This is a genomic window from Herbiconiux sp. FW305-C-125 (assembly GCF_058783455.1).
On the sequence record NZ_JBYSYO010000002.1, the window covers coordinates 112,019 to 567,251 of the forward strand.

The window sequence follows — 455,233 nt, forward strand, 5'->3', positions numbered from 1 at the left end:
GGCCGACGTGAACCGCCCGCCGGCTTCCTGCACGATCGGCACCAGTGCGGCCATGTCGTAGGGCTGGAGGTCGAACTCCGCGGCGACCTCGAGCTGCCCCTCCGCCACCATCATGTACGACCACATCTCCCCGTACGCGCGCGTACGCCAGACCGCTCGGCTGAGCGAGAGGAGATCGGGGAGTCGGCCGGCTTCGTCCCAGCCCTTGAGGCTGTTGTAGCTGAGCGAGGCATCCGCCAGCGCGCCGATGCCGGACACGCGGATGGCGCGCGGGCCGCCGGTGCGCTCGTCCAGGGCATCCGTCGTGAACGCGCCGAGACCGGTGGCCGCCCACCAGCGACGGCCGAGGGCGGGAGCGCTGACCACTCCGACGGTCGGCACGCCGTCGACGGCCAGGGCGATGAGCGTGGCCCAGACCGGGACCCCGCGCATGAAGTTGGCGGTGCCGTCGATCGGGTCGAGGATCCACTGCCGGCTGGAGGCACCGGCCGTCCCGAACTCCTCGCCGAGGATGGCGTCGCCCGGGCGGGCCGCGGCGAGCTCGGCGCGCATGGCCTGCTCGACGGCGCGGTCGGCATCCGTCACCGGCGTGCGGTCGGGTTTCGCCGTGACGGTGAGGTCGGTGGCGCGGAAGCGCTCGCGCGAGATGGCATCGGCGAGGTCGGCCAGGCGCAGCGCCAGCGCGAGGTCATCGGCGGGAGCGGGCGCCGCGTCACGAGGCGCGGTGGCGGGGGAGGCGGAGTCGTTCGAAGTCACCCGTCCAGGCTAGCGGGGCGCCGCTCAGGCCGTGCCGTCGAGCAGCTTGCGGAGGGACTCGATGCGCGCCTTGCCGCTCTCACCGAGCTCACCCGCCTCGACGCGGTCGATGATCTCCCAGTCGTGCGCCTCGGTGAGCGGAATGCCGTCCGGCGGGTCTCCGGCCGGCACGCGAGCGGTGGCCGCGAACGACTTGAGGATGTTCGCCGGATCGACGTGCCCGAGGCCGAACGAACGCACGCCCGGTGTGTCGATGATCCAGCCGGTGCGGCCGTCGGCGGCACGCAGGCGCAGGCAGATGGTCGACGATGAGGTGTGCCGGCCGCGTCCGGTGACCGTGTTCACCACACCGGTCGCCCGGTCGGCGCCCGGCACCAAGGTGTTGACGAGAGTCGACTTGCCGACACCGGAGTGCCCCACCGTGACGGTGGTGTGCCCCACGAGCAGGTCGGTGAGTTCCTCGATCGGCACCCGCTCGCGCGACAGCGTGACGATCTCGATGTCGAGCGCCTCGAACTCCGCCAGGAGCGGCGCCGGGTCGGCGAGGTCGGTCTTGGTGACGCAGAGGATCGGCGTGATGCCGGCGTCGAAGGCCGCGACCAGGTAACGATCGATCAGGCGGGCCCGCGGTTCGGGGTTGGCTGCCGCCACCACGATGAGCATCTGGTCGGCGTTCGCCACGATGACGCGTTCCACCGCATCCGAGTCGTCGGCGCTGCGCCGCAGCAGAGTGCTGCGGTCGTGCACCCGCACGACCCGGGCCAGGGTGCCGGGTTCGCCGGAGGTGTCGCCCACCAGGTCGACCCAGTCGCCGGTCACGATCGGGGTGCGGCCGAGTTCGCGGGCCCGCGATGCCGTGATCTCGTGCTCCTCGGGGGTGTCCTGCTGAACGAGCACGCCGAACCGGCCGCGGTCGACGGTCATGACGCGTCCGGGCAGGGCGTTCTCGTGGGCCGGCCGCGTCTTGGTGCGGGGGCGGTTGCCTTTGGGATTCGGGCGGATGCGCACCGACGATTCATCGAACTCGTCGTCGTCATCGTCCGCGTCGTCGTCGGCCCACCAGCTCATGCGCCACCCGTGAGCATGTGGCGCCAGAGCTCGGGGAACTCCGGCATGGTCTTCGAGGTCGACGCGATGTCGTGCACCAGCACGCCGTCGACGGCGAGGCCGATCACGGCGCCCGCGGTGGCCATGCGGTGGTCGGCGTAGCTCGACCAGACACCGCCGTGCAGGGGCCGAGGGTTCACCGCGAGGCCGTCGGGCAGCTCCGTGACGTCGCCGCCGAGCTGGTTGATCTCGGTGGCGAGCGCGGCGAGCCGATCGGTCTCGTGGTGGCGGATGTGGCCGATCCCGGTGATCTCGCTCGGCTCCGTGGCGAGCGCCGCCAGCGCGACGACGGTGGGGGCGAGTTCGCCGCCGGTGCTGAGGTCGATCTGGATGCCCCGGATGCGCTCACCCCCGGTGACGGTGAGCGCGCCCGCCGACCGTTCCACCGTGGCACCGAACAGGGGCAGGATGTCGGCGAGATCGGCGCCGACCTGAGTCGTCGCATCCGGCCAGCCGGTGATCGTCACCCGGCCGCCCGTGACCAGCGCGGCGGCGAGGAATGGCGCCGCGTTCGAGAGGTCGGGCTCGATCGCGACCTCGGCCCCGCTGATCGGGCCGGACGGCACCGTCCAGCTGTCGTGTGCGGCACCGACGGCGACCTCGACACCGCGCCCGCGCAACGCGGCCACGGTCATCTCGATGTGCGGCTGGCTGGGGAGACGGGCGCCGGAGTGGCGCAGCTCGAGGCCGTCGTCGAACCGCGCCGCTGCCAGCAGCAGGCCGCTCACGAACTGGCTCGACGCGGAGGCGTCGATGGTGAGCGCGCCACCCGTGACGCGGCCGCTGCCGTGCACGGTGAAAGGCAGGGCGGCGCGACCGTCGTCGCCGATGTCGACGCCGAGCGAGCGCAGAGACGAGATGGTGGTGGCCATCGGCCGGCGCCGGGCGCCCTCGTCGCCGTCGAAGGTCGTCGGCCCGAGCGCCAGGGCGGCGACCGGAGGAAGGAAGCGCATGACGGTGCCGGCGAGGCCGCAGTCGATCGTGGTGCTGCCGAGCAGCTCGTCGGCCGGCGTGATCGCGAGGTCGGGGCCGAACCGGCCGGAGCCGCCGACCCGGGTGACGGTGGTGCCGAGCGAACGGAGCGCTTCGACCATGAGGTCGCTGTCGCGCGAGTGCAGGGGGGAGCGGAGGAGCGAGGGGGAGTCGGCGAGTGCCGAGAGCACGAGCTCGCGGTTGGTGAGCGACTTCGATCCTGGCACCTCGACCACCGCGGTGACGGGCGTCGTGGCGCGTGGCGCGGGCCAGTGCTCCTCGGTCGGCTGGGGCGCGTCGTCGCCGTAGGGGTTGAACTCCGGCTTGGAATATCTCGAAACAGGCATCGGTTATCAGAGTAGTCGGCTGCGCACAGCAGCTGAGAGAACGTGTGGAGGAAGACGGCGTGACGGCTACCGCAGTGCTGACCGAGCCCAGGACGACCATCGAGGTCGATCCGGCGGGCCCGGTCGTAGACTTGGGCGTGATGAGCACAGCCACCCCAGACCCGCGCGCCCTCTTCGAAGAGCAGGCCATCCCGTTCCTCGATCAGCTCTACGGCGCGGCCCTGCGCATGACCCGCAACCCGAGCGATGCCCAAGACCTGGTGCAGGAGACCTTCGTCAAGGCCTACGCCGCGTTCGGTCAGTTCGAGCAGGGCACCAACCTCAAGGCGTGGCTGTACCGCATCCTCACGAACACGTTCATCAACACCTACCGCAAGAAGCAGCGCGACCCGTACCAGGGGTCGACCAGCGACATGGAGGACTGGCAGCTGGGCACGGCCGAGTCGGCCACCGCGACCCTGTCGAGCCGCTCGGCCGAGGCGGAGGCCATCGATCATCTGCCTGACAGCGACGTCAAAGAGGCGCTGCAGTCGATTCCCGAAGACTTCCGTCTGGCCGTGTACCTGGCCGACGTCGAAGGGTTCTCCTACCAGGAGATCGCCGACATCATGAAGACCCCCGTGGGTACGGTCATGAGTCGCCTGCATCGTGGCCGGCGACTTCTCCGGGGGCTGTTGACCGATTATGCGAAGGAGCGGGGCCTCGCCACCGCATCCGCCAAAGGGAGCAAGAAATGACTGACTGCGGTTGCGACAAGGCACGGGCAGAGCTCGAAGAGTATCTGCGGAACGAGATCTGCCGAACGGACGCGGCCGAGATCAAGGCGCACCTCGAGACCTGCGAGGGGTGTCAGTCCGAGCTCCACATCGGCATCGTGCTCACCCAGACGGTGCAGCGCGCGTGCAAGGAGACCGCTCCCGAGGAACTGAAGGACCAGCTCCTCGCTCGCATCCGCACCCTTCAGGCCCACTGACCCCGTCAGCGGCCGGCCCCGCGCAGGGAGCCGGTCGTCTGACCGTCCGGATCGAAGATCACGCAGCTGATCGTCTTGCCGCCGTCTTCGTACCAGGAGGCCAGGAGCGGCGTGTAGCTCGCGTACCGATACTCGGACTCACCGTAGGGCACACCCACGAAGTCCTCGAAGGCAGTGCTGCAGCCTTCGTCGGCCTGCGCCGCCATGTCGTCGTCGCTCGGGAACATGTCGCCGGTCGCATCGAACTCGTAGTAGACCTCTGAGTCGTGCGCCTCGGCGCAGTCGACCACGGGCACGTGATCGACCTCGCCGTCCGTGCCCGCGTCGTTCAGGCAATCGCCGACGTCGACCGCGAAGACGCTCGTCGTCGCTCCGTCGCCACCCGTCGAGCAACTCGTCAGTGCACTCAGCGCCAACGCGGCGACGGTGACGCCGAATGCGCGGTGCAACAGTGAGGACGCCCCAGGCATCGACATCTCCAACCCCCATACTGATGATTGCTCGGGAATGAGCAATCATCACTATAGGGGTCGGAGTCGGGCTCGGGCTAGTGCTGCAGGGCGCGGGCGATCAGCTCGGTCTGCTCCACCGCGTGGCGCTTCGCGGAGCCGGCGGCGGGGGAGGCCGCCGCAGGGCGCGAGACCACCGAGATGGTGCGGCCCTCGAGCCGGCGGGCGAGCTCGGTGCAGATGAAGGGCCAGGCGCCCTGGTTCTGCGGCTCGTCCTGCACCCAGGTCAGCTGCGCGTTCGGGTACTGGGCGATGACCGCGTTGATCTCCTCGAGCGGCAGCGGGTAGAACTGCTCCACCCGCACCAGCGCGATGGTGTCGTCGGGGTTCTTCTGCAGCTCGCTGGCCAGGTCGTAATAGACCTTGCCCGAGTGCAGCAGCACCTTCGTCACGGCGTTCTTGTCGGTGATGCGCGCGTCGTCGATCACCGGCTCGAAGCGGCCCGAGGTGAGCTCGTCGACCGAGCTCGTCGCTCCGCGCAGGCGCAGCATGGCCTTCGGCGTGAAGACGATCAGGGGCTTCCGCGGCCGGGCGTAGGCCTGGCGCCGCAGCAGATGGAAGTACGACGCCGGGGTCGACGGCCGCGCCACGGTCATGTTGTCCTCCGCGCACAGCTGCAGGTAGCGCTCGATGCGCGCCGAGGAGTGGTCGGGCCCCTGGCCCTCGTAGCCGTGCGGCAGCAGCAGCACGAGCGACGAGCGCTGGCCCCACTTCTGCTCGGCCGACGAGATGAACTCGTCGATGATGGTCTGCGCACCGTTCGCGAAGTCGCCGAACTGCGCCTCCCAGAGCACCAGTGCGTCGGCCCGCTCCACCGAGTAGCCGTACTCGAAGCCCATCGCGGCGTACTCCGAGAGCAGCGAGTCGTAGATCCAGAACCGGGCCTGGTTGTCGGTGAGGTTCGCCAGTGGCAGCCACTCCTGACCGTTCTCCCGGTCGTGCAGCACGGCGTGGCGCTGCACGAAGGTGCCGCGACGGGCATCCTGACCCGCCAGGCGGACCGGGGTGCCTTCGACGAGCAGCGAACCGAGCGCGAGCAACTCGCCGAATGCCCAGTCGATGCTGCCCGAACGGCTCATCTCGAGCCGCTTCGCGAGCAGCTGCTGCAGCTTGGGGTGCACCGAGAAGCCCGAGGGCGGGTTGTCGAAGGCGTCGCCGATGAGGTGGATGGTCGACTCGGCCACCGAGGTGTCGAACGGCGTCTTCGCGCTGTCGTCGCGCTGCGACTCCGGGCGCTCGAGATCGGCGACGGCGTTCGTGTCGGCGGTGATCACCGGGATCGACGAGGTCTGCGCCGCGTGCGTCTCGGCGAAGGCGCGCTCCAGGCGGTCCTGGAAGTCGCGGTGGACGCCCTCGTACTCCTCCTCGGTGATGTCGCCGCGACCGAGCAGTGCCTCGGTGTAGAGCTTGCGCACCGAGCGCTTCGCCTCGATGAGGTTGTACATCAGCGGCTGGGTCATCGAGGGGTCATCGCCCTCGTTGTGCCCGCGCCGGCGGTAGCAGATGAGGTCGATGAAGACGTCACGGTGGAACTGCTGGCGGTACTCGAAGGCGAGCTGCGCGACGCGCACCACCGACTCCGGGTCGTCGCCGTTCACGTGGAAGATGGGCGCCTGGATGGTCTTCGCCACGTCGGTCGAGTAGACCGAGGAGCGCGACTCCGATGGGGGAGTGGTGAAGCCGACCTGGTTGTTGATGTTGATGTGGATGGTTCCGCCGGTGCGGTAGCCGCGCAACTGCGACATCTGCAGCGTCTCGACCACCACACCCTGGCCCGCGAGGGCCGCGTCGCCGTGGATGAGGATGGGCAGCGTCGAGAAGGTGCCGATGGGCTTCCGATCCTGCTTGGCACGCACGATGCCCTCGAGCACGCCGTCGGCGGCCTCGAGGTGCGAGGGGTTCGCCGCGAGGTACACCGGGATCTCGGTGCCGTCGGAGGAGGTGAAGGTGCCCTCGGTGCCGAGGTGGTACTTCACGTCGCCCGAACCCTGGACGGTGCGCGGATCCTGGGTGCCCTCGAACTCGCGGAAGATCTGCCCGTAGGTCTTGCCGGCGATGTTGGTGAGCACGTTCAGGCGCCCGCGGTGCGCCATGCCGATGGCGACCTCGTCGAGGCCCTCCTCGGCCGCGCCCTGGATGATGCGGTCGAGCAACGCGATGGTCGACTCCCCGCCCTCGAGCGAGAAGCGCTTCTGGCCCACGTACTTGGTCTGCAGGAACGTCTCGAAGGCCTCGGCCTCGTTGAGCTTCTCGAGGATGCGCATCTGCTCGTCGTGGCCGGGCTTCGCGTAGGGGCGCTCGACCTTCTCCTGGATCCAGCGTCGCTGCGCCGGGTCCTGGATGTGCATGTACTCGATGCCGATCTTGCGGCAGTAGGAGTCGCGCAGCACGCCCAGGATGTCGCGCAGCGGGGCCTGGCGGGTGAGGCCGAACTCACCGGTCACGAAGTCGCGGTCGAGATCCCAGAACGTCAGCCCGTGCGTGGCGATGTCGAGGTCGGGGTGGGAGCGCTGGCGGTACTCCAGCGGGTCGATGTCGGCCATCAGGTGGCCGCGCACGCGGAAGGCGTTGATCAGCTCCTGCACGCGCGCCGTCTTGTCGATGGCGCTCGCCTCGTCGACCGAGATGTCGGCGGCCCAGTGGATCGGCTCGTAGGGGATGCGGAGCTCGGCGAAGATGTTCTCGTAGAACTTGCGCTCACCGAGCAGCAGCTCGTGCACCTTCTTCAGGAACTCGCCGGAGCCGGCGCCTTGGATGACGCGGTGGTCGTAGGTGGAGGTGAGGGTGATGACCTTGCCGATGCCGAGATCGGAGAGCACCTTGGGCGATGCGCCCTGGAACTCGGCCGGGTACTCGAGGGCGCCGGCGCCGATGATGGCGCCTTGCCCCTTCATGAGCCGCGGCACCGAGTGCACCGTGCCGATGCCCCCCGGGTTGGTGAGCGAGATCGTGGTGCCCTGGAAGTCGGTGGCGGTCAGCTTGTTGGCGCGGGCGCGCTGCACCAGGTCTTCGTAGGCCGAGAGGAACTCGTTGAAGCCCATGGTGTCGGCGCGCTTGATGCCGGGCACGAGGAGGGCGCGCGAGCCGTCGGGCTTCGGGATGTCGATGGCGATGCCGAGACCCACGTGCGCCGGTGCGACCACCGCGGGCTTGCCGTCGACCTCGTCGTAGTAGACGTTCTGGCTCGGGAACTCCTTGAGCGCCTGCACCAGGGCCCAGCCGATGAGGTGGGTGAAGGAGACCTTGCCGCCGCGAGCGCGACGGAGGTGGTTGTTGATGACGATGCGGTTGTCGATGAGGAGCTTCGCCGGGATCGAGCGCACGCTCGTGGCCGTCGGGACGGTGAGGCTCGCATCCATGTTCGTCGCGAGCGACTTCGCCATGCCGCGCAGGGGGGTGACGGTGTCTTTCTCGGCGTCCTCCGCTGCATCCTTCGCCGCCTCCTCGGGCGTCGCGGGGCGCGTGCTCGGGGCCTCGGCGGGAATCGGCTGGGGCTTCGCCTCGATGCTCGTGGTGCGGGCGATGGGCTGCGTCAGCGGGCGCGCCTCCGCACCCGACGCCTCGGCGATCTGCTGCGACTCGGTCTTCGCCGTGCGCGGTGCGGCGGCGGGCTGCGCAGCGGTGGGCTGCTCGGCCTGAGCGGGAGCTGCAGGCTGGGCCGGCGGAGCGCCGGCCGCAGCATCCGTGGCCGCGCCGCCGGCGACGTGGGAACGGTAGCTCTCGAGCACCGGCCACCACGACTTGTCGACCGAGTTCTTGTCGGCGACGTACTGCTCGTAGAGCTCATCGACGAGCCACTCGTTCGCCCCGAATTCTGCCGACGTGCCGTCGTCGGTGCTCGTACCCGTCAATTGGCTAGCCAAAGCCGATCGCCCACTTCCCGTTTGCCTCGTACTGGGCACGTGCCGGTGTCTGCTGCGCTGCTTCGTTCACGCGTGGACACGTGCACGGTCAAGCCTAAACCTTTCCCGGGTGTGCTCCGCTCATCAGCTGTCGCGATACCGTTGAGGCATGGAATTCCACGCCGAGGCGGGGCGCACCGACCTGACCTATTCCGACGTCTTTCTCATCCCGTCGCGTTCGGCGGTGACGAGCCGGCTCGACGTCTCACTCGCGCCGGGCGACGGCACCGGCGCGACCATCCCGATCGTCTCGGCGAACATGAACTCGGTGACCGGGCCACGCCTGGCCGCAACCCTCGCCCGGCGCGGCGGCCTGGGCGTGCTGCCGCAGGACATGCACCTGCAAGATCTGGCCGCCGCCATCCGCTGGGTGAAGGATCAACCGGTCGAGTACGACACGCCCTTCGACTTCCGGCCCGAGGACACGGTCGAGCAGGCGCGCACGACCGTGCCGGCGGTGGCAGGCCACGGCATCGTGCTGCACGACGCCGAGGGTGAGTACGTCGGCTGCATCCCCGCGTCGCGCCTGGCGACGGCGCTGCCGGATGCGCGGCTCGGCGACCTCGTGCACGGCGCCCTCACCGCGATCTCGGCCGACGACGTGTCCGGACCGCGTGAGGCGTTCGACGCCATGGTGGCCGCCGAGCTCGACTTCGCGCCGGTGCTGCGGCACGGCGCCGTCGTCGGTACCCTCAGCCGCACCAGCGCGTTGCGGTCGACGATCTACCAGCCGGCGGTCGAAGGCGACGGGCGATTGCGGGTGGCCGCCGCCGTGGGCATCAACGGCGACGTGGTCGAGAAGGCGCGTGCCCTGGTGGCAGCGGGCGTCGACGTGCTCGTGGTCGACACCGCGCACGGGCACCAGGAGGGCATGCTCCGCGCGCTCCAGGCGCTGAAGGGCGCGGGCATCCGGGTGCCGATCGCGGCCGGCAACGTGGTGACGGCCCGGGCGGTGGCCGACCTCGTCGACGCGGGTGCCGACATCCTCAAGGTGGGCGTCGGGCCGGGCGCGATGTGCACGACCCGGATGATGACAGCGGTCGGCCGGCCGCAGTTCTCGGCGGTGCTGGAGACGGCCGCCGCTGCGCGGGAGCTCGGTGCCCACGTGTGGGCCGACGGGGGAGTGCGCTACCCGCGTGACGTCGCCCTGGCACTGGCCGCGGGCGCCTCTTCGGTGATGATCGGGTCGTGGTTCGCCGGCACGCTCGAGGCGCCGGGCACCCTGAACCAGGATGCCGACGGCCGGCTGTACAAGGAGAGCTGGGGGATGGCCTCCACCAAGGCGGTGCAGGAGCGGTTCGGCCGCCTCGACGCCTTCGAGCTGGCGCGCAAGACGCTGTTCGCCGAGGGCATCTCGTCCAGCCGCATCTACCTCGACCCGCTGCGGCCATCGCTGGAGGACCTGCTCGACATGATCACCTCGGGTGTGCGCAGCTCCTTCACCTACGCGGGTGCGGCCACCCTGCCCGAGTTCCACGAGCGGGCCGTCGTGGGCATCCAGTCGGCGGCGGGATATGAAGAAGGGAAGGCGCTGCCGGTCAGCTGGTGACCCGGCCGTTCTGAAGGCTCGGCACGGTATACTCGGGACGACAATGGACGACCCTCCCTCTGCCCATCATCATCCGTCGCCGAACATGATCGAATGCGATCGACTCGACCTGCACGGCCTGCGCCTCGCGCGTGGCCGGTTCGGGGGAGGCCCCGGTGGCCTTTGAGTTGATCATGCTGGGGGTCGGCGTGCTGCTCACCATCGGCACCGGTTTCTTCGTCGCCTCCGAGTTCTCGCTGGTCAACCTCGATCGCTCCGATCTCGAAGCGCGCTCCGCCCGCGGCGAGAAGGGGTTGCAGCCGGCCATCGCCGCGCTGAAGCACACCTCCACGCATCTCTCGAGCGCACAGCTCGGCATCACACTCACCACGCTGCTCACCGGGTACACCATGGAACCGGCGATCTCCAGCCTGCTGCGCGCACCGCTGACGGGGCTCGGCATCCCCGAGTCGGTGGTGCCCCCCATCAGTGCCACCATCGGCATCGTCATCGCCACGCTGCTGTCGATGATCATCGGCGAGCTCGTGCCGAAGAACTTCGCGCTCGCCCTGCCGCTCAAGACGGCGCGCATCGTGGTGCCGTTCCAGCTGGCCTTCACCATGGTCTTCCGCCCCGCGGTGGCGTTGCTCAACAACACGGCCAACGCGCTGCTGCGCCTCGTGGGCATCGAGCCCAAGGAGGAGCTCTCGGGCGCTCGCACGGCTGAGGAGCTGTCGTCGCTGGTGCGCCGCTCGGCCCTCCAGGGCAGTCTCGACGAAGACACCGCGACACTGCTGAACCGCACCCTGCTGTTCTCGTCGCACACGGCGTCGGATGCGATGACCCCGCGCCCGCGGATCGCGAGCGTGAAGCGCACCGACCCGGCGCAGGCCGTGCTCGACCTCGCCCGCTCCACCGGGCACTCCCGCTTCCCGGTGATCGACGACGACATCGACGACGTGGTGGGCCTCGTGCACGTCAAGCAGGCGGTCGCGATCCCCCGCGACCGTCGCGGCGAGGTGCCGGTCGCCGCCATCGTGACCGACACCGTGCGGGTGCCGGAGACCATGATGCTCGACGTGCTGCTCGGCGAGCTGCGCGGCCGTGGCTACCAGATGGCCGTCGTGGTGGACGAGTACGGCGGAACAGCCGGCGTCGTCACACTCGAAGACCTCGTCGAAGAACTGGTGGGCGACCTCGCCGACGAGCACGATCGCACCCGCGCCGGAGTGGTGCGCACCCGCGGGGCGACGACGTTCCCGGGCATCCTCCGGCCCGACGAGCTGGCCGACCAGGCGGGCATCCGGGTGCCCGACGACGGGCCCTACGAGACGGTGGCCGGGTTCGTGATGAGCGAACTCGGCCGGTTGCCGGTGGTGGGCGACACCGTGACCCTGCCCGAGGGCGCGCTCCGCGTGGAGCGGCTGGACGGGCGGCGGATCGACCGGCTGCGCTTCATCCCGTCGCCCGAGGAGGCGGCCGAGGAGGCCGAGGATGCGGCGCCGGGACGTTTGGCGACGCGGGCCGACGCCGGCGAGCGGAAGGGGGTGACCCGTGGCTGACTGGCTCGGAATCGTCTGGCTCGTCGTGCTGCTGGCCGGCAACGCCTTCTTCGTCGCGGCCGAGTTCGCCGTCATCTCCGCGCGCCGTTCGCAGATCGAGCCGCTCGCCGAGCAGGGCCGGTCGAGCGCCAAGACCGCGCTCTGGGCGATGGAGCACGCCACGCTCATGCTGGCGACCAGCCAGCTCGGCATCACCGTGTGCTCACTGCTCATCCTGAACGTGTCGGAGCCGGCGATCCACCATCTGCTCGAGGTGCCCCTGCATCTCACGGGGCTCCCCGAGGAGGTGATCGGCACGATCGCGTTCATCATCACGCTGGTGCTGGTGTCGTACCTGCACGTGGTGCTCGGCGAGATGGTGCCGAAGAACCTCTCGTTCTCGATGCCGGATCGCGCGGTGCTGCTGCTCGCGCCGCCCCTCGTGGGCATCGCGCGCATCTTCAAGTTCATCATCGTGGCGCTCAACTCCACCGCCAACGGGGTGCTGCGGCTGTTCCGGGTGGAACCGAAGAGCGAGGCGGCGAGCGCCTTCACGCTCGACGAGGTGTCGACCATCGTCGCCCAGTCGACAAAGGAGGGCGTGCTCTCCGATCGCACCGGCACGCTGTCGGCCGCGTTCGAGTTCACCGCGAAGACCGTGGCGGAGGTCACGGTGCCGTTGGAGTCGCTGATCAGCCTGCCGCCCTCGGCCACGCCGGCCGACGTGGAACGCGCGGTTGCCAAGTACGGATTCTCGCGCTACGTCGTGCTCGACGGCGCGGGTTTGCCCGCGGGCTACGTGCACCTGAAGGACGTGATCGATCTCGACGACGACGAGTTCGACGAGCCGATCCCGGCCAAGCGCATCCGTCAGTTGCCGTCGATGTTCGAAGGCACCGACCTCGAGGACGCCTTGGCGTCGATGCGGCGCACCGGCGCCCACCTGGCCCGCACCTTCACGGGCACGGGGGTCACCACCGGCGTGCTGTTCCTGGAGGACATCATCGAGGAACTGGTCGGCGAGGTGCAGGACGCCACCCGGCGTGCGTGAGACGGGCCGGGTCGGGGCTCGGCGGCCTATCGTGGACACCATGACCGATGAGGCGGAGTGGCACGACTGGACCGAACTCGATGCGGCCGAGTGCATCGCGGTTCCCGGGCCGGATGACGACAAGTACTCCCGCGGCGTGCTCGGCGTGGTCACGGGGTCGGATCTGTTCCCGGGTGCCGCAGTGCTCGGGGTGGAGGCCGCCGTGCGCACCGGGCTCGGGATGGTGAGATACCTCGGCCCTGACCGGGCGAGCGGCTTCGTGCTGCATGCCCGGCCCGAAGCCGTGACGGCCGAGGGGCGCGTCCAGGCGTGGCTCGTGGGGAGCGGTATGGACGCCGCACATCGTGACGACGAGACCCGGCGGCGGCTCGATCATGCCGTCGCCGACGGCGTACCGCTCGTGGTGGATGCCGGCGCGCTCGACCTCAGCGAGCGCATCAGCGGTCCCGCCGTGCTCACGCCGCACGCCGGCGAGCTGGTGACGCTGCTCGCCGCGTACGGCGTCGAGGCCGATCGGCCGGATGTCGCGGCTCGGCCGGAACACTGGGCCGCCGTGGCGGCCGACCGCACGGGGCACGTCGTGCTGCTGAAAGGGCGCCACACCCACGTCTGCGCGCCCGCGGCCGACGGTGCAAGGCGGGTGCGTGCCCGGGTGGAGGCGCCCTCGAGCTGGGCTGCCACCGCGGGCTCGGGTGACGTGCTGGGGGGAGTGGTCGGTGCGCTGGTGGCGACGAACGCATCCGCTCTCGCCGGTCTGGATGCCGGAGCCGCGGCTGCGCGCCTGGTGGCCCTTGCCGCGACCGGAGCCTATGTGCACGCGTGGGCAGCCGAGCGGGCGGCCGACTCCGGGCCGATCGCCGCGCTCGACATCGCGCACGCCGTGCCGCGGGTGGTCGCCCGGCTGGCCAGCGGCACACGCGCCTGAGCCCGGCCCGCCGTCAGCCCGCGGGCGTCGCGACCAGGTCGACGTCGATGTAGGCCGTGTCGTCGAGATCGAGCACGCCGAGGTCGGGCACCGCGATGCCGTAGGCCTCGAGGTCGACCGGGATGCTCCCCGTCATCCTCCCGGTCTCGCCGTCGAAGCGCAGCGCCACCTCGGCGCGGACCGGGTTGGTGATGCCGCGCACCGTCAGGGCGCCCACGATGGTGACCGGTCGGGCAGCCGTCTCGTCGCCCTCGTCGGCCGCGTCGAGGGCGTCGCTCAGGTCGACGGGCTCGGTGAGCACGAACGACGCCGTGGAGCCGCCGCCGGTGAGCACGAACGAGCGCAACAGGGTGTCGAGGGCCGTGTCGTCGCTCTCGAGCGTGGCGAGGTCGACCATGAACTCGGCGTCGGTCAGCCGGTCTCCGCTCAGCATGATCACGCCGGAGAGATCGGTGGTCTCCCCGCTCACCACTTCGTCTCCGCCCGCGGACACCCGGTAGCCGACCGTCGAAGCCGGGTCGAGGTGCCAGGAGACCGTCGCGTCGGCGGCCACGGCTCCGTCGCCCTGCGGCGCGTCGAACACCGTCGGGACGACCTGCTGCACCGAGGCGCTGGGGTCGAGTGAGACGCCGCGGCTCACGATGGGCACGGCCACCACCGCCACCGCACCGACGGCGGCGGCACCCGCCACGAGGGCGAGGGCGTACTTGGCTGTGCTGTTCACGGGGGGCTTCCGGCTCGATGACGCTCGATGTCGACGCTCCAGTCAAGCAAGCGAAGGTGGTCGGCGGCTGGGAACGGGCGGAACGACTCCTGAATCATCGGTCACCGTCCTCCCAGACACTGCGCAATATGATCTGAACGTGCTGACTAGCGTTCGAGGGTTCGCGGGCCGCCCCGTGGTGTTGTGGGTGGCGTTCTTCGCGACTCAGCTGTGGCTCGGCTATCTCGGCCTCACCCATCCGGGTTCGCCCTTCGGCGACGTCACGAATGTGTACCTGCCGTGGGTGCAGCAGTCCCTCGACGGGTTCCGGCTCGGCATCGACGGGCCGTGGGTGTACCCGATCCTCGCCTTCCTGCCGATGCTGGCGGCGATGATCCTCGGCCCGGGCCTCTACGGCATCGGCTGGATGGTCATGGTCACCATCGCGAACGCAGCCGTGTTCGCGTTCCTGCTCACCGGGGCGCGCGCCACCCCCGAGGGCGGCCGGCGCATCGTCGCGGCCTGGTGGTGGCTGGCCTTCCTCGTTCTGCTCGGCCCGGTCTCGCTCGGGCGGATCGACATCTTCACCGTCGACCTCGTGATCGCAGGCCTCCTCCTGCTCAGCACCCGGCCGGCGGTGGCGGGCGTGCTGCTCGCCCTCGCCACCTGGGTGAAGGTCTGGCCCGCCGCGCTCATCGCCGCCGCCGTGGTGGCGCTGCGCCGGCGCGTGCGCGTCGCGGTCGCCGCAGTGATCACCCTGGTGGGCGTCGCCGCCGGTGCCATGGCCTTCGGCTCGGGCCTCAACGTCTTCAGCTTCATCAGCGAGCAGAACGGCCGGGGCATGCAGGTGGAGTCACCCGCATCCACGCTCTGGATGTGGCTGGCGTTCGCCGGTGACCGTTCGCAGGTGTTCTTCGACCACGAGATCATCACGTTCGAGGTCACCGGCCCCGGCAGTGTTCTGGCCGCGAAGCTCATGACGCCGCTGCTCGTGGTGGCCGTTGCAGGCATCCTGGTGCTGGCCTACTTCGTGGTGCGCTCGGGCACGTCGGAGACCGTGGTGCTCGCGCCACTGGCCCTGGCGCTGGTGACCGCGCTGATCGTGTTCAACAAAGTCGGCTCGCCGCAGTTCATGGTGTGGCTGTCGGCGCCGATCATCCTCGGCATCGTCACCCAGGGGCGACGGTTCTTCGTGCCCGCCCTCACCGTGTTCGTGATGGGTGCGCTGACGCAGATCATCTACCCCATCGCCTACGACTGGGTGATCGGGCTCGACCCGCTGATGCTGACCGTGCTGACCGTGCGCAACCTGCTGACGGTCTCGCTGTTCGTGTTCTCGGTGATCATGCTGTGGCAGAGTAGGACGACGACCAGAAAGGTGGACGAGCATGCTGGTGGCCTTCTCCGTGGCGCCTTCCGGGGGACAGTCGCAGGCTGAGAGCGACAGCGTGCACGACGCCGTCGCGGCGGCCGTGGCGGTGGTGCGCGCATCCGGCCTGCCGAACTCGACCGACTCGATGTTCACCACCATCGAGGGGGAGTGGGACGAGGTGTTCGACGTGATCAAGCGCGCCACCGAAGCCGTTCAGGCGTTCGGTCCCCGCGTCTCCCTGGTGCTGAAGGCCGACATCCGGCCCGGCCACACCGGCGAGCTCACCGGCAAGGTCACCCGCCTCGAGCAGGCGCTGGCCGAGCACGCGCAGAGGGACTAGCTGGGCAGCACGTCGTCTTCGAAGTCGTCGGCGGAGTGGTTGCCGTAGTACTCGTCGCGGGGGAGCAGGCCGTCCTGGATGGCGCGCTTCCGGAGCGCCACCTTCGTTCCGACGTCGATGCCCACCAGGCGGTACTTCTCGCGGATGCGCTTGAGGTACGACTTCGCGGTCTCCTCCGAGATGTCGAGCGCCTTCGCCACCTGCTTCACCGGCTCGCCACCGCCGTACAGCGCCATCACGCGGCGCTCCTGGGCCGAGAGTCGCGGTGCCGACTCGAGGTCGTCGGCGGCGAGTGCCAGGTCGAGCTCGGTCGAGATGAAGCTGTCGCCCGCCGACGCGGCGCGGATGGCCTCGACGATCATGTCGGCCTCTTCGCTCTTCACCAGGTAGCCGAGGGCACCCGCGGCGATCGCTTCGCGCACGACGACGGGCTCGGAGTAGGTGCTCATCAGCACCGTCTTCACTCCGGCCGACTTCAACGCGCGCAGCTTCACCGAGACCGGCAGGTTGTCTTTCAGGTCGAGGTCGAGCAGCACCACGTCGACCGGGAACTCCGGATGCGTCAGGAGGTCCGGCCAGGTGGTGACCGCGGCGACCATGCTGATGTCGTCGGCGGCGCCACGGATCCATTCGGTCAGGGCACCGAGGAGCATCCGGTGGTCGTCCACGATGGCCAGACGGATCGGGTCTCGCGAGATGGTCACCAATTCTCCTTCCGTCCGGGCGCCCTCGAGGCATCCGGAACGACAACGTGGGCGTCGACACTGACTCGCAGACGGCCGGCACGGGCGTCTACGGAGTACTGGCCGACTCGGGACAGAGCCGACCAGACAGCCGGGTCGATGCGGCGGCGGGGTATTCCGTCGAGCGACATGACTATCGGAAGCACCATCCTATCGTCAGCGGTCGTTCGGCCCCGGACGCCGTGCCCGTCGACCGTGAGATCGATCGTGGGGTTCGAGCGACCCGATTCGTCGACGATCAGCCAGATGGCCGAGAGCAGTCCGTCACGCTGCGCCGGCTCGAGGTAGCCGGCCAGGCCTCCCGGGTCGCTCACCTTCACCGCGGGGGAGAGGTACTCCGATTCGGTGATCGCGTGGTGCAGCCAGGTCTCGCGCCGGCCGGCCACCAGGGTGCGCCGCAGGTCGGTGGCGAGAGCGGATGCGGTGGCCGCCAGGTCACGGTCGAGCGGCAGATCGACGCGGCCGGTCGCGACATCCTGCAGCAGCTCCTCGGCGGCGAGGTCGAGCCGCGCGAGTTCGGCGGAGGCGAGCAGACCGAGGCCGAACCGCGGCGCGTCGATGGTGCTCTCGACCACGGTGCGGTCGAGTTCGCGCTCGACCAGTTGGCCGAAGGCGCGCACGACCACGATGCCGGCGAAGGCGGGCATGACCGTGAGCACGACCTGGCCGAAGCCCGACCCGGCGCCGGCCGGCGAGACGAGGGACTGCCAGACGAGCGCCCCGAGCGACACCACGGTGAGGGCGACGGTGGCGACGACGATGGCGGTGAGCGGCCGGAAGGTCACGCAGGCGAGCACGGTGGCGCCCACGCCGATGCCCGTGGTCATGACGACGCCGGGCTCGGCGGCGAGTGCGACGGCGGTGTAGTCGAGAGCCAGGGCCACCGCGTCGGCCGCGAGCAGGCCGCCGAAGGCCCAGGCCGGCAGGACGCCCCGCCCGCGCCGGGCCAGGAGGACGACGGTGACGAAGGCGGCGATGACGAGCAGCCAGCCGAGCCCGGGCAGCACCCGCCAGTCGTTCGCGGCCCAGGTCCAGGAGAACGAGACGAGGCCGCGCACGATCATCATGGCGCCCACGATGACCGCTCCGATGCCGAGGTAGCCGATGCCGAGGCGCGAGTCGCGCTCGATGTCCTGGCGCACCGCGTCGACGGCCCCGGGGCCGATGCGGCGGGCGCGCACGAGCCGGGTCAGCGATCCGCTGTCGGCGTTGCGTGCGCGGTTGCGGCCGGCGGCCGCGCCGCTCACTTCGGCACCTCCAGCACGACGGTCGTGCCCGAACCCGGCGCCGAGAACAGCCGCACCTTGCCGCCGACGTCGCGGATGCGCGCGATCACCGATTCGGCGAGCCCGAGCCGGCACACGTCGACGTTCTCGAGGTCGAAGCCGACGCCCGAGTCGGTCACCATCGCCCGCACCGTGGTGTCGTCCTGGGTGATGGTGACGTCGGCCGACCCCACCTCCGCGTGCCGGCGCACGTTCTCGAGGCACTCGGAGAGCGAGAGCAGGAAGGCGTCGAGCACGTGGCTCGGCAGCAGGATCTGACCGGCGCCGTGCCATGCCACCTGCAACCCCATCCGGCCGAAGCGCTGCTTCACCGACTCGAGGGTGTGGCCGAGATCGCCGGTCTCGACCGGCTCCAGCGTGTAGCCGCCCGAGGAGCGCGGCATCGGCGTGCCGCCGAGGCGCAACTGGCGCAGCAGCCGCGCATCCTCGCCGGCCTGGTTGCGCAGGGCATCCGGATTCACCCCGATGCCGGAGTGCGCGAGGAGCGTCAGCGTGGCCAGCACCGTGTCGTGCAGCAGGCGCGCGCCCTGCCGGCGCTGCGCCTCGAGTTCGCTGGCCTGCCGTTCCACCGCGTGCGCCCGGCCGAGGCGGGCCATGCCGCCGAAGGCGCGACGAAGACTGGCCGAGATCCAGGCGGCGGCGATGAAGAGCGAGATCCAGCCGACCGCGAGCGCGACGATCACCCCGACCACCCGCCCGGACGGCCAGGTGGCGAGCGTCACGAGCACGAGCACCGGCAGGTACGCGGCCAGCACGAGCGGGAACAGGCGGGCGGATGCGGCGATGGTGGCGATCAGCGAGGGCACGGCCGTTGCGGCGAAGAACGTGAGGCCGCTGGCGGTGGGGGCGTCGACCGGTGGGGTGCCGGGGATGAGGAACGCGGCGAGTGCGGCGAGCGCGAGCAGGTACGTGAACAGCGGCCAGAGCAGGGAACGCGAATCGCCGACCAGGTAGAAGCCGGCGCCGGTGAGCGCCATCAGCACGAGGCTCGGCGCGAACCCGGCGAGCTGCCCGAGGTTCGGCACGGCCACGGAGAGCACGGCCGCGGCGGTGAAGAGGATGCCGAGATTGCGCGCGGAGCGGGTGAGCAGCTTCCGCCGCTCGCGGTCGGTTCTGGGCACAGACTGCATGATACCGCGGGCTTGTTTCACCGGGCGCACGTCCTGTCCCCTGAATTGGGGAGCGTGGACGTCGACAGCTGTCGGTAAGGTCGGATGCAGTCCTGGGGGGAATTGGCCGGGAGATCGTTGGCAAGGCGATCTCCCGGCCGCATTTTTTTATGCGCCTCAGTCGGCCAGGAGACGGGTGATCTCGCGACCCACGAGATCGAACTCGATCAGGAAGCCGTCGTGACCGAATTTCGACTCGATCACGACCGGAACATCGCCGTCGATGTTCCCCGGGACGTGCCGGGCGATCAGTTCCTGATCGGGCACCGGGAAGAGTCGGTCGCTGTCGATCCCGATGACGAGGGTGCGCGCGGTCACCGATTCCAGCGCCGGCACGACACCGGCGCGACCGCGCCCGATGTCGTGCGAGTTCATCGCCTCGACCAGGGTGATGTAACTGTTCGCGTCGAAACGGCGGGTGAACTTGTTGCCGTGGAAATCGAGGTACGACTCCACGGCGAAGCGCCCGCCGCCGCCGAGCGGGGACAGGCCGCTCTGCCAGCTGCGCTGGAAGCGGTCGTTCAACTCCGTCGGGCTTCGGTAGTTCAGGAGCGCCATCCGGCGCGCCAGGGCCAGCCCCTGGTGCGGCCCCTCGCCGTCGGGCGCGTCGTAGTAGTCGCCGCCGCGGAACTGCGGGTCGGCGCGGATGGCTTGGATCTGCACGGAGTTGAGGGCGATCTGGTCGGCGGAGCTGGTGGCGGGGGCGGCGATCACGGCCATCCGCGCCACCTCGTCGGGGTAGCGGACACCCCATTCGAGCACCTGCATGCCGCCCATCGACCCGCCGACCACGGCGAACCAGCGGTCGATGCCCAGCTCCTCGGCGAGGGCGTGCTGCGCCCGCACCTGGTCGGCGATGGTGGTGTAGGGGAATCTGGCACCCCATTCCGCGCCGTCGGGCGCGATGGAGGAGGGGCCGGTCGATCCCTGGCAGCTGCCGAGCATGTTGGGCGCGACCACGAACCACCGATCGGTGTCGATCGGCAGGCCCGGGCCCACGAGGCCCGGCCACCAGCCGTCGGTGGGCTGCCCCGGTTCGGCCTTGTGGTTGAGGTTGCTGTCGCCGGTCAGCGCGTGCAGCACCAGGATGGCGTTGTCACGGGCCGGCGACAGGGTGCCGTAGGTCTCGTAGGCGATGTGCACGGTGGGCAGGGTGCCGCCGTTCTCGAACGCGAACTCGCCGATCCCGGCGAACCGCCGACGGGCCACCGGGTCGCCTTCGCGCCACGCCCCGGAGGCGGGGGGCTTGCCCATCACCGACCGGATCTGCGCCTCGGTGATGAATCCACTCGGGACCGTGTCTTCGTTCGTCTGCCAATCCATCGTGCTTCGATTCTGGACGAACGAGGGGCCCGAGGCGCAATTGTTACGTCTCGGGCCCCTCGGGCGGATCCGTCGCGGCTAGACCGCGTTGGCCCGAACGGTCTCGCGCGCGGCGGCGAGACCGGCCTCGAGGTCGGCCTTGAGGTCGGCGATGTTCTCGAGACCGACCGACAGCCGAACCAGACCGGGGGTGACGCCGGCGGTCAGCTGCTGCTCGGGGGTGAGCTGCGAGTGCGTGGTCGACGCCGGGTGGATGACGAGCGAGCGCACGTCGCCGATGTTGGCCAGGTGGCTGAACAGCTGCAGGCTGTCGACGAAGGTGCGCCCCGCATCCACACCGCCCTTCAGCTCGAACGAGAGCACGGCGCCCACGCCCTTCGGTGCGTACTTGTTGGCGGCGGCGTACCACGGGCTCGACGGCAGGCCCGCGTAGTACACGGTGGCGATGTCGTCGTGCGCGTCGAGCCACTCGGCGATCTCCTGGGCGTTCTGCACGTGACGCTCGACCCGCAGCGAGAGCGTCTCTATGCCCTGGATGAGCTGCCAGGCGCTGGCGGGAGCGATCGCCGAGCCCAGGTCGCGGAGCAGCTGCACCCGCGCCTTGATGATGTAGGCGATCGGGTCGCCGAGCGCACCGGTGTAGCTCACGCCGTGGTACGAGGGGTCGGGCTCGGTGAGGCCGGGGAACTTCTCGACGTTCTTCGACCACTCGAACTTCCCGCCGTCGACGATGATGCCGCCGATGACGGTGCCGTGGCCGCCCAGGAACTTGGTGGCCGAGTGCACCACGATGTCGGCGCCGTGCTCGATCGGGCGGATGAGGTAGGGCGTGGCGATGGTGTTGTCGACGATGAGCGGCACGCCGTTCTCGTGCGCGACATCCGCCACCAACGAGATGTCGAGGATGTTGATCTTCGGGTTGCCGATGGTCTCGGCGAAGAAGAGCTTCGTGTTGGGCCGCACCGCCCGGCGCCACTCGTCCGGGTCGTCCTGGTTCTCGACGAAGGTGGTCTCGATGCCGAGCTTCGCGAGGGTGTACTTGAAGAGGTTGTACGTGCCGCCGTAGATCGACGACGACGACACGATGTGGTCGCCGGCCTCGGCGATGTTCAGCACGGCGAAGGTCTCGGCGGCCTGGCCCGAGGCGACCAGCAGCGCTGCCGTTCCGCCTTCGAGGGCTGCCACGCGCTGCTCGACGACGTCCTGCGTGGGGTTGTGGATGCGGGTGTAGATGTTGCCGAACTCGGCCAGCGCGAACAGGTTCTGCGCGTGCTGCGAGTCGTTGAACACGTACGACGTGGTCTGGTAGATCGGCGTCGCCCGCGCGTTGGTGACGGGGTCGGGCTGGGCGCCGGTGTGGATCTGCTTGGTTTCGAACTGCCAGTTCGCGGTGTTGTCGGTCATGACCTACATCCTCGGAGTCGGTGGGTAGCTGCTGGCAGCCTAGGGAGCGGGCACACGCCCGGTCAACGCCGCCGACACGCGGCGTAACTCAAGCCCGGTCGATGCGCCGTTCCGCGAACAGCCAGCGCGCCCTGGGTTCGACGAGGGGCCGGAAGATCCGCCGCACGAGCGGCTGCGCCAGCGCCACGGCCACGACGATGCTGAACACGATCATCCCCACCAGCAGTAGATCGGACTGCGGCCCGTCGAGCATGCCCGACTCGCGGATCGGGTAGAGCACGAAGGAGTGCAGCAGGTAGACGTACATGGTGGCCTGGCCGAGACCGGAGAACCAGGTCGTGCTGCGAGGCACCAGCACGAGGAAGGCGAGGATCAGCAGCACCGCGAGCGCGATGGCACCGAGGCGAAGCGCCCCCGCCCACCACTGGTCGTAACCGAACTCGGGGTAGGCCTGTTCGTAGAGGAAGAACCGGCGCACCTTGAGGTCCCGCCAGAGCGGCACGTTCAGGGCGATGACCAGGGCGAGCGCGCCGAACACCGCGATCGCGCCGGCGCGGGCGAGCCACACGGTTCGAACGGATGCGCGCAACCAGATCGTCGTGAACGGCAGTTGCCGCAGTTTCCAGCCCAGCACGAAGAAAGGCAGCAGCGCCAGGGTGCGGTTGAGGGCGAAATCGTCGCCCACCCCCGGCAGGTACCCGCACGCGACCGAGATGATGACCGAGATGAGGAACGGGTACCGCAGCAGCGCGAGATACGGCAGCGCGACGCGCCACACGATCAGCGCGAGCAGGAACCAGAGCGTCCACGACGGCCGCACGAAATCGACCGACAGCCAGCCCGCCCGGCTGCTGTGGATTGCCGACCAGATCGCCTCGAAGATGAGGTAGGGCAGCACGAGGTCGGTGACGATGCGCCGGAGCTGCTTGACGCCGGGCGGATCGGCCTTGGCGAAGTAGCCGGCCACTGCCACGAACACGGGGACGTGGAAGGCGTAGATGAACAGGTAGACGCCGTACGCCGTGTCGGACTCGGCGATGAGCTTGAGGATGGCGTGACCGATCACCACCAGGGTGATGGCGATGAACCGGGCGTTGTCCCAGATCGGCACACGCTTGGTCGACGGTGCCCGCGGGGCGGGGGCGTCGGCCGGGCGGGACATGATTCCACACTACCTTTGTAAGGGTTGACGGCACCGGCTGAGCCGGCGGGCGAGAGGATGCGGATGAAGCGTGCAGTGGTGACCGGGGCGAGTTCGGGGATCGGCGAGGCGACGGTGCGCCTTCTGCGCAGCCACGGCTGGGAGGTCGTCGGCGTGGCCCGGCGCGTCGACCGGCTCGAGCGGCTCGCGTCGGAGACCGGTGCCGAGGTGTTCGTCGCCGACCTCACGAAGCAGTCCGACGTCGACGCGCTGCGCGACCACCTGCAGGCCACCGGTGGTGTGAGCACGCTGGTGAACAACGCCGGCGGGGCGATGGGGCTCGACAGCGTCGAAGGCGGCGATCCCGCCGACTGGCAGGGCATGTTCGACGTGAACGTGCTGGCCGTGCAACGCGTGACGGCGGCGCTGCTGCCGTTGCTGCGGGCATCCGTCGAACCCGGCGGCTCGGCCGACATCATGACCGTTTCGTCGATCGCGGGTCACGTGGCCTACGAGGGCGGCGGCGGGTACAACGCCGCGAAGTTCGCGGTGCACGCGATGGTGGAGGTGCTGCGCCTCGAGCTCTCCGGTGAGCCGATCCGGGTGCTCGAGATCGCCCCCGGCATGGTGAAGACCGAGGAGTTCTCGCTCAACCGGTTCAAAGGAGACCAGGCCAAGGCCGACAAGGTCTACGAGAACGTGCCGGAGCCGCTCAGCGCCGACGACGTGGCGCGCACGATCGTGTCGACCCTCGAGCTGCCGCCGCACGTGAGTCTCGACCTCGTGGTCATCAAACCGGTGGCCCAGTCGGCGGCCTACAAGGTCGCGCGCGGCCCGCTGCGGGTGAAGCCGCCCGTCTCGGAGTAGTACTCACGAGGCCGTGGTCGGCAGCTCCTCCGGGGTCAGGGGCACCGCGGCGTCGGCGAACGCCAGCTTCGGCACGAAGAACAGCAGCACGCCCGCCACGAGTGCACCGCCCGCGCAGATCGACCAGACCGTGAGGTAGCCGGAGAGGCTGGACGCCGTGGCGGTGACCGCGGTCGACGCGCCCTGGAACAGCACGACCCCGAACACGGCCGAGGCGAACGACCCGCCGATGGTCTTCGTGGTGTTGGTGAGGCCGGCCGCGATCCCGGTCTGGCCGAGCGGCGCCGCGGCAGCAGCGGCCGCCGGGAGGGCGCCGACGAGGGCGCCCGACCCGACCCCGGCGATGAACATGTTGACGAACACCTGCCAGGTCTCGGCGTGGAACGGCAGGAACAGGGCGTAGCCGAGCGCCACCAGGAAGGTGGCGCCGATGAGGGCGACGCGCGGGCTGAAGCGGCGTGAGAAGAACGGGAAGAGCAGCGCACCCGCGATCATCGAGAGCAGGTACACGCCGATCAGGATGGACCGGCTCGACGAGCTGAGGCCGAGACCGTACCCGTTCACCGGGTCGGTTCCGGCGAAGGTGCTGAGCGGGGCCTGCGCGCCGAGCAGGCTGATGCCGATGAGCGCGGCGGTCAGCTGCACCGGCCACATCGCCGGCTGCCGGAGCACCCGCAGGTCGATGGCGGGGTCGGGCTGGCGCACCTCGTAGAACCCGAACGGCACGAACACCAGCGCGCCGACGACGACGAGCAGCCAGACCCACCAGGTCTCCGGCCCGTTGATGCGCAGGAAGGTGAGACCGCTCGTGATCAGCAGGAGCCCGAGGGTGAGGATGCTGAAACCGACGACATCGAGCGTGCGGCCGGGGATCGGGGTCGACTCGGGCACGCCGAACAGGATGGCGAAGAACACGAGCGTCACCGCCACGGCCGGCACCGCCAGCGTGAGCGGGACGTTCTCGCCGAAGGCGCCGAAGAGGATGCCGCTCGAGAGCGCTCCGATGATGGCGCCCGCCTCGAGGGCGACCACGAGGAGGCCGGCGGCGCGGCGCGTCTGCGACGCCGCCCGGCCGGTGCGCCGACCCCGATCGAAGATGAGCGCGACCTCGAGCGGCAGCCACACCACGTAGAAGCCCTGCAGCGCCCAGGCGATCAGGAAGCTCGTGAAGTCGCCCGCGGCGACCAGCCACCAGCTCGCCGCGGCGGTCAGAACGGTCGAGATGAGGAGCATCCGTTTGTGGCCCACCATGTCGCCGAGCTTCGCCAGCACCGGCACCACGATGGCCGAGAGCAGCAGCTGTGCGGCCTCGAACCAGTTGAAGTCGGCGTCGTGGATGCCGAGGTGCTGCACCAGGTCGGGGATGAGCGGCACGTAGTAGCCCTGCAGGATGCCGCTCGTGATCTCGACCAGGAAGAGGAACCCGATGAGTGAGGCGGTCACCCCGATCGCCCCCGAGCGGAACCCGGGCAGGCGCGTCGACGAAGTCATGAACGGATGCTAGTGGTAGCCCTGGTTAGAATTCCACACACGGCCGCGGGTCGCCGACGGGAGCTGGGCCAGGGGGTGGGATGAGGCGGATCGTGGGCTGGCTCGCCGGCCGTGCCATCCCGCCGTTCGCCTGGGTCACGGCGGCAGCGGGTGCCGTGATCGCGGCCAGCGGGCTGCTGGATGCCGTGACCTCCACCCCCAACCCGCTCGGGAGCCAGTGGACCTGGATCTGGGTGGGCGTGACCATCGTGCTCGCCGGCACCCCGATCGCGCTCGGCCTGCGGTTCGTGCACTGGTTGGGGCTCGCCGGCGTCAGTGTGTTCTTCGTCGTCACCTCGCTGCAGATGGCGGTCTCGACCGCGCCGGTCGCCTCGATCAACAACTTCGTGCTGTACCCGATGCTCTCCTGCTACCTGGGCTGGTTCTACCGGCGCTGGGTGGCGCGGCTCGTCGCGGGCTGCGGCTTCGCGCTCTCGATCATCGGCCTCACCGTGAATCCGATCGACACGGTGCTGCTCACCTGGGTGAACATCGTGCTGGCCTCGATCTTCTGCCTCGAGGCCGCCGGGTACCTGCGCAAACGGCTCGACCGGGAGATCACCACCGATCCGCTGACCGGGCTGCTCAACCGGTCGGGCTTGGACGAGCGCATCGACCAGGAGCTCAGCCGGGCCGCCCGCACGGGGCAGCCGGTGACGGTGGTCATCGTCGACCTGGACGACTTCAAGCGCATCAACGACGAACGCGGCCACGCCGCCGGCGACCGGCTGCTCGTGGAGTTCGCGTCCGCACTGCGCGCACAGACGCGACCGTATGACGCGGTCGTGCGGATCGGGGGCGATGAGTTTCTGTTGGTGCTCCCCGCCACCAGCGAACCGGAGGCGCTCGAACGGATCGAGCGGCTGCGTGGCTCGACCCGGGAGCGCTGGTCGTTCGGGCTCGCCGTCGCCGGGCCGGACGACACCGGCCACTCGATCCGGGAACGGGCCGACCAGCGCCTCTACGCCCACAAGGCCGCCCGCAAGAACACCGCTTTCGACCAGCCGTGAGCGCCGGATCCGGTAGCGTGGCTGCATGAATTCCGGCGCGAACGACGTTGACACTGTGGAAAAGGCGCCGGCGGCGCCGGAGCGGGAAGTGCTCGGGTGGCTCGAGTTCGGCGACGCGTCGCGCTCACTCGCCCGCGACATCGTGGAGTCGGGCTTCGAGCCCGACTTCGTGATCGCCATCGCCCGCGGCGGTCTCATCCCCGGCGGCGCTCTCGCCTATGCGCTCGGGGTGAAGAGCTGCGGCAGCCTCAACGTCGAGTTCTACTCCGACATCGAGGAGACGCTGCCCGAACCGATCATCCTCCCCCCATTGCTCGACAACGAGCCGCTGATCGGCAAGAACGTGCTGCTCGTCGACGACGTCGCCGACTCCGGGCGAACGCTCGCGCTGGTGGTAGAACTGCTCGAGAAGCTCGACATCACGGTCAAGTCCGCGACGCTCTACCTCAAGCCACGCTCGGTCATCGCCCCCGACTTCCACTGGAAGCAGACCGACCGGTGGATCGTGTTCCCGTGGTCGGCGCATCCGCCGGTCAGTGCCGAGGGGCAGAGCGAGGCGTGAGCATCCACCTGGTCGGCGGCGGCTGGCCGCTGGCCGACGACGGCGCCGTGTACCGCCCGTTCTTCCGCGAGGTCGAGGCGCACGCGGAGGCCGCGGGCGCGCTCGAGGGTGCACGGCTCGTGATCGTGCTGGTGCGGGACGGCGACGGCGCCGAGAAGTACGCCGAACTCGTCGCCGCGTTCGAGCAACTCGCCAAGATCGCTCCGGTGCCCGTGCTCGCCGTCGAGGGCGTGCCGATCGAGCCCGCGGCGTTCGCCGATGCCGACGGCATCGTGGTGTGGGGCGGCCTGACGCCGGCCTACCGGCGGTCGCTCGAGCCGTCCTTCGGCGAGGTGCGGCGGCTGGTGGCCTCCGGCGTGCCCTACCTCGGGTTCTCGGCGGGTGCCGCGATCGCCGCTGAGACCGCGATCGTCGGCGGCTGGAAGATCGACACCGTCGAGATCGGCACCGAGGAGGCTGCCGAAGACCTCGAGCAGCTCACCGTCGAACCGGGCATCGGGCTGATCGACCTCGCGGTCGACGTGCACGCCGTGCAGTGGGGCTCCGTGTCGCGCCTGATCGCCGCGGTGGAGTCCGGCGCGGTCGACGGTGGCGTCGCCATCGACGAGCACACCGCCCTCATCGTCGGCGAGGGCCCCCTCCGGGTGGCCGGCCGCGGCAGCGTGTGGAAGGTCACCCCCGACACGGGCAGCGTGCGGGTGTCGACCGTCGGCGCCGACGCGAGCTGAGATGACCGCGCTCTCGCTGCCCGAACTGGCCGAAACGGGCCTCATGGATGCCGGCTGGGCCGCCGCGCTCGCTCCGGTGGCCGGCACCATCGCGGGGCTCGGCGACTTCCTGCGTGCCGAGAACGCCGCCGGTCGTGGCTACCTGCCGGCCGGCCAGAACGTCCTGCGGGCCTTCCGGGCACCGCTCGCCCAGGTGCGGGTGCTGATCGTCGGTCAAGACCCGTACCCCACTCCCGGGCATCCGATCGGCCTCTCCTTCGCGGTGGAGCGCGACGTGCGGCCGTTGCCGCGGAGCCTCTCGAACATCTACCGCGAACTGAGCGACGATCTCGGCATCCCGCCCGCTCCCCACGGCGACCTCTCGTCGTGGGGCGACCACGGCGTGATGCTGCTCAACCGGGTGCTCACGGTTCGGCCGGGTGCGCCCGGCTCGCACCGCGGCAAGGGCTGGGAGCAGGTGACGGAGCACGCCATCCGCGTGCTGGTGGAGCGTGACGCGCCGCTCGTCGCCATCCTCTGGGGCCGGGATGCGGCCGGTCTCGTGCCCATGCTCGGAGCCGTGCCCTCGATCACCTCGCCGCACCCGAGCCCGCTCTCGGCCAGCCGCGGCTTCTTCGGGTCGAAACCGTTCAGCCGCGCCAACGCCTTGCTCGAGCAGCAGGGCGCGCCACCGGTCGACTGGACCGTAGGCTGAAGTCATGTTGGAAGAGGAGTACCAGCCCCGCCGGGTGCTGCCGCGCGAGCTGCGGCCGGCCAGCACCGAGCAGCCGCCGCTGGAGGTGCCGTTCGAGTACGAGATCCGGGATGCGACGGCGGCCGACCTGCCCTACATCCGTGAGATCTACAACCACTACGTCGCGAACACGGTGGTGACGTTCGACGAAGACGCGATGAGCCTCAAGGAGTGGCGGCACAAGTTCGCCTGGACGCAGAAGCAGAACTACCCCTTCCTCGTGGCGCTCTCGCCGAGTGGCACCCTGCTCGGCTTCGCCTACGTCTCGGCCTGGAAGCAGAAGGCGGCCTACCGCCGCACGGTCGAGAACTCCATCTACCTCGGGCCGGCCGCGACCGGCAAGGGGCTCGGAAAGGTGCTGCTCGGCGAGCTGATCGAGCGGTCGCGGGCCGCGGGCATCAAGGAGATCCTCGCGGTGATCGCCGATCAGGGCGCGGAAGCGTCGATCAAGTTGCACGAGGGCTTCGGCTTCAAAGAGGTGGGGCGCCTCGGCCGGGTCGGCTTCAAGTTCGGGCACTGGCTCGGCACCGTGCTGCTGCAGAAGTCGCTCAAGTAGGGGCGGCGCCAGGGCGCACTCAGCCGGCCTTGCCGATGACGGGCTGCCCGTGGTCGGCGCCCAGTTCGAGCAGCAGCACGCCGCCCACCACCAGGGCGATGCCGAGCAGCTGCTGCCAGGTAAGCAGCTCACCGAACACCAGCCAGCTCACCACCGCCACGAGCACGACGCCGGCGCCCGCCCAGACCGCGTAGGCGATGCCGAGCGGCACCCCCGCCCCGAGGGTGAGGCTCAGCATCGTGAAGGCCAGCAGGTAGCCGGCGGCCACGATGAGGTACGCCCACCACTTCGAGCCCTCACCGGAGGCGAGCTTCAAGAAGGTGGTGGCCACGACTTCGGCGACGATCGCCACGGACAGGTAGAGATAACCCACGATGCTCCCTCCGGGAACGCGTGCGCGCGACGCCCCCGTGGAGACGTTACCGGTATCGTCGGGCCATGACCGAGATCCACGACCTCACCGCGCTCGAGCAGTACCGCTTCCTGCAGCGGGGCGAGCTCGGGGTGCTCGAGGTGGTCGATCACTACCTCGAGCGCATCGAGCGCCTGAACCCGTCGCTCGGCGCCTTCCACACGGTGACCGCCGAGCGGGCGCGCGAGCGGGCGAGGGAGATCGAGGCATCCGTTCCCCGTTCCGCGCCGCTCTGGGGGCTGGCCTTCGCCGACAAAGACCTCGTGCGACGGGCAGGCGTGCGCACCACCTTCGGTTCGCGGCTGTTCGCCGATTTCGTGCCCGAGGAGTCGGATGCGCTCGCCCGGCAGCTCGATGAGGCCGGGGCCGTGAGCCTCGGCAAGACGGCGACACCGGAGTTCGGCATGCCGAGCTACACCGAGAACCTCGTCGCGCCGCCGGCGCGCGACCCGTACGACCTGGAGCTCGGCCCGGGCGGGTCGAGCGGGGGAGCGGCGGTCGCCGTGGCGGCCGGGCTGGTGCCGTTCGCGCCCGGCTCCGACGGCGGCGGGTCGGTGCGCATCCCGGCGGCCGCCTGCGGCCTGGTGGGGCTGAAGCCCTCGCGCGGGTTGGTGCCCGCCGGCTCGGGACAGGACTCGCTCGCCGGGCTGCCCGTCGCCGGTCCGCTCGCGCGCACCGTGACCGACGCCGCGCTGCTCCTGGACGGCATGATCGCGCGCCGCGGCGGCCGCATCCGGCACGAACACACCCTGCGGGCACCCGACGACGGCGAGCCGTTCCTCGGCGCGGCGGTGCGGGGCGAAGGCCGCTTCCAGATCGGGCTGACCACCGGTTCGCCGTGGGAGACGGCCTACGACATCCGGCTCGCTCCGGAGGCGACGGATGCGCTCGGCATCGCCCGGGACACGCTCGTCGCGCTGGGGCACGGGATGGAGGAGTTCACCCTGGAGCCCGCGCCGGAGTACGCCGAGGCCTTCCGGGTGATCTGGCAGGTCGGCGCGTCGCAGATCCCGGTCGACGACGGCGGCCTCGAACTCGTCGAGCCCCTGACGCGCTGGCTCGTGCAGCGCGGCCGGTCGATTCCGGCGTCGGAGCTGGCACGAGCGCTGACGACGTTGTCGGCCTACGAGAAGTCGATCATCCGCCAGTTCGACGGCTACGACGCGGTGCTCATGCCGACCCTGGCACTCACGCCGCGGCCGGTCGGTTGGTACGACCGGGAGGACGGAGAGCGCAACTTCGAGCAGCAGGTGCTCTACACGCCGTTCACGTCGTTCGTGAACGTGGCCGGATTGCCGGCCATCACACTCCCGGTGCACCGCACGGTTGAGGGCCTGCCGATGGGCGCGCAGCTCATCGGCCGACCCGGCGGAGAGGCGACCCTCCTCGCGCTGGGGCGCCAGCTCGAGCGCCGCCTGCACTGGGAGCGCGTGCACCCACCGCAGTGGTGAGCGCCCGCGACCAGCGCCGCCAGGGCAGCTCGGCCGGCCAGTGCACCGCCACGGTGTGGAGGCCGCGCCGGAACCGGCGCACGAACGAGCGGGCATCGGTGAGTGGGCGATGCGAGATCTGCACCGCGATGTCGCGGGTGTAGCGCACGCGGAGCGGCCCACCGAGATGGAAGGCGAGATCGAGGTCGTCGTGGATGTCAGGATCGGCCCGATGCACTCGCCAGCGCACCGCCGCCCAGGCGTCGCGACGGAGGGCGAGGTTCGATCCGAACAGGGGGACGTGGCCGAGAGCGGGGGCCAGGCTGACGTAGTACGCACCCAGATAGACGGCGGCACCCGCGCGGCGCAGGCCGCGTGGCCCACCCGAGAACCGGGCGCCACCGGTGATCGCACTCACGTCCGGCCGGCGCGCGAATGCCAGCGACACGCGCTCGACCCAGTGCTCCGGCGGGATGCTGTCGGCGTCGAGGCGGGCGATGATCTGCCCGGTGGCGGCGTCGTAGCCGGCTGCGGCCGCGGCGGGGATGCCGGGGCGGCGCTCCGTCACCACGCGCGCGCCCGCCGCCCGCGCGAGTGCGGCAGAGGCGTCGGTGGAGCCGTTGTCCACGACGATCAGTTCGAGCGGAGGCATGCTCTGGCCCCGCAGGGCGTCGAGGCACCGCGCGAGTCGCTCGGCATCGTCCTTGACCGGGATGACGACGGAGATCGAGGGCAGGCGCCGGTCGGCGGCAGGGGAGCGGGAGCTCGGCATGCCCTGACGCTAAACGTGCCGGGTGTCTTCGCCGAGGGGCTTGACAGACCAGTCCGGCTCACAGAAAAAAGAGAGGCGAGCCTAACTAAGGCATGCCTATACTTATCTCACCATGTACATCCTCGCTCCCGACGCCACCGCCGTCGCCCGTGCCGCCGGCCGCGTGCTCATCGCCGGTACCGAAGCGAACCTCGACGAGATCCGCGCCATCGTCGCGACGCTCACCGAGAAGGCTCGCGGCCAGGTGTTCATCGAGGTGCCCTCGGCGGCGGCCATCGACCCCATCGCCACTCCCGAGTGCGTGACGGTCACCTGGCTGGCTCGCGACGTGCGCTCCGGCGAGATGGGCTCGGGGTTCGCCTGCGCCACGGGTCAGGCGGTCGGTCGTGCGGTGCGCGCCTGGCTCGGCGAGATGTCGACCGGTGACGCGGAGATCGACGGCGACGCGGTGTGCGTGTGGGTCGGCGGCGACGTGCCCACCGACTTCGCCGCCGTCTGAGGCGCCCGACCGGCCGGGTTCGGCTGGACTCCGCTCAGCGGGTGCGACGACGCGGCAGGTAGTTGCCGTCCTCGAGGCCGGCCTCGATCTCGAAGTGGTTCTCCAGCGGGTCCGATCCGGCCAGCCAGTAGAGCAGCGGGAACATCATCCCGAATTCCTGCCACTGCTGCCGGTGCACCGCTTCGTGCCGCAGCACGGCGGGGGCGTCGTTCGTGTCGGTGAGGTAGACCCCGCCCACGCAGGTGCCGCCGCGCCGGAACGCCCAGCGGGGCATCCCGGCACAGACGAACAAGCCGTCGACCCGGCGGATGCGGCCGGTGCTGAACAGCGCACCGAGCGTCAGCCCGACCGCGGTCGCGTAGAGGTAGCCGGCCCGCGCGACCGGGGGAGCGTAGAGGATGCGCCGCAGCCGCTCCATCAGGCGCTGTCGTCCCGCCCGTAGGTCTCGAGCAGCCGCAGCCACACCTCGCTGATGGTGGGGTAGGCCGGCACCACGTGCCAGAGCCGGTCGAGCGGGATCTCGCCGACCACCGCCATGGTGGCGCTGGTCAGCAGCTCCTGCACGTCGGGGCCGACGAAGGTGACGCCGAGCACCACCTTGCGGTCTTCGTCGACCACCATGCGGGCCTTCCCGGTGTAGCCGTCGGTGTGCACGCTCGCCCCCGCGACGTTGCCGATCTCGTAGTCGACGACCTTCGTGCGATAGCCGGCCTTCTCGGCGGCCGCGGCGGTGAGACCGACGGATGCGACGGGCGGGTCGGTGAAGGTCACCTGCGGCACCGCCTCGTGGTCGGCCGTCGCGACGTGCCGGCCCCAGGGCGCATCCGATACCGGCTGCCCGGTCGCGCGGGCCGCGATGACGTCGCCGCAGGCCCGCGCCTGGTACTTGCCCTGGTGAGTCAGCAGTACGCGATGGTTCACGTCACCGGTGGCGTACAGCCACTCGCCGTCGAGCGGCTTTCCGTCGTCGCCGAGCACGAGCAGGGTGTCATCGGTGTCCAGCCACTGGTTCGGGGTGAGTCCGATCGCCTCCAAGCCCAGGTCACCCGTGCGCGGCAGTCGCCCGGCCGCCACCAGCAGTTCCTCCGACTCGAGCACCGTGCCGTCGGGCAGGGTGGTGTGCACGATGCCGTCGTCGTCGCGGCGCACCTCGGTGGCCGACTCGCCGACGCGCACGTCGACCCCGAGCGCGCGGAGCGATTCGGTCACCACGAGTCCCGCGAACTCCTCCTCCTTGGCCAGCAGTTTGCCGCGGGAGAGCATGGTCACGGCCGAGCCGAGTGAGGCGTAGGCGGTCGCCATCTCCGCCGCCACGACGCCGCCGCCGATGATGACGAGCCGCGCCGGAACCGATTTCGCGCTGGTGGCCTCGCGGCTGGTCCACGGCTGTGCGTCGGCGAGGCCCGGGATGTCGGGCAGCAAGGAGACCGAACCGGTGGAGACGGTCACGGCGTGGCGGGCGTGCAGCCGGGTGACGCTCCCGTCGGCCGCCTTCACCTCGATCTCCTTCACGCCCGTGAAGGTGGCGTGCCCGCGCACCAGGTCGATGCCGGCGCCCTTCACCCATTCGACCTGGCCCGAGTCGTCCCAGTCGCTGGCGAACGAGTCGCGTCGCTTCAGCACGGCCTGCGCGTCGAGTTCGCCCGTCACGGCCTCTTTCGACCCCTCGATGTGCTGTGCCGAGCGCAGCGCCTCGCCCGGCCGCAACAGGGCCTTGGAGGGCATGCACGCCCAGTAGGAGCACTCGCCCCCGACGAGCTCGGCCTCGACGAGCACCGCCGAGAGCCCGCCCTGCACGGCGCGGTCGGCGACGTTCTCGCCGATCGCCCCGGCACCGATCACGATGAGGTCGTATTCCGTGGTCATGGTCTCACTCCTCTGCGCGCCCAACGGTGGGCGGCGCTGTGGTCATCAGCTGTGTTCATCGTACGAGGGCGGAGACGATCCGCAGGATGGCCGGCAGGTCGTCGACCGCCGCCTCCGGGGTCGCCGGCGCGAACTCGGTGATGCCCGCGCCGACCACCGTGAACTCCTCGCGCACCGCGCGGATTGCTGCGGTCAACTGGGCGGTCGTCACGCCGAACGGCTCCGGGAACTGCACGCCGGCGATCTCGCTCGGGTCGAGCACGTCGAGGTCGACGTGCAGGTAGACCTCCGTGGCGCCGGTGTCGCGCAGGGCCGCGATGAGCGCATCCGGCGTCTCGAAGCGGTCGGGGGAGAGCATGGCGATGCCGGCCGCCTCCGCGTAGTCGGCCTCGGCGTCGTCGAGCGCGCGGGTGCCGGCCAGCACCACGTGACCCGGATCGATCAGTGCCGCCGGCGCGAGTTCGGCCGGGCCCCCGCCGAGGAGCGTCCGCAGCACCATGCCGTGGAACGCCCCGGAGGGCGAGGAGGCCGGAGTGTTGAGGTCGGCGTGCGCGTCGAACCACACCACGGCCACGGGGCCGGTCGAGCGCCGCACGGCACGGCGGATGCCCGCGAACTCCACCCCGCAATCGCCGCCGATCACGACCGGCACGTCGCTCACGTCGTCGAGCGCGAGCTCAGCGGCCTCGGCGATCGCGCTCACCGACGAAAACCGGTGCACCCCCGTCTCCAGGGATTCACCCGCCCCCGTCGGCACCTCGACCACCCGGGTCACGCTCGCGGGCAGGTCGCCGCGGATCGCCTCGGCGCCGTCGATCAGCCGCATGGCCCGGCTCGAGCCGGAGCCCTGCCATTGCGGGATGACGACGAAGGTCGCGGTCACCGGACGCCGTGCCTACTCGCCGCTCGTGAGCGGCTTGGCCGAGCCGGCCTTGAGGGCGGCGAGACGGGCATCCACCTCGGTGAGCTCACCGAGGTCTTCGAGGCTCTCGAACTGGGAGTCGAGGCTCGAGGCGTTCAGCTCCTCCTGGCCGCGCACCCGGGCCTCCTCACGACGGATCTTGTCCTCGAACCGCCCGAGGTCGCTCGTGGGGTCGAGCACGTTGATGTTCTTCAGCGCATCCTGCACCTGGCTCTGCGCCTGGGCGGTCTTCGCGCGGGCCACCAGGTTGTCGCGCTTGGCCTTCAGCTGGTTGAGCTTCTCCTTCATCGCGGCCAGCCCCGACTTCAGCTTCTCGACCGACTCGGTCTGCGACGCGATCGAGGGCTCGGCCTGCTTCGCCTCGTTCTCCGACTGCAATTGCCGGGTCAGCGCCACCTTCGCGAGCGCGTCGAACTTGTCGGCGTCGGCCACGTTGCCGGCCGCGCGGAACTCGTCCGCCTTGGTGCTCGCGGCCAGCGCCTTGCGGCCCCAGTCCTCGGCGGCCGCCACGTCTTCGCGGTGGTCGTCCTCGAGCAGACGCAGGTTGCCGATGGTCTGCGCGATGGCGCTCTCGGCGTCGGCGATGTTGTCGGTGTAGTCGCGCACCAGCTGGTCGAGCATGAGCTGCGGGTCTTCGGCCTGATCGATCAGGGCGTTGATGTTGGCCTTCGCGAGCTGGGCGATGCGGCCGAAGATGGACTGCTTACTGGACATCGTGATCTCCTTCTGTACTGACTGATGGTCTGGTCGGATCGGCGGACGAGGGACGGCGGTTCGGGGTCAGAAGCGACCTCCGCCACCGCGACGTCCGCCGGAACTGCTGCTCGAACGTCGACCGCCGCCGGAGGAGCTCCGGCGGCTGCTACTGCTGCTCCTGCTGCTGCTTCGGCTGCTCCCGCCCCGGTAGCCGCCGCCCCAGCCGCCGGAACCACCGCCCCACGAGCCGCCCCAGGAGCTCCCGGAGCGGCTCCCACCGCCGTCGCCGAGGAAGCCGCCCAGGATGCCACCGAGGAGGCCGCCGGAGAACCCGTCGTCGTTCCCGCCCGAGTAGCCGCCGCCCGAGCTCTGCGCCCAGGTCACGTCCTGCTGAGCCGACGCGGTGGCGCGCGACGCGAGGTCGGCGGCGGCCGAGGCCTCCCGGAGGGACGCCTCGGGGTCGGTGCCGGCCAGGGCGAGCGCCTGGTCGAGGTGCCGCTGGGCCTCGGAGAGGCGCGTGCGGGCATCCGCCCCCACCGCGCCGCGGCGGGTCTGCAAGAAGTTCTGGGCGGCGGCGACCTCGCTCTGCGCGGTGGCGATCGCCCGGTCGCGCTGCGCGAGCAGGCGTGCGACCCGCTCCTGCTCGCCACGCGCGGTGGCGAGCGCCTGATCCAGTGGCGTGTTCGCCGCCTGCAGCGCGGTGCGGGCGTTCAGCGGATCGCGGGCGCCCTGGGTCTGCGCCCGGTGCACCTCGACGCCGAGCGCGGCCGCGAGGCCGGGCAGGTTCGGATCGGGCGAGGTGCCCGTGGCCTGGATGCGTGCGGCCTCCGTGATGTCCTGCTGGGCATCGGCGATCGCGGCCGCGAGGCCAGCCTCGGCGTTCTGCAGGTCGGTCTCGAGGGTCGCGATGCCCGTGACGAGCGTGCCGGCCTGGGCGACCGCCTGCCGGGCCGCGCTGATGCGGAGGGCGGCCTGTGCCGTGTCGCCGGCGGTGATGGCCGTCTGCGCCTGCGCGAGCTGAGCGTCGGCGAAGCTCTTCAGCTGGTCGATCTGTTCGACGCTGCCGTTCGCAGTGGCGAGAGCGGGCGGGTCGTAGCGCTCGGCGAGGCGGGCCAGGCGCTCCCGCGCATCCGTGCCGATGCCGGCCAGCGCTGCGAGCTCGCTCGTCGCCGTGCTGAGGGCGGCGGCGGGGTCGCGCTCGAGATCGCGCAGGGCGGTGAAGGCGTCGGTCTGCGCGTCGAGCTGGTCGGAGGCCTCGTCGCAGATGGCGATGATCTGCTGCGACCAGGCCCGCCGCTCCTCGTCGGTGTCGGGCACGGCGTCGTCGAGCTTCTGCTTCAGGGCGAACGCCTCGGAGAGTTTCGCCTTCACCGCCGCGAGCACCTCGGTGAAGGTCTTCGTGGCGTCGGCACCGAACTGCGCCACCGCGAAGCCGAGTTCCTGCTCGCTCGAGGTCACGGCGTTGTCGAGGTCGATGAGCACCGCGCCGACCTGACGATCGAGTTCCTTCTGGGAGGGGCCTGCTGCCTCGGCGGTGGCGGTCACCTGCGCGTCGATCTTCCGGCGGCGGCGCACGAGCACGACGACGAGGACGACCGCGATCACGACGATCACGGCGATGGCGATCACCCAGGCCAGCACGGCGCTTCCGCCACCCCCGCCGCCGTCGAGCTGGTCGGCGATGCCCTTCGCCGCGCCGATACCGGCACCCGCCCAGTCGTTGTCGCGGAGCGCCGGGACGATGTCCTCGTTCTCGATGGTGGCCAGCTGCTGGTCGCTCAGGGCGAAGTCCTGGTCGACCGAGAACTGGTAGACACGGTCGTCCGTGGCCACCGCCAGCAGCACGTCATTGGTGCCGAACTGGTTGATGCTGGCGACGTCGTTCGCCCATTGCTGCCGGTCGGCGGGGTTCGTGAAGCTGTCGGTGTACACCACGAAGAGGTTGACGCCGTGCTCGGTCGCGAGGGTGTCGAGGGCGTTCTGCAGCACCGTCTGGTCCGAGCCGAGCACACCCGACTCGTCGACGATGTACGCGCCGTTCAGATCCACCGGATCGCCGGCGTTGGCGGCGAGCGCGGGCCCCAGGACGACCAGGCCGATCGCGGCGGTGACGACGGCGAGCAGGGAGCGGAACCTCGCCGCTCGGCGATTCCGGTGCGGGTGTCTCATTGACCCAGATTCTAGGAGGCCGAGCTGTCGGGCGTCTATGAATACTGGATGTTCACCCGACGATTCCCGGGAGTCGTGGAGGAAGCGGGGCAGCGGATGCCGCCGGCGGCATGTGTCGCTGCGTTACACGCTCGGATGCACGGCGTGGGTGGCCCCGGCAGGATGAAGGGGTGAGTTCCGCACCCCGCCTCAGCGTCGTCGTCGTGACGCGTGAGCGGCCGCACGCGCCGGAGTACCACGCGTACGCGAGCACGCTGCTTGCACGTACCGTGGCGGCGGGGGAGCGCGCCGGGTGGACGGTTGACGTGGTGGCGGCTCAGGAAGAGGGGCGGGCAGCGACATTGCGGCGCACCGCCGGCGCCGCCGCGCAGGTCATCCTGGGCGGAGAGGACATCGCGCCGGAGTTCTACGGCGGCACCCGCGGGTACCGCGGCGAAGGGCAGCACGCCGAGCGCGCCGACGAGGCGCAGCTGGCGCTCGTGCACCGGGCGGTTGCCGAGGGCACGCCGCTGCTCGGCATCTGCCGCGGCCACCAGATCATCGACGTCGCCCTCGGCGGCACCCTGCTGCAAGACCTGGGCGAGGGTTCGGCACACCGGTTCGACGACGTGCCGATCGACCTCGTGATGGCGACGCACGACGTGCGGACCGTCCCCGGGAGCCGGCTCGCGGCGAGCCTCGGCGAGGTCGCCTCGACCCGCAGTGCGCACCACCAGGCCGTCGATCGGCTGGGTGACGGGCTCGTGGTGGCGGCACGCGCATCCGACGGCCTGATCGAGGCCGTGGAGCATGCCACCGCGCGGGTGCTCGGCGTGCAGTGGCACCCCGAGGACCCGGGTGCGCCCCGTGGTCAGCTCGCTGCGCTGCTCGGTCTGCTGCGCGCCCCGCTCGCTCTCGCGGCCTGAGCCGCGAACCGCGCCCCGACGCCCGCGCTGGCACCCGCGCCGGCACCCGCTCCCGCCCCACCGGAGGGCGAACTATAACCCCGCGTCCGCGCATCCGGCTGTTGGAAACGCCGGTGAGTTGCTATTGTGATGCACGTTGTTGCTGTTGCGCGTGTGACTGGAGTGATTCGGTACCGCGAACCGAACGGTCAGGGGAATCATGCGGGTCAGCGCTTCGAGCACGTTCCGGGGCAAGCGGGCCGCCGGGGCGATCGCCCTCGCGTCGGCCATCGCCCTCGGCGCGACCCTCCTCGTCACCTCGCCCGCCGCCGCCACCGACTACCCGTCGTGGGACGACGTGGTCGCCGCGCAAGCGAACGAGACCACCAAGCAGAGCCAGATCGCCGAGATCCAGGGGCTGATCAGCGGCCTGCAGTCGCAGGTCGAGGAGGCGCAGGCGGTCGCGCAGAAGGCATGGGAGGCCGATCAGGTCGCCCAGCAGGCGCTCACCGACGGCACCGCCAAGGCCGACACGCTGCAGTCGCAGGCCGCAGCCGCGAAGGCCGCGTCCGAACAGTCGAGCAAGCGCGCAGCAGCCCTGGCAGCCCAGTTCGCCCGCAGCGCCGGCAACGACCTCACGTCGCACCTCATCGTCTCGGGCGGTGACAGCGAAGACCTCCTCTACCAGCTCGGCGCCATGTCGAAGCTCAGCGAGACCAGTCAGGGCGTGTTCGAGAAGGCGGAGCAGGATGCGAACACCGCAGACTCGCTGAGCCGCCAGGCCGAGATCGCCAAGAGCGAGCTGGCCGGCCTGGCCGCCGCAGCCGACGCCGCGCTGCAGCAGGCGCGCGACGCCCAGAAGACGGTGCAGAACGCCCTGCTCGACCAGGAGGCGCACCAGGCCGAGCTCACGGTGCAGCTGGCGGCCTTGCAGCAGAACACGGCGTCGACCCTCGCCGATTACACCGCCGGTGTCGAGGCCGAGAAGAAGCGGCAGCAGGACGAGCAGGATGCCCGGGCCCGCGCGGCGGCGGAGGCGGCGGCGAATGACGACGGCGACGCGTCGACCGGCGGCGGATCGGGCGGCGGCGACTCCGGTTCGGGCGGCGCCGGTGGGGGCGGGGGCGGCGACATCGCCATCACCCCACCCGCGCAGTCGATCAGCGGTGACGCGGTGGTGGCGTTCGCCGAGCAGTTCGTGGGTGTCGTGCCCTACGGCTACGGCGCCGACCCCAACGACAGCTTCGGCTGCGACGGCCTGACGCAGTACGTGTACGGGCAGTTCGGCATCCGCCTGCCGCGCCTCGTGAGCCGTCAGGCAGCGATGGGCGTCCCGGTCTCGCCGCAGGATGCGCAGGCGGGCGACCTGGTGGTCTGGCCCGGCGCGCACATCGGCATCTACGACGGTCAGGGCGGCGTCATCCACTCGCCCGACTGGGGTCGCTACGTCACGCACAACCCCGGCCTGTGGGGCAGCTACTACTTCGTGCGCATCCTCTGACCCCGTGAAACGGTGGGCGCACGCGGCGAATCGGCGTAGCGTTCAGGGCATGACCGACGACACGACCTCCAACGAGTCCGACTCCACGCCCGACACCGACGAGCTCGCCGACGGCTCCGGCACCACGGCAGAGCCCTCGCAGCAGAAGCACCACGACGCCGAGACCGACGAAGACACCGCTTCGGGCGGACCGGCCGACTGACCGGGAGCACCAGCGTGAGCAGCATCCCGCTCGCGGTGACCGGCTCGACCGGCGCGGTCGGGGGTCTCGTGGCGCGCGACCTCGCCGGCCGCGGCGTGGCCCAGCGCCTCCTGGTGCGCACGCCCGCCCGAGCACCCGAACTCGCCGGCAGCACGGTGCACGCGGTCGCCTACTCCGACGGTGCCGCAGCCACTGCTGCGCTGGCGGGGGTCGAGACCCTCTTCATGGTGTCGGCGGCCGAGAACGCCGATCGTCTCGCCGAGCATCGCGCTTTCATCGATGCGGCGGCCGCGGCCGGTGTCGGGCACATCGTGTACACCTCCTTCGCCGCCGCGGCTCCGGATGCGGTGTTCACGCTGGCACGCGACCACTACGCCACCGAGGAGCACATCAAGGCATCGGGGCTGCGCTACACGTTCTTACGCGACACCCTGTACCTCGACTTCCTCGAGCTGATGACGGGCGAGGACGGCGTCATCCGGGGGCCGGCGGGCGACGGGCGTGCCGCCTTCGTGGCCCGCGCCGACGTGGCGCGCACGGCCGCCGCGATCCTGCTCGACCCCGCCCCGCATGCGGGCGCCACCTACGACCTCACCGGCCCCGAGGCGCTGAGCCTCGCCGAGGTGGCCGCCATCCTCACCCGCGTGACGGGCCGCGACGTGACCTTCCACGACGAGACCGTCGAGGAGGCCTACGCCTCCCGCGCCGGGTACGGTGCACCGCCTTGGCAGCTGGACGCCTGGGTCAGCACCTACACCGCCATCAAGAGCAACGTGATGGCCCCCCTGAGCCCGGCAGTCGAATCCATCACGGGCATCCCGCCCGAGACCTTCGAGACCTACCTCACGACCCGCCCCGCGCCGCAGTAGCGGCGGCGCGGAATAGGCGCGGGTGCCCCCAGTAGGATTTGAACCTACGGCCTTCTGCTCCGGAGGCAGACGCTCTATCCCCTGAGCTATGGGGGCCCGGGGTGCCTGTCTAGGTTAGCAGGATGTTACGGCTCGGCCGATCACGCCCGCGTCGTGCGAGGATCGGGAGCATGCAGCGATCCGTCTCAGCGCACATCGACGCCACCGTCGATCTCGGCACCACCGTCGTGTTCTCGATCGCCGCCGCTCCCGGCCCTGCGATCGCGAGCGAGGTGATCGATTTCCGCGTCAACGGGGAACCCGTCGAGCCGCAGGAGATCACGGATGCGCACGGCACGCGCCTCCACCAGTTCGACGTTCCCGCGGGCCGCTTCACCGCGGTCTACGAGGCCGTGGTCGACGGCCGGGCGCCGGCGGCACCGGTGGAGCCGGTCGATCTCATCCGGTACCTGCGCCCGAGCCGGTACTGCGAATCCGACACCCTGATGCCCACGGCGCTGGGGGAGTTCCGCGGGCTGTTCGGGCGTGACCTGCTCGAGGCGGTGAGTTCGTGGGTGGGTGCCGAGCTCAGCTACGTGCCGGGGTCGAGCCAGCCGACCGATGGTGCGGTGCAGACCCTGCTGCTGCGCAAGGGCGTGTGCCGCGATTACGCGCATCTCGTCATCGCGCTGCTCCGCGCACTGGACGTGCCTGCCCGCCTGGTCTCGGTCTACGCGCCGGGCCTGTACCCGATGGATTTCCATGCGGTCGCGGAGGCCTTCGTCGAGGGCGCCTGGCACGTGGTCGACGCCACCACGCTCGCGCCACGGCAGTCGCTCCTGCGCATCGCGACCGGGCGCGACGCGGCCGACACCGCGTTCCTCACCAACCACGGCGGCAACCTGGTGCTCGACCGCCTCGAGGTCTCCGCGGTCGTCGACACCCTCCCCACCGACGACCTCACGCAGCTGGTACAGCTGGGCTGAGCCGCCGCACCGATCCTGCCGCCCAGCCGCGCGCGATAGGATCGTTCGCCGTGACTCCCGAAGCCCTCGCCGCCGCTCTGTACACCATCGTGTCCGCCCGTCTCGACTCGGTCGAGGGCGTCTCGATCACCGAGGCCGACGTCGCTCTCGAGCGTCCCCGCAACCGCGAGCACGGCGACTGGGCGTCGAACATCGCCATGAAGCTCGCCAAGCAGCTCGGCACCAACCCGCGCGCCTTCGCCGAGGAGCTGGTGCCGCTCATCCAGCAGATCGACGGCGTCGCGACGGTCGACGTGGCCGGCCCCGGATTCATCAACATCACCCTCGACGCCGCTGCCGCCGGCGAGATCGCACGCACAATCGTCGAGGCCGGCGACGGCTTCGGCCACAACCAGGTGCTCGCCGGGCACACCATCAACATGGAGTTCGTCTCGGCGAACCCGACCGGTCCGCTGCACATCGGCCACACCCGGTGGGCTGCGCTCGGCGACTCGATCGCGCGGGTGCTCAAGGCATCCGGCGCGGCCGTCACCACCGAGTACTACATCAACGACGCCGGCAGCCAGATGGATGTCTTCGGCCTCTCGGTGCTGCACGCCGCCAAGGGGCTGCCCACACCCGAGAAGGGCTACCCGGGCCCGTACATCCAGACCCTCGCCGAACGCGTGCTCGCCGCGGTGCCCGACCTCCTCGACCGCCCCGACGACGAGGCCGTCGCCATCGCCCGGGATCTGGCGTACGAGTACCAGCTCGCCGAGATCCAGCAATCGCTCACGAACTTCCGCGTGCACTTCGACGTGTTCTTCTCCGAGCGCACCCTGCACGCTCCGGATGCGGTGACCGGCAAGACGGCGATCGACGACGCCGAGGAGCGCCTGCGCGCCCAGGGTCACGTCTACGAGGCCGATGACGCCGTCTGGGTGCGCACCACCGATTTCGGCGACGACAAAGACCGCGTGCTCACCCGCGGCAACGGTGTCGTCACCTACTTCGCGGCCGACGCCGCCTACTACCTCAGCAAGAAGGATCGCGGCTTCCCCGAGAAGATCTACCTGCTGGGTGCCGACCACCACGGCTACGTCGGCCGCCTCAAGGCGCTGGCCGCCGCGGCGGGCGACGACCCCGACACGGGTCTCTCCGTGCTGATCGGCCAGCTCGTGAACCTCAACGGCGCGAAGCTGTCCAAGCGCGCCGGCAACATCATCGAGCTCGACGACCTGCTCGACTGGCTCGGCGCCGACGCGCTGCGCTACTGGCTGGCCCGCTATCCCGCCGACTCGCCGCTCGCCCTCGACGGCGAGAAGCTCCGCTCGCGCACCAACGACAACCCGATCTTCTACGTGCAGTACGCGCACGCCCGCACCCGCTCGGTGGCCCGCAACGCCGCCGAGGCCGGGGTGACGCGCGCCGACTTCGAGCCGGCCCTCCTCGAGCACCCGACCGAGACGGCGCTGATCGGGGTGCTGCAGGAGTTCCCGCGCGTGGTCGCGCACGCCGCCGAGTTGCGCGAGCCGCACCGCGTCGCCCGTTACCTGGAGGACCTCGCCGGGCACTACCACCGCTGGTACGACGCCACCCGCGTGCTGCCGCTCGGCGACGAGCCGATCACGCCCATCCACGGCACGCGGCTCTGGCTGAACGACGCAACCGGGCAGGTCATCCGCAACGGGCTCGACCTGATCGGCGTCGAAGCCCCCGACCGGATGTGACGGATGCGCGACGCCGGCCGGTCGCACGCGGCAGGATAGGAGCATGAGCTCCGAGCACCACGTCGCGCCGCCGGCGCCGCCCGCGCCGCGTCGGCACTCCCTGCGCTGGCTCTGGTGGCTGATCGGTGTGCTCGTCGTGCTGGCGGTGCTCGTCGTGGTGGCCGACGTCGGCATCCGCGCCTACGCCGAAGGCCAGGCCGAGACGCAGATCGAGTCGCAGCTGCCCGATGCGGTCGAGGGCGACGTCACGGTGCAGATCGGCGGCTTCTCCTTTCTCACCCAGCTGATCGCGGGGCACTTCGACGAGGTGCAGCTCGATGCCCCCCAGCTCACCGTGAACGGCGTGCCGGTGTCGGCGCACGTGCTCGCCCGCGACGTGCCCACCGACCTCAGCCGGCCCGTCGGTGACATCGAAGCCTCGCTGTCGATGGATCAGGCGGCCGTCAACGACATCGTGGAACTGCCCGGCGACGCCGAGCTCGCGCTCGACGGCGACGGCTCGGTCTCCTACGAGGGCACGCTCAGCATCCTGGGCGTCGAGCTCGGCTACCGCGTCACCGGTCAGGTCACGGCCTCAGGCACCGACGTCGTCATCCAGCCGCAGAAGGCGAGTCTCACCCAGGGGTCGAATCTCGTCGACCTCGACCTCGGCCCGCTCCTCGGCGGGCTCACCGAAGACCCGATCACCGTGTGCGTGGCCTCGTACCTGCCGCAGGGCGCCGAGGTCGACTCGCTCGAGATCACCGACGGCCGAGCAACGGCCCACCTCACCGCACGAGACTTCGTGCTGAGCGACGACAGCCTGAGGAACCTCGGCAGCTGCGGTTAGACCAGCACCCCCTGCCGTAACACCGGCCGGGCACCCGGTAGATTTGATTCCCATGACCTCCAGCCCGCTCGCTCCCGCGTGGCTCCAGCACCCTGCCGACGCGAACGACCTGCCGGAGCCGGTGTGGTCACGCACCGCAGCGCGCACGCCCGAGGGGCAGATCGCGATCGGCGGCGTGCCCGCCTCCACTCTCGCCGCGGAGTTCGGCACCCCGCTCTACGTCGTCGACGAGACGGATGCCCGTTCCCGCGCCCGCGAGATCCGCGACGCCTTCGCCACCGAAGCTGCCCGCGTGGGCACGACCGCGAAGATCTACTACGCCGGCAAGGCCTTCCTCAGCATCGAGGTGGCGCGCTGGATGGCGGAGGAGGGCCTCTCGATCGACGTCTGCAGCGGGGGCGAACTCGCCGTCGCTCTTGCCGCCGGGGTCGATCCGGCGCGCATCGGCCTCCACGGCAACAACAAGTCCCTCGCCGAGATCGACCGGGCGGTCGCCGTCGGCGTCGGCGTGATCGTGATCGACAGCGCCATCGAGGTGGAGCGCGTCGCCGAGGCGGCCGCCCGGCACGGCAGGGTGCAGGCGGTTCGGGTGCGAGTGAACAGCGGCGTGCACGCCCACACCCACGACTTCCTGGCCACCGCGCACGAAGACCAGAAGTTCGGGGTGCGGCTCGACCAGGCGGAGGCGTTCGCGGCCGCCGTGCGCTCGCATCCGGAGCTCCGCTTCCTCGGCCTGCACTGCCACATCGGCTCGCAGATCTTCGGCGCCGACGGTTTCGCCGAGTCGGCCGCGCGCCTGCTCGAGGCTCAGGCGCTGCTGCTGGCGGGCGGCGAGGTGCCCGAGCTCAACCTCGGCGGCGGCTTCGGCATCGCCTACACGACCGCCGACGACCCCACGCCCATCGCCGAGCTCGCCGCCGCCATCGTCGACGCGGTCGCCGCCGAGTGCGCGCGCCTCGGCATCGCCGTGCCCGCCCTCGCCTTCGAGCCCGGCCGCTCCATCATCGGCACCGCCGGTGCCACCCTCTACGAGGTGGGCACCATCAAGGACGTGCTGGTGAGCGTGCCCGGCGAGACCGGCGAGCCACTCGAACTGGTGCGCAAGTACGTCAGCGTCGACGGCGGGATGAGCGACAACGCCCGCCCCGCGCTCTACGGTGCCGATTACTCGGTGCGCATCGCCAACCGGGTCAGCGCCGCCGACCCCGCCCTGGTGCGGGTGGCCGGCAAGCACTGCGAGAGCGGCGACATCGTGGTGCAGGCCGACTACCTGCCGGGCGACGTCGAACCCGGCGATCTGCTGTTCGTGCCCGCCACGGGCGCGTACTGCTGGTCGCTGGCCAGCAACTACAACTATCTCGGCCGCCCCGCGGTCGTCGCCGTGAGCGACGGACGGGCGCGCCTGATCGTGCGCCGCGAGACCGAGCACGACCTGCTGGCGCGCGACGCCGCCTATTCCGCCGACCCAGCCCGCGCCGCAGCGGGAGAACCACTCGGAGCCGCACGATGATCGAATACCGCAACCTGCGCATCGCCCTGCTCGGCGCGGGCTCCGTCGGCTCGCAGGTCGCGCGCCTGCTGCTCGAGCAGGGCGACGAGCTCGCCCTGCGCGTGGGTGCCGGCCTCGAGCTCGTCGGCATCGCCGTGCGCGATGTCGACGCTCCACGCGACGCCGATCTGCCGCGGGAGCTCTTCACCACCGACGCCCACACCCTGATCCAGTCGGCCGACGTCGTGATCGAGCTGATGGGCGGCATCGAGCCGGCCCGCGAGTACATCCTGCTCGCCATCAACTCGGGTGCCGACGTCGTCACCGGCAACAAGGCGTTGCTCGCCACCCACGGCCCGGAGCTCTTCGACGCCGCCGAGCAGGTCGGCGCGCAGCTCTACTACGAGGCCGCCGCCGGGGGAGCGATCCCCATCATCCGGCCGCTCCGCGACAGCCTCGCCGGCGACCGGGTGCGCCGCGTGATGGGCATCGTGAACGGCACCACGAACTTCATCCTCGACCGCATGGACACCGAGGGCGACAGCTTCGAGGGCGCCCTCGCCACCGCCACGGCGCTCGGCTACGCCGAGGCCGACCCCACCGCCGACGTCGAGGGCTTCGACGCCGCGCAGAAGGCCGCCATCCTGGCCAGCCTCGCCTTCCACACGGCGGTTCCGGTGGAGGCCGTGCACCGGGAGGGCATCACCGCCGTCACGGCGGCCGAGGTCGAGGCGGCCAAGCGCGCCGGGTACGTCGTCAAACTGCTGGCGATCTGCGAACGACTGACGGATGCCCGAACCGGCGTCGAGGGCGTCTCGGTGCGGGTGCATCCGGCGCTGATCAGCCGCCTGCATCCGCTCGCCGCCGTGCACGGCGCGAAGAACGCGGTCTTCGTGCAGGCGGAAGCCGCCGGCGACCTGATGTTCTACGGCGCCGGCGCGGGCGGCGTGGAGACCGCCTCCGCGGTGCTCGGCGACCTCGTCTCGGCCGCACGGCGGCACGTCGCGGGCGGCCCGGGGGTGGGGGAGTCGACCCACGCCAACCTGCCGATCCTCGACATCGGCGCGGTCCTGACGCGCTACCAGATCACCCTGCAGGTCACCGACAAGCCCGGCGTGCTCGCCCAGGTCGCGAGCCTGTTCAGCGACCACGGGGTCTCGGTCGAAGCGGTGCAGCAGACCGTGCCGAGCGCCGACACCGCGCGGTCGGCGGACGAGCCGGTCACCGCTACCCTTGTCATTGTCACGCACGAAGCCCCCGAAGCCGCCCTGGCGGCCACGGTGGCCGCTGTTTCCGCGAACGACGCCGTCGTGCGGGTGGAATCAGTGCTACGAGTTGAAGGAGACACCCCCTAGTGGCCGACGAAACACCCCGCATCCCTTCCCGCCAATGGCGCGGAGTGCTGCGCGAATACGCCGACCGTCTCGACATCACCGACGCGACCCCCGTGGTGACGCTCGGCGAGGGGGGCACGCCGCTCATCCCGGCGCCGGCTCTGTCGGCCCGCACCGGCGCGAAGGTCTACGTGAAGTTCGAGGGCATGAACCCCACGGGCTCCTTCAAAGACCGCGGCATGACGATGGCCATCTCCAAGGCGGTCGAGCACGGCGCGAAGGCCGTCATCTGCGCCTCGACGGGCAACACCTCGGCGTCCGCCGCCGCCTACGCCACCCACGCCGGCATCACCGCCGCCGTGCTGGTGCCGGAGGGCAAGATCGCGCTGGGCAAGCTCAGCCAGGCCATCGCGCACAATGCGCAGCTCATCCAGGTGCAGGGCAACTTCGACGACTGCCTCGACCTCGCGCGTGAGCTCGCCGCGAACTACCCGGTGCACCTCGTGAACTCGGTCAACCCCGACCGCATCGCCGGACAGAAGACGGCCGCCTACGAGGTGGTCGAGGTGCTTCAGGATGCGCCCGACTTCCACCTGCTGCCTGTCGGCAACGCGGGCAATTACACCGCGTACACCCGCGGCTACACCGAGGAGCTCGAGCGCGGGGTCACCACGAAGCTGCCGCGGATGTTCGGCTTCCAGGCCGAGGGCTCCGCACCGATCGTGCTCGGGCACCCGGTGGCGAACCCCGAGACCGTCGCGAGCGCCATCCGCATCGGCAACCCCGCCTCGTGGGAGCTCGCCCTCGCGGCACGCGAGGCGACCGACGGCTACTTCGGGGCGCTGAGCGACGCGCAGATCCTCGCCGCCCACCGCATCCTCTCGGCCGAGGTCGGCATCTTCGTCGAGCCCGCGTCGGCCATCAGCGTTGCGGGCCTGCTCGAGCGCGCCGACGCCGGAGTCATCCCGGCCGGCGCGACCGTGGTGCTCACGGTCACCGGGCACGGGCTGAAAGACCCGCAGTGGGCCCTGCGCTCGGCGGACGGCTCCGAGGTCACCCCGACCATCGTGCCCGTCGACGCCGCGGAGATCGCCGGCGTGCTCGGCCTCTCGACCGCCGCCGCCCCGGCCGCGGCTGCAGGCGAGGGCGTCTCGTGACGCTGGCCGGCGCCGCGCCGGTCTCGCTCGCCGGCCGCACGGTCACCGTGCGCGTGCCCGCGACCACGGCGAACCTCGGGCCCGGTTTCGACACGCTCGGGCTCGCGCTCGCGCTGTACGACGAGCTCACGGTGAGCGTGCGCGACGAACCGGGCGCCTTCGTCGACGTGCACGGTGTGGGCGAGGGCGAGGTGCCGACCGATGAGACGAACCTCGTGGTTCGCTCGATCGCGCACACCTTCGCCGCCTACGGCCAGCCGCTGCCGGGCCTGCATCTCGTGGCCCGCAACGTCATCCCGCACGGTCGCGGGCTCGGCTCGTCGGGCGCAGCGATCGTCTCCGGCATCATGGCGGCCAAGGGACTGCTCGAGGGCGTGGTCGAGATCGACTCGCTCGGGCTCCTCGCCCGAGCCACCGAGCTCGAGGGTCACCCCGACAACGTGGCCCCGGCGCTGTTCGGCGGACTCACCATCGCCTGGACCACGCCCGAAGGCCCCCAGTTCAAGAAGCTGATCGTGCACCGCGGCGTGTCACCGCTCGTGCTCGTGCCGCAGGAGACGATGTCGACGGCGCTCGCCCGGAGCCTCCAGCCCGAATCGGTGCCGCACGCCGACGCCATCTTCAACGTGTCGCGCTCGACGCTCCTGATCGCCGCCCTCATCCAGAGCCCGGAACTGCTCCTGGCCGCCACCGAGGACAAACTGCACCAGAGCTATCGGGCGAGTGCCATGCCCGAGACCGATCGGCTCATCCAGGAGCTGCGCGCCGCCGGGTTCCCCGCGGTCGTCTCGGGCGCGGGCCCGAGCATCCTCGTGCTCTGCAGCGACCCCGGGCAGCGGCTCGCGGCGGCCGAGCTGGTGGCGGCGCAGGCCGCGACACCCTGGCAGGCGCTGGTTCTGGCGGTGGACTTCAAAGGTGCTACAGTGGTGCTGCACCCGGACGAAGTCAAGTAGCCCTCAGCTCTGAATCCCGTCCCGGTCGTATTCCTCAACTCATTTCCTGCCGCGTGCAGAGACGTATCCGGCTCCGGTCCTCCCTCGTGAGAGGCCTACCCTGGTGCGTACCCGTCGTGGACAGTTCTCTGCCTGGCTTTTCGTAGCCGACAGGGGAAGGACCCCATCTCCGTGACTGACGTCAACACCCCAACCGATCTCTCGACCCTGAAGGTCTCCGAGCTGCAGGCGGTCGCCGCCCAGCTGGGCCTCGCCGGAGCATCCAAGCTCCGCAAGGGCGAACTGGTCGAAGCCATCCGCGCCGCCCAGGCCGCCGCAGGCGACCCGAGCGCCGCGCCCACCCTCGACATCGACGACGCCCCGGCTGCCGCTCCCGCGGAGGCGCCGGCCGCCGTCGAGGCGCCGGTCGCCGCTGAGGCGACCGCACCGGCCGAGCCCGTGGCTCCGGCCGCGGTCGGCCCGATCGTGCCCGACGAGCTGCTGCTCGCCGCCCCGGTCACCACCAACCAGCGCAAGGAGCCGATCGTCATCGATCTGCCCGAGGGCCCCATCGCGCCCAAGCGTCGCGGCTCGCGCCGTGTCACCTCGGTCGACGGCGGGATCGCCATCGAGCGCAGCACCGGCCGCTCCACCGGCAGCCGCGTGTCGGCCGCCTCGCACGTGAACACCGACGGTGCCGTCGAGGCCCCCCTCCTGCCTGCCGGTGACGTCACCGGTTCGGCCGACCGGGGTTCGGCCGGCGAGCAGAGCGTCACGACCGAGGCGGGCGCCGAGACTCCGCGCGAGTCCACCGAGACCCAGGGCGAGCAGGGCGAGCGCCCCGAGGGCCGCCAGGGCGGCCGCAACCGCAACCGCCGCAACCGCAACCAGAACGCCGAGCCTGCCCAGGGTGCCGAGAACGGCGCTCAGAACGCCAACGGCGGCCAGAGCAACGGCGCGCAGAACAACGGCGGCCAGAACAACGGCAGCCAGAACCAGCGCGGCAACCAGAACGACCGCGGGCAGAACGACCGCGACCAGGCGAAGGCGGATGCGCAGCAGAACGACCGCGCGCAGGGCCAGAACCAGCAGGGCCAGAACCAGCGCGGCGGTGTCGACCGCGGCGAACAGGGCGACGACCGCAACGAGCGCGGTGCCCGCAACCGGTACCGCGACCGCAAGCGTCGCGGCCAGGGCGGCACCGACGAGATCGAGCCCGAGATCAGCGACGACGACGTGCTCATCCCCGTCGCCGGCATCCTCGACATCCTCGACAACTACGCCTTCGTGCGCACGAGCGGCTACCTGCCGGGCAACAGCGACGTCTACGTCTCGCTCGGCCAGGTGAAGAAGTACAACCTGCGCAAAGGCGACGCCGTCGTCGGTTCCATTCGCCAGCCGCGCGAGGGCGACCAGAACGGCCGCCAGAAGTACAACGCGATCGTGCGCATCGAGTCGATCAACGGCCTGCCGGTCGAGGAGGCGCTGAACCGCGTCGAGTTCGGCAAGCTCACGCCGCTCTACCCGCAGGAGCGCCTGCGCCTGGAGACCGAGCCGGGCAAGCTCACGCAGCGCATCATCGACCTGGTGGCGCCCATCGGCAAGGGCCAGCGCGGCCTCATCGTCGCGCCCCCGAAGGCGGGCAAGACCATCGTGCTGCAGCAGATCGCCAACGCGATCTCGACCAACAACCCCGAGGTCCACCTCATGGTCGTGCTGGTCGACGAGCGGCCCGAAGAGGTCACCGACATGCAGCGCACGGTGAAGGGCGAGGTCATCGCCTCGACCTTCGACCGCCCGGCCGAAGACCACACCACCGTCGCCGAGCTCGCCATCGAGCGCGCCAAGCGCCTGGTCGAGCTCGGTCACGACGTGGTCGTGCTGCTCGACTCCATCACCCGCCTCGGCCGCGCCTACAACCTGGCGTCGCCGGCCTCCGGGCGCATCCTCTCCGGCGGTGTCGACGCATCCGCTCTCTACCCGCCGAAGCGGTTCTTCGGTGCGGCGCGCAACATCGAGAACGGCGGCTCGCTCACCATTCTCGCCACCGCGCTGGTGGAGACCGGCTCGAAGATGGACGAGGTGATCTTCGAGGAGTTCAAGGGCACCGGCAACTCGGAGCTCCGCCTCTCGCGTCAGCTCGCCGACAAGCGCATCTTCCCGGCGGTCGACGTGAACGCGTCCTCCACCCGCCGCGAAGAGCTCTTGATGGGCGCCGACGAGACCAAGATCACCTGGAAGCTGCGCCGCGCCCTCGCGGGTGTCGACACGCAGCAGGCGCTCGAGATCGTGCTGGGGCGCCTCAAGGAGACCCAGTCGAACGTCGAGTTCCTCATGCAGGTGCAGAAGTCGATGCCGACCCCGGCGCAGAACGGCAACGGCCACAACGGTTCGGGCCACAACGGGGCTGCACACAACTGATGTTCGAGTCCGTCAGCGCGCTGCTGGCCGAACACGACGACCTGCAGCAGCAACTCTCCGATCCCGAGCTCCACAGCGATCCGGCGCGCTCGAAGCGGGTCAACCGGCGGTACGCCGAGTTGAGCCGCATCGTCGCCGCGCACGCCACCTGGAAGCAGGCGGTCGACGACCTCGAGGCCGCGCGGGAGCTGGCGAAGGACGACGAGTCGTTCGCCGAGGAGATCCCGGCCCTCGAGGCGGGCCTCGCGGAGTCCGAGGAGAAGCTGCGGCGGCTCCTCATCCCGCGGGATCCGGATGACGCGCGCGACGTGATCATGGAGATCAAGGCCGGCGAGGGCGGCGCGGAGAGCATGCTCTTCGCCGCCGACTTGCTGCGCATGTACCTGCACTACGCCGAGTCCAAGGGCTGGAAGACGGAGCTGCTCGAACGCACCGAGAGCGACCTGGGCGGCTACAAAGACGTGCAGATCGCGGTGAAGGGCAACTCCTCCGACCCGGCGCAAGGCGTCTGGGCGCACCTGAAGTACGAGGGCGGGGTACACCGGGTGCAGCGGGTGCCGGCCACCGAGTCGCAGGGGCGCATCCACACCTCCGCCGCGGGCGTGCTCGTCTTCCCCGAGGTCGACGAGCCCGAAGAGGTCGAGATCAACCCGAACGACCTCAAGATCGACGTCTTCCGCTCCTCCGGCCCCGGCGGCCAGTCGGTCAACACCACCGACTCCGCGGTGCGCATCACCCACCTGCCCACGGGCATCGTGGTGTCGATGCAGAACGAGAAGAGCCAGCTGCAGAACCGCGAGGCGGGCATGCGGGTGCTGCGCGCGCGCATCCTGGCCAAGCAGCAGGAGGAGCTCGACGCCGAGGCCAGCGCCGCGCGCAAGAGCCAGATCCGCACGGTCGACCGCTCGGAGCGCATCCGCACCTACAACTTCCCCGAGAACCGCATTGCCGATCACCGCACCGGGTACAAGGCCTACAACCTCGACCAGGTGATGGACGGCGCGCTCGAACCGATCATCCAGTCGGCCATCACCGCCGACGAGGAGAGCCGGCTCGCCGCGGTGGGCACGGACTCCTGAGCCATGCCGGGCATCGACACGGCTGAGCGTCCCGTCACCGTCCGTTCGCTCTACGAGCGCTCGGTCGCCATCCTCGCGGCGAGCGGAATCGTCGACCCGCAGGTCGACGCCGAACTGCTCATCGGGCACGTGCTCGGTGCGTCGCGCGGCCGGGTGCAGTCGCTGACGGTGACGGATGCCCCGCTCGGCCCCGAGGAGACACTCGCGATCGTCGAGGCGGTCGAGCGGCGTGCGGCGCGGGAGCCGCTGCAGCACATCACGGGCGTCGCCTGGTTCCGCGCGCTCGAACTCGCGGTCGGCCCCGGCGTGTTCGTGCCGCGGCCCGAGACCGAGTTCGTCGCCGGCCTCGCCATCGACTCCCTGCAGGCCGTGGTGGTGGCGCCGGATGCCCGTCCGCTCGCCGTCGATCTCGGCACGGGCAGCGGTGCCATCGCGCTCGCGCTGGCCACCGAGGTTCCGCACGCGGACGTGGTGGCGGTGGAGAACTCGACCGCCGCGTTCATCTGGGCCAAGCAGAACTTCCGCAGCGTGGGTGCCGAGAACGCGCGGCTGGTCTTCATCGACCTCGCCGCCGCGCTGCCGGAGCTCGACGGCACGGTCGATGTCGTGGTGTCGAATCCGCCGTACATCCCCACCGGAGCGGTGCCCCGCGACCCGGAGGTGCGGCTGCACGACCCCGAGCACGCGCTCTACGGCGGAGCCGACGGGTTCGACGTGGTGCGCCAGGTGTCGGCCACCGCGCGCCGGTTGCTCCGGGCGGGCGGCACGCTCGTGATCGAGCACGGCGACCTCCAGGGCGACGAGCTGCGGGCCCTGCTCGCCGCCGACGGCTGGCGCGGCCCGGCCACCCACCGCGACCTCACCGGGCGCGACCGCGCGACCACCGCGATCCGTTAGGCCAACGCCCGGGCCTGCCCGCTAGGCTCGGCGACGACACCCAGGAGGAGACCATGGAACCGGTCAGTTTCGGCATCGGCGTGATCGCGCTGATCATCTTCATCATCACCGTGGTGTCGATCGTGCGGAACCCCAACCACGGCTTCTTCGGCAAGCTGGTCTGGCTCCTCGTCGCGTTCTTCCTGTCGATCCTCGGCTCCATCCTCTGGTTCGTCTTCGGCCGCGGCCGCGTGAACCGCTGATCCGGCCCCGGCTAACATGGGTTCCGAGATGGCTGCCATTTACGACTGCTCCGCACCGGCCGAGCTTCTCACCGGGATGCGCCTCGCACGAGCCGCGCTCGGCAAGGGCGAACTCGTGGTGCTGCCCACCGACACCGTGTACGGCGTCGCCGCCGACGCGTTCGATGCCGCGGCCGTGCAGCGCCTGCTCGACGCGAAGGGCCGCACCCGCCAGTCGCCGCCGCCCGTGCTGATCCCCGGCCTGCCGACGCTGGATGCGCTGGCCACCGACATCCCCGACTCCGCCCGCGCGCTCGTGGCCGAGTTCTGGCCGGGCGGGCTCACCGTGATCCTGCGGGCGACTCCGTCGCTCGTCTGGGACCTCGGCGAGACGGGTGGCACGGTGGCGCTCCGTATGCCGAACGACCCGCTCGCCCTCGAACTCCTGGCCGAGACCGGCCCCCTCGCCGTCTCCAGCGCCAACCTCACCGGGCAGCCCGCCGCGATCACCGCCGCCGGCGCCCAGGAGATGCTCGGCGACAGCGTGGCCGTGTACCTCGACGGGGGAGAGCGGCACGATGCCGTCGCCTCGACGATCGTCGACGCCACCGACCCGGCCGGCCGCATCAGCATCGTGCGACTCGGCGCGGTCTCGGCCGAGCGCATCCGCGACGTCGTGGGCGACCTGCTCGTGCCGCAGGCCGGCACCTGACGCATGCGGTTCTACCTCCTCGTCGCACTCGTCTCGGCCGTCGTCACCTTCGGCCTGACCTGGGTGATCTACAAGCTCAGCCATCGCTACCGGCTGTACCCCAAGATCCGCGAGCGCGACGTGCACACCCGGCCCACCCCGCGGCTCGGCGGCATCGCGATGTTCATCGGCGTCGTCGTGGCGTTCGTGGTGGCGTCGCAGATCAGCTGGTTCCGGCTCGTCTTCGCCGAGCCCGGCAAGGTCTGGGCCATCCTCGGCGCCGCACTCATCATCGTGCTGATCGGGGTGGCCGACGACATCTGGGACCTCGACTGGCTCACGAAGCTCGCCGGCCAGATCATCGCGGCCGGCCTCCTCGCCTGGCAGGGCGTGCAGATCGTGTCGCTGCCGATCGGCGGGCTCACCATCGGGTCGAGCGGGATGTCGCTGGTCATCACGATCCTCGCAGTGGTGCTGGTGATGAACGCCATCAACTTCATCGACGGGCTCGATGGTCTGGTCGCCGGGGTGGCGCTCATCGCGAACGGCGTGTTCTTCATCTACAGCTACCTGCTGGCGCAGGACACCTCGCCCACCGACTACTTCAACCTCGCCTCGCTCATCACCGCGGTGCTGATCGGTGCCTGCGCCGGCTTCCTGCCGCTGAACTTCCACCCCGCGAAGCTCTTCATGGGTGACGCCGGGGCACTGCTCGTGGGGCTCCTGATGGCCACGAGCGCCGTCGCCGTCACCGGTCAGGTCGACCCTGCACAGCTCGGGCGGTCGCAGTTGTTCCCCGCGTTCATCCCGATCCTGCTGCCGTTCGCCATCCTCGTCATCCCGCTGCTCGACTTCGGGCTCGCGGTGTTCCGCCGGCTGCGGGCGGGCAAGAGCCCGTTCAGCGCCGACCGCCAGCACCTGCACCACCGGCTGCTCGACATGGGTCACTCGCATCTGCAGGCCGTGCTGATCTTCTACGCCTGGACGGCGGTCATCTCGATCGGCTGCCTGCTGTTCTTCGTGCTGCAGCCCTATTGGCTCGCCTTCGTCTTCCTCGGGGTCGGTCTCGTCGTCTGCACGGCGGTGACGCTCAGCCCGTTGAGCAGGCTGAAGCGACGCGAGATCGAGGCGCAATCAGCCGATGCGGGTACCCTCGAAGCCGACATGAAAGCCGGCGACGATCCGCTCGACGCGGCCGCCGACGAGATCAAGGAGTCCTAGAACCGTGACCGAGCCTGTGATCCGAGGGAACTACCCGACGCCATCCTCCAGCAAGGTCTTCGCGGCCATCCTGCGCTGGGACATCATCCTCGCCGTCGTCATCGCTGTCATCGGGGGAGTGATTGGCTACCTCGTCGACGGTTGGGCCGGTGCCGTGAGCGCCCTCATCGGCACGGCCTTGGTGCTCGTGTTCGCCGGTATCACCGTGGTGAGCATCATCGTGGCCAACCGCTTCACGGCGTCACCCATCTACCCGACCCTGTTCTTCGCGATCGTGCTGGGCGCCTGGATGCTCAAGTTCGTGCTCTTCATAGTGATCGTGCTGCTCCTGCGGGGCCAGCCCTGGACCAACGGCACCGTGCTCTTCCTCAGCATCGTCGCGGCGGTGATCGGGAGCCTCGTGGTCGACGTGGTCGTCGTGGCGCGCACCCGCATGGCGTACGCCTCCGACGTCAAGCTCCCGAGCGGGGAATGAGCGCTCCAGGATTAGTCAGGACGCCCTGAGTCTTGATAGGGTTAGTGAGTTCGTTCCGCTGTCGCGCAATGCCGTCGTGGCTTGTATACAGCACCACCCCCACCCGTTCGTCGTCGCGAGAACTGTGAAAAGTTCCACGCCCCGAAACAGGAGATAGCGCTGATAGCTAACGCTGTGAACCTGCTAGCCCCCATGGCAACCTCCGACGATGGTGGTTTCCACGGTCCGTCGATCGAGGAGTTCTTCCCCGAGGCCATTTTCTTCGCTGGCACGCCGTTCGAAATCAACCGGATCATCCTCATCCGCTTCCTGGCGATGCTGGCCATCATCCTGATCTTCTGGATCGGGACCAGGCGCATGAAGGTCGTTCCCGGCCGCTTCCAGAGCGTCGTCGAGATGGGCCTCGACTTCGCTCGCGTGAACATCGCCGAAGACCTTCTTGGCAAGAAGGACGGCCGGCGCTTCCTCCCGCTCATCACCACCATCTTCTTCGTGGTGCTGTTCGCGAACCTCACCGGCATCATCCCGTTCCTCAACATCTCGTCGAACGCCATCATCGGCATGCCGCTGGTGCTCGCCGTCGTGGCCTGGCTCGCGTTCATGTACGCCGGGCTGAAGAAGCACCCGGGCGCATTCTTCAAGAACGCGCTCTTCCCGCCCGGCGTGCCCTGGTTCCTCTACATCATCGTGACGCCGATCGAGTTCGTCTCGACCTTCATCCTCCGGCCGATCACGCTGACGCTCCGACTCCTGATGAACATGCTCGTCGGCCACCTGCTGCTCGTGCTGTTCTTCTCGGCCACGCAGTTCTTCCTCTTCACCGCCACCCAGACCAGCATCTTCTACGGTCTGTTCGGCGTGGGAACGCTGGCCTTCGGCTTCGTCTTCACGCTCTTCGAGGTCTTGGTGGCCGTGCTGCAGGCCTACGTCTTCGCACTCCTCACCACGGTCTACATCCAGCTCGCGCTGGCTGACGAACACTAAAACGGCGCCAGGCACCCGCCTGCTCCACCATCACGAAAGGGAACAACAATGGCAGACACCGCCATCCTCGCCGAGGTCTCCGGCAGCATCGCCACGGTCGGCTACGGCCTCGCCGCCATCGGCCCGGCCATCGGCGTGGGCATCGTCGTCGGCAAGACGATCGAGGGCGTCGCCCGTCAGCCCGAGCTGGCCGGCCGCCTCCAGGTGCTGATGTACATCGGTATCGCGTTCACCGAGGCGCTCGCCTTCATCGGTATCGCGACCGGCTTCATCTTCGGCTTCTAAACCCTCTTTCACCTTAGGAAGGAGGCGCCATGCTTCAGACCATTCTCGTAGCAGCCGCCGAAGAAGCACCGCCGAACCCGTTGCTTCCCCAGCCGTACGACATCATCTGGTCGCTGGTCTGCTTCGTCGTCATCCTCATCTTCTTCTGGCGGCTCGTGCTGCCTCGTATGAAGAAGCTGCTCGACGAGCGTTCCGCCGCGATCGAGGGCAACATCGAGAAGGCCGACGTCGCGCAGCGCGAAGCCGAGGCAGCGCTCGAGCAGTACACCGCTCAGCTCGCCGAGGCCCGTGCCGAGGCGGGCAAGATCCGTGAGCAGGCCCGTGTCGACGCCCAGCGCATCGGTGCCGAGATCCAGGCCCAGGCGCAGAGCGACGCCGAGCGCGTGAAGGCCAACGCCCAGGTCGCCATCGAGGCCGACCGTCAGGCTGCCCTCGTGTCCCTCCGCTCGGAGGTCGGCAGCCTCGCCATCGACCTGGCGTCGGGTGTCATCGGGGAGTCGCTCTCCGACGACAAGAAGGCAACCGCCCTGGTCGACCGGTTCCTGGCCGACCTCGAAGCATCCGACACCGTAGGGAAGAAGTAATCACGAATGGGTAGCGCGACCAGAGTAGCCCTCGAGGAGGCCAAGGCTCGCCTGTCGAGCCTGGGCTCCCAGGTCGATCTGGCCACGGGAGAAGAGCTCTTCGCCGCCGGCCGGATCATCGGAGATTCGTCACACCTGCTCGGGGCTCTCTCCGACCCGGGGGTCGAGGCCCCCGCCAAGGTGGCGCTCGTCAAGCAGTTGTTCGCACCGGGCTACGGCCGCACCACGGTGGAACTGCTCGCGGGCATCGCCTCGAGCCGGTGGTCGAGTCACACCGACCTGCTGGCCGGCATCGAGGAGGTCGGCATCCGCGCGGTGGCCGGCTCCGCGCCCGCGTCGGCCGCGATTGACTCCGAGTTGTTCGAGTTCGGCCGCGCCGTCACGAGCGACGCGAAGCTCGAGCTCGCGCTGGGTTCGAAGCTCGGCTCGACCGATCAGAAGCGCGCCCTCGTGGAGCGCCTGCTGGGTGGTCGCGCCTCGGCGCAGACCCTGGCCATCGCCCGTCAGCTGGTCACCCAGCCGCGCGGCCGGCGCATCGGCGAGTTGATCAGGTACGCCTCGGCCATCGTCGCCGACCAGTCGGGTTCGGTGGTCGCCACGGTGACCACGGCCGCTCCGCTCGGCGCCGCTCAGGTGCAGCGGCTCGAGACCACGCTGGCCGCGCAGTACGGCCGCCGGGTGCAGCTGAACCAGGTGATCGACGCGTCGGTGATCGGTGGCATCCGCATCCAGATCGGCGACGACGTCATCGACGGCAGCGTCGCCACCCGCATCAACGATTTGAGACTTCAGCTCGCTGGCTAATCGGCGGGCACCGGAACACACTGGGGGCATACCCCATCAGAAAAGGGAAAACGATGGCTGAACTCACAATCCGCCCCGATGAGATCCGCGACGCTCTCAAGGACTTCGTCGCGGCCTACGAGCCCGGCAAGGCCGCAACCACCGAGGTGGGCTACGTCATCGACGCCGCCGACGGCATCGCCCACGTCGAAGGGCTCCCGGGTGTCATGGCCAACGAGCTGATCCGCTTCGCGGACGGCACGCTCGGCCTCGCCCAGAACCTCGACGAAGACGAGATCGGCGTCGTCGTGCTCGGCGAGTTCACCGGCATCGAAGAGGGCCAGGAAGTCACCCGCACCGGCGAGGTGCTCTCAGTGCCCGTCGGCGACGGCTACCTCGGCCGCGTGGTCGACCCGCTCGGCAACCCGATCGACGGCCTGGGCGACATCGCCACCGAGGGCCGCCGCGAGCTCGAGCTCCAGGCCCCGGGCGTCATGCAGCGCAAGTCGGTGCACGAGCCGCTGCAGACCGGCATCAAGGCCATCGACGCCATGATCCCGGTGGGCCGCGGCCAGCGACAGCTGATCATCGGCGACCGCCAGACCGGCAAGACCGCCATCGCCATCGACACCATCATCAACCAGAAGGCGAACTGGGAGTCGGGCGACGTCAACAAGCAGGTGCGCTGCATCTACGTCGCGATCGGCCAGAAGGGCTCCACCATCGCCTCGGTGAAGGGTGCGCTCGAAGACGCCGGCGCGATGGAGTACACCACCATCGTCGCCTCCCCGGCCTCCGACCCCGCCGGCTTCAAGTACCTCGCCCCCTACACCGGTTCGGCCATCGGCCAGCACTGGATGTACGGCGGCAAGCACGTGCTCATCATCTTCGACGACCTGTCCAAGCAGGCCGAGGCCTACCGCGCCGTGTCGCTGCTCCTCCGCCGCCCGCCGGGACGCGAGGCGTACCCCGGCGACGTGTTCTACCTGCACTCGCGTCTGCTCGAGCGTTGCGCCAAGCTCTCCGACGAGCTCGGTGCCGGTTCGATGACCGGCCTGCCGATCATCGAGACCAAGGCCAACGACGTCTCGGCGTACATCCCCACCAACGTGATCTCCATCACCGACGGCCAGATCTTCCTGCAGTCCGACCTGTTCAACGCCAACCAGCGTCCCGCGGTCGACGTCGGCATCTCGGTCTCCCGCGTCGGTGGCGACGCGCAGGTGAAGTCGATCAAGAAGGTCTCCGGCACGCTGAAGCTCGAGCTCGCGCAGTACCGCTCGCTCGAGGCGTTCGCGATGTTCGCATCCGACCTGGATGCGGCATCCCGTCGTCAGCTGGCCCGTGGTGCCCGGCTCACCGAGCTGCTCAAGCAGCCGCAGTACTCGCCGTTCCCCGTCGAGCAGCAGGTCGTCTCGATCTGGGCCGGCACGAACGGCAAGCTCGACGAGGTGCCGGTGGAGGACATCCTGCGTTTCGAGGCCGAGTTCCTCGACTTCCTGGGCCGCAACACCGAGGTCCTGACGACGCTTCGAGACACGAACGTGCTCGACGACGACACCGTCGCGGCCCTCGAGAAGGCGGTCGACGACTTCAAGCTCGAGTTCCAGACCGGCGAGGGCAAGCCGCTCGCGTCGGTGGGCCGTGAGGAGTTCGAGGCGACCGCTCCGGAGGACGTCAACCAGGAGAAGATCGTGAAGGGTCGCCGCTAAGAATGGGTGCTCAGCTTCGGGTCTACCGGCAGAAGATTCGTTCTGCCCAGACGACCAAGAAGATCACGAGGGCGATGGAGCTGATCTCGGCTTCGCGCATCCAGAAGGCGCAGCAGCGCGTTCTGGCGTCGACGCCGTACTCGCGGGCGATCACGCGCGCGGTGTCGGCGGTGGCGACCTATTCCAACGTCGATCACCCGCTCACCACCGAGCGCGAGAAGCTCGACACCGCGGCCGTCGTGATCTTCACCTCCGACCGTGGGCTTGCCGGCGCGTTCTCGTCGTCGATCCTCAAGGAGGCGGAGAGCCTCGCCGAACTGCTCCGGAGCGAAGGCAAGAAGGTCGTGTTCTACCTCGTCGGCCGCAAGGCCGTGGGGTATTTCAGCTTCCGTCGGCGCGAGAGCGTGCAGTCGTGGACCGGCAGCACCGACCAGCCCGTCTTCGAGACGGCCAAGGAGATCGCGGACGCGGTCGTCACGGCCTACAACCTCGATGACGAGGAGGGTGGCGTCGACGAGATCCACCTCGTGTACAACCGCTTCGTCAGCATGGTCAGCCAGGTTCCCGAGGTGGTGCGCCTGCTGCCGCTCGAGATCGTGGAGAGCGACCTGCCGGCCGAGCCGAGCAACGAGGTGTACCCCTTGTACGAGTTCGAGCCCGATGCGGAGACGGTGCTCGACGCACTGCTGCCGATCTACGTCGAGAGCCGCATCTTCAACGCGATGCTGCAGTCGGCCGCGGCTGAGCACGCCGCTCGCCAGAAGGCCATGAAGTCGGCCAGCGACAACGCCGACAACCTGATCCGTGACTACACGCGACTGGCGAACAACGCCCGTCAGAGCGAGATCACGCAGCAGATTTCCGAGATCGTGGGTGGGGCCGACGCACTGGCCTCCGCCAAGTAGACAGCGCCTAACCGGCACGCGAAGAAAAGAGAAAGCACTATGACTGACACCGCTGTTGCGCCAGTCCAGGCTGAGGAGACGCCGGGCGGCGTCGGACGCATCGCCCGAGTCACGGGCCCGGTCGTCGACATCGAGTTCCCGCACGACTCGATCCCCGAGGTGTACAACGCCTTGAAGACCACGATCTCGATCGGCGACGAGTCGCACGAGATCACGCTCGAGGTCGCTCAGCACCTCGGCGACGACCTGGTTCGCGCTATCGCGCTGAAGCCGACCGACGGTCTCGTCCGCGGCCAGGAGGTGCGCGACACGGGCGCCGCCATCTCGGTGCCGGTGGGCGACGTCACCAAGGGCAAGGTGTTCAACGTCATCGGTGAGGTGCTGAACGCCGAGCCTGGCGAGACCATCGAGATCACCGAGCGCTGGCCGATCCACCGGAAGCCCCCGGCGTTCGACCAGCTCGAGTCGAAGACTCAGCTGTTCGAGACCGGCATCAAGGTCATCGACCTGCTCACCCCGTACGTGCTGGGTGGCAAGATCGGCCTCTTCGGTGGCGCGGGTGTCGGCAAGACGGTCCTCATCCAGGAGATGATCCAGCGCGTGGCGCAGGACCACGGTGGTGTGTCGGTGTTCGCCGGTGTCGGTGAGCGCACCCGTGAGGGCAACGACCTCATCCACGAGATGGAGGAGGCGGGCGTGTTCGACAAGACCGCTCTCGTCTTCGGCCAGATGGACGAGCCGCCGGGAACCCGTCTGCGCGTCGCCCTCTCGGCTCTGACGATGGCGGAGTACTTCCGTGACGTGCAGAACCAGGACGTGCTGCTGTTCATCGACAACATCTTCCGGTTCACGCAGGCCGGTTCCGAGGTGTCGACGCTGCTCGGCCGCATGCCCTCCGCGGTGGGTTACCAGCCCAACCTGGCGGATGAGATGGGTGTGCTGCAGGAGCGCATCACCTCGACCCGCGGTCACTCCATCACGTCGCTCCAGGCCATCTACGTGCCCGCCGACGACTACACCGACCCGGCGCCGGCGACCACCTTCGCGCACCTCGACGCCACCACGGAGCTCTCGCGTGAGATCGCGTCGAAGGGTCTGTACCCGGCGGTCGACCCGCTGACCTCGACGTCGCGCATCCTCGACCCCCGCTACTTGGGCGCCGACCACTACCGCGTGGCGACGAACGTGAAGCAGATCCTGCAGAAGAACAAGGAACTGCAGGAGATCATCGCGATCCTCGGTGTCGACGAGCTCTCCGAGGAAGACAAGATCACCGTGTCGCGGGCGCGCCGCATCCAGCAGTTCCTCTCGCAGAACACCTACATGGCGAAGAAGTTCACCGGTGTGGAGGGTTCGACGGTGCCGCTGAAGGACACGATCGAGTCGTTCGACGCGATCACCCGCGGTGACTTCGACCACGTGGCCGAGCAGGCCTTCTTCAACGTCGGTTCGATCTCCGACGTCGAGGAGAAGTGGGCGCAGATCCAGAAGGAGAACGGCTAGTCATGGCGGCTCCGCTGAACGTGAGCGTGGTCTCCGCCGACCAGGAGATCTGGTCGGGCGAGGCCTCGATGGTCGTGGCGAAGACCGTGGAGGGCGAGATCGGTATCCTCGCCGGCCACGAGCCGATGCTTGCGATTCTCGCGGCCGGTGAGGTGCGCGTGAACACCACGAGCGGTGAGCGTCTCGTTGCGCGCGCCGACGACGGCTTCCTCTCGGTGGAGAACGACACCGTGACGGTGGTCGCGCGCGCCGCCGAACTGGTGAAGTAGCGACATTCTCTGAACCGCCGCACCCGCTCTCCGGAGCCGGGTGCGGCGGTCTTTTCGTCGTGAAAGGCGAACATCGTGCTCATTCTGCTGCCACCCTCCGAGACGAAGCGTGACGGGGGAGCGGGCGCTGCGCTCGACTACGCGGCGCTCTCGCACCCCGGTCTCTCGCGCGTGCGTCGCCAGCTCGTGCGCCGGGTGAGCGCCCTCGCCCGCACGCCGGAGGAGATGATGTCGCGCCTGAAGCTCGGGCCGAAGCTCGCCTTCGAGGTGGAACGCAATCGCACGCTGGCGAAGTCGCCCACGATGGCGGCGATGGACCGGTACACCGGGGTGCTCTACGAAGCGCTCGACGCCCCCGCGCTGGACGCCGCCGCCCGGGCGTTCCTCGCCGGCCACGTGCGCATCCACTCCGCGCTCTTCGGCCTGCTCGGCGCCGCCGATCCCATCCCCGCTTACCGGCTGTCCCACGACTCCCGACTCGAACCGCCGACGCTGACCGCGACCTGGGCCGCCGCCGTGTCGAAGGAGTTGCTGGCCCACCGCGACGAACTGGTGCTCGACCTCCGCTCGGAGGCCTACGTGCATCTCGGGCCGGTGCCGGCAGCGGTGGCGCAGAGCTACTTCGTGCGCGTGGTGACCGCGGGTGCCGATGGCACGAAGCGCGCGCTCAATCACTTCAACAAGAAGGGCAAGGGCGAGCTCGTGCGGGCGCTCGCACAGCACGGGGAGGACTTCGCCGACGTCGACGCACTGCTGGCGTGGGGCCGCGCATCCGCACACCGGCTCTCGATCGCGCCGAACGGTGAGTTGCTGCTCGAGGTGTGAACGCGGTGCGCCGCACGCGCCGGCGCTCAGGCATGCCCGATGCTCTCGTGGTCGAGCAGCCACGCCTTCGTGCGCACCCCCTCGCCCCAGCTGTAGCCCGTGATGCGCCCCGAGGCGGACAGCACACGATGGCAGCCCACGAACAGCGGTGTCGGATTCGACGCGATGGCGTTGCCGACCGCACGCCCTGAGCCCGCCTTGCCCACGGCTGCGGCGATCGCACCATAGGTCGTGACCTCGCCCCAGCCCAGGCGTGCGAGCTGGTGCCACACCGACCGCTGGAAGGGCGTGCCGCGCTGGGCGATCGGCACGGTGAAGGTGCGGCGATAGCCGTCGAAGTACTCGAGCAATTGCGCGGCGCCCTCATCGGCGATGGTGTTCGAGTCGTAGGCGAGACCGTCGTGGGGCAGCACGCCCTGGTGTTCGATGGCGACCGCCGTCACGGCCAGCCCGTCGCTCGCCACCTCGATGCGGCCGATGGGGGTGTCGCAGCGTTGCAGGTACGGCGACGCCGACCGCAGTTGAATCAAAGTGTCCATGCCCAGGACGCTAGGCAGTGCGGCACTGCCTCGGGGAGCCGAGCGCGCATCTGTGGAGACCGGTGACCACTCCCGGGATCCGGGTGGAGAAGACAGCCGGGGCAGGCTGGCTAAACTCGATCTGTGCCTACTCGCTTGACGAACTACTTCCTCCGGACCCTCCGTGACGTGCCCTCCGACGCGGAGGTGACGAGTCACATCCTTCTGGTGCGGGCGGGGTACATCCGCCGCCAGGCGCCGGGCATCTTCGCCTGGTTGCCGCTCGGCCTGCGGGTCAAGGCGAAGATCGAGTCGATCATCCGCGAGGAGATGGCGGCGGCGGGAGCCTTCGAGGTGCATTTCCCGGCGCTGCTGCCCAAGGAGCCCTACGAGGCGACCGGGCGGTACGACGAGTACGGGCCCGCCATGTTCCGCCTGGCCGACCGCCGCGAGGCCGGCATGGTGCTCGCGCCCACGCACGAGGAGGTCTTCACCCTGCTCGTCAAAGACCTCTACTCGAGCTACAAAGACCTGCCGCTCACGATCTACCAGATCCAGGACAAGTACCGCGACGAGGCACGCCCCCGCGCCGGGCTCCTGCGCGGCCGCGAGTTCACCATGAAGGACGCGTACTCCTTCGACGCGAGCGACGCCGGTCTCGAGGCGTCGTACCAGGCGCAGCGCGACGCCTACGAGCGCATCTTCCAGCGGCTCGGCCTCGAGTACGTGATCGTGAAGGCGGATGCGGGGGCCATGGGCGGCTCGAAGAGCGAGGAGTTCCTGCACCCGACCCCGGTGGGCGAGGACACCTTCGTGCGGTCGGCGGGCGGATACGCGGCGAACGTCGAGGCGTTCACCACCCTCGCGCCGCCCGCGCGCAGCTACGAGAAGCTCACCCCCGCGGAGGTGCTCGACACCCCGGAGACCCCCACCATCCAGACGCTCGTCGACCGGGCGAACACCGCCCACCCGCGCCCCGACGGACGCGCCTGGACGGCGGCCGACACCTTGAAGAACGTAGTGCTCGCGCTCACGCATCTCGATGGCCGGCGTGAACTCGTCGTCGTGGGGCTGCCGGGCGACCGCGAGGTCGACCTCAAGCGCGCCGAAGTGGCCTTCGCACCGGCTGAGGTCGAGCCCGCCACCGAGGCCGACTTCGCCGCGCACCCCGGCTTGGTCAAGGGGTACATCGGCCCCTGGTCGCCCGATGGTGCTGTGCTCGGCGAGGAGTCGAGCACGGGCATCCGCTACCTCGTCGACCCGCGGGTCTCCGACGGCAGCGGGTGGATCACCGGAGCCAACGTGCACGGCAAGCACGTGTTCGGGCTGGTCGCCGGCCGCGACTTCCAGGCCGACGGAACGGTGGAGGCGGCCGAGGTGCTCGCAGGCGACCCCGCGCCCGACGGCTCGGGGCCGGTGGAGCTGGCGCGCGGCATGGAGATCGGTCACGTCTTCCAGCTCGGCCGCAAGTACGCCGAGGCGCTCGGGCTCAAGGTGCTCGACGAGAACGGCAAGCTGGTGACGGTCACCATGGGGTCCTACGGCATCGGGGTGACGCGCATCCTCGCGATCATCGCCGAGCTGAACAACGACGACAAGGGCCTCATCTGGCCGCCCGCCGTCGCGCCCTTCGACGTGCACGTCATCGCCACCGGCCGCGAGCCCGGCATCTTCGAAGCGGCTGAGCAGGTCGTCGCCGACCTGGAGGCGGCGGGGCTCGACGTGCTCTTCGACGACCGGCCGAAGGTCTCGCCCGGTGTGAAGTTCGGCGACGCGGAGCTGATCGGCGTGCCGAAGATCGTGATCGTCGGCCGCGGCGTCGCCGAGGGCCAGGTGGAGCTCTGGGATCGCGCAAGCGGAGAGCGAACGCAGGTCGCCCTGGATGCCGTGGCGGCCAGCTTCGGGTAGTCTGTCCGTTTGACTGCCGGAGTCATCGGCACTGAGATCTGAACAGAGGAGGCCGGAGATGGACATCGACCTCAGCGTCTTGCGTCTCTTGGAACGCGAGCGAGAGATTCCCTTCGAGGAACTCGTGGGAATCATCGAGCAGGCCATTCTGACGGCATTCCTCAAGCACACCGACCGCCCCGCCACGGTCGAGGGCACGCCCGCCGCGCGAGTGCATCTCGACCGCAAGACCGGCCACATCAGCATCTACGTGCCCGAGTACGACGAGGACGGCGTGGTGATCGGCGAGGCCGAGGAGAACCCGAGCGACTTCGGCCGCATCGCGGCGTTCGCCGCCAAGCAGGTCATCAACCAGCGTCTGCGCGACATCGCCGACGACCACGTGCTGGGGGAGTTCAAGGGCCGCGAAGGCGACATCATCGCCGGCGTCATCCAGCAGGGGCCGAACCCGCGGATGGTGCACGTCGACCTCGGCACGATCGAAGCCATCCTGCCGCCCGAGGAGCAGGTGCCGGGGGAGAACTACGCCCACGGTTCGCGCATCCGCGTCTACGTGACCAGCGTCGCGAAGGGGCCGAAGGGCCCTTCCATCACGGTCTCGCGAACGCACCCCTCGCTCGTGCGCAAGCTCTTCGCCCTCGAGGTGCCCGAGATCGCGTCGGGCGTGGTCGAGATCGTCTCGCTCGCCCGCGAGGCCGGCCACCGCACCAAGATCGCCGTGCGCGCCACCGAGCCCGGCATCAACGCCAAAGGCGCCTGCATCGGCGAGCTCGGGCAGCGGGTGCGCGCGGTGACTGCAGAGCTCGGCAACGAGAAGATCGACATCGTCGACTACTCCGACGACTTGCCGACCTTCGTCGCCAACGCTCTCTCACCCGCCAAGGTGTCCAGCGCCTTCGTCATCGACGAGTCGCTCAAAGCCGTGCGGGCACTCGTGCCCGATTACCAGCTCTCGCTGGCCATCGGCAAAGAAGGCCAGAACGCACGGCTCGCCGCCAAGCTCACCGGTGCGAAGATCGACATCCAGCCCGACAGCATCCTCGACGGCGACTGATCGGGTCCGCTCCCGGGCGTGGTTCGATCGGACGCCCGGGAATATGGAGTACCATGGAATCTGTTAGAACGTGCGTCGGATGTCGTGCGCGCGCCACGCGGTCCTCTCTTCTGAGGGTCGTTGCCAGGGAAGCCGGTTCTGACCGGCACGCATTGGTCGTCGACGAGTCGGCCACTCTTCCTGGGCGAGGCGCATGGTTGCATCCCTCAAGCGAGTGCTTTCACACCGCGGTCACGCGTCGCGCTTTCGGGCGTGCGCTCCGCGTTGCGGGTGAACTCGACACGACAACATTAGAGAACAGGCTGAACGGCACCGTGAACCCATGAGTGACAACTGATGAGCGGCTCGAAATGAGACCCGTCCGCTACTAACGGTCTGCCCTGTCTGGGTAGACCCCAGACAGGAGAATTGTGGCTGCAAAACCACGTGTACATGAAGTCGCCGCCGAACTCGGCGTCGACAGCAAGGTCGCCCTTGCAACCCTCAAAGAGATGGGCCAGTTCGTCAAGGGCCCGTCGTCGAGCATCGAGCCCCCCGTGGCCCGGCGCTTGAAGGAACGACTCATCGCCGACGGCGCTGCGGCCTCGGGTGCGCCCGCGGGCGGCGCGGCCGCCCCGGCACCGCGGTCGGGTTCGACCGGCCCGCGTCCGGGCGCCCGCCCGGGCGCGCCGACACCCGGCGCCGGCAAGCCCGCTCCGGCCGCGCCCGCAGCTCCCGCTGCGCCCGCCGAGCAGGCTCCCAGCGCGCCGTCGGCACCAGCGCCGTCGACCCCCGCCGCCGCGAAGGCCGATTCCGTCGCCGACGCTCCCGCGGCCTCCGCGACGCCGTCGACGCCCGCTCCCGCGTCCCCGTCCGCTCCTGCTCCCGCAGCAGCTGCGTCCGATTCCGGCGCCCCTCGCCCGGGTGCTCCGCGCCCCGGCATCCCCCGGCCCGGCAACAACCCGTTCTCGAGCCAGCAGGGGATGCCTCGACCCGGCGCACCCCGCCCGGGCAACAACCCCTTCGCCAGCCAGCAGGGCATGGGTCGTGGCGGCACCGGCGGTGGCGCCAACGGCGCCATCCCGCGGCCCGGCGCTCCTCGTCCGGGTGCTCCCCGGCCCGGTGCTCCCCGTCCGGGTGCTCCGCGCCCCGGTGGGCCCGGCAGCTTCCGACCCGGCGGCCAGGGCGGCGGATTCCGCCCCGGTGCCGCGCAGGGCGGCGGCGCTCGCCCGGCGCCCGGCTCGCCCGGCTTCCGCCCCGGCGGCGGCGCTCCCGGCGCCGGTGGTGGGTTCGCCCGCCCGGGTGCCGGCGGTCGTGGCCGCGGACCCGGTGGTGGTACCGCCGGCGCGTTCGGTCGCGGTGGCGGCAAGAGCAAGGCGCGCAAGTCGAAGCGCACGAAGAGGGCAGAATTCGAGCTGCGCGAAGCTCCGTCGCTCGGCGGCGTCAGTGTTCCCCGCGGTGACGGCAACACCGTCATTCGCCTGCGTCGCGGCGCCTCGATCACCGACTTCGCCGACAAGATCGACGCGAGCCCGGGCAACCTGGTGACCGTGCTGTTCCACCTCGGTGAGATGGCGACGGCGACCGAGTCGCTCGACGAGGCCACCTTCCAGGTGCTCGGCGAGGAGCTCGGCTACAAGATCCAGATGGTCTCCCCGGAGGACGAGGATCGCGAGCTGCTCGAAGGCTTCGACATCGACCTCGACCAGGAGCTGGAAGACGAGACCGACGAAGACCTGGAGATCCGTCCCCCGGTCGTCACCGTCATGGGTCACGTCGACCACGGTAAGACGCGCCTGCTCGACGCGATCCGTAACGCGAACGTCGTCGCCGGTGAGGCGGGTGGCATCACCCAGCACATCGGTGCCTACCAGGTCGTCACCGAGCACGAGGGCATCGAGCGCCCGATCACCTTCATCGACACCCCGGGTCACGAGGCGTTCACCGCCATGCGTGCCCGTGGTGCGCAGGTGACCGACATCGCCATCCTCGTGGTCGCCGCCGACGACGGCATCATGCCGCAGACGATCGAGGCCTTGAACCACGCCCAGGCGGCCAACGTGCCGATCGTGGTCGCGGTCAACAAGATCGACAAAGAGGATGCGAACCCGGCGAAGGTGCGTCAGCAGCTCACCGAGTACAACCTCGTGGCCGAGGAGTACGGCGGCGACGTCATGTTCGTCGACGTGTCGGCGCGCAACAACATCGGCATCCAGGACCTGCTCGACGCGGTGCTCCTCACCGCCGACGCCGGTCTCGACCTCCGCGCCAACCCGAACAAGGATGCGCGCGGTGTCGCCATCGAGGCGAAGCTCGACAAGGGGCGTGGTGCGGTCGCGACCGTGCTCATCCAGTCGGGAACGCTGCACGTCGGCGACGCCATCGTGGCGGGTACGGCATACGGCCGCGTTCGCGCGATGGTCGACGAGAACGGCGAGACCGTGACCGCGGCGACCCCGTCGCGCCCGGTGCAGGTGCAGGGTCTGTCGACCGTGCCCCGCGCCGGCGACACCTTCCTCGTCACCGAGGAAGACCGCACCGCGCGTCAGATCGCCGAGAAGCGTGAAGCCGCCGAGCGCAACGCGTCGCTGGCCAAGGCCCGCAAGCGCATCTCGCTCGAAGACTTCACCCGTGCCCTCGAAGAAGGCAAGGTCGAAGCCCTCAACCTCATCATCAAGGGTGACGTCTCCGGTGCCGTCGAGGCGCTCGAGGAGTCGCTGCTCAAGATCGAGGTCGACGACTCGGTTCAGCTCCGCATCATCCACCGCGGTGTGGGTGCGGTCACCGAATCCGACGTCAACCTGGCGACCGTCGACAACGCGATCATCATCGGGTTCAACGTGCGCCCCGACACGAAGGCGCGCGAGCGCGCCGCTCGCGAGGGTGTGGACATCCGCTTCTACTCGGTCATCTACAACGCGCTCGACGACATCGAGTCCTCGCTCAAGGGCATGCTCAAGCCCGAGTTCGAAGAGGTGCAGTCGGGCGTGGCGGAGATCCGCGAGATCTTCCGCTCCTCGAAGTTCGGCAACATCGCCGGTGTCATCGTGCGGTCGGGAACGATCACACGCAACGCCAAAGCCCGCGTCATCCGCGAGGGCGTCGTCGTGGGGGACAACCTCGCGATCGAATCGCTGCGACGGTTCAAGGACGACGTCACCGAGGTTCGCACGGACTTCGAAGCGGGTATCGGTCTCGGCAAGTTCAACGACATCCAGGTCGGGGACGAGATCGAGACGATCGAGATGAAGGAGAAGCCGCGCGTCTGACGCGTGGTCGGAATCCGAGGGGGATATTCACTCCCCGCCTAAGGGTTGAGCTGAGCTCAAAGGCGGCGGGGAGCGAGTATCCCCCTCGGATTCCTTCGCTCCACATCCGGTAACGGCCGGAAAGAGAAGGGATGAGATGGCTGATCCACAGCGGGCCGCCAAGATGGCGGATCGGATCAAAGAGATCGTGGCTCGACGGCTGGAGCGGGGGATTCGGGACCCGCGGCTGGGGTTCGTGACGATCACGGATGTTCGGGTCACGGGGGATCTTCAGCACGCGTCGATCTTCTACACCGTTTACGGGGACGAGCAGGAGCGCGCCGATTCGGCTGCCGCCCTGAAGTCGGCCACGGGCATGCTACGGAGCGAGGTGGGGAAGAACATCACCGCTCGGCTCACGCCGTCGCTCGAGTTCATCGCCGACGCGCTGCCCGAGAACGCTCAGGTGCTCGAAGGTCTGCTCGCCGAGGCTCGCGCGCGCGACGCCGAGGTGGAGGGGCTGGCGAAGACCGCCCAGTACGCGGGGGATGAAGATCCCTACGTCAAGCCCCGGGTCGTTCCGGAGGACGACGAGGACTGAACGACGAGGACTGAGCGGCGAGCAACGCTGCTGCCTCGGTCAGGGGAGGGCGAAGAGGTCGTGTGCCGTCGTCACGACCAGGCCGTCCTGGATCAGGCCCGTCAGTGCCCGGTCGAACTGGGCGGGGTCGGCGACGAGCGCTGCGAGCTCCGCGCGGGGCACCGGATGCGCATCCGTGCGCAGGCGCTTCAGGATGGCACCGCGCGCCTGACGGTCGGAGCCCTCGTACTTCTTCTGCCGGGGTTTGCGCACGATCTCGATCTCCGGGTAGCCGGCTGACCGCCAGGCGCAGACGTCGGCGAGCGGGCAGAGATCGCATTTCGGGGAGCGGGCCGTGCAGATGAGCGCGCCGAGCTCCATCATGCCCGCGTTGAAGCGGGCCGCCGCGTCGTCGTCCGCGGGGAGCAGGGCCGTCATGGCCGGGAGGTCGCGTTTCGCGTTCGGCGTGGAGGCATCCGGATGCCCGTCGACGGCCCGCGCGATCACGCGACGCACATTCGTGTCGACCACCGGTGCGCGCACCCCGAAGGCGAACACGGCGACCGCCCGGGCGGTGTAGTCGCCGACGCCCGGGAGCGTGAGCAGGGCATCCACATCGCTCGGCACCGCGCCGTCGAAACGCTCCGTGATGGCGACGGCGCAGGCATGCAGGTTGAGGGCGCGGCGGGGATAGCCGAGCGATTCCCAGGCACGGACGGCATCACCGGGCGCGGCGGCGGCGAGATCGGCCGGAGCCGGCCACCGGGTGAGCCATTCGTCCAGGCGCGGGACGACCCGCACGACCGGTGTCTGCTGCAGCATGAACTCGCTGACCAGGGTGCCCCACGGTGGGAAGCCCGGACGACGCCACGGCAGGTCGCGGGCGTGCCGTGCGAACCAGCCGATCACGAGAGCCGCGAACTGCTCGCGATTCACTCGGGTCGGGGGCACCTGACCACCCTACGCCGCCGCTCGGCGGCGCCCGGGCCGCCACAGAACCTGGGCGACGTAGAATCGGGACATGGTGCAGAGTGCGACGCCGGCGAGCGACTTCGCCGATGCCCTGATGGGCGAGATCCGGCACAACTACCGGCTCGGCCGTGTGCTCGTGGCCATCGACGGCGTTGAAGGCACGCAGGCGTTCGCCGACGAACTGGCCGAGGCCTATCGCCGCGCCGACCACCCCGTCTTCCGCGCGTCGCTCGACGACTTCCAGCGCCCGCGTGCCGCCCGGGAACTGCGCGGAGCGAACTCACCCGAGGGCTACTACTTCGACCGCTACGACCTCGCCACATTGCAACGCGTGCTGATCGAGCCCTTCCGCCTGGCCGGCAGCACCGGGTTCCAGACGGCAGCATTCGACGCCGCGCGTGACGTCGAGCGCGAATCGAAGTGGCTCACCGGCCCGGCCGACGCCACCCTCATCCTGGATGGTCCGTTCCTCCAGCGGCCGGGGCTCCGCGGCCAGTTCAATTTCACGGCCTACCTCGAGGGGCGGCAGTTCGGCCTCGACCCGGTCGTGATCGGTGCCGACGAGCTCTACCAGGCCGAAGCCGGCCCGCGTTTCGGGGCCGCAGCGATCATCGACGTGGCCGACCCCGCGCATCCGCGTCGCAGCTTCGCCGACTCCTGCTGAGCGACCCGCGCGCGACCGTCCGGTCGCGATGCACCTGTTAGCGTGTCAGGCGTGCCGCATCAGCCTCCCGTCCCCGCCGCGCGTCGACCCGAGTCGGCTCGGAGCGGCATCCTGCTCGTCGACAAGAGCGGCGGGCTGACGAGCCACGACGTCGTCGCCCGCACCCGGCGCCTCGCCGGCACCCGCAAGGTGGGGCACGCGGGAACGCTCGATCCGCTCGCCACGGGCCTGCTCGTGCTCGGCGTCAACAGCTCGACACGGCTGCTCACCTACGTGGTCGGGCTCGACAAGGAGTACCTGGCCACGGTGCGCCTGGGGGCCGCCACCGCCACCGACGACTCCGAGGGCGAGCCCCTGGGCGTCGCCGATGCGGCCCTGGTGGCCGGTCTCGACGACGCGGCGCTCCGCCGGGCGTTCGCGACGCAGGTCGGCAGCATCGTGCAGGTGCCGAGCTCGGTCAGCGCCATCAAGGTCGACGGTCAGCGGGCGTACGCCCGGGTGCGCGCGGGGGAGGACGTCGTGCTCGCCGGGCGACCGGTCGAGATCGCCGAGATCGAGTTGCTCGGCGATGCGCGCCGCGAGCAGACCGCGGACGGGCATCCGGTCGTCGACATCGACGTGCGGGTGGTCTGCTCCTCGGGCACGTACATCCGCGCCATCGCCCGCGACGTCGGAGCGGCGCTCGGCGTGGGCGGTCATCTCACGAGCCTTCGGCGCACCCGCATCGGACCGTTCCCGGTGACCGCGGCCCACACCCTCGACGAGCTGCGCGCCCTTACCGACGAGGGATCGGCGCTGCCGTTGATCGACCCCGCCGACATCGCACGGCAGCTCTTCCCGGTGCTCGAGGTGACGGGTGCGGAGGCCACGGCGCTCGGGCACGGCAAGCGCATCCCGCTTCCGGATGCACAGGGCCACGGCCCGCTCGCCGCCATCACGCCCGAGGGCCGACTGCTGGGCCTCGTCGAGATCGTCGCGGGCCAGGGCAAGAGCATTGTCAACTTCCCGCCCGACGAGTACGCAGGAGAGAACGCATGATCGAGTGGTTCACCATCGTGCAGGTGGCCGTGGCCGTCGCCGGCGGGCTGCTCTGCGTCATCCTGGGGCTCGCCGGCCGTAAACCCAACGACCTCACCATGGGCGCTGCGGCGCTCGTGGAGCTGCTGCTCATCGTGCAGCTGATCATCGCCATCGTCTCGCCCCTGTTCGGCAACGAACCGAGCGGCAGCCTGCTGGAGTTCTACATCTACCTCGTCTCTGCGGTGCTGCTGCCGGTGGCGGGCGGCTTCTGGGCGCTGATCGAGCGCAGTCGCTGGAGCACGGTGATCCTCGGCGCAGTCTGCCTCGCCGTCGCGGTGATGGTGTACCGCATGAACGCCATCTGGTTCGTGCAGGGGGCGTGACGGCCGGACGGGCGACCGGGGGCGGATGCGCGGTGCCATAAACTCGTACTGCCATGGCTCAAGAGACACTCGCTGAACGCCCCCGAACCCGTGCCCGTGGAATCGGGCGGGTGCTCATCATCGTCTACGGCATCCTCGCCCTCGCCGCGACCGGCCGCTCGGTGTACGAGATCATCGCCAAGTTCGACCAGGCCCCGTTCGCCTACACGCTCTCGGCCGTGGCCGCCGTGGTCTACATCGTGGCCACCATCGCGCTCATCGCGCCCGGGCCGGTCTGGTACCGCGTCGCCTGGGTCACCATCACCTTCGAGCTCGTCGGCGTGCTCACCGTCGGCACCCTCAGCCTGTTCCTGCCCGAGTTGTTCGCCAAGGCGTCGGTGTGGTCGTGGTACGGCATGGGCTACCTCTTCATTCCGCTCGTGCTGCCGGTGCTCGGCATGCTGTGGCTGCGGCGGACGCGATGAAGATTTATCGCGGCCTCGACGGAGCTCCCGCAGGTCTCGGGCCTTCCGCTGTCACGATCGGCAAGTTCGACGGGGTGCACGCCGGGCATCGCGCGGTGATCGCCGAGTTGATCAGCGTGGCCACCGCGCGTCAGCTGACCTCGATCGCCATCACCTTCGACCGGCATCCGCTCGCTCAGCTCGACCCGCTCGCGCGCCCCGACGCGCTCCTCGGCATCGAGCAGAAGCTCGAACTGCTCGAGTCGACCGGCGTCGACGTGGCCCTGGTGCTGAACTTCGACGCCGCGCTGGCGGCGATGCCTCCGCGCGAGTTCGTGTCGCGCGTGCTGCACGAGATCTGCGGCACCCGGGTGGTGATGGTCGGCTCCGACTTCCGATTCGGTGCCCGCGGCGAGGGGAACATCGACACCCTGCGCACCCTCGGCACCGAGTTCGGCTTCGACGTCGACCTCATCCCCGAGGTGAAACCCGGCGAGGCACGGAAGGTCTCGTCGACCTGGATCCGCGAGCTCCTGGCCGCCGGCGAGGTCGAACGCGCCGGCGAACTGCTCGGCCGCACCCCGTCGGTGCGCGGCATGGTGGTGCACGGGGCGGCCCGCGGACGCGAGCTCGGCTTCCCCACGGCGAACCTCTCCCCGGAGTCGCAGGGGCTCATCCCGGCCGACGGCGTGTACGCGGGGTGGCTCACCGACCTGAGCCACGGCGGGCAGCGGTACCCGGCCGCCATCTCGGTGGGCAGCAACCCGACCTTCGCGGGCGTGCCGCCCAAGCAGGTCGAGGCGTATGTGCTCGATCGGGAGCTCGACCTCTACGACCACGTGGTCGACGTCTCCTTCGTCGCGCGCATCCGCGGCCAGGTGCGCTTCACCGGCATCGAGCCGCTGATCGCGCAGATGAACCAGGATGTCGAGGGCGTGCGTGCCCTGCTGAATGACGCCTCCTGAGGCGGCGGGCGCCACCGCCGTGCGCCCGCTCTGGCGTGGCCGCGTGCTCGCGCTCGTCGCCATCGTGCTCGTCGCGCTGAACCTCCGCACGGCGGTGGCGGCGCTCTCACCGATCTTCGACGAGATCGGCGGCGACATCGCCCTCGGCAGCGTCGGCATCGGTCTGCTCGGCATGCTGCCGCCGATCTGCTTCGCCGTGGTGGGCCTGTTCGCGCCGACGCTGCATCGACGGTTCGGGCTCGAGCCGGTGATGATCGGTGCCCTCGCGGCGATCCTGATCGGTGAGCTCGCCCGCGGCGCGGCCGCCGACTACCTGATGCTCGCCCTGGCGAGCACTCTCACCTTCGCCGGGATGGGCGTCGCGAACGTGCTGCTGCCGCCGCTCGTGAAGCGTTACTTCCCGGACCGGATCGGCCTCATCACGTCGCTCTACGCCACGGTGATGGCGATCGGGGCATCCGTTCCCGCACTCGTGGCCGTGCAGGTAAGCGACAGCGCGGGCTGGCGCATCGCGGTGGGCATGTGGGCGGTGCTCGCGGTGCTCGCGTTGCTGCCACTCGTGCTCCTGCACCTCGGCGAGCTGCGCGCGAGGCGGGACGCGACCGCGCCGGCGCCGGAACGGGCGCACCCGGAGGTGGCTGCGCAGGACGAGGACGAGGACGCGGAGGTGGCCGCGCCCCGGCCGGCGAGCTTCGGCCGGCTCTGGCGCTCGCCCATCGCCTGGTCGCTGATGCTCGTCTTCGCGGTCACCGGCCTCAACTCCTACGCCCTGTTCGCCTGGCTCCCCGAGGTCTTGGTCGACGTCTCGGGAGTCACGCAGGCGCAATCCGGCGCGCTCCTGTCGCTGTTCGCCCTGATGGGCCTGCCGGCCGCGCTGCTCGTGCCCGTTCTGGCCACGCGGATGCGCACGGTCTACCCCCTCGTGGCGCTGGCGGTCGGGTTCTACCTCATCGGCTACGGCGGTCTGCTGCTCGCGCCGGCCGCCGCGCCGTGGCTCTGGGTCGGCGCCATCGGACTCGGGCCGATGCTGTTCCCGCTGTGCCTCGTGTTGATCAACCTCCGCACGCGCACCCATCTCGGCGCAGTGGCCCTCAGCTCCTTCGTGCAGAGCCTCGGGTACGGCCTGAGCGCACTCGGCCCGCTCGTGGTGGGGGTGCTGCACCAGGCATCCGGTGGTTGGACGATTCCTCTGCTCGTCCTGCTCGCCACGGCTCTCACCTTGGCGATCTGCGGCATTGTGGTCTCGAAGCCCCGCATGCTCGAGGACGAGTGGCAGAATTGACCGATGCGCCCGGCACGGACCGTGCGGCGCGACAACGACGAGAGAAGTACGGAGACGTCGTGACGATAGAACGAGCGGTCAGTCCCGCGCAGCGCGCCATTCAGGTGCTGGGCGACGACCTCACCGAATCCACCCTGAAGCGGTACCTCGAGGGCATCCCCGGCATCGACGCCGTGGGCCTCGAGCAACGCGCGGCCGGCCTCGGCACGCGGTCGATCAAGACCACGTCGAAGGCCTGGGCGCTCGACAAGATCATCGAGCTGATCGACCTCACCACCCTCGAAGGCGCGGACACGCCCGGCAAGGTGCGGTCGCTGGTGGCCAAGGCGCTGCTGCCGGATCCGTCCGACCTGAGTGCTCCGCGGGTGGCAGCGGTGTGCGTGTACGGCGACATGGTGCCCTACGCCGTCGACGCCCTGGGCGCGGCGCACGCGGCGGGCGGCACCGAGGGCATCGCCGTCGCCGCCGTCGCGACGGCGTTCCCCAGCGGCCGGGCGTCGCTCGCGGTGAAGCTCGCCGACACCGCGGATGCGGTGGCCGCCGGGGCCGACGAGATCGACATGGTGATCGACCGGGGGGCGTTCCTGTCCGGTCGCTACGGTGCCGTCTTCGACGAGATCGTGGCAGTGAAGGAGGCCTGCCGGCGCGCGGACGGGTCGTTCGCGCACCTCAAGGTGATCCTCGAGACCGGTGAACTCACCACCTACGACAACGTGCGCCGGGCATCCTGGCTCGCGATCCTCGCCGGCGGCGATTTCATCAAGACCTCCACCGGCAAGGTGGCACCCGCGGCCACCCTGCCGGTCACGCTCTCGATGCTCGAGGTCGTGCGCGACTGGCACCGCCTCACGGGCGAGCGCATCGGCGTGAAGCCGGCCGGTGGCATCCGCTCGTCGAAGGATGCGATCAAGTACCTCGTGACGGTCGCCGAGACGGTGGGCGAGGAGTGGCTGCAGCCGCACCTGTTCCGCTTCGGGGCGTCGAGCCTCCTGAACGACGTGCTGCTGCAGCGTCAGAAGATCACGTCGGGTCACTACTCCGGCGCCGACTACGTGACCATCGACTAGGAGTCCTGATGTCATTCCTCGAATACGCCCCGGCCCCGGAGTCGACGGCCATCCTCGACCTCAAGCCCGAATACGGGCTGTTCATCGGCAACGAGTTCGTTCCCGCGGAGGGCGAGTCGTTCAGCACGATCTCGCCCGCCACCGAGAGGGAGATCGCCCGCATCGCGAACGCGAGCGAGGCCGACGTCGACCGCGCCGTCGCGGCCGCCCGGCGCGCCTACGACAAGACCTGGTCGAAGCTCTCGGGCCGGGACCGCGGCAAGTACCTGTTCCGCATCGCGCGGCTGGTGCAGGAGCGCGCCCGTGAACTCGCGGTCGCCGAGTCGCTCGACAACGGAAAGCCGATCAAGGAGAGCCGCGACGTCGACGTGCCTCTCGTGGCCGCGTGGTTCTTCTACTACGCCGGGTGGGCCGACAAGCTCGACTACGCCGGACTCGGCGGCAACCCGCGCGCCCTGGGAGTGGCGGCACAGGTCATCCCGTGGAACTTCCCGCTGCTCATGCTGGCGTGGAAGATCGCGCCCGCGCTGGCGGCCGGCAACACCGTCGTGCTGAAGCCCGCCGAGACGACGCCGCTCACCGCGCTGCTCTTCGCCGAGATCGTGCAGCAGGCCGACCTGCCGCCGGGTGTCGTGAACATCGTCACCGGTGCGGGGGAGACCGGCCGGGCGCTCGTCAACCACCCGGATGTCGACAAGGTCGCGTTCACCGGCTCGACCGAGGTCGGCCGGCAGATCGCCCGCTCCACCGCCGGTTCGGGCAAGAAGCTCACGCTCGAACTCGGCGGCAAGGCGGCGAACATCGTGTTCGACGACGCACCGATCGACCAGGCGGTCGAAGGCATCGTCAACGGCATCTTCTTCAACCAGGGGCACGTCTGCTGTGCCGGGTCGCGGCTGCTCGTGCAGGAGTCGATCCACGAGGACGTCGTCGAGCGGCTGAAGGCGCGGCTGTCGACCCTCCGCCTCGGCGACCCGCTCGACAAGAACACCGACATCGGGGCGATCAACAGTGCCGAGCAGCTGGAGCGCATCCGCACCCTCTCCGACGTCGGCGAGGCCGAGGGCGCCGAGCGCTGGACGGCCGAGTGCGCCATCCCCGAGAACGGGTTCTGGTTCGCGCCCACCATCTTCGACAACGTCTCGACCTCGTCGCGCATCGCCCGGGAGGAGATCTTCGGCCCGGTGCTCTCGGTGCTCACCTTCCGTACCCCCGCCGAGGCCATCGCCAAGGCCAACAACACGCCGTACGGGCTGTCGGCGGGCATCTGGAGCGACAAGGGGTCGCGCATCCTGGCCGTCGCCGACAAGTTGCGCGCCGGCGTCATCTGGGCCAACACCTTCAACCGCTTCGACCCGGCCTCGCCGTTCGGCGGCTACAAGGAGTCGGGCTACGGCCGCGAGGGCGGACGCCACGGGCTCGCCGCTTACCTGAAAGGCGCGAAATGACGCACATCGCCGTACCCAAGACCTACAAGCTGTTCATCGGTGGCGCGTTCCCGCGCAGCGAGTCCGGGCGCACCTACGAGGTGACCACGCCGAAGGGCGTGTTCCTCGCCAACGCGGCGAAGGCGTCGCGGAAGGATGCGCGTGACGCGGTCGTCGCGGCCCGCGCGGCCGTCTCGGGCTGGTCGGGGGCCACCGCCTACAACCGCGGACAGGTGCTGTACCGCGTGGCCGAGGTGCTCGAGGGCCGCCGCGCTCAGTTCGAGGACGAGATCGTGCGGCAGGAGGGCGTCTCCGCCGCCGCCGCCCGGGCGCAGGTCGACGAGGCGATCGACCGCTGGGTCTGGTACGCCGGATGGACGGACAAGTACAGCCAGGTGGCGGGCAACGCGAACCCGGTGGCCGGGCCGTACTTCAACCTCACCGTGCCCGAGCCGACCGGGGTGGTGGCCGTCATCGCCCCGCAGGACTCGTCGCTCCTCGGTCTGGTCAGCGCCATCGCGCCGGCGCTCGTGCCGGGCAACGCCGTCGTCGTGGTCGCCAGCGAGGCCTACCCGCTCTCGGCGATCACGCTGGCCGAGGTGCTCGCGACCAGCGACGTGCCGAAGGGTGCGGTGAACATCCTCACCGGCTCACCCGCCGAGATCGCGCCGTGGCTCGCCTCGCACGCCGACGTGAACGCGCTCGACCTCGTGGGCGCCTCGGCGCTCGACTGGATCGACCTCGAGATCGCGGCCGCCGAGACGCTGAAGCGCGTCTACCCGCCCGAGTCGGGCCCCGACGCGGCGGCGCCCGCGCTCGCCCGCGTGCTCGCGTTCACCGAGACGAAGACGGTCTGGCACACGAAGTCGCTCATCTGACCCTCCCGCCCATCGAACTCTTCGCGACCCGTCAGTCGTGGCCCTTCCCAGGGGTTTTCAGGGCCAAAACTGACGGGTCGGCAGGAGGGCGGGCGGCGGGGGGCGAGGAGGGCTAGCGTTCAAGGGGTGGAGAACCAACGCAGAGCCCTGGTCACCGGGGCGACCGGATACATCGGCGGACGGCTGGTGCCGCGGCTGCTCGACGCCGGGTTCACCGTACGGGTGCTCGTGCGGAACCCGGACAAGCTGCGCGACGTGCCCTGGGCCGACCGGGTGGAGGTGGTGCACGGCGACCTCGGCGACGCCGAGTCGCTCGCCGTCGCGTGCGCGGATGTCGACGTGTTCTACTACCTCGTGCACTCGATGGGCGGGCGCAAGGACTTCGAGGAGACCGAACGCGAATCGGCCGAGAACGTCGCCGCCGCCGTGGCCGCGGCAGGGGTGAAGCGCGTCGTCTACCTCGGCGGGCTGCACCCGCGGCACGGTCAGTTGTCGCCGCACCTCCGGTCGCGCGTGCAGGTGGGGCGCATCCTGCTCGAATCCGGCGTGCCGACCGCGGCGCTCCAGGCCGGGGTGGTGATCGGCTCCGGATCCACCTCGTTCGAGATGATCCGGCACCTCACCGAAGTGCTGCCCTACATGCCGGCGCCCAAGTGGGTGCGCAACCACATCCAGCCGATCGCCGTGCGCGACGTGCTGTACTATCTCGTTCACTCCGCCGACCTCCCGGCCGACGTGAACCGCACCTTCGACATCGGCGGGCCGGATGTGCTCCGGTACGGTCAGATGATGAACGGCTACGCGCTCGAGGCGGGCCTCAAGCAGCGCCCCATCGCCGCCCTGCCGGTGCTGACGCCGTGGCTCGCGTCGCAGTGGGTCAACCTCGTCACCCCCATCCCGCGAGCGCTGGCCATGCCGATCATCGCCTCGCTGCAATTCGACTGCGTGACGCACGAGCACGACATCCGTCAATACATCCCCGATCCGGAGGGCGGACTGACGCCCTACCGGCGCGCGGTGCGACTCGCGCTCGAGAAGATGAAGGAAGGCGAGGTCGAGACCAGCTGGCAGGACGGATTCGTCGAGGGAGCCGCGAGCGACCCGCTGCCGAGCGACCCCGACTGGGCCGGCCACACCGTCTACCTCGACGTGAAGGAGCGGCGCACCGCCGCCCGGGTGGAGGACCTCTGGCGGGTGATCGAGGGCATCGGCGGCCAGAACGGCTGGTACTCGTTCCCGCTCGCTTGGGCGGTGCGCGGCTGGCTCGACAAGCTGGTCGGCGGAGTGGGCCTTCGGCGCGGGCGACGCAGCGCGACCTCCCTGCACATCGGCGATGCCCTCGACTTCTGGCGGGTGGAGCGGATCGACCGCGGTTCGTTCCTGCGGCTGCGGGCCGAGATGCGGGTGCCCGGGCAGGCCTGGCTCGAGATGCGAGCCCGCCCCACCGACGACGGCGGTTCGATCTACGATCAGCGGGCCATCTTCTTTCCGCGCGGGCTCGGCGGCCGGTTGTACTGGTTCGCCATCCTGCCTTTCCACGGGGTGATCTTCAACGGGATGGCCAACCGCATCACGGCCACGGCGCTGGCCACGCAGGGAGAGCCGAAGGCGAACGGCTAAACTGGATGCTCTTCAGCAGGAGGTACGGAACGTGACCGGAAAAGCGAAGACGGTATTCGTCGGCGACAGTCTGACCGAGGGCGGTCGTTGGCAGGAGTGGTTCCCCGATGTCGAGGCGGTCAACCTCGGCGTGGCCGCAGACACCACGGAGGGGCTGATCGATCGCCTCGACGAGGTCGCTGCTGAGGACCCGGACACGGTGGTGCTGCTCATCGGCACGAACGACGTCGCGAACCGGCGCGCGGTCGAGCAGGTCGTGCGCAACATCGAGACCATCCTGGTGGAGCTGCGTCAGGCGCTGCCGGATGCGCGCATTCTGGTGCAGTCGGTGCTGCCCCGTGGGCGGGAGTACGCCGAGTTCGTCAAGGAGATCAACCGCCACGTCTGGCAGTTCGCCGCGACGGTGAAGGCGCACTACCTCGATCTCTGGCCGGTGATGGCCGAGGCCGACGGCGAGCTCAATCCCGCCTACACCACCGACCGGCTGCACCTGAACGACGCGGGCTACGAGGCCTGGCTCTCTGAGCTCGTGCCGGCCCTCGAGCGGGTGCACGACCTCCCGCCGTCGAGCCGCCCCATCCGGCTGCCCGAACTCGGCGCGATGAACGCGGCTCAATCAGCCGAGAACTCCTCGCAGGGGAACTGAGCACCAACTACTCATAACGCCACCGGGCCCGCAACACGCACTCTTGGGGTGTCGGTTCCCGATGCCGACGGTGAGCGAGGTGTGCGATGGGTCGACGTCGGTCGTCTTCGTCAATCGTGGTGGCGGCGGTGGTCTGGACCCTGGCGGCCGGCAGTCTGCTGATGGGTATGAGCCCCGCCTCTGCAGCAGAGGGTGACAGTTCAGGACCGGCTGCCGCTTTCGACGCGATGCCGGTCGTCGATCGCATCGGCGGCGCGGATCGTTACGCGGTTGCTGCCAACATCTCGCGGAGTCTCACCGAGGGCAGCAGCGTGGTCACGGTCGCGGTCATCGTCAGCGGGGAGAAGTTCCCCGACGCGCTGAGCGCGGGTGCTCTGACCCGGCCAGCGTTCGCACCACTCCTGCTGACCCGCCAGGCCGACCTGCCGGGCCCGACCCGTGACGAGCTCGTCCGGCTCCGGTCCAAGCTCGCAGAGGTCGTGATCGTCGGAGGGCCGGCATCCGTTTCCGATGACGTGGCGAATTCGATTCGTGCCCTCCTGAACCCGGGAGCTGTTGTGCGCCGAATCGACGGACCCGACCGGTTCGCAGTCTCTCGGGCGCTCCTCAACAGCGATCTCGCGCCGCCGAATCCGACGACGCTGTTCGTCGCAGACGGACGCAATTTCCCGGATGCGCTTTCCAGCACGGCCGCTGCGGCACACCTTCGCACGGGTGTGCTCCTGATCGATGGGTCGGCGCCGACTCTGACGAGCGCCGAGTTGGACATAGTCAAGCAGTTCTCCGGAACGGGGAGGTCGATCAGGATCGTCGGCGGCCCCGCGTCGGTCAGTTCTGCCCTCGAGGGGCAGATGCGCGCCGTGGCGACGGTACAGAGGCTCGGCGGCGCCGACCGCTACGACGTGTCGACGGCGGTCGCCCGCGACGCATTCTCGAGTAGCAATCCTTTCCGCCGCGCCTTCATCAGCAGCGGGAGCACGTTTCCCGATGCGCTCGTCGGCGGGGCGATGGCGGGTCAGTTCGATGCCCCACTCCTGCTGACACACGGGGATTGCGTGCCCGCGGGGGTGATGAGCTTTCTGCAAGAGCCTGTCGTCATCGAACGAGTCACCCTCCTCGGTGGCCCCTTGACGGTGGGGCCAGGGGTTGAAAACCTGACCGTGTGCTCGTAAGGGCGCGTCAGAGGCGGGGGAGCAGGGCGGTGAAGAAGCGGATGCCCGCGAAGAAGGTGTCGACGTGCATCCGCTCGTTCTTGGCGTGCAGGGTGGCGCGCTCGGCCGCCGACATCTCGAACGGGCTGAAGCGGTAGACCGTAGTGCTGACCCGGGCGAACTGACGCGAGTCGGTGGCGCCGGTCTGCACGTACGGGGTGACGATGGCGGTCGGGTAGACAGCGGCGACGGTCCGGGCGAGGAGCGTCCAGGTGTCGCCGTCCATGCGCGACACCGGCGCGGGATCGTTCGCGCTCAGCACATCGACGCGGACCAGGGGATCGGCGACGGCGCGCTCGAGGTGGCGGCGGGTCTCGTCGACCGTCGAGCCGATGGCGATCCGCACGTTCAGCACCGCCCGCGCACGCTCGGCCAGCGCGTTCGCCGCGAGCCCCGCGTCGAGCTGCGTCACCGCGACGGTGGTGCGCACGATCGCGGCGGTCTCGTCGCTCATCCGCGCGAAGATCGCCACGAGCAGCGGCCTGAACAGTCCCGCCCGGGTGAAGACGAACTTCACGGGGCCACGGCCATGCGCGCCCACGGTGCGGATCATGCGCTCCGTCACCGCGTTCAACCGTGCCCGGAACGGATGCTCGGTGATGCGCACGATCGCCCGTGCCAGACGCGCGGTCGCCGTGAGCTTGGGCGGGGTGGAGGCGTGACCGCCCTGCTGCTCGACGGTGAGGGTGAAGCTCGTCGTACCCTTCTCGCTCACCCCGACGACGGCGATGGGCCGGTCGACCGTGGGGAAGAGCTTCTCGACCACGGCGCCCCCTTCGTCGAGCACGAAGCCGACCTGCACCCCGCGCTGCTGCAGCAGGGCGACGGCTGCCACGGCGCCGCTGCCGGTCGTCTCCTCGTCGTGGCCGAAGAACAGGTAGAGATCGTGTTGCGGCCGGTACCCCGAGGCTGCAGCCCGTTCGGCGGCCTCCAGGATGGCGGCCCCCGACCCCTTGTTGTCGAGTGTCCCGCGCCCCCAGAGCAGCCGCTCGTCGCCCGTGCCCGTGACCTCGGCGGCGAACGGCGGATGCGTCCAGCCCTCGTCGGTGGCGGGCACCACGTCGTAGTGCGCCATCAGAACGGCCGCGGGCCCCGGCGTGAGACCCGGCCAGCGGAAGAGAAGACTGTGCCCGGCGACCAGCTCGCGCTCGAGCATCCGGTGCACCGCAGGGTAGAGGCGCTCGAGCGTCTCCCGGTACCGCTCGAAGGGTGACCAGTCGACGTCGGCGCTGCCGGTCGCGTCGGCGAACGGGGAGACCGTGGGGATGCGCAGCAACTCGCGCAAGCGGTCGAGCGCCGCTTCGTCGAGTGCCGCTTCGTCGGGCCCCGCTTCGTTGGGCCCCGGCTCGTTGGGCACAGCGGCGGGGTGGTCGTGGCGCGTCACGGCATCAGTCTAGGCACGGTCAACGCCCAGCCCGGGGTTGCCGAGCCGAGCGGTGGGCGGGCACCGACCTGGGTGATCGCCGTCGCGGCGGTGGTGATGCCGGCCAGCAGCGCCGCCTCGAGGCGCGAGCGGCCGATGTCACCGAGCCCTCCGCCGGCCGCCGCTGTCGCCGGGTCGGCGGTGCGGAGGAGCGACGTCGTGAAAGCGGCCCCGAAGGCGTCGCCCGCGCCCGTGGTGTCGCGGGGCGTGACGGGCACGGCCGCGGCACGCACGCATCCGGAGCGCCGGGTCGCCGCGATCGCCCCCTCGCGACCGAGGGTCAGCACCACGACGTCGTGCTGCTCGAGCAGCGCGCCGACCACATCGTCGGGCTCCCACGCGCCGGTGAGCGCGCGCCCCTCGTCGAGGTTCGGGAGGATGACCGTCGCACCGGCCATCGCCGCGAGCAGGGGAGCAGCACCATGCTCGGCGATGAACCCCGCCGACCCCGGATTCACCGACACGGATGCGCCGGCCGCACGCGCGCTCCCGATCAGTTCGGCGAAGGCGCTGCCTGCATCCGCTTCGCCGGCCCCGAAGACCGAGTAGCCCGTGAAGTGCAGGTGCGCACCCGGCCGCAGCAACTCACGCGGCACGTCCTGTGGAGACGTGAGCGCGTTCGCGCCCCGGGAGGTGAGCATGGTGCGCGTGCGGTCGGGCTGCAGCACGACCACGATCGTGCCGGTGGGCAGCTCGGCGCCCGAGAGGTGTGGGCTGACGCCGTGCTGCGCGAGCAGGGCCGAGTGCGCCGCGACATCCGGCGAACCCACGTGGCCGAAGAAGTCGACGGCGCAGCCGAGCTCGGCGAACCAGGTCGCCGCGTTCGCCGCCGAGCCGCCGGCGTGACGGGCGATCTCGGCGCTCGTGTCGGTATCGGGGCGGATGTCGCCGAGCGGCGTCACGATGATGTCGTCGATCACGTCGCCGAACACCACGACGTGCGGGATCACCGGTTCAGTCATCCGCGGCGGCGTTGAGTGCGCTCCAGGCCACCGCGATCTCACCGGCCAGCCGCACGTTGCCGCGCGCGATGTCGAGGTTCACCTCGAGGCTGCGGCCGCCCGAGGCGTCGACGATGTAGCCGAGGAGGAACGGCGTCACGGCCTTGCCCGTCACGCCCGCCTCCGCCGCGGCGGCGAAGGCGGTGGCGAGCACGCGGTCGTGCTCGGCCGGATCCCACTGCAGCGCCTCGGCGATCGGGTTCGCCACCACGATGCCCTGGCCGTGTCCCAGTTCGTCCTGCCCGCGCATCACCCGAGCGATCTCCGCGGCGTCGTCGACCTGCCAGTCGATCGTGTACCCGGATGCCCGGAGCCAGAAGCTCGGGAAGTCCACGGTGCGGTAACCCACCACGGGCACGCTCAGCGTCTCGAGCCGTTCGAGGGTGGCCGGGATGTCGAGCACGGACTTCACCCCCGCGGAGACGACCGTCACGCCCGAGCTCGCGAGCGAGGTGAGGTCGGCCGATTCGTCGAACGATTCGGCCGCTCCGCGGTGCACCCCACCGAGGCCGCCGGTCGCGAACACCCGCACACCGGCTCGGCCCGCGAGGTACGCCGTGGCTGCGACGGTGGTGGCGCCGCTGGCGCCCTTGGCGGCGAGGATCGGCAGGTCGCGCACGCTGGCCTTCACCAGGTCGTCGTTCGCGATGCGATGCACCCCGTCGTCGTCGAGCCCGATGCGCGGCACCCCGTCGAGCACCGCGATCGTGGCGGGGGTCACTCCGGCCGAGCGCAGGATCTCTTCGAACTCCATTGCCGCCGCCAGATTGCGGGGGCGGGGGAGCCCGTGCGAGATGATGGTCGACTCCAGCGCCACCACCGGCCGGCCGGCGTCGAGGGCGTCGGCCACCTCGGGCGAGAGCTGAAGCGCGGCGGGGCGCGTCATCGACTGCCCGGCCTCAGCGCAGCCGGGCTTTCAGGGCCGCCACCGGGTCGGCGGCGGTCAAGACCCCGGGGCCGAAGCGCAGCATCGTGATGGTGTGCGACACGGGACCTGCGCCCGCGCTCAACCGCGTGGCGACGGTGGCGCGCTCCCAGATGAGAATGGCCTCCTGCGCCAGCTGCACGGTGAGCCCGAGCGGCTGCGTGTTGCCGGAGCGGACGTCGGGCAGACTGTAGCCACCGAGGGCGGCGAGCGTCGAGTAGACCTCCGACACCTCCTTCTGCGGCAGCGGGACGGCGCCCTGGCCGGCGAAGACGGCGACGAACAGGCGGGCCGCCAACTCCTCCGGGTCCGCGGTCCACAGCCCCTCCGGGCCGGCGAACTGAGGACCTGGTGCAGCCTGGGGAAGTGTCATGTCTTCACCATATCGACCGACGCGTAGGATTGGCGAGACATGAGCAATCGATACGCCACACCGGCGTTCACCCGCCCCGCCCTCGCCCCGGGCATCCTCGGTGCCATCGCCCTGCTGGCGTTCATCGCCGTGGTCGGCGACGACGGCTGGTTCACCATCGCGCGCTACGTGGTGAGCATCCTCGCCCTCATCATGTGTGTGTTCGCCTGGCAGGCCAAGCAGTGGTGGTGGATCGCCCCGCTCGGCGCCATGGCGGTGCTCTGGAACCCGGTGCTCCCCATCGACCTCCCCCTCATCGCCTGGCAGATCGCGCACGTCCTGGGCGCCGCCGTGTTCGTGGCGAGCGGGCTGTTCATCAAGGTGAATCAGAAGCGCTGAATCGCGTAGACTGGTGGGGCGACGGGGAATCCCGCTCTTCGTGCCGACCGCCACTCATCTGACGTTGCTCGGCCCAGGCCCTCGTTCGAACTGCCCGCAGGTCCCGGCGGCACCGATCCGGTGCCGGCCGATCGACCGGCCGCGTGGTCTCCCGCGAAGAGGAGGCCCGCCCCGACTCCCCAGGAGAACGATGTCAAGGTCCGGCAACCGCCGAACACGCACCGCCGACAACACCGGCCTCATCCCGATCCTCGCCCGTAAGGTGCGCGAGGTCGAGGGGGCTGCCCAGCGGGGCAAGGTCGCCCCGGCGAACCGCACCAAGTTCCTCGTCGTCGCGCTGCTCATGCGCGAGGAGCGTGCCTCGATCAAGACGGATGCGACACTCACCGACGCCGAGCGCGCCGAGCAGCTGAAGCGGCTCGACGGCATCGCCTCGATCCTCGCCCGCACGGCCGCCCGCGACACCTCGCTGATCGCGCTGCTCGAGAACGACGCGGCGGTCTCGCCCTCGGCCCGCAAGCTGCGGCGCGAATACCTCGAAGACGCCGGTTACGACGTCCCCGACGAGGAGCCCGAAGCGCCGCGCCCGGTCGCCACCGTCGTGCCGCCGGAACTCGCCGAGCGCCAGGTGGTGCCGCTCTCGGTGAAGTCGCGCCAGCTCGCCAACCCGTTCCTCGCCCCCGACCTCTCGCCGGCGAAGCCGCGCACGGTGGGTCGGCTGGCCAACTGGGAGTTGCTCGGGCCGCTCTACCGCGCGTTCGAGTACGGCGCGGGCGGCACGGCCGCGAGCATGGAGCTGCCGGAGGCGCCCACCATCGACCGGCTCTCGCCCCCCGGGCACGAGCTCATGGTGCACCAGTCCCGCTTCCTGCAGAGCGTGCAGTCGGGCCACCGCACCTTCCTGCTGGCCGACGAGCCCGGTCTCGGCAAGACGGCGCAGTCGCTCCTGGCCGCATCCGTCGCCGACGCCTACCCGCTCCTGGCAGTGGTGCCGAACGTCGTGAAGATGAACTGGGCCCGCGAGGTCGAGATCTGGACCCCGCACCGCCGCGCCACCGTCGTGCACGGCGACGGCGACAACCTGGATGCGTTCGCTGACGTGGTGATCGTGAACTACGAGGTGCTCGACCGGCACCTGTCCTGGCTCGGCACGCTGGGCTTCCGCGGCATGGTGGTCGACGAGGCGCACTTCATCAAGAACCTCTCCTCGCTCCGGTCGCGGAACGTGCTGGCGCTGGCCGACCGCATCCGTCGCACCGCGCCCGGCGGCAACCCGCTGATGATCGCCCTCACCGGAACCCCGCTCATCAACGACGTCGACGACTTCCGTGCGATCTGGCAATTCCTCGGCTGGATCGACGGCACCAAGCCGACGCCGGTGCTGATGGAACGGCTCGAGGAGGTGGGGCTGACGCCCGCCGACGCCGGGTTCTTCGCCGAGGCGCGCGAGGCCGTGATCGACATGGGCATCGTGCGCCGCCGCAAGATCGACGTGGCGGCCGACCTGCCGTCCAAGCGCATCGTCGACCTCCCGGTCGAGCTCGACGACGACCTGGGGCGGTCGATCCGCGACGCCGAGCGCGAGCTGGCTGCGCGGCTGGTCACCCGCTACCGGCGCCTGGTCGCGGCGCGCGCGAACGCTCGTGGCGACGAGGTCGACGAGCTGCCCGACGACGACCTCATGCGGCTCGTGGCCCGCCAGGAGCTCGAAGACACCAAGGCGACCGAGGAGGGCCTCAACGTCTTCACGATGGTGCGCCAGATCGGTACGGCGAAGGCCGGCCTCGCCGCCGACTACGCGGCCCAGCTGGCGCGCTCGGTGGGCAAGGTGGTCTTCTTCGCCAAGCACATCGCCGTGATGGATGCCGCGGAGGAGCTGTTCGCGAAGCGGGAGCTCAAGACGGTGTCCATTCGCGGCGACCAGTCGGCCACGCTCCGGCAGCGCGAGATCGATGCGTTCAACAACGACCCCGAGGTCTCCGTCGCGGTCTGTTCGCTCACCGCGGCAGGCGTCGGACTCAACCTCCAGGCCGCGTCGAACGTGGTGCTCGCCGAGCTCTCCTGGACGGCGGCCGAGCAGACCCAGGCCATCGACCGCGTGCACCGCATCGGTCAGGAGGAGCCGGTGACGGCCTGGCGCATCATCGCCGCCCAGACCATCGACACCCGCATCGCCGAGCTCATCGACTCAAAGCAGGGGCTCGCGGCGCGCGCGCTCGATGGGTCCGATGAGGAGGTCGGGTCCACCGACTCGGTGCAGCTCGACGCTCTTGTGTCTCTGTTGCGCTCGGCTCTGGAGGGGTGACATAGCGGGGGGACGAAGGGGGCTGGCGGATTTTCGTCCCGGCCTAAGGGTTGAGCGGAGCTCAAAGGCGGCCGGGACGAAAATCCGCCAGCCCCCTTCTCTTGTTATGTGTACAGTGTTCACATGACCGGGAGGGGTGTTCGATGAGGTTCATGATGTTCGTGATGGCGGATGCACAGCCGGACGACGTCGCCGACGACTCCGATGTCGATGTCTGGGTCGAGGAGCACGATGCGGCGGGGGAGCGGCTGCTGGGCGACATTCTCGATCCGAGTTCGGCGAAGGTCGTCAGGGTGCGGAACGGCGAGCGCCTGGTCACCGACGGAGCGGTGCCGGGTGTGACCGATTCGATCTGGGGGTTCGACATCCTCGAGGCGCCGGATTTCGACCGGGCGCTCGAGATCGCGGCCGGGCATCCGATGGCCCGCAACGGCCGCCTCGAACTGCGGCCGTTCCCCGGCTAGGCGGCGCGGCCGAGCACGTCGAGGAGCCAGGCGTACTCCTCGGCGATCTCCTTCCACCGTTCGTAGCGGCCGGAGACCCCACCGTGGCCCGCCGACATCTCGGTGCGCAGGAGCACGGGTGCGCCGACGGTGCGGAGGCGCGCCGTCCACTTCGCCGGCTCCACGTAGAGCACGCGGGTGTCGTTGAGGCTCGTGACCGCCAGGATGCGCGGGTAGGCCTGCTCGGAGACGTTCTCACAAGGCGAGTACGACTTCATGTAGGCGTAGACCTCGGGGTCGTGCAGCGGATCCCCCCACTCGTCCCACTCGATCACGGTCAGTGGGAGCGACGGGTCGAGGATCGAGGTGAGCGGGTCGACGAACGGCACCTGCGCCAGGATGCCGGCGAACAGCTGTGGTGCCAGGTTCGCGACCGCGCCCATCAGGAGTCCGCCCGCACTGCCGCCCTGCGCGGCGAGGAGCTGCGGGGTGGTGAGCCCGGCGCCGATGACGTGCTGGGCGCACGCGATGAAATCGGTGAAGGTGTTCTTCTTCGTGAGGGTCTTGCCGGTCTCGTACCAGTGCCGGCCGAGTTCGCCGCCGCCGCGCACGTGCGCGATGGCGAACACGACGCCGCGGTCCAGGAGCGACAGCCGGGCCACCGAGAAGCTCGGATCGATCGACGACTCGTACGAGCCGTAGCCGTAGAGCACCAGAGGTGCGGGGGAGCCGGAGGCCAGCACCTCGCGGCGCCCGACGAGGGAGATCGGCACCCGAACCCCGTCGGGTGCGACCGCCCACTCGCGGCGCTGCTCGTAGAGCGCCGGGTCGTACCCGCCCTGCACCGGATGCCGCTTCAGCAGGGTCGACTCGCCGGAGACGACGTCGTAGTCGAACACCGACGACGGGGTGACGAACGAGGTGTACCCGTAGCGCACCGTCGGCTGCGACCACTCCGGGTTCCCTGCGGTGCCCACCGCGAACAGCGGCTCGTCGAACTCGACCGGCACCAGCGCCGAGCCGTCGATGGACGTCGCATCCGCCGCGAGCGGCAGCACGGCGATGCGGGTGAGCCCGTCGCGCCGGTAGTCGACCGTGAGGTGAGTGGCGAAGGCATCCACCTCCTCGAGGCGCACGGCGGGGTCGTGCGCCAGCACGGTGTGCCAGGATGCCCGATCGGCCGGCCGGGCCGGGTCGACGTCGATCAGTTCGAAGTTCTCGGCGCCGTCGTTGTGCAGGATGAGCAGGCGATCCTGTCCGCCCACGACCGCGTGCTCCACCGAGTACTCGACGCCCTCCCGCCGCGGCCAGACGACCCGGAAGCCCGCAGCCGGGTCGAGGGTGTCCAGAAGCAGCACCTCGCTGGTGATCTTCGACCCGAGGGCGATCTCGAGGTAGCGCTTGCTGCGGGTCAGTCCGACCCCCACCCAGTAGCGCTCGTCGGGTTCGGTGAAGATCTGCGCGTCGTCGCCGGCGGCGGTGCCGACGCGGTGGCGCCACACCGTGTCGGGGCGCCAGGCCTCGTCGACCGTGAGGTAGTAGACGTCCTGCCCGTCGCCGGAGAAGACCGCCCCGGGAAAGGTCTGCTCGATCAGGTCGGGCAGATCGACCCCGGTGCGCAGGTCGCGGATGCGGAGGGTGTAGCGCTCGTCGCCCGCCGTGTCGACCGCGTAGGCCAGCAGGTTGCCGTCGGGGCTGACGTCGAAGGAGCCGAGTGAGTAGAAGTCGTGACCCTCGGCCTCGAGGTTGTCGTCGAGCACCACCTGTTCGCCCGGGATGGCGGCGCCGGGCGCGATGGCCGGCGGCGTCCAGTCTTCCTCGCCCCCGATCGGCGCCCGGCAGTGCACGCCATACTGCGCGCCCTCGACCGTGCGGGTGTAGTACCAGAAGCCGCCGTCGCGCACCGGGACGGAGAGGTCGGTCTCGAGGGTGCGCGCCTTGATCTCGTCGAAGATGCGCTGTCGCAGCTCGGTGAGGTGCGCTGTCTGCGCGTCGGTGTAGGCGTTCTCGGCCTCGAGATAGGCGATCGTCTCCGGGTTCTCCTTGTCTCGCAACCACTCGAAGGGGTCGATCACGACGTCGCCGTGCTGGGTTCGCTCGAACGGGATCTGCCGGGCGACGGGAGGGAGAGCATCCATGGTTCCAGCGTAGAGCGACGATCGAGTTGACCTCGACGGAGGCGGATGCGAGTATCGTCACGGCTCCTGTTCGGGCCACCCGACGACCGCGAACATCCGGTGAACATTCACACCCGCCGGATCGGCGCGCGACGGAGGCGATCAAGGCTGGAGAGGCACGGGTGGATCTGACCGTCATCGTCGTGCTCGTCATCAGCCTGGCGCTGTTCTTCGACTTCACGAACGGGTTCCACGACACGGCGAACGCCATGGCGACGCCGATCGCCACCGGCGCGCTGAAGCCGAAGGTGGCCGTGGCCTTGGCCGCGGCGCTGAACCTCGTGGGGGCCTTCCTCAGCACCGAGGTGGCGAAGACCATCTCGAACGGGTTGATCAAAGAGGGCGACGGCGGGGTGCAGATCCTGCCCGAGATGATCTTCGCCGGCCTCATCGGCGCCATCGTCTGGAACCTCGTCACCTGGTTGTTCGGCCTGCCGTCGAGTTCGTCGCACGCGCTGTTCGGCGGCCTGATCGGTGCCGCGATCGTGGGGGCCGGGTTCGGTTCGGTCGACTACAGCGTGCTGGTGAGCAAGGTCATCCTGCCCGCGGTCATCGCCCCGGTGGTGGCGGGTGTCGTCGCGTTCACCGCGACCAGGCTCGCCTACCTCATCACGCGGATGCCCGCCTCGTCGGCGCAATCGGGCGTGCGGGGGCGGTTCCGCTACGGCCAGATCTTCTCCTCGTCGCTCGTCGCGCTCGCGCACGGCACCAACGACGCGCAGAAGACCATGGGCGTGATCACCCTCATGCTCATCTCCGCCGGGTTGCAGGACTCCGGGAGCGGGCCGCAGATCTGGGTCATCATCACCTGCGCTGTCGCGATCGCGCTCGGCACGTACATGGGTGGCTGGCGCATCATCCGAACCCTCGGCGCCGGACTCACCGAGGTGAAGCCCGCCCAGGGCTTCGCCGCCGAGACGAGCACGGCCGCGACCATCCTCGCCTCCAGCCACCTCGGCTTCGCCCTCTCCACCACCCAGGTCGCCTCGGGATCGGTGATCGGCTCCGGCCTCGGCCGCAAGGGCGCCTCGGTGCGCTGGCGCACGGTGGGGCGCATCGGTCTCGGCTGGGCCATGACGCTGCCCGCCTCGGCCATCGTGGGGGCGTTGGCGGCTCTCGTCGCCACCCTCGGCACCACGGGCATCCTGATCGACCTGGTGCTCGGCCTCGCCGTCATCATCACGATCTTCCTGCTCTCCCGGCGCAACCGCGTCGACTCGAACAACGCCATCAGCGAGGTCGACGCCGCTGCCGTCGCTGTGCGCAGCCCGAAGGCCACTCGGCGCAAGCGGAAGGCGGCCGGATGATCGACTGGGCTTCGTTCGTGGCGGTCGCACTGGCGTCGCTGTTCTCCACCGCGGTGGTGGTCAGCCTGTATTCCTTCGGGCTGCGCTTCCGTGCGCTCACGCATCCGGATGCCCGCACCGGCGAACCCGTGCGCCCCGGGTACGCGACGGTGCTCTCCTACCTCTGCTTCGGCCTCAGCGCCTGCGCGGTGCTCTTCGGCATCTACCTGATCGTGCCGTTCCTCCACTCGTAGTTCTCGGGCTCGGTCGTTCTTGTGAGGCGTGGGGCGCGTTCCCGGGCTCGCGCTCGTACCATGGAGTCATGACCGTCGAGTCCGCCGCCGCAACCGACACCGTCCCCGTCGCCGCGATCGTGCCCGCCCTGCGCACGGCTTTCGACCGCGGGGTGACCCGCCCGTTGCGGTGGCGCATCGAGCAGCTGAACGCGCTCAAACGGATGCTCGAGGAGCGCTCCTCGGAGATCGAGGACGCCCTCTTCCACGACCTCGGCAAGAACCCGGCCGAGGCGCAGCTCACCGAGGTGGGCATCGTGCTCTCGGAGATCGCCCACACCCTGACGCACCTGCGCGGCTGGCTGCGGCCGCGCCGCGTCGCGGTTCCGCTCGCGATCGCACCGGCCTCCGCCTCGACGATGCTCGAGCCGCTCGGCGTGGTGCTCGTGATCGCGCCGTGGAACTACCCGGTGCAATTGCTGCTCGCGCCCCTGATCGGCGCGCTGGCGGCCGGCAACGCGGTGCTGCTGAAGCCGAGCGAACTCGCACCGGCGACCTCCGCCCTCCTGGCGGCGCTCGTGCGCGAGTACCTCGACCCGCGCGCCGTCGCCGTCGTGGAGGGCGGGGTGGAGGAGACGACCGAACTCCTCGCCGAGCGCTTCGACCACATCTTCTACACCGGTAACGGCACGGTGGGCCGCATCGTGATGACGGCCGCGGCGAAGCACCTGACGCCCGTGACCCTCGAGCTCGGCGGCAAGTCGCCGGTGTACGTCGACGACACGGTCGATCTGGCAGCGGCCGCTCGGCGCATCGCCTGGGGCAAGTTCATGAACGCCGGCCAGACCTGCGTCGCCCCCGACTACCTGCTCGCCACCCCGGCGGTGGCGGAGCGTCTCGTGCCGCACCTCCTGGAGGCGATCGGCGAGCTCTACGAGGGCGACCCGCGGTCGAGTTCGAGCTACGGCCGCATCGTCAACGATCGCCAGTTCAGCCGGCTCACCGGTCTGCTGGCGGGCGAGACGGTGCTCGCCGGGGGCCGCTCCGACGAGCGCACGCGGTATCTCGCGCCGACCGTGCTCGGCGACGTCGCCCGCGACGCGCCGGTGATGCGCCAGGAGATCTTCGGGCCGATCCTGCCGATCGTGCACGTCGACGGTCTCGACGACGCGATCGCGTTCATCCGCTCCGGCGACAAGCCGCTCGCGCTCTACGCGTTCACGAACTCGAAGACCGCGGCTCGCCGCATCCTCACCGAGACCTCATCGGGTGCGGTGGGCTTCGGTGTGCCGGCCGCGCACCTGTCGGTGCCGGGGCTGCCGTTCGGCGGAGTGGGGGAGAGCGGCATGGGGCACTACCACGGGCGGCGGAGCGTGGAGACCTTCAGCCATGAGAAGGCGGTGCTGCACAAGCGGCTGGCGCCGGACACGCTGCGACTCGTCTACCCGCCGTTCACCGAGCGCAAAGACGGATTCATTCGTGGATTGCTCCGCCGCTTGAGCTGAGGCGGCGGGTAGAGTCGATGTCGTCCAGCCACAAGCGACACGACACAGCAATGGAGCACACCCCGTGACCACCCGTCTCGAAACCGACAGTCTCGGCTCGATCGAAATCCCCGCCGACGCCTACTGGGGCATCCACACCGCGCGGGCGCAGGAGAACTTCCCGATCAGCCGGCGGCCCATCTCCGTCTACCCCGACCTCATCAACGCCCTCGCCATCGTGAAGCAGGCGGCGGCCCGCGCGAACCGCGAAATCGGGGTCCTGGAGGGCTGGAAGGCCGACTGGATCGAGGAGGCGTGCGAGCGCATCCGGGCCGGGGAGTTCCACGACCAGTTCGTGGTGGGGGTCATCCAGGGCGGCGCCGGAACCTCGACGAACATGAACGCCAACGAGGTCATCGCGAACGTGGCACTGGTGGCGCACGGGCATCCGCAGGGCTCGTACGACGTGCTGCACCCGCTCGACGACGTGAACCGCAGCCAGTCGACCAACGACGTGTACCCCACCGCGGTGAAGCTCGCCATGTGCTTCTCGCTCGATCGGCTGATGGCCGAGCACGCGCTGCTGCGCGACGCCTTCGCTGCGAAGGGGCTCGAGTTCGCGCACGTGCTGAAGGTGGGCCGTACCCAGCTGCAGGACGCGGTGCCGATGACGCTCGGCCAGGAGTTCCACGGCTTCGCCACGACGCTCACCGAGGACCTGGAGCGGATGCGGCACACCCTGCCCCTGCTCTGGGAGATAAATCTCGGCGCGACCGCGATCGGCACCGGCATCACCGCCGACCCGGCGTACGCGTCGACCGTGTGCCGGCACCTGCGCGAGCTGACCGGCTTCCAGCACGTGACCGCCGCCGACCTGGTGGAGGCCACGAGCGACGCCGGCGTGTTCATGACGCTCTCGGGCGTGCTCAAGCGCTCGGCCATCAAGCTGTCGAAGATCTGCAACGACCTGCGGCTGCTCTCGAGCGGCCCGCAGGCGGGGCTCGGCGAGATCAACCTGCCGCCGCGACAGGCCGGGTCGAGCATCATGCCGGGGAAGGTCAACCCGGTCATCCCCGAGGTGGTGAACCAGGTCGCCTTCGCGGTGGCCGGTGCCGATGTGACGGTGATGATGGCGGCCGAGGGCGGGCAACTGCAGCTGAACGCCTTCGAGCCGGTGATCGCGCACTCGCTGCTGCAGAGTCTCGCCTGGATGACGGGCGGCTGCCGCACCCTGCGCGAGAACTGCGTGGTGGGCATCACCGCGAACCTCGACCGGCTCGACACGATGGTGTCCACCTCGGTCGGGGTCGTCACGGCGCTGACGCCGTACATCGGCTACGCGGCCGCCTCCGCCCTGGCGAAGACGGCCCTGCTGACGCATCGCAACATCGCCGACCTGGTGGTCGAGGCCGACCTGATGAGCCGCGAGCGCGTCATGAAGCTCATCTCCCCGGCCCGCCTCTCAGGCATCGAGGCCATCACCGCCGCCATCCCCGTGACGGAGCCGCCGCGGGTGTGACCGGTTCATCCCGGCCGGGCCGCGGGGTCAGTCCTCGAGCACTCGGCAGTGGGTCGTGAGCTGGCCGATGCCGTCGATCCAGATGGTGACCGTGGAGTGGTTCTTCAAGAAGATCTGGGGCTTGCGGGAGTAGCCGGCGCCGGCAGGGGAGCCCGTGGAGATGAGCGTTCCGGGCAGCAGGGTGGTCGACTGCGAGAGCACGCTGATCAGCTTGGCGACGCTGTGGATCATCTCGCTCGTCGACGAATCCTGCACCGTGCGGCCGTCGAGCACGGTGCCGAGGCGCAGGTCCTGCGGATCGGGGACCTCGTCGGCGGTCACCACCACGGGCCCCACCGGCGTGAAGCCGTCGAAGCTCTTGCACCGGATCCACTGCGCCTCGCTGAATTGCACGTTACGGGCCGTGATGTCGTTCACGATGGTGTAGCCGAAGACGTGGTCGAGCGCATCCGCGATGCTCACGTTCTTGGCGGGCTTGCCGATGATGACACCCAGCTCGGCCTCGTAGTCGACCTCGGTCGAGAGCGACTGCGGCCAGCTGGTGGTGCCCTCATGCGGCGCCAGCGAGCTCGGCCAGAACGCGAAGACCGTGGGGGCTGCCGCCATGTCGAGGTTGAGCTCCGAGGCGTGCGCGCCGTAGTTCAGGCCGATCGCGATGATGGCCGGGGGGCGGGAGACCGCGGGTGCGTGCTCGAAGTCGGCCAGATCACGCGCATCCTGCCAACCGTGCCCGGCGACGGCGGCGCGGATGCGTGCCAGCTCGGCTTCGCCGCGCTCGATGAGCTCCTGGAGGTCGCGCGGCGCGTCGTCCACCACCGCCGAGACGGGCAGCACCCGGTGCTCGTCGACGAGGTAGAACCCCGCAGTCTCTGGCCCGGAGGCGGAACGGGGGGTCAGGTGCGCGAATCTCACCACTTCAGGCTATCGGGGCCTCATGGCAGGCTGGTTGGAGTGTCGGCACAGCGTTGGATCCGGTACGCTGTCGGATGTCGCGAAGGTGAGGATTGCTCTTGACGATGTTCGATCCCGGCCGGCCTCCCTCGGCCGCGCCTCTCTCCGCGGTGGCACAACCCGATGCTGCGCTGCCACCGATGCCCGAGATCTCGCCCGTGGGGCCGGTGCGGCGAACTCGCACCGGCAGCTTCGCGCTGGCCGTGGTGGGCATCATCGTGCTCGGCTTCGTCTTTCTCGCGGTCGCGGGCTACCTGGTGCTGGGGCTCGGTCCGGCGGCCTTCGTGATCTGCGGCATCCTCGCCCTCGTGCCGCTCGCCGTGGTGCTCACGGTCATCACCGTCATCGACCGGTGGGAGCCCGAGCCGCGGCCGGCGTTGTGGTTTGCGTTCCTCTGGGGAGCCGCAGCGTCCATCGCGATCGCGCTCATCGTCGATTTCGGCGTGCAGCTCACCGTCGCCGTGCTGAGCGACGGGCAGAACACCACGAGCGACCTCTGGGGCTCGGTCATCCAGGCGCCGATCGTCGAGGAGGGCGCGAAGGCCGCCGGGGTGCTCATCCTGCTGCTGTTCTTCCGCAAGCAGTTCGACGGCCCCATCGACGGCCTCGTCTACGGTGCGACCGTCGCCGCCGGGTTCGCGTTCACCGAGAACATCCTCTATTTCGGGCAGTCGCTGATCGAGTCCGGGGGAGTGGGGCTCGGCTTCACCTTCGTGCTGCGGGGCATCATGTCCCCGTTCGCCCACGTCATGTTCACCTCCTGCACGGGCGTGGCCTTGGGCTTCGCGGCGCGACGCAAGGGCTGGCTCCGTGGGGTCGGCATCTTCTTGGTGGGGCTCCTGCTCGCCATGGCGCTGCACGCGCTGTGGAACGGTTCTTCGTTCATCGTCTCGGGCCTCGACGGCTTCTTCCTCATCTACTTCGTGGTGCAGGTGCCGCTGTTCGCACTGGCGGTCGTCTTCGTGGTGCTGCTGCGCAAGTCGGAGGCCAAACTGACCAGGGCGAGGCTCACCGAGTACGCCGACGCCGGCTGGTTCAGCCCGGCCGAGGTCGACATGCTGTCCTCCGGCGCAGGCCGCCGCCAGGCGGTGCGCTGGGCGCGCACGCTGCCCGGCAACGGCGCATCGGCGCTCCGATCGTTCGTGCGGCACGCCACCCGGTTGGCCTTCGTGCGGCAGCGCATGCTCGTCGATCGTGCGAACATCGCCCCGAAGCAGGACGAGGCCGAGTTGCTCGACGCCATCCTGGGCGACCGGGTGGCGCTGGCCGCCGCATCCGTCATCCGCCCGGTGTGACGGCGGATGCGCGGGCGGCTTTGACCTGGCCTCGCCCGTGGGATTGGATGGAAGCATGACTGATTCCAACGGCACCAAGCCCGAAATCGAATTCCCCGAGGGCCCGGCGCCCACCACCCTCGAGATCGTCGACATCGTCGAGGGCACCGGCGCCGAGGCGACGCCGGGCGCGACCGTCGAGGTGCACTACCTCGGCGTCGAGTACGAGACCGGCGAGGAGTTCGACTCCTCGTGGAACCGCGGCGAGACGATCACCTTCCCGCTGAACGGCCTGATCGCCGGCTGGCAGGAGGGCATCCCCGGCATGAAGGCGGGCGGCCGCCGCAAGCTCACGATCCCGCCGCACCTCGCCTATGGTCCGGCCGGCTCCGGCCACTTCCTGGCCGGCAAGACCCTGATCTTCGTGATCGACCTGGTGAACGTGCCCTAACGCACTGCACTTCACCTGCCGGACACCTGTGCCACGGCATCCTCCCGGTTTGCGGCGCGTAGAATGTATCGCCGGATTCTGGGAGGTGCCGTGGCGGAGGACGAACTGGCGCGAGAGCGCGACTACGTCTCAGGACTGTACGCGCGGCTCGACCGTCTGCGCAGTGACGCCGAGGCAGAGCTCGCCACCGTGCGACGCGAGAACGTGGGCGGCAATCATCAGAGCCGCTCCGAACGCGACGCCTTCGCGCGGGCATACGAAGACCGCATCCAGCAGCTGCGCGAAGTGGGGGAGCGGCTCGCGTTCGGGCGGCTCGAGCTCGCCGAGCCGGATGCCGAGGGCTCGCACCTCCACTACATCGGCCGCATCGGACTGCGCGACGAGAATCTCGAGCCCCTGCTGCTCGACTGGCGCGCCCCCCAGGCCCGAGCCTTCTACCAGGCGACCGCCGCCACCCCGCTCGGGACACGCGCCCGGCGACACCTGACCACTCGTGGCCGCGAGGTCGTGCGGATCGAGGACGAGGTCTTCGACTCGACCCTCCTCGACGAGGAGGGCACCCAGCTGCAGGGTGAGGGCGCGCTCCTCGCCGCCCTGTCGGCGCAGCGCACCGGCCAGATGCACGACATCGTCTCGACCATCCAGGCCGAGCAGGACCGCATCATCCGCTCCGAGCTGGGTGGGGTGCTCGTGGTGCAGGGCGGCCCCGGCACCGGCAAGACCGCCGTGGCTCTGCACCGCGCCGCCTACCTGCTCTACACCCACCGGGAGCGGCTCGGCTCGAGCGGTGTGCTCGTCGTGGGCCCGAGCCGGGCGTTCCTCCAGTACATCAACGCGGTGCTGCCGAGCCTCGGCGAGACCGGAGTGGTGCTCTCGAGCCTCGGCCAGTTGTACCCCGGGGTCGACGCGGTGGCGGAGGACGAACCGGCGGTGGCCGCCCTCAAGGGCTCGGCCGAGATGGCCGCGCTCGTGCGGCGCGCGGTGCGGTCGCGTCAGCGCGTGCCCGAAGAGCCCATCACCCTCGAGATCAACGGCGAGACACTCGTGCTCGAACCGGCGGTCATCGCCGAGGCGATGGCGAAGGCCCGCGAGTCGGGCAAGCCCTACAACGAGGGCCGGGTGCAGTTCGTCAAGAACGTGCTCGCCCAGCTCACCCGCCAGCTCGCCGAGCAGCTGCGCCGCCGTGGCAGCACGGTCGACGACGCCGACCTCGCCTACCTGCGCGAGGACATCCGCACCGCCTACGACGTGCGGGTCGCGCTCAACACCGCGTGGCTGCCCCTCACCCCCGAGAAGCTCCTGGAGGACTTGTTCGCCCGCCCGCAGTGGCTCGCCTCGATCACGAGTCACTGGTCGAAGGTGAAGCGCGAGCTGCTGCGCCGGGAGCGGGGGAGCGCGTTCACGGTCTCCGACGTGCCGCTGCTCGACGAGGCCGCCGAGCTGCTGGGGGAGTACGACCCGGGCAACGCCGCGGCGAAGCGTGCCGAGAAGGCGCAGCGCAAACGCGATCTGGAGAACGCGAAGAACGCGATCCGCAACATGGAGGTCGGCGGACTGGTTTCGGCCGAGGCGGTCGTCGCGGGATTCGAGGAGTCGACCGTGCGGCTGACCACCGCCGAGCGCGCCGCCTCCGACCGCTCCTGGACCTACGGGCACATCGTCGTCGACGAGGCTCAGGAGCTGTCGCCGATGCAGTGGCGGCTGCTGCTGCGCAAGTCACCGCTGCGCTCCTTCACCATCGTGGGCGACGTCGCGCAGGCGAGCTCGGCGGCGTCGTCGACGAGCTGGTCGGCCACGCTCGAACCGTTGATCGGCGACAACTGGCGGCTCGAAGAGCTCACGGTCAACTACCGCACGCCCTCGCAGATCGTCGATGCCGCCGAACGGGTGGCGCACGCCAGCGGTCTCACCGTGACCCGCTCGCGCTCGGTGCGCACCACCGAGTGGGCGGTCACCGTGTCGGAAGCCGCGACGGCTGCGTCGCTCCCGGCCGACGCGGCGGCCCAGGCGGTCGACCTCTCCGCGAGTGGCGGCACGGTCGCGGTGATCGCTCCGTCGTCGCTGCTGCCCGCACTCGAGCCGGCCCTGGCCGGCACCTTCGACGACCGGATGGGGGTCGGCGTCGCCGGCCTGGCGCGCGCGGTGGCGCTGTTGTCGCCCGCCGAGGCCAAGGGCCTCGAGTTCGACGCGGTGCTGGTGGTGTCGCCGGCCGGCATCGTGGCCGAGAACACGCGGGGCGCATCCGCTCTCTATGTGGCGATGACTCGTCCCACCCAGCGGCTCGCGCTGCTGCTGGCGCCGGGTGAGCCGCCGCCGGCGGGTCTCACCGACGACTGACCCCTCGTCAGCTCCGACGGGATCGTCGGAGCTGCACCGCGGCGATCACCGTGACCACGGCGCCGACGACGAGGAGGAACCAGCCGAAGAGCGGGTTGAGGTTGAGGATCACGACCACCGCGCCGATGATCAGGCAGGCGATCGCGAGGACCAGGCCGAGGATGAGGCTCGCGCGGTAACGGCCGGGCGGAAGGGGCTGAGGACTCGTCATGCACGAATGCTAGCGCGGGTGCGTCCGCGGACTGCTGCATTCGGGGCGCTGAGTCAAGCCGTGCCGAGGTCGTGCGCGAAGGGTGGATAATTGATGCATGGGGTGGCGCTGGCGTCGTCGGCGTACGGAGGTTCCGGTGGCGCCGGCCCTCGGCGATCCTTACGCCGAGTACCTCGCGTGGAAGCAGGCGGGTCGCCCTGACCTCACCCCGGCCGACCTCCTGGGCGGCGGTGCGATCGCGCTGCCCGCCGCGGCAGCCGATGACGTGCCCGAAGACGAGGTGCGGATGGTGACGACCGCGCGCCCCCGCCTCACCACCTGACCCAGCCCCGTTGCAGACCACGGGCTGCTCGCCGAGACTGGTGGGATGAACGGTACGGGAGCATTCGGCGCGGTCGTGCCGGTGAGCTGGGTGTTCACCGGATTGCTCCTGCTGCTGATCGTGATCAGTGCGGCGGCGGCGCGGGGGAGCATCCGCCGCAACCACCTCGTGGGAATCCGGCTGCCCTCGACCGAGCGCAGCGACAGTGCGTGGCGGGCGGGACACGCCGCCGCGGCGCTACCGGCCGGCGTCGCGTTCGGCGTCGCGCTGCTCGGCAGTCTGGTGGGACTCGTTCAACCGTGGGCGTATGCCGTCACGCTGGCGGCGTTCGTGGGCGGCGTGATCTGGACGCTGGTGCAGGCGTCACGGGCCGCGAAAGCGGCGTGATCTCCGCGGTCAGTGCTGGTTCTTGATCACGAAGAACGAACCGCGGATGGTGCCGGCGAGTTTCGACTTCTGGCGCGCGAACTTGAAGCGGTCAGCGAGCTCGGCCGGAACATCCATGCCGTCCGAGAGCTTGAAGCCGACGGCCCGTTTGCCCGCGTCGTCGAGGGTGTACAGGACGTTGATCGACAGACCGCTCTGGTAGAACACGTACGCCCAGCGGATGCCCGAGACCACGAACTCGGTCGCCTCCAGGGGAGGGGAGGAGATGACGAGGTCGCGTTCGTCTTTCAGGATGCGGTGCACCCACTCGACGGTCTCCATGGCCTCGCCGGCGGGATGGACGACGAACTCGTGGTCGTACTTGTTCGTGAAGTAGCGGGCTTCGTTCGCGCGGAGCCCGGCCAGCGCATCCGCCACCGGTGACGACTCGAGACCCTCGGTGGAAACGGTGACGAAATCGACGGTATAGGACATTGCGGATCCCTTCCGGGTGGGTGAGTGCTCGCGCTCATTCCACCAGATGCCAGCGCGCCGCCGCAAACGAGGTGGTGACCGCCGCCACCTGCGCCGCCGAGCCGGCAACTACAAATGTCGCTTTGCCTGCGTCGCGCGCATATGCTGAGCGCGTGACCGATCGAGCCGACACCTCCGCGCCCCTATCGTCGGCCGTTTCGACGCCAACCGTCGGCCCGTCTCGCCGCGCCGTGATCGGCGCCGCGTGGGCCGCGCCGGTCGTGCTGCTCGCCGTGGCCGCGCCCGCTGCCGCCGCCTCCGGTGCGGTGTCGATCTCGACCACCGCGCTCATCCTCAGTCCGACGACCTACGGGTTCAGCGTGATCGTGAAGGAGGGCGCGTCCGGAGTGGCGGGGACATCGGTCTCCGTCGATGTCGAGCAGACCAGCGGGTGGCAGTTCGCCACGACGGCCACGACCGACGGCGACGGTGTGGCGGTCGGCAGTCTCGCGGGCGACACCGTGAACGGCTCGCTGCGGCGCATCCGCGCACGGGTGACGGTCGGCGCGGTGGAGTACACGAGCGATGTCGCGCAGGTGCCGCGCCCCACAGCGGTGCTCACCGCCGACTCGGACGGCTCGGATGTCGTCTTCACCGTGGCGGTGCAGGGGGTGTCCAGTGGCCTGGCCGGATTGCGGGTGACCTTGTCGGGGCGCGACGGGTCCGGAGCCAGTACCCTGGTGCAGCAGGGATTCACCGATGCCGACGGCCGCTGGGTGTTCAGAATGCCGCGAGCCGACATCCCCGAATCCTTCGTCGCCTTCTCGGCCGTCGTCGTCGTCATCGGCGTGACCGGCACCTTCTCCAACGTCGTGCCGCTGCCACCGGCCTAGCCGGCCGACCCGACCCCGGTGGCCCGGGTCACGACGCGCAGGCGGTGAGCGACTCCACCGAGGTGGTGAGGGTCGCGGTTCCGCCGAGGAGCGTGACGTGCGTGACACCCTGGGTGCTCATCGCCGCAAGAGTCACCTGAGGGACGCAGTTGCTGTTCACCACGTAGAGGGGCGCGCCGATGGCGCCCGCCCAGGCGGAGCCTGCCAGTGCATCCGGGAACTTCAGGCCGGTCGCCAGGAATGCCCGGCCGGCCGTCGGGAAGGCGCGGAGATTGATGTTGGCCGAGGCGGCGAAACGGTCGGCGCCGCCGTCGCGCACCACCGAGGTGATGCCGGACACGGCGGCGAGAGCGGACTCGATGCCCGGGCTGACCGAGTTCGGACCACCGGCGATCACGACGTTCTTCACGCCGAGGGTCGTGAGGGTGGCGATCGTCGCCGCGTCGAGGTTGCTCGCGCCGCCGTTCACGAGCACCACCGGGCCGTAGGAGTTCGCCGCGGCCGCGCCGGCGCTGAGGGCGTCGGGGAAGTTCGCGCCGGTGGCCACATACGCGGTCTGGGTGTTGCCGCCGAACGCGTACTCGCTCAGCGTGCGGGAGACCTCGAATCGGTCGGCGCCATCGATGCGCAGAGTGTTCGGCTGGATGCCTTTCAACTGCGCCAGCACAGCGTTCGACACCGAATTCGGGCCGCCGACCACCACGATGCGACCCGGCTGCAGCCGTTCGATCTCGTCGCGCACACCGCTCGGGAGCGCATCCGCCGGAGTGAGCAGCAGGGGAGCGTTGAATCGCGCGGCGGCCGGCCCGGCCGAGAGGGCGTCGGGGTAGTTCGCGCCGGTGGCGACGAAGACCGTGTAGGCGCCGCTCGGGTAGGCGCGCCGGGAGATGTTCACCGCCACCTCGAAGCGGTCGGCTCCGGCCACCCGGTCGGGCCCGGAGGGCGGGGTCAGCACGGCCGAGGCGAACAGGTGGTCGCCGCCGCCGCAGCCGACCGGCCCGTCTGACGGGTCGCATCCGGTGGCCGTGTAAAGGGCCACCACGAGCGGGTCGGCGCGGTTGATGGCATAGCTCTTCGTGAAGTGGCCGGTCTGCTTGGTCGACGAGGTGGCGTCGAGAGTCAGGTCGGGCTCGTCGTAGACGAGCGGCGGCCCGCCGACGACGGGAGCGGGCCGCACCGGTGTCGTGGCGTCGCCGTAGTCGACCAGCAGGGTGACCAGCCCGCCGTAGTACGTGTTCGGGATGGTGGGGCTGGGCACGGAGGCGTAGTCGAAGTCGACCGTGAACCCCCCGCTCGTCGCCGTGATCCCGAGGTTCGTGATCTCGGGCCCGTTCCAGCCGCTCGGCCCGAGCGTCGGCGGCGGGGCGTACCGGATCGGCCGCGGCCCGTTCGAGTCCGCGACCTGCGCCGCAGGGACCGTCGCGGCGCTGTCCCCGACGGCCCCGGCGGCCGAGGCGGAAGCCGAAGCCGACGTCGGCGCGATCAGCGCGAGGGCCACGACGGCGAGAGCCGAAGCGGCGACGGATGCGGTGGTTCTGAACACAGACGGGTTCCTTCCGGGAAACAGCAGAGAGCTTGCCCAAGTTATCGGGCGCGGCCCCGCTCCGGCAGCCCCACTTTCAAGGGCATGCCGGCAGGCGCCGATGCCTGCCTCAGCTAGGCTGGACGTCGAGCGAGGGGATTCGAGATGACGTCGAGGTGGGCGCGGGTCGCGCGCGGCGGCCTCGTCGCGTCGATCGCGGTGTTCGTCGCCGCGTTCTCGCACATCGCAGCCGGCGGTTCCGCCCCCGGATCGGCGGGTACTGCGATCGCCCTGGCCTTCGCACTCCTGGCCAGCATCGCGGTGGTCGGAAAGCGTCTGAGCCTGCCGCGGATCGCGATCGCGGTCACCGTCAGTCAGTTCTTCTTCCATCTCGTCTTCTCCCTCGGCGGGGATTCGACCGTGACGATGACCCAGAACGGGCACCACGGCGCCATCGTGATCGGTGCCGCGGCGGGTCCGGCCACGCAGATGGATCACTCCAGCGGCGCGATGTGGGCAGGCCACGCGGTCGCTGCCGTCGTGACGATCGTCTTCTTGTGGCGTGGTGAGCGCGAGCTGTGGCGCGCGTTGTCGACAGCGACCCAGCAGCTCGCCGCCGTGCTCCTGGGCCGGCTGGTGTTCATCCCGGTCGTGTCCCATGGCGTCGCCGTACGAGTCCCGGTGGTGTCGCGGAGGACCTTCCGGGACGACCTCGGGGTGGTGCTGTCGTCGTTGCGGCACCGCGGCCCACCCGTACACGCTCTCTCCTTCTGATTCTTCCTGCACCTCGCCCCGGTGATGCCTGCGCACGTTCGCAGTCAGCAGTTGCTGTGGGCGCGAGTGGTGCGGGTTCGTATTCGGCATGCTTCGGCGGCGTCTCTGCGCTCGACCGGTGTGCTGCCGCCCCCGTGTCGGGGTGGGTGCTGCCGCGACCCCGGTGACGGGGGCGGCGAAAGGATGTGTTCTTCGTGGTCGAGCAATCGACGATCGAAGACCAGGAGCTACGCGAGCCGCGCACGCTGAATCTTCCCCGGGTCGGGGTCGTCGAAGCGGTGCTGCTGGTGGGTGTCCCGCTGGCCGTCGGTGCGGCATTGGCGGGAATGGTCTTCACAAATGCGTTCAACGACCTGCTGCTGATCGATCCCGGCGTGCTGGTCACGCGCGGACTCCCGATCGCCCGGGTTCTGCACGACGCGGCTGCCTGCGTCACGGTCGGCTTGCTCCTGATCGCAGCGTTCGCCCTCCCCGGACAGACTCAGGTGCCCGGGATCGCGTCGTTCACGCAGTGGACGGCTGCCCGGTGGGCGGCGAGAGCGGCGTCGCTGTGGGCCTTGGCCGGCATCGCAGTGCTGATCCTGACGGCGGCCAATACCGTCGCGATCCCGGTGACCGAGCCCCGGTTCTGGCCGCAGTTCTGGTTCTTCGCCACGGGTATCGAGCTCGGCCAATCCCTGCTGGCCTCGATCGCCCTGATCATGCTGGCGCTCGTCGCGCTGGTGCTCTCGAAGCGGGTGACGGCGATCGGGTTCGCTGCCGTCGTCTCCGTTCTCGCCCTGCTACCGCTCGCGCTCTCGGGTCACGCAGCAGGATCGGATGAACACGCCAACGCCGTCGACTCCCTCGCGATGCACCTGATCGGCGTCACCGCCTGGGTCGGCGGTCTCATCGCCCTCGTGCTGCTCCGCAAGCGCCTTGCCGGTGACACCGCCCGGGTCGTGTCGCGCTATTCGACGATGGCGCTCGGGGCGTTCCTCCTCGTCGCGTTCTCCGGCACCATCAACGCCTCCCTCCGACTCAACGCCCCGGTCGAGCTGCTGACCACGCCGTACGGGGCGCTCATCTCGGTCAAGATCGTCATCCTCACCGGCCTCGGCGTCGCGGGGGTATGGCAGCGGGTTCGCATCATCCCGAGCCTTGTCCGTGAACCGACACGCACCCGAGGCTTCGTACGACTCGCGATCACCGAGATCGTGTTCATGGCGATCGCCATCGGCGTTTCGGTCGGGCTGTCGCGGAGCGCGCCGCCGGTGTCGCAGGAGTCCTTGGCCGCGATCGACATCCGCAAGTCGTTGCTCGGCTTTGACTGGCCCGCGCCGGTGACGGCTTGGCGGATGCTGACCGCGGTGCATGTCGACTGGTTCTGGGTCGCTGCCGCCGGCACCATGGCAGGGCTTTACGTCGCCGCGGTGGTGCGGCTGCGCCGGCGCGGCGACACCTGGTCGTGGGGGAGGACCGTCCCGTGGCTCTCCGGCTGCGCCGCCCTGATCTGGGCGACGAGTGGCGGCCCGGGCGTGTACGGGGCCGTGTCGTTCTCGACTCACATGATCCAGCACATGACCCTGATGATGGTCGTGTCGCCCTTGCTGGTGCTCGGCGGGCCCGTCCTCCTCGCCCTCCGCACCCTTCCGACCCGGCAGGACGGCGGTCGAGGCATCCGGGAGTGGGTGTTGCTCCTGGTGCACTCACCACTGCTGAGGCTGTTCGCCAATCCGATCGTCGCTGCGGTACTGTTCGCCGGCAGCCTGGTGGCGTTCTACTACACCGGCTGGTTCGAGTGGTCACTGCAGACCCACCAGGGGCACTTCATCATGACCGTGCACTTCCTGGCCGCCGGCTATCTGTTCTTCTTCGTGCTCATCGGTATCGACCCCGGGCCGGAACGGCCCTCGTATCCGATGCGGCTGATCCTGCTCCTTGCGACCCTCGCGTTCCACGCCTTCTTCGGGCTGGCGATCATGAGCCAGACCACCGTGCTCGCGGAAGACTGGTGGCGCGCCCTCGGCCTGACGGACACCCCGATACTTCTCGCCGATCAGCGGGTGGGTGGTGGCATCGCCTGGGGTGCGGGGGAGATACCCGTGGTGCTGGTCGCCCTGGCCGTGGTGCGGCAGTGGGTGCGGTCGGACGAGCGCACGGCCAAGCGCCTCGACCGGAAAGCCGACCGTGACGGCGACGCCGACCTCGCCGCCTACAACGCCCGCCTTGCCGTCCTCGCCGAACGAGACACCCGCACCACACCGAATCGCCCGATTTCCCCTGACGCCGACCTTGCGGCCGTCGACGACCGAACCGGAGACAACCTGTGACCAGCCCACGCACCCGGATGCTCGCCGCGATCGGCGCGGCCACGGCCCTGCTGCTGACCCTCACCGCCGGAGTCGGCACCGCGACCGCCCACGATCAGCTCCTCTCCTCCACCCCGGCGGAAGGGCAGCTGATGGCCGAAGCGCCGTCGGAGATCTCGATGCAGTTCTCCGACGACGTGCTCGACCTCGGCGGCGTCGTCGTGGTCGCGGATGCGGCGGGGAAGAACTGGGCCGACGGCCCCCTCACGCTGAACGGCGGCACTGTCACCCAACCCGTCACCGCAGGCGCTCCGGACGGGGCGTACCAGGTCCGGTGGCGAATCGTCTCCGCTGACGGGCATCCCATCTCGGATGTCATCGACTTCACCATCGGCGACACCATCCGCCCCCCTCTCACCCCCGACAAGCAACCCTCCACCAACGACATCGAGGTGACGTCGACACCGACTGCCGCTGCGACCGCGTCCATGCCCCCCGGCCTCGGCGGTCTCGGCGTCGTCGCGTGGGCGATCGGCGGAGCCGCCGCAGGCATCGGGTTCTACGCCCTGGTCGTCACCCTGATCCGTCGCCGAAAGGTCACCCCATGAACCCCCGGCACCCCGTGCCGGGCACCCGAGAAGACACCGCAAGCACGACAAGGAGAACCATCATGAAGTTCCGCACCGCGACCACGATCACGGCACTCGCCGCCGCAGCGATGCTCACTCTCGCCGGATGCTCCGGCACGACCACTGCCGCCGAGACCAGCACCGCGGCTCCGGAAGCGGACAGCCTGAGCATCCAGGATGCCTGGGTCAAGGCCGCCGACAGCGGCATGTCGGCTGCGTTCGGCACTCTCGAGAACGACAGCGACTCCGACCTGGTCGTCACCGCCGTCGAGTCCGCAGCCGCCACGTCGATGCAGCTGCACGAGACGGTCGAGAACGAGTCCGGCGCGATGGTCATGCGCGAGAAGGACGGCGGCTTCACCGTCCCGGCCGGCGGTAGCCTCGAGCTCGCGCCCGGCGGGAACCACCTGATGCTGATGGGCCTCACCGCGCCGATCGCGGCCGGCACCGACGTGACATTCACCCTCACCCTTGAAGACGGTTCCCGATACGAGTTCACGGCCCCGGCGAAGGACTACACCGGCGCGAACGAGACCTACGAGGGCGGCGACATGGACATGGGGAACTGATGACCCGCGATCAGAACAACTCCGCACCGGATCATGGTGCTGAGCGGGCTGGTCGCGGCCTGAGCCGGCGGCATCTCCTGTTCGGGGGTGCCGCCGCCGGGCTCGGCGCGGCCACCGCGGCCGGCGCAGCCATGCTCGCCACCCAGCAACCCACCGTGGCGGTGGCACCACCCGTCGAAACGGTGGTGAACGGGGCGGGGACGGTGCCGTTCTACGGCACGCACCAAGCGGGTGTCGCGGTCATCCCGCAATCGCACGCCACGCACATCGCCCTCGACCTCGCTGCCTCCACCGATCGGGCAGCCCTGACCCGGATGATGCAGATCCTCACCGACGACGCAGCCCGCCTCTCCCAGGGCCGGCACGCTCTCGCCGACTCCGAGCCGGAACTGGCGACGATCCCGGCACGCCTGACGGTGACGTTCGGGTTCGGCCCCGAATTCGTGTCGCGGGCGGAAGGCGCTGCGCCGTCGTGGTTACGGCCGCTGCCCGCGTTCGGCGTCGACCGGCTTGAGGAGGCCTGGACCGGCGGTGACTTCCTGATGATCGTCGCAGCCGACGACCCGGTCACCGTCGCACACGCCACCCGGATGCTCGTGAAGGACAGCCGCTCGTTCGGCATCGTCCGCTGGACCCAAGCGGGATTCCGCCGCGCAGCCGGATCAGAGGAGCCAGGCACGACGATGCGGAACCTCTTCGGTCAGGTCGACGGCACCGTCAACCCGCAGACCCAGGACGCCGACTTCGATCAGCTCGTCTGGTCTCACGGCGACCCCGAATGGATGGCCGGGGGCACGTCGTTCGTGCTACGCCGCATCCACATGAATCTCGACAAATGGGACCTGCTGGACCGCTCCGGCCGCGAACAGGCTGTCGGACGCAGCCTCGCGGACGGCGCACCCCTGACCGGCAGGAACGAAACTGACGAACCCGACTTCCACGCCGTCACGCCCATCGGCTTTCCTGTCATCCCGGAGTTCTCCCACATCCGCCGGGCCCGCTCCGAGAACCCGGGCGAGCGCATCCACCGCCGCGGCTACAACTACGACGAAGCCCCCACCACGGGGAGTGTCTCCAACTCGGGTCTCCTCTTCGGCTCCTATCCAGCCGATGTCGACAAGCAGTTCGTGCCCATCCAGAAGCGGCTTGATGACCTCGATCTGCTGAACGAGTGGATCACCCCGATCGGGTCCGCTGTGTTCGCGATACCACCCGGGTGCGCCGAGACCGGGTTCATCGGCGACACCCTTCTGTCCTGAGCGAGTGTGCCGACCACCCGGAGGCGTGCTACTGGCTGCGGAGCAGGCTGATGAACTCGTCCGCCATGTCGAGCTGGTGCTGCAGCTTCACGCGTTGCTCGACCGCCCGGTCGATGAACTGCTCAAGCTGTTCCCGCAGCTCCGAGCCGCCCTCGTGCTGGAGGGTGTCGATGATGCGGAGCAGTTCGCTCATGTCTTCCAGCGGGAAACCGAGCGGTTTCATGCGCCGGATCAGCATGAGCCGGGCGTAGTCGCCTTCCGTGTAGAGGCGGAATCCGCCCTCCGTACGCCCGGACGGTTTCAAGAGACCGATCTCGTCGTAATGACGGATGGTGCGCAGCGACAACTCGGTCCGCTCGGCCAGCTCGCCGATGTGCATCATCGGCCGGGTCGTCTCGGATTCCATGCGCGCTCTCTCGTTAACTCGACTCTTACGTTAGGGTAGGTTTCTGGATACAACACCGTTCATCCACGGATGGCCCCGTCTCAGAAAGCTCCCTTGATTCTCTCCCAGAACAGCGACTCCCCGAACCGCTACCGACCTGACCCATCCGTCCTCACCGCGCTCCGGTCGCCGCGCATCCTGACTCGCGAAGTGCTCGCCGGCCTGGTCGTGGCCCTCGCTCTCATTCCGGAGGCGATCTCATTCTCCATCATCGCCGGCGTCGACCCCGCGGTGGGGCTGTTCTCCTCGTTCGTCATGGCGGTCTCGATCGCGTTCTTGGGCGGCCGGCCCGCGATGATCACCGCCGCCACAGGCGCCGTGGCCCTCGTCATCGCGCCGGTCGCGCGGGACTACGGCATGGACTACCTCATCGCCACCGTCATCCTCGCGGGCATCTTCCAAGTCCTTTTCGGGGTGCTCGGGGTGGCGAAGCTGATGCGGTTCATCCCGCGGAGCGTCATGGTCGGGTTCGTGAATTCTCTGGCCATCCTGATCTTCGTCGCGCAGCTCCCGCAGCTGCTCGGAGTGACCTGGCTGGTCTATCCGCTGGTGGCGGTGGGCATCCTCATCATGGTGTTCATGCCCAAGATCACGAAGGTCGTTCCGGCACCGCTCGTGGCGATCGTGCTCCTGACCGCCGCGACCTCGGTGTTCGCCTTCAACGTCCCGACCGTCGGCGACCAGGGCGACCTGCCCCGCAGCCTGCCGTCGCTGTTCCTCCCGAACGTGCCTTTCACCTGGGAGACCTTGGCGATCATCGCGCCATTCGCCGCGGCCGTGGCGGTCGTGGGGCTGCTCGAATCGTTGATGACGGCGAAGCTCGTCGATGACATCACCGACACCCACTCCCGCAAGACCCGCGAAGCACTCGGTCAGGGTGCCGCGAACGTGCTCTCCGGCCTCTTCGGCGGCATGGGCGGATGCGCGATGATCGGTCAGACCATGATCAACGTGAAGGCATCCGGTGCCCGCACCCGCATCTCGACGTTCCTCGCCGGCGTGTTCCTCCTGATTCTGGTCGTGGTGCTCGGCGACGTCGTGTCCATCATCCCGATGGCCGCGCTCGTGGCCGTGATGGTCATGGTGTCCGTCGCGACCTTCGACTGGCACTCGATCAAGCCGTCGACCCTGAAGGCGATGCCCGTGGGGGAGACGGCGGTGATGGTCGCGACCGTCGCCGTGGTCGTCGCGACCCACAACCTCGCGATCGGCGTGATCGTCGGCGTCGTCGTGGCAATGGTGATCTTCGCCCGCCGCGTCGCGCACTTCGCCTCGGTCACGCGTGACGTGCGAGCAGACGATCCCGTTCCGACCGCTCACTACACGGTCGACGGCGAGCTGTTCTTCGCCTCCTCGAACGACCTCACGACCCAGTTCGACTACGCCGGCGACCCCGACCATGTCGTGATCGACATGTCCAACAGCCATATCTGGGACGCCTCCACCGTCGCCACCCTCGACGCCATCACGACCAAGTACGAACAGCACGGCAAACACGTCGTGTTCGAGGGACTCAACGACGCAAGCACCGAGTTCCACGGCCGCCTCGCCGGAAAGCTCGGCAGCGGACACTAGGCATCGTTCGAGCATCGCGCCACCCCACGGCCGGCTGTGGGGAGCAGGCGGGGCCGTCCTCGCGCCACCCCATCCGGCGGGGCGGCCAGCACGGCGTGCCAGGTGGCTTGTTTCTCCGGCTGGGCGCCTTGGCCGTCGACGTGGGCGAGGAACTCGAGCTCGGGATGGCTGGTGTCGATCCGTTCACGGTCGGTGAGCATGGATTCGCGGAACTCGTGCAGAACGAACATTTTGGGCGGGAGCCCCTTCGCGTCGATCAGGTTCGCCAACCAGTTGGACACGGCGTTGATCTCGTCGGCGGATACGGTGCCGATCTGTTCCAGGGGGACTTGGTCGGAGCCGAGGCGCCATTCGGGGTCGAGGGCGAGCCCGACGTTGGGACGCTCGAGGAGCGCCTGGTACGCCTGTGCTTGGCTGAGGAACGTGGACCGGCCTGGTTGGAGGTCGATCACGACGTACGCGCCGGCGTCGGACGCAGCGTCGATGTAGTCGATGATCCGGGCCGGGTCGAGTTCGTTGGAGTAGTTCCCATCAGGGCCTGCGTCGCCGGCGGCGACGGTGGCGATGATCTCGAGGGTCGGCACGACGGGCAGGTCCGAGAGCGAGGCGTACTCGCCGGCGAGTTGACGGGCGCGAGCGATCGTGGCGGCGACGCCCTGTTCGCCGAGAATGCCGAGGACGGGAACCTCGGGCACGCCGTAGAGGGCGACAAAGCGGTGGCTGCCGAACAGACGTTGACCACCGCCGGTGAGCTGAAATCCGGTCATCGCGGCCCTCACCGACCAGTCGAGGGCCGGCTGGTCGGTGTAGGACCCGCCGATCAGCACGGCGCTGACGGGCTGCAGGCGGGTGAGAGCACTGATGACGTCCGGGGCGGCGAGGATGTCGCCCGGGGTCGACTGCTCGACGAGGGTGGCGCCTGCCGCCTGGACGATGGCGGCCGCTTCCGGAGCAGAGCCATCGGTGACCGCAGCGATCGGTTCGCCCAGGCGCGCCGGTTCCGGATGCGGCTGCACCGCTGCGTCGAGCGCGTCCGGGTCGCTGAACGAGGTCACGTCGATGCGGGCGGCGTCGGCGTGATTCCAGGCTAGGCAGCTCGATTCGTTAGCGGACGGACCGTTAGCGAACCGTTACGACACTTGCAGTCATGCAAGTAAAGCGTGCCGCGCGAGACCGAGCCGCTCGACCCGGCTCATGAGGGAGTACTCGCAGTGAGCCGTATTCACGGAACCGATACGCTTGACTCCAAGGTCGCCTCATGCGGGGCCGCACAGATTCGACGGGGGACCGGGGCACGTGACAGGACACATCGATAGACGAACGGTGCTCGGAGCGGCCTGGGCCGCACCTGTGGTGGTCATGGCCGTCGCGGCACCGTCGGCGGCCGCCAGTACCGATGCCGCGCCCACGGCCGCCTGGTCGACCTCCATCGCATCTGTTCCCGCCACGGGTGTGCGCATGACTTCGGCGACGCTCACCGTGACGAACTCGACTGCCGAGACCCTGAACTCTGTGACCGTCACCGTGACTCAGCCCGTCGGGGTGCAGGTGAACGTCGCGGTGCTCGGTGCAGGATGGGCGAAAGGTGTCGATTCCGAGTCGGTGGTGACCTTCGTCTACTCCGGCACGCTGACACCTGGAGACATTTCGCCCGGCGCACTCGTGACCATCTCCACGGCCGAGGTCGCCGAAGGCTCGGTGACGGTGATCGCCGCCGCGTCAGGGCAGACGGTCGGCGCGCCCCTGACCGTGGAGTGGCCCGTCTCGGGGAACGACCCCTCGCAGGCGCAGTGGTCGTGGAGCGTCCCGTCGCTGGCACCAGGCGGGCAGGCTACTCTGGCCTTCGACCCCGGACCGTATCGCTTCGGGTCCCCGGCGTCGTTCATCATCCAGGCACCATTCCAGGGGAGCTACTCGAACGTGATGTCGACTATGACGTTCTCTTCGGCATCCTTCGGCTCGGTGAACTATTACTACAGCGATGATCCCCGACTCAAGCTCTTCACGATCGCGCGCGGTAGCGGCGCATCGGGTTCGGGCATTCTGCAACCATTTGTGTCGTACATCGCCGGCGGCTCGCTCCAGCAATTCCGTGGCCCCGACCTCGCCGCGAGTTGACGCATTAGTCAGCCTGGTCGGCCCGGGTTATGAACGCGTCGAGAAGTGCGGCCTCCGATGCGGCAGCCGCGGGCGGATGAGGGTGAAGTGTCCCAGCGCGGTGGCTCGGCTTCGAACGTCGCATCGCCGGTCGCGATTCCCTCCCGATAAACGGCCTCGACCGCGTCCCATCCGAGGGTTCCGGAGCCCGAAGGCGAGTGATCATCGGCAGCAGGAGGAGTCGATCGTGGCTGTTTCAGCGGCGGGCGTGCTGCAGCATCCGTTGTCGGTCGGGGCGGTGGAGCAGACACCGGTCTCGGGGAGGACGAGGGTGACGATGCGGGCCGCCGCGTGGTTGCCGGCGAGGTCATCGGCGATGGATCGCACCTGCTCGTAGCCGGTGGCGAGGAGGAAGGTTGGGGCGCGGCCGTAGGACTTCATGCCGGCGATGAAGAAGTTCGGCTCGGGATGGGTGAGTTCGGCGACGCCGTGAGGCGGGACGGTGCCGCAGGAGTGCAGGTTCGGGTCGATCAGTGGGGCGAGAGCGCGGGGTGCTTCGACGATGTCGTCCAGACCCAACCGGATTTCCCGGAGCAGCGCGAGATCGGGCCGGAAGCCGGTTGCGTTCACGATCACATCGGCATCGACGGCGAACGAAATGCCGGCGCGACGTCCGACCGCTCGAACGCGGTCGCCGCCCTCGTCGATGGCGTCGATCTCGAACTGGTCGATGAGCGCTATGCGGCCGGTGGCGACGAGCTGGTCGACTCGTTGTCCGATGGAGGCGCGGTCGGGAAGCTGGTCGTCGGCGGCGGTGAACACACGCGCAGCTGTGCGGTTGCGGATGGCCCAGGAGACCTCGGTGTGGGGGAGTGCGGTGAGAGCGAGGAGCGTGTTCGCGGCGGAGTGTCCGGCGCCGACGACGAGCACCCGCTTTCCGGCGAACCTGTCGCGGTCATGGCCGAGCACGTTGGGCAGCCCTGTGACGATCCGATCGGCACCGCTGGTCGGGACGAGGCCGGCCGCGGTGAGCGGGTTGGGGGAGCGCCAGGTGCCTGAGGCATCGATCACGGCGCGGGCAAGACGGTCGCTGGTGGTTCCGTGGTGCTCCACCCGGAGCAGGAACGGCGTGTCGGCCCGGCCGGTCGAGCGGGTGCGGTCCATGCCCTGGCGGGACACGGCCGTGACGCGGCTGCCGAGGCGGATGCGCGGCTGGAGGGCTGGAGTGTGGGCGAGTGGGGTGAGGTAGCGGTTGAGGAGTTCGGCGCCGGTGGGGGAGCGATCGCCGTTCGGGGCGCTCCAGCCGGCCGCCCCGAGGAGTCGGACGGACGCCGGGTCGAGAAGATAGGTCCAGGGGGAGAAGAGGCGAGTGTGGGCCCATTCGGCGATCGCGCTGCCGGGTTGGGGGCCGGCCTCGAAGATGACGACGTCGAGGCCTCGCTCGAGGAGGTGCGCGGCGGCCGCGAGCCCGACGGGGCCGGCGCCGATCACCGCAACCGGGAGCCCCGCCAGACGTGAGCCGACGCTGCGGGGCGGGACGGTCAAAGTCATCGTCACGGTGTCACCGGTTGTTCAGACGCTGGCCGGGAGGATCTCGGCCAGGAGCTGCTCCACCCGGGCCTTGATGTCGTCGCGGATCGGGCGCACCTCCTCGATCGGCCGGCCGGCCGGGTCGGTGAGGTCCCAGTCTTCGTAGCGCTTGCCGGGGAAGATCGGACAGGTGTCTCCGCAGCCCATGGTGATCACCACATCCGAATCGCGAACCGCCTCGGTGGTGAGGATCTTCGGCTGGTTCGACGCGATGTCGATGCCCTCCTCGGCCATGACGGCGACAGCGACCGGGTTGATCTCGTTCTTCGGCTCGCTGCCGGCGGACAGCACCTGCACCCGGTCGCCGCCGAGGGCCTGCAGGTAACCGGCGGCCATCTGCGAGCGGCCCGCGTTGTGAACACAGACGAAGAGAACGGTGGGGGCAGCGGTCATGACTCATCCTTGTCGGGACTGGGTTATGCATCGAAGAGGATCGATGAAGGCAGTCTGCCCACAAACATCGACGATTGTCAATGTTTGTGAGATGCTGGGCGCATGACCGCCACCGAAGTGCTGCCTGTGACCGAGGTCACCGCCTGCTGCGCACCGGCCGGCCGCGAGGCGATGCCCGCGGGGGAGGCGGAGGTTCTCGCACGAACATTGAAGGCGTTGGCCGACCCGGCCCGGCTTCGGTTGCTCTCGATGGTCGCCGCGCACGGTGACGGCGAAGCGTGTGTCTGTGATCTCACCGAGCCGCTCGGTCTTTCACAGCCGACGGTGTCGCATCATCTCAAGGTCCTCGTCGACGCAGGATTCCTGACCCGCTCGAAGCGAGCGACGTGGGCGTACTACCGGCTCGTCCCAGGTTCCCTCGACCGAGTTGCGGGCCTCCTGCCCACGATCTGATCTACGCGGCAATCGGGGACGCGTTCGAGCGCCGGCCTTCGCCTGTATTGACATAATGTGCATTATCAGCGCTTGCTGATCGGGGCCGGAAGCGTCAGATCGGCGTGTTGTGTTGCTGGTGAGGCGTGGCTTTGTGCCGGCCGGGTGCTTGCGGATATTCGTCGCTCGCCGTCTCGCGCTCGACCGGCGCGGTGCGCGGCGCGACGTCGTCGAGCGTCAGCAGGCCGTCCGGATCATTCGGATCGTGTTTGCCGGTGAGACGCTCACCGATTGCCGACTTGTCCCGGTCATCAGGCATTGATTTCTCCTCAGTTTATGTGAACAATTGCCGGCATTACGCAAGCGGCGCCGACGGCGGGTTGGCGTGGCCCGACGCCAGCGCGGCGAGCAGCTCGTGCAGGGCATCCGTCGACGACACCGTCGGGGCCCAGCCGAGCACCGCCCGGGCCCGCTCGGTCGACATCACCGGCACGCTCGTCGCGATGTCGACCCAGCCCGGATCGGACGGCTGCAACCGCGCCCGCCACGATGCCCACACCAACGCGCGCAGCACCGAGCGACGGAACGGCACCGCACGGCCGCCCAGCGCCGCTGCTAGCACCTGGGGCGTCACCACCGGTTCCGCCGCGAGGTTGAAGGCGCCGCCCGCCGAGCGTTCGAGGGCCCGCCAGATCGCGTCGGCCACGTCGTCGGCGTGCACCACCTGGGAGATCAGGATGCTCGGCAGCGGCACCACCGGCATCCGCAGCCGCCCGAGCACCCTGTTCGGCACCAGCGGCCCCACGAACAGCCGCGCGATCTCCGCGGCCGCGTCGGCTTGGAACACCAGCCCCGGTCGCACCCGCGTGACGACGGTCGACGGGTGCCGACGCTCGAACTCGTCCAGTCGCCGCTCGTTCACGGCCTTGTGCCGGGCGTAATGCGAGGTGTGGATCCCACCCGTCGGCCACGACTCCCCCACGCGCCCGCGCTTGGGCCCGGGACTGTACGCGCCGACCGACGACGCCACCACGACCTGTCCGACCCCCGCACGCCCCGCCGCGTCGAGCACCCGTCCGGTGCCGACGACGTTCGTCTCGTGCAGGATGCGCTCATGCCGGTTCGGCTGCAGGCGCCACGCGAGATGCACCACGGCATCCGCACCCTGCAAGGCGGCATCGAGGCGGCCGTCGGCGGTCGGCTCGGCGATGTCGATCGCGCGCCACTCCCCCGCGGCGTACGGGGCTTCGGGTGCCGGCATCCGCCGCGCGACGCCGACGACCTCCACATCCGGTTGCGCGGCAAGTCGGCGGAGCAACGCCGTGCCGAGATTCCCCGTGGCACCCACCACGACCACGCGCATGGTCCGCCTCTCGCCGGATGCCCGTCACCCGCTCTCCCGCCGACGCTACGCCGCCCCGGCCAGACCGCAACGCCTGCCGCACAGCACCGTGCAGACGGCACTGTGCAGACGCCGGCCGAACACGGATGCCCGTTCCGGCAGCCCATCACACGTCCCGTAGGGCGTCGGCCGGTTCGATCCGCGCAGCGCGGAGCGCGGGCCCCGCGCCGGCGGCCAGCCCCACGCCACCACCTGAGACGGTGCTTGCGAGCACGATTCCGAGGTCGAGAACCGGCGTCCACCCGTGCGCCAGCGACACGACCACCACTGCAAGCACTCCAGCCGCCGCCCCGATGAGCCCGCCAAGAGTTCCGACGACCAGCGATTCACCCAGGAACTGCAGGGCGATCTGGGCACGGGACGCCCCGAGCGCACGACGCAAGCCGATCTCGCCGCGACGCTCGGCGATGCCCAGCAGGGTGACGTTCGCGATGCCGAGACCGCCCGCCAGCAGCGTGATCACGCCGATCAGGAGAAACACGATGTCGAGGTCGCCTTGCACGTCGCCCTCCAGCGACGCGCCCGACGGCGGCGCCGCGGCGGTGAAATCCTCCGGCAAGTTCGGGGAGAGGGCGATCGGCGCCTGGTGGGCGACCACGCCGGCCGCACCCACCGTCATCCTGAGGACGGCACGATCGGCCGCGGCAGTCCGGAAGTCGCGGCGCGCGGTCGTCAGCGGCAAGATGACCGAATCCACGAGCCCGTGTTCGAGGACGGATGACTCGAGCACCCCGATCACCGTGTACGCGTCATCCCCGATGAAGATCGACGGGCTGCTCGCCACGGAGCCGACGCCCAGACTCGCGGCCGCGTGTGCGCCCAACACCACAACGCGATCGCCGCGGCCTTCGTGACCGCGGTCGAACATCCTGCCGGAGGCCAGTGTCGCGCCGAGAGCATCCAGGAGCTCGCCCGAGGCCGCGACGACCGGCGGCAGCGCGGGGGTCGACGCCGAGGGATCGTTCACCGGCACCGCGGTGATGGCACCCTCGAACGTCACGTCGGCCAGGAGCACCACCGATTCCACGCCGGGCAGCCGGTCCAGGCGATCGAGCGCGTCGGCCGGCATGCTCGCCGTGGCGTGATCTTTGCCGTCCGCACCGGCCGCCGTGGCGGGGGCCACCGAGAGATGCGTCGCCGCGACCGAATCGAAGCGGGTGGCCACCTGCCCGGCCGCGGTCTGCCCCAGCCCGACCGTGGTGACCAGTGCACCGATGCCCACGAGGGTACCCAGCACGCTGATCACCAGTCGTGAGGGTTTCGCCGAGACGCCGATCACCGTCTCGCGCAGCAGATCACCCGCTCCGAAGCGTGTTGTCGAACCCGTCACGACGCCGCCCCCTCGACCGCAACCGACGGTGGTGCTGTGGCGTCTGGGGTGCGCGGCAGTTCCGTCGCACGACCCTGTTCGATGCGCACGCGGCGCCGCGCCCGATCGGCCACGCGCTGGTCATGGGTGATCGTCACCAGGGTGAGGCCATCGGCGTTCAGCTCGTCGAACAGCCCGAGGACGGCATCGGAGTTCGCCCGGTCGAGATTTCCCGTGGGTTCGTCGGCGAGCAGGAGACGCGGGCCCGTGCACACCGCTCGGGCGATGGCGACACGCTGCCGCTCGCCGCCAGAGAGCAGGCCGGGGAGAAAGCTCATTCGATGAGCGAGGCCCACCCGGTCGAGCGCCGCCCGGGCACGACGCACTCGCTCGCCGCGCGGCACCGCCCCGTAGAGGAACGCGAGCTGCACGTTCTCGAGCGCCGTTCGCGCCGGCAGCAGGTGGAAGGCCTGGAACACGAAACCGATCTGCGTCGCGCGCAGTGCCGCACGCCGACGTTCACTGAGTCGCGAGGTCGGTTCGCCGTCGAACAGGTACTCCCCCGTCGACGGCCGGTCGAGGAGGCCGAGGATGTTGAGCATGGTCGACTTGCCGGCGCCCGACGGGCCGACTATGGCGAGGTGATCGCCCGGCGCCACGCTCAGCACCACGTCGGACAGGGCCGTGACCACTCCTCCTCCGGATGCGAATGAGCGTGTCACATGGCGCAGGTCGAGAAGCGGCCGCTCGATCGTCATCGGCCCACCACCACCCGCGCGCCGGCCCGCACCCGGGGGTCATCGGAGTGGATCTCGACGTAACCTCCGGCAGACAGCCCGGTCGTGACCGCCACGAGGTCGCCGGCTCCTGCTGACGCATCCGTGCCGACCACCGGGCCCGAAGCAGGACCGGACTCTGGGCCCGCATCCGGCGCCAACTCGATCCGACTCTCGCCGCCCGAACCGGCACTCAGCGCCGCGACAGGAACAGCCAGCACCTCACCGGCCGTCGATTCGACCGGGATGCCCACCTTCACGTTGGTACCGCGCAAGCGCTGCACCGTGGCGTCGTCGAGCGGTTGAGGGGCCAGCGCCACGTCGTAACGCTTCCCGCCGGCGGTCGGTCCGTCAGACCCGGTGGCGGCCTCATGCGGCTGCACCGAGCCGACGGTGGCCGTGAACTCCGCGCCATCCACCGAGGTGAAGGAGGCGGACATGCCACTCCTCAGGAGCTTCGCGTCGTCTTCCGAGGCCGAACCGGCGAGCACCAGCTGAGCGCCCGACACCGTGAGCGCGGTTCCCGTGCTCACCGAGCCCCGCGTCGCCTCCACCTTGTCGACGCGCCGCGGCAGCGAGGTGAGAAACACGACCTCCGACTCCGGCAATACGGTGAGCGCAGCGGTCTCCGCTTCAGCCACGGTGTTCTGGGCCTCGGCGAGCTGACCGCGCGCCGCGTCGACGGCCGCCTGCTCGGCGGAGACGTCGACGGGCTCGCCGAGCTCAGCCCGGCGCGCTTGAGCGAGGCTCAGTGCATCTCGGAGCCGGCCGATCTCCAGCTCATCGGAGCCCTGCCAGAGTGCGACGTCGAGTTCGCGCTGAGCCTGACGCACCGCGTTGTCCGCCTCGACGATCGCAGAGCCGGCCGGCCCGTGTGCGGCGCGATCACGAGCCGCAACCGCCTGATCGACCGCTGCCGACGCCGACCGCGCGGCTTCTCTGGCACTCGCGAGTTGTCGGTCGGCCTCCGGGCTCGACGCGGGTGCGCTGTACCCGACCTTGCGATAGAGCGCGTCGACCGCTGCCGCCGTGCTCGCATCGAAGAGATCAGCCGCGCCGTCCCCGACGTCGATGCCGAGTGCCGTCAGTCCGGCCTTCAGCTGTGCCACGTCAGGGCCCGACAGACCCACATGCAGCGTGCGATAGGCCGGAAGCTCTCCCGGGAGGACGATGAGCGGCCGGCCGGCGATCTCCAGCGCCACCGCGCCGGCGTCGAGTGCCGCGCCGACCTCGGGCACGTGCCCCGTGACCACAGCGGGACCGGCCAGGCCAGTGGTGTCGACCTTGACGTCGACGGCATCGGCGTAGGTCACATCAGCTCGCGTCGTGACGGTGTTCTGGATGACGCGCTTCTCGATCGGCGCCGTCACCGGACCGGCGGACGGCGCCTGCGCATCCGCCGCTCGCTGCGCCGGCGACTCGACGAACCGGCTCAGCACGATGCCGAGCACCAGCGAGGCGATGGCGACGACCGCGAGCAGGGCGAGCAGCCGTGGACCCCGCGTGAACCGCCGCAGTCGGTCCGGCACTGACAGGTGACCGGAACGACCTGACCGCGCCGTGGGCTGCCGCCCGGGCGGACCGCCTGGGGCATCCTGCTCGCTCACTGTTGCGAGCCGCCGTACCGCGCGACCAGCGCGTCGAGCTGCTCCCGATGCTCATCGACGAATGCCTGCTCGATGCGGTGCTGCTCGGCGGCCAGGGTCTGGGCGTACCCGCTGTCCCGGGCACAGCCGAAATCGGCCGTCGCCTGCGCGATCTCGCGCTGCTGCAGGCTCTTCACCTCATCCGGGTCGGCGTCGGGTGCCGACGTACTGGTGGCGCCGTTCTCGTCCGGCGGGGACATCAGCGCGCTGTACGCGTCGCTGATGGCGGCCGGTGCATCGTCTTTGTGCACGAATCCGGCGTAGCCGGCATCCGCCATGCAGTCGGCCCAGGCGCGCTCCTTCGCGGTGACCGACGGCGCCGAACGCACCTCGCCGTACAACGAATTCATCTGCTCGATCAGGTCGGCGAACTCCGGATCGCTTTCGGCGCCACTGCCCATGCCGACCTCGTGCTGCGCCTTGCCGTTGCAGCCGCCCTTCGCCCAGTCGTACTCGGCAGCTTCACCAGCCGGTGTCTCCTCCGGCGTCGGCCCCCAGAGCGCGTCGTTGTAGGCGGCCAGTTCGGACTCGCTCAGCGAGCCGGTGTACTCGGCGTTCGGGTCGCTGTGCTGCTGCCCACCATCATCCGTCCGGTCGTTGACGCCCAACGGATCCGTGGTGATGCCGTAGCCGTAGGTGGTCGCGAACTCTTCACTGGACCAGTCGAGTCCGCTGTCATCGGCAACCATGAACGAGGCATTCTGCGAGTCGGGCTGGTACTCGAACCCCTGCTCCTTCATGCACGAGGCGATCCGCGACTGCACCTCAGCGTTCTGCCGATCGATATCGCCTTGCTCCAGCGGCGAGTACACCAGCGAGTAGTACTTCGCCAGCGGACTGTTCGGGCCTCCGGCCCCGTCGGAGGGATCGACCGCCTCCCCCGGCCCCGCGCATCCGGCGACACCGACGATGAGGAGGACCGCACCCAATGCGACTGACGCACCATTGCGAACCGATGTCATGACTGCCTTTCCGCCCGCACCCCCGAGGTGAAGTGAGTATTGCTCGTCAGGAGGTTAGGTGATACCGCAGACATCGCGCACGATGGGCGGAAATGCTCACGGCGAACTCCCACCGCACTGATAGCAGGCGCTAGATTGAAGCTCGACAGAACACAGCGCCGCAAGGCACCCACCAAGGGGGAACACCATGACCACACCCACCGCTTCGAACCCGCTCGGGTTCTGGCTCCACGACGCCGACATCACGGCCACCGCGGCCCGCTGGCTCAAAGGCGGCCTGTGGGTGCGCGCCATCCTCTCGGTCGTGCTCGGCATCGTCATCCTGGTGCTCGCGTTCAACAACCCCGACGCCATCGTGTACACGATCGCCTGGCTGTTCGCGATCTACTTCTGGATCGTCGGGCTCATGCGCGTCGTCTCCGGCATCGTGAACAACACGGTCACGGGCGGCATCCGAGCGCTCAACATCATCCTCGGCGTGCTGCTCATCCTCGCCGGCGTCGTCGCGGTGCGGAACCCGGTCGTGTCGCTGCTCGCCCTGGCGCTCGTGATCGGGTTCTCCTGGATCATCGAGGGCGTGCTCGCCGTCATCGAGACCGCGAAGGACTCCTCGCAGTGGTTCGGCACGATCCTCGGCGTGATCTCGGTGGTCGCCGGCATCGTCGTGATCTTCCTGCCGCTGCAGTCGATCGGCATCCTGGTGCTGTTCGCCGGCATCCTGCTCATCGTCACCGGCATCATGGCGGCCATCACGGCCCTCATGCTCGGCCGCGCCCCCAAGGCCGCCACGCGCGCCTGAACTCAGCGCTGCAAAGGCGTGTCCAACGCCCGCCGCAGCAGCTCCACGAGGACGACCGGCTCCACGGAGTCGGTCGTCCTCGCCAGTTCGTCGAGGGACCACCAGCGCCACTGCTCCACGTCGACGCGCTCGTCGTCGGTCCAGTAGGTGTCGACCGGCACGAAGCCAGGCACCCGCAGCAGGTACCACTCCTCGTGGTACTCCCGGAACACGCCGGCCGCCGGCTCCCCGGTGAAGTCGTGCGACCAGAAGACGTCACCCACCTCCTCCTCGGTGACCACGAGCCCGGTCTCCTCGAACAGCTCCCGCACGGCCGCCCGCAGATGGGTCTCCCCCGCCTCGAGGTGACCGCCCGGCGTCAGCCATCGGGTCGGATTCGTCGCGACATCCGCTCGTGTGAAGAACAGCAGCGTGCGGCGCGCGTGGTCGAGCACCAGCACCCGCGACTTGCGGATGACCGTCCCCGCCGCCGTGGCGGCGTCGGCCTCGCCGCTCACTCGCCCTCGATCGGCCCGAAGTCGGAGACGTCGCCCACGTAACGGGTGTGGTTCTCGGGGATCGGGTCGACGGCCGCGGACGCCACCTCGGCCGCGAACTCGCTCACGTTGTACAGCCGCCCGGCGGCCTCCTTGCGGGCGCCGATCGCACCCGGGTTCGCGCGTTCGAGCAGCGTGGCCGTGATGGTGCCCTCGATCATGTCGCCCGACACCACAACGAACTCCACGCCCGCGGCGTCGAGCTGCGGGATCATGGCTCGCAGCGCATCCTCGCCAGCGCGCTTGGACAGCGCCACGGGCAGGTACTCGGGCATGGTCTCGGTGGTGCGGATGAAGTGCGCCTGGTGACTCGTGACGAACACCACCCGTGACCCCGGCGCGAGCAGGGGCAACGCCGCGGTCAGCAGGTTCACCTGCGCATCCCGGTTGAGCGTCATCGCGTAGTCCTCGGCCATGCCGCTCTCCATGCCGCCGGAGGCGTTCAGGACGAGGATGTCGAGGCCGTCGAGATCGGCCTGCACCTGGTCGAACATGGCCGCCACCGATGCCGGGTCGGTGAGGTCGGCGCCCACGACGAGTGCGGTGCCGCCGGCCTCCCGAATGCTGTTCGCGAGCTTGGCCGCCCGCGCCTCCTTGTTGCGGTAGTTGATGACGACCGAGGCGCCCGCTTCGGCGAAGTACCCCACCGTGTCGGCTCCGATGCCGCGCGAGGATCCCGTGACGAGGGCGCGCTTGCCAGCGAGCGAACCGGGGGCGAGTGGATTGGGCACGGCGACTCCTCAGGGATCGAGAACAACCCTCCGAGACTACCAAGTAGCCGATACTCCACCCGCGCCCCCGCGGAAGCCTGATAGCGTCGAAGCACAGCCGATCGACGCCGAAAGGAGACAGTCGATGACCGACTTCCTCGATTCGTACGCCTGGATCATCTGGCTCGGGTTGATCCTCCTCTTCGTGGTGATCGAGATGTTCACGCTCGAGTTCACCTTTCTCATGATCGCGATCGGCAGCCTCGGCGGGCTCATCGCCGGGGTCTTCGGCGCGCCCTGGTACATCCAGATCGTGGTGGCGGCGGTGCTGTCACTGCTCCTCCTGCTCACGCTGCGGCCTCCGCTGTTGCGGCTGCTCAAACGCGGCGGCGATCCGTCGCGCAGCAACGTGGATGCGCTGCTCGGCCTCGAGGGGCTGGTCGTCGATCAGGTCACCGCCACCGGCGGTCAGGTCAAGCTCGCCAACGGCGACACCTGGACGGCGCGGATCTCCCCCCTCACCGAAGCACGCGACCTGCGGCGCGGTGAGCGCGTGCTGGTCACCGCGATCGACGGCGCCACCGCGGTCGTCGTGCCGGCGGAGCGAACGACCGAGTACACCGAGCACAAGGAGGGCACCCTGTGAACGACATCGTCGGGCAGGTCATCCTGATCGTCGTCATCGCGATCATCGTCATCTTCGTCCTGGTGGTGGTGGCGCGCTCGGTGCGCATCATCCCGCAGGCGCGCGCCGGTGTGGTCGAGCGCCTCGGCCGCTACCACAAGACCTTGATGCCGGGCCTCAACATCCTGGTGCCCTTCATCGACCGGCTGCGCCCCCTCATCGATCTGCGCGAGCAGGTGGTTTCCTTCCCGCCCCAGCCCGTGATCACCGAAGACAACCTGGTGGTCTCCATCGACACCGTCGTCTTCTTCCAGGTGACGGATGCGCGTGCCGCCACCTACGAGATCGCGAACTACCTCGGCGCCGTCGAGCAACTCGCGACCACCACCCTCCGCAACGTGGTCGGTGGCCTGAACCTCGAGGAGGCGTTGACCAGCCGTGACGAGATCAACGGGCAGCTGCGCATCGTGCTCGACGAGGCGACCGGCAAGTGGGGCATCCGTGTCTCGCGGGTGGAACTGAAGGCGATCGATCCGCCCGCCTCCATCCAGGACTCCATGGAGAAGCAGATGCGCGCCGAGCGGGAGCGCCGCGCCGTCATCCTCACCGCCGAGGGCACCAAGCAGTCGCAGATCCTCGAGGCGGAGGGTCACCGGCAGGCCGAGATCCTCCGGGCCGAGGGTGACGCCAAGGCCCAGGTGCTCCGCGCCCAGGGTGAGGCCGAGGCCATCACCACGGTGTTCGGCGCGATCCACCGCGGCGAGCCCGACAACCTCCTGCTGGCCTATCAGTACCTGCAGACGCTGCCGAAGATCGCGGAGGGCAACGCGAACAAGCTCTGGGTCATCCCGAGCGAGCTCACGGAAGCCTTGAAGGGAATCGGGCAGGCGTTCGGCGAGCGTGGCGCCGCGGCTCCCGGTCTGGCCGAGCGCCACGGCGGGGCGGATGCGGCGGCGCCGGAACCCAGTCGGCTGGCCGAAGAGACCGCTCAGGCGGCCGGGGCTGCCGTGCAGGCGGCCGCCGCGGCCTCCGCTGCGGCCGACGCCGCCGCCACGCTGCCCGCACCGCCCCAACCCGATGCGCCGGCGACGGGCACCCCCGGTGCCGACCCGCAGCAGGGCTGAGCAGCGGGCCGGCGGCTGGTTCCAGCCGCCGCTCCCCCGCATCCTGGCGCACCGCGGCCTGGCCCTCGGTGTTCCGGAGAACACGCTCGCCGCGTTCGAGAAGGCGGTGGCGGCCGGTGCGCAGTATCTCGAGACGGATGTGAACGCATCGGCCGACGGCATCGCCGTGGCCAGTCACGACCCAACGCTCGAGCGCCTGGTGGGCCGGGCCGAACGGATCGCCGACCTCACCCTCGAGCAGCTGCTCGAGATCGATCTCGGCGGCGGTGTGCGATTCGTGACCCTCGCCGATGTGCTGGCGGCGCATCCGGGCATCCGTTTCAACATCGACATCAAATCCGAGGACGTCGCCGGCCCGGCTGCCCGTGCCATCGCCGAGGCGGGTGCCGAAGACCGGGTGCTGCTCACCTCGTTCTCGACCCGGCGCCGGCGCGCCGCCGTCGACCGGCTCGATGGCAGCGGTGGCCGGCGGGTCGCGGCGTCGGCGTCGGCCGGCGAGTTCGTGCCCGCCCTCCTCGCGGCCAAGCTCGGCCTCACCCCGCTCGTGCGCCACCTGCTGCGGCGGGTGGACGCCGTGCAGATCCCGCTCACGATCTTCGGACTGCGAACCACCACCCCGCGGGTCGTGCGGCGCCTGCACGACTGCGGCGTCGAGGTGCACGTCTGGACCATCAACGACGTCGGGGTGGCGCGGCGCCTGCTCGAAGCGGGCGTCGACGGCATCGTGACCGATCGGGCCGACCTCATGCTGCCGATCGCGGCGGAGTTCCGCGCGACGGTTCGCTGAGAGAGTACTGGCAATAGGGCCAGGCGGAAAGCTTTCAGCCGGTCAGGCGGTTTATAACTCTTGAAGCAACGCGAGAGGAGACCACACAATGGCAGATCGCAGTTTGCGCGGAATGCGACTGGGCGCACAAAGCCTGCAGAGCGAAGAGGGCGTGGTTTTCTCGCCCCGGACGACCTACACGTACCGCTGCGCGACATGTGGCCGTGACACCGAGATGGTGTTCTCGGCCGAAGCCGAGGCCCCGGAGACCTGGGAGTGCAGGTTCTGCAGCCATGAGGCGATCCTCATGGTCGGCTCGGAGCCGGTCGAGGTGGACAAGGGTGACGTGAAGACGCCCCGCAGCCACTGGGACATGCTGCTCGAACGCCGCACCCGGGCCGAGCTCGAGGAGCTGCTCGAAGAGCGCCTGCAGTATTTACGGGCGCGCCGCGGCACGCAGAAGAGCGCATAGCGCTCAGCGCACGATCAAGAACGTCGTCTGGCCCTCACCGGCCGAGGCGACGTTCTCGTCGTCAGGGCCACTGCCAGTCCGATGACGCCGAAGCCGGCCACGAGCCACTCGATCTGGAAGCCGAGGAGCGCCGCGGGCGTCGGAACGGTCGCCAGTGGCACATCGGCCACCATCGCACCCGCCTGATAGGCCGGGATGCCGGTGATCGTGCTGCCGTCGGGGGCGATGATCTGGCTGGTTCCCACCGTCGAGATGTTCACGACGCTCCGCCCCAACTCGATCGCCCGCAGCCGGGCGATGGCGAGCTGCTGGAGGTTCTCGTCGGTCTTGCCGAAGTCGGCGTTGTTCGTCTGCGAGAGCACCACCTGCGCGCCCTCCGCCGACATCTCGCGCATCACCGCGTCGTCGGTGATGTCGAAGCAGATCGAGATGCCGGCGATCAGCCCGTTGATGTCGAAGGTGAGGTCTGTGCTGCCGAACTGGTAGTCGCGGGTCACCAGGTCGACCAGATCGGGTTGCAGGGCGCGGAAGAACTCGCGGTTGGGCATCCACTCGGCGAACGGCACGGGGTGGCGCTTGTCGTAGTGGTCGGCCACTCCCCCGTCCTCCCAGAGCAGCGAGGTGTTGTAGACCAGGTCGCCACGCTGCTGGATGGTGCCGGCCACGATGGGTACACCACCCAGGTCGGCGCTCACCGTGTCGAGCGCCTGCGCCGCCGCCGGGTACCGCGCCGGGTCGAGGTCGGAGGCGTTCTCCGGCCAGACCAGCACGTCGAGCGGCTGACCCTCGAGCGGCAGTGAGGCCGACACGTGGTCGCTCAGGATGTCGCCGGGCGCGTGCACGTCGAACAGCCCGGCGTTCGAGTTGCCCTGCACGGCCGCGATGCGGGAGGTTCCGGAGGTGGGCGCGGGCCACGCGGGCACCGCCAGCAGGGCCGCGATCGCGATCGCGCCGGCGAGCATCCGGGTCGAGGTGCGCAGGTCGAACTCCCGAGCGAGCTGCAGCAGGAACGCCGCCAGCCAGACCAGTACGAAGCTGAGGCCCGACATGCCGAGCCAGGCGACGAGGCCGGCGAACGGGCTCTCGGACTGCGACATCGCGATGCGGCCCCAGGAGAATCCGCCGTACGGCGCGATGGAGTTGATGCCCTCGCGCAGCACCCAGAGCCCTGAGACGACGAGGGGCACGAGACCGAGCCGGCCCCAGCGACTCGGCCACACCCGTTCGGCGCGCCGGTAGACCAGGGCGATCAGGATCGACCCGAGCCCGAAGTACACCGCTTCGAAGCCGGACAGGCCGAGCCAGGGCACCGGCCCCAGGTAGAGCGTGAGCCAGAAGATGTGCACGCCCCAGAACGTCGCGCCCGCCACCACCCCGATGAGGAAGGCGCTGCCCCAACCGCGCCCCACCAGCGCCGCCAGCACGATCAGCACACCCACCAGGGTGAGCGGCCACCAACCCTTGTCGGGGAAGCCGGCGTCGAGCGCGATCCCGGCACCCACGGCGCCGATCAGGGCGAGCCAGAGCGGCATCAGCGGCCGGCCGAAGCGCGCGGGCGCCTGGCCGTCGAGCGGCAGAGAACGGCGCAGGTCGACCAGGGGCACAGGATGCGCGGACGCGGCCGTGCGGGCGCGTGCACGGTCGGCGGGGCGGAGGGTCGTCGTCACGGTCTCGTCCTCACGCCACCGAGGAGTACGCCACGATGCCGCGGCGCACGCCGTCGATCGCGGCCCGTGCCGTGGCGGCGAGCCGTGCATCCGGGGTACCCTGCAACTGGTCGAGCAGGTCGATGGTCTGCTTCGACCACCGCACGAAGTCGCCCGCGGCCATGTCGGCGTCGGTCAGCACGTCGTCGAGCGAGCCGCCCCGCGCCCAGCGGTGCATCGCGCCGGAGAGCCCGGTCGCCACGGGTGTGCTCCCGGGGAGCTTGTGGTCGACCTGGATGTCGTCGATCTGCGCCCACAGCTCCTGCGTCTTCTCCAGGGCGATGCGGAACGCTCCCCGCGGAAGATTGCGCTCGTAGCCCTCGGGTTCTTCGCGACGGGGTTCGTAGACGAGCGCGCAGGCGATCGCGGCCAGTGCCGCCGGGTCGAGGTCGTGCCAGACCTGCCGCCGCATGCACTCCGCCACCAACAGGTCGCGTTCGCCGTAGATGCGCTTCAGGGTGTGCCCGTGCTCGGTGAGCACCGTGACGCCGTCCGGGGTGGTCTCGAGGTAATCGAGTCCGAGTAGCACGTCGGTGACCCGGTCGAACACCTTCGCGATGACGTTCGTGCGGGTCTGGATCTGCTGGGTCAGCCGGTCGGTCTCCTTCTTCAGGGTGAACCAGCGCTCCGCCCAGCGTGCGTGCGCCTCGCGGTCCTTGCAGCCGTGCACCGGATGCTGGCGCAACTGCTTGCGCAACGACTCGATGCGCCGCTGCCGTTTGTCCCGCTCGCCGCGGGACTGCTGCGCCGACCTCCCGGCCCCCGAGCGCTCCAGGTCGGTGAGCTCGCGGCGGATGCGCGCGTACTCCTTGAAGTCGCCGAGGTGGCAGGTCATGGCCGTCTCGTAGCCGGCCAGCGACTCCTCCTGCTGGCGCACCTTGCGGGCGAGGTCGACCACCGCCCGGTCGGCCTGGAACTGCGCGAACGACGACTCGAGGATCTCGCGGGTGCGCGGCCGCCCGAACTGGTCGATGAGGTTCACGGCCATGTTGTAGGTGGGCCGGAAGCTCGAGTTCAGCGGGTAGGTGCGCCGCGACGCCAGCGAGGCCACCTCCTGCGGGTCGAGCCCCTCCCGCCACTGGATGACGGAGTGCCCCTCCACGTCGATGCCGCGCCGACCCGCCCGGCCGGTGAGCTGCGTGTACTCCCCCGCCGTGATGGGCACGCGCGCCTCGCCGTTGAACTTCTCGAGCTTCTCGAGCACCACGGTGCGCGCGGGCATGTTGATGCCGAGGGCGAGCGTCTCGGTGGCGAAGACCACTTTCACGAGCTTCTTCTGGAACAACTCCTCCACCACCTCCTTGAAGGCGGGCAGGAGCCCGGCGTGGTGGGCGGCCACGCCACGCATCAGCCCCTCGGTCCACTCCCAATAGCCGAGCACCGCGAGGTCTTCGTCGAGCAGCGTGCGGGTGCGCTCGTCGACGATGCGGCGGATCTCCTCCCGCTCCTCGCTCGTGGTCAGGCGCACGCCGGCGCGCAGCACCTGCTTCACCGCCTGGTCGCAGCCCAACCGGCTGAAGACGAAGAAGATGGCCGGCAGCAGCCGGTGCTCCTCGAGCAGCGCGACGAGCTCCGGCCGGTCCATACGCTCGAAGCCCTGCCCGTGCGGGCGGTAGCCGCCGCGGCCCCGGTTCCGGCCGCCGCCGCCACGGCCGCGGTTGCCGCCCAGCCGGTCGACGGATGCGAGCGACGCGCCCCCGCGCACGAGCTGCGCGAGCTCCGGGTTCACCCGGTTGGTGGCGGCCCGCCCGGTGGAGTCGAAGAGGTCGATCAGCTTGGTCTTCACGAGCGCGTGCTGATCGAGCGGCACCGGCCGCTCCTCGGAGACGATCACCTCGGTGTCGCCCCGCACCGCCTGCAGCCAGTCGCCGAACTCCTCGGCGTTCGAGACCGTGGCGCTCAGCGACACGAGCTTCACGTGCTGCGGCAGGTGGATGATCACCTCTTCCCACACCGCCCCACGGAAGCGGTCGGCGAGGTAGTGCACCTCGTCCATCACCACGAACCGCAGGTTGGTGAGCAGCGCCGAATCGGCGTAGAGCATGTTGCGCAGCACCTCGGTGGTCATCACCACGATGCGCGCGTCGGCGTTGATGTTCGTGTCGCCGGTGAGCAGGCCCACCTCGTCGGGCCCGTACTCGGTCACGAACTCCTGGAACTTCTGGTTCGACAGCGCCTTCATGGGCGCCGTGTAGAAGACCTTGTCGCGCACCGACTGCATGGCCAGGTGCACCGCGAACTCGGCGACCACCGTCTTGCCCGCGCCGGTGGGCGCCGCCACCAGCACGCTTCGGCCGTCCTCGAGGGCACCGGCGGCCTCGATCTGGAACGGGTCGAGATCGAAGCCGAGCCCGCTCCGGAAATGCTCGACCTGCGGATGCCCGGCCCGCTTACGACTGGCCGAGAACCGCTCAGCCGGAGTCAGCACACCCTCGCTGCCGCCCGCCGCCATCAGACGGCCAACTCGACGTCGAAGCTCTCCTGCGCGCGCCGCCGGCGGCGGTCGTTGAGCCAGGCGATGCCTGCTGCACCGAAATACAGCAGCAGCATCGGGATGGCCAGCAGGAACATCGACATCACATCGGCCGCCGGTGTGGCGATGGCGGTGAACAGCGTGATCGCGAGGATGGCGATGCGCCACGACTTGATGATGGCCTTCGCCGTCAGCACCCCCGCGAAGTTGAGGATGACGAGGAACACCGGGAGCACGAACGCGATGCCGATGGCCAGCACCAGCTTGAGCACGAAGTCGTAGTACGACCGGGCGGTGAGCAACGCGGTGGTGCCTTCGGGCGCGAAACCGGTGAGCAGCGTCACCATGTGCGGCAGCACGAACCAGCCGGCCACGCAGCCGGCGAAGAAGAGCGGCACGGCGGCGCAGACGAAGCCGACGGCGTAGCGCTTCTCCTTCTTCTTGAGCCCCGGCATCACGAAGGCGAATACCTGGTACAGCCACACCGGGGACGAGATGACGACGCCGACGGTGAAGGCGATCTGGATGCGCAGGTCGAAGGCCGACGACACGTCGGTGAAGTTGAGGCTCGCCTCGCGCCCCTGCTGGGCCGCGAGATCGGCGATCGGCTGGGTGAGTGCCGAGAGGATGAAGTCGGAGAGGATGAACCCCGCCACCATGCCGAGCACGATGGCCAGCGCCGAGATGAACAGCCGGTTGCGGAGCTCGACGAGGTGGGAGCCGAGCGACATCCGGCCGTCAGGTGGGCGCCGCCGGGAGGACTTGACGGCCACCGACCCTACGACTTCGGTTCGGAATTCGTCTCCGGGGCCGCGGGAGCTGTCGGAGCGGCGGGAGCAGCCGGGGCCGCCGGCGGCGGCGTCTGGTCGGCGTTCTCCTCTTTCATGGCCTTGGTCTCGTTGCGGAAGATGCGCATGGACTGACCGAGGCTCTTCGACAGCGCGGGAAGGCGGGTCGCGCCGAACAGGAGCAGGATGACGACGAGGATGATGACCAGGTGCCACCCGTTGAGGTTACCGAGCATCGGTCCACTTCCTTAGGGTCGGAATCGTTTCGGGATTCACGAGCAGTTTACCGCGTTTGATGCGGGCGTCTCTGCGTGCCTGCTTCAATTCGGCTTTGCGCTCCAGGTGGAGTTCGCGGCGCCGTGCCACCTCCGCGTACCCGAGCAGGATGGCCCGATCGGCCGGTTCTTCGGGCGCGAGCTGCTCGACGTTCTCGTTCAGGCGTGCCACCTTGTCGGTGAGCTGCTCGAGTTCGCGCAGCACCGCGACGCCCTTCTTGAACAGCCGGTAGCCGAGCCAGGCGAGCATGCCGACGAGCGCCAGCACCAGAACGGTCCAGATGATCAGCCACGCCCACCACGCCATCCGCTCAGCCTATCCGGCGAGATCGTCGGCGTAGCGGGCGAGCGCAGCCTCGGCCCAGTCGACCACGACCGCGCGCGCCTCCGGCGGGTCGACGACCGTCACCGCCGACGAGAGGGCAGTCACCAGGCGCTTCAGCCCGTGCATGTGCGCGACCCGGATGCGGGCGCGCACCCGGCCCGAAGCGTCGGACGGCGCATCCGCCACCGTCGCGTCGACGTTCGAGACGTACTCGCCGAGGAGGGACATGGCCGAGGGATCGAGCTCGATGGTGACCACGAGGTCGTCGTCCGCCCCCTGGAACAGGCGGTCACCGAGGCGCACATCGTCGTGCGGATCGGTGACCGGGTCGTCGGTGACGCGGATGTCGGTCATCCGGTCGAACCGGAACGTGCGCACCGCTTCACGCAGGTGGTCCCACGCGCGCAGGTACCAGTCCTCGTTGTCGGAGTCGATGCGCAGTGGATCGACACGCCGGCGCTCCCGCGAGCCGCGCGAGCTGAGGTAGTCGAACTCGATCTGCACGCGGCGCGCCAGGGCGTCCCGCACCTCGGCGAGGGAACCGGCGGCCTCGGCCGGGGCGATGGCGACCTGGCTCGGTCGCTCGGAGGCCCCCCGGGCGAGCTTGTCCATGAGCGACGAGTAGACGCCGCTGTCGACGTTCTCCGGCAACGACTGGAGGTACTGCAGCCCGGCGATGAGGGCAGCCGCCTCGCGGGCCGAGAAGCGAGGCGAGTCGTCGAGCGCCACCATGTGGGTGATCACGATCTCGTCGCGCTCGTCGAAGTCGTCCCAGGAGATGTCGAAGAGGTCGCCGTGCTGGTACTGCGTGGTCTCGCCCGGGATGCCCGAGACGGCGATGAGCGACACGGCGTCGCGGATCTGCTTCTCCGACACCTGGAAGTGGGCGGCGGCGTCGGCCACCGACACCCGGCCGTTGTCGATGAGGTACGGCACGAGGGCGAGCAGGAAGGTCAGCTTGTCCTGGGCGTAGGCGAGTGGCTGACCGTCGCGAGGGGTGGGCATCAGGCGTCGCCCCCGTCGGCTGTGGCCGAGTGCGCCCGCACTGCGGCGGTGAGCCGCGCGATGACGGCGTCGCGGAGGAGGTCCGGCCCGAGCACGCGCACCTCGGGGCCGAAGCCGGCCAGTTCGTCGGCGAGCAGATTCACGTCGGTGAAGTGCAGCAACACGCGGTCGGCCTCGCCCCGGGCGGCGCCGCGACGGCGGGAGAGGCGCACCTCGGCATCCGTTCCGGGCTCCACCTCGAGTTCGGCGACGTTCGCCTCCCAGATCTCGTCGAGCTCGTCGAGGGCGGAGGCCGCGTAGTCGCCCGGGGGCACCTCCACGACCTGGCGGCCGAGCCGTACCGGCCCGGTGATGCGGGAGAGCAGGAAGGTGCGTGGCTCCCCCACACCGCGATCGATGGCCTTGAGGTGCCACCGCCCCTGATGCTGCACCAGCGCCAGCGGCGTCACCGTGCGCAGGCGGGCGGCGGGGTCGCCGGGTTTGAGGTACAGGAACGACGCGGTGACGCGCCGGGAGAGCGCATCGGAGAGCGGGTCGAACGACGCGTCGCGGGTACGGATGCGCGGCGCGTAGCCGAGCACCGGATCGCTCGTGTCGACACCGATCGACCGAAGCTTCAGCAGGGCGCGCTGCGACTCGCGGGAGAGGGACCCCTCGCGCCAGGCCATCGCGGCCAGGTTCAAGAGGGTCGTCTCTGCGGCCGAGAAAGTGATGTCGGCGGGCAATTCATATGCCGTTCGCGGAATGCGATAACGCGCGGACTGGTTGTTGCCCGGGTCCCCCGGGGTCTCGAGGGTCTCGAGCGGCACACCGAGTTCGCGGATGTCGTCCTTGTCGCGCTCGAACTGCCGCTCCAGCGTGGCGTTGTCCCCGTAGGGGTCGTAGCGCTGACGATACCCCTGGACGGTCGAGAGGATCTCGCTCTTCGTGAGCCCCGCCTCGGTCGCGAGCAACGCCAGCACGAGGCTGAAGAGCCGCTCCTCGACCGGGACCGGCGCGGGCGATTGCTTCTGCGGCGACACGCGAGAATTCTAGTTCGTGGTGTCCGGCCCGCGGTGCGCCCGCGACCCGATCACTTCGATGCGCTCGGCAGGATTCCGAGGATGTCGACGACGTACGCGGTCGCCGACGAGCCGGAGTCGTCGGTGAGGATCACGATCACCTCGGAGCCCACGGTCTGCCCGGTGAGGAACGGCGTGATGCCGGCCGGCTGCCAGGAGGTCTGAGAGGGCTGAGCCTTGTCCGACATCGTCCAGAGCTGCGGCTGGCCGTCTTCCCAAGTCGAGTTCGCGACTTTCGTGGGATTGGCGTAGGAGACCGCCGTGGCCTGAACGATGATGTTGTCGCCGTCGGCGACCTCGGGGCCATCGCCCTTCTTCAGCACCGCGACCTTGGACTCGGTGGGCTTGTCGCCCGACACGATCGAAATGCCGGGACGGCCGTCGGGACCGTGCACCACGCCCGGGAAGCCCGGGGTCGCGAGCTGGTCGGCGCCGGTCGCGCGCCCGGGTACCGCGGTGGAGACATCGGCGACCATGACCACCGCGCCGGGGGCACCTTGGAACACCGTGCCGGCGAGATCCTGCGGGAGCACGACCGCGACGCGGCTACCGGCCGGTGCACACAGGAAAGCGTCGGTGAATGCCTTGGGCAGCACCTTCGGCGAGTCGGTCACGGTCAGCGGGATCACACCGGGCTGCGTCTGGCTCAGTGCCTCCCCGGTCGCCGCGTCGTAGAGCGTGTACGTGGTCACGACCACACCGCCGGGAGTGCCCGGCTGGCCCGAGCCGTCGACGAGCAGCGATCGCTCGGGGCTGTCATTGGTGAGCGGGAAGGGGAACGTGGCCTTCGGGTCGCTACCCAGCTCGCCGGTGGCCGTCACCGCCGCGCTCGAGTCGCCGGAGGGCGTGGCCGAAGCACAATCGGATGCGGCGGAGCTGCTGCTGCACGCGGCGAGCGAGACCAGCAATCCTGCCGACAGAATGAGCGCGAGAGAGGTGCGCACGGATCCTCATTTCCTGCATTCGACGAGCCGTCGGCCCGGGGAGCGAACCTATCCTATTTCATCGTCGGGAAGCTGAATCGCGCCTGAGGCGCGCTCCTCCCGTGCCTTGGCCGCATCGGCGGTCGCCGCGGCGGCACGCACGCGCTTGCGGAGGCTCTTCGCGCTGATCCCGCGTTCGCCGAGCGCCCCCGGCGTCCAGGCCTCGACGTCCTCGTCGGTGAAGTCGCTCTTCGAGGCGCGGCGCTTGAGCTCGGGCAGCACGGCACCGGGCGCCAGTCGGCGCGCGGTGACGAGGAAGCCGGTGTGCCCGATCATCCGGTGGTCCGGCCGCACGGCGAGGCCCTCGACGTGCCAGCCGCGCACCATCGTCTCGCTCGGCACGGGGTTCGTGAACAGCTCGGTGTCGCGGAGCGCCTCCACGACGCGGGAGAGCTGCGTCACGGTGGCGACGTAACAGAGCACCACGCCACCCGGCTTCAGCGCAGCAGCCACCGCGTCGACGCACTCCCACGGCGCGAGCATGTCGAGCACGACGCGGTCGACGGTGTGGTCCGGATGCGTGGCCGGAAACGCCTCGGCGAGGTCGCCCACCGTCACCGTCCACTCCTCGGGGTCGCGCCCGAAGTACGCTGCAACGTTGCCGCGGGCGACGTCGGCGAACTCGTCCCGGCGTTCGAAGCTCGAGAGGCGCCCGGCCGGCCCGATGGCGCGCAGCAGCCAGAGCGAGAGCGCGCCCGAGCCGACACCCGCCTCGACCACCGTCGCACCGGGGAAGATGTCGGCCTGCGCGAGGATCTGCGCGGCATCCTTCGGATAGATGATGGCGGCGCCGCGCGGCATCGACATGACGAAGTCGGTCAGCAGCGGGCGGAGCGCCAGGTGCTCCACCCCCACCGAGTTCTTCACCACGGAGCCGTCGGGCAACCCGATCAGCGCGTCGTGGTCGATGAAGCCGCGGTGCGTGTGGAACACCTTGCCCGACTCGAGGGTGATGCTGTTGAGCTTGCCCTTCGGCCCGGTGAGCTGCACGCGGTCACCCTCCCGGAACGGCCCGCTGTACTGGGCGCTCATGCGTGGGCTCCGTCACGGGCCGGTGCCCCGGCGCCGGCGCGCACCTCGGCGAGCACGGCGCCCAGATCGGCCGGCGTCACACCCTCGAGGGTCTGCCAGATGCGGTGCGCGCCGGCGTCGTCGAGGTTCAGCAGGTGCTCGACGCCGATCACGACGGCACCGGATGCGACGGCGGAGGTCACGCCCGTCACCGAGTCCTCGATCGCAACCGAGTGCTCGACCGGCGTGCCGAGGTTCGCGGCGGCGGTGAGATAGGCCTCCGGGTGCGGCTTGCTGACGGTGACTTCGTCGGCCGAGACGATGCTCCCGAACGCGGGGAACGGGATGAACGATGCGACATGGCGCGCCATCCGGCCGATCGACATCGTGACGAGCGCCTGAGGCACCTCGGCCTCGTGCAACGCGGTCAGCAACTCCAGTGCACCCGGGCGCCACGGCACCCGTTCACTGATCTGCTCCATCACCCGGGTGGAGAGCAACTGGATGATCTCGTCGCCCGGCAGATCGACGCCGAACTCCTGCAGGATGGCGGCGCTGCGGTCGAGCCCCGAGCCGACCAGGGTCATCGCGGCTTCGTGCGTCCAGGTGCCACCGTAGGACTCGACGAGCCGCCCCTGGGCGAGCATCCAGTACGGCTCGGTGTCGACGATGGTGCCGTCCATGTCCCAGAGGACAGCGGCGGGCAGAACGGGAACGGATTCGGTCACGGGCGTCAAGTCTACGGTGTGCCGATCCGGCCCCACTTTCCCCCGGGTGAGCAGGGAGCGCCTATCCTTGACAGGTGAAAGACAACGGATTCCTTCGCGGACGACTCCTGCTCGTCGCGTTCGAAGGCTGGAACGACGCGGGCGAAGCGGCCACCGGTGCGCTCCGCGTGCTGAAGGACCAGCTCGACGTCGTGGCCATCACCGAGGTCGACACGGAGGAGTACTTCGACTTCCAGTTCAACCGGCCCACCATCACCACCGATGACGACGGCCAGCGGGCGCTCGTCTGGCCTGGCGCGACCATCTACGGCCCGGATGCCGGCAGCGACTCCCACGTCTACCTCCTGATCGGCTCCGAGCCGTCGCGCAACTGGAAGAAGTTCACCGCCGAGATCGTCTCGACCGCCCTCGCCGAAGACATCAGCGGTGTCGTGCTCCTCGGGGCGATGCTCGCCGACGTGCCGCACACCCGCCCCATCTCGGTGTTCGCCACGAGTGAGAACCCGCTGGTACGCAGCGAGCTCGACATCGAGCGGAGTTCGTACGAGGGGCCGGTCGGCATCCTCAGCGTCATCGCGGATGCGGCGGAGAGCGCGGGCATCCCCGCCATCTCGATCTGGGCCTCCGTTCCGCACTACGTGCACAACGCCCCGTCGCCGAAGGCGACGCTCGCGCTCGTCGACAAGATCGAAGAGCTCATCGACGTGACGATCGAACGCGGCGAGCTCGCCGACGAGTCGAGCGCGTGGGAGTCCGGCATCGACGCGCTGGCCGGCGAGGACGAGGACATGGCCGCGTACATCCAGCAACTCGAACAGGCCCGCGACACGGTCGACTCGCCCGAGGCGAGCGGCGAGGCGATCGCCCAGGAGTTCGAGCGCTACCTCCGCAAGCGCGGCGACGGCCGTGCCGGAGGCGACGGCCGGCCCGACGAGCCGTGGCGGCGGGATTGAGTTAGCTGCGGTGCGGCCCGGGCTTCGCTCGGGCTGCACCGGCGTCGCCGGTCCCTGCCCGGCGCCGCGCGACATGTTCGGGCGCGGTCGAGGGGCGCGGCCTGCGGTCGCACCCCTCGGCCACACCCTCACCCTGGGTCGTCGAGTACGGCCCGCGGCTTGCCCTCGTGCCGCCACGACTTCGTCGGGTGAGGTCGGGGTGGGTGCGGGTCAGAGGCGGATGCCGAGGAGGGCGTCGAGGGTGGCGGCGGCCAGGGCATGAGCTGCGGGGGTGTGCGGGGTGTCGTACCAGGCGTCGAACAGGGCCAGGGCGCCGGGGGTGTCGAGGTCGTCGTGCAGGCGGGCGCGTACATCCGCGAGCAGCCGCTGCGCGGCTGCCGCGTCCTCCTCGGCTGCCGCGTCCTCCTCGGGCGCCGACGGGTCGGCGGGGTTCTCGGCGGCGGCGCGCCAGGCGGCGAGACGGGCGGTGGCGCGCAGTTCGTCGCCGCGGTGCCACTCCCAGTCGTCGCGGTAGGGGTGCGCGAGGATGGCGAGGCGGATGGCGGCCGGCTCGACGCCGGCCTCGCGCAACTGCGACACCAGCACGAGATTGCCGAGCGACTTCGACATCTTCTCGCCGTCGAAGGCCACCAGTCCGCCGTGCGCGTTCACCCGCGTGAAACGCTCGCCGGTGAGCGCCGTCGCGTGCGCCGCGCTGAACTCGTGGTGCGGGAACACGAGGTCTCCCCCGCCGCCCTGAACGCCGATCGTGTCGCCGAGCGTCTCGCGGGCGATCACCGAGCACTCGATGTGCCAGCCCGGACGGCCCCGCGGCACGTCGACGAATCCGGTGTCCCACGCGGGCTCTCCCACGCGCTCCGCCCGCCACAGGAGCGGATCGAGCGGATCCCGCTTGCCCGCCCGGTCCGGGTCTCCCCCGCGCTCGGCGAACAGCCGCGCCATCGTCGCCCGATCGAGGCCGCTCTCCGAACCGAGCACCCAGGGCGTGCTGCGCTCGGCCGCGGCGATGTCGAAGTACCAGTCCGAGGCATCCGGATCGACCGCATCCGGCGTCGGCACCGGGTAGGCGACACCCGCGAGCCGCAGGTCGTCGACCGCACGGGCGATGGCGTCGATCGTCTCCGTGACGGCGACGTAGGCGTCCGGGGGTCGCACGCCGAGCGCCGCCATGTCGGTGCGGAACAACTCGATCTGGCTCGCGGCCAGCTCCTGCCAGTCGACGCCGGTGGCGGCCGCGCGCTCGAGCAGCGGGTCGTCGATGTCGGTGATGTTCTGTGTGTACGAGACGCTCAGGCCGGCGTCGAGCCACGCGCGGAGCAGCGTGTCGAACGCCAGGTACGTGGCGGCGTGCCCGATGTGGGTCGCGTCGTAGGGCGTGATGCCGCAGACGTAGAGGGTCGCGGCCGCGTCCGCGCCCGCCGCGGGCGCCGAGTCGAGGAAGCGCCCGCTCGAGTCGTCGTGGATGCGCGGCGCATCACCGCGGCCGGGGAGTTCGGGGATGTCGGGTCGGGGCCAGGATCGCACCCGTTCAGCCTAGTTGCCCGGCCGCAACGATCACGCCGCGACCAGCCCGCCCTCACGCGGCGATGAGCCCCGCCGACAGCAGCACGATGAGCACGGCGCCGAGCGCGATGCGGTAGATCACGAACGGCAGGAAGCTGCGCTTGGAGATGTAGCTCATGAAGAACGCGATCACCACGAGCCCCACGATGAATGCGATGACGGTCGCCACCAGCGTCTCCAGCGGACCGTAGACGCTCGGCTCGTCGAAGCTCTTCACCACCTGGAAGAGCCCGCTGCCGAACACGGCCGGGATGGCGAGCAGGAACGAGTAACGCGCAGCCGCCCGCCGCTCGTAGCCCATGAACAGCCCCGCCGTGATCGTGCCGCCCGACCGGGACACACCCGGAATGAGCGCGAGCGCCTGGGCGAAGCCGAAGATGATGCCGTGCGGCACCGTCAGGTCCTTCAGCCGTCGCTTCTTCGCCCCCACCCAGTCGGCGACGCCGAGCAGGATGCCGAACAGGATGAGCATGATCGCCACGATCCAGAGCGACCGGAAGGTGGTCTCGATCGCGTCCTGGAAGAGGTAGCCGAGCACCACGATCGGGATCGAGCCGACGATGATCAGCCAGCCCATCCGCGCATCCGGGTCGTTGCGGGGCACCCGGCCCACCAGCGACTTCGCCCAGCGCGAGATGATGCGCACGATGTCGCGCCAGAAGAACACCACGACCGCCGTCTCGGTGCCGAGCTGGGTGATCGCCGTGAATGCGGCTCCCGGGTCGGCTGCGCCCGGCAGGAATTCGCCCAGGATGCGCAGGTGCGCGCTCGACGAGATGGGCAGGAACTCGGTCAGGCCCTGGACGAGTCCGAGGATGACGGCGTTGAGAAAGTCCATGTCTCCCTTAGGGGTGAGGTGGAGCGCGGTCGGTGCGCGGGGCGGAACGGCGCGGGCTCAGTACCGCAGGAGCAGTTCGGTGAGAACATCCGTCCCAAACCCTAGCGCCTCCAGCGGCACGCGCTCGTCGACGCCGTGGAACATCGCAGGGAAGTCGAGGGTCGGCGGCAGCTTCAGCGGGGCGAAGCCGAATCCGCGGATGCCCAGGAGGCTGAGCGCCTTGTTGTCGGTGCCGCCCGAGAGCAGGTAGGGCAGCACCTCCGCACCCGGGTCGTGCTGCTGCAGCACCGCGACCATGGTGTCGACCAGTTCGCCGTCGAACGTGGTCTCGAGCCCGATGTCGCGATGCGAGACGACGATCTCGATGTCCTCCCCCACGATGGCGCGGATCTCTTCGAGCACCACCTCCTCGTCGCCCGGCAGCACCCGCACGTCGATCATCGCCTCGGCGCGATCGGGCACCACGTTGTGCTTGTACCCCGCGGTGAGCCCGGTCGGGTTCGTGGTCGTGCGGAGCGTCGCCGTGATGAAGCGCGACGCGGTCCCGGTCGCCAGAGCGATCTCGTCGGGGCTCAGCAGCTCGGTGTCCCGGCCGAGCAGCTCCGCGACCCGGTCGAGCAGCTGCCGCGTGGTCGCGGTGAGGTGCATCGGCCATTCCCGTTCGCCGATCGCGGCGACCGCCTGAGCGAGCCGGGTCACCGCGTTGTCGCGGTTGATCTGCGAGCCGTGGCCGGCGGTGCCGCGCGCGACGAGCTTCAGCCACAGCAGCGCTTTCTCACCGGTCTGCACGAGGTAGGCGCGCTTGCCCTCGAGATCGACCGAGTAGCCGCCCACCTCGCTGATGGCCTCCGTGGCGCCGTCGAAGAGCTCCGGATGCTCGGTCACCAGGTGGTGGGAGCCGAACACTCCCCCGTTCTCCTCGTCGGCGAAGAACGCCACCACGAGGTCGCGTTCGGGCTGACGCCCGGCGCCGAGGATGCGGTCGAGCGCGGCCACGATCATCGCATCCATGTTCTTCATGTCGACCGCCCCGCGCCCCCAGAGCATGTCGTCGGCCACGACCCCGCCGAACGGATCGACCGACCAGTCCTCGGCGACGGCCGGCACGACGTCGGTGTGGCCGTGCACCACCAGCGCGGGCTTGCTGCGATCCCGGCCGGCCACCCGCGCCACGATGCTGGTGCGGCGCGGGGCGGCGTCGAAGGACTGCACCTGCAGCCCCAGCCGTTCGAGGTGCGCCGCGAGGTACTCGGCCGCCTCCGTCTCGCCGTTCGACCGGCCCTCGCCGAAGTTCGTCGTGTCGAACCGGATGAGGTCGCGCGCTATGCGCGTGGTCAGGTCGAGATCGGCGGGATCAGGGGTCGACGTCATGCGACAACGCTACCCGCAGGCGGGTGGACGGCCGGTGGATTTGCGGGCCGGACATCCGTGCTATTGTCTTTCCTTGGCTGGTCGAGCAATCGACAGCCTGCACCTGAGTCCGGGTGGCGGAAATGGCAGACGCGCTAGCTTGAGGTGCTAGTGCCCGTATAGGGCGTGGGGGTTCAAGTCCCCCCTCGGACACGGAATACACGGAATGAAGACTCGGCGTGACGCCGGGTCTTCTTTTCGTTAACCGGCATCCTCTACGCTCGGAGAAAACAAGAAAGGTGTCACACACTCATGGCTGATTTGATCGTCATCGCGTTCGACAACGAGGCGGATGCGGAAGGCGCGTACCAGAAGGTGCAGGAGCTCCAGGGCGACCTCATCGTCGAACTCGCCGGGCTCGCGCTCGTGAAGGTCGACGAAGAGGGCAAGACCCACGTCGAGCACCCCGGCGCGGCCGGCAACATCGGCCTCGGCGCCGCAGGTGGTGCGCTCTTCGGCACGCTCATCGGCATCCTCTTCTTCGTGCCGTTCTTCGGTCTCGTCTTCGGTGGCCTGATCGGTGCGCTGTTCGCCGGCATCGACAAGACCGGCCTCAACGCCGAGTTCCGCTCGCAGGTGAAGGAGTCGGTCTCGGCCGGCAAGTCGGCCGTCGTGATCTACACGGTCAAGCTCACCGAGGACAAGTTCGCCGCCGCCATCGCGCCCTACAACGGCAAGGTCATCAAGACCTCGCTGAGTGCCGAGGACGAGCAGGCGCTCATCCACGACCTGGGCGAGCAGGCCCCGGCGGCTCAGGCGTAGTCTTAGCCGCAATCAGCAGGCATCGGGAGGAGAGCACCATGGGAATCGTGACCCCCGGATTCTTCGGCAAGCGGCGTGAGGCCGACCCTCACCTGCCGCCCGGACAATACGAGACGAAGGATTTCCCGGTGCTCTCCGCCGGGCCCACCCCGAACATCCACCCCGGCGAGTGGTCGTTCTCGATCACCAACGAGTCGGGCGACGTGAAGCGCTGGACGTGGGACGAGTTCCAGGCGCTGCCGATCGAAGACGTCGACACCGACATCCACTGCGTGACCCGGTGGTCGAAGTTCGACACGAAGTGGCGTGGCGTCTCGCTCGACACGCTGTTCGCCGAGGTGGAGACGGATGCGCCGTTCACGATGGCGCACTCCTACGGCGGGTACACCACCAATGTGCCGCTCGAAGACCTGCTCGACGGCAAGGCCTGGGTGGCGTTCGAGTTCGACGGCGAGCCGCTCGACCCCGAGCACGGCGGCCCGGCGCGCCTGCTGGTGCCGCACCTGTACTTCTGGAAGAGCGCGAAGTGGGTCAACGGGCTCACGATGCACGAGACCGACGAGCTCGGCTTCTGGGAGGTCAACGGCTACCACGCCTACGGCGACCCGTGGAAGGAACAGCGGTATTACTACGACTCCTGAGGCGCCACCGGCCGGACCCGCCGGCGTGACCTGGCGAGTCGCCGACGTCGTCGCCGTGCACGAGGAGACGCCGACGGCGCGCACGCTGATGCTGCGCATCCCGGGCTGGCAGGGTGCGCTGGCGGGCCAGCACATCGACATCCGGTTGACCGCCCCGGACGGATACCAGGCGGCGCGGTCGTACTCGCTCTCGTCGGCGGCCGGCGCCGAGTTCGCTGCGGTGTCGGTGGAGCTGATGCCCGACGGCGAAGTCTCGCCCTACCTGGTTCGCGGCGTGAGCGCCGGCGACCAGCTCGAAGTCCTCGGGCCGCTCGGCGGGTGGTTCGTGTGGAAGCCGACCCAGCCCGAGCCGATCCGGTTGATCGGCGGCGGGTCGGGCATCGCACCGCTGGTGTCGATCCTGCGCACCCACGCGGAGGCCGGGAGCACGGTGCCGGCGCATCTGCTGTACTCGGTGCGCTCCCCCGACTTCGTCTACTTCCGTGACGAGCTCGACGCGTTGGCCGCGGCTGCGAACGCGAAGGTCACCATCCAGTACACCCGGCACGCACCTCAGGGCTGGACGGGCACGGTAGGCCGTCTCGACGGCGCGCGCGTCACATCATGGGCAGCCGAGACCGCCCCGGCCGACGGCGGCGCGATCTCCACCTACATCTGCGGCCCCACCCGCTTCGTCGAGTTGGCCGCCGACACCCTGGTGGCCGCCGGCGCCGACCCGATGTCCGTGCGCACCGAGCGCTTCGGCGGCTGAGTATCGGCCTCGGGGCCCGTGCTGCGCGCGGGCTCCTCGGGTCGCGCCGGTCCTCGCCCGGCGCTCCGCGACATGTGAGGACGCGGTCGCGAGCGGCCACGCCCTCACTCTGGGTCGTCCGGGAGCGGCCTGCAGCACGTGGCCGTCAGGACGGCTGGGCGGCGCTCCGCACCACGCACTACTCGTTGCCCTCGGGAACGCGCTGGAACGCGATCCGCAGGCCCGTCGGCGAGTCGAAGTACGACCAGTCCGGGCTGCGGTCAGTCACCGCCGTGCCGCCGAGCACCTGCTGCCAGAACCGCGCGAGGGCATCCGGATGCCCGCAGTCGAACACGACCTCGTCGAGGGTGCCGAGCATCCGCTACCGCACCCCGCTCATCATCTTGCGCACCCACGGCGTGGCCGCGATGAGCGCGCCACCCACCGCGATGGCCACGAGCCCGGAGATGCCGAAGTAGGGCGGTTCGTTGTTCTCGTTGTAGAAGCCCGCGAGGATGCCCGAGAGCGCCGTGCCGAGGGCGATGGAGAGGAAGAACAGGGCCACCATCTGGGTGTGGAAGACCTTCGGCGCGAGCCGGGTCGAGAGCGACAGCCCGACCGGTGAGAGCAGCAGCTCGGCGATGGTGAACACGAACAGGATGCCCACCAGCGCGATCAGCGGCGTGCCGTGCGCGCCGGTGCCCGAGAACGGGATGAAGAGCAGGAACGCGATGCCCATCACGATCGCCGCCGCCGCGAATTTGTACGGGGTCGCCGGCTGCTTGTCGCCCCACCTCGTCCAGATCGCGGCGAACACGCCGGAGAGGATGATGATGAAAATCGGGTTGATCGACTGCACCCAGGCCACCGGCATGTCCCAGCCGAAGAGGTCGAGGTTCAGCCGGTCGTTGGCGTAGATGGTGACGACGGTGAACTGCTGCTGGTAGAGCGCCCAGAATGCGACGCTCGTGATGAACATGGGGATGAACGAGTACACGCGCCTGCGTTCGACGCCCGAGATGCGCTTCGACGAGAGGATGACGGCGAAGTACGCGATCGAGGCGGCGAGCGTCACGATCGCCACCGCATCCGCGAGGTTGTCGGCGTTCAGCACCCCGACCAGCACCAGCACCACGATCACGACCACACCGCCCACCGCGGCGCCCACCATGATGAGGCGATGGTTGCGCGGCAACGGGTTCGGCACCACCTTCGACTCGGGCGGCAGAGTGCGGCGCCCGAAGGAGTACTGGATGAGCCCGATCGCCATGCCCACGGCCGCCGCCGCGAATCCGATGTGGAAGCCGAGCGTGGTCTGCAGGAGTCCCGTGAGCAGCGGGCCGAGGAACGCGCCCAGGTTGATGCCGAGGTAGAAGATGGAGAACCCGGCATCCCGCCGGATGTCCTTCTCGCCGTACAATGTCCCCACCACCGAGGTCGCGTTGGCCTTCACCCCACCCGAGCCCAGGGCGATGAGGATGAGGCCGGTCGCGAGCCCCGGGATGCCGGGGATGAGCGACAGGCCGAGGTGGCCGGCCATGACGACGATCGCGGCGTAGAAGAGGGTGCGCTCCGAGCCCAGCAGCCGGTCGGCGAGCCACGCGCCGAGGATCGTCGCAAGGTACACCGATCCGCCGTACGCGCCCACGATCCCCACCGCGACCGGCTTCGGGATGCCGAGACCGCCCTCGCTGACCGAGTAGAACATGTACAGCAGCAGGATGCCCTGCATGCCGTAGAACGAGAACCGCTCCCACATCTCCACGCCGAACACGTGCACCAGCGCGAACGGCTGCCCGAAGAAGGTGCGCTCCTTCTTGGCCTCGGGCTCCGTCGACACCGTCGTCTCACTCGTCATGGAGCAATAGTGGCACGGGGGCCAGCGGCGGGTCGGGAGCACACTACCCCGTCTTCGGGGTGACGAGTAACGGGGCGGCGGTGGGGGTTGGGGGTTTTCCACCTCCGCCTAAGGGTTGAGCGGAGCTCAAAGGCGGCGGAGGCGGAAAACCCCCAACCCCCACCACGGTTTCCGAGGTTCGGTCAGTGGCCTGCGGACATCCACTTGCGGACTGTGACTATGCGGGCCTGGAGTTGGGTTACTGAGGCCTGGGCTACTGCGGGGCCGCCGCAGATTCGGCGGAGTTCGGCGTGGATGAGGCCGTGGGGCTCGTTCGAGGTTTTTGACCAGAGGCCGACCAAGGAGTTGAGCAAGCTTCGCTGCTCCTTCAGGGTGCGGTAGAGGGGGGCCGGCACGCCGCCGTCCTCCGGGGTGGGGGACGTCGGCTTGTTGGCCTTGGCGTGTTTGGCCTGACGGGCCTGGCGGTGCTGCAGGAGGTCTTTGACCTGGTCTGGTTCGAGGATGCCGGGGAGCCCGAGGAAGTCGAGCTCCTCCTCCGAGCCGACCACGGCTTCGAAGCCGAACTCGCCGCCGTCGTAGACGACGCGATCGAAGGTGGCACCGGAGCTGATGGCCTGGAAGTCGAACTCGTCGGTGAGCCGTTCCGACGCCTTCTCATCGCGGTTCGCCTCGGCCATCATGGCGTCTTCGGGGTTGTAGAAGTCGCCCTCGGGGTTCGAGCCGTCGTCGCGTCTGTCGAGGGCGTGGTCGCGTTCGAGTTCGAGCGCTGCCGCAAGCGCCATCAGCGACGGCACGTTCGGCAGGAAGACCGACGCCGTCTCACCGCGCCGCCGGGCTCGCACGAAGCGCCCGATCGCCTGCGCGAAGAACAACGGCGTCGACGCGCTGGTGGCGTACACGCCCACCGCGAGCCGTGGCACGTCGACGCCCTCCGACACCATGCGCACCGCCACCATCCAGCGCCGCGTCGACTCCGAGAACTGCTGGATGCGGTCCGACGCCTCCTTCTCGTCGGAGAGCACCACCGTCACCGGCTCCCCCGAGATCGACTCCAGGATGGCGGCGTACGCCCGCGCCACGGTCTGGTCGGTGGCGATCACGAGCCCGCCTGCGTCCGGGATCGCCTGGCGCACCTCGGTGAGCCGTTTGTCGGCCGCGCCCAGCACCTGCGGGATCCACTCACCGTTGGGGTCGAGCGCTGTGCGCCAAGCCTGCGAGGTGATGTCCTTCGTGTTGCCCTCGCCGAGGCGGGCTTCCATCTCGTCGCCGGCCTTGGTGCGCCAGCGCATGTGGCCCGCGTAGACCATGAAGAGCACCGGGCGCACGACGCCGTCTTTCAGCGCGCGACCGTAGCCGTAGCTGTAGTCGCTGCGCGACACGCGGATGCCGTGCTCGTCCGGCAGGTACTCCACGAACGGGATGGGCGAGGTGTCGGAGCGGAAGGGGGTTCCGGTGAGCGCGAGCCGCCGCGTGGCCGGTTCGAACGCCTCGCGCACCGCGTCGCCCCAGCTGAGCGCGTCGCCGCCGTGGTGCACCTCGTCGAGGATGACGAGGGTCTGCGCGCCCTCGGTGAGCTCCCGGTGCAGCAACGGACGCGCCGCGACCTGCGCGTAGGTGAGCGCCACACCGTGGAAGTGCCGCCCGAAGCGGGACTCGCTGTTCTTGAAGCCGGGATTCAGTCGCACGCCGGCGCGGTCGGCCGCATCCGCCCACTGCCGCTTGAGGTGCTCGGTGGGGGCGACCACGATGACCCGGTCGACCGTGCGCCGATGCAGCAGCTCGGATGCGAGCCGGAGCGCGAAGGTCGTCTTGCCGGCGCCGGGGGTCGCGGCCGCCAGGAAGTCGCGCGGCTCACGCTCGAAGTAGGCGGTGAGCGCCTCCTCCTGCCAGGCCCGCAGCCGCCCCGCGGTACCCCACGGCGCACGCCCCGGGAAGGAGGGCGGGAGGTGTCCTGCTGCGCTCGTCCCGGGGGCGGGTTCGAACAGGGGCAGGTTGGTCACGATGTTCGAGGATAGCGTGCTGGCTGCGTCGGGGGCTGTGCTTCGCGCAGCCTCCGACGGTCGCGCCGGTCCTTGCCCGGCGCTCCGCGACATGTTCGCGTGAGGTCGCTTCGCGGCCTCGCGCTCACCCTGGGTCGTCGAGTACGGCCCCCGGTTGGTCGGCGCGTTCCGCGCCATCCCTCGCGGCCTCACCCTCCGCCGCGCCGGTCACCGCCGGCGTGCGGGCTCGGCGGAGTTACGCTGGAGGTGATCGCGGAAGGAGCATCGCACCATGACTGAGGCTCACCCCTGGCGACGGTATGTCGCGCTTGGCGACTCGTTCACGGAAGGGATCGGCGACCCGGAGCCGGCGAGCCCGGGCGGGTACCGCGGCTGGGCCGATCGGGTGGCCGAGACGCTCGCCGCGACCGCCGACGGGGAGTTCTCGTACGCGAACCTCGCCATCCGGGGGCGGTTGCTGCAGCAGATCGTGGACGAGCAGATCGAACCGGCGCTCGCCCTCCAGCCCGACCTCATCACCATCTCGGCGGGCGGCAACGACGTCATCCGGCCCGGCACCGACCCCGACGACATCGCCGCACGGTTCGAGGTGGGCATCCGGCGGCTGCGGCAGAGCGACGCCACGATCGTCATCTTCACGGGTGTCGACACGAGCTTCACCCCGGTGTTCCGCGGCATCCGCGGGAAGGTGGCGATCTACAACGAGAACCTGCGCGTGATCGCCGACCGCTACGACTGCGTCGTGGCCGACCAGTGGGGCCTCAAGGCCATCCAAGACCCGCGGATGTGGGCCGACGACCGCCTGCACCTCAACGCCCTCGGCCACCACGAGGTGGCGCGGCGCGTGCTGGCGGCGCTGAACGTCGACAACGACCTCCAGCCGGGCGAACCCGAGCCGCTCCCCCGCGCCAGCTGGCGCCAGGCGCGCGCCGAAGACCTGGTCTGGGCGCGCGTGCACCTGGTGCCGTGGGTCATCCGCCGCATCACCCACCGCTCCTCCGGCGACGGCGTCGCCCCGAAGCGCCCCACCCCCGAGCCCGTCTTCGTCGCGAAGGATGCGCCCCGGGAGTGACCCCGGCGCCGACCCGCCAGTTGTGGTGGGAATGGGTCGATCGAACCCACCACACGTGACGGGTCGGCGAGCGGGCCGGGCGCGTCAGCGGAAGGGGTGGGTGAGCCGCCACCACACATCGGGGCCGTCGAGCTCCGCCGCGAGAACGAGCGGAACGGTGAGCTCGCCACCACCCAGTGTGGTGCCGGTCACCGTGTAGCGCGCGGTGCCGACCTCGGTTCCGGATGCGCCGTCCGACACGTCCCGCGCCGTCGCGTCGCGCGCGACCGACGTCTGCGACCACACCGTCTCGCTGAGCGAGCCGCCGGCCACGATGTCGGCAGCCGCACCCCACGGCGTCGTGTACCGGCCCAGAACGTCGCCCGCCGTGACGATGGGGAGCGCCTGGAAGCCGCTCTGCGCGCTCTGCAGCAGCGCCAGCACGGCCGCGTGCAGCGCATCCTCCCCCGGCGCACCGAGCACCACGCCCACCAGTTGCACGGTCGGCGCATCGGCGCCCGTCCCCGCCACCACCGACGCCGAGAACAGCAGGCAGAACCCGGCTTCGTCGGTGGTGCCGGTCTTCACCCCGTCGATTCCGGCCGTGCCGATCAATGTGTTCGTGTTCTCGATCTCGCCGAGCTCAGGCACCTGGTCGGTCGCCGTCCCGACGATGGCGCCGAGCACGGGGTCGGCGAGCACGAGCGACGCGATCCGCTGCAGGTCATGCGTCGTGCTGCGGCTGCCCGGGTCGAGGCCTGACGTGTCGACCACGGTCGTGCCGGTGAGCCCCTGCGTGGCGAGCCACGCGGCGGCCGCCGCGAGGTAGGCATCCGTGCCGCCGAAGGCCCAGTTCGTCAGGGTGACGCTGTAGTTGTTGGCCGACTCGAGCATCATGATCTCGATCACCTGGCGCTCCGAGAGCACCTGGCCGGGATAGACGGATGCCCACGAGCCGTTCTCGGCGATCGTCGCCTGGAGGATGGCCGCGTCCGCATCCGTGATGGCGATGTCGGGCCCGTCGCCGCCCTCGGGGATGGGCTTCGCGTCGAGCACCACGAGCGCCGTGACCGCCTTCGTGATGCTGGCGATCGGCACCGCATCCGCAGTGCCACTGGTGCCGAGGGTGGTCACCTCCCCCGGTGCCGTGGCGATGCCGATGGCGCTGCTGCCCCCGTTCGGTGCCGCGAGGGTGACGGGTGCCGACGACACGGCGGGCGCATCCGTCAGCACCGCGGTCGCGGCGGGAACCGGGGCCAACAGGGCGACCGGCAGGTAGGCGCCGACGAGCGCCAGGAGCACGAGCACCGAGCCCACCACGATGCGCCGGCGCCGGTATTGCGCACGGGTCGGACTCACCCCGCCATCTTAGGCGGTCACTTCATGAGGCCGCCGTCGACCGAGCGCGGCACCACCAGCTCCTCGTCGGGCACCAGCACGGCGGTGGAACGGTTGAGGCTCTCGCCGCGGAAGAACGGCTTGGAGCCGGGGAAGAAGAACCACACCACCATGAGCACTGCGCCGACGGCGAGCGAGCCGATGCCGATCACGAACACGCCGCCGATGCCCCAGATGACCGTGTAGCCGTACTCGGGGTCGTACATGTCGATGGCCGACTGGATGAACGCCGCCGTCAGCATCAGCCCGCCGAGCAGGGGGAACAGCCCCTTGAAGAAGAAGTTGCGGGGGCTCGTGAAGATCTCGCGCCGGAAGTACCAGACGCACGAGTAGCTCGTGATGGCGTAGTAGAACGCGATGGCGAGGCCGAGCGAGAGGATGGTGTCGGAGAGGATGTTCTCGCTCACGAGCGTCATGCCGATGTAGAACGCGATCGCCACCACGCTCATGAAGATCGTCGCGAAGCGCGGGGTGCGGAACTTCGGGTGGATGCGCCCGAACGCCGCCGGCAGCGCCCGGTAGGTCGCCATGGCGAGCGTGCCGCGCGCGGTGGGCAGGATGGTGGTCTGCGTCGACGAGACGGCCGAGACGCACACCGCGATCACCAGCAGCCACGCGAACGGGCCGAACAGCGCATCCTTCAGCGCGAAGAAGACGTCTTCGGCGTTGGCCTCGTTGCCGAGCCCCATGCCGGTCGTGCCGAGGCCCGCGTAGGCCATGGCCGCCACCGTCACCGCGACGTAGGTGATGAGCAGGATGACCGTCGAGAGCACCGCGGCGCGGCCGGGCGTGCGCTCGGGGTCTTTCGTCTCCTCGTTGAGGGCGAGGCAGGTGTCCCAGCCCCAGTAGATGAACAGGCACAGCAGGATGGCCTCGGTGAACCCCGAGAGCGAGGTGAACGCGAACGGGTTGAACCAATCGGCCTGGGGCAGGGTGAAGCCCGCGGGTGCCGTCCCGGCGAACACGTTCCACAGGGCGATGCCCACGAAGAGTGCGAGCGCGAGGTACTGGATGCCCAGCAGCACGTTCTGCAGCTTCTCGCCGATCTCGAGCCCCCGCACGCTCACGAACGTCATGACGGCGATGAACACGACTCCGGTGGCGGTCACGAGCGGCACGTTGTCGTAGAGGTCGGGGTTGTTGGTGAGCAGCCACAGGTACTTGCTGCCGATCTGGGCGAGGTTCGCCAGCACGATGATGCCGGCCACCGCGACGCCCCAGCCGCCGAGCCAGCCGACCACCGGGCCGAAGGCCTTCGTGCCCCAGGTGAAGGTGGTGCCGCAGTCCGGCACCGCGCGGTTGAGCTCGCGATAGGCGAACGCCGTGAGGAACATCGGGATGAACGCGAGCACCATCGCGATCGGCGCCTGCGCTCCTACCGCGAGGACCACGAATCCGATCGTCGCGGCCAGCGAGTAGACGGGCGCCGTGGAGGCCAGGCCGATGACCGTCGACCCGAACAGACCGAGGGTTCCGGCCGCCAATCCCTTGCCCGAAGTCGGCGGAGCCGACGCGGCCGGAGCAGTGGTCTTCTCACTCATGGCGGACCTCCCTTGGTGCGGTACGCCAGAGCATAGTGGACGGTCAGTGCTGTGCCATGAACTGCAACGCGTAGAGCGCAACGGCGCCGGCCGAGGCGACGTTGAGCGAGTCGACGCCGTGCAGCATCGGGATCTCGACCCGCACATCGGCGGCGGCGAGCGCGCGACGGCTGAGCCCGTCGCCCTCGGTGCCGAGCACGATCGCGACCCGCTCGGGACGCGCGGCCGTGAACTCGGGCAGCGGCACCGAGTCGGGCCCGAGGGCGAGCGCCGCGATCGTGAAGCCGGCCTCGTGCAGGAGCGGCGCCGCGACCTGCCACTCCCCGATCCGCGTCCATGGCACTTGCAACACGGTGCCCATGCTCACCCGCACGCTGCGGCGGTAGAGCGGATCGGCGCAGCGCGGGCTGATCAGCACCGCGTCGGCGCCGAGCCCCGCCGCGGCACGGAAGGCGGCGCCCACGTTGGTGTGGTCGACGATGTCCTCGAGCACCACGACCGTGCGTGCACCGCGGAGGAGGTCGGCCGGTTCCGGCAGCACCGGCCGGTGCATCGAGGCGAGCGCCCCGCGGTGCATGGCGAAGCCGGTCAGCTGCTCGAGCAGGGCGTCATCGGCCACGAAGACGGGCATGTCGGGGAATCGCTCGGTCACCCAGCTCAGGTCGGCCAGCCATTTCTCCTGCACGAGCACGGAGCGCGGGCGGTGTCCCGCGGCGATGGCCCGCTCGATGACCTTGCTCGATTCTGCGAGGTACAGTCCGCCCGCCGGCTCCAGCAGGCGGCGCATCGCGACGTCGGTGAGCCCGGCGTAGTCGGCGAGTGCGGGGTTCTCGAGCGAGTCGATGTGGATGACGGGCACGGCGCCCCTTCTGTCGTGGCTTCACGGTCAACTCTGCCAGGCTGGAAACAATCCGGAAAACTTCGCTGTTTAGACTCATGGTGCGCGGATCGTTCGCGCCGCCGAGGAGGTCCCATGGTTCCGCTCGTGTCGTCGGAAGCCTCGTCAGCCGAGACGTCGGTGAGTCGCGCCATCGACGAGGCCGTCGAGGTGCTGCGGGGCAAGCGGATCGTCGTGCTCACCGGTGCCGGCGTGAGCACCGATTCGGGCATCCCCGACTACCGCGGCGAGGGCGCGCCGGTGCGCAATCCGATGACCTTCGACCAGTTCCTCGGCTCCGAGTCGTTCCGCAAGCGTTACTGGGCCGGCAGCCACCTGGGCTGGCGGATGTTCGATGCCGCCCGCCCGAACGAAGGCCACCGCATCCTCGCGGAGCTCGAAGACGCACGCCTCGTCACCGGTGTCGTCACCCAGAACGTCGACGGCCTGCACGCCCGCGCGGGCACGAAGCACCTCGTTGACCTGCACGGCTCGATGGACCGCGTCACCTGCCTCCGCTGCGGGCAGAGCTATGCGCGCGCCGGCATCGCCGAGCGCATCAACGCCGAGAACCCCGGGCTCACCGAGCCCGCGCTGGTGCGGATGGCGCCTGACGGCGACGCCGATGTGGCCGAGTACGAATCGTTCGTGGTGCCGGCCTGCACGGTGTGCGGCGGCACCCTGAAGCCCGATGTGGTCTTCTTCGGCGAGTTCATCCCCACCGAGAAGTTCGCCGAGGCCTCCTCGATGGTGGCGTCGTCGGATGCGATGGTGATCGCTGGTTCGTCCCTGGTGGTCAACTCGGGCATCCGTCTGCTCGAGCAGGCCCGCCGCCGCAAGCTGCCGATCGTGATCGTGAACCGCGGGGTCACCAAGGGCGACGGCCGCGCCACGGTGAAGATCGACAGCGGCACCACGGAGACGTTGCGGGCCTTCGCCGAGCGTCTGCTCCCCTGAGCCGCACCCCCTGCGGCCTCTAGGATGGAGGCGATGACTACCTTCACCTTCGTGCGGCACGGGCAGACCGACTGGAACTTCCAGAAGCGCATCCAAGGGGCCACCGACATCCCGCTGAACGATGTCGGCCGCGAGCAGGCGCGGGAGACCGGCGCGGCGCTCGCCACCCGGCACTGGGACGGCATCGTCGCGAGCCCGCTCAGCCGCGCGCGCGAGACCGCCGAGATCATCTCGAGCATCGTCGGCCTCGGCGCCCCCGAGCTCGTGCCGGCGCTCGCTGAGCGCAGCTACGGCGAGGCCGAGGGCCTGAACGCCGAGGAACTCGCCGCGCGTTTCCCCGACCCGATGGCGCACGTCCCAGGCCGCGAGAAGCGCTCGCACGTGGTGCGCCGGGTGCTGCCCGCGCTCGAGCAACTCGCGGCCGAGCATCCGGCCCAGTCGCTGATCGTGGTGTCGCACGGCGGCGTGATCGGTTCGCTCATCCGCTACGTCACCGAGAAGATGCTCCCGCAGCAGGGCCACGCCATCCCGAACGGCTCCGCGCACGATTTCGTGGTCGACGGCGGCGAGCTGTCGATCTCGGAGTTCAACGGGGTGCCGATCGACCCGTCAATCCGGTCGCGAGCTCCGCTATCGCTCGAGCTGACTCTGCCCAGCTGAAGCCCTCGGCCTGGCGGCGGGCGGCGATCGACCGGATGCGCCACTCCGCCGGATCCTCGAGCGCCCGCACGGTGACGGCGAACGCCGCCGCGTCTCGTGCGGGCACGTAGAGCGCCGCCGCTCCCCCGATCTCGCGGAACACCGGGATGTCGCTCACCACGACCGGCGTGCCGTAGCCCATGGCCTCCACCAGCGGGATGCCGAACCCCTCGTCGAGCGATGCGGTCACGAGCGCCGTCGCCCGCTGCAGCAGCGCGTGGTACTCCTCGTCGCTCACGCCGTCATGGAAGACGAGCCGCGCCTCCGGGTCGATCGCCTGCAGGCGCCGCTTGTCGGCATCCGTCGCCTTGCTGAGCAGGTGCAGGGTGTAGCCCGGCAGCTCGCCGGCGGCGCGCACGAGGGTCTCGACGTTCTTGTACGGCATGAACGAGCCCATGTAGAGCAGGTCGCGGGCAGCGGAGCGCTCCCCCGCCGCGTCGGCGGCCGCGGCTGCCGCAGCCGGCTCGGGCAGGTCGGCGGCGTTCCGCGCGACCACGACCGGTCGCTTCGTGAGGGCGTGCTGGGCGATCAAGCCGCGGGTGGTCTCGGAGACGGTGACCACCGCATCCGCCCGGTTGAGAAGCATCCGCTGCGGCCACCAGGCCTTGTGGTAGAGCCGCCAGAGGATGCGCACGAAGGCGGGCAGGTCGCGCGGCGGGGTGGGGTTGGCGTAGTAGATGAGGTCGTGCACCGTGAGGGCGAGCCGGTAGCGCCGGCCCGCGGTGCCCATGGTCTGCATGGGGCTGACGACGACGTCCGGCTGCGCGCGGTTGACCTGCCGGGCCACCAGCGGCTCGAGCACGCTGGTGGGCCCCGAGACCTTCACCCACGGCACGCCGGCGGGCAGCATGGCGAGCTGACGCTCGTCGCTGATGATCAGGGTGAGGTCGAGGCCGTCGATCTTCGCGAGCTCGCCGACCACGCCGGCGGTGTAGCGGCTGATGCCGTCGTGCCGGCCGATGCGGGTGTACCGGCAGTCGAAGGCGAGCCTCACGACGCGGCGCCCGCCGGCTCGAGGAAGGCGTCGATGGCCCGTGCCGCCTCGATCGGGCGCTCGTAGTGGATGAGGTGCCCGACGTCCTCCAGCACGACCAGCCGCGCGTCGGGCATCGCGTCGCGGAGGCGGTACTGCGCGGCCAGCGGGGTGATGTCGTCCTGCGCGGCGGCGATCAGCAGGGTCGGTGCGGTGATGCTCGTGGCGTACTCACTCACGTCGTGACTGACGGATGCCCGGAACGCGTCGAGCACCACCGTGCGGTTCGCGAAGGCGCTGAAATAGCGGTGGTGCTGGTCGTGGATCCAGCGCCGCAGCGCCCGGTTCTTGGTCTTGGCCATCGCCACACTGATCACGCGCACCATCAGCGGGCTCGCCAGAAGCAGGTGACCGAACTTCTCGGGCACGGCGGCGCCGAGACGGTAGTAGCCGATTGCGACGCGGGTCAGCACGCCGCGCGGGCCTTTCAGCGCCGGCGCGGCGATGGGGTTGATGAGCACCGCGGCGTCGACCGGGATACCGGGCCGCGACGCGGTTGCCGCGAGCGCCGCCGAGACGACGATGGAGCCGAAGGAGTGACCGATGATGACGAGCCGCGCCGTCGGCGACTCCGCGCGCACCGCGTCGACGAAGTCGTGCAGCCACGCCACGTAGCCGGCGAGGTCGTGCGTGGCCTGCATCGGGGTGGAGCTGCCGAAGCCAGGCAGGTCGGGCGCGACGATGCGGTAGCCGGGCCGGTCGAGCTGCGCGACGACGGGTTCGAGGCCGTGGTGGTCGCCCCGGTAGCCGTGCACGACGACGAGCAGCGTGCGGGCTGAGGCACGGGCATCCGCATCGGCGCCCGCCGCGCCGTACTCCCAGAGGTGGGTGTCGCTGCCGTCGATCTCGAGCATCCGCTCGGTCACGGGCACGCGGGCGAGTTCGACGGCGTAGGGCGAGGCGACGGTCATCCCGTCCAGCATAGACGCGGTGCCGCACGGTTTCCTGGGTCGCCGACTCCCTGTGCGTGTCGGCGACCTGGACTATCGTGAAAACGTCACCAGGCCCGCTCCGATGTTCCGAAAGGACGCCCGTGAACTTCACCGCACCCATCCAGTTGCCGGGGCTCACGCTCGATCCGCAGTGGTACCGGAGGTCGGTGTTCTACGAGGTGATGATCCGCTCCTTCGTCGATTCCAACGGCGACGGCTTCGGCGACATCGCGGGGCTCATCTCGAAGCTCGACTACCTGCAGTGGCTCGGCATCGACGCGCTCTGGCTGCCGCCGTTCTTCCAGTCGCCCCTCCGCGACGGCGGCTACGACGTCTCCGACTTCAAGGCGGTGCTGCCCGACTACGGCACGGTCGAAGAGTTCCGCGACCTCGTCACGAAGGCGCACGAGCGCAACATGCGCATCATCATGGACTTCCCGCTGAACCACACCTCCGACCAGCACGAGTGGTTCCAGCAGTCGCGCGAAGACCCGGAGGGGCCGTACGGCGACTACTACGTCTGGAGCGACACCGACGAGAAGTACGAGAACATCCGCATCATCTTTGTCGACACCGAGGAGTCGAACTGGACGTTCGACCCCGTGCGCCGCCAGTTCTTCTGGCACCGGTTCTTCTCGCACCAGCCCGACCTCAACTTCGAGAACCCGGCGGTGCAGGAGGCCATCTTCGACATCTGCCGGTTCTGGCTCGACATGGGGGTCGACGGCCTGCGGCTGGATGCCATCCCCTACCTCTTCGAGTCCGACGAGGGCAACGGCGAGGGCGAGCCGAAGACGCACGAGTACATCGCGCGGCTGCGCGAGATGATGGACACGGAGTACCCCGGCCGCATGCTCGTCGCCGAGGCGAACCAGTGGCCGCGCGAGGTCGCCGCCTTCTTCGGCACCGAGGAGGAGCCGGAGTGCCACATGGCGTTCGACTTCCCGGTGATGCCACGCATCTACTACTCGCTGCGGTCGCAGAAGGCGGATGAGCTGATCCGGGTGCTCTCGGAGACCACGGCCATCCCCGAAGGCGCCGCCTGGGGCGTGTTCCTCCGCAACCACGACGAGCTGACACTGGAGATGGTGTCGGAGGAGTACCGGCAGGCCATGTACGGCTGGTACGCCTACGACCCGCGGATGCGCTCGAACATCGGCATCCGGCGGCGCCTCGCTCCCCTGCTCGACAACTCGCGGGCCGAGCTCGAGTTGACGCACGCGCTGCTGTTCGCGCTGCCCGGCTCGCCGTTCCTCTACTACGGCGACGAGATCGGCATGGGCGACAACATCTGGTTGCCCGACCGCGACTCGTCGCGCACGCCCATGCAGTGGACGCCCGACCGGAACGCGGGCTTCTCCACCGCCGACCCGGGCAAGCTCTACCTGCCGGTCGTGCAGTCGCTGGTCTACAACTACAACCTCGTCAACGTCGAGTCGCAGCTGGCCCAGTCCCGGTCGCTGCTGCACTGGGTGCGCAACGTCATCCACGTGCGCAAGGCGCACCCCACCTTCGGCCTCGGCACCATGGAGGTGGTGGAGAGCTCGCACGAGTCGGTGCTGGCCTTCGTGCGCTCCTACGAGGGCTCGGGCGCGTACTTCGGCGACGGCCCCGAAGACGTGCTCTGCGTGTTCAGCTTCGCCCACAACCCGGTGTCGGCCACCATCACGGCACCGGAGTTCGCCGGGCGCCGACTGTTCGATCTGTTCGGGCACGGCGAGTTCCCCGCTTTCGACGAGGAGGGGCGCGTTACGCTCACCTTCGGAACCCAGGCGTTCTACTGGCTGCACGTCGGTCAGTCCACCGAGCAGGAACAGGGGCGCTAACCGGTGCCGAGAAGCGAACCGAGTGACCCCGACTCCGTCGCGGTCCCGCTGTTCGACTTCGACGACGAGGTGCTGGCGGCGCCCACGGTCCCGGCGGTCGCACCGGGAGCCCTTCCGTCGGGGACATCGTCTGCACCGAGCTCCACCGTGTCGTCCGCCCGCGGGGCATCCGGCTCGGTGCACGGCGGGGGCGACGCATCCGGGTCGATCATTCTGCTCGAGCGCTCGCCGTCGGCCGAGGAGCCCGACGACACGATCGTGATCGACGTGGATGCTGCGGCGGTGCTGGAGACCGGCCGCGCCGCCGTGCTCGAAGACCTGGAAGAAGCGGTTCGGTCCGAGCCCGAGCCCGAGTATGTGGTCGACACCGAGATCACGTTGCCGCTCGTGCCCCGGCCGGCATGGGCCGACCGGCTCGCGGTGTTCGACCTCGAGACCACGGGCATCGATGTCGAGACGAGCCGGGTGGTCACGGCGAACATCAGCCGGCTCGATGCGGCGGGTCAGGTGGTGAGCCGGCGCGACTGGCTGGCCGACCCGGGCGTGGAGATCCCGGAGCAGGCGACGGCTGTGCACGGAATCAGCACCGCGCACGCCCGCGCGGCCGGGCGACCCGCGACCGAGGTGGTGGGCGAGATCGTGGCCGAGCTGCGGCGCGTCTTCGAGGAGGGCTACGCGCTCGTCGTCTACAACGCCCCCTACGACCTCACCCTCCTCAACCGCGAGGCCGTGCGCCACGGCCACGTGCCGTTGGTGGCGCCCGGGCCGGTGATCGACCCGCTGGTCATCGACAAGCAGATCGACCGCTACCGGCGCGGCAAGCGCACCCTCGAGGTCTCGGCCGCCTTCTACGGCGTCGCACTGACGGATGCGCACGACGCAGGCGCCGACGCCATCGCGGCCGGGCGGGTGGCCCAGGCCCTGGCATCGAAGTACGCGGTCGACCTCACGCTCTCCCTCGATCAGCTCCATCACGCTCAGGTGGCCTGGCACGACGCCCAGTGCGACTCCTTCGAGGACTACATGCGCCGGACCCGAGACCCCACCTTCACCTCCCGCCGCGGCTGGCCCGAGTCGCACTGAGCGCGCTGCCCCGCGTTCCACCACCTCCACCGATCCGTCAGTTGTGGTGGGAATGACGCCCCCATCCCCACCCCGACTGACGGATCGACGCAGGATGGCGCGAGGAGGTCAGGGGGCCGCGAGAGCGTCGGCGCGGGCAGGGTCGAGGCGGCGGAGGCGTGCTCGGGTGGCGTTCGCGCGGGCGATGCGCCGCGCATCCGGGTCGCCGGTGCCGGCCCAGCGCTCCAGTGCGGCGAAGCCCTCCTCGGGCGCACCGACCGCCGCGACGCTCCAGGCGTACTCGAGGGTCTGGCGCAGCACCCGCACGTCGTCCCGGCCGCGCCGATCCGGCGCCGGAACCGCCATCAGCCCGCCTGTCACGCGATCGAGGATGCCGAGCGCCCGCCGCGCATCCGCCTGCGCCTTCACGAGTCGCGGCTCGGCCGCCCCGGCCGCCACCGCCCGCAGCAGCAACAGGTCCGGCGAGCCGCCCGCCCCCGCGTCGAGCACCCCTGAGCCGTCCTCCCCCACGTCGAGCCAGTGATCGGCGAGCTGCCAGAGTCGCTCACGATCGGCGTCGCCGAGGCGCTGCAGTGCCGTCGCGACGCCCTCCCGCACCCGCCAGCGCGGGTCGGCCGCGAGCATCCGCAGGTCGTTCTCGACAGGCACGTCGCCCTCCGCCAGCAGCCGCCCCAGCCCGACGGCACCGCACAGGGCCTCGTACTCGTCGGTCGATGCCGCGAGCGAGCGGATCTGCGTCGCCGACGCGGCATCCGCCACCGCCTGCGCGAGCTCGAGGTTCGCTCGTGGCCCCGGCAGCCCCGAGTGCACGCCGAGGTAGGCGGCCCACGCCGACGGCTCCAGCGCCGCGAGTGCCGCGCGATACTCAGCCTGGTTCGTCACCACCCCAGTATGCCGATGCCGTGCAACGACGAGAAACCCCGCCGACCGAAGTCGACGGGGTCTCGGAGCAACCGGAGCGGGAGCTTACTTGCTCGCGCCGCCGAAGCCCTTGTAACGGTTGTTGAACTTCTCGACGCGGCCGGCCGAGTCGAGGATGCGCTGCTTGCCCGTGTAGAACGGGTGCGACTCCGACGAGATCTCGACGTCGATCACCGGGTAGGTGTTGCCGTCTTCCCACTCGATGGTCTTGGCCGAAGAGACGGTCGACCGGGTGAGGAAGGTGGCGCCCGAGGCGAGGTCGCGGAACACGACGGCTTCGTACGTGGGGTGGATGTCGGTCTTCATAGCGGTGTCCTTGAATTGACGGTGAGGGGGAAATCGTAGGCCGCTCGGGCCAGCTAGACAGTCTAGCAGACCAGGCTCGGCCCGGCAGCAGGCATCAGGATGCGCGTGCCGAGTACCGTCCGTCGCTCTCGTCGAGCGAGATCGGCAGCCCGAAGGTCGCCGAGAGGTTCTCGGCGGTGAGCACCTCACCGATGGGCCCGCTGGCGACGATCCCCCCGTGGTTGAGCAGCAGCGCGTGGGTGAAACCACGCGGGATCTCCTCGACGTGATGGGTGACCATGACGATCGCCGGCGCCTCCGGCGCCGAGGCGTAGCCGCCGAGGAGCTGCAGCAGCTCCTCCCGCGCACCGAGGTCGAGCGAGGCGGCCGGCTCGTCGAGCAGCAGGAGTTCGGGGTCGGTCATCACCGAGCGGGCGATCTGCACCCGCTTCTGCTCGCCGTCGCTGAGCGAGCCGAACAGGCGCTCGGCCAGGTGGTCGAGCTTCCACTCGCTGAGCACCCGCTGGGCGCGGCGCAGATCGATGTCCTCGTACGACTCGTTCCAGCGGCCGGTGACCGAATAGGCGGCCGTCAGCACGACGTTCAGCACCGTCTCGTTGCCCGGGAAGCGGCGCGCCATCGCGCTCGACGCGAAGCCCACCCGGGGCCGCAGCTCGAACAGGTCGACCTCACCGAGCCGGCCGTCGAGCACCTGAACGGTGCCGGCCGAGGGGTGGTTCATCGCGGCCGCGATCTGCAGGAGCGTCGTCTTGCCCGCACCGTTCGGGCCGAGCACCACCCAGCGCTGATCGCCGTCGACCGTCCAGTTCACCTCGCTCAGGATCTGATTGCCATCGCGAACCACCGACACGTCTTCAAGCTCGAGCACATTGGGCATACAGCTAAGCCTAACGAACTGCGCGGCTCGCCCCGGGCCACCGGGCGACCCCTCCCAGCACTACACCAGGGAGCGATAGATCGCGGCCGTCTGAGCGGCGATCGACGACCAGCTGAACTCCCGCTCGGCCCGGTCGCGCCCCGCGCGGCCCATCTGCGCGGCGCGTTCCGGGTCGGCGACGACCTCGGTGAGCGCCGCCGCGAGGTCGGCGACGAAGCGGTCGGGGTCGGTGGGCGTTCCGGTGCCGTCCTGCAACTGATCGATCGGCACCAGGATGCCCGTCACGCCGTCGTCGACCACCTCCGGGATCCCCCCGGTGGCGGTGCCCACGACGGGCAGGCCGCATGCCATCGCCTCGAGGTTCACGATGCCGAGCGGCTCGTACACCGACGGGCAGACGAAGGCGGTCGCCGCGGTGAGGACGGCGGCGAGGGCCGGCTGCGGCAGGATCTCCTCGATCCAGACGATGCCGCCGCGCGTCTCCTGCAGCTGCCGCACCGCCGAGCTGACCTCCTCGAGGATGGCCGGTGTGTCGGGCGCTCCGGCGCAGAGCACCACCTGCACATCGGTGGGCAGCAAGGCGATCGCGCGCAGCAGGTAAGGCAGGCCCTTCTGCCGGGTGATGCGCCCCACGAAGACGACGGTCGGGCGGTCGGGGTCGATGCCGTGCGCGGCCAGTACCTCCGCGTCGGTGCGCGGCTGCCAGGTCGTGAGGTCGATGCCGTTGTAGACGACGGTCACCTTCGACTCGTCGAGCGCCGGGTAGGAGCGCAGGATGTCGCGGCGCATCCCGTCGCTCACCGCGATGACGGCATCGGCCGACTCGAACGCATCCTTCTCGATCCAGGAGGAGACGCGGTAACCGCCGCCGAGCTGCTCGGCCTTCCACGGGCGCAGCGGCTCGAGGGAGTGCGCCGTGACGACGTGCGGCACGCCGTGCAGCAGCGCCGAGAGGCGGCCGGCGGCGTTGGCGTACCAGGTGTGCGAATGCACCAGGTCGGTGCCCGCGGTCGCCTCCGCGATCTCGAGGTCGACGCCGAGGGTCGTGAGCGCAGGGTTCGCACCCTCGAGGGATTGCGGCACCCCGTAGGCGAAGACGCCCGGCTCGGAACGCGGAGCACCGAAGCAGCGCACCGTCACATCCACGTGCGCCCGGAGCCCTTTCACGAGCTCCGCGACGTGCACGCCCGCCCCTCCGTAGACCTCGGGCGGATACTCACGGGAAATCACATCGACACGCATAGTTGAACGGTAGTACGGCTGGGCGGAAACCTCATTATGGTTGGGGTATGGCTGCAGGAAAGAAGATCTTCGGCATTGTTCTGGCCGGAGGCGAGGGCAAGCGCCTCATGCCCCTCACGGCCGACCGCGCGAAGCCCGGTGTCCCCTTCGGCGGCGGCTACCGCCTCATCGACTTCGCCCTGTCCAACCTCGTGAACTCGGGCCTGCGGCAGATCGTGGTGCTCACGCAGTACAAGTCGCACTCGCTCGACCGCCACGTCTCGCAGACCTGGCACCTCGACGGCCTGCTGCAGTCGTACATCGCCTCCGTCCCCGCCCAGCAGCGTCTCGGCAAGCGTTGGTTCAGCGGCTCGGCCGACGCCATCCTGCAATCGCTCAACCTCATCCGCGACGAGAACCCCGACATCGTCGTGGTGGTCGGTGCCGACCACGTCTACCGCATGGACTTCGGGCAGATGATCCAGGCCCACATCGAGTCCGGCCGCGGGGCGACGGTGGCGGCCATCCGTCAGCCGATCGAGCTCTCGGACCAGTTCGGCATCATCCAGACCTCGGCCGCCGACCCGACGATGATCGACGAGTTCCTCGAGAAGCCGAAGAACGCCGTCGGCCTCGCCGACTCCCCCGGTGAGGTGCTCGCGTCGATGGGCAACTACGTGTTCGACGCCGATCAGCTGATCGACGCGGTCATCCGCGATGGTGAACGACCCGAGTCGAGCCATGACATGGGCGGCGACATCATCCCCGACTTCGTGGCCGCCGGCAACGCCGCGGTCTACGACCTCAACCGCAACGACGTGCCCGGCTCGACCGACCGCGACCGCTACTACTGGCGCGACGTGGGAACGATCGAGTCGTTCTACGACGCCCACCAAGACCTCATCTCGGCCCTGCCGGTCTTCAACCTCTACAACGAGAACTGGCCGATCTACACGCAGCAGCTCAACTCGCCGCCGGCGAAGTTCGTGCGGGACAGCAAGGGCAACCCGGGCATGACCATCGAGTCGATCGTGTCGCTCGGCTGCCTCATCTCCGGCGCGCGGGTCGAGGGCAGCGTCGTCGGCCCTTGGACCACCGTGGAGTCGGGTGCACTGGTGCAGCAGTCGGTGCTCTTCGACCGGGTGCACATCGAACCGGATGCGGTCGTGCGACGGGCTATCCTGGACAAGAACGTCGTCGTCGCCGCGGGCGCCCACGTGGGCGTCGATCCCGACCGCGATCGGGAACGCGGCTTCACCGTGACCGACACGGGCATCACGGTGGTGGGTAAGGGAGTCCGCGTAGTTCCATGACGCAGCAGGTGCTGGCAGCCGAGCCATTGTCCGCGAGCCAGCCCTCCGCTGATCGGTCGCGCTTCCTCGTCGTGCTCGACGTCGATTCGACCCTCATCGAGAACGAGGTCATCGAGATGCTCGGCGACCTGGCCGGCTGCCACGCCGAGGTCGCCGAGATCACCGGACGCGCCATGCGCGGCGAGCTCGACTTCGCGCACAGCCTCCAGGAGCGCGTCGCTCTTCTCGAAGGCCTCCCGGACACCTGCTTCGACGAGGTGCGCGCCGCCATCGAGGTCACTGCCGGTGTACCAGAAATGATCGCCACGGTACACGCCGCGGGCGGCGCTGTGGGCGTCGTCTCGGGCGGCTTCCACGAGGTGCTCGACCCACTCGCGACCACCCTTGGCCTCGACCACTGGCGCGCCAATCGGCTCGGCGTCTCGGACGGTCGCCTCACCGGCACCGTCTCCGGACCGATCATCGACCCCCAGAGCAAAGCGGATGCGCTCACCGAGTGGGCGGAGCACCGCGGCATCCCCCTCGCCCACACCCTCGCGGTCGGCGACGGCGCGAACGACCTCCGCATGATGGAGGTCGCGGGCCTCTCCGTCGCCTTCGACGCGCGCCCGCTCGTGAGAGAACACGCAGACGTGACGATGACAGTCCGCGACCTCTCCCAACTCCTGCCTCTGCTTGGACTACGCGGCTAGGCCCGCTCGGTGGGGGCGGATTTCGCCCTCCGCCTAGGGGTTGAGCGGAGCTCAAAGGCGGCGGAGGTCGAAATCCGCCCCCACCGAGCTATCTGGGTCAGTGGCCCATTCCTAGGCCGCCGTCTACGGGGATGATTGCGCCTGAGATGTACGCGGCGTCGTCCGAGGCCAGCCAGGCGACTGCTTTTGCTACTTCGGCGGCGGTGCCGTAGCGGGCTGCGGGGATGCTCTTCTTGTATTCCGCCTGTTGGGCCTCGGGGAGTTCGGCGGTCATGTCGGTTTCGATGAAACCCGGGGCGACGACGTTGGCGGTGATGTTGCGCGCGCCGAGCTCACGGGTGATGGAGCGAGCGAAACCGACCAGGGCGGCCTTCGACGAGCTGTAGTTGACCTGGCCGGGAGACCCGTAGAGACCGACCACACTCGAGATCAGGACGATGCGGCCGAAGCGGGCCTTGAGCATGCCCTTGGCGGCGCGCTTGACGATGCGGAAGGCTCCGGTGAGGTTCGTGTCGATGACCTCGGTGAAGTCGTCTTCCGACATCCGGAGCAGGAGGGTGTCCCGGGTGATGCCCGCGTTCGCCACGACGACCTCGATCGGGCCGAGTTCCTCTTCGACGCGGGTGAATGCGGCGTCGATCGAGGCGGCATCCGTCACGTCGGCCTGCACGGTGAGGGTGCCCTCGGGGCCCTGGCCGGAGCGGGCGGTGACCGCCACGCGGTGGCCCTGGGCCACGAACTCCTCGGCGATGGCATAGCCGATGCCGCGGTTTCCGCCGGTGATGAGCACGGTGCGGGGGGTGGTCGGAGTGGTCACGGCGCAGTGGTCCTAACTTCGCGGGAGACGTGGGGCCGTACCAGCTTAGGAGCAGTTTCCGGAGCGTAGGCTAGGGGCACACCATGAGAGCACAGGCGCAGTCCGTCACGAGCATCCCGCGATCCCCCGAGGAGGAGCGGCGCTCGCGCATGACCAAGTACCTGGTGACCATGAGCATCCGCATCGTGTGCCTCGTGCTGATGCTCTTCGTGCACGGCTGGTGGCTGGCGGTGTGCGCGGCGGGGGCCATCCTGCTCCCCTACTTCGCCGTGGTGCTCGGCAACGTCGGCACCTCCTGGGTGAGCCGGGCCGAACGGCCCACCGCGATCGAGGTCTACCGCGGGACGGGGGCTGAGCCGGGCGACGAAGCACCCGCCCAGCCGGCACCGGCGCCGGCACCGGGCGGGGCGTCCGGGCCGAGCGCCGCCGACGGGCATCCGATCTTCACCATCCACCCGACGCCGCGCCCGGACACGCCCCGGGCCGAGGATCAGCGCCCGTGATCTCGCTCGGCCTCGAACCCACCGCCGAGGAGTGCTCGCGCGCGCAGTGCCGTGCCGCAGCCTCCTGGCGCATCGACTGGCGCAACCCGCGCATCCACACCGGCGACCGCCGCAAGACGTGGCTCGCCTGCGACGAGCACGTCGAGTTCCTGCGCGGCTTCCTCGAGGCGCGGGACTTCCCCCTCGAGGTGGCACCGCTGTCCGAGTCGGCCGGGGCCCGTTCGTGATCGGGTGGCGGTTTCTGCTCAGCCGGCGGTGGGCGGGGTATCTGGCGCTCGTGATCGTGTTCGCGATCATCTGCGTTCTGCTCGCGCTCTGGCAGCTCGCTCGGCGCGACGAGGCGGTGGCCGAGATCAACCGCGTCGCCACCAACTTCGATGCCGAACCCACCCCGCTCGAGACCGCCCTGCCCGCACTCGACTCCTACGACCCGTCGCAGGAGTGGCTCACCGTCTCGATGACCGGGCACTACCTCGTCGGCGACCAGGTGCTGGTGCGCAACCGTCCGCTGGGCGGGGATGTCGGGTTCGATGTGCTGGTGCCGTTCCAGACCCAGAGCGGCGACGTCTTCGTCGTCGACCGCGGCTGGGTTCCGACCGGGCAGAAGCAGGACACGCCCGACGCCGTCCCGGCAGCCCCTGAGGGCACCGTCACCCTCGTCGCACGCCTCAAAGCGGGTGAGCCGCACCTCGACAACCGCAGCGCGGTCGCCGGGCAGATCGCCACCATCGAACTCCCGGTGATCGCCGATCAGGTCGGCCTGCCGACGTACACCTCGGCGTACGGGCTCCTGGCATCCGAGAGCCCGGCGCCCGCCGAGCGCCCGACGCCGGCGGCGAAGCCGACGCCCGACGAAGGCGCCCACCTCTCCTACACGTTCCAGTGGTTCGCGTTCGGCGTGCTCGGCTTCGTCGCGCTCGGGTACATCGTGCGCCAAGAGTTCCGCCGGGTGAACGAAGACGATCCTGAGGAGCAGGAGCGCGCCGCCGAGCGCGAACGCAAGCGCCTCGCCCGCAAGACCGACGCCGAGATCGAGGACGAGATCATCGACCGCCGCGGCTGACCCTCCTGGCGACCCGTCAGTTTTGGCCCTATAACTCAAGTTTTGGGGCCGAAAGTGACGGGTCGCGAGGAGGGGTCAGGCCAGGCTGATGAGTTCGGCGTAGTCCTTGTTCCAGTGGTCCTCGACGCCGTCGGGGAGGATGAGCACCCGCTCCGGGTTCAGCGCCTCCACCGCGCCCTCGTCGTGGCTGACCAGCACGACCGCGCCCTCGTAGTGGGCCAGCGCATCCAGGATCTCGTCTCGGCTGGCGGGGTCGAGGTTGTTCGTCGGCTCGTCGAGCAGCAGCACGTTCGCACCGGAGACGACGATCATCGCCAGCGCGAGCCGCGTCTTCTCACCGCCGGAGAGCACACCCGCCGGCTTGTGCGAGTCGTCGCCCGTGAACAGGAACGAGCCGAGTACCCGCCGCGCCTCGGTCTCGGTGAGGTTCGGCGAGGCCGAGACCATGTTCTCGAGCACGCTGCGCTTCACGTCGATGGTCTCGTGCTCCTGCGCGTAGTACCCGATGCGGAGTCCGTGGCCGGGTTCGAGCTGCCCGGTGTCGGGCTTGTCGACCCCGCCGAGGATGCGCAGCAGCGTGGTCTTGCCCGCGCCGTTCAGCCCCAGCACGACCACCTTCGAGCCGCGATCGATCGCGAGATCCACGGCGGTGAAGATCTCCAGCGACCCGTAGCTCTTGGAGAGGTTCGACGCCATGAGCGGTGTGCGCCCGCACGGCACCGGGGTCGGGAACCGCAGTTTCGCCACCCGGTCGACCGCGCGCACCTCTTCGAGTCCGGAGAGCATCTTCTCGGCGCGGGCCACCATCTGGTGCGCGGCCGCCGCCTTCGAGGCCTTCGCGCCGAAGCGCGCCGCCTGCAGCTGCAGCTGGGTGGCCTTCTTCTCGACGTTGACGCGTTCCTTCTTGCGGCGCTCCTCATCGGCCTCTCGCTGCTTGAGGTAGTTGCGCCAGTTCATGTTGTAGACGTCGATGACCTGGCGGTTCGCATCCAGGTAGAACACCCGGTTCACGGTCTCGCCGACGAGCTCGATGTCGTGGCTGATCACGATGAAGCCGCCGTTGTAGCTCTTCAGGAACTCGCGCAGCCACACCACGGAGTCGGCGTCGAGGTGGTTGGTCGGCTCGTCGAGGATCAGCGTCTCGGCGTCGGAGAACAGGATGCGCGCCAGCTCGATGCGGCGCCGCTGACCACCCGAGAGGGTCTTCAGCGGCTGGTCGAGGATGCGGTCGGGCAGGCTCAGGTTGCTCGCGATCGACGCGGCCTCGGCCTCGGCCGCGTACCCGCCGAGGGCGTCGAAGCGCTCGGTGAGGTTGCCGTACTTCTTCATCGCGGCTTCGCTCACCCGGGCGTCGTCCGAGGCCATGGCCATCGACGACTCCTGCATCCCGAGGAGCAGCGAGCCCAGGCCGCGGGCGTTCAGGATGCGCGTGCGCGCCAGCTCCTCCGGGTCACCGGATCGCGGATCCTGCGGCAGGTACCCGAGCTCACCGCTGCGCTGCACCGACCCCTCGGAGGGCTGCAGGTCGCCGGCGAGCACCTTCGTGAGGGTGGTCTTGCCGGCGCCGTTGCGGCCGACGAGCCCGACCTTGTCGCCGGGACCGACCCGGAACGACACGTCCTCCATGAGGGTTCGTGCGCCGACCCGGATCGCCAGGTCACTAACGCTGAGCACAGGGGTATCCAATTCTTGTCGCGGAGGGGAACACTCCAGTCTATCCGCCCGCGCCCCACCCCCGACCGCGCTCGCCCCCAGCGCAACCCACCCCGCACCCCCGCCTCCCGGGACTTCTCCAAACGAGGCGCCAGGTGCGGCTCCAGGGAGCCACGCTCGCATCGTGGTTTGGAGAAGTCCACCATCAGAGCCTCACGAGCGCGCCGCGGCGATGCCGCGCGCCCCAGCGGTGCTCGCCGCGCCGCATCAACCCGCGGATCGTCTCGAGCACCCACGGCCATTGGAACATCACCTGCTCGTAACTCAAACGGATCACCAGGTACCCCGCCGCCACCAACGCGAGATCGCGCCGTTTGTCCTCTCGGAACGATGCTGCGTCCGAGTGCCACCGTCGCCCGTCGACCTCGATCACGAGCCGATCACCGACGACCAGATCGACGTGGCCCACACCTTCGATCGGCACTTGTGACCGGCTGACGATCCCCGTGGCGCGGAGCCGGAGACGCGTGTGGGTCTCGACACCCGACTCCGCGGGCGCGAGCACGTGCGCGAGTTCGGCATAGCGGTGCGGAAGGGCTTGCAACAATTCGTGAACCCGCCCGCGACGGATCAGCTCGAGATGCATTGCCGACTCCCACGACGCGACCGCGTCGAACCGCGGCTGGCACATCGTCGCGTGCAGCAGCGCCCATTCGAGCGAATCGACCCCGCCGCGAGCCCCGTTCGGCATACTCGTCGGCCAGGACCGGTGCACGTGAATCCCCCGGGACGCCGCGTCCGACGGGATCTTCTCGTAGCGGTGGACCCGCACGTGCAGGAGGCGCGCATCCGCCGTGTCAGCGGTCCAGACGCCGAGTGGGCGCAGCCGGGACACGCAGCTCAGCGTGCCGCGCGCCCGCACGGCGCGCACGACGTCGTCCGGTGCGCTCGGCGACGCCACCCAGCCGCGACGCAGGCGCAGCACCTCTCCCACGCGCACCGCCTGGTCGACGGCGCGCAACGAGAACCCGCGGGCAGCGAGCTCGTCGGTCGAGCTCACCCCACCGTGGTGGGCCACCGTGTCCGCGACGCCCTGCATGCCATGACGATGCCACCCCCGGTCCGCGGCCAGCGGTCAGGTCGGCGATCTGTGCACAACTCAGCGCGATGCAGAGCTGGGGAAAACGCCGACGACGTGGACTTCTCCAAACGAAGTGGCCACCGGACCCTCAGAGGGGCGCGGTGGCCGTTTCGTTTGGAGAAGTCCGCGCGCAGGCGCGGCGAAGCGGGTCAGATGGAGAAGCCGAGGGCCCGCATCATGTCGCGGCCGTCGTCGGTGATCTTCTCGGGGCCCCACGGCGGCATCCACACCCAGTTGATGCGGAACTGCTCCACCACTCCGTCGAGCGCCTCGGCGGTCTGCTCCTCGAGCACGTCGGTGAGCGGGCATCCGGCCGAGGTGAGCGTCATGCTGATGACCAGGGCGTCCTGCTCCTCGTCCCAGCCCAGGTCGTAGATGAGGCCGAGATCGACGATGTTGACGCCGAGCTCCGGGTCCATCACATCCTTCAGCGCTTCCTCGACCTGGTCGAAGAGCTGAGGTTCGAGTGTCGTGACCATATCGTTATCCTACGTTCGAGCCCGCCAGAAAGCGATCGTAGCCCTCGTTCTCGAGTCGCACGGCGAGCTCCGGGCCGCCCTGCTCGGCCACCCGGCCGGCCACGAACACGTGCACGAAGTCGGGCTGAACGTAGCGCAGGATGCGGTTGTAGTGCGTGATGAGCAGGATGCCGAGCCCCGTGTTGGCCTTCGCCCGGTTCACGCCCTCGGACACGATCTTCAGCGCGTCGACGTCGAGCCCCGAGTCGGTCTCGTCGAGCACCGCGAACTTGGGCTTCAGCAGTTCGAGTTGCAGGATCTCGTTGCGCTTCTTCTCGCCGCCCGAGAAGCCCTCGTTGACGTTGCGCTCGCGGAACGACTTGTCCATCCGCAGCGCGCTCATCGACGCGTCGAGGTCTTTGATCCAGCCGCGGATGGCGGGTGCCTGGCCGTCGATCGCCGTCTTGGCCGTGCGCAGGAAGTTCGACACCGACACCCCGGGGATCTCGACCGGGTACTGCATCGCGAGGAACAGCCCCGCCCGCGCCCGTTCGTCGACCGACTTGTCGAGCATCTCCTCGCCGTCGAGCGTGACCGAGCCACCCTCGACGTGGTACTTCGGATGCCCGGCGATCGCGTAGGCGAGCGTCGACTTGCCCGACCCGTTCGGCCCCATGATCGCGTGCGTCTCGCCCTCGCCGATGGTGAGGTCGACTCCCCGCAGGATCTGCTTGGTCCCCTGCTCGGTCTCGACGCTCACCTGGAGGTCTTCGATCTTCAGAACAGACATGCTAATCAATCACTTTCGTCACGGTCGGGTCGATGTAGATGTCCCCGTCGATCACCTGGATCTCGAACACGGGAACGGGCTCGTACGCCGGGAGCGTGAGCGGCTTCCCGGTTTCGAGCGAGAACTTGGAGCCGTGGGCCCAGCACTCGAGCGTGTCGTCCTCGACGAAGCCCTCCGACAGCGAGATGTCGCCGTGCGTGCAGGTGTCGCCGATGGCGTGGCACTCCCCCGCCGAGTCCTTCACGAGCGCGATCGCCACGCCGCCCACTACGACGAGCAGCGCCTGGTTCACCGGAACGTCGTCGAACGCGCAGACCTTCTCCGCCACGCTCACACCGCCTCGCCCGCGAGGCCCTGCGACTGCAGCAGCTCCGCTTCGACGGCGGCGGCGAGGCGCTCCTCGAGCGCCGGCGAACCGATCTGCTGGATGATCTCGGCCAGGAATCCGCGCACGACCAGCCGACGCGCCTCCTCCTCGGTGATGCCACGCGACTGCAGGTAGAACAGCTGCTCGTCGTCGAACCGTCCGGTCGAGGAGGCGTGCCCCGCACCGACGATGTTGCCGGTCTCGATCTCGAGGTTCGGGATGCTGTCGGCCCGCGTGCCTTCCGAGAGCACGAGGTTGCGGTTCTGCTCGTAGCTGTCGGTGCCGTCGGCGTGCGGCCCGATCAGCACGTCGCCCACCCAGACGGTGTGCGCGCCGGCACCCTGCAGGGCGCCCTTGTAGTTCACCCGGCTGCGCGTGTTGGCGGCCACGTGGTCGATGTAGGGCCGCTGCTCGATGTACTGCCCGGCGTCGGCGAAGTAGAGCCCGAACGACTCGATCGAGGCGCCCTGCTCCACCAGGTGCACCGAGGGGTTCACGCGCACCGCTTTGCCGCCGAGCGACACCACGACGTGCCGCAGGCTCGCATCCCGCCCCACCCGCGCGAAATGGCTGGAGAGGTGGATGGCGTCGTCGTCCCACTCCTGCACCGTCACGACGGTGAGGCGCGCGTTGTCGCCGACCACGATCTCGACGTTCTCGGCGAGGTTCGCCGGCCCGGAGTGCTCCAGGATGACCGTGCCCGCACTGTTCGGCAGCGCCTCGATCACCACGTGAGCGGCGCGCGCGGTGGCGTCGAAGCGGTCGCGGCGCACGGTGAGCTCGCCCGCCTCTTCACCGGACACCTGAATGTGCAACGCGTTCTCAGCAGCAGACCACGCGTTGGCCGACGCGCGCTCTTCAGGCGCCCCGGCGGCGCCGATCAGCGCATCCGTTCGGTCGATCCAGCCGACCGTGGTGCCGCCGGATTCGGTGTAGCTGAACGCGGCGGGCGAGCCGTCGAGCGGCCCCTCGGTGAGATGCTTGATCGTCGCGAGCGGGGCGAACTTCCACTCGAACTCGAGGCCGGTGACGGCCGCGAAGTCCTCAGGCGAGGTCGAGGTGAAACGCTCCGACCGGGTCTGCACCGGCACGAACGCCGATCCGCCGTCGCTGTGGGCCTGCAGGCCGTGCTGGGCGGGCTCCGGATGCTCGGGCCGTTCGATCAGGGGGGCTGTGGTTTCCGACGCCATTTAGCCGACGCTGCCTTCCATGCCCATCTCGATGAGCTTGTTCAATTCGAGTGCGTATTCCATCGGCAGTTCCCGCGCGATCGGCTCGATGAAGCCGCGCACGATCATCGCCATCGCCTCGTCTTCGGGCAGACCCCGCGACATGAGGTAGAAGAGCTGCTCCTCGGAGACCTTCGAGACCGTGGCCTCGTGGCCGAGCTGCACGTCGTCGACGCGGATGTCGATGGCCGGGTAAGTGTCCGAGCGCGAGATGGTGTCGACCAGCAGCGCGTCGCAGCGCACCGTGTTGGCCGAGTGGTGGGCGTTCTCCGCCACCCGCACCTCACCGCGGTAGCCGGCTCGTCCGCCGCCGCGCGCGATCGACTTCGACACGATCGACGACTGGGTGTAAGGCGCCATGTGGATCATCTTCGCGCCCGCGTCCTGGTGCTGGCCGGGGCCGGCGAAGGCGACCGAGAGCGTCTCGCCCTTGGCGTGCTCGCCGACCAGGTAGATCGACGGGTACTTCATCGTGACCTTGGAGCCGATGTTGCCGTCGATCCACTCCATCGTCGCGCCCTCGTGCGCGATCGCACGCTTGGTGACGAGGTTGTAGACGTTGTTCGACCAGTTCTGGATGGTCGTGTAGCGGACGCGCGCGTTCTTCTTCACGATGATCTCGACCACCGCCGAGTGCAGCGAGTCGCTCTTGTAGATCGGCGCCGTGCAGCCCTCGATGTAGTGCACGTAGGAGCCTTCGTCGGCGATGATCAGCGTGCGCTCGAACTGGCCCATGTTCTCGGTGTTGATGCGGAAGTAGGCCTGCAACGGGATCTCGACGTGCACGCCCTTCGGGACGTAGACGAACGACCCGCCCGACCAGACGGCCGTGTTGAGCGCCGCGAACTTGTTGTCGCCGGCCGGGATGACCGTGCCGAAGTACTCGGTGAAGAACTCGGGGTGCTCACGCAACGCCGTGTCGGTGTCCATGAAGATGACGCCTTGGGCCTCGAGGTCTTCGCGGATCTGGTGGTAGACCACTTCCGACTCGTACTGCGCGGCCACGCCGGAGACGAGGCGCTGCCGCTCCGCCTCGGGGATGCCGAGCTTCTCGTAGGTGTTCTTGATGTCGTCGGGCAGGTCGTCCCAGGTCTGTGCCTGCTTCTCGGTCGACCGCACGAAGTACTTGATGTTGTCGAAGTCGATGCCCGACAGGTCGGCACCCCAGGTCGGCATCGGCTTGCGCCCGAAGATCTGCAGAGCCTTCAACCGGTTCTTGCGCATCCACTCCGGTTCGTTCTTCAGTTCGGAGATGTTCTCGACCACGGCCTCGTTGATGCCGCGTTTGGCCGAGGCGCCCGCCGTGTCCGAGTCCGACCAGCCGAATTCGTAGACACCGAGGTTCTCGAGTTCGGGTCGGTCGATGAGGACGTCTGACATGACTGACTTCCTTCCTTGCTGCTGCCTCTGCGGTTGTCACAACACATGATGGTGAACCGCGTCGAGGTGTCCGACATTCCATCGTCGCCGCGATCTATCTGCCGCGAGGCGATTCAGGGCGGATTGTGTGTCGGGTGGAGCTACGCGTGAAGAGCGTGTTCCTCGGTTTCCATTGTATACGTGCCCGGCTGTCGCGGGGCGAAGAGTCGCGGATGCACATCCAGCAGCACCCGCAGCGCTCCGACCCACACCAGGGCCGACCCGAGCAGGTGCAGCACGACCAGCCACTCGGGCAGTCCGAGGAGCGACTGCGTGAGCCCGATCAGCGCCTGCACGACGACGACGGCGACGAAGGTGATGGCCCGGCGGCGAGCGAGCGCGGCGCCCGGTACCCGGAGGAGCACGACGGTGAGCACGACGCCGAGTGCCAGGGTCAGGGCACCGAGCACGCCGTGCAGCACGGTCACGCCCTCCCACTGGAACGGCATGCGCGGCACGTCGGCCGAGTCGCCGGCGTGCGGGCCGGTGCCGGTCACGAGGGTACCGGCGATGATCAGCACCGCCGTGACGACCACGAGCACCCACGCGAGCGGGCCGACCGCGCGCGGGAACACCACGTCCGCCGGCTGGCCGCGGTGCGCGCGGTGCCAGGTCAGCGTCGTGGTGGTGAGCAGCGCCACCGCCATCAGGAAGTGCATCGCCACGACCCACGGGTTGAGCTCGGTGCGAACGGTGACCCCGCCGGCGATGGCGTTGGCGACGACGAGCCAGAACTGCGACCAGGCCAGACGCGTCATGCTGCGCTCGCGCGGCTTCTGCAGCCGGGCGGCGACGATCGCCCAGCCCACGGCGAGGATCAGCACCCCGGTGAGCGCGCGGTTCGCGAACTCGATGAAGCCGTGGATGCCGAGCTCGGCGGTCGTGGTGATCGACGTGCCGTCGCAGGTCGGCCAGGTCGGGCAGCCGAGGCCCGAGCCCGTGACCCGCACGACACCGCCGGTGACGATGATGAGGATGCTCACGACGAGCGCCGCGGTCGTACCCCAGCGCAGCGCGCGCGGGGTGAGGGTCCAGCGGTCGGCGGCCCAGCCCAGGGGTGTCTTCACGGCGCGCCTAGAACCGGAGGAACGGCACGAGCGGATCGATCGCAACCGCGAGGAAGATCAGCGTGAGGTAGGTGATGGAGCCGTGGAACACGCGCATCGGCTTGATCGACAGGTCGCGGATGGACCGGCTGTAGAGCCGGTGCGACTCGAACAGGAACCAGGCGCCGGCCGCGACGGCGGTGACGGAGTAGACGAGCCCCATGTGTCCGACCGGGATCAGCAGCAGCGAGCACGCCACCATGGCCCAGGCGTAGAGCACGATCTGCAGACCCACAACCACGCGCCCGCGCACCACGGCGAGCATCGGCACGCCCGCGGTCTTGTAGTCGTCGCGGTACTTCATCGACAGCGGCCAGTAGTGCGGCGGTGTCCAGAGGAAGATGATGCCGAAGAGGATGAGCGCCTCCCACGACAGGGAGTTCGTGACGGCCGCCCAGCCGATCAGCACCGGCATGCAGCCGGCGGTGCCACCCCAGACGATGTTCTGCGGGGTGCGGCGCTTCAGCACGAGCGTGTAGAGCAGCACGTAGATGAGGATCGCGAGCAGCGACAAGGATGCGGCGAGCAGGTTCGTGAACACGGCCAGCCACACGATCGAGACGACGCCGATGGTCCAGGCGAACACGAGCGCCTCGCGGTCGGAGAGCACGCCGGTGACGAGCGGCCGCTTCGAGGTGCGGTTCATCACGCGGTCGATGTCGCGGTCGAAGTAGCAGTTGAAGGCGCCGGCGCTGCCCGCCGAGAGCGCTCCGCCGATGAGGGTGGCGAACACCAGCCAGAGGTTCGGGATACCGCCCTGCGCCAGGATCATGACGGGAACGGTGGTGACCAGGAGCAGTTCGATCACCCGCGGTTTGGTGAGCGCGAAGTACGCCTTCACCTTCTCCGACGGGCTGATTCGCCGCTGCTCGACCCGGCCGTCAACCGCTACGTCCATTACTCCTCATTACGTGCCCGTAGGTGAACCCCTGGCCAAGTCTATTCGATGGCGGGCGGCGGCCCTGCCCACGCCCGTATGATTGACGCGGACGATTCCCTGACGGGAATCACAATCGAGAAGGGTCATATACCTCGTGGCGACACTCCAATGGGAACCCATTGACGACAAAGCAGTGAAGACGGTCAAAGTCCTGGCGGCGGACGCCGTCGAGAAGGTCGGAAACGGGCACCCCGGCACCGCCATCAGCCTGGCACCGGCCGCGTACCTGCTCTTCCAGAAGGTCATGCGCAAAGACCCGAAAGACCAGCACTGGCTCGGTCGCGACCGTTTCATCCTCTCGGTCGGCCACTCCTCCCTCACCCAGTACATCCAGCTCTACCTGGGCGGCTACGGCCTCGAGCTCTCCGACATCGAGGCGCTGCGCACCTGGGGTTCTCTGACCCCCGGTCACCCCGAGTACGGCCACACCGACGGCGTGGAGATCACCACCGGCCCGCTCGGCCAGGGCCTGTCGTCGGCCGTGGGCTTCGCCTACGCCCAGCGCTTCGAGCGCGGCCTCTTCGACCCGGACGCCGAGCAGGGCCAGAGCCCGTTCGACCACCACGTCTACTTCATCGCCGGCGACGGCGACCTCGAAGAGGGCGTCACGAGCGAGGCCTCCTCGCTCGCCGGCCACCAGCAGCTCGGCAACCTGATCGGAATCTACGACTCCAACCAGATCTCGATCGAGGACGACACGAACATCGCCTTCACCGAAGACGTGAAGGCCCGCTACGAGGCCTACCACTGGCACGTGCAGGTGGTCGACTGGAAGAGCACCGGCGAGTACGTCGAAGACGTGCAGGCGCTGAACGACGCCATCGAGGCCGCGAAGGCCGAGACGAGCAAGCCGTCGCTCATCATCCTCAAGACCATCATCGGCTGGCCCAGCCCGAAGAAGCAGAACACCGGCAAGATCCACGGCTCGGCGCTCGGCGCCGACGAGCTGCGGGGCCTCAAGGAGGTGCTCGGCTTCGACCCCGAGAAGAGCTTCCAGGTCGACGACGACGTCATCGAGCACACGCGCAAGGCCATCGCCCGCGGTTCGGAGCTCCGTGCCGAGTGGCAGAAGGGCTTCGACGCCTGGGCCGAGGCCAACCCCGAGAAGAAGGCGCTGCTCGACCGACTCGAGGCGGGCGAACTGCCCGACGGCCTCGAGGATGCCCTGCCCGTCTTCGAGGCCGGCAAGGACGTGTCGACGCGGGCCGCCTCGGGCAAGGTCATCAACGCCCTCGCTCCCCTGCTGCCCGAGTTCTGGGGCGGCTCGGCCGACCTGGCCGAGTCGAACAACACCACCATCGAGTCGGCGGCGTCGTTCGTGCCCGCGGTGCACTCCACCCACGAGTGGACGGGCAGCCCCTACGGCCGCGTGCTGCACTTCGGCATCCGCGAGCACGCCATGGGCGCGATCATCAACGGCATCGTGCTGCACGGCAAGACTCGCCCGTTCGGCGGCACCTTCCTCATCTTCAGTGACTACATGCGCCCCGCGGTGCGTCTGGCCGCACTGATGAAGGTTCCCTCGGTCTTCGTCTGGACCCACGACTCCGTCGCCCTCGGCGAAGACGGCCCCACGCACCAGCCGATCGAGCAGCTCACCGCGCTCCGCGCGATCCCGGGCCTCGACGTGGTGCGTCCCGCCGACGCCAACGAGGTCGGGCACGCCTGGCTCACCATCCTCGGCCGCCACCACAACCCGGCCGGCATCGCCCTGACCCGCCAGAACATCCCGGTGTTCGAGCGTGGCGACGGCGACGCCTCGGGCGAGACCTTCGCCAGCGCGCGGAATGTTTCGAAGGGCGCGTACGTTCTTGCTGAAGCACCGAACGGTACGCCCGATGTCATCTTCATCGCCACCGGCTCGGAGGTGCAGCTCGCGGTGAACGCCCGAGCCATCCTGAAAGAAGAAGGCATCAATGCCCGCGTGGTCTCGGCCCCCTCGCTCGAGTGGTTCGAAGAGCAGAGCGACGAATACAAGGAGTCGGTGCTGCCGGCTTCCGTGAAGGCGCGCGTGTCGATCGAGGCCGGCATCGACCTCGGCTGGCGCAAGTACATCGGCGACGCCGGTCGCAGCGTCTCGATCGAGCACTTCGGCGCATCCGCCGACTACAAGACCCTGTTCCGCGAGTTCGGTATCACCACCGAGGCCGCGGTCGAAGCAGCGAAGACGTCACTGGCCGCCCTGTAGGCCGGTTTTCAAGGAGATATGAAATGACTGAAGCAACTCAGAAACTGTCCGACGTCGGCGTCTCGATCTGGCTCGACGACCTGTCCCGCTCGCGCATCACGAGCGGCGGGCTGCAGAAGCTGATCGATGACCTGAACGTCGTGGGCGTCACCACGAACCCCACCATCTTCGCGGGCGCCCTCGCCAAGGGCGAGGCCTACGACGAGCAGGTCGCCGAGCTGGCGAAGCAGGGGGCGGATGTCACGACCGCCGTCTTCGAGATCACCACCGACGACGTCGCGAACGCCTCCGACATCTTCAAGCCGATCTACGACGCCACGAAGGGCTTCGACGGGCGCGTCTCGATCGAGGTGGAGCCGGGCCTCGCGCACGACGCCGCCGGGACCATCGAGCAGGCCAAGGCACTGTACGCCAAGGTCGACCGCGAGAACGTTCTGATCAAGATCCCCGCCACGGTCGAAGGCCTCGAGGCCATCACCGAGACCATCGCGGCCGGCATCTCGGTGAACGTCACGCTGATCTTCTCGCTCGAGCGCTACCGCGACGTGATCAACGCCTACCTCACCGGTCTCGAGAAGGCCAAGGACGCCGGGCTCGACCTCTCGAAGATCCACTCGGTCGCCTCGTTCTTCGTGTCGCGCGTCGACACCGAGATCGACAAGCGCCTCGAGGCGATCGGCACGGACGAGGCGCTCGCGCTGAAGAGCAAGGCCGGCGTCGCCAACGCGCAGCTCGCCTACGAGGTGTGGACCCAGGCGTTCGCCACCGAGCGCGCCCTGCTGCTGCTCGAGGCCGGCGCCAACACGCAGCGCCCGCTCTGGGCCTCGACCGGCGTCAAAGACCCGTCGGTCCCCGACACCACCTACGTGGTCGAGCTCGCGGCGCCGTCGGTCGTGAACACGATGCCCGAGAAGACCCTCGACGCCGTCTCCGACCACGGTGAGATCCGCGGCGACACCATCGCGCACTCCTACGCCGAGGCCAACAAGGTGCTCGACGCCATCGGCGCGCTCGGCATCTCCTACGCCGAGGTCACCGAGCTCCTCGAGAAGGAGGGCGTCGAGAAGTTCATCGTGTCCTGGAACGAACTGCTCGACACCGTCACCGCATCTCTCGAAGCCGCCAAATGACCGTCGCGATCCACTCCTCGGGTGACGCCAAGAAGGCGATCCAGACCGTCGTCCCGCAGCTCGTGAAAGACCTGGTCGCATCCGGGATCACGGCGCAGGATCCGGCGCTCTGGGGGCCCGAGGCCGAGGCCGAGGCGGGCAAGCGCCTCGGCTGGACCGAAGCGGTCGCGATCTCGCGACCGCTCGTGCCCGAGATCGAAGCGCTCCGCGCCCGGTTCCTCGAGGAGGGGATCGACCACTTCGTGCTGGCCGGCATGGGCGGTTCGTCGCTCGCGCCGGAGGTCATCACGAAGACCCTCGGGGTGGAGTTGACCATCCTCGACTCGACAGCGCCCGAGCAGATCCGTGCCGCCCTGGCCGATCGGCTGGAGACGACCGTGCTGATCGCCTCGTCGAAGTCGGGGGGCACGCTCGAGACCGACAGCCAGCGCCGCGCGTACGAGCAGGCGTTCCGCACGGCGGGTATCGACCCGGCGACGCGGATCGTGATCGTCACCGACCCGGGTTCGCCGCTCGAAGCACTGGCTGCTGAGGCCGGTTACCGCACCTTCCTCGCCGACCCGAACGTGGGCGGCCGCTACTCGGCCCTCACCGCGTTCGGTCTCGTGCCCTCGGGCCTCGCGGGCGCGGCCATCGACGAGCTGCTCGACGAGGCGGAGGCGATCTCGCTGAACCTCGCCGACGACGGTGACGACAACTTCGGGCTCATCCTGGGTGCGGCCCTGGCGGGCACGCAGCCGCTGCGGGACAAGATCGGCATCGTCTCCGACGGCACCCACATCGTGGGGCTCGGCGAGTGGGCCGAGCAGCTCATCGCCGAGTCGACGGGCAAGAACGGCAAGGGTCTCCTGCCGCTCGTGCTCGACGTCGACTCCCCCGAGCTCAGCGAGCACCTGCCCGACGTGCAGATCGTGCGTCTGGTGTCGGATGCCCATGCCTTCCATCTGCGCGAGCAGCACCCGGGCGAGGTACTGCTGAGCGGCTCGCTCGGCGCACTGCTGCTCACCTGGGAGTACGCGGTCGCAGTGGCCGGCCGGCTGCTCGGCATCGACCCGTTCGACCAGCCCGACGTCGAGTCGGCCAAAGTCGCCGCCCGGGGCCTCCTCGAACAGCGCCCGGAGCCGACCGCACCGGCCTTCGTCGACGACGGCATCGAGGTGCGGGCCAGCACGGAGTCGCTGACCGCAGCCGGCTCGGTCGTCGGCGCGGTGGATGCTCTGCTCGCCGATCTCCCGGCCGGCGGCTACCTCGCCGTCATGGCCTACGTCGACCGCTTCGCCGTGCCGGAACTCGCCGAGCTCCGCGACCTGCTCGCGGCCCGCTCCGGCCGACCCGTGACCTTCGGTTGGGGGCCCCGGTTCCTCCATTCGACCGGCCAGTACCACAAGGGCGGTCCGGCCACCGGCGTGTTCCTGCAGATCACCGCAGACACCGCCGACGACCTCAACATCCCCGATCGTCCGTTCACCTTCGGACAGCTCATTCATGCGCAGGCCGCCGGCGATGCCGGTGTTCTGGCCGAGCACGGGCGGCCCGTGCTCCGACTGAACCTGACCGACGCATCCGCCGGTGCGGCGACGCTCCTCAGCGTGCTTCGCTGACGCATCCGCCCCGATCCTAGGAGTTCAATGCCTCCCGTAGAGATAACGCCGGAGTACAACCCGCTCCGGCTGCCGACCGACCGCCGGCTGAACCGCATCGCCGGGCCCTCCGGCCTCGTCATCTTCGGCGTCACCGGCGACCTGTCGCGGAAGAAGCTGATGCCGGCGGTCTACGACCTCGCCAGCCGCGGCCTCCTGCCGCCCGGCTTCTCCCTCGTCGGCTTCGCCCGGCGCGACTGGGAGGACCAGGACTTCGAGCGCGTGGTGCACGACTCGGTCAAGGAGCACTCCCGCACCCCGTTCGACGAGGACGTGTGGCGACAGCTCTCCGAGGGCATCCGCTTCGTCTCCGGCGAGTTCGACGACGACAAGGCGTTCGAGCAGCTGAAGACGACGATCGACGAGCTCGACCGCGACCGCGGCACCATGGGCAACTACGCGTTCTACCTGTCGATCCCGCCGAAGGCGTTCCCGCTCGTCACCGAGCAGCTGCGCCGGTCGGGGTTGGCCGACCAGCGGGAGGACCGCTGGCGCCGCGTCGTGATCGAGAAGCCGTTCGGCAGCGACCTGACCACGGCGCGCGAGCTGAACGACGTGGTGGAGTCGGTGTTCCCGCCCGACTCGGTGTTCCGCATCGACCACTACCTCGGCAAGGAGACGGTCCAGAACATCCTGGCCCTCCGCTTCGCGAACCAGCTCTACGAGCCCATCTGGAACGCCAACTACGTCGACCACGTGCAGATCACCATGGCCGAGGACATCGGGGTGGGCGGCCGGGCCGGCTACTACGACGGCATCGGAGCGGCGCGCGACGTCATCCAGAACCACCTGCTCCAGCTCATGGCGCTCACCGCCATGGAAGAGCCGATCTCCTTCGACGCTGCAGATCTGCGCGCCGAGAAGGAGAAGGTGCTCGCCGCGGTGAAGCTGCCCGAGGACCTCAGCACGGTCACTGCGCGCGGCCAGTACTCCGGCGGGTGGCAGGGTGGCGAGAAGGTGCTCGGCTTCCTCGAGGAAGACGGGATGAACCCCGAGTCGACCACCGAGACGTACGCGGCCGTGCGACTGGACATCGGCACCCGGCGCTGGGCGGGCGTGCCGTTCTACCTCCGGGCCGGCAAGCGGCTCGGCCGTCGCGTCACCGAGATCGCGGTGGTCTTCAAGCGTGCGCCGCAGTACCTCTTCGCCGAGAGCCAGACCTCCGAGCTCGGCCAGAACGCACTCGTCATCCGCGTGCAACCGGATGAAGGCGTCACCATCCGCTTCGGCTCCAAGGTGCCGGGCGCCGGCGTGCAGGTGCGCGACGTGACGATGGACTTCGGCTACGGCCACGCGTTCACCGAGGCGAGCCCCGAGGCCTACGAGCGCCTGATCCTCGACGTGCTGCTCGGCGACCCGCCGTTGTTCCCGCGTCAGAAAGAGGTCGAGCTCTCCTGGATGATCCTCGACCCGATCGAGCAGTACTGGACCACACAGGGCCAGCCCGAGCAGTACCGCCCCGGAACCTGGGGGCCGGCCTCGGCTGACGAACTGCTGGCCCGCGATGGAAGAACCTGGAGACGCCCGTGATCGTCGATCTGCCTGACACCACGACGAGCAAGATCTCGAAGTCGCTCGTCAAGATCCGTGAGGAGGGCGGCGCGGTGGCCCTCGGGCGCGTGCTCACCCTCGTCATCGTGACCTCGCTCGGCGAGGAGGAGGACGCGATCGAGGCCGCGAACGACGCGTCGCGCGAGCATCCGATGCGCGTCATCGTGGTCTCCACCGACCGCGAGAACGACGGCCTCACCACGGGCCGCGGCGCACGTTTGGATGCACAGATCCGCGTGGGTGGCGACGCCGGCGCGAGCGAGGTCATCGTGCTGCGCGCGTACGGCGCCGCAGCGAGCGACGAGGAGGGGCTCGTCACGGGGCTGCTGCTCTCCGACGCCCCGGTCGTCGTCTGGTGGCCGGGTGCGGCACCCGACAACGTGTCGGCGTCGAACCTCGGCCGCATCGCGACGCGACGCATCACCGACTCGTCGAACCAGGCCAACCCCTACGAGGCGCTGCTCAGCCGCTCGAAGACCTACGCCCCCGGCGACACCGACTTCGCCTGGACGCGCCTCACCCTGTGGCGGGCACAGCTCGCCGCAGTGCTCGACCAGCCGCCCTACGAGCCGGTGACGGCGATCGAGGTGTCGGGCGCATCCGATTCGCCGTCGACCATGCTTCTCGCGGCGTGGCTGCGGCACCAGCTCAAGGTGCCGGTGAAGTACGGGCTGTCGCCGCGCGCGAACGGTTCGAGCGGCATCCACGGTGTCATCCTCACCCGCGACGCGGGCCCCATCGAGCTCGTGCGCGAGGTGCCCAACGTGGCCCGGCTGAGCCAGCCGAACCAGCCCACCCACGACCTGTCGCTCCCCCGCCGCAACCTGCGCGACTGCCTGGCCGAGGAGCTGCGGCGACTCGACCCGGATGACCTGTATGGTGAAGTCATCTCCCAGGGTCTGGTCGAGTTGCTCGAGAAGAACGACAAGCGCGCGTGAAGGTGTGGACATATGACGACTGATCGCCGAGTACTCGTTCACCCCGACAAGGAGTCGCTGGCCGGCTCCGTCGCCGCCCGGTTCATCACGAAGGTCATCGACATCCTCGACGAGTTCGACGACGCGACCGTGGTGCTCACCGGCGGCACGATGGGGAGTGCGGTGCTCGAGGCGATCCGGTCGTCGGCCGCCTCGCAGACCATCGACTGGTCGCGCATCAACTTCTGGTGGGGCGACGAGCGGTTCGTGCCGAAGGACGACCCCGACCGCAACGAGCTCCAGGCCCGCGAGGCGTTGCTCGACCACATCCCGGTCGATCCGGCCCGCGTGCACGCCTTCCCGTCGTCGGACGAGGTGCCCGACCTCGACGAGGCCGCGCGGGTGTACGCCCGTGAGCTCGCCGCGGCCGCGCCCTCCGGTGCCGAATACCCGCGGTTCGACATCATGTTCCTCGGCGTGGGCCCCGACGGGCACATCGCGTCGCTCTTCCCCGGCCACGACGAGATCCGCATCACGGATGCGACGGTCGTGCCCGTGCGCAACTCCCCCAAGCCACCGCCCGAGCGCCTCAGCTTGACGCTGCCGGTGATCCAGTCGGCCGACCGCATCTGGATGGTGCTGGCAGGCGCCGACAAGGCGTCGGCCATCGGACTCGCTCTCGCCGGTGCCAGCACCGACGAGGTGCCCGTCGCCGGCGCTCAGGGGCGCAAACGCACGGTATTCTTCGTCGACCGCGAAGCGGCGGCGGAGGTGCCGGAGTCGCTGATCGCGCCGAGTTACTAGCTGCGGCGCGGCCCGGGCTTCGCTCGGGCTGCGCCTGCGTCGCCGGTCCCTGCCCGGCGCCGCGCGACATGTTCGGGCGCGGTCGAACGGCGCGGCCTTCGGTCGCACCGTTCGGCCACACCCTCACCTTGGGTCGTCGAGTACGGCCTGTTGCGTTGCGCCCCGGAGCACCGCTCGTGCAAGCATCGAGTCTCCAGGTGTTGCCGGAATGATGCGCCCGTTTCCGTCAACAAATGGAGACTCGCTCCAGCCCACGACTTGGGGAACGGGATCGCAGGCCGCGGGCCGCGCCTGGACGACCCAGGGTGAGCGCTCGGCCGCGTCAGCGACCGAACGCGAACATGTCGCCTCGCGCCGCAGAAGCGGCGGCGCGAGCAGTTAGGGCCCGCCCAGCCGAAGGCCGGGCGAGCCCGAGAAGACAGTCTTACGCGGTGCCCCGGCGGGCGCGCAGTTGCTGCAGCGCGTCCTCGAGGAGCTGCTCGGCTTCCTTCTCGGTGCGGCGCTCCTTCACGTAGGCGAGGTGCGTCTTGTAGGGTTCGAGCTTCGCCACCGAGGGCGGGTTCTCCTTGTCGCGGCCCGCCGGCAGACCGGAGGTGGGGCAGTCGATGATCTCAGGGATCTCCTCGTCGGGCAGGTTCGCCGCGAAGTACCGCACGGTTTCGTTGCCCAAGGCGTCCCAGTACGAGACCTGGATGCGCTCCGCGTGGTAGCCGCGGTCCTGCTCCCCCATGGGCCCTGCGCCGACGCGGGATCCGCGGATCGCGCTTCCTCCTGATGCCATGCTGTTGCCCCCTAAAGGCTGGTGTCGAACTTGGTGATGAGGCCGAGCACGACGATGCTGCCCACCCAGACCAGTCCGAGGATGACGGTGATGCGGTTCAGGTTGCGTTCGGCAACTCCGGACGCACCCAGGTTCGACGTGACGCCGCCGCCGAACATGTCGGACAGACCACCACCCCGACCCTTGTGGAGAAGGATGAGGAGGGTCAGCAGGAGGCTCGTGATTCCGAGCACCACCTGAAGAATGACCTGAAGGATCTGCACTGCTTGCCTTTCACATGCGGGGGAACCGGGTCGCTCCCCCGAAGACCAAGGGTAAGTATAACCCCGAGCTCAGACGCCGACGTGCTTCTGGTACCGCACGATGGCCGCGAACTCCGCGATGTCGAGGCTCGCGCCGCCCACGAGTGCCCCGTCGACGTTCGGTTCGCGCATGAAACCGGCGATGTTGCCCGACTTCACGGATCCGCCGTAGAGGATGCGCGTGGCTGCGGCCGCGTCGGCACTCAAGCTCTCGGCCACCACGGCCCGCAACGCGGCGCCGACGGTCTCGGCCTGCTCCGGCGTCGCCGCCTGCCCCGAGCCGATGGCCCAGACCGGCTCGTACGCCACCACGACATCGGCATCCGCCTTCAGTCCCTCGAGCGCGACCTTCAGCTGAGCCACCGGAACGGCGCTCTGCCCGTGCTTCTCGAGGTCATCCGCGGTCTCGCCCACGCAGATCACCGGCACCAGGCCGTGCTTGATCGCGGCCTTCACCTTCGCCGCCACGATCTCGTCGGTCTCGCCGTGCAGCGTTCGCCGCTCGGAGTGACCGATGATGACGTACTTCGCGTCGAGCCGGGCCAGGAACTCGCCCGAGATCTCTCCCGTGTAGGCGCCGGAGTCGTGCTGCGAGACATCCTGACCGCCGTAGGCGATGGCGAGCTTGTCGGCCGCCACCAGGGTCTGCACGGAGCGCAGGTCGGTGAACGGCGGGAACACGGCCACCTCGACGTCGGCGAAGTCGTGCTTCGCGTCACCGAGCGACCACGCCAGCTTCTGCACGAACGCGATCGCCTGCAGGTGGTCGAGGTTCATCTTCCAGTTACCCGCGATCAGCGGGGTGCGCTTCAGGACCATCCGAGGACCTCCAGGCCGGGGAGACGCTTGCCCTCGAGGAACTCGAGACTGGCACCGCCTCCGGTTGAGATGTGACCGAACTGGTCGTCCGAGAAGCCGAGGGCGCGCACGGCGGCGGCGGAGTCGCCACCACCGACCACGCCGAGTCCGTCGACCTCGGTGAGGGCCGCGGCCACCGCGCGGGTGCCCTCGGCGAAGGGTGCGAGTTCGAACACACCCATCGGCCCGTTCCAGAACACGGTGCGCGAATCGCGGATGATCGCGGCGAACGCCGCGGCGGTCTCCGGCCCGATGTCGAGCCCCAGACCGGATGCACCGAACGGCGTGTCCTCGATCGCGTCGGCTGCGGTGACAGCGGTCTCCGCATCCGCCCCGAACTTCGACGCCACGACGATGTCGGTGGGCAGCACGATCGTGACGCCGAGCTCCTCGGCCTTCGCCAGGTAGCCGCGCACCGTGTCGAGCTGGTCCTCCTCCAGGAGGCTCGAGCCCACCGGGTGGCCCTGCGCCTTGAGGAAGGTGAAGAGCATCCCGCCGCCGACCAGCAAGGTGTTGACCCGGGGCAGGAGGTGGCCGATGACGCCGAGCTTGTCGGAGACCTTCGACCCGCCGAGCACCACCGTGTAGGGGCGCTCCGGGTTCTCGGTCAGCTTGTCGAGCACCTCGAGCTCGGTCTGGATGAGCAGACCCGCGGCGCTCGGCAGCAGCTCGGCGAGGTCGTAGACGCTCGCCTGCTTGCGGTGCACGACGCCGAAGCCGTCGGAGACGAAGGCGTCGCCGAAGGCTGCGAGCTTCTCGGCGAACGCGTGGCGCTCCGCCTCGTCCTTGCTCGTCTCGCCCGGGTTGAAGCGCAGGTTCTCGAGCAGGGCGATGTCGCCGTCGTCGAGGCCGGCCACCGCATCCGTCGCCGCCTGGCCCACCGTGTCGTGCGCGAAAACGACCGGCTTGCCGAGCAGCTCGCTGAGGCGCTGAGCCACCGGCTCCAGGGTGTACTTGGTGTCGGGAGCGCCGTCGGGGCGGCCGAGGTGGCTGACCACCACCACCCGCGCGCCCTGGTTGATGAGGGCGTTGAGCGTGGGCAGGCTCGCGCGCACGCGCCCATCGTCGGTGATGACCCCGTCCTTCACAGGAACGTTGAGGTCACACCGAACGATGACGCGCTTGCCCGCGAGCGAACCCAGGGAGTCGAGAGTGCGGAGCGTCACGGGTTCGCGGATCCGTTCTAGAGCCGGGCGCCGACGTACTCGGTGATGTCCACGAGGCGGTTGGAGTAACCCCACTCGTTGTCGTACCACGACGCGACCTTGACCTGGTTGCCGATCACCTTGGTGAGGCCGGCGTCGAAGATCGAGGAGTGCGGGTCGGAGACGATGTCGCTCGACACGATGGGGTCTTCGGTGTAGCTCAGGATGCCCTTGAGCTCGCCCTCGGCGGCGTTCTTGTACGCCTCGTTGATCTGCTCGACCGTGGCCGGGTTGGTCAGTTCGACGGTGAGGTCGGTGATCGAGCCGGTGGGCACCGGCACGCGCAGCGCGTAACCGTCGAGCTTGCCGACGAGCTCGGGGATGACGAGGCCGAGCGCCTTCGCGGCACCGGTCGACGTCGGGATGATGTTGACCGCGGCGGCGCGGGCACGGCGGAGGTCGCTGTGCGGGCCGTCCTGCAGGTTCTGGTCGGCGGTGTAGGCGTGCACCGTGGTCATGAGACCACGCTCGATGCCGAAGTTGTCGAGCAGCACCTTCGCGAGCGGCGCGAGGCAGTTCGTGGTGCAGGAGGCGTTCGAGATGATGTCGTGCACCTGGGGGTCGTAGGTGCCCTCGTTGACGCCGAGCACCAGGGTCGCGACATCGGAGCCGGTGGCCGGGGCGGAGACGATGACCTTCTTGGCGCCCGCCGTGATGTGCTGGCGCGCGTCGTCGGACTTCGTGAAACGGCCGGTCGACTCGATGACGATGTCGACACCCAGCTCGCCCCAGGGCAGGTCGGCGGGGTTGCGCTCGGCGAGCACGATGATCGGCTTGCCGTTGACGACGATCTTGTCGCCGTCGAGCTCGACCTTCGCGTCGAGACGGCCGGTGATCGAGTCGTACTTGAGCAGGTGGGCGAGCGCCTTGTTGTCGGTGAGGTCGTTGACCGCGACGATCTCGAGCTCACTTCCCTTCGCGAGGGCGGCACGGAAGAAGTTGCGACCGATGCGGCCGAAGCCGTTGATGCCGATCTTTACAGACACAGAATGCTCCTGTTGCTGGGGCCCGGACGGGCAGGGTGGTGGTTAGCGGGGGCGAAGGATGCCGGGCCCGCCCGCGGGGGCGGGCCCGGCATCAGGAGTCGCTATGACAGTACCAGCAGGCCTTCGGTCTTCGTGCGGGCAGCAGCGAAGCGCTCGGCGACGTTCGCCCAGTTCGCGATGTTCCACACGGCCTTGATGTAGTCGGCGCGCACGTTGAGGTAGTCGAGGTAGTAGGCGTGCTCCCAGACGTCGAGCATGAACAGCGGCACGACACCGGCCGGGATGTTGCCCTGCTGGTCGAAGAGCTGGAAGAGCGAAAGGTTGCCGCCGATGACGTCGTAGCCGAGCACGGCCCAGCCGGAGCCCTGCACGCCGAGCGCGACGGCCGTGAACGCGGCCTGGAACTTCTCGAACGAACCGAAGCGGTCGTCGATCGCGGCGGCCAGCTCGCCCTCGGGGGTCTGGGTGTCGGGCGTCAGGTTCGTCCAGAAGATCGAGTGGTTCACGTGACCACCGAGGTTGAAGGCGAGGTCTTTCTCGAGCTTGTTCACGGTGGCGAGGTTGCCCGACTCGCTGGCTTCCTTCAGCCCCGCGAGGGCGGTGTTCGCGCCGGCCACGTAGGTGGCGTGGTGCTTGTCGTGGTGCAGCTGCATGATCTTGCCGCTGATGTGCGGCTCGAGCGCGGCGTAGTCGTACGGAAGTTCCGGCAGAGTGTACTCAGCCATTGTGATGATCTCCTCGTGATAGAGGCCGCCGACCAGAACGCGGCGGCTGTGAGTGACCTCTTCAGTCTATTGCGTTCCGCCGACTCGCCACCCCGTCGCGTCAGTCGTCGAGGTCGGGCGGGAGGTTGGCCTCGGTGCCGGGGATGCCGAGGTCGGATGCCTGCTTGTCGGCCATCGCGAGGAGACGGCGGATGCGACCGGCGATCGCATCCTTCGTCATCGGCGGGTCGGCGTGATGACCGAGCTCGTCGAGGCTGGAGTCGCGGTGCGCGAGGCGGAGTTCGCCGGCGTACTTCAGGTGGTCGGGGATGTCGTCGCCGAGGATCTCCATCGCCCGCTCCACCCGCGCGCACGCCGCGACGGCGGCCTGGGCCGAGCGGCGGAGGTTCGCGTCGTCGAAGTTCACCAGCCGGTTCGCGGTTGCCCGCACCTCGCGGCGCTGGCGCATCTCCTCCCAGGTGGTGACCGTCTTCGCGGCCCCCATGATGCCGAGCATCGCCGCGATCGCCTCGCCGTCCCGGATGACCACCCGGTGCACCCCGCGCACCTCACGGGCCTTCGTGGAGACGCCGAGCCGCGACGCCGCGCCCACCAGCGCCATGGCCGCCTCGTTGCCGGGGCAGGTCACCTCCAGCGCAGCGGAGCGGCCGGGGTCGGTGAGCGAACCCGCGGCGAGGAACGCCCCACGCCAGACGGCCGCCAGGTCGTCGCGGCCGCCGGTGGTGAGGCGGTTCGGGAGACCACGGATGGGCCTCCGCCGCGCATCCAGCAGGCCCGTCTGGCGGGCCAGCGTCTCACCGCCGTCGAGCACACGCACGAGGTAGGTGCCCTCGCGGCGCACACCCGACGGCGCGATCATCGAGACGTCGCCCTTCACCCCGTAGAGCTCGGCCAGGTCGCGCAGCACGCGCTTGACGATGTCGGGGGTGTCGAGCTCGGCCTCGATCGCGATGCGCGACGAGATGAGGTGCAGACCGCCGGCGAAGCGCAGCACCGTGGCGAGCTCGGCGGCGCGCACGGTGGTCTTGCTGACCGCGACGCGGGCCAGCTCGTCTTTGACGTCGGCGGTGAGAGCCAAAATGCAGAACCTTCTTTTGTTTCGTTACTCGCGACCGAGGTCGCGGTGCTTGACGTTGACGACCACACCCGGGAACTTGGCGATCTGGTCGGCGAGCTCACGCGCGATGGCGACCGAACGGTGCTTGCCGCCCGTGCAGCCGATGGCGATCGTCGCGTGTCTCTTGTTCTCCCGCTGGTACCCCGCGAGAACGGGTTCGAGTGCCTTGGCGTAAGCCTCGACGAACTCCCTGGCCCCGGACTGCCCGAGCACGTAGTCGTGCACGTCGGCGTCGAGCCCGGTATGGGCTCGTAGCTCCGGCACCCAGAACGGGTTGGGCAGGAACCGGGCGTCGGCGATGCCGTCGGCGTCGGTGGGTGCACCGTACTTGAAGCCGAAACTCATCACGGTCACCTGCACGCCCGCCGTGTCGGCGCTGGAGAACCGCTCCTGCACCACGGTGGCGAGCTGGTGGATGTTGAGGTCGGAGGTGTCGATGACGATGTCGCTCGACTCGCGGATGGGGCTGAGCCGGGAGCGCTCCGCGCCGATGCCGTCGAGCAGCGTGCCGTTGCCCTGGAGCGGATGGGGCCGGCGCACCTGCTCGAAGCGGCGCACCAGGGCCTGATCGGTCGCCTCGAGGAAGACGACCCGCAACTGGATGCCGCCGCGCAGTGCCTGGATGATCTCCTGCAGGTCGGAGAAGAAGTCGCGACCGCGCACATCCACCACCGCCGCGATGCGCGGCAAGGTCGACCCGGCATGCTCGGCGAGGTCGACCAACGGCCGCAGCATCTGCGGCGGAAGGTTGTCGACCACGTACCAGCCCAGGTCTTCGAGGGCGTTGGCCACCGTGGAGCGACCAGCGCCCGACATGCCCGTGACGATCAGCACTTCTTGCTGCTGAGCGGTCTCCGGGGTCATGCTCCCAGCCTACCGGGCCAGGGTCGAGCGGATGCTCTCCGCCAACGTCGGCCCGATGCCCTTCACCTCGGCGATGGCCTTCTCGTCGGCCTTCTTGAGTTCGGCGACCGAGCCGAAGTGCTTCAGCAGCTCCCGCACGCGCGACGGACCGAGACCGGGCACCTCGCTCAGCACCGTGCTGATGTCGCGCTTGCGCCGCGATCGCTGGTGCGTGATGGCGAAGCGGTGTGCCTCGTCGCGGATGCGCTGGATCATGAACAGCGCCTCCGACCCCCGGGGCAGGATGACCGGGTAGTCGGTGTCGGGCAGCCAGACCTCCTCGAGGCGCTTCGCGATGCCGGCCAGGAAGATGCCCTGCACCCCCGACTCCTCGAGCGCGCGGGCGGCGGCGTTGACCTGCGGCTGCCCGCCGTCGACGATGAGGAGGTTCGGCGGGTAGGCGAACTTCTTTCTCCGCTCCTGCACCACGGGCTCATCGTCGGCGACGCTTGCGTCGCTCTCGTCGGGGCCTTCGCCTTCGGTGAAGGTCTGGTCGGCCGCGTCGGGGCCCTCGGCGGTAGGCGGCTGGTCCTTCAGGTACGCGAGCCGCCGCGTGATCACCTGGTAGATCGATTCGGTGTCGTCGGTGGAGTCGGCGATGGAGAAGCGGCGGTACTGGTCTTTGCGGGCGAGACCGTCTTCGAAGACGACCATCGAGGCCACGATGTTGGTGCCGGAGAGATGGGAGACGTCGAAGCACTCCATGCGCAGCGGCGCATCCGTCATGCCGAGCGCCTCCTGGATGTCGGTGAGGGCCTGCGACCGCGCCACGAAGTCCGACGAGCGGCGCGTCTTGTAGAGCATGAGGTTGTTCTTCGCGTTCATCGAGGCGGTCTGCATGAGCGCCGCCTTCTCGCCCCGCTGAGCGGTGTGGAGCTTCACCTTGCCCTTCGCCCGCCGCTCCCCCAGCCAGGTCTCGAGCTCGGCGGTGTCGTCGGGCAGAGCCGGCACGATGATCTCGCGCGGCGGCACGTCGCCGTCGTAGGCCTGCTGCAGGATGGAGTCGACGAGCTCGGCGGTGTCGACGTCGATCTCCTTGTCGACCGTCCACGAACGCTCACCGCGGATGCGCCCACCGCGCACGATGAACTGCTGCACACTGGCCGCCAGCTCGTCGTGCTCGACACCGAACAGATCGGCGTCGACCCCGTCGCGCAGCACCACCGCACTCTTGGCGAGCACGGCTTCGAGCGCCTGCAGCTGGTCGCGGTACTTCGCCGCCGCCTCGTAGTCCTGCCGATCCGAGGCCTTCTTCATGTTCTTGCGCGCTTCGGTGAGGAAGCGGGTGTCGCCGCCGGCCATGAACGCCACGAAGTCGTCGACGATGCGCCGGTGCTCCTCGATGGTGACCTTGCCCGAGCACGGGCCGCCGCAGCGCCCGATCTGCCCCGGGAAACACGGCCGGCCGGTCTGCATGGCGTGCTTGTAGCTCGAGTCGGAGCAGGTGCGGATGGGGAAGGCCTTGATCATCAGGTCGATCGTGTCTTTCACCGCCCAGATCTTCGGGTAGGGCCCGAAGTAGCGTGCACCCTTGATGCGGTGGTTGCGCGTCACCATCACCCGCGGCGCCTCGTCGCCGAGCGTCACCGCCATGAACGGGTAGGTCTTGTCGTCGCGGAACTTGACGTTGAACGGCGGGTCGAACTCCTTGATCCAGGTGTACTCGAGCTGCAGCGACTCCACGTCGGTCGCCACGACGGTCCACTCGACCCCCGCCGCCGTCGTGACCATGCGGCGGGTGCGCTCGTGCAGGCTCCGCAGGGGCGCGAAGTAGTTGCTGAGACGCGCCCGGAGGTTCTTCGCCTTGCCCACGTAGAGCACACGACCGGATGCGTCTTTGAAGCGGTAGACGCCCGGCTGCGTGGGGATCTCCCCGGCTTTCGGGCGGTAGGAAACGGTGTCTGCCATGGTTGTATCGATTCTCGCATCCGGTACTGACATCGCTGCCATCTAGCATCGATGTGGTGTGCGCGGTGAGCGGACAGAAGAGGAGTTCCGATGGGTGTCAAGCGGCGACCGTCCCGGCGGCCCGGCGGCCAGCGCACGAGTGGTCCGTCGGCGACCGCCACGAAGGCGGTGCTGATCGGCTACGAACGCTGGTACGCGCGGCATCTGCAGGCCGGCGAGCCCGACCACCTCACGGTGGCGGAGTCGTCCGCGCTCCTGTCCGAGCTGTTCGACCGTTCTGCAGGGCGGCTGCACGTGCCGACGGCCGCCGTGCTCGAGGAACTGCTGGCGGTCGTCGACGACGACCCGGCGCTGTCGCCGCGGCTGCCCGAGGTGATCGAGACGCTCGAGCATTACCTCGACTTCGCGGTGGAGACCGGCGGATGGCCGGCCGGCGACGACGAGATCGACGAGAGCTCGGAGGTGCTGGAGGTGGCGTACGAGCTCAGTACGCAGCTCCTGGACTTCCTGCTCGACTCCGTCGCCGCGGTCGAGGATGTGCCCGCGGCGGTGCAGCGGGCGGCTTTCGAGTCGCTGCCGTCCGCCATCCGCACGCCGGCGGAGTTGCTCGAGCGGCTTCGCATCGTGCTCGGCGACGCCCACTCGACGGTGCCCGCCGAGCTCGCGCTGGAGCGCGTCGTCGGGCTGCTCTGCGTCGGGCTCGACCCTCGCCTCCTGCCCGACCGCACGGAGGAGCGCATCCTGGCCATGCTCGACACGGCGGCGGGGGTGACCGCCGCGGAGGCGCGCACGGCGGATGCTCCCACCCGCTCGATGCTGGATGCGCTGGAACGCGACGGATTGCTCCGCCCGGTCGAGACGGACGGCGTGGTTCGACGGGAGACACCGTTCGGGCTCCGGCCGGCCCTCGCCGACGCGCTCACCGAGGTGGCCGACGAACTCGGGCTGCTGAGCGACGACGGGATGAACCCGCATCCGGCCGGCACCGCGCTGCTCCTGAACGTCGCGGTGCTGGGCACGAAGCCGGCGCAGTGGCGGCGGCTCGTGCTGGCGGCCGACGCCGATCTCGGCGAGCTGCACCTCGCGACGCAGCTCGCCTTCGACTGGGCGGACGACGAACCGCACGCCTTCACGCTCGCGGAGGAACCGAGCACCGTGATCACGTCGATCGACCCCGACGGCAGCACGCCCGAGGAGGTCGTCGACGAGACCGAGGTGCAACTCGGGGAGCTGTTCGCGGAGGTCGGCGACGAGGTGCGCTACCGCTACGGGGCATCCGAGGCCGCGGCCGGCGACGCGGGTGCGGAGCAACTCGAGCTGGTCATCCGGTTCGAGTCGGTGGCGACGGCGGAGCAGCGCACGCTCCCCCGTTGCGTCGGCTCCTCATCCGACCTCGCGGTCGCCGAGGCCGACTCCTTCCTCGCACCCCTCCGCCTACGCTGACGCGCCGGCCGCTCAGCGGGCGGCCGGCGCTGCCAGGATCTCCCGCAGGAAGCGCCCGGTGTGGCTCGCCTCGACCTTCGCCAGCTTCTCCGGCGTTCCGCTGGCGATGATCGTGCCACCGCCCGATCCGCCTTCGGGGCCGAGGTCGATCAGCCAGTCGGCCGACTTGATCACGTCGAGGTTGTGCTCGATCACGATGACCGTGTTGCCCTTGTCGACCAGGCTGTTGAGCACCAGCAGCAGCTTGCGCACGTCTTCGAAGTGCAGACCCGTGGTCGGCTCGTCGAGCACGTAGACACTGCGCCCGTTCGATCGCCGCTGCAACTCGGTGGCGAGCTTCACGCGCTGCGCCTCACCGCCCGAGAGCGTCGTGGCGCTCTGCCCGAGCCGCACGTAGCCGAGCCCCACCTCCACCAGGGTCTTCAAGAACCGGTGGATGGCCGAGATCGGCTCGAAGAACTCCGCGGCCTCGGAGATCGGCATGTCGAGCACCTCGGCGATGTTCTTGCCCTTGTAGTGCACGGACAGGGTGTCGCGGTTGTAGCGCGCGCCGCCGCACACCTCGCACGCGACATACACGTCGGGCAGGAAGTTCATCTCGATCTTGATCGTGCCGTCACCCGAGCATGCCTCGCAGCGACCACCCTTGACGTTGAACGAGAAGCGGCCCGGCAGATACCCGCGCGCCTTCGCCTCGGCGGTCTCGGAGAACAGCGTGCGGATGCGGTCGAACACCCCCGTGTACGTCGCCGGGTTCGAGCGGGGGGTGCGACCGATCGGTGCCTGATCGACGTGCACCACCTTGTCGAGGTTGTCGAGCCCGGTCACGCGCTTGTGCTTGCCCGCGAGCTTGCGGGCACCGTTGAGCTGATTGGCCATCACCCGGTAGAGGATGTCGTTGACGAGGCTCGACTTGCCGGAGCCGCTCACGCCGGTGACAGCGGTCATCACGCCCAGCGGGAAGTCGGCCGTGACCTTCTTGAGGTTGTTGGCCTCCGCATCCACCACCGAGATCATACGCTTACGGTCGATGGGCCGCCGCTTCTTCGGCGTCTCGATCGACTTGCGGCCGGACAGGTAGTCGCCGGTGAGCGAGTTCGTGTTGGCCAGCAGCTCGTCGTAGTGACCGGAGTGCACCACCGTGCCACCGTTGACTCCGGCACCGGGACCGATGTCGACGATCCAGTCGGCCGTGCGGATGGTGTCTTCGTCGTGCTCGACCACGATCAACGTGTTGCCGAGACTCTTCAGCTTCACGAGCGTCTCGATCAGTCGGCGGTTGTCGCGCTGGTGCAGACCGATCGACGGCTCGTCGAGCACGTAGAGCACTCCGGTGAGGCCGGACCCGATCTGCGTGGCGAGACGGATGCGCTGGGCCTCGCCGCCCGAGAGCGACCCCGCCGAGCGGGCCAGGCTGAGGTAGTTCAGCCCGACCTCGATCAGGAAGTCGAGGCGCGCCTTGATCTCGCGCAGCACCTGCGCCGCGATCATCGCCTCACGGTCGCTGAGGGTCAGCTCGCCCATGAAGCTCTGGGCGTCGAGAAGACTGAGCTCCGCGACATCCGCGATGCTGCGCTCGTTGACCGTGACCGCGAGCACCTCGGGCTTCAGTCGCTTGCCGTCACAGACCGGGCACGGCACCTCGCGCAGGTACTCGCCCCAGCGGGCGCGCTGAGAGTCGGAGTCGGCCTGGAGGAACTGGCGCTCGATGTAGGGCATGACACCCTCGAAGCCCGAGGTGTAGCTCATCTCGCGGCCGTAGCGGTTCTTCCACTTGACCTTCACCTCGAAGTTGTTGCCGCGCAGGATCGCTTCCTGCACATCGGGCTTGAGGTTCTTCCACGGCGTGTTCAGCGAGAAACCGAGGTCGCGGGCCAGGCCCTCGAGAAGCTTCTCGTAGTACTGGAAGAGGCCTTTGCCCTGCGTGGTCCAGGGGATGATCACGCCGTCGTTGATGCTGAGGTCTTCGTCGCCGAGCAGCAGGTCCTGGTCGACCGACATGCGCGTGCCGAGCCCGGAGCACTCGGGGCAGGCGCCGAACGGGGCGTTGAACGAGAAGGTGCGCGGCTCGATCTCGGTGAGCTGGATGGGGTGCTGGTTCGGGCAGCTCAGCTTCTCGGAGAAGGTCTGCCAGGCCTCGGGGCCGTTCTCGTCGACGTAGTTGATCTGCACCAGCCCGTCGGTGAGGCGGAGCGCCGTCTCGAGCGAGTCGGTGAGCCGCCCGAGGATCTCGGGGCCGGCCACCAGGCGGTCGACCACCACCGAGATGTCGTGCTTGAACTGCTTCTTGAGCTTGGGCGGCTCGGTGAGCTGGATGAGGTCGCCGTCGACGATGGCACGGGAGTAGCCGCTGGCCGAGAGCTCTTTGAAGAGGTCGACGAACTCGCCCTTCTTCTGCGAGACCACCGGGCTGAGGATCTGGTACCGGATGCCGGGCTCCAGTTCCATCAGCTGGTCGGCGATCTGCTGCACGGTCTGCGCCGAGATGATCTCGCCGCAGACCGGACAGTGCGCGATGCCGATGCGTGCCCAGAGCAGACGCATGTAGTCGTAGATCTCGGTGATGGTGCCCACCGTGGAACGGGGGTTGCGGTTGGTCGACTTCTGGTCGATCGACACCGCCGGGCTGAGCCCCTCGATGAAATCGACGTCGGGGCGGTCGACCTGGCCGAGGAACTGCCGCGCGTAGGCGCTGAGACTCTCGACGTAACGGCGCTGCCCTTCGGCGAAGATGGTGTCGAAGGCGAGGCTCGACTTCCCCGAGCCCGAAAGGCCCGTGAACACGACGAGCGAGTCGCGCGGGATCTCGATGTCGACGTCGCGCAGGTTGTGCACCCGCGCGCCGTGCACGCTCAGTTTGCCGCTGGAGCCGTGGCGGAACTCGACGGGCTCGACCGGCATCGGCACCCGCTCGGGAACGACGCTGGCGTCCTCGCTGGGAGCAAGAGAATCAAGGGAATCTACGCGCGAAATCGACACCCCGAAAGTCTATGTCGACCCTCCGACACTGAGCTCGGATTACGCTGACGGCACCATCCCGACGCGTGCCGGCAGGCCGGGCGTGAGCCCGGCTCAGCTGATGTGCCCGGCCTTCTCCATCTGGCGGAGTTCGCGCTTGAGCTCGGCCACCTCGTCGCGCAGGCGCCCGGCCAACTCGAACTTGAGCTCGGCCGCGGCCTCGAGCATCTGGCTGTTGAGGTCGGCGATGATCGACTCGAGATCGTTCGCGCCGGCCGCCGCGATGCCCTCGCGCCTCAGGTTCGGGGTGGGGCTCTTCTTGCCCCGGCCCGAGCGGTCGCGCAGCAGGTCGGCGGTGTCGGCACCCTCCCGCGCGAGCGCCTCGGTGATGTCGGCGATCCGCTTGCGCAGCGGCTGCGGATCGATGCCGTTGGCCGTGTTGTAGGCGATCTGCTTCTCCCGGCGGCGATCGGTCTCCTCGATGGCCAGCTGCATCGAATCCGTCATCTTGTCGGCGTAGAGATGCACTTCGCCCGACACGTTGCGGGCAGCACGGCCGATGGTCTGGATGAGCGACGTCGACGACCGCAGGAAGCCCTCCTTGTCGGCATCCAGGATCGCCACCAACGACACCTCGGGTAGGTCGAGCCCCTCTCGCAGCAGGTTGATGCCGACCAGCACGTCGTAGACGCCCATCCGCAGCTCCGTCAGCAACTCGACCCGGCGGAGGGTGTCGACGTCGGAGTGCAGGTAGCGCACGCGGACGCCGGCCTCGGTGAGGAAGTCGGTGAGCTCCTCGGCCATCTTCTTCGTGAGCGTCGTCACGAGCACCCGTTCGTCGCGGGCCGCGCGCAGCCGGATCTCTTCGAGCAGGTCGTCGATCTGCCCCTTCGAGGGCTTCACCACGAGCGTCGGGTCGATGAGACCGGTGGGGCGGATGATCTGCTCCACCACCCCGTCGGCGATTCCCATCTCGTACTTGCCGGGGGTGGCCGAGAGGTAGACCGTCTGACCCACGCGCTCCTTGAACTCGTTCCACTTCAGCGGCCGGTTGTCGAGCGCACTCGGCAGCCGGAACCCGTGGTCGACCAGGGTGCGCTTGCGCGACGAGTCACCCTCGTACATCGCCCCGATCTGTGGGACCGTGACGTGCGACTCGTCGATCACGACGAGGAAGTCGTCGGGGAAGTAGTCGAGCAGGCAGTGCGGCGCCTCCCCCGGCATCCGCCCGTCGATGTGCCGCGAGTAGTTCTCGATTCCGGAGCAGAACCCGATCTGCTGCATCATCTCCAGGTCGAAGGTGGTGCGCATCCGCAGCCGCTGGGCCTCGAGCAGTTTGCCCTCGCGCTCCAGCACGGCCAGGCGGTCGTGCAGCTCGGTCTGGATGGTCTCGATGGCCCGGTGCATCACGTTCGTGTCGGCGACGTAGTGCGAACCAGGGAAGACCGAGACGTTCTCGAGCTTCTGCACGATCTCGCCGGTCAGCGGATGCAGGCTGTACAGCCCTTCGATCTCGTCGCCGAACATCTCGATGCGGATGGCGAGCTCCTCGTACATCGGGATGATCTCGATGGTGTCGCCCCGCACCCGGAAGTTGCCTCGGGAGAAGTCGATGTCGTTGCGCTGGTACTGCATCGACACGAAGCGGCGGATCAGCCAGTCGCGGTCGACCCGCTGCCCCACCTGCAACGCGATCATCGCGTTGAGGTACTGCTCGGGCGTGCCGAGACCGTAGATGCAGGACACCGTCGACACCACCACCACGTCGCGCCGCGACAGCAGCGAGTTCGTGGTGGAGTGCCGGAGGCGCTCGACCTCCGCGTTGATCGACGAGTCCTTCTCGATGAACGTGTCGGTCTGCGGCACATAGGCCTCTGGCTGGTAGTAGTCGTAATACGACACGAAGTACTCGACCGCGTTGTTGGGCATCAGTTCGCGGAACTCGTTCGCGAGCTGGGCCGCCAGGGTCTTGTTGTGCGCGAGCACCAGGGTGGGCCGCTGCACCTGCTCGATGAGCCACGCCGTGGTGGCCGACTTGCCCGTTCCGGTGGCGCCGAGCAGCACCACATCCGTCTCGCCCGCGTTGATGCGCCCCGCCAATTCGGCGATCGCCGCGGGCTGATCGCCGCTCGGCGTGTATTCACTGACGACCTCGAAGGGGTGGACAGAGCGAGTCGGTTCCATGCATTAAGTTTAGGGAGAGCCACCGACATCACGGTCGGTGCTCGCTCTCAGCGTCACGGCGACGCATCCCCACCTCACCACCACCACGAGGGACACACATGAGAATCGGCATCCTCACCAGCGGCGGCGACTGCCCAGGGTTGAACGCGGTCATCCGCGGGGCGGTGCTCAAGGGCACCGAGATCAACGGGCAGGAGTTCGTCGGCTTCAAAGACGGCTGGCGAGGCGTCGTCAACGGCGACGTCATCCCGCTGGAGCGCAGCGACGTGCGCGGCATCGCGAAGCAGGGCGGCACGATCCTCGGGACGTCGCGCACCAACCCGTTCGAGGGCAACGGCGGCCCGGAGCGCATCCAGGAGACCCTCGACCGCCTCGGCATCGACGCGATCATGGCCATCGGCGGCGAGGGCACTCTGGCCGCCGCCAAGCGACTGACGGATGCGGGGCTGCGCATCGTGGGCGTGCCCAAGACCGTCGACAACGACCTCGACGCCACCGACTACACCTTCGGTTTCGACACCGCCGTCGAGATCGCCACCGAGGCGATGGACCGCCTGCGAACGACCGGCGACTCGCACAGCCGCTGCATGGTGGCCGAGGTGATGGGCCGGCACGTCGGCTGGATCGCGCTGCACTCCGGCATGGCTGCGGGCGCCCACGCCATCCTCATCCCGGAGCAGAAGACGAGCATGGCGCAGGTCGCCGAGTGGGTGCAGAGCGCCGCCGACCGCGGCCGCGCCCCGCTCGTGGTGGTGGCGGAGGGCTTCACCCCCGACCACGCCGACGACCCGCACTCCGAACGCGGACTCGACGCCTTCGGCCGACCCCGCCTCGGCGGCATCGGCGAACGGCTCGCCCCGATGATCGAAGACCTCACCGGTATCGAGACGCGGGCGACGACGCTCGGGCACATCCAGCGCGGCGGGGTGCCGACCGCCTACGATCGGGTGCTGGCGACCCGGCTCGGCATGGCAGCATCCGACATCGTGCAGGACGGGTCGTGGGGGCAGATGGTGGCGCTCCGCGGCACCGAGATCGTCACCGTGGGCTTCGAGGACGCGCTGGGCAAGCTCAAAGTGGTCCCGCAGCACCGCTACGACGAAGCGGCGATGCTGTTCGGGTGATCGCCCCGAATAACTACCGGAATGAAGAAGTCCGACGCCGTCTACGGGGTCGGTCCTCTGCATTCCCGTAGTAACTCATCAGGCTTCCCGAAATCGCACCACGTCACCCGGCCGCAGCTGCGCGGCACCGTCGACGGCGGCCTCCGTCAGCACCGCGATCACGGGGTAGCCGCCCGTCACGGGATGGTCGCGCAGGAAGACGACCGGCCGGCCGCTGGGCGGGATCTGCACCGCCCCCGCCACCATCCCCTCGCTCGCCAGCTCGCCCTCGTGCCCGGGCGCACGCTGCACCCCGGCGCCCGCATCATCGGCCACCGTCAGCCGCAGCCCGACCCGGTTGGAGTCCGTGCCGACGACCCAGCCGGTGTCGAGCAGCTGCCGCCAGCCGCGCTCACCGAACCAGTCCCGCCGGGGCCCCGGCGAGAGGGCGAGCCGCGCCGTGCCCGCGGCGGGGAGCGGCGGCGGGATGCTCGTCGCCGCAGGCCAGGCGCCGACCCCGCCCTCGTGCTCACCCGCGAGCTGCAGCAGATCCCCGGCTGCGAGCGGCGCTGGGCCGAGGCCGCTCAGCACATCCGTCGACCGGCTGCCGAGCACCGGCTCCGCGTCGAAACCGCCGCGCACCGCGAGGTAGTACCGCAAGCCGGAGGCCGGCGGCGTGAGCAGAAGCGAGTCGCCCGCCCCCACGGTGAACGACGTGCCGGCCGGATGCTCGACCACACGCCTGATGCGCGCGCCGCCTGGCTCGGGGTCGAGCGTGGTTTCCGCTGAGCTCCCATCCCCCGCCCGCCCGGCCTCGGCTTCGACCCCGGCTTCGGCCGAGCCTCGCTCCCCGGCCTGCTCGGTGACGACGGCGGTTCCCGAGGCGCCGGTCAGCGCGACCAGGAGCGCACGGCCCGCCCGAAGCTCGAGCCCGCCGAACACCGCTTCGACGACCGCCGCGCCCGGGCGATTGCCGACGAGGCGGTTCGCCGCCGCTGCGGATGCGCGGTCTGCCGCACCCGACGCCGTGACGCCGAGGTGGGCGTGACCGGGACGTCCGCTGTCGTGCAGGAGCGCCAATGGCCCGGTCGCGACCACCTCGAAGGCCGCCCGGGCGACCGGGCTGAGCCGCTCATCCGGCCCGGTCCACTCACCCGGACCGCCCCACTCATCCGGACCGGGACGAGGGCTCCCGGCCTTCTCATCGCTCACGGACGAACCTCACCCGGGTCCCCGGCGCCAGCAGCGCGGGCTGTGGGCGCGCGGGCTCCCACAGCACGGCGTCGGTGTGACCGATCAGGTGCCAGCCGCCCGGCGACGGCCGTGGATAGATCCCGCAGTAGCCGGCCGCGACGGCAACGCTGCCCGCCGGCACGACCGCGCGCGGCGACGGCCGACGGGGCACGGCCAGGCGGTCGTTCTCTCCGGTGAGGTAGGCGAAGCCCGGCGCGAACCCGATGAAGGCAGCGGTCCACAGCTGATCGAGGTGCGCCGCGATGACATCCTCGACGGATGCGCCGGCCAACTCGGCCACGACCGCCAGGTCGTCCCCGTCGTACCGCACCGGCACCTCGACGAACGCGTCGCCGGTCGGCTCGGCGGTGGCCCGCGTCGCTGACCCGGTGCTACCGGTGACCGCCAGAACCCACGTGTCGACCGTCGCCCGAGCGATCACCCGCCGATCGAAGCTCACGAGCACGGTCTCCGCCGCCGGCACCAGGTCCGTCACGCCGGGCGGCCGGGACGCCTCGAGGCGACGGTAGAGATCGAGCACGGTTCGGGCATCCGTCGGTTGCAGCAGCACCGCAGACTCGCCCATCGGCAGCGTGCGCACCGTCGCGCCGTGTGCCGACGGGCTCATGGCCGGGAGACGGCGAACGGCGTGATTCGGAGTCCGGATGCTTCGAGGCCGCCGCGCACCGCCCGGGCGATCGCGACCGCGCCGGGGGTGTCGCCGTGCACGCAGATGGTCTCGGCAGACAGGGCGATGTCGGTGCCGTCGATCGCGGTGACGACGCCCTCGTCGGCGAGCCGGATCATCCGCTCGGCGATCTCGGCCCCGTCATGCAGCACGGCACCGGGTTCGGTGCGGGGCACGAGGGTGCCGTCGGGCCGGTAGGCGCGGTCGGCGAAGGCCTCGGGCACGAACCGCAGTCCCTCCGCCTCGGCGAGCCGCGACACCTCGGAGTCGGGCAGGCCGACGACGGCGAGTGACGGGTCGATGGCGATCACGGCGTCGATCACCGCGCCTGCCTGCCGTTCGTCGTGCACGATGCGGTTGTACAGGGCGCCGTGCGGTTTGACGTAGAGCACGCGGGTGCCGGCGGCGGTCGCGAGGCCCTGGAGGGCGCCGATCTGATAGATGACGTCGGCGGTGAGGTCGGCGGCGGGGAGGTCGAGGTCACGGCGGCCGAAGCCGCGCAGGTCGGGATAGGACACCTGGGCGCCCACCGCCGTTCGGCGCGCGGCGGCGAGGCGGAGCGTCTCGAGCAGGCGCGTCGGGTCGCCCGCGTGGAAGCCGCAGGCCACGTTCGCGCTGGTCACCACGTCGAGCATGGCGCGGTCGTCGCCGAGGGTCCAGGCGCCGTAGGATTCGCCGAGGTCGGCGTTGAGGTCGATGGCGGTCACGTGGTCGGCCGCCCTGGGTGCTCGGTGACGGGTGCCGGATGCTGCCGACCCGGCCGCTCCTGCCGCTCCTGCCGCTCAGGCCGCTCCTGCCGCTCAGGAGTTTCTGGCGAATCCGTCGCCGTGGTCCGCTCGCGACCGCGCTCGTGAACGATCCGCCAGAGCGCGTCCACCTGCGCGAGCGTCTCGTCGAGGGTTCCGCTGGAGTCGATCACCGTGTCGGCGATCGCGCGACGCTCGGCATCGCTCGCCTGCGACCGGATGCGCCGCTCGGCTTCCTCCTGCGACATCCCGCGCAGCGACATCAACCGCTCGCGGCGGACGTCCTCCGGGGATTCAACCACTACGACGTACTCGAACAGTCCTCCGCGACGTCCCCCGGTCTCGACCATGAGGGGCACGTCGTAGACGACGATCGCATCGGGGTCGGCCGCCTGCGCCTCGGCCAGCCGCTGCCTCAGCAGCCGTCCGACTTCCGGATGCGTGATGCCGTTGAGCTCGAGCCGGGACGCATCGTCGCCGAAGACGATGGCGCCGAGGGCGGCGCGATCGAGCGATCCGTCGGCGGCGATGACGGAGTCGCCGAACCTCGTGCGGATCGCGGCGAGCCCGGGCGTGCCTGGCTCGACCGCGTCACGGGCCAGCCGATCGGCGTCCAGCACCACCGCTCCGTGCTCGGCGAGACGCCGCGCCACGGTCGACTTGCCTGCGGCGATTCCCCCGGTGAGCCCGATCACGTACACGCCTTCATGCTAGCCGGGTGCACGGTGTCGAGGAGCCGTTCGAGTCACGCTTGACGCTTGACCGGGGCGATCAGCGCATCGGCGAGTTCTGAACGAGCCCTGACCCCCAGTTTGCGGTAAATCCTCTGCAGATGCGTCTCGACCGTGCGAACGGACAACACCAGCTGCTCCGCCACTTCCCGGTTGCTCAGCCCGGCCGCCACGAATTCCGCGATCTCGATCTCCCGACCGGACAGAGTGACGGTCGCGTGATCCTTCAATAAAGGCAACCATGCCATGTCGCAGCGTGCAAGCTGCTCGGTCATTTGACGAGCGGAGGCAGATGCCTCGCGCTCCTGACCGCTCAGCCGGTGAAGATTCAGCGCCGCCGAGAAGGCCTCGGCCGCGTAGACGCTCAGCCCCAGATCCGCGGATGCCTGCCCGATCGAGTCGAACTCGTCCGCCAGATCGCTCGCCGACCCGAGGTTGTCGGGCACGCGATCGAACGCCGCCAACGCTTGCCCGAACCGCACGGCCACAGCGATACAACAACCTTCGACCACATCGGCCAGTTCTTCGATCTGCGGCAGCACACGAAGAGCATTGCCCGAGCGAGCCGATTCGACCAGGGCGACGACACTGAGCAGGTTGTAACCGTCTCGCGCGTGGGCGCCCGCTGCGTCCAAGAAGGCGGCAGCGGCGTCCTCCAGCTGTCCGTCTGCCGCGTGGATCCAGCCGAGCGCTTGAAGGCACCACCCTGCGAGGAACGGCTGACCGGGCGACAGGGTCGCGATTGGCGCCAGCACCTCGCGTGCGGATTGGGCATCCCCGCACGTCGCGAGGGCTGTGGCGAGACCCGCTCGCGCGAACGCCGCGGTCTCCTCCAGCCCGTTCGCTTCGAGGAGATCGAGCCCGTGCCGATAGATCGTGGTTGCCGCGGTCGCCTGCCCCCCGGTCACCATGATCGCTCCCGCCAACCACTCACACATGCCCTGCTGACCGCCCTGCCCGAGCGCGGCTGCCTCGTCGCGCAGGGCCAAAGCGGAATCCATGGAGCGCTTGGTGGACTGGTCGTAGATCTGGGAGAGCATCTGTCCCCAGCGCACTCGAAACGTGTCGACGCCGTTCGCTTCGAGAAGGCTCCGAGCCTCAGCCAGAAGTTCCTCTGCCTCGGACTGCCTGCCCGAGAGGGTGGCCACTGTGCCCGCGAGTGCCAAGCGCTCACCTTCGAGCACCGCGGCCTGATCCGTGACCGCGTGACGCGGGTGGCTCGGATCAGCCGAGATCGTGGATATCGCGCTCATCCGAAGGGTCGAAGCAAGGTCGATGACCTCGGCCTGGGCCGCAGAGTTCGACGCCAGGTTCCAATTGGAAGCGGGATCGGCCAGTCGCGCGTTCATCAGGCGCACCAATTCATCGCGGGCTCCACGCTGCCGCGGTTCCGCAGCCGTGTCGAATTGAAGACGCTCGAGCCTGACCAGGGCCTCCTCGGATCGCCCGAGTTGCGATTCCGCCGAGGCGAGAACCAGTTCCGCATCGACGCCACCACCGTGCGACAGGGAGACAGCGGCCAACTGAAGCGCCAGCTCGGTTCGTGAGGCCCTGAGCGCTGACTCGGCGGCCTGGGTCAGCGCCATCGGGTCCACCGGGCGCTGCACCAGCAGGGACAGTCGAGCCAGAGTGATCAACTCGTGTTCCTCGAGTTCAGCTACCGGCTCGGCCGCCAGTGCATCCACGATCGCTTCGATGATCCTCCGCCGACGCAATTGCCCGACGGTCTGCGGCACCATCAGCTCGATGACGGGGTCGTGGACGCGGATGCGGATGCGCAACCCAACCGAGCCCTCTCGCGCGTCGATGATCGCCTCGGCTTCGAGCCGTTCCAGTTCCAGCCGGGATTCGGTTCGACACAGATCGTCGACGATTCGGATGACGTGGTCCAGGCGGAGTTCGGGCGCGAGTGCGACGACATCGATGATGGTCTCCGCGATCGGGGTCACCCGCGACGATTCACCGATCCGGTCGAGCACGAGGCGCCGCGCACCGTCGCTGGATTGGACGACATCGGTGAACCGCCACTGACCGGAGACCAGCTGAAGCACACCGCTCGATCGGGCTTCACGGACCACTTCGCTGAGAATGACGAGGTCGCCGCCGGCTCGACGGGGGATGAGGATGGGCACGGCCGAGGCATCCAGGGGGCCATCGAGAATACTCTCCACGATGCGCAGGACGGCGGTGCCGCCCAGCGGACTCAGATCGATTCGTTCGATGACACCATCCCTGCAGAGACGGTCGAAGGCCGCGTCGAATCCTTTCCGTCTCATCGTCATCACCGGGATGACCGTGCGAGCTTTGATCGCGTCGATCAGCCGCGCCATACGATCGGACTCATAGCGATCGACGTCATCGCCGATCCACAGTGTGGCGCGATCCTCGGCACTCAGACTCTCGATCAATGTCCGGAGGAATTGGGTGCGCCCCCAACCTGGATCCGCCAGGACAGCGACGCCCTGACCCTTCCGGAGCGCAGAACGCGCGGCTTCGAGTCCGCTCTCGCGTTCAGCATCATGCACAACCGTCGTCACCATGACCCCCGTCGTTCAGCACTGATCGCCGCTGGACATCATTCTGGCGCTAAAGAATGGGTGCCGACCAGTCATTTCTCGCATCGCCCTTCAACGGCCGAATGGCCGCCCCCGGAGGGACGGCCATTCGTGCGATGAGACGAGATCAGCTGTTGGAGCTGAGCTTCTCGCGCAGTGCGGCGAGGGTCTCGTCGTCGGCAAGGGTGCCGGCGCCGGTCGACTCGCTCGAGAAGGAGGAGGAACCCGAAGGGATGTCGCTCGCGGCTGCATCGGCAGCGGATGCGGCGACCTGCTTCTTGTGGGCCTCCCAGCGCGCCTGTGCTTCGGCGTACTGCTGCTCCCAGGCCTCGCGCTGAGCGTCGAAGCCTTCCTTCCACTCGTTGGTCTCCGGGTCGAAGCCCTCGGGGTACTTGTAGTTGCCCTGCTCGTCGTACTCGGTGAGCATGCCGTAGAGGGCAGGGTCGAACTCGGTGCCCTCGGGGTCGACACCCTCGTTGGCCTGCTTGAGGCTCAGCGAGATGCGGCGACGCTCGAGGTCGATGTCGATGACCTTGACGAACACCTCGTCGCCGACCGACACGACCTGCTCGGCGAGCTCGACGTGCTTGCCGGAGAGCTCGGAGATGTGCACCAGACCCTCGATGCCCTCGGCGACGCGGACGAACGCACCGAACGGCACCAGCTTGGTGACCTTACCGGGCGCGACCTGGCCGATGGCGTGGGTACGGGCGAACACCTGCCACGGGTCTTCCTGCGTCGCCTTGAGCGACAGGGAGACACGCTCGCGGTCGAGGTCGACCTCGAGGATCTCGACGGTGACCTCCTGGCCAACCTCGACGACCTCGGAGGCGTGCTCGATGTGCTTCCAGGACAGCTCGGAGACGTGGACGAGACCGTCGACGCCGCCGAGGTCGACGAACGCACCGAAGTTGACGATCGACGAGACGACGCCCTTGCGGACCTGACCCTTCTGGAGGTTGTTGAGGAAGGTGGTGCGGCTCTCCGACTGCGTCTGCTCGAGCAGCGCGCGGCGGCTCAGCACGACGTTGTTGCGGTTCTTGTCGAGCTCGAGGATCTTCGCCTCGATCTCCTGGCCCAGGTACGGGGTCAGGTCGCGCACGCGGCGGAGCTCGATGAGCGAGGCCGGGAGGAAGCCGCGGAGTCCGATGTCGACGATCAGGCCACCCTTGACGACCTCGATGACGGAACCCGTCACCACGCCGTCGGCGTCCTTGATCTTCTCGACGTCGCCCCACGCACGCTCGTACTGAGCGCGCTTCTTCGACAGGATGAGACGGCCTTCCTTGTCCTCCTTCTGGAGGACGAGGGCCTCGACACTGTCGCCGACCTGGACGACTTCGCTCGGATCGACGTCGTGCTTGATGGAAAGTTCACGCGAAGGGATGACGCCCTCCGTCTTGTAACCGACGTCGAGGAGGACCTCGTCGCGGTCGATCTTCACGACGGTGCCTTCGATGAGGTCTCCGTCGTTGAAGAATTTCAGAGTCTTTTCGACCGCGGCGAGGAAGTCTTCAGCAGATCCGATGTCATTGATGGCGACCTGCTTGGTTGCCTTTTCGGTCGTTGTGATTGTCATGTAGTGGTTGCTCCGTTATGGACATAGTTCGGGCCGGTTGCGAGGTGTTCGGTGTGTTGGCGCCCGATTGGAGGGCACATTCCGCAACTGGCAGGCGGATAGAAGTCACAAAGGTGACGCTCTAGTCTAGCTAGTCGGCGCCCGGCGCGGCAAGCCGCGTTCTCAGCGCCTTTTCTTACAACGTTCGAGACACTCCGAGCATTCCGTGCCGCGCCCTCCGGGGAGGCTGGGTGCCTACGATGTCGGCAAGAGCTTCTTCGTGGTGCCGGAACGCGAACTCGTACCCGGCGGCCTCGAGTCGCTCGGGCAGCACCCATCGGCTCTTCAACACCAACTCGGTCTCGGTGCGGATGGCGAACGAACCCAGCTCGAGCATCCAGCGCCAGGTCGGCAGACCGATGCGCGCCCCGACCGCCCGGCGCACCGACGCCATGAAGGTGCGGTTGTCGGTGGGCTTCGGAGCGGCGACGTTGATCGGCCCCTCGAGTTCGGAACGCACGTCGACGAAGCGGATGACGCCCAGCACGTCGTCGATGTGCACCCAGCTGAACTTCTGCCGGCCGCCGCTCGATGCGCGCCGGAAGCGGTGGTAGGTGCCCGCCGAACGGCGCCCCGGGGTGGCCGGCCAGTGCCCGTCGAGTTGCGGGCCGCCGAGCCCTGCCCGGGCCAGGGCGAGGATCGGCGTGAGCGCACTGCCGTCGCCCAGCACGATGGCCATGCGCAGCGACACCCGTCGCGTGCCGGGGAGTTCGCCGCGGAAGAACTCCTCCTCCCAGCTCGTGGCGACGTTCACCGAGAAGCCCTCGCCGATGTCGCCCGTCGATTCGGTCATCGGCCGGTCGTCGGCATGGCGGTAGATGGTGGCGGTGGAGGAGTTGATCCAGAGGCGGGGCGGATGCGCGGCGGCGGCGACCGCGTCGTGCAACGCCCGCGTGGTGGCGAGCCGGGAGCGGAAGATCTCGGCTCGGTTCGCCCCGTCGTAGCGGCAGTTGACGCTCTTGCCCGCGAGGTTGATCAGGAGGTCGGCGCCGTCGACCACGGCGGCGACCTCAGCGGGATCGCTCCATCGCGCGTCGGGGCCGGAGCGGCCGATCACTGCGACCTGGGCGCCGTCGCGGCGGAACGCCTCCACGAGCCGGCTGCCGATGAAACCCGAGGCACCCGCGATGACCACCTTGCGACCCGGCTCAGCAGTCATCGCGAACCCGCATCGGCCTCTTCGGTGCGCGCTTGCTCAGCCGCACGCGACTCGGCCGGTTCCTGTTCGGCGCGCAGTTCATAAGTGAAGGTGCCGGTGTACTCGTAGAGGCGCCCGAGCAACGGGGCATCGACGGTGACCGAAACCCGCTGCGCCCCCTCTCCCCCGCGCGCCGCGTCGTCGAAGCGCTCGACCAGGTGCACCTGCGGCGCGACAGCGGCAGGCAGGGCGACGTACTGACGCCCGAGTCTCACCTCGAGGCGCGTCGACACCAGGTGGAACTCGCCACGCACCACCCGGGCTGCCAACCGCACCCGGAAACGGCGGTCGACCCCGAGGTGGTCGACCAGTCCGTCGGCACCCGGGTTCTCTGCGGTGATCGCGTCGACCATCGCCGCAGCACCGCTCCCGAAATGGAACCGGCGCACCGCCACCACCGCCGTACGCCCGTCGCGATCGAGGAGCGGTGCGTTCACCACGGTGAACGGGACGTTGTGCTCCCAGACCGGGAACAGGATTCCCTGGCGGGCCAGGAGCGCGAGCACCGGCCACAGCCATCGGCGCGGTGTGCCGACAACCTCGAAGACGCCGTTGCCGTAGCCGCGCATGCCGATCGGGACCGGGCCGAAGTACCGCCGCAGCACCGGATGCAGGTCGTCGAGCGCCGAACCGACGGTCAGTTCGTAGGGAGAACGGGAGGGGCGCATGCCACCTACTCCTTCAGGAGCGCCGAGCGAAGGGTGTCGAGCCCCACACCACCGAGGTCGAGAGCGCGCCGGTGGAACTCCTTCGACGAGAAGGCCTCCTTCTCGCGCGCACGCAGCGTGTCACGCAATTCCTCCCAGATGCGCTGGCCGACCTTGTAGGAAGGAGCCTGCCCGGGCCAGCCGAGATAGCGGTTGACCTCGAACCGGATGAACGCGTCATCCATGTTCACGTTCTGCCGCATGAACTCCAGGGCGTACTCCGCATCCCAGGTGCCGGTGCCGTCGAGCCGTGGCTTCTGCAGATGCACACCGATGTCGAGTACGACGCGGGCGGCACGCATGCGCTGCCCGTCGAGCATGCCCAGCCGATCGGCCGGGTCGTCGAGGTAGCCGAGCTCCTCCATCAGGCGCTCGGCATAGAGCGCCCACCCCTCGGCGTGACCGCTCGTGCCGGCGAGCTGACGACGCCAGGTGTTGAGCTTCGCCCGGTTGTAGACGGCCTGGCCGATCTGCAGGTGGTGACCGGGGACGCCCTCGTGATAGACCGTGGTCAGCTCGCGCCAGGTGTCGAACTCGGTGACCCCATCGGGCACCGACCACCACATGCGACCCGGGCGCGAGAAGTCGTCGGTCGGGCCGGTGTAGTAGATGCCGCCCTCGTGGGTCGGCGCGATCATGCACTCCAGGGCGCGGATCTCGGTCGGGATGTCGAAGTGGGTCGTGCCGAGCTCGGCCACCGCACGGTCGCTGGTGGCCTGCATCCAGGCCTGCAACGCATCCGTACCGTGCAATTTACGGCTCGGATCGGCATCGAGGAAGGCGATGGCCTCGGCCACGGATGCGCCCGGCTTGATCTCCTCGGCGATGGCCTCCTGCTCGCGCACCACGCGGCCGAGCTCTTCGATGCCCCACTCGTAGGTCTCGTCGAGGTCGATGGTGGCCCCGAGGAAGCGGCGCGACTGCAGCGCGTAGAGCTCCCGGCCCACCGCGTCGCGCGTGCTCGCGACCGGGGCGAGCTCGTTCTCGAGGAACTGGGCGAGCTTCGAGTACGCCTCGCTCGCGGTCTCCGCCGCGCGTTCGAGATCGGCGTGCAGGGCGGCGGGCAGCTCGCTCGGCGCACCACCCGCTCCGGTCTCCGCCTCGGTCTCGGTCTCGGCGATCACCCGGGCTCCGCCCGCGAACTCGGTGAAGAAGCTCCCGGGGCCGGAGTTCTTACGCACCTGGGCCAGCACCTCGACCACCTGGCGGCGGGCCGGCACGGTGCCGCGACGCATCCCCTCCCGCAAGGTCACGATGTAGCCGTCGACGGCCTCTTCGACCGCGGAGAGGCGCTTCGCGACCACCGACCAGTCGTCAACCGTTGCGGTGGGCATGAGGTCGTAGACCTCGCGGATGTGCTGACTCGGCGAGTCGATGACGTTGAGGTCGCGCAGCTGCAGACCGGCCTCCGAACTCGCCACGGTGAGTTCGAGCTCGTTGCGCAGATCGGTCTTCGTGACCTCGTCGACCTCGTCGACCGGCGTGGCGGCGGCCAGCTCGGCCAGCACCGACTTCACGGCGGCGAGATAGCGCTCGTGACCCTCGGGTGAGAGGTCGCCGTAGCGATCGTTCACCTCGGTGCGCCCGATGTAGGTGCCGAGCACCGGCTCGAGCTCGACCACGGTGTCGACCCAGCGTTCGGCGATGGCATCGATGGCCGTGGGCTGTCGGGTGTCGGAGGGGGTCGGTACTGTCGTGCTGGTCATGGTTTCGACCCTAGGCCACGGCGCCGACACCGGGCGGTGAAGGGCGAAGGTTGTGGAGAGAAATCCGGCTCTCCACAGGCTGACACAACCGGATTGACTTATTCGAACATATATTCGAACATGAGGGCATGACGGATGCCGCACTCACCATCGACTCCCCCGCTCCGGCGGGCGAGGAGATCCGTGCGCTGCAGTCACGCATCCAGCAGATGCAGGCCACGAAGCTCGACACCCGGAGCGTGCGCACGCACCCGGCGTTGACGGCTCTGCTGCCCGGCGGTTCCCTCCGTTCCGGGGCCGCCTATTCGGTCGAGCGCTCCACCGCGCTCGTCATGGCGATGATGGCGGGGCCCTCCTCCGACGGGGTGTGGTGCGGGGTGGTCGGCCTGCCCGATTTCGGGGTGGAAGCGGCGGCGCACTTCGGCATCGATCTGGGGCGACTGGCCCTCGTGCCGCATCCGGGCGAGGAGTGGCTCACTGTCACGGCGGCGATGGCCGACGTGGTGGGTGTGGTGGTGACGCGGCCGCCACGCCGGGTGCCCGACGCCGCGATCGCCCGGCTGCAGGCACGCATCCGTCAGCGCGAAGCGACGCTCATCGTGCTCGGTGACTGGCCGCAGAGTGAGGCGACGTTGCGCATCACCGAGAGTTCCTGGGCGGGCATCGGGCGCGGGCACGGGCACCTCGCGGGGCGTCAGGTAATGGTCTCAGCGACGGCGCGGGTGGGGTCGGGACGACCCCGTCGGGCTCGGCTCTGGCTGCCGGACCGACTCGACACCGTGCGCCCGGTGCTGGAGCAAGCCGGAGGCGCTGACGGGCAGCGCCTCGAGGCGACCGGGCCACGACGACTGCAGGGGGTGGCGGGATGACCGGGCCGGTGCCGGTGCGCACGATGGTGGTGTGGTGCCCCGACTGGCCGGTGGTGGCGAGCGCCGAGGCCGAGGGGGTCTCGCCCGAGCGGAGCATCGCGGTGATCGAGAAGGGCCGGGTGTTCGCCTGTTCGGCCGCAGCGCGTGCTGACGGGGTGCGGCGGGGGTTGCGGCTGCGCGAGGCCCAGGCCAGGAGTCCGCGACTGCTCGACCTGGTCTACGACCCCGTGCGGGTCGACCGCGCCTTCGAACCGCTGATCGGCGCCCTCGAGGAGATGAGCCCGAACGTGCAGGTCGTGCGAGCGGGCAGCTGTGCCTTGGCCGTGCGCGGAGCCGCCCGTTTCTACGGTGGCGAGCACGCTGCGGCGCTGGCCTTCCTCGAGCGCTTCGCGGAGCTGGGAGTGACGGATGCGCGGGTCGGCATCGCCGACGGGATGTTCGCCGCAGATCAGGCAGCCCGACTGCCGGGCGTCGATCTGATCCGCATCGTGCCGAAAGGCGGCTCCCCCGGCTTCCTGCACGGGCTGCCTCTGCAGTTGCTCGGGGAGCCCGAACTGACGACCTTGCTGTGGCGGCTCGGCATCCGTACGCTCGGCGATTTCGCCGAGCTCCCGGCAGCCGATGTGCGTTCCCGGTTCGGCGAGCCCGGCGCCCTGGCCCACGCCCGGGCGGCCGGGCTCGACGGCAGCCGTGTGGTGCCCCGGGTGCCGCCCGAGGTGAGGGAGAGCATCAGCGATTTCGAACCACCGCTCGACCGCATCGACCAGGTGGCCTTCGGCGTGCGGGCGGCGGCGGAGCGTTTCGTCGGCGATCTGGCCGCCGCTCGTCTGGTCTGTACCGCGTTGCGGGTCGAGCTCACCAGTGAGCGCGGTGAGCGGCGCGACCGGGGCTGGCTGCATCCACGGTGGTTCTCGGCGAGCGATGTGGTCGATCGGGTGCGTTGGCAGCTGCAGGGCGGCAGCACCATCGAGAGCACGCTCTCCTCGCCGATCGCCCGGGTGCGCATCGTCGCCGAGACGGTCGATCACAGTGCACGGCACGAGACCGGCCTCTGGGGCAGCGGCTCGGAGGAGCGCATCCATCACGGCCTGTCCCGGGTGCAGAGCATGGTGGGGCATGAGGGAGTGCTGACCGCGTCGATCGGCGGCGGTCGCTCGCCGCGCGAGCGGCAGATCACCGTGCCCTGGGGTGACCGGGTGGAGCAGCGGGCCGATGTGGTCGAGTCGAAAGGCCGAACCCCGAGCCGGAGCCGCGCTCAGACTGCCACCCGGGGTGTCGCCGCTGCACGAGCCGCAGTCGGCGGCGGCGGCAGCGCGCACGGCGCTGAGCACGCACCGTGGCCGGGCAGCATTCCGCCGCCGTTGCCCACCACGGTGTTCGACCAGCCTCGCGCCGTGCTCGTGCTCGCTGAGCAGGAGCGGGAGGTGGCGATCACCGAGCGGGGTGTGCTGACGGCCGAACCGGCGTACTTCTCGCCCGAGGCCGGCGGCCGACAGCTCCGCCCGATCCAAGCGTGGGCAGGGCCCTGGCCCGTGTTCGAGCGCTGGTGGGATTCGGCGGCTCGGCGTCGCTTCAACCGCTTCCAGGTGGTCGACGCCGACGGCACCGCCTGGCTCCTGGCATTGGAGCGGGGAACCTGGTTCGCGGAGGCCCGCTATGACTAGGCCGGCCATTGCTGGGGAGGGCCTCTGATGGGATGGCAGAACCCGCCGGTCAAGTGGTCGGAGCTCGAGGCGAAGATGTCCGGGCGCACGCGTCCGCGACATGTGATGGAGAGCGAGGAGACCCACTCGCGCAAACGTCCGGCCTACGTTCCCCCGGTCGTGATGGAGCCCGGCTCCGCCGACGAGACGGTGGTGCCCTACGCCGAGCTGCACGCGCACTCGAACTTCAGCTTTCTCGACGGCGCGTCCTCTCCCGAGGAGTTGGTTCAGGAGGCCGCGCGGTTGCGTCTGCACGCCCTCGCGCTCACCGACCATGACGGCTTCTACGGTCTCGCCCGCTTCGCCGAGGCGGCCGAGATGCACGGCGTGAGAACCATCTTCGGCGCCGAGCTCTCACTCGAGCTGAGTGCCCCGCAGAACGGGGTGGCCGATCCCGAAGGTTCGCACCTGCTCGTGCTCGCTCGGGGGCAGCAGGGCTATCACCGGCTCGCCGGCGCCATCACCACCGCGCAGTTGGCGCCCGGCGCCGAGAAGGGCAAGCCGCTCTACCGGCTGGAGCAGCTGGCCGAGGATGCCGAGAGCGATTGGCTGGTGCTCACGGGATGCCGCAAGGGCCTGGTGCGACAGGCGCTCGCCCGCGACGGGGAGGAAGGGGCCGATCGCGAGCTCGATCGCCTGGTCGCCCTCTTCGGCCGGGAGAACGTGCTGGTGGAGTTGAGCGACAGCGGGCAACCGCTCGACAGCAGCATCAACGATGCGCTGTTCGCTCTCGCCGAGCGGCGGGGACTCGCATCCGTCGCCACCGGCAACGTGCACTACGCCGTTCCCGAACGCCACCGCCTGGCCGAGGCCATCGCCGCCGTTCGAGCTCGCCGCAGTCTCGACGAGCTCGACGGCTGGTTGCCGGGAGCACCGGTCGCTCACCTGCGCTCGGGTGCCGAGATGGCGCAGCGCTTCGGCCGTTACCCCGGTGCCGTCGAACGCACGGTCGAGGTGGCCGACGAGGTGGCGTTCGAGCTGCGCCGTGCCAAGCCGAAGCTGCCCCGCCAGGAGGTTCCACCCGGGCACACCGACATGTCGTATCTGCGCGAGCTGGTGATCGCGGGCGTGGCCGATCGCTACCCGGAAGCCGACGCGAAGGTCTGGGAGCGGATCGAGCGCGAACTCAGCGTCATCGAGATGAAAGACTTCCCCGGCTACTTCCTCATCGTCTACGACATCGTGCGCGAGGCCCGCTCGCTCGGCATCCTCTGTCAGGGTCGCGGCTCGGCGGCGAACTCGGCGGTCTGCTACGTGCTGAAGATCACCGCCGTCGATCCGATCGCGCGTCTGCTGCCGTTCGAACGCTTCCTCTCAGCCATGCGCGAGGAGGAGCCCGACATCGATGTCGACTTCGACTCCGATCGGCGGGAGGAGGTCATCCAGTACGTCTACCGCAAGTACGGCCGGCGCAACGCCGCTCAGGTGGCCAACGTCATCCAGTACCGGCCGAAGTTCGCGGTGCGCGACATGGCCAAGGCGCTCGGTCACAGCCCCGGGCAGCAGGATGCGTGGTCGAAGCAGGTCGAACGCTGGGGGCCGATGGTCGAGAGCGGCGACCACGACATCCCCGCCGAGGTGATCGACCTCGCCACCGACCTCCTCGGGTTCCCCCGCCACCTGGGCATCCATTCCGGCGGGATGGTGCTCACCGATCGCCCGGTGGGCGAGGTCTGCCCGATCGAGAACGCGCGGATGGACGACCGCACCGTGCTGCAGTGGGACAAGGACGACTGCGCCTGGATGGGCCTCGTGAAGTTCGACCTGCTGGGCCTCGGCATGCTCTCGGCACTGCAGCACACCTTCGACCTCGTCCGGGAGTCGACCGGCCGAGAATGGGATCTCGACAGCATCCCGAAAGAAGAGGCCGGTGTCTACGACATGCTCTGCCGGGCCGATTCGATCGGCGTCTTCCAGGTGGAGAGCCGGGCACAGATGGGCACCCTTCCCCGACTGCAGCCACGTCGGTTCTACGACCTGGTGGTGGAGATCGCGTTGATCCGGCCCGGCCCCATTCAGGGCGGTGCCGTGCATCCGTACATCCGGCGCAAGCTCGGTTTCGAACCGATCACGTACCTGCACCCGAAGCTGAAGCCGGTGCTCGAACGCACCCTCGGGGTGCCGCTGTTCCAGGAACAGCTGATGCAGATGGCGATGGCGGTGGGCGGCTGCAACGCTGACGACGCCGATCTGTTACGGCGAGCGATGGGCTCCAAACGAGGGCTGGAGAAGATCTCGCGGCTGCGGGAGAAGCTCTACCAAGGGATGGCCGGCAACGGCATCACGGGCGAGCTCGCCGATGACATCTATCAGCGCATCGAAGCCTTCGCGAACTTCGGATTCGCCGAGAGCCACTCCACGAGTTTCGCCCTGCTGGTCTACGCGAGCTCGTGGTTCAAACTGCACTATCCCGCCGCGTTCCTGGCAGCACTGCTGCGGGCGCAGCCGATGGGGTTCTACTCCCCGCAGACGCTGACGGCGGATGCACGGCGGCACGGTGTTGAGGTGCGACGCCCCGACATCCAGCGCTCCGGAGTGCAGGCGGGACTCGAGCCGCTCCTGCTCGCCGACCGGGACGGGGTGAGCGAGGAGGGCGGAACGGTGGCGGAGACGGGACTGGAGGAGTGCGTGCATCCGCCCGCGCCGGTGCCTGAGGTCTTCGATCGTGAGGCACCCGACCGCACGGCCGAGCACCGGCGCGACAGCAACCTCGCCGTGCGGCTGGGGCTGGCCGAGGTGACCTCGATCGGTGAGAAGCTCGCCGAGCGCATCGTGGCCGAACGCGACGAGCACGGCCGGTACCTCAGCATGGCCGACCTGGCGCGGCGGGTCGGTCTCACCACACCGCAGCTCGAGGCGCTCGCCACCGCCGGCGCGTTCGAATCACTCGGCCTGACCAAGCGCGAAGCCCTGTGGGAAGCCGGGAACGCGGCCCAGGAGCGGGCCGAGTACCTGCCGGGAACCTTCGTGTCGGTGCAGCCACCGCTCCTGCCCCTGCTGAGCGCCGAGGAGCAGGTGGTCTACGACCTCTGGGCCACCGGCATCTCGCCCGACGACCATCCGCTCGCGCATGTCCGCGACGAATTGCGACGGCGCGGGGCGCTCTCGGTCGCCGAGCTCGCGGCGGCCGAGAACGGGCGGCGCATCGAGGTCGGCGGGGTGGTGACGCATCGGCAGCGCCCCGCGACGGCCAGCGGTATCACCTTCATGAACCTCGAGGACGAGACGGGCATCCTCAACGTCATCTGCAGCGTCGGGGTGTGGACCCGGCATCGCCGGGTGGCCCGCGATTCACCCGCGTTGATCGTACGCGGCATCCTCGAGCGATCGAAGGAGGGGGTCACCAACATCGTGGCCGATCGTTTCGAGCCGCTCGTGCTCAGCGCGAAGACGAACTCCCGGGACTTCCGGTGATGGCGCGCCGAGCGTCCCGGCGCGCGCCTCCGCCCCGGCCGGCACAGAACGATCAGTGTGCGGCTTCGTTCCAGTTCTGGCCACGGCCGATCTGCACCTCGAGCGGCACCGACAGCGACGCGGCGGTGGACATACGGGTGGTCACCACGTCGGCCAGCGCATCCCACTCCCCCGGCGCCACGTCGAACACGAGCTCGTCGTGCACCTGCAGCAGCATCTTCGAGCCGAGCCCCTGAGCAGCCAGGTCGGCCGAGATGCCGATCATCGCGATCTTGATGATGTCGGCCGCCGTGCCCTGGATGGGCGCGTTCAGCGCCGCCCGCTCGTCGTTGTCGCGCAGCACCCGGTTCGCGCTGTTCAGGTTGGCGAACGGGCGCCGGCGACCGAAGATCGTCTCGGTGTAACCGTCGAGCTTCGCCTGCACGACGACGCCCCGCAGGTAGTCGCGCACCCCGCCGAACCGCTCGAAGTAGTCCTCCATCAGCTGCCGGGCCTCGGCGGTCTCGATGCGCAACTGCTTCGAGAGCCCGAACGGCGAGAGCCCGTACGCGAGACCGTACGACATCGCCTTCACCTTCGTGCGCATGTTCGGCGTGACGTCGGACGGATCGACCCCGAACACCCGCGCCCCCACGTAACGGTGCAGGTCTTCGCCCGAGTGGAACGCTTCGATCAACCCCGCGTCGCCCGAGAGGTGCGCCATGATGCGCATCTCGATCTGCGAGTAGTCCGCCGTGAGCAGCGACTCGTACCCCGAGCCGACCTGGAACGCCGCACGGATGCGCCGCCCCTCCTCGGTGCGCACCGGGATGTTCTGCAGATTCGGATCGGTCGACGAGATGCGGCCCGTCGACGACCCGGTCTGCACGTAGGTGGTGTGCACCCGCCCATCGGCGGCGATGGCCTTGTCGACCGACTCGATGATCTGCCTCAGCTTCGTGGCGTCGCGGTGCGCCAGCAACAGGCCGAGGAACGGATGCGGGTTCGACGCCTGCAGGTCGGCCAGCGCTCCCGCATCGGTCGAGTAGCCGGTCTTGGTGGCGCGCGTCTTCGGCATGTCGAGCTGGTCGAAGAGCACCTCCTGGATCTGCTTCGGCGACCCCAGGTTGATCTCGCGGCCGATGATGCCGAACGCCTCGCCCGCGATCTGCCCGGCCGACTCGCCGAGCTCCGACGACAGGGCGGCCAGGGCCTCGTGGCTCACCGTCACCCCGGTCAGCTCGACCTGCGCCAGCACGAGGAGCGTCGGCATCTCGATCTCGGTGAGCACCCGTCGTGTGCGGTCGTCGAGCTGCGCCGACAGCGCCTGCGCCACCCGCCAGCCGTACCAGGCCTCCTCCGCCGCCCCCACCACCGTGTCGGTGTCGGGCACCAGCTGGTTGGGGTCGGGAGTGGGCAACGTTTCGAGCAGATGCCGGTCGACCAGCTGGGCCAACGAGCGGTCGGCACTCGAATCGGGTTTCAGCAGCCACGCCGCGATGACCGGATCGAACAGCAGCCCATCGAACCCGAGCCCGGCCGAGCGCAGTGCCTTGATCTGCCGCTTCGCGTCGAACAGGATCTTGGGCGCAGGCCCCGCCAGCCAGCTCTCGAAAGCGGCGAACGACGGGTTTCCCGCCGTCCAGGGCAGGTACACCGTCTCGTGCGGCGTGGCGAGGCCGATGGCGATGGGTGCCCCGTTCAGCAACTCGACCTGAACCGCGACCGCACCCGACAGATCGGCCGGCGCCGGCGCATCCGCCGACGGGTCTGTCTTGCCCGAGTGCCGCTGCAACCACGCCGCGAGCTCGTCGTCGAGCAGCGTCACCGGCACCGGCGCCTTCTCGGCCTTCGCCGCCGCCGCGGCGGCGGCGGCCTGACCCACCTCGGAGTCGCCGCCGATGCCCTCGAGCTTCAGGATGCGGTCGAGCAGCGTACGGAACTCCAGCCGCGCGAACACATCGCGCATCGCCTGCTCGTCGATCGGCTGGCGCGCGAGATCGGCCGGCCCCACGGGAAGCTCGACGTCGGTGAGCAGCCGGTTGAGTTTGCGGTTGCGCACGACGTTGTCGGCGAACTCGCGCAGGTTGTTGCCCACCACACCGGGGATCTCGTCGCGGTGCTCGAGAATCGCGTCGAGCGAGCCGTACTGATTCAGCCACTTCACCGCGGTCTTCTCACCCACCTTGGGGATGCCCGGCAGGTTGTCGCTCGTCTCCCCCACGAGCGCCGCGATCTCGGGGTACTGCTCGGGGCGGATGCCGTACCGTTCGTTCACCTTCGCCACGTCGTACCGGGTGAGGTCGGAGACGCCCTGCCGAGAGGGGTAGAGCAAGGTCACGTCGTCGTTGACGAGCTGAATGGCGTCCCGGTCGCCCGACACGACGAGCACCCGGTAGCCCTGCTGCACACCCTGCAGCGCCAGCGTCGCGAGGATGTCGTCGGCCTCGAAATCCTCCTTCTCGATGGTGACGATACCGAGCGCGTGCAGGGCCTCCTGCAGCAGCGGCACCTGGCCCACGAACTCCGGCGGTGTCTCGCCACGGGTGCCCTTGTAGTCGGGGTACTCCCGGGTGCGGAACGACGACCGCGAGACGTCGAAGGCCACGGCCAGATGCGTGGGATTCTCGGCCTTCAGCAGGTTGATCATCATCGCGATGAAGCCGTGGATGGCGTTCGTGTGCTGCCCGTCACGGGTGGAGAAACTGTCGACCGGAAGGGCGTAGAACGCCCGGAACGCGAGCGAATGACCGTCGATGACGAGGAGGGTAGGCTGATCTTTGTCCGGCACACGGCAAGCCTACACAGGCCCTCCGACACGCTAGAGAGTTCAGGATCCCCGACGATGACGCTGCCCGAATCCGCTCCCGGCGACCAGCAGGAACCGCTTCCGCTCGACGTCATGGAGGTGTTCGGCTACCGCGGGATCGGCGCCCTAGCGGAGCGGATGGGCATCCAGTTCCTCGAGCTCTCGCCCGAGCGCTCGGTGGCCCGGATGCCCGTTGAGGGCAACACGCAACCGCTCGGCCTCGTGCACGGCGGCGCCTATGTGGTGCTGGCCGAGAGCCTCGGCTCGACCGCAGCGAACCTGCACGCCGGTCCGACGAAGATCGCCGTCGGCATCGAGATCAATGCCAGCCACTCCGGCTCGGCCACTGCGGGCTGGGTCACCGGCGTCTGCACGGCGATCAGCCTCGGCCGCACGCTCGTGACGCACGAGATCGCGATCAGCGACGAGAACGGTCGCCGGCTGTCGACGGTGCGGATGACGAACTTCATCAAGGACCGGCCCGAAGGACAGGTCTTCGAGACGAAGTAGCGGCGAGGGCCGAGCTACTTCTTCGGGCTCAGCTGCTCGATGATCGCCTGGGCGACATCGTGCATGGTGAGACGGCGATCCATCGACGCCTTCTGAATCCAGCGGAACGCCTCGGGCTCGGTGAGCCCCATCTTCTCGTTCAGCAGGCCCTTGGCGCGGTCGACGAGCTTGCGCGTCTCGAAGCGCTCGACCAGGTCGGCGACCTCCGACTCGAGCGTGATGATCTGCGCGTACCGCGACAGCGCGATCTCGATCGCCGGCAGCAGGTCGTTCGGGGTGAACGGCTTCACCACGTAGGCCAGGGCGCCGGCTTCAGTAGCGCGCTCGACGAGCTCCTTCTGGCTGAAGGCGGTGAGCAGCACGACCGGGGCGATGTGGTCTTTCGACAACCGCTCGGCGGCCGAGATGCCGTCGAGCTGGGGCATCTTGACGTCCATGATGACGAGGTCGGGCCGGAGCTCGGTGGCGAGGGCGACCGCGGTCTCGCCGTCGCCGGCCTCACCCACGACATCGAAGCCGTTGTCGCGCAGGATCTCGACGATGTCGAGGCGGATCAGCGATTCGTCTTCGGCCACCACGACCCGGCGGGGCACTGCTGTCGTCGATTCTTGGTCAGTCACGATTCAACCCTACGGTATTCTGGAGCTCGCTCGTAGCAAGCCGGTGTGGCGGAATGGCAGACGCGACGCACTCAAAATGCGTTGTCCGTGAGGGCGTGTGGGTTCGAGTCCCACCACCGGTACCGTGCACGAGCCCCCTCAGTTCCCCGGGATGGGGGTGGGGGTTGCGGTCGCCGACGGCACGGGAGCCGGCGGCAGCTCCGAGAAGATCGCCACCGGTACGTACTGGTGCACCACCTGCGTGGTGTAGCTGTTCGACAGCGGCGCGGTCTCGTACGAGATCTGCATCGCGAAGTCGAGCATCAGCCCCTCGGTGTCCGCGGCCAGCACGCCGATCTGCTGCGACTCCAGCTGGAAGCCGCCCTTGGGCGAGGTGATGAGGAGCCCCAGGCCCTGCTCCGAGCGAAGCGCCTCCGGATCGAGGGTGACCTTCAGCGGGTCGGTGTTCAGGAGGTACGGCGACTCCGCCGCGCCGCTCACTGCCGTCGTCTGCGCCGACACGGTGATGTTCGACATGTACACCCGGCGCTTCTGGTCGAAGGGTGCTTCAGCGGGCACCCGCTGGTCGTAGACGCCGATGACGAACGAGAACCGCTTGTCGGCATCCGGGGTCCACTCGTGCGTCTTCTGCTCGGTCCAGACGTCGAGCCGCAGCTGCAGCTGGTCGGCGATGTCGACGGTGGGGTGCACGGAGCCCATGTCGGTGAACACCGACGCGAACTGCAGGCTGCTGTCGGCGGCTGGAGCGCTCGTGGAGGTGGTGCCCTCGAGCGCGGCAGGTGCGGGCGGGGTGGGCTGGATGCCGAACAGCGGGAGGACGGCGGAGCAGCCGGAGAGGGCGGCCACGGTCGCGAGAGCGGCTCCGGCGCTGAGGGCGCGCAGGGCGAGTCGGGATCGGGTCATGTGCGGGTGCCTTCGGGTCGGGTCGGACGGGCGGGGTCGTCGGGTGGGAAGGCCCGAGGACGAGTGGGAACGCCCGAAACTAACACCGCGAAAAGCCCGCTTGACGGAAATCGGCCAGGACCCGATCAAAGGCTGATCGAATCCTGGCCGAATCTTGAGCCGGCTCCGCGCATCCGCGCAGAGGGTCAGTTGTCGAAGGTCTCCGGGCGCAGCGGGTTGTGCGCGGAGCCGATGACATGCACGCGCATGTCATTGGTGGTGCCGGCGACGCCGGGAGGGGAACCGGAGATCACGATGACCTTGTCGCCGAGCTGAGCGCGGCCGAGGCCGAGCAGCACGTCGTCGACCTGCACCATCAGCTCGTCGGTGTGGGTCACGCGGGGCACGAGGTAGGACTGCACGCCCCAGCTCAGCGCCATGCGGTTGCGGATGCCCGGTAGCGGCGTGAATCCGAGGATCGGGATGGTGGAACGCAGCCGGGTCATGCGGCGCACGGAGTCGCCCGACTCGGTGAACACGCAGAGGAACTTCGCACCGACGAAGTCGCCGACCTCGGCGGCGGCGAGCGTGACCGCGCCGCCCTGGGTGCGCGGCTTCGTGCCGAGCGCGGGGATGCGCTCCAGCCCGTGCTCCTCGGTCGACTCGATGATGCGGGCCATCGTCTGCACCGTGATCACCGGGAACTCACCCACGCTGGTCTCGCCGGAGAGCATGACCGCGTCGGCGCCGTCGAGCACCGCGTTGGCGCAGTCGGACGCCTCGGCGCGGGTGGGGCGGGGCGAGGAGATCATCGACTCGAGCACCTGGGTGGCGACGATGACCGGCTTCGCCATGCGCCGCGAGAGCTCGATGGCGTGCTTCTGCACGATCGGGACGGCTTCGAGCGGCAGCTCCACGCCGAGGTCGCCGCGGGCGACCATGATGCCGTCGAAGGCGTCGATGATCTCCTCGAGGTTGTCGACCGCCTGGGGCTTCTCGATCTTCGCGATGACGGGGACCTTGCGCCCCTCCTCGGCCATGATCTCGTGCACGAGCTCGACGTCGGCGGCGTTCCGGACGAAGGAGAGCGCGATCAGGTCGGCGCCGAGCTTGAGACCCCAGCGGAGATCGGCGATGTCCTTCTCCGACATCGCCGGCACGTTCACGGCGACGCCGGGCAGGTTGATGCCCTTGTTGTTCGACACGGCACCCGGCACCTCGACCTTGGTGGTCACCACGGTGCCGTCGGTCTCGAGCACGCGCAGCGTGACCTTGCCGTCGTCGATGAGCAGGGGGTCGCCGGGCTTCACGTCCTGGGGCAGACCCTTGAACGTGGTGGAGGAGATCTCCTTGTTGCCGATGATGTCCTCGACGGTGATCTTGAAGATGTCGCCCTCGGCGAGGTCGTAGGGCCCGTTCTCGAACTTGCCGAGCCGGATCTTCGGCCCCTGCAGGTCGACCAGAACGGCCACGGCCCGGCCGGAGTCGTCTGCCGCCTGCCGCACGTTGCGGTAGACCTCCTCGTGCACGTCGTAGCTGCCGTGGCTGAGGTTCATCCGGGCGACGTCGACGCCCGCATCGATGATCGCTCGGATGGTCTCATAGGTCGACGTCGCCGGCCCGAGGGTGGCGACGATTTTCGCGCGTCTCATCAGTGTGTACTACTCCGAGTTCTGCGCCGGAGCGCATGGTGGTGGTGGTGGAGGTGATCGTCGGTGGAGTTGTCGGGGAGGCTATCAGATCGAGATGGCGCGGTCGGTGGGCTTCACCGGGAACGGCAGCTCCGTCTCGCCCTCGAGGTAACGGTCGACGGCGGATGCCGCGGCGCGCCCCTCGGCGATCGCCCACACGATCAGCGACTGGCCGCGGCCCGCGTCGCCGGCGACGAAGACGCCGGGGGCGGTGCTCTGGTAGTCGCCGTCGCGCTCGATGTTGCCCCGCTGGTCGAAGCGGGTGCCGAGCTGGCCCGTGATGTCGTCGGCCTCGGCACCGGTGAAGCCGAGCGCGAGCAGCACCAGGTCGGCCGGGATCTCACGCTCGGTGCCGGCCTTCGGCACCCGCCGGCCGTCGAGGAACTCGGTCTCGGCCACGCGGATGGCCCGCACCTCGCCCGACTCGTTCGAGAGGAACTCGACGGTCGAGGCCAGGAAGGTGCGCTCGCCGCCCTCCTCGTGGGCGCTGGACACCTCGAACAGCGTCGGGAACATCGGCCAGGGCTGGTTCTCGGGGCGCTCGACCGGCGGCTGCTTGCCGATGGCGAGGTTCGTGACCGAGAGAGCACCCTGCCGGTGGGCCGTGCCGATGCAGTCGGCACCGGTGTCGCCGCCGCCGAGCACCACGACGTGCTTGCCCTCGGCGGTGATCTGGCCGAGGATGTCGTCGCCCGCGCCCACCTTGTTCTGCTGCACGAGGTACTCCATGGCGAAGTGCACGCCGTCGAGGTCGCGGCCCGGGATGGGCAGGTCACGCGGCACCGTGGCGCCGGTGCAGACGATCACGGCGTCGTAGCGCGCGCGCAGGTCGTCCCACGAGATGTCGACGCCGATCTCGATGCCGGCGCGGAAGCGGGTGCCCTCCGCCATCATCTGGGTGAGCCGGCCCTCGAGGTGCCGCTTCTCCATCTTGAAGTCGGGGATGCCGTAGCGCAGCAGTCCGCCGATGCGGTCGTCGCGCTCGTAGACCGCGACCGTGTGCCCGGCCCGGGTGAGCTGCTGGGCGGCTGCGAGACCGGCGGGGCCCGAGCCGACCACGGCGACCGTCTTGCCGGTGAGGCGCTCGGGCGGGTGCGGGGTGACCCATCCGTTCGCGAACGCCTGGTCGATGATGGAGACCTCGACCTGCTTGATGGTGACCGGCGGCTGGTTGATGCCCAGCACGCAGGATGCCTCGCACGGCGCCGGGCACAGCCGCCCGGTGAACTCGGGGAAGTTGTTGGTGGCGTGCAACCGCTCGATCGCCTGGCGACCCTCGTCGCGCCGGGTGAAGTCGTTCCACTCCGGGATCAGGTTGCCGAGCGGGCAGCCGTGGTGACAGAACGGGATGCCGCAGTCCATGCAGCGCCCGGCCTGTCGCCGGACGGTGGCCATGTCGCCCTGCTCGTAGACCTCTTTCCAGTCCATGAGCCGCACCGACACCGGCCGGCGGGCGGGGAGCTCGCGCTCCTGCGTCTTCAGGAAGCCCTTCGGATCAGCCACCCGTCACCTCCAAAATGCGCCCCCAGACGACGTCGCCGTCGGGGTCGAGTCCTTCTTCGACCGCTTCCTGCCGTGTGGCGAGCACCGCGGCGTAGTCGCGCGGCAGCACCTTCACGAAGGAGGCGATCGTCTGGTCGAAATCGGCGAGCATCCGTGCCGCCAGCGGCGATCCGGTCTCGGCCTCGTGGCGCTCGAGCAGGTCGCGCACGATCTCCACGTCGGCGCCGCCGAGCGGCAGCAGCTGCAGCTCGCCGGAGGCGAGGGAGTCCGAGTTCACCCGCTCCTCGTGCAGGTCGTACACGTAGGCGGTGCCGCCCGACATGCCGGCGCCGAGGTTGCGCCCGGTGGAGCCCAGGATGAGGGCGAGCCCGCCGGTCATGTACTCCAGCGCGTGATCGCCCACGCCCTCGACGACCGCGGTCGCCCCGGAGTTGCGCACCAGGAAGCGCTCCCCCACGATGCCGCGCAGGAACATGCTGCCCCGGGTGGCACCGTAGCCGATGACGTTGCCGGCGATGACGTTGCGCTCGGCCGGGAAGACCGAGTGGCGGTCGGGGCGCAGGATGATCTGACCACCCGAGAGGCCCTTGCCGACGTAGTCGTTCGAGTCGCCCTCGAGCCGGAGCGTGATGCCCGACGGCAGGAACGCGCCGAGCGACTGCCCGGCCGAGCCGAGCAGCGTCACCTGGATGGTGCCGTCGGGCAGCCCCTGCTCGCCGTGACGCTTGGTGACCTCGTGGCCGAGCATGGTGCCGACCGCGCGCTCGGTGTTGCGGATCGGCAGCGTGATCGCCACCGGCTCGCCGTGATCGAGCGCCGCGACCGCCTCGTGGATGAGGCGCTGGTCGAAGTGCTTCTCGAGCTCGTGCTCCTGCTTGCGGTGGTTCGAGCGCGGCTCGTCGGGCTCGAAGTGCGGGCCGACCAGCACCGGGGCGAGGTCGAGACCGTCGGCCTTCCAGTGGTCGATCGCCGCGTTCATGTCGAGCAGCTCGTTGTGGCCGATGGCCTCCTCGAGGCTGCGGAACCCGAGCTCGGCGAGGTACTCCCGCACCTCCTGGGCGAGGAACTCGAAGAAGTTCACCACGAACTCCGGCTTGCCGCTGAAGCGCGCCCGCAGCTCGGGGTTCTGCGTCGCGACGCCCACCGGGCAGGTGTCGAGATGGCAGACGCGCATCAGGATGCAGCCTTCCACCACGAGCGGCGCCGTCGCGAAGCCGTACTCCTCGGCACCGAGCAGCGCACCGATCACGACGTCGCGCCCTGTCTTCATCTGGCCGTCGACCTGCACCACGACGCGGTCGCGCATCCCGTTCAGCATGAGGGTCTGCTGGGTCTCGGCCAGGCCGATCTCCCAGGGCGTGCCCGCGTGCTTGAGCGAGTTGAGCGGGCTCGCGCCCGTGCCGCCGTCGTGACCCGACACCAGCACCACGTCGGCCAGCGCCTTCGTGACACCGGCGGCAACCGCCCCGATGCCGTTCTGCGACACGAGCTTGACGTGCACCCGGGCATCCGGATTGGCGCGCTTGAGGTCGAAGATGAGCTGCTTGAGGTCTTCGATCGAGTAGATGTCGTGGTGCGGCGGGGGCGAGATGAGCCCGACGCCGGCGGTCGCGTGCCGGGTGCGCGCCACCCACGGGTAGACCTTCGTGGGCGGCAGCTGACCGCCCTCGCCGGGCTTGGCGCCCTGCGCCATCTTGATCTGGATGTCGGTGGCGTGCGTGAGGTACATGCTCGTCACCCCGAACCGCCCGGATGCGACCTGCTTGATCGCCGAACGCCGCTCCGGGTCGAGCAGCCGGTCGACGTCTTCGCCGCCCTCACCGGTGTTCGACTTCGCGCCGAGCCGGTTCATGGCGATCGCGAGCGTCTCGTGCGCCTCCTTCGAGATGGAGCCGTAGCTCATCGCACCCGTGGAGAACCGCTTCACGATCGACTCCACCGGCTCGACCTCGTCGATCGGCACGGCGGGGCGGATGCCCGTGCGCAGCTTGAACAGACCGCGCATCGTCATGAGGTTCTCGGCCTGGTCGTCGACGAGCTTCGTGTACTCGCGGAAGATGTCGTACCGCCTGGCCCGGGTGGCGTGCTGCAGCCGGAACACGGTGTCGGGGTTGAACAGGTGCGGCGGGCCCTCGCGCCGCCACTGGTACTCGCCGCCGACCGCGAGCGGCTCGTGCACCGTGATGGCGCCGTCCTCCGGGTAGGCGGCCGCGTGCCGCGCCGCGCTCTCCGCGGCGATCACATCGATGCCGACGCCGCCGAGCTTCGACGAGGTACCGGTGAAGTACTCCGCCACGAACTCCGGCGAAAGGCCAACGGCCTCGAAGGTCTGCGCCCCCGCGTAGGAGGAGACCGTGGAGATGCCCATCTTCGACATGATCTTGAGCACGCCCTTGCCGAGCGCCTTGATCAGGTTCTTGACGGCCTTCTCGGGCGTGACGCCGGAGATCTCGCCCGAGCGGACGAGGTTCTCGCAGGTCTCCATCGCCAGGTACGGGTTGACCGCCGACGCGCCGTAGCCGATGAGCAGCGCCACGTGATGCACCTCGCGCACGTCACCCGCCTCGACGATCAGGCCCACCTTCATGCGGGTCTGCTGGCGGATGAGGTGGTGGTGCACACCGGCGAGCATGAGCAGCGAGGGCACCGGGGCCAGGTCTTTGTTGGAGTCGCGGTCCGAGAGCACGATGAACTGCGCCCCGCGCTCGATCGCCTCGTCGGCCTCGGCGCACATCGCCGCGATGCGGTTCTGCATCGCCTTCGGCCCCTCGTCGACCCGGTACAGACCCTTGATGGTCGTGGTGAGCCGGCTGCCGGACGACGGGTCGATGTGCTGGATCTTCGCCAGCTCGTCGTTGTCGATCACCGGGAAGTCGAGGATGACCTGGCGGGTGTGCTCGGGTGTGGCGTCGAGCAGGTTGCGCTCCGGGCCGAGCCCGAGTCGCAGGCTCGTCACGACCTCCTCGCGGATGGAGTCGAGCGGCGGGTTCGTCACCTGCGCGAACTGCTGGGTGAAGTAGTCGAACAAGAGCCGCGGCCGGTCCGAGAGCACGGCGATGGGGGTGTCCGAACCCATGGCGCCGAGCGGCTCCGCACCGTTCTTCGCCATCGGGGTGAGCAGGATGCGCACCTCCTCCTCGGTGTAGCCGAAGGTGCGCTGACGCCGGGTGACGGATGCGGGCGTGTGCACGATGTGCTCGCGCTCCGGGAGGTCGCGGAGGTTGATGCGCCCCTCGTCGAGCCACTCCCCGTAGGGTTCTGCCGCGGCGAGTTCCGCCTTGATCTCGTCGTCTTCGATCAGCCGGCCGGCCGCCGTGTCGACGAGGAACATCTTGCCCGGGCGCAGCCGCCCCTTCCGCACCACGCGCGACGGCTCGATGTCGGGGCTCACGCCGATCTCGCTGGCGAGGATGACCAGGCCGTCGTCGGTGATCAGGTACCGCCCAGGGCGGAGGCCGTTGCGGTCGAGCGTCGCGCCGGCGAGCGTGCCGTCGGTGAAGATGAGTGCGGCCGGGCCGTCCCACGGCTCCATCAGCATGGAGTGGTACTCGTAGAACGCGCGCCGGGCGTCTTCGAAGTCGGACTGGTTCTCCCACGCCTCGGGCACCATCATCATGATGGCGTGCGGCAGCGACCGGCCGGCGAGGGTCAGCAGCTCGACGACCTCGTCGAAGGAGCCGGAGTCGCTGAGGCCGGGGGTGACGATCGGGTACAGCGGCGAGAGGTCGCCGAGCAGCTCCGATTCGAGCTGGGACTGCCGGGCGCGCATCCAGTTGCGGTTGCCCTGCACCGTGTTGATCTCGCCGTTGTGCGCCATCATGCGCAGCGGCTGCGCCAGCGGCCACGACGGGAAGGTGTTGGTGGAGTAGCGCGAGTGCACCAAGGCGAGCTTCGACGCGAACCGCTCGTCGGAGAGGTCGGGGTAGAACGGCTCGAGCTGGAGCGTGGTCACCATTCCCTTGTAGGTGATGGTGCGGCACGACAGCGACATGAAGTACACCTGGTGCTCGAGCTCGGCGCGCTTGCGCAGTCGGAACGCCTGCCGGTCGAGCGGCAGGTCGGAGAGCGTCGCACCCGACTCGGTGGTGCGCACCGACTGCACGAACAGCTGCCAGATGGCGGGCATGGCGTCGCGGGCCAGCCGGCCGAGCTCGTCCGGGCGCACGGGCACCTCACGCCAGCCGAGGATGCGCAGGTCTTCCTGCTCGGCGAGATCGGCGATGTGGTCCATCACCTGCTGCCGCTCCCCCGCGTCCAGCGGCAGGAAGGCGTTGCCCACCGCGTACCGGCCGACCGGCGGCAACTCGACGGGCGCGACGGCGCGCAGGAACGCATCCGGAATCTGGGTCAGGATGCCCGCGCCGTCGCCGGTGCCCGCATCCGAGCCGATGGCGCCGCGGTGTTCGAGGTTGCGGAGGGCACCGAGCGCGGTGTCGATGATGTCGTGGCCCGCGGTGCCGCGCAGCGTCGCCACCATGGCCAGGCCGCAGGCGTCCTTCTCGGCCGCCGGGTCGTACAGGCCCTGGGCAGGCGGGAGTGCGCTGAAGCTGAAACTGTGACTCGGCTGACTGGCCATAGAGAACCGTCCTCTACGTGGAACTTAGGGAACTGGGACGACGATGGCCCATGAATTTCAAGGATTTCCGCGGCAGATCTTCGCGGATTGTGGAATTGGCTCCGACTTCACTTGTGGCGCTCGGGTCGATCGATCCTACCGCAGCGGCGACCGCAGACGATCCAGAGCCCCCGCAGCCTCGCCGCGCCGCCCCGCCCCGCGCCGCGTTCAGCGTCCGGTGCCGGTGGCCAGCTCCGCGGCGAGCCGGCCCACGGCGGCCACACCGCCGTCGGCCAGGGCCTTGACGAGGGCCGAACCCACGATGGCGCCGTCGGCGTAGCCCAGGATCTCGGCGATCTGCTCGGCCGTCGACACGCCGATGCCGACTGCCAGGCTGTCGGCGCCCTGCTCGCGCAGGCGGGCGACGAGCGTGCGGGCGGCCGCGTCGAGGTCGGCACGAGCGCCCGTGATGCCCATGGTCGAGACGGTGTAGACGAAGCCGCGGCTGTTCTCCACCGCCAGGCGCAGCCGGGCGTCGGTGGAGGTGGGCGCGGCCAGGAACACGCGGTCGAGGCCCGTGCGGTCGCTCGCGGCCAGCCAGTCGGCGCCGGAGTCGACCGTGAGGTCGGGCGTGATGAGCCCGGCCCCACCGGCTGCGGCGAGGTCGTCGGCGAAGCGGTCGACGCCGTACTGGAGTACCGGGTTCCAGTACGTCATGAGGAGCACCGGGGCGTCGACGCGGGCACGGATGCGCTCGACCGCTGTGAACGCGTCGGTCAACCGGAACCCGGCCTGGAGCGAGGCAAGCGTGGCGGCCTGGATCACCGGGCCGTCCATCACCGGGTCGGAGTAGGGCAGACCGAGTTCGAGCACGTCGACGCCGTTCTCGACCAGGGCGACCGCGGCGTCGACACTCGCGTCGAGTGACGGGAAGCCGACCGGCAGGTAGCCCACCAGTGCACCGGCCCGCTCGGCGTTGGCGGCGGCGATGGTGCTCGCGACCGGCGACTCGTGGATGATCTGGCTCATACCTTGGCGTTCCCCTGCTCGTCGAGCACGTCGAAGTAGCGGCCCGCGGTCTCGACGTCTTTGTCGCCGCGACCGGAGAGCGACACCAGAATGGTGGCATCGGGCCCCAGCTCGCGGCCGAGTTCGAGGGTGCCGGCCAGCGCGTGCGCGGACTCGATCGCCGGGATGATGCCCTCGGTGCTGCAGAGCAGCCGGAAGGCCTGCATCGCGGCGGCGTCGGTGATCGGCCGGTAATTCGCCCGGCCGATGGAGGCGAGCCAGGCGTGCTCCGGGCCGACGCCCGGGTAGTCGAGCCCGGCGGAGATGGAGTGCGAGTCGAGGGTCTGCCCGTCGGCATCCTGCAGCATGATGCTGCGCGAGCCGTGCAAGACGCCCGGGCGGCCCTTCGTGATGGTGGCCGCGTGCTTCTCGGTGTCGGCGCCGAGCCCGGCGGCCTCGTAGCCGTAGAGGCCGACGGAGGTGTCGTCGAGGAAGGCGTGGAAGATGCCGATCGCGTTCGAACCTCCGCCGACGCACGCGGTGACCGCGTCCGGCAGCGCTCCGGTGAGCTCGAGCACCTGCTGGCGCGCCTCTTCGCCGATGACTTTCACGAAGTCGCGCACCATCACCGGGAACGGGTGCGGGCCGGCGACCGTGCCGAGGAGGTAGTGGGTGTTCTCGACGTTCGCGACCCAGTCGCGGAAGGCCTCGTTCAGGGCGTCCTTGAGCGTCCGGGTGCCGCTCTTCACCGGGATGACCTCGGCGCCGAGCAGGCGCATCCTGGCCACGTTGAGGGCCTGGCGCTCGGTGTCGACCTCGCCCATGTAGACGACGCACTCCATGCCGAACAGTGCCGCCGCGGTGGCCGTCGCCACGCCGTGCTGGCCGGCGCCGGTCTCGGCGATGAGGCGCGTCTTGCCGATGCGCCGCGCGATGAGAGCCTGCCCCAGAACGTTGTTGATCTTGTGCGACCCGGTGTGGTTGAGGTCTTCGCGCTTCAGGATGACGCGAGCACCGCCGGCGTGCCGGCCGAAGCGCGGCACCTCGGTGAGGATCGACGGACGGCCCGTGTAGGTGCGGCCGAGCGCGGCCAGTTCCTCGTGGAACGCGGGATCGAGCTTGGCCAGCTGGTAGGCCTCGTCGAGTTCGTCGAGCGCGGCGATGAGCGACTCGGGCATGAACCGGCCACCGAATTCGCCGAAGAACGGCCCGGCTTCGGCACGGAGCGAGTGGGAGACGTCGGTCATACGGCGAGGAACTCCTTCAGTGTCGCCTCGGGGTCGTTCCCCGTGACGAGGGCTTCGCCGACCAGCACCACGTCGGCACCGGCCGACCGGTAGTGGGCGACGTCGGCGGCGGTGGAGACGGCCGACTCGGCCACCTTCACGGTGCCCGCCGGGATGCGGTCGGCCAGCCGGCCGAACAGGTCGATGTCGAGCTCGAAAGTGCTGAGGTTGCGGGCGTTCACGCCCACGAGCCGGGCACCCAGGTCGACGGCACGCGAGACCTCGGCCTCGTCGTGGGTCTCGACCAGCGGCGTCATACCCAGCGACGTGACGAACTCGTGCAGTCGGACGAGGGTCGGCTGGTCGAGTGCGGCCACGATGAGCAGCACCAGATCGGCGCCGGCGGCTCGGGCCTCCAGCACCTGGTACTCGGTGGCGATGAAGTCCTTACGGAGCACCGGGATGTCGACCGCGGCGCGCACGGCGACGAGGTCGTCGAGCGAGCCTTTGAACCGCCGCTGCTCGGTGAGCACGCTGATCGCCCCGGCGCCTCCGGCGGCATACCGTGCGGCGAGGTCGGCTGGATCGGCGATCGTCGCCAGCGCGCCGCGCGAGGGGCTGGCACGCTTCACCTCGGCGATGATCTTCACGTTCTCGGCGGGCGCGAGGAACGACAGGGCGTCGAGCGCGGGCGGCGCCGCAGTCGCGGCGGCCTCCACCACCTCGAGGCTGCGTGTGTTCTGTCGCTCCGCCGCATCCTCGAGCGCTCCGGCTACGAGATCGGCGAGCACGGAGTCAGTGCTCCTTGTGCGCGACGCGCGATCCGTTGACGCCGTAGCCGGCTTTGGCGAGCACCCAGCCGAGGATGAAGCCCACGACCGCGAGGCCCGCGCCGCCCCAGACCAGCCACTGGATGTCGAGCACGAAGGCCACGGTGCCGATGGCGATGCCGAGGAGCGACACGATGACGGCCGTCCATGCGGCGGGAGAGTGGCCTTCGCCTAGTTCTTCAACGTCAGAGCTCATCGATCGCTTCCTGTCTCACAAGTGGTCGTACTCACCGAGTCTACCGGGCCGCGGCGGGCGGTTCGGGATTCAGCGGGTGGGGTCGGTGCCGTGGGTGAGGCTGTCCCAGTCGTCGACCGCCGCGTCGCGTGCCGCCGTCGCGGTCGGACTGCCGCCCGACCGCTCCTCCGGCGCCGTCTCGTCCTCGAAGAAGTCGGCCGGGTCGGCGCTGCGCCGGCCGTCCTCGGCCTCGAACGCCACCGCCTGGTACTTGCGGCCGGCGGCCGGCCAGCGACGCACGGTGACGATCACGAAGAGCCCGGCCACGATCATCAGGGCACCGAGACCCACGGTCACAGCCGCCCACGGCGTGGTGGTGCTCTCGGTCACGAGGTCGCGCACCGACTGGGTGCCGGCGACCCCGGTGCTGGTCGTGACCACCGCGGCACCCGCGGCGACCGGATCGGTGAGGGCGCCGATCGCGGAGGCGAGCACGCTCGCGCCGAGCAGCACCTCCAGGGCACCCAGCACGATGCGGATGATCGGCCCGGCGATCGCGAGCGCGCCGGCGAGGGCGATGCCCGCGAGGGCGAGGGCGGAGAGCGCCGGCGCGGCGACCGACCCCGGCACGTCGAGCGTGGCGGCGCTGGTCGACCCGCCCACGATCGTGAGCGACCCCCACGACTGCGACCAGGCGAGGAAGGTGAGTCCGCTCAGCACCAGGACGGCGAGGATCGCCAGCGTCTTGACACGGCGGCCGGGGCGCACCGGGGAGCCGGTGCGCGCATCCGCCGCGGTGCTGGTCATCAGCGCACTCTCGTCATCGCGTTCGCCACGGCGACGGCACGCAACGGGGCCGCCGCCTTGTTCTGCGACTCCTGGAACTCGCTCGCCGGGTCGGAGTCGGCGACGAGGCCGCCGCCCGCCTGCACGCGGGCGACGCTGTCGCGGATGGTCGCGGTGCGGATGGCGATGGCGAGGTCGGCGTCGCCGCCGAACCCGAAGTAGCCCACCACTCCCCCGTAGAGTCCGCGCTGGGCGGGTTCGAGGGCGTCGATGATCTCCAGCGCCCGTGGCTTCGGGGCGCCCGACAGGGTGCCGGCCGGGAAGGTGGCCCGGAAGACGTCGATCGCGTCGAAGCCGTCCCGGATCTGCCCCTCGACCGACGACACGATGTGCATGATATGGCTGAACCGCTCCACGCGCATGAACTCGGTGACCTCGACGGAGTTCGCCTCGCACACCTTCAGCAGGTCGTTGCGCGCGAGATCGACCAGCATCAGATGCTCGGCCTTCTCCTTCTGGTCGCCGAGCAGCTCGTGCTCGAGCTCGAGATCCTCCTGCGCTGTCGCCCCGCGAGGCTTCGACCCGGCGATCGGATGCGTGTGCGCGCGCCCGCGCTCCACCTTCACCAGGGCCTCGGGGCTCGACCCGACGATCTCGTAGGGCGTGCCGTCGGTGTCGACGAGGCTGAGCAGGTACATGTACGGACTCGGATTGAGCGTGCGCAGCACCCGGTAGACGTCGAGCGGATGCGCAGTGGTGTCGAGCTCGAACCGCTGCGAGATCACCACCTGGAAGATGTCGCCCTCGCGGATGTGCTCCTTGGCGACCTCGATCGCCCCGAGGAAGTCGTCGCGGTCGGTGCGGTGCCGCGGCTCGCCCGTGGCCGCGAAGTCGACGGTGGCGAGCCACGCCTCGGCCGGCTGGGCGAGCGCGTTCTGCAGCTCGTCGAGACGTGCCTGCGCGTTGCTCCACAGCTCGTCCGCCGGGGTGTCGTCGTCGGTGAGGACGTTCACGAGCAGCTGTATCGTGCCGTTGCTGTGGTCGACGACCACGATCTCGGAGACGAAGGAGAGACCCTGGCTCGGCATGCGGTAGTCGGCCGGCGGGCGGTTCGGCAGGCGCTCGATCTGCCGCACCGACTCCCAGCCGATGAAGCCGACGAGTCCCCCGGTGAGCGGAGGGTGCGAGTCGACCGCCGGGGTCTTCCAGAACTCGTAGAGCGCACTCAGCGCCTCGAGCGGGCCCTCGGGGAGGCCGGCCGGGAAGGCGCGCTGCTCATCGAGACCGAGCGGGAGCCAGACGGCCCGGTCGTCCTGCTCGGTGAGCAGCCCGAAGCTCGAGACGCCGATGAACGAGAACCGCGACCAGATGCCGCCCTGCTCCGCGGATTCGAGGAGGAAGGTGCCCGGGCGGCCGTCGGCGAGCTTGCGGTAGATGCCTACCGGGGTCTCGCCGTCGGCGAACAGCTCGCGGGTCACCGGGATGACCCGGTGGCTCGCGTGCAGCTGCCCGAACTCGGCACGCGTGGTCGAGTTCTGTGCGGTGGAAGTCATGGTCTCATGAGTATTTCAGGTCGGCAGCGGTTTCACTCCACCGGTCCGATGACCGGCTGCAGCGGGTCGACGTCGAAACACCGGCGCGCGCCTGTGTGGCATGCGGCGCCGATCTGGTCGACCTGCACCAACAGGGTGTCGTCGTCGCAGTCGAGCGCCGCACCCTTGACGAATTGCACGTGGCCCGAGGTGTCGCCCTTGCGCCAGTACTCCTGCCGCGAGCGCGACCAGAAGGTGACGCGACCCTCGGTGAGGGTGCGGCGCAGTGCTTCGGCGTTCATGTAGCCGAGCATCAGCACCTCCTTGGTGTCCCACTGCTGGATGATCGCCGGCAGCAGGCCCGCCTCGTCGAACGTCGCGCGCTCGAGCACGGCTTCCACGTCGTTCATCGCACCACCACCCCGTCTTTCCGCAATTCGTCCTTCACATCGCCGACCGTCATCTCGCGCAGGTGGAACACGGATGCGGCGAGCACCGCATCCGCCCCCGCCGCGATCGCCTGGCCGAAGTGCTCCACCCGGCCGGCACCGCCCGAGGCGATGACCGGCACCGAACTCAGTTCGCGCATCAAGTGCACCAGCTCGAGGTCGAAGCCGTCTTTGGTGCCGTCGGCGTCGATCGAATTCACCAGCAGCTCGCCCGTGCCGCGCTCGATCGCCTGGCGGGCCCAGTCGAGCGCATCGAGTTCGGTCTCGCGCCGGCCGCCGTGGGTGGTGACCACGAAGCCCGACGGGATGGTCGCGCTCGGCGCCGTGCGCTTCACGTCGAGCGAGAGCACGAGCACCTGAGCGCCGAAGCGGTCGGCGATCTCGTCGATCAGCTCCGGCCGGGCGATGGCGGCGCTGTTCACGCCCACCTTGTCGGCGCCGTGCGCCTGCAGTCGTGCCACGTCGTCGGTGCTGCGCACGCCGCCCCCGACGGTGAGCGGGATGAAGACCTGCTGGGCGGTCTGCCGCACCACGTCGTACATGGTGTCGCGCGCATCCACCGTGGCCGTGACGTCGAGGAAGGTGAGCTCGTCGGCACCCTGCGCGGCGTAGAGCGCCGCGAGCTCCACCGGGTCGCCGGCGTCGCGCAGGTTCTCGAAGTTCACGCCCTTCACCACGCGGCCGGCCGCCACGTCGAGGCAGGGGATGACACGTACCGCGAGGCTCATCAGATCCTCGCGGCGTGAATCGGGCTGACCAGGATGGCGCGCGCGCCGACGGCGTACAACGCGTCCATCACGTGGTTCGTGTCGAGCCGCGGCACCATCGACCGAACCGCCACCCACTCCGCGTCGTGCAGCGGCGAGATGGTCGGCGACTCGATGCCGGGCGTGAGCGCCACTGCTTCGTCGAGCTGCGCCACCGGTACGTCGTAGTCCATCAGCACGTACTGGCGGGCGACCAGGACGCCCTGCAGCCGGCGAAGCAGGGTCTCGGCGCCGGGGTGCTCGGTTCCGGAGCTGATGAGCACCGCGGTGGACTCGAGGATGACCGGACCGAAGATCTCGAGGCCCGCCTTGCGCAGGGTGCCGCCGGTGGAGACGACGTCGGCCACCGCATCGGCCACGCCGAGTCGCACGGCGGACTCCACCGCGCCGTCGAGGCGGATGAGGGTGGCCGTGATGCCGTGCCGGGCGAGGAACGCCCCGACCAGACCGGGGTAGCTGGTCGCCACCCGTGCGCCCTGGAGGTCGGCCAGCTCGATCGCCGTGCCCTCAGGGCGGGCGAAGCGGAAGGTGGATTCGCCGAAGTCGAGGGCGGCGGTCTCGGTGGCGGTGGACTCGGAGTCGAGCAGCAGGTCGCGGCCGGTGATGCCGACGTCGAGCGCGCCCGAGCCGACGTAGGTCGCGATGTCACGGGGGCGCAGGTAGAAGAACTCGACGTCGTTGCGCGGGTCGAGGGTGACGAGCTCCCGCGGGTCGCGGCGGCCGATGTAACCGGCCTCGGCGAGCATCTGGGCGGCGGTCTCGGAGAGCGAGCCCTTGTTGGGCACGGCGATCTTGAGCATGGGGGTCTTTCGGTGAAGAAGTGAGAGGGGGGGGTGGGAGGCTCTGCCGTCACAGATGTCGGTAGATGTCGGCCGGGGTGAGCCCTTTCGCCAGCATCATGACCTGCAGGTGGTAGAGCAGCTGCGAGATCTCCTCGGCCGCGTTCTCGTCGGATTCGTATTCGGCGGCCATCCACACCTCGGCGGCCTCCTCCACGATCTTCTTGCCGATCGTGTGCACACCACCGTCGAGTTCACGCACGGTGCGCGAACCCTCGGGGCGCTCGACCGCTTTCGCGGAGAGCTCGAGGAACAGCTCGTCGAATGTCTTCACGAGTCCAGGGTACCGGTGTCAGTGGGTGTGCCGGGCCGCGAGCGACCGCAGCCGGTCGACCTGCGCCGAGGCGCTCTCGGCGCCGAAGACGCTGGAGCCCGCCACGAAGGTGTCGGCACCCGCCTCGGCGGCGATGGCGATGGTGTCGTCGTTGATGCCGCCGTCGACCTGCAGCCAGACGTCGATGCCCGAGGCACGCACCGCCTGCGCGAGAACGCCGAGTTTGGGCATGGTCTCGGGCATGAACGACTGGCCGCCGAAGCCCGGCTCGACGGTCATGACGAGCACCATGTCGAATTCGGGCAGGAGCTCCAGGTAGGGCTCGACGGCGGTGCCGGGCTTGACGGCGATGCCGGCGCGGGCGCCCCGCTCGCGGAGGCTCCGCGCCACCGCCACCGGGTCATCGGTGGCCTCGGCGTGGAAGGTGACCGAGTAGGCGCCGGTCTCGGCGTACAGCGGTGCCCAGCGCGCCGGGTCGTCGATCATGAGGTGGAGGTCGAGCGGCACGGGCGACACCTGTTGCAGTCGTTCCACCACTGGCAGCCCGATGGTGAGATTCGGCACGAAGTGGTTGTCCATGACGTCGATGTGCGCCAGGTCGGCGTTGCTGATGCGCCCGAGCTCCGCCTCGAGGTTCGCGAAGTCGGCGGCCAGGATGCTGGGGTTGATACGCACTACCACCCTCCGACCCTATCGCCCGCCGGCAATCGCTCCACCGCCTGCCCGGTCACCCCCGCGATCAACTCGAAGTCCCTGTCGACGTGCAACACGATGCGATGGTTGATTTCCGCCATGGCTGCTGTGAGGATGTCGACGGCCGAGGCCGCCCGATGGTGGCCGCGCTCAGCGAGCAGGCGCTGAATCTCCACCGCGCGAATTTCCACCGCGGGCGTGACGAGTTCGAGCACCAGCTCTGAGACCGGAGGCGAGGCCATGATGCGCTTCCATTCCAGGGCCGATCGAGCGGTCACACCGATTTCGAGTCGCGACGCGGTGCACATCCCGACCAGGCCACGTGCCGTGCGCTCATTCCACGTCGGGCCATCAGGGCTTCGAGACAGTCGAACCAACGCCGATGTGTCCATGAGCCATCGCTTCTCGTTCATGAGGCGGAGCCGCGAGAGGACTCGGACAGACGCGACAACCGCTGGCAACCCTCGCGCCACTCCCTCCGCTGCTCGGCAGTCAGTGGCGGCTTGCGCGCTTCTCGCGCCAGCACGGCGCCGATGAAGTCTTCGCGGGACATCGCGCACCGCTCGGCGATCTCGTCGAGGGCGGCGACGATGTCGTCGGAGAGGTCGGAGATGATGATGTCGGTGCTGATGGCTCCCTTCGCCACCGGCGAGGTTACCACACTCATGAGGACTTCTCGGCTACTCGCACGACGCCGTTCGAGTGGCTGAGGAAGCAGCCGCGCACGACGACTCCACGGCCGGCGATCGCCGCCGCGAGGGCATGGACCGCGCGACGCTCGGTGTCGTCGAGCACGGGTTCGCCGGGCCGCTCCCAGGTCAGCACGATGCTCGCCGCGCCCACCATCGCGGCGATGCCGCACGCGCGCGCTCCGAGGTCGTCGAGTTCGTTGGTGGCCGGGTCGAGCGCGAAGCCGGCGCAGGGCACGATCAGCGGCACCGGCCGGTCGTCCGACCCGAGGAACATCAACCAGAACTGGCGACGATCGGCCGGCCCGACCAGCGAGCTCACCAGCTCGATCACGTCGGTGTCGGAACGGATGGGCGGTTGGGCGGCGATCTGGGCCGGCGTGCTGGGGCTGTGCATGGGCTCTACGATGCCCGTCACGCGAGCGCCGCTGAGCGGTTCGGCCGAATCTGTGGACAGCGCGCTGGGCCGCGCCCATTGTGAGGAAGTGGTCGGGCGCGGTCAGAGCTTGCGGAACAGCGCCACGAACATCGCATCGGTGGTGTTGCGGTGCGGCCACAGCTGCACCGCCGCATCCGGCGCCCCGAGCACCACGGTGCCGGCGGTGACCTCGCGCAGCACCGCCTGCGTGTCGAGCTGCTCGAGCGCGCCGTCCCACCGGCGCAGCGCACCCTGAACCTGCCCGCGCGTCTCCCCCACGTGCGGGGAGCAGGTGACGTACGCCAGTAGCCCGCCGGGCTTCAGCGCTCGCACTGCGGAGTCGATCAGCTCCTGCTGCAACGCCACCAGCGCGGCGACATCGCCCGGCGTCTTGCGCCAGCGCGCCTCCGGCCGTCGCCGCAGCGCGCCGAGCCCGGTGCAGGGCGCATCGACCAGGATGCGATCGAACGATTCCGGCTCCTCGGCGCCGATGATCGTGCCGTCCCGCTCCCAGACCTCCGGCGCATCGGGCAGGGCCGCCACCGCGCGCCGCACCAGCCCGGCCCGGGCGGCCACCGGCTCGTTGGCGATCACGGTGGCCCCGCCGAGCCGCGCCTCGGCCGCGAGGACGGCTGTCTTGCCGCCGGGCCCGGCGCACAGGTCGAGCCAGCGCTCGCCGCCCGTGATCGGGCGCGCCCGGGTGAGCGCGAGGGCCGCGAGTTGCGACCCCTCGTCCTGTACCCGGGCCGTTCCTTCGTGCACGGCGGGAATGCCGGCCGGGTCGCCCGTGGGGGCGAGCAGGCCGATCGGCGAGAGCGCCGAAGGCAGGGTGCCGTGCCCAACCGCCTCCCGGTCGACCAGTCCGGGCAGCGCCGCGAGGCTCAGTCGGGCGGGCGTGTTGTCGGCCTCGAGCAGTTCGCCGAGCTGCGCCGCGAGCTCGTCGCCGGTCACGCCGTCCGCCGCCAGGGCGCGGCGGAACGCCCGGATCACCCAGGCCGGATGCGACGCCGCCACGGCGAGCCGCTCGTCGTCGTCGGATGCCGCGGCCAGGACCCGTTCGAGCCACTCGCTCGCCGGGGTACGGGTGATGGCCCGGAGCACACCGTTCACGAACCCGGTCGCCGATCGCGACGCGACCTGCCGGGCGAGCTCCACCGACTCGTTGACGGCGGCGTGCTGCGCCACCCGCAGCGAGAGGATCTGATGGCAGCCGAGTTCGAGCACGTCCCGCACCGGTCCGTCGATCTCGTCGATCGGCCGGCCCGAGGCCAGCTCGATCACCCGGTCGTAGTAGCCGCGCATCCGCAGGGTGCCATAGGTGAGCTCGGTCGCAAGGCCGGCATCAGCCGGGTCCAGGTGCGCCGCGGCGATCTTCGACGGCAGCAGCAGGTTGGCGTAGGCGTCGTCGGCGCGCACCGCCGTGATCACCTCGAGCGCGATCCGCCGCGCGGGCTGCACGGGCCCGGGCGCCGGGCGGGGGGTCGCCGGTTTCCGCCGCTGCGGCCCGCGACGACCGGCGCCACCGCCCGATCCCGCGTCGCGTCGCCCGCCGGCTCTGGCGTCGCGCCGGCCGCCCCCGGCATCCGCGTCGCCGCTCATCGTGCCACCATCCGTTCCGCTCCCGCTCCGCGCCACCAGTCGGCCGCCGCCATCGGTTTCTTCCCGGCCGGATGCACGGTCACCAGCTCCAGCGGCGCACCGCCGGTGCCCACGTAGACGTGCCGCCCCGCGGCCTCCACGACGCCCGGATCAAGGCGCGCCCGGTCGCGCGCCGGCGCCGCCTCGAGCACCTTCACCCGCACCCCGTCGATCTCGGTGAACGCCCCCGGCTCCGGCGTCACCCCGCGCAACCGCGCGTACACCACCTCGAGCGGCTGACTGAAGTCGAGCCGGGCATCGTCGATGCCGAGCTTGGGTGCCAGCGTGACCTCGCCCGACTGCTCCCGCGGCGACGCTCCGCCCGCGATGGCGTCGACGGTGTCGGCGAGCTGCTCGGCGCCCGCATCGGCCAGGCGCCCCAGCAGGTTCCCGGATGTCTCGTGCGGCGCGATCGGGGTGGTCGAGCTCGACCAGACGGGCCCGTCGTCGAGCCCGGGCTGCAGCTGGAACACGGTGGCGCCGGTCGTGGTGTCGCCCGAGATGACCGCCCACTGCACCGGCGCGGCACCGCGCCAGCGGGGCAGCAACGAGAAGTGCAGGTTGATCCAGCCCCGCGCCGGCGTGCTGAGCAGAGGCTCCCACACGAGTCCGCCGTAGGCGACGATCACGCCCAGGTCGGGCGACAGCGCGGCGACCTGAGTGGTCACCTCTTCGTCGAGCCGGTTCGCCTTGATCACCGGCACCCCGAGCGCCGTGGCCGCGACCGCCACCGGCGACGGCGTCAGCACGCGTTTGCGGCCGAGCGGGGCGTCGGCCCGGGTGATCACCGCCACGACCTCGTGGCGTGCGGCCAGGGTTTCGAGGCTCGGCACCGCCACGGCGGGGGTGCCCGCGAACACGAGTCTCATTCCATGATCTCCGAATCGTCGAACCGCACCCGCAGGGTCGGTGGTGGGCGGAACCCGGTGCGCCCGGCCTTGGCCCGGCGGCTGGTCGCATTCTTCACGACCAGCGCCCGCAGGTGACGGGCGACGGATGCGCCCACCGCGTAATCGAACCGCACGATCGCGCGCACGGTACCGTCGTCGGCCGGCACCGGACCCAGCGTGTCCATCTTCGCCCATTCGGCGTCGGTCATGAGACCCCGGAGGTCCGTCAGCGCCGTCTGCACCGTGTCCGGTGCCCCCGTGACCGTCGCGATGCGCACCGCGGGCGGGAAGCGCAGCCGCCTCCGATCGGCGAGCTCAGAGCCCGCCACCGCCTCCTGTTGCCAGGTGACGAGGGCCCGGGCGAGTTCTCCGCCGACACCGACCAGCACGTTCGTGGCGCGCGGCGCCGAGAGGGCGATCGCGTTCGACCACCAGCGCAGGCAGTCCTCCGCCACCCGGAGCGACTCCCGCGCGAGCATCCGTGGTCCGTCGAGCAGGAGCACCGCACGGTAGCCGCCGGACGCGATCGGTTCGGCGCCCCGGGTCGCCACCACGAGCGCCGGCCGGTCGTCCACGGTGAGCACGGTGCGCTCGCCGTCGGACACGATCACCCGCGTGCCGGGGAAGGCACGCCCGAGTTCGTCGGCCGTGCGCCCCGCCCCGATCGACGCGAAACGGTACGTGGTGCCCTGGCAGTGCGAGCAGACCCAGTTCGTGGCGATGGCGCCGCAGAGCGTGCAGGAGGGCCGCTGACCGGCGCGGGCGACGTGCAGCGGCCCGCCGCACACGGTGCAGCCCGCGGGCGCGTGGCAGGTCTGGCAGGCCAGCACGGGCGCGTACCCGGGGCGTGCGACCTGCACCAGAACCGGCCCCGACTCCAGCGCCGCGCGGGCCACCTGCCACGCGGCGGAGGGAATGCGGGCGGCGTTCTGCGGCGCATCCGCGTCGGCCTGCTCCGCCGTCGGCACCACGCGCGGGAGGTAGCGCGGGGCCGGGAAGACCTGGTGCAGGAACCCGATCTCCACGAGCCGCTCGACCTCGGTGCTGCGCGAGTGCGCGATGAACACGAGACGGCAACCCGACTGCTCCTGTCGCACCAGCGCGGCATCGCGCACGTGCACGTACGGCGCGTGCGGTTCGCTCTGCAGGGAGTCCCCCTCGTCCCACACCACGATGAGGCCGAGCCGTGACACCGGTGCGTAGATGCTCGACCGGTTTCCCACCACGATGTGCGGGGCGCCGTCGAGGGCGGTGAGGAAGTGGGCGTACCGGTCGCTCCGCGCCTGCCGTGCGTCGAGGGGCACCACGGCATTGCCGACGCCCTCGTGCGAGAGCGCCTGCTCGAGCGCGATCTGGTCGCGGTAGTCGGGCACGGCGACGATCACCGATTCGCCGCCGCGGAACACCGCCGCCGCGAGTTCGGCCACGGTGAGCGCCCAATGGCCGACCGTGTGCGCGGTGTCGTCGGCGGTGCGCACGGGCACGACGGTCGCGATCGCGTCAATCGCCGCCCGGGCTCCCGACTCGGCCAGGTGGGCCGCGTCGGCGGCCGTGTACCCGGTGAGGACGGGCGGGTCGACGACGGATGCGCCGGCGAGCGGCGACGAGGCGCGCTCAGCCCCCTGCCGCGCCAGAAACGCTTTCTCCACCCGCACGAAGCGCGGCGGGATGGCCAGTCGCACGATGTCGCAGGCGCTGCCGGCGGCCCGGTCGGCGAGGCGACGTGCGAGCGCCCACACCTCCGGGGCGAGCACGGGCAGTGGCGACACGATCTCCTCAAGCTCGCTGAGCGACCCGCCGAACTCCCCCGGGCCCGCGTCCCGGCCGGGTTCGACCAGGTCGACGATGTAGCCCCGCGCCGTCCGCCCAGCCGAGCGCAACGGCACTTTGACCCGCACACCAGGCCGGGCATCCGGTGCCAGCGCGGGCGGCACACGATAGTCGAACAACCGGTCCAACTGCGGCAGCGGGGACTCCAGCATCACCCGTGCCACGAGCACCGGGCTCCCGGATTCCAGCGACGGCGGGGTGGGTTCTTCCGCCGCCACAGCCACGCCGGGCGTGCTCACGGCGCGTCTCTCATGACGCCCCTACAGACCCGCGGCGGCGCGGAGCTCCTCGACCCGGTCGAGGCGCTCCCAGGTGAACTCGGGGAGTTCGCGACCGAAGTGGCCGTAGGTGGCGGTGCGCGCATAGATCGGCCGAAGCAGGTCGAGGTCTTCGATGATCGCGGCCGGCCGCAGGTCGAAGACGCTGCGGAGCGCGTCGGTGATCACCTGGTCGGACACGACGCCGGTGCCGAAGGTCTCGACGTAGAAGCCCACCGGAGCGGCCTTGCCGATGGCGTAGGCGATCTGCACCTCGAGCCGCGAGGCGAGGCCCGCTGCGACCGCGTTCTTGGCCACCCAGCGCATGGCGTACGCGGCCGAGCGGTCGACCTTCGACGGGTCTTTGCCGCTGAACGCGCCGCCGCCGTGACGCGCCGCGCCACCATAGGTGTCGACGATGATCTTGCGCCCGGTGAGGCCGGCGTCGCCCTGCGGGCCGCCGATCTCGAACACCCCGGTCGGGTTGATCAGCACCCGCACGTCGGACGAGTCGAGCTTCAGCCCGCCCTCCTCGGCCGCATCGAGCACGGGCCGGATGACGGTCTGCTCGACGTCGTGCCGCAGCTGGTCGAGACCGACCCGGGGCGAGTGCTGGGTGGAGAGCACCACGGTGTCGACCGTCTTCGGCACCACGCCGTCGTAGCCGATGGTGACCTGGGTCTTGCCGTCGGGGCGCAGGTAGTCGAGCACGCCCTCCTTGCGCACGGCGGCGAGCCGCTCGGAGAGCCGGTGCGCCAGCCAGATCGGCAGCGGCATGAGCTGCGGGGTCTCGGTGGTGGCGTAGCCGAACATGATGCCCTGGTCACCGGCGCCCTGCCGGTCGATCTCGTCGGTGGACGACCCCTCACGGGTCTCGAACGCGTTGTCGACGCCCTGGGCGATGTCGGGCGACTGCCCGCCGATCGAGACCGAGACACCGCAGGAGCGGCCGTCGAACCACACGTCGGAGGAGGTGTAGCCGATGGAGGTGATCTTCTCCCGCACGATCGCCGGGATCTCCACGTACCCCTTCGTCGTCACCTCGCCCGCCACGTGCACGAGACCTGTGGTGACGAGCGTCTCCACGGCCACCCGGGAGTGCGGGTCGACCGCGAGCAGCGCGTCGAGGATGCTGTCGGAGATCTGGTCGCAGATCTTGTCGGGGTGGCCTTCGGTGACGGACTCGGAGGTGAACAGGCGAAGAGAGGTCATGCTGCTCCAGATAGGGCGGTGGCGAACACTTCGAGGATGTCATCAGCCACCGACGTTTTGCTTCCCGATGCCTCGAGAACTATAGCGCCGGCCGCGTCGAGAACGGTCACGGCGTTGTCGCTCTGCGCGAACCCGGTCGTCCAGCCGACCCCGTTCACCACGAGGTAGTCGCAGCCCTTGCGGGCGATCTTCGCGCGGCCGAGTGCGATCAGCTCGTCGCGATCGGTCGCCGTCTCGGCGGCGAAGCCGACGATGAGCCTGCCGTTGCGTTCGGCGGCCGAGAGAGTGGCCAGGATGTCGGGGTTCTGCACGAGCTGCAGCGTGAGCTGCTCCCCCGCGTCGGACTTCTTGATCTTGTCGTCCGAGATGACGACCGGCCGGTAGTCGGCCACCGCCGCCGCCATGATGACGAGGTCGTGCTGCGGCGCGGCGGCTTCGGCGGCGGCCAGTAGTTCGGCGGCCGTCTCCACCCGCAGCACGTCGATGCCGGCGTCGTGCGGCAACGGCACCTCCACGTGCGCCGCGATCAGCGTCACGCGGGCGCCACGCGCTGCCGCGGCCCGCGCCAGCGCCACCCCCTGCCGCCCGCTCGAGCGGTTGCCGAGGAAGCGCACGGGGTCGAGTGGCTCCCTGGTCCCGCCGGCGGTCACCAGCACCGAGCGCCCCTGGAAATCGAGCGGATGCGCGTGCGCCGCGACGGCCAGCGCCTCACGCACGATGTCGTCGGGCTCGGCCATCCGCCCGGGGCCCGAGTCCTTGCCGGTCAACTGCCCGCTCACCGGGCCGACCAGGTGCACACCGCGCGATTCGAGCGTGCGCACGTTCGCGACCGTCGCCGGGTTCTGCCACATCTCGGTGTGCATGGCGGGCGCGATGACCAGCGGCGCCTTCGAGGCGAGCACCGTGTTGCCGAGCAGGTCGTCGGCGAGTCCCGCCGCGAGCTTGGCGATGGTGTTCGCCGTGGCAGGGACGATGACGATGAGGTCGGCCGCCTGGCCGATGGCGACGTGCCGCACCTCGGCCACCGCCTCATAGAGGTCGGTGTTCACCGTGTTGCGCGAGATCGCCTCGAGCGTCGGCCGGCCGACGAACCGCAACGCCGCCTCGGTCGCCACGACATGCACGTCGTGCCCTTCGAGCACCAGACCCCGGATGACGTTCACCGCCTTGTAGGCCGCGATGCCACCCGTGATGCCGACGACGATGTTCAATTGCGAGCCGATGCGGATGCGCTGATGCGGGCTACTCGACGGGAGCGGCGGGACGGACCTCGAGCTTGTCCTCGTTGATCTCGTGCAGCGCCACCGAGAGCGGCTTGTCGTCGATGGTGGAGTCGACGAGCGGCCCCACGTTGTCGAACAGGCTACCCTCGTGCAGGTCGGCGTAGTAGTCGTTGATCTGGCGCGCGCGCTTGGAGGCGAAGATCACCAGGGCGTACTTCGAGTCGACCTTCGAGAGAAGTTCGTCGATGGGCGGGTCGATGATGCCGAGCTTGTTGGTGGGCATTGTGTGCTTACTCCTTGCCGTGAAGGCCGATCGCCTTCTGAATCTGCATCAATTCTACGACCTCCGCCGCCGCCGCCCGCACATCGCGGTTCACGACGCGGTGATCGAACTCGTCCTGGGCCGCCAATTCGACCCGCGCCGTGGCCAGCCGGCGCTCCTGCTCGTCGAGCGATTCGGTGCCACGCCCGATCAGCCGCCGCACCAACTCGTCCCAGGTCGGCGGCAGCAGGAACACCAGGGTCGCCTCGGGCATGGCGGCCTTGACCTGGCGGGCGCCCTGGATGTCGATCTCGAGCAGGACGCTGCGGCCGCTGCCGAGAGCCTCCTCGATCGGGGTGCGGGGCGTGCCGTAGCGCGACTTGTTGTGCACTACCGCCCACTCGAGGAACTCGCCCGCCTCGATCATCCGGTCGAACTCCGCATCCGAGACGAAGTAGTAGCTGACACCGTCGGTCTCGCCCGGGCGTGGCGCGCGGGTGGTGGCCGAGACCGAGAGCAGCACCTCCGGGTAGTTCTCCCGGATGTACGTCGACACCGTTCCCTTGCCGACCGCCGTCGGTCCGGCCAGCACGACGAGCCGGCTCTGCGCCGACTGCTCGACGCGCGGGGCGCGCTTCTGCAGGAACTCCCGCAGTCGCTGCTGCTGGTGCACGCCGAGCCCCGAGAGCCGCTTGGACGCCGCGATCCCCAGTCGCTCCATCACCCGGTCGACCCGCACCGGGCCGAGGCCGGGGATGCTCAGCAGCAGGTCGCGCACCCGCATCGTCGCCTCGATGCTCTCGGTCGACGACAGTGCCGTCTCGAGCACCGCGACCGCGGACAGCCGCTTCTCGTTGACGGCGCGCTTCACGGCGGCCCGCGCGCGCCGAGCCGCGACGGCCGCGCGCGACGCGGCGACCCGGTCGACCTCGGGCGGCCTCACCGGGCGACCGCCGCGAGATGTGCCGCGTCGGCATCGATGGCTGCGGCGAGCCCGTCGGCGCCGTGCTGGAGGATCGAGCGCGACACCGCGACGACGACGTTCGGTGCGAGCGGCCCGAAGACGCCGCTGAGCTGGGAGAACTCCGCCCCCTGGAAGCCGAACCCAGGCGCCAGCACGGGCGTCGTGGAGAGCGCCCGCACGGCCTCGTTCGTGAAGCCGTAGTCGTCGAGCCGCTTGGTGGCGCCGAGCACCAGTCCGAAGTCGCCGAGCCGGGTGCGGTCGGTGTTGCGGGCCGCCACCTCGTCGGCGACGAGCCTCGAGACGGTGGCGCCGGCATCCGTTCGCGCCGTCTGCAGCGTGCGCGATTCGGGGTTGGAGGTGGCGCTCAGCACGAACACGCCTTTACCCGCTGCCGCGGCCCGCTCGAACAGGCCGTCGAGGGCACCGACCCCCGTGAACGCGGTCACGGTGAGCGCATCGACCTCGAGCGGCGAACCGGGTTCGAGCCAGGCGCTCGCGTAGCCGTCGTTGGTGGAACCGATGTCGCCGCGCTTGGCGTCGCCGATGACGAGCAGCCCGGCGGCGCGTGCCGCGGCCAGCACCTCTTCGAGGGCGGCGAAACCGGCCGAGCCGTAGGCCTCGAAGAACGCCACCTGCGGCTTCACCACGACCACCCGGCCGGCCGCCGCCCCGACCACGGCGAGCCCGAGGCTCCGCGCGCCGGCGGCCGAGGTGGGCAGGCCCCAGGCGTCGAGGAGGTACGGATGCGGGTCGATGCCCACACAGAGCCGCCCGCGCGCCGCGATGGCCGCGTCGAGCCGCTCGCCGAAACTCCCTTGCCCGGTGCCGGGTTCCGCTGCGCTCATCCGCGCGCGCTCCTGGCCACCGCGTACTCCTGCAGGGAGGTGACCTCGAAGCCCTCGTTCAGCGCCTCGAACGAGGCGACCGCCGCGCCGAGCTGGGCGATGGTGGTGAACAGGGGCTTGTCGGCCGCGACCGCCGCCGCCCGGATCTCGTAGCCGTCGGCACGTGCCGACCGGCCCGAGGGCGTGTTGATGACGATGTCGACCTTGTTCGCGTTGATCAGGTCGACGACGCTCTCCCCGCCCTGCCCCTCGGAGAACTTCGCCACCACCCCGGCGTGGATGCCGTTGCGGTTCAGCACCTCCGCGGTGCCGGTGGTGGCGATGATCTCGAAGCCGAGCTGCTGCAGCCGCAGCACCGGGAGCACGATGGCGCGCTTGTCGCGGTCCGAGACCGAGACGAACACCGTTCCGGTCGTCGGCATGCCGCCGTAGGCGGCCTCCTGGCTCTTGGCGAAGGCACGCGGGAAGTCGCGGTCGATCCCCATCACCTCGCCGGTCGACCGCATCTCGGGCCCCAGCACCGAGTCGACGATCAGACCGTCCTTGGTGCGGAAGCGCTTGAACGGGAGCACCGCCTCCTTGACCGCGACCGGCGAGTCGAGCGGAACGATCGAACCGTCCTGCACCGGCAGCAGCCCCTCGGCCTTCAGCTCTTCGATCGTGCTGCCGACCATGATGCGGGACGCCGCCTTGGCGAGCGGGATGCCGAGCGCCTTCGACACGAACGGCACCGTGCGCGAGGCGCGAGGGTTGGCCTCGAGCACGTAGAGGATGCCGGCGCCGATGGCGAACTGCACGTTGAGCAGGCCCTGCACGCCGATGCCCTGCGCGATGGCGAGGGTGGCTTCGCGCACGTGGTCGATCTGGTCGCGGCCGAGGGTGACGGGCGGCAGGGTGCAGCTGGAGTCGCCGGAATGGATGCCCGCTTCCTCCAGGTGCTCCATGATGCCGCCGATGTAGAGCTCACGGCCGTCGTAGAGCGCGTCGACGTCGATCTCGATCGCGTCGTCGAGGAAGCGGTCGACCAGCAGCGGATTCGCGCTGCCCACCATCCCCTGCCCGGCGATGCGGTCGAAGTAGTCGGCGAGCGACGGGGTGTCGTAGACGATCTCCATGCCGCGGCCGCCCAGCACGTAAGAGGGCCGCACGAGCACCGGGAAGCCGATCTCCTCGGCGACCGTCACGGCCGACTCGTAGTCGGTCGCCGTGCCGTTCTTCGGCGCGAGGATGCCGGCGGCGTCGAGGATGCCCGCGAACAGCCCGCGCTCCTCCGCGAGGTCGATCGCCTCGGGCGTGGTGCCGAGGATCGGCACTCCGGCCTCCTTGAGGCCCTTCGCGAGCCCGAGCGCGGTCTGGCCGCCCAGCTGCACCACGACGCCCACGAGCTCGCCGGACTGCGATTCGGCGTGGATGACCTCCAGCACGTCTTCGAGGGTCAGCGGCTCGAAGTACAGCCGGTCGCTGGTGTCGTAGTCGGTGGAGACCGTCTCGGGGTTGCAGTTGATCATGATCGTCTCGAACCCGGCGTCGTGCAGCGCGAACGAGGCGTGCACGCAGGAGTAGTCGAACTCGACGCCCTGCCCGATGCGGTTGGGGCCGGAGCCCAGGATGACGACCTTCCGCGCATCCGACGGCTCGACCTCGGTCTCCAGGTCGTAGCTGGAGTAGTGGTAGGGCGTGAGCGCCGGGAACTCCCCCGCGCAGGTGTCCACCGTCTTGTACACCGGGCGGATGCCGAGGATGTGCCGCACCTCGCGCACCTCCTTCTCGCCGAAGCCGCGCAACGACGCGATCTGCGCATCCGAGAAGCCGTGCTCCTTGGCCAGGGTGAACATGGCGTGGTCGGCGTTGTCGGCCGACGCGATCGCCTCCGCGACCTCGTTGATGAGCACGATCTGGTCGATGAACCACGGGTCGATCTTGGTCGCCTCGAAGACCTCGTCGGCGCTGGCGCCCGCGCGGAGCGCCTGCTGCACCGTGACGATGCGGCCGTCGGTCGGCACGGCGGCGAGGGCGAGCAGCTCCTCCTTCGAGGCGCTGAGCGGCTCCCAGTGGAAGCTCGATCCGCGCTTCTCGAGCGAGCGCAGCGCCTTCTGCAGCGCCTGCGAGAAGTTGCGGCCGATGGCCATCGCCTCGCCCACCGACTTCATGGTGGTGGTGAGGGTGGGGTCGGCGGCCGGGAACTTCTCGAACGCGAACCGGGGCACCTTCACCACGACGTAGTCGAGGGTGGGCTCGAAGGATGCGGGGGTCACCTTCGTGATGTCGTTCGGGATCTCGTCGAGCCGGTAGCCGATGGCGAGCTTCGCCGCGATCTTGGCGATCGGGAATCCGGTGGCCTTCGACGCGAGCGCCGACGAGCGGGACACGCGCGGGTTCATCTCGATCACGATGATGCGCCCGTTGGCCGGGTCGACGGCGAACTGGATGTTGCAGCCCCCGGTGTCCACACCCACGGCGCGGATGATGTCGATGCCGATGTCGCGGAGCTTCTGGTACTCGCGGTCGGTGAGGGTGAGCGCCGGCGCCACCGTGATCGAGTCGCCCGTGTGCACACCGACCGGGTCGACGTTCTCGATCGAGCACACGACCACCGTGTTGTCGGCCGTGTCGCGCATGAGCTCGAGCTCGTACTCCTTCCAGCCGAGGATCGACTCCTCCAGGAGCACCTCGGTCGTGGGGCTCTGGTGCAGGCCGTCGCCCACGATGCGCCGCAGCTCCTCCTCGGTGTAGGCGAAGCCCGAGCCGAGGCCGCCCATGGTGAACGAGGGGCGCACCACGAGCGGGTAGCCGAGGTCTTTGGCGAACTCGACGGCCTCCTCGACCGTGTGCGCGATGTGCGAGCGAGCCACGTCGGCGCCGCACTGCAGAACCAGCTCCTTGAAGATCTGGCGGTCCTCGCCCTTGTTGATGGCCTCGAAGTTCGCGCCGATGAGCTCGACGTCGTACTTCTCCAGGATGCCGTGCTCGTGCAGCTGGATGGCGGCGTTCAGCGCGGTCTGGCCGCCCAGGGTCGGCAGGATCGCATCCGGCTTCTCCTTGGCGATGATGGCCTCGATCACCTGCCAGGTGATGGGCTCGACGTAGGTGGCGTCGGCGAAGTCGGGGTCGGTCATGATCGTGGCCGGGTTGGAGTTCACCAGGATGACGCGCACGCCCTCCTCGCGCAGCACCCGGCAGGCCTGGGTGCCGGAGTAGTCGAACTCGCAGGCCTGGCCGATGACGATCGGCCCGGAGCCGATCACGAGAACGCTCTGGATGTCGTCTCTCTTGGGCATTACTCGTCGTCTCCTTCGGCGGGGCCTTCGGCGAAGCTCGCGTCGAGCGCGGGCGAGCCGGTCTTCTTCGCGAGGATCATGTCGCGGAAGCGGTCGAACAGGTACATGGAGTCGTGCGGGCCGGCGGCCGCCTCCGGGTGGTACTGCACCGAGAACGCGTCGATGTCGAGGCAGCGGATGCCCTCCACCACGTCGTCGTTGAGGCTCACGTGGCTCACCTCCACCCGGCCGAAGCCGGCGGGCGAGTCGATCACGCCCTCGCGCGGCGCGTCCACCGCGAAGCCGTGGTTCTGGCTCGTGATCTCGACGCGGCCCGTGGTGCGGTCGAGCACGGGCTGGTTGATGCCGCGGTGCCCGAACGGCAGCTTGTAGGTGCCGAAGCCGAGGGCCCGGCCGAGCAGCTGGTTGCCGAAGCAGATGCCGAAGTACGGCGTGCCGCCGCGGAGCACCTCCCGCAGCAGTTCGACGTGGCTCTCCGACGCCTCGGGGTCGCCCGGGCCGTTGGAGTAGAACAGCGCATCCGGCGCCAGGTCCCGCACCTCGTCGGCCGTCACCGACTCGGGCAGCACCTCCACGTCGAAGCCGCGCTCGGCGAGGTAGTTGAGGGTGGAGGTCTTCACCCCGAGGTCGAGCACCGCCACGGAGCCGACCCGCTCGCCCACGGCCGGCACCTGGTAGCGCTCCTTGGTCGAGACGACCGTCGAGAGCTTCTGCCCGGCCATCTCGGCCCCCGAGCGCACCGCGTTCAGCTGGTCGGTCTGGCTGAGCTCATATTCGGCGCCCGAGAAGATGCCGGCGCGCATGGCACCGAAGTTGCGGATGTGTCGGGTCACCGCGCGCGTGTCGATGCCCGAGATGCCCACCACCCCGTCGGTCGCGAGGTCGTCGTCGAGCGAGCGCTGGGCGCGGAAGTTCGACACCACCCGGGAGGGGTCGCGCACGACGTACCCCGCCACCCAGATCTTCGACGACTCCTTGTCGGTGTCGTTCACACCGGTGTTGCCGATGTGCGGTGCGGTCTGCAGCACGATCTGGCCGGCGTAGCTCGGGTCGGTCAGCGTCTCCTGGTACCCGGTCATCCCGGTGGCGAAGACGGCCTCGCCGAGGGTGCGCCCGCGGGCGCCGTAGGCGCGGCCCTCGTAGCGTCGACCGTCTTCCAGCACGAGCACGGCGGGTTCGGTTGAGATCACGTCGACGGTCCTTCCTGTTTCGGGGTGTCCCGGGCGGCGATGCCGGCCGGGATGAGGGAGTTCACGGCGTCGATCAGGCGGGCGGCATCGCCCAGCTCGATCGCGCGGAGGTAGCTCTCGACCGGGGCGGGCCCGGTCTGGCTCTCGTAGGTCCAGTCCAGTCGCACCAGGCCGCCGGTCTCGACGACACGGTCGATCGCCCAGGTCGAGGTCCCGACCGAGCGGATGCTCGCCCGCGGGATGAAGGTCTCGGGTTCGCCCGGGATGGTGAGCCCGACCCCATCGGCGAACACCGTGGCCACACCGCGGCCGCGGAAGGCCAGGCCCGGGATGGTGAGCCGGTCGAGCGGATCGCCCGCGGTGGTGGTGGCCACGTACAGGACGGCGGCTCGTGCGAGTTCTGCACCCCGCGCATCCGTCGCCGGTGCCGCGGTGGGCGCGCGGAAGGCGGCCTGCCGCCGGGTGCGGGCGTGCCAGGCCCAGAACATGGCGCCGAGCAGCAGCAGTGCGAAGAGCGTGACCAGCACGGCCGGGAGGAGTCTAGCCACGGCCGGCCGCCTCCTCCACCGGGGCGAGTTCGCCGTCGCGCAGGGTCGGGAAGCCGCGATGGAAGGTCCAGCGCACCCGGCCCGACAGGCTCACGCCCTCGTAGGGGGTGTTCTGGCTCTTGCCGGCCAGCCGGTCGAGGGTGAAGACGCTGCGGTCGGCGGGGTCGACCAGGGTGAGGTTGGCGGGAGCGCCCTCCTCGAAGTCGTGGCTGTGCCCGCTCAGCCGCCCGATGCGGGCCGGGGTGCCGGAGAGCAACCGGGCCACGTCGGCCCAGTCGCAGAGACCCGTGTCGACGAGCGCGGTCTGCACCACGGGCAGCGCCGACTCGAGGCCGACCATGCCGAACGACGCGGCATCCCACTCGCTCTCCTTCGACTCCCGCGGGTGCGGGGCGTGGTCGGTGGCGACGATGTCGATCGTGCCGTCGGCGACGCCCGCGCGGAGCGCCTGCACGTCCTCGTCGCGGCGCAGCGGCGGGTTGACCTTGTAGCGGGCGTCGTAGCTGCGGATGAGCTCTTCGGTGAGCAGGAGGTGGTGCGGGGTGGCCTCAGCCGTCACCTGGATGCCGCGGGCTTTCGCCCAGCGCACCACGTCGACCGATCCGGCGGTGGAGAGGTGGCAGATGTGCAGTCGTGCACCCACGTGCTCGGCCAGCAGCACGTCGCGGGCGATGATCGACTCCTCGGCCACCGCCGGCCAGCCCTTGAGGCCGAGCTCGGAACTCAGGGCGCCCTCGTTCATCTGCGCGTTCTCGGTGAGCCGCGGGTCTTGCGCGTGCTGGGCGATCACTCCGTCGAAGGTCTTCACGTACTCCAGGGCGCGGCGCATGAGCAGCGAGTCGTGCACGCACGTGCCGTCGTCCGAGAACACCCGCACCGCGGCCCGCGACTGGGCCATGGCGCCGATCTCGCTCAGCCGTTCTCCGGCGAGTCCCACGGTGACGGCGCCGATCGGGCGCACGGTGACGTACCCGGCGGCGTCGCCGAGCGACTGCACCTGCTCCACCACACCCGCGGTGTCGGAGACCGGCAGGGTGTTGGCCATCGCGAATACACTCGTGAACCCGCCCGCGGCGGCCGCCCGGGAGCCGGTGAGCACGGTCTCGCTCTGCTCGAAGCCGGGTTCGCGGAGGTGGGTGTGCAGGTCGACGAGACCGGGCAGGGCCACGAGCCCGGCGGCGTCGATGCGCACGGCGTCGGCCGGGGCATCCGTCGCGCCGTCGGTGGAGACGATGCGGCCGTCGGCGATCAGGATGTCGGCGCCCGCGCCGCCCGGGAGGGTCGCGCCCGTCAGCAGGTACGTGGTGCTCGTCATGCCAGGGCCTCTCGTTCGCCGGAGAGCAGCAGGAAGAGCACCGCCATCCGGATGGACACCCCGTTCGCGACCTGCTCGAGAACCGTCGACTGCGCGGAGTCGGCTGCGCCGGCGGAGATCTCCAGACCGCGATTCATCGGTCCGGGGTGCATCACAATGCTATCCGGGCGAAGGCGGGCCAGGCGCTCGTCGTCGAGACCCCACTGCCGGGAGTACTCGCGGGCGTTCGGGAAGTAGGCGGCGTTCATCCGTTCGCTCTGGATGCGCAGCATCATCACCACGTCGGGCTGCGTCAGGGCGAGCGTGGCGTCGAGGTCGAAGCTGATGTCGGCGGGCCAGGTGCCGGCGCCGACGGGCACCAGGGTGGCGGGGGCGACGAAGGTGACGGTGGCGCCGAGGGTGCGCAGCAGCCACAGGTTCGAGCGGGCCACCCGGGAGTGCAGGATGTCGCCCACGATCACGACGCTCACGCCGTCGAGCGCCTTGCCGCGGGCGGCGGTGCCGTGCAGCCGGCGGCGCATGGTGAACGCGTCGAGCAGCGCCTGGGTCGGATGCTCGTGCGTACCGTCGCCCGCGTTGACGACGCCGGCGTCGATCCAGTCGCTCTGCGCGAGTACCTGCGGTGCGCCCGAGGCGGAGTGGCGGATGACGACGCCGTCGGCGCCCATCGCGCCCAGCGTCTGCGCGGTGTCCTTCAGGCTCTCGCCCTTCGAGACGCTCGAGCCCTTGGCCGAGAAATTGATGACGTCGGCCGAGAGGCGCTTCGCAGCGGCCTCGAAGGAGATGCGGGTGCGGGTGGAGTCCTCGAAGAAGAGGTTGACCACGGTCTTGCCGCGCAGGGTCGGGAGCTTCTTCACCTCGCGGTTCTGCACATCCGCCATGTCCTCGGCGATGTCGAGGATCTGGATGGCCTCGTCGCGGCTCAGGTCTTTCGTGGAGAGGAGGTGTCTCATCCTTCGATCGTCACCTCCTCGGCGCCGTCGATCTCGCTGAGGCGCACGTTGATGCGCTCCTGCCGGGAGGTGGGGAGGTTCTTGCCCACGAAGTCGGCGCGGATCGGCAGCTCCCGGTGCCCGCGGTCGACGAGCGTCGCGAGCCGCACGACCCGGGGCCGGCCGAGGTCGCTCAGCGCGTCGAGGGCGGCGCGGATGGTGCGGCCGGAGTAGAGCACGTCGTCGACGAGCACCACGGTCGCACCGTCGATACCGCGCCGGGGAACCTGGGTGGGGCTCGGCGTGCGGGTGGGGTTCCGCGCGAGGTCGTCGCGGTAGAGCGTGATGTCGAGCGAGCCGACGATGGCGGCAGGGTCGGCACCCTGCTCGATGCCGGCGATGATGCGGCCGATGCGTTCGGCGAGCACGACCCCACGGGTCGGGATGCCGAGAATGACCAGGTCGTTCGCTCCCCGGTTGGACTCGAGGATCTCGTGTGAGATCCGAGTCAACGCCCGGGCTATGTCAGCCTGCTGCAGCACGGTGCGCGCCACGACCGACCTCCTTCCCCGTCTCTCAGTACGGCCTTAAAGGATGCCTGTTCTTACCTCTGCCACCCTACCAGTCTTCGAGCATCCGATCGGCGCGCGGGTCGACTCCGCGACCCAGCTCGAGCAACGGCCGGAGACGACCGTCAGCGTCGTACGCGGAGGTGACCGCGTCGAGTCTTGCGCGCTCCCGGGGTGGCAGCCGGTACCCCTGCCCTGTGGCGAAGAGGTAGAGCCACCGCGCGTACTGCGCCGGCTCGCTCGTGAACCACGCGAGCACAGCAGGCAACAGGATCTCTCCGGTCAGCGGGTATCTCATCAACGCGAACTGGGCCGGCTTGGCGGCGTGCGCGCCTCGCTCCCCGGCCATAGCGCCACCCCACTGCCCTGCCATTCCCACCGGATGGCCTACCGCCGGGTCGAGCAGAATCTGGAAACACCAGTGCGCGAACTCGTCTGACGCGCGAGAGTCCGGTCTCAGCAGATCGACGAAACGGGCAAGTGCCGGCGCAGCGCCCGGATCGCCTGATTCCCAACGTCGAACGTAGTCGTCCCAGGACTTCACCGCGGCCCCCCGTGGCAGCGGCGCGGCCGCAAGGTCGATGCTCGACGAAGAGGACTCAGCCCCACCCTTTGGCATATTTCGAGCATACCTCGCGTTCGCGTGCGAAGCCGGGTCTTGTGCGTGAATGCGTCCGTGCCTACCAGGCCGTCAGGGCAGGCGCTCGAACCACGTCTGCACCTGCACGAAGCCGGCCGGGTAGCGGGCGACCGCGGCGTCGAGCTCGTCGCTCGGGGCGATCCGGCTCACCCAGAGGTAGGGATCGACCGTGGTCCGGCCATCCGCGGTGGAGCCGGAACGCGCGACGTAGGGATGCGGGCCGAAGAGCGGCTCCGCACTGGCGCTCTGCAATTCGGCCGCGGAGATCGTCGAGCGCACGATGCAGGCGGCACCGGGGAACAGCTTCTGCATGCCGACGCCGACCGCCTCCGCATCGGCGTCCGCGGCGGCGCCGATCAAGGCGACGTGCACGTCCGGTGCGACCCAGAGGGATGCCCAGCCCACGACCTGCTCGGGGTAGGCGGCGGAGTACGGACCGATCAGCCCCTCGATGTCGCCCGCATCGCGCCACCCGCCCTCGGGCGCGGCACAGCCGTAACCGGCGGGGTCGGCTGCGGCGAACATCGCCGCCAGCTTCTCCTCATCGGTCGCGTAGCCGACCGCCGGAACCTGGTTCGGGTCGGGCGGCGGGAAGCGCGCCGCTTGTGCGGCCAGGGCCTCGGCGGTGTCGACGCCGGTCACGCTGAAGACGGTCCCGTCGAGGTGACCGGTCACCACGTGCGGACTCCACGTCCAGCCGTTCTCGGCCTTCTCCGATTCCGGCGATGCGGGAGCGGGCGATGCGGGAGCCGGGGACGCGGCAGCAGGGGAGGCATCCAGGCCGGTCACCGTCAGCGGGTCATCGCAGATCCGCGGGCCACCCCAGCCGCCGTCGGAGAAGGGCACCGGGCACAGGTACCGATCGCCGTCCGGTGACACCCAGATGGCGGCGGATGCCCACAGCTCCGGCCCGCTCGGCGTCGCCTCCGGGGTGACGGTGGGCGCCGCAGCCGGCCCGTTCAGCGCGGTGCAGCCGCCGAGCACCACACCCGCGGTCAGCACGATCGCGGTGAGGGCTCGGCGTCTCATGACGGTCAGGCGCTCTGCGCGACCTTGCCGAGCACGCCGTTGAGGAAGCCCGATGACTCCTCGGTGGAGAGGGTCTTCGCGGCCTCGACGGCCTCGTCGATCGCCACCCCGGCAGGCACCTCGTCGTTGTAGAGGATCTCCCACACCGCGATGCGCAGGAGCGCTCGGTCGACCGTGGGCATCCGCGCGATCGTCCAGCCCTGCGCGTAGGTCGCGATGGTCTCGTCGATCTCGGCGAAGTGCTCGACGACGCCGTCGACGATCTCGCGGGCGTACAGCCACGAGTTCTGGCGGTCGGGCTCCGACGCGGCCCGGGCCGCCTCGGCGGCCAGCGACTCCGCGATCGGGATCTGCCGCACGTCGGCGGCGTAGAGGATGTCGAGAGCGCGTTTCCGCGCTTTCGTGCGAGCGCTCACGAAGACGCCCGCCTAGTTGACGCGGCCGAGGTAGTCACCCGTGCGCGTGTCGACCTTCACCTTGGTGCCGATCTCGAGGAACAGCGGCACCTGGATCTGGTAGCCGGTCTCGACCGTCGCCGGCTTCGTGCCGCCGGTCGACCGGTCGCCCTGCAGGCCCGGCTCGGTGTACGTGATCTCGAGGGTGACGGATGCGGGCAGCTCGACGTAGAGCGGCTCGCCGTCCGAGAGCGCCACCGTCACCATCTGCTGCTCGAGCAGGAAGTTGGCTGCGTCGCCGACGATCGCGTCGGACAGCGTGATCTGGTCGTAGTCGGTGGTGTCCATGAACACGAACGACTCGCCGTCCTTGTACAGGTACTGGTAGTCGCGACGGTCGACGTTGGCCGTGTCGATCTTGGCGCCCGCGTTGAAGGTGCGGTCGACGACCTTGCCGGTCATCACGTTCTTGATCTTGGTGCGCACGAACGCTCCGCCCTTGCCGGGCTTGACGTGCTGGAACTCGATGACGTTCCAGAGCTGACCGTCGATGCTCAGCACGGTGCCGTTCTTGATGTCGTTCGTTGAAGCCATGAAAGAGGTGATCCGTTTCGAAGTCTGGGGTGCGACCGGCGTTTCGGTCCTGAAAGAGTGTAGCTCAGAGGTCGAGGATGCTTCGGAGAGCGAGCCGGTACGACCCGAATCCGAACCCCGCGATGACCCCGGTCGCCACCCCCGAGATGACGCTGGTGTGCCGGAAGCTCTCCCGCGCGTGCGGGTTCGAGATGTGCACCTCGACGAGCGCGACGCCCGCCTTCGTGACGAGCGCCGCGGCATCCCGCAGCGCGTAGGAGTAGTGCGTGAACGCGGCGGGGTTCAGGATGACCGGGGTCGAGGTGTCGACGGCTTCGTACAGCCAGGAGATCAGCTCGGCCTCGTCGTTGGTCTGCCGGAGGTCGATCTCGGCGCGCCCCGCCGTGTCGGCGACCAGCAGCGCTTCGAGCGCCACCAGATCCTGCGACCCGTAGACGTCGGGCTCACGACTGCCGAGGCGCCCGAGGTTCGGGCCGTTCAGTACCAGCACGGATGCCATGGGGTGCTCCTCAGGATGCGATCTCTTGATAGGCGGTGAACAACAGCGCGGTCTCCGGTCCCTGCAGCACCGATGGCCGGCCGATCTCGTCGAGCACGATGAACCGCAGCATGCCGCCACGCGCCTTCTTGTCGCGCTGCATGGTGGCGAGCAACGTCTGCCACCGGCCCGCCGGGTAGCTGATGGGCAGGGTGAGCGAGGTCAGGATCTCGCGGTGCCGGTCGACCGCCGCGTCCGACAGCGACCCGGTGAGCCGGGAGAGCTCGGCGGCGTAGACCATGCCCACCGAGACCGCTGCGCCGTGCCGCCACTGGTAGCGCTCGGCGTGTTCGATGGCGTGCCCGAGGGTGTGCCCGTAGTTGAGGATCTCGCGGAGCCCGGCCTCCTTGAAGTCGCTCGACACGACGCGCGCCTTCACCCCGATCGAGAGCTCGATCAGCCGCCGGAACTCGGCCGACGCCGGATCGGTGGCCCGGTCGACATCGGCCTCGACGATGTCGAGGATCTCGGGCTCGGCGATGAACCCGGCCTTCACCACCTCGGCGAAGCCGGCGAGGATCTCGTTGCGCGGCAGGCTCGTCAAGAGGTCGAGGTCGGTCACCACGATGCTCGGCGGGTAGAAGGCGCCCACGAGGTTCTTGCCCTCGTTGGTGTTGATGCCGGTCTTGCCGCCGACGGATGCGTCGACCGCACCGAGCAGCGTCGTCGGCACCTGCACGAGGGTGACGCCGCGGAGCCAGGTGGCGGCGACGAACCCGGCCAGGTCGGTGACCGCTCCGCCGCCGAAGCCGATCACGGCGTCGCTGCGGGTGAAGTCGGCCTGCCCCATCACCTGCCAGCAGAAGGCCGCGACCTCGACGCGTTTGCCGGCCTCCGCATCCGGGACCTCGGCCAACAGCACCTCGTAGCGGTCGAGGAGCTGTTCGCGCAGCTCGGCCGCCAGCACCGCGAGGGTGGGCGGGTGCACGACGAGGATCTTCTTGACGCCCGGGCCGAGCCCGTCCGGGATGCGGCCGAGCACGTCGCGGCCGACCACGATGTCGTACGCGGTCTCCCCCGTGACCGGGATGATGGTGGCGTCGGTCATCGGATGCTCGCTTTCCTGCTGCGGTCGCGGAACCACTCGGCGATCTCCGCCGCGATCTGGTCGGTCGGCCGGTCGGTCGTGTCGACCGTGTGGTCGGCAAGGCGTTCGTAGAGGTCGCGCCGGCGCTCGTAGAGCGCGATCCACGACTCGATGTCGGGCACGAGCGGGCGCTTGCCGTTGCCGAGCCGGGCCGCCACGGCGTGCGGCTGCACGGTGAGCAGCACGACCGAGTGGTCGCGGAGGTCGCGCTGCGTCTCGGGATCGAGCACGGCGCCGCCGCCGAACGACACCACGGCGTCGGTGCCGAGTGCGCGCACCACCTCGGCGCGCTCGAGCGAACGGAAGTGGGGCTCGCCGTGCGTGGCGAAGATGTCGGGGATGGGTCCGTGGCCCTCGACGATGAGCTGGTCGGTGTCGACGAAGGCGACGCCGAGGGTGCGCGCGATCCGCTTGCCGATGCGCGTCTTGCCGGAGGCGGGTGGCCCGATCAGAACGAGGGTCACGGGCGCGCGATGTCCGTCCGGAGCGCCTCGGGGATGGCGGCGAGGTACGACTCGAGGTTGCGGCGCGTCTCCCCCACCGAGTCGCCACCGAACTTCTCGAGCACCGCGTTCGCGAGCACGAGCGCCGTCATGGCCTCGGCCACGACGCCGGCGGCCGGCACCGCGCAGACGTCGGAGCGCTGGTGGTGGGCCGGTGCCTCCTCGCCGGTCGCGACGTCGATGGTGTGCAGGGCGTGCGGAACGGTGGCGATCGGTTTCATGCCGGCGCGCACGCGCAGCACGGTGCCGGTGGACATGCCCCCCTCGGTGCCGCCGGCGCGATCCGACGCCCGGGTGATCTCGTCGCCTTCGCGGTAGAGCTCGTCGTGCGCCGCCGAGCCACGGCGACGCGTGGTCTCGAACCCGTCTCCGACCTCCACGCCCTTGATCGCCTGGATGCCCATCAGCGCGGCCGCGAGCTGCGAGTCGAGCCGGCGGTCCCAGTGCACGTGCGAGCCGAGCCCCGGCGGCAGCCCGTAGGTGAGCACCTCGACGACGCCGCCGAGGGTGTCGCCCTCCTTGTGGGCGTCGTCGATCTCGGCCACCATGAGGGCGCTCGTCGCCGCATCCCAGCAGCGCACCGGGTCGGCGTCGAGCGCATCGACGTCGGCCGGCCGGGGCAGCGGCGAGCCGTCCGGCACGCGCACCGGACCGATGGCGAGGGTGTGGCTCACCAGCTCGATGCCGAGCTCGGCGAGGAAGGCCTTCGCGACGGCGCCGAGCGCCACGCGCGCGGCGGTCTCGCGGGCGCTGGCCCGCTCGAGGATGGGCCGGGCCTCGTCGAAGTCGTACTTCTGCATGCCCACCAGGTCGGCGTGCCCGGGCCGTGGCCGGGTCAGCGGCGCGCTGCGGCCGGTGCCCTTGAGCTCTTCTTCGAGCGGGTCGACGCCCATCACCTCGGTCCACTTGGGCCATTCGGTGTTGCCGATGCGCACCGCGACCGGGCTGCCGAGGGTGCGGCCGTGCACCACGCCGCCGGTCATCGCCAGTTCGTCCTGCTCGAACTTCATCCGCGCCCCGCGGCCGTAGCCGAGCTTGCGGCGGGCGAGATCCGCCCGCAGTCGATCGAGGGTAACCGGGATGCCGGACGGGAGTCCTTCGATGATCGCGATGAGTTCTTGACCGTGGGACTCGCCGGCTGTGAGCCAACGAAGCATGATTACGATCTTCCCACAGCTGAGACGCAGGGACTTCCCACCGCTAGGGCGCGGGGATCACGCGCCCGGCGGCGTCCAGGCCCACGGCGTCGAGCAGGGCGGCGGTGATGCGCTCCTCGTCGTCGAGCGGCACGAGCGGGTCGCCCCGCAGGAAGACGCGGATCTGCGCCACCGCCTGATGCACGAGCATCGCGAGACCCGGCACGGCGACGTTTCCCTGCCCCTCCCACACCGCGGCGAGTTCGCTCGGCCACGGATGGTAGGCCACGTCGAGCAGCGCCGACGAGGCGGCGAGCGTGGTGCCGAGGAAGTTCGCCGAGGCGCCGACACCACCCGGCAGCGTGCTGATGGTGAGGTCGGGTTCGAGCGCGGCCAGTGCGGGGTCGTACAGCGCGGTCACCGTGGAGCTGACCCCCGCGACCCGCGCCGCCTCGACGACGTCGCCGGCTTTGGCGGGGCTGCGCAGCACGATGTCGACGTGCTCGCAACCGAGCTGGGCGGCCGCCACGACGGCCGACCTGGCGGTCGCTCCCCCGCCGATCACAGCCGTGCGGCGGGTGGTGGCGATGCCGGCACGGCTGAGCGCTTCGCGGATGCCGTACACGTCGGTGTTGAACCCGTCGAGCCGGCGCCGCCCGTCGCCGAAGGTCACCAGCACGGTGTTGACTGCGCCCGTGGCCGCGCCGATGGCGTCGATCGAGTCGAGTTCACCGAGGATGGTCTCCTTCAGCGGCATGGTGAGCGACAGACCGCGCCAGGGCGGCGCGAGGGCGGCGACGAAGGCGGGCAGCGCATCCGTCGTCACCTCGTGCTGGTCGTAGCTCCAGGGCAGGCCGAGCGCCGCATAGGCGGTGCGATGCAGCAACGGCGAGAGGGAGTGCGCGATCGGCGACCCCAGTACCGCGAGCCGGAGCGGCTCGTGCACCAGCTCCTCCGTGCCGGCGACGGCGACGCTACTTGACATCGGGATGCGCCGCCCACCACTCCTGCAGCCGCTCGACCGCCGCAGCGTGCTCGTCGGCGGTCTCGGAGAACACCGTCTCTCCGGTGTCGAGGTCGACGGTCACGAAGTAGAGCCAGGGGCCGTCGGCCGGGTGCAGGGCCGCGTCGATGGCGTCGTCGCCGGGGTTGGAGATCGGCCCGATCGGCAGGCCCGGATTCGCGTAGGTGTTGTAGAGATTCGACGCGTCATCGCGCTCGGCCTCGGTGGTCTCCACCCGGCTGTGCCCCGCACCGTACGCCACCGTGGCGTCCGACTGCAGGTTCATGCCCTGGTCGAGCCGGTTGGTGAACACCCGGGAGACCTTGTACATGTCCTCGGTGCTGCCGGCCTCCTTCTGGATGAGGGCGGCGAGCGTGATCACGCGGAAGCGGTCGTCCGGAGCGACCCCGGCCGCATCGAGCGACTGGAAGGTGCGCTGCACCATGGTGGTGATCATGTCGGCGGGTGTCTGGCCGGGCTCGAAGGTGTAGGTGGCCGGGAACAGGAACCCTTCGATGCTCGGCGCCTGAGCAGGCACACCGAGAGCCACGTAGTTCGCACCCGCGGCCTGGAAGTCGGCCAGCGGCAGCCCGGTCACGTCCGCGAGCTCCTGGTAGATGCCCTTCGCGCTGGAACCCTCGGGAATGGTGACCGTGTAGTCGATCTTGTTGTCGGGATTCTGCAGCGCGTCCAGTGCCGACTGCGCGCTCATCTTCTCGGCCAGCTTGTAGGTTCCGGGCTGGAAGACGGGCGCCGGGTTCTGCTTGAGCAGCAGGTCGTAGAAGGCCGCCGAGCTCTTGACGATGCCCGCGGTGGCCAGGTTGTCGCCGATGGTCTCGCCGATGTCGCCGTCGTTCACGACGAAGCTGACCTCTCCGGAGCCGGCACCCTCGTAGTCGTCCGCCTCCTGGCTGGCGAACAGCGACGCGACCTGAGCGCCGAACACCGAGTAGAGGAACGCGCCGGCACCCGCCAGGAGGCCCACGATCACGACGGCCACGATCAGCCGGGTGAGCCAACGGCGCGGCTTGCGTTCGTGGCCGCGGTCGTCGTAGCCGCTCCCACCCCGGCCGCCGCCGCCGGCGCCCGAGGCGCGGTGCTGGGTCGGCTGCTCCGCCACCCGCCGCGCATCTCGGCGCGACGTGGGCTGGGGCGTCTTCGACGACCGTGCGTCCTTCGTCTCCACGGGCGTCTCTGCCCGGAAGAACTCGGCGAACGGATGGTTCTCTGGTGGCTGGCGGTCAGTCACTACCTTTTCCTTGGCTCGGGTCGAGAAGGATGCCGGGCGGCTTTCCCGAGGAACGCTCACTGTCAAGAGCGTGTTGCACGAGTATAACCGCGGCGACCTGATCGATCACGGGGCGGGAACTGCGGGTGTCCCGTCCGCTCGCGTGCAGCGCGGACTGCGCCGACACGGTGGTGAGGCGCTCGTCGATCATCCGCACCGGGCGGCTCGAGGCGGTGGCGAGACGTTCGGCGAAGCGGCGCGCATCCGCCGACGAGGCCGTCTCGGCGCCACTCATCGAGAGCGGCAGCCCCACCACGAATTCGAATCCGTCGAGTTCGTCGGCGATGGCGAGGATGCGCATCACATCCGCGCCGAGTGCGGCGCCGTCGTCGCCGGCCGCAGGCTCGGGCGCGCGCGGAACCGTCTCGACGGGGGTGGCCAGTAGGCCGTGCAGGTCGGTGCGCGCGACACCGATGCGGGCCTTGCCCACGTCGATGCCGATTCTCACGCCCGTGCGCATCCGCTACCCGGTGATCGAGCGCTCGACGGCCGCGAGGGCGGAATCGAGGGCTCCGGCGTCGGGGCCGCCACCCTGCGCCAGGTCGTCCTTGCCGCCGCCTCCGCCGCCGAGTGCGCCGGCGGCGGCCTTGGCCAGCACGCCCGCCTTCAGCCCCGCCTTGCGGGCACCGTCGGTGGTGGCGACGATGACCACGGGCTTGCCGCCCGCCACGGCGCCCAGGGCGACGACCGCGGCGGCGCTGCCGCCCGCGACCAGTGCCTCACGCACGCCCGTGACGAGCTGCCGCAGGTCGTCGGCCGAGCCCAGCTCGCCGAGGTTCTCGGTGACCAGGGTCACGGCGCCCACCGGCCGGGCCTGCTGCGCCAGCGCGGGAACGCGGCCGGAGAGCGCCGCCGCCTCGAAGGCGGCGATCTTCTTCTCGGCGGCCTTGAGGTTGGCCGCGAGGTCGGCGACGCGCGCGGTCAGCTCGTCGCGCGGCGTCTTGAGCGAGGAGGTGAGCTGCGCGATGAGCGCGCGCTCGGTGGCGAACTCACGGAACGCCTCGATGCCGACGAGGGCCTCGACGCGCCGGTTCGTGGCGCCGATCGACGACTCCCCCTGCAGGTTGATCATGCCGATCTGGGCGCTGGACGCGACATGCGTGCCGGCGCACAGCTCGCGCGACCACGGGCCGCCGATGTCGACCATGCGCACGACCTCGCCGTACTTCTCGCCGAACAGCGCCATGGCGCCCATCGAGCGCGCTTCGTCGAGCGGCAGCTCGCGCGTCACGACCTCGAGGTCCTCGCGGATGGCGAGATTCGCGATCTCCTCGATCTCGGTGCGGGTCTCGATCGAGAGCGGCTGGTTCCAGCTGAAGTCGAGTCGCATGTAGCCGGCCCGGTTGTAGGAGCCGGCTTGGTGCGCCTCGGCACCCAGGGTCTGGCGGAGCGCGGCGTGGATGAGGTGGGTGGCCGAGTGCGCCTGGGTCGCGCCCCGGCGCCACTGCGGGTCGACGATGCTGCGGGCATGGTCGCCGACGGCGATCTGGCCGCTCGTGACCTCGGCGCGGTGGCTGATCAGCCCCTTGACGGGCTTCTGCACGTCGAGCACGGTGAGTTCGAAGCCGTCGCCCACGATGGTGCCGGAGTCGGCCTCCTGACCGCCGGACTCGGCGTACAGACTGGTCTCGGCGAGGATGACCTCCACGGTCTCCCCCGCGACGGCGGAGTTCACCGAGACGCCGTCGACGATCAGCCCGAGCACGGGAGCCTCGGCCTCGAGTTCGTCGTAGCCGCGGAACACGGTCTCGCCGAGCGCGCGGAACGGGCTGTACACGGTCAGGTCGGTGATGCCGAGCTTCTTGGCCTTCGCGTCGGCCTTGGCGCGCTGCTTCTGCTCCGCCATCAGCGACTCGAACGCCACCCGGTCGACGGCGAGCCCCGATTCCTCCGCGATCTCGAGCGTGAGGTCGATCGGGAAGCCGTAGGTGTCGTGCAGCAGGAACGCGGTGTCGCCCGCGAGCACGGCTGCGCCGCCCTGCTTGGTGCTCGCCACCGCGGTGTCGAGAATGGTCGTTCCGCCCGTGAGGGTGCGGAGGAATGACTCCTCCTCGGCGTAGGCGCCACGGGAGATACGGTCGAAGTCGCTGGCCACCTCGGGGTAGGCCGCCTTCATGGCGTCGCGCGACGCGGTGAGCAGCTCCGGCATCGTGGCGGTGTCGACACCGAGCAGGCGCATCGAGCGCACCGTGCGGCGCAGCAGCCGGCGCAGAATGTAGCCGCGCCCCTCGTTCGACGGCGTCACGCCGTCGCTCATCAGCATCAGGGCGCTGCGCACGTGGTCGGCGACCACGCGCATCCGCACGTCGTCGTCGTGGTGGGCGCCGTAGCGGCGGCCGGACAGCTCGGCCGCGCGGTCGAGCACCGGGCGCACCTGGTCGATCTCGTAGAGGTTCTCGACGCCCTGCTTAAGGAACGCGACGCGCTCGAGACCCATGCCGGTGTCGATGTTCTTCTTCGGCAGTTCGCCGAGGATCTCGAACTCGGTCTTCGAGCTGCCCTCGCCACGCAGGTACTGCATGAACACGAGGTTCCAGATCTCGATGTAGCGGTTCTCGTCGGCCACCGGGCCGCCCTCGGCGCCGTACGCCGGCCCCCGGTCGAAGTAGATCTCGGAGCAGGGACCAGCCGGGCCGGGCTGCCCCGTCGACCAGTAGTTGTCCTCTTTACCGCGGCGCTGGATGCGGGCATCCGGCAACCCGGCGACCCGCTTCCAGATGTCGATCGCCTCGTCGTCGTCTTCGTAGACGGTGACCCAGAGGTCGCGCTCGGGGAAGCCGAGGCCGCCCTCGTTCTCGGGCGTGGTGAGCAGCTCCCAGGCGTAGCCGATGGCGCCCTCTTTGAAGTAGTCGCCGAACGAGAAGTTGCCGTTCATCTGGAAGAACGTGCCGTGCCGAGTGGTCTTGCCCACCTCTTCGATATCGAGGGTGCGGATGCACTTCTGCACGCTGGTGGCACGCGGATACGGTGCGGGAACGAGCCCCGACAGGTAGGGGATGAACGGCACCATGCCGGCCACGGTGAACAGCAGCGACGGGTCGTCGCTCACCAGGGAGGCGGAAGGCACGACGGTGTGCCCCCGATCGCCGAAGAACTCGAGCCAGCGGGAGCGGATGTCAGCGGTCAGCATGTAGTGCGGGTCGTCCTGTTTCGGGAGGGAGGCGAGCGGGTTTACTTGCCGGCGATGGCGGCGCGGAGCTCGGCTTCGCGCTCACGGTAGCCGTCGATCAGCGAGTCGCTGAACTCCTTGGTCTTCTTGTCGAACTCGCTGAAGAACTTCTTGCCGCTGGTGGTCTGGTTGAACTGGTGCGCCACCACGAACCCGATGCCGACGCCGGCGACCAACCACAGAAACTTCTTCATCGTGTTCTCCTCGTTTGATGTCGAGCGGCCGAAAAGCCTCCGGCCAGTTTAGTCGTCCTTGACCTTCTTGGCGGTGCGGAAGCTGAGCATCGCCGCGCGCACGGCTGCGCTGAAACCGGCGAGCCTGATCAGCGGTCCGCCGACCGACGCCGCGAACAGCGACACCAGCGACGAGACGTTGCCGGTGACCTCCTCGACGTTGCGGGTGATGACGTCGACCCGGGCGAGCTGCTTGTTCGCCTCCTGCACGGTGACCGTCGATTCGGCGAGGATGGGGGTGATGCCGTCGCTGACGTCCTTGATCGAGTCGCGGGTCTGGTCGAACACGCCCCCGAGCTTCACCAGCGGGATGGCGATGATGGCCACCAGCACGGCGAACACGCCCGCCGCGATCAGTCCTGCGATGTCTCCACCGGTCATGCGGCCCCTCCTCGGAACGACGAAAGCGGGCCACCCTGGGGTGACCCGCTCTCTAGTATGTCGTGCTTGCTACTAGCGCGCGGCGTAGTACTCGACCACGAGCTGCACTTCACAGGTCACGGGGACCTCGGCGCGCTTCGGGCGGCGCACGAGACGCGCCTGCAGCTTGTCGAGCTCGACCTCGAGGTAGCCCGGGGTCTTCGGGAGCACGTCGACGTGACCGCCGGCGGCCGCGACCTGGAAGGGCTCGGTGCCCTCGGAGCGGGCCTTGACGTGGATGAGCTGACCCGGCTTCACGCGGAACGACGGGCGGTCGACGAGCTGGCCGTCGACGAGGATGTGGCGGTGCACGACCATCTGGCGGGCCTGGGCGGTGGTGCGGGCGAAGCCGGCACGGAGCACCAGGGCGTCGAGGCGCATCTCGAGGAGCTCGACCAGGTTCTCACCGGTCAGGCCCTTGGCGCGGCGCGCCTCTTCGAAGGCGATCTTCAGCTGCTTCTCGCGGATGCCGTACTGGGCGCGCAGACGCTGCTTCTCGCGGAGACGCACCGCGTAGTCGCTGTCCTGCTTGCGCTTGGTGCGGCCGTGCTCGCCCGGGGCGTAGGGACGCTTCTCGAGGTACTTGGCCGCCTTCGGGGTGAGCGGGATGCCGAGCGCCCGGGAGAGGCGGGTCTTGCTGCGCGTACGCGACTTGGTAGCCACTTACGTCCTTTCGTAGAAATCTTACAAGATGAAGTGCGCACAGGCGTGCGCGTGACTCCACGGGAGTCCAAGTAAGAGGGTGTCGCCGGGTGGCTCGGCTAAAGAGCACTGTCCCGTTATCGAACGTCGATCGGCAGCCGCTCCGAAATGACGCTGATTAGGCGTCTGCAAGATTAGCACAGCGGAGGGCGCTAATTCTGCTTTCCCCGCGTGATGTCGCGGAGTTTCTGCAGTCGCGCCGACACCTCGCGCTCGTGCCCGTGGTCGGTGGGGTTGTAGTAGGTGGTGCCCTGCAACTCGTCGGGCAGGTACTGCTGCCGCACCACGCCCACCGCGTCGTCGTGCGGGTACTTGTAGCCCTTGCCGTGACCGAGCCGCTTGGCGCCCGCGTAGTGCGCGTCGCGGAGGTGCTTCGGCACCCGGCCGAACTTGCCCGCCTTGACGTCGGCGATGGCGGCGTTGATGCCGAGGTACGAGGCGTTCGACTTCGGTGCCGTCGCGAGGTAGACGACGGCCTCGGCGAGCGGGATGCGCCCCTCCGGCATGCCGATCATCTGCACCGCCTCCGCGGCCGCCACCGCGATCGGCAGCGCCTGCGGGTCGGCGATCCCGATGTCCTCCGAGGCGAGGATGATGACCCGGCGCGCGATGAAGCGTGGGTCCTCCCCCGCCTCGAACATGCGCGCCAGGTAGTGCAGCGCGGCGTCGACGTCGGAGCCGCGCACCGACTTGATGAAGGCGCTGATCACGTCGTAGTGCTCGTCGCCGTTGCGGTCGTACCGGAGCAGGGCACGGTCGACGGACTGCTCGAGCACCTCGGGGGTGATGAGCGGCGGCTCGTCGTCCTCGTCCTCCTCGTCGTCGCGGTCGTCGGCCGCCGCGTCGTCGGCCACGCCGGCGAGGGCGGTACCCGCCGAGGCCTCGAGCGCGGTGAGGGCGCGGCGGGCGTCGCCGGACGCCAGCCGGATGATCGCGGCCCGGGCTTCGGGGTCGAGCCGCACGCTGCCGGCCAGACCCCGCGCATCCGTCACCGCTCGATCGATCAGCACACCGAGGTCGTCGTCGGTCAGTTGCTCGAGCGTGAGCAGCAGCGACCGCGAGAGCAGCGGTGAGATGACGGAGAACGAGGGGTTCTCGGTGGTGGCCGCCACCAGGATGACCCAGCCGTTCTCGACGCCGGGGAGCAGTGCATCCTGCTGCGCCTTGGTGAAGCGGTGGATCTCGTCGAGGAAGAGCACCGTGGAGAGGCCGTAGAGGTCGCGGTTGCGGAACGCGTCGTCCATCACCTGGCGCACGTCTTTCACACCCGCGGTGACGGCCGAGAGCTCGACGAACTTGCGGCCCGAACTGTGCGCGATGGCCTGGGCGAGCGTGGTCTTGCCCGTTCCCGGCGGGCCCCACAGGATGACCGACACGCTGCCCGAGCTGCCACCGGTGTCGGAGGCGAGGTTCACGAGGGGCGACCCGGGGCGCAGAAGATGGCGCTGACCGGCCACTTCGTCGAGACTGCGGGGGCGCATGCGCACAGCGAGCGGGACGGCTCCGGAGTGCAGTCCCGGTTGCTGGATGGCCATACGTCTAGGGTACTGTGATGGGCCGACACTGCCCGGCGATCGAGAAGCGATGGAGGACCCGTGGCACCCAGCAATCAGGAGCGCGCCGCGCGTGAAGCCCGCAGCCGTCTGCGCGACTACCAGGCCCGGCAGACGGCGCACAACGAGCGCACGCGGCGCCGGGTGCGCGACAACGTGATCGCTGCCGTGGTCGTGGTCGTCCTGCTCGCCGGCGTCACGGCCGCGCAGCTGTTCTACTTCAGCGGCGGCCCGGGCTCCGCGGTCGCCTCGCCGAGCGCCACCCCCACCGCACCGGCCGACGATCCGTCCGCCGAGGGCCAGAACACCGGCGACGTGCCGCCGTCGACCATCGCCGAAGGCCGGGACTGGACCGGCACCCTCACCATCAACGACGTGCCGCTCGGCATCACGCTCGACGGCGCCGCCGCACCGCAGGCCGTTTCCGCGTTCATCTCGCAGACCCAGGACGGCTTCTTCACGGGCACCTCCTGCCACCGCCTCACCACGAGCGGCATCTTCGTGCTGCAGTGCGGCGACCCGGAGGGCACCGGCACCGGCGGCCCGGGCTACAGCTACGGCCCGGTCGAGAACGCGCCCGCCGACGACGTCTATCCCGCCGGCACGCTCGCGATGGCCCGCCAGGGCGGCAACGGCTACAGCATGGGCAGCCAGTTCTTCATCGTCTACGACGACAGCACGATCCCCTCCGACGCCGCCGGCGGGTACACGGTGCTCGGCCAGGTGACGAGCGGCCTCGACCAGCTGAAGTCGAGCGTGATCGCGGCCGGCACGGCCGACGGATCGGGTGACGGCAAGCCGGCCGCGCCGGCCGTCATCACCAATGTCACAGTTCAATAACCCTCAAGGCCCGGTGCAATAGGCTGGTGGCCGTACTCCAGACATCGTCGACAGGATGGTTCCGTGACCGCAAGTGATCAACACCCGTGGGGGCGCGTGGACGAAGACGGCTCCGTCTACGTGCTCGAGGCAGACGGTGAGCGGCTTGTCGGCCAGTACCCCGACGGGACGCAAGAAGAGGCCATCGCCTACTTCGAGCGCAAGTACACCGACCTCGCCGGCCAGGTGACCCTGCTGGAGCAGCGCGCCAAGCGCGGGGCGCCCGCCGCCGACATCGCGAAGGCCGTCACGTCGCTGACGGCGTCGGTGCAGAACGCGAACGCGGTCGGCGACCTGCAGGCGCTGCGCACCCGACTCGAGGCGCTCGCGTCGACGGTGAGCGAGATCACCGAGAAGCAGTCGGCCGAGGCGCAGGCCGAGGTCGCGCAGGCGGTTCGTGACCGCACCGACATCGTGGTGGAGATCGAGACGCTCGCGGCCCAAGACCCGGCGAAGGCGCAGTGGAAGTCGGTCACCGCCAAGATCGACGAGTTGTTCGCGCGCTGGCAGAAGCACCAGCACGAGGGCCCGCGGCTGCCCCGCAATGAGGCGCAGGAGCTGTGGAAGCGCTTCCGTGAGGCCCGCACCTCGCTCGAGACGCAGCGCAAAGCCTTCTTCGCCGAGCTCGATCAGGTGCACCGCGACGCCCGCAACCGCAAGCAGGAGCTCGTCGACCGCGCCGAGGCGCTCGCGCCGCGCGGCTCCGACGGCATCCCGGCCTACCGCGACCTGCTCGCGGAGTGGAAGGCGACCGGCCGCGCGGGTAAGAAGTACGACGACGCGCTCTGGGACAGGTTCAAGGCGGCCGGCGACGTGCTCTACGCCGCGCGCAGCGAGGTCGTGGCCCGCGACGAGCAGGAGTTCGGCGAGAATCTCACTCAGAAGCTGGCGCTGCTCGACGAGGCCGAGCCGCTGCTCAAGGAGACCGATCGCACCAAGGCGCGCGAGGCCCTCATCTCCATCCAGCGTCGCTGGGACGAGATCGGCAAGGTGCCGCGCGACCAAGTGAAGCCGATCGAGGAGCGCCTGCGCAAGGTCGAGGCCGCCGTGCGCAAGCTCGACGAGGAGCACTGGAGCCGCAACAACCCCGAGAAGAAGGCTCGCTCGGAGGGACTCGCCTCGCAGCTCACCGGCGCGATCGAGAAGCTGCAGCGCGAGATCGACGATGCCGGCGCGGCGGGCGACACCAAGAAGGTGAAGGAGCTGCAGGAGGCACTCGACGCCCGCAAGGTGTGGCTGGATGCGCTGGGCTGAGTTCTCCCCAGTGTGTCGCGGCGACTGAGTTCTCCACAGATTCCGGTCGGCGCGGCTCACGCACCCGTGACGCTGCGAGCATGGGCGCATGACGACCACGCTTCCGCTCCTTCTCGATCAGTCCCAGTTGCCCCGCGCTGAGCTCGGGGCCGCCCGGCTCGACGGGGAGGTCCGCGAACTCGCGGGCTCGTACTGCGCGGTCGACGTGCATCCGTCGGCTGCGCTCCGAGGTGTGGCGATCGCGCCGCTGGTGCCCGATCGGCTGGTCGTCGAACGCCTGTCGGCGGCATGGGTGCACGGCGCGACGCCGAGATTCCCGCGGCCGGTGCAGCTGTGCATCCGGTCGTCGAACCGCATCCGCGACGTGCCGTCGATCGAACGGCGGGTGCGGCAGGTCCTGTTGGGCGACGACGAGATCGTCGCGGCCGGCCCGGTTCAGGTCACGAGTCGCGTGCGCACCGCCGTCGACCTGGTGCGCTGCGAACCGCTGTTCGACCGCGCGGTGCTGCTCGGCGTGACGACGCTGCTTCTGGCGGCGGAGTCATCGGTGGCGGAGTGCGCGCATCACCTGCAGCGTGTGCCGCATCTCCCGCACAAGCACCGCGCGCTGCAGCGCCTCGAGCAGGTCGACGCTCTGCTCCGGTCGGGCTGAGGCGCGCGACGACCTGCTCCTTCGGTGAGGATCAGCCGCCCGAGACGCGGTACACGTCGTAGACCGCGTCGATGCGGCGCACCGCGTTGAGCACCCGGTCGAGGTGGGCGGTGTCGCCCATCTCGAACACGAAACGGCTGAGTGCCAGCCGGTCGCTCGAGGTGTTCACCGAGGCCGAGAGGATGTTGACGTGGTGCTCGGAGAGCACGCGCGTGACGTCGGAGAGGAGGCCGGACCGGTCGAGGGCCTCGACCTGGATCTGCACCAGGAAGACGCTCTTCGACGACGGTGCCCACTCCACCTCGATCATGCGCTCCGGCTCGTTCAGCAGCGCAGCGACGTTGTGGCAGTCGGCCTGGTGCACGGAGACACCGGAGCCACGGGTCACGAAGCCCACGATGTCATCGCCGGGCACCGGCGTGCAGCACTTCGCGAGCTTCACCAGGATGTCGGGGGCGCCGCGCACGAGCACGCCGGAGTCGCTGTGGGTGACACGCGGGCGGCCACCCACGAACACGTCGAGATCGGAGTCCTCGCTCTCCACCTCGGTCTGCAGCGACGCGATGACCTTCTCGATCACCGACTGGGTGGAGATGTGCCCCTCGCCGATGGCGGCGTAGAGCCCGGAGACGTTGTCGTAGTGCAGCTGGGACGCAACATCGGCGATGGAGTCCTGGCTCATCAGCTTCTGCAGCGGCAGGTTCTGCTTGCGCATGGCGCGCGCGATCGCATCACGCCCCTGCTCGATGGCTTCGTCGCGGCGCTCCTTGGTGAACCACTGCCGGATCTTGTTGCGCGCCCGCGGGCTCTGCACGAAGCTCAGCCAGTCCTGCGACGGGCCGGAGTCGGGGTTCTTCGAGGTGAAGACCTCCACGACGTCGCCGGAACCCAGGGTGGAGTCGAGCGGCACCAGCCGGCCGTTGACCTTGGCGCCCATGGTGCGGTGCCCCACCTCGGTGTGCACGGCGTAGGCGAAGTCGACCGGGGTCGCACCGGCGGGCAGGCCGACGACCTTGCCCTTCGGGGTGAAGACGTAGACCTCCTTCGCACCGATTTCGAAGCGCAACGAGTCCAGGAACTCTCCCGGGTCGACCGTCTCGGCCTGCCAGTCCGAGATGCGGGCGAGCCAGGCCATGTCGGTGTCCGACGACGTGGCGGCGGAGCTCGAGGCCTTGCCGCCGTTCATCCGCTCCTTGTACTTCCAGTGCGCCGCGACGCCGTACTCGGCGCGCTGGTGCATCTCGTGGGTGCGGATCTGGATCTCCACCGGCCGGCCCCCGGGGCCGATCACGGTGGTGTGCAGCGACTGGTAGAGGTTGAACTTCGGTGTGGCGATGTAGTCCTTGAACCGGCCAGGGATCGGGTTCCACCGGGCGTGGATCGACCCGAGCACGGCGTAGCAGTCGCGCACGGTGTTGACGAGCACGCGGATGCCGACGAGGTCGTAGATCTCGTCGAACTCGCGGCCGCGCACGATCATCTTCTGATAGATCGAGTAGTACTGCTTCGGCCGGCCGGCGACCTTGCCGCGGATCTTCCCGGCCTTGAGGTCTTCGCCCACCGCGTCGATGACCTGCTGCACGTACTCCTCACGCTGCGGCGTGCGCTGGCGCACCAGGTTCTCGATCTCGACGTACAGCTTCGGGTAGAGCACCGCGAACGACAGGTCCTCCAGCTCCCACTTGATCGACTGGATGCCCAGCCGGTGCGCGAGCGGGGTGTAGATCTCGAGGGTCTCCTTGGCCTTCCGCTGCGCCGATTCAGTGGGTACGAATCCCCAGGTGCGAGCGTTGTGCAGGCGGTCGCAGAGCTTGATGATGAGCACGCGGATGTCGCGCGACATCGCCACGATCATCTTGCGAACGGTCTCGGCCTGCGCGCTGTCGCCGTACTTGACCTTGTCGAGCTTCGTGACGCCGTCGACGAGCATCGCCACCTCGTCGCCGAAGTCGTGACGCACCATCTCGAGCGAGTAGTCCGTGTCTTCGACGGTGTCGTGCAGCAGCGCAGCGGCCACCGCCTTCGAGCCCAGCCCGAGCTCGGCGAGGATCTGCGCCACCGCCACCGGGTGGGTGATGTACGGCTCGCCGCTGCGGCGCTTCTGACCGTCGTGCGCCCGCTCGGCGGCCGCGTAGGCGCGCTCCACGATCGTGAGGTCGGCCTTCGGGTGGTTGGCGCGCACTGTGCGGATGAGGGTGTCCACGGCCCCGGCGGGCTGGGCGCGCGAGAACAGTCGCGGCACCAGACGGCGCAGCGTAGCGGTCGACGTCGTGCCGGTTTCGGTCATGTCAGGCCTCCACCACGATTATCCCCCAGCGCGCGGGCGTCGATGCACGCCCGGTTGCGCTGTGGGCGAGCAGCTCAGGCCTCGACCGAAGCCGAAGCCGAAGCCGGCGCCGCGGCAGACTGCGTCGAGCGCTGCCGGTCGGCCAGCACCCGCGCGTCGTGCTTCTTGATCTTCGCCTCGTTCGACCGGAACTGCACGTAGATCGGCGACGCGATGAAGATCGTCGAGTACGTGCCCACGATGATGCCGATGAGCAACGCGAGCGAGATGTCCCGCAGCGTCGAGGCGCCGAGCACGAACGAGCCGATGATGAGGATCGACGCCACCGGCAGGGCCGCCACGATCGAGGTGTTGATCGAGCGAACCAGAGTCTGGTTCACGGCGAGGTTCACCATCTCGGCGAAGGTCTGCGTGCCCCGCTCCCCCATCGCCGCCGTGTTCTCCCGGATCTTATCGAACACCACCACCGTGTCGTACAGCGAGTAGCCGAGGATGGTGAGGAAGCCGATCACGGCCGCCGGTGTGATCTCGAGCCCGGTGAGCCCGTACACGCCCGCGGTGATGATGAGGTCGTGCAGCAGGGCGATGAGCGCCGCCGCGGCCATCTTCCAGGTACGGAAGTAGATGGCCATGAAGATGGCGACCAGCACGAGGAAGATCACGAGACCCCGGATGGCCTGGGTGGTGATGTCGGCACCCCAGGTGGCACCGATGAACGACACCGTCACGTCGTCCACCGGGACGTCGTAGGCCGTGGCGAGCTGCTCCTGCACCGACGCGCTGGCGGTCTTGTCGAGCTCATCCGTCTGCACCCGCACGGCGTCTTGGCCGAGCGTGCTGACACGCGGGTTCGATCCGGGCGCGGCCTGGTTCACCGCATCCGTCGCCAGCGTCTGGTCGAGGGTGGTGACCTGGGAGACGGTGAACTCCGAGCCACCGCGGAACTCGATGCCGAACTCGTAGCCACCCCGGAGCCACGGCCCCACGAGCGCGATGAGCACGAGCACCGCCGAGATGGCGTACCAGAGCTTGCGCCGCCCGATGAAGTCGATCGAGCGCTTGCCGGTGTAGAGGTCGTTACCGAATTGGGCGAAGCTGGCCATCAGGAGTTCTTCCCCTCGTCGGTCGTGGATGCGGAGTCGGCGCCGCCCTTGGCCCCGGCCGAGGTGACCCCGGCGAGCTCGGCGGCCTTGCGCTCGGCGATGGTCTGCCGCTTGGCGGCCTCCCGGCTCGACGAGCCCTTCTTGGCCGCCGTGACCGATGCGGCGGGCGCGCGGAACTGGGCGCGGCCGCGGTAGACGGCGCCGAGCGCGCGGGGGTCGAGCCCGGAGAGCTTGTGGCCGTCGCGGAAGAACGGCAGTTCGGCCAGCAACGTCATGAGCGGATGCGTGAACAGCGCCACCACGACGATATCGACGATGGTGGTGAGACCGAGCGTGAACGCGAAGCCGCGCACGTTGCCCACGGCCAGGACGTAGAGCACGGCCGCCGCGAGGAAGTTCACCGCGTCGGAGGCGGTGATCGTGCGGATGGCGCGCTTCCAGCCCGACTGCACGGAGGTGGTCAGAGCCTTCCCCTCGCGCAATTCGTCACGTATTCGTTCGAAGTACACGATGAAGGAGTCGGCGGTGATACCGATCGCCACGATGAGACCGGCGACACCGGCCAGCGACAGGCGGAAGTCGATGCGCCACGACATCAGGGTGACCAAGAGATACGTGAGCGCGGCGGCCACCACGAGCGAGGCGATGGTGACGAGCCCGAGCAGCCGGTACTGCACGAGCGAGTACAGGATGACCAGGATGAGGCCGATCGCGCCGGCGATCAGGCCGCTCATCAGCTGCGTCGAGCCGAGCGTCGCGGAGATGGCGTCGGACGACTGCACGGTGAAGCCGATGGGCAGTGCGCCGAACTTCAGCTGGTCGGCGAGGGTCTTCGCCGACTCCTGGGTGAACGACCCGGAGATCTGCGCGCGGCCGTCGGTGAACGCGCCACCGGTGGTCGGGGCGGTGATGACGCGGCCGTCGAGCACGATGGCGAACTGGTTCTGCACACCGGTCAGCCCGAACAGGCGGGTCGTGACGTCGGCGAACTCCTGAGTGCCCTTGTCGTTGAACGAGATGTCGACGACCCACTGGCCGGTGGAGGAGCCGTTCTGGGTGGTGGCGACGCCGCTGGAAGCATCCGCGATGTCGGCGCCCTCGATCTCGACCGGGCCGAGCAGGTACTTCACACCGTTGTCGTCACAGGTCACGAGCGGCTGGTCGGCGGGCGCCTGGCCCGCACTGTCGGCTTCGGTGGAGGCGCAGTCGAAGTTGTCGAACTCGCTCTGCAACGCCGGAGTCACCCACGCCAGGTCGCTCGCGTTGGTGGGGCTCGCCGTGGGCGTGGTGGAGAGGTTGGGGTCGGGCGTCGGGGTGGCGCCGGGGCTCGACGTCGAGGTGGTCGACGCGACGTCGGCCAGCAGCACCGGCCGGAACTCGAGCTTCGCCGACGACTCGATGCGGTTCAGCGTCTCCGCGTCCGGCGAGCCGGGGATGGACACGACCACGTTCTGGCCACCCTGCGTGGTGACCTCGGCCTCCGAGACGCCCGAGGCGTCGACGCGCTGCCGGATGATCGAGACGGCCTGATCGATCTGCTCCGACGAAGGAGTCTCCCCCGATTCCAGCTTCGGGGTCAGGATGATCTGCGTGCCGCCCTCGAGGTCGAGCGCGAGCTTCGGCGTCCACGTCGCGGTGCTCCAGATCACACCCCCCGCGATGGTGCCGGCGAGGACCGCGAAGATGACGACGAGCCAGATGAGCGTCTTCCACGCCCTCTTGACCGCGGTAGTTTGTGCCACCAGTTACTCAGCTTTCTGTGCCGCCCATGCGCCATCGCGGCGGGCGTTGATCAGGAAGGGGACGAGGTTACTCGTCGTCCTTCTTCGAGGTCTCCGAGCGGGCGGAGTCAGCGGCGGCCGGGGCATCCGCCGTGCTCTCGTCGATCCGCTCGCCGTACGCGGGCGCGCTGTCGTCGTCGTGGTCGATCGACTCGTCGCTCGGCGCGAGCGGCGACGGGGTGACGACGCGCGTCACGGTCTGGCGGTGCACCTTCAGCACGGTGCCGGGGGTGGTCTCGAGCAGCACCTGGTTCTCTTCGTCGTCCATCTCGAGGATGGTGCCGTACACACCGAAGTTCGTCATGACCTCGGCGCCCACCACGACCTTGCTCTGCAGTTCCTCAGCCTGCGCCTTGCGCTTGCGGCTGTTGCGGAACATGAAGAACACCAGCACGGCCAGAACGACCAGCATGATGATTGTTAACGGATCGATGGCCATGAAAAAGGCGCCTTCCAAAATGGTGGGAGTGATTGCAGGACCTCATCTTAGAGACGACTCCTGAAGACCAGCTTGAATTATAGGTCATCGCCGAACAGCGCATCCGTATTCCTGCGGATCCCGAAGTGCGCCCAGCCCGCTTTGGTCGCGATGCGGCCGCGCGGGGTGCGGGAGAGCAGCCCGATGCGCACGAGGAACGGCTCGACCACCGCCTCGATCGTCTCTGCTTCCTCGCCCACCGACACCGCGAGGGTGTTGAGCCCCACCGGGCCGCCGTCGAAGCGCTCGAGGATGGTCGTCATGACGGCACGGTCGAGCCGGTCGAGACCCAGCTCGTCGACGTCGTACAGCTCGAGCGCGGCCTGCACGACCTCGAGCGTCGCACCGCCGCCGCCGTCGACCAGGGCGTAGTCGCGCACGCGGCGCAACAGCCGGTTGGCGATGCGCGGCGTGCCCCGGGAGCGGGACGCGATCTCGCGCAGGGCCTCTTCGCCGATCTCCACCGCGAGCAGCTGGGCGGCCCGCCGGATGACCTGCACCAGCTCCTCCGTCTCGTAGAACTCCAGGTGCGCCGTGAAGCCGAACCGGTCGCGGAGCGGATTCGGCAGGAGGCCCGAGCGGGTCGTGGCGCCCACCAGGGTGAACGGTGCCAGGTCGAGCGGGATGCTCGTCGCGCCCGCGCCCTTGCCCACCATGATGTCGATGCGGAAATCCTCCATCGCGAGGTACAGCATCTCCTCGGCGGAGCGCGCCATGCGGTGGATCTCGTCGATGAACAGCACCTCACCGGGCACGAGGGAGGACAGCACCGCCGCCAGGTCGCCGGCGTGCTGGATCGCGGGCCCGCTGGTGAGGCGGAGCGGCCGCTCGCTCTCGTGCGCGACGATCATGGCCAGCGTCGTCTTGCCGAGGCCCGGCGGGCCGGCGAGCAGGATGTGGTCGGGCGTGCGCGCTTGGATGGCGGCCGCGTCGAGCAGCAGCTGCAGCTGCCCGCGCACCTTCCGCTGGCCCACGAACTCCGCGAGCGATCGCGGCCGCAGCGCGCCCTCGAACGCGACCTCCGCCTCGGACGTGGCCTCGGGGTTCACCAGGTCGTCGGCGCCGAAGGAACTCATCGTGCGCTGCCGCTGTTCTGTGCCGGGCCGAGCAGCGCGAGCGCGAGGCGCAGCAGTGACTGCACGTTCGACGCATCCGCATCCGACGCCGAGTCGAGCACCTCGTCGACGGCGGCCGAGGCGCTGCGCTCGGGCCAGCCGAGGCCCACCAGCGCGCGCTCCACATTGTCCCGCACCTGCCGCGAGGGCGAGGCGGAGCCAGCGGATGCGCTGGACGCGTCGGCGGGGCGCGCCGCGATCTTGCCGGCCAGTGACACCACGATGAGCTTGGCCGTCTTCGGCCCGATGCCGCTCACCTTGCGGAAGGCCGCGTCGTCTTCGCGCGCCACCGCCGTCGCCACCTCGCCCGGGGTGAGTTCGGCCAGCACTCCGAGCGCCGACTTCGGCCCCACGCCGGTCACCCCGACGAGCAAGGTGAAGATGTCGAGCGAGTCTTGGTCGGGGAAGCCGAACAGCGAGAGGCTGTCCTCCCGCACGATCAGGCTCGTCAGCACAGTGACCTCGGCGCCCGTGCGCATCGTCAGGGCGTGCCGGGGCGTCACCGCCACCGAGAACCCCACTCCCCCGACATCGATGACGGCGGTGCCACCGGCGACGGAGAGGACGGAGCCGCGGAGCGCAGAGATCATCGGGCCAGCCTATGCGTCGCGGGGCGGCGAGCTGTGCCTTGCTCCGCGGCGCGCCACGCGAGCTGGGCGGGGGTGAGGCTCGAGACCGCGCCGGTGGCGGGCGCTGCGCCGAGCGGCAGCCGCCAGGCGTGACAGATGGCGAGGGCGAGCGCGTCGGCCGCGTCGGCGGGGCGCGGCACGGCATCCAGTCGCAGCACCTTCGCCACCATCGTGCCCACCTGCTTCTTGTCGGCCTGGCCGTAGCCGGTGATCGCGGCCTTCACCTCGGTGGGGGTGTGCAGACCGACCTCGAGCGAGCGGCGAGCAGCGGCGAGCAGCGCGATGCCGCTGACCTGCGCCGTGCCCATCACGGTGCGCACGTTGTGCTGGGCGAACACCCGCTCGACGGCGACGCTGTCGGGCCGGTGCTCGTCGAGCAGCAGTTCGATACCGGCCGCGATCGCCATCAGCCGCTCGGCGAGTGGCGTGTCCGGCGGCGTCTGGATGACGGAGACGTGCACCAGCGTCGCCTGCCTCGTGGCCGAGACGTCGACGATGCCGACGCCGCAGCGGGTGAGACCCGGGTCGATGCCCAACACCCGCATGCGCGGTGCCGTCAGTCGTCTTCGAGCTCGGCCTGCACCTCGGCCGAGATGTCGATGTTGGTGTAGACGTTCTGCACGTCGTCGCTGTCTTCGAGCGCGTCGATCAGCCGGAACACCTTGCGCGCGGTCTCGGCGTCGGCCTCGACCTGGAGGCTCGCCACGAACTCGACGTCGGCGGAGTCGTAGTCGATGCCCGCCTCCTGCAGCGCGGTGCGCGCGGCCACCATCTGCGACGGATCGGTCAGCACTTCGAACGACTCGGCCCGGTCGGTGACCTCTTCGGCCCCCGCGTCGAGCACCGCGAGCAGGATGCTGTCTTCGTCGACCCCGTCGGCGTGGGCCACGGTGATGACGCCTTTGCGGCTGAAGTTGTAGGCCACGCTGCCGGGGTCGGCCATGGTGCCGCCGTTACGGGTCATCGCGGTGCGCACATCCGCCGCCGCCCGGTTCTTGTTGTCGGTGAGGCACTCGATCAGCAGCGCCACGCCGTTCGGGCCGTAGCCCTCGTACATGATCGTCTGGTAGTCGATCGTCTCACCGGTGAGGCCGGCGCCCCGCTTGATGGCGCGGTCGATGTTGTCGTTGGGTACCGAGGTCTTCTTGGCCTTCTGCACCGCGTCGACGAGGGTGGGGTTGCCCGAGAGGTCGGCACCACCGATCTTCGCCGCCACTTCGATGTTCTTGATGAGCTTCGCGAACGACTTGGCACGGCGGGCGTCGATGACCGCCTTCTTGTGCTTGGTGGTGGCCCATTTAGAGTGTCCGGACACGAGAATCTCCTTCAGGAATCGGTGACAAGTCTACGCGACGGCTTCGTCAGCGCCCGGCAGAGCGCGCGGCGACCTTCGCCAAGAAGTACTGGTGGAAGCGGTAGTCGGCCGTCATCTCGGGGTGGAAGGAGGTGCCGAGGAGGTTCCCCTGCTCCACCGCCACCACGGTTCCGTCGTCGAGCGCGGCCAGCGGCGTCGCCGCCGGGCCGAGCTCCGCCACCACCGGGGCGCGGATGAACACCGCATGCATCGGCGGGTCGCCGAGCACCGGCACCTCGAGGTCGGCCTCGAACGACTCGGTCTGAGCGCCGAAGGCGTTGCGGCGCACCGCGACGTCCAGGCCGCCGAAGCTCTGCTGATCGCGGATGCCGTCGAGGATGCGGTCGGCGAGCATGATGAGACCCGCGCAGGTGCCGTAGACCGGCAGGCCGTCCCGGATGCCGGCGCGCACCGCATCCGCCACCCCGAAGCTGCGCGACAGCTTGTCCATGACGCTCGACTCGCCGCCCGGGATGACCAGGCCGCCGATCGCGGCGACCTCCTCGGGCCGCCGCACGGTGAGGACATCCGCGCCGAGTCCGCGCAGCACAGCGACGTGCTCGCGGAAGTCGCCCTGCAGGGCGAGGACCCCGACCGGCGCGCTACCAGCCACGCTCGGCGAGGCGGTGCGGAGCGGGCACGTCGGCGACGTTGATGCCGACCATGGCCTCGCCGAGCCCGCGGGACACCTCGGCGATGACGCTCGGGTCGTCGTAGAAGGTGGTGGCCTTGACCACGGCGGCGGCCCGCTTCGCGGGGTTGCCCGACTTGAAGATGCCGGAGCCCACGAACACGCCGTCGGCGCCGAGCTGCATCATCATGGCCGCGTCGGCGGGGGTCGCCACACCACCGGCGGTGAACAGCACCACGGGCAGCTTGCCGGTCTCGGCGACCTCGACCACCAGGTCGTAGGGCGCCTGCAGCTCCTTGGCCGCGACGTACAACTCGTCCTTCGACATCGCCGACAGCGCCGCGATCTCGGCCTTGATCGTGCGGATGTGCTTCGTCGCCTCGGACACGTCGCCGGTGCCGGCCTCGCCCTTCGAGCGGATCATCGCCGCGCCCTCGTTGATGCGGCGGAGCGCCTCACCGAGGGTCGTGGCGCCGCAGACGAAAGGCACCGTGAAGTCCCACTTGTCGATGTGGTTGACGTAGTCGGCCGGCGAGAGCACCTCCGACTCGTCGATGTAGTCGACGTTGAGCGCCTGCAGCACCTGGGCCTCGACGAAGTGGCCGATGCGCGCCTTCGCCATGACCGGGATCGACACCTCGGCGATGATCGACTCGATCAGGTCGGGATCGCTCATTCGGGCCACGCCGCCCTGCGACCGGATGTCGGCCGGCACACGCTCCAACGCCATCACCGCGACCGCACCGGCGTCTTCGGCGATGCGCGCCTGCTCGGCGGTGACGACATCCATGATGACGCCGCCCTTCAGCATCTCCGCAAGACCCCGCTTGACGCGGTTGGACCCGAATTCGGCTGTGGTGCTCTGGCTCATCTCGTCCTCTCAGAAACGAGACGATCCTACCCCGCGGATGCCACCGGCCAGGCCGCCTGGATGTCGGCACGAACCTCGCCGAGCAGCTGCGGAAGGGCCTTCGTGCCGGCGATGATGGGGAAGAAATTCGAGTCGAGCGCCCACCGCGGAACGATGTGCTGGTGCAAGTGCCCCGCAACTCCGGCCCCGGCGATGCGCCCCTGGTTCATTCCGATGTTGAAACCGTCGCAGCGCGCCACCTGCCGGAGCACCCGCATCGCCGTCTGGGTGAGGCTGCCGATCTCAGCCACTTCTTCGCGATTGGCCTCGTCGTAGGTGGCCACATGACGATACGGGCAGACCAGAAGATGACCCGAGTTGTACGGGAAGAGGTTGAGCAGCACGTAGGCGTGCTCACCGCGCGCCACGATCAGCCCCTCCTCGTCGCTCAGCGTCGGCGCCCGGTCGAACGGGCACTCGTCGATGTGCGGCTGCTCCCCGCCCTGGATGTAGACCATCCGGTGCGGCGTCCAGAGGCGCTGGAAGGAGTCCGGCACGGCGGCGAAGTCGCTCGACGGCTCGACGCCGAGGTCGTCGAACTCGTGGGGACCGTAGTTGCCGCCGCCCGGCGCATCCGTCGTCATCAGAGCTGACCTGCGGTGCTCACCTGCAGGTGCTGCTCGACGCTGGCCACGATGCGCTCGATCGCGTCGTCGACCGGCACGCCGTTCTCCTGCGAACCGTCGCGGAAGCGGAAGCTCACCGAGCCCGCCGCCGTGTCGTCGGCACCCGCGATGAGCAGCACCGGCACCTTGTCTTTGGTGTGGGTGCGGATCTTCTTCTGCATGCGGTCGGCCGAGTCGTCCAGCTCGGCGCGGATGCCCCGCTTCTTCAGTCGCCGGATGACCTCGGCCAGGTAGTCGGCGTGCTCGTCGGAGATCGGGATGCCCACGACCTGAACGGGCGCGAGCCAGACCGGGAAGGCGCCGGCGTAGTGCTCGAGCAGGATGGCGAAGAATCGCTCGATCGAACCGAGCAGGGCACGGTGGATCATCACCGGCTGCTGCTTGGTGCCGTCGGACGCGGTGTACTCCAGCTCGAACAGCTCGGGCTGGTTGAAGTCGAGCTGGATGGTCGACAGCTGCCAGGTGCGGCCGATCGCGTCGCGGGCCTGGACCGAGATCTTCGGTCCGTAGAACGCCGCTCCCCCGGGGTCGGGCACGAGTTCGAGGCCCGAGGCGATCGCCACCTCGCGCAGGGTCTCGGTGGCGGTCTCCCACATCTCGTCGGTGCCGACCGACTTCTCGGGGTCGCGGGTGGAGAGTTCGAGGTAGAAGTCGTTCAACCCGTAGCCGCGCAGCACCTCGAGCATGAAGTCGATCTGCCGGGTGAGCTCCTCGCGCACCTCGCTCTGCTCGACGTAGATGTGCGCGTCGTCCTGGGTGAGGCCGCGCACCCGGGTGAGACCGGACAGGGTGCCGCTCTTCTCGTAGCGGTAGACGGTGCCGAACTCCGCCAGGCGCAACGGCAGCTCGCGGTAGCTGCGGCCACGGGCGCGGAAGATCAGGTTGTGCATCGGGCAGTTCATGGGCTTCAGGTAGTAGTCCTGGCCCTGCTTCGTGATGTTGCCCTCGGCATCCTCTTCCTGGTCGAGGTGCATGGCCGGGAACATGCCCTCCTTGTACCAGTGCAGGTGACCGCTGGTCTCGAACAGGTGGGCCTTGGTGATGTGCGGGGTGTTCACGAGTTCGTAGCCGCCGGCCACCAGCTGCTGCCGCAGGTACCCCTCGATCTCGGCGCGGATGATGCCGCCCTTCGGGTGGAAGACCGCGAGGCCCGACCCGATCTCGTCGGGGAAGGAGAACAGGTCGAGCTCCGACCCGAGCTTGCGGTGGTCGCGCTTCGCGGCCTCCTCGATGCGGGTCTGGTAGGCGCGCAGCTCGTCTTTCGAGGGCCACGCGGTGCCGTAGACACGCTGCAGCTGCTTGTTCTTCTCCGAGCCGCGCCAGTAGGCGGCCGCCAGCCGGGTGAGCGCGAAGCCGTTGCCGATCATGCGGGTACTCGGCAGGTGCGGGCCGCGGCAGAGGTCTTTCCAGACGGTCTCGCCGGTCTTCGGGTCGACGTTGTCGTAGATGGTGAGCTCGGCGCCGCCGACCTCCACCGACTCGTTGTCGGCGTTCAGCTCGCTGTCGTCGCTGCCGGCCCCCTTGAGGCCGATCAGCTCGAGCTTGTAGGGCTCGTTCGCGAGTTCGGCGCGCGCCTCGCCCTCGGTCACGACGCGGCGCACGAAGCGCTGCCCCTGCCGGATGATGCGCTCCATGCCCTTCTCGATCGCCTTGAGGTCCTCCGGGGTGAAGGGCTCGGCGACGTCGAAGTCGTAGTAGAAGCCGTCGGTGATGGGCGGGCCGATGCCGAGCTTCGCCTCCGGATTGATGGCCTGCACGGCCTGCGCGGCGACGTGCGCCGCCGAGTGCCGGAGGATGGCGAGCCCGTCGGGGCTGTCGATCGTGACCGCCTCGACCGCATCCGCATCGGTCACCGTGGTGGCCAGGTCTTTCAGTTCACCGTTGACGCGCATGGCCACGACGGCCCGGTCAGTGAAGAGATCAAATCCTGTTGCCACGGGTGCGGTGCTCCTGTTTCCGTCGAATCGAATCCACCAATCCTATCGACGCGACGGCGCGGCTCAGACCGGCGGACGCTCTCCCTGCACCTGCTCGCGATGGGTCGCGTCCTGCGACGCGATGTCGACGAAGCCGGGGGTGCCGACGACGGCACTCGGCACCGCTTGTGCACGGGCGTAGCCGTTGTCGGTGCTCGTGCCGGTGAAGACCTGACCGGTCTCGACGACCGTCCAGGTCACCGGGAGCCCGCCGACGCCGGCGTTGGTCGAACGGAGGTAGACGTAGGCCTCCAGCACGAAGTCGCCCCCCGTCCAGCCTGCGTAGGACTGGTAGATGTAGTAGGTGCTGTTCTCGTCGCTGGCGGCGGCCGCCGGCGCAGCCACGGCCACCGCTACGACGGGCACGCTCCACGCGGCGAGTTTGAGCGCGGTGCGCCGCGACGGAAGGTCGGTCGTCTCGCTGTTCCCCATGTGTCGAAGATAGCGGAAATCACCCCCGATCGGGTGCCGCACCCCCGCGCTGTTCCGCAGCCTTGCGGGCGGTTCGCGCGGCACGCCGGTCGGCGGCCTTCGCGCGGGCCGCGTCGTAGCCCTTCTTCGCCACCGCGTTCGCCTTCGTGCTGACCTTCTTCGCGCCGTCGAACTCGGTGCCGAGGAGGGCCAGGCCGCCGACGGCGATGAGCGCACCCGGGCCGGGCAGCGGGATCATCACGATGCCGAGCGCGACCGTGCCGGCGCCTGCCACACCCACCCCGGTGCGGTAGACACGGTTCGCGGTCGGATGCTGGCGGATGAGCGCGCGGGTGCGCCGGGCAAGACCAGGCTTCGTCGGGGTCGGCTGCTCTTCCATGCTGCGACCGTACGGGGTTTGACTGAGACATGGCCGAAATCGACACCGTCCGGGTGGTGCCCGCGAACGAGGCGAGCCGGGCCGACCTCGATGCCGTGTTCGGCGAACGGGGGGAGCCGGCGCGCTGCCGCTGTCAAAGGTTCAAGTTCCGCGACCGCGAGTTCCAGGCGGTGCCTGCCCGCGACTGCTGCGGATGCGCGTACCGTGGGCCGGTCGATCCGAAGACCGGGGCGACGCCGGAGTTCGCCCGCCGGCGCGGCGTCCTCGCCCTCGAGGGCTACCCGATGGTGGTCGAACCGGGAGCCGACATCACCTGCGGCGAGCTGTACGTCGGCTCCGACGCCGCGCCGCCGCGTCTACCGCATCGACTTCTGAGCGCCGGATGCGCGGGGCCGGCCGGCCGGGCGTCAGTCCCAGTCGAGGTAGTCCTCGATGGCCCAGGAGGTGGCGCCCACGTGGGTGACCGGGAAGCGGTGGCCCGCGTCGGGGACGGTGACGACGCTGACGAGACCAGGCGCATCCGCCTTCAGCCGCTCGCCGTTCGCGGCCGGGAGCACCTCGTCGTCGGCGCCCTGGATGACGAGCACCGGGATGGCCTCGGCGAGCTCGGGCAGTGCCTCCTCGCCCTCGGGGCGCTCGACACCGAGCAGCAGCACGCCGTCGACGCGGTCACGGTGGCCGACGGCGACGAGGCGGGCGATCGAGCCGCCGGTCGCGTGTCCGCCGATCCAGGCGCGCGCGATGCCGAGCTCGTCGAGCAGATCGACGATGTCGCGTGCCGCCTGCTCACGGGCAGTCGCATCCGTGGCGGTGGGCGCGGCGACCCGCACCACGCGGAAGTCCTCGGTCGCGACTGAGTGGGCGAGCCCGGCCAGGTCGTCGAGGCTGACGGCGTCGCCGGCCAACAGCACCACGGCGGGTCCGCGCCCCTCGTCGGCGTAGGCGATGGCCCGCGTCTCGGGGTCGAAGGTCTTGGTGTCGGTCATGGTGGGCCTCCCGCAACTGGTCTGGAACGTCGATGAAACGACGAAGGCCCCCAGAGGTTGTCCGGGAGCCTTGTTGTTGTGGTGGGCGATACTGGGATCGAACCAGTGACCTCTTCCGTGTCAGGGAAGCGCGCTACCGCTGCGCCAATCGCCCAAGCGACCGAGTGGAGGTGGCGACGGGATTTGAACCCGTGTGGACGGCTTTGCAGGCCGCTGCCTCGCCTCTCGGCCACGCCACCCAGATCTTGCCCATGAAAACCGTGGCTTCCATAAACGAGTAACTTCACTCGAGCGGATGACGAGATTCGAACTCGCGACCCTCACCTTGGCAAGGTGATGCGCTACCACTGCGCCACATCCGCATTTCGCTCGCATTTCTGCGTGCGGATGAGACTCTATCCGACCTTGTCGACGATTGCCAAACCAGGACACGCCGACGACGTGAATCCGGTGGGAACGCGGCGTGTCACACCCAATAGAACATCTCGTAGAAGAGAGCGCTGGGGTCGCCGAGACCGGCCGTGGCGATCGCCGCGGTGAGCATGCGCGCGAGGAACAGGGCCAGGTCGACGTAGGCGAGCACCAGAGCGCCCGCCGCCAGGCCGCGCCCCACCCGGGCACCCCGGCCGGTGCGCGCCAGCGCGAGATGGCCGAGCACGATCGCCGGCACGATCAACAGCAGGCTGAAGAAGGATGCGACCCCCAACGCCGACAGCACGCCCTCCGGAGTGTCGGTCACAGCGGCCGCAGCGATCTTGGCCACGATCGTGCCGGCGAAGACGACGGCGCCGAGCACCAGCGAGACGATCGCGGTGACGGGCCGCCTGTCACCGGCCCGCACCGGGGCGCCGAACGGACCGGCGTAGGGCGCCGGAGCCCCGTAGCCGTAAGGCTGCTGCGCGGGTTCGGGATAGGGCGGCGGGATGCTCATTTCTGAACTCTAGGACCTCGCCACCCCGATGTGCACGCACCAGCCCCCGGCGTCCGCTACTATCGTTACTTGTCCACGGGCGATTGGCGCAGTTGGTAGCGCGCTTCCTTCACACGGAAGAGGTCATCGGTTCGAGTCCGGTATCGCCCACGTGTTCATGGTCGGGTCCCCGTACACGGGGACCCGACGTCGTTAATGGCTGGGTCATCGGGATCGGTCCACGGCTGGGCACCGCAGCATGATCCTGAGTGAACAGTGGGCACAGGCTGTACCCGCTCGGCGCCACCGTCGTCGTCACCACCGGGGGCACCGCGTGGGTGATCGCCCTGCGTCAGCCGCTGCTCGACGCGGGCCCGAACGAGTTCCTCCGCATCCCCGACTACGCCGATCAGCATTTCATCGTGCTGCCGACCCAGCTCACCTACGTCGGCACCGGCCACTGCCGGGACGAACGAGGTCGAGTTCGCCTACCGCACACCCGATGGCACCGCTCATCCCGCCAGCTCATCCGCCCCTTCGCGGCCGGATTCGCTCTACGAGCATCCGCCGCTCTTCCCGAACGGGACGGCGACGGGCAGCGTCGTCATCCCGGTCCCATCGCCTGGCGTCGTCGAGGGTGTCTTCACGGTGACCATCACCGCCACCGGTCAGATGATCGCCTTCCGGCTCTGAGCCGAGGGTGGGGGTCGGGGTACGCTCGGGGCATGATCCGGGAGTTCTTCGGAGGCGTCGGGGTGCTCGGGCGGGGGCTCGCGGTGTGGGCGCGACGGCCGCGGCTCATGCTGCTGGGGGCACTGCCGGCGTTCGTCGTGGCGCTGTTCTATCTCGCCGGGCTCATCGTGCTCGCGGTGTTCTCCCCCGACCTCGCGAGGCTCGTGACGCCGTTCGCCGACGGCTGGGACGAACCCTGGCAGAGCATCGTGCGCGTCTCCGCCGCCCTCGCGCTGGTGGCCGCGGGCATCCTGCTCGTCGTGTTCACCTACACCGCCATCACCCTGGCGGTCGGCGACCCGTTCTACGAGCGCATCTGGCGTGCGACCGAACAGACCCTCGGCGACCCGCCCGCCGAGCCCTCAGGCGACTTCTGGCGGCTCCTCGGGCGCGGGATCGGCGCAGGGCTGCGCATCCTCGCCCTCACCGCCATCATCGGCGTGCTGCTGTTCTTCGCCGGACTCATCCCGGTCGTCGGCACGATCGCCGTGCCGGTGCTCGCCGCGTTCTTCGGCGGCTGGGTGCTGGCACTCGAACTCACCGGCTTCGCCTTCGACGCCCGTGAGCTGCGCCTCCGCGACCGCAGACGGATGCTCGGCATCCGCCGCGCCCGCACCCTCGGTTTCGGGGTGGCCGTCTACCTCGTCTTCCTCATCCCGCTCGGTGCCGTGCTCGCCATGCCCGCCGCGGTCGCGGGCGCCACGATGCTCGCCCGCGACGCTCTCGCAGCCGGCAACGCCGAAGCGGGGCGCCATCCCGAAGGATGACGCCCCGCTGCAGGCTGTGACGGGAATCAGACGGCTTCGAGCACGTAGCCCTCTTCGCCGTGCACGGTGGTGTCCACGCCGGCGACCTCGTCCTCGTTCTTGATGCGGAAGCCCATCGTCTTCTGGATGATCCAGCCGATGATGAAGGCCATCACGAAGGAGTAGACCATGACCACGACGGCGGCCACGAACTGCTTCAACAGCTGCTCGCCCGAACCGGTGTCGAGCAGGCCGATGCCGGCGCCGAAGATGCCGATGTAGAGCGTTCCGATGAGACCGCCGACCAGGTGGATGCCCACCACGTCGAGCGAGTCGTCGAAGCCCAGCTTGAACTTCAGCTCGATCGCCAGGGCGCAGACGGCACCGGCGAGGATGCCGAGCACGATCGCCCAGCCCGGGGTGAGGATGTTACAGGCCGGGGTGATGGCGACGAGGCCGGCGACGGCGCCCGAGGCGGCACCGATCGAGGTGGGCTTGCCGTCCTTGATCTTCTCGACGACGAGCCAGCCGATGATGGCGGCGGCGGGAGCGGCGAGGGTGTTGATCCAGGCGATCGCGGCGACACCGTCGACGGCTGCCTCAGAACCGGCGTTGAAGCCGAACCAGCCGAACCACAGCAGCGACGCGCCGAGGAGGGTGAGCGGCACGTTGTGCGGCTTCTGGATGCCCTTCTGGAAGCCGACGCGCTTGCCGAGCACGAGCGCCAGAGCGAGCGCTGCCGCACCGGCGTTGATGTGCACCGCGGTTCCACCGGCGAAGTCGTTGACGCCCCAGACCGGAGCCCAGCCCTCGGCGAGGTTGAAGACCATGAAGGCGACCGGGAAGTAGACGACGGTGACCCAGATGCCCGCGAAGAGCATCCACGCGCCGAACTTGGCGCGGTCGGCGATCGCACCGGAGATCAGCGCCACGGTGATGATGGCGAAGGTGGCCTGGAAGCCCGCGAAGGCGAGGCCTGCGAGGTCGGGGTCCATCGCGCCGCCCTCACCGAGACCGAGCAGGCTGCCGAGCCCGATCGAACCGTCGAAGGGGTTGCCGACGATGCCGGGGATGAGGGGGGTGCCGAACGCCAGCCCGTACCCGTACAGCACCCAGAGGACGCCGACGAGGCCCATCGCTCCAAAGCTCATCATCATCATCGAGATGACGGACTTCGCTTTGACCATGCCGCCGTAGAAGAACGCGACACCGGGGGTCATCAGGAGCACAAGGGCGGCTGCAACGAGCAACCACAGGGAGTTCAGGTTGCCGGTTACTTCTTCCATATGACTGTACCTCTCTAGAACATGCGTGCACTTGCAGGCATGTGGCAGTCTGCCGAAGAGAGATTTCGCGAGACGACGCCGCGTGTGTACGCCGTGTTACACGCCGCGGCCGAATGTAAACATCGTGTTTCGGCCAGCCGCGAATCGTCAGCGAGTCGCCGACGCGATCATGCGCGACGCCGCGCGGAGGTATTTCTTGCGGTACCCGCCGTTCAGCATGTCGCCCGCGAACACCTCGTCGAGCGGCACACCGGAGGCGAGGATGCCGATCTGCGCGTCGTAGACGCGGTCGATGAAGGCCACCAGGCGCAGCGCATCCGTCTGGTCGGTCAGCGGCGTCACGTCGCTGAGGGCGATGGTGTCGACGCCGTCGATCAGCTTGATGTAGCGCGACGGGTGGATGGTGCCGAGGTGCCGCACCAGCTCGCCGAAGGAGTCGATCGTGAGCCGCTCCCCCGCGGTGAGGTGCGCGTCGACCGCGGCGTCGAACTCGGCGCCCGCGGCGAGCGCGACGGCGTGGCCCTCGATGTCGCGGCGGCGGTAGTCGAGCCCGTCGATGCGCACGATGTCGAACCGGTCGGCGATGGCCTGGATCTCACGCAGGAAGTCGCTCGCCGCGAACCGGCCCTCGCCGAGCGCGTTCGGCGGGGTGTTGGACGTGGCGGCCAGGCGGGTGCCCTTCGCGACGAGCTCGCCGAGGAAGCGGGTCATGAGCATCGTGTCGCCCGGGTCGTCGAGCTCGAACTCGTCGATGGCGATGAATTTCGCGCCGGCGAACAGCTGCACGGCGTTGGCGTAGCCGAGGGCGCCGATGAGGGCGGTGTACTCGATGAAGGTGCCGAAGTACTTCGGCCCCGGCGCGGCGTGCCAGAGCGCGGCCAGCAGGTGGGTCTTGCCGACACCGAAGCCGCCGTCGAGGTAGATGCCGGGCTTCGCCGGTGGCGTCTTCTTACCCCGGCCGAAGAAGCCGCCGGCCTTGGCGGGCTTCCAGCCGTCGGCGAAGTGCCGGATCTTCGCCAGCGCCTCGCCCTGCGACGGGTAATCGCGGTCGGGGCGGTAGTTCTCGAACGACGCGTGGTCGAACTGCCGCGGCGGCACGAGGGTGCCGGCGAGTTCGGCGCCGGAGATCGAGGGGGCGCGCTCGGTCAAGCGCGGGGCGACGGCCTGCCGCTCACCTGTCATCTGTGATCCTGTGTGTCGAGATGTGACCCGCGGCGTGCAGCGGGGAGTCGGGAAGACATAGATTCGTGTGGGGTTGTACCTACCCTAACTGGAGGTTGTGAAATGACTGTCGACACCGATCCCGCCGAGAAGTTCGCCGGATACGCCCACCCCGAACGCCTGGTCTCGGGCGACTGGCTCGAAGCGCACCTCGGCGAACCCGGACTCGTCGTGGTCGAGAGCGACGAGGACGTGCTGCTCTACGAGACCGGGCACATCCCGGGCGCCGTGAAGATCGACTGGCACACCGACCTCAACGACCCGGTCGAGCGCGACTACATCGACGGCGCCGGCTTCGCCGCGCTCCTCGGCGGCAAGGGCATCTCCCGCGACGACACCGTCGTGATCTACGGCGACAAGAACAACTGGTGGGCCGCCTACGCCCTCTGGGTCTTCACCCTGTTCGGCCACGACGACGTCCGGCTGCTCGACGGCGGCCGCGACAAGTGGATCGCCGAGGGCCGCCCGATCACCACCGACCGCCCGGCTCCCACCCCGGCGGAGTACCCGGTCGTCGAGCGCGACGACTCGCGCATCCGTGCGTACAAGGACGACGTGCTCGCGCACCTCGGGCATCCGCTGATCGACGTCCGCTCCCCCGAGGAGTACAGCGGCGAGCGCACCACCGCACCCGCCTACCCCGAGGAGGGCGCTCTGCGGGCCGGGCACATCCCGAGCGCCGCGAACGTGCCCTGGGGTCGTGCGGCCGCCGAGGACGGCACCTTCAAGCCGGTCGGCGAACTGGATGCGATCTACCGCGGCGAGGCGGGTCTCGCCCACGGCGAGCCGGTGATCGCGTACTGCCGGATCGGCGAGCGGTCGAGCCACACCTGGTTCGTGCTCACGCATCTGCTCGGTTTCGAGAACGTGCGCAACTACGACGGCTCCTGGACCGAGTGGGGCAGCACGGTGCGGGTGCCGATCGTGCGCGGCGTCGAGCGCGGCGAGGTGCCCGCGCACCGGTAGGTGCGAACGCGAGGGATACTGGAGGGGATGACCGACACCACGCTCCCCGCCTCGCTCGCCTCCATCCGCGACGACTTCCTCGCGCTCGAGCAGCGCGACCGCCTCGAGATGCTGCTCGAGTTCTCGAACGAGCTGCCGGCGTTGCCTGAGCGGTACGCCGAGCATCCGGATCTCTTCGAACAGGTCGTGGAGTGCCAGTCGCCCGTGTTCATCTTCGTGGAGGTGACCGACGGCGTGGTGCACCTGTTCGCGACCGCTCCGAAGGAGGCGCCGACGACGCGCGGCTTCGCGTCGATCCTGGTGCAGGGCATCGACGGGCTCGGCGTCGACGAGGTGCTGGCCATCCCCGACGACTTCCCGAACACGATCGGCCTCACCGAGGCGGTGTCGCCGCTGCGCATCCGCGGCATGACGGCGATGCTCGGCCGCACGAAGCGGCAGATCCGCGAGCGTCTCGCCGCCTAGCCGACCTCAGAGGGCGTTGGCGGTGAGCCAGGCGTCGATCGCGGTGGTCCACTTGGCGCGGTCGTAGTTCCAGAGCTTGGTGTGCCGGGCCACGGAGAAGGGCACGAAGGTCACGAGGTCGGGCCGCGCCTCGGCGAGCTTGCGGGAGCCGGTGGAGGGCACGTAGCCGTCGTCGTCGGAGTGCAGGATGAGCAGGGGAACGTCGACCTCGTCGGAGCGCTTCACGAAGTCGAGCCGGTCGAGGTCGAGCGGCTGCTGCTGGCCGGTGACCACGCCGCCCCACGGGTGCGTGATGGTGGCGAACGCCGCATCGCCGACGAGTTCGGGCGCGTGCCGGGCCCGGCCGTGGTACCGCAGCACGTCACGCCAGTCGACGGCCGGCGACTCCAGCGCGATCGCTCGGATGCGCTCGCGGTGCACCGCCCGCCCCATCGCCTGCAGGGCGATCGCACCACCCATCGACCAGCCCATCAGCACGATGTCGGTGGCGCCGTGGTCGACGGCGTACGTGATCGCGGCGTCGAGGTCCTGCCACTCGGTGTCGCCGAGCGCGTAACGGCCGTCGGCCGAGCGCGGCGCCTCGCCGTCGTTGCGGTAGGAGATGTGCAGCGAGTGGTAGCCGTGCGCCCGGAACACCAGGATGGCGCGGATGGTCTCACCGCGCCGTACCCCGCGCCCGTGCACCTGGATGACCCATTTGGTGCTCGACGCCTCCGCCGACGGCACGTACCAGGCGGGTGCCGGCCCGACCTGGGTGAACACCTCGACCTCCTCGACCGGCACCTCGAGCTCACGCGGGTGGATGTAGAACCAGCCGCTGATGCGTCCGTTACGCGCCCGCGCGAGGTCGCCGTAGTCGACCTGGATGACCGAACGCACCACGATCCCGTCGGAGACGCTCAGCACCTCGCCGAGCCGGGCGTGCCCCGTGTCGCCCGAGAAGCGGAGGCTGTAGAGGCCCGGCAGGATCGAGTCGGCGTCGACCGAGAGGGCGACGGTGCCGTTCTCCTCGTCGTAGCCGAGGATGCGAACGTCGTCGACCGGCAGCGACGGGATGACGATGGCCCGTGACATCAGCGCGGTGAGCACCGCGCCCCCCGCGGCCACGAGGGTGGCGGCCGTGCCCGCGACCAGCGCCACCACGGCCCACCCGGGGACGCGAGCCGGCTCGGCTGACCTCGAACCCATGATTCCGCCCTCCACGACTCCACCCGGCGTGCCTGCGCCGCCCGGAACGTAAAGAACTCTAGTCTGCACTCGTGGCCGATTCCCCCTTCACGCCGGACGTTCCGGCGGCCTTCGGTGCAGCACTCGACTCGCTGCGACGGGCCGACACGCGCGCCGAACTCGTGGTGCACGAGATCCCCGCGCCCGCGAACCTCGCCCCGCACGCGGTGGCACTCGCGGCCGACGTCACCCCGGCACGGCACGGCGCCGACTCCGAGCTGGGCACCGGCCGGTTCATCCTGCTCTACGACGCCGACCGGCCCGAGGCCTGGGGCGGCGAGTTCCGGGTGGTGTGCTTCGCCCAGGCGCCGCTCGAGACCGAGATCGGGCTCGACCCGTTCCTCGCCGACGTCGCCTGGTCGTGGCTGGTCGACGCGCTGGATGCCCGCGGTGCCAACTACACCAGCGCCTCCGGCACGGCCACGAAGATCATCTCGACCGGCTTCGGGGAGCTGTCGAGCCAGGGCGACGGTGCGCAGATCGAATTGCGCGCATCCTGGACCCCCACCGACCACAACCTCCAGGCCCACGTCGAGGGCTGGAGCGAACTCCTCTGCATGCTCGCCGGACTGCCACCCGTCGTCGATGGCGTGACGATGCTGCAGACCAGGCGAGCCAAACGTGACTGACGAGAAGCCGATCGAAGTACCAGAACGGACCGTCATCGCGACGGTCGACGAATTCCATGACGCGGTCGAGGCGCTCGCCGTCGGCACCGGCCCGGTGGCCGTCGACGCCGAGCGCGCCAGCGGGTTCCGCTACTCCCAGCGCGCGTACCTCATCCAACTCTACCGGCGCGGCTCCGGCACCTTCCTCATCGACCCGCCCGCGATCGAGGAGTTCGCTCCCCTGCAGTCGGTGATCGGCGACGTGGAGTGGGTGCTGCACGCCGCGAGCCAAGACCTGCCGTGCCTCCGCGAAGTCGGGCTCGAGCCGAGCACCGTGTTCGACACCGAGCTGGCGGCGCGCCTCCTCGGCATCCCCCGCGTGGGCCTCGGCACCGTGGTCGAGGAGCTGCTCGGCATCCATCTCGCCAAGGAGCACTCGGCCGCCGACTGGTCGACCCGGCCGCTGCCGGCGTCGTGGCTCGAGTACGCCGCGCTCGACGTGGAGTTGCTGATCGACCTGCGCGACTCGATGGCGGTGCTGCTGAAGGAGCAGGGCAAGCTCGAGATCGCCGCTCAGGAGTTCGCCGCCGTGGTGGCGAAGGAGGAGAAGGCACCCCTGGCCGAGCCCTGGCGCCGACTGAGCGGCATCCACGCCCTCCGCGCCGACCGGCACCTCGCCGCCGCCCGGGAGCTCTGGCTCGCCCGCGACGAGCTGGCCCGCGAGACCGATACCGCGCCGGGGCGCCTGGTGCCGGATGCGTCGCTGCTCGTCGCCGCCCGCGCGCTGCCGACCTCGCGACGCGACCTCGCGGCGCTCAAGCAGTTCTCCGGGCGGGCCTCGCGGTCCGAGCTCGACCGCTGGTGGGCGGCGATCGAGCGGGCGCTCACCACCGACGACATCCCCGTGCAGAAGCGCGCCACCGACACCCTGCCGCCGCCGCGCAGCTGGGCCGACAAGAATCCCGAAGCGGATGCCCGGCTGAAAGCCGCCCGCGCCGCACTCACCGCCCTTTCCGCCGAGCGCGCCATCCCGCTCGAGAACCTGCTCACCCCCGACTTCCTGCGCCGGGTGGCCTGGAACGCCCCCGATCCGCTGACCCTCGAGACCGTCTCCGACGCGCTCCGCGAGCTCGGCGCCCGGCCGTGGCAGATTGAACTGACTGCACAGCCGATCCTGCAGGCCTTTGTCGATCCCCACCAAACGCCCGAGAACCCCGCGGAAGTCGTTTCGTAGGAACAAGCAATCGATTCCGGCCCGGGAATGGGCGGTTCTAGACTCGAGTCGACCAATTCCAGGAGGCATAGTGGCCGAAAGATCTGAAGTCGTTTTCGTCGACGGAGTACGCACCCCGTTCGGGCGTGCGGGCGAAAAAGGCATGTACTGGCAGACCCGAGCGGACGACCTCGTCGTCAAGGCGATCATCGGATTGCTGGAGCGCAATCCGAACGTGCCGAAAGACCGGATCGACGACGTGGCCATCGCCGCCACCACCCAGCAGGGCGATCAGGGCCTGACGCTCGGCCGCACGGCGGCGCTCCTGGCCGGGCTCCCGCTCTCGGTGCCGGGCTACGCGATCGACCGGATGTGCGCAGGCGCCATGACGAGCGTGACCACCACCGCGGGTGCCATCGCCTTCGGTGCCTACGACCTCGCCATCGCAGGCGGCGTCGAGCACATGGGCCGGCATCCGATGGGCTTCAACGCCGACCCCAACCCGCGCTTCCTCGCCGAGAAGCTGGTGAGCGCCGAGGCGCTCAACATGGGCAACACGGCCGAGCGCATCCACGACCGCTTCCCGCAGCTCACCAAGGAGCGCTCCGACCGCTACGCGCTGCGCAGCCAGCAGAAGGTCGCGGCGGCGTACGAGGCGGGCAAGATCCAGCCCGACCTCATCCCCGTCGCCACGAAGAGCGCCGAAGGCTGGGGGCTCGCCACCCGCGACGAGGCGCCGCGCCCCGACACCACGATGGAGGGGCTCGCGAACCTGCGCACCCCGTTCCGGCCGCACGGCCGGGTCACCGCGGGCAACTCGTCGGGTCTCAACGACGGCGCCACGGCGTCGCTGATCGCGAGCGAGTCGTTCGCGCGCGAGGTCGGCCTCCCGGTCAAGATGCGTCTCGTCTCGTTCGCGTTCGCGGGCGTCGAGCCCGAGATCATGGGCATCGGTCCGGTGCCCTCCACCGAGAAGGCGCTGCGCAAGGCGGGGCTCTCGATCGACGACATCGGGCTGTTCGAGCTGAACGAAGCCTTCGCGGTGCAGGTGCTGTCGTTCCTCGACCACTTCGGCATCGACGACGACGACCCGCGGGTCAACGAGTACGGCGGGGCGATCGCGCTCGGGCATCCGCTCGCCTCCTCCGGCGTGCGCCTGATGATCCAGCTCGCCCGCCAGTTCGAGGAGCACCCCGAGGTGCGCTACGGCGTCACCGCGATGTGCATCGGGCTCGGCCAGGGCGGCACCGTCATCTGGGAGAACCCGAACTGGAACAAGAAGGCTTCGAAGAAGGCAGGGCGATGACCGACTACTCCACCATCGACTTCAGCGGGTTGGAGGCGTTGTCGGCCGACGAGGTCGTGACCCACTCCTACGTGCGCGACATCACGCTGCCGAGCGGCAAGACCCTCGCGCTCATCACGCTCGACAACGGGCGCGACCACACCCGGCCGAACACGCTCGGGCCGGTCACGCTGACCGAGTACGGCGCGACCCTGGATGCCCTCACCGCCCGTGCCGCGGCCGGCGAGATCGACGCCGTGGCCGTGACCGGGAAGCCCTACATCCTCGCGGCGGGTGCCGACCTGTCGAAGGTCGGCGAGATCCCGAGCAAGGCCGTGGCCAAGCAGATGGCGCAGCTCGGGCACTACGTGTTCGGCAAGATGAAGCAGGTCGGCGTGCCCTCGTTCGCGTTCGTGAACGGGCTCGCGCTCGGCGGCGGGGTCGAGGTGGCGCTGGCCGCCGACTACCGCACCATCGACTCGTCGGTGCCCGCGATCGCACTGCCGGAGGTCTTCCTCGGCATCATCCCGGGCTGGGGTGGCGCGTACCTGCTGCCGAACCTCATCGGCATCGAGAACGCCCTCAAGGTCGTGATCGAGAACACGCTCAAGAACAACCGCACCCTCAAGGGCCAGGAGGCCTTCGACCTCGGCATCGCCGACGCGATCTTCGGGCCCGCGAACTACCTCGAGGACTCGCTCCGCTGGGCCGACGGCGTGCTCACCGGCGCGGTGAAGGTGAAGCGGCCGAACGAGCCCGGCAAGATCGAGCGGATGGTGAAGTGGGATGCCGCGATCGCCATCGCCCGCAAGATGCTCGAGTCGCGCATCGGCACGGTCGCGAAGTCGCCGTATGCGGCGCTCGAACTCCTGAAGGCCGCCAAGTCGGGCACGCCCGAGGAAGGGTTCGCGCGGGAGGACGAGGCGCTGGCGGAGCTCATCTCGGGCGACCAGTTCCGGGCATCCATCTACGCCTTCGACCTCGTGCAGAAGCGCGCGAAGCGGCCTGCCGGAGCGCCCGACAAGGCGCTCGCCAAGCCGGTCACGAAGGTGGGCATCATCGGGGCGGGGCTCATGGCCTCGCAATTCGCGCTGCTGTTCGTGCGGCGCCTGCAGGTTCCGGTGGTCATCACCGACCTCGACCAGGCGCGCGTCGACAAGGGCCTCGACTACATCCGCGGCGAGATCGCGACGCTGCTGTCGAAGGGGCGCATCTCCCCCGACGAGTCGAACCGGCTGAACGCGCTCATCCACGGCACCACCGACAAGTCGGAGTTCAACGACGCCGACTGGGTGATCGAGGCCGTGTTCGAGGAGCTCGGGGTGAAGCAGGACGTGTTCGCCGAGATCGAGCAGCACGTCTCCGAGACCGCGGTGCTGGCCACCAACACCTCGTCGCTCTCGGTCGAGCAGATCGGGGCGAAGCTCGCCCATCCGGAGCGCCTGGTGGGCTTCCACTTCTTCAACCCGGTTGCTGTGATGCCCCTGGTCGAGGTCGTGAACGCGCCCGCGACGGATGAGGCGACGCTCTCGACGGCCATGGTCACGGCCGCGAAGCTGCGCAAGAACGCCGTGATCACGCGCGACACCCCCGGGTTCGTGGTGAACCGCATCCTGGCCAAGGTGCTGGGTGAGGCGATGCACGCCGTCGACACCGGCACCTCGTTCGAGGTGATGAACCGCGCGCTCGACCCGTTCGGGCTGCCGATGACGCCGTTCGAGCTGCTGGAGCTGGTGGGCCTCAAGGTCGGCGCGCACGTGCTCGACACGCATCACGCCGCCTTCCCGGAGCGCTTCTTCGAGAGTGCGAACCTGCACAAGCTCGCCGAGCACGGGCGCATCTTCGAGCGCGACGGCAAGGGCAAGATCACGGGCTTCGACAAGAAGGCCGTGGCTCTGGTCGCTCCCCCGAAGGGCACCGGCACGCCGATGACCGAGGAGGAGATCCTCCGCCGGGTCGAGGACGGCCTGGCCGACGAGGTGCACCGGATGCTCGAGGACGACGTCGTGCACGCGGCGGAGGACATCGATCTCTGCCTCATCCTGGGGGCGGGTTACCCGTTCCAGATGGGCGGCCTCACGCCCTACCTCGACCGGGTGGGCGCCTCCGAGCGCGTCTTCGGCGACACCTTCCACCACCCCGTCATCCGCGGCGTCTCGTAGCCCTGCGGCTGGAGTTCTCCACACGAGACGGCCACCGACGCCCCCAGCGGGCGCGGTGGCCGTCTCCTTTGGAGAAGTCCGCGGTGTCGGAGGGTGGCGGTAGCGTTCGGGCATGACCAAGACGCAGTACTACGTGGCCGCGAGCGTGGACGGGTTCATCGCCGACCGGGAGAACGGGCTCGGGTGGCTGATGCAGTTCGGGTTCGAGGAGTTCAGCGCCGACTACGAGGCGTTCCTCGCCGACGTGGGGGTGGTGGTGATGGGGTCGCGCACCTATGAGTGGCTGCTCGCGGAGGGCAGCCCGTGGGCGTACGCCGCCCAGGCGGCGTGGGTGCTGACGAGCCGCGAGCTTCCGCACATCGAGGGCGGTGAGAACATCCGGTTCGCGTCGGGTGACGTCGGGCAGCTCCACGCCGAGTGGGTCGCGGCCGCGGGCGTCAAGAACGTATGGATCGTGGGCGGGGGCGACGTCGCCGCTCAGGTCGCCGACGCGGGCCTGCTCGACGAGCTGCTGCTCACCACCATGCCGGTCGTGCTCGGTGCCGGGGCGCCGCTCCTCCCCGTGGCGGCCACCACCGGTGTGCTCGAACTCGTGAGCACCCAGCGATTCCCGGGCGGCGCGACGGGAGCGGTCTACCGCACCAGGGGGTGAAGCTGATCCGTGTCGGTGCCGGCTATGTCGGTGCCGGCTTTGTCGGTGCCGGGCGCTGACGCGCGCACCGGGCGGGCGATCGGGATCTTGTTGCCCCGCACCTGCGCCACCACGTCCTCGGCGATCTGCTCGGGAGTCAAGCCGACCTGCTGCAGGATCTCCGAGCGTGATGCGTGCTCCAGGAACTCGTCGGGCAGGCCGAGCTCGGTCACCGCGGTGTCGACCCCGGCCTCGCGCAGGTCCTGGCGGATGCGCGTGCCGATGCCGCCGACCCGCACACCATCCTCGATCGTCACGACGATGCGGTGCGCATCCGACAGCTCGATGACCGACCACGGCACGGGCACCACCCAGCGCGGGTCGACGACGGTCGTGCCGATCCCCTGCGCCTCGAGCAAGGTCGCGACCTCGAGCGCCAACTCGGCCATCACGCCGACCGCCACGATCAGCACGTCTTTCTGTGCGTCCTCCCGCAGCACGTCCACGCCGTCCCCGGTGCGCCGGAGCGCGGGGATGTCGGCGCCCACGTTGCCCTTCGGGAACCGGATGACCGTCGGCGCATCCGTCACCCGCACCGCTTCGGCGAGCTCTTCCCGCAGCCGCTCGGCGTCCCGCGGCGCCGACAGGCGGATGCGCGGCACCACCTGCAGGATCGCCAGATCCCACATGCCGTGGTGGCTCGGCCCGTCGGGCCCGGTGACGCCGGCCCGGTCGAGCACGAAGGTCACGCCGGCCTGGTGCAGGCCGACATCCATCAGCACCTGATCGAACGCGCGGTTGACGAAGGTGGCGTACAGGGCGACGACCGGATGCAGTCCACCGTACGCGAGGCCCGCCGCCGAGGCGACGGCGTGCTGCTCGGCGATGCCCACGTCATAGACGCGGGCCGGGAAGCGCTCGGCGAACTTGTGCAGCCCGGTGGGTCGCAGCATGGCGGCGGTGATGCCGACGATCGTCGCATCCTGCTCGGCCTGCCGCACGATCTCATCGGCGAAGACGCTCGTCCAGGACGGCGCACCGGAGGGCGCCGACAGCGGCTCGCCCGTCTCGGGATCGATCTGGCCCACCGCGTGGAACTGATCGGCGGCGTCGGTGCGTGCCGGCTCGTAGCCGCGCCCCTTCTCGGTGATGGCGTGCACGATCACCGGGGCCGCGTACTCCTTGGCCTGCCGGAGCGCCTCCTCCATCGCCACGACGTCGTGGCCGTCGATCGGCCCGAGGTACTTGATGTCGAGGTTCGCGTAGAGCGAGTTGTTGTTGGTCATGCGGCTGAGGAAGCCGTGCAGACCGCCGCGCGCGCCGCGGTAGAGGGCCCGCGCCGGGGCACCGAGGCGGTCGGCGACCTTGCGGCTGGACTGGTGCAGATGCTGATAGCCCTGCTTCGTGCGGACGGTGTTGAGGTAGCGGGCCATGCCGCCGATGGTCGGCGCGTACGAGCGGCCGTTGTCGTTGACGACGATCACGAGGTTGCGCGAGTTGTCGTCACTGATGTTGTTGAGCGCCTCCCACGTCATGCCTCCCGTGAGCGCACCGTCACCCACCACGGCGACGACGTGACGATCGGTCTGCCCCGTCATCTCGAACGCGCGCGAGATTCCGTCGGCCCAGGAGAGCGAACTGGATGCGTGCGACGATTCGACGACGTCGTGCGGGCTCTCCGAGCGCTGCGGGTACCCGGCGAGGCCACCCTTCTGCCGGAGCCCGGAGAAGTCCTGACGGCCGGTCAGCAGCTTGTGCACGTAGGACTGATGGCCGGTGTCGAACACGATGGCGTCGCGGGGTGAGTCGAACACCCGGTGGATGGCGATGGTGGTCTCGACCACGCCGAGGTTCGGGCCCAGGTGACCGCCGGTCTTGGAGACTTCGGCGATCAGGAAGGCGCGGATCTCGGCCGCCAGCGTGTGCAGCTGGTCGGCCGAGAGCGCATCCAGATCTCGCGGTTCGTTGATCCCTTCGAGCAGGCTCATACCAGCCACCTTCCCATCCCGGCGTGATCTTTCACTCTACGCCGCACAGGCCGGGAAACCGCTCAGACGAGGCTCCGCAACACGTACTGCAGGATGCCGCCGTTGCGGTAGTAGTCCGCCTCACCAGGGGTGTCGATCCGCACCACCGCGTCGAATTCGATCGTCTCCTTGCCGGCGGGCGAGTGCTCGCTGGGGGCGGCCACCACGTGCACCGTCTTCGGCGTGCGACCCTCGTTCAACTCCTCGATGCCCGTGATCGTGACGATCTCGGTGCCGTCGAGGCCGAGCGAGGCCCAGCTCTCGCCGGCCGGGAACTGCAGCGGAACCACGCCCATGCCGATCAGGTTGGAGCGGTGGATGCGCTCGAAGCTCTCCACGATGACGGCTTTCACGCCGAGGAGCGAGGTGCCCTTCGCCGCCCAGTCGCGCGAGGAGCCGGAGCCGTACTCCTTGCCACCGAAGATGACGAGCGGCGTGCCGGCGGCCTGGTAGTTCTGCGAGGCGTCGTAGATGAAGGACTGCGGACCCTCGGGCTGCGTGAAGTCGCGGGTGTAGCCGCCCTCCACCCCGTCGAGCAGCTGGTTCTTCAGGCGGATGTTCGCGAACGTGCCGCGGATCATCACCTCGTGGTTGCCGCGGCGCGAGCCGTAGGAGTTGTAGTCCTTGCGGTCGACCCCGTGGGCGTCGAGGTACTTGCCGGCGGGGCTGTCGGCCTTGATGTTGCCGGCCGGCGAGATGTGGTCGGTCGTGACCGAGTCGCCGAGCTTCGCCAGCACCCGGGCACCGGAGATGTCCGTGACCGGGGTGGTCTCGATCGTCATGCCGTCGAAGTACGGGGGCTTCCGCACGTAGGTCGACTCCGAGTCCCACTCGAAGACCGGGCCGGTGGGCGTCGGCAGCGACCGCCAGCGCTCGTCGCCCTCGAAGACGCTCGAGTACTCGTGGTCGAACATCTCGGTGTTGATCGAGGTGTCGATGGTCTGCTGCACCTCGGCGGCGTCGGGCCAGATGTCGCGGAGGAAGACGTCGTTGCCGTCTTTGTCCTGCCCGAGCGCATCCACCTCGAAGTCGAAGTTCATCGAGCCGGCCAGCGCGTAGGCGATGACGAGCGGCGGGGAGGCGAGGTAGTTCATCTTCACGTCGGGCGAGATGCGGCCCTCGAAGTTGCGGTTGCCCGAGAGCACCGCGGTGACCGCGAGGTCGTTGTCGTTGATGGCGGCCGAGACCTCGTCGATCAGGGGGCCCGTGTTGCCGATGCAGACCGTGCAGCCGTAGCCGACCGTGTAGAAGCCGAGCGCCTCGAGGTCGGCGGTGAGGCCGGCCTTGGCGTAGTAGTCGGTGACGACCTTCGACCCGGGCGCGAGCGTGGTCTTCACCCACGGCTTCGCCTTGAGGCCGAGCTTGTTCGCGTTGCGCGCGAGGAGGCCCGCGGCGAGCATGACCGAGGGGTTCGACGTGTTGGTGCACGACGTGATGGCGGCCACCGCGACGGCGCCGTGGTCGAGCGTGTAGTTGTCGCCCGAGGCGGTCGAGACCTTGGTCGGCCGCGACAGCGCGCCCGGCGCGTGGGCGACGTGGCTGTGCGAGTACTCGTGCGCCGAGTCTTCGTCCTCGGCCGTGAACCCGATCGGGTCGGAGGCCGGGAAGGTGCCCTCGACGGCCGCGTCGACGCGGGACAGGTCCTGGTCGGCGTTGGCGTAGTTCTCGAGGTCGCGGATGAACGTGGACTTCGCCACCGAAAGCTCCACCCGGTCCTGCGGGCGCTTCGGGCCCGAGATCGAGGGCACGACGGTGCCGAGGTCGAGCTCGAGGTACTCGCTGAACACCGGCTCCTGGGCCGGGTCGTGCCACAGCTTCTGCAGCTTCGAGTAGGCCTCGACCAGCGCGACCTGCTCCTCGCTGCGGCCCGTGAGGCGCAGGTAGTCGAGGGTGACGTCGTCGATCGGGAACATGGCGGCGGTCGAGCCGAACTCCGGGCTCATGTTGCCGATGGTGGCCCGGTTGGCGAGGGGCACCTCGCCGACGCCCTCGCCGTAGAACTCGACGAACTTGCCGACCACGCCGTGCTTGCGCACCATCTCGGTGATGGTGAGCACCACGTCCGTCGCCGTGACGCCGGCGGGGATGGAGCCGGAGAGCTTGAAGCCGACGACCTTCGGGATGAGCATGGAGACCGGCTGGCCGAGCATCGCGGCCTCGGCCTCGATGCCGCCCACGCCCCAGCCGAGCACGCCGAGGCCGTTGACCATGGTGGTGTGCGAGTCGGTGCCGACGCAGGTGTCGGGGTAGGCGCGGAGCACCTTGTTGCCGAAGGAGTCGACGACCTCGCGGGTGTACGTGACGCGGGCCAGGTACTCGATGTTCACCTGGTGCACGATTCCGGTTCCGGGCGGCACGACCTTGAAGTCGTCGAAGGCCGTCTGGCCCCAGCGGAGGAACTGGTAGCGCTCACCGTTGCGCTCGTACTCGATCTCGACGTTGCGCTCGAGGGCGTTCTCGGTGCCGAACAGGTCGGCGATGACCGAGTGGTCGATGACGAGCTCGGCGGGCGCGAGCGGGTTGATCTTGGTGGGGTCGCCGCCCAGGGCGCCGACCGCTTCGCGCATGGTGGCGAGGTCGACGATGCACGGCACGCCGGTGAAGTCCTGCATCACCACGCGCGCGGGGGTGAACTGGATCTCGGTGTCGGGCTCGGCCGTCGGAACCCAGCCGCCGAGCGCCTTGATGTGCGCCTCGGTGATGTTCGCACCGTCCTCGGTGCGGAGCAGGTTCTCGAGCAGCACCTTGAGGCTGAACGGGAGCTTCTCGTGGCCCGGGACCTTGTCGATGCGGAAGACCTCGTACGACGAGTCTCCGACCTTCAGGGTGTCTTTCGACTCGAAACTGTTCACTGCCGACACGTCGACCTCACCTTCGCTCGTTCACGTCAATCTTCGTGCGCCGTCGCAACGGATGGCTAGCAAGGGCAGCCTAAGAGCCGCACCGCACGTCGTCAGAGGAAACTATCTTGACGTCAAGATAAATATACACCAGTCACTCGCGGTCGGAGACCAGGCCACGCCGCCGCGCGATGCGGTACCAGGCTTCGATGCCGAGCGCCCCGAGCACCCCGATCCCGGCGGCGACGCCGAGCGCCGGCAGGCTGCTGACCTCCAGCGCGAAGAAGTCCCGGGAGAGCGGCACGAGGTAGGCGAGCACGAAGGCCGCGGTGACGGCGACGACCATGCCGAGCCGCCACGAGCTGAGCGGCCGGGCGAGCACGCAGAGCACCCAGAGCGAGACGAGGAAGAGCGTGATGCAGGCCAGGCTCCGTGCCTCGTCGAGCGGCACCAGCCGCAGCAGCACCGAGTACGCCGCCACGATCGCGGCCGACGCGATGACCCCCGACGGGATCGAGAAGCCGAGCACGCGCTTCAGCACCCCCGGCCGGTAGCGCCGGCGGTTGGGTGCCAGGGCGAGGAAGAAGGAGGGGATGCCGATGGCCAGGGTCGAGACCAGGGTCATCTGCCGGGGCAGGAACGGGAACTTCCACAGCAGGAAGGCGCTGACCAGGGCCAGCACCACGCCGTAGACCGTCTTGGTGAGAAAGAGGTTCGACACCCGCTCGACGTTCGCGATGACGCGCCTGGCGTAGGAGAGCACGGTCGGCAGCCGGTCGAAGCGCCCCTCGAGTAGCACGATGCGCGACACCGCGCGTGTGGCCGGCGTGGCGTTGCCCATCGCGATGCCGAGGTCGGCATCCTTGATGGCCATGGCGTCGTTGACCCCGTCGCCCGTCATCGCGACCGTGCGGCCCTGCTCCTGCAGCGCGTGCACGACGCGCCGCTTCTGCTCCGGAGCGACGCGCCCGTAGACGCTCGCCGCCGCGAGGGAGGCGTCGAGCTCCTCGTCGGAGCGGAGGGTGCCCGCGTCGACGGCGCCCGCGCCACGGGCCAGGCCGAGCTCACCCGCGATCGCCCCGACGGTGACCGGGTTGTCGCCCGAGAGCACGACGACCCGCACCTCCTGCTGGTCGAAGTAGTCGAGGGTGGGTCGCGCATCCGGCCGCACCGTCTCGTGGAAGATCGCGATGGCGGCGGGCCGCACCCGTTCATCGAGCGCGACGCCTGCCTGCAGTTCGGCGTAGTCGGCGGCTTCGCCCTCGGCCCGCGCGAGGGCGAGCGTGCGGCGCCCGGTTGCAGCGGTCTCGGTGGCCCGGCGGAGGGCATCCGGATGCCCGGCCAGCAGTCGCTCGGGCGCGCCGAGCAGCCAGGTCTGCCGCACCCCGGCCCGCTCGAAGGTGAGTGCACTGAAGGCGCGGCGCGAGCTGAACGGCAGGCGCTCGAGCACCGTCTCGCCGTCGTCGGCGAAGTGGGGGCGCAGCGCCTGCGCCGTGGGATTCGCCGCGACGTCGTGGGCGATGAGGCCGAGCACGACGTCGATCTCGTGCTCCGAGGCCTGCGGGTCGACCGTGATCAGGCGCTCGAAGCCGATCTCACCCGTGGTGAGCGTGCCCGTCTTGTCGAGGCACAGCACGTCGACGCGGGCGAGCACCTCCACCGCGGCGAGCTCCTGCACGAGCACCTTCTGCCGGCCCAGCTGGATGACGGCCACCCCGAAGGCGAGGCTCGTGAGGAGCACGAGACCCTCCGGGATCATGCCCACGACGCTCGCCACCGTGTCGAGCGCGGCCAGCCGCCACGACTCGTACGGCACCTGTGCGAGGTCGGAGAACTCGAACACGCCGTCGGGCCCGATGGCGCCGTACACCAGCACCCGCCCGACGATGACGATCAGGATTACCGGGATGAGCAGCCAGCTGAGGTACACCAGGATGCGCGTGGTCGCCGCCCGGAGCTCCGAGTGCACGAGGGTGTGCCGCTTGATCTCGCGGGTGAGCGTGTTCGCGTAGGACTCCGCACCGACGGCGGTGACGCGCGCCTCGGCGGTGCCGGAGACGACCAGCGAGCCGGAGAGGAGGGTGTCGCCCGGGCGTTTGGCGATGGGCTCGGACTCGCCGGTGAGCATCGACTCGTCGACCAGCAGATCGGCCACGGCGTCGAGCTCGGCGTCGGCGGTGACCTGGTCGCCCGGGCGCAGCAGCATCCGGTCGTCGAGCACGACCTGCTCCGGCTTGATCACCACGACCTCGCCGTCGCGGCGCACGGCGGTCTCCGGAGCGGCGAGCAGCGCCAGGCGTTCGAGGCTCGCCTTCGCGCGGAGCTCCTGCACGATGCCGATCAGCGAGTTCACCACGACGATGCCGAAGAACAGGCCGTCGCCGAGGTCGCCGAGAAAGAGCACGGCGAGGAAGCAGACCGTCAGGATGGCGTTGAAGAAGGTGAAGACGTTCTCTTTGAGAATGCTGCCGACCGAGCGCGACGTCGATGTGTCGGCGACGTTCGTGAGGCCCCGGGCGACCCGGTCGGCCACCTCTGCCGTGCTGAGACCCCCGTCTCCCATGCCGCGCTCCCCCGTGCCCGCGTCAGGAGATCTCAGCCGGCGGCTCGACGGATGCACTCGGCTCCGTCGTGGCGTACGCGGCGCGAACCAGCAGCCAGGTCACCCAGAGCAGCCCGGCGTAGAGCGGCACGCCCATGATGAGCTTCACCGACGCCAGGATCTCGGTCTGTGCCGCGAGATAGAGCGGCACCTCCACCGCCAGGCGCGCCGCGAACAGGCCGACCCAGCACCAGGTCGCCACGAGCACGACCCGGCCCTTCGCCGGGTCGGTGCGGTAGCCGCCGGGGTCGTTCACGAGCAGGCTCACGATGACGCCGATCAGCGGCCGGCGCGCGACCAACGAGATGAGGAGCACCACGAGGCACACGACGTTGATGACGATGCCGAGCACGAAGTTGTCCTCCGCGCGGCCGGTGAACAGCGCGAGCCCGGCCGACACCCCGACGCCGAGGAGCCCCGCGATCGCGGGCATCACGGCGCTGCGGGTGGCCAGGCGCACGATGACGAACACCACCGCCAGCGCGACGGGCGCGGACACCGAGAGCACGAGGTTCTTGGTGATGGTGAAGATGACCAGGAAGGCGAGCCCCGGCAGGATCGATTCGATCAGCCCGCGCACGCCGCCGATGGCTTTGAGGAGCGACGAACGGGTGGGCGCCTCGCCCGGGGTGACCTGTCCGATGCCGGCGTTGCGGGCGGCCTGGGCGAAGGCCTCGTGGAAGGTGATGGGCGCCGGGGCGTCGCCCCGCGCATCCGTCTCGCCGTCGCCGGGCGGTGGCGTCGTCAAGAGGCGGCCGGCGCGGCGCCGCCCGAAGCCGCCGTCTTCGGGATGGTGAGCGGGATGAGGTCGCGCGGCGGCATGGGCTGCGAACCACGCACCACGACGACGCTGCGGAACAGGTCTTCGACGGCCGTCTGAGCGGCCGGGTTGGTGATGGCCTCGCCCGCGATCACACCGCGCAGGAGCCAGCGCGGGCCGTCGACGCCGATGAAGCGGGCGATGCGGAGGCCCTGGGTGCCGTCCGGCGCGGTCGCCGGCACGCCGGCCACGAGTTCGGGGCCGAACGCGCCGACCTGCACCGTGCTCTGGCCGCCCTGCTTCAGGATCTGGTCTTCGATCTGCTCGCGGATCTCGTGCCACAACCCGGTTGACCGGGGTGCCGCGAACGCCTGCACCTGAAGGGTGGAGCCGGCGTAGTCGAGCCCCACGGCCACCACTCGGTTCGTGCCCTCCTCGACCTCGAGCCGCAGATGCAGGCCCTCGCGGGGCAGGATCTTGAGGCCACCGAGATCGACGTACGGCCGGGCCGGATTCGCCTCGGTCGCGTCGAAGGGGCCCTCGGTGGCGCGGTCGGCGGGAGCCGACTTGGCGTCGCGGTCGGCCTCGGGCTCCGGGGTCTCGAGGACGCCCGCGTCGGCGCTGACCTCGATCTCGGCGTCGCCGCCGTCGCGGGTGCTGTCGTCGGGGACTCGGTCTTTGTCGCTCATGACTGGCTTCCGTTCGTCGGGGACGAGTATCCGGTGGAGCCGAACCCGCCCTCACCGCGATGGCTCCCGGGGAGCGTCTCGACGGGCACGAACACGGCTCGCGTCACCGGCATCACGATCAGTTGCGCGATTCTGTCGCCGACGGCGATATCGTACGGCACCTGGCTGTCGGTGTTCAGGAGGATGACCTTGAGCTCGCCGCGGTACCCGGCGTCGATGGTGCCGGGGGTGTTCACCACCGTGATGCCGTGTTTGGCGGCCAGACCGCTCCGGGGCACCACGAAGGCGACGTAGCCGTCGGGCAGTGCGATCGAGACGCCGGTGCCGACGATGCGGCGCTCGCCCGGCGCGAGGGTGACCGCCTCGGCCGCCAGCAGATCGGCTCCGGCGTCGCCCGGGTGGGCATAGGCCGGCACGTTCTGCGCAGTGATCAGGATCTCGATGGAATTCGTCACGAGTCGAGGGTAGTGCAGAAAGGATGATCGAATAGAGGCATGTCGCACTATCGGGAGAGGCTCTTCCCATCGCCCTGGGTGTTCGTGTCGACGGCGCTCGTCGTGCCGGCGAGCATCCTCGTCTTCGCCCCGCTGCCGGATGTGAACGGATGGCTGGTGGGCGCGGTGGTGGGCGTCGTGCTCTACCTGGCACTGATCGGCACCCTCTGGGCCACCTCTCCGGTTCTGGACGTGACGCCGGGCCAAGTGCGGGTCGGCCGGGCGAGCATCCCCTCCGATCTTCTCGGCGAATGCACGGCTTACCGCGGTGCCGACGCCACCGCCGAGCGGGGGCGGCTGGCGGATGCGCGGGCGTGGTTGTGCATCCGCGGCTGGATCGGCCCGGTCGTGAAAATGCAAATCGCCGATCCGCAGGATCCGACACCCTATTGGTTGGTGTCGACCCGGCGTCCCGGCGATTTCATCGATGCGGTGACGGCGTCGCGGCCCTAGGAGGCACACTCCACACAGATCGCTCCGAGCTTCTCCTCGTGGTCGATCTGCGACCGGTGCTTCACGAGGAAGCAGCTGATGCAGGTGAACTCGTCGGCCTGCGGGGGCAGGACGACGACATCCAGATCGAGGTCGGAGAGATCGGCGCCCGGCAGCTCGAAACCACCGGGGTTGTCGGCGTCATCGACATCTACGACGCCGGACATCTTGTCCGGAACTCGCTCCTTCAGCGCTTCGATCGAATCGGAATCGTCATCGGTCTTGCGCGGTGCGTCGTAATCAGTCGCCATGCCATTCCACTTCTTGAATACAGCCCATTAACCAAATCGGCGGCGTTAGTTTGCATCAAACGGGCGGGAATAGCAAACCGTCGCGTGAGTAGTGATTACTCACGGCCCTTGCAACTCGCGGCACGCCCGGAACATTCCCGGAAAGCAGGCCGACCGCGTGTCATCCTGTCAGCGAACAGTGACCTCTGGAGGCCTTTCACCATGCAGGATTTGACGGTAATCGGAGTCGAGAACGGAGCGTTGCTCGTCTCGAGTGACGCGGGCGAACGCTTTCGCATCGTCATCGACGACGTGCTCCAATCGCGGCTCCGCCAGGGCATGGCCGCCCAGGCGAGCGGCAAGAAGGTGTCGCCGCGCGAGATCCAGAACCACATCCGCTCCGGGCTCTCCGCCTTCGAGGTGGCCGAGCTGACCGGGGCGTCGGTCGACTACGTCGAGCGGTTCGAGGGGCCCGTGGTCGCCGAGCGCGAGTTCATGGTCGCCTCGGCGCTCCGCGTGCCGGTGCAGCCCACCGCGCCGGCCGATCCGCTCGGCGAGGAGCCGCTCTCGACCTTCGGCGACGCGATCGAGGAGCGCCTCGAGGGACTGGCGGCGCAGGACGTTCGCTGGGCGAGCTGGAAAGACGAGACCGGCTGGATCGTGAAGCTCACCTTCACGGCGCGCGAGATCGAGCATGACGCCCGTTGGCAGTTCGACCCGAAGCGTCACGCCCTCACCCCGCTGAACAACGAGGCCACCACGCTCTCCCGGCACGGCGAGCTGAACGAGGGGCTCATCCCGCGGCTGCGCGCCGTCGCGCCCGTCGAGGCAGGCGACTCCCGGTTCGACAGCGGTTCGTTCACCCCCTTGGAGCGGGCGGATGCGTCGGCACCGCGCGCTCCCGAGGGCGGCGCACTCGAGACAGCACAGGATTCCCCGGGCGGCGACGCCGTGACCGGAGCGGCGTCGACGGACGCGGCAGGCGGCGCCTCGGCCGCATCCGGCGCACACGCGGCGCCCGCGGCCGAGGTGGGCGCGGGCTCGTTGTTCGCCGCGGCCGGACGGGCGGGCGCTGCGTCGTCCTCGTCGTCCGCGTCGAAGGACCGGCCCTTCGACGCGTTCGCGGTGAAACGCGCACCCGACACCGCCGACACCGCCGACCACAACCAGACCGCCGACCTCCTCGAGGCCCTGCGGCGGCGCCGCGGTGAGCGCGAGGCCGCTGCCTTCGAGCCGCCGGACGACGAACCGGTCTTCGGCGGCCCGCGGCCGGTGCCGATCGACCCGGTCGACACTCCGCTCGAGGGTCTCGAACCCGACGTGGTGGCACCCTCGACGCCCGCCGCCTCCCCCGCGAAGCAGCCGGCGGCGAAGCGCCAGCGCGCCGCGATGCCGAGCTGGGACGAGATCGTGTTCGGCGCCCGCTCCGACGACGACCCCGCCTGACCTCCTCGCGACCCGTCAGTTTTGGCCCTAAACCGAAGGTTTTAGGGCCAAAACTGACGGGTCGCGAGGAGTGCTAGAGGGCCAGGCGGTACGCGCCCGCGCGCAGGAGCGGGACGAGGGTCTCTTCGGGCGTGAGCGAACCGTGCTGGCCCACCATGGAGCGGCCGGCCTGGTCACCGCCGCGCCCGTCGTAGTAGGCGACGAGCTTGCGGGCCGCCACGATCACGTCGCCGATGCGCGGCTCCACCTCGGGGTCGACCGGCCCGAACCAGCCCGCCGCGATCGCTTCCTCGCGCGTCGCGATCCAGGCGCGTGACGACTCACGCTCGCGCCATGCCTCGGCCAGCCGGATGCGCGCATCCGTCGTCGCATCGGGGCCCAGGTAGAGCTGCAGGCAGCGCGGGTCTCCCCCGACCTTCCGCACCCCCGCCACGAGCTCCGGCGTGTCACCGAACAGGATGTGCCCGGTCGCCGGAACGTCGACGACGCCGTGGTCGGCGGTGAGCAGCAGCCCCTCGCCCCGCCGGAGCGTGGACGTGAAGCGCGCGTACTCCGCGTCGAGCAGCTCGAGCGTGGCGAGCCACCGGTCGGATTCCCACCCGCGCGCGTGGGCCAGCTGATCGAGTTCGGGAACATAGAGGTACACCAGCCGCCGGCCACCCTCGTCGAAGAGGCGCCGCGCGGCGGCGAAGCGCTCGGCGATCGTGCCCGCCGTCACGTAGTCGGCACCCCGCAGGATCGCGTGGGTGAGCCCGGAGTCGGCGTACTTCGCGGGACCGATCGTGTTCGACGGCACTCCGGCCGCGCGCATCCGCTCGAAGAGCGTCGGCAGCCGTTGCCAGGTGGCCGGCTGCATCGCCGCCGACCAGCCGGAGAGCTGGTTCACCACCTCGCCGAGCTCCGGCACGAGTGCCGTGTAGCCCACGATGCCGTGCTCGCCGGGGCGGCCGCCGGTGGTGAGCGTCGCGAGGGCGGCGGCGGTGGTGGTGGGGAATCCGCTCGAGATGATGGTGCGCTTGCCGAGCCCCGCGACCAGGGTGCGTGCGTGTCCGGCGCGGGCGCGGAGCGCCGCCGAACCGAGCCCGTCGATCAGCACCACCACCACACGCTCCGCTGCAGGCAGCTCGAGCCGGTTCGGCGCGCCCTCGAGCGACGCGACGCAACTCGGCAACACGTCGGCGAGCGTCGGCCCCCCGGCGCCCGGCGTCGGTAGCATGGTGGACATTCGGCCCAGTCTGGCACACGACCCACGGTCACGCCCGATCCGTGCCCGCGCAGCCCCCGCGCCACCCCGACCCCGAGATCCGCTCGAGAAATCCAGGAATGACAGCAGCCACGAACGATCCCACCGCCACCGACTCCGGCGCCGAGAAGATCCTCGACGTCGACGTCTCGACGGAGATGCAGGACTCGTTCCTCGAGTACGCCTACTCGGTCATCTACTCCCGCGCCCTGCCGGATGCGCGCGACGGCCTGAAGCCGGTGCAGCGCCGCATCCTCTACATGATGAGCGACATGGGCCTGCGGCCCGACCGTGGTCACGTGAAGAGCGCGCGCGTGGTCGGCGAGGTGATGGGCAAGCTCCACCCCCACGGTGACACGGCAATCTACGACGCGCTGGTGCGCCTGGCCCAGTCGTGGACGATGCGCATCCCGCTCGTCGACGGCCACGGCAACTTCGGCTCCCCCGACGACGGCCCCGCCGCCGCCCGCTACACCGAGGCGCGCCTCGACGCGGTCGCCATGCTCATGGTCGACCAGCTCGACGAAGACGTCGTCGACTTCGTGCCGAACTACGACAACCAGCTGATGCAGCCGGATGTGCTGCCCGCCGCCATCCCGAACCTCCTGGTGAACGGCGCGAGCGGCATCGCGGTCGGCATGGCCACGAACATGGCACCGCACAACCTGATCGAGGTGGTGGCCGGTGCCCGGTACCTGATCGATCACCCGGACGCGACGCTCGACGACCTGATGTCGTTCATCCCGGGCCCCGACCTCCCGGGCGGCGGCACGATCGTGGGCCTGGCCGGCGTGCGCGACGCCTACGAGACCGGCCGCGGCAGCTTCAAGACCCGGGCGAAGGTCTCGGTCGAGACGCTGAGCGCCCGCAAGACCGGCCTCGTGGTGACCGAATTGCCCTTTCTGGTGGGCCCTGAGAAGGTGATCGCCAAGATCAAGGACGGCGTGACGGCCAAGAAGATCCAGGGCATCAGCGACGTCACCGACCTCACCGACCGCACCCACGGCCTCCGCCTGGTCATCGGCATCAAGACCGGGTTCAACCCGGAGGCGGTGCTCGAGCAGCTCTACAAGCTCACCCCGCTCGAAGAGAGCTTCAACATCAACAACGTCGCCCTGGTCGACGGCGGTCCGCTGACCCTCGGCCTCCGCGACCTGCTCGTGGTGTACGTGAACCACCGCATCGACGTCGTGACCCGGCGCACCCGGTTCCGTCTCGAGCGCCGCCGCGAACGGCTGCACCTGGTGGAGGGTCTGCTCATCGCGATCCTCGACATCGACGAGGTGATCCAGGTCATCCGCACGAGCGACGACACCGACCAGGCGCGCACCCGCCTGATCGACGTGTTCGAGTTGAGCGTGCTGCAGGCCGACTACATCCTCGAGCTCCGGCTGCGCCGGCTCACCAAGTTCTCCCGCATCGAGCTCGAGGCCGAGCGCGACCGCCTGCGCGAGGAGATCGCGCAGCTGGAGGCTCTGCTCGCCGATCCCGCCCTCATCCGTGCCACCGTGTCGAACGAGCTCGACGAGGTGGCCGAGAAGTACGGCACCCCGCGGCGCACGCTGCTCACCGAGGCGCGGCCGTCGCTGGCCGGCACCTCGAAGAAGGCGCAGCCCGTGCTGGAGGTGGCGGATGTCCCGTGCACCGTCTACCTCAGCACCACCGGCCGCGTCGTGCGCGTCGACCGCGAGGAGGACGGCGAGGAGCGCGCCGACGCACCCGCGGTGAACCAGCGGCGCAGCAAGCACGACGCCATCCGCAGCCAGGTCGACACCACGCGACGCTCGGAGGTGGGGGCGATCACCGACACCGGCCGCCTCATCCGGATGCCCGTGATGGACCTGCCCGCGGTGCCCGCCAACTCGGTGCAGCTCGGCGCCGGGGTGAAGGCGGGCGACTACCTCGCGATCGACGGCAAGCGCGAGAAGGTCGTCGGGCTCGTGTCACTCACCTCGGCGGTGCCGATCGCGCTCGGCACCGCGCAGGGTGTGGTCAAGCGCGTCGCACCGGGCGGCTACCCGGCGCGCCCGGACTTCGAGGTGATCGCGCTGAAGCCCGGCGACAGCGTGGTGGGGGTCGCGCAGCACGCCGAGGAGGACGAGCTGGTCTTCATCACCTCGGATGCGCAACTGCTGCGCTTCTTCCAGGCCAGCGTGCGACCACAGGGCGTGGCGGCGGGCGGGATGGCGGGCATCAACCTCGCCGCTGGTGCATCCGTCATCTGGTTCGGCTCGGTGCCGGACGGCCAGGACGCCGTGGTGGTGACCGTCGCCGGCAGCACCTCGACGCTGGCCGGGACCGATGCCGGTTCGGGCAAGGTCTCCGACTTCACCGAGTTCCCCCCGAAGGGCCGGGCCACGGGCGGCGTTCGGGCGCACCGTTTCCTGAAGGGCGAAGACGTGCTGAGCGCCGCGTGGGCAGGGCGGGCGCCCGCTCTGGCGGTCGGCCCCGACGGCTCGGCGCGCACCCTCCCCGAGGTCGGCGCCAAGCGTGACGCCTCGGGCACTCCGCTCAGCGGCGTGATCGGTTCGATCGGCGCGACCCGGCTCTGACAGCGGTGACCCGCGCCAGGTCGCGCCGCCGAAACGCAGAACGGCCCGCCGCGATGATCCGCGGCGGGCCGTTCTCGAGTTCTGACTACGGGCGCTCGTTCAGCTTGGCTGACTCGTCGTGCCATCCGGTGGCCACCTGGGAGAGCTTCTCCTGGTACTTGCGCCCGTGGTGGGCGCAGAAGAGCAGCTCGGCACCAGAGGGCATGTCGACCCGGATGTAGGCCTGGGCACCACAGCTGTCACAACGGTCGGCCGCCGTGAGCTGGTATGCGTTCTCCAGATCGGACACAGCGCCGGTTTCTGCAACTGTCTGCATCATCTGCTCCTTCGGGTCTCGAACGTGTACTGGCTGGTAGTGCCATCAAACCACCCTTAAGTAACGGCGAGGCCACAATCCGCTGTGTTTCGCTGTGCGCGTACCGGGAATAGGCCCGAGGGTGTCGCGCGGCGGTGGCGGCCCGGCGGGCGGTTAGCCTTGGTGTCGGATCGCCGTGCGATCCGACGCGCGACCCGAAGGAGACCCGGTGGCATCACCGTCCGACTACTCTGCCCGGCACCTGTCGGTGCTCGAAGGACTCGAGGCGGTGCGCAAGCGCCCCGGCATGTACATCGGCTCGACCGACTCGCGCGGTCTCATGCACTGCCTGTGGGAGATCATCGACAACTCCGTCGACGAGGCGCTCGGCGGCTTCGGCACCGACATCGACGTCGTGCTGCATGCCGACGGCAGCGTCGAGGTGCGCGACGCCGCCCGCGGCATCCCGGTCGACATCGAGCCGAAGACCGGTCTCTCGGGAGTCGAGGTGGTCTTCACCAAGCTGCACGCGGGTGGCAAGTTCGGCTCGGGGTCGTACGCCGCCTCCGGCGGTCTGCACGGCGTGGGCGCATCCGTCGTCAACGCCCTGTCCGAACGCCTCGACGTCGAGGTCGACCGCGACGGCAAGACCTGGGCGATGTCGTTCCACCGCGGCGAACCCGGCGTCTTCGACGACAAGGGCAAGCCGCCGAGCCCGGATGCGCCGTTCACGCCGTTCGAGAGCGGCAGCGAACTGCGCGTGGTCGGCAAGGTCGCCAAGGGGAAGACCGGCACACGGGTGCGCTACTGGGCCGATCGGCAGATCTTCACCCGCGGCGCCGAGTTCCAGACCGACGAACTGGTCGTGCGCGCCCGTCAGACCGCCTTCCTCGTGCCGGGGCTGAAGCTCGAGATCGACGACGAGCGCGGCGAGGAGCCGCGCCGCGAGACGTTCCGCTTCGAGGGCGGCATCTCGGAGTTCGTGGAGCACCTGGCGCCCGACTCCCCCATCACCGACATCTGGCGCATCCAGGGCACGGGCACCTTCACCGAGACCGTTCCCGTGCTCTCCGAACACGGCGCCATGGTGCCCACCGAGCTCTCCCGGGAGTGCGCCGTCGACCTGGCGATGCGCTGGGGCATCGGCTACGACACCGAGTTCCGAAGCTTCGTCAACATCATCTCCACGCCCAAGGGCGGCACCCATCAGGCCGGCTTCGAGGCGGGCCTGCTGAAGTTCCTGCGGCAGAGCGTCGAAGCGAACGCCCGTCGCCTGAAGGTGGGAAACGACAAACTCGACAAGGAGGACGTGCTGGCCGGCCTCACCGCCGTGCTCACCGTGCGCCTGCCCGAGCCGCAATTCGAGGGCCAGACCAAGGAGGTACTGGGCACGCCGGCGGTGCGCTCGATCGTGTCGAACGTGGTCACGAAGGGCCTCGCCGAACGCTTCAATTCGACCAAGCGCGACGACAAGGCGCAGTCGGCGCTCGTGCTCGAGAAGGTCGTGGCCGAGATGAAGTCGCGCATCTCCGCCCGCGCTCACAAAGAGACGCAGCGGCGCAAGAACGCGCTCGAGTCGTCGTCGCTGCCCGCGAAGCTGGTCGACTGCCGCTCGTCCGACGTGGCCCAGAGCGAACTGTTCATCGTGGAGGGCGACTCCGCGCTCGGCACCGCGAAGCTCGCGCGCAACAGTGAGTTCCAGGCGCTGCTGCCCATTCGCGGCAAGATCCTCAACGTGCAGAAGGCGTCCATCGCCGACATGCTCTCGAACGCGGAGTGCGCCTCGATCATCCAGGTGATCGGTGCCGGCTCGGGCCGCTCCTTCGATCTCTCGGCGGCGCGCTACGGCAAGATCATCCTGATGAGCGATGCGGATGTCGATGGCGCGCACATCCGCACCCTGCTGCTCACCCTGTTCTTCCGGTACATGCGACCGCTGATCGAAGACGGCCGGGTTTACGCCGCCGTGCCGCCGCTGCACCGGGTGGTGGCGATCAACCCCGGATCGAAGCCCAACGAGACCATCTACACCTACTCCGAAGCTGAGCTCAACGCGGTGCTGGCACGGCTGGCGAAGTCGGGTCGCAAGTACCAGGACCCGATCCAGCGCTACAAGGGTCTCGGCGAGATGGATGCCGACCAGCTCTCCTCCACCACGATGGATAAGCGCTACCGCACCCTTCGTCGGGTGGGCGTGGCCGACGCGGCGGTGGCCGAGAAGATGTTCGAGCTGCTGATGGGCGACGACGTCGCGCCGCGCAAGGAGTTCATCATCCAGGGCTCCGACAACCTCGCCCGCGAACGCATCGACGTCTGAGACCGTGGCAGAACGGGCATCCTGGCGCGAGCGCAGCACGCTGGTGCGACTCACCCGGCTGGTGCGCACCAGGCGGCCCCGCACCTTCACCGAGAAGGTGCGCTACAAGATGCTGCGCGACCACCGTCCGCTGCTCGTGACCTTCGCCGACAAGGCGGCGGTGCGCGACTACGTGACCGGGGTCGTCGGGGCCGGGTATCTGCCCCGGCTGCTCGGGCTCTTCGACGACCCCGAGGAGCTGCGCACGCTGCCGCTTCCCGAGCGGTACGTGGTGAAACCGACGCACGGCAGCGGTGCCTGCATCGTGGTGTCGCCCGGCGCGCCGGAGGATGCACGGGTGCCGCCCGCCGGCTCCCACTGGGGTTACAGCCATGTGCGGCCCGACGCGGTCACGCGTGACGAACTCGTGGCCACGGCACGGTACTGGTCGACGCAGCTCTACGGGCAGGGGCCGAACCGGGAGTGGGCCTACGGGCCCGTGCCGCGCCGGGTGATCGTCGAGGAGATGCTGACGGACGAGCGGGGCGGGATTCCGCACGACCTCAAGCTCTTCGTGTTCAACGGCCGGTGCCGCTACATCCAGATCGACGGCGGGCGGTTCGGTGGCCGCACCCAGGACTTCTTCGACGTCGAGTGGCGGCACCTCCCGATGAGCGGCGGCCCGCCGTTCGCCGATCCCGAGCCGCCGCGCCCCGAACGGCTCGGCGAGCTGATCGCCGTGGCCGAAGCGCTCGCCCGCGAGACCGACTTCGTGCGCGTCGACCTCTACCATCTGCCCGATCGTGTGGTGGTGGGCGAACTGACCAGCTATCCGGCCGGCGGCGACAGCCCGTTCCACCCCCAGCATTTCGACGCGGAGTTCGGCCGGCACTGGACGGTGCCACGGCGATATCACTGAACCGGCGGTTGTCAAGCCGCTTGTCGGTTCGGTTTCGCACCCTCTACTGGAGGAGTGAGCACATCCGCCCTCCAGCATCCGCTTCCGCTCGACCGGGAGTCGGATGCCCCCACCACCGTCGTGCGTGTGGCCTCCGTTCCCTCGTCCCACGTCTACATCCGGCACCTCACGCCGGCCGACCCGGGCGGCTACCCGGTGACGCGGCTGGCCGATCCGGACCCCGATGACGCCCGTCGCTCGGCTGTGTCGCGCTGGTGGCCGCCCGCGATGCTCCAGCCGGAGTGGGTGCACGAGCACGCCGACGAGTTCGACGTGTTCCATCTGCAGTTCGGCTTCGATGCGCGCACGCCCGACGAGCTGCGGGCCCTGCTCGCCGCGCTCCGCAGCGAGGGGAAGCCGTTCGTCTACACCGTGCACGACCTCCGCAACCCCCATCACGCCGAGCGCGCGGAGCACGACGCCCAGCTCGACGTGCTCGTGCCGGGGGCGGATGCGCTCCTCACCCTGACGCCGGGGGCCGCCGTCGAGATCGGGCGGCGCTGGGGGCGCACGGCGCAGGTGGTCCCGCATCCGCACGTGGTGGACGTGGAGACCATGCGGCGTGTGCAGGCTTCGCGCGCCGCCCGGATGCCCGGCGACGTCGCGGCGCCGTTCCGGATCGGCGTGCACGTGAAGAGCCTGCGGGCGAGTATGAACCCGCTGCCGGTGCTCGAGGTGCTCGCGCGAACCGCGCGGGAGCTCCCGGGAGCCGTGCTGCAGGTCGACGGACACTCCGACGTGCTGCTCGCCGACGGCGCGCGGTACGACGCGCCGCTCGCCGAGTTCCTCCGCGATGCCGAAGCGCGAGGCGAACTCGACCTGCGGGTGCACGACTTCTTCAGCGACGCCGAGCTGTGGGCGTACCTCGCGTCGCTCGACGTCTCGGTGCTGCCGTACCGTTTCGGCACCCATTCCGGCTGGCTCGAGGCGTGCCGCGACCTCGGCACAGCGGTCATCGCCCCGGACTGCGGCTTCTACGCCGAGCAGGGCCCCGTGCTCTCCTACCGCCACGACGAGACGGCACTCGACGCGGTCTCGCTGGCCGATGCGGTGCGCCGGGCTCAGAGCATGCCGGCACCGCCGCCGGCGCAGGTCGGCGACCGACTCGAGCAGCGCGAGCAGGTGGCAGCCGCGCACCTCCGGCTGTACCGGGCACTGCTGTCGTGACCGGTCTGCGGATCTGCCTCATCGCGTCGAGCCGATTCCCGGTGGCCGAGCCGTTCGCCGGCGGGCTCGAGGCGCACACGCACGCGCTGGCCACCGAGCTGCAGCGCCGCGGGCATTCCGTGACCTTGTTCGCGGCTCCCGGCTCCGATCCGCTGCTGGCCGCCGACGCTCTGCAGGTCGACGCTTACGAGCCGAGCGATGTCGCACGCACCGATGTCGGGGCGCCACCGCTCGGCTGGATGCAGGAGCACCACGCGTACCTCGCCCTGATGCTCGAGCTGGGGCGTGCCGGCGGCGGCCGCTTCGACGTCGTGCACAACAACAGCCTGCACCACCTCCCGGTCGCCATGTCGGGCGCCCTCGCCGTGCCCCTCGTCACCACCCTGCACACACCGCCGACGCCGTGGCTCGAGTCGGCCATCCGGCTCACCCCCGCGGCGCGCTTCGTCGCCGTGAGCCGGTTCACGGCGGAGCAGTGGTCGTCGAGCACGCGCGCCGACGTCATCCTGAACGGTGTCGACACCGATCGGTGGGTGGCGGGCGGGGGCGGCGCGGATGCGATCTGGTTCGGCCGGCTGGTGCCCGAGAAGGCGCCGCACCTCGCCGTCGACGCGGCTCGCCGGGCCGGCATGGCGATCGATCTGGCCGGTCCCGCGTACGACCCGGAGTACTTCACCCGCGAGATCGAGCCGCGCCTCGGCGACGGCGTGCGGTACCTCGGGCACCTGGGTACGGTGGAGCTGGCCGAGCGGGTGGGGCGGGCGGCGGTGACGGCCGTGACGCCGCTCTGGGACGAACCGTACGGCCTGGTCGCCGCGGAGTCGATGGCCTGCGGAACGCCGGTGGCGGCATTCGACCGCGGTGCGCTGGCGGAGTTCGTGAGCGACGAGAGCGGGCGTCTCGCGGCACCCGGCGACGTGGCTGCGCTCGCTCGCGCCATGATCGACGCGGCCGCGCTGCCCCGTGGTGCGGTGCGGCGGCACGCGCTGCAGCACTGCTCGCTGCGCACGATGGTCGACCAGTACGAGGCGATGTACTCGTGGCTTGCGCACGAGGTGCGGGCGGCGTGATCGGCTACTACATCCACCACGTCGGCCGCGGGCACCTCTCCCGGGCGACGGCCATCGCCGCCGAACTCGATGAGACCGTCACGGGCCTGTCCTCGCTCCCGCGGCCGGCCGACTGGCGCGGCGACTGGCTGCTCCTCCCCCGCGACGACGCCGGCGCCGCCGGCTCCGCGGCCGGGCCCGGCGCACGGGAAGCGGATGCGGGCGGACGGTTGCACTGGGTCCCGCTGCACGACGACGGCCTCCGCGACCGGATGGCGCTGGTCGCGGCGTGGATCGCCGCCGAGCGCCCCTCGGTCATCGTCTCCGACGTCTCGGTCGAGATCGCGCTGCTGGCGCGCCTGCACGGCGTTCCCGTCGTGACGGTCGGGCTCCCGGGGCGCCGTGACGACGAGGCGCACCGCCTGGGCTTCGCGGTGTCGAGCGCGATCATCTCGGCCTGGCCGCCCGAAGCACACGGAATGCTCACGGGGCTCGATGCGGCCGCCCGCGCGAAGCACGTGCCGGTGGGTGCGATCTCCCGCTTCGCCCCGGCTGCCCCGGCAGCCGGCGCCGCTGACGACGGGCTCTCGTCGCGGCGACCCCGGGTGCTGGCGCTCGGCGGTGCCGCCGGCGGACTCACCGCCGAGGTGCTGCGCCGCGCGGGTGAATCGACCCCGGAGTGGGACTGGGACGTGCTGGGGGGCCTGGCCGGGCGCTGGGTCGACGACCCGTGGCCACGCATCCGGGCGGCGGATGTGGTGGTGACGCACGCCGGACAGAATGCGATCGCCGAGGTGGCGGCCGCCCGCATCCCAGCGGTGGTCGTCCCCGAGCCGCGGCCGCACGACGAGCAGCGGCACACCGCAGCCGTGCTCGCCGACGCGCGCTGGCCGGCGCTCGTCGTCGACGATGCGGCCGGCGGCGACTGGCCGGCACTGCTCGAGCACGCCCGCCGACTCGACGGCGCCGCCTGGTCGGCCTGGAACTCCGGCGCCGGCGCCGCCCGCGCGGCGGCCATCATCGGCGCGGTGGGCTCAGCCTCCACCGCGGCGATCAGAAATCCGCCCACTGCGGCGGCGGTCCGATGAGCCGCGTCGCCGTGGTGACGATCGTGCACGGGCGGCACGAGCACCTCACGGCCCAGCTCGCGTCGCTCCGCCGCTCGATCGAGCCACCCGATGACCACGTCGTGGTGACGATGAACGACCCCGACGTCGCTGCGCTGCCCGAGATCGGCGGGACGACCGATCTCACGGTGATCGCTTGCGACAGCGCGGCGACCGACGGCGGGCGGCCCTTGCCGCTCGCGCGGGCGCGCAACCAAGGGGCGGAAGCCGCGCTGGCGCGGGGCGCCGAGGTGCTCGTGTTCCTCGACGTCGATTGCCTCGCCGCGCCGCAGACCGTCCGCGCCTACCGTGATGCAGCCCTCCGGCCGGCGACCACCGGCCACCTCCTCTGCGGGCCGGTCACCTACCTCGACCCACGGCCATCAGGCGGCTACCCGCTCGACGCCCTCGCCGCGCTCGATCGCCCGCATCCGGCCCGGCCCGCGCCGCGCCCGGGCGAGGTCGTGCTCGGCGGGACGCACGAGCTGTTCTGGTCGCTCTCCTTCGCTCTGCATGCACGCACCTGGCGGCGCATCGGCGGATTCTGCGAGGACTACACCGGTTACGGCGGCGAGGACACCGACTTCGCGTTCGCGGCCCGCTCGGCCGGCATCGAACTCGCGTGGATCGGCGACGCCCGCGCCTACCATCAGCACCACCCGGTGCAGAGCCCACCGGTCGGACATCTCGACGACATCGTGCGCAACGCACGGCTGTTCCACGACCGCTGGGGCGTGTGGCCCATGATCGGCTGGCTCGACGCCTTCGAGCGTCAGGGCCTCATCCACCGCACGCCGGAGACCGTCGAGCTCACCATCGATCCGTCAGGCCTGGTCGCTGAAACCGCGTCATAGCGACCAAACCTGACGGGTAGAGGTGAGCGCTACTCCGAGAGGGGCGCCGCCGCGATCGTCTCGCGGGCGTGCCGAGCGCGCTCGTCGATCTCGCGCAGAGCGGTCGGAGCGGCATCCGTGTACTGCAAACCGCGGCGCGCCCGCGCCGTGTCGAGCAGCGAGTCGGCCAGCCCCGGGTTGTTGGCGAGCACCGGCCCGTGCAAGTGCGTGCCGAGGAGGTTGCCCTCCCAGAAGCCCTCCTCGCCCGTGCTCTCCGTGTTGCCGCGGCCGTAGACGACGCGCCCGAGCGTCGGATGCGCGCCCACGTCGACGAACGACCCCCGGTTCTCGAACCCCACCACGGTGCCGAGTCGTGGTGACTCCACCACGAAGTCGCCCACCACCCGGGTGCCGCCGTGCCGCGTCGTGACCGGGAACACGCCGGCACCCTCGAGCACCTCGCCGTTCTCCAAGGTCACGCTCTCGCCGAGCAACTGGAACCCGGCGCCGATCGCCAGGAACGGCCGGCCGTCGGCGGCCAGCGTGCGCAACGCCGGCGCGATCGCCAGCACGAGCGGATGCGCGAGCACCTCCGCCGAGACCGGCCCACTTCCGATGAACACCAGGTCGGGGTCGTCGAAGCCGGATGCGTCGTCGCCGGCAGCCCCGCCGTCGTACGTCGTCACCTCGACCGGCAGCCCCCGCCACTCGGAGCGCAGGCGGAGGATCTCGACGTTGCCGCTCTCCCCGTTCAGCCCCAGGAGGCGCGGGAACAGGTGCAGGATGCGCAACGCCCCGCTCATGCCTGTCCCCCGCCCTCGAGCTCCTTGAAACCGAGGATCTTGCGGATCAGCATCATCTGCTCGTAGTTCAAGATCATCACCTTGTGACCGGTCGAGGGCTTCGGCAGCGCCAGGAACGCCTTCAGCGCCGCGCGCACGTCGAGATCGACCGAGCCGACCGGGATGCCGAGATACCCGAGCCGCACCGCGAACTGCCACGCCTTCGATCCGGTGATCCCGTCGACGTGGTCGAGGGCCGAGAAGTCGATGTCGTAGATCCACGACGGGTCGGGCGTGCCCTCGTCCACCGCGAGGAAGACCTGCTCCGGCGCACGTTCCAGCGAGTCGAGGTTGAGCTGGAGGCTCGCCGGGTTCTTCATCATGATGATCTCGATCTGCTCGCCGGCCACCTCGAGCAGTTCGCCCCGCCCGTAGACGGTCTCGAGGGAGTCGAGGGCGGCGGAGACGAGCTCGGGCCGGAATCGGTCACCGAGCACGCTGCGAGCGGCAGCGGCAGCTCCCGCCGCGTCGAGCGCGTAGTGCATCCCCCGCGCCGGCAGCTTCACACTCAGCCGCACGCCGTCGATGTCGAGCGTCGCGCGCGCTCCGGTGAGCTCCACCACCTCGACGGCTGCCGGGCGCGACCCCGGCGCCACCGTCGCCTCGCCGAAGCGGTCGGCCGACGCCACGCCGTGGCTGGCCGCGTCGACCAGCGCCGGCACGCCGCCGAAGAAGGAGACGACGCGCCCCTCCCGGGCCGGGATGCGCGTGTCGAGATCGACCAGGAAGTTGTCCTCGCGGTTCAGCACGAGGCCCTCGGTGGCGGAGGCGGCCACCCGGCCGAGCATGGCCGCCACCCGGTCCGGCTCGTGATAGCGGTTGAGCTGGTCGATCTGGATGTTCAGCAGCAGCACCGTGCGAGGCTTCAACAGCTCGGCGAGCTTCGTGCCGTACCCCTCGTCGACCTCGAGGATCGCGATGTCGGAGTCGAGCCGGCCCCCCACCGACACCTCCGAGAGCAACGCCGAGGCGATGCCCTGCGGCAGGTTGCCGCCCGACGGGTTCGTGAACACCTTCAGGCCGTGCTGCCGCATGATGGCGGCGAGCATGTTGGTGGTGGTCGACTTGCCGTTCGACCCGGAGACGGCCACGACGCCATCCGGAATCCGCGCGATCGTGCGCTCGAGGAATCCGGGGTCGATCTTCAACGCCGTCGCACCGGGGATCGCCGATCCGCCGCCGCGCAGGCGCGCGGCGACGCGGACGGCCCGCCCGACCAGGACGGCCGCTGCCGTGCGGAGGCCCATGGGCCTACTCGAGGTAGTCGCGCAGCGACTGCGACCGGGACGGGTGGCGCAGCTTCGCCATCGTCTTCGACTCGATCTGACGGATGCGCTCGCGCGTCACGCCGAAGGTGTCACCGATCTGGTCGAGCGTCTTCGGCATGCCGTCGCCCAGCCCGAAGCGCATGCGGATGACGCCGGCCTCGCGCTCGGAGAGCGAGTCGAGCAGCGACTCCAGCTGCTTCTGCAGCATCGTGAAGCCCACCGCATCCGCCGGCACGACGGCCTCGGTGTCTTCGATCAGGTCACCGAACTCGCTGTCGCCGTCCTCGCCGAGCGGGGTGTGCAGCGAGATCGGCTCGCGGCCGTACTTCTGCACCTCGACGACCTTCTCGGGCGTCATGTCGAGCTCGCGGCTGAGCTCCTCGGGCGTGGGCTCGCGACCGAGGTCTTGCAGCATCTGCCGCTGCACGCGGGCCAGCTTGTTGATGACCTCGACCATGTGCACGGGGATGCGGATGGTGCGCGCCTGGTCGGCCATGGCGCGGGTGATGGCCTGACGGATCCACCAGGTGGCATAGGTGGAGAACTTGAAGCCCTTCGTGTAGTCGAACTTCTCGACCGCACGGATGAGGCCCAGGTTGCCCTCCTGGATCAGGTCGAGGAACTGCATTCCGCGACCGGTGTAGCGCTTCGCGAGCGAGACGACGAGGCGGAGGTTCGCGCCCAGCAGGTGGCTCTTGGCACGCTGACCGTCCTTCGCCACCCACTGCAGCTCGCGCTTGAGCTGCGGGGTGAGGTTGTCGCTGCTGGCCAGCTTGTCCTCGGCGAAGAGGCCCGCCTCGATGCGCATGGCCAACTCGACCTCTTCGGCCGCGTTCAGCAGGGCGACCTTGCCGATCTGCTTCAGGTAGTCCTTGACCGGGTCGGCGGTGGCACCCGTGATGGTGGTGGAGTAGACGGGAACGTCGTCCTCGTCGTCGACCAGCGAGAGCACGAGGGCACCGCTCGGGAGCGCCTCCTCCTCGGCGGCCGGCTTCGCGGTCTTGTCGTCGCTCTCGCCATCCGCGTCGTCGCCCTCGGCGTCGTCGGCACCGGCCTCGACGTCGTCGGTCGCGTCGTCGGCGCTGTCGTCGTCGATGACCGCCTCGTCGTCGGGATCGATGTCCTCCGCCTCGTCGTCGTCGTTCTTCGCCGTGGCTTTCGACGCCTTCTTCGGAGCAGCCTTCGCTGCGGTCTTCTTCGCCGGCCCGCGCTTGCCTGTTGGGCGCGACGGAGCCGACTCGACCTCGTCAGGCGCCGTTGCCTGCTCGAGGATGTCTGCGGACTTGGGGGTGGCCATTCCATCACCTTTCATGCCACGCGACGGGAACGGGAGGAGTGAATCCCTGGCAAGATTCCCCGCGCGTGAAGATGTTTTCGGACATTACTAAGACCCATGTCAAGTGCCGGGGTTTTGCAGCCGAAAGAGATGCTGCATCCGTGCACAAGAACGGGTCTCGATCATCAATTATTACATGGAAATGCTGGGCGGAACGCCGTCAGGCCCCCCGGCGCTTCCATGCTCTGTACAGTGCAACCCAGATGGGGCCCACCGATATTCCCTCGTCCTCCTCGAGCTTGCGGCGGGTGCGCCGGCGCGCGCGTACGAACATGACCACACCGAAGCCGATCACCAGGTATTGCACCGCGAATGCACGCCGGAATGCATCGAGGTCGTAGAGGCTCGAGCTCAGCCCCGCGTCGAACTGCACGTCGAGCAGTACCCCGATGAGGAACATCGTCACGAAACTCGCGGTGAACCCGCCGACGTTCACGATGCCGTTGGCCGAGCCGAGTGAGCGGATGGGATTGAACGAGCGGGCGAAGTCGAACCCGATCAGGGAACCCGGCCCGCCCACCCCGAGCGCGACGACCAGCACGATCAGGAGCCAGGTCGGCGGCACGCCCGGCCAGACGAGCAGGACGGCCCAGACCAGCCCGAGCACGCCGGTGATGCCGAGCACGAGGTTCGACCGGCGGAGCGGGAAACGGGCGGTGAGGATGCCGAGCACCGGCCCGGCGACGAGGCCCGACAGCACGATCAGCACCAACAAGAAGGATGCGAAGCCCGGCTCGAGCCCGAGCGCCGACACCATGAACGGGAAGCCCCAGAACAGCGCGAAGACGGTGCCGGAGGACTGCGTGATGTAGTGCGACCAGAAGCCGAGCTGGGTGCCCGGCCGGCGCACGGTCTGCACGAGCCCCTGCACGACCTCTTTCGTCGATGCTGCGCGGGCGGGCTCTGGCACACCTGCCGGGCGGTTCGCCAACAGCGCCACGCCGAGCACGAAGCCCGCGAAGGAGAGCGCGGCGGCCGCCGAGAACGCCACCGTCCAGCCCGCCTGGTGGAGGATCCAGGCGAACGGCAAGGCTGAGAGCACTTGGCCGATCGCCCCGACGTTGCCGGTCCACTGCGACAGCTGGGGCACCAGCCGTCCCTGGAACCACGAGTTGATGAGCCGGATGAGCGAGATGAAGACCGCCGCGTCGCCCGCCCCCACCAGGATGCGCGCCACGATCGCGATCGAGATGGTGGGGGCGAACGCCAGTGTCACCTGACCCACCACCATCACCGCACTGCCCGCGCAGATGAGGAACTTGGGCCCGACGCGGTCGATCAGGAGCCCGATCGGGATCTGCAGGGCGGCGTACACGATGAGCTGCACCACCGCGAGACTCGACAGCAGGGCGGCGGTGGTGTCGAAGCGGGCCGCCGCATCCACCCCGGCCACGCCGAGCGTCGTGCGCTGCAGCACGGCCGCCATGTAGGCGAACACGCCGACGGCGAAGACGAGCCAGGACCGACGGGAGTTCACCGCCGTCAGTTTACCCGCGGCACGTCACCCGAGGCGCCGCGTGCGTGCGGCGACTAGCGGGGCAGACCGTCGGAGCCGTCGTCGCCGCCGCGGTTGCCGGCGAGGAACCGCTCCAGCTCGTCGGCGATCTCGTCGGCGGAGGGGAGTTCGCCGTCGACGTCGGTGAGCGGCGAACGGAGGCTCGTGCCCTCCATGTAGGTGTCGTGACGCTCTTCGAGGGTGTGCACGAGGCGCCCCAGTTCGGCGTTCGACTCGACCTGCTCGTCGATCTTGCCCACGAACACGCGGCCCTCTTCGCGCAACCGATCGGTCGGGAAGATGAGGCCGGTGGCCGAGCTGATGCTCTCCAGCGCCACCAGCGCGGTGCTCGGGAACTCGGTGTCGGCGAGGTAATGCGGAACCAGCAGCACGAACCCGGCGATCGGATGCCCGAGCTCCTGCAAGCGGTACTCGACGAGGTGCAGGGCGTTCGCCGGCGCCTGCGTGCTGGGCCGCCAGACCGAGAGCGCGTCGATCAGCTCGATGCGGTTGCCACTCACCGTCACGCTGATCGGCCGGGTGTGCGGCACGGGCATCGGGATGGCGTGCACCCAGGTGGTGGTCTTCACCTTGAACAACTGCACCAATTCGATCACCGCGGCGGTGAACCGCTCCCACTGGAAGTCGGGTTCGAAGCCGGTGAGGAAGAGGAAGCGCTGCCCGAGCTCGTCGCTCATCAGGTGCAGCCGCAGGGTCTGCGGCTGGTAGTCGCTCAGGTGATCCTGGTCGAAGGTGATGATGGGTCGCCGGGCGCGGTAGTCGAGCAGGATGTCGGCGTCGAATTCGGCGACGACAGTGCTCTCGAGCGTGTCGAGGAGGTACTCGCCCAATTGGGCGACGGCGCCCCCCGCATCCGTGAAGCCGGTCAGGGCGGCGACGAGGTTGAGGCCGTCGGGAACCAGACCGGCATCGGCCACGACTTCATAGAGCCCGCTCGGTTGTTCCATGCGTCAACTCTAAACCGGCACCCTGCTCCCGGCCGGTTCGCGTGGCATGCCGAGAGCGAACACGGATCGGGAATAGCCGGCGGATGCGCGCGGCTAGCATGGCCGCATGAGTTCAGCGAGCCTGTCCGTCCTGTCCGAATCCCCTTCCCCAGCCGCCGACGACATCCTCGTCGTCGCGGCCTCGCTCACCGGCGAGAAAGGATCGGAGACCGCCACCGTGCGCGGCGCGGCACTGAGCGACGTGGCGGACGAGCTCGCCGCGGTCGGGTTCGCGGGCAAGAAGGACGAACTGGTGCGGCTGCCGGCGCCGGCCGGGGTGACCGCGAAGAGCATCGCGGTCGTCGGTCTCGGCGCTGCCGGGGTGGTGGGCGCCGAGGAGCTGCGCTACGCGGCGGGCGTCGCCGCCCGGCGGCTCGGCGGCCGCGACCGCCTGGTGCTCGACTTCGGCCCGGCCACGGCGGAGGAGCTCGAGGCCGTGCTCGAGGGCGCGGGACTCGGCTCGTACGACTACACCGACTACCGCGGCACCGGTCGTGACGAGGAGGCGCGCACGGCAGCGCCGCGCGAGATCGCGGTGGTGGGCACCGGTGACCCCGGCGTCGACGACGGGGCGCTGCAGCGGGCCCGCGCATCCGTCGACGCCGTGGCGCTCGTGCGGGACCTCGTGAACGTGCCCGCCCTCGATCTCTACCCCTCGGTGTACGCCGAGCGGGTGCTCGCGCTGGCCGAGGGCCGGCCGGTGACGGTGCGGGTGTGGAACGAGGACGAGCTCGTGGCCGAGGGCTTCGGCGGCATCGCCGGCGTCGGGCAGGGCTCGACCCGGCCGCCCCGGCTCGTGCGGGTGGACTACTCGCCCGCCGGTGCGACGCGGCACATCGCCCTCGTGGGCAAGGGCATCACCTTCGACACCGGCGGGCTCTCGCTGAAGCCTCCGGTGTCGATGATCGGCATGAAGTACGACATGGCCGGCTCGGCGACCGTGTTGGCCACGGTGCTCGCCGCCGCCGACCTCGGTCTGCCCGTGCACCTCACCGCCTGGCTGTGCCTGGCCGAGAACATGCCGTCGGGCGACGCGATCCGGCCCGGAGACGTGCTCACCATCCGCGGTGGTCGCACGGTGGAGGTGCTCAACACCGACGCCGAGGGACGACTGGTGCTGGCCGACGGTCTCGTGGCGGCCGGTGAGGAGCATCCGGACGCCATCATCGACGTCGCCACCCTCACCGGTGCCGCCGTCGTCGCGCTCGGCAATCGCTACGTCGCCACCATGGGTGACGACGAGCTCGTGGCCGAGGTGCTCGAGGCCGCCCGCGAGGTGGGCGAGCCGCTCTGGCACATGCCCTTGCCGGCCGAACTCCGGCCCCTGCTCGCCTCGGACATCGCCGACATCGCGAACGTCAAGCCCGGCAACACGGCGGGCGGCATGCTGATCGCCGGAGTGTTCCTGCAGGAGTTCGTCGGCACCGACGAGGCCGGCGAGCGGATTCCCTGGGTGCACCTCGACATCGCGGGGGCGGCGCAGAACAAGGAATCGGGCTACGGCTTCACCGGGAAGGGGCCGACCGGGGCGACCGTGCGCACCCTCCTGCGAGTTGCCGAGCGGTCCACCCGCGCGTAGTAAGGTCGTATGGGCGAAAAAATCTCGCCCCTCTCCGCCAGGCGCCCATCCGGCGCGCGGCGGATCCTGATGCACGAGGGAGTTGCTTGGTGTCGGAACAGAATTTTGACATTGTGGTTCTCGGTGGTGGCAGCGGCGGTTATGCCGCAGCGCTACGCGCCAGCCAGCTGGGATTCTCAGTGGCGATGATCGAGAAGGACAAGGTCGGCGGCACGTGTCTGCACCGCGGCTGCATTCCCACCAAGGCACTCCTGCACTCGGCCGAGGTGGCCGACGTCTCGCGTGAGTCGGCCAAGTACGGCGTCAACACCACCTTCGGTGGCATCGACATCGCGGCGGTCACCGCCTACCGCGAAGGCATCGTCTCGAGCAAGTTCAAGGGCCTCGAGGGCCTCGTCAAGGCTCGCGGCATCACCACCATCGCCGGTGAAGGCCGCCTGACCTCGCCCACCACCGTGCAGGTCGGCGACGACACCTACGTCGGCAAGAAGATCGTGCTCGCCACGGGCTCCTACTCACGCACGCTGCCGGGCCTCGAGATCGGCGGCCGGGTCATCACCTCCGAGCAGGCGCTCACGCTCGACTTCGTGCCGCAGAAGGTCGTGATCCTCGGCGGCGGCGTCATCGGTGTGGAGTTCGCCTCGGTCTGGAAGTCGTTCGGCGCCGACGTCACCATCGTCGAAGCACTGCCCCACCTCGTGCCGAACGAGGACGAGGCCATCTCGAAGCAGTTCGAGCGTGCGTTCCGCAAGCGCGGCATCGCCTTCAACCTCGGCACCCGCTTCTCGGGCGTCACCCAGAACGAGAACGGCGTCGTCGTCTCGCTCGAAGACGGCAAGACCTTCGAGGGTGAGCTGCTGCTCGTGGCCGTCGGCCGCGGGCCGGCGACCCAGGGCCTCGGCTTCGAGGAAGCCGGCGTCACCATCGACCGCGGCTTCGTGATCACCAACGAGCGCCTCGAGACGAGCGTTCCCGGGGTCTACGCCGTGGGCGACATCGTCCCCGGCCTGCAGCTGGCCCACCGCGGGTTCCAGCAGGGCATCTTCGTGGCCGAGGAGATCGCGGGGCTGAACCCGCAGGTGGTCGAAGACGTGAACATCCCCAAGGTCACCTACTCCGACCCCGAGGTGGCGTCGGTGGGTCTCACCGAGGCGAAGGCAGCCGAGAAGTACGGCGCCGACAAGATCTCGTCGTACGACTACAACCTGGCCGGCAACGGCAAGAGCCACATCATCGGCACGACCGGTTCGGTGAAGGTGGTGCGGGTCAACGACGGTCCGGTCATCGGCATCCACATGATCGGCGCGCGCGTGGGCGAGCTCATCGGTGAGGGTCAGTTGATCGTGAACTGGGAGGCGTACCCCGAAGACGTGGCGTCGCTCATCCACGCCCACCCCACTCAGAACGAGGCGCTCGGCGAGGCGCACCTCGCGCTGGCCGGCAAGCCCCTGCACGCCATCTAGTCCTGCCAACACGGCTTATCAACGAACGGTTCCATAAGGAGACAAGGTCATGAGCGAATCCGTCAACCTTCCCGCACTCGGCGAGAGTGTCACGGAGGGTACGGTCACCCGCTGGCTCAAGAACGTGGGCGACCGCGTGGAGGTCGACGAGCCGCTGCTCGAGGTCTCGACCGACAAGGTCGACACCGAGATCCCGTCGCCCGTCGCCGGTGTGATCGAGGCCATCCTCGTTCAGGAAGACGAGACGGTCGAGGTCGGCACGGCGCTCGTGACGATCGGTGACGGTTCGGGGGCCGGCGCTTCGGCTGCCGCGCCCGCGGCTGAGGCTCCTGCGGAGACGCCTGCCGCTCCTGCCGCGGAGGCCCCGGCTGAGCCGGCCGCTCCGGCGGAGGCTCCGGCCCCCGCGGCCGAGCCGGTCGCGCCCGCGCAGGAGGCCCCGGCCCAGGTCGTGACCCCGTCGACGGAGGCGCCCGCGCCCGCCGAGGCTGCGCCCGCCGAGGCTCCCGCACCCGTGCAGGAGGCTCCCGCCGCTGCACCGGCCGCCCCCGCTGCGCCGGCCGCTCCTGCCGCGGCCGCAGCGCCTGCCGCTCCGGCCGCCACCCCGGCGCCCGCAGCCGCACCGGCCGCCACCCCGGCGCCCGCGGCCGCCGCGGCTCCCGCCGCAGGGTCGGGCAACGCCGGGTACGTCACCCCGCTCGTGCGGAAGCTCGCCCACGACCGTGGCATCGACCTCGCCTCGGTCACCGGCTCGGGCGTCGGCGGACGCATCCGCAAGGAAGACGTGCTCGCCGCAGCTGCTGCGCCGGCTCCCAGCGCCTCGGCCGCGCCGGCCGCACGCACGCCGCTCGAGACCTCGCCGCTGCGTGGCACCACTCAGCCGATGTCGCGCCTGCGCAAGGTCGTGGCCGAACGTGCTGTCGCGTCGATGCAGGCGTCGGCCCAGCTCACCACCGTCGTCCAGGTCGACGTGACGAAGGTGGCGGCGTTCCGAGACCAGGTCAAGGGCCGCTTCCTCGAGAAGACGGGCACGAAGCTGTCGTTCCTGCCGTTCTTCGCCCTGGCCGCGGCCGAGGCGCTGAAGGCGTACCCGATCATCAACGCCACGGTCGACGGCGAGAACATCGTCTACCCCGACCACGAGAGCATCAGCATCGCGGTCGACACCGAGCGGGGCCTCCTCACCCCGGTCGTGAAGAATGCCGGCGACCTCGACATCGCGGGCTTCGCCGCACAGATCGCCGACCTGGCCGAGCGCACGCGCGACAACAAGCTGAAGCCCGACGAGCTCGCCGGTGGCACCTTCACCCTCACCAACACCGGTTCGCGGGGCGCGCTGTTCGACACGCCGCTGGTGTTCCTGCCGCAGGTGGCCATCCTCGGCACCGGTGTCGTGGTGAAGCAGCCGGCCGTGGTGAAGGTCGACGGCGGCGAGGCGATCGCCATCCGCTCGATCGTGTACCTGGCCCTGAGCTACGACCACCGCATCGTCGACGGCGCCGACGCCGCGCGCTTCCTCACCGCGGTGAAGAACCGCCTCGAAGACGGCGACTTCGAGGCCGACCTCGGCATCTGACCACTGCCGCTGAGCGTCGCGGAAGCTGACGCCCGCGGTCAGTCGGCACGGTACGAACGAATCCGCCAGCCGGTCTCGCCCCTGATCATCAGGAGCGAGACCGGCTTCGTCGTTTCCGCCGCCGCCTCACCGTCGACCCCCGTGCCGACACTGTCCGCACCCGCGGCAACTGTGGTGCTCACGGTCAGCAGAGCGCTCGCACCGAGCCGCTCCACCAGGGTCGGTGCGGTCATGAGGGGCAACGGATCACCGACTCCCCGTTGCCGCAGGAGCTCACGATCAGCGGCCATCGCCGGGCCACCCCACTGGTCGACCCCACCCAGACATTCCGGCGCGCCGGCTCGCAAGCAGTCCCTCCGACGCGACAGCAGAACCCGCGCGGCACTCACCGCGTCCTCCCCGAGCAGGGCTGCATCAGCCTCCGCAATGCCATCCCCCTCCGTGCCGGGAATGGTCGTCGCAACCGGGGTCGCCGTCGGTGGAGCACCGCGCGGGCGCGCGGCAGCCGAGCGAGCGGTGCCGACGGAGGACTCGGACGACGGAACGAGAAGGCACACCACGACCACCGCGGCAGCGACGAGCGCGCCCCCGGCGAGCAGCACCCGGCGCCGTCGTGGCGCCAAGGCCGTGGACGATCGGGCGCGGAGCGAACCGCGCACGGCGGCCGCCGCCTCGCGGACAGCGACGAGCGCGGGCTCGACCGCCTCCAGCACCCCCAGGTCGTGCGAGGCCGGCGTCACCGGCTCCGGATCGGTCCATTCCCATTCATCCCTCATCGCCAACCCACCCGCGTCCGGCGCCACGCCTCCGCCGGAACTCACGCCGGAACCTGCTCGCCGCGGCACCCGCGACGGCGACAGGATCACGGTGGAGGGGCGACGACACAGCGCCTCGACCGCCCTGAGATCGCCTCCGACCGCCGCGTCGAAGCCCGGGTCTCCGTGAAAGACCGCTCGCCGGAAGCCGACGAGGGAGACCGCTCCGTCAGCGGCGATCAGCACCGCGCCGGGGTCGAGCCCGCCGTGGGCGACACCGGCCCCGTGCAACTCCGCCACGGCCCGCCGCAGAGCGCCTTCATCGCGCAGCGACGCGCCCGCAGCGATCGGCCGGCCCGGGCAGAACGACATCACGATGACGAACTCCGCGCCATTCACGACCACGTCGAGCAGCCTCGGCATCGCGCTGATCGGCCGCATCGACAGTGCCTCACACTCGGCAGCGCGCTCTTTCTCAGGATCGCCGCCCGACGCCACCACGCCGGCAGGCGAAACCGGCTCACGGCGCGCGGGCCAGCACACCTTCACGACGACGTCCCGTGGCGAGGAACCGCGCTCGGCCGGGCCGGTCGCTGCCAGGTAGACGTTCGAGGAGGCTCCGACCGCCACCACCTCCCGGAGTCGGTACTCGGCCGATGAGGTCGCGGTGGCAGGGCGGGCAGCAGCACGAGGGCGATGCATCGAATCAGTCATGCGGCGAGCATCCCAGCGCAGCGTGCGACCCGCCCGGCCGCGCGCAGATCTGTGGACGATTCCGCGCATCCGTTCGCCTGTGGAGGACAGCCGGCGCCCGCGCGCCGATCGTGGCCTCCGCCCGCGGCCCGACGAAGTATCCTTGAGGCATGGCACGCAAGACCGACGCAGCACCGAAGGCCCCGAAAGAACCGGGCCGCATGAAGCAGATGTGGCAGGTCTTCCAGATGACCCGCCGCTACGACTCCAACGCGGTCTGGCTGATGGCGCTGGGCTTCGCTCTGCCGGTGCTCGTCGGCGTGGCCCTCGCCCTCATCCTCTCGCGCGACAACGTGTTCGCGATCGTGATGTGGATTCTCGCCGGCGTGCTCGGCGGCCTCCTCGCCGCTCTCGTCATCCTCGGCCGTCGCGCCGAACGCGCGGCCTACAAGCAGATCGAGGGTCAGCCCGGCGCGGTCGGCGCGGTGCTGCGCAGCTCGCTCAAGCGCAGCTGGCGCGGCAGCGAGATGCCGGTCGCCGTCAACGGCAAGACCCAGGACGCGGTGTACCGCGCGGTGGGCCGCGGCGGCGTCGTGCTGATCAGCGAGGGCCCGCGCTCACGCACCAACCGCATGCTCGAGGACGAGCGGCGCAAGGTGCTGCGCATCCTGCCCAATGTCCCGGTCACCTTCCTCTCCGTCGGGCCCGATCCGGATGCGGTGCCGCTGCACCGGGTTGCCGCCAAGATGGCGCGCATCAAGCCGAGCCTCACGAAGCCCGAGGTCGTCGCGGTGTCGAACCGTCTCACGTCGCTCTCGTCGTCGCCGCTGCCCATCCCCAAGGGCATCGACCCGATGCGGATGCGTCCGCAACGCGGTCGCTGAGCGGCCGCCGAGTGACCACCAGCGCCTCGGGCAAGGGCGGTGCAGCACCCAGCGAGTGGCCGGGCGAGCGCCTGGGCTTCAATCGCGAGGGCCACGGCTCGATCGCGCGGTCAGGGCGCCGCATCGCCGCGCTGCTGATCGACTTCGCATTCTGCTACGTGATCTACTTCGCGTTCTTCTTCCAGAACCCGTTCGCGTCGAGCATCATCTTCTTCGTCGAGCAGGTCGTGCTCATGATCACGCTCGGCGGAGGCCTCGGGCATCTCCTGCTCGGTCTGCGCGTGGTGCGCCTGAACGGCGCCTACGCGGGCTGGTGGCGGCCGATCGTGCGCACGCTGCTGCTCATGCTGGTCATCCCGGCCCTCATCTGGGACTCCGACCAGCGAGGCCTGCACGACGTGTTCGCGGGCACGGTGCTCGTCAAACGGTGAACTGAGCGGGTGAAGCGGGCTAACCGGGCGCCCTGTGGAAAGTCCGTAACATCCCCGAAACATCGGTGACACCGCCGGGTAATGGCGGGCCCCTAGGGTGGCGGTGGCTGCATCTGCAGCTGCTTTCTGTACCAAGCCATTTGGAGATTCCTCACATGTTCAGTGACTCTTCCGAGGTGCTCAAGTTCATCAAGGACACCGACGTCAAGTTCCTTGATATCCGCTTCACCGACCTTCCCGGTGTGCAGCAGCACTTCAACATCCCCGCCTCCACGGTCGACGAAGAGTTCTTCGCCGTCGGTCAGCTCTTCGACGGCTCCTCGATCCGCGGTTTCGCGTCGATCCACGAGTCCGACATGCAGCTCATCCCCGATGTCTCCACGGCTTACATCGACCCGTTCCGCGCCGAGCGCACCCTCATCCTCGTCTTCGACATCTACAACCCGCGCAACGGCGAGATCTACTCGCGCGACCCGCGTCAGGTGGCCAAGAAGGCCGAGAAGTACCTCGCGTCGACCGGCATCGCCGACACCGCGTTCTTCGCGCCCGAGGCCGAGTTCTACATCTTCGACGACGTGCGCTACGAGGTGAAGCAGAACTCCTCCTTCTACTCCGTCGACTCCTCCGAGGCCGCCTGGAACACGGGCCGCGTCGAAGAGGGCGGCAACCTCGCCAACAAGACCCCCTACAAGGGCGGCTACTTCCCCGTCTCCCCCGTCGACCAGCACGCCGACCTGCGCGACGACATCTCGCTGAAGCTGATCGACGCCGGGCTCATCCTCGAGCGCGCGCACCACGAGGTGGGCACCGCCGGTCAGGGCGAGATCAACTACCGCTTCGACACCATGGTGCACGCGGCCGACGACATCCTGAAGTTCAAGTACATCGTCAAGAACACGGCGAACCTCTGGGGCAAGACCGCGACCTTCATGCCGAAGCCGCTGTTCGGCGACAACGGCTCGGGCATGCACACCCACCAGTCGCTCTGGAACGACGGCTCGCCGCTGTTCTACGACGAGGCCGGCTACGGTGGCCTCTCCGACCTCGCACGCTGGTACATCGGCGGTCTGCTGAAGCACGCCCCCGCGGTGCTCGCCTTCACCAACCCGACCGTGAACTCGTACCACCGTCTGGTTCCCGGCTTCGAGGCCCCCGTCAACCTGGTCTACTCGGCCGGTAACCGCTCCGCCTCGATCCGCATCCCGATCACGGGCACGAACCCGAAGGCCAAGCGCATCGAGTTCCGTGCTCCGGATGCCTCGGGCAACCCGTACCTCGCCTTCGCGGCGCAGCTCATGGCGGGCCTCGACGGCATCCAGAACCGCATCGAGCCGCACGAGCCCGTCGACAAGGACCTCTACGAGCTGCCGCCCGAGGAGGCCAAGAACATCCCCCAGGTTCCGGGCTCGCTCGGCGAAGCTCTCGACGCGCTCGAGGCCGACCACGAATTCCTCACCAAGGGCAACGTCTTCACCCCCGACCTGATCGAGACCTGGATCTCGTACAAGCGGGAGAACGAGATCAAGCCGATCGCCCAGCGCCCGCACCCCTTCGAGTACGAGCTCTACTACGGGGTGTAGCTAGATCACTGGGCTGACGCGCTGTCAGTCCGCAGCGAGTCCGCGCGAGCCGCCAGAACACTCTGGACAACGGCCCGTGCGGACTCGTCTTTGTCCGGCCACATGTGCCCGTAGACGTCGAGCGTGGTCTTCGCGGACGAGTGCCTCATCCGCCTCTGCACGGTCTTGATGTCGAGACCTGCAGCGATCAGGAGCGACGCGAAGTAGTGGCGCAGATCGTGGATGCGAAACCCCTCGGGCAGGCCATCGATCGTCTCGCGTGCCGCCTTGAACGCGGTCTCGATCGTGTAGGGCGCCACGGCGCGTCCGAACCCGCCGACGACGAGCGTGTCACTCCCCCACTTCGCCGGCACCCTGTTGAGCTCGAGCGCCAGGTCGACCGGGATCGGGATGGGCGTCTTCGAGATCTCGGTCTTCAGCGGCTCGCTCGGGTACTGGATCGCGGGCGAGATCACGCCGCGCATGAAGTCGACGTCGACCGTGCGCAGCGCCGCGATCTCGGCGACCCGCAGTCCGGCGAACGCGCCGAGCAGAACGACCGGCTTCATGCCCTCGGGCATGGCGTCGTAGAGGGCCCAGACTTGGGTCGTGGACGCGACGTAGGGGCGCTGGCGCGGCGTGGCAGGGGACGTTCGCCTACTGACCGGCGAGCGGGGCACCAGCCCATCGTGGACGGCGTCCGAGAAGATGTGCGACAGGCGCGAGTGGAGCGCGTAGATCGTCGACGTCGCGAGGCCCTGATCAGCGAGCTTCGCCGTCCACGCCTTTACCTGCGACGGCCGCACCGCGGCGAGCGGCTTTGTTCCGAATTCCAACTTGATGTGCTTTACGTGGGACCGTGCCTGCCGGATCGTGGACGGCCGGCCCCCGTACCCCTGCAGCCAGGTGTCGCACCACTCCCCGACCGTGAGCTTCGCCGCCTTCGGGTCGAGCCACGTGCCGTTCTGGATGCTCGACTGCTGCTTCACGAGCCACGCTTCACCCTCTCGCTTCGTCTTAAAGTGCCCGGCCCGCTCCTTGCCGGCTGCGTCGCGGTAACGCGCCCTCCAGACGCCATCCGGCCTACGCTTGACACTAGCCATCAATCGACCGCCCGACGTCGGCGGTGTGCATCGACCTGAGTTCGAATGTAGTGCTGCAGAAGATCCATGACCTGATCGACCAGCTGAGACTCGCTCGCCCAAACGAAGTTGCGCTTAGCTGGCTCGTCCTCATCCGCTTCACCCATGCGCTCCATGCGGCGCTTGACCCAGTCGAAGTATCCGGCGGGACTCTCCAGGACTCCAACTTCGCGGTCTTGAATACTCTCCGCAAGTTCCGGGTGCCTCTCGAGCAGCTCCCGCACCCACAGGTAACTGTCAAGAAAATCCATGGCTGGTTGGGTCAGCTCTCTCATCGCCTGGTTGGCGATCCGGCGCGCCGTTCGCAAGTCGCTGCCCGGCGTTCGCGCCTCGCCCATCATCATGTCGAGATCCACGTTCAGGCTGTCGGCGATCGTTACCGCCTCCGCTAGACGGACAGAGCGCTTACCCTGCTCAATGCGCGAGATCGCGCTCGCGTCAAGCGAGAGTCCACGTTTGGTGAGCTCCTCGGCGAACCCGCGCTGTGTCAGTTTTCCCGCCTCACGGAACCGGGCCATTGCCTTGCCAAATTGCTCGTCTAGCGTCGCTTCGGGTTTCTGCTGCACAGATGCATCGTATTGCATTGACAACAATTGGCCAACGTTGTTAAGCTCGCGAATGTCGAATTGACAACACGTTGCAGTCCGGCAACACGACATCTGAATGGAGTGCCAAGTGAGTAGATCGAGATTGCTACTTCTGCCCGAGGTGGCGGAGAGGCTCCGTAAGTCCCCGGCGCAAATCCGGTGGATGCTGCATCAGCGGGAGCTGATCGCGCCCGCCAAAATCGGTGGCCGGCTGGTTTGGGACGAGGATCAGCTCGAGGCCTGGATCAGCGAGCAGTTCGAGAAGGCGGCGAGTTGACTCCGCACCTCACCCCAGCGCTTTCGGCCCCGAGGCCGTGGCATCCAGCATCCGGCGAAACATGTGCGCCGAGTCCCCGGAAACGGGAACGCCCCCAGCCGAGGTGCAACTCGATGGGGGCGATGAGCAGAAGAACCGAGCTATCAATTCAACTGACCCGAGGGGGTACGAACTCATGAAAACCGTAGCACCAGACACCGACAGCTTCACCTTCTCCACCGCAGAACCCACCATCCTCGAAATCGACGCGTGCGAGAAGCTCCAGGACTACAGAATCCTGTGGTTCAACCACCCCGAGAAGAAGGTGAAGCGGGAGCTTGTCGATGGCGAGGAGTACCGCTTCAGCCACACCGTCATCGTTGACGAAGCCGCCGAACAGATCCGGGTCTATCTCTACCGGAAGGCCCGACACTTTGACGCAGGCTCCGCCAAGAAGAACCTTACCGCGATGCTGGCTGGCAAGTTCTATCAGTTCCCGTGGGTCGTCAAGCGCCGGGCAGACGGGTCAGAGCGGCGTCACGTTGCGCTCGGGTCGTCGCAGGAGCAGTACGAGGAACTCTGTGCGGAGTCGCCCTTCTGGTCGGAGCGGTGGCATGCGTGCGACGAGGCGGCGTGCGTTGACTTTCAGGCACCTGAGCGTCTGGTGCGCGATATGCGGGAGGGGTGGATTCCGCGGCATCGGGGCGAGTGGGTGAAGAACGACAACTACGAGATGCAGATCTTCAAGGAGGGCGACGAGCCCTGGTGGGTGCACGTGAAGGTGTTGCAGGAACACCTCGACCCGTTCACCGCCAGGTCTCTCGCGAACGATGTGCAGTGGGTGACCGCGGAGGCGAACAAGCTGAACGCGGCAGTCACAGAGCCCGAGCGGGTGGCGGCATGAGCGCGGCCGAAGGTGGGCGCATGATCTTCCGCCCGGACGCGCTGCAGAGAGTGCTCGCGGGTGTGCCCGGTGCCCTCGCAGAGACAGTCACGTTTGCAAACGGCGACGTGAAGCCGCTCGCGGACATCACCGCGGCCGACATCGAGGTGATGAACGCCTGGATGAAGAAGGTCGCTGCTGACGAGGCGTTCGCCGCATTGGAGTATGAGCGTGTGCTTCGTCAGGCCGTCGAGATGGAGGCGAGCTGATGGCGGCCGTCGCGGAGGCGCGGTTCGCGGGCGGGCACGTGGAGGTGTCCACCGCTGTTCTGCCGGCCACAGGACTTCCTGTGGTGGTGATGCGGGCGCCGACGGAGGAGACGCCGCTGCAGCCCGATGAGGCGCGTGTGCTGGCCCGCATGCTGTTGGAGCATGCACAGCGGGCGAAAGCTCAGGAGGAGGCGCCCCCATGGCCATGAGACGGAAGCGTGTGGTCGCGAAGCTCGAGCGCGGCCACTGGAAGGTCGCCGTCAGCACTGCGGGCGCTCCCGTGTTCGAGGTCGAAATGTCGGGGCCGAGCGAGCTCGACGTGGGCGATTACGCGGCGTCGATCGAGGATCTGCGGTCCGTGCTGAAGGCGGCGCGCGGGCAGATGACCGACTATGTGCTCGCGCACCCCGAGCTCGCCGGGGAGGTGTGAACCGTGTGGCACGACCATCGACACGAACGCTCCTTCGGAGCCATGCCGCGACGACGTACAAGCTCACCACGGGACAACTGTGCGTGCTCATGGTGCTCGTCGATCATGCAGACACCAACCTCATCAGCTGGCCCGCTCAGGAGACCATCGCGCTCGAGACTGGGATGTCGCGCACGGGTGTTCGGGACACGATTCCGAAGCTCGTCGACAAGGGCCTCATCGTCGTTCTCGATGCCGGTGGGCCTCGACGGTCGGCGAAGTATCAGATCACGTTGGGGGTGCGTTTCCGTGCTGTCAGCTGACCCCACTTATGGGCAACTCACTTGCCCATATCTCGCCCGACTTATGGGCAACTCCCCCGCCCGTAAGTGGGCCGGAGTTATGGGCAACTCACTTGCCACGAAGGTATATATACCTCGCGTTGGCCGCTCTGCCGCGGCGATGCGCGCTCTCCCGAGCGCTCGCCGCTCACTGCGTTCGCTGAGAGATTTCGATCAGATCCGTCGTCATGAACTTTGTCTGTGTGGTCGGGCCGCTTGCGGCTCGACGCCCGCCCGGCGAGGGCAGAACCCTCGCGAGGTGGATGGTGCCCGCCAGGTCACCTCGAGCATGCGCTTCCGATTGCGCCGCCTCCCGGCGCCGCTGAGCACGGATGACGAGCCGGTGAGTCCATGGCTCGATCTGCCGGCCACCGGTTCTCGGGATGGCGACGTGTGGAGATTCCAGAGGCGACCACCTGTGTGGGCGCGTGAGTTCACGGCTTTGGTCGTGGTGAGGAGGGTGTCGTGAGTTCGGTGTCGGTGGAGGGCACGCGGTTGGCGGTGGCGTTGATGACGGCGTCGGAGTCGGAAGCGATCGCGCTGGTGACTGAGAGGTATGACGAGCGTGAGGTGACGCTCGAGGACTTTCAGGTGTTGGCGTTCGCGTTGGGGCAGCTCGGCGCGATGTTGCGTGAGTTCCGTGAGGTGCCCGGGGTGGGGAAGGTGATCGCGGATCTGGCGCAGAAGATGGCGATGGATGCGGCGCGGGAGGAGGCCGCAGGTGGGTGACGTCGAGCTCAACTATGCACGCAACAGGAACGATGGCGGCCCGCCCGGGCTGCCACACAACGAAGGAGAAACGATGATCACAACCCCGTTCGATGCCCAGGTGAGTGGGCAGGTCGATCAGTTCAGCACGAACTACCTCCGGTTGGGGGTGCATCCGGTGTTCCGCGAGATCGTGGAGTCCATGGACGGCTGGTCGCGGTTCGTGGAGGTGAAGGAGGCGACGGAGCAGCTGCACTTCTCGCCCGGCCGCGGCCGCTGGGATGACCAGGACGCGGCGATGCGAGTCGTCAGGGGCGAGTCGCTCGAAGCGGTCGCGGCCGAGCGCGCCAGCCACGATCAGGAGACCGAGAACATCCGCCACCTCGAGTCGATGCGTGACGCGGTCGTCGTCGCGGTCAGTTCGGAAGCTCAGTCGTGGGTGAACGCGCACGTCGAGGAGATCGCGGCTGCGGTCGACGCCCGCCTCGAGGTCGTCCGTGCCGGCGCGCGTGAACTTCTGGCCGGCAAGTTGAGTGCGCTCCAGTCCGCCGCCGACCTCGAGCGGCACCCGGAACTCGCGGGCGAGTGGGTCGCGTTCCACGAGCTCGCGGCCACATTCTCCAGGCTCGCCGACGTCGCCGACCTGCTCGCGCCCGTCACCCGCACGGGGTGGCCAGCGAGCGGACTCGTGGCGCCGGAGGACTACCCGAAGATCTGGCCGAGCTTCTACCTCGGCAGGGAACCGCTCGGCCTGCAGCAGGGCGTGAAGTTCGTCGGCGAGATCCCCCAGGTGGACGTGCCGTGGCACGACCGCGGGTCCCTGCTGCGAGCGGTGGCGCTGTCGGGTGCCCGGTTCAACATCGCCCGCACGCCCCACCAGCTCGCCAAACGCCAGACCGCCCTCAACGAGGCCAGCAACACTCTCCGAGACGAGCGGAACGCGCGGGAGGTGGCAGCATGAGCGACTACCTCAAGCAGGCCGTGAACGCCACCCTTCAGAACTCCGCGGGCCTCACCGACCAGCAGATCGAGCAGCTCACCGAGCACCTCGACTACGGGTCGTTCGTCGACGAGAACGGCGACCTCGACCTCGAGAAGGTCACCGAGCACGGCCGAGCTCTCGCACCCTACGTGCGCGCCGAAACAGCCACCGGTGTAGAGCCTCCAGTCGACCCCGTGGCGGCCGCTCTCAACCGAATGCAGAACACTACCCCGCCGAGCATGACCCCGGTCTTCTCCAACCCCGGGGGCGGACCTGTGCCGCCGTCCGAGAGCGAGTATCGAGCGGCCGGTCATCGGCCCGCCGGCGGGAAGTGGCATTGATGGGCGAGATCCGAGACGCAGTGACCGAGCGCCACCTCGAGCGCTCCGCCGCACTCCTGGCAGTGGACGTGCGACGCGCCGACCCGCGCCCCTACCAGCAACGTCTCGCAGACAGGCGAGCAGAACACGACGCCCGACTCAACCCCGAGCCCGCACAACCGGCCGAAATCGAAGGAGAAGACGATGAGTGACACCGAGCCCAAGCCCCGCCGCACCCTCGAAGAATTCGCGCTCCACTCCCGCCCCGGCGCGGACGTGCTGCGAATCGTCGAGAACGACGAGGACGACATCATGCGCGACGCCCTCCGAGAGTTCCTCGGCATCAAGTCATAAGCGCCAGCTGGGGTCGCTACTTCCCCACGAGCAAAGCGATCACCGCGATCACTACGGCCACCGCCGACAGGCCAGTGCTCGCCACCGTCAGCCAGTAGCTACGCGTGGCGAGCACCTGGCTCTGCTTGGCCAGTTCAATGCTCGCGGCGGTCGCCCGTTCCCGAGACCGACGGTCCAACTCATCCTCGTAGTAGGCCGTCCCGACGACAGTGTGAACCGCATGAGCATCGTGCTCAGCGATCAATTGTTCATCCGAGATCGCGCGGAGATCTTTGATCGAATAACTCATGACCCGAACGCTATCCGAGCCCACCGACAAGGGGGGAGGGAGGGAGCCCCCCGGCCGGGCACCTGCCTGACCGCTTCGCGTTCTGCTGCTCGCGGTGCGCATGACTCTGGGGGTTTTTGATATTTGAGCGCATTTGGGGCCTCAGATCGGCGTATTTGCAGGGATCTGAGGCCTTTTTCGTGCTCGTAATAGTGCCTGTTTGGGGCGTGAAAACGGCCTGTTTTGGCCGTAAATCGATGGAGCCCATTTTTGGGGCGGTTGGTCCCAGGTTTGGGGTGTGTGAAGCCGTAAAATTGGGGTAGCGCCGGTAGCCGGCGTGTCCGTCCAGAGCCTCGTTCCGAGGTGGGTCCGCAGAAACCCGAGACGGAGCGCCCGTGGGCGATCTCGAATTCTGCATCTCCCCGACCGCGGCGGTGGTCTTCTAGTGCCCGCCGCGAACACGGGTAAGGAAGTCGGTCGGGTATCCATCCGGGTGCTCCCGAACGCGACGAAGTTCCGCGAAGACGTGCGGCAGATGTTGAAGCGCGTCGAGGGTTCGATGGCGGCGAACATCAAGGTCGACGCGGACACCCGCCCCGCCGAGAACGCCGTCGCCAAGCTCCGTGACGGCATCAAGCGTCGCTCGGCTGATCTGAAGGTCGACGCGAAGACTCTCGCGGCCAGCGCGCAGATCGCGAAGACGGCCCGTGATCGCCGTGTAACGCTCGTGCTCGACGTGTCGAAGGCATCGATCGCGAAGGTCGCCACGACTCTCGCTGCGCTGTCTGGTGCTCGCCTGCTTGGGTCGACGTTCGGTGACATCGGCCGGGCGCTGTCGAACCTCGATAAGAACCTGCCCAAGATCGCGCTGCTGGCGACCTTGATCGCTTCGCTCGGTGCCGGCGCGATCTCCTCCGTGGGTGGGCTGATCACTCTCGGTGGTGGCATCGCAAAGATCGCCGGTCTCGGTGCCGCCCTGCCAGGCATCCTCGGCGGTGTAGTCGCGTCATTCGCGGTTCTGTTCGTCGCGCTGAAGAACGCGCCGATCTACCTCGAGCCGTTGAAGCAGGGCTTCGCGGATCTCGGGACCACGATCAACAACGAGTTCTGGTCCCGCGCGCAGGGCCCCCTCATCGACTTCGTGAACGGGGTGCTGCCGCAGCTGCAGGCGGGACTTGGGGCGACCGCGGCCGCGCTCGGGCAGCTCACGCAGCGGGCCGCAGACTCGTTCGCTGCGGCGTTCACTGGCGACCGTCTCGCGGGCATGTTCGCGAGCCTCGCCCAGTCGATCGATATCGCAGGCAGGGGCACTGACGCCCTGGCGGGCTCCATCACCACGCTGGGCACGTTCGGCGCCTCGTACCTGCCACGTCTGGCGCAGTGGTTCGTCGACATCGGCAACAGCTTCAACGCCTGGCTGACCGCGGCCGCCGGCGACGGGCGCCTGAACACGTGGGTAGAGAACGGCATCGTCGCGCTCAGTCAGCTCGCGGACTCGATCGGGTCGATCGCATCGATCTTCTCGGGCATCAATGAGGCGGCGATGGCCGCCGGCGGCGGCGGTCTGGCGACCTTTGCCGCGGTGCTCGCGAACGTGGCCGGAATCATCAACGGTCCAACGTTCCAGGCTGCGCTCACGACGATCTTCGAGGGCGCCAACGCTGGCTTCTCAGCGCTCGGCGCCGCCCTGGTCCCGATCGGGGACGCGATCGCCGCCCTGGCTCCCACCCTCTCCGACGTCCTCACGACGGCAGGTGAGGCGCTCGGTGGCTTCCTGACGAGCATCGCGACCGCACTGCAAGAACCCGCCTTCGCGGAAGGGCTCGGGAACTTCTTCGACGGAATCAAGACGGGACTTGACGCGATCGGGCCGGCGCTGCCAGCAGTCGCGTCCGCCCTCGGCAGCCTGGGTACCTTCGCAGGCGAACTGGCCGCCCAGATCGGACCCGTTCTGGGCGAAGCGCTCTCCACGGTTGCTCCGCTGTTCTCCGACATCCTCGAACAGGTCTCACCACTGATACCCCTGCTCGGCGATGCCCTGAAGGACTCCATCGAGACGCTCGGGCCCGCTCTGTCGTCTATCGCAACCGACGTGTTCCCGCAGCTGGTGGAAGCGGCCACCGCGATCATCCCGCTCATCCCCTCGCTCATCGACTTCTTCTCCCAACTGCTCGTTGCGGTGGCACCGGTCGCCGGTCAGCTCCTCGAAGCGTTCCTCCCCGCACTGGTGGCCCTGATTCCCGCGATCACCTCGATGCTCGACGCGCTGACACCTCTTCTCCAATACCTCCCGATGATGGCGGTCAACATCCAGTTGGTCGCCGCGATCATCTCTTCCGTGCTGACGATCGCGTTCGGAATCATGCAGGTGATCTGGACAGCCTTCACCGCCCTCATCACTGGGGACTGGTCGAATTTCGCTCAGAAGATCACCGACATCACGACGGGAATCGGCGAATCCCTCGCGACTATCTGGCAGGGCGCAGTGGATGGCGTGGTGAGTATCGTGAACGACTTGACGGGCAAGCTCGCAACGGCCTTCTCAGCCGTGCAGAAAGGTGTCACGGACTTCTTTTCCGGCGCCGGCGAGTGGCTGGCTGATGCGGGCCGTTCGATCGTTCAGGGCCTCATCGACGGCATCAACGGCATGATCGGATTCGCGAAAGACGCCGCGAAGGGCGTGATGGATGCGATCTCCAACTTCTTCCCGCACTCACCGGCGCTGGAGGGCCCGTTCTCGGGTCGGGGCTGGACGCTCTACAGCGGCCGGGCGACGATCGAGGCTTTCGCGCAGGGTATGGACCAGCGCACCTCCGCCGTTCGTGCCGCGTCGATGCGAGCGATGGCAGCGGCGTCCTTCACGGGCGGCGCTGCAGCCGCTGTGACGACGTCGTCGGCTCGAGCGGTCGATACCCTCGCGCAGCTCACGATGCCTTCGCAGATCGCCCTGCTGGATGCGGACGGCTCGATCCTCACGCACGCGCGAGTGATCGCGTCGAGCGCGGTCGATAGTTACGACCGCGAAGCTACCCAGCAGCTTCGGGGCGGCGTGAACCGGTACGCGTGACAACCAAGCCAGGCTTCACCGTCGTACGATGATTGTGAAGCGGCCCCCAGGAGTCGAGGAGAGCGATTGCGCGGCCCGTGGAGCATTCAGGCGCTCTGCGGGCCGCGCAGGCGTTTCTCCCCGGATTGGTCCGCGCTACGATGCGAGCATGGCGAGCGTAGAGATCCCGATCAGTGACGAGACCATCCTGGAGCACTTGCGGGAGAACCGGGGCTTCAGCGAGGGACAGACCCGCGTGGTGAGCGTGAAGGTTGAGCAGCAGCCCCCGACCGCGAACAGCACGATCTCGCATCTCGTGAAGGTCGAGGTCACCTACGGCCTCGAGATCGGCGAGCTCCGTAAGCTAGCCGACTTCTGACGGATAAGGCGCGACCAGTCACCAGAGAAAACGCGTGCTCGCGGGACTATTGTGCGGGGCGGTTCTCGTACGCGCCATGGTGGTTCAGCACAGCGGGCACCGCGGATCGTACGTGGTGCTCAGCGCAAGCCTTCGCGGCCGCTTCGAGCGTCACGAAGTAGCCGTGGCCGATGAGTTGTCGTGGCTGCTCCCACGTCACCACCCGGAATCGCCAGACGAGGAATCCCTCGCCGTCGATCACCTGTAAGAATCTCACCTCAGCGTAAGGCTCTGCGGCGCCGCTGACCCGGTACAGCCACGAGTTCGGCACCATGTTGTCGACCGGGTGCCACTGGGCCATCGAGGCTCCTCTCGCGGGACACGATCGCCCGCGCTCTGATGGTAGGGAGAGCCACCGACAACACGCCATGATGACGAGATGAACGCTGCAACGATCCGCTATCTCTCGCCCGCTCAGGTGTGCGAGATGGTCCCGGGCATGACGGAGAAGCGCCTCGCGAACCTTCGCAGTAGCGGGGGCGGCCCGCGGTACTCGAAGCCCACGCCGAAGACGGTCGTGTACGTCGAAGCCGACGTGCACGCGTGGATCTCAGATGCTATGCATCCGACTCGCGATCAACGTTGACGTGTTGTCACTACGACGGTCTGAGCAGCCATGTACGCGTCGACCTCGGCTTCCGAGTAACGGATCAGCCGACCGATGCGCGAGAACGGGAGGTTGAGCTTCTTGAGCCGCCAGTCACGAAGAGTGCCGACAGGGATTGCTGTCTTCTCCGAGCACTGTTGCTCGGTGAGCCATCGAGTAGTCATCATCCCAGCATGACAATCGAATCGATCATCCGGGCCATCGTGCGCGAGGAGCTCGCGCGCATCGTAGAGCACCTCCCAGCGCCGCCACCGGCGCTCCCAGCGCCACCGAGGTGGGTCGACGTGGCCGCGGCGGCCGCCATCGCGGGCCGGCACCCGGTGACCGTTCGTGCGGCGCTGCGCGGCGGCGAGCTGCATGGTGCTCAGCGCGGATCGGGCGGAACGTGGCGCGTGGAGAGGTCGTGTGTTGAGGCGTGGTCCGAGGGACGTGGGTGCTCGCACAGCGAGGTGTCGCGGTGAGGGTGATGCTGACGCCGGTGCAGCTGTCCGAGCGGATCGGTGTCGCGAAGCAGACTCTCGCGAACTGGCGAGCGATGCGCGTCGGTCCGCCAAGCTTCAAGATCGGTCGGCTCGTCCGCTATTGGGAGGCCGACGTCAATGCATGGTTGGGCGACGCAGGGCGCGCCGAGTGGAACGGGAAGGTCCGCGGAAAGTCCGCAGAACACCCGAACACGACCAGACACTGACAACTGCCAGCAACGAGAAGATCGCCGGAATGACGCGCGACACCACGTCACGCGACGTAGGCCAACTATCTGCGCAGACTTCGAGCTCTACTACGGCGTCTGATCCCGCCTGCTCCGACGACAGGGCCGCACTCCTCCCGGGGTGCGGCCCTGTCGCATTGGTGCATCGGGCACGACGGTGTCAGCCGCAGCCGAGGGCGGCGGAGGCGTCGATGATGCCGCCGCTGCGCACGCGGTCGGTGAGGCCGGAGTGCTGGCGGGCCGTCGCCGAGAGACGGTCGACCACCGCTCGCGGGGACTCCCCGTCGAGGGTCAACGCGACGACACCCGCGGCCAGGGCCGCTGCGGGCGACGACCCCGAGATGGTACCCGAGCCGGCCCCGACCGCCGTGACGGGGACGTCGACTCCTGGAGCCGCGACAGCAACCGTCGACGCCCCCCAATTCGACGAGCCTCCGATCGACCCGTCGTCGTCCACCGCCGCCACGACGAGCGCGCCCGGAAGGTCGTAGCCGGCGGGGTAGCGCGGAAATCGGTCGAGATCGAGCTGCTGGTTTCCGGCGGCGATCACGAGAACAGCATCGCTGTCGACCGCCGTGCTGAGCGCCGCCTCCAGCGCGGCGTCGCCGCCGCCGCTCTCGAGACTGAGCAGGATGACGTCGGCCGACGATGCGGCCGCACCGGCCACCGCCTCGGCGATCGTCGCCTCGGTCCCGTGCCCGGACCGGTCGAGCGCTTTCAACACCAGGATGCTCGCCTCCGGTGCGACCTCATGCACCAGTTCCGCCATGTGCGAACCGTGTCCCCCGTCGGCGTCGAGTGGCTCGCCGTCGACCAGCGACCGGCTGCCGGATGCGATCACCGACTCCGGCAGGATGCCCGGCACCAGACCCGAGTCGATCACGGCGACCGTCACACCCGCACCGGCCGCCCGGTCGAGCGCGGGGAGGTCGAGCGCCGCGAGCGGCCACGCTGCCGTGTCGGTGCGGGACCCGCATCCGGCAGGCACGACGCCGGGCGATGCCGTCGGCGCCGCCGGTGCGGTCGGCGCCGTCGGAGCAGCGCATCCCGCGAACAGCAGGGACACGGACAGCATCACCGCACCGCCGCCAATCGCGGCACGGGTCCGCGGAGGTCGCGTCCGGCCCGTCATCCGCCCGCAGCAGCGGTGCCGGTGACCTGCTCGTAGATGGCCGCGACGTCGGCGGCGCTGAGCGCGGTCGAGGACAGCATCACGTCGGCCATCTGCCCGCCGAAGAAGTCGGAGTCGTATGCCGGATCGAATCCGATCTGCACGTCGTCCGTGCCGGGCTGAACCGGGCCGGCCGCGCTGCCCGTCCCCATCAGCACACCGTCGAGGTAGACCGCGACCGTCGATCCGTCGTACACACCCACCAGCTGGTACCACTGGCCGGCCACGAGCGGCGATGTGGTCTGCCAGTTCGCCGTGCCGAGGGCGGTGCCGGTGCCGACGTCGAAGAATCCCGAGGAGACACCGTCGCCGCTGCCGTTCAACGCCAGTTGGAAGCCGGCCCAGGTCTCGTCGGTGTGCGCGTTCGCGATCAGGCGCGGTGTTCCGCCCACCGGGCCGCCAGGCGCCTGGAACCAGGCCATCACCGTCAGCTCCGCCCCGTCGACGAGATCACTCGTGCCCGGCCCCGTGTCGACCCGTGTCGCGCCGGCGTCGAAGGTGAGGCTCCCGGCAGCCGGACACCCGACCGCCGGCCCGGTCGGGACGTTCTGGGGTCCGGGCGAGTAGATGGTGCCGTTGTGCCCGTCGCCCGTGATGTCGAGCGCGATGGGAATGGTGTCGTCGAGCGGATAGACCGCGGCGTCAGACCCGGCCAGCGCGAGGTCGAACGGCGCGCACGCGGCGGGCGTCGCGGGCGGGGTGGGCGGGGTGCCGGTGCCGGTGAGCGTGTCCTCGGCCAGGTCGAGGACGACGGGGTCGCTGCCGGCAGGGACGGTGATGGTGAGCACCAGCATGGTGCTGTCGCCGAGGCTCACGACGATCGGTGCTCCGTCCTCCCCGACCGCGGTGCTCGGGGGCGCCGCGAGCACCGGCGGCGACTCGAGGGTCGGGGGCGTGGCGATCAGTGGGTCGGCGTACGGGGTGAGGATCTCGGCGGCCGACGTGGTGAGGAAGCCGGGCGCGAAGACCCACCACGGGTACGCGGCTGTGATGATCGTGCCGTTCTCGTCGATGCTGCCCGGCACCGTGACCGTCGAGTAGTTCCAGGCACCGGATGCGCCGAACGCCACCGGCGTCGAGGGGGCGGTGATCGAGTCCGGGTAGGCCATGGCCGCCCAGTAGCCGTAGGGAAGGGTTCCCACGTCGTTCAGCGACCAACTGAACTGGGTGGTGCAGGCCCGGGTGCTGGAGCCGGCGGCGGTCAGCTGGAACCCGTCGTCGATCGTGATGCCCGCCGGCCCGGCAGTGCCGAACGGGCCGGTCGCGGTGGTGGCGTACGACGATCCGGCGGGCTGGCCGGTGCTGCCGCAGGAGTTCTCGATCGCCGGCGCGCCGAGGGCGGCCAGGCTCGTGACCCGGGGCGATGGGCTCGTGGTCGTGTCGGTGTCGTAGTAGGACGGCTGGGTGTCGGCCGGGCAGTTTCCGGTGCACACTCCGACGCTCGGCAGCGAGGTGTTCTGCAGGGCGACGATCGAGCTCGTGCCGTCGATCGAGTACGCCACGTAGACGATGGCCGGCAGGGTGGGGTCGGGCTTGGAGACCACGAGCTGATAGTCGGCGGCGTCGAACCCTTTGAAATGCGAGGTAGTCGAGGACGGGTTGATGCAGCTGTCGAAGTAGTTCTCGTTGGCGCCGATCGGAGCCGCGTAGGTCGAGTTCTCGCCGTCGATCACGGGCAGGGTGAACACGCCCACCAACTCACCGGTGATGGGGCTCTCGATGCCGAAGCACCCGCCGACGTAGAGCGCCCCGTCGGCCACCGCCAGCCCGGCCACCGCGGCGGAGTCGCTGCCCACCGTCTGGATGGTCGAGACGGCGCCGCTCAGCGCATCCACCTGGTAGAGCGAACCGTCGGAGCCGCCGAGGTAGAGGCTGTCGCCGACGAGGGTGAGCGCGTCGGCCCCGAAGCTCGAGAGGTCGCCGTTGCCCTCGTAGTCGGGCAGAGCGAAGGGATCGACCCACAGCTCCAGGCTGGCGCCGCAATCGGTGAGCGTGCACTTCATCACGTATCCGTTGCCGAAGCCGAAGAAGAGGTAGGTGCCGTCGGAGGTCATCGAGGTGATCGACTGCCCGGCCAGATTGCCGTCGAATTGCGGCCAGCGACTGGCGGGAGCGACCAGATCGCCGGCGCCCTGGTCGGGGTCGTCGGCATCGAACGGCGGGTAGAAGACGAGGTTGTCGTCGCTGTCGACGTAGTACATCGTGCCCCCGCCGGTGGCGGCCATCGACGTGATGTGGGCATCCGAGCTGATGACGGAGGGGTAGGAGAAGCCGTCGGCCGGGTCGTAGACGATCAGCTCCCCGTCGTCGACCGCGGCGTAGATGAGGCCGTCGACCGACGTCATGGTGCTGATGCCCGAGGCGAGGTCGAGGATGGGCGTGGAGACGCCGAGCGGCGTGGTGACCTGGAACGTGCCCGAGCCGGTGCCGGTGTAGACGTTCCCGGCGTCGTCGGTGGCAAGGCCCGTGGTGGTCTCGGACACGTTCTTCTGCATCAGCACCGAGTAGGGGCTGCCCTCGGTGCCCGCGAGGTCGGCCTGGGCGGGAACGTCGGAGGCACTGGAGATCGGGGCGGCGACCACCGGGCAGAGTTCGTTGTCGACTCCGCAGAGCGACGTGCCGGGAACCGTCAGCTGTGGCGATGCGATGTCGGCGGCGTCGGGCAGGCAGTCGCCGCTGTTCAGCTGGGGGCAGGGGTTGGTGGCCGACCAGCGCAGCGTGATCTCGTTGCCCGAGCAGCTCCTGGCGTCACCGCAAGCCGTCGTCGGGTACTGCGACAGATACGGATTCACGGCGTACGCGTTCCCGTCGACGACGCCGGTCATCGTGCCCGTCGAGCGGGAGAGTTGCACGCTGTCCGTGACCGGGGTGCCGCTGTTGCTGGCCGAGTCGTAGACGCTGAACAGCCCGTCGGTCTGATCGGCCCAGCTCACGCTCGACTGCGCTCCGCTCGGCTCGACCGCCGTGAGGTTGAAGATGTTGGCGAAGTCGGCGCAGCTGTCGTTCGCGGCATCCGCGATGGCGATGCCGAGCTCGACGATGGCCTTGATCGGGATGCCGAGCGCCACCGTCGCGCCGTCACTGACCGTGTCGAGGCCGAGCGCGAGCATGTAGGTGTACTGGGTCGCCGATTTGGCGCCGGGGGTGGTGTAGTTCAGCGCCGCCGCCGTGGTCTGCACCGTGGCCGTCCCGGTGTCCTCGATGATGTCCTCCGTCGGCGCGCCGAGGGAGTCGTCGGCCACGACCGTCTCGGTGACGGAAGCGCCGGGCGGCACGGTGCCCGGGGCCAGACCCTGCTCGATGTCCCAGCCGTTCATGAGAGCGAAGCCCTGCGGATTCGAGCCGTTGCCTTGAGCGATGCACTGCACCGACTGCCCGGAGAGCGAGATCGGTGCCGCGTAGGCATCGGTGCTCTCGAGCAGGTCGGAGTTCATGGAGAGGGTCGCGCTGGTCGCGTCGACGTCCACGGCGCCCTCGATCCAGTTGACGTCGGGAACGACCGCCAGGTTTGTCCGGTAGACGCCGGCGGCGGTGTCGTTCGTGACGGTGATGCTCGACGAGTCCGTGTTGTCCGCCACCTGCACCGGGAGGTCGGCCGCCGTCCAGGCACGACCCTGCTGCCAGTCCCACTCGCCGTCGACCACTTTGAAGTCGCGCATGACCTGCACGTCGAGATCGACGTACACCAGCGCAGCCCGGCGGATGCTCGGATCGGGGCTCGCGAATCCGCGGGTGTCGAGGAAACTCACGACGTCGGCCGGGAGTCTGACCCGGTAGTCGCGCTCGACGTGGGCCGCGTCGAGGCGGGACTCGACCAGGGTCTGGGAGAAGACCGGCGTCTGCGAGCGGAGCGGTCCTCCCCCGGCGCTCAGCGTGTCGGAGACCATCACGTGGATGACCGCCGAGTCCTGCCGGACGCCGGCGCGACTCTGCTGGTTCGCGACATCGAAGCCGAATCCGAACGTCACGACGGCGGAGCCGTCGGCCGAGCGCTCGACCGCCGTCTCATGCAGGAGGCTCGGCATCGGCATGGCGAGATTGCCGTCACCGTCGAAGATCGAGCGAGTCGAGCCGGGCGGGAGAGTGCTGTCGTCCGGAGGCGGCGTCGGGCTGGCCGGCGGTGGAGTGGGGGTGGCCGGGGAGGTGGGGGTGTCGCCGCTGCCGCCGCCTGGCCGCCCGTCGCCGCCGTCCGCGGGCCCGTCGCCGGTGTCGTCCCACCCCGAACCGGATGCCGAGTCCCGCACTCCCGGGTCGACGGGCGAGGGCGCGCCGGGTGGAGTCGGGGCCGGTTGCGAGGCCCGGGGCGTGGGTGGACGGGTTGCCGGCGGACTGGCCGCCGCCGTCGAACCGGGCGCCGCCGCGGTCGGCCCGCCGGAGCCCGCGGCCGTCAGGGAGCCGCCGCCGGAGCTGCTGCTCACGAGCGACACGATGGTCGCAATCGCCAGCACGAACGCCAGGACTCCCGCCCCACCGAGGAGGTACAAGCCTCGCTTCTGCTGAGTGCTCCGCGCCATCGTCCCCTGCCCATGGTCGACCGGCGGCCGACCACCGCAGAGCATCACGCTAGCCCAGCTGTCCTGCCGTCGTCAGCCCGCAAAAGGGGGGATGGCGGGCCGAGTGCGTCTCGGACAGGTGACGAATAGTTGGGAGTTTGCTGAGCCCGGATGCGCGGATGCACCGAACGTGCATAAGTTGTTGGAGGCAGATCGAGGGCGCCTGAGATCTGTACGGGCTGCTCTGCCCGAGGCGGTGTCCCCAACGCCGCCGCAGAGCGGTGACGATTCCCCGCCAGATGACTCCCCAATAGCCACCTGGCGGGGAATTCCCATCATCGGGTCGCGTTCTGGGGCCCCTGGTGAGGACCATACGCCCGCTTCGCTTCGGGCGGAACGGATGCCACGCAAGCGCGGCGTCCGGCCGCCCCGGTCACCTCCCGCGCTTCCACTCTTCCAGAACGAAGCACGACTGCGGCATCCCCCACCGAGGTGCCGAAGAATCTAGCCGCCGTAGAACAGGCGCTCGAACACCGTGCGCGCCCGGCGCGTCACGCCGAGATAGTCCTCTTCGAGGCGGCTCGCCGAACCCGGCGGGTACTCCAGCAGGCGCGCGACACCCTCCAGCTGGCGGCGGTCGGCGGGCAGCACGTCCGCCGTGCGATTGAGCCACAGCGTCATGGCCGACCGCGCGCGCGAGGCGAAGATCCACGCGTCGTGCAGCTTGCGCGCGTCGTCGGCGGAGACGAGATGGGCCTCCTCGGCCGCGGCCAGCGCCTCGAGCGTCGATGTCGTGCGGAGGGCCGGCAGCCGGGCGGCGTGCTGCAACTGCAGCAGCTGCACGTACCACTCGACATCCGACAGCGACCCGCGACCGAGCTTCAGGTGCCGCGACGGATCGGCGCCCTGCGGCAGCCGCTCCTTCTCCACCCTGGCCTTGATGCGCTTCACCTCGCGGATCTCGGTCTCCGAGATCGCCTTCGGGTAACGCACCGTGTCGGCCAGCGCGTGGAACGACTCGATCAGTGACCGGTCGCCGGCCACCCCGTTCGCGCGGAGCAGCGCCTGCGCCTCCCAGGTCAGCGACCAGCGCTCGTAGTAGGCCGCGTACGACTCGAGCGAGCGCACCGCCGGCCCGTTCTTCCCCTCGGGCCGAAGATCGATGTCGAGGTCGAGCGGCAGCCGTGCGTCGTCAGTGAGCCGCACCAGCTCGTTCACGATGAACTGCGCCACCGATTGCGCGGTCTGCTTGTCGACCGTCAGGGGCCGGTAGACGTAGAGCACGTCGGCATCCGACCCGAACCCGAGCTCACCCCCGCCGTAACGACCCATGCCGATGATCGCGAACTCGATGCCGTCGCCCTTCACCGGGGCGGCCGACTGCCGGATGACGCTCAGCGTGCCCTCGAGGTGCACCGTCGTGATGGCCGTCAGGCCGCGCCCCAGCTCCTCCACCGTCACCATGCCGAGGATGGAGGCGAACGCCAGCCGCAGCACCTCGCGCCGGCGGGCCGCACGCAGAGCCATCGCCGCCGCATCCGGCGTGTCGTGGCGGGCCACGATCGCCCGCATCTCCTCCTCGAGCTGCGCCATCGGGCGCGGCCGGAGCTCTTCGTCGTTCTCGAGCCAGGCGGCGGCCTCGGGGATGCGTTCCAGCAGCTCACCCACGAACCGCGATCCAGAGAGCACCTGGGTGAGCCGTGCCGCGGCCCCCGAGGAGTCGCGGAGCATCCGCAGGAACCAGTAGCTCTCGCCCAGCGTGTCGGAGAGGCGACGGAAGGCGAGCAGCCCGTAGTCGGGGTCGGCGCCGTCGGCGAACCACTGCAGCAGCACGGGCAACAACGTGCGCTGGATGGCCGCGCGGCGCGACACCCCGGCGGTCATGGCGGCGATGTGGGCGAGCGCCCCGGCCGGGTTGAGGAACCCGATGGCGGCGAGCCGGGCCTCCGCCTGCTCGCTCGTGAGCGCCTGCTCGTCGGGTGAGAGCGCAGCGACCGCGGCGAGCAGCGGCCGGTAGAACAGCCGCTCGTGCAACGACCGCACCCGCACCTTGATCGCGCTCCACCGCCCGATCAGTTCGCCGGCGCTCGTGGCCAGCCCGCTGCCACGGGCCAGCACGCGCTGCTCGCTCTCGTCACGCGGCATCAGGTGGGTGCGGCTGAGGTTGCGCAGCTGCATGCGGTGCTCGAGCAGGCGCAGGATGCGGTAGTCCCGGGCGAACTCGACCGACTCCACCCGGCCGATGTAGCTCGCCTCGGCCAGCGCCGCCAGCGCGGGCAGCGTGCCGCGCTGGCGCACACGCTCATCGGTCTGACCGTGAACGAGCTGCAGCAGCTGCACCGTGAACTCGATGTCGCGTAGGCCCCCGGGCCCGAGCTTCAGCTGGTACTCGACGTCATCGGACTTGATGTGCTCGGTGACGCGTTCGCGCATCCGCTGCACCGATTCCACGAAGTTCTCCCGCGAGGCGCTCGACCACACTTTCGGGGCGACGAGACGCGTGTAGTCCTCGCCGAGCTCGCCGTCGCCCGCGAGCGGGCGCGCCTTCAGCAGTGCCTGGAACTCCCAGTTCTTCGCCCAGCGGTCGTAGTAGGCGGCGTGCGACTCGAGCGAGCGCACCAGCGCGCCGGCCTTGCCCTCCGGACGGAGATTCGGGTCGACCTCCCAGAGGCCCGGCTCGATCCCGGTCTCGCCGATTCCGCGCATCGTCACCATGGCGAGGCGCGTGCCGATCTCGACGGCGGTGGAGGTCGACACCTCGCCAGAGCCCTCCGCCACGAAGATGACGTCGACGTCGCTGACGTAGTTCAGCTCGCCCGCTCCGGCCTTGCCCATGCCGATGATCGCCAGCCGGGTGGCCCGCACCTGCTCGGCCGGGAAGTACCAGAGGCCGTGTCCCTTCGTCGACAGCTGGGTGCGGGCCACGGCCAGGGCCGCCTCCAGCGCTCCTGCCGCGAGGTCGGCCAGCGCCCGGGCGATGGTCTCGAGCCCGGCCACCGGATCGGCCTGCTCGAGGTCGTAGGCCGTGATCAGGGCGAGCAGAACGCGGTAACGGATGCGCAGGGCCGTCCAGGCGTCTTCGCCGGCCACCGCGGCGAATCCGTCGCTCGCTCCCACCGCGGCGAGCAGCTCGCGCTTCGCGCCCTGCTCGTCGAGCAGCTCGAGCACGGGAGCCCCGAGCACCGCCAGCTGCGCGGGCTGCCGGGCGAAGAAATCCGTCAGCCCGCTCGACGCGCCGAGCAGCCGCACGAGCCGGGGGCCGGCGACCGGGTCGTGCAGAGCCTCGGCGGCCCGCTCCGGCGAGCGTTGCAGCAGCCGCTTCAGACCCTGCAACGCCAGGTCGGGGTCGGCCGCCGCCGAGAAGGCGAGCAGCAGTTCGTCCAGCGGCAGATCGACCGCCTCGACCAGCGCGCGCAGCTCCTCATCGGCCCAGCCGAGCTGGGCGAAGCCGACGCGAGCGAGATCGGTGAGGGTCGTCTGAGAACGAGGCATGGCAGAATTCGGTCGGAACAAGCGATTTCATCGGCCCGGCCGGCGGCCGGACCGTGGACGCTACAAGATCTCGAGGTTCGATTCGAGCTCGTAGGGCGTGACCTGCGCGCGGTAGGCGCTCCACTCCTGCCGCTTGTTCAGCAGCACGTAGTTGAAGACCTGCTCACCGAGGGTCTCGGCGACGAGCTCCGACTCCTCCATCAGGCTGATGGCCCGGTCGAGCGACGCCGGCAGCGCGTCGTAGCCCAAGGCGCGACGCTCGGCGTCGGTGAGGCTCCACACGTTGTCCTCGGCCTCCGGCGGCAGCTCGTAGTTCTCCTCGATGCCTTTGAGGCCTGCCGCGAGCAGCAGCGAGTAGGACAGGTACGGGTTCGCCGCCGAGTCGATGGCGCGGTACTCGATGCGCGACGACTGCCCCTTGTTGGGCTTGTACAGCGGCACGCGCACGAGCGCCGACCGGTTGTTGTGGCCCCAGCAGACGAAGCTCGGCGCCTCGTCACCGCCCCAGAGGCGCTTGTACGAGTTCACGAACTGGTTGGTGACCGCCGTGATCTCGGGCGCGTGGCGCAGCAGGCCCGCGATGAAGTTGCGGCCGATCTTCGACAGCTGGTACTCGGCGCCGGCCTCGTAGAACGCGTTCGAGTCGCCCTCGAACAGCGACAGGTGCGTGTGCATCCCGGACCCCGGATGCCCGGACAGCGGCTTCGGCATGAACGTCGCGTAGACGCCCTGCTCGATCGCCACCTCCTTGATCACGGTGCGGAAGGTCATGATGTTGTCGGCGGTGGTCAGCGCATCCGCGTACCGCAGGTCGATCTCGTTCTGGCCCGGGCCGGCCTCGTGGTGGCTGAACTCCACCGAGATGCCGAGGTCTTCGAGCATCCGCACCGAGCGGCGCCGGAAGTCGTGGGCGGTGCCGCCGGGCACGTTGTCGAAGTACCCCGCAGAGTCGACGGGCTCCGGGCCGCCGGGGCCGTACTGCGACGACTTCAGCAGGTAGAACTCGATCTCGGGGTGGGTGTAGAAGGTGAAGCCACGGTCGGCCGCCTTCGCCAGGGTGCGCTTCAGCACGTTGCGCGGGTCGGCCACGGCGGGCTGCCCGTCAGGCGTCGTGATGTCGCAGAACATGCGTGCGGTGGGGTCGATCTCCCCGCGCCAGGGCAGGATCTGGAAAGTCGTCGGGTCAGGATGCGCGAGCACGTCGGCCTCGAACGAGCGCGTGAGGCCCTCGATGGCCGACCCGTCGAAGCCGAGGCCTTCGGCGAACGCGCCCTCCACCTCGGCGGGGGCGATCGCAACGGATTTCAGGGTGCCCACGACATCGGTGAACCACAGCCGCACGAACTTGATGCCACGCTCTTCAATGGTGCGAAGAACGAAGTCCCGTTGCTTATCCATCGGCGGAACAAACCCTCTCTCCGGCATGGCGTCATGCCCACGTCCAGGTTAGTGGCTAACGCTGCCCTTTAGCTCAGCACCGCCACCCAGACGAACCACACGATCATCGCGAGCCAGACCAGCGTGGCACCGGCCGCGAGGGCGGCCGTGGCCCGCGACCCGAGCCGCCAGACCGGGATGATGCCGAAGAAGCCCACACCGAGCAGGATGCCGAGCCATGGCACCACCGTGGGCACCCCCGCCAGCGCGAACGAGGAGTTGCCCGCCAGCGCGGCGGACATGGTGACCCACAGGGCCAGCAGGAACACCACACCCGTCACCGGCGCGATGCCGCTCGCGATCAGCAGCCCGAACGGTTCGCGGCGCAGCACCTGCACGAGCACCCCGATCAGCCAGCCGATGAACCACAGCCCCGCGAAGATCGCGAAGATGAGCGGGATGGTGAGCGGGAACGGGTCTTTCTGATCCACGGCGTCCACCACCGAGGCGAAGCGGGGGGCCGGATGCACGGCGTCGGCCGAGAGCGCAGGGTGCGCATCCACCGCGTCACTGCAAGTGGTCTCCACCGCGGTTCCGGGAGCGGCGAGCCAGGTCGCGAGCTGGTCCATCGCGCAGGCGTCGGCGGTCACTCCGCCGCGCCCGCCGCCCTGGATGACGACCAGCTGGTTGGACTGCAGCACCGGCTGGCCCGATTGGGCGGCGCCCACCGAGATGAGCGGGTCGGTGTCGCCGGCGAAGATCAGCGTCGGCTGGGCGATCGGCGCCGCCGACCGGTACTCGGCGGGCGCGGGGGCCAGGCCGATCGCACCGCAGATCTGGTCGGCCGCCGTGAAGTACGTCAGCACCGGCAGCGGCGTGGGATCGGTGTCCTCAGCGCCCTCGGCGGCCGGCTCGGTGGGGTCGGCGCTCCAGAACGGCTGCTCGTCACGGCAGGACTCCACCCAGTACTGCCCGAGGCTGGTGAGGGTGAGGCGGGAGAGCGCCTCGTCGATGTAGGGTCCGATCGCACTGGTCTCCCCCGCGGCGAGGCGGGAGAGCAGGTACGGCACCGTCGCCGCGGTGTCGGGGTCGTAGAGCGCCTGCTGCACAATGGTGACCACATCCGACCCGGTCAGCGAGTAGTAGCGCTGCTTGCCGGTGAGCGGATTCGTGAGCAGACCGTGCACGGGATCGTCGCTGAACACGGCGGCCGCCTCCGCGAGGTCGCCGGCGAGGTCGGGGTACTCGCCGCCGGAGCGCTCGGACAGCCGGGCGAGGGTGTCGGAGAGGGCGAGATAGGCGTCGCCCTTCAGGTCGCGGTCGACGGGCGTGAAGGCGTTCAGGACCAGTGCGTCGACCCCGGCCGAGTCGCGGTTGGCGACGAGCTCCATCACCTTCGTCGACCAGGAGTCGCCGAAGAGCGTCCAGGTCGGGTACTGCAGCATCTGCCGCAGCTCGATGACGTCGTTCACGGTCTCCGACTTCGTGTAGCCCTGGATGTCTCCGCCGCCGTCGGCGAAGGCGGTGAGGCAGTCCTTCACCGCGAGCCCGACGTCGGCCATCTCGTCGGCCGGCGAGTTGTCCTCGGTGAACGTGTCGATGTAGGCGGTGGTGGCGGCCGGGCAGCCCAGTGGCGCACTCGACTCCGTGCTGCCGCGCTGCGCGAGCACCACGATGTCGCGGGTTCCGCCGATGCGCGGGTCGGCGGCGAGTGCTTCGGCGACCGCCGTCGAGGTCTGGCCGGGCCCGCCGGCCATGGTCACGATCGGCGTCCCGGTGGCCGGTTGTGTGCCGGCCGGGATGACGACGTACGGCAGGTCGATCCCCCGGGACTGCGGGTTGCCGCGGTTCTCGGGAACGGTCAGCGTTCCGCACTTCGCGGCGGCCGGCAGGCCAGGCTGGCAGCTGCGCTCGGCGATGGTCGCCGCGTTCGCGGCTGGTGCCTGCCCTGCGACGAGCACCGCGGCGACGACCGCCCCCAGCACGAGCTGCGCAATAGTTCGACGGCCCACGTCTCCCTTTCGGTTTCGGGTCACGATTCACGCATTCGGGTTACGTACGCCATAACCTAACGCATCGGTGCGGGGATGCCACGGAACTAGACTGATGACATGCCAGAGCAGTCATCGCCCGCTGAGAGAGCGGTCACCAAGCGCGTGCGCACGCGTCATTTCCAGAACGCGAAGGACACCGGCATCCTCATCACCGGGCTCACGAGCTACGACCAGCTCTCGGCCCAGATCTTCGACGAGGCGGGCATCGACTTCCTCCTGGTGGGCGATTCGGCGGGCAACAACGTCTACGGCTACGACACCACGCTGCCCGTGACGGTCGACGAGCTCATCCCCCTCGCCCGCGCCGTCGCCGGTGCCGTGAAGCGCGCGCTGGTGGTTGCCGACATGCCGTTCGGGTCGTACGAGAACAGTGCCGAGGAGGCGCTGCACACCGCCGTACGGTTCATGAAGGAGACCGGCGCCCACGCCGTGAAGCTCGAGGGCGGGGTGCGCAGCGCCGACAAGATCCGCCGCATCGTGGATGCCGGGGTGCCGGTCATGGCGCACATCGGGTTCACGCCCCAGAGCGAGCACGGGCTGGGCGGTCACATCATCCAGGGCCGCGGCGAGGGCGAGGAGCAACTGCTCGCCGACGCCCTGGCGGTGGAGGAGGCCGGCGCTTTCGCGGTGGTGCTCGAGATGGTGCCCGCCGCGGCGGCCGAACGGGTGACGAAGGCTCTACGCATCCCCACCATCGGGGTCGGCGCAGGCCCCCACGTCGACGGGCAGCTGCTCGTCTGGACCGACTTCGCCGGCTTCTCGACGGGCCGCGTCCCGAAGTTCGTCAAGCAGTACGCCGATCTGCGGGGGGTGCTCAGCCAAGCGGTGGAGCAGTTCCGCAGCGACGTCGCCGGCGGCAGCTACCCTGGCCCTGAGCACAGTTACGAATAACAGGAGGAACGATGAGCGACGACCCGTCGACCCAGTATTGGTACAACATGAAGACCGGTGAGGTCGAGAAGGGCTATGTGTCGTCGGTGGTCGACCGGGTGGGCCCGTTCGCCACGCACGAAGAGGCCGAGCACGCCCTGGAGAAGCTCCGCGCGAACAGCGCGAAGTGGGCCGAGGACGACGCGGCCGACAATCGATGACCGAGAACATGCCCGACACGGTCGCCGTCGGCATCGACATCGGCGGAACCGGGATCAAGGGCGCCATCGTCGACGTGACGACCGGCGAACTGCTCACCGATCGTAAGAAGTTCCCGACCCCCGAGGGCGGCAAGCCCGACGACATCGCCAAGACGGTCAGCGACCTGCTCGAGTCACTCGGCGACATCCCTGCATCCGCCACCGTGGGCGTCTGCTTCCCCGCCGTGGTGCGGCACGGTGTCACGATGTCGGCCGCGAACGTGTCGAAGAAGTGGATCGGCTTCGAGGCCGAGAAGCTCTTCGAGAAAACGCTCAACCGCGACATCACCTTCGTGAACGACGCCGATGCGGCGGGCTTCGCCGAGGTGCAGTACGGTGCCGCCAAGGGCAAGGGCGGGCTCATCATCATGACCACGCTCGGCACGGGCATCGGGAGCGCCCTCATCTACAACGGAGTGCTCATCCCGAACGCCGAGCTCGGTCACCTCGAGATCGACGGGGTCGACTACGAGACCAAAGCGGCGTACTCGGCCAAGGAACGCGAAGACCTCAGCTGGAAGAAGTGGGCCGAGCGGCTGCAGAAGTACTACAGCACCCTCGAGCGGCTGTTCTCGCCGGACCAGTTCCTCGTCGGCGGCGGCGTCTCGAAGAGCTACGAGGAGTTCCTGCCCCTTCTGAAGCTCAACACCCCCATCGCGCCCGCCGCGCTGCGCAACAACGCCGGCATCCTCGGTGCGGCGAAGCTGTCGACCATGAAGACCACCTTCCTGGAGTGACGGATGCGCGGGCCCGCGTCCGCCCGCAGCGCCCGGCGGCGTGCACTACACTGGGGCGCGTGAACGGGCCGGCAGACGGTCGCGTCACCGTGCTCGCGCTTCGTGCCGGGCGCGGTGCCGAGGAACGTCCGGGCTCCACAGAGCAGGGCGGTGGGTAACACCCACCCGGGGAGACCCGCGAGACAGTGCCACAGAGAACAGACCGCCGCGGGCTCCGGCCCGCGGTAAGGGTGAAACGGTGGTGTAAGAGACCACCAGCGGCTGCGGTGACGTAGCCGGCTCGGTAAACCTCGCCCGGAGCAAGGTCAGACAGGAAGCGCCAAGGCTGCTCGCTCAGCTTCCGGGTAGACCGCTGGAGGGCTGCGGCAACGTAGCTCCGAGATAGATGGCCGTCACGGGGCGCAGCCCCGGACAGAACCCGGCGTATCGCCGGCCCTGTTCACCTGCCGGGCGGCCCGGGCTTCGCTCGGGCTGCCCGGGCGGCGCCGGTCCTTGCCCGGCGCCGCGCGACATGGAGTCTCCACTTACTGCCGGAATGATGCACCTGATTCCGGCAACAGGTGGATACTCGATGCACCCCACGACTTGGGACACGGGAGCGCAGGCCGCGGGCCGCGCTCGACGACCCAGGGTGAGCGCTCGGCCGCGAAGCGACCGAACGCTCACATGTCGCCTCGCGCCGCAGAAGCGGCGGCGCGAGCAATAAGGGCCCGCCCAGCCGAAGGCCGGGCGAGCCCGAGGGAGCGGTCATGCGGTACCCCCGTACCCCGCCCCACAACCTCGCCCGAGAATCACACATTGGGTACCCCCGTACCCCACCCGCAACCTCTCCCGAGAAACCCGCATGCGGTACCCCCGTACCCCGCCCCGCAACCCCGCGCGGGAACCGCCTACAGCCCCGACTCCTCCGTGCGCACCAGGATGCAGTTGCTGTCGGGGTCGAGGACGACGTCGTCGGGGGCGGCGGCACGGATGGCGGCGAGGTCGGTGCCCGTGAGGGCAACGTTGCTGCCGAGGGAGACACCGCGCTGCAGCAGGGCGGCGCCGATGCCGTAGCGCTCACGCTGCCGCTCGTACAGCGCCAGGAGTTCGGCGCTGATGCCGGCGGCGATGGCCGAGCGCTCCGACTGGGCCACGGCGAGCTGGGCGTTCACCCGCTCCTTCTGCTCGTCGCGCTGGGCCGCGAGCAGCCGTTCCTCGGTCGCGATGTCGTCGCGTCGCGCCGTGATGGCGGCGAGCCGCGTCTCGATCTCCTCCACGCGCTCCATCACCTCGAGCTCGGCGTCTTCGAGCGTCGAGCGCCGCACCTTCAACGAGGCGAGTTCGTGCTCGAGGCCCTGGATGTCCTTCGCCGACGAACTCGCCTGCAACCGCTCGTGGTCCCGCTTCTCGCGGGCGGTCACGGTGTGGATGTCGCCCTCGATGCGGCCGATCTCGGCCCGGGCGTCCTCCAGTTCACCGCTGACGCCGCCGAACTCCTGCCGCGCCGCGATCGAGTCGCGCTGCAACTCGGCCAGCCGCGCCTCCTGCGGCAATGTGCGGAGTGTGTGGTTCAGCTGCGAGATGCGGTTGTCGGCCGCCTGCAGGTCGAGGAGCTTGCGCTGTTCGAGAGCCGGAGCCTTCATCGGGGGTCCTTCACGGTCGGAGCGGTCGGAGCGGTCAGTGCAATCGAAGCGGTCAGTGCAGTCGGAGCGGTCGGTGCGGTCGGTGCAGATCGGGGGTTCGGCCGCGTCACTGCGTGATCACGAAATCCCACGGGTCGGTGCGCAGGTCGCTCACCACGAACTCGACCTCGGGCAGCGCCTCGGTCAGCTGCGCAGCCGCGGTCTCGAGCCAGAGCCACTCGCTCGCCCAGTGCGACACGTCGACGAGCGCCGGACCGGACCCGTGCAGCGACTGCTCCCGGGATTCCGACGCCGGATGGTGCCGCAGGTCGGCGGTGATGTAGACGTCGGCACCGCGCACGGCCGGGTCGGCGAGCAGCGTGTCGCCCGCTCCCCCGCACAGCGCCACGGTGGCGACCGGCTGCTCGAACTCGCCGGAGACGCGCACACCCGTGGCGGTCGCCGGGAGGATCTCGCCGAGCGCCAGCGCGAGCCGGCCGAGCGTGGTGGGTTCGGGCATCCGGCCCACCCGGCCGATGCCCGTGCCCGGCCGCGCACCCGGTGTGATCGGGCGCTGGTCGACGAGCCCGAGCCGGGACGCGAGCACGGCGGAGGTGCCGTCGTCGACGATGTCGGCATTGGTGTGCGCCGCCACGAGGGCACAGCGCGAGCGGATGAGCTTGGCCAGCAGCGCACCCTTGTACCCGGTCTCGGCGACACTCGTCACGCCGCGCAGGAGCAGCGGATGGTGCACGAACAGCACGTCGGCCCCCACGGCCACGGCCTGGTCGACGGTGTCGGCCACCGCGTCAACGGCGAGCAGCACCCGGTCGACGCGGTCGTCGGATGCTCCGCTCACGACGCCCGGCGCATCCCAGCCTTCGGCGAACTCTGTCGGCCAGAGCCGCTCGACCGTGGCGTCGAACTCCGCGAGCGTGATGGGCATCTCCCCAGACTACTGGAGCGGCCCGAGCACGCCGAAGGGCCGGGTCACTCGGGGAGCCCGACCAGCGCGGCGGTACGCCGCCAGAGTTCGTGCTGCAGCTCCACGTCGTCGGCCTGCCGGGCCACGGCACCCGCCGGCCGCAGCCGGTCGAAGTACACCCCGCTCGCGGCCGGCACGGGTGCATCGGCCGCGAGCGCCAGGAGCGGTGCCGCGCCGACCTCGGCGGTCGCGCCCCAGCGGCCACCGGTCACCGCGGTCCCGAAGCGGATGAGCGGCGAACTCGCCCCGAAGTTCGTGACGATGGCGCCCGGATGCACGGCGAACGCGTCCACCCCCGGCCGCCCCTCGCGTGCCGCCTCCCGCCGCGCGAGCTCGCGGGTGAAGAGCACCACGGCGAGCTTGGCGGTGCCGTAGGCGCGCCACCCGCCGCGCCACGGCCGGGCGGCGTAGTCGAGGTCGGCGAGGTCGAGGCGGCCGAAGCGGTTGGCCACGCTCGACGTCGACACCACGCGCGCGGTGCCGTCGCGGCGGGCGGATTCCTCGAGCCGTGGCAGCAGGAGCCGGGTGAGGAGGTAGGGCGAGAGGTAGTTCGACTGGATCGTGGCCTCGTGCCCGTCCACGGTCTCGATCCGGGTGGAGATCAGGCCGCCGGCGTTGTTGAGCAGCACGTCGATGACGTCGTACCGCTCGTTCAGCTGCTCGGCGAGCGCGCGCACGTCGTCGAAGCGGGTGAAGTCGGCCACGAAGGCGGTGCCGCCGACTCGCTCGGCCACGGCACGGGTGCGCTCGGGGTTGCGCCCGACCACGGCGACCTGGTCACCCCGCTCCGCCAGCCGGGCGGCGGTCACCGCCCCGATGCCCGAACTCGCTCCGGTGATGACGACGACGCGCGGCGTGCTGTTCTGCATGACGCAACGCTACTCGCCCTGCGCCCCGCGCATCCGTCGCCGCCTTCGATCAGGCGGGCGGCACCGGCACGATCTCGACCGCCAGGGCGCGATGGTCGGAGAGGCCGTCGGGCGAGAGGGTGATGGAGGTCGTCGTGTACGTCTTCGGCACCAGGAAGTAGTCGTTGGCCTGGTTCGATCCGGCGAATGAGACGTAGTGCTCGATCTCCGAGGTGAGGACGTAGTCGCGCCGCCAGAGGTGGGCGCTGCGCTCCAGGTGGTTGATGTTGAAGTCGCCGCCGATGATGCGGGTCTCGCCGCGCGCCGCCAGCATGCCGAGCACCTCTTCGAGTTGGTGCAGGGCGAAGTCGTCGCGAACCGAGAGGTGCACGTTCGCGAACCGCCAGTCGGGGGCGCCCGTGTCATCCGCGGGGTCGACGACGTCGGCGAACTGCACCAGCCGGTTGTGCGGGTCGCCCTCCTCGTGCAGCAGGATGAGGGTCTCGCTGCCCGTGACCGGCAGCCGGCTGAGAATTCCCAGACCCTCCCGGTACGGGCCGAACTGCTTGCTCGGCTGCAGTCGGCTCACGCTGGCGTGCCGGTGCGGGAAACCGAGTTCGGCGTTCAGCAGGTCGAGCTGCGGAACCGGCGCGAGATCGGCGAGGTAGACGACCTCCTGCAGGAGCACCAGGTCGGGCTGCTGCGCGAGGAGGTAGTCGACGATGCGCGGAAGCCGGGCATCCCAGTCGAAGAACCCGCGCAGGTTCAGGCTGACGATCTTCATGAGCTCCCACTCTTCATGAGCTCTCGCTGTGGGCCCTACCGGGCTCGAACCGATGACATCCACGGTGTAAACGTGGCGCTCTACCAACTGAGCTAAAGGCCCCTCGCGCCGCGTCGACGCGTGAAAAGCTTACAGGCTTAGACTTCGGGCGTGAGCGACGTGAAGCAGGAGCGTGCGCAGGCCGAGCACCGCTGGCCGGCCGCCATCGGAGTGATCGTCATCATCGCGAGCTACGCGCTGCTGCCACCGGATTTCTTCGGGCTCGTCCGCTACGGCGTCGTGGCGCTGTGCCTCGCGCTCCTCGTGGCGGTGATCGTGATCAACCCGCACCGGATGGTGCGCCAGACCGCGTGGTCGAGACGGCTCGGGGTGGTGCTCGTGCTCGTCATGGGCGTCACCAACCAGGCTCTTCTGGTGGTGCTCGTTCGCCTGCTCGTCGAGAACACCGAAGACGGCCCCACCTTGCTGCTCGCCGCCCTGCAGGTGTGGCTGACCAATGTGATCGGCTTCGCGCTGCTCTACTGGGAACTCGACCGAGGCGGCCCGGTGGTGCGCACCCAGCACAAGCGGAGCGAGATCCCGCCGGCCGACTTCCGCTTCCCGCAGGACGAGGACCACGACGCCAGCCCCGAGGTGGCAGCGCACTCGTCGAAGACCAGCGGATGGCTGCCGGGCTTCGTCGACTACCTCTACTTCTCGCTGTCGGACTCGATGGCGTTCAGCCCCACCGACGTCATGCCGCTGACGCACCGCGCCAAATTGTTGATGGGCCTGGAGGCGTTCGCGGGATTCGTGCTGCTGGCCCTCGTGATCGCCCGGGGCGTCAGCCTGCTCGGCTGACCCTCCGGCGAGCCGGAATGAGCTCAGACGTGTGCGGGGACCAGGTCTTCAAGAGCGGCGCGGTAGGCGGCGATCGAACGCGCCTCGCCGGGCGCGGTGATGAAGGAGGCGCGGATGATGCGGTTCTGGTCGATGAGGAAGGTCGCGCGGTTCGCGAACCCCTTCTCCTCGAGGAACACGCCGTAGTCCTTCGCCACGTCGCCGTGCGGCCAGAAGTCGGCCACCAGCGTGAAGTCGTACCCCTCCTTCTCGGCCCAGGCACGCAGGGTGGCCTTGGAGTCGACCGAGATGCCGATGAGTTCGACGTTGGCGTCCTTGAAGAGGGAGATGTTGTCTTCGAGCGTGCACAGCTCGCTCGTGCACACGCCCGAGAAGGCGAGCGGGAAGAACACGAGTGCGACGGGCTTCTTGCCCTGGAACTGACTCAGGCGGATGCGCTCACCGTACTGATTGGGGAGCTCGAAATCGGGGGCCAGAGTGTCGTTCTCCAAAGCCATGATGGCTTCCTTTCCACTGCCGGGGCGTCTCACCGGCAAAAGCGCCCTCATCTTAGCTCTGCCTCGGCGTTACGCCAAACGGCACAGCGGGCGGCACGGGGCATCCGCTCTGCTTAAACTCACTAGGCTGTTCTGTGGCGTTCCGCACCACATCCCGGCGCGACGCCCGACACGAAACGATCTGTAATCAACAGAAAGGTCGACGGTGACTGTCAACGACCAGGACCCCTACTCGGCGGGCCACATCGATTCCGATCCCGACGAGACAGCGGAGTGGAACGAATCCCTCGACGCTCTCGTCGAAGCCCGCGGTCACGGCCGTGCGCGCGACATCATGCTGAGCCTCCTGAAGCGCTCGAAGGAGCTGCACCTCGGCGTGCCGATGGTGCCGACGACCGACTACATCAACACCATCGCCCCCGAGAACGAGCCAGACTTCCCGGGCGACGAGTCGCTCGAGCGCAAGTATCGTGCGTGGATCCGCTGGAACGCCGCGATGCTCGTGCACCGCGCCCAGCGCCCCGGCATCGCGGTCGGCGGTCACATCTCGACCTACGCCTCCAGCGCCGCCCTCTACGAGGTGGGCTTCAACCACTTCTTCCGCGGCCAGGACCACCCGGGCGGCGGCGACCAGATCTTCATCCAGGGCCACGCCTCCCCCGGCACCTACGCCCGCGCCTTCCTCGAGGGCCGGCTCGACGCGAACCAGCTCGACGGCTTCCGGCAGGAGAAGTCGCACGCCGGCGGCGGCCTCAGCTCCTACCCGCACCCGCGGCTCATGCCCGAGTTCTGGCAGTTCCCGACCGTGTCGATGGGTCTCGGCCCGATCAACGCGATCTACCAGGCGCAGCTGAACAAGTACCTCACCAATCGCGGCATCAAGGATGCGTCGGACCAGCAGGTCTGGGCCTTCCTCGGCGACGGCGAGATGGACGAGGTGGAGAGCCGCGGCCAGCTGCAGGTCGCCGCGAACGACGGTCTCGACAACCTCAACTTCGTCATCAACTGCAACCTCCAGCGCCTCGACGGCCCGGTGCGCGGCAACGGCAAGATCATCCAGGAGCTCGAGAGCTTCTTCCGCGGCGCCGGCTGGAACGTCATCAAGGTCATCTGGGGTCGCGAGTGGGACGACCTGCTCGCCCGCGACACCGACGGTGCGCTGCTGAACCTCATGAACACGGTCCCGGACGGCGACTTCCAGACCTACAAGGCCGAGTCGGGCGCCTACGTGCGCGAGAACTTCTTCGGTCGCGACCCGCGCGCCCTCGAGCTCGTCAAGGACTACTCCGACGACGACATCTGGAACTTGAAGCGCGGCGGTCACGACTACCGCAAGGTCTACGCCGCGTTCAAGGCGGCCAGCGAGCACAAGGGCCAGCCCACCGTCATCCTGGCGCACACGATCAAGGGCTACGGCCTGGGTCCGGCGTTCGAGGGCCGCAACGCGACCCACCAGATGAAGAAGATGACGCTCGACAACCTCAAGACCTTCCGCGACCAGATGCACATCCCGGTCACGGATGCGCAGCTCGAGGAGAACCCGTACCTCCCGCCCTACTACCACCCGGGCGAGAACGACGAGGCCATCCAGTACCTGCACGAGCGTCGCCGCGAGCTCGGCGGTTACCTGCCGGAGCGCCGCACGAAGCACACCGCCATCTCGCTGCCCGACGACTCGGCGTACCAGACCCTCAAGAAGGGCTCCGGTCACCAGGAGATCGCCACCACGATGGCGTTCGTGCGCCTCTTGAAAGACCTCACCCGGTCGAAGGACTTCGGCAACCGCGTCGTGCCGATCATCCCCGACGAGGCGCGCACCTTCGGCATGGACGCGTTCTTCCCGTCGAACAAGATCTACAACCCCAAGGGCCAGACCTACACCTCGGTCGACCGCGAGCTCCTCCTGGCCTACAAGGAGAGCCCGCAGGGCCAGATCATCCACGTCGGCATCAACGAGGCCGGCGCCCTGGCGGCGTTCACGGCGGTGGGCACGAGCTACTCCACGCAGGGTGAGCCGCTCATCCCGATCTACGTGTTCTACTCGATGTTCGGCTTCCAGCGCACGGGCGACGCCCTGTGGGCGGCGGGCGACCAGATGGCGCGCGGCTTCGTGATCGGCGCAACGGCAGGCCGCACCACGCTCACCGGCGAGGGTCTGCAGCACGCCGACGGGCACTCCCTCCTCCTGGCGTCGACGAACCCGGCCGTGGTCACCTTCGACCCGGCCTACGGCTACGAGCTCAACCACATCGTGCGCGACGGACTCGAGCGGATGTACGGCGGAACCCACCCGGAGCCCAACGTCATGTACTACCTCACGGTGTACAACGAGCCGCACGTGCAGCCCGCCGAGCCCGAGGGCCTCGACGTCGAAGGCGTCGTGCGTGGCATCTACCGCTTGAAGGGCGGCGCGATCGAAGGCCCGAAGGCCCAGATCCTCGCCTCCGGCGTCGCGGTGCCGTGGGCGCTCGAGGCGCAGGAGCTGCTGGCGAACGACTGGGGCGTGTCGGCGGATGTCTGGTCGGTCACCTCGTGGACCGAGCTGCGCCGCGACGGCCTGAAGGCCGAGGAGCACAACTTCCTGCACCCCACCGAGGAGCGCCACGTGCCCTACGTGACGACCAAGCTGCAGGATGCGCCCGGACCCTTCGTCGCCGTCACCGACTACATGCACGCGGTGCCGGACCAGATCCGCCAGTTCGTGCCCGGCGAGTTCGCCACGCTCGGCGCCGACGACTTCGGGTTCTCGGACACCCGGCCCGCGGCCCGGCGCTTCTTCAAGATCGACGGCCCCTCCGTGGTGGTGCGCGTGCTCGAGCAGCTCGCCGCCCGCGGCGAGGTCGACCAGAACGCACCGAGCTGGGCGATCGAGAAGTACCGCCTGTACGACGTGACGGCCGGCACCTCCGGCACGGCGGGCGGCGAGAGCTGATCCCGGCCCGATGACCCGATCGATCCCGGCCTGGGCGAGGACGCTCCGGAGGTGTCATGGCCCGCACTAAAGCGCAGACGTTGGCGTGGCTGCGCACCATCTCGGGCGAACTCTCCACCGCGACGATCAAGCGTCTCGACCAGACGCTGCCCTGGTACGGCGACATGCCGCCGGGGCGGCGTTCGGCCGTGGGCCTCGTGGCCCAGGCGGGCATCAAGTCGTTCATCCAGTGGTACGACGACCCCACCACCACCACGTGGATCGCCGCCGACGTGTTCGGTTCGGCGCCCCGCGAACTCCTCCGCTCGGTGAGCCTGCAGCAGACGCTGCAGCTCATCCGGGTCGTGGTCGAGGTGGTGGAGGAGCGGGTCGCGGGCGCGGAGTCCTCGCTCCGCGAAGCGATCCTCCTCTACTCCCGCGAGATCGCCTTCGCCGCCGCCGATGTGTATGCCCGTGCCGCCGAAGCCCGCGGCCTCTGGGACGCACGGCTCGAAGCGCTGGTGGTCGACAGCATCCTGAGCGGCGAGTACGACGACGAGCTGCCGAGCCGCATCGCCGCCCTCGGCTGGCACGGGCACGGCGAGGTGAGCGTGCTGGTCGGCACCACTCCGCGGCAGCTCGATGTCGACCAGCTGCGGCGCACCGCCCGCCACCTCAACGCCGACCTGCTGATCGGGGTGCAGGGGGGCCGGCTGGTGCTCGTGATCGGGCGCGCGCATCCGGCCAACGGCAACGCTCTCGACGTGGCGGCGGACGCCGCCGGAGCCGGTGCCGGCGGGGGCGCGGCGGCGCTCGAGAGCGCCCCGGCCACGACCGAGACCCTGTCGTTCCTCGACATCGCCAAGCAGCTCGAGCCCGGCTTCGGCCCGGGCTACCTCGTGCTGGGCCACGAGGTGCCGAGCCTCGTCGACGCGTCCCGCAGCGCCAAGGCCGCGCTGGCCGGATTCGCGGTCGCCAGGGCCCTCCGCAACGCCCCACGGCCGATGCTCGCCGACGATCTGCTGCCCGAACGCGCGCTGGCCGGTGACCCGCTCGCCCGGTCCACCCTCGTCAACCGCGTCTACCGGCCACTGCAGGACCAGTCCCCCGAGCTCATGACCACCCTCTGGTGCTATCTCGACAACGGCCGCTCGCTCGAGGCCACGGCGCGCGAGCTGTTCGTGCACCCGAACACCGTGCGCTACCGCCTGAAGCGCGTCACGCAGGTGATCGGCTGGGACGCGACCGGCGCCCGCGAGGCCCTCATCCTGCAGTCGGCACTCATCCTCGGGTCGATGAACGACCACGAGCCGCCAGGCCACCGGCGCTGAGCCGAGTGGCTTGTAGAGCACCGACAACGGATTCGGCCATCTCTTGACCCTGTCCATCACAGCCATCCACCGAACTCTTGGGAGACTGAAGCAATGATCGTCGTCGTTTGCCCCGGCCAGGGCTCGCAGACCCCCGGCTTCCTCGAGCCGTGGATCGCCGAGCCGACCTTCCGCAGCACCCTCGAAGAACTCGGTGCCGCGGCCGGTGTCGACCTCGTGACGCACGGCACGGTGAGCGACGCCGACACCATCCGGGACACCGCGGTGGCGCAGCCGCTCATCGTGGCGGCGGGACTCCTCACGCTCGACGCGCTCTTCGCCGACGGCCGCCGCGACCGTATCGGCGGCATCGCGGGGCACTCGGTGGGTGAGATCACCGCGGCGGCCGGTGCGGGCATCCTGAGCGCCACGGATGCGATGCGCTTCGTCGGTGAACGCGGCCGCGCGATGGCGGACGCGGCTGCATTGACCAGCACCGGCATGAGTGCCGTGGTCGGGGGCAGCGAGGACGAGGTGCTGGCCCTGTTCGACGAGGTGGGCGTGCTGCCCGCGAACTACAACGGCGGCGGCCAGATCGTGGTGGCGGGCGAGCCGGCGGCGCTGGCCCTGCTGGCCGAGCGCGCGCCGCGCGGCGTGCGGGTCATCCCGCTGCAGGTGGCGGGCGCCTTCCACACCCACTACATGGCGCCCGCGGTCGAGCGGCTCGCGGCCGTCGCCGCAACCCTCAGCCCGGCCGATCCGACCCTCACCATCTGGACGAACAACGACGGCAGCGTGGTCTCGAGCGGCGCCCGTTTCGTGGAGCTCCTCGTGGGCCAGGTCTCCTCACCGGTGCGCTGGGACCTCGACATGGCCGCGTTCGCCGAGGCCGGCGTCACCGGCCTGATCGAGGTCGCGCCCGCCGGTGCGCTCACCGGGCTCGCCAAGCGCGGCCTCAAGGGCGTGCCCGCCGTCGCCGTGAAGACCCCCGACGACCTCGCCGCCGCTTTCGACCTCATCGACCAGGCCGCCTGACCGCGACCCTTCGCTCCCTTCACCCGACGACTCACGGAAGGCATCGCGCACGCGCCATGACCAACGCCACCCTGAAGCAGGCCACCGGCCCCCAGTTCACCCGTATCCACGCGATCGGCGCCGCCCGCGGTGACCTCACCGTGCCGAACGACGACCTGGTCGGTCCGATCGACTCCTCCGACGAGTGGATCCGGCAGCGCACGGGCATCGTTGAACGCAAGCGCGCCTCGCACGACGTGTTCGCCGTCGACCTGGCGGAGGCCGCCGCGAAGGAGGCGATCGAGGGCGCCGGCATCGTGCCCTCGCAGATCGGCGCCATCCTCGTCTCCACCATCTCCAACCCCGTCATCACGCCGTCGCTCGCGACCCACGTCGCCGAGCGGATCGGCGCACCGCTCGCCGCCGCGTACGACATCAGCGCCGCGTGCGCCGGGTACGCGTACGGCATCGGGCAGGCCGACTCGCTCATCCGGGCGGGCATGGCCGAGTACGTGCTCGTCATCGGAGCCGAGAAGCTCTCCGAGTACGTCAGCCCCACCGACCGTTCCATCTCGTTCCTGCTCGGCGACGGCGCCGGAGCCGCGGTGGTCGGCCCGAGCGAGTTCCCCGGCATCTCCCCCACCGTCTGGGGTTCGGATGCGACCAAGCGCGACGAGATCCACATGACCGGCACCACCATCGAGTTCCGCGACGGCGAGACCGAGTGGCCCACCCTCTGGCAGAACGGCCAGGTGGTCTTCCGCTGGGCGGTGTGGGAGATGGTGAAGGTGGCCAAGCAGGCGCTCGACGCGGCGGGCGTCACCGTCGACGACCTGGCCGCGTTCATCCCGCACCAGGCCAACATGCGCATCATCGACGAGTTCGCCAAGCAGCTGAAGCTGCCGGAGTCGGTGGCCATCGGCCGCGACATCGAGACCACCGGCAACACCTCGGCGGCGTCGATCCCGCTCGCCACCCACCGCCTGCTCAGCGAGAACCCGTCGTTGTCGGGCGGCCTGGCGCTGCAGATCGGCTTCGGCGCGGGCCTCGTGTACGGCGCCCAGGTCGTGGTGCTGCCTTAGACATCCCCCTGGCCTGACTAAACTAAGTCTCGGTCAACGACACCCCCAAGGAGAGAACAATGGCATTGTCCACCGAAGAAGTACTGGCCGGACTGGCTGAGCTCATCAACGACGAGACCGGCATCGCGACCGACACTGTCGAGCTGGACAAGTCCTTCACCGACGACCTCGACATCGACTCCATCTCGATGATGACCATCGTGGTGAACGCCGAGGAGAAGTTCGACGTGAAGATCCCCGACGAAGAGGTCAAGAACCTCAAGACCGTGGGCGACGCCGTGAGCTTCATCGTCTCGGCCCAGGCCTAGTACCACCCTGAGCATCCGGTCGGCAGGATCGCGGCCGCTGAACCCGATCCTGTCGACCTCGTTGCGCTCCCTGCGCGCCCTGGACTGACCACCCACAGAAAGTTTCGCCATGAGCACCAAGAAGATCGTCGTCACCGGAATCGGGGCCACCAGCCCCCTCGGCGGCACCGCAGCCGACAGCTGGAAGAACCTCCTCGCCGGAGAGTCGGGTGCCACCACCCTCGAGCAGGAGTGGGTGGCCCAGCTCGAGCTCCCCGTGACCTTCGCGGCTCAGGCCCGCGTTCCTGCCGCCGACGCCCTCGAGCGCATCGAGACCAAGCGCCTCGACCCGGGCAGCCAGTTCGCGCTCATCGCGGCCCGCGAGGCGTGGGCGGATGCCGGTTCGCCCGAGGTGGTTCCGGAACGTTTCGGCGTCGACTGGGCGACCGGCATCGGCGGCGTGTGGACGCTGCTGGATGCGTGGGACACCCTGCGCGAACGCGGCCCGCGGCGCGTGCTGCCGATGACGGTGCCGATGCTCATGCCGAACGGCCCCGCGGCGGCGATCGAGATGGCGCTGGGTGCCCGGGCCGGGGCCCGCACCGTCGTCTCGGCGTGTGCGTCGAGCACCGAGTCGATCGTGAACGCCTACGACCACCTGCAGGCCGGCTACGCCGACATCATCATCGCGGGCGGCTCGGAGGCGGCCATCCACCCCCTGCCGATCGCGTCGTTCGCTGCCATGCAGGCGCTCTCCAAGCGCAACGACGACCCCGCCACCGCTTCCCGCCCCTATGACCTCACTCGCGACGGCTTCGTGCTCGGCGAGGGCGGCGCGGCGATCGTGCTCGAGACCGAGGAGCACGCGCTGGCGCGCGGCGCGAAGATCTACGCCGAACTGCTCGGTGGTGCCGTCACGAGCGACGCCTACCACATCACCGCTCCCGACCCCGAGGGGTCGGCCGCCGCTCGGGCGATGATCGCGACGGTGGCGAACGCGGGCTACTCGCTCGACGACGTCGCGCACATCAACGCGCACGCCACCTCCACGCCCGTCGGGGACATCGCGGAGTACAAGGCGATGCTGCACGTGTTCGGCGACCGGTTGCACGAGATCCCGGTGTCGGCCACGAAGGCGTCGACCGGTCACCTGCTCGGTGGTGCCGGCGGCATCGAGGCGATCTTCACCGTCATGGCACTCCACGACCGCGTCGCCCCGCCCACCATCAACGTGTCGGAGCAGGACCCGGAGATCCCCCTCGACGTCGTGCGCTCCCCGCGCGAGCTGCCGGCGGGCGACCTCCTGGCGATCTCGAACTCCTTCGGCTTCGGCGGCCACAACGCGGTAGTAGCCTTCAAGACTGTTTAGTTGCTGGGCGGCCCGGGCTTCGCTCGGGCTGCCCAGGTCACGCCGGTCCCTGCCCGGCGTGACGCGACATGTGAGGGCGCGGTCGAGCGGCGCGGCCTTCGGTCGCACCACTCGGCCACACCCTCACCTCGGGTCGGCTGGGAGCGGCCTGTTGCGTGCTATCTCGTTCCCTACGCCGTCACCGGACTCAGACTCGCCATCCACTCACCCGGCTCCACTTACCCCACTCCGCGGTGCAGGTAGATGACGGGCGACATGTCCGAGGCGTAGCGGAAGGGCTCGAGCTCGTCGTCCCAGGCCTGGCCGAGGGCCAGGCGGAGTTCGCGGTGCAGTTCGAGGGCGTTCGTGCCCGCCGCCTCCATGGCGTTGCGGATGCGGTCCTCGGGGATGACGGTGTTGCCGGCGTTGTCGACCTGGGCGTAGAAGATGCCGAGGTCGGGTGTGTGCATCCACCGACCGCCGTCCGTGCCGTCGCTGGCGTCTTCGGTGACCTCGTAGCGCAGGTGCTCCCAGCCGCGCAGCGCCGACGCGATGGCGGCCCCGGTGCCCGGCGTGCCCTCCCAGAAGAAGTCGGCTCGCTGCGAGCCCCGGAGCACGGGCTGCTCGATCCAATCGAAGTTCACTGCACGACCGATAGCGCGACCTGCGGCCCACTCGATGTGGGGGCAGAGCGCGCGGGGAGCGGAGTGGATGTACACCACTCCGCGAGCAACGTTCGCCGCCATTTCTCTCTCCATTCGTGAGGTACGTCTTCCCCAACGACCTGTGAACGGATGAAGCGATGTGCGGCCTGATCTGCAGTTGTGCTCACATCATGCCAGAGCGGTCCGGCGAATCACAACCGTGTCATCCGCGGTTCGTGAACTCTCAGAACTATACTGAGTGAACATTTTCCGGAAGGATGACGTGATGTCGATTCGCGCGGGCATCCTGCTCGTGCTCGGTGAGACCGATGCCTACGGGCTCCAGATCCACGGCGAGCTCGAGGAACGCACCGACCGGCGTGGTCGCATCAACGTGGGGCAGATCTACTCGACACTCGACCGGTTGGGCTCCGCGGGCTTGGTCCGCGCATCCGGCGCGACGGATGACGGGTTGCCGCTCTACGGCATCACCCCGGCCGGCCGACTGGCCGCCGACGAGTGGCTGGCCGACACCGATGTCGACGCGACGTCGGCCTGGAGCGACTTCACCTTCAAGGTGCAGCTGGCCACGAGCCTCGGCATCGGCGTTCCGGCGCTGCTCGACCGATACCGCGCTGCCTGGGGCACCGTCCGGAACTCGCCGAGCGCCGAACCGCACTCCCCCGCCGCACTCGCGCGCCGTCGGCTCGCTGAAGCGGCACTCGGCTGGCTCGACGACCTCGACACTGCTCCGGGCGGTGTCGACGCCCTCGCGCGGCCGCTACGGAACGAGCGTCCCCGACGGGGTCGCCGCCCGACGCCGACGCCAGAGTGACGCGGGGAGCAACCGCGCCCGGTAGCGCTCCTTCGCCGACGCGCGACCCTCGAGTGCGCTGATCAGCGCCACGAGATCACCGCGGATGCGCTCCCGAACCTCCTCGCCGGCCGACCCCGGCGGCGCATACTGTTCCCACTCCACCTGCCGGCGCAGCCGGTCGATCGCCTCCTCCGGCAGATCGACGTCGTCGCGCAGCCGCCGTTCGAGGTCGAACATGGTGTCGCCGGCCGAGCGCTGAACGCGGTAGTCGTCCAGGGTGTCTTCGAATTCCGTCCAGGCCAGGGTGCCGGGCAGTTCGTCGTCGCCGAGGCGCCGGAGGCGCGACCGCCGCCGCGCCCGGCGCACCGCCCACGGCGCGAGACCGACTGCCACGATCCCGCCGAGGACGGCGGCGAAGGTGGCCCAGCCGCGCACCTGACCGAGCAGCACCTGCTCGGGCGTCAGCGAGCCGAAGGCGTTCTGCTGCTCGTCGGGCCGCGTGTTCGGGTCGGCGGTCGCCGTGCTCGTCCTCTGGTTCGTGCTGGTGGAGCCGGAGGCGCCGGCCTGGGCGTAGTCGGGCAGGCTGTAGTCGGGCGGCGTGATGTCGAGCCCGGGGGTCGGCTCGAACGGCAGCCAGCCGATGCCGTCGAAGTAGAGCTCGGGCCAGGCGTGCAGCTGGTCGGTGTAGACCTCGAAGATCGGCCGGCCCTCCGAGGTGCCGTCGGCGGTCTGGCCGGGTGCGTAGCCCACCGCGATGCGTGACGGGATGCCGAGCGTGCGCGCCATCACCGCCATCGAGGCCGCGAAGTGCACGCAGTACCCCTCTTTCGCCTCGAGGAAGGCGGCGATCATCTGCGCGTTGTCGCCGTCGTAGCCGCCCGACACGGGCGCGGAGAGCGAGTAACGGAATTGGCCGGAGCGGAAGAACTCCTGCAACGCGACCGCCTGGCCGTAATTCGTGGTGGCACCGCTCGTCACCTCGGCCGCCGTTGCGGCGATGACGGGCGGGAGATCGTCGGGCAGCGCCAGGTAGTCGCGCACCGTGTCGGGCACGAAGGCGCCTGCCCCCGCCAATTGCTCGGCGGTCGGGCTCACGGTGAGACCGGTGACGCGGTAGTTCAACCCGCGCGTGTCGCCCTGCAGATCGGTGACGGTGAAGGACGACGGGGTGAGCAACCACGACCCGTCGAGGTCGCCGACCTGCTTCGTGGGGTAGGGCAACGGCAGCCAGTCGCTGCGGAGCGAGGCGATGGAGACGGTGGTGGCGACCTCGGCCGTCGGCACGTCGGCCGCCAGGCCGGGCGGAGTGCCGAAGTCCTGCCCGTCGTACCCCACGGCGTCGAACGGCTGCTCCGGTTGCCAGGTGCCGCCGGAGAAGTCGCTGAGGTTCACCATCTTGAGGTAGAGGCCGTCCTCGGAGCTCGTGGTGTAGGTCAGCGAGAGCACCGGGTCGCTGCGCCGGAGGTCGCGCCCGAGCTGGATGGTGGGATCGACCCCGGTCGCGTACACGGACGGGAACCGGCTCCCGGACCCGTCGTCGGCCAGTGACTCGGCGGTGAGCCCGGGCGTGACCGCCGGCAGCACGATCATCGGCGGTGACGACGTAGACGGTGACGTTGGGCTCGCTCTTGCGCACGAGCGGCGCGATCGCGAGCACGGCCAGCGGCCCGATGCCGCTGAGCACCGGTGTGCGGAGCCCGGTGGCCAGTTCGTCGGTGATGACGGCGATGAGCCCGACCGACATCACGATCAGCTGTGTGATGGCGCCGTCGGCGATCGCCGGTACCTCCTGCTGGGCGATCGAGAGCCGCGCATCCGCCAGATCGCCGGAGATGTCGGCGAGCGTCGAGAGCGTCGGCAGAAGGAACCACAGGGTCGAGCCGGCGTAGAGAACCGCCACGACAGCGCCCCAGACGACGGCGGTGACGGCCACCACGGTGACCTCGGGCACACCGCGCGCCCGCAGGGTCGCCGCCACACCGAGCAGCAGCACCACCATGGCCATCGTGGCGAACCACCAGCTGAAGCCCTGCAGGAGCGGCGTGAGCCCGAGCAGCGCCGCGCCGATCGTCACGGCGACGGCGAGCGTGCTCTTCCACGCACCGGTCTTCTCCGCCCGGCGATGCTGCGCAGCCGACCGGCGGCGTGCCGCGCTCATCCGATCCCCCGCGCGTCGCCGAGAGCCTTCCACAGCCCGGGCAGGTCGTCGTCGGCGGTGCACTCGAGCACCGACCACCCCGCCGCGCGCAAATCGCCGGCGACGCCGCGGTCGCCACCGAAGCCGGCCCGGCGCGCGGCGGCGTCGCCACCGACCACGAAGGCGACCGGATGCGACGACATCGCCGCGAGTTGCCGGATGCGGTCGCCCGCCCCGGGAGCGTTCGACACGATGGCGAACACGGGTGGCGCATCCGGCGAGGTCAGGGCCGCCGCTTCGACCGCCGCCCGGAAGTCGAGCGGATCGTGCAGCGCATCCTTCGTGGCGAAGGCCAGGTCGCGCACCACCCGGGAGAGACCGTGCGGGGCGGTGAACACCTCGTCGTCGGCGTCGGCGCCCCGAGCGTGCCCGACAAGCCGCACGCCGTAGCCCTCGTTCATGAGGTGCAGCGCCACGGAGCCGACGGCGCTCACCGCCCACTCGAACGCCGGATCGACCTCCGCGCCGCGCGTGCCGGTCGGCGCCGGCTGCGCGAAGGAGTGCGCATCGAGCACGATCACCGCGTCCTGGTCGTTGCGCTGGTCGTCCTGCCGCACCATCAGCTCCCCGTGCTTGGCGGTGGCGGGCCAGTGCACGCGGCGGATGGAGTCGCCTGGCAGGTACTTGCGCGCGATCACATCCTGCTCCCCGGCACCCACCAGGCGCCGCGAAACCTGCTCGGCGCCGTCGCCCGTGGCCAGCCGCAGGTCGACCCGCGCCAGCTCGTAGACCGTGGGCGTGACGAGCACCGTGTCGGTGCCGCCGACCCGCACGCGTCGCACCGCGCAGCCGAACGGATCGGTCAGCGTCACCACGAACGGCCCGATCTGGTGAGCGCCGCGATAGGCCGTGTCGAGCTGGTAACTCAGCTGCCGCGCCACGGGCTCGTCGAGGGTCGAGGAGGTGTAGGCGGGCAGGGGCGGCAGCGGTGCGGGCTCACTCGAGTGCAACGGTGCCGCGGCCTGCTCCACCCAGACAGCTGCCGGCGTGCGAAGACTCCCCCAGTTCTGCACGAAGATGGTCGCCGTGACCGCCTGACCCACCGCTCCCGACTCCGGCGAGAAGCGCCGGCGCACCTTCAACGCGACCCGACGCAGGGCCACCCAGGCGAGCGAGAACACCGGCACGGCGAGCAGGAAGCAGGCGAGGTAGGCGATCTCCTGGCGCCTCAGCACCTGGGTGAGCACGAAGGCCACGACGGCGGCCGCGACCAGCCCCCAGCCCCGCACCGTCAGGCGCGGCAGCGTGCTGGTGGAGCGGGCTCGGGCCACGAGGTCAGACCGAGCGGGAGCGGTTGAGCGGAACGGGCGTGGCGGACACGATGGCGCGCAGCGCATCGGCGATGGCCTGCGTGCCGCCCCCGCGGCTGTCGCTGGCGGCCCGCCGCGTGGCGACGATGCGGTGCGCGAGCACGGGCACCACGAGCTCGTTCACGTCATCCGGCACCACGAACTCGCGGCCGTTCAGCGCCGCCAGCACCTTGGCGGCGCGCACGAGGTGGAGCGTGCCGCGAGGGCTCGCCCCCAGCCGGAACTCCGGATGCGTGCGGGTGGCCTGCACGATCGACACCACGTACGACTCCACCGCGCGGCTGACGTACACCGAACGGGCGGTCTCGATCATGGCGTGCAATTGCTGCTTGTCGACCACGGCGGTGAGCTTGTCGAGGGGGCTCGACTGCTCCCGCTGGTGCAGCATCGAGAGCTCGGCCGCCGCATCCGGGTACCCCATCGAGATGCGGGCCATGAACCGGTCGCGCTGCGCCTCGGGCAGGGCGTAGGTGCCCTCCATCTCGATCGGGTTCTGGGTGGCGACCACGATGAACGGCGGCTCGAGCGGATGCGTCGTGCCGTCGAGCGAGACCTGCCCCTCCTCCATGCACTCCAGGAGCGCCGACTGGGTCTTGGGCGAGGCGCGGTTGATCTCGTCGGCGATGACGATGTTGGCGAACACCGCCCCGCGCTTGAACTCGAAGGCGTGGTCGACCTGGTTGTAGATGGAGACACCCGTGACGTCGGAGGGCAGCAGGTCGGGGGTGAACTGGATGCGCGCCACCGAGCAGCCGACACTCGTCGCCAGCGCTTTGGCGAGCGTGGTCTTGCCGACACCCGGCACGTCTTCGACGAGCAGGTGGCCCTCGGCGATCAGCACGATGAGGGCGAGCGTGGCGGCCTCGGTCTTGCCGTCGATGACGCTCTCGAGGTTCGCCATGATGGCGCCGGCGTACTCGTCGAACTCGGCCAGGGTGAGGGGTGCGTTCGCATCGGTCGCAGCGCGGGTGTCGCTGACGGCGGATGCGGCGGATTCGGGGGTCATGGACGGTGCTCCTCGTCGGATCACGGCTCTCGCCGTCTTTCCCACGATAGGCTCCCCCACCGACATTTGCGAGAGCCGTGAACGGCTGCGCGGGGCGGCCGGAGATCGAGCAGGAATCGAGAAGCCCGCGGCGGGGCGCATCCGTAGCATGGAGCCATCCCCGGCAGCACGACCTCGAAGGAGCCACTCATGACCGCAGCCAGCAGCGCCCGCGACGCCGAGAAGTACGACGGATTCACCGCAGAGGAGCGCGAGGCCATGAAGGAGCGGGCGAAGGAGCTGAAGGCGGCGTCGCGCCGCCCCGCCCGGTCGAAGAAGGCCGACGGACTCGCCGACCTGCTGGCGAAGATCGCCGAGATGCCCGACGCCGACCGCACCATCGCCGAGCGGGTGCACGCCGTGGTCACGGCGAACGGCCCGGAGCTCGAGCCCAAGACCTGGTACGGCATGCCGGCGTACGCGAAGAACGGGAAGGTGGTCTGCTTCCTGCAGAGCGCCTCGAAGTTCGGCGCGCGCTACGCGACCCTCGGCTTCAACGACGCGGCTCTGCTCGACGAGGGCGCCATGTGGCCGACCGCGTTCGCGATCGCCGAGATCACGCCCGCGGTCGAGGAGCGGATCGCCGCACTGATCGTGCGCGCGCTCGGCTGACCGCGGTCTCCCGTCAGGGGCGGCTGCCGAGCAGCCGGGACAGCTCGCCGGCGCTGTCCACCACCACTCGCCCGATGTCGTCCACCTCGGCCGGCGAGATGCCGGCCTTGATGCGCGTCACGCTGATCGCGCCCACGCAGTCCCCCCGGTGGTCGACCACGGGCGCGCCGATGCAGATGATACCCATCGCATCCTCCTCGTCGTCCACGGCGTACCCGAGCCCCCGGGCACGCCGCACGTCGTCGAGCACGGCGTCGATCGTGGTCAGCGTGTGCGGGGTGGTCGCCGCCAGCGACGTGCCGGCGAGCACCTCGCGCACCCGGTCGTCGCTCATCGCGGTCAGCATCGCCTTGCCCACACTCGAGCGGTGCAGCGGCTCCCGCGCCCCCATCTGCAGGTCGAACCGCACACCGCCCGTGCCGTCGACGCGGTCGATCATGATGGCGTAGTCCCCACCCCAGGTCGCGGCGCGGGAGGTCAGGCCGGTGCGCTCGGTGAGCGCGCGGAGGACGGGTCGGGCGAGTTCGCGGAACGAGATCTGGTCGAGCGCCATGTCGCCGAGGCGCGCCAGTGCGAGACCGAGTCCGTAGCGGCGCTCGGTCCCGGTGCCGGACGAGCGGATGAGCCCGCGCCCGGCCAAGGTCTGCAGCGTCGCGAAGACCCCGCTCTTGGAGCCTCCCATCGCCTCGGCGATCTCGGTCACCGTGAGCGGCGCGGATGCGGCACCCAGGTGCTCCAGGATGTCGATCGCGCGCTCCACGCTCTGCACGCGGTACCGGTTGTCGGACTGCTCCGTCGTCACGCTCACCATCCTGTCCGCTCCTGTTCAGGGTAGCCAGAGATTTGACCTGCCCGAAACATTCGGGTCTTCCCCTCGCGGGCATCCTCTGGATAGATTACTCGGTAATCGCGAACAGCGTTCGCACAGACCGAACAGCAATGGAGCCATCGCAGTGTCGACAGTTGCACCCGAAACGCCTCTCGAGGGCGTTCTGCCGGTGATCATGACCCCGTTCGCCGCGGACTGGACGATCGACCGCGGTGCTCTCGCCGACGAGGTGGACTGGCTCTTCGCCAACGGCGCCGACGGTCTCACGGTGGCGATGGTGTCCGAGATCAACCGGCTCTCCTTCGAAGAGCGCTGCGCCCTCAACGCCGCCGCGGTGGAGTTCGCTCGCGGGCGCGGGCCGGTCGTCGTGAGCGTGGGCGCCGAGAGCACTGTCACCGCACTCGAGTTCACCCACCGTGCGGTCGACGACGGAGCAGCCGCCGTCATGGTGGCGCCGCCCCTGCTCAGCAGCGGCCCGCTGTCGATCGGCGAATTGCGCGAGCATCTCGAGGCGATCGCCGAGGCGACCGGCGGGCTGCCGCTCGTACTGCAGGACGCCAGTTCGTACGTCGGCGCGCCGATCGCGCCGGAGGTGCAGGGCGACCTGGTGCGCGACTTCGGGGCCGACCGGCTCCTGCTCAAGCCCGAGGCCGAGCCGATCGGCCCCACCGTCTCGGCCATCCTCGCCGCCTCCGGCGGAACGGCGCGCATCTTCGACGGCAGCGGCGGGGTCTCGCTGATGGATGCGCACCTGCGCGGCATCGTGGGCACCATGCCCGGGCCCGATCTCACCTGGGCCATCCGCGCGCTGGTCGACGCGCTCGACAGCGGCGACGACGCATCCGCCTTGGCCATCACGCGCACCCTCACCGCGATGATGGCGATGGTGCAGGGCCTCGACGGTTACGTCGCCTTCGGCAAGCACCTCCTCGTGCGCCAGGGCGTCATCCCCGACGACCGGATGCGCGGACCGATCGGCTTCCGGCTCGACCCCATCACCACCCGCCTCGTCGATGCGCACGCCGACGAACTCCGCACCCTCGTCCGAACCGAACAGAACCGACTGGAGCACTCGTGACATCCGCCGCACAGACCCTCGCCGACGAAGCCGAGCGCATCGTCCCCGGTGGGGTGAACTCCGCCACCCGGCGCATCGGCTCCCCCTGGGCGTGGCGGTCGGCGCACGGCGCGACCATCACCGACCTCGACGGCCGCAGCTACACCGACTACCACGCCGCGTTCGGGGCCATCCTGCTCGGTCATGTCGACGAGCGCGTCAACGATGCCGTGGTGCGGGCCGTGCAGCAGCTCGACCTCGTCGGCCTCGGCACCACCGAGCTCGAGGTCGAGGCCGCGCGGCTCGTGATCGACGCCATTCCGAGCGCCGAGGTCGTCATCTCAACGATGAGCGGTTCCGAGTCGGTGTTCCAGGCCCTGCGGCTGGCGCGGGGGGCGACCGGGCGGCCGTACATCCTGAAGTTCCAGGGATGCTTCCACGGCTCCTACGACGCGGTCGCGCGCAACGTCATCTCCGCGCCCGACAAGGCATGGGGCGACGACGCGAACTCGACCGGCATCCTGCCCGACGCGCTCGCCCACACCCTGATCGCCGAGTTCAACGACCTGGCCTCCGTCGAGGAGCACTTCGCGCAGCACCCGGGCGAGATCGCGGCGATCATCGTGGAGCCGGTGCCGCACAACGTCGGCGCACTGCTGCCCGACCCGGGCTTCCTCGAGGGGCTGCGCGCGATCGCGACGCGCGAGGGTTCCGTCCTCATCTTCGACGAGGTCATCACCGGGTTCCGGCACGCGCTCGGCGGCTACCAGGAGCTGGCCGGGGTGACGCCCGACCTCACCACCTTCGGCAAATCGATGGGCAACGGCTACCCGGTGGCGGGCCTCGCCGGCTCGGCCGAGCTGATGAACAACTTCAGTTCGGCCGGCGGTGGCGTGATGCTCGCGGGCACCTTCAACGGAAACGCGATGTCGATGGCGGCCGCCGTCGCCACGATCGGCGTGCTGGCCGACCCCGTGGTCGACTTCTACGGCCACGTGCGCCGGCTCGGCGACCGGATGCGCGAAGGCCTCACGCGCATCACCGCCGACCACGGCATCCCCGCCGTCGTCACCGGCGTCGGATCGGTCTTCGTCACCTACTTCCTCGACGGCGAGGTGCACGGCTACCGCGACCTGCTGCGCAACGACGACGAGGCGTACGCCACCTTCCACCGGCGGATGATCGAGCAGGGCTCCTTCATGTACCCGATGTCGCTGAAGCGCAACCACATCTCGCTCGCCCACACCGAGGCCGACGTCGACCGCACGCTCGAGCAGGCCGACGACGTGCTCGGCGCCATGGCCGAAGAGGGCCTGTTCCGCAGTCTCCGGGAGCGGGCGTGACGACGGCACAGCGGATGGCGCTGGTCGGCGGCGTGGTCGCCGACGGCTTCGGCGACCAGGCACAGCCGGCCGACGTCCTCGTCGCCGACGGCCGCATCGAGGCGATCGTGCCGGCGGCGGAGCGACCGGCCGGCGGCTACGCCGCCGAGCTCCTCGACGTGACCGGACGGATCGTCGCGCCCGGTTTCGTCGACATCCACTGCCACTCCGACATCAGCCTGCTGGCCTACCCGGGCAACGCCAGCCGGGTCACCCAGGGCATCACCACGGAGGTCGTGGGCAATTGCGGCATGAGCCCGGCCCCCGGCAATGCCGACCTCCACGGTCTCAAGGGGGTGATCAGCGTGATCGACGTCACCCCCGAGCTGGCCTGGTCGTGGAACGACGTGCCCGGTTGGCTCCAGGCTCTCGACGACGCGCCGACCGCCACCAACGTGGCCGCACAGGTGGGGCATGGCGCGCTGCGCTTCGCCCGCGCGGGCGTCGAGGCGCGAGCGCTCAGCGCCGGCGAGCTGATCGCGCTGGAGCGCGACGTGGAAGAGGCCTTCGACGCCGGTGTGGTCGGTGCGAGCGTCGGCCTCATGTACGCCCCGGGCGAGTCGGGGACGGCCGTGGAGTTCGAGCACCTGGCCCGGGTCGTCGCCCGCCGCGACGGCGTGCTCTCGGCGCACCTGCGCGACTACGTGCCGAGCCGTCAGTACGCGGCGGTCGACGAGCTCGCCGGACCCGTGGGCCGTGCGGGCGGCCGACTCCAGATCTCGCACCTGCGAGCGGTCGGCCGGGAGGACGGGTTCGAGGGAGTTCTCGCCCACGTCGAGCGGCTGCGGGCAGACGTCGACGTCGCGGGCGATCTCTACCCCTACGTGCACGGGCACACCGAGATCGTGCAGCTGCTCCCCACGGAGCTGCGAGCAGCCGGTCCCGACGCAGTGGTGGAGGCGTGCCGCGCCGACCCGAGAGGCGTCGCGGCGCTGTTGCGCGCATCCGGCTTCACGAACGAGCAGATCATCATCATGAAGGCCACGAACACGCCCGATGCGGTGGGTCACGATCTCAACGCCGCCCCGGGCGATCCGTTCGACTACCTGGTCGAGCTGCTGCTCGCCAACGACGGGCTCGTCGACGCCGCGATGGAGAGCGGCCGCTGGGCCGACATCGACTCGGCGCTGCGCACGCCCTGGGTGAGCATCGCCTCGGACGGCACCGCGCTCGACGCCTCGCACACGGCGTCGGTGCCGCATCCGCGTTCGTGGGGCGCGTTCTCCCGCGGCTACCGCTACCTCCGCAGGCTGGGTCTCCCGATCGGCGAGGTCGTGCGACGGATGACGACCGCGCCGGCCGACCGGGTTGGTCTGCGCAGCGGCATCGCGGCGGGCCTGCGCGCCGACCTCGTGGTGCTGGACGACGAACGGTTCGACTCACCGGCGACCTTCGCCGACCCCAGCGCCACCTCGGTCGGCCTCGACCACGTCTTCGTGGGCGGTGTCGCGGTGCTCTCGCACGGCGAGCAGACCGCCGCCCGCCCCGGAACACTCATCAGAAAGGGAACGGATGTCTGACCAGCCTCTGGGCATCGGCATCATCGGTGTCGGCGGGATCGCCGACAGTCACCTGGCCGCGCTCCGCACGAGCACCGACGCGCGGCTGATCGCCGTGTGCGACGTGGTCGTGGAACGCGCACAGCGGGTGGCCGAGCGGGAGGGTTGCGCCGCCTACGGCTCCGTCGCCGAGCTGCTGGCCGCTCCCGGCGTCGACGCGGTGATCTGCTGCACCCCGAATCTCACGCACGAGGAGCTCGGGCACCAGGTGCTCGCCGCCGGCAAGCACCTCCTGATGGAGAAACCACTCGCGATGTCGCCGGCTGGTGCCCGTTCGGTGGCGGAGGACGCGGCGGACCGTGGCCTCACCCTCATGGTCGGGCACAGCCACCGGTTCTCGGCCCAGTCCCTGGCCATAAGGGAGGTCATCGACTCCGGCGCGGTCGGCACGCCCCGCTTCGTGCGGATCGCGATGAACGGCGGCTGGATCTGGCCGGGCTGGCAGCACTGGGTGCTGAACCCCGAGCTCTCCGGCGGGCACTCCTTCCACAACGGCGTGCATCTCACCGACCTCGCGGCCTGGTGGCTGGGCGAGCAGGCCGACTCAGTCTTCGCCACAGGGCAGCACGCCACGAGCGAGGCGCTGCAGATCTTCGACTATCTGGTGATCGGCCTCGGCTTCCCGTCGGGCGCATCCGCGATCTGCGAGATCAGCCGCGGCGACAACCCGCGGGGCGCCGCCTACGCAGAGATCACGGTCGTCGGCACCTCGGGTGTGGTCTCGCGCGACTGGGATGCCGAGGGCGTGCTCGCGTGGCTCGACCACGGGCTCGCCCAGTGGGGTCCCGACGGTGTCGCGCCGGCCACGTTCGATCGCGAACTCGACTCGTTCGTCGCGGCCGCGCAGGGCCGGGCCGCGGTCGAGCCGCCCGTCGCGTTCGCCGTGCACGCCGTGGACGTCGCGGCCGCCAGCGAGGAGTCGCTGGCCACCGGCGAGACGGTACGGATCGGAGCCGCAGCATGAGCGCCCTGCCCGTGCTCCTCGCCGGCACGGTCGGTGTCGGCACCCAGAACCACCAGGCGGAGATGTGGGCGCCCGCGCTCGCCGCGGCCGGCCTCGCCGCAACCGTGGTCTGGCTGCCGACCGGCTCCGAGCAGGCGGCGATCGATCGCGGCCGATCGCTGGCCGACGACCTCGGCCTCGCGCTGCAGGTCTCGGAGACGCCCGACACCCCGGCCGCCGGTGCGATCGTGTGCCTGCGGGGCGAGGCTCGCAGGGCGTTCGCCGAGTACGCCGTCGCGCAGCAGGTACCGGTTCTGCTCGACAAGCCGACGCTCGACAGCACCACCGAACTCGAGGCGTTCGCGGCCGCCGCAGGAACCCTGCCGGTGCTGCCCGGCCACCACCTGCTCTCCCATCCGGGCTTCACCCGGGTGCTCACCGCAGTGCGCGGTGCCGAGATCGGGCTCCTGCGCGCCGTGCACGCCGACATGGTCACCGGCGGCGGCGAGAGCCAGGCCGACGAGTTGCGCAACCTCGGAGTGCACCTCATCGACGCGATGCGGATGCTCACCGGCCCCGCGACGGTGCGGCTGCAGGCCCACGGCGGCGCCGACGGCGGACCGCGCACCTTCCTCGGCAAGACCGATCGGGGTGTGGTGCTCAGCCACCACATCTCCCGGTCCTGCGCCGGAGCATCGCTCCCCCGCCAGCTCCGGCTGCACCTGCGCGTCATCGGCACCCACGGCTTCGTCGACGCCGATCTCACCAAACCCGCGCTCGAGGTCCGCACGGTCGACGGCACTACTGCGGTGCCCTACGCCGGCGGCTCGGCGGTGCGCCACCTGCAGATGTTCGCGTCGATCATCCGCGGCGCCGCCCGGCCGGCGTCGGCAAGCGACTTCGTCACCCTCTCCCGCGCGCTCGACGGCATGGCCGAATCGGCCGCGACCGGCACCGCTGTCTCCGTCACCTGGTGAACCCGAAAGGATCCGTCCCCCATGAAATGGCTCACATTCGATCAGCACGGACAGGTGCGACACGGCTACCTCGACGGCGACGACATCGTGACGACCGGCCCCGGCGACCTGACCGCGGTGGTCGCCGGGTCGGAGACCCGCGCCGAGGGCGGTGAGCGCGTACCGCTGGCCGGCACCCGCATTCTCTCCCCCGTGCTCGTGCCCGGCAAGGTGCTCTGCGTGGCCGCGAACTACCAGTCGCACGTCACCGAGTCGGGGGCGAAGGAGCGCGAGCGGTCGATCGCAACCCCGCGCATCTTCCTGAAGCCCGACACCGCGGTCATCGGACCGGACGAGCCGGTCGAGCTCGACCCGATCACCCGCCAGCTCGACTGGGAAGTCGAGATCGCGGTCTGGATCGGCCGTGAGGCGAAGCGGGTCGACGAAGCGGATGCCCTCGACCACGTCTTCGGCTACTCGACCAGCAACGACCTCTCCGCCCGCAGCCTGGAGCTCGGCGCCGAGCGGGACGGCGAGGCGTGGACCGGGTTCTTCGACTGGCTCGAGGGCAAGTGGCTGGACGGCTCCGCACCGATCGGGCCCTACCTCGTCACCGTCGACGAGGTGCCCGACCCGCAGGACCTGACGCTCACCCTGAGCGTCAACGGCGAGGTGAAGCAAGACGGATCGACCCGCGACATGGTGCACAGCGTCGCCAAGCTCGTGTCGTTCTGCTCTCGGCTCATGACGCTCCGGCCCGGAGACGTCATCCTCACCGGAACCCCCGCCGGGGTCGGCGCCACCACCGGTGTCTTCCTCGCCCCGGGCGACCACATGGTCGCCGAGGTGAAGGGTCTCGGTGCACTCAGCACGCCCGTCATCGCACCACGTCACATCCAGCACAGCTAAGGAGAAGCACATGCGTTATCGCTACATCGCCGGCGCCGCCGTGGCCGCCGCCGCGGTCCTGCTCGCAGGCTGCACCGGCGGCTCGCCGTCACCCACCGCGTCGGGCCCGACGTCGGCCACCTACAACCTCTACCAGGCACCGCAGACCTTCAACCCGCTCAAGGGTTCGGCCGGCGGCGAGGTGCTCACCGAGGACCTCATCTACGACAACCTCGTGCAGGTGAACCCCGACTTCAGCTTCGAGCCCCGGCTCGCGAGCTCGTGGGAGATGTCGCCCGACGGCCTCAGCTGGACCTTCCACCTGGTGGAGGGGCAGAAGTGGTCCGACGACACACCGTTCACCTCGGACGACGTGCTCTGGTCCCTCAACACCTTCGCGAACCCGACCGTCGGCAGCGCCTACCAGACGAAGTTCGTCAACGTGGCCGGTTACGCCGACTACAAGTCGGGTGCCGCGCAGTCGCTGTCGGGCATCACGGCACCGGATGCGAACACCATCGTCATCCAGATGTCGGTCCCATCGCCCGGATTCCTGGCGTCGATCGCCCAGGGCGCGGTGATGTTCATGATGCCCAAGCACATCCTCGGCGACATCCCGGCCGCCGAACTCATGAGCGACCCGTTCTGGGCCAAACCCACCGTGGGCATGGGCCCGTACACGATGACGGACTTCGTGCCGAACTCCGAGATCGACCTCGTGAAGAACCCCAACTTCCGTGAGCCGGTCGGCATCGACAACGTCTACCTCAAGATGCTCACGAGCGACGTCGCCCAGGCGCAACTGCAGACCGGCGAGCTCGATCTCGCGCAGGTCGCGCCGGCCGACCTGCCGGCCGTCTCGACCATCTCGGGCATCGACATCTCCTCGGCCGACCCCGCCGGCTTCCTGCGGATCGTCGCCAACGACGAGAAGTTCCCGGCGCCGGTGCGCCAGGCGCTGCTCACCGGCATCGACCGGGAGGCACTGATCACGACGATCTACGGCGGCAAGGCGACCATCTCGAACAGCTCCTTCATGACCGAGTGGGCGATGCCGAAGAGCGGCATGGAGACCTACCCCTACGACGAGGACAAGGCGAAGGCGGGACTCGAGGCGGCCGGCTTCGACTTCTCGAAGCAGTACACCTTCGAATGGGTGGGCGGCACTGCCGACCGCGACCAGGCCATCCAGGTGGTGCTGCAGCAGTGGCAGGCGCTCGGCGTGAACGTGGTGGCCAAGCAGGTCGACGCAGCCACGCAGCTGGCCGACATCAAGGCGAAGAGCTACGACTTCACCTTCTCCGGCGGCGGCACCTACACCCTCGACCCGGCGAGCTCACTGGCGTTCCTGCTCTGCTCGAACGCCTACCCGGCCGGCGGCAACGTGGGCTACTACTGCAACCCCGACTTCGACGCCCAGGCGCAGGCCGCCCAGGCCGTGGTCTCGCAGGAGGAGAGCACTCCGCTGTGGAACAAGGCGATCCTCACCGAGAACGCGGATGTCGCCGAGCTCTGGCTCTACGCCCCGCAGACGGTCTGGGCCACCAGTTCGAAGCTGCAGAACTTCGTGCCGTACGGCGATCTGACGAACGTGTTCGCCGACGCCTACAAGTGGACCATCTCGCAGTAGGGAAGGCGCGTCCATGCTGAGGTTCCTCGTTACCAGGCTCTCCTCGAGTCTCGTGGTGTTCGTGGTCATCGCGATCGGGCTCTTCGTGCTCGTGCGGCTCGCCCCCGGCGACCCCGCCGACGCGCTCGTGCCGCTCGACGCGAATCCCGGAGACCGCCAGGCGCTCGTCGAGCAGGCACGCGTGCAGCTGGGGCTCGACAAGCCCCTGCCGCTGCAGTTCGTGCTCTGGTTCGGCAACCTGGTGACGGGGAACCTCGGGTTCTCGTTCCAGACCAACCAGCCGGTCGCCCAGATGCTGGGTGACCGGCTGGGCCCGACACTGCTCCTGAGCGGCACGGCGCTCGCCGTCGGTCTCCTCGTCGCCCTGCCGGTGGGCATCGCCATCGCCGTCCGGCGGAACGGCATCAGCGACACCGCGGTCAGCAGTGTGAGCGTCATCGCCCTGGCGATCCCGTCGTTCTTCTCGGCCATGCTCGGGATCTGGATCTTCGCGGTGCAGCTGCGCGTGCTGCCCTCGGCCGGCATGAACACCCCGGGCGACTCGTCGCCGGGCGACCTCTTCCTGCACCTCGTGCTCCCCGTGGGCATCCTGGCGCTCGCGGTGGCCGCCTCCTTCATCCGTTACATCCGCGGCGGGATGCTCGAGCAGCTCGGGCAGGACTACATCCGGACCGTGATGGCGAAGGGCTCGGGACCGTTCCGCGCCACGATGCACGGCTTCCGCAACAGCCTCATCCCGCTCGTCACCGTGCTCGCCCTGTACATCCCGCTGTACTTCGCCGGCGCGGTGGTGGTCGAGACGGTGTTCTCCTGGCCGGGCATCGGCCAGCTGGCGATCAATGCGCTGGTCAACCGCGACTACCCGGTGATCATCGCCTTCGGGCTCTACGTCGCCGTGCTGGTGCTCGTGTGCAATCTACTCGCCGACGTGGCCTACGCCCTCGTCGACCCCCGCGTGAGGAGCGTGCGATGACCGGAACGACCGAACGAACCCGACCGATGCGGCCGAGCCTGACGCGCCGTCGCGAGCTCGTGCCGCCGGGACGCCTGGCGTTCCGGCGCTTCCTCCGCAACCCCGCCGCGGTGGTCGGCGCGGTCGTGCTCATCCTCATCGTGCTCGCCGTCGTCGTGGGGCCGCTCTTCGTGCCCTGGGACCCCGATGTCGGTGAACTGATCGACGCACGGCAACCACCGTCGGCCGAGCACTGGCTCGGCACCGACCTCATCGGCCGCGACGAGCTGGCGCGAATCCTCGCCGGCGGGCGCGTCTCCCTCACCATCGGCTTCCTCGCCGCTCTGCTGGCGGTGACCGTGGGCACGGTGGTGGGCACGCTCGCGGGCTGGTTCGGCGGGGTCGCCGACGCCATCATCAGCCGGATCATCGACATCCTGCTCTCGGTGCCGGCGGTGCTCGTCATCATCGTGTTCGCGGGCATCCTCGGGCCGAGCCTGCCGATGCTCATCATCGTGTTCTCGGCGCTGCTCTGGCCGCAGTCCGCGCGCATCGCCCGCTCGGTGGTGCTGAGCGTGCGCGAGCAGGAGTTCGTGCAGGCGGCGCGGGTGCTCGGGTCGAGAACCCGCTACATCGTGCTGCACCACCTCATCCCGGGGGTGCTCCCCTCGGTGATCGTGGCCGCCACCATCCTGGTGGCCGACGCCGTGCTCTCCGAGGCGGCGGTGTCCTTCCTCGGGGCCGGCGTGCAGCCACCCCAGGCGAGTTGGGGCAACATGCTCAACGACTCGAAATCCCTCACCGTGCTCACCCTCATGCCGTGGTTGTGGTTGCCGCCGGGACTGGCGATCTTCGCCACCGTGCTGTCCACGATGGCGGTCGGCGACGGCGTGCGCGACGCGATCGACACCAGGAGGAACGCATGACCGTCACCGAGCCGGTGCTCTCGCTCCAGTCCGTGAACCTCGAGCTGAAGACCCCCGACGGCTACGTGCGCATCCTCCGGGACGTCACCTTCGACGTGGCCCCCGGGGAGATCGTGGGCGTCGTCGGCGAGTCGGGTTCTGGCAAGTCGATGACGGCGCTCACGGTGATGCGTCTGCTGCCGCCGAAGGCGCGCGTGCAGGCCGCCCGGATCGGCTTCGACGGCGACGACCTCGCCACCACCTCGCCGCGGGCCCTGCGCAGCGTGCGGGGAAAGCGGATCGGAATGGTCTTCCAAGATCCGATGACCTCGCTCGACCCGGTGATCCAGGTGGGCCGCCAGATCGACGAGGCCTATCGCATCCACCACCCCGGCGTCGGGCGGGCCGAAGCGCGCGCCCAGACGGTGCGGATGCTCGAACTGGTCGGTGTGCCGGATGCGGCGAACCGCGCCCGGCAGTACCCGCACCAGTGGTCGGGCGGCATGCGGCAGCGGGCGGTCATCGCGATGGCCCTCGTGAACGACCCGAAGCTCATCCTCGCCGACGAGCCGACGACGGCGCTCGACGCGACCATCCAGGCGCAGGTGCTCGATGCGCTCGCTCGCGCTCGCGACGAACTGGGGGTCGCCGTGGTGCTGATCACGCACGACCTCGGCGTCATCGCGCAGTTCGCCTCGCGCGTGATCGTGATGTACGCCGGCGGCGTCGTCGAGGTGGCGACGACACGCGAGCTCTTCGAGGACAGCCGGCATCCGTACTCGGCCGCACTCATCCAGAGCCGGCCGGGGGCGCACCGTCGCGGGGAGCCGCTCGTCGCGATCCCGGGGCGGCCCCCGCTCATGACCGACCTGCCGGAGGGCTGCCCGTTCGCGCCGCGCTGCGCGTCCCCGTACAAGTCGGCGGTGTGCGTGACCGATCGGCCCGAACTCGAACGGAGTGTCGACGGGCGGCTGAGCGCCTGCCACTTCCGTGACCACCACCAGGAGGTCGTCGCATGAGCGCGTTGCTGACGGTCGACGACCTCATGGTGCACTTCACCGCACGCTCCTTCACGGGGCGGAAGCGGGTGATCCGGGCGGTCGACGGGGTGAGCCTCGAGGTCGCCGAGCACGAAGCCCTCGGCATCATCGGCGAGTCCGGGTGCGGCAAGACCACCACCGGTCGCGCGATCGTGCAGCTCGAACCCGCCACCGGCGGATCGATGCACTACCGCGGCAGGGACGTCACGCATCTCACCGGGTCGGCCCGCCGCGCGTTCAACGCGAACGTGCAATTCGTGTTCCAGGACCCGATGTCGTCGCTGAACCCGCGGATGACGGTGGCCGACATCGTCGCCGAACCGCTGCGGGCCTATGGTCGGTGGAACGGCCGGGCCGGTCGCGACCGGGTGTCGGAGCTGCTCGATCTGGTCGGCCTCCCGCCCGAGTTCGGCAGCCGGTACCCGCACGAGTTCTCCGGCGGCCAGCGCCAGCGCATCGGCATCGCCCGCGCTCTCGCGCTCGAACCCGAGATGCTCGTGCTCGACGAACCGGTCTCGGCGCTCGACGTCTCGGTGCAGGCGCAGGTGCTCAACCTGCTCATGTCGCTCCGCGAGGCGCAGGGTCTCACCTACGTCATGATCAGCCACGACCTCGACGTCATCCGGCACGTCACCGACCGGGTCGCCGTGATGTACCTCGGCGTGGTGGTCGAGACCGGGCCCGCCGACGAGGTGCTCGACGACCCCGTGCATCCGTACACCGCAGCGCTGGTCTCTGCCACGCCGCCCTCGTCACCGGACGAGAAGCGGGAGCGCATCCGGCTGCAGGGCGAACTCCCGTCGGCCTCGAACATCCCGTCGGGCTGCCGATTCCGCACCCGGTGCTGGCGCGCCGACGAGATCTGCGCCACAGTGGTGCCGCCGCTGTCTCCCAAGGGCGACGGAAACCGGGCCGCCGCCTGCCACCATCCGCTCGACCTGGCAGCACCACGACTACGAGAGGGCATCGCGACGCCATGACCACACCCTGGGACCACCTGATCGGCCTGCCGATCGACCAGTTGCCGAGCCCGAGCGTGCTGATCGACCGGCCGACGCTGCAGCGCAACATCGACGAGATGGCCGCACACGCCGCCTCGCTCGGCGTGGCGCTGCGGCCGCACTGGAAGTCGAGCAAGGTGATCGAGGTGGGCCGGGCGCAGATCGCCGCGGGCGCCGTGGGCCTCACCGCCGCGACGGCGAACGAGGTGACGGCGCTGGCCGACGCCGGCATCCCGAGCGTGTTCTGGGCGTACCCGCCGGTCGGGCCGGCCCGCATCGAGGCCGCCCTCGCCGCCGCCGCGAAGACACAGCTCATCGTGGGCATCGACTCGGTGGCGGCGGTGACCGGCCTCGCCGAGGCCGCCGCGGCAGCGGGCACGGTGATCGACGTTCGTCTGGAGGTCGACAGCGGACTCGGGCGGATGGGCGTCCCCGCCGACGACGCCGTCGAGACCGCCCGAGCGCTCACCGCCCTGGCCGGCATCCGGCTCGAGGGGGTGTTCACGCACGAGGGGCAGGTGCAGGGTGTCGGTCCCGACGCCGAGCAACGTCTCGCCACGGGACTCGCGGCCGGACGCCTGATCGTCGAGGTGGCCGAAGCGGTTCGCGCCGACGGCATCCCGCTCACCAGTGTCTCGGTCGGGTCGACGCCCGGCGTGCGCTCCGCACCCACCGTCCCCGGGGTCACCGAGGCGCGGCCCGGCACGTATGTCTACGGCGACGAGAACCAGGTGGCGATCGGCACCATCGCGCCGGAGGCGACCGCGGCGACCGTGCTGGCGCGGGTCATCAGCACCCAGCGCGGCGAGCCCATCCTCGTCGACGCCGGCACGAAGGCGATGAGCGCCGACGGCAGCCTGCACCACGACGGGCGGTTCGGCACGATCGTCTCCGAGTCGGGCGGCGTGATCGCCGTCGCGCACGAGGAACACGGATTCCTCCGGGGAGCGGCACCCGGACTCGCCGTCGGCGACCTCATCCGGGTGCGCCCGAACCACGCCTGCGGTCTGTCCAACATGCACTCGCACGTGCACCTCGTCGACGACGGCGTCGTGGTCGACATCTGGCCGGTCGTCGGCCGGCACTGACTGCGTCGCGCCCGCGCACCCGATCCCCCGTTCTCCCCTCACTGCAAGGATGGTCATGCCCCTCGACACCCCACCCGCCGCCACCCTGCCGCTCGGCGGATACGTCGTGGGCGCCTACGTCGCCTCACCCACGGCGAGCGCCTGGGACCCCGCCGTCGAGGCCGACTACCTCGAGGCGCTGGCGGCCGACGAGCGCATCGCGGCGCTCGAGATGATCTGGCGTGGCGGCCTGCATCCGCACGACGAGGAGTGGCTGTTCGCGAACTTCCCCGCGCGGTGCGGCGCCGTGCTGACGGATGTGGCACAGGTCTTCCTCACAGTCACCGGTGGCGACGCGGACTACGGTCTCGCCTCCACCGACGCGGCGGGGCGGGCGCGGGCCATTCGCGACGTGCGGGCGCTCCGCGACGACGTGCACCGCTTCGGCGACCGGGTGGGTCGGGCGGTCGTCTCCGCCGTCGAGTTGCACGCTGGTCCCCGCCCGCCACGGGCGGCACGGTCGCCGCTGATCCGGTCGCTCGAGGAGATCGCCGGCTGGGACTGGGCGGGTGCCGACGTGCTGCTCGAGCACAGCGACGCGTTCGTTCCCGGTCAGACACCGGAGAAGGGATTCCTGCCGCTCGCGGAGGAGATCGCGGCGATCCAGGCATCGGGCGCCGATGTGGGGATCTCGCTCAACTGGGGCCGTTCGGCGATCGAGTTCCGCGATGCCGCCCGACCGGTGGAGCACATCGTTGAGGCGCGGTCCGCCGGGTTGCTGCGCGGCTACGTGTTCTCCGGCGCATCCGATCAGAACGGCGTTTTCGACCGCTCGTGGGTCGACGCGCACAACGCCTTCGCCCAGTCGGATGCGCATCCGCACGGCGACCCGATCTCCCTGCTCACCGAGACGGAGGTGCGCGCCGCAGTGAACGCGATCGGCGGTGACGCCTGGCTCGGCGTCAAGCTCGCCTACCCGGCTGGCCGTGAGGGCGGGGTCGCGGAGCGGGTCGCGATGATCGGCCACAGCCTCGACGCGCTCGACCGGGCGCGCTGACCGAGGCGGCATCCGTGCGTATCGTCGACGTGAGAACGGTCCTGCTGACCGGGCCGTGCACCGACGATCCCTGGCTGTCGGTTTTCAAGCAGACCAGAACCGTCGCGCTCGTGGAGATCGAGACCGACAGCGGTGAGACCGGACTCGGCGAGACCTACGCCGGGTACTTCTTCCCGGAATCGGTGCCGCTCGTGGTGACGTATCTCGCACCCGTCCTGCTGGCGCTCGACGAGTTCGAGCCCGACACCCTCGACGTGCCGCAGGCGCTCGCCCGCATGCGCACCTGCTTCCAGTACTGGGGTCGCGTCGGGCTGGGCGCGGGCGTACTCGCCGGTATCGAGGGGGCGCTGTGGGACCTGGCCGGGAAACTGCTGGAGCTGCCGGTGCACCGGCTGTTCTCGGCGGATGCTCCGGCGCGGTTGCCCGCCTACGCGACCGGTGGCCCCTCGCCCTGGCCGAAGGGCGACCTCCTGCGGAAGGTCGACTTCTACCGCGGACTCGGTTTCGCGGCGGTCAAAGTCAGCACCGGGTACCTCGACGCGGACACCCGCGCGGAGGTGACGGCACCCGGTGTGGCCGCCGCCGAGTGGGAGGCCGAGAAGGTGTCGCTGCTCCGCGCCGAGTTCGGCTCCGAGCTCGGCGTGCTGCTGGACGGGCACATGGGACACCGGGAGGGTGCTGCGCGCTGGGATCTGGCGACCGCATCCGCCGTGCTGTCGGCGCTGGAACCGCTCGGTCTTGTCCTCCTCGAGGAGCCGCTCGCCTACGACGACCCGGATGCCTACGCCGAACTCTCGGCGTCGAGCCCGGTACCCGTGGCGGGGGGCGAACAACTCTCGACCTACCGGGAGTTCGCGCTCTACGCCGACCGGCAGGCCTTCACCGTCGCTCAGCCGGATGCGGCCTGGCTCGGCATCGAAGGCTTTCTGCGGGTGGCCGATCGCTTCGCCGTCGACGGTGCCGGCGTCGCCCCGCACTGCTGGTCGGGCGGAGTCGGCTACCTGCAGAACATCCACGCCGCCTTCGCGGCGCCGAACACCGGCATCGTCGAACTGCCGCCCGCTGCCGGACCCCTGCACACGGAGCTGTGGGGCGACAACGTGCGGCTGGAGGATGGGCTGCTCGTGCGGCCCGATGAGCCGGGTCTCGGGGCCCGCCTGACCGATGCCACCCGCGCGGCGTATCCGTTCCGGCCCGGCGCGGAGGAGTTCGCCAGCGTCCCCGGCAAGCTGATGCGGAGTTGAGGATGCCCGTTCCCGACCACGTGGTGCTCGCCCAGCCGGGCGCGGCCGAACGCCTCCCTGTCCTTCGGGCGCGGCATCCGGAGGTCACCTGGACAGTGCTGCCGCCCGCGGAGCCCGGCTGGGAGCTCGACCCCGACGTCGCGCGGCGTGCGACGGTGCTGTTCGCCGACCTCCCGCCCGTCGCTGCGCACACCATGTCGGCCCTGCGCTGGCTGCAACTCGGGTCGCACGGCTACGCCCAGCTTGCCGGGACGGGCCTGCCCGCCGAGGTGGCGGTCACCAACGGCAGTGGCGTCAACGGCATCCCGATCGCGCAGTGGTGCGTGCTGATGCTGCTCGCGCTCGCGCGAGACCTGCCGGGCATGCTCGACGCCCAGCGGGCGCGGCGCTGGGATCGCTCGGCGCGCTTCCAGACCGAGGTGACGGGGCGTCGGGTCGGCATCCTCGGCTACGGCGACGTCGGCCGGGAGGTGGCTCGCCAGATGCAGGCGCTGGGCCTGGAGGTGTGGGTGATGGCCCGGAACGGATCTGCTCACGAGCGGCCGCGATTCGAGCCCCGGACCGCGCATTCCGAGCCCGTCGTGCCCGAGCGCCGGTTCGCGTTCGACGAGGCCGAGGAGTTCTACCGCGGGGTGGACGTCCTGATCGTGGCGCTGCCGATCGCCTCCGGCACCGTCGCGCTCGTCGACCGAACCGCGCTGTCGTGGCTGCGGCCGGGAGCGCTCCTGCTCAATCCCGCCCGGGCCGGGGTGGTCGAGGAGCGCGCGCTGGTCGACGCTCTGCGCTCCGGCCGGCTCGGCGGCGCCGCCCTCGACGACCACTACCGGCAGCCGATGCCGCCCGACGACCCGTTCTTCGGGCTGCCGGGCACCATCGTCACGTCCCACATCTCCGGCTCGACGGGCAGCAGCTTCTACGAGGACCGCATCTGGCAGCTGTTCGGCGAGAACGTCGACCGTCACCTCGGGGGCGCGCCCCTGCTCAACCGCATCCGCCCCGACGACCTCGAATTGGATCGACCATGACCCGCAGCACGGCTACCGGCCAGGCACTCCTGTTCCACAACGACCATCGCGTCGAGGTCGTCGAGTTCGAGGTGCCGAGCCCGCGAGCGGGGCAGGTGCTCGTGCAGACGGAGTACACGCACGTGAGCGCCGGCACCGAGATGAACTTCTTCCGCCTGAACCCGGCCGACGGGCCGCCGGTGGCCGAGAAGCTCGGCTACATGCAAGTGGGAGTCGTCGCGGCGGTGGGCGCCGGCGTCGAGGGCTTCACCGAAGGCGACCGGGTGGTGACCAACGCCTTCCACCAGAGTCACTGGCTCGTCGACCTCGACCCTGCGGCGGGCGGCCCGAACGGCACCGGCTACATCGAGAAGGTGCCCGACGGGGTCGCGGGCGAGCAGGCGGGCTTCATCACCCTCGGCGACGTCGCCCTGCACGGACTGCGCCGGGCGCAGCCGCAGATCGACGAGTCGGCGGCGGTGATCGGCTGCGGCATGGTGGGTCAGCTCGTCATCCAGCTCGCGCGGGTCGCCGGGATGCACCCGATCGTGGCGGTGGACGTCGTCGCCACCCGGCTCGAACGCGCCGGCACGAGCGGGGCCACCCACCTCGTCGACTCCGGCGCCGAGGACATGGTGGCCGCGGTGCGCTCCGCCACGGGCGGCGCGGGTGCCGAGACCGTGTTCCCCTGCGCGCCGGTGCCCGCCATCCTGCAGCCGGCGCTCGAGATGGCAGCCAAACGCGGCACCGTGTCGCTCGTCGCGAGCATCCCGGGCACCGCGGAGATCCAGCTGCAGGCCGAGCTGCTGCGCAACGAGCTCAGCATCATCGGCACCTATGAGGCCGACATGATGGTGCCATCCGTCTACTGGCCGTGGACCCGGCCTCGCAACCGCCGCGCCGTGCTGCGCCTGCTGCAGGAGGGCCGGCTGTCGTTCGAGCACCTCATCACCCACGTCGTGCCGTACACCGATGCGGAGCGGATGTTCGCCACCATGCACGAGCCGGGAGGCGACTGGATGGGCGTCGTCTTCGACTGGCGCTGAGCATCCGGCCCCCGCCCGGCCACCTCCGACCCGACCGACAGCAAAGGATGACCGCATGACCATCGATGTGCACGCACACCTGCACCACCACCACGAGGACTTCACCGACACCTTCCGCACCGAATCGCGCCGCGCCCACCCCGACGGAGCGGAGGTCGACCTGACGGTGCACTGGGAGGCCTACCGGGCCGGAGCCCCCGCCGACACGGTGTCGATCGTCTTCGGCGGCAAGGCCCGCCGTGCCGGGATCTGGGTCGACGACGCGAAGATCGCCGCCCTCGCCGAGCAGTACCCGCAGAGCGTCGTCGGCTTCATGAGCCTCGACCCCACCCAGCCCGGCTGGCAGGAGATGCTGCGCCACGGACATCAGGAACTCGGCCTTCGAGGGATCAAGCTGATGCCGATGTACGCCGGATTCGACCCGAGCGATGCCGCGATCGACGACCTCTTCGCCTACGCCGAGGCCAACGGCCTGCCGATCGTCGCCCACACCGGCACCACCTTCATCTCCCAGGCGCCACTGGAGTACGCCCGGCCCGTGCACTTCGATGAGGTGGCGATGCGGCATCCGGAGCTCCGACTCGTGCTCGCACACCTCAGCCACCCGTACGAGGGCGAGTGCATCGCCATGATCCGCAAGCACGCCAACGTCTACGCCGACCTGTCGGCCCTGTACTACCGGCCGTTCCAGCTGTGGCACTCGCTGCGCCTGGTGCAGGATTACGGGGTGTGGCATAAGGTGCTGTTCGGCTCGGACTACCCCTTCGCCACGGTGAACGACACCATCGAGGGTCTGCGCCGGCTCGCGGCGCTTCCCGGCATCCCCGGCCTCGACCCCCTTGACCCCGCCGGCATCGAGGGCATCATCGCCCGCGACGCCCTCACCCTCCTCGGCCTCGCGCTCGACCGCTCGTAGGGCGGACGGGACTTGAACCCGTGACCGACGGATTATGAGTCCGCTGCTCTAACCAGCTGAGCTACCGCCCCGCGCGCTCGGCCGCGAAGCACGAGGAGCGCGTGACTACGATACCGCGGGTTACGCGTGCTCCTCGGCAGCGGGCGGCGCCACCACCGGATCGGTGACCGGCTCGCCCCGGTAGAGGTGCTCGAAGGTGGTGAGGGTGCGCTGGATGTCGTGGGCCGCCACGATCGAGAGCGACTCGCGCTTCAGCACGTCGAGCTCCTCCTGCGGGAGGCGCAGGATGTGCTCCAGCCGGTCGGCGAGCTGCTGCGCATTGCCCGGCTCGAACAGGAACCCGTTCTTGCCGTCGTGCACGAGGTGCGGCAACGCCATCGCGTCGGCGGCGACGACCGGCAGACCGCTCGCCATGGCCTCCATGGTCGCGATGCTCTGCAACTCGGCGATGGAGGGCATCGCGAACACCGTCGCGCGCGTGTACGCCTTCCGCAGTTCATCCTCGCTCACGTAGCCGGTGAAGGTGACCCGGTCGCCGAGTCCGAGCTGCTGCGCCATGGTCTGCAGGTTGCGCAACTGGTCGCCGCCACCGACGATCTCGAGCTTCGTGTCGAGGTCGGCGGGCAGCAGCTGCACCGCCTTCAGCAGCACGTCGATCTGCTTCTCGCCGGCCACCCGGCCCACGAACAGCACCCGGTTCTCGCGGCGGGGCGTGAAATCGGGCACGTAGTTGTCGACGTTGATGCCGCAGGAGATCGCATACACGTTGCCGATGCCGGTGGCCTTCTCGAAGAAGTCGGCGGCTCGGCGAGTGGGTGCGGTCACCGCATCCGCCCGGATGAAGGAGCGGCGCGCCGCGGCCCAGGCCAGCCCGATCGCCCAGTTCTGCAGGAACTTCGGGATGATGACGGTGAACGCCATCATGTTCTCGGGCATCACATGGTTGGTGCCGATGATGCGGATGCCCCGCTTCTCGGCCTCGGTCGACACACCGCGGCCCACGATGATGTGCGACTGGAAGTGCACCACGTCGGGTTTGATCTCGTCGATGATGCGGGCGCTGTTCTGCTTGATGCGCCACGGCAACGCGAAGGTCAGCCAGTCGTGCGGGTACCAGCGCCAGCTGTACAACCGGTGCACCGTGACCTTCTGGCCGTCGTACTCCTCGACGTGGGCGCCCACCGGCAGCTTGGCCGAGGGGGCGACCACGTGCACGTCGTGCCCGCGCGAGGCAAGGCCCGAGGCGAGGTGCTCGGCGAAACGCGCCGACCCGTTCACGTCGGGCGAGAAGGTGTCGGCGCCGATCAGGATCCGCAGAGGCCGGTTCGTCGCGCCGGGCGCCTGGGGCGCATCCGTTCGATCGTGCGGATCTCGGGAGTCTGTCAAACCGTGTCTCTCTGCTCGTGTCCGATGGCGTCGCTCATGGCTCGGCCCGTTCGCTCGCTCTGAAAGAACTTACCTTAGCGCTGGGCCTGGGGGTGATAACGCGCCAGGCCGAACACTCCCAGGATGGCCACCAGCCCGAACGCGAGGAAGGCGAAGATGGCCCACAGCGGAGCCTGCGAGGCCTCGCCCAGCACGATGATGCCGATGGCCACCGCCACCAGGGGGTCGATCACGGTGAGCCCCGCGATGACGAGATCGGGCGGGCCGGAGGCATAGGCGTTCTGCACGAAGTACCCGCCGAGCGCGGCCGCGGCGAGCAGGCCCGCCAGCGCCAGCACGGTCAGCCACTCGAAGTGGGCTTGGAAGATGCGGCTGATGACGACCTTGGCGAGCGTGGCCACGAATCCGTACAGCACACCGGCGCCCACGATGTAGGCGATGGCCTTGAACCGTTTGCGCAGCAGCGCGAAGGTCGCCCCGAACAGCGCCAGCACCACGCCCAGGATGATGAGGATGGTGATGAGGTTCGCCGTGGTCACCGGTTTGTCGACCGCCGTGAACGCCGCCACCAGCACGAACGCTCCCACACCGCCGACGCACAGCACGATGGAGATGACCGAGCTGCGGTTGAGGTTGACGTGACTGATGCGGGAGTTGAGCACGGCCGTGATGACGAGTGCCACCGCCCCGAGCGGCTGCACCACGATGATGGGCGAGAAGCCGAGGCTGGTGAGCTGGAAGACGATCGCGAGCCCGAGCATGAGCGTGCCGATGACCCAGGAGGGGCGGCCGAGCAGCGCCATCAGCTGGCGGACGCTCAGCCCCTTGTCGGCGTCGTGCGTGTTCGCCTCGACCTTCGCCACTCCGCGGTGCTGGAACTGCGCGCCGAGGCTGAGGAAGATCGCACCCACCAGCGCGATCGGGATGCCGATGAACTGCTTCGGATCGAGTGCGATCGGGTCGCTGAGCTCGAACAGTCCAGGAGGCACTCATCGACAGTACCCCGGAAGGCCCGCCGTTAGGCTTAGCGAATGGCCGTTCTCCCGATTCGGATCTCCGGAGATCCCGTTCTGCACTCCCCCGCCGCCCCCGTCGGCCAGATCGACGACGAGCTCCGCCGGCTCGTGGGCGACATGTACGAGACGATGGATGCGGCACCCGGCGTGGGCCTCGCCGGACCGCAGGTAGGGGTGCCGCTGCGCCTGTTCGTCTACAGCTGGACCGATGACGACGACGTGCTGCACCGGGGGGTCGCCATCAATCCGCACCTGTTCATCACGCCTACTTCGGTCGAGCCGGCCGATCCCGACACCGAGTCGGAGGGCTGCCTCTCCTTCCCCGGGCCCCGCTTCCCGCTCACACGCGGTGCGGCCGCCATCCTGCGGGCGACCGACCTCGACGGCAGTGACTACGAGATCGAGGCGGACGGCTGGCTCGCCCGTATCTTCCAGCACGAGTTCGACCACCTCGACGGGCTGCTCTACGTCGACCGCCTCGACCACCACTACGAGCGCGCCGTGGCGAAGATCACGCGCAAGCGCGGCTGGGGCGTGCCGGGCAACGCGTGGCTTCCCGGCGTCGACGACCTCGACGCCTGAGCGCCGGGGTGCTTCCCGCCCCCGTCAGGTGAGGGCGCGGATGAGGGCGGCGACAGCCGCCGCCGCGATGACCACCACCACGAACGGCACGCGTAACGCGTACAGGCCGGCAGCGACGAGGACGGCGGGTACGCGCGCGTCGACCTGGATCGACTGGCCGGCCCCGAGGGTCTGCACCGCGATGAGGGCGGCGAGGAGCGCGACCGTGAGCAGGTTCGCGATGCGGGCGACGGTCGGATGCTCGAACGCCCGCGGCGGGATGAGGTACCCGGCGACCTTCAGCGCCGCGCAGATCACCGAGGCGAGGATGACGATGTTCCAGGCGCTCATGAGTCGTCTCCGGACCCGGCGCGCTTCTTCGTGCCGAGCAGATCGAACGCGCCGACCACGACCGCGACGACGGCCGCGACGAGCACCGGCAGGCCCGGCGTCAGCACGGGGGTGAGCAGGGTCGCGACGAACGCGGCGCCCACGGCGACGGCCTGCGTCTGCCGCTCCTTCAGCCGTGGCCAGAGCAGACCGAGGAAGGCGGCGGCCGCCGCCGCATCCAGCCCGTACGCGCTCACGTCGCCGAGCAGGTCGCCGATCAGGGCACCGATGAGCGTGGTGAGGTTCCAGCCGAGGTAGATGGCGATTCCGGTGGCCCAGAAGCCGACCCGCTGCGCGGCCGGAGTGCGCTGCGCCGTGGCGACGGCGACCGACTCGTCGATCGTCAGCTGAGCGGCGGCAGCGCGCCTCAGGAAACCCTTCCCGACCACCGGCGACATGCGGATGGAGTAGAACACGTTCCGGGTGCCGAGCAGTGCCGCGCTCGTGATCGCCGAGGGCCCCGCGGTGAGCCCGCCGGAAGCGAGCACCCCGATCAGTGCGAACTGCGACCCACCCGTGAACATCACCAGGCTGAGGAAGCAGGTCTGCCAGATGTCGAGGCCGGACAACGTGGCCAGAGCGCCGAACGAGACACCGTACGCCGCCGTGGCGAGACCCACCGCCAATGCCGCCCGCAGCGCCGCCCGCTCCTCCGGGGTTCGACGGGAGGTGCGGGGCATCATCCGATGATGCCAGACACCGACGAGACTGGGAAAACAACCCCTGTTGCCTGAATCGGCCGCCGCGTACTGTCGATCGCGGGGAAACAGGGAGAGCAGGCGTCGATGCCGAGGGAACACCAGTACACACGCGTGATCCACCACCATGGCCGCACGTACTTCGCCACGACGACCATGTCCGAGATCTTCGTGGCGCACGCGCGCGACATCGCCGAACGGGGCGACACCGAGCTGGTTCCGCTCCTGCACAAGGGCGGGGTCGACCTGCTGCTGATCGGGCCCACCACCCGGTACGCGGTGGCCGAGATCGAGGTGGGATCGGCACTCGACGCGGCAGCGGCGGCCGCCCCTGCCGCGGCTGCACCCGACGCGTCCGTGGTCGCCGCACCGCCCTCGCTTCCCGGCCGTGGTGCCGGTACGCGGCCGCACCGGATCGCCGGCTGACCGCACGAACTCCGCCCGCATCGCTCGCTGCCGGCCCGCACTCCGCATAGGGTCGGAGTCACGACGGTCATCGGCGCACGGAGGGAGGCGGGTGGACAGCATCGAGCGGTTCGCGTACTACCTCGAGACCGACCTCGGCGAGTGCGCCACCATCTCGCTCGAGCGGGTGCCACAGCACAGCGGAGCCGGGTGGATTCGCATCGACCCCTTCGAGCGTGCCGCCCTGCCGCTGACGATCTTCGCCGGTCGGGACGAGATCCCGTACATCGAGTTCGGCGACGTCGCCGACCACGAGTGCATCGGCAACGCGCGCTTCACCGATGGCACGCCGATCGGCCCGGTGGCCGAACTGGGACTGATGATCTCCGCCGTCGCGCTGCACGGCGCGGCGCTGCACCGTGCTTCGTTCGGGCGGCGCTCACTGCACCTGGGGCGCAGTGGGCCGGCTCAGGCGGCGACCGCCCTGCATTCCTGGCCGCCCATCCATGCCGAGCTGGGCGCCATGCTCACATTCATGCAACCGCCCGACTACGCGCTGCTCCGGCCCGGATTCCTGCGCGTCCCCGCTCGCCGACCGAAGCCGCTGAAACGCAGCCCGCACGCGGCGAGTACTCAGGGCATCGGCGGAATGAAAAAAGGCCCCGCGGGTGGAGCCGCGAGGCCTTCGCTCCCCGACTTGGACTCGAACCAAGAACCTGCCGGTTAACAGCCGGCTGCTCTGCCAATTGAGCTATCGAGGAATGCTGCTGAAACAGCTTCAATACACTATCACTGATTCCGGCCCGCCCCTGACATCGACCGCGGGTCAGTAACCGGCCTGCGGATCCGCCCGGCCCGCGAAGTCCCCCCGGCCGAGGAAGGCTCGCACGTTGTGCCGCACCCGCGCCGCCAAGAGCGGCGCGTTCATCTCCGGCGTGTCGGCCGAGTGTGGCGTGATGATGACGTTCGAACGACCCCAGAGCGGATGCCCGTCCGGCAGCGGCTCAGGGTCGGTGACGTCAAGGGCCGCCCCGGCGAGCGCTTCGGAGTCGAGGGCGGCGAGCAGAGCATCCGTGTCGACCAATCCGCCGCGGGCGACGTTCACGAGGAACGCCGTGGGCTTCAGCAGTGCGAACTCCGCCGGGCCGAGCAGCTTGTCCGTGCCTTCGGTGTGGGCGGCGGCGAGCACCACGAGGTCGGCCTCGGGCAGTACGTCGCCGAGGCGTTCGGTCGTGACGGTGCGACGCGCTCCCGGCAGGGGTTCGTCACGTCGGCGCACGACCGTCGCGTCGACGCCGAACGGCTGCAGCAGGCGCAGAAGCTCCACGGCGATGCCGCCCGCACCGACGATCACGACGTTCAGTCCGTAGAGCGACCAGCCCGCCTTGGGGCCCCAGGAGGTGGCGCGGATGCGTTCGGGCAGGTCACGCAGGAGCGCCAGCGTGAGCAGCAGCACGTGTTCGGCCACCGGTTGCGCGAAGGCGCCCTTCGCGCTCGTCCACACCCGTCTCGGCCGGTCGTGCGCGCGCATCAGTGCGGTGAAGCGGTTCACGCCCGCCCAGGGCAGCTGCACCCAGTCGATCTGCGGATTCGCCTCGAGGATGGCGCCGAGTTCGTCGGCTCCCGTCGGACTCAGCCAGACGATCCCGCGGGTCTCGGGGCCGAGCGGGGCGACCACCGCTCCCGCCTCCTCGGCGGCGCGAACCAGGTGCGGGTCGGTGGTGGGCAGGACCGCGATCGGCCCGGGCTCTGGGCGCTCTTCGGGCGGCAGCGTCTCGGCCGGGACGGCCAGCACTTCGCGGTGCCGGCTGCGGTAGGCGGCGCGGGGCATCAGCGCGACCCGCCCGCAGCGGCGTCGCCGCTCACGCCGCGGCCGCTCGGGGCCTCGTCGCCGTCGGCGTCGCCGTCCGCGTCCGCGTCGGCCCAGTCGTCCGCATCGGCCCCGTCGTCGTAGCCGTCCGCGTCGTCGTAGCCGTCCGCGTCGTCGTAGTCGTCCGCATCCTCGCCATCGCCGTCCTCCTCGGGGTCGTCCCCGTACGTCTCCCGGGCGAGGCCCGCGACGTACGGGTGCCGCGGGTCGGACAGCACGTCGTCGATCGGCCCCACGCCCACCACAACGCCCTCGTGGATGACCGCGATGCGGTCGACCGAGCGGCGCAGTGCGTCGAGATCGTGACTGACGATGAGGGCGCTGGCACCGCGGGATCGCTGCAGACCCGCGATGACGTCGACGACGGCGCCGCGCACCGAGACGTCGACACCCGCGGTCGGCTCGTCGGCGATGAGCAGCACCGGGTCGAGGATGAGGCCGCGTGCGATCGCCACCCGTTGGCGCTGCCCGCTCGAGAGTTCGTGCGGCTGCTTCAACATCGACCCGACCGGCAGCAGGAGCGCGTCGACGAGCGTCGCCGCCTTCAGGCCCGCCTCATGCCGGTCGTAGCGCTTGTCGCGGAGGAAGAGCGGTTCGGCGACCAGTTCGGCCACGGTCATGTTCGGGGTGAGGTTCGAGCCGGCATCCTGCGCCACATAGCCGACCCCCAGCGTGAGCTTGTTTAGCTTGGCGCGTTTGAGTCCGCGCATCTGGAAGCCGAGAACGTCGAGGCTGCCGCCGATGATGCGCGGCGAGTTCTCCTTGGTGCCGCGGATGGCTGCCTGACCCGAGGCCACGTGCGCCAGCGTGGACTTGCCCGACCCGCTGGAGCCGACGAGCCCCACGATCTCGCCCGGCTCGATGGTGAGTGTGAACCCCTTGACCGCCGTGAACGCCGGGCTCACGCTGTGCGCCGGGTACTCGATGGTGACATCGGAGGCGGTGAGCACGTTACGGTCTGCCATGGGATTCGAGCCTATTCGGTTCCCCTCAATCGGCCTGCAAGGCGCGGCGATCGGTCTCGAGTTGCACGAGTTCGCGCTGGATCTGCCGGTAGAGCTCGGGGTTCTCGACCGCGTCGGTGCGCTGGAGACGCCCCTTCACCTCCTCTTTCCGGCGCAGGAGGTGACGCTGGATGAGGTCGCGCGTGATGCGCCGCAGGTAGGTCTCGGGCTGGCGGTCGGGGCGTTCGGGCAACGGAGCGACGGCGAGTTCCTCCACCAGGCGCCGGTACTCCTCAGGCACGTCGCCTTGCACCACCGTCACCCAGTCGGGCCGCTCGAACGAGTCGACGTTACGGCCGATGGCATCGCGGACGGCCGCGAGCGGCGCGTTGCTGAAACCGCATCCGCTGGCCTGCACCAGGAGGTCACGCCCGACCACGGTCGGCGCCTGGAGCATCGCCATCAACGCGTCCCGCTCCGTGCGGGCTGCCGTGGTGGCCGGCAGCTGGGTGATCGACACGCTCGGGCGCACCACCGCTGCCGCCGGGGCCTCCGGCAGGGAGGTGACCGAGGCCACGAGCGGGTCGCCGGCGGGGTCGGGGTGGCTCCGCGCGAGGGCCTGGCCCTCCGGCCCTCGGCCCACCGCTGCCAGTTCGCGCCCCTCCGCACCGGGTGATGCGGATGCGCCACGCGACCGCGACCCGCTGCTCTCCACCATGCGCCGCACGTCGTCGAGCTCCATCGCGAGCATCTTGGCCAGCTGCCGGGTGTAGGCCGGCCGCAGGGCGGGGTCGCGGATGTCGGCGACGATCGGTGCCGCATCGCGCAGCGCCGCGACCCGGCCCTCGACGGTGTCGAGGTCGTAGGCGGCGAGCTTCTGTTTGATGACGAACTCGAACATCGGCTTCTTGCCCTTGACCAGCCGCCGCACGGCGTCGTCGCCCTTGGCGAGGCGGAGGTCGCACGGGTCGAGACCGTCGGGTGCCACGGCGACGTAGGTCTGCGCGGCGAACCGCTGCTCCTCGCTGAACGCGCGGAGCGCGGCCTTCTGGCCCGCCGCATCCGGGTCGAAGGTGAAGACCACCTCGCCGAGACCCGCGCTGTCGTCGGAGAGCACGCGGCGCATGATCTTGATGTGCTCGACGCCGAACGAGGTGCCGCAGGTGGCGACGGCGGTGGTGACGCCGGCGAGGTGGCATGCCATCACATCGGTGTACCCCTCGACGACGACCACCTGACGGCTGCGGGCGATGTCGCGTTTGGCCAGATCGAGCCCGTAGAGCACCTGCGCCTTGTGGTAGACGAGGGTCTCGGGGGTGTTGAGGTATTTCGGGCCCTTGTCGTCCTCGAACAGTCGGCGGGCGCCGAAGCCGACGGTCTGCCCGGTCTGGTCGCGGATGGGCCAGATCAGTCGCCCCCGGAATCGGTCGTAGGTTCCGCGGTCTCCGGCGCTGAGGAGCCCGGCGTCGGTGAGCTCGCGCTCGGTGAAGCCGCGGCCTCGGAGGTGCTTGCCGAGGTTGTCCCACCCCTGGGGCGCGTACCCGATGCCGAAGTGTGCGGCGACGGAGGCGTCGAAGCCGCGCTCACCGAGGAACGAGCGCGCGAGGTCGGCGCCCGGCGCGGTGAGCTGCTCGGCGAAGTACTCGCGTGCGGCCTCGTTCGCGGCGAGCAACCGGGCGCGGTTGCCCTGGTCGACGGCCGCCCCGCCGTCTTCGTAGTGCAGCTGGTAGCCGATCTTCACGGCCAGGCGCTCGACGGCCTCGGCGAAGCTGATGTGATCCATCTGCTGCAGGAACTTGTAGACGTCGCCGCCCTCGCCGCAGCCGAAGCAGTGGTAGAAGCCGACCTGCGGGCGCACGTGGAAGCTCGGCGACCGCTCGTCGTGGAACGGGCACAGTCCCTTGAGCGACCCGGACCCTGCGCTCTTCAGGGTGACGTAGTCACCCACCACGTCGGCGATGTTGACCCGGGAGCGGACTTCGTCGATGTCGCTCCGACGTATCAGCCCTGCCATCTCTCTAGGATACGTTCCGGCTGTGCACCGGTGTCGCTCGCGTCGCATCCGGCGCCAGCAATCGGGCGTGCCACGCCTCGGCGGTCTGGTCGGTGAGGCTCGCGACCTGGTCGACCACGATGCGCTTGCGCTCGGCGTCGGTACCGGCCTGCTGCCAGTCGTCGGCGAACGCGCGGTCGAGCGAGCGGCCGTCGGACTCCCAGAGGGCGTCGGCGAGTTCGAGCAGCAGGGTGCGCTGCCGCTGGTAGATGGGCTGCCGCGCGTCGTTGCTCATCACGAACACCGACACGATGCCCTTGAGCGTGGCGATCTCGGCCGCGACCCAGGGTGGCACGACCACGTCAGCGCCGTACCGCGTGATGCTCGTCGCCGGGAACGACTCCCGGGTCGCCCGCGTTGCGGCGCCGGCGAAGCGGCCGATCAACTGGCTGGTGAGGTTCTTCAGCTTCGCGTGCGCCTGCCGCGAGTCGTCCCACTCCGACAGCCACACCTGCAGTGAGTCGAGCCGCTCGAACGCCTCGGTCAGGTCGTCGAGGCTGAACGCCCCGCCGGCGCGGGAATGGATGCTGCGGATGAGCGAGGCGTGGTCGGCCCGCGCGCCGAGCACCGGAACGTCGATGTAGCCGTTCAGCACCGCGTCTTCGAAGTCGTGCACGGAGTAGGCGATGTCGTCGGAGAGATCCATCACCTGCGCCTCGACGCAGAGGGTGCGAGCCGGTGCGCCCCGCCGGAGCCAGGTGAACACGGGCACGTCGTCGTCATAGACGCCGTACTTCAGGCGACCGCTGGCGTCGGGCACCGGGTCGGAGACCGTCCACGGGTACTTGCAGCTCGCATCGAGGCTCGCCCGGGTGAGGTTGAGACCGACGCTGCGGCCGCTCTCGTCGACCACCTTCGGCTCGAGCCGGGTGAGGATGCGCAGACTCTGCGCGTTGCCCTCGAACCCGCCGATGTCGCGTGCCCAGTCGTTGAGCGCCCGCTCCCCGTTGTGCCCGAACGGCGGATGCCCGAGGTCGTGCGCGAGGCACGCGCTGTCGACCACGTCGGGGTCGAGATCGAGGCTGTTGGCGAGCTCTCGCCCCACCTGGGCCACCTCGAGGGAGTGGGTGAGCCGGTTGCGGGCGAAGTCGGCGACCACGGCCGGGCTCAGCACCTGGGTCTTCGCGGCCAAGCGGCGCAGCGACGAGGAGTGCAGGATGCGCGCGCGGTCGCGCGCGAAGTCGCTGCGCCGGGTGTAATGCTCTTCGGGCAGGAACCGCTCTGCGTCGGCCTCGGAGTAGCCCTTGGTGGGCGTGGCCGTCGAGAGGTTCGGCAGCGGCTCAGCCACCACTGTGCGTCAACTCCGCTGCGGCCAGGTCGACCCGCCCTGCGCTCTCGAGCGTGCGCGACTCGAGCCAGCGGTCGGGCAGCGACGGGTTCTTCGGGCTGCCGGCCCGGCCGCGCGGGCCTTCGGCGTCGGCACCGGGGTACGGCTCGCTCCAGTCGAGCGTGGCCAGGATCTCGTCCATCTGCGCCAGGCTCGTGACGGTGCTGAGCGCGGCCCGCACCTCGTGCCCGGCCGGGTAGCCCTTGAGGTACCAGGCGATGTGCTTGCGGATGTCGCGGCAGGCGTGCCCCTCGTCGCCGAAGAACTCCACCAGCAGCTCGGTGTGCCGGCGCAGCGTGCGGGCCACGTCGCCGAGCGAGGGTGCGGCGCGCAGCGCGTCGGCCTCCGCCGCGCCGAGTTCGCCCGCGCGCACCCGGAACGCGGCCGCCAGATCGCCGAACAACCACGGCCGCCCGAGGCAGCCGCGGCCGACCACCACGCCGTCGCAGCCGGTCTCGTCGACCATGCGCAACGCATCCTCCCCCGACCAGATGTCACCGTTGCCGAGCACTGGGATGCTCGTGATGGTCTCTTTCAGGCGCGCGATGGCCGACCAGTCGGCGTGCCCGCTGTAGAAGTCGGCCGCGGTGCGGGCGTGCAGCGCGATGGCGCTCACCCCGGCGCCCTCGGCGGCCTTCGCCGCCTCGAGGTAGGTGAGGTGGTCGGTGTCGATGCCTTTGCGCATCTTGACCGTCACCGGGATGTCTCCCGCCGCATCCACCACCGACTCCACGATCTCGCGGAACAGATCGAGCTTCCACGGCAGCGCCGCTCCCCCGCCCTTCTTGGTGACCTTGGGGACGGGGCAGCCGAAGTTCATGTCGATGTGGTCGGTGCGGTCTTCCTCCACCAGGATGCGCGCGGCCGCGGCCATGGTGCCCGGGTCGACCCCGTAGAGCTGGATCGAACGCGGCGTCTCGGACGGGTGGTGCGTGATGAGCCGCATCGTCGACTCGTTTCGCTCCACCAGCGCACGGCTCGTGATCATCTCACTGACGTACAGCCCCGCCCCGAACTCCCGGCAGAGCCGGCGGAAGGCGGTGTTCGTGATTCCCGCCATGGGCGCGAGCACCACCGGCACGTCGAGCCGGATCGGGCCGATCGTGAGCCGGTCACCGGGCGTGGTACCCGCCGATGCGGCGGGCGGTGCTGGGGCGAGGGTTGGAGTGGACATCGGGTCAATTCTCCCAGACGGATGCGGGGGCTGCGTCAAGCACGGGAATCCTGTGGACGAAAGAACGGTTGAATGGCTCTGTGACGGAGAAGAACGGTATCGACCGTGTTCAGCAGGACGCCGAGGCCCGGGGCATCCCGGTGGAGATCGTGGAGCGCCCCGCCGCCGACTCGCTCGAGGGCGCCGCGGCTCTCTTGGGCCTCGCGCCGGGCGACATCCTGAAGAGTCTGGTGGTGAAGCGGCACGACGGCGACTTCCTGTTCGCCCTCATCCCGGGCGACCGGCAGATCAGCTGGCCGAAGCTGCGCGCCCTGGTCGGCGTGAACAAGCTCTCGATGCCCCACCAGGACGTCGCCCTGGCAGCCACCGGCTACGAGCGCGGCACGATCACGCCGCTCGGCTCCACCACCGCCTGGCCCGTCTACCTCGACGCCTCGTTCACGGGCAAACGCGTCGCCATGGGCGCGGGCGCTCACGGCCACAGCGCCTTCGTCGACGCCGACGCCCTGGCCCGCGGCCTCGACGCCGTGGTCGCCGACATCTCCGACCCACTCCCTGCGCGCGGGTAGGCTCGCCGACCCGTCAGTTGCGGTGGGTATGCGGTCGCCAGACCGACCACAACTGACGGCTCGACAAGCGCGTTCAGAGCGCGCAGGCGTCGCCCTCGCAGGCCGCCCCGGCATCGCCCACGAGCGTGAGCGTCAGCGGCATGCGCGGCAGGATCTGCACCGGCTCGGGGGCAGGCTGCTGCGCAGCGGCGGCCGGTGCCGCCTCGGGCGCGGTCACGCGCCGACCTCCGTCTTCTCGTCGGTGACCTGGCGCAGCACCTGGGCGAAGGTCGACGCATCCTGCGCCCCCGACACCCCGTACTTGCCCTCGATCACGAAGAACGGCACGCCCTGGATGCCGTACGCCACCGCCGTCTGCTGATCGGCGCGCACCGCGGCCAGGTACTCGTCCGAACTCAGCGAGCGCACCACGTCGTCGCGGTCGAGACCGATCTCCACGGCCAGGTCGGCCAGGCCCTCGATCGTGCCGACCTGCCGGCCCTCCACGAAGTAGGCCTTCAGCAGCCGCTCCTTCGCCTCCAGCTGCAGCCCGCGCGCCTTCGCGTAGTGGATCAGCTGGTGCGCCAGCACCGTGTTCGCGTGCTGCAGATGGTCGTAGTCGTAGTCGAGGCCGACGGATGCGGCGATGCCGGTCACCCGCTCGAGCATCGGCCCGATCTGCTCCCGCGGGAAGCCCTTCGACTCGAGGAAGTCCTCGTGCGTGCCGTGGAAGTCCACCGGCGTGTCGGGCGAGAGCTCGAAGCTGTGGTACTCGATCTCGACCGGCAGAGCGCCGTCTTCCTCGCCGTACGAGGCGATGCCGTTCTCGAGTTTGCGCTTGCCGATGTAGCACCACGGGCAGGCGATGTCGGACCAGATGTCGATCTTGATGGCGTCACTCACACAAGACGCAACACGCGCATCCGCGATCTCATTCCGTGTTCGAGGGCCTCGACGAAGCCGAATCCGAATCCGAATCCGCCACCGGCGCGTCGACCGCCCCGCCGAACCGCCGGTTGCGGCCGGCGTAACGCTCGATCGCCTGCCACAGGTCGACCCGGGTGAAGTCGGGCCACAGTCGATCGAGGAAGACCATCTCGGCGTACGCCGACTGCCAGGGCAGGAAGTTCGAGGTGCGCTGCTCCCCCGACGACCGCACGAACAGGTCGACGTCGGGCAGCTCGGGCACGTACAGGTGCTTCTGGATGAGTTTCTCCGACACGGCCGACGCCCGGATGCGCCCGGCCGCGACGTCGTCGGCGATCGCGCGCACCGCATCCGTGATCTCGGTGCGGCCGCCGTAGTTGACGCACATCGTGAGGGTGAGGGTGGAGTTGCGGGCGGTGAGCCGCTCGGCGAACTGCAGCTCCTTGATGACGGATGCCCAGAGCCGAGGCCGGCGCCCGGCCCAACGGATGCGCACCCCCCACTCGTTCAGCTGATCGCGCCGGCGGTGCAGCACCTCCCGGTTGAAGCCCATCAGGAAGCGCACCTCGTCGGGCGACCGCTTCCAGTTCTCGGTGGAGAAGGCGTAGACCGACACGTGCTTCACGCCGATCTGGATGGCGCCCGCCACCACGTCGAGCAGGGCGGCCTCGCCCGCGCGGTGTCCCTCGATGCGGGTGAGGCCGCGCTGGTTCGCCCACCGCCCGTTGCCGTCCATCACGATGGCCACGTGCTTCGGCACCGCGGCCGCCGGGATGGCAGGCGGGTGGATGCCCGTCCAGTCCAGGGGGCGGAAGGGCTCGGCAAGGCGGGAGGTCTTGGGCACGGGACTCACTGGGGCTGGACCTTCTTCGTCTGCGACCGTTCGACGTGCTCGAGGGAGCGGAGCCCGCGTTCCAGGTGCCATTGGGTGTACGCGGCCACGATACCGCTCGCGCGCGAGCGGGTCGTCGCCTCCGAGGCGTCGGCCGTCGCCCAGTCGCCCGTGAGGAGGGCGGCGAGCAGCTCGAGGGTGGTGGGGTCGAGGCGCGGCGTGCCGGGCGGGGCGACCTGGTCGCTCACCACCCCGCCGAGCTGGACGACGAAGGCGGAGTGCGGTCCGGCCTCCCCGGTCACCGCGCAGTCGTGGAAGCTCGGCGCCCAGCCCGCCATCGAGAGCGCGCGGAGGAGGTACGAGTCGAGGGTGAGGGTGGGGCCGTGCTCGCCGCGCGCGAGTGAGCGCAGGGCGCCGACGAGCAGCAGGTACTGCTGCAGCGACGGCTCCTCCTCGGTGAGCTTGTCGGCCGTCTCGACCATCGCGCTGGCCGCGGTGTAGCTGGCGTAGTCGGCGGTGATTTCCGCGCCGTACGAGCCGATCGTGACGGCCTGGGTCACGGTGTCGAGCGAACGCCCCTCGTAGAACTGCACGTCGGCCACCATGAAGGGCTCGAGTCGCGCCCCGAACTTCGAGGCCGTTCGCCGCACCCCGCGCGCGACGGCGCGCACTTTGCCGTGCTGCCGGGTGAGCAGCGTGACGATGCGATCGGCCTCACCCAATTTGTGGGTGCGCAGCACGACGGCTTCATCTCGGTAAACGGGCACGGTCAATTATCCCGCGCCCAGACGCCGCGATGCCGGAGCGACCCGGCGCCCGCGCGAGCGGATGCCGGTGCGCAAAGGCCGGAACCATCAGAAGGCTTCGAACGCCCGCCCGAGCTGCAGCCCGCCCAGGATGATGAAGAGCACGGCCATGATCACGTTGTTGTAGCGGATCAGCGACGCCTTGGCCGATGCCAGCGGCGCCGCGAGCCGGTGCGACCCGCCGGCGAGCGACAGGGCGATGAGGCCCAGGCTCGACACCGCTGCGAACACGGCCGCCCCCACGAACACGAGCGACCAGGGCATGTCGGCCGCACCGAGCGACGCCCCCGCCGCGATGGCGATCGGCACGTTCTTGATGTTGGCCACACCCAGCAGAAGGCCGAGCCCGGCCGACTTGACGACGCCGAACGACTCCATCGCCGCCAGCCATTTGGGTTCGACGGGCTTGGCGCCCTTCTTCGGCCGCTTCTGCCAGCTGCGGAACGCGAGGTAGAAGAACAGTGCGGCGAAGGCGAAGCCGATCACGATGTGGAACACCGTGGCGAAGAACGAGTCGTTCTGGGTGGTGCCCTTCGACCCGGAGGCGAGCGCGAGGGTCAACGCGAAGAACGAGACCGCGAACGCGATCGTGAACGCCCAGGCGTTGCCGCGCCCGCGCGGCCCGAGCAGCAGGGTGATGACCGCCACGAGCGGCATCGGCGAGATGATCACCGCGAACGCGAGGGGAAGCGCCTCGCCGAGTGCATGCCAGAACATGCCCTCAGCGTAGTGCTCGCCCGCGCCGCGCCCGCGACTCGTCGCAAACCGGGAAAGCCGACGCTTTCAGCTCGGTTTGCGACGAGTCACCGGAGCGGATGCCCGCAAGGGCGCCTGCCCTAGACGGCGGCGAGCTCGCGGTCGGCGTCGCGCACGCGGATGGCGCGGTTGACCGCGGAGACGACGGCCTTGAGGCTCGCCGTGGAGATGTCGGCGTCGATGCCGACGCCCCACAGGCGCGTGCCGTCGACCTGCAGCTCGACGTAGGCGGCCGCCAGCGCGTCGCCCGAGGCGCTCAGCGCGTGCTCGACGTAGTCGTAGAGCTTGATCTCGATGCCCTGCTCGCTCATCACGTTGAGGAACGCCGCGATCGGGCCGTTGCCCGTCGCGCTCGTCTCGATGACGTCCTCGCCGACGCGCAACTCGACCTCGAGCGACACCGAGCCCGACAGATCGCTGGCCGTTCGGGTGCGGGTGAGCTCGAAGCGGCCCCACTTGTCCTCGGCGCGGTCGGCCGGCGCCGGCAGGTACTCGTCGTTGAAGATCGACCAGATCTCGTCGCTCGTGACCTCGCCGCCCTCCGCATCCGTCTTCGCCTGCACGACGCCCGAGAACTCGATCTGCAGCTTCCGCGGCAGGTCGAGGGCGTGGTCGGTCTTCAGCAGGTAGGCGACGCCGCCCTTGCCCGACTGCGAGTTGACTCGGATGACCGCCTCGTACGACCGGCCCAGGTCTTTCGGGTCGACCGGCAGGTAAGGCACGGCCCAGACCAGTTCGTCGACCGATTTGCCCTGGCGCGCCGCGTCGGCCTCCATGGCCTCGAAGCCCTTCTTGATCGCATCCTGGTGCGATCCGCTGAACGCGGTGTAGACCAGGTCGCCGGCCCAGGGGCTCCGCTCGTGCACCTTCAGCTGGTTGCAGTACTCGGCGGTGCGGCGCACCTCGTCGAGGTCGCTGAAGTCGATCTGCGGGTCGATGCCCTGGGTGAACAGGTTGATGCCGAGCGCCACCAGGTCGACGTTCCCGGTGCGCTCCCCGTTGCCGAACAGGCACCCCTCGATGCGGTCGGCGCCCGCCAGGTAGCCGAGCTCGGCCGCCGCCACGGCGGTGCCCCGGTCGTTGTGCGGGTGCAGCGAGATGATGACGTTCTCGCGGTGGTTCAGGTGCCGGCCCATCCACTCGATCGAGTCGGCGTAGACGTTGGGCGTCGCCATCTCGACGGTCGACGGCAGGTTGACGATGACCTTGCGCTCAGGCGTCGGCTCGAGGATCTCGAGCACCTGGTTGCAGATGTCGACCGCGAACTCCAGCTCGGTGCCGGTGTAGCTCTCGGGCGAGTACTCGTAGTAGACATCCGTGCCGGGGACCATGCTCTCGAAGGAGCGGCACAGCCGGGCGCCCTCGAGCGCGATGTCGATGATGCCCTGCTTGTCGGTGCGGAACACCACGTCACGCTGCAGGATGCTCGTGGAGTTGTAGAGGTGCACGATCGCCTGCTTGGCGCCCTTGATCGACTCGTAGGTGCGACGGATGAGGTGCTCCCGCGCCTGCGTCAGCACCTGAATGGTGACGTCGTCGGGGATCGCGTTCTCCTCGATCAGCGAGCGCACGAAGTCGAAGTCGGTCTGGCTCGCGCTCGGGAACCCGACCTCGATCTCCTTGTAGCCCATCTTCACGAGCAGGTCGAACATGATGCGCTTGCGCTCGGGGCTCATCGGGTCGATGAGGGCCTGGTTGCCGTCGCGCAGGTCGACGGCGCACCAGCGCGGGGCGACCTCGATGTGCTTCGCGGGCCAGGTGCGGTCGGGCAGGTCGACGGCGATCTGCTCGTGGTAGGGCCGGTACTTGTGGATCGGCATGGCCGATGCGGCCTGATTGTTCTTCATGAGTGCGTTCCTTCGTCAAATGTGGTGGTCAGCCAACAGCAAACTCCGCGACGAGGGAGGCCTGAAACTAGGACTCGTCGCGGCAGCTAAGAAGGAGCAGACCCGAAAGCACGTTCCGACGATATCACGGCTCCTGGCAGCGCCCGAATTCCTGCGACGCGCGGATGACCCAAGCTCTAAGTAGGAACTACTCATTGGGAGAAGGAAGATATCTTCCTACGCTCGATTTATGATTTCAACTAATTCTCATCTTTCGGAACTGCAGGCTCAAATACTTGAGTCCATTCTCACCCTCGCGGCCCGTGACCTCCCGACACACGGATTCGCGATTGCTAAGGAGATCAGCGACGTCGACCGCGCACGAAAACTGACTGCTCACGGCACCCTGTACAAAGCATTGGGGAAGTTGAGCGAACGCGGCCTGGTGGACTCCGAGTGGATACACGAGCCCGAAGTCACTGAGCGGCCACCACGCCGGGAGTACCACGTCACAGGGCTGGGCGAACGCGTGCTCGACGAAATTCACTCCCGAGCCCGAGCCGATGCTCCGCAATCATTTTTGGTCGTGAACGCATGAAGCGCCGCGCTAACGCGATGCCCAAGCACGCAACACGCATCGTGCTGGCCTGGGCTGGTTTTTACACTCGAGGCATCCCACGGCCGATCGCCGATGAACGCCGACGGGAGATCGCCTCCGATCTCTATGAGCAATCTCACGTCCTCGATGACGATAGATCCACCGCGAAACGCATCTTCGTGCGGGCCGTGCGCGGAGTTCCGGCTGACATAGCCTGGCGGGAACACCAGCTCAATCTCACGGAGAAGCGGCGCCTGTCGCAGGTGCCGGCCGGCAGTGCGTCCATCGCGATCCGTCTCTCGCTGATGCTGACTGCGATCAGCATCGTGGTGGCGATCAGTGGAGCCGTCGCGACGGTCCGCAGTTTCGCGAACGGCAACCCGATGAGCACCTCCGAAATGCCTATGATGCTACTCGCCAGCACAGTGATTGCTCTCGCAGGGCTACTGCTGGCGCGCCGGCCGTCGTCCCAACTCATCGGATCGATCGTTGTCAGCGTCAGCGTAGTGGCTCTTGGGGCGGCCGTGATCTACGGGATGCCATCTCTAGGCGGCAGCCCGTCCGATATTCTTGCCACGGTCACGATGAGCCTTCCGCGCGGACTCTGGGGTAAGGCGATTCTGATCACCCCCGCCCTGATCCTCGCCAGCGTGCCCCTAGCGCTCGGCATTCGGCTCACCACCCTGCGTCGGATCTGGTCGTCCTAAAGTTTTCATGAGCGGTGTTGACAAGGAAGTCCGCGCCAACACCGCTCATGATGACCGAGGAGGCATGTGGCGACTCGGGTCAAATGCCCTCGACGTCGTGCCTCGCAGCACCAACACAGCCACCTTTCTGCCAGTCGTACGGCGTATTCTCATAATCTCCGCTCAAGGCAAGGCGCACATCCGGCTGCTTTGCCAGTGGAAATGTGCTCATCCACGGGTCTTGAGCTCGGTAGGAATCGGTCATCAGCCAATACGGCGTCCCCATAACTTGGGTACCCCGCCGCCGCCATGCAAGCTCTCACCTGGAGTTCGACCTCCCAGCCCTGGCGCGCCGAAGTCCGATCGGCATCACTCCATTCGGACGGGATGTCTAAAGTGGACGCGTCACTGAAGTCGCTCTCCTCGAACCGAGGAAGACGCGCTGGAAACTCAAGCGGGCCGTTCGGTTGCCGACCGATCTGCTCGAGAGCCTGATTGAAACAGACCACCGCACTAGTGCGAAAGAACTGGAACGGTCGCTGGAAGTGCGCGTCCCAATCACTCGGAGGCGGCCCGCTGCTGGCCAGCGCGCCTGAATCGTCATAAGTCTCCTCCCACACCGGGAGGTAGCGGTAAGAATCGATTCCGCGCCGCAGCTGGCACTGTTGTGTGCTCTGTTGAACGGTGACCCATTCGCGCGCATTCTCTTTGTCCGCCTCTGGCCAATCGACCGGGATGACGATCGATATCGGTTCGGGGTCGGCGACCGGGGCAGGCGGCCAACTTGCGTCGTCAGGGGCATTCTTTGCTTCCGAAGCGCCCGGTGCCGAGACCGATCCACTCGACCCAGTCACTTCGGTATCGGCTTGATTGCCCGCGCACGCCGAAAGGGTGGTGATGGCCACAATCTGGACTAGGGCGACGGCAGGCGTTGAAAGACGGTTCATGATTCACCTCGATTATGAGGTTACATCACTTTAGCCGGAAGAGTTCACGGCGAGTCGCTCACGGGGCGACGCGGCCGTTCGCGTCGAACGCCGCCGATGTGAGCGGCATCAACCCCTGCCAGATCGTCTCCATCTTCTCCGCGCACATCTCGATCTCGCGCTGCGGGAAGCTCGGGAACGTCGTGTCGGGGCGCTTCGTGCGCAGCGACAGGAAGTTCATCAGCGACCGCGCGTTCAGGGTGACGTACATCGACGAGTAGATGTTGAGCGGCAGCACGATGCGTGCGACCTCGCGGGCGACGCCGGCCTCGAGCATCCGTTCGTAGGCCTCGAAGGCCGCCGTGCTCGCCGCTTTCACCTCCTCGGCCACCAGGGCGGTCTGCGCCGGCGTGCCGGGTAGGAAGTCGTAGGCGCCGGGCTTCCCGACCTGCACGAGGTTGCGATCGGCGCCCGGAACGTAGAACACCGGACGCAGCTGCCGGTAGCGCCCCGACTCCTCGTTGTAGCTCGCGATGCGGTGCCGCATGAACTCGCGGAAGACGAAGATCGGCGCCTGAACGTAGAAGGTCATCGAGTTGTGCTCGAACGGCGAGCCGTGCCGGTCGCGCATGAGGTAGTTGATGAGCCCGCGATCGCGTTTCGGGTCGGCCTCGGTGCCGGCCTCAGCGGCCTCGAGCGTCTGCTCACCCTGTGTCGACACGCGCGCTGCGAACAGCACGTCGGAGTCGCCGGCACTCGAGCGCACCAGCTCGACGGTCACGTCACTACGGAATTCGATGCTGCGCGGTTCGATCTCGGTCACCCCTTCACGATAGCCGCCGCGCGGCACGGGCAGCGTTCGTAACATTCGTCATGAACGGATGCGGCGGGTCGCCCGGCGCGTAGCCTGCGAGCACCATGAATCCGCTGCTGATCACCGCGTTCCTCCTCGGTCTCGTCGCCGTGAGCACCGTCGCGGGCTTCACCTGGCGGTCGCGGCAGGGCGCCGCTCGGGTCGTGGCGGAGGCGCACACGGTCGACCCCGCCGTGTTCTCGAACCCCGCCGCCGGCGCGCAGCAGGCGTCCGCCCCCGCATCCGCTCCCGCGCGCCTCGGCGCCCACGCGACGCTGGTGCAGTTCTCGACCGAGTTCTGCTCGAGCTGCCCCGCCACCCGCCGGCTACTGACCGACCTCGCCGGCGCGACCCCCGGCGTGGCCTATCTCGACGTCGACGTCACGCACCGGGCCGACCTCGTGCGGCGCTTCAGCATCCTGCAGACCCCCACCACCCTCATCCTCGACCGCGACGGCGTCGTGCGCTCCCGCATCGGCGGGGCCGTGCGCCGCGCCGTGGTCGAGACGCAGCTGAAGGAACTCGCATGATCGACCCCCGCGCACCGCGGTTCACCGCGGGCATCACCGCCGTGCTCCTGCTCGTCACGGTCGCCCTGAGCTTCGCCTTCCCGACGGATGCCTCGGTGGCGCCGGTCGCGCGCATCCTCTCCCCCGCGTTCGGGCTGCTCGCCCTGCTCAGCCTGCTCTTTCTCTGGGGTGCGACGGCGGGCGTGAAGCGGCACCCGTTCGGGCTGCTGTTCCGCACGCTGGTGCGGCCGCGGTTGGCGCCGCCGACCGAGCTCGAAGACCCGAAACCGCCCAGCTTCGCGCAGCTCGTCGGCTGCGTCGTCACCCTCGCCGGACTCGTGCTCGGCGCCCTCGGCGTGCCGTTCGCGCTCACGATCTTCGCCTCGCTGGCGTTCGTCGCCGCTTTCCTCAACGCGGTGTTCGGCTACTGCATCGGATGCCAGCTCTACCTCCTGCTGGTGCGAGCGCGACGGGTTTCGACGGGGACCTGACGGTAGCGGGCAAGTCGGCCTGACGAATGCGGCAAAGCCGAATAGTCTGGACGCACCGACGGAGAGGTCCAGCATGACTGTCACCAGCGAATCCACGACCGTATGGCGTGGCGACCTGCTCAGCGGGTCAGGCACCACGACCCTCGACACCTCGAAGGCCGGCAGCTTCGCCGTCGACTGGAAGGCGCGCTCCGAGGGCGCCGACAGCGTCACTACGCCCGAAGAACTTCTGGGCGCCGCCCATGCCTCCTGCTTCTCGATGGCCTTCGCCAACGCGCTCGCGCGCTTCGGCACGAGCCCGGAGTCGCTGCAGACGACCGCGGCGGTCACCTTCGACCCGGCCGAGGGCGTCACCGGCAGTCACCTGCTCGTGAGTGCCGTGGTGCCGGGCATCTCGGAGGCCGACTTCCAGCGCATCGCCGAGGAGGCGAAGGCCGGATGCCCGATCTCCCGTGCCCTCGCCGGCATCCCCATCACGCTCGAAGCGAGCCTCGCGTAGTGGCGGCCGGACGGCACCCCGCACCGCCGCATCCGCTGCCCGCCGCGGAGGCAACCCGATGAGCGCGCCACGCACCGTGCTCATCGCGGGCGGCTCGGGTTTCATCGGCACCGAGCTCGCCGCCCAGCTGCGCGCCGACGGGCACACCGCGCTCATCCTCGTGCGCCGGCCCGCCCGCACCGCCACCGAGCGCACCTGGGACCCGGAGGCGCGCTGGATCAAGACCGCCATCGTCGACGGCGCCGACGCGATCGTCAACCTCTCCGGCGCCTCGATCTCCCGGCTGCCGTGGACGCTGCCGTACAAGCGCGAGATCCTGCAGTCGCGCATCCAGGCCACCTCGACGCTCGCCGACGCCATCCTGCGCGCCGAATCGCCGCCGGAGGTCTTCCTCAGCGGATCGGCGGTGGGCTTCTACGGCGACCGCCCCGGCGAACTGCTCACCGAGAGCGCGCCCGTGGGCGACGGCTTCCTCGCCAAGGTCGCGGATGCGTGGGAGCGCGCAGCCGCGCCGGCTGCGGCCCGCACGCGAGTCGTCACGGCGCGTACCGGTCTCGTGGTGGGCCCGGGCGGCGGAGCGCTGAAGCCGCTGCGGTTCCTGGCCAAGGCCGGGCTCGCCGGGCCACTCGGCTCGGGCGAGCAGATCTGGCCCTGGATCAGCCTCTACGACGAGGCGGCCGCACTCCGCCACCTGCTCGACTCGTCACTCGACGGGCCGGTCAACCTCGTCGGGCCCGAGCCCGCACCCGCCGGGCTCGTGGTGCGCGAATTCGCCGAGCAGCTGCACCGGCCGTACTGGTTGCCCGCCCCCGCGTGGGCCCTCCGCGCCGCCCTTGCCGACGCGGGCAAGGACTTGCTGCTCGCCGACCAGAACGTGTCGGCCCAGCGCCTCGTCGCCGACGGCTTCGCCTTCCGCGACGCCACCCTGGAGTCCGCCCTCGCCCACGCTGCGTAACCCGCCCGCGGCCCCCGTCGCGCGCCACCAGGCCGCATGCGCCGACCCGTCACTTGTGGTGGGTATAGACGCGCCATTCCAACCACAAGTCACGGATCGATGGGGCTGGGGGCGCCGGGCGGGCGTGGGGCGGCGAGGGGTGCGTCAGCGCCCGCGCTCGAGGTGGATGGCGGTGCGGAGGGCGCCGCGCGCGCGACGGCGGTCGCCCGACGCGTCGTAGGCGAGCCCCAGGCGGAACCAGGCCCGCCAATCGGTCTCGTCGGCCTCGACCGCAGCGCGGTACTGCGGGAACTCCTCGTCGGCCGCCGCCCGCACCGGTCGCCCGCTCGCACGTTTGGGCAGGTCGTCGACCGGCAGCTCGCCCTCACGCTCGAGGCGCTCCACGAGCTGCTGCGTGCGCACCCCGAACATCACCTCCCGCACCAGCGCCCACGCGCCCACGATCGGCAGGATGATGAGCACCACCCCGATCGCGATGGCGATCGGCACCCCGGTGAGCACGAACTGCACCGCCCGCACCCCCACGAGCACGATGTAGACGGCGAGCAGCACCGCCATCAGCAGGGCGGCGAAGCGGTTCTTCACGGTTGCACGCTCGTGGCGGTCGCGGCCTGCCCCGACACGTTCTCGGGGGCGGGCGCGGGCGCCTCGGCCGAGGCATCGGCGGAGTCCGCGGCAGCGCCGGCGCCTGCCGCCCCGTCGGCGCCGAGCCCGAGCACCTGGTCGAGCCCCACGACGACGCCCCGCGCATCCGCCGCCGCTGCGAGCGACACCCGGATGCCGGCCGCATACGCGCTCGGCGAGATGGTCTCGTGCGAGATCGTGAGCACCTCGCCAGTGCCGCCGAACACGACGTCCTGCTTGGCGACGATGCCGGCCAGCCGCAGGCTGTGGATGGGGATGCTCGCGACCTGCTGCCCGCGCGCCCGCTGGTCGGTGTGCGGTGCGGCGACGGGGCCGAGCGCCGAACGCGCCGCGCCCATCAGCTCGGCCGTGCGCACGGCGGTGCCCGAGGGCGAGTCGACCTTGGTGGCGGCGTGCGCCTCGACGATCTCGATCGAGTCGAAGTACCGCGCCGCCATCGCTGCGAACGAGGTGGCGAGCACCGAGCCGAGCGAGAAGTTGGGGATGACGACGACGCCCGATCGCGGCTCGTCGCCGAGGGTGCGCCGGAGCGCCTGGATGCGGTCGGCAGACCAGCCCGAGGTGCCGATCAGCACGTTCTTGTCGTGCGCCACCGCGAAGTCCACCACGCCCTGGCTGACCCCGGGCACGGTCACGTCGACCACGAGGTCGGCGGCCAGCATGTCCTCGAGCGGGCTGCGCGAGTCGAGCGCCGCGACCAGGTCGAACCCGTCGAGTTCCTCGACGATCCCCGTGACGAGTCGCCCCATCTTCCCCGTCGCACCGGCCACCGCAACCTTCGTACTCATATGAGTAACCTACCCGGGCTCGCGGGGGCTCGTAGGCTGGGGGCATGCGCATCCGATCCGGCGACGTGACGGCCGAGGTCGAGCGCGGGCTGCTCGACGACTACTTCGCCTACCGGGCGGCGGCGTTTCCGCAGGCGGGCGGCTCGTACACGGTGTCGTACCCGTCTCCGGTCGACTTCGACGGGGTGAACGGCGTGTTCGTCGTGCTCGAGGACGACGAGGGCCGGGCGGTGGGCTGCGGTGGCATCCGGATGCTCGCCGACGCCGACGCCGGAATCGTGCGCTTCGAGGTCAAGCACGTCTGGCTCGACCCCGCGGCACGCGGCCGCGGCTGGGCCGGCGCCCTCATGGCCGAGCTCGAGCACCGCGCCCGCGCCTTCGGCGCCACCGAACTCGTGCTCGACACGCACGACTCCCTCACCGCCGCCGCCCGCCTCTACGCCCGCCTGAACTACGAGCCCATCCCCCCGTACAACACGAACCCCAACGCAACCAGGTGGTACCAGAAAAAACTCTGACCCACACCCCGATCTCCCCACGAGACCGAACGCAACAGGCCGCTCTCAGACGACCCAAGGTGAGGGTGTGGCCGAGGGGTGCGACCGCAGGCCGCTCCCCTCGACCGCGCCCTCACATGTCGCGCGGCGCCGGGCAGGGACCGGCGACGCCGGTGCAGCCCGAGCGAAGCCCGGGCCGCACCGCAGCTAGTACGGCTGGGGGTCGTTCACTCCCGTACGGAGTTCCACCGGGAGGTGGCCCAGGTCGTTGTGCGCCACCAGCTCCGGCAGCCGCCCCGCCTTGAAGCGGATGATGGTGAGGCCCGCGTGCGCCTGGTTGAGGCCGACCCAGCGCCACTCGGGCGCATCCATGGCCTCCCGAACGAACCAGGCGATCACGAAGTTGTGGGTGATCAGCAGGTCGTGGGTGGTGGCCCGCGACGGGGTGAGGAACTCGGCCACCGCATCCGCCATCTGAGCGCGGCCGGCCTCCACCTCGTCGTCGGTGACGGAATTGAAGAACGGCTCGAAGGTGTGCGGCATCTGCGGCGAGTACCCCGTCGGCACGCAGTCGAACAGCAGGGCGCTGGGCTTCGGATCGAGAGCGGGAAGGTGCTCGCTCATGATCAGCGCGGTCTGCTCGGCGCGCTGCAGCGGCGAGTGCCACACGTTGTCGAACGGCACACCGCCGAGCCGGTCGGCGATCAGTCTCGCCTGGCGGTGCCCGCGCGGCGAGAGCGGTCCGTCGTCGACGCCGTGCTCCGCGTCGAGCTGCTCGCCGTGCCGCACGAGGTAGAGGGTGTGCGCCATCAGGTGCTCACCACCTGACGGAGCGCGTCGTCGTCGACCGGGCCGACCGCCGCGATGCTGACTGGATGCGCGGCCAGCTCCTGCGCGAGCTCCTGCACATCCTCGCGGGTGACGGCCATCAGACGCCGCACGCTCTCGTCGAGGTCGACGAACTCGCCCATGGTGAGCTCGGAGCGGCCGAGCCGCGACATGCGGGTGTCCGAGTCCTCGAGCGCCAGCGCGGCCGAGCCCGAGAGCTGCCCGTGGGCGCGGTCGAGTTCGTCGGCGGTGATGCCGTCGGCGGCGAGCCGGTTCAGCTCGCTCAGCATGAGCTCGCTCACCGTGCCCGAGCGCTCGGGCGTGCATCCGGCGTACATCGTGAAGACACCGGCGTCGGAGTAGCTCGGTGCGTAGGAGTACACCGAGTAGGCCAGGCCGCGCTTCTCGCGCACCTCCTGGAACAGGCGCGACGACATCCCGCCGCCGAACGCGGAGTTGAGCACGGCCATGGTGGTGCGCCGTTCGTCGGTGGCCACGAGCCCGGGCATGCCCACCATGACGCTGACCTGCTCGGTGGGCTTGTGGGTGACGCTGACCGGGCGACCGGCGCCGAGCTCCGCCGGTTCGGCAGAGCGGCGGGCCCGAGGGGCGGACTCGATCGAGAGGTCCCAGCCCGACGCGTCGAGCGCGGCGGTGACGGCGGCGACGAGCACGTCGTGATCGACCGCGCCCGCAGCCGACACCACGAGATCGCTCGGGCGGTAAGAGGCGGTGTAGTGGTCCCACACGGCGTCGCGGGTGACGGCGCGGATGGTCTCGGGCGTGCCGCCGACGGGCCGGCCCAGCGGATGCTCGCCCAGCACCGCCTCGAACAGTCGCTCCCCCACGAGATCGCCCGGGTCGTCCTCGGCCATGGCCAGCTCCTCGAGGATGACGCCGCGTTCGGTCTCGAACTCACCGCGCTCGAGGAGCGAGGAGGTGAGCATGTCGGCGATGACCGTGATCGCCATCGGCAGATCGGCGTCGCGCACCTTCGCGTAGTAGCAGGTGTACTCCTTCGCGGTGACGGCGTTGTGCTCGCCGCCGACGGAGTCGAACGAGATCGCGATGTCGAGCGCCGAGCGACTCGGCGTGCCCTTGAACAGCAGGTGCTCGAGGAAGTGCGTCGACCCGAACCGCGACGGGATGCCCGCGACAGCGCCCAGTTCATCGCGCGACCCGGCCGCCACCCAGTACCCGATGGTGGCGCTGCGGCTGCCCGGGATGTGCTCGGTGAGGATGCGCACCCCGCTCGGCAGGATCGTGCGTCGCACCAGCCCTTCGGCGACGGTGCCGATCGACAGTTCGGGCAGGTCAAGAGGAAGTGGCACGGCGCTGTTCATCCTTGTCAGCCTACGCCATCGCCTCCGCTCGGCCCCGGTTCCGGCCGGTGCGCCGGGGCCGCACCACGCATCCGGTACGCCGTCGGACTGAGCCCTGTGGAGCGGCGGAATCGCTGCGAGAAGTACAGCGGATCGCTCCAGCCGACGTCCCGCGCGATCACCCCCACCGGGCGGTTCGTGAAGTCGAGGAGCTGCTTGGCGAGCAGCAGCCGCTCCCGCTCGACGAAGCGCTGGGGGCTCAGCCCGAGGTGCGCCGTGAAGAGGCGGCTCAACCGCGAGGGCGAAAGGCCGCCGACAGCGGCGAGCACCGGGACGTCGAGTTCGTCGGCGAGGTGCGCCTGCACGTACTCGACCACGCGGAGCACGCGTTCATCGGTCGGGCCCGACCGCGGGTTCTGCGTGTCGAGCCAGAGCAGAGCCTCCTCGAGGGCGTTCAGCGCGAACAACTCAGCGGTGGCGAGCGGGCTGCGCGCCAGCCCCACGGTGCGGCGCAGTGCCGCTCGCACGCGACGGAGCACCTCGCCTTCGACCCGCAGCCGGCCGACCCCCTCCCGGCGCCCCGGCCATTCCAGCAGTCCCGACCAGTCCGTCGGCGGGCGGAAATGCGCGAACAGGAACTCCCATGTCCCCGGTGCCGGCGACGTCGCGTAGTCGTGCCGGGCGCGTGGGGCGATCAGAATGGTGTCGCCCGCATCCGTCGTCAGCGATCCGTGGTTTCCGGCCACCCGGCCCGCTCCCGCCAGGGTGTGGATGAGGAGCCAGTCGTCCGTGCCGTGCGCCCGCCAGGTCGAGTAGTCAGCACCCTCGCGGAAGTGGCCGCCCGAGATCCGGTCGAACTCGGGATGCTTCGACTCCACACGGAGCCGTGCAGCAGGATCTTCATGGTTCATGACAGCAAATCCTATTCAGCTCCGGCAGCCAGTCCGGCAGTCTCGCTCGTATGTCTACTATCACCCCCTTCCCCGCCACCGACGCCGCCTCGCTCGCCGAGGAGTTCGATCGCCGCGGAGTCGTCCATGTTCCCGCGGTCTTCTCGCCCGAGGAGGTCGCCGAGATCCGCGAGTCCTTCATGGCTCAGGTCGAACGGGACCGCTCGATCGGGCACGACGACAAGGTCCCGGAGGACGATCCGCTGGCCCGGTATCCGCGATTCGTGCATCCGCACCGCCGCACCGACCTGGAGGTCGGCCGGCTCTCCCGCCGATGGATGCTCGACGAGCGCATCCTCGAGCGGGTGACCGCCATGTTGGGCCCCGTCTTCGCCGCCCAGTCGATGTTCTACTTCAAGCCGGCCGGCGGCCGCGGGCAGGCCATGCACCAGGACAACCTGTTCCTGCAGGCGCACCCTGAGACCTGCATCGCCGCGTGGATCGCGATCGACGACTGCGACAGCGAGAACGGGGGCCTCAGGATGGTGCCCGGCTCCCACCGCTACGAATTGGTGTGCCCGGAGGAGGCCGACGCCGACGAGTCGTTCACCAACGCCGAGGTCAAGCTGCCCGAGGGCATGGTCGCCGAGCAGACGGTGCTCGCCGCCGGCGACATGCTGTTCTTCCACGGCAGCATGGTGCACGGCTCCGGCCCGAACCGCTCGGCCGATCGCTTTCGGCGGTCATTGATCTTTCACTACGTGCCGCAGTCGAGCACCGAGATCGCGAAGTTCTACAACCCGCTGCTGGCGCCGGATGGCGCGGAGATCGTGGTTGCCGAGTCCGAGGACGGCGGCGCCTGTGGTGAGGGCTGGACCCCGGCCGGCCCGCACTGATCGGGAGACACGGATGCCCGCCCCGCGTCATGCGGGACGGGCATCCGTCGTGTCGGTCGAGGCTTAGCCCTCCGCGGGCTCCGTGGGGCCCTCGGAGTGGGCGGCTGAGCCCTCGGTGTCGGCAGCCTCGGCGAGGACCGGGGCGAGCGACAGCTTTCCGCGGTCGTCGATCTTCGTGATCTCGACCAGGATCTTCTGCCCGACGCCGAGCACGTCTTCGACGTTCTCGACGCGCTTGCCGCCGGCGAGCTTGCGCACCTCGGAGATGTGCAGCAGGCCGTCCTTGCCGGGGAGCAGGGAGATGAAGGCGCCGAAGGTGGCGAGCTTCACGACGGTGCCGAGGAACTGCTCACCGATCTCCGGGTTCTGCGGGTTCGCGATGGCGTTGACCTGCTGGCGCGCGGCCTCGGCCGAGGGGCCGTCGACGGCGCCGATGTACACGGTGCCGTCTTCCTCGATCGAGATGTCGGCGCCGGTCTCGTCCTGGATCGCGTTGATCGTCTTGCCCTTCGGGCCGATCAGCTCGCCGATCTTGTCGACCGGGATCTGCACCGAGATCACGCGCGGCGCGGTCGGGGCCATCTCGTCGGGCGCGTCGATGGCGGCGTTCAGCACGTTGAGGATCGCCTCACGGGCGGCCTTGGCCTGCTTGAGCGCACCGTCGAGCACCGAGGTGGGGATGCCGTCGAGCTTGGTGTCGAGCTGGATCGCGGTGACGAACTCGCTGGTTCCGGCCACCTTGAAGTCCATGTCGCCGAGCGCGTCCTCAGCACCCAGGATGTCGGTGAGCGCCGCGTAGCGGGTCTCCCCGTCGACCTCGTCGGAGACGAGGCCCATCGCGATACCGGCGACCGGGGCGCGCAGCGGCACACCGGCGTTCAGGAGCGACAGAGTCGAGGCGCAGACGGAACCCATCGAGGTGGAGCCGTTGGACCCGAGGGCCTCGGACACCTGACGGATGGCGTAGGGGAACTCCTCGCGCGAGGGCAGCACCGGCACGAGGGCGCGCTCGGCCAGGAAGCCGTGCCCGATCTCGCGACGCTTCGGCGACCCGACGCGGCCGGTCTCACCGGTCGAGTAGGGCGGGAAGTTGTAGTGGTGCAGGTAGCGCTTCTTCGTGATGGGCGAGAGCGAGTCGATCTGCTGCTCCATCTTGAGCATGTTCAGCGTGGTGACACCCAGGATCTGGGTCTCGCCGCGCTGGAAGATCGCCGAACCGTGCACGCGCGGGATGACCGCGACCTCGGCGTCGAGCGGACGGATGTCGGCGAGCCCACGCCCGTCGATGCGCACGCCGTCGCGCAGGATGCGGCCGCGCACGACCACCTTGGTGACCGACTTGTAGGCGGCGGAGACCATGCCGATGACCTCGGCATCCAGCTCGCCCGCTTCGACCTTGGCGGCGACGGCGGCCTTGACGCGATCCTTCAGGGCGTCGTCGGCGTTCTGGCGCTCGATCTTGTCGGCGATCTGGTAGATGCCCACCAGCTCGTCGTAGCTGAGCTCGGCGACGGCGTCGTAGGCGGCCTGGGTGTAGGGCAGGAACACGGGGTACTCCTGCACCGCCTTGTTGGCCTGCTGCGCCATCGAGGCCTGCGCCTCGACGAGCTGCTTGATGAAGGGCTTGGCGGCCTCGAGGCCCTCGGCCACGACGGCCTCGTTGGGCTTGACGGCGCCGCCCTTGATGAGGTTCCAGCTGTTCTCGGTGGCCTCGGCCTCGACCATCATGATCGCGACATCCTGCGAGCCGTCGCTGTTCGTGACGACCCGGCCGGCGACCACGAGGTCGAACACGGCGTCTTCGAGCTGCGAGTACTTCGGGAACGCGACCCACTGGTCGGGCTCCGAGCCGTAGCCGGGCATGAGCGCGAGGCGCACGCCGCCGATCGGGCCGGAGAACGGGATGCCCGAGATCTGGCTCGAGGCGGAGGCCGCGTTGATGGCCAGAGCGTCGTAGAACTCGTCGGGCGCGATGCTGAGCACGGTGATGACGACCTGCACCTCGTTGCGGAGGCCGTTGACGAACGACGGGCGCAGCGGGCGGTCGATGAGGCGGCAGACGAGGATCGCCTCGGTCGAGGGACGGCCTTCGCGACGGAAGAACGAGCCGGGGATCTTGCCGGCCGCGTACGACCGCTCCTCGACGTCGATGGTCAGCGGGAAGAAGTCGAAGTTGTCTTTCGGGTGCTTCGACACGCTCGTGGCCGAGAGCAGCATGGTGTCTTCGTCGAGGTACGCAGCGACGGCTCCCTGAGCCTGCTGCGCGAGGCGGCCGGTCTCGAAGCGGACGGTGCGGGTGCCGTACTTGCCGTTGTCGAGAACGGCTTCGGCGAATTTGATTTCAGGACCTTCCAAGAGGTCTTTCTCCTTTGTTTAGCGTCGCGGCCCCGTGTGGGCGTGCGACTCCTCGCGTGGGAGCAGGCATCACGGCAGCGAATGCGCGCCGGAACGTGTGTCGAAGGGCGACGCTGTGAATGAACACATGCTGGCCACCAGTAGAAAATCTCCGTGACGCACGCGCGTTTCGGAAACCCACCACCGAGGACCAGCTTCCTGCCAGCCTGCTCTCAACCTCTTCATCTTACCAGCCGTGAGCCGCAGAACCGAGGAACGCTCGCGCGGGTGTCAGCCGGGCACCGGCCCGAGGCCGAATTCGACCGTGAACGGGCGCGTGCTGCCCTCGATCGTGACCGGCACCACGAGGGCGGCACCGCGCGCCGCGAGCGCCCGCAGCTCGGCGCCGAGCGCGAAGTCGACCTCGCGCGGCACGAAACCGGCGCGGTAGAACACCCCGTCGTCGCCGACGATGTCGACGGCGACCCGCAGTTCCCGCCCGAGCCAGCGGCTGGCATCCGGTGTGAGCACCGCCGTGATCGTCCCGTGCGCCTTCGCCTGCGCGGCGTCGATGGCGTTCTGCCGGCGTTCGGTCTCGATCACCCGGAGCGTGCGGTCGGGCACGATCGGCACGAGCTCGATGCCGTCGAGAGTGCGCCGGGTGTTCTCGCTGTCCCGGCCGGTGCGCCGGAACAGCGGCAGCACGAGCAGCACGGCGATCACCACGGCCGCGACCAGCAGCCCGATCGAGAGCACCGGGCCGACCACCGGCCAGTCCGCGCGCGAGACGAAGTTCGCGGCGATGGCCAGGGCCAGCACCAGGGCGAACAGCAGGGCCTCCCAGCGCCAGAACGGCTTCCATCGGCGCGCAGAGTTCATTCCCCTAGTCTGCCCTGTCGACGGGCCAGCACCGGTCGTCCGCGGCCCGGCTCAGAGCCCGTGCATCGTGAACATGCGCGCCAGCCGATCCTGCAGCACGCCGGCTGCCGCCGCCCGCGCGACCCCGGTTCTGATCGCGAAACCCGGGCGCGCCGCGGGCCGCCCCATCGCCATGTTGAACTCAGCCACCCGGGCCGCCCGACCGGCCGAGCGGAGCCGGGTGCGGCTGAACCGACGAAGCAGAGCGGATGCGCGTTCCTCCGCCCCCGCGCCCGACACCAGCAGCTCAGGCAGCACCTCGGCGAGCGCCGCCGCGTCGAGCCAGCCGAGATTCATGCCCTGCCCGCCGATCGGGCTGACCTCGTGCGCGGCGTCGCCGATTACGAGCATCCGTCCGTCCCCCATCGTCGGCACGCTGCGCCGGCGCACCCCGAAGACGCTCGTCATGCTCGCGCCGCCCGGATCCGTCGTGAGGCCGGTGCGTTCCCGGATGAGCCGCGACAGCAGCGCCGCCACCGCCGGGTCGTTCGTCTCGCCCGAGTCGGCCCGGGTCGCGGTGGCGACGGTGCCCGAATCCGGCAGGTGCGTCACCCAGCGGCGCTTGCCGCCGGGCAGCGGGAACGACTCGACGATGCCCTGCGGGTGCAGATGCAGCACCGCGACCGGCCCCTCGTCGGTGCCGTCCACCAGGTCGCCCATCACGTACCGGTAGGGATACTCGTGCACGGTGTCGCGGATGCGCGCCGCAGCCCGCACGGTGCTGAGCGGCCCGTCGGCGCCCACTACGTAGCGCGCGTCCACCCGCAAGGCGTCACCGCGCGCCGTGCGGCCGAGCACGGCGACGGAGCCGGACCGCCGCTCGAACCGCTCGACCTGCACGCCGCCGCGGAGCGCATCCGGAGCCCGGCTCGCGAGTTCGCCCCGCAGGATGCGTTCGGTCGCTACCTGCGGCACCGACAGCACGAACGGATGCGGCGCCGGCACCGCCGCGAAGTCGAGCGCCGCGGCCACGGTGCCGTCGATGCGGACGATGCCCCGGTCGATCCGTACCCCGGCCGCGAGCACCGGCTCGAGCACGCCGAGTCGTTCGAGCGCGGCGAGGGAGGGCGGATGCACGCCGATCGCCCGGGAGTGCACCCGCGGGCCGCCACGGCGCTCGAGCACGACGACGTCGACGCCGCGCCGCACGAGCGCGAGGGCCAGGAACAGCCCCGACGGGCCGGCACCCACCACGGCGACGTCATGCATCCGGTTCGGCGCCCCCGGTTCTGGCCGCGGAGCTCGCGGCGTAACTGAGCAGGTTGCGGTAGGGCGGCTGCGCCTCGACGCTCCAGCCGCGGCGGGCGGCGACGCGGAGCTCTGCGGTGGTGTAGCTGCGCCGGATGGAGGTGAGGCCGTCGTCGCGGATGAACGAGCGGCGGAAGAACGGGAGGGTGCCCACCGAGAACGCGGCGTAGGCGACCGGGCTGCGCCGGATGTCGCTGTGCAGCGCGAGCCCTCGGCAGAGCAGCTCGCTGTCGACCTGGAGGTCGGCCAGCTGTTCGGGGGTCAGGTGGTGCAGCACGTGGTTGGAGACCACGAAGTCGAAGCGCTGGGCGGCATCGACGAGCTCACTGCTCTCGGCGAGCAGGAATCGGACGCCGTCGGGGTTGGGGGTGCGCGCCGCGAAGTCGAGGGCACGGGCATCCGGATCGATCGCGGTGACCTGCAACTGCAGACCGTCCTCCGCCGCCCAGTGCGCGAGGGCCCGGGCGATGTCGCCGCCGCCGCAGCCGATGTCGAGCAGGGTCGACGGAAGCACCGGGGAGAGCAGCGGGCGGATGCGGTCGCGGTACGTCCCGCGCCACCCCGAGACAAGAGAGTTCACGACGCGGAACTGCTCGTAGGTGCGGGCCAGGAGTTCGGGGTCGCAGGCGGGGTCGTCCATCAGTTCGCGCGCGTCGACCGCACGCCGGCGCAGGCTCGAGCGCAGCAGCGTCACGCGGCCGCCCGCACCGTGAGGAGGCCGGTCTCGACGGTGAGGCCGGGGCCGAACGCCATGGCGCAGACCCGGTCGCCGTCGCGGGGCGGCGTCGACGACTCGAGGATCGCCTTCAGCACGAACAGGATGGTCGCGCTCGACATGTTGCCGAAGTCGCGCAGCACCCCACGGGAGGCGGCCATCTGCCGGTCGGAGAGGTCGAGTTTCGCCGCCACCTTGTCGAGGATGCTCCGGCCGCCCGGGTGCACGGCCCACTGGGCGATGTCGGCGCTCGGCGCCTCACCGATGGTGGCGTCGCGGGCCAGCAGCGGCTCCAGCGCGCCGGAGATGTGCTCGTCGATGATCTTCGGCACATACGAGCTGAGGATCATCTCGAAACCCTCGTCGCCGATCTTCCAGGCCATGTCCTCCTCGCCGACGGGCGTCAGCACGCTCTCGAAGGCGTCGAGGTCGAGCACGAACGGTGTGCCGGGGTCGGCCGGCAGGTCGCGGGCCGTGACGATCGCCGCGGCGGCGCCGTCGGCGAAGACCGAGGAGGCCACGATCTGGTCGGGCTCGTTCGAGGAGCGCACGTGGAGGGTGCAGAGCTCCGCGCTGACCACGAGCACGACGGCGTCGGGGTCGGCCTCGCAGAACGACTTCGCCATCCGGAGCGCCGGGAAAGCGGCGTAGCAGCCCATGAACCCCACGTGGTAGCGCAGGGTGCTGGGGGCGAGCCCGAGCTGGCGCACGAGCACGTAGTCGGGGCCGGGCGCGAAGAACCCGGTGCAGGAGACGGTGACGACGTGCGTGATGTCGCCGGGGGTGAGGCTCGGCACGGCGTCGAGGGCCTTCTGCGCCGCCTCCAGGTAGAGGGCGGATGCCCGTTCGATGTAGAGCTCGTTGCGCACCCGGGTCGAGGGCGCGAGCAGGGCGCCGGAGGCCAGATCGAAGAACTGCGGATCGTCGTACTGCTGATCGAGGGTCAGCTCGTCGATCACCGAGTAGCGGGTCTCGATGGCCGAGGCGTCGAAGGAGGCGGTGACCAGCCGCTGGCCGAGGCGGGAGAGACCCTCTTGAGCGGCGAACACGTCACGCACATCCGCCTGCCGGAGCACCGTCTCGGGAACCGCGGTCTGGATGGTTCGCACGCTCACTGACATAGGCCCATACAAGCACGATCATGTGCTTGCATGGGCCTGACTCAGCAATCCCGGATGCGCCACCCGGTTTACTGAGCGCCGTACCCGCCGACGGGGCTGAACGAGGCGTCGAGCGCGAACGGGTCGACCACGCGGCTGGAGCGGTCGGAGCGCTCCACCGCGTCGGCCAGCTCGCCGGCGGCCCGGTGGATGCGGTCGGTCAGCGACGCGACGCCGTCGGCGCCGCTCCCCCAGTCCTCGCTCGAGGCGTAGACGCTCGTGGGCATGACCGGGGCCCGGAGGTAGCTGAACAGCGGGCGCACCGCGTGCTCGAGCGCCAGCGAGTGCCTGGGCGTGCCGCCGGTCGCGGCGATCAGGGTCGGGAGGCCCGTGAGCGCCGTGTTGTCGATCACGTCGAAGAACGACTTGAACAGGCCGCTGTAGCTGGCCGTGAAGATCGGCGTGACGGCGATCAGGCCGTCGGCGCCGGCCACCGCGTCCAGGGCGCTCTGCAACTTCGCGCTCGGGAACCCGGTGATCAGGTTGTTCGTGATGTCCTGCGCGATGTCGCGGAGCTCGATGGTGCGGAGCTCCACGTCCACCCCGCGGTCCCGGAGGTCGGCCACCGTCGCATCCGCGAGCCGGTCGGTCAGCAGCCGCGTGGAGGACGGCTGACTGAGGCCCGACGAGATGGCGACGAGCTGCTTGATGTTCTCGGTCATGACTACGCTCCCTTGATGCCGAAGGCGGCACCCGTGTGGGTGGTGGACGAGTTCTCGGCCCGGGCCGCTTCGGCCGCGACGGCGGACTGCCCGTCGAGGTCGGCGGCCTGGCGTGCGGCCTCGCGGGCGCGCATCCGCTCGATCTCGCTCGCGTGGGTGGGGCCGTCGGGCACGTGCGCCGGGCGCTTGGCGTCCATCTCCTTGCGGAGCACGGGCACCACTTCGGCGCCCAGGATGTCGAGCTGCTCGAGCACGGTCTTCAGCGGCAGGCCGGCGTGGTCCATCAGGAACAGCTGGCGCTGGTAGTCGCCGAAGGTCTCACGGAAGGTGAGCGTGCGGTCGATGACCTGCTGCGGGCTGCCGACGGTGAGCGGGGTCTGCGAGGTGAAGTCCTCGAGGCTCGGGCCGTGGCCGTAGACCGGGGCGTTGTCGAAGTAGGGGCGGAACTGGTTCACCGCGTCCTGCGAGTTCTTCGCCATGAAGACCTGGCCGCCGAGGCCCACGAAGGCCTGGTCGGCCGTGCCGTGGCCGTAGTGCTCGAAGCGCTGGCGGTAGTAGTTCACCAGGCGCTGGAAGTGCTCCTTCGGCCAGAAGATGTGGTTCGCGAAGAAGCCGTCGCCGTAGTAGGCGGCCTGCTCGGCGATCTCGGGGCTGCGGATCGAGCCGTGCCAGACGAACGGCGCCACGCCGTCGAGGGGGCGCGGGGTGCTGGTGAAGCCCTGCAGCGGCGTGCGGAAGTTGCCCTCCCAGTCGACGACCTGCTCGTCCCAGAGGCGGCGCAGCAGGGCGTAGTTCTCGATGGCGAGCGGGATGCCCTGGCGGATGTCCTTGCCGAACCACGGGTACACCGGGCCGGTGTTGCCGCGGCCCATCATCATGTCGACGCGGCCGTCGGCCACGTGCTGCAGCATCGCGTAGTCCTCGGCGATCTTCACCGGGTCGTTGGTGGTGATGAGGGTCGTCGCGGTGCTCAGCAGGAGCTTCTCGGTCTTGGCGGCGACGTAGCCGAGCATCGTGGTGGGGCTCGAGGGCACGAAGGGCTCGTTGTGGTGCTCACCGAGCGCGAAGACGTCGAGCCCGACCTCCTCGGCCTTCTGCGCGATGGTCAGGATGGCCTTGATGCGCTCGTTCTCGGTGGGGGTGGTGTTGTTCGTCGGGTCGGTGGTGACGTCTCCGACGGTGAAGATTCCGAACTGCATGTTCTCTCAACCTCGCTGCTCGCGGCTCACGCCGCCCTCTCCATTTCCATGCATTTGCATGAATACCCTTATCAACAACGCTCGCGCGAATCTATTCCCTCCACAGATTCGGTCGAGTCGGGCGGTGCACGACTCAGTTCCGGTTCACTGATCGCATGAATCAGCAAGGCGAATCGTTCGGCCGGGCCGCGACATGGCCGTACCAGTGGCGACTCATCGTGCGGCAACTCGACGCGATCGATGGCCTCATCGAGCTCCTCGAACTGCGGAGGGACCGCCTGCATGCAGAACTCTCGCACGGGTGGTCACAACTCCAGCGTCGCCCGCCCGACCACTGAGAACGACGAACGGGCCGCCACCCCGGAGGATGACGGCCCGTCTGAAGGAAACGCGAGGGCTACGAAGAGCTAGCGGCGCAGGCCGAGTCGCTCGATGAGCGAACGGTAGCGGTCGATGTCGATGTCCTGGAGGTAGCCCAGGAGACGACGACGCTGGCCCACGAGCAGCAGCAGGCCACGACGCGAGTGGTGGTCGTGCTTGTGCTCCTTGAGGTGCTCGGTGAGATCCTTGATCCGCTTGGTCAGGATCGCGACCTGGACCTCGGGGGATCCGGTGTCACCGGGGTGGGTTGCGTACTCTTCGATGATCGCCTTCTTGACGTCTGCTTCGAGTGCCATAGATGGGATCCCCTTTCTCTCGTTGCGCGGTGCCAGGCAGCCGGATGCTGTGGCTCTCTTTATCCGCGGCCGTCTTCACGGCAACCTGAAGAGCTTACCAGAAACACCGTCGTAACATTCGGGCCGCCGAATCGTCTCCGCGGCGGGAAGAGACCATAGTGAAAGGGCGTTATCAGTTCGCGGAACGGAAACAACATGACATCGACCACCAGCACCCTCCCCCTCCTCGACTTCTCCCGTCTCGCCCAGGGCGACGCGGAGGCCGAGGCCTTCCGCACCGAGCTGCGCGAGGCCACCCACGACTACGGCTTCTTCTACCTCGTGGGCCACGGCGTGCCGCAGGAGCTGATCGACCGGGTGATGACGACGGCCCGCCGCTTCTTCGACCTGCCCGAGGCCGACAAGCTCGCCATCGAGAACCTGCAGAGCCCGCATTTCCGCGGCTACACCCGCGTGGGCGGCGAGCTCACCCAGGGCAAGATCGACTGGCGCGAGCAGATCGACATCGGCGTGGAGCGACCGGAGGTCGAACGCACCCCGGCGACCCCCGACTACATGCGCCTCGACGGACCCAACCAGTGGCCCGCCGCTCTGCCCGAGCTGCAGGAGGTCGTCACCGAGTGGTACGACGAGCTCACCCGGGTGAGCCTCACCCTCCTGCGTGAGTGGGCGCTCTCGCTCGGCGCCGACGAGCACGTCTTCGACGCCGCCTTCGCCGAACGCCCCTCCACCCTCATCAAGATCGTGCGCTACCCGGGCAAGAGCGACCCCGAGCCCAAGCAGGGCGTCGGCGCCCACAAGGACTCGGGGGTGCTCACCCTGCTCCTCGTCGAACCGGGCAAGGGCGGCCTGCAGGTGGAGAAGGACGGCGAGTGGATCGACGCGCCGCCGATCGACGGTGCCTTCGTGGTGAACATCGGTGAGCTGCTGGAGGTCGCGACCGACGGCTACCTCAAGGCCACCGTGCACCGGGTGATCTCCCCGCGCATCGGCGACGACCGCATCTCCATCCCCTTCTTCTACGCGCCCGCCCTCGACGCCACCATCCCGGTGCTCGAGCTCCCCGCCGACCTCAAGGCCGAGACCCGCGGCATCACCGCCGACCCGGGCAACCCGATCTTCACCACCTACGGTGAGAACGCATTGAAGAGTCGGCTGCGCGCGCATCCGGATGTCGCGGCCCGCCACCACTCCGACCTGGTCGAGAAGATCGCGGCAGCCTCCGCACAGAACAACCAGGCGTGAGCGACCCGGCACCAGCACCCGACCAGGCGGCGGCGAGCGAACCCGCCCGCCGCCGCAACCCCTTCGCCGACCTCACCCCGCTGCGCGCGAGCCCCGCGTTCGCGCGCCTGTGGGCGGGGCAGGCGATCTCGGGCATCGGCAGCCAGATGACCATCGTGGCGGTCGGTCTCGACATCTACCGCCTCACCGAGTCGACCCTCGCCGTCTCCGGGGTCGCCTTGTTCGCGCTCGTGCCGATGATCGTGTTCGGCCTGTACGGCGGCATGCTGGCGGATGCGTTCGACCGCCGCCTGGTGGCCCTCATCGCCGCCATCGTGGCGTGGTCGTCCACCGCCGCCATCGCCGTGCTGGCCTGGACCGGCGCCGACAGCGTCGCGGCGCTCTACGCCCTCTCCACGCTCAACGCGGTCGCCGCCACCGTCATCACCACCACCCGCTCGGCGATCTTCCCGCGGCTGCTGCCGCGCGAGCTCCTGCCCGCTGCGGCCGCGCTCAACGGCATCACCTTCGGCATCATGGTGACGGTGGGCCCGGCCCTCGCCGGCGTGCTCGTGGCCACCGTGGGCTTCGGCTGGACCTACTCCGTCGACGTCGTGCTCTTCGTGGCCGCGTTCCTCGGCATCGCCGCGCTCCCCCGCATCCTCCCCGAGGGTGAGGTGCACCGGCCGGGGCTCGAGTCGCTTCGGCACGGCTTCGCGTTCCTGAAGCGCGCTCCGAACATCCGTGCCTCCTTCCTCATCGACATCGCGGCGATGACCTTCGGGCAACCGCGCGTGCTCTTCCCGGCGATCGGCGCCCTGGTGCTCGGCGGGGGGGCGATCACCGTGGGCATCCTCACCGCGGGCTACGCGATCGGCTCCACACTCACCGGCGTCTTCTCGGGCCGGCTCGGGCACGTGCGCATGCAGGGCCGCGCCATCGCGCACGCCGTTCAGGTCTACGGCGGGTTCATCGTGGCGTTCGGCGTGGTCGTGCTCGTCGCATCCGCCGCCCGGATGCCCGTGACGCAGGACATCGCCGACGCGAACCTGCCCGCGCTCGCGCTGGCCGCGCTCGCCCTGATCGGCGCGGGCGCCTCCGACGAGGTGAGCGCCATCTACCGCGGCACCATGCTGCAGACGGCGGTTCCGGACAACATGCGCGGCCGGCTGCAGGGCGTCTTCACCGTCGTGGTCACGGGCGGCCCGCGCATCGGCGACCTCTACGTCGGCGCGCTCTCGGTGTTCGCGGCGCTGTGGTTCCCGCCGGTGCTCGGCGGCCTGGTGATCGTGGCCGCGGCCACGCTCATCCTGCGGCTCGTGCACTCGTTCCGCGCCTACGACGCCGCCGACCCGAAGCCGTAGCAGCGGCGCCCCACCGGGTCACCGGGCGGTCGCGCCGGCCCGCACCGCTCCGCCGGGGTGCCGCTCGGGCAGCAACGCACCGCGCCCTTCGAACAGCCGTTCGCGCAACGTCTCGCCCGGGGTGTAGGCGGTGCGGTAGCGGCCGCGCTTCTGGAGCTCGGGCACGACGAGCTCGACGAAGTCCTCGAAGGTGCCCGGTGAGAGGTACTGCACGAGGTTGAACCCGTCGAGGCCGATCGAGTCGGCGAGCTCCTCGATGCGGTCGGCCACCTGCGTCGGTGTGCCGTACACGAAGAACGGGTCCTGGAACGGGTCGTCGTAGTAGTCGACCACGCTCTGCACGGTCTTGTCGGCGAACGCCGACTCCATCGACTGCACGTGGTCGCGCGCCTTGTACTCGATGTACTCGGCGGCGCCGAGCCGGGAGAGGTCGATGCCCGATCCCCCGCCGAAGTGCACCAGGTAGCCCACCAGGTCGCGGTAGGAGAGGAGGTCGTCGAGCTTCTGCTTCACCTCGGCCTCGGTCTCGGCGACGACGACGTTGAGCCCGATCAGGAAGCGGATGTCGTCTTCCCGCCGCCCGAGCGACACCGCGAGCTCCTTCACGTCGCCGATGACCTTCCGCGCCTGCTCAGGTGTGCGGGCGCCCACGAAGATGGCCTCGGCATGGCGGGCGGCGAACACGCGCCCGCGATCGGATGCGCCGGCCTGGTAGATGACCGGGGTGCGCTGCGGCGACGGCTCGGACAGGTGCGGCCCCGCCACGGTGAAGAACCGCCCCTCGTGGTCGATCTGACGCACCTTCTGCGGGTCGGTGTAGCGGTTGGCAGCGGCATCGCGCACCACCGCGTCGGCCTCCCACGAGCTCTCCCAGAGCTTGTACGAGACCTCGAGGAACTCCTCGGCGAGGTCGTAGCGGTCGTCGTGCTTGACCTGGTTGCTGAGACCGAAGTTGCGCGCCGCATCCGGCAGGTAACCGGTGACGACGTTCCAGGCGACCCGCCCTCCGGTGAGATGGTCGAGCGTGCTGAAACGTCGCGCATTCGGGAAGGGCTGCTCGTAGGTGGTGGTGAACGTCACGGCGAAGCCGAGGTTCGAGGTCACCGCCGCCATGGCCGGCACCAGCAGGAACGGGTCGTTGTTGGGTGTCTGCAGACCACGGACGACCGCGGGTTCGCGACTGCCCTCGTAGACGTCGTAGGTGCCCACCACGTCGGCGAGGAAGATCGCGTCGAACAGCCCGCGCTCGAGAAGCTTCGCGGTTTCGGTCCAGTACGACAGCTCGGTGTAACGGTGCCGGTTGTTCTGCGGGTGCCGCCACAGCCCGTGGTTGATGTGGCTCGGCGTGTTCATCTCGAATCCGTTGAAGTGCAGCTCTGTGCTCATGCGGTCACTCTCGGCTGCGCTCCGGTGGCACCGCAAGCCGGCCGTAACACGCCGCAAAACAGTTACGCCGGGCGTCGTCATGTGACGCCGGCGGGTTTCGGCGCGCCCGCGCATCCGCCTACCGTCTGAGCATCCCAACCCCTCGAGCTTGCGTTCAGGAGAACCGCGCCATGCCCCAGAAACTCTCGATCGTCCCGATCGCGGCCCTCGCCGTCGCAGCCCTCGCCCTCGCCGGCTGCTCGGCGGGAGCGTCGGCCGGCCCCGCCACCGATGCGCCACGGGTCACGGGCGGCACCATCGTCTACGGCCACCAGCAGGAGCCGGCGTGCGTGTTCGGCGGCTGGATCGAGCAGGCCTACCTCTCGCAGCAGGTGCTCGACAGCCTCGTCTCGCTCGACGCCGACGGCTCCGTGGTGCCGTGGCTCGCCGAGTCGTGGGCGGAATCCGACGACCAGCTCACGTACACCTTCCACCTGAAGCCGGGCGTGAGCTTCACCGACGGCACCCCCGTCGACGCGGCGGCCGTCGCCTACAACTTCGACTACTGGCTGCAGGGCGGCAACAGCACGGCGAAGGTGTGGCTGAACGGCTACTACCAGTCGGCCGAGGCCGTCGACGACACGACGGTGGCGATCCACCTGCAGAAGCCCTACCCGCTGCTGCCGGAGACGCTCACCCAGGGGTATTTCGGCATCCAGTCGAAGCAGGCACTCGAGACGCGCAGCGACGAGGACAACTGCGACAGCCCGATCGGCTCCGGCGCGTTCGTGGTGAAGCAGTGGAACCGCGGGCAGGACATCGTGCTCACCCGCAACGACGACTACACCTCGCCGCCCGCGAACGCGAAGCACTCCGGCCCCGCCTACGTCGACGAGATCGACTGGAAGTTCGTGCCCGACCCCACCACCCGGGTCGCGTCGCTCCGTGCCGGCGAGACCGACGCCATTTACGACGTGCCGGCCATCGAGTGGTCGAACCTCGACGGCCAGGGCTACCAGCTGGAGAAGTACGTGACCCACGGGCGCCCGCAACAGCTGACCTTCAACACCGCCGAGGGCCCGTTCACCGACGAGAACGTGCGGAAGGCCTTCGCCTACAGCCTCGACCGCGAGCCGTTGGTGGAGACCATCGGACGCGGCGTCATCCCCTACGAGGGCAACGGCGGCGTGAGCCAGACGACGCCCGGCTGGAGCGAGGAGGCGGCCGACACCTACTCCTTCGACGCCGACAAGGCGAACGAGCTGCTCGACGCGGCGGGGTGGACCGGGCGCGACTCCGACGGCTACCGCACGAAAGACGGCGCGACCCTCGAGGTGGTGCTGCCTTACGGCGCCGGCTCCATCATCAACGCCGACGGCGCCTCCATCCTGCAGGGTGTGCAGGAGCAGGCAAAGGCCACCGGGTTCAAGGTGAAGCTGGTGCCGGTGCCGCAGAGCGAGTTCTTCGCCGGCGCCTACTCCAAGCCCTCGGAGAAGGACATCTCGGCGGGTTACTGGACGAGCGTGGGTTCGGGCATCCTGCTCATCAACTGGGCGCAGAGCACGCCCGACGCCCCCAACTACAACAACGCCGCCTTCCTCAACAGCCCCGAGCTCGAGGACTACATCCTGCAGGCCAATTCGACGGCCGACCCGGATGCCCGGAACGCGCTCTACGCGAAGGCGCAGCAGTACATCGCCGATCACGCCCTGGCCATCGGCCTCTACGACCGGCTGAGCACCCTCGCGGTCTCGCCGTACCTCAAGGACGTCTGGCAGGAGAACGCACAGGGAGGACCGATCTTCCATGACGCGTACTTCGTCGAGCAGTAGCGTCGAGGCGCGCGTCGGCGACCCGGCCGGCGCGCGCGCCCTCCGGCGCTTCCCGTGGCGGCTCGTCGCCGGCAAGCTCGGCGGTGCGGTCGTCGTGCTCTGGGGCGCGGCCACCGCCGCCTTCCTCGCCCAGACCGCGCTGCCGGGTGACCGGGCCACGATCATCCTCAACATTCGCGCCGGTCAGGCCATCGAGCGCACGCCGGAGGAGCTCGCCGCGATCAACCAGGAGTACGGGCTGCAGAACCCGCTGCTGGTGCAGTATCTCGAGTACCTCCGGGGCATCGTCACCGGCGACCTCGGCACCTCCTACCAGCAGCACCGCGCGGTCGCCGCGATCATCGGCGAGCAGATGTGGCCCACCATCGTGCTGACCCTGTCGGCGATCGCGCTGGCGTGGCTGATCATGGTGGTCTGGGTGACCCTCACGGCGGGGCGGGGGCGAAAGCTCAGCGCGGTCGGCGCGGTGGTCGACACGGCGGTCGCGGGGCTCCCGCACTACTGGCTCGGCATCATCCTGCTGCTCGTGTTCGCCCTCACCCTCGGCTGGTTCCCGGTGATCAGCGGCACGAGCGCCGACGGCCTCTTCCTCCCGGCGCTGACGCTGGCCATCCCGCTCGCCGGGTTCATGGGTCAGGCCACCCGCGCCGAGTTCGAACGCTCGCTCGACCAGCCGTTCGTCATCACGGCCCGGATGCGCGGCATGAGCGATTGGGGCGTGCGCCTCAGGCACGTGCTGCGGCACTCGGTGCTGCCGGCCGTCACGCTCTCCGGCTGGGCGCTCGGCGCCACCATCTCGGGCGCCGTGATCGTGGAGTCGATCTTCACCCGCTCCGGGATCGGCTCGGTGCTCGTCACCGCGGTGAACACCCAGGACCTGCCCGTCGTCACGGGGATCGTCATCCTGATCGCCGCGCTCTACGTCGTCGCGAACATCCTCGTCGACATCGCCTACGTCATCATCGACCCGAGGTTGAGGACACCATGACCACCAGCACCACCCCGCTCGGCCGGCCGGAGCTCACGAGGCCCGTCAGCGCGAAGCTCGCCGCGACCCCCTGGGGCCTCTACCTCTCGATCGCGGTGCTCCTCTTCTTCGTGGTGGTCGCCGTCGTCCCGGTCGCACTCGCCACCCAGGACCCGTACGCGATGAACCTCACCCAATCCCTGCAGCCGCCCTCGTTCGCGCACTGGTTCGGCACCGACGAATCCGGGCGCGACCTCTACAGTCGCGTCATCTTCGGCACCCGCGAGTCGCTCCTCATCGGCGTCGGCGCCACGGCCGTGTCGCTGACGCTGGCGCTCGTGCTCGGGTCGCTCGCCGCGTTGGCCGGGCGATTCGCGTCGGCGGCGGTGAACCGGCTCATCGAGGTGCTGTTCGCGTTCCCCACGCTGCTGCTGGCGCTGCTCTTGGTGGCGGTCATCGGCCCGTCGGCGTGGTCGCAGGTGGTGGCGGTGGGCATCGGCACGGCGCCCGGCTATGCGCGCATCATCCGCGGGCAGATCCTCACCGCGAAGGACTCCGGCTACGTCGAGGCCGCGGTCGCCCTCGGGCATCCACACTCCTGGATCCTCCGCACCCACGTGCTGCCGAACGCGCTCCGGCCCCTCGTGGCGATCTTCGCGCTGTCGGTCGGCCAGTCGATCGTGTGGGCGTCGAGCCTGTCGTTCCTCGGTCTCGGCGTGGCGCCGCCCTCCCCGGAGTGGGGTGCGCTGCTGGATGCGGGCAAGCAGTACATCACGGTGGCGGGCTGGCTCACGGTGCTGCCCGGGCTCGTGATCGTCGTGCTCGCCCTCGCGGCGACGACGCTCGGCAAGCACATCCAGAACATCCTCGAGAAGGCGGAGAAATGACGACACCTCTCTTGCGCGTCGAGCACCTCGACGTGGGTTTCGAGCGCGGCGGCCGCACCCGTCCGGTGGTGAGTGACGTCTCGTTCACGGTCTCGCCCGGGGAGTGTGTGGCGATCGTCGGCGAATCCGGTTCGGGCAAGAGCGTCACCGCCCGCACCGTCGTCGGGCTCACCGGTGCCGGCGCCAGGGTGTCGGCGGGGGCACTGGAGTTCGACGGGATCGATCTCACCACCGCCTCCGCGCGCCAGTGGCGGAGCATCCGGGGGCGTCGGGTGGGCTTCATCCTGCAGGACGCCCTGGTCTCGCTCGACCCTCTGCGACCGGTCGGCTCCGAGATCGCAGAGGCACTCGCGCTGCACGGCTGGGGGTCGCGGCGCGCACGGCGGCGCAAGGTGGTCGACCTGCTCGAATCGGTCGGGGTGCCGAACGCGGCGCTGCGGGCACGGCAGCGGCCGGACGAGCTGTCCGGCGGCCTCCGCCAGCGGGCGCTGATCGCTTCGGCGCTCGCCCTCGCGCCTGAACTCGTGATCGCCGACGAACCCACCACCGCCCTCGACGTGACCGTGCAGGCGCAGGTGCTCGACCTCATCGCCGGGATGAAGGAGCGCGGCACCTCGGTCGTCCTGATCAGCCACGACCTGTCAGTGGTGGCGCGGCTCGCCGACCACATCCTCGTGATGAAGGGCGGATCGGTGGTGGAGAGCGGCCCGGCGGCGCGGCTGCTCACCGCGCCGCAGCACGCCTACACGCGGGCACTCATCGATGCCGTACCGGGTGGCCACACCCGGGGCGAGCGACTGGGTCCGGCGATCGAGCTGCCGACGGGCGCTGCGGATGAGCGGACCCCGGTCGAGTCGATCGACGGCCCGGTGCTCGAGGCGCGCGACCTGG

431 protein-coding genes, 10 tRNA genes, 1 other RNA gene and 2 pseudogenes (2 of these 444 cut by a window edge) are annotated in these 455,233 nt (G+C 69.6%); 202 read left to right on the top strand and 242 right to left on the bottom strand.

The window, feature by feature from the left end; translation table 11 throughout:
- The 3 genes in view from AC3WLB_RS07895 to aroA are tightly spaced (at most 24 nt apart) and all read right to left on the bottom strand, a layout consistent with a single transcriptional unit that may run on beyond the window.
- A protein-coding gene (locus tag AC3WLB_RS07895; protein WP_492504896.1) for an inositol monophosphatase family protein crosses the window boundary here: on the bottom strand, positions 1-756 show its 5' portion. The gene continues 102 nt to the left of window position 1, outside the view; 756 of the gene's 858 nt are visible here — the first part of the coding sequence; its start codon is at positions 754-756; its stop codon lies beyond the left edge, outside the window.
- A gap of 24 nt (positions 757-780) precedes the next feature.
- Positions 781-1,824, bottom strand: a complete 1,044-nt coding sequence (gene rsgA, locus AC3WLB_RS07900) for a ribosome small subunit-dependent GTPase A (protein WP_492504898.1) — start codon at positions 1,822-1,824, stop codon at positions 781-783.
- Positions 1,821-3,182, bottom strand: a complete 1,362-nt coding sequence (gene aroA / locus AC3WLB_RS07905; protein WP_492504900.1) for a 3-phosphoshikimate 1-carboxyvinyltransferase — start codon at positions 3,180-3,182, stop codon at positions 1,821-1,823. Before aroA ends, rsgA begins: the two co-directional genes overlap by 4 nt.
- A 140-nt stretch (positions 3,183-3,322) precedes the next feature.
- On the opposite strand from aroA, the gene AC3WLB_RS07910 reads away from it, so the two are divergent.
- Complete coding sequence (locus tag AC3WLB_RS07910; RefSeq protein ID WP_492504902.1) at positions 3,323-3,919, top strand: sigma-70 family RNA polymerase sigma factor; 597 nt, start codon at positions 3,323-3,325, stop codon at positions 3,917-3,919.
- Complete coding sequence (locus AC3WLB_RS07915) at positions 3,916-4,155, top strand: zf-HC2 domain-containing protein (RefSeq protein WP_022896581.1); 240 nt, start codon at positions 3,916-3,918, stop codon at positions 4,153-4,155. The genes AC3WLB_RS07910 and AC3WLB_RS07915 overlap by 4 nt, the downstream gene beginning before the upstream one ends.
- A gap of 5 nt (positions 4,156-4,160) precedes the next feature.
- Here the strand turns inward: AC3WLB_RS07915 and AC3WLB_RS07920 are convergent, their stop codons facing one another.
- Together AC3WLB_RS07920 and AC3WLB_RS07925 are read right to left on the bottom strand one after the other, a co-directional pair.
- Positions 4,161-4,625 carry a septum formation family protein gene (locus tag AC3WLB_RS07920; protein WP_492504903.1) on the bottom strand — a complete coding sequence of 155 codons (465 nt, stop codon included), beginning with the start codon at positions 4,623-4,625 and terminating at the stop codon, positions 4,161-4,163.
- A 77-nt stretch (positions 4,626-4,702) separates the two neighbouring features.
- Complete coding sequence (locus tag AC3WLB_RS07925) at positions 4,703-8,527, bottom strand: multifunctional oxoglutarate decarboxylase/oxoglutarate dehydrogenase thiamine pyrophosphate-binding subunit/dihydrolipoyllysine-residue succinyltransferase subunit (protein WP_492504905.1); 3,825 nt, start codon at positions 8,525-8,527, stop codon at positions 4,703-4,705.
- Between the two features lie 148 nt (positions 8,528-8,675).
- Between AC3WLB_RS07925 and guaB1 the strand changes: the two genes are divergently transcribed.
- The 4 genes from guaB1 (at position 8,676) to AC3WLB_RS07945 (ending at position 13,611) form a co-directional block, all read left to right on the top strand.
- Positions 8,676-10,115: a GMP reductase gene (gene guaB1 / locus AC3WLB_RS07930; RefSeq protein ID WP_492504907.1), complete on the top strand. Its 1,440-nt coding sequence runs from the start codon at positions 8,676-8,678 to the stop codon at positions 10,113-10,115.
- 173 nt (positions 10,116-10,288) lie between these two features.
- Positions 10,289-11,656 (top strand): hemolysin family protein, encoded by a 1,368-nt coding sequence (locus AC3WLB_RS07935; protein WP_492505634.1) that lies wholly within the window; start codon positions 10,289-10,291, stop codon positions 11,654-11,656.
- Positions 11,649-12,686, top strand: coding sequence for a hemolysin family protein (locus AC3WLB_RS07940; RefSeq protein ID WP_022895967.1), 1,038 nt, complete (start codon positions 11,649-11,651; stop codon positions 12,684-12,686). Before AC3WLB_RS07935 ends, AC3WLB_RS07940 begins: the two co-directional genes overlap by 8 nt.
- 40 nt (positions 12,687-12,726) lie before the next feature.
- Entirely contained in the window at positions 12,727-13,611 is an 885-nt protein-coding gene (locus AC3WLB_RS07945; RefSeq protein ID WP_492504908.1) for an ADP-dependent NAD(P)H-hydrate dehydratase, read from the top strand.
- A gap of 13 nt (positions 13,612-13,624) precedes the next feature.
- Here AC3WLB_RS07945 and AC3WLB_RS07950 read toward each other — a convergent pair whose 3' ends face one another.
- On the bottom strand, positions 13,625-14,335 hold the full coding sequence (locus AC3WLB_RS07950) for a YceI family protein (protein WP_492504909.1): 711 nt from the start codon (positions 14,333-14,335) through the stop codon (positions 13,625-13,627).
- Positions 14,336-14,474: 139 nt separating this feature from the next.
- Here AC3WLB_RS07950 and AC3WLB_RS07955 point away from each other — a divergent pair, with 139 nt between their 5' ends.
- A complete protein-coding gene (locus AC3WLB_RS07955; protein WP_492504911.1) occupies positions 14,475-15,752 on the top strand; it encodes a glycosyltransferase 87 family protein in 1,278 nt (425 codons plus the stop codon).
- Complete coding sequence (locus AC3WLB_RS07960) at positions 15,703-16,026, top strand: thiamine-binding protein (protein WP_492504913.1); 324 nt, start codon at positions 15,703-15,705, stop codon at positions 16,024-16,026. The genes AC3WLB_RS07955 and AC3WLB_RS07960 overlap by 50 nt, the downstream gene beginning before the upstream one ends.
- Here AC3WLB_RS07960 and AC3WLB_RS07965 read toward each other — a convergent pair.
- From AC3WLB_RS07965 to AC3WLB_RS07990, 6 genes are all read right to left on the bottom strand, one after another.
- Positions 16,023-16,730: a response regulator gene (locus tag AC3WLB_RS07965; protein ID WP_022895972.1), complete on the bottom strand. Its 708-nt coding sequence runs from the start codon at positions 16,728-16,730 to the stop codon at positions 16,023-16,025. The two genes, AC3WLB_RS07960 and AC3WLB_RS07965, sit on opposite strands and share 4 nt — an antisense overlap.
- Positions 16,727-18,016: a hypothetical protein gene (locus tag AC3WLB_RS07970; RefSeq protein ID WP_492504915.1), complete on the bottom strand. Its 1,290-nt coding sequence runs from the start codon at positions 18,014-18,016 to the stop codon at positions 16,727-16,729. Before AC3WLB_RS07970 ends, AC3WLB_RS07965 begins: the two co-directional genes overlap by 4 nt.
- On the bottom strand, positions 18,013-19,176 hold the full coding sequence (locus tag AC3WLB_RS07975) for a sensor histidine kinase (protein ID WP_492504917.1): 1,164 nt from the start codon (positions 19,174-19,176) through the stop codon (positions 18,013-18,015). Before AC3WLB_RS07975 ends, AC3WLB_RS07970 begins: the two co-directional genes overlap by 4 nt.
- A 165-nt stretch (positions 19,177-19,341) precedes the next feature.
- Positions 19,342-20,547, bottom strand: a complete 1,206-nt coding sequence (gene metX / locus AC3WLB_RS07980) for a homoserine O-acetyltransferase MetX (protein ID WP_022895672.1) — start codon at positions 20,545-20,547, stop codon at positions 19,342-19,344.
- 78 nt (positions 20,548-20,625) lie between these two features.
- Positions 20,626-21,951 carry a bifunctional o-acetylhomoserine/o-acetylserine sulfhydrylase gene (locus AC3WLB_RS07985; protein WP_492504920.1) on the bottom strand — a complete coding sequence of 442 codons (1,326 nt, stop codon included), beginning with the start codon at positions 21,949-21,951 and terminating at the stop codon, positions 20,626-20,628.
- 88 nt (positions 21,952-22,039) lie between these two features.
- Positions 22,040-23,113, bottom strand: coding sequence for an acyltransferase family protein (locus AC3WLB_RS07990; RefSeq protein ID WP_492504922.1), 1,074 nt, complete (start codon positions 23,111-23,113; stop codon positions 22,040-22,042).
- Positions 23,114-23,170: 57 nt separating this feature from the next.
- Here AC3WLB_RS07990 and AC3WLB_RS07995 point away from each other — a divergent pair, with 57 nt between their 5' ends.
- Positions 23,171-23,959 carry an SDR family oxidoreductase gene (locus AC3WLB_RS07995; RefSeq protein WP_492505636.1) on the top strand — a complete coding sequence of 263 codons (789 nt, stop codon included), beginning with the start codon at positions 23,171-23,173 and terminating at the stop codon, positions 23,957-23,959.
- Positions 23,960-23,962: 3 nt separating this feature from the next.
- Here AC3WLB_RS07995 and AC3WLB_RS08000 read toward each other — a convergent pair whose 3' ends face one another.
- Complete coding sequence (locus tag AC3WLB_RS08000) at positions 23,963-25,450, bottom strand: MFS transporter (RefSeq protein ID WP_492504924.1); 1,488 nt, start codon at positions 25,448-25,450, stop codon at positions 23,963-23,965.
- Positions 25,451-25,530: 80 nt separating this feature from the next.
- On the opposite strand from AC3WLB_RS08000, the gene AC3WLB_RS08005 reads away from it, so the two are divergent.
- The 5 genes from AC3WLB_RS08005 to AC3WLB_RS08025 are packed head-to-tail and all read left to right on the top strand — an operon-like array spanning position 25,531 to position 29,078.
- Entirely contained in the window at positions 25,531-26,499 is a 969-nt protein-coding gene (locus AC3WLB_RS08005; RefSeq protein WP_492504926.1) for a GGDEF domain-containing protein, read from the top strand.
- Positions 26,500-26,524: 25 nt separating this feature from the next.
- Positions 26,525-27,061 (top strand): phosphoribosyltransferase, encoded by a 537-nt coding sequence (locus AC3WLB_RS08010; RefSeq protein WP_492504928.1) that lies wholly within the window; start codon positions 26,525-26,527, stop codon positions 27,059-27,061.
- A complete protein-coding gene (locus tag AC3WLB_RS08015) occupies positions 27,058-27,789 on the top strand; it encodes a peptidase S51 (RefSeq protein WP_022895677.1) in 732 nt (243 codons plus the stop codon). Before AC3WLB_RS08010 ends, AC3WLB_RS08015 begins: the two co-directional genes overlap by 4 nt.
- Position 27,790: 1 nt before the next feature.
- Complete coding sequence (locus AC3WLB_RS08020; protein WP_022895678.1) at positions 27,791-28,483, top strand: uracil-DNA glycosylase; 693 nt, start codon at positions 27,791-27,793, stop codon at positions 28,481-28,483.
- Positions 28,484-28,487: 4 nt separating this feature from the next.
- Complete coding sequence (locus AC3WLB_RS08025; RefSeq protein ID WP_022895679.1) at positions 28,488-29,078, top strand: GNAT family N-acetyltransferase; 591 nt, start codon at positions 28,488-28,490, stop codon at positions 29,076-29,078.
- Between the two features lie 19 nt (positions 29,079-29,097).
- Here AC3WLB_RS08025 and AC3WLB_RS08030 read toward each other — a convergent pair whose 3' ends face one another.
- On the bottom strand, positions 29,098-29,451 hold the full coding sequence (locus AC3WLB_RS08030; RefSeq protein WP_492504931.1) for a DMT family transporter: 354 nt from the start codon (positions 29,449-29,451) through the stop codon (positions 29,098-29,100).
- Positions 29,452-29,516: 65 nt separating this feature from the next.
- Between AC3WLB_RS08030 and AC3WLB_RS08035 the strand changes: the two genes are divergently transcribed.
- Positions 29,517-30,941, top strand: coding sequence for an amidase (locus AC3WLB_RS08035; RefSeq protein WP_492504933.1), 1,425 nt, complete (start codon positions 29,517-29,519; stop codon positions 30,939-30,941).
- Here the strand turns inward: AC3WLB_RS08035 and AC3WLB_RS08040 are convergent.
- Positions 30,844-31,692 (bottom strand): glycosyltransferase family 2 protein, encoded by an 849-nt coding sequence (locus AC3WLB_RS08040; protein WP_492504935.1) that lies wholly within the window; start codon positions 31,690-31,692, stop codon positions 30,844-30,846. The genes AC3WLB_RS08035 and AC3WLB_RS08040 overlap by 98 nt on opposite strands.
- 112 nt (positions 31,693-31,804) lie before the next feature.
- Here AC3WLB_RS08040 and AC3WLB_RS08045 point away from each other — a divergent pair, with 112 nt between their 5' ends.
- The gene (locus AC3WLB_RS08045) at positions 31,805-32,191 is read left to right on the top strand and encodes an SIP domain-containing protein (RefSeq protein ID WP_492504937.1); all 387 of its coding nucleotides are present in this window, start codon (positions 31,805-31,807) and stop codon (positions 32,189-32,191) included.
- Positions 32,192-32,225: 34 nt separating this feature from the next.
- On the opposite strand, the gene AC3WLB_RS08050 is transcribed toward AC3WLB_RS08045, so the two are convergent.
- The 5 genes from AC3WLB_RS08050 to AC3WLB_RS08070 form a co-directional block, all read right to left on the bottom strand.
- Complete coding sequence (locus AC3WLB_RS08050; protein WP_492504939.1) at positions 32,226-32,609, bottom strand: Fe-S oxidoreductase; 384 nt, start codon at positions 32,607-32,609, stop codon at positions 32,226-32,228.
- A complete protein-coding gene (locus tag AC3WLB_RS08055; RefSeq protein ID WP_492504941.1) occupies positions 32,609-34,057 on the bottom strand; it encodes a dihydrolipoyl dehydrogenase family protein in 1,449 nt (482 codons plus the stop codon). The genes AC3WLB_RS08050 and AC3WLB_RS08055 overlap by 1 nt, the downstream gene beginning before the upstream one ends.
- A gap of 55 nt (positions 34,058-34,112) precedes the next feature.
- A complete protein-coding gene (locus AC3WLB_RS08060) occupies positions 34,113-34,940 on the bottom strand; it encodes an arginase family protein (RefSeq protein ID WP_492504943.1) in 828 nt (275 codons plus the stop codon).
- Positions 34,941-34,952: 12 nt separating this feature from the next.
- A complete protein-coding gene (locus AC3WLB_RS08065) occupies positions 34,953-35,693 on the bottom strand; it encodes a PspA/IM30 family protein (RefSeq protein WP_022896241.1) in 741 nt (246 codons plus the stop codon).
- Between the two features lie 66 nt (positions 35,694-35,759).
- Entirely contained in the window at positions 35,760-37,844 is a 2,085-nt protein-coding gene (locus AC3WLB_RS08070; RefSeq protein ID WP_492504945.1) for a TPM domain-containing protein, read from the bottom strand.
- A 170-nt stretch (positions 37,845-38,014) separates the two neighbouring features.
- On the opposite strand from AC3WLB_RS08070, the gene AC3WLB_RS08075 reads away from it, so the two are divergent.
- The 4 genes from AC3WLB_RS08075 to AC3WLB_RS08090 all read left to right on the top strand — a co-directional run bounded on the left by AC3WLB_RS08075 (position 38,015) and on the right by AC3WLB_RS08090 (position 41,300).
- Positions 38,015-38,749: a gamma-glutamyl-gamma-aminobutyrate hydrolase family protein gene (locus tag AC3WLB_RS08075; RefSeq protein WP_492504947.1), complete on the top strand. Its 735-nt coding sequence runs from the start codon at positions 38,015-38,017 to the stop codon at positions 38,747-38,749.
- A gap of 199 nt (positions 38,750-38,948) precedes the next feature.
- Positions 38,949-40,229, top strand: a complete 1,281-nt coding sequence (locus AC3WLB_RS08080) for an NlpC/P60 family protein (protein WP_051048088.1) — start codon at positions 38,949-38,951, stop codon at positions 40,227-40,229.
- Between the two features lie 49 nt (positions 40,230-40,278).
- Positions 40,279-40,431: a hypothetical protein gene (locus AC3WLB_RS08085; protein WP_022898153.1), complete on the top strand. Its 153-nt coding sequence runs from the start codon at positions 40,279-40,281 to the stop codon at positions 40,429-40,431.
- 14 nt (positions 40,432-40,445) lie between these two features.
- Positions 40,446-41,300: an SDR family oxidoreductase gene (locus tag AC3WLB_RS08090; RefSeq protein WP_492504950.1), complete on the top strand. Its 855-nt coding sequence runs from the start codon at positions 40,446-40,448 to the stop codon at positions 41,298-41,300.
- Positions 41,301-41,323: 23 nt separating this feature from the next.
- Here the strand turns inward: AC3WLB_RS08090 and AC3WLB_RS08095 are convergent.
- Positions 41,324-41,396, bottom strand: a tRNA-Arg gene (locus tag AC3WLB_RS08095).
- 74 nt (positions 41,397-41,470) lie between these two features.
- Here AC3WLB_RS08095 and AC3WLB_RS08100 point away from each other — a divergent pair.
- The 23 genes from AC3WLB_RS08100 (at position 41,471) to AC3WLB_RS08210 (ending at position 64,570) form a co-directional block, all read left to right on the top strand.
- Positions 41,471-42,265, top strand: coding sequence for a transglutaminase-like domain-containing protein (locus tag AC3WLB_RS08100; RefSeq protein WP_492504952.1), 795 nt, complete (start codon positions 41,471-41,473; stop codon positions 42,263-42,265).
- A 50-nt stretch (positions 42,266-42,315) separates the two neighbouring features.
- A complete protein-coding gene (argS, locus tag AC3WLB_RS08105) occupies positions 42,316-43,974 on the top strand; it encodes an arginine--tRNA ligase (RefSeq protein ID WP_492504954.1) in 1,659 nt (552 codons plus the stop codon).
- A gap of 43 nt (positions 43,975-44,017) precedes the next feature.
- Complete coding sequence (locus AC3WLB_RS08110; RefSeq protein WP_492504956.1) at positions 44,018-44,803, top strand: LmeA family phospholipid-binding protein; 786 nt, start codon at positions 44,018-44,020, stop codon at positions 44,801-44,803.
- Positions 44,804-44,855: 52 nt separating this feature from the next.
- Positions 44,856-46,313, top strand: coding sequence for a diaminopimelate decarboxylase (gene lysA, locus AC3WLB_RS08115; protein ID WP_492504958.1), 1,458 nt, complete (start codon positions 44,856-44,858; stop codon positions 46,311-46,313).
- On the top strand, positions 46,310-47,647 hold the full coding sequence (locus tag AC3WLB_RS08120) for a homoserine dehydrogenase (RefSeq protein WP_492504960.1): 1,338 nt from the start codon (positions 46,310-46,312) through the stop codon (positions 47,645-47,647). Before lysA ends, AC3WLB_RS08120 begins: the two co-directional genes overlap by 4 nt.
- On the top strand, positions 47,647-48,783 hold the full coding sequence (gene thrC / locus AC3WLB_RS08125) for a threonine synthase (protein WP_492504962.1): 1,137 nt from the start codon (positions 47,647-47,649) through the stop codon (positions 48,781-48,783). Before AC3WLB_RS08120 ends, thrC begins: the two co-directional genes overlap by 1 nt.
- Positions 48,780-49,736 carry a homoserine kinase gene (gene thrB / locus AC3WLB_RS08130; protein ID WP_022895951.1) on the top strand — a complete coding sequence of 319 codons (957 nt, stop codon included), beginning with the start codon at positions 48,780-48,782 and terminating at the stop codon, positions 49,734-49,736. Before thrC ends, thrB begins: the two co-directional genes overlap by 4 nt.
- Before the next feature lie 171 nt (positions 49,737-49,907).
- Entirely contained in the window at positions 49,908-52,136 is a 2,229-nt protein-coding gene (gene rho / locus AC3WLB_RS08135) for a transcription termination factor Rho (protein ID WP_492504964.1), read from the top strand.
- The gene (prfA, locus tag AC3WLB_RS08140) at positions 52,136-53,215 is read left to right on the top strand and encodes a peptide chain release factor 1 (protein WP_492504966.1); all 1,080 of its coding nucleotides are present in this window, start codon (positions 52,136-52,138) and stop codon (positions 53,213-53,215) included. The genes rho and prfA overlap by 1 nt, the downstream gene beginning before the upstream one ends.
- A gap of 3 nt (positions 53,216-53,218) precedes the next feature.
- Positions 53,219-54,112, top strand: a complete 894-nt coding sequence (prmC, locus tag AC3WLB_RS08145; protein ID WP_492504968.1) for a peptide chain release factor N(5)-glutamine methyltransferase — start codon at positions 53,219-53,221, stop codon at positions 54,110-54,112.
- 53 nt (positions 54,113-54,165) lie between these two features.
- A complete protein-coding gene (locus AC3WLB_RS08150; RefSeq protein WP_083890108.1) occupies positions 54,166-54,354 on the top strand; it encodes a PLDc N-terminal domain-containing protein in 189 nt (62 codons plus the stop codon).
- Positions 54,355-54,382: 28 nt separating this feature from the next.
- The gene (locus tag AC3WLB_RS08155; protein WP_492504970.1) at positions 54,383-55,045 is read left to right on the top strand and encodes an L-threonylcarbamoyladenylate synthase; all 663 of its coding nucleotides are present in this window, start codon (positions 54,383-54,385) and stop codon (positions 55,043-55,045) included.
- Positions 55,046-55,048: 3 nt separating this feature from the next.
- Positions 55,049-56,245, top strand: a complete 1,197-nt coding sequence (locus tag AC3WLB_RS08160; RefSeq protein WP_022895073.1) for an MraY family glycosyltransferase — start codon at positions 55,049-55,051, stop codon at positions 56,243-56,245.
- A gap of 4 nt (positions 56,246-56,249) precedes the next feature.
- Entirely contained in the window at positions 56,250-56,720 is a 471-nt protein-coding gene (locus AC3WLB_RS08165; protein WP_022895072.1) for a Cg1360 family ATP-synthase-associated protein, read from the top strand.
- A 192-nt stretch (positions 56,721-56,912) separates the two neighbouring features.
- Complete coding sequence (gene atpB / locus AC3WLB_RS08170; protein WP_492504973.1) at positions 56,913-57,704, top strand: F0F1 ATP synthase subunit A; 792 nt, start codon at positions 56,913-56,915, stop codon at positions 57,702-57,704.
- 48 nt (positions 57,705-57,752) lie between these two features.
- The gene (gene atpE, locus AC3WLB_RS08175) at positions 57,753-57,989 is read left to right on the top strand and encodes an ATP synthase F0 subunit C (RefSeq protein ID WP_022895070.1); all 237 of its coding nucleotides are present in this window, start codon (positions 57,753-57,755) and stop codon (positions 57,987-57,989) included.
- Positions 57,990-58,018: 29 nt separating this feature from the next.
- Positions 58,019-58,573 (top strand): F0F1 ATP synthase subunit B, encoded by a 555-nt coding sequence (locus AC3WLB_RS08180; protein ID WP_492504976.1) that lies wholly within the window; start codon positions 58,019-58,021, stop codon positions 58,571-58,573.
- Between the two features lie 6 nt (positions 58,574-58,579).
- On the top strand, positions 58,580-59,377 hold the full coding sequence (locus tag AC3WLB_RS08185) for a F0F1 ATP synthase subunit delta (RefSeq protein WP_492504978.1): 798 nt from the start codon (positions 58,580-58,582) through the stop codon (positions 59,375-59,377).
- 53 nt (positions 59,378-59,430) lie between these two features.
- On the top strand, positions 59,431-61,068 hold the full coding sequence (gene atpA / locus AC3WLB_RS08190) for a F0F1 ATP synthase subunit alpha (protein WP_492504980.1): 1,638 nt from the start codon (positions 59,431-59,433) through the stop codon (positions 61,066-61,068).
- Positions 61,069-61,070: 2 nt separating this feature from the next.
- Positions 61,071-61,973, top strand: coding sequence for a F0F1 ATP synthase subunit gamma (locus AC3WLB_RS08195; RefSeq protein ID WP_022895067.1), 903 nt, complete (start codon positions 61,071-61,073; stop codon positions 61,971-61,973).
- Positions 61,974-62,012: 39 nt separating this feature from the next.
- Positions 62,013-63,476: a F0F1 ATP synthase subunit beta gene (gene atpD, locus AC3WLB_RS08200; protein ID WP_022895066.1), complete on the top strand. Its 1,464-nt coding sequence runs from the start codon at positions 62,013-62,015 to the stop codon at positions 63,474-63,476.
- 2 nt (positions 63,477-63,478) lie between these two features.
- On the top strand, positions 63,479-63,745 hold the full coding sequence (locus AC3WLB_RS08205; RefSeq protein WP_492504983.1) for a F0F1 ATP synthase subunit epsilon: 267 nt from the start codon (positions 63,479-63,481) through the stop codon (positions 63,743-63,745).
- Between the two features lie 75 nt (positions 63,746-63,820).
- Positions 63,821-64,570, top strand: a complete 750-nt coding sequence (locus AC3WLB_RS08210) for a YaaA family protein (RefSeq protein ID WP_492504984.1) — start codon at positions 63,821-63,823, stop codon at positions 64,568-64,570.
- Positions 64,571-64,596: 26 nt separating this feature from the next.
- Here AC3WLB_RS08210 and AC3WLB_RS08215 read toward each other — a convergent pair whose 3' ends face one another.
- Entirely contained in the window at positions 64,597-65,109 is a 513-nt protein-coding gene (locus tag AC3WLB_RS08215; RefSeq protein WP_022895063.1) for a methylated-DNA--[protein]-cysteine S-methyltransferase, read from the bottom strand.
- Between the two features lie 123 nt (positions 65,110-65,232).
- Between AC3WLB_RS08215 and AC3WLB_RS08220 the strand changes: the two genes are divergently transcribed.
- The 5 genes from AC3WLB_RS08220 (at position 65,233) to rbfA (ending at position 71,878) form a co-directional block, all read left to right on the top strand.
- A complete protein-coding gene (locus tag AC3WLB_RS08220; RefSeq protein ID WP_492504987.1) occupies positions 65,233-66,996 on the top strand; it encodes a proline--tRNA ligase in 1,764 nt (587 codons plus the stop codon).
- A 58-nt stretch (positions 66,997-67,054) separates the two neighbouring features.
- On the top strand, positions 67,055-68,050 hold the full coding sequence (gene nusA, locus AC3WLB_RS08225) for a transcription termination factor NusA (protein WP_492504989.1): 996 nt from the start codon (positions 67,055-67,057) through the stop codon (positions 68,048-68,050).
- Positions 68,051-68,103: 53 nt separating this feature from the next.
- Positions 68,104-68,376 carry a YlxR family protein gene (locus AC3WLB_RS08230; protein WP_492504990.1) on the top strand — a complete coding sequence of 91 codons (273 nt, stop codon included), beginning with the start codon at positions 68,104-68,106 and terminating at the stop codon, positions 68,374-68,376.
- Positions 68,377-68,460: 84 nt separating this feature from the next.
- The gene (gene infB, locus AC3WLB_RS08235; RefSeq protein WP_492504992.1) at positions 68,461-71,298 is read left to right on the top strand and encodes a translation initiation factor IF-2; all 2,838 of its coding nucleotides are present in this window, start codon (positions 68,461-68,463) and stop codon (positions 71,296-71,298) included.
- A 136-nt stretch (positions 71,299-71,434) separates the two neighbouring features.
- Positions 71,435-71,878 (top strand): 30S ribosome-binding factor RbfA, encoded by a 444-nt coding sequence (gene rbfA / locus AC3WLB_RS08240; protein ID WP_022895059.1) that lies wholly within the window; start codon positions 71,435-71,437, stop codon positions 71,876-71,878.
- Between the two features lie 39 nt (positions 71,879-71,917).
- Here the strand turns inward: rbfA and AC3WLB_RS08245 are convergent, their stop codons facing one another.
- Positions 71,918-72,808 (bottom strand): HhH-GPD family protein, encoded by an 891-nt coding sequence (locus tag AC3WLB_RS08245; protein WP_492504994.1) that lies wholly within the window; start codon positions 72,806-72,808, stop codon positions 71,918-71,920.
- A gap of 70 nt (positions 72,809-72,878) precedes the next feature.
- On the opposite strand from AC3WLB_RS08245, the gene AC3WLB_RS08250 reads away from it, so the two are divergent.
- From AC3WLB_RS08250 to AC3WLB_RS08305, 12 genes are all read left to right on the top strand, one after another.
- A complete protein-coding gene (locus AC3WLB_RS08250; protein WP_492504996.1) occupies positions 72,879-73,493 on the top strand; it encodes a nucleoside/nucleotide kinase family protein in 615 nt (204 codons plus the stop codon).
- A gap of 51 nt (positions 73,494-73,544) precedes the next feature.
- Positions 73,545-74,531, top strand: coding sequence for a tRNA pseudouridine(55) synthase TruB (gene truB / locus AC3WLB_RS08255; protein ID WP_492504998.1), 987 nt, complete (start codon positions 73,545-73,547; stop codon positions 74,529-74,531).
- The gene (locus AC3WLB_RS08260) at positions 74,528-74,896 is read left to right on the top strand and encodes a hypothetical protein (protein ID WP_492505000.1); all 369 of its coding nucleotides are present in this window, start codon (positions 74,528-74,530) and stop codon (positions 74,894-74,896) included. Before truB ends, AC3WLB_RS08260 begins: the two co-directional genes overlap by 4 nt.
- 53 nt (positions 74,897-74,949) lie before the next feature.
- On the top strand, positions 74,950-75,360 hold the full coding sequence (locus AC3WLB_RS08265; protein WP_031280955.1) for a hypothetical protein: 411 nt from the start codon (positions 74,950-74,952) through the stop codon (positions 75,358-75,360).
- Positions 75,357-76,304, top strand: a complete 948-nt coding sequence (locus AC3WLB_RS08270) for a bifunctional riboflavin kinase/FAD synthetase (RefSeq protein ID WP_492505002.1) — start codon at positions 75,357-75,359, stop codon at positions 76,302-76,304. Before AC3WLB_RS08265 ends, AC3WLB_RS08270 begins: the two co-directional genes overlap by 4 nt.
- Positions 76,291-77,586, top strand: a complete 1,296-nt coding sequence (locus AC3WLB_RS08275; protein WP_492505004.1) for an MFS transporter — start codon at positions 76,291-76,293, stop codon at positions 77,584-77,586. The genes AC3WLB_RS08270 and AC3WLB_RS08275 overlap by 14 nt, the downstream gene beginning before the upstream one ends.
- Positions 77,587-77,645: 59 nt before the next feature.
- Positions 77,646-78,653, top strand: a complete 1,008-nt coding sequence (gene deoC / locus AC3WLB_RS08280; RefSeq protein ID WP_492505006.1) for a deoxyribose-phosphate aldolase — start codon at positions 77,646-77,648, stop codon at positions 78,651-78,653.
- Positions 78,654-78,661: 8 nt separating this feature from the next.
- Positions 78,662-80,101, top strand: a complete 1,440-nt coding sequence (locus tag AC3WLB_RS08285; RefSeq protein WP_492505008.1) for an aldehyde dehydrogenase family protein — start codon at positions 78,662-78,664, stop codon at positions 80,099-80,101.
- Positions 80,098-80,958: an aldehyde dehydrogenase family protein gene (locus AC3WLB_RS08290; protein WP_492505010.1), complete on the top strand. Its 861-nt coding sequence runs from the start codon at positions 80,098-80,100 to the stop codon at positions 80,956-80,958. Before AC3WLB_RS08285 ends, AC3WLB_RS08290 begins: the two co-directional genes overlap by 4 nt.
- A 126-nt stretch (positions 80,959-81,084) precedes the next feature.
- Entirely contained in the window at positions 81,085-82,578 is a 1,494-nt protein-coding gene (locus tag AC3WLB_RS08295) for an SDR family oxidoreductase (protein WP_492505012.1), read from the top strand.
- Between the two features lie 31 nt (positions 82,579-82,609).
- Positions 82,610-83,224, top strand: a complete 615-nt coding sequence (locus tag AC3WLB_RS08300; RefSeq protein ID WP_022895048.1) for an SGNH/GDSL hydrolase family protein — start codon at positions 82,610-82,612, stop codon at positions 83,222-83,224.
- An 86-nt stretch (positions 83,225-83,310) separates the two neighbouring features.
- Entirely contained in the window at positions 83,311-84,396 is a 1,086-nt protein-coding gene (locus AC3WLB_RS08305; RefSeq protein ID WP_492505014.1) for a cell wall-binding repeat-containing protein, read from the top strand.
- A gap of 7 nt (positions 84,397-84,403) precedes the next feature.
- Here AC3WLB_RS08305 and AC3WLB_RS08310 read toward each other — a convergent pair whose 3' ends face one another.
- From AC3WLB_RS08310 to AC3WLB_RS08325, 4 genes are read right to left on the bottom strand one after another with little or no spacing between them, the layout of a single operon-like run.
- On the bottom strand, positions 84,404-85,819 hold the full coding sequence (locus AC3WLB_RS08310) for a M20/M25/M40 family metallo-hydrolase (RefSeq protein WP_492505016.1): 1,416 nt from the start codon (positions 85,817-85,819) through the stop codon (positions 84,404-84,406).
- A complete protein-coding gene (locus tag AC3WLB_RS08315) occupies positions 85,816-86,820 on the bottom strand; it encodes a carbohydrate kinase family protein (protein WP_492505018.1) in 1,005 nt (334 codons plus the stop codon). Before AC3WLB_RS08315 ends, AC3WLB_RS08310 begins: the two co-directional genes overlap by 4 nt.
- Complete coding sequence (locus AC3WLB_RS08320; protein WP_492505020.1) at positions 86,813-87,745, bottom strand: pseudouridine-5'-phosphate glycosidase; 933 nt, start codon at positions 87,743-87,745, stop codon at positions 86,813-86,815. The genes AC3WLB_RS08315 and AC3WLB_RS08320 overlap by 8 nt, the downstream gene beginning before the upstream one ends.
- A gap of 13 nt (positions 87,746-87,758) precedes the next feature.
- Entirely contained in the window at positions 87,759-88,157 is a 399-nt protein-coding gene (locus AC3WLB_RS08325; protein WP_022895168.1) for a hypothetical protein, read from the bottom strand.
- 39 nt (positions 88,158-88,196) lie between these two features.
- Between AC3WLB_RS08325 and AC3WLB_RS08330 the strand changes: the two genes are divergently transcribed.
- The 3 genes from AC3WLB_RS08330 (at position 88,197) to AC3WLB_RS08340 (ending at position 91,304) form a co-directional block, all read left to right on the top strand.
- Entirely contained in the window at positions 88,197-88,535 is a 339-nt protein-coding gene (locus tag AC3WLB_RS08330) for a DUF6804 family protein (protein ID WP_492505022.1), read from the top strand.
- Positions 88,536-88,725: 190 nt separating this feature from the next.
- Positions 88,726-90,840: a DEAD/DEAH box helicase gene (locus AC3WLB_RS08335; protein ID WP_492505024.1), complete on the top strand. Its 2,115-nt coding sequence runs from the start codon at positions 88,726-88,728 to the stop codon at positions 90,838-90,840.
- Between the two features lie 143 nt (positions 90,841-90,983).
- Positions 90,984-91,304: a YciI family protein gene (locus tag AC3WLB_RS08340; protein ID WP_492505026.1), complete on the top strand. Its 321-nt coding sequence runs from the start codon at positions 90,984-90,986 to the stop codon at positions 91,302-91,304.
- Here AC3WLB_RS08340 and AC3WLB_RS08345 read toward each other — a convergent pair.
- Positions 91,301-93,421, bottom strand: coding sequence for a S9 family peptidase (locus AC3WLB_RS08345; protein ID WP_492505028.1), 2,121 nt, complete (start codon positions 93,419-93,421; stop codon positions 91,301-91,303). The genes AC3WLB_RS08340 and AC3WLB_RS08345 overlap by 4 nt on opposite strands.
- A gap of 161 nt (positions 93,422-93,582) precedes the next feature.
- On the opposite strand from AC3WLB_RS08345, the gene AC3WLB_RS08350 reads away from it, so the two are divergent.
- The 4 genes from AC3WLB_RS08350 to AC3WLB_RS08365 all read left to right on the top strand — a co-directional run bounded on the left by AC3WLB_RS08350 (position 93,583) and on the right by AC3WLB_RS08365 (position 97,982).
- On the top strand, positions 93,583-94,767 hold the full coding sequence (locus tag AC3WLB_RS08350) for an inorganic phosphate transporter (RefSeq protein WP_492505030.1): 1,185 nt from the start codon (positions 93,583-93,585) through the stop codon (positions 94,765-94,767).
- Positions 94,764-95,000: a hypothetical protein gene (locus AC3WLB_RS08355; RefSeq protein WP_022897131.1), complete on the top strand. Its 237-nt coding sequence runs from the start codon at positions 94,764-94,766 to the stop codon at positions 94,998-95,000. Before AC3WLB_RS08350 ends, AC3WLB_RS08355 begins: the two co-directional genes overlap by 4 nt.
- A 68-nt stretch (positions 95,001-95,068) precedes the next feature.
- Positions 95,069-96,484: an aldehyde dehydrogenase family protein gene (locus AC3WLB_RS08360; protein ID WP_492505033.1), complete on the top strand. Its 1,416-nt coding sequence runs from the start codon at positions 95,069-95,071 to the stop codon at positions 96,482-96,484.
- A 64-nt stretch (positions 96,485-96,548) separates the two neighbouring features.
- Positions 96,549-97,982 carry an aspartate ammonia-lyase gene (locus AC3WLB_RS08365; protein ID WP_492505035.1) on the top strand — a complete coding sequence of 478 codons (1,434 nt, stop codon included), beginning with the start codon at positions 96,549-96,551 and terminating at the stop codon, positions 97,980-97,982.
- 27 nt (positions 97,983-98,009) lie between these two features.
- Here AC3WLB_RS08365 and AC3WLB_RS08370 read toward each other — a convergent pair whose 3' ends face one another.
- A complete protein-coding gene (locus AC3WLB_RS08370) occupies positions 98,010-98,894 on the bottom strand; it encodes a fumarylacetoacetate hydrolase family protein (RefSeq protein ID WP_492505037.1) in 885 nt (294 codons plus the stop codon).
- 104 nt (positions 98,895-98,998) lie between these two features.
- On the opposite strand from AC3WLB_RS08370, the gene AC3WLB_RS08375 reads away from it, so the two are divergent.
- The 3 genes from AC3WLB_RS08375 (at position 98,999) to AC3WLB_RS08385 (ending at position 102,995) form a co-directional block, all read left to right on the top strand.
- Positions 98,999-100,228: a PrsW family intramembrane metalloprotease gene (locus AC3WLB_RS08375; protein WP_492505638.1), complete on the top strand. Its 1,230-nt coding sequence runs from the start codon at positions 98,999-99,001 to the stop codon at positions 100,226-100,228.
- A gap of 55 nt (positions 100,229-100,283) precedes the next feature.
- Entirely contained in the window at positions 100,284-100,658 is a 375-nt protein-coding gene (locus tag AC3WLB_RS08380) for an FKBP-type peptidyl-prolyl cis-trans isomerase (protein ID WP_022897135.1), read from the top strand.
- 90 nt (positions 100,659-100,748) lie between these two features.
- Positions 100,749-102,995, top strand: coding sequence for a HelD family protein (locus AC3WLB_RS08385; protein ID WP_492505039.1), 2,247 nt, complete (start codon positions 100,749-100,751; stop codon positions 102,993-102,995).
- Positions 102,996-103,002: 7 nt separating this feature from the next.
- Here AC3WLB_RS08385 and AC3WLB_RS08390 read toward each other — a convergent pair whose 3' ends face one another.
- On the bottom strand, positions 103,003-103,206 hold the full coding sequence (locus AC3WLB_RS08390; RefSeq protein ID WP_022897137.1) for a hypothetical protein: 204 nt from the start codon (positions 103,204-103,206) through the stop codon (positions 103,003-103,005).
- Positions 103,207-103,303: 97 nt separating this feature from the next.
- On the opposite strand from AC3WLB_RS08390, the gene AC3WLB_RS08395 reads away from it, so the two are divergent.
- Positions 103,304-103,528 (top strand): hypothetical protein, encoded by a 225-nt coding sequence (locus tag AC3WLB_RS08395; protein ID WP_492505042.1) that lies wholly within the window; start codon positions 103,304-103,306, stop codon positions 103,526-103,528.
- Between the two features lie 45 nt (positions 103,529-103,573).
- Positions 103,574-103,915: an SdpI family protein gene (locus AC3WLB_RS08400; protein ID WP_492505044.1), complete on the top strand. Its 342-nt coding sequence runs from the start codon at positions 103,574-103,576 to the stop codon at positions 103,913-103,915.
- A 9-nt stretch (positions 103,916-103,924) separates the two neighbouring features.
- Here the strand turns inward: AC3WLB_RS08400 and AC3WLB_RS08405 are convergent, their stop codons facing one another.
- Positions 103,925-104,389: a DUF8821 family protein gene (locus AC3WLB_RS08405; protein ID WP_492505046.1), complete on the bottom strand. Its 465-nt coding sequence runs from the start codon at positions 104,387-104,389 to the stop codon at positions 103,925-103,927.
- 152 nt (positions 104,390-104,541) lie between these two features.
- Here AC3WLB_RS08405 and AC3WLB_RS08410 point away from each other — a divergent pair, with 152 nt between their 5' ends.
- On the top strand, positions 104,542-105,261 hold the full coding sequence (locus tag AC3WLB_RS08410; RefSeq protein ID WP_492505048.1) for a hypothetical protein: 720 nt from the start codon (positions 104,542-104,544) through the stop codon (positions 105,259-105,261).
- A gap of 28 nt (positions 105,262-105,289) precedes the next feature.
- On the opposite strand, the gene AC3WLB_RS08415 is transcribed toward AC3WLB_RS08410, so the two are convergent.
- Positions 105,290-106,804 (bottom strand): cell wall-binding repeat-containing protein, encoded by a 1,515-nt coding sequence (locus AC3WLB_RS08415; protein ID WP_492505050.1) that lies wholly within the window; start codon positions 106,802-106,804, stop codon positions 105,290-105,292.
- A gap of 144 nt (positions 106,805-106,948) precedes the next feature.
- Here AC3WLB_RS08415 and AC3WLB_RS08420 point away from each other — a divergent pair, with 144 nt between their 5' ends.
- From AC3WLB_RS08420 to AC3WLB_RS08440, 5 genes are all read left to right on the top strand, one after another.
- Positions 106,949-107,557: a hypothetical protein gene (locus AC3WLB_RS08420; protein WP_492505052.1), complete on the top strand. Its 609-nt coding sequence runs from the start codon at positions 106,949-106,951 to the stop codon at positions 107,555-107,557.
- A gap of 194 nt (positions 107,558-107,751) precedes the next feature.
- The gene (locus AC3WLB_RS08425) at positions 107,752-109,869 is read left to right on the top strand and encodes a bifunctional copper resistance protein CopD/cytochrome c oxidase assembly protein (RefSeq protein WP_492505054.1); all 2,118 of its coding nucleotides are present in this window, start codon (positions 107,752-107,754) and stop codon (positions 109,867-109,869) included.
- The gene (locus AC3WLB_RS08430; protein WP_492505056.1) at positions 109,866-110,456 is read left to right on the top strand and encodes a copper resistance CopC family protein; all 591 of its coding nucleotides are present in this window, start codon (positions 109,866-109,868) and stop codon (positions 110,454-110,456) included. Before AC3WLB_RS08425 ends, AC3WLB_RS08430 begins: the two co-directional genes overlap by 4 nt.
- Positions 110,457-110,518: 62 nt before the next feature.
- Entirely contained in the window at positions 110,519-111,046 is a 528-nt protein-coding gene (locus AC3WLB_RS08435; RefSeq protein WP_492505058.1) for a copper chaperone PCu(A)C, read from the top strand.
- Positions 111,046-112,305 carry a Dyp-type peroxidase gene (locus AC3WLB_RS08440; RefSeq protein WP_492505060.1) on the top strand — a complete coding sequence of 420 codons (1,260 nt, stop codon included), beginning with the start codon at positions 111,046-111,048 and terminating at the stop codon, positions 112,303-112,305. The genes AC3WLB_RS08435 and AC3WLB_RS08440 overlap by 1 nt, the downstream gene beginning before the upstream one ends.
- 28 nt (positions 112,306-112,333) lie before the next feature.
- Here AC3WLB_RS08440 and AC3WLB_RS08445 read toward each other — a convergent pair whose 3' ends face one another.
- Complete coding sequence (locus AC3WLB_RS08445; RefSeq protein ID WP_492505062.1) at positions 112,334-112,711, bottom strand: helix-turn-helix domain-containing protein; 378 nt, start codon at positions 112,709-112,711, stop codon at positions 112,334-112,336.
- Between the two features lie 69 nt (positions 112,712-112,780).
- Here AC3WLB_RS08445 and AC3WLB_RS08450 point away from each other — a divergent pair, with 69 nt between their 5' ends.
- A complete protein-coding gene (locus AC3WLB_RS08450; RefSeq protein ID WP_492505064.1) occupies positions 112,781-114,325 on the top strand; it encodes a SulP family inorganic anion transporter in 1,545 nt (514 codons plus the stop codon).
- Here AC3WLB_RS08450 and AC3WLB_RS08455 read toward each other — a convergent pair.
- Entirely contained in the window at positions 114,322-115,380 is a 1,059-nt protein-coding gene (locus AC3WLB_RS08455; protein ID WP_492505066.1) for a hypothetical protein, read from the bottom strand. The two genes, AC3WLB_RS08450 and AC3WLB_RS08455, sit on opposite strands and share 4 nt — an antisense overlap.
- A 268-nt stretch (positions 115,381-115,648) precedes the next feature.
- On the opposite strand from AC3WLB_RS08455, the gene AC3WLB_RS08460 reads away from it, so the two are divergent.
- Positions 115,649-116,443 carry a hypothetical protein gene (locus tag AC3WLB_RS08460; RefSeq protein ID WP_492505068.1) on the top strand — a complete coding sequence of 265 codons (795 nt, stop codon included), beginning with the start codon at positions 115,649-115,651 and terminating at the stop codon, positions 116,441-116,443.
- A gap of 201 nt (positions 116,444-116,644) precedes the next feature.
- Here the strand turns inward: AC3WLB_RS08460 and AC3WLB_RS08465 are convergent, their stop codons facing one another.
- Both AC3WLB_RS08465 and AC3WLB_RS08470 read right to left on the bottom strand, forming a co-directional pair.
- Entirely contained in the window at positions 116,645-117,973 is a 1,329-nt protein-coding gene (locus AC3WLB_RS08465) for an FAD-dependent oxidoreductase (protein ID WP_492505070.1), read from the bottom strand.
- A 21-nt stretch (positions 117,974-117,994) separates the two neighbouring features.
- Entirely contained in the window at positions 117,995-118,405 is a 411-nt protein-coding gene (locus AC3WLB_RS08470) for an arsenate reductase ArsC (protein ID WP_492505072.1), read from the bottom strand.
- A 102-nt stretch (positions 118,406-118,507) separates the two neighbouring features.
- Here AC3WLB_RS08470 and AC3WLB_RS08475 point away from each other — a divergent pair, with 102 nt between their 5' ends.
- Positions 118,508-118,858 (top strand): ArsR/SmtB family transcription factor, encoded by a 351-nt coding sequence (locus AC3WLB_RS08475; RefSeq protein ID WP_492505074.1) that lies wholly within the window; start codon positions 118,508-118,510, stop codon positions 118,856-118,858.
- A 94-nt stretch (positions 118,859-118,952) separates the two neighbouring features.
- Here the strand turns inward: AC3WLB_RS08475 and AC3WLB_RS08480 are convergent, their stop codons facing one another.
- The 6 genes from AC3WLB_RS08480 to AC3WLB_RS08505 all read right to left on the bottom strand — a co-directional run bounded on the left by AC3WLB_RS08480 (position 118,953) and on the right by AC3WLB_RS08505 (position 124,932).
- Entirely contained in the window at positions 118,953-119,156 is a 204-nt protein-coding gene (locus AC3WLB_RS08480) for a hypothetical protein (protein WP_492505076.1), read from the bottom strand.
- Positions 119,157-119,192: 36 nt separating this feature from the next.
- Positions 119,193-120,200, bottom strand: coding sequence for an NAD-dependent epimerase/dehydratase family protein (locus tag AC3WLB_RS08485; protein WP_492505078.1), 1,008 nt, complete (start codon positions 120,198-120,200; stop codon positions 119,193-119,195).
- Between the two features lie 145 nt (positions 120,201-120,345).
- On the bottom strand, positions 120,346-121,569 hold the full coding sequence (locus AC3WLB_RS08490) for an ABC transporter permease (protein ID WP_492505080.1): 1,224 nt from the start codon (positions 121,567-121,569) through the stop codon (positions 120,346-120,348).
- On the bottom strand, positions 121,566-122,306 hold the full coding sequence (locus tag AC3WLB_RS08495) for an ABC transporter ATP-binding protein (protein WP_492505082.1): 741 nt from the start codon (positions 122,304-122,306) through the stop codon (positions 121,566-121,568). Before AC3WLB_RS08495 ends, AC3WLB_RS08490 begins: the two co-directional genes overlap by 4 nt.
- Positions 122,303-123,853, bottom strand: coding sequence for an efflux RND transporter periplasmic adaptor subunit (locus AC3WLB_RS08500; protein WP_492505084.1), 1,551 nt, complete (start codon positions 123,851-123,853; stop codon positions 122,303-122,305). The genes AC3WLB_RS08495 and AC3WLB_RS08500 overlap by 4 nt, the downstream gene beginning before the upstream one ends.
- A gap of 74 nt (positions 123,854-123,927) precedes the next feature.
- Positions 123,928-124,932: a hypothetical protein gene (locus AC3WLB_RS08505; RefSeq protein WP_492505086.1), complete on the bottom strand. Its 1,005-nt coding sequence runs from the start codon at positions 124,930-124,932 to the stop codon at positions 123,928-123,930.
- A 187-nt stretch (positions 124,933-125,119) separates the two neighbouring features.
- On the opposite strand from AC3WLB_RS08505, the gene AC3WLB_RS08510 reads away from it, so the two are divergent.
- Positions 125,120-125,731: an HdeD family acid-resistance protein gene (locus AC3WLB_RS08510; RefSeq protein ID WP_492505087.1), complete on the top strand. Its 612-nt coding sequence runs from the start codon at positions 125,120-125,122 to the stop codon at positions 125,729-125,731.
- Between the two features lie 2 nt (positions 125,732-125,733).
- Here the strand turns inward: AC3WLB_RS08510 and AC3WLB_RS08515 are convergent, their stop codons facing one another.
- Together AC3WLB_RS08515 and AC3WLB_RS08520 are read right to left on the bottom strand one after the other, a co-directional pair.
- Complete coding sequence (locus AC3WLB_RS08515) at positions 125,734-126,228, bottom strand: NUDIX hydrolase (protein ID WP_492505089.1); 495 nt, start codon at positions 126,226-126,228, stop codon at positions 125,734-125,736.
- Positions 126,225-126,998, bottom strand: coding sequence for an SDR family oxidoreductase (locus AC3WLB_RS08520; RefSeq protein ID WP_492505091.1), 774 nt, complete (start codon positions 126,996-126,998; stop codon positions 126,225-126,227). The genes AC3WLB_RS08515 and AC3WLB_RS08520 overlap by 4 nt, the downstream gene beginning before the upstream one ends.
- A gap of 124 nt (positions 126,999-127,122) precedes the next feature.
- Here AC3WLB_RS08520 and AC3WLB_RS08525 point away from each other — a divergent pair, with 124 nt between their 5' ends.
- The 4 genes from AC3WLB_RS08525 (at position 127,123) to AC3WLB_RS08540 (ending at position 129,964) form a co-directional block, all read left to right on the top strand.
- On the top strand, positions 127,123-127,623 hold the full coding sequence (locus AC3WLB_RS08525) for an NfeD family protein (protein ID WP_492505093.1): 501 nt from the start codon (positions 127,123-127,125) through the stop codon (positions 127,621-127,623).
- Between the two features lie 20 nt (positions 127,624-127,643).
- On the top strand, positions 127,644-128,726 hold the full coding sequence (locus AC3WLB_RS08530) for an SPFH domain-containing protein (RefSeq protein WP_492505640.1): 1,083 nt from the start codon (positions 127,644-127,646) through the stop codon (positions 128,724-128,726).
- On the top strand, positions 128,704-129,513 hold the full coding sequence (locus tag AC3WLB_RS08535; RefSeq protein ID WP_492505095.1) for a glycerophosphodiester phosphodiesterase family protein: 810 nt from the start codon (positions 128,704-128,706) through the stop codon (positions 129,511-129,513). Before AC3WLB_RS08530 ends, AC3WLB_RS08535 begins: the two co-directional genes overlap by 23 nt.
- An 88-nt stretch (positions 129,514-129,601) precedes the next feature.
- A complete protein-coding gene (locus tag AC3WLB_RS08540) occupies positions 129,602-129,964 on the top strand; it encodes an RNA polymerase-binding protein RbpA (protein WP_022895452.1) in 363 nt (120 codons plus the stop codon).
- A 14-nt stretch (positions 129,965-129,978) separates the two neighbouring features.
- Here the strand turns inward: AC3WLB_RS08540 and lnt are convergent, their stop codons facing one another.
- Genes lnt through AC3WLB_RS08590 form a run of 10 tightly spaced genes read right to left on the bottom strand, consistent with a single transcriptional unit; the run spans position 129,979 to position 140,319 of the window.
- Positions 129,979-131,631 (bottom strand): apolipoprotein N-acyltransferase, encoded by a 1,653-nt coding sequence (gene lnt, locus AC3WLB_RS08545; RefSeq protein WP_492505097.1) that lies wholly within the window; start codon positions 131,629-131,631, stop codon positions 129,979-129,981.
- 10 nt (positions 131,632-131,641) lie between these two features.
- Positions 131,642-134,122: a DEAD/DEAH box helicase gene (locus AC3WLB_RS08550; RefSeq protein WP_492505099.1), complete on the bottom strand. Its 2,481-nt coding sequence runs from the start codon at positions 134,120-134,122 to the stop codon at positions 131,642-131,644.
- A complete protein-coding gene (gene tatC / locus AC3WLB_RS08555) occupies positions 134,122-134,874 on the bottom strand; it encodes a twin-arginine translocase subunit TatC (RefSeq protein ID WP_492505642.1) in 753 nt (250 codons plus the stop codon). Before tatC ends, AC3WLB_RS08550 begins: the two co-directional genes overlap by 1 nt.
- 47 nt (positions 134,875-134,921) lie before the next feature.
- A complete protein-coding gene (gene tatA / locus AC3WLB_RS08560) occupies positions 134,922-135,167 on the bottom strand; it encodes a Sec-independent protein translocase subunit TatA (protein WP_492505101.1) in 246 nt (81 codons plus the stop codon).
- On the bottom strand, positions 135,157-135,513 hold the full coding sequence (locus tag AC3WLB_RS08565; protein ID WP_022895445.1) for a hypothetical protein: 357 nt from the start codon (positions 135,511-135,513) through the stop codon (positions 135,157-135,159). The genes tatA and AC3WLB_RS08565 overlap by 11 nt, the downstream gene beginning before the upstream one ends.
- Positions 135,514-135,522: 9 nt before the next feature.
- The gene (locus AC3WLB_RS08570; RefSeq protein ID WP_492505103.1) at positions 135,523-136,536 is read right to left on the bottom strand and encodes a helix-turn-helix transcriptional regulator; all 1,014 of its coding nucleotides are present in this window, start codon (positions 136,534-136,536) and stop codon (positions 135,523-135,525) included.
- Positions 136,536-137,558, bottom strand: coding sequence for a helix-turn-helix transcriptional regulator (locus AC3WLB_RS08575; protein ID WP_492505105.1), 1,023 nt, complete (start codon positions 137,556-137,558; stop codon positions 136,536-136,538). The genes AC3WLB_RS08570 and AC3WLB_RS08575 overlap by 1 nt, the downstream gene beginning before the upstream one ends.
- A gap of 50 nt (positions 137,559-137,608) precedes the next feature.
- Positions 137,609-138,541, bottom strand: coding sequence for a hypothetical protein (locus tag AC3WLB_RS08580; RefSeq protein WP_492505106.1), 933 nt, complete (start codon positions 138,539-138,541; stop codon positions 137,609-137,611).
- 48 nt (positions 138,542-138,589) lie between these two features.
- Positions 138,590-139,612: a tRNA (adenine-N1)-methyltransferase gene (locus AC3WLB_RS08585; protein ID WP_492505108.1), complete on the bottom strand. Its 1,023-nt coding sequence runs from the start codon at positions 139,610-139,612 to the stop codon at positions 138,590-138,592.
- Positions 139,609-140,319 carry an HAD family hydrolase gene (locus tag AC3WLB_RS08590; RefSeq protein WP_492505110.1) on the bottom strand — a complete coding sequence of 237 codons (711 nt, stop codon included), beginning with the start codon at positions 140,317-140,319 and terminating at the stop codon, positions 139,609-139,611. Before AC3WLB_RS08590 ends, AC3WLB_RS08585 begins: the two co-directional genes overlap by 4 nt.
- 74 nt (positions 140,320-140,393) lie before the next feature.
- Between AC3WLB_RS08590 and AC3WLB_RS08595 the strand changes: the two genes are divergently transcribed.
- Positions 140,394-141,272 (top strand): proteasome assembly chaperone family protein, encoded by an 879-nt coding sequence (locus tag AC3WLB_RS08595; RefSeq protein ID WP_492505112.1) that lies wholly within the window; start codon positions 140,394-140,396, stop codon positions 141,270-141,272.
- A 210-nt stretch (positions 141,273-141,482) separates the two neighbouring features.
- Here the strand turns inward: AC3WLB_RS08595 and mshC are convergent, their stop codons facing one another.
- Genes mshC through AC3WLB_RS08610 form a run of 3 tightly spaced genes read right to left on the bottom strand, consistent with a single transcriptional unit; the run spans position 141,483 to position 145,044 of the window.
- Positions 141,483-142,796 carry a cysteine--1-D-myo-inosityl 2-amino-2-deoxy-alpha-D-glucopyranoside ligase gene (mshC, locus tag AC3WLB_RS08600; protein ID WP_492505114.1) on the bottom strand — a complete coding sequence of 438 codons (1,314 nt, stop codon included), beginning with the start codon at positions 142,794-142,796 and terminating at the stop codon, positions 141,483-141,485.
- 52 nt (positions 142,797-142,848) lie between these two features.
- Positions 142,849-143,673: an undecaprenyl-diphosphate phosphatase gene (locus tag AC3WLB_RS08605; RefSeq protein ID WP_022895961.1), complete on the bottom strand. Its 825-nt coding sequence runs from the start codon at positions 143,671-143,673 to the stop codon at positions 142,849-142,851.
- 57 nt (positions 143,674-143,730) lie between these two features.
- Positions 143,731-145,044: a M20/M25/M40 family metallo-hydrolase gene (locus tag AC3WLB_RS08610; protein ID WP_492505117.1), complete on the bottom strand. Its 1,314-nt coding sequence runs from the start codon at positions 145,042-145,044 to the stop codon at positions 143,731-143,733.
- 107 nt (positions 145,045-145,151) lie between these two features.
- Here AC3WLB_RS08610 and AC3WLB_RS08615 point away from each other — a divergent pair.
- From AC3WLB_RS08615 to AC3WLB_RS08630, 4 genes are all read left to right on the top strand, one after another.
- Positions 145,152-145,236, top strand: a tRNA-Leu gene (locus tag AC3WLB_RS08615).
- A gap of 99 nt (positions 145,237-145,335) precedes the next feature.
- Entirely contained in the window at positions 145,336-145,845 is a 510-nt protein-coding gene (locus AC3WLB_RS08620) for a DUF1269 domain-containing protein (RefSeq protein WP_022895959.1), read from the top strand.
- A gap of 38 nt (positions 145,846-145,883) precedes the next feature.
- Positions 145,884-146,486, top strand: a complete 603-nt coding sequence (locus tag AC3WLB_RS08625) for a sulfite oxidase-like oxidoreductase (RefSeq protein WP_492505119.1) — start codon at positions 145,884-145,886, stop codon at positions 146,484-146,486.
- A gap of 25 nt (positions 146,487-146,511) precedes the next feature.
- Entirely contained in the window at positions 146,512-147,237 is a 726-nt protein-coding gene (locus AC3WLB_RS08630; RefSeq protein ID WP_492505121.1) for an FAD-binding oxidoreductase, read from the top strand.
- A 178-nt stretch (positions 147,238-147,415) separates the two neighbouring features.
- Here AC3WLB_RS08630 and AC3WLB_RS08635 read toward each other — a convergent pair whose 3' ends face one another.
- The 3 genes from AC3WLB_RS08635 to AC3WLB_RS08645 form a co-directional block, all read right to left on the bottom strand.
- Positions 147,416-147,595, bottom strand: coding sequence for a VOC family protein (locus AC3WLB_RS08635; RefSeq protein ID WP_492505123.1), 180 nt, complete (start codon positions 147,593-147,595; stop codon positions 147,416-147,418).
- Between the two features lie 3 nt (positions 147,596-147,598).
- Positions 147,599-149,074 (bottom strand): oligopeptide:H+ symporter, encoded by a 1,476-nt coding sequence (locus AC3WLB_RS08640; protein ID WP_022895955.1) that lies wholly within the window; start codon positions 149,072-149,074, stop codon positions 147,599-147,601.
- Positions 149,075-149,256: 182 nt separating this feature from the next.
- The gene (locus tag AC3WLB_RS08645) at positions 149,257-151,074 is read right to left on the bottom strand and encodes a DEAD/DEAH box helicase (RefSeq protein ID WP_492505125.1); all 1,818 of its coding nucleotides are present in this window, start codon (positions 151,072-151,074) and stop codon (positions 149,257-149,259) included.
- Positions 151,075-151,345: 271 nt separating this feature from the next.
- Here AC3WLB_RS08645 and AC3WLB_RS08650 point away from each other — a divergent pair, with 271 nt between their 5' ends.
- The gene (locus AC3WLB_RS08650) at positions 151,346-152,146 is read left to right on the top strand and encodes an SGNH/GDSL hydrolase family protein (protein ID WP_022897257.1); all 801 of its coding nucleotides are present in this window, start codon (positions 151,346-151,348) and stop codon (positions 152,144-152,146) included.
- Between the two features lie 84 nt (positions 152,147-152,230).
- Here the strand turns inward: AC3WLB_RS08650 and AC3WLB_RS08655 are convergent, their stop codons facing one another.
- From AC3WLB_RS08655 to AC3WLB_RS08665, 3 genes are read right to left on the bottom strand one after another with little or no spacing between them, the layout of a single operon-like run.
- The gene (locus AC3WLB_RS08655; protein WP_492505128.1) at positions 152,231-153,484 is read right to left on the bottom strand and encodes a D-alanyl-D-alanine carboxypeptidase family protein; all 1,254 of its coding nucleotides are present in this window, start codon (positions 153,482-153,484) and stop codon (positions 152,231-152,233) included.
- 17 nt (positions 153,485-153,501) lie between these two features.
- Complete coding sequence (locus tag AC3WLB_RS08660; RefSeq protein WP_492505129.1) at positions 153,502-155,064, bottom strand: APC family permease; 1,563 nt, start codon at positions 155,062-155,064, stop codon at positions 153,502-153,504.
- A gap of 43 nt (positions 155,065-155,107) precedes the next feature.
- Positions 155,108-155,923 (bottom strand): TrmH family RNA methyltransferase, encoded by an 816-nt coding sequence (locus tag AC3WLB_RS08665; RefSeq protein WP_492505131.1) that lies wholly within the window; start codon positions 155,921-155,923, stop codon positions 155,108-155,110.
- A 114-nt stretch (positions 155,924-156,037) separates the two neighbouring features.
- On the opposite strand from AC3WLB_RS08665, the gene AC3WLB_RS08670 reads away from it, so the two are divergent.
- Entirely contained in the window at positions 156,038-156,898 is an 861-nt protein-coding gene (locus AC3WLB_RS08670) for a Sir2 family NAD-dependent protein deacetylase (protein ID WP_492505133.1), read from the top strand.
- 33 nt (positions 156,899-156,931) lie between these two features.
- On the top strand, positions 156,932-157,558 hold the full coding sequence (locus AC3WLB_RS08675) for a histidine phosphatase family protein (protein ID WP_492505135.1): 627 nt from the start codon (positions 156,932-156,934) through the stop codon (positions 157,556-157,558).
- Here the strand turns inward: AC3WLB_RS08675 and AC3WLB_RS08680 are convergent.
- Together AC3WLB_RS08680 and AC3WLB_RS08685 are read right to left on the bottom strand one after the other, a co-directional pair.
- Complete coding sequence (locus AC3WLB_RS08680) at positions 157,485-158,591, bottom strand: glycosyltransferase family 4 protein (RefSeq protein ID WP_492505137.1); 1,107 nt, start codon at positions 158,589-158,591, stop codon at positions 157,485-157,487. The two genes, AC3WLB_RS08675 and AC3WLB_RS08680, sit on opposite strands and share 74 nt — an antisense overlap.
- Positions 158,588-159,541, bottom strand: a complete 954-nt coding sequence (locus AC3WLB_RS08685) for an alpha/beta fold hydrolase (RefSeq protein ID WP_492505139.1) — start codon at positions 159,539-159,541, stop codon at positions 158,588-158,590. The genes AC3WLB_RS08680 and AC3WLB_RS08685 overlap by 4 nt, the downstream gene beginning before the upstream one ends.
- Positions 159,542-159,663: 122 nt before the next feature.
- Here AC3WLB_RS08685 and treS point away from each other — a divergent pair, with 122 nt between their 5' ends.
- Together treS and AC3WLB_RS08695 are read left to right on the top strand one after the other, a co-directional pair.
- Positions 159,664-161,388: a maltose alpha-D-glucosyltransferase gene (gene treS, locus AC3WLB_RS08690; protein WP_492505141.1), complete on the top strand. Its 1,725-nt coding sequence runs from the start codon at positions 159,664-159,666 to the stop codon at positions 161,386-161,388.
- Positions 161,389-161,391: 3 nt separating this feature from the next.
- Positions 161,392-162,471: an exonuclease domain-containing protein gene (locus AC3WLB_RS08695; RefSeq protein ID WP_492505143.1), complete on the top strand. Its 1,080-nt coding sequence runs from the start codon at positions 161,392-161,394 to the stop codon at positions 162,469-162,471.
- Between the two features lie 108 nt (positions 162,472-162,579).
- On the opposite strand, the gene AC3WLB_RS08700 is transcribed toward AC3WLB_RS08695, so the two are convergent.
- The 4 genes from AC3WLB_RS08700 to glgA all read right to left on the bottom strand — a co-directional run bounded on the left by AC3WLB_RS08700 (position 162,580) and on the right by glgA (position 165,817).
- Positions 162,580-163,353: a HEAT repeat domain-containing protein gene (locus AC3WLB_RS08700; protein ID WP_492505145.1), complete on the bottom strand. Its 774-nt coding sequence runs from the start codon at positions 163,351-163,353 to the stop codon at positions 162,580-162,582.
- A gap of 84 nt (positions 163,354-163,437) precedes the next feature.
- On the bottom strand, positions 163,438-163,698 hold the full coding sequence (locus AC3WLB_RS08705) for a type B 50S ribosomal protein L31 (protein WP_492505147.1): 261 nt from the start codon (positions 163,696-163,698) through the stop codon (positions 163,438-163,440).
- Positions 163,699-163,792: 94 nt separating this feature from the next.
- Positions 163,793-164,575 (bottom strand): ABC transporter ATP-binding protein, encoded by a 783-nt coding sequence (locus AC3WLB_RS08710; protein ID WP_492505149.1) that lies wholly within the window; start codon positions 164,573-164,575, stop codon positions 163,793-163,795.
- Positions 164,576-164,635: 60 nt separating this feature from the next.
- Positions 164,636-165,817 (bottom strand): glycogen synthase, encoded by a 1,182-nt coding sequence (gene glgA / locus AC3WLB_RS08715; protein ID WP_492505151.1) that lies wholly within the window; start codon positions 165,815-165,817, stop codon positions 164,636-164,638.
- Positions 165,818-165,864: 47 nt separating this feature from the next.
- On the opposite strand from glgA, the gene AC3WLB_RS08720 reads away from it, so the two are divergent.
- Together AC3WLB_RS08720 and serB are read left to right on the top strand one after the other, a co-directional pair.
- Positions 165,865-167,109: a glucose-1-phosphate adenylyltransferase gene (locus AC3WLB_RS08720; RefSeq protein ID WP_022895665.1), complete on the top strand. Its 1,245-nt coding sequence runs from the start codon at positions 165,865-165,867 to the stop codon at positions 167,107-167,109.
- Positions 167,106-167,801 carry a phosphoserine phosphatase SerB gene (serB, locus tag AC3WLB_RS08725; RefSeq protein ID WP_492505153.1) on the top strand — a complete coding sequence of 232 codons (696 nt, stop codon included), beginning with the start codon at positions 167,106-167,108 and terminating at the stop codon, positions 167,799-167,801. Before AC3WLB_RS08720 ends, serB begins: the two co-directional genes overlap by 4 nt.
- 97 nt (positions 167,802-167,898) lie before the next feature.
- Here serB and AC3WLB_RS08730 read toward each other — a convergent pair whose 3' ends face one another.
- The gene (locus AC3WLB_RS08730; RefSeq protein ID WP_492505155.1) at positions 167,899-168,618 is read right to left on the bottom strand and encodes a beta-ketoacyl-ACP reductase; all 720 of its coding nucleotides are present in this window, start codon (positions 168,616-168,618) and stop codon (positions 167,899-167,901) included.
- An 83-nt stretch (positions 168,619-168,701) separates the two neighbouring features.
- On the opposite strand from AC3WLB_RS08730, the gene AC3WLB_RS08735 reads away from it, so the two are divergent.
- Genes AC3WLB_RS08735 through AC3WLB_RS08745 form a run of 3 tightly spaced genes read left to right on the top strand, consistent with a single transcriptional unit; the run spans position 168,702 to position 170,184 of the window.
- Positions 168,702-169,121, top strand: coding sequence for a DUF3099 domain-containing protein (locus AC3WLB_RS08735; RefSeq protein ID WP_492505157.1), 420 nt, complete (start codon positions 168,702-168,704; stop codon positions 169,119-169,121).
- A complete protein-coding gene (locus AC3WLB_RS08740) occupies positions 169,118-169,348 on the top strand; it encodes a hypothetical protein (protein WP_492505159.1) in 231 nt (76 codons plus the stop codon). The genes AC3WLB_RS08735 and AC3WLB_RS08740 overlap by 4 nt, the downstream gene beginning before the upstream one ends.
- The gene (locus tag AC3WLB_RS08745) at positions 169,345-170,184 is read left to right on the top strand and encodes an SURF1 family cytochrome oxidase biogenesis protein (protein ID WP_492505161.1); all 840 of its coding nucleotides are present in this window, start codon (positions 169,345-169,347) and stop codon (positions 170,182-170,184) included. Before AC3WLB_RS08740 ends, AC3WLB_RS08745 begins: the two co-directional genes overlap by 4 nt.
- A gap of 75 nt (positions 170,185-170,259) precedes the next feature.
- On the opposite strand, the gene AC3WLB_RS08750 is transcribed toward AC3WLB_RS08745, so the two are convergent.
- The 9 genes from AC3WLB_RS08750 to AC3WLB_RS08790 all read right to left on the bottom strand — a co-directional run bounded on the left by AC3WLB_RS08750 (position 170,260) and on the right by AC3WLB_RS08790 (position 179,245).
- Positions 170,260-171,858 (bottom strand): ABC-F family ATP-binding cassette domain-containing protein, encoded by a 1,599-nt coding sequence (locus AC3WLB_RS08750; RefSeq protein WP_022895659.1) that lies wholly within the window; start codon positions 171,856-171,858, stop codon positions 170,260-170,262.
- Between the two features lie 184 nt (positions 171,859-172,042).
- Complete coding sequence (locus AC3WLB_RS08755) at positions 172,043-172,936, bottom strand: endonuclease domain-containing protein (RefSeq protein WP_492505164.1); 894 nt, start codon at positions 172,934-172,936, stop codon at positions 172,043-172,045.
- A gap of 191 nt (positions 172,937-173,127) precedes the next feature.
- A complete protein-coding gene (locus tag AC3WLB_RS08760) occupies positions 173,128-173,457 on the bottom strand; it encodes a metal-sulfur cluster assembly factor (protein WP_022895657.1) in 330 nt (109 codons plus the stop codon).
- Positions 173,458-173,461: 4 nt separating this feature from the next.
- Positions 173,462-174,226, bottom strand: coding sequence for a Fe-S cluster assembly ATPase SufC (gene sufC / locus AC3WLB_RS08765; RefSeq protein WP_022895656.1), 765 nt, complete (start codon positions 174,224-174,226; stop codon positions 173,462-173,464).
- A gap of 1 nt (position 174,227) precedes the next feature.
- Complete coding sequence (locus tag AC3WLB_RS08770) at positions 174,228-174,554, bottom strand: non-heme iron oxygenase ferredoxin subunit (RefSeq protein WP_492505167.1); 327 nt, start codon at positions 174,552-174,554, stop codon at positions 174,228-174,230.
- A gap of 2 nt (positions 174,555-174,556) precedes the next feature.
- Positions 174,557-175,783: a Fe-S cluster assembly protein SufD gene (gene sufD, locus AC3WLB_RS08775; RefSeq protein WP_492505169.1), complete on the bottom strand. Its 1,227-nt coding sequence runs from the start codon at positions 175,781-175,783 to the stop codon at positions 174,557-174,559.
- Positions 175,784-177,202, bottom strand: coding sequence for a Fe-S cluster assembly protein SufB (gene sufB / locus AC3WLB_RS08780; protein ID WP_492505171.1), 1,419 nt, complete (start codon positions 177,200-177,202; stop codon positions 175,784-175,786).
- Positions 177,203-177,342: 140 nt separating this feature from the next.
- The gene (locus AC3WLB_RS08785; protein WP_492505172.1) at positions 177,343-178,308 is read right to left on the bottom strand and encodes a COX15/CtaA family protein; all 966 of its coding nucleotides are present in this window, start codon (positions 178,306-178,308) and stop codon (positions 177,343-177,345) included.
- Positions 178,309-178,315: 7 nt separating this feature from the next.
- On the bottom strand, positions 178,316-179,245 hold the full coding sequence (locus AC3WLB_RS08790) for a heme o synthase (protein WP_492505174.1): 930 nt from the start codon (positions 179,243-179,245) through the stop codon (positions 178,316-178,318).
- A gap of 136 nt (positions 179,246-179,381) precedes the next feature.
- Here AC3WLB_RS08790 and tkt point away from each other — a divergent pair, with 136 nt between their 5' ends.
- Genes tkt through pgl form a run of 6 tightly spaced genes read left to right on the top strand, consistent with a single transcriptional unit; the run spans position 179,382 to position 187,517 of the window.
- Positions 179,382-181,475 (top strand): transketolase, encoded by a 2,094-nt coding sequence (gene tkt, locus AC3WLB_RS08795; RefSeq protein WP_492505176.1) that lies wholly within the window; start codon positions 179,382-179,384, stop codon positions 181,473-181,475.
- A 23-nt stretch (positions 181,476-181,498) separates the two neighbouring features.
- Complete coding sequence (gene tal, locus AC3WLB_RS08800; RefSeq protein ID WP_492505178.1) at positions 181,499-182,605, top strand: transaldolase; 1,107 nt, start codon at positions 181,499-181,501, stop codon at positions 182,603-182,605.
- A complete protein-coding gene (locus AC3WLB_RS08805; protein WP_492505180.1) occupies positions 182,602-184,206 on the top strand; it encodes a glucose-6-phosphate isomerase in 1,605 nt (534 codons plus the stop codon). The genes tal and AC3WLB_RS08805 overlap by 4 nt, the downstream gene beginning before the upstream one ends.
- A 27-nt stretch (positions 184,207-184,233) precedes the next feature.
- Entirely contained in the window at positions 184,234-185,775 is a 1,542-nt protein-coding gene (zwf, locus tag AC3WLB_RS08810; RefSeq protein ID WP_022894980.1) for a glucose-6-phosphate dehydrogenase, read from the top strand.
- On the top strand, positions 185,772-186,734 hold the full coding sequence (locus AC3WLB_RS08815; protein WP_022894979.1) for a glucose-6-phosphate dehydrogenase assembly protein OpcA: 963 nt from the start codon (positions 185,772-185,774) through the stop codon (positions 186,732-186,734). The genes zwf and AC3WLB_RS08815 overlap by 4 nt, the downstream gene beginning before the upstream one ends.
- A gap of 12 nt (positions 186,735-186,746) precedes the next feature.
- Positions 186,747-187,517, top strand: coding sequence for a 6-phosphogluconolactonase (gene pgl / locus AC3WLB_RS08820; RefSeq protein ID WP_022894978.1), 771 nt, complete (start codon positions 186,747-186,749; stop codon positions 187,515-187,517).
- A gap of 424 nt (positions 187,518-187,941) precedes the next feature.
- Here pgl and AC3WLB_RS08825 read toward each other — a convergent pair whose 3' ends face one another.
- The 9 genes from AC3WLB_RS08825 to uvrC all read right to left on the bottom strand — a co-directional run bounded on the left by AC3WLB_RS08825 (position 187,942) and on the right by uvrC (position 196,302).
- Complete coding sequence (locus tag AC3WLB_RS08825; RefSeq protein ID WP_031280886.1) at positions 187,942-188,298, bottom strand: RNA polymerase-binding protein RbpA; 357 nt, start codon at positions 188,296-188,298, stop codon at positions 187,942-187,944.
- Positions 188,299-188,309: 11 nt separating this feature from the next.
- A complete protein-coding gene (gene secG, locus AC3WLB_RS08830; RefSeq protein WP_022894976.1) occupies positions 188,310-188,561 on the bottom strand; it encodes a preprotein translocase subunit SecG in 252 nt (83 codons plus the stop codon).
- 69 nt (positions 188,562-188,630) lie between these two features.
- Positions 188,631-189,419 carry a triose-phosphate isomerase gene (tpiA, locus tag AC3WLB_RS08835; RefSeq protein WP_022894975.1) on the bottom strand — a complete coding sequence of 263 codons (789 nt, stop codon included), beginning with the start codon at positions 189,417-189,419 and terminating at the stop codon, positions 188,631-188,633.
- Positions 189,410-190,624, bottom strand: a complete 1,215-nt coding sequence (locus AC3WLB_RS08840) for a phosphoglycerate kinase (RefSeq protein WP_492505184.1) — start codon at positions 190,622-190,624, stop codon at positions 189,410-189,412. Before AC3WLB_RS08840 ends, tpiA begins: the two co-directional genes overlap by 10 nt.
- Before the next feature lie 17 nt (positions 190,625-190,641).
- Positions 190,642-191,649: a type I glyceraldehyde-3-phosphate dehydrogenase gene (gene gap, locus AC3WLB_RS08845; RefSeq protein WP_492505186.1), complete on the bottom strand. Its 1,008-nt coding sequence runs from the start codon at positions 191,647-191,649 to the stop codon at positions 190,642-190,644.
- 101 nt (positions 191,650-191,750) lie between these two features.
- Positions 191,751-192,374: a superoxide dismutase gene (locus AC3WLB_RS08850; protein ID WP_022894972.1), complete on the bottom strand. Its 624-nt coding sequence runs from the start codon at positions 192,372-192,374 to the stop codon at positions 191,751-191,753.
- A gap of 100 nt (positions 192,375-192,474) precedes the next feature.
- Positions 192,475-193,452, bottom strand: a complete 978-nt coding sequence (gene whiA, locus AC3WLB_RS08855; RefSeq protein ID WP_492505188.1) for a DNA-binding protein WhiA — start codon at positions 193,450-193,452, stop codon at positions 192,475-192,477.
- Between the two features lie 24 nt (positions 193,453-193,476).
- Positions 193,477-194,355 carry an RNase adapter RapZ gene (gene rapZ, locus AC3WLB_RS08860; RefSeq protein WP_022897339.1) on the bottom strand — a complete coding sequence of 293 codons (879 nt, stop codon included), beginning with the start codon at positions 194,353-194,355 and terminating at the stop codon, positions 193,477-193,479.
- A gap of 9 nt (positions 194,356-194,364) precedes the next feature.
- The gene (gene uvrC / locus AC3WLB_RS08865) at positions 194,365-196,302 is read right to left on the bottom strand and encodes an excinuclease ABC subunit UvrC (protein WP_492505191.1); all 1,938 of its coding nucleotides are present in this window, start codon (positions 196,300-196,302) and stop codon (positions 194,365-194,367) included.
- 90 nt (positions 196,303-196,392) lie between these two features.
- Here uvrC and AC3WLB_RS08870 point away from each other — a divergent pair, with 90 nt between their 5' ends.
- On the top strand, positions 196,393-197,745 hold the full coding sequence (locus AC3WLB_RS08870; protein ID WP_492505193.1) for an IS1096 element passenger TnpR family protein: 1,353 nt from the start codon (positions 196,393-196,395) through the stop codon (positions 197,743-197,745).
- A gap of 12 nt (positions 197,746-197,757) precedes the next feature.
- Here AC3WLB_RS08870 and uvrA read toward each other — a convergent pair whose 3' ends face one another.
- Complete coding sequence (gene uvrA / locus AC3WLB_RS08875; RefSeq protein ID WP_492505644.1) at positions 197,758-200,646, bottom strand: excinuclease ABC subunit UvrA; 2,889 nt, start codon at positions 200,644-200,646, stop codon at positions 197,758-197,760.
- Between the two features lie 171 nt (positions 200,647-200,817).
- Positions 200,818-202,887: an excinuclease ABC subunit UvrB gene (uvrB, locus tag AC3WLB_RS08880; RefSeq protein WP_022895449.1), complete on the bottom strand. Its 2,070-nt coding sequence runs from the start codon at positions 202,885-202,887 to the stop codon at positions 200,818-200,820.
- A gap of 98 nt (positions 202,888-202,985) precedes the next feature.
- Here uvrB and AC3WLB_RS08885 point away from each other — a divergent pair, with 98 nt between their 5' ends.
- Complete coding sequence (locus AC3WLB_RS08885) at positions 202,986-204,011, top strand: 6-phosphofructokinase (protein ID WP_492505195.1); 1,026 nt, start codon at positions 202,986-202,988, stop codon at positions 204,009-204,011.
- Between the two features lie 78 nt (positions 204,012-204,089).
- On the opposite strand, the gene AC3WLB_RS08890 is transcribed toward AC3WLB_RS08885, so the two are convergent.
- The 9 genes and pseudogenes from AC3WLB_RS08890 to AC3WLB_RS08930 all read right to left on the bottom strand — a co-directional run bounded on the left by AC3WLB_RS08890 (position 204,090) and on the right by AC3WLB_RS08930 (position 215,172).
- Positions 204,090-205,202, bottom strand: a complete 1,113-nt coding sequence (locus AC3WLB_RS08890; RefSeq protein WP_492505197.1) for a 5-oxoprolinase subunit C family protein — start codon at positions 205,200-205,202, stop codon at positions 204,090-204,092.
- Positions 205,192-205,851, bottom strand: a complete 660-nt coding sequence (locus AC3WLB_RS08895) for a 5-oxoprolinase subunit B family protein (RefSeq protein ID WP_492505199.1) — start codon at positions 205,849-205,851, stop codon at positions 205,192-205,194. Before AC3WLB_RS08895 ends, AC3WLB_RS08890 begins: the two co-directional genes overlap by 11 nt.
- Entirely contained in the window at positions 205,848-206,618 is a 771-nt protein-coding gene (locus AC3WLB_RS08900; protein WP_492505201.1) for a LamB/YcsF family protein, read from the bottom strand. Before AC3WLB_RS08900 ends, AC3WLB_RS08895 begins: the two co-directional genes overlap by 4 nt.
- 155 nt (positions 206,619-206,773) lie before the next feature.
- A pseudogene (gene coaE, locus AC3WLB_RS08905) lies at positions 206,774-207,358 on the bottom strand (dephospho-CoA kinase); the annotation flags it as partial.
- A 44-nt stretch (positions 207,359-207,402) separates the two neighbouring features.
- Positions 207,403-209,928, bottom strand: a complete 2,526-nt coding sequence (locus AC3WLB_RS08910; protein WP_492505203.1) for a LuxR C-terminal-related transcriptional regulator — start codon at positions 209,926-209,928, stop codon at positions 207,403-207,405.
- Positions 209,929-210,070: 142 nt separating this feature from the next.
- Positions 210,071-211,522, bottom strand: coding sequence for a 30S ribosomal protein S1 (gene rpsA / locus AC3WLB_RS08915; protein ID WP_492505205.1), 1,452 nt, complete (start codon positions 211,520-211,522; stop codon positions 210,071-210,073).
- A gap of 175 nt (positions 211,523-211,697) precedes the next feature.
- Complete coding sequence (locus AC3WLB_RS08920; protein ID WP_492505207.1) at positions 211,698-212,720, bottom strand: epimerase; 1,023 nt, start codon at positions 212,718-212,720, stop codon at positions 211,698-211,700.
- Positions 212,717-213,427, bottom strand: coding sequence for a DUF4166 domain-containing protein (locus AC3WLB_RS08925; RefSeq protein WP_492505209.1), 711 nt, complete (start codon positions 213,425-213,427; stop codon positions 212,717-212,719). The genes AC3WLB_RS08920 and AC3WLB_RS08925 overlap by 4 nt, the downstream gene beginning before the upstream one ends.
- A gap of 5 nt (positions 213,428-213,432) precedes the next feature.
- Positions 213,433-215,172 carry a DUF885 domain-containing protein gene (locus tag AC3WLB_RS08930; protein WP_492505211.1) on the bottom strand — a complete coding sequence of 580 codons (1,740 nt, stop codon included), beginning with the start codon at positions 215,170-215,172 and terminating at the stop codon, positions 213,433-213,435.
- A 128-nt stretch (positions 215,173-215,300) separates the two neighbouring features.
- On the opposite strand from AC3WLB_RS08930, the gene imuA' reads away from it, so the two are divergent.
- Genes imuA' through AC3WLB_RS08945 form a run of 3 tightly spaced genes read left to right on the top strand, consistent with a single transcriptional unit; the run spans position 215,301 to position 221,158 of the window.
- Positions 215,301-216,041, top strand: a complete 741-nt coding sequence (gene imuA', locus AC3WLB_RS08935) for a DnaE2-dependent mutagenesis accessory factor ImuA' (RefSeq protein ID WP_492505213.1) — start codon at positions 215,301-215,303, stop codon at positions 216,039-216,041.
- Positions 216,038-217,705, top strand: coding sequence for a DNA polymerase Y family protein (locus AC3WLB_RS08940; protein ID WP_492505215.1), 1,668 nt, complete (start codon positions 216,038-216,040; stop codon positions 217,703-217,705). The genes imuA' and AC3WLB_RS08940 overlap by 4 nt, the downstream gene beginning before the upstream one ends.
- Before the next feature lie 27 nt (positions 217,706-217,732).
- Positions 217,733-221,158 carry an error-prone DNA polymerase gene (locus AC3WLB_RS08945; protein ID WP_492505217.1) on the top strand — a complete coding sequence of 1,142 codons (3,426 nt, stop codon included), beginning with the start codon at positions 217,733-217,735 and terminating at the stop codon, positions 221,156-221,158.
- 52 nt (positions 221,159-221,210) lie between these two features.
- Here the strand turns inward: AC3WLB_RS08945 and polA are convergent, their stop codons facing one another.
- Positions 221,211-223,928, bottom strand: coding sequence for a DNA polymerase I (gene polA / locus AC3WLB_RS08950; protein WP_492505219.1), 2,718 nt, complete (start codon positions 223,926-223,928; stop codon positions 221,211-221,213).
- Positions 223,929-224,039: 111 nt separating this feature from the next.
- Here polA and AC3WLB_RS08955 point away from each other — a divergent pair, with 111 nt between their 5' ends.
- Positions 224,040-224,456, top strand: a complete 417-nt coding sequence (locus AC3WLB_RS08955) for a PaaI family thioesterase (RefSeq protein ID WP_031283747.1) — start codon at positions 224,040-224,042, stop codon at positions 224,454-224,456.
- 14 nt (positions 224,457-224,470) lie between these two features.
- Here AC3WLB_RS08955 and AC3WLB_RS08960 read toward each other — a convergent pair whose 3' ends face one another.
- Positions 224,471-225,076 (bottom strand): response regulator, encoded by a 606-nt coding sequence (locus tag AC3WLB_RS08960; protein WP_022897641.1) that lies wholly within the window; start codon positions 225,074-225,076, stop codon positions 224,471-224,473.
- Between the two features lie 39 nt (positions 225,077-225,115).
- Here AC3WLB_RS08960 and AC3WLB_RS08965 point away from each other — a divergent pair.
- Positions 225,116-225,198: transfer RNA gene (locus tag AC3WLB_RS08965), tRNA-Leu, on the top strand.
- 16 nt (positions 225,199-225,214) lie between these two features.
- Here the strand turns inward: AC3WLB_RS08965 and AC3WLB_RS08970 are convergent.
- The 48 genes from AC3WLB_RS08970 to AC3WLB_RS09205 all read right to left on the bottom strand — a co-directional run bounded on the left by AC3WLB_RS08970 (position 225,215) and on the right by AC3WLB_RS09205 (position 274,618).
- On the bottom strand, positions 225,215-225,979 hold the full coding sequence (locus tag AC3WLB_RS08970) for a hypothetical protein (RefSeq protein ID WP_492505221.1): 765 nt from the start codon (positions 225,977-225,979) through the stop codon (positions 225,215-225,217).
- Between the two features lie 185 nt (positions 225,980-226,164).
- Complete coding sequence (pyk, locus tag AC3WLB_RS08975) at positions 226,165-227,610, bottom strand: pyruvate kinase (protein ID WP_022897639.1); 1,446 nt, start codon at positions 227,608-227,610, stop codon at positions 226,165-226,167.
- An 84-nt stretch (positions 227,611-227,694) separates the two neighbouring features.
- Positions 227,695-229,152, bottom strand: a complete 1,458-nt coding sequence (locus AC3WLB_RS08980) for a glutamate synthase subunit beta (RefSeq protein WP_492505223.1) — start codon at positions 229,150-229,152, stop codon at positions 227,695-227,697.
- Complete coding sequence (gene gltB, locus AC3WLB_RS08985) at positions 229,145-233,728, bottom strand: glutamate synthase large subunit (protein WP_492505225.1); 4,584 nt, start codon at positions 233,726-233,728, stop codon at positions 229,145-229,147. Before gltB ends, AC3WLB_RS08980 begins: the two co-directional genes overlap by 8 nt.
- Positions 233,729-233,935: 207 nt before the next feature.
- A complete protein-coding gene (gene trpA / locus AC3WLB_RS08990; protein WP_022897636.1) occupies positions 233,936-234,736 on the bottom strand; it encodes a tryptophan synthase subunit alpha in 801 nt (266 codons plus the stop codon).
- Positions 234,733-235,962 carry a tryptophan synthase subunit beta gene (trpB, locus tag AC3WLB_RS08995; protein WP_492505227.1) on the bottom strand — a complete coding sequence of 410 codons (1,230 nt, stop codon included), beginning with the start codon at positions 235,960-235,962 and terminating at the stop codon, positions 234,733-234,735. Before trpB ends, trpA begins: the two co-directional genes overlap by 4 nt.
- Complete coding sequence (gene trpC / locus AC3WLB_RS09000; RefSeq protein ID WP_492505229.1) at positions 235,959-236,732, bottom strand: indole-3-glycerol phosphate synthase TrpC; 774 nt, start codon at positions 236,730-236,732, stop codon at positions 235,959-235,961. The genes trpB and trpC overlap by 4 nt, the downstream gene beginning before the upstream one ends.
- Before the next feature lie 4 nt (positions 236,733-236,736).
- Complete coding sequence (locus tag AC3WLB_RS09005; RefSeq protein WP_022896531.1) at positions 236,737-236,967, bottom strand: HGxxPAAW family protein; 231 nt, start codon at positions 236,965-236,967, stop codon at positions 236,737-236,739.
- Positions 236,968-237,036: 69 nt separating this feature from the next.
- Complete coding sequence (locus AC3WLB_RS09010; protein WP_492505232.1) at positions 237,037-237,753, bottom strand: Trp biosynthesis-associated membrane protein; 717 nt, start codon at positions 237,751-237,753, stop codon at positions 237,037-237,039.
- Complete coding sequence (locus AC3WLB_RS09015) at positions 237,753-239,285, bottom strand: anthranilate synthase component I (RefSeq protein WP_492505234.1); 1,533 nt, start codon at positions 239,283-239,285, stop codon at positions 237,753-237,755. The genes AC3WLB_RS09010 and AC3WLB_RS09015 overlap by 1 nt, the downstream gene beginning before the upstream one ends.
- 32 nt (positions 239,286-239,317) lie before the next feature.
- Positions 239,318-239,674 (bottom strand): phosphoribosyl-AMP cyclohydrolase, encoded by a 357-nt coding sequence (hisI, locus tag AC3WLB_RS09020; protein ID WP_022898277.1) that lies wholly within the window; start codon positions 239,672-239,674, stop codon positions 239,318-239,320.
- Entirely contained in the window at positions 239,671-240,441 is a 771-nt protein-coding gene (gene hisF, locus AC3WLB_RS09025; RefSeq protein ID WP_492505236.1) for an imidazole glycerol phosphate synthase subunit HisF, read from the bottom strand. Before hisF ends, hisI begins: the two co-directional genes overlap by 4 nt.
- Positions 240,441-241,280 carry an ATP phosphoribosyltransferase gene (gene hisG / locus AC3WLB_RS09030; protein WP_492505237.1) on the bottom strand — a complete coding sequence of 280 codons (840 nt, stop codon included), beginning with the start codon at positions 241,278-241,280 and terminating at the stop codon, positions 240,441-240,443. Before hisG ends, hisF begins: the two co-directional genes overlap by 1 nt.
- Before the next feature lie 49 nt (positions 241,281-241,329).
- Complete coding sequence (locus AC3WLB_RS09035) at positions 241,330-241,593, bottom strand: phosphoribosyl-ATP diphosphatase (protein WP_022896801.1); 264 nt, start codon at positions 241,591-241,593, stop codon at positions 241,330-241,332.
- An 18-nt stretch (positions 241,594-241,611) separates the two neighbouring features.
- On the bottom strand, positions 241,612-242,274 hold the full coding sequence (gene rpe / locus AC3WLB_RS09040) for a ribulose-phosphate 3-epimerase (protein WP_031282827.1): 663 nt from the start codon (positions 242,272-242,274) through the stop codon (positions 241,612-241,614).
- The gene (locus AC3WLB_RS09045; RefSeq protein ID WP_492505240.1) at positions 242,268-242,699 is read right to left on the bottom strand and encodes a PIN domain nuclease; all 432 of its coding nucleotides are present in this window, start codon (positions 242,697-242,699) and stop codon (positions 242,268-242,270) included. The genes rpe and AC3WLB_RS09045 overlap by 7 nt, the downstream gene beginning before the upstream one ends.
- Entirely contained in the window at positions 242,696-242,953 is a 258-nt protein-coding gene (locus tag AC3WLB_RS09050; protein ID WP_492505242.1) for a hypothetical protein, read from the bottom strand. The genes AC3WLB_RS09045 and AC3WLB_RS09050 overlap by 4 nt, the downstream gene beginning before the upstream one ends.
- Complete coding sequence (locus tag AC3WLB_RS09055) at positions 242,950-243,372, bottom strand: hypothetical protein (RefSeq protein ID WP_492505244.1); 423 nt, start codon at positions 243,370-243,372, stop codon at positions 242,950-242,952. The genes AC3WLB_RS09050 and AC3WLB_RS09055 overlap by 4 nt, the downstream gene beginning before the upstream one ends.
- A gap of 102 nt (positions 243,373-243,474) precedes the next feature.
- Positions 243,475-244,992, bottom strand: coding sequence for an RsmB/NOP family class I SAM-dependent RNA methyltransferase (locus tag AC3WLB_RS09060; protein ID WP_492505246.1), 1,518 nt, complete (start codon positions 244,990-244,992; stop codon positions 243,475-243,477).
- A complete protein-coding gene (gene fmt, locus AC3WLB_RS09065; protein ID WP_492505248.1) occupies positions 244,989-245,900 on the bottom strand; it encodes a methionyl-tRNA formyltransferase in 912 nt (303 codons plus the stop codon). The genes AC3WLB_RS09060 and fmt overlap by 4 nt, the downstream gene beginning before the upstream one ends.
- Entirely contained in the window at positions 245,897-247,903 is a 2,007-nt protein-coding gene (locus AC3WLB_RS09070; RefSeq protein WP_492505646.1) for a primosomal protein N' family DNA-binding protein, read from the bottom strand. The genes fmt and AC3WLB_RS09070 overlap by 4 nt, the downstream gene beginning before the upstream one ends.
- 108 nt (positions 247,904-248,011) lie before the next feature.
- Complete coding sequence (gene metK, locus AC3WLB_RS09075; RefSeq protein WP_492505250.1) at positions 248,012-249,220, bottom strand: methionine adenosyltransferase; 1,209 nt, start codon at positions 249,218-249,220, stop codon at positions 248,012-248,014.
- Positions 249,217-250,431: a bifunctional phosphopantothenoylcysteine decarboxylase/phosphopantothenate--cysteine ligase CoaBC gene (gene coaBC / locus AC3WLB_RS09080; protein WP_492505252.1), complete on the bottom strand. Its 1,215-nt coding sequence runs from the start codon at positions 250,429-250,431 to the stop codon at positions 249,217-249,219. Before coaBC ends, metK begins: the two co-directional genes overlap by 4 nt.
- Positions 250,432-250,462: 31 nt before the next feature.
- On the bottom strand, positions 250,463-250,726 hold the full coding sequence (gene rpoZ, locus AC3WLB_RS09085; protein ID WP_492505254.1) for a DNA-directed RNA polymerase subunit omega: 264 nt from the start codon (positions 250,724-250,726) through the stop codon (positions 250,463-250,465).
- A gap of 7 nt (positions 250,727-250,733) precedes the next feature.
- Entirely contained in the window at positions 250,734-251,648 is a 915-nt protein-coding gene (gmk, locus tag AC3WLB_RS09090) for a guanylate kinase (RefSeq protein ID WP_492505256.1), read from the bottom strand.
- On the bottom strand, positions 251,645-252,514 hold the full coding sequence (pyrF, locus tag AC3WLB_RS09095; RefSeq protein ID WP_492505258.1) for an orotidine-5'-phosphate decarboxylase: 870 nt from the start codon (positions 252,512-252,514) through the stop codon (positions 251,645-251,647). Before pyrF ends, gmk begins: the two co-directional genes overlap by 4 nt.
- A complete protein-coding gene (gene carB, locus AC3WLB_RS09100) occupies positions 252,511-255,792 on the bottom strand; it encodes a carbamoyl-phosphate synthase large subunit (RefSeq protein WP_492505260.1) in 3,282 nt (1,093 codons plus the stop codon). Before carB ends, pyrF begins: the two co-directional genes overlap by 4 nt.
- Positions 255,792-256,982 (bottom strand): glutamine-hydrolyzing carbamoyl-phosphate synthase small subunit, encoded by a 1,191-nt coding sequence (carA, locus tag AC3WLB_RS09105; RefSeq protein ID WP_492505262.1) that lies wholly within the window; start codon positions 256,980-256,982, stop codon positions 255,792-255,794. The genes carB and carA overlap by 1 nt, the downstream gene beginning before the upstream one ends.
- Positions 256,979-257,530: a PH-like domain-containing protein gene (locus AC3WLB_RS09110; RefSeq protein WP_492505264.1), complete on the bottom strand. Its 552-nt coding sequence runs from the start codon at positions 257,528-257,530 to the stop codon at positions 256,979-256,981. Before AC3WLB_RS09110 ends, carA begins: the two co-directional genes overlap by 4 nt.
- On the bottom strand, positions 257,523-258,845 hold the full coding sequence (locus tag AC3WLB_RS09115; RefSeq protein WP_492505266.1) for a dihydroorotase: 1,323 nt from the start codon (positions 258,843-258,845) through the stop codon (positions 257,523-257,525). Before AC3WLB_RS09115 ends, AC3WLB_RS09110 begins: the two co-directional genes overlap by 8 nt.
- Complete coding sequence (locus AC3WLB_RS09120; protein WP_492505268.1) at positions 258,842-259,798, bottom strand: aspartate carbamoyltransferase catalytic subunit; 957 nt, start codon at positions 259,796-259,798, stop codon at positions 258,842-258,844. The genes AC3WLB_RS09115 and AC3WLB_RS09120 overlap by 4 nt, the downstream gene beginning before the upstream one ends.
- Complete coding sequence (pyrR, locus tag AC3WLB_RS09125; protein WP_022897298.1) at positions 259,795-260,331, bottom strand: bifunctional pyr operon transcriptional regulator/uracil phosphoribosyltransferase PyrR; 537 nt, start codon at positions 260,329-260,331, stop codon at positions 259,795-259,797. The genes AC3WLB_RS09120 and pyrR overlap by 4 nt, the downstream gene beginning before the upstream one ends.
- A gap of 64 nt (positions 260,332-260,395) precedes the next feature.
- Positions 260,396-260,695, bottom strand: coding sequence for a hypothetical protein (locus AC3WLB_RS09130; protein WP_492505270.1), 300 nt, complete (start codon positions 260,693-260,695; stop codon positions 260,396-260,398).
- A gap of 342 nt (positions 260,696-261,037) precedes the next feature.
- Positions 261,038-262,015, bottom strand: a complete 978-nt coding sequence (locus tag AC3WLB_RS09135; RefSeq protein ID WP_492505273.1) for a hypothetical protein — start codon at positions 262,013-262,015, stop codon at positions 261,038-261,040.
- A 5-nt stretch (positions 262,016-262,020) separates the two neighbouring features.
- Entirely contained in the window at positions 262,021-262,431 is a 411-nt protein-coding gene (gene nusB / locus AC3WLB_RS09140; RefSeq protein ID WP_492505275.1) for a transcription antitermination factor NusB, read from the bottom strand.
- A gap of 12 nt (positions 262,432-262,443) precedes the next feature.
- The gene (efp, locus tag AC3WLB_RS09145) at positions 262,444-263,004 is read right to left on the bottom strand and encodes an elongation factor P (protein ID WP_022897302.1); all 561 of its coding nucleotides are present in this window, start codon (positions 263,002-263,004) and stop codon (positions 262,444-262,446) included.
- A gap of 64 nt (positions 263,005-263,068) precedes the next feature.
- Positions 263,069-263,503, bottom strand: coding sequence for a type II 3-dehydroquinate dehydratase (locus AC3WLB_RS09150; RefSeq protein ID WP_492505277.1), 435 nt, complete (start codon positions 263,501-263,503; stop codon positions 263,069-263,071).
- Positions 263,504-263,513: 10 nt separating this feature from the next.
- On the bottom strand, positions 263,514-264,590 hold the full coding sequence (aroB, locus tag AC3WLB_RS09155) for a 3-dehydroquinate synthase (RefSeq protein WP_492505279.1): 1,077 nt from the start codon (positions 264,588-264,590) through the stop codon (positions 263,514-263,516).
- Positions 264,587-265,093 (bottom strand): shikimate kinase, encoded by a 507-nt coding sequence (locus AC3WLB_RS09160; protein ID WP_022897248.1) that lies wholly within the window; start codon positions 265,091-265,093, stop codon positions 264,587-264,589. Before AC3WLB_RS09160 ends, aroB begins: the two co-directional genes overlap by 4 nt.
- Positions 265,090-266,289, bottom strand: coding sequence for a chorismate synthase (gene aroC / locus AC3WLB_RS09165; protein WP_492505282.1), 1,200 nt, complete (start codon positions 266,287-266,289; stop codon positions 265,090-265,092). Before aroC ends, AC3WLB_RS09160 begins: the two co-directional genes overlap by 4 nt.
- 43 nt (positions 266,290-266,332) lie before the next feature.
- Positions 266,333-267,253 carry a shikimate dehydrogenase gene (locus tag AC3WLB_RS09170; protein ID WP_492505284.1) on the bottom strand — a complete coding sequence of 307 codons (921 nt, stop codon included), beginning with the start codon at positions 267,251-267,253 and terminating at the stop codon, positions 266,333-266,335.
- Positions 267,243-268,520, bottom strand: coding sequence for an endolytic transglycosylase MltG (mltG, locus tag AC3WLB_RS09175; protein WP_492505286.1), 1,278 nt, complete (start codon positions 268,518-268,520; stop codon positions 267,243-267,245). Before mltG ends, AC3WLB_RS09170 begins: the two co-directional genes overlap by 11 nt.
- Complete coding sequence (gene ruvX, locus AC3WLB_RS09180) at positions 268,513-269,019, bottom strand: Holliday junction resolvase RuvX (RefSeq protein ID WP_492505288.1); 507 nt, start codon at positions 269,017-269,019, stop codon at positions 268,513-268,515. The genes mltG and ruvX overlap by 8 nt, the downstream gene beginning before the upstream one ends.
- A 3-nt stretch (positions 269,020-269,022) precedes the next feature.
- Positions 269,023-271,689, bottom strand: coding sequence for an alanine--tRNA ligase (gene alaS / locus AC3WLB_RS09185; RefSeq protein ID WP_492505290.1), 2,667 nt, complete (start codon positions 271,687-271,689; stop codon positions 269,023-269,025).
- 41 nt (positions 271,690-271,730) lie between these two features.
- Positions 271,731-271,922 (bottom strand): hypothetical protein, encoded by a 192-nt coding sequence (locus AC3WLB_RS09190; RefSeq protein ID WP_492505292.1) that lies wholly within the window; start codon positions 271,920-271,922, stop codon positions 271,731-271,733.
- A 48-nt stretch (positions 271,923-271,970) separates the two neighbouring features.
- Positions 271,971-272,342, bottom strand: a complete 372-nt coding sequence (locus tag AC3WLB_RS09195) for a DUF948 domain-containing protein (protein WP_022897241.1) — start codon at positions 272,340-272,342, stop codon at positions 271,971-271,973.
- Between the two features lie 72 nt (positions 272,343-272,414).
- Positions 272,415-273,044, bottom strand: a complete 630-nt coding sequence (gene rpsD / locus AC3WLB_RS09200) for a 30S ribosomal protein S4 (protein ID WP_022897240.1) — start codon at positions 273,042-273,044, stop codon at positions 272,415-272,417.
- A 191-nt stretch (positions 273,045-273,235) separates the two neighbouring features.
- Entirely contained in the window at positions 273,236-274,618 is a 1,383-nt protein-coding gene (locus tag AC3WLB_RS09205; protein WP_492505295.1) for a replication-associated recombination protein A, read from the bottom strand.
- Positions 274,619-274,678: 60 nt separating this feature from the next.
- Between AC3WLB_RS09205 and AC3WLB_RS09210 the strand changes: the two genes are divergently transcribed.
- From AC3WLB_RS09210 to AC3WLB_RS09220, 3 genes are all read left to right on the top strand, one after another.
- Positions 274,679-275,476: a peptidylprolyl isomerase gene (locus tag AC3WLB_RS09210; RefSeq protein ID WP_492505297.1), complete on the top strand. Its 798-nt coding sequence runs from the start codon at positions 274,679-274,681 to the stop codon at positions 275,474-275,476.
- Between the two features lie 63 nt (positions 275,477-275,539).
- Positions 275,540-276,769 (top strand): DUF349 domain-containing protein, encoded by a 1,230-nt coding sequence (locus AC3WLB_RS09215; protein ID WP_492505299.1) that lies wholly within the window; start codon positions 275,540-275,542, stop codon positions 276,767-276,769.
- Between the two features lie 88 nt (positions 276,770-276,857).
- The gene (locus tag AC3WLB_RS09220; RefSeq protein WP_492505301.1) at positions 276,858-277,421 is read left to right on the top strand and encodes a hypothetical protein; all 564 of its coding nucleotides are present in this window, start codon (positions 276,858-276,860) and stop codon (positions 277,419-277,421) included.
- A 31-nt stretch (positions 277,422-277,452) separates the two neighbouring features.
- Here AC3WLB_RS09220 and AC3WLB_RS09225 read toward each other — a convergent pair whose 3' ends face one another.
- From AC3WLB_RS09225 to AC3WLB_RS09315, 19 genes are all read right to left on the bottom strand, one after another.
- Entirely contained in the window at positions 277,453-279,708 is a 2,256-nt protein-coding gene (locus tag AC3WLB_RS09225) for a RelA/SpoT family protein (protein ID WP_492505303.1), read from the bottom strand.
- 74 nt (positions 279,709-279,782) lie between these two features.
- Positions 279,783-280,811, bottom strand: coding sequence for a protein translocase subunit SecF (gene secF, locus AC3WLB_RS09230; protein WP_492505305.1), 1,029 nt, complete (start codon positions 280,809-280,811; stop codon positions 279,783-279,785).
- Positions 280,811-282,553 (bottom strand): protein translocase subunit SecD, encoded by a 1,743-nt coding sequence (gene secD / locus AC3WLB_RS09235; protein WP_022897340.1) that lies wholly within the window; start codon positions 282,551-282,553, stop codon positions 280,811-280,813. The genes secF and secD overlap by 1 nt, the downstream gene beginning before the upstream one ends.
- A 67-nt stretch (positions 282,554-282,620) precedes the next feature.
- Positions 282,621-283,031 (bottom strand): preprotein translocase subunit YajC, encoded by a 411-nt coding sequence (gene yajC, locus AC3WLB_RS09240; protein ID WP_022895032.1) that lies wholly within the window; start codon positions 283,029-283,031, stop codon positions 282,621-282,623.
- A gap of 77 nt (positions 283,032-283,108) precedes the next feature.
- Entirely contained in the window at positions 283,109-284,146 is a 1,038-nt protein-coding gene (gene ruvB, locus AC3WLB_RS09245) for a Holliday junction branch migration DNA helicase RuvB (RefSeq protein ID WP_492505308.1), read from the bottom strand.
- A complete protein-coding gene (gene ruvA / locus AC3WLB_RS09250) occupies positions 284,143-284,775 on the bottom strand; it encodes a Holliday junction branch migration protein RuvA (RefSeq protein ID WP_492505310.1) in 633 nt (210 codons plus the stop codon). Before ruvA ends, ruvB begins: the two co-directional genes overlap by 4 nt.
- Positions 284,772-285,359: a crossover junction endodeoxyribonuclease RuvC gene (ruvC, locus tag AC3WLB_RS09255; protein WP_492505312.1), complete on the bottom strand. Its 588-nt coding sequence runs from the start codon at positions 285,357-285,359 to the stop codon at positions 284,772-284,774. Before ruvC ends, ruvA begins: the two co-directional genes overlap by 4 nt.
- An 11-nt stretch (positions 285,360-285,370) precedes the next feature.
- On the bottom strand, positions 285,371-286,129 hold the full coding sequence (locus AC3WLB_RS09260) for a YebC/PmpR family DNA-binding transcriptional regulator (protein ID WP_022895036.1): 759 nt from the start codon (positions 286,127-286,129) through the stop codon (positions 285,371-285,373).
- Between the two features lie 46 nt (positions 286,130-286,175).
- Entirely contained in the window at positions 286,176-286,781 is a 606-nt protein-coding gene (pdxT, locus tag AC3WLB_RS09265) for a pyridoxal 5'-phosphate synthase glutaminase subunit PdxT (RefSeq protein ID WP_022895037.1), read from the bottom strand.
- Positions 286,771-287,670: a pyridoxal 5'-phosphate synthase lyase subunit PdxS gene (gene pdxS, locus AC3WLB_RS09270; RefSeq protein ID WP_022895038.1), complete on the bottom strand. Its 900-nt coding sequence runs from the start codon at positions 287,668-287,670 to the stop codon at positions 286,771-286,773. The genes pdxT and pdxS overlap by 11 nt, the downstream gene beginning before the upstream one ends.
- A gap of 26 nt (positions 287,671-287,696) precedes the next feature.
- Positions 287,697-288,293: an HIT family protein gene (locus AC3WLB_RS09275; RefSeq protein ID WP_022895039.1), complete on the bottom strand. Its 597-nt coding sequence runs from the start codon at positions 288,291-288,293 to the stop codon at positions 287,697-287,699.
- On the bottom strand, positions 288,293-290,227 hold the full coding sequence (gene thrS, locus AC3WLB_RS09280) for a threonine--tRNA ligase (protein ID WP_051047620.1): 1,935 nt from the start codon (positions 290,225-290,227) through the stop codon (positions 288,293-288,295). Before thrS ends, AC3WLB_RS09275 begins: the two co-directional genes overlap by 1 nt.
- A 108-nt stretch (positions 290,228-290,335) precedes the next feature.
- Positions 290,336-290,743: a hypothetical protein gene (locus AC3WLB_RS09285; RefSeq protein ID WP_022895041.1), complete on the bottom strand. Its 408-nt coding sequence runs from the start codon at positions 290,741-290,743 to the stop codon at positions 290,336-290,338.
- Positions 290,744-290,762: 19 nt separating this feature from the next.
- Positions 290,763-291,122, bottom strand: a complete 360-nt coding sequence (locus tag AC3WLB_RS09290; RefSeq protein ID WP_492505316.1) for a PGPGW domain-containing protein — start codon at positions 291,120-291,122, stop codon at positions 290,763-290,765.
- A gap of 407 nt (positions 291,123-291,529) precedes the next feature.
- Complete coding sequence (locus AC3WLB_RS09295) at positions 291,530-292,108, bottom strand: alpha/beta fold hydrolase (protein WP_492505318.1); 579 nt, start codon at positions 292,106-292,108, stop codon at positions 291,530-291,532.
- 79 nt (positions 292,109-292,187) lie between these two features.
- Positions 292,188-292,262, bottom strand: a tRNA-Val gene (locus AC3WLB_RS09300).
- Positions 292,263-292,273: 11 nt separating this feature from the next.
- Positions 292,274-292,347, bottom strand: a tRNA-Cys gene (locus AC3WLB_RS09305).
- 51 nt (positions 292,348-292,398) lie between these two features.
- Positions 292,399-292,470: transfer RNA gene (locus AC3WLB_RS09310), tRNA-Gly, on the bottom strand.
- Between the two features lie 104 nt (positions 292,471-292,574).
- Positions 292,575-293,039, bottom strand: coding sequence for a DUF4190 domain-containing protein (locus AC3WLB_RS09315; RefSeq protein WP_492505320.1), 465 nt, complete (start codon positions 293,037-293,039; stop codon positions 292,575-292,577).
- A 77-nt stretch (positions 293,040-293,116) separates the two neighbouring features.
- Here AC3WLB_RS09315 and AC3WLB_RS09320 point away from each other — a divergent pair.
- Both AC3WLB_RS09320 and AC3WLB_RS09325 read left to right on the top strand, forming a co-directional pair.
- Positions 293,117-293,189 (top strand) — tRNA-Val (locus AC3WLB_RS09320).
- A gap of 98 nt (positions 293,190-293,287) precedes the next feature.
- Complete coding sequence (locus tag AC3WLB_RS09325) at positions 293,288-294,517, top strand: EI24 domain-containing protein (protein WP_492505322.1); 1,230 nt, start codon at positions 293,288-293,290, stop codon at positions 294,515-294,517.
- A 26-nt stretch (positions 294,518-294,543) separates the two neighbouring features.
- Here AC3WLB_RS09325 and AC3WLB_RS09330 read toward each other — a convergent pair whose 3' ends face one another.
- Together AC3WLB_RS09330 and zapE are read right to left on the bottom strand one after the other, a co-directional pair.
- On the bottom strand, positions 294,544-295,782 hold the full coding sequence (locus AC3WLB_RS09330; protein WP_492505324.1) for an ammonium transporter: 1,239 nt from the start codon (positions 295,780-295,782) through the stop codon (positions 294,544-294,546).
- A 147-nt stretch (positions 295,783-295,929) separates the two neighbouring features.
- A complete protein-coding gene (gene zapE, locus AC3WLB_RS09335) occupies positions 295,930-296,964 on the bottom strand; it encodes a cell division protein ZapE (protein ID WP_492505326.1) in 1,035 nt (344 codons plus the stop codon).
- 102 nt (positions 296,965-297,066) lie between these two features.
- On the opposite strand from zapE, the gene AC3WLB_RS09340 reads away from it, so the two are divergent.
- Positions 297,067-297,969 carry a sulfurtransferase gene (locus AC3WLB_RS09340; protein ID WP_492505328.1) on the top strand — a complete coding sequence of 301 codons (903 nt, stop codon included), beginning with the start codon at positions 297,067-297,069 and terminating at the stop codon, positions 297,967-297,969.
- Positions 297,970-297,996: 27 nt separating this feature from the next.
- Entirely contained in the window at positions 297,997-298,434 is a 438-nt protein-coding gene (locus AC3WLB_RS09345) for a SufE family protein (protein WP_022895003.1), read from the top strand.
- 6 nt (positions 298,435-298,440) lie between these two features.
- On the opposite strand, the gene AC3WLB_RS09350 is transcribed toward AC3WLB_RS09345, so the two are convergent.
- A complete protein-coding gene (locus AC3WLB_RS09350) occupies positions 298,441-299,622 on the bottom strand; it encodes an alpha/beta hydrolase family protein (RefSeq protein ID WP_492505330.1) in 1,182 nt (393 codons plus the stop codon).
- A 71-nt stretch (positions 299,623-299,693) separates the two neighbouring features.
- Between AC3WLB_RS09350 and AC3WLB_RS09355 the strand changes: the two genes are divergently transcribed.
- The 5 genes from AC3WLB_RS09355 to AC3WLB_RS09375 all read left to right on the top strand — a co-directional run bounded on the left by AC3WLB_RS09355 (position 299,694) and on the right by AC3WLB_RS09375 (position 305,581).
- Entirely contained in the window at positions 299,694-300,290 is a 597-nt protein-coding gene (locus AC3WLB_RS09355) for a DUF3000 domain-containing protein (protein WP_022895005.1), read from the top strand.
- Positions 300,283-301,503: an HRDC domain-containing protein gene (locus tag AC3WLB_RS09360; RefSeq protein ID WP_492505333.1), complete on the top strand. Its 1,221-nt coding sequence runs from the start codon at positions 300,283-300,285 to the stop codon at positions 301,501-301,503. Before AC3WLB_RS09355 ends, AC3WLB_RS09360 begins: the two co-directional genes overlap by 8 nt.
- 70 nt (positions 301,504-301,573) lie before the next feature.
- On the top strand, positions 301,574-302,788 hold the full coding sequence (locus AC3WLB_RS09365) for a thiolase family protein (RefSeq protein WP_022895007.1): 1,215 nt from the start codon (positions 301,574-301,576) through the stop codon (positions 302,786-302,788).
- Complete coding sequence (locus AC3WLB_RS09370; protein WP_492505335.1) at positions 302,785-304,929, top strand: 3-hydroxyacyl-CoA dehydrogenase NAD-binding domain-containing protein; 2,145 nt, start codon at positions 302,785-302,787, stop codon at positions 304,927-304,929. Before AC3WLB_RS09365 ends, AC3WLB_RS09370 begins: the two co-directional genes overlap by 4 nt.
- A gap of 112 nt (positions 304,930-305,041) precedes the next feature.
- Positions 305,042-305,581, top strand: a complete 540-nt coding sequence (locus AC3WLB_RS09375) for a dihydrofolate reductase family protein (RefSeq protein WP_492505337.1) — start codon at positions 305,042-305,044, stop codon at positions 305,579-305,581.
- Here AC3WLB_RS09375 and dxs read toward each other — a convergent pair.
- From dxs to dut, 6 genes are all read right to left on the bottom strand, one after another.
- Positions 305,563-307,548, bottom strand: coding sequence for a 1-deoxy-D-xylulose-5-phosphate synthase (gene dxs, locus AC3WLB_RS09380; protein ID WP_492505339.1), 1,986 nt, complete (start codon positions 307,546-307,548; stop codon positions 305,563-305,565). The genes AC3WLB_RS09375 and dxs overlap by 19 nt on opposite strands.
- Positions 307,549-307,610: 62 nt before the next feature.
- A complete protein-coding gene (locus AC3WLB_RS09385) occupies positions 307,611-310,448 on the bottom strand; it encodes an aconitate hydratase (RefSeq protein ID WP_492505341.1) in 2,838 nt (945 codons plus the stop codon).
- A gap of 133 nt (positions 310,449-310,581) precedes the next feature.
- Positions 310,582-312,990 carry an HAD-IC family P-type ATPase gene (locus tag AC3WLB_RS09390; protein ID WP_492505343.1) on the bottom strand — a complete coding sequence of 803 codons (2,409 nt, stop codon included), beginning with the start codon at positions 312,988-312,990 and terminating at the stop codon, positions 310,582-310,584.
- 22 nt (positions 312,991-313,012) lie between these two features.
- Positions 313,013-313,777, bottom strand: coding sequence for a DUF3159 domain-containing protein (locus AC3WLB_RS09395; protein WP_492505345.1), 765 nt, complete (start codon positions 313,775-313,777; stop codon positions 313,013-313,015).
- Positions 313,774-314,478: a DUF3710 domain-containing protein gene (locus AC3WLB_RS09400; protein WP_492505347.1), complete on the bottom strand. Its 705-nt coding sequence runs from the start codon at positions 314,476-314,478 to the stop codon at positions 313,774-313,776. Before AC3WLB_RS09400 ends, AC3WLB_RS09395 begins: the two co-directional genes overlap by 4 nt.
- Positions 314,475-314,933 carry a dUTP diphosphatase gene (gene dut, locus AC3WLB_RS09405; protein WP_031283885.1) on the bottom strand — a complete coding sequence of 153 codons (459 nt, stop codon included), beginning with the start codon at positions 314,931-314,933 and terminating at the stop codon, positions 314,475-314,477. The genes AC3WLB_RS09400 and dut overlap by 4 nt, the downstream gene beginning before the upstream one ends.
- A gap of 39 nt (positions 314,934-314,972) precedes the next feature.
- On the opposite strand from dut, the gene AC3WLB_RS09410 reads away from it, so the two are divergent.
- Complete coding sequence (locus AC3WLB_RS09410) at positions 314,973-315,425, top strand: DUF3093 domain-containing protein (RefSeq protein WP_492505349.1); 453 nt, start codon at positions 314,973-314,975, stop codon at positions 315,423-315,425.
- On the opposite strand, the gene AC3WLB_RS09415 is transcribed toward AC3WLB_RS09410, so the two are convergent.
- Entirely contained in the window at positions 315,422-315,715 is a 294-nt protein-coding gene (locus tag AC3WLB_RS09415) for a DUF4193 domain-containing protein (protein ID WP_022897746.1), read from the bottom strand. The genes AC3WLB_RS09410 and AC3WLB_RS09415 overlap by 4 nt on opposite strands.
- Positions 315,716-315,916: 201 nt before the next feature.
- Between AC3WLB_RS09415 and sepH the strand changes: the two genes are divergently transcribed.
- Complete coding sequence (gene sepH, locus AC3WLB_RS09420; protein WP_492505352.1) at positions 315,917-317,140, top strand: septation protein SepH; 1,224 nt, start codon at positions 315,917-315,919, stop codon at positions 317,138-317,140.
- A gap of 73 nt (positions 317,141-317,213) precedes the next feature.
- Here the strand turns inward: sepH and AC3WLB_RS09425 are convergent, their stop codons facing one another.
- A complete protein-coding gene (locus tag AC3WLB_RS09425; protein WP_492505354.1) occupies positions 317,214-318,365 on the bottom strand; it encodes an alkaline phosphatase family protein in 1,152 nt (383 codons plus the stop codon).
- A 98-nt stretch (positions 318,366-318,463) separates the two neighbouring features.
- Between AC3WLB_RS09425 and AC3WLB_RS09430 the strand changes: the two genes are divergently transcribed.
- A complete protein-coding gene (locus tag AC3WLB_RS09430) occupies positions 318,464-320,935 on the top strand; it encodes a DNA gyrase/topoisomerase IV subunit A (protein WP_492505356.1) in 2,472 nt (823 codons plus the stop codon).
- A gap of 85 nt (positions 320,936-321,020) precedes the next feature.
- Here the strand turns inward: AC3WLB_RS09430 and AC3WLB_RS09435 are convergent, their stop codons facing one another.
- Complete coding sequence (locus AC3WLB_RS09435; protein ID WP_022897750.1) at positions 321,021-321,254, bottom strand: DUF7455 domain-containing protein; 234 nt, start codon at positions 321,252-321,254, stop codon at positions 321,021-321,023.
- 205 nt (positions 321,255-321,459) lie between these two features.
- Between AC3WLB_RS09435 and AC3WLB_RS09440 the strand changes: the two genes are divergently transcribed.
- Genes AC3WLB_RS09440 through AC3WLB_RS09465 form a run of 6 tightly spaced genes read left to right on the top strand, consistent with a single transcriptional unit; the run spans position 321,460 to position 328,660 of the window.
- The gene (locus tag AC3WLB_RS09440; protein ID WP_492505359.1) at positions 321,460-323,547 is read left to right on the top strand and encodes a DNA gyrase/topoisomerase IV subunit B; all 2,088 of its coding nucleotides are present in this window, start codon (positions 321,460-321,462) and stop codon (positions 323,545-323,547) included.
- 4 nt (positions 323,548-323,551) lie between these two features.
- Positions 323,552-324,445 (top strand): ATP-grasp fold amidoligase family protein, encoded by an 894-nt coding sequence (locus AC3WLB_RS09445; RefSeq protein WP_492505361.1) that lies wholly within the window; start codon positions 323,552-323,554, stop codon positions 324,443-324,445.
- Positions 324,446-324,499: 54 nt separating this feature from the next.
- Entirely contained in the window at positions 324,500-325,651 is a 1,152-nt protein-coding gene (locus tag AC3WLB_RS09450) for a glycosyltransferase family protein (RefSeq protein ID WP_492505363.1), read from the top strand.
- Complete coding sequence (locus tag AC3WLB_RS09455) at positions 325,648-326,721, top strand: glycosyltransferase (protein ID WP_022897754.1); 1,074 nt, start codon at positions 325,648-325,650, stop codon at positions 326,719-326,721. Before AC3WLB_RS09450 ends, AC3WLB_RS09455 begins: the two co-directional genes overlap by 4 nt.
- Positions 326,691-327,788: a glycosyltransferase gene (locus AC3WLB_RS09460; protein WP_492505365.1), complete on the top strand. Its 1,098-nt coding sequence runs from the start codon at positions 326,691-326,693 to the stop codon at positions 327,786-327,788. Before AC3WLB_RS09455 ends, AC3WLB_RS09460 begins: the two co-directional genes overlap by 31 nt.
- The gene (locus AC3WLB_RS09465; RefSeq protein ID WP_492505367.1) at positions 327,785-328,660 is read left to right on the top strand and encodes a glycosyltransferase family 2 protein; all 876 of its coding nucleotides are present in this window, start codon (positions 327,785-327,787) and stop codon (positions 328,658-328,660) included. The genes AC3WLB_RS09460 and AC3WLB_RS09465 overlap by 4 nt, the downstream gene beginning before the upstream one ends.
- Positions 328,661-328,689: 29 nt before the next feature.
- Here the strand turns inward: AC3WLB_RS09465 and AC3WLB_RS09470 are convergent, their stop codons facing one another.
- From AC3WLB_RS09470 to AC3WLB_RS09490, 5 genes are all read right to left on the bottom strand, one after another.
- Positions 328,690-329,442 carry a type 1 glutamine amidotransferase gene (locus tag AC3WLB_RS09470; RefSeq protein ID WP_492505369.1) on the bottom strand — a complete coding sequence of 251 codons (753 nt, stop codon included), beginning with the start codon at positions 329,440-329,442 and terminating at the stop codon, positions 328,690-328,692.
- Complete coding sequence (locus AC3WLB_RS09475; protein ID WP_492505371.1) at positions 329,439-330,728, bottom strand: MurT ligase domain-containing protein; 1,290 nt, start codon at positions 330,726-330,728, stop codon at positions 329,439-329,441. Before AC3WLB_RS09475 ends, AC3WLB_RS09470 begins: the two co-directional genes overlap by 4 nt.
- 4 nt (positions 330,729-330,732) lie before the next feature.
- Positions 330,733-332,061, bottom strand: a complete 1,329-nt coding sequence (locus AC3WLB_RS09480) for an RNA polymerase sigma factor (protein ID WP_031283892.1) — start codon at positions 332,059-332,061, stop codon at positions 330,733-330,735.
- Positions 332,062-332,245: 184 nt separating this feature from the next.
- Entirely contained in the window at positions 332,246-333,562 is a 1,317-nt protein-coding gene (locus AC3WLB_RS09485) for an MFS transporter (protein ID WP_492505373.1), read from the bottom strand.
- Positions 333,563-333,615: 53 nt separating this feature from the next.
- On the bottom strand, positions 333,616-334,548 hold the full coding sequence (locus tag AC3WLB_RS09490) for a proteasome assembly chaperone family protein (protein ID WP_492505375.1): 933 nt from the start codon (positions 334,546-334,548) through the stop codon (positions 333,616-333,618).
- Positions 334,549-334,654: 106 nt separating this feature from the next.
- On the opposite strand from AC3WLB_RS09490, the gene AC3WLB_RS09495 reads away from it, so the two are divergent.
- From AC3WLB_RS09495 to sucB, 3 genes are all read left to right on the top strand, one after another.
- Positions 334,655-336,166 (top strand): leucyl aminopeptidase, encoded by a 1,512-nt coding sequence (locus AC3WLB_RS09495; protein WP_492505377.1) that lies wholly within the window; start codon positions 334,655-334,657, stop codon positions 336,164-336,166.
- An 89-nt stretch (positions 336,167-336,255) separates the two neighbouring features.
- The gene (lpdA, locus tag AC3WLB_RS09500) at positions 336,256-337,629 is read left to right on the top strand and encodes a dihydrolipoyl dehydrogenase (protein WP_022897762.1); all 1,374 of its coding nucleotides are present in this window, start codon (positions 336,256-336,258) and stop codon (positions 337,627-337,629) included.
- Between the two features lie 49 nt (positions 337,630-337,678).
- Complete coding sequence (gene sucB / locus AC3WLB_RS09505; protein ID WP_492505380.1) at positions 337,679-339,202, top strand: 2-oxoglutarate dehydrogenase, E2 component, dihydrolipoamide succinyltransferase; 1,524 nt, start codon at positions 337,679-337,681, stop codon at positions 339,200-339,202.
- Positions 339,203-339,240: 38 nt separating this feature from the next.
- Here sucB and AC3WLB_RS09510 read toward each other — a convergent pair whose 3' ends face one another.
- Positions 339,241-340,671 (bottom strand): protein kinase family protein, encoded by a 1,431-nt coding sequence (locus AC3WLB_RS09510; RefSeq protein WP_492505382.1) that lies wholly within the window; start codon positions 340,669-340,671, stop codon positions 339,241-339,243.
- Between the two features lie 149 nt (positions 340,672-340,820).
- On the opposite strand from AC3WLB_RS09510, the gene AC3WLB_RS09515 reads away from it, so the two are divergent.
- The 3 genes from AC3WLB_RS09515 (at position 340,821) to glnA (ending at position 343,545) form a co-directional block, all read left to right on the top strand.
- Positions 340,821-341,534, top strand: coding sequence for a DUF4191 domain-containing protein (locus AC3WLB_RS09515; protein WP_492505384.1), 714 nt, complete (start codon positions 340,821-340,823; stop codon positions 341,532-341,534).
- An 11-nt stretch (positions 341,535-341,545) separates the two neighbouring features.
- The gene (locus tag AC3WLB_RS09520; protein WP_492505386.1) at positions 341,546-341,965 is read left to right on the top strand and encodes an RDD family protein; all 420 of its coding nucleotides are present in this window, start codon (positions 341,546-341,548) and stop codon (positions 341,963-341,965) included.
- Between the two features lie 155 nt (positions 341,966-342,120).
- Positions 342,121-343,545, top strand: coding sequence for a type I glutamate--ammonia ligase (gene glnA / locus AC3WLB_RS09525; protein WP_022895522.1), 1,425 nt, complete (start codon positions 342,121-342,123; stop codon positions 343,543-343,545).
- A gap of 5 nt (positions 343,546-343,550) precedes the next feature.
- Here the strand turns inward: glnA and AC3WLB_RS09530 are convergent, their stop codons facing one another.
- Both AC3WLB_RS09530 and AC3WLB_RS09535 read right to left on the bottom strand, forming a co-directional pair.
- Positions 343,551-344,513: a tyrosine-type recombinase/integrase gene (locus AC3WLB_RS09530; RefSeq protein ID WP_492505388.1), complete on the bottom strand. Its 963-nt coding sequence runs from the start codon at positions 344,511-344,513 to the stop codon at positions 343,551-343,553.
- Between the two features lie 113 nt (positions 344,514-344,626).
- Positions 344,627-345,232, bottom strand: a complete 606-nt coding sequence (locus tag AC3WLB_RS09535) for a helix-turn-helix domain-containing protein (protein ID WP_492505390.1) — start codon at positions 345,230-345,232, stop codon at positions 344,627-344,629.
- Positions 345,233-345,329: 97 nt separating this feature from the next.
- Between AC3WLB_RS09535 and AC3WLB_RS09540 the strand changes: the two genes are divergently transcribed.
- From AC3WLB_RS09540 to AC3WLB_RS09580, 9 genes are all read left to right on the top strand, one after another.
- A complete protein-coding gene (locus AC3WLB_RS09540) occupies positions 345,330-345,530 on the top strand; it encodes a helix-turn-helix transcriptional regulator (protein WP_492505392.1) in 201 nt (66 codons plus the stop codon).
- Between the two features lie 61 nt (positions 345,531-345,591).
- A complete protein-coding gene (locus AC3WLB_RS09545; protein WP_492505394.1) occupies positions 345,592-346,413 on the top strand; it encodes a hypothetical protein in 822 nt (273 codons plus the stop codon).
- Complete coding sequence (locus AC3WLB_RS09550; RefSeq protein WP_492505396.1) at positions 346,410-346,661, top strand: hypothetical protein; 252 nt, start codon at positions 346,410-346,412, stop codon at positions 346,659-346,661. Before AC3WLB_RS09545 ends, AC3WLB_RS09550 begins: the two co-directional genes overlap by 4 nt.
- A gap of 199 nt (positions 346,662-346,860) precedes the next feature.
- Entirely contained in the window at positions 346,861-347,091 is a 231-nt protein-coding gene (locus AC3WLB_RS09555) for a hypothetical protein (RefSeq protein WP_492505398.1), read from the top strand.
- A 5-nt stretch (positions 347,092-347,096) separates the two neighbouring features.
- Positions 347,097-347,393, top strand: a complete 297-nt coding sequence (locus AC3WLB_RS09560) for a helix-turn-helix domain-containing protein (protein WP_492505400.1) — start codon at positions 347,097-347,099, stop codon at positions 347,391-347,393.
- 483 nt (positions 347,394-347,876) lie between these two features.
- Positions 347,877-348,140 carry a hypothetical protein gene (locus tag AC3WLB_RS09565; protein ID WP_492505402.1) on the top strand — a complete coding sequence of 88 codons (264 nt, stop codon included), beginning with the start codon at positions 347,877-347,879 and terminating at the stop codon, positions 348,138-348,140.
- Between the two features lie 73 nt (positions 348,141-348,213).
- A complete protein-coding gene (locus AC3WLB_RS09570; RefSeq protein WP_492505404.1) occupies positions 348,214-349,080 on the top strand; it encodes a hypothetical protein in 867 nt (288 codons plus the stop codon).
- A complete protein-coding gene (locus AC3WLB_RS09575; RefSeq protein ID WP_492505405.1) occupies positions 349,077-349,442 on the top strand; it encodes a hypothetical protein in 366 nt (121 codons plus the stop codon). The genes AC3WLB_RS09570 and AC3WLB_RS09575 overlap by 4 nt, the downstream gene beginning before the upstream one ends.
- A gap of 183 nt (positions 349,443-349,625) precedes the next feature.
- On the top strand, positions 349,626-349,775 hold the full coding sequence (locus AC3WLB_RS09580) for a hypothetical protein (protein ID WP_492505407.1): 150 nt from the start codon (positions 349,626-349,628) through the stop codon (positions 349,773-349,775).
- 16 nt (positions 349,776-349,791) lie between these two features.
- Here the strand turns inward: AC3WLB_RS09580 and AC3WLB_RS09585 are convergent, their stop codons facing one another.
- On the bottom strand, positions 349,792-350,064 hold the full coding sequence (locus AC3WLB_RS09585; protein WP_492505409.1) for a hypothetical protein: 273 nt from the start codon (positions 350,062-350,064) through the stop codon (positions 349,792-349,794).
- Positions 350,065-350,536: 472 nt separating this feature from the next.
- Here AC3WLB_RS09585 and AC3WLB_RS09590 point away from each other — a divergent pair, with 472 nt between their 5' ends.
- Together AC3WLB_RS09590 and AC3WLB_RS09595 are read left to right on the top strand one after the other, a co-directional pair.
- Complete coding sequence (locus AC3WLB_RS09590; protein ID WP_492505411.1) at positions 350,537-353,110, top strand: phage tail protein; 2,574 nt, start codon at positions 350,537-350,539, stop codon at positions 353,108-353,110.
- A gap of 148 nt (positions 353,111-353,258) precedes the next feature.
- Positions 353,259-353,468 carry a hypothetical protein gene (locus AC3WLB_RS09595; RefSeq protein WP_492505413.1) on the top strand — a complete coding sequence of 70 codons (210 nt, stop codon included), beginning with the start codon at positions 353,259-353,261 and terminating at the stop codon, positions 353,466-353,468.
- Positions 353,469-353,514: 46 nt separating this feature from the next.
- Here AC3WLB_RS09595 and AC3WLB_RS09600 read toward each other — a convergent pair whose 3' ends face one another.
- Positions 353,515-353,808 carry a hypothetical protein gene (locus AC3WLB_RS09600; protein WP_492505415.1) on the bottom strand — a complete coding sequence of 98 codons (294 nt, stop codon included), beginning with the start codon at positions 353,806-353,808 and terminating at the stop codon, positions 353,515-353,517.
- A gap of 275 nt (positions 353,809-354,083) precedes the next feature.
- Entirely contained in the window at positions 354,084-354,473 is a 390-nt protein-coding gene (locus AC3WLB_RS09605; RefSeq protein ID WP_492505655.1) for a helix-turn-helix domain-containing protein, read from the bottom strand.
- On the opposite strand from AC3WLB_RS09605, the gene AC3WLB_RS09610 reads away from it, so the two are divergent.
- Positions 354,435-354,575, top strand: coding sequence for a hypothetical protein (locus AC3WLB_RS09610; protein WP_492505649.1), 141 nt, complete (start codon positions 354,435-354,437; stop codon positions 354,573-354,575). The two genes, AC3WLB_RS09605 and AC3WLB_RS09610, sit on opposite strands and share 39 nt — an antisense overlap.
- Positions 354,572-354,802 (top strand): helix-turn-helix transcriptional regulator, encoded by a 231-nt coding sequence (locus AC3WLB_RS09615; protein ID WP_492505417.1) that lies wholly within the window; start codon positions 354,572-354,574, stop codon positions 354,800-354,802. Before AC3WLB_RS09610 ends, AC3WLB_RS09615 begins: the two co-directional genes overlap by 4 nt.
- A 181-nt stretch (positions 354,803-354,983) precedes the next feature.
- On the opposite strand, the gene AC3WLB_RS09620 is transcribed toward AC3WLB_RS09615, so the two are convergent.
- From AC3WLB_RS09620 to AC3WLB_RS09640, 5 genes are all read right to left on the bottom strand, one after another.
- On the bottom strand, positions 354,984-355,898 hold the full coding sequence (locus AC3WLB_RS09620) for a S8 family serine peptidase (protein WP_492505419.1): 915 nt from the start codon (positions 355,896-355,898) through the stop codon (positions 354,984-354,986).
- A 53-nt stretch (positions 355,899-355,951) separates the two neighbouring features.
- Positions 355,952-360,508 (bottom strand): LamG-like jellyroll fold domain-containing protein, encoded by a 4,557-nt coding sequence (locus AC3WLB_RS09625; protein WP_492505421.1) that lies wholly within the window; start codon positions 360,506-360,508, stop codon positions 355,952-355,954.
- A 483-nt stretch (positions 360,509-360,991) separates the two neighbouring features.
- A complete protein-coding gene (locus AC3WLB_RS09630; RefSeq protein ID WP_492505423.1) occupies positions 360,992-363,979 on the bottom strand; it encodes a bifunctional [glutamine synthetase] adenylyltransferase/[glutamine synthetase]-adenylyl-L-tyrosine phosphorylase in 2,988 nt (995 codons plus the stop codon).
- Positions 363,980-364,039: 60 nt separating this feature from the next.
- The gene (locus AC3WLB_RS09635) at positions 364,040-365,377 is read right to left on the bottom strand and encodes a glutamine synthetase family protein (protein ID WP_022895519.1); all 1,338 of its coding nucleotides are present in this window, start codon (positions 365,375-365,377) and stop codon (positions 364,040-364,042) included.
- 68 nt (positions 365,378-365,445) lie between these two features.
- Entirely contained in the window at positions 365,446-367,392 is a 1,947-nt protein-coding gene (locus tag AC3WLB_RS09640) for an alpha/beta hydrolase (RefSeq protein WP_492505425.1), read from the bottom strand.
- A 75-nt stretch (positions 367,393-367,467) separates the two neighbouring features.
- Between AC3WLB_RS09640 and panB the strand changes: the two genes are divergently transcribed.
- The 4 genes from panB (at position 367,468) to rnpB (ending at position 369,719) form a co-directional block, all read left to right on the top strand.
- Positions 367,468-368,301 carry a 3-methyl-2-oxobutanoate hydroxymethyltransferase gene (panB, locus tag AC3WLB_RS09645; RefSeq protein ID WP_022898163.1) on the top strand — a complete coding sequence of 278 codons (834 nt, stop codon included), beginning with the start codon at positions 367,468-367,470 and terminating at the stop codon, positions 368,299-368,301.
- Between the two features lie 11 nt (positions 368,302-368,312).
- Positions 368,313-368,501: a hypothetical protein gene (locus tag AC3WLB_RS09650; RefSeq protein ID WP_022898164.1), complete on the top strand. Its 189-nt coding sequence runs from the start codon at positions 368,313-368,315 to the stop codon at positions 368,499-368,501.
- Complete coding sequence (gene ppgK / locus AC3WLB_RS09655) at positions 368,498-369,277, top strand: polyphosphate--glucose phosphotransferase (RefSeq protein ID WP_022898165.1); 780 nt, start codon at positions 368,498-368,500, stop codon at positions 369,275-369,277. The genes AC3WLB_RS09650 and ppgK overlap by 4 nt, the downstream gene beginning before the upstream one ends.
- 63 nt (positions 369,278-369,340) lie before the next feature.
- Positions 369,341-369,719, top strand: an RNA gene (gene rnpB, locus AC3WLB_RS09660) — RNase P RNA component class A.
- A gap of 448 nt (positions 369,720-370,167) precedes the next feature.
- Here the strand turns inward: rnpB and AC3WLB_RS09665 are convergent.
- The 5 genes from AC3WLB_RS09665 to AC3WLB_RS09685 all read right to left on the bottom strand — a co-directional run bounded on the left by AC3WLB_RS09665 (position 370,168) and on the right by AC3WLB_RS09685 (position 373,600).
- On the bottom strand, positions 370,168-370,902 hold the full coding sequence (locus tag AC3WLB_RS09665; protein WP_022898166.1) for a CT398-like coiled coil hairpin domain-containing protein: 735 nt from the start codon (positions 370,900-370,902) through the stop codon (positions 370,168-370,170).
- Positions 370,903-371,008: 106 nt separating this feature from the next.
- A complete protein-coding gene (locus AC3WLB_RS09670) occupies positions 371,009-371,827 on the bottom strand; it encodes a Nif3-like dinuclear metal center hexameric protein (protein WP_492505430.1) in 819 nt (272 codons plus the stop codon).
- Between the two features lie 44 nt (positions 371,828-371,871).
- Positions 371,872-372,735: an SDR family NAD(P)-dependent oxidoreductase gene (locus AC3WLB_RS09675; RefSeq protein ID WP_492505432.1), complete on the bottom strand. Its 864-nt coding sequence runs from the start codon at positions 372,733-372,735 to the stop codon at positions 371,872-371,874.
- A 49-nt stretch (positions 372,736-372,784) separates the two neighbouring features.
- Positions 372,785-373,498 carry an endonuclease/exonuclease/phosphatase family protein gene (locus AC3WLB_RS09680; protein ID WP_492505434.1) on the bottom strand — a complete coding sequence of 238 codons (714 nt, stop codon included), beginning with the start codon at positions 373,496-373,498 and terminating at the stop codon, positions 372,785-372,787.
- A 29-nt stretch (positions 373,499-373,527) separates the two neighbouring features.
- Positions 373,528-373,600, bottom strand: a tRNA-Val gene (locus AC3WLB_RS09685).
- A 48-nt stretch (positions 373,601-373,648) separates the two neighbouring features.
- Here AC3WLB_RS09685 and AC3WLB_RS09690 point away from each other — a divergent pair.
- Complete coding sequence (locus tag AC3WLB_RS09690) at positions 373,649-374,338, top strand: DUF1345 domain-containing protein (RefSeq protein WP_022898169.1); 690 nt, start codon at positions 373,649-373,651, stop codon at positions 374,336-374,338.
- A gap of 23 nt (positions 374,339-374,361) precedes the next feature.
- Here AC3WLB_RS09690 and AC3WLB_RS09695 read toward each other — a convergent pair whose 3' ends face one another.
- Entirely contained in the window at positions 374,362-374,835 is a 474-nt protein-coding gene (locus tag AC3WLB_RS09695) for a peroxiredoxin (protein ID WP_022898170.1), read from the bottom strand.
- Between the two features lie 205 nt (positions 374,836-375,040).
- Between AC3WLB_RS09695 and aceE the strand changes: the two genes are divergently transcribed.
- The 6 genes from aceE (at position 375,041) to AC3WLB_RS09725 (ending at position 382,808) form a co-directional block, all read left to right on the top strand.
- The gene (gene aceE, locus AC3WLB_RS09700) at positions 375,041-377,767 is read left to right on the top strand and encodes a pyruvate dehydrogenase (acetyl-transferring), homodimeric type (RefSeq protein ID WP_492505437.1); all 2,727 of its coding nucleotides are present in this window, start codon (positions 375,041-375,043) and stop codon (positions 377,765-377,767) included.
- Between the two features lie 56 nt (positions 377,768-377,823).
- Positions 377,824-379,077 (top strand): PucR family transcriptional regulator, encoded by a 1,254-nt coding sequence (locus AC3WLB_RS09705; protein WP_492505439.1) that lies wholly within the window; start codon positions 377,824-377,826, stop codon positions 379,075-379,077.
- A 93-nt stretch (positions 379,078-379,170) separates the two neighbouring features.
- Positions 379,171-380,091 carry an ACP S-malonyltransferase gene (locus AC3WLB_RS09710; protein ID WP_492505441.1) on the top strand — a complete coding sequence of 307 codons (921 nt, stop codon included), beginning with the start codon at positions 379,171-379,173 and terminating at the stop codon, positions 380,089-380,091.
- Positions 380,092-380,147: 56 nt separating this feature from the next.
- On the top strand, positions 380,148-381,152 hold the full coding sequence (locus AC3WLB_RS09715; RefSeq protein WP_492505443.1) for a beta-ketoacyl-ACP synthase III: 1,005 nt from the start codon (positions 380,148-380,150) through the stop codon (positions 381,150-381,152).
- Positions 381,153-381,211: 59 nt separating this feature from the next.
- Complete coding sequence (locus AC3WLB_RS09720; RefSeq protein ID WP_022896872.1) at positions 381,212-381,460, top strand: acyl carrier protein; 249 nt, start codon at positions 381,212-381,214, stop codon at positions 381,458-381,460.
- Positions 381,461-381,569: 109 nt separating this feature from the next.
- Complete coding sequence (locus AC3WLB_RS09725; protein ID WP_492505445.1) at positions 381,570-382,808, top strand: beta-ketoacyl-[acyl-carrier-protein] synthase family protein; 1,239 nt, start codon at positions 381,570-381,572, stop codon at positions 382,806-382,808.
- A 218-nt stretch (positions 382,809-383,026) separates the two neighbouring features.
- Here AC3WLB_RS09725 and AC3WLB_RS09730 read toward each other — a convergent pair whose 3' ends face one another.
- Complete coding sequence (locus AC3WLB_RS09730; protein ID WP_022896870.1) at positions 383,027-383,533, bottom strand: DUF3145 domain-containing protein; 507 nt, start codon at positions 383,531-383,533, stop codon at positions 383,027-383,029.
- A 184-nt stretch (positions 383,534-383,717) separates the two neighbouring features.
- On the opposite strand from AC3WLB_RS09730, the gene AC3WLB_RS09735 reads away from it, so the two are divergent.
- The gene (locus AC3WLB_RS09735; RefSeq protein ID WP_492505447.1) at positions 383,718-384,266 is read left to right on the top strand and encodes a PadR family transcriptional regulator; all 549 of its coding nucleotides are present in this window, start codon (positions 383,718-383,720) and stop codon (positions 384,264-384,266) included.
- On the opposite strand, the gene AC3WLB_RS09740 is transcribed toward AC3WLB_RS09735, so the two are convergent.
- The 4 genes and pseudogenes from AC3WLB_RS09740 to AC3WLB_RS09755 form a co-directional block, all read right to left on the bottom strand.
- Positions 384,213-385,343 carry a transglutaminase-like domain-containing protein gene (locus AC3WLB_RS09740; RefSeq protein WP_492505651.1) on the bottom strand — a complete coding sequence of 377 codons (1,131 nt, stop codon included), beginning with the start codon at positions 385,341-385,343 and terminating at the stop codon, positions 384,213-384,215. The two genes, AC3WLB_RS09735 and AC3WLB_RS09740, sit on opposite strands and share 54 nt — an antisense overlap.
- A 45-nt stretch (positions 385,344-385,388) precedes the next feature.
- A pseudogene (locus AC3WLB_RS09745) lies at positions 385,389-386,406 on the bottom strand (TgpA N-terminal domain-containing protein); the annotation flags it as partial.
- Positions 386,403-387,716: a DUF58 domain-containing protein gene (locus AC3WLB_RS09750; protein ID WP_492505449.1), complete on the bottom strand. Its 1,314-nt coding sequence runs from the start codon at positions 387,714-387,716 to the stop codon at positions 386,403-386,405. The gene AC3WLB_RS09750 and the pseudogene AC3WLB_RS09745, both read right to left, overlap by 4 nt.
- 4 nt (positions 387,717-387,720) lie before the next feature.
- A complete protein-coding gene (locus tag AC3WLB_RS09755; RefSeq protein ID WP_022896865.1) occupies positions 387,721-388,761 on the bottom strand; it encodes an AAA family ATPase in 1,041 nt (346 codons plus the stop codon).
- Between the two features lie 189 nt (positions 388,762-388,950).
- Between AC3WLB_RS09755 and AC3WLB_RS09760 the strand changes: the two genes are divergently transcribed.
- Positions 388,951-389,412, top strand: coding sequence for an iron chaperone (locus AC3WLB_RS09760; protein ID WP_492505451.1), 462 nt, complete (start codon positions 388,951-388,953; stop codon positions 389,410-389,412).
- Positions 389,413-389,425: 13 nt separating this feature from the next.
- Here the strand turns inward: AC3WLB_RS09760 and AC3WLB_RS09765 are convergent, their stop codons facing one another.
- Positions 389,426-390,214, bottom strand: a complete 789-nt coding sequence (locus tag AC3WLB_RS09765; protein WP_492505453.1) for an IclR family transcriptional regulator — start codon at positions 390,212-390,214, stop codon at positions 389,426-389,428.
- Between the two features lie 151 nt (positions 390,215-390,365).
- On the opposite strand from AC3WLB_RS09765, the gene AC3WLB_RS09770 reads away from it, so the two are divergent.
- The 17 genes from AC3WLB_RS09770 to AC3WLB_RS09850 are packed head-to-tail and all read left to right on the top strand — an operon-like array spanning position 390,366 to position 408,888.
- Entirely contained in the window at positions 390,366-391,319 is a 954-nt protein-coding gene (locus AC3WLB_RS09770; RefSeq protein WP_492505455.1) for a dihydrodipicolinate synthase family protein, read from the top strand.
- Positions 391,316-392,641 (top strand): aspartate aminotransferase family protein, encoded by a 1,326-nt coding sequence (locus AC3WLB_RS09775; protein ID WP_492505457.1) that lies wholly within the window; start codon positions 391,316-391,318, stop codon positions 392,639-392,641. The genes AC3WLB_RS09770 and AC3WLB_RS09775 overlap by 4 nt, the downstream gene beginning before the upstream one ends.
- Entirely contained in the window at positions 392,638-394,200 is a 1,563-nt protein-coding gene (locus AC3WLB_RS09780) for an N-acyl-D-amino-acid deacylase family protein (protein WP_492505459.1), read from the top strand. Before AC3WLB_RS09775 ends, AC3WLB_RS09780 begins: the two co-directional genes overlap by 4 nt.
- Positions 394,193-395,203: a Gfo/Idh/MocA family protein gene (locus AC3WLB_RS09785; RefSeq protein ID WP_492505461.1), complete on the top strand. Its 1,011-nt coding sequence runs from the start codon at positions 394,193-394,195 to the stop codon at positions 395,201-395,203. The genes AC3WLB_RS09780 and AC3WLB_RS09785 overlap by 8 nt, the downstream gene beginning before the upstream one ends.
- Positions 395,200-396,159, top strand: coding sequence for a Gfo/Idh/MocA family protein (locus AC3WLB_RS09790; protein ID WP_492505463.1), 960 nt, complete (start codon positions 395,200-395,202; stop codon positions 396,157-396,159). The genes AC3WLB_RS09785 and AC3WLB_RS09790 overlap by 4 nt, the downstream gene beginning before the upstream one ends.
- Positions 396,160-396,180: 21 nt before the next feature.
- Positions 396,181-397,047, top strand: a complete 867-nt coding sequence (locus tag AC3WLB_RS09795; protein WP_492505465.1) for a fumarylacetoacetate hydrolase family protein — start codon at positions 396,181-396,183, stop codon at positions 397,045-397,047.
- A 10-nt stretch (positions 397,048-397,057) separates the two neighbouring features.
- On the top strand, positions 397,058-398,656 hold the full coding sequence (locus AC3WLB_RS09800) for an ABC transporter substrate-binding protein (protein WP_492505467.1): 1,599 nt from the start codon (positions 397,058-397,060) through the stop codon (positions 398,654-398,656).
- A gap of 13 nt (positions 398,657-398,669) precedes the next feature.
- Positions 398,670-399,629 (top strand): ABC transporter permease, encoded by a 960-nt coding sequence (locus AC3WLB_RS09805; protein WP_492505469.1) that lies wholly within the window; start codon positions 398,670-398,672, stop codon positions 399,627-399,629.
- Positions 399,626-400,534, top strand: a complete 909-nt coding sequence (locus AC3WLB_RS09810; protein WP_022898744.1) for an ABC transporter permease — start codon at positions 399,626-399,628, stop codon at positions 400,532-400,534. The genes AC3WLB_RS09805 and AC3WLB_RS09810 overlap by 4 nt, the downstream gene beginning before the upstream one ends.
- Positions 400,531-401,532 carry an ABC transporter ATP-binding protein gene (locus AC3WLB_RS09815; RefSeq protein ID WP_492505472.1) on the top strand — a complete coding sequence of 334 codons (1,002 nt, stop codon included), beginning with the start codon at positions 400,531-400,533 and terminating at the stop codon, positions 401,530-401,532. Before AC3WLB_RS09810 ends, AC3WLB_RS09815 begins: the two co-directional genes overlap by 4 nt.
- Positions 401,529-402,533 carry an ABC transporter ATP-binding protein gene (locus AC3WLB_RS09820; RefSeq protein WP_492505474.1) on the top strand — a complete coding sequence of 335 codons (1,005 nt, stop codon included), beginning with the start codon at positions 401,529-401,531 and terminating at the stop codon, positions 402,531-402,533. Before AC3WLB_RS09815 ends, AC3WLB_RS09820 begins: the two co-directional genes overlap by 4 nt.
- Positions 402,530-403,642: an alanine racemase gene (locus AC3WLB_RS09825; protein ID WP_492505476.1), complete on the top strand. Its 1,113-nt coding sequence runs from the start codon at positions 402,530-402,532 to the stop codon at positions 403,640-403,642. The genes AC3WLB_RS09820 and AC3WLB_RS09825 overlap by 4 nt, the downstream gene beginning before the upstream one ends.
- Positions 403,643-403,697: 55 nt before the next feature.
- Entirely contained in the window at positions 403,698-404,678 is a 981-nt protein-coding gene (locus tag AC3WLB_RS09830; RefSeq protein WP_492505478.1) for a DUF4862 family protein, read from the top strand.
- 14 nt (positions 404,679-404,692) lie between these two features.
- Positions 404,693-405,922 carry a mandelate racemase/muconate lactonizing enzyme family protein gene (locus AC3WLB_RS09835; RefSeq protein ID WP_492505480.1) on the top strand — a complete coding sequence of 410 codons (1,230 nt, stop codon included), beginning with the start codon at positions 404,693-404,695 and terminating at the stop codon, positions 405,920-405,922.
- Between the two features lie 2 nt (positions 405,923-405,924).
- Positions 405,925-406,947: an NAD(P)-dependent oxidoreductase gene (locus tag AC3WLB_RS09840; protein WP_492505482.1), complete on the top strand. Its 1,023-nt coding sequence runs from the start codon at positions 405,925-405,927 to the stop codon at positions 406,945-406,947.
- On the top strand, positions 406,944-407,972 hold the full coding sequence (locus AC3WLB_RS09845) for a zinc-dependent alcohol dehydrogenase (RefSeq protein ID WP_492505484.1): 1,029 nt from the start codon (positions 406,944-406,946) through the stop codon (positions 407,970-407,972). Before AC3WLB_RS09840 ends, AC3WLB_RS09845 begins: the two co-directional genes overlap by 4 nt.
- A gap of 55 nt (positions 407,973-408,027) precedes the next feature.
- Positions 408,028-408,888: an amidohydrolase family protein gene (locus tag AC3WLB_RS09850; RefSeq protein ID WP_492505486.1), complete on the top strand. Its 861-nt coding sequence runs from the start codon at positions 408,028-408,030 to the stop codon at positions 408,886-408,888.
- On the opposite strand, the gene AC3WLB_RS09855 is transcribed toward AC3WLB_RS09850, so the two are convergent.
- The 3 genes from AC3WLB_RS09855 to AC3WLB_RS09865 form a co-directional block, all read right to left on the bottom strand.
- Positions 408,886-408,959 (bottom strand) — tRNA-Ile (locus tag AC3WLB_RS09855). The genes AC3WLB_RS09850 and AC3WLB_RS09855 overlap by 3 nt on opposite strands.
- A 49-nt stretch (positions 408,960-409,008) precedes the next feature.
- The gene (locus AC3WLB_RS09860) at positions 409,009-410,274 is read right to left on the bottom strand and encodes a glycosyltransferase (RefSeq protein ID WP_492505488.1); all 1,266 of its coding nucleotides are present in this window, start codon (positions 410,272-410,274) and stop codon (positions 409,009-409,011) included.
- A 74-nt stretch (positions 410,275-410,348) separates the two neighbouring features.
- Positions 410,349-411,263, bottom strand: coding sequence for a DMT family transporter (locus AC3WLB_RS09865; RefSeq protein WP_022898753.1), 915 nt, complete (start codon positions 411,261-411,263; stop codon positions 410,349-410,351).
- Positions 411,264-411,305: 42 nt separating this feature from the next.
- Here AC3WLB_RS09865 and def point away from each other — a divergent pair, with 42 nt between their 5' ends.
- Positions 411,306-411,872 carry a peptide deformylase gene (gene def, locus AC3WLB_RS09870; protein WP_022898754.1) on the top strand — a complete coding sequence of 189 codons (567 nt, stop codon included), beginning with the start codon at positions 411,306-411,308 and terminating at the stop codon, positions 411,870-411,872.
- Positions 411,873-411,896: 24 nt separating this feature from the next.
- On the opposite strand, the gene AC3WLB_RS09875 is transcribed toward def, so the two are convergent.
- Both AC3WLB_RS09875 and AC3WLB_RS09880 read right to left on the bottom strand, forming a co-directional pair.
- A complete protein-coding gene (locus tag AC3WLB_RS09875; protein ID WP_492505491.1) occupies positions 411,897-412,202 on the bottom strand; it encodes an AzlD domain-containing protein in 306 nt (101 codons plus the stop codon).
- On the bottom strand, positions 412,199-412,921 hold the full coding sequence (locus tag AC3WLB_RS09880) for an AzlC family ABC transporter permease (RefSeq protein WP_492505492.1): 723 nt from the start codon (positions 412,919-412,921) through the stop codon (positions 412,199-412,201). Before AC3WLB_RS09880 ends, AC3WLB_RS09875 begins: the two co-directional genes overlap by 4 nt.
- Positions 412,922-413,026: 105 nt before the next feature.
- Between AC3WLB_RS09880 and AC3WLB_RS09885 the strand changes: the two genes are divergently transcribed.
- Entirely contained in the window at positions 413,027-413,365 is a 339-nt protein-coding gene (locus tag AC3WLB_RS09885; RefSeq protein ID WP_492505494.1) for a hypothetical protein, read from the top strand.
- Positions 413,366-413,432: 67 nt separating this feature from the next.
- Here AC3WLB_RS09885 and AC3WLB_RS09890 read toward each other — a convergent pair whose 3' ends face one another.
- The 7 genes from AC3WLB_RS09890 to dusB all read right to left on the bottom strand — a co-directional run bounded on the left by AC3WLB_RS09890 (position 413,433) and on the right by dusB (position 420,712).
- Positions 413,433-413,762, bottom strand: coding sequence for a hypothetical protein (locus AC3WLB_RS09890; protein WP_492505496.1), 330 nt, complete (start codon positions 413,760-413,762; stop codon positions 413,433-413,435).
- A gap of 270 nt (positions 413,763-414,032) precedes the next feature.
- A tRNA-Asn gene (locus AC3WLB_RS09895) sits at positions 414,033-414,105 on the bottom strand.
- A gap of 65 nt (positions 414,106-414,170) precedes the next feature.
- On the bottom strand, positions 414,171-415,175 hold the full coding sequence (locus AC3WLB_RS09900) for an NAD(P)-dependent oxidoreductase (RefSeq protein ID WP_492505498.1): 1,005 nt from the start codon (positions 415,173-415,175) through the stop codon (positions 414,171-414,173).
- Entirely contained in the window at positions 415,175-416,179 is a 1,005-nt protein-coding gene (locus tag AC3WLB_RS09905) for an ATP-binding cassette domain-containing protein (RefSeq protein WP_492505500.1), read from the bottom strand. Before AC3WLB_RS09905 ends, AC3WLB_RS09900 begins: the two co-directional genes overlap by 1 nt.
- Positions 416,180-416,204: 25 nt before the next feature.
- Positions 416,205-418,172, bottom strand: a complete 1,968-nt coding sequence (gene dnaG, locus AC3WLB_RS09910; protein WP_492505502.1) for a DNA primase — start codon at positions 418,170-418,172, stop codon at positions 416,205-416,207.
- Positions 418,173-418,176: 4 nt separating this feature from the next.
- Positions 418,177-419,499, bottom strand: coding sequence for a deoxyguanosinetriphosphate triphosphohydrolase (locus tag AC3WLB_RS09915; protein WP_492505504.1), 1,323 nt, complete (start codon positions 419,497-419,499; stop codon positions 418,177-418,179).
- A complete protein-coding gene (gene dusB / locus AC3WLB_RS09920; RefSeq protein ID WP_492505506.1) occupies positions 419,492-420,712 on the bottom strand; it encodes a tRNA dihydrouridine synthase DusB in 1,221 nt (406 codons plus the stop codon). The genes AC3WLB_RS09915 and dusB overlap by 8 nt, the downstream gene beginning before the upstream one ends.
- A gap of 80 nt (positions 420,713-420,792) precedes the next feature.
- On the opposite strand from dusB, the gene AC3WLB_RS09925 reads away from it, so the two are divergent.
- Positions 420,793-421,281 (top strand): aminoacyl-tRNA deacylase, encoded by a 489-nt coding sequence (locus AC3WLB_RS09925; protein ID WP_492505508.1) that lies wholly within the window; start codon positions 420,793-420,795, stop codon positions 421,279-421,281.
- Between the two features lie 73 nt (positions 421,282-421,354).
- Here the strand turns inward: AC3WLB_RS09925 and AC3WLB_RS09930 are convergent, their stop codons facing one another.
- From AC3WLB_RS09930 to leuA, 6 genes are all read right to left on the bottom strand, one after another.
- Entirely contained in the window at positions 421,355-421,498 is a 144-nt protein-coding gene (locus AC3WLB_RS09930) for a hypothetical protein (protein WP_492505510.1), read from the bottom strand.
- A complete protein-coding gene (locus tag AC3WLB_RS09935; RefSeq protein ID WP_022898765.1) occupies positions 421,495-422,163 on the bottom strand; it encodes a DsbA family oxidoreductase in 669 nt (222 codons plus the stop codon). Before AC3WLB_RS09935 ends, AC3WLB_RS09930 begins: the two co-directional genes overlap by 4 nt.
- Positions 422,164-422,191: 28 nt before the next feature.
- Positions 422,192-423,040 (bottom strand): isoprenyl transferase, encoded by an 849-nt coding sequence (locus AC3WLB_RS09940; RefSeq protein WP_492505512.1) that lies wholly within the window; start codon positions 423,038-423,040, stop codon positions 422,192-422,194.
- Positions 423,037-423,786 carry a DNA repair protein RecO gene (gene recO / locus AC3WLB_RS09945; RefSeq protein WP_492505514.1) on the bottom strand — a complete coding sequence of 250 codons (750 nt, stop codon included), beginning with the start codon at positions 423,784-423,786 and terminating at the stop codon, positions 423,037-423,039. The genes AC3WLB_RS09940 and recO overlap by 4 nt, the downstream gene beginning before the upstream one ends.
- A gap of 87 nt (positions 423,787-423,873) precedes the next feature.
- A complete protein-coding gene (locus AC3WLB_RS09950; protein ID WP_492505516.1) occupies positions 423,874-424,542 on the bottom strand; it encodes a GAP family protein in 669 nt (222 codons plus the stop codon).
- Between the two features lie 119 nt (positions 424,543-424,661).
- Positions 424,662-426,428 carry a 2-isopropylmalate synthase gene (gene leuA / locus AC3WLB_RS09955; protein ID WP_492505518.1) on the bottom strand — a complete coding sequence of 589 codons (1,767 nt, stop codon included), beginning with the start codon at positions 426,426-426,428 and terminating at the stop codon, positions 424,662-424,664.
- A gap of 229 nt (positions 426,429-426,657) precedes the next feature.
- On the opposite strand from leuA, the gene AC3WLB_RS09960 reads away from it, so the two are divergent.
- Together AC3WLB_RS09960 and AC3WLB_RS09965 are read left to right on the top strand one after the other, a co-directional pair.
- A complete protein-coding gene (locus AC3WLB_RS09960; RefSeq protein ID WP_083890532.1) occupies positions 426,658-427,005 on the top strand; it encodes a PadR family transcriptional regulator in 348 nt (115 codons plus the stop codon).
- The gene (locus AC3WLB_RS09965) at positions 427,002-427,712 is read left to right on the top strand and encodes a hypothetical protein (protein ID WP_492505521.1); all 711 of its coding nucleotides are present in this window, start codon (positions 427,002-427,004) and stop codon (positions 427,710-427,712) included. The genes AC3WLB_RS09960 and AC3WLB_RS09965 overlap by 4 nt, the downstream gene beginning before the upstream one ends.
- A 149-nt stretch (positions 427,713-427,861) precedes the next feature.
- Here AC3WLB_RS09965 and AC3WLB_RS09970 read toward each other — a convergent pair whose 3' ends face one another.
- A complete protein-coding gene (locus AC3WLB_RS09970) occupies positions 427,862-428,596 on the bottom strand; it encodes a hypothetical protein (protein WP_492505523.1) in 735 nt (244 codons plus the stop codon).
- 100 nt (positions 428,597-428,696) lie between these two features.
- Positions 428,697-429,440, bottom strand: a complete 744-nt coding sequence (thyX, locus tag AC3WLB_RS09975) for an FAD-dependent thymidylate synthase (protein WP_492505525.1) — start codon at positions 429,438-429,440, stop codon at positions 428,697-428,699.
- Positions 429,441-429,535: 95 nt separating this feature from the next.
- Here thyX and AC3WLB_RS09980 point away from each other — a divergent pair, with 95 nt between their 5' ends.
- From AC3WLB_RS09980 to AC3WLB_RS09995, 4 genes are all read left to right on the top strand, one after another.
- Positions 429,536-430,000, top strand: a complete 465-nt coding sequence (locus AC3WLB_RS09980) for a TlpA family protein disulfide reductase (protein ID WP_492505527.1) — start codon at positions 429,536-429,538, stop codon at positions 429,998-430,000.
- Positions 429,997-430,470 (top strand): DUF4395 domain-containing protein, encoded by a 474-nt coding sequence (locus AC3WLB_RS09985; RefSeq protein WP_492505529.1) that lies wholly within the window; start codon positions 429,997-429,999, stop codon positions 430,468-430,470. Before AC3WLB_RS09980 ends, AC3WLB_RS09985 begins: the two co-directional genes overlap by 4 nt.
- A gap of 73 nt (positions 430,471-430,543) precedes the next feature.
- Positions 430,544-430,969 carry an OsmC family peroxiredoxin gene (locus AC3WLB_RS09990; RefSeq protein WP_022898773.1) on the top strand — a complete coding sequence of 142 codons (426 nt, stop codon included), beginning with the start codon at positions 430,544-430,546 and terminating at the stop codon, positions 430,967-430,969.
- 58 nt (positions 430,970-431,027) lie between these two features.
- Complete coding sequence (locus AC3WLB_RS09995) at positions 431,028-431,924, top strand: TIGR01777 family oxidoreductase (RefSeq protein ID WP_492505532.1); 897 nt, start codon at positions 431,028-431,030, stop codon at positions 431,922-431,924.
- Between the two features lie 144 nt (positions 431,925-432,068).
- Here AC3WLB_RS09995 and AC3WLB_RS10000 read toward each other — a convergent pair whose 3' ends face one another.
- Both AC3WLB_RS10000 and dapB read right to left on the bottom strand, forming a co-directional pair.
- Positions 432,069-432,509 (bottom strand): hypothetical protein, encoded by a 441-nt coding sequence (locus AC3WLB_RS10000; RefSeq protein WP_022898775.1) that lies wholly within the window; start codon positions 432,507-432,509, stop codon positions 432,069-432,071.
- Complete coding sequence (gene dapB, locus AC3WLB_RS10005; protein ID WP_492505534.1) at positions 432,506-433,357, bottom strand: 4-hydroxy-tetrahydrodipicolinate reductase; 852 nt, start codon at positions 433,355-433,357, stop codon at positions 432,506-432,508. Before dapB ends, AC3WLB_RS10000 begins: the two co-directional genes overlap by 4 nt.
- 44 nt (positions 433,358-433,401) lie before the next feature.
- On the opposite strand from dapB, the gene AC3WLB_RS10010 reads away from it, so the two are divergent.
- On the top strand, positions 433,402-433,875 hold the full coding sequence (locus AC3WLB_RS10010; protein ID WP_492505536.1) for a GNAT family N-acetyltransferase: 474 nt from the start codon (positions 433,402-433,404) through the stop codon (positions 433,873-433,875).
- Between the two features lie 186 nt (positions 433,876-434,061).
- Here the strand turns inward: AC3WLB_RS10010 and AC3WLB_RS10015 are convergent, their stop codons facing one another.
- Genes AC3WLB_RS10015 through AC3WLB_RS10025 form a run of 3 tightly spaced genes read right to left on the bottom strand, consistent with a single transcriptional unit; the run spans position 434,062 to position 436,915 of the window.
- Positions 434,062-434,664: a histidine phosphatase family protein gene (locus AC3WLB_RS10015; protein WP_022898778.1), complete on the bottom strand. Its 603-nt coding sequence runs from the start codon at positions 434,662-434,664 to the stop codon at positions 434,062-434,064.
- Positions 434,664-436,025, bottom strand: coding sequence for a M16 family metallopeptidase (locus AC3WLB_RS10020; RefSeq protein ID WP_492505538.1), 1,362 nt, complete (start codon positions 436,023-436,025; stop codon positions 434,664-434,666). The genes AC3WLB_RS10015 and AC3WLB_RS10020 overlap by 1 nt, the downstream gene beginning before the upstream one ends.
- 5 nt (positions 436,026-436,030) lie before the next feature.
- Entirely contained in the window at positions 436,031-436,915 is an 885-nt protein-coding gene (locus AC3WLB_RS10025; RefSeq protein ID WP_492505540.1) for a helix-turn-helix domain-containing protein, read from the bottom strand.
- Between the two features lie 50 nt (positions 436,916-436,965).
- On the opposite strand from AC3WLB_RS10025, the gene AC3WLB_RS10030 reads away from it, so the two are divergent.
- Positions 436,966-437,790: a phytanoyl-CoA dioxygenase family protein gene (locus AC3WLB_RS10030; protein WP_492505542.1), complete on the top strand. Its 825-nt coding sequence runs from the start codon at positions 436,966-436,968 to the stop codon at positions 437,788-437,790.
- Between the two features lie 63 nt (positions 437,791-437,853).
- Here the strand turns inward: AC3WLB_RS10030 and AC3WLB_RS10035 are convergent, their stop codons facing one another.
- The 7 genes from AC3WLB_RS10035 to AC3WLB_RS10065 form a co-directional block, all read right to left on the bottom strand.
- Positions 437,854-440,145 carry a polyribonucleotide nucleotidyltransferase gene (locus AC3WLB_RS10035; RefSeq protein ID WP_492505544.1) on the bottom strand — a complete coding sequence of 764 codons (2,292 nt, stop codon included), beginning with the start codon at positions 440,143-440,145 and terminating at the stop codon, positions 437,854-437,856.
- 270 nt (positions 440,146-440,415) lie between these two features.
- Positions 440,416-441,003 carry a hypothetical protein gene (locus AC3WLB_RS10040; RefSeq protein ID WP_492505546.1) on the bottom strand — a complete coding sequence of 196 codons (588 nt, stop codon included), beginning with the start codon at positions 441,001-441,003 and terminating at the stop codon, positions 440,416-440,418.
- A 51-nt stretch (positions 441,004-441,054) separates the two neighbouring features.
- Positions 441,055-442,251, bottom strand: a complete 1,197-nt coding sequence (locus tag AC3WLB_RS10045; protein WP_492505548.1) for an FAD-dependent oxidoreductase — start codon at positions 442,249-442,251, stop codon at positions 441,055-441,057.
- Positions 442,244-442,984, bottom strand: coding sequence for a class I SAM-dependent methyltransferase (locus AC3WLB_RS10050; RefSeq protein WP_492505550.1), 741 nt, complete (start codon positions 442,982-442,984; stop codon positions 442,244-442,246). The genes AC3WLB_RS10045 and AC3WLB_RS10050 overlap by 8 nt, the downstream gene beginning before the upstream one ends.
- Positions 442,981-444,126 (bottom strand): type III polyketide synthase, encoded by a 1,146-nt coding sequence (locus tag AC3WLB_RS10055; protein WP_492505552.1) that lies wholly within the window; start codon positions 444,124-444,126, stop codon positions 442,981-442,983. Before AC3WLB_RS10055 ends, AC3WLB_RS10050 begins: the two co-directional genes overlap by 4 nt.
- Positions 444,127-444,194: 68 nt before the next feature.
- A complete protein-coding gene (locus tag AC3WLB_RS10060; RefSeq protein WP_022898787.1) occupies positions 444,195-444,827 on the bottom strand; it encodes an FMN reductase in 633 nt (210 codons plus the stop codon).
- A gap of 2 nt (positions 444,828-444,829) precedes the next feature.
- Positions 444,830-446,026: an LLM class flavin-dependent oxidoreductase gene (locus tag AC3WLB_RS10065; RefSeq protein ID WP_492505554.1), complete on the bottom strand. Its 1,197-nt coding sequence runs from the start codon at positions 446,024-446,026 to the stop codon at positions 444,830-444,832.
- 155 nt (positions 446,027-446,181) lie between these two features.
- Between AC3WLB_RS10065 and AC3WLB_RS10070 the strand changes: the two genes are divergently transcribed.
- On the top strand, positions 446,182-446,364 hold the full coding sequence (locus AC3WLB_RS10070) for a hypothetical protein (protein WP_492505556.1): 183 nt from the start codon (positions 446,182-446,184) through the stop codon (positions 446,362-446,364).
- A 69-nt stretch (positions 446,365-446,433) separates the two neighbouring features.
- Here AC3WLB_RS10070 and rpsO read toward each other — a convergent pair whose 3' ends face one another.
- Positions 446,434-446,703 carry a 30S ribosomal protein S15 gene (gene rpsO, locus AC3WLB_RS10075; protein ID WP_022898789.1) on the bottom strand — a complete coding sequence of 90 codons (270 nt, stop codon included), beginning with the start codon at positions 446,701-446,703 and terminating at the stop codon, positions 446,434-446,436.
- A gap of 195 nt (positions 446,704-446,898) precedes the next feature.
- Here rpsO and AC3WLB_RS10080 point away from each other — a divergent pair, with 195 nt between their 5' ends.
- Both AC3WLB_RS10080 and AC3WLB_RS10085 read left to right on the top strand, forming a co-directional pair.
- Positions 446,899-447,948, top strand: coding sequence for an isopenicillin N synthase family dioxygenase (locus AC3WLB_RS10080; protein WP_492505559.1), 1,050 nt, complete (start codon positions 446,899-446,901; stop codon positions 447,946-447,948).
- The gene (locus AC3WLB_RS10085) at positions 447,945-449,291 is read left to right on the top strand and encodes an MFS transporter (protein ID WP_022898791.1); all 1,347 of its coding nucleotides are present in this window, start codon (positions 447,945-447,947) and stop codon (positions 449,289-449,291) included. The genes AC3WLB_RS10080 and AC3WLB_RS10085 overlap by 4 nt, the downstream gene beginning before the upstream one ends.
- Positions 449,292-449,309: 18 nt before the next feature.
- On the opposite strand, the gene AC3WLB_RS10090 is transcribed toward AC3WLB_RS10085, so the two are convergent.
- Positions 449,310-450,677: an LLM class flavin-dependent oxidoreductase gene (locus tag AC3WLB_RS10090; protein WP_492505561.1), complete on the bottom strand. Its 1,368-nt coding sequence runs from the start codon at positions 450,675-450,677 to the stop codon at positions 449,310-449,312.
- A gap of 170 nt (positions 450,678-450,847) precedes the next feature.
- Between AC3WLB_RS10090 and AC3WLB_RS10095 the strand changes: the two genes are divergently transcribed.
- The 4 genes in view from AC3WLB_RS10095 to AC3WLB_RS10110 are tightly spaced (each overlapping or abutting the next) and all read left to right on the top strand, a layout consistent with a single transcriptional unit that may run on beyond the window.
- Entirely contained in the window at positions 450,848-452,488 is a 1,641-nt protein-coding gene (locus AC3WLB_RS10095) for an ABC transporter substrate-binding protein (protein WP_492505563.1), read from the top strand.
- Positions 452,463-453,476 carry an ABC transporter permease gene (locus AC3WLB_RS10100; protein WP_492505565.1) on the top strand — a complete coding sequence of 338 codons (1,014 nt, stop codon included), beginning with the start codon at positions 452,463-452,465 and terminating at the stop codon, positions 453,474-453,476. The genes AC3WLB_RS10095 and AC3WLB_RS10100 overlap by 26 nt, the downstream gene beginning before the upstream one ends.
- The gene (locus tag AC3WLB_RS10105; RefSeq protein WP_492505567.1) at positions 453,473-454,342 is read left to right on the top strand and encodes an ABC transporter permease; all 870 of its coding nucleotides are present in this window, start codon (positions 453,473-453,475) and stop codon (positions 454,340-454,342) included. The genes AC3WLB_RS10100 and AC3WLB_RS10105 overlap by 4 nt, the downstream gene beginning before the upstream one ends.
- A protein-coding gene (locus AC3WLB_RS10110; protein ID WP_492505569.1) for a dipeptide ABC transporter ATP-binding protein crosses the window boundary here: on the top strand, positions 454,339-455,233 show its 5' portion. It continues 779 nt past the right edge of the window; only the first 895 of its 1,674 coding nucleotides appear in the window; its start codon is at positions 454,339-454,341; its stop codon lies off the right edge, out of view. Before AC3WLB_RS10105 ends, AC3WLB_RS10110 begins: the two co-directional genes overlap by 4 nt.

Coding starts and splice junctions, on each gene's coding strand:
- rsgA (WP_492504898.1), bottom strand. CDS start 1,824: ATGAGCTGGTGGGCCGACGACGACGCGGACGATGACGACGACGAGTTC.
- aroA (WP_492504900.1), bottom strand. CDS start 3,182: ATGCCTGTTTCGAGATATTCCAAGCCGGAGTTCAACCCCTACGGCGAC.
- AC3WLB_RS07910 (WP_492504902.1), top strand. CDS start 3,323: ATGAGCACAGCCACCCCAGACCCGCGCGCCCTCTTCGAAGAGCAGGCC.
- AC3WLB_RS07915 (WP_022896581.1), top strand. CDS start 3,916: ATGACTGACTGCGGTTGCGACAAGGCACGGGCAGAGCTCGAAGAGTAT.
- AC3WLB_RS07920 (WP_492504903.1), bottom strand. CDS start 4,625: ATGCCTGGGGCGTCCTCACTGTTGCACCGCGCATTCGGCGTCACCGTC.
- guaB1 (WP_492504907.1), top strand. CDS start 8,676: ATGGAATTCCACGCCGAGGCGGGGCGCACCGACCTGACCTATTCCGAC.
- AC3WLB_RS07935 (WP_492505634.1), top strand. CDS start 10,289: ATGCTGGGGGTCGGCGTGCTGCTCACCATCGGCACCGGTTTCTTCGTC.
- AC3WLB_RS07945 (WP_492504908.1), top strand. CDS start 12,727: ATGACCGATGAGGCGGAGTGGCACGACTGGACCGAACTCGATGCGGCC.
- AC3WLB_RS07960 (WP_492504913.1), top strand. CDS start 15,703: ATGCTGGTGGCCTTCTCCGTGGCGCCTTCCGGGGGACAGTCGCAGGCT.
- metX (WP_022895672.1), bottom strand. CDS start 20,547: ATGGATTGGCAGACGAACGAAGACACGGTCCCGAGTGGATTCATCACC.
- AC3WLB_RS07985 (WP_492504920.1), bottom strand. CDS start 21,951: ATGACCGACAACACCGCGAACTGGCAGTTCGAAACCAAGCAGATCCAC.
- AC3WLB_RS07990 (WP_492504922.1), bottom strand. CDS start 23,113: ATGTCCCGCCCGGCCGACGCCCCCGCCCCGCGGGCACCGTCGACCAAG.
- AC3WLB_RS07995 (WP_492505636.1), top strand. CDS start 23,171: ATGCGGATGAAGCGTGCAGTGGTGACCGGGGCGAGTTCGGGGATCGGC.
- AC3WLB_RS08000 (WP_492504924.1), bottom strand. CDS start 25,450: ATGACTTCGTCGACGCGCCTGCCCGGGTTCCGCTCGGGGGCGATCGGG.
- AC3WLB_RS08005 (WP_492504926.1), top strand. CDS start 25,531: ATGAGGCGGATCGTGGGCTGGCTCGCCGGCCGTGCCATCCCGCCGTTC.
- AC3WLB_RS08010 (WP_492504928.1), top strand. CDS start 26,525: ATGAATTCCGGCGCGAACGACGTTGACACTGTGGAAAAGGCGCCGGCG.
- AC3WLB_RS08020 (WP_022895678.1), top strand. CDS start 27,791: ATGACCGCGCTCTCGCTGCCCGAACTGGCCGAAACGGGCCTCATGGAT.
- AC3WLB_RS08025 (WP_022895679.1), top strand. CDS start 28,488: ATGTTGGAAGAGGAGTACCAGCCCCGCCGGGTGCTGCCGCGCGAGCTG.
- AC3WLB_RS08035 (WP_492504933.1), top strand. CDS start 29,517: ATGACCGAGATCCACGACCTCACCGCGCTCGAGCAGTACCGCTTCCTG.
- AC3WLB_RS08040 (WP_492504935.1), bottom strand. CDS start 31,692: ATGCCGAGCTCCCGCTCCCCTGCCGCCGACCGGCGCCTGCCCTCGATC.
- AC3WLB_RS08045 (WP_492504937.1), top strand. CDS start 31,805: ATGTACATCCTCGCTCCCGACGCCACCGCCGTCGCCCGTGCCGCCGGC.
- AC3WLB_RS08050 (WP_492504939.1), bottom strand. CDS start 32,609: ATGGAGCGGCTGCGGCGCATCCTCTACGCTCCCCCGGTCGCGCGGGCC.
- AC3WLB_RS08055 (WP_492504941.1), bottom strand. CDS start 34,057: ATGACCACGGAATACGACCTCATCGTGATCGGTGCCGGGGCGATCGGC.
- AC3WLB_RS08065 (WP_022896241.1), bottom strand. CDS start 35,693: ATGTCCAGTAAGCAGTCCATCTTCGGCCGCATCGCCCAGCTCGCGAAG.
- AC3WLB_RS08070 (WP_492504945.1), bottom strand. CDS start 37,844: ATGAGACACCCGCACCGGAATCGCCGAGCGGCGAGGTTCCGCTCCCTG.
- AC3WLB_RS08080 (WP_051048088.1), top strand. CDS start 38,949: ATGCGGGTCAGCGCTTCGAGCACGTTCCGGGGCAAGCGGGCCGCCGGG.
- AC3WLB_RS08085 (WP_022898153.1), top strand. CDS start 40,279: ATGACCGACGACACGACCTCCAACGAGTCCGACTCCACGCCCGACACC.
- AC3WLB_RS08100 (WP_492504952.1), top strand. CDS start 41,471: ATGCAGCGATCCGTCTCAGCGCACATCGACGCCACCGTCGATCTCGGC.
- AC3WLB_RS08110 (WP_492504956.1), top strand. CDS start 44,018: ATGAGCTCCGAGCACCACGTCGCGCCGCCGGCGCCGCCCGCGCCGCGT.
- lysA (WP_492504958.1), top strand. CDS start 44,856: ATGACCTCCAGCCCGCTCGCTCCCGCGTGGCTCCAGCACCCTGCCGAC.
- AC3WLB_RS08120 (WP_492504960.1), top strand. CDS start 46,310: ATGATCGAATACCGCAACCTGCGCATCGCCCTGCTCGGCGCGGGCTCC.
- prfA (WP_492504966.1), top strand. CDS start 52,136: ATGTTCGAGTCCGTCAGCGCGCTGCTGGCCGAACACGACGACCTGCAG.
- prmC (WP_492504968.1), top strand. CDS start 53,219: ATGCCGGGCATCGACACGGCTGAGCGTCCCGTCACCGTCCGTTCGCTC.
- AC3WLB_RS08150 (WP_083890108.1), top strand. CDS start 54,166: ATGGAACCGGTCAGTTTCGGCATCGGCGTGATCGCGCTGATCATCTTC.
- AC3WLB_RS08155 (WP_492504970.1), top strand. CDS start 54,383: ATGGCTGCCATTTACGACTGCTCCGCACCGGCCGAGCTTCTCACCGGG.
- AC3WLB_RS08160 (WP_022895073.1), top strand. CDS start 55,049: ATGCGGTTCTACCTCCTCGTCGCACTCGTCTCGGCCGTCGTCACCTTC.
- atpB (WP_492504973.1), top strand. CDS start 56,913: ATGGCAACCTCCGACGATGGTGGTTTCCACGGTCCGTCGATCGAGGAG.
- atpE (WP_022895070.1), top strand. CDS start 57,753: ATGGCAGACACCGCCATCCTCGCCGAGGTCTCCGGCAGCATCGCCACG.
- AC3WLB_RS08180 (WP_492504976.1), top strand. CDS start 58,019: ATGCTTCAGACCATTCTCGTAGCAGCCGCCGAAGAAGCACCGCCGAAC.
- AC3WLB_RS08185 (WP_492504978.1), top strand. CDS start 58,580: ATGGGTAGCGCGACCAGAGTAGCCCTCGAGGAGGCCAAGGCTCGCCTG.
- atpA (WP_492504980.1), top strand. CDS start 59,431: ATGGCTGAACTCACAATCCGCCCCGATGAGATCCGCGACGCTCTCAAG.
- AC3WLB_RS08195 (WP_022895067.1), top strand. CDS start 61,071: ATGGGTGCTCAGCTTCGGGTCTACCGGCAGAAGATTCGTTCTGCCCAG.
- atpD (WP_022895066.1), top strand. CDS start 62,013: ATGACTGACACCGCTGTTGCGCCAGTCCAGGCTGAGGAGACGCCGGGC.
- AC3WLB_RS08205 (WP_492504983.1), top strand. CDS start 63,479: ATGGCGGCTCCGCTGAACGTGAGCGTGGTCTCCGCCGACCAGGAGATC.
- AC3WLB_RS08215 (WP_022895063.1), bottom strand. CDS start 65,109: ATGGACACTTTGATTCAACTGCGGTCGGCGTCGCCGTACCTGCAACGC.
- nusA (WP_492504989.1), top strand. CDS start 67,055: ATGGACATCGACCTCAGCGTCTTGCGTCTCTTGGAACGCGAGCGAGAG.
- AC3WLB_RS08230 (WP_492504990.1), top strand. CDS start 68,104: ATGGAATCTGTTAGAACGTGCGTCGGATGTCGTGCGCGCGCCACGCGG.
- rbfA (WP_022895059.1), top strand. CDS start 71,435: ATGGCTGATCCACAGCGGGCCGCCAAGATGGCGGATCGGATCAAAGAG.
- AC3WLB_RS08250 (WP_492504996.1), top strand. CDS start 72,879: ATGGTGCAGAGTGCGACGCCGGCGAGCGACTTCGCCGATGCCCTGATG.
- AC3WLB_RS08260 (WP_492505000.1), top strand. CDS start 74,528: ATGATCGAGTGGTTCACCATCGTGCAGGTGGCCGTGGCCGTCGCCGGC.
- AC3WLB_RS08265 (WP_031280955.1), top strand. CDS start 74,950: ATGGCTCAAGAGACACTCGCTGAACGCCCCCGAACCCGTGCCCGTGGA.
- AC3WLB_RS08270 (WP_492505002.1), top strand. CDS start 75,357: ATGAAGATTTATCGCGGCCTCGACGGAGCTCCCGCAGGTCTCGGGCCT.
- AC3WLB_RS08275 (WP_492505004.1), top strand. CDS start 76,291: ATGACGCCTCCTGAGGCGGCGGGCGCCACCGCCGTGCGCCCGCTCTGG.
- AC3WLB_RS08285 (WP_492505008.1), top strand. CDS start 78,662: ATGTCATTCCTCGAATACGCCCCGGCCCCGGAGTCGACGGCCATCCTC.
- AC3WLB_RS08290 (WP_492505010.1), top strand. CDS start 80,098: ATGACGCACATCGCCGTACCCAAGACCTACAAGCTGTTCATCGGTGGC.
- AC3WLB_RS08305 (WP_492505014.1), top strand. CDS start 83,311: ATGGGTCGACGTCGGTCGTCTTCGTCAATCGTGGTGGCGGCGGTGGTC.
- AC3WLB_RS08315 (WP_492505018.1), bottom strand. CDS start 86,820: ATGACTGAACCGGTGATCCCGCACGTCGTGGTGTTCGGCGACGTGATC.
- AC3WLB_RS08320 (WP_492505020.1), bottom strand. CDS start 87,745: ATGACGCGCCCCGCCGCGCTTCAGCTCTCGCCCGAGGTGGCCGACGCC.
- AC3WLB_RS08325 (WP_022895168.1), bottom strand. CDS start 88,157: ATGACACTTCCCCAGGCTGCACCAGGTCCTCAGTTCGCCGGCCCGGAG.
- AC3WLB_RS08330 (WP_492505022.1), top strand. CDS start 88,197: ATGAGCAATCGATACGCCACACCGGCGTTCACCCGCCCCGCCCTCGCC.
- AC3WLB_RS08335 (WP_492505024.1), top strand. CDS start 88,726: ATGTCAAGGTCCGGCAACCGCCGAACACGCACCGCCGACAACACCGGC.
- AC3WLB_RS08340 (WP_492505026.1), top strand. CDS start 90,984: ATGAGGTTCATGATGTTCGTGATGGCGGATGCACAGCCGGACGACGTC.
- AC3WLB_RS08345 (WP_492505028.1), bottom strand. CDS start 93,421: ATGGATGCTCTCCCTCCCGTCGCCCGGCAGATCCCGTTCGAGCGAACC.
- AC3WLB_RS08355 (WP_022897131.1), top strand. CDS start 94,764: ATGATCGACTGGGCTTCGTTCGTGGCGGTCGCACTGGCGTCGCTGTTC.
- AC3WLB_RS08360 (WP_492505033.1), top strand. CDS start 95,069: ATGACCGTCGAGTCCGCCGCCGCAACCGACACCGTCCCCGTCGCCGCG.
- AC3WLB_RS08375 (WP_492505638.1), top strand. CDS start 98,999: ATGTTCGATCCCGGCCGGCCTCCCTCGGCCGCGCCTCTCTCCGCGGTG.
- AC3WLB_RS08380 (WP_022897135.1), top strand. CDS start 100,284: ATGACTGATTCCAACGGCACCAAGCCCGAAATCGAATTCCCCGAGGGC.
- AC3WLB_RS08390 (WP_022897137.1), bottom strand. CDS start 103,206: ATGACGAGTCCTCAGCCCCTTCCGCCCGGCCGTTACCGCGCGAGCCTC.
- AC3WLB_RS08395 (WP_492505042.1), top strand. CDS start 103,304: ATGGGGTGGCGCTGGCGTCGTCGGCGTACGGAGGTTCCGGTGGCGCCG.
- AC3WLB_RS08400 (WP_492505044.1), top strand. CDS start 103,574: ATGAACGGTACGGGAGCATTCGGCGCGGTCGTGCCGGTGAGCTGGGTG.
- AC3WLB_RS08405 (WP_492505046.1), bottom strand. CDS start 104,389: ATGTCCTATACCGTCGATTTCGTCACCGTTTCCACCGAGGGTCTCGAG.
- AC3WLB_RS08420 (WP_492505052.1), top strand. CDS start 106,949: ATGACGTCGAGGTGGGCGCGGGTCGCGCGCGGCGGCCTCGTCGCGTCG.
- AC3WLB_RS08435 (WP_492505058.1), top strand. CDS start 110,519: ATGAAGTTCCGCACCGCGACCACGATCACGGCACTCGCCGCCGCAGCG.
- AC3WLB_RS08440 (WP_492505060.1), top strand. CDS start 111,046: ATGACCCGCGATCAGAACAACTCCGCACCGGATCATGGTGCTGAGCGG.
- AC3WLB_RS08445 (WP_492505062.1), bottom strand. CDS start 112,711: ATGGAATCCGAGACGACCCGGCCGATGATGCACATCGGCGAGCTGGCC.
- AC3WLB_RS08450 (WP_492505064.1), top strand. CDS start 112,781: ATGGCCCCGTCTCAGAAAGCTCCCTTGATTCTCTCCCAGAACAGCGAC.
- AC3WLB_RS08465 (WP_492505070.1), bottom strand. CDS start 117,973: ATGACTTTGACCGTCCCGCCCCGCAGCGTCGGCTCACGTCTGGCGGGG.
- AC3WLB_RS08470 (WP_492505072.1), bottom strand. CDS start 118,405: ATGACCGCTGCCCCCACCGTTCTCTTCGTCTGTGTTCACAACGCGGGC.
- AC3WLB_RS08475 (WP_492505074.1), top strand. CDS start 118,508: ATGACCGCCACCGAAGTGCTGCCTGTGACCGAGGTCACCGCCTGCTGC.
- AC3WLB_RS08480 (WP_492505076.1), bottom strand. CDS start 119,156: ATGCCTGATGACCGGGACAAGTCGGCAATCGGTGAGCGTCTCACCGGC.
- AC3WLB_RS08485 (WP_492505078.1), bottom strand. CDS start 120,200: ATGCGCGTGGTCGTGGTGGGTGCCACGGGGAATCTCGGCACGGCGTTG.
- AC3WLB_RS08495 (WP_492505082.1), bottom strand. CDS start 122,306: ATGACGATCGAGCGGCCGCTTCTCGACCTGCGCCATGTGACACGCTCA.
- AC3WLB_RS08505 (WP_492505086.1), bottom strand. CDS start 124,932: ATGACATCGGTTCGCAATGGTGCGTCAGTCGCATTGGGTGCGGTCCTC.
- AC3WLB_RS08510 (WP_492505087.1), top strand. CDS start 125,120: ATGACCACACCCACCGCTTCGAACCCGCTCGGGTTCTGGCTCCACGAC.
- AC3WLB_RS08525 (WP_492505093.1), top strand. CDS start 127,123: ATGACCGACTTCCTCGATTCGTACGCCTGGATCATCTGGCTCGGGTTG.
- AC3WLB_RS08540 (WP_022895452.1), top strand. CDS start 129,602: ATGGCAGATCGCAGTTTGCGCGGAATGCGACTGGGCGCACAAAGCCTG.
- AC3WLB_RS08550 (WP_492505099.1), bottom strand. CDS start 134,122: ATGGCGGCGGGCGGCAGCGAGGGTGTGCTGACTCCGGCTGAGCGGTTC.
- tatC (WP_492505642.1), bottom strand. CDS start 134,874: ATGTCGCTCGGCTCCCACCTCGTCGAGCTCCGCAACCGGCTGTTCATC.
- tatA (WP_492505101.1), bottom strand. CDS start 135,167: ATGCTCGGTAACCTCAACGGGTGGCACCTGGTCATCATCCTCGTCGTC.
- AC3WLB_RS08565 (WP_022895445.1), bottom strand. CDS start 135,513: ATGGCGTGGTGGGCGTGGCTGATCATCTGGACCGTTCTGGTGCTGGCG.
- AC3WLB_RS08570 (WP_492505103.1), bottom strand. CDS start 136,536: ATGCCCACCCCTCGCGACGGTCAGCCACTCGCCTACGCCCAGGACAAG.
- AC3WLB_RS08585 (WP_492505108.1), bottom strand. CDS start 139,612: ATGAGCGCCCAGTACAGCGGGCCGTTCCGGGAGGGTGACCGCGTGCAG.
- AC3WLB_RS08605 (WP_022895961.1), bottom strand. CDS start 143,673: ATGGACTTTCTCAACGCCGTCATCCTCGGACTCGTCCAGGGCCTGACC.
- AC3WLB_RS08610 (WP_492505117.1), bottom strand. CDS start 145,044: ATGACGTCGACCCCTGATCCCGCCGATCTCGACCTGACCACGCGCATA.
- AC3WLB_RS08620 (WP_022895959.1), top strand. CDS start 145,336: ATGGCTGATTTGATCGTCATCGCGTTCGACAACGAGGCGGATGCGGAA.
- AC3WLB_RS08625 (WP_492505119.1), top strand. CDS start 145,884: ATGGGAATCGTGACCCCCGGATTCTTCGGCAAGCGGCGTGAGGCCGAC.
- AC3WLB_RS08635 (WP_492505123.1), bottom strand. CDS start 147,595: ATGCTCGGCACCCTCGACGAGGTCGTGTTCGACTGCGGGCATCCGGAT.
- AC3WLB_RS08640 (WP_022895955.1), bottom strand. CDS start 149,074: ATGACGAGTGAGACGACGGTGTCGACGGAGCCCGAGGCCAAGAAGGAG.
- AC3WLB_RS08650 (WP_022897257.1), top strand. CDS start 151,346: ATGACTGAGGCTCACCCCTGGCGACGGTATGTCGCGCTTGGCGACTCG.
- AC3WLB_RS08660 (WP_492505129.1), bottom strand. CDS start 155,064: ATGAGTGAGAAGACCACTGCTCCGGCCGCGTCGGCTCCGCCGACTTCG.
- AC3WLB_RS08670 (WP_492505133.1), top strand. CDS start 156,038: ATGGTTCCGCTCGTGTCGTCGGAAGCCTCGTCAGCCGAGACGTCGGTG.
- AC3WLB_RS08675 (WP_492505135.1), top strand. CDS start 156,932: ATGACTACCTTCACCTTCGTGCGGCACGGGCAGACCGACTGGAACTTC.
- AC3WLB_RS08685 (WP_492505139.1), bottom strand. CDS start 159,541: ATGACCGTCGCCTCGCCCTACGCCGTCGAACTCGCCCGCGTGCCCGTG.
- AC3WLB_RS08705 (WP_492505147.1), bottom strand. CDS start 163,698: ATGAAGACCGACATCCACCCCACGTACGAAGCCGTCGTGTTCCGCGAC.
- AC3WLB_RS08710 (WP_492505149.1), bottom strand. CDS start 164,575: ATGCCCAATGTGCTCGAGCTTGAAGACGTGTCGGTGGTTCGCGATGGC.
- glgA (WP_492505151.1), bottom strand. CDS start 165,817: ATGCGTGTCGATGTGATTTCCCGTGAGTATCCGCCCGAGGTCTACGGA.
- AC3WLB_RS08720 (WP_022895665.1), top strand. CDS start 165,865: ATGGCTGCAGGAAAGAAGATCTTCGGCATTGTTCTGGCCGGAGGCGAG.
- serB (WP_492505153.1), top strand. CDS start 167,106: ATGACGCAGCAGGTGCTGGCAGCCGAGCCATTGTCCGCGAGCCAGCCC.
- AC3WLB_RS08735 (WP_492505157.1), top strand. CDS start 168,702: ATGAGAGCACAGGCGCAGTCCGTCACGAGCATCCCGCGATCCCCCGAG.
- AC3WLB_RS08755 (WP_492505164.1), bottom strand. CDS start 172,936: ATGCAGGGCGTCGCGGACACGGTGGCCCACCACGGTGGGGTGAGCTCG.
- AC3WLB_RS08760 (WP_022895657.1), bottom strand. CDS start 173,457: ATGGTCACGACACTCGAACCTCAGCTCTTCGACCAGGTCGAGGAAGCG.
- sufC (WP_022895656.1), bottom strand. CDS start 174,226: ATGTCTGTTCTGAAGATCGAAGACCTCCAGGTGAGCGTCGAGACCGAG.
- sufD (WP_492505169.1), bottom strand. CDS start 175,783: ATGGCGTCGGAAACCACAGCCCCCCTGATCGAACGGCCCGAGCATCCG.
- sufB (WP_492505171.1), bottom strand. CDS start 177,202: ATGTCAGACGTCCTCATCGACCGACCCGAACTCGAGAACCTCGGTGTC.
- AC3WLB_RS08790 (WP_492505174.1), bottom strand. CDS start 179,245: ATGGACGTAGCGGTTGACGGCCGGGTCGAGCAGCGGCGAATCAGCCCG.
- tal (WP_492505178.1), top strand. CDS start 181,499: ATGACTGAAGCAACTCAGAAACTGTCCGACGTCGGCGTCTCGATCTGG.
- AC3WLB_RS08805 (WP_492505180.1), top strand. CDS start 182,602: ATGACCGTCGCGATCCACTCCTCGGGTGACGCCAAGAAGGCGATCCAG.
- zwf (WP_022894980.1), top strand. CDS start 184,234: ATGCCTCCCGTAGAGATAACGCCGGAGTACAACCCGCTCCGGCTGCCG.
- pgl (WP_022894978.1), top strand. CDS start 186,747: ATGACGACTGATCGCCGAGTACTCGTTCACCCCGACAAGGAGTCGCTG.
- AC3WLB_RS08825 (WP_031280886.1), bottom strand. CDS start 188,298: ATGGCATCAGGAGGAAGCGCGATCCGCGGATCCCGCGTCGGCGCAGGG.
- tpiA (WP_022894975.1), bottom strand. CDS start 189,419: ATGGTCCTGAAGCGCACCCCGCTGATCGCGGGTAACTGGAAGATGAAC.
- AC3WLB_RS08850 (WP_022894972.1), bottom strand. CDS start 192,374: ATGGCTGAGTACACTCTGCCGGAACTTCCGTACGACTACGCCGCGCTC.
- rapZ (WP_022897339.1), bottom strand. CDS start 194,355: ATGACCCCGGAGACCGCTCAGCAGCAAGAAGTGCTGATCGTCACGGGC.
- uvrC (WP_492505191.1), bottom strand. CDS start 196,302: ATGGCAGACACCGTTTCCTACCGCCCGAAAGCCGGGGAGATCCCCACG.
- AC3WLB_RS08870 (WP_492505193.1), top strand. CDS start 196,393: ATGGGTGTCAAGCGGCGACCGTCCCGGCGGCCCGGCGGCCAGCGCACG.
- uvrA (WP_492505644.1), bottom strand. CDS start 200,646: ATGCCGGTCGAGCCCGTCGAGTTCCGCCACGGCTCCAGCGGCAAACTG.
- uvrB (WP_022895449.1), bottom strand. CDS start 202,887: ATGGAACCGACTCGCTCTGTCCACCCCTTCGAGGTCGTCAGTGAATAC.
- AC3WLB_RS08885 (WP_492505195.1), top strand. CDS start 202,986: ATGAGAATCGGCATCCTCACCAGCGGCGGCGACTGCCCAGGGTTGAAC.
- AC3WLB_RS08895 (WP_492505199.1), bottom strand. CDS start 205,851: ATGAGCCCGTCGGCACACGGCGCGACGGTGCGCACGCTGCCGATGGGC.
- AC3WLB_RS08910 (WP_492505203.1), bottom strand. CDS start 209,928: ATGGTGACGACGGTTGTGCATGATGCTGAACGCGAGAGCGGACTCGAA.
- rpsA (WP_492505205.1), bottom strand. CDS start 211,522: ATGACAATCACAACGACCGAAAAGGCAACCAAGCAGGTCGCCATCAAT.
- AC3WLB_RS08920 (WP_492505207.1), bottom strand. CDS start 212,720: ATGACTGCTGAGCCGGGTCGCAAGGTGGTCATCGCGGGTGCCTCGGGT.
- AC3WLB_RS08925 (WP_492505209.1), bottom strand. CDS start 213,427: ATGCGCCCCTCCCGTTCTCCCTACGAACTGACCGTCGGTTCGGCGCTC.
- AC3WLB_RS08930 (WP_492505211.1), bottom strand. CDS start 215,172: ATGACCAGCACGACAGTACCGACCCCCTCCGACACCCGACAGCCCACG.
- imuA' (WP_492505213.1), top strand. CDS start 215,301: ATGACGGATGCCGCACTCACCATCGACTCCCCCGCTCCGGCGGGCGAG.
- AC3WLB_RS08940 (WP_492505215.1), top strand. CDS start 216,038: ATGACCGGGCCGGTGCCGGTGCGCACGATGGTGGTGTGGTGCCCCGAC.
- AC3WLB_RS08945 (WP_492505217.1), top strand. CDS start 217,733: ATGGGATGGCAGAACCCGCCGGTCAAGTGGTCGGAGCTCGAGGCGAAG.
- AC3WLB_RS08955 (WP_031283747.1), top strand. CDS start 224,040: ATGGAGGTGTTCGGCTACCGCGGGATCGGCGCCCTAGCGGAGCGGATG.
- AC3WLB_RS08970 (WP_492505221.1), bottom strand. CDS start 225,979: ATGACCCGATCCCGACTCGCCCTGCGCGCCCTCAGCGCCGGAGCCGCT.
- pyk (WP_022897639.1), bottom strand. CDS start 227,610: ATGAGACGCGCGAAAATCGTCGCCACCCTCGGGCCGGCGACGTCGACC.
- gltB (WP_492505225.1), bottom strand. CDS start 233,728: ATGGCCAGTCAGCCGAGTCACAGTTTCAGCTTCAGCGCACTCCCGCCT.
- trpA (WP_022897636.1), bottom strand. CDS start 234,736: ATGAGCCAGATCATCCACGAGTCGCCGGTCGCGAGCACCATCGCCGCC.
- trpB (WP_492505227.1), bottom strand. CDS start 235,962: ATGACCGACGTCTCCCACTCGCTCCGTGCCGAAGCCGGGCCGTTCTTC.
- AC3WLB_RS09005 (WP_022896531.1), bottom strand. CDS start 236,967: ATGAGCTCTGACGTTGAAGAACTAGGCGAAGGCCACTCTCCCGCCGCA.
- AC3WLB_RS09010 (WP_492505232.1), bottom strand. CDS start 237,753: ATGACCAGCACCGCGGCGGATGCGCGCACCGGCTCCCCGGTGCGCCCC.
- AC3WLB_RS09015 (WP_492505234.1), bottom strand. CDS start 239,285: ATGACTTCCACCGCACAGAACTCGACCACGCGTGCCGAGTTCGGGCAG.
- hisI (WP_022898277.1), bottom strand. CDS start 239,674: ATGAACGACGTGGAAGCCGTGCTCGAGCGCGCGACGTTCGACGAGGCG.
- hisF (WP_492505236.1), bottom strand. CDS start 240,441: ATGAGCCTCGCGGTACGTGTCATCCCCTGCCTCGACGTGGCGGCCGGC.
- hisG (WP_492505237.1), bottom strand. CDS start 241,280: ATGCTCAAGATCGCCGTGCCCAACAAGGGCTCGCTCTCCGAGACCGCC.
- AC3WLB_RS09045 (WP_492505240.1), bottom strand. CDS start 242,699: ATGAACGAGAAGCGATGGCTCATGGACACATCGGCGTTGGTTCGACTG.
- AC3WLB_RS09050 (WP_492505242.1), bottom strand. CDS start 242,953: ATGAGTGTGGTAACCTCGCCGGTGGCGAAGGGAGCCATCAGCACCGAC.
- AC3WLB_RS09055 (WP_492505244.1), bottom strand. CDS start 243,372: ATGCACAGCCCCAGCACGCCGGCCCAGATCGCCGCCCAACCGCCCATC.
- AC3WLB_RS09060 (WP_492505246.1), bottom strand. CDS start 244,992: ATGAGCGGCGACGCGGATGCCGGGGGCGGCCGGCGCGACGCCAGAGCC.
- fmt (WP_492505248.1), bottom strand. CDS start 245,900: ATGAGACTCGTGTTCGCGGGCACCCCCGCCGTGGCGGTGCCGAGCCTC.
- AC3WLB_RS09070 (WP_492505646.1), bottom strand. CDS start 247,903: ATGCTGGAGTCCCCGCTGCCGCAGTTGGACCGGTTGTTCGACTATCGT.
- metK (WP_492505250.1), bottom strand. CDS start 249,220: ATGACCTCTCTTCGCCTGTTCACCTCCGAGTCCGTCACCGAAGGCCAC.
- rpoZ (WP_492505254.1), bottom strand. CDS start 250,726: ATGCCCACCAACAAGCTCGGCATCATCGACCCGCCCATCGACGAACTT.
- pyrF (WP_492505258.1), bottom strand. CDS start 252,514: ATGAGCGCAGCGGAACCCGGCACCGGGCAAGGGAGTTTCGGCGAGCGG.
- carB (WP_492505260.1), bottom strand. CDS start 255,792: ATGCCCAAGAGAGACGACATCCAGAGCGTTCTCGTGATCGGCTCCGGG.
- AC3WLB_RS09115 (WP_492505266.1), bottom strand. CDS start 258,845: ATGACGAGCACCACGTACCTGCTGACGGGCGCGACCCTCCCGGGCGGC.
- AC3WLB_RS09120 (WP_492505268.1), bottom strand. CDS start 259,798: ATGAGACACCTCCTCTCCACGAAAGACCTGAGCCGCGACGAGGCCATC.
- AC3WLB_RS09130 (WP_492505270.1), bottom strand. CDS start 260,695: ATGGCCGGGGAGCGAGGCGCGCACGCCGCCAAGCCGGCCCAGTTCGCG.
- AC3WLB_RS09135 (WP_492505273.1), bottom strand. CDS start 262,015: ATGAGACGCCGAGCCCTCACCGCGATCGTGCTGACCGCGGGTGTGGTG.
- efp (WP_022897302.1), bottom strand. CDS start 263,004: ATGGCTTCAACGAACGACATCAAGAACGGCACCGTGCTGAGCATCGAC.
- AC3WLB_RS09150 (WP_492505277.1), bottom strand. CDS start 263,503: ATGGCATCCGTGCTGGTACTGAACGGCCCGAACCTCGGGCGCCTCGGC.
- aroB (WP_492505279.1), bottom strand. CDS start 264,590: ATGACCGACGCCACCATCATCCCGGTCACGGGGGAGACCGCGTACGAC.
- aroC (WP_492505282.1), bottom strand. CDS start 266,289: ATGCTTCGTTGGCTCACAGCCGGCGAGTCCCACGGTCAAGAACTCATC.
- AC3WLB_RS09170 (WP_492505284.1), bottom strand. CDS start 267,253: ATGTCAAGTAGCGTCGCCGTCGCCGGCACGGAGGAGCTGGTGCACGAG.
- ruvX (WP_492505288.1), bottom strand. CDS start 269,019: ATGCGCACGGGCGTGAGAATCGGCATCGACGTGGGCAAGGCCCGCATC.
- alaS (WP_492505290.1), bottom strand. CDS start 271,689: ATGCTGACCGCTGACATCCGCTCCCGCTGGCTCGAGTTCTTCGGCGAT.
- AC3WLB_RS09190 (WP_492505292.1), bottom strand. CDS start 271,922: ATGAAGAAGTTTCTGTGGTTGGTCGCCGGCGTCGGCATCGGGTTCGTG.
- AC3WLB_RS09195 (WP_022897241.1), bottom strand. CDS start 272,342: ATGACCGGTGGAGACATCGCAGGACTGATCGCGGCGGGCGTGTTCGCC.
- AC3WLB_RS09205 (WP_492505295.1), bottom strand. CDS start 274,618: ATGGCCATCCAGCAACCGGGACTGCACTCCGGAGCCGTCCCGCTCGCT.
- AC3WLB_RS09220 (WP_492505301.1), top strand. CDS start 276,858: ATGACGACCACGCTTCCGCTCCTTCTCGATCAGTCCCAGTTGCCCCGC.
- AC3WLB_RS09225 (WP_492505303.1), bottom strand. CDS start 279,708: ATGACCGAAACCGGCACGACGTCGACCGCTACGCTGCGCCGTCTGGTG.
- secF (WP_492505305.1), bottom strand. CDS start 280,811: ATGGCCAGCTTCGCCCAATTCGGTAACGACCTCTACACCGGCAAGCGC.
- yajC (WP_022895032.1), bottom strand. CDS start 283,031: ATGGCCATCGATCCGTTAACAATCATCATGCTGGTCGTTCTGGCCGTG.
- ruvB (WP_492505308.1), bottom strand. CDS start 284,146: ATGAGTTCCTTCGGCGCCGACGACCTGGTGAACCCCGAGGCCACGTCC.
- ruvA (WP_492505310.1), bottom strand. CDS start 284,775: ATGATCTCTGCGCTCCGCGGCTCCGTCCTCTCCGTCGCCGGTGGCACC.
- ruvC (WP_492505312.1), bottom strand. CDS start 285,359: ATGCGGGTGTTGGGCATCGACCCGGGTCTCACCCGCTGCGGCGTCGGC.
- pdxS (WP_022895038.1), bottom strand. CDS start 287,670: ATGAGCCAGAGCACCACAGCCGAATTCGGGTCCAACCGCGTCAAGCGG.
- AC3WLB_RS09275 (WP_022895039.1), bottom strand. CDS start 288,293: ATGACGACGGATGCGCCGGGCGGCGGCAACTACGGTCCCCACGAGTTC.
- thrS (WP_051047620.1), bottom strand. CDS start 290,227: ATGCGCGTCAACGGTGAACTGAAAGACCTGGCCACCACGGTGACCGAT.
- AC3WLB_RS09285 (WP_022895041.1), bottom strand. CDS start 290,743: ATGGGGAACAGCGAGACGACCGACCTTCCGTCGCGGCGCACCGCGCTC.
- AC3WLB_RS09290 (WP_492505316.1), bottom strand. CDS start 291,122: ATGGAAGAGCAGCCGACCCCGACGAAGCCTGGTCTTGCCCGGCGCACC.
- AC3WLB_RS09295 (WP_492505318.1), bottom strand. CDS start 292,108: ATGACCGACACCAAGACCTTCGACCCCGAGACGCGGGCCATCGCCTAC.
- AC3WLB_RS09315 (WP_492505320.1), bottom strand. CDS start 293,039: ATGAGCATCCCGCCGCCCTATCCCGAACCCGCGCAGCAGCCTTACGGC.
- AC3WLB_RS09330 (WP_492505324.1), bottom strand. CDS start 295,782: ATGGAAGAAGTAACCGGCAACCTGAACTCCCTGTGGTTGCTCGTTGCA.
- zapE (WP_492505326.1), bottom strand. CDS start 296,964: ATGACAGGTGAGCGGCAGGCCGTCGCCCCGCGCTTGACCGAGCGCGCC.
- AC3WLB_RS09340 (WP_492505328.1), top strand. CDS start 297,067: ATGACTGTCGACACCGATCCCGCCGAGAAGTTCGCCGGATACGCCCAC.
- AC3WLB_RS09345 (WP_022895003.1), top strand. CDS start 297,997: ATGACCGACACCACGCTCCCCGCCTCGCTCGCCTCCATCCGCGACGAC.
- AC3WLB_RS09350 (WP_492505330.1), bottom strand. CDS start 299,622: ATGGGTTCGAGGTCAGCCGAGCCGGCTCGCGTCCCCGGGTGGGCCGTG.
- AC3WLB_RS09370 (WP_492505335.1), top strand. CDS start 302,785: ATGACCGACTACTCCACCATCGACTTCAGCGGGTTGGAGGCGTTGTCG.
- AC3WLB_RS09375 (WP_492505337.1), top strand. CDS start 305,042: ATGACCAAGACGCAGTACTACGTGGCCGCGAGCGTGGACGGGTTCATC.
- dxs (WP_492505339.1), bottom strand. CDS start 307,548: ATGAGCCTGCTCGAAGGGATCAACGAACCGCGAGATCTGGATGCGCTC.
- AC3WLB_RS09390 (WP_492505343.1), bottom strand. CDS start 312,990: ATGGGAGACGGGGGTCTCAGCACGGCAGAGGTGGCCGACCGGGTCGCC.
- AC3WLB_RS09400 (WP_492505347.1), bottom strand. CDS start 314,478: ATGAGCGACAAAGACCGAGTCCCCGACGACAGCACCCGCGACGGCGGC.
- AC3WLB_RS09410 (WP_492505349.1), top strand. CDS start 314,973: ATGTCGCACTATCGGGAGAGGCTCTTCCCATCGCCCTGGGTGTTCGTG.
- AC3WLB_RS09415 (WP_022897746.1), bottom strand. CDS start 315,715: ATGGCGACTGATTACGACGCACCGCGCAAGACCGATGACGATTCCGAT.
- sepH (WP_492505352.1), top strand. CDS start 315,917: ATGCAGGATTTGACGGTAATCGGAGTCGAGAACGGAGCGTTGCTCGTC.
- AC3WLB_RS09425 (WP_492505354.1), bottom strand. CDS start 318,365: ATGTCCACCATGCTACCGACGCCGGGCGCCGGGGGGCCGACGCTCGCC.
- AC3WLB_RS09430 (WP_492505356.1), top strand. CDS start 318,464: ATGACAGCAGCCACGAACGATCCCACCGCCACCGACTCCGGCGCCGAG.
- AC3WLB_RS09435 (WP_022897750.1), bottom strand. CDS start 321,254: ATGATGCAGACAGTTGCAGAAACCGGCGCTGTGTCCGATCTGGAGAAC.
- AC3WLB_RS09465 (WP_492505367.1), top strand. CDS start 327,785: ATGAGCCGCGTCGCCGTGGTGACGATCGTGCACGGGCGGCACGAGCAC.
- AC3WLB_RS09470 (WP_492505369.1), bottom strand. CDS start 329,442: ATGAGCGGGGCGTTGCGCATCCTGCACCTGTTCCCGCGCCTCCTGGGG.
- AC3WLB_RS09475 (WP_492505371.1), bottom strand. CDS start 330,728: ATGGGCCTCCGCACGGCAGCGGCCGTCCTGGTCGGGCGGGCCGTCCGC.
- AC3WLB_RS09480 (WP_031283892.1), bottom strand. CDS start 332,061: ATGAAAGGTGATGGAATGGCCACCCCCAAGTCCGCAGACATCCTCGAG.
- AC3WLB_RS09490 (WP_492505375.1), bottom strand. CDS start 334,548: ATGGAACAACCGAGCGGGCTCTATGAAGTCGTGGCCGATGCCGGTCTG.
- AC3WLB_RS09495 (WP_492505377.1), top strand. CDS start 334,655: ATGAGTTCAGCGAGCCTGTCCGTCCTGTCCGAATCCCCTTCCCCAGCC.
- sucB (WP_492505380.1), top strand. CDS start 337,679: ATGAGCGAATCCGTCAACCTTCCCGCACTCGGCGAGAGTGTCACGGAG.
- AC3WLB_RS09510 (WP_492505382.1), bottom strand. CDS start 340,671: ATGACTGATTCGATGCATCGCCCTCGTGCTGCTGCCCGCCCTGCCACC.
- AC3WLB_RS09515 (WP_492505384.1), top strand. CDS start 340,821: ATGGCACGCAAGACCGACGCAGCACCGAAGGCCCCGAAAGAACCGGGC.
- glnA (WP_022895522.1), top strand. CDS start 342,121: ATGTTCAGTGACTCTTCCGAGGTGCTCAAGTTCATCAAGGACACCGAC.
- AC3WLB_RS09540 (WP_492505392.1), top strand. CDS start 345,330: ATGGAGTGCCAAGTGAGTAGATCGAGATTGCTACTTCTGCCCGAGGTG.
- AC3WLB_RS09545 (WP_492505394.1), top strand. CDS start 345,592: ATGTGCGCCGAGTCCCCGGAAACGGGAACGCCCCCAGCCGAGGTGCAA.
- AC3WLB_RS09550 (WP_492505396.1), top strand. CDS start 346,410: ATGAGCGCGGCCGAAGGTGGGCGCATGATCTTCCGCCCGGACGCGCTG.
- AC3WLB_RS09555 (WP_492505398.1), top strand. CDS start 346,861: ATGGCCATGAGACGGAAGCGTGTGGTCGCGAAGCTCGAGCGCGGCCAC.
- AC3WLB_RS09570 (WP_492505404.1), top strand. CDS start 348,214: ATGATCACAACCCCGTTCGATGCCCAGGTGAGTGGGCAGGTCGATCAG.
- AC3WLB_RS09575 (WP_492505405.1), top strand. CDS start 349,077: ATGAGCGACTACCTCAAGCAGGCCGTGAACGCCACCCTTCAGAACTCC.
- AC3WLB_RS09580 (WP_492505407.1), top strand. CDS start 349,626: ATGAGTGACACCGAGCCCAAGCCCCGCCGCACCCTCGAAGAATTCGCG.
- AC3WLB_RS09585 (WP_492505409.1), bottom strand. CDS start 350,064: ATGAGTTATTCGATCAAAGATCTCCGCGCGATCTCGGATGAACAATTG.
- AC3WLB_RS09595 (WP_492505413.1), top strand. CDS start 353,259: ATGGCGAGCGTAGAGATCCCGATCAGTGACGAGACCATCCTGGAGCAC.
- AC3WLB_RS09600 (WP_492505415.1), bottom strand. CDS start 353,808: ATGGCCCAGTGGCACCCGGTCGACAACATGGTGCCGAACTCGTGGCTG.
- AC3WLB_RS09605 (WP_492505655.1), bottom strand. CDS start 354,473: ATGCAGCTCGCCGCCGCGCAGCGCCGCACGAACGGTCACCGGGTGCCG.
- AC3WLB_RS09620 (WP_492505419.1), bottom strand. CDS start 355,898: ATGCTGTCCGTGTCCCTGCTGTTCGCGGGATGCGCTGCTCCGACGGCG.
- AC3WLB_RS09625 (WP_492505421.1), bottom strand. CDS start 360,508: ATGGCGCGGAGCACTCAGCAGAAGCGAGGCTTGTACCTCCTCGGTGGG.
- AC3WLB_RS09630 (WP_492505423.1), bottom strand. CDS start 363,979: ATGCCTCGTTCTCAGACGACCCTCACCGATCTCGCTCGCGTCGGCTTC.
- AC3WLB_RS09635 (WP_022895519.1), bottom strand. CDS start 365,377: ATGGATAAGCAACGGGACTTCGTTCTTCGCACCATTGAAGAGCGTGGC.
- panB (WP_022898163.1), top strand. CDS start 367,468: ATGCCAGAGCAGTCATCGCCCGCTGAGAGAGCGGTCACCAAGCGCGTG.
- AC3WLB_RS09650 (WP_022898164.1), top strand. CDS start 368,313: ATGAGCGACGACCCGTCGACCCAGTATTGGTACAACATGAAGACCGGT.
- ppgK (WP_022898165.1), top strand. CDS start 368,498: ATGACCGAGAACATGCCCGACACGGTCGCCGTCGGCATCGACATCGGC.
- AC3WLB_RS09665 (WP_022898166.1), bottom strand. CDS start 370,902: ATGAAGGCTCCGGCTCTCGAACAGCGCAAGCTCCTCGACCTGCAGGCG.
- AC3WLB_RS09670 (WP_492505430.1), bottom strand. CDS start 371,827: ATGCCCATCACGCTCGCGGAGTTCGACGCCACGGTCGAGCGGCTCTGG.
- AC3WLB_RS09675 (WP_492505432.1), bottom strand. CDS start 372,735: ATGCAGAACAGCACGCCGCGCGTCGTCGTCATCACCGGAGCGAGTTCG.
- AC3WLB_RS09680 (WP_492505434.1), bottom strand. CDS start 373,498: ATGAAGATCGTCAGCCTGAACCTGCGCGGGTTCTTCGACTGGGATGCC.
- AC3WLB_RS09695 (WP_022898170.1), bottom strand. CDS start 374,835: ATGGCTTTGGAGAACGACACTCTGGCCCCCGATTTCGAGCTCCCCAAT.
- AC3WLB_RS09705 (WP_492505439.1), top strand. CDS start 377,824: ATGGCCCGCACTAAAGCGCAGACGTTGGCGTGGCTGCGCACCATCTCG.
- AC3WLB_RS09710 (WP_492505441.1), top strand. CDS start 379,171: ATGATCGTCGTCGTTTGCCCCGGCCAGGGCTCGCAGACCCCCGGCTTC.
- AC3WLB_RS09715 (WP_492505443.1), top strand. CDS start 380,148: ATGACCAACGCCACCCTGAAGCAGGCCACCGGCCCCCAGTTCACCCGT.
- AC3WLB_RS09720 (WP_022896872.1), top strand. CDS start 381,212: ATGGCATTGTCCACCGAAGAAGTACTGGCCGGACTGGCTGAGCTCATC.
- AC3WLB_RS09725 (WP_492505445.1), top strand. CDS start 381,570: ATGAGCACCAAGAAGATCGTCGTCACCGGAATCGGGGCCACCAGCCCC.
- AC3WLB_RS09730 (WP_022896870.1), bottom strand. CDS start 383,533: ATGGCGGCGAACGTTGCTCGCGGAGTGGTGTACATCCACTCCGCTCCC.
- AC3WLB_RS09735 (WP_492505447.1), top strand. CDS start 383,718: ATGTCGATTCGCGCGGGCATCCTGCTCGTGCTCGGTGAGACCGATGCC.
- AC3WLB_RS09755 (WP_022896865.1), bottom strand. CDS start 388,761: ATGACCCCCGAATCCGCCGCATCCGCCGTCAGCGACACCCGCGCTGCG.
- AC3WLB_RS09760 (WP_492505451.1), top strand. CDS start 388,951: ATGACCGCAGCCAGCAGCGCCCGCGACGCCGAGAAGTACGACGGATTC.
- AC3WLB_RS09785 (WP_492505461.1), top strand. CDS start 394,193: ATGTCTGACCAGCCTCTGGGCATCGGCATCATCGGTGTCGGCGGGATC.
- AC3WLB_RS09790 (WP_492505463.1), top strand. CDS start 395,200: ATGAGCGCCCTGCCCGTGCTCCTCGCCGGCACGGTCGGTGTCGGCACC.
- AC3WLB_RS09795 (WP_492505465.1), top strand. CDS start 396,181: ATGAAATGGCTCACATTCGATCAGCACGGACAGGTGCGACACGGCTAC.
- AC3WLB_RS09800 (WP_492505467.1), top strand. CDS start 397,058: ATGCGTTATCGCTACATCGCCGGCGCCGCCGTGGCCGCCGCCGCGGTC.
- AC3WLB_RS09805 (WP_492505469.1), top strand. CDS start 398,670: ATGCTGAGGTTCCTCGTTACCAGGCTCTCCTCGAGTCTCGTGGTGTTC.
- AC3WLB_RS09810 (WP_022898744.1), top strand. CDS start 399,626: ATGACCGGAACGACCGAACGAACCCGACCGATGCGGCCGAGCCTGACG.
- AC3WLB_RS09815 (WP_492505472.1), top strand. CDS start 400,531: ATGACCGTCACCGAGCCGGTGCTCTCGCTCCAGTCCGTGAACCTCGAG.
- AC3WLB_RS09820 (WP_492505474.1), top strand. CDS start 401,529: ATGAGCGCGTTGCTGACGGTCGACGACCTCATGGTGCACTTCACCGCA.
- AC3WLB_RS09825 (WP_492505476.1), top strand. CDS start 402,530: ATGACCACACCCTGGGACCACCTGATCGGCCTGCCGATCGACCAGTTG.
- AC3WLB_RS09830 (WP_492505478.1), top strand. CDS start 403,698: ATGCCCCTCGACACCCCACCCGCCGCCACCCTGCCGCTCGGCGGATAC.
- AC3WLB_RS09840 (WP_492505482.1), top strand. CDS start 405,925: ATGCCCGTTCCCGACCACGTGGTGCTCGCCCAGCCGGGCGCGGCCGAA.
- AC3WLB_RS09845 (WP_492505484.1), top strand. CDS start 406,944: ATGACCCGCAGCACGGCTACCGGCCAGGCACTCCTGTTCCACAACGAC.
- AC3WLB_RS09850 (WP_492505486.1), top strand. CDS start 408,028: ATGACCATCGATGTGCACGCACACCTGCACCACCACCACGAGGACTTC.
- def (WP_022898754.1), top strand. CDS start 411,306: ATGGCCGTTCTCCCGATTCGGATCTCCGGAGATCCCGTTCTGCACTCC.
- AC3WLB_RS09875 (WP_492505491.1), bottom strand. CDS start 412,202: ATGAGCGCCTGGAACATCGTCATCCTCGCCTCGGTGATCTGCGCGGCG.
- AC3WLB_RS09880 (WP_492505492.1), bottom strand. CDS start 412,921: ATGCCCCGCACCTCCCGTCGAACCCCGGAGGAGCGGGCGGCGCTGCGG.
- AC3WLB_RS09885 (WP_492505494.1), top strand. CDS start 413,027: ATGCCGAGGGAACACCAGTACACACGCGTGATCCACCACCATGGCCGC.
- AC3WLB_RS09900 (WP_492505498.1), bottom strand. CDS start 415,175: ATGCCCCGCGCCGCCTACCGCAGCCGGCACCGCGAAGTGCTGGCCGTC.
- AC3WLB_RS09905 (WP_492505500.1), bottom strand. CDS start 416,179: ATGGCAGACCGTAACGTGCTCACCGCCTCCGATGTCACCATCGAGTAC.
- dnaG (WP_492505502.1), bottom strand. CDS start 418,172: ATGGCAGGGCTGATACGTCGGAGCGACATCGACGAAGTCCGCTCCCGG.
- dusB (WP_492505506.1), bottom strand. CDS start 420,712: ATGTCCACTCCAACCCTCGCCCCAGCACCGCCCGCCGCATCGGCGGGT.
- AC3WLB_RS09950 (WP_492505516.1), bottom strand. CDS start 424,542: ATGTTCTGGCATGCACTCGGCGAGGCGCTTCCCCTCGCGTTCGCGGTG.
- leuA (WP_492505518.1), bottom strand. CDS start 426,428: ATGAAGAACAATCAGGCCGCATCGGCCATGCCGATCCACAAGTACCGG.
- AC3WLB_RS09960 (WP_083890532.1), top strand. CDS start 426,658: ATGATTTCAACTAATTCTCATCTTTCGGAACTGCAGGCTCAAATACTT.
- AC3WLB_RS09965 (WP_492505521.1), top strand. CDS start 427,002: ATGAAGCGCCGCGCTAACGCGATGCCCAAGCACGCAACACGCATCGTG.
- AC3WLB_RS09980 (WP_492505527.1), top strand. CDS start 429,536: ATGAATCCGCTGCTGATCACCGCGTTCCTCCTCGGTCTCGTCGCCGTG.
- AC3WLB_RS09985 (WP_492505529.1), top strand. CDS start 429,997: ATGATCGACCCCCGCGCACCGCGGTTCACCGCGGGCATCACCGCCGTG.
- AC3WLB_RS09990 (WP_022898773.1), top strand. CDS start 430,544: ATGACTGTCACCAGCGAATCCACGACCGTATGGCGTGGCGACCTGCTC.
- AC3WLB_RS09995 (WP_492505532.1), top strand. CDS start 431,028: ATGAGCGCGCCACGCACCGTGCTCATCGCGGGCGGCTCGGGTTTCATC.
- dapB (WP_492505534.1), bottom strand. CDS start 433,357: ATGAGTACGAAGGTTGCGGTGGCCGGTGCGACGGGGAAGATGGGGCGA.
- AC3WLB_RS10010 (WP_492505536.1), top strand. CDS start 433,402: ATGCGCATCCGATCCGGCGACGTGACGGCCGAGGTCGAGCGCGGGCTG.
- AC3WLB_RS10015 (WP_022898778.1), bottom strand. CDS start 434,664: ATGGCGCACACCCTCTACCTCGTGCGGCACGGCGAGCAGCTCGACGCG.
- AC3WLB_RS10020 (WP_492505538.1), bottom strand. CDS start 436,025: ATGAACAGCGCCGTGCCACTTCCTCTTGACCTGCCCGAACTGTCGATC.
- AC3WLB_RS10025 (WP_492505540.1), bottom strand. CDS start 436,915: ATGAACCATGAAGATCCTGCTGCACGGCTCCGTGTGGAGTCGAAGCAT.
- AC3WLB_RS10030 (WP_492505542.1), top strand. CDS start 436,966: ATGTCTACTATCACCCCCTTCCCCGCCACCGACGCCGCCTCGCTCGCC.
- AC3WLB_RS10040 (WP_492505546.1), bottom strand. CDS start 441,003: ATGAACTCTGCGCGCCGATGGAAGCCGTTCTGGCGCTGGGAGGCCCTG.
- AC3WLB_RS10045 (WP_492505548.1), bottom strand. CDS start 442,251: ATGCATGACGTCGCCGTGGTGGGTGCCGGCCCGTCGGGGCTGTTCCTG.
- AC3WLB_RS10055 (WP_492505552.1), bottom strand. CDS start 444,126: ATGTCAGTGAGCGTGCGAACCATCCAGACCGCGGTTCCCGAGACGGTG.
- AC3WLB_RS10060 (WP_022898787.1), bottom strand. CDS start 444,827: ATGACCGAGAACATCAAGCAGCTCGTCGCCATCTCGTCGGGCCTCAGT.
- AC3WLB_RS10065 (WP_492505554.1), bottom strand. CDS start 446,026: ATGCAGTTCGGAATCTTCACCGTCGGAGACGTCACCACCGACCCGACG.
- AC3WLB_RS10070 (WP_492505556.1), top strand. CDS start 446,182: ATGAATCAGCAAGGCGAATCGTTCGGCCGGGCCGCGACATGGCCGTAC.
- rpsO (WP_022898789.1), bottom strand. CDS start 446,703: ATGGCACTCGAAGCAGACGTCAAGAAGGCGATCATCGAAGAGTACGCA.
- AC3WLB_RS10080 (WP_492505559.1), top strand. CDS start 446,899: ATGACATCGACCACCAGCACCCTCCCCCTCCTCGACTTCTCCCGTCTC.
- AC3WLB_RS10090 (WP_492505561.1), bottom strand. CDS start 450,677: ATGAGCACAGAGCTGCACTTCAACGGATTCGAGATGAACACGCCGAGC.
- AC3WLB_RS10095 (WP_492505563.1), top strand. CDS start 450,848: ATGCCCCAGAAACTCTCGATCGTCCCGATCGCGGCCCTCGCCGTCGCA.
- AC3WLB_RS10100 (WP_492505565.1), top strand. CDS start 452,463: ATGACGCGTACTTCGTCGAGCAGTAGCGTCGAGGCGCGCGTCGGCGAC.
- AC3WLB_RS10105 (WP_492505567.1), top strand. CDS start 453,473: ATGACCACCAGCACCACCCCGCTCGGCCGGCCGGAGCTCACGAGGCCC.